The following is a 449,693-nucleotide window of genomic DNA, read 5'->3' as shown; positions in this document are numbered from 1 at the left end:
CGCTATGACAAACTCGCCGCGCACTACCAAGCAGCCGTCACCCTGGTCAGCACCCTGCTCTGGATCACATCGTGATCCACCGGACACGACCTAGGGCGGGCGGCTCCGGTCAGCGGTCGGCGGGGGCGCAGGGGTCGCAGCAGTCCGGCCCGGCGTCCCCGCCGGTCCCGACCGCGACCGGGGCCGGATCCGCGGCCTCGCCGGGGTCGTGGCGGACCAGCAGCCGCCGCGGCCCGGGGCCCTGGTCGCCGAGCCGGTCGTAGGGGTTGGCCAGGGCGCACTTGCGGATGGACAGGCAGCCGCAGCCGATGCAGTCGTCGAGGCTGTCGCGCAGCTTGCGCAGCTGCTCGATGCGCTCGTCCAGGTCGGCGCGCCACATCTCCGACAGCCGCTCCCAGTCCTCGGCGGTGGGGGTCCGTTCGCACGGCAGCGTCTCCAGCGCCTCCTTGATCGTGGCGAGCGGGATGCCGACCCGCTGGGAGACCTTGATGAACGCGACCCGGCGCAGCGTGTCGCGGGAGAAGCGCCGCTGGTTCCCGGCCGTGCGGCGGCTGGTGATGAGGCCCTTGGACTCGTAGAAGTGCAGCGCCGAGACCGCGACCCCGCTGCGTTCGGCGAGCTGCCCCACGGTCAGCTCGTTGACCCTGTACTCCAGACGCGTCATGTCCGGCATCCTACGAGGCCGGGCGGCGCGTGGAACCCCCGTCCACTCCCGCGGGCCCCTACAGCGGCGCGGCCGAGGTCCCGCCGGGCCCGGCCTGGTGCCGGTACCGCTCGGCGGCGCGCCTGCCCAGGGCGCGGGCCCGGAACGCCCCGCCGATCAGCAGCGCCCCGAACACCAGCGCGACGATCCCGACGACCCGCACCATCGCCAGCGCGCCGTCCACCGGCCAGGCGAACAGCAGCACGCCGAACAGCACCGACACGAGGCCGGTCAGCGCGTAGGTCCAGGAGCCGTCGACCTCGTGGCGCAGCCCGAACGCCGCGATGATCTCCATGACGCCGGTGACGACCGCCCAGCCGGCGATCAGGTACAGCAGCGCCAGCGCGGTCAGGCCGGGCCGCAGCAGCGCCAGCATGCCGAACGCGATGCCCGCGATCCCGACCAGCGCCAGCAGCCAGCGGGCCGCCCCGCCCCGGCCCCCGACCGCCGCCAGCAGACCGAACACCCCGTCGACCAGGGCGTAGGCACCGGTCACGACCACCATGGCCCACAGGGTGATCTCCGGGCGGAACAGCGCCAGCACCCCGAACAGCACCGCGAACAGGCCGCGCAGCGCCAGCACCCACCAGTTGCGGGTGATCATGTCAATCATCGGTACCTCCCGTGTTGTCGGCGCCCGCGACCGTGCCCGCGACCGTGGCCGTGCCCGCGACGGGGACCGAGTGGACGTCGATGGCCAGGGCGACGCCGTCGCCCGCGCCGATCCGGACGCGCGCGCCCTCGGGGGTCCCGCCGTTCAGCGGCATCCGCGACAGCGGGTCGTCGACCTCCTCCTGGCGCAGCCCGCCCCGCGGCGGTCACGGGGCCCTAGTGCAGGGCTAGCCGGGCGGCGTGGTCGGCAAGACCAAGGAACGTCCCGGATTGGGCAAAAGCACCCGGTCAACGAGGAAGGGACGGCCCCGGGGGATGTCCCCCGGGGCCGTCCCTTACCGGCTCAGGTCACTCGCCCAGGCGGTTGACCAGCGCGTTGTACTCGTCCCACAGCTCCTTGGGCAGGTGGTCGCCGAAGGTCTCGAAGTGCTCGGGAACGAGCGCGGCCTCTTCCTTCCAGACCTCGGTGTCGACCGACAGCAGGGTCTCCAGGTCCCGCTCGGAGATGTCCAGGCCGTCGGTGTCCAGCGCCGCCCTGGTCGGCAGGTGGCCGATCGGGGTCTTGACGGCGTCGGCCTGCCCGTTCAGCCGGTCCACGATCCACTTGAGCACGCGGCTGTTCTCGCCGAAGCCGGGCCAGATGAACCTGCCGTCGGCGTTCTTGCGGAACCAGTTGACGTAGTAGATGCGCGGCAGCTTCTCGGCGTCGGTGGACTTGCCGATCTTCAGCCAGTGGGCGAAGTAGTCGCCCATGTTGTAGCCGCAGAACGGCAGCATCGCGAACGGGTCGCGGCGCAGCTCGCCGACCTTGCCCTCGGCGGCGGCGGTCTTCTCGGAGGCGACGTTGGCGCCCAGGAACACGCCCTGCTGCCAGTCGAACGCCTCGGTGACCAGCGGCACGGCGCTGGCGCGGCGGCCGCCGAACAGGATCGCCGAGATCGGCACGCCCTTGGGGTCCTCCCACTCCGGCGCGATGATCGGGCACTGCGACGCCGGGGTGGTGAAGCGGGCGTTGGGGTGGGCCGCCGGGGTGCCGGACCCGGGGGTCCAGCGGTTGCCCTTCCAGTCGGTCAGGCCGGCCGGGGGCTCGTCGGTGAGGCCCTCCCACCACACGTCGCCGTCGTCGGTCAGGGCGACGTTGGTGAAGATGCTGTTGCCCCACAGGGTCTTCACGGCGTTGGCGTTGGTGGTCTCGCCGGTGCCCGGGGCGACGCCGAAGAACCCGGCCTCGGGGTTGATGGCGTACAGGCGGCCGTCCTCCCCGAAGCGCATCCAGGCGATGTCGTCGCCGATGGTCTCGACCTTCCAGCCGGGGATGGTCGGCTCCAGCATGGCGAGGTTGGTCTTGCCGCAGGCCGACGGGAACGCGGCGGCGACGTAGCGGGCCTCGCCGTTCGGCGGGGTCAGCTTGAGGACGAGCATGTGCTCGGCCATCCAGCCCTCGTCGCGGGCCATGGTCGAGGCGATGCGCAGCGCGTAGCACTTCTTGCCCAGCAGGGCGTTGCCGCCGTAGCCGGAGCCGTAGGACCAGATCTCGCGGGTCTCGGGGAAGTGCGAGATGTACTTGGTGGAGTTGCACGGCCAGGGGACGTCCTGCTGCCCCGGCTCCAGCGGCGCGCCGACGGAGTGGACGCACTTGACGAACTGGCCGCGCTCCTCGATCAGGCGCAGCGCGGGCGTGCCCATCCGGGTCATGATCCGCATCGAGACGGCGACGTAGGGCGAGTCGGTGATCTCGACGCCGAGCTGGGAGATGTTGCCGCCGAGCGGGCCCATGCAGAAGGGCACCACGTACATGGTGCGGCCCTTCATGCTCCCCTTGAACAGCTCGCCGAAGGTCTCGCGCATCTCGGCGGGCGCGATCCAGTTGTTGGTGGGGCCGGCGTCCTGTTCCTTCTCGGAACAGATGTAGGTGCGGTCCTCTACTCGCGCGACGTCGCTGGGGTCGGAGGCCGCGTAGAAGCTGTTGGGCCGCTTGTTCGGGTCGAGGCGTTTGAACGTGCCCTGCTCGACCAGGAGGTCGGTCAGACGCTCCCATTCGGCATCCGAGCCGTCGCACCATTCGATTCGCTCGGGCTGGGTCAGCTCGGCGATCCCGCGCACCCAGTCAATCAGTTCGGCGTGACTGGTGGGGGCCTGGTCGAGGCCGGGGATCTGGTTGGACACGGGCAACTCCTTCAGCAGTTCGCAGGATCTCTGCATCATGAACAAAGCCCTGCGTTTTTGCCATTTGGTCTGGACCACTCGGTCCCCCATTTGAGGGGGCTTGGTACCCGTTTGTGATTGATCTCACCTCGGATGACCCTGTTACGGGCGGGTTTCCACCGTCCGCATGAAGACGGTCAGGCTGGGTATACGCGCGTTTCGGCCGCCTTGACCGCGACCCATATCGTGCTGCCCTCGATCAATTCCAGTTCCGCGACGGCCGCCGGGGTCACGTCGGCGGCGGCGGACAGCGGCGGACCCTCCAACTGCACGCGCATGCGGTCCCCCTGGCGTTCCACGCCCCCCACGCGCGCCTGCCACAGGTTGCGGGGGCTGCCGTCGGGGCGGCTGCGGTACAGGGCAACCGATGCTGGCGCGAAGGATAGAAAAACGTCACCTTCGAGATAGTCGACCACGTTCAGGTCGATCATGGCCCCGCCCCGTTCGTCGCGGACCGTCACGACCGTCCCCCGGGCGTGGCCGCGGTAGAGGTTGAGGCCGACCAGGCGCGCCACGTAGTCGGTGCGGGGCCGCCGGGCGATCTCGGCGGGCGAGCCCCGCTGGACCAGGCGGCCGTCCTCCACGACGACCAGGCGGTCGGCGAGGACCATGGCGTCCAGGGGGTCGTGGGTGACCAGGACCGCCGCGCCGGCGAAGCCCGCCAGGTGGCGGCGCAGGGCGGCGCGGATCTCCAGCCGGGTGTGGGCGTCCAGGGCCGACAGCGGCTCGTCCAGCAGCAGCAGGCGGGGTTCGACGGCCAGCGCGCGGGCGAGGGCGACGCGCTGGGCCTGCCCGCCGGACAGGGCGCGCGGCCGGGCGGCGGCGTGCTCGGCGAGCCCGACCCGGTCCAGCCACGCGGCGGCGCGGGCGCGGGCGGCCTTCCTGCCCAGCCCCTGGCAGCGGAGCCCGAACGCGACGTTGTCCAGCGCGCTGAGGTGCGGGAACAGCAGGTAGTCCTGGAACACCATGCCGATGCCGCGCCGGTCGGGCGGCAGGTGCCGCAGGTCGGTCCCGTCCACGCGGACGTGCCCGCCGGCGGTCGGGACGAGCCCGGCCAGGGCGCGCAGGGCGGTGCTCTTGCCCGCGCCGTTGGGGCCGAGCAGCGCGACGACCTCGCCGGGCGCGGCGGTGAGCGCCAGGTCCAGGTCGAACGCGGCGCGCCGCACCACCAGCCGGGCGTCCAGCCCGGCGGCCCCGGCGCGCGTCCCGGCCGCGGCGCCGGTCGTGTCGGTCGTGTCGGTCACGCGGCCCCCGTCCACCGGTCCCGGAGCGCGGCCAGCACCAGCACCGACACCGCCAGCAGCACGAGGCTCAGCACGATCGCGGCCTGCGGGTCGGTCTCCAGCGCCAGGTAGACCGCCAGCGGCATGGTCTGGGTGCGGCCGGGGAAGTTGCCCGCGAACGTGATCGTCGCGCCGAACTCGCCCAGCGCCCGCGCCCAGCACAGCACCGCGCCCGCCGCGACGCCGGGCGCGACCAGCGGCAGCGTGACGCGCCGGAACACCGTCCAGCGGCCCGCGCCGAGGGTGGCGGCGGCCTCCTCGTAGCGCAGGTCGGCGGCGCGGATCGCGCCCTCCACGCTGATCACCAGGAACGGCATCGCCACGAACGTCTCGGCCAGCACCACCCCGGCGGTGCTGAACGGCAGCGTGATCCCGAACCAGGCGTCCAGCCACTGCCCCACCACGCCCCGGCGGCCCAGCACCAGCAGCAGCGCGACGCCGCCGACCACCGGGGGCAGCACCAGCGGGACGGTGACCAGCGCCCGGACCAGCCGCACGCCCCGGAACGGCACCCGCGCCAGCATCCACGCCAGCGGCACCCCCAGCAGCAGGCACAGCGCGGTGGCGAGGGTGGCGGTCACCAGCGACAGCCGCAGCGCCTCCAGGACGTGCGGCTGGGCGAGGCGGGTGCCGAGGGTGGACCAGGGGGCGCGCCACAGCAGCCCGGCCAGCGGCAGGACCAGGAACGCCAGGCCCAGCAGGGCGGGCAGCAGCAGGACCAGCGGTACCCGCCCGCTGGGCGCGCGCCGGGCGCGGGCGGCGCGTTCGGCGGGCGGGGCGGCGGTCACGGCGCCTCGAACCCGGCCCCGGTGAGCGCGGCGCGGCCCTGCCGCGACAGCACCAGGTCGACGAACTCCCCGGCCAGCGCCGACTGCGGAGCCTTGGCCAGGGGCGCGATCGGGTAGTCGTTGACGGCCCTGGCGGACTCGGGGAACTCCACGCCGCGCACCCGGGCGGCCGTGGCCCTGACGTCGGTGCGGTAGACGAGCCCGGCGTCGGCCTCGCCCATGCGGACCTTGGTGAGCACGGCCTTGACGTCCTGCTCCCGGGAGACCGGCCGGACGGTGACCCCGGCGGCCGACAGCGCCTTCCCGGCCGCCGCGCCGCACGGGACCTGCTCGGCGCACAGCACGACCTTCAGGCCGGGCCGCACCAGGTCGGCGAGCGAGGCGATCCTGCCGTCCCCCCGCGCGGGGACCGCGATGACCAGGCGGTTCCTGGCGAACACGCGGGGCCGCCCGGCGGTCGCGCCCCCGTCGGCGACCGGCTTCATGGTGGCGGGGCTGGCGGCGGCGAACACGTCGGCCGGGGCCCCCTGGGCGATCTGCTGCGCCAGGGTGGAGCTGCCGCCGAAGTTGAACCGCACCCGCACGCCCGGACGCGTCCCCTCGAACGTCTTCCCGAGGGCGGTGAACGTCTCGGTGAGCGACGCGGCGGCGAACACCGTCAGCGTCCGGTCGCCGCCCGGTCCGGCGGCCCCGCCGCCCCCGCCCTCGACCTGTCCGCAGCCCGCCGCGGCGAGCAGGGCGAGGGCCGTGGTGGCGATGCTGGCGCGCTTCATCCGTGTGCACTCCCGGGCTCGGGGACGTCAGGCGGGGCCGGGTCGTTCCACGACCACGGTGGTGGACTTCACGACGGCCTCGGCGACCACGCCGACCTCCAGGCCGAGCTCGTCGGCCGCCTCGCGGCTCATCAGCGACACGATCCGGAACGGCCCGGCCTGGATGTCGACCTTGGCCATCACGCGGTCGCGCACGATGTCGGTGACGATGCCCCGCATCCGGTTGCGCGCCGAGGAGAAGCCGGGCTCGCCGTCCTGGCGGGACTGGGCGCGCACGAACGCGGCCAGTTCGGCGCCGGGGATGATGCGGTGCCCGTGCTCGTCGCGGGTGGCGGGCAGTCTCCCGCCGTCCACCCAGCGGCGCACGGTGTCGGCGCTGACCCCGAGCAGGGCCGCGGCCTCGCTGATGCGGAACGTGGTCACACCGCAAAGCGTAGACCCTCGCAGATGACGGGCACATCTGGAGATAGCCCCAGAAGTTGCGAGCGGGAGACGACGACCTCCCTGGCAGATGCTCCAGTCGCGCATCCACCGGAGCGTGACCGAATCCGCTTCGGTTCGGGGTTCCCGGCGTCCGCCCCGAATGCCACCATCGGGGAGGAGCCCCGACCGGTCCGAGGAGGAACGTTGACCCGTGCACAGCCGACGACCCTGGTGATCGACCGGAGGGGGACGGCGAGCCTGCGGTCGCGGGCCGTCTCCGCGGGGGTCCGCCGCCTCCTGCAACCGCGCCTGGCCCGGTACGCCTCGGCGCCCCTCGACGAGACGGCGCTGCGCCGGGCCGCCGCCATCGACCGGATGGCCGCGCGCGGCCGCCCGCCGCGCGGCACGCACTGCCGGCGGATCCGCTTCGACGGCTTCGAGGCCGAGTGGGTGCACGGGCCGGGCGTCGGCCGCGACCGGGGCCGGGCGATCCTGTACCTGCACGGCGGCGGCTGGATCTGCTGCGGCCTCAACACGCACCGCCGGATGGTCGCGCACTTCAGCGCGGCGGCCGGGGTCCCGGCGCTGTCGGTGGACTACCGGATGGTGCCGAAGGTCCGCTTCGAGCAGGAGGTCGACGACTGCGTCACCGCCTACCGGTGGCTGCTGGAGGACCAGGGGGTCCCGCCGGGGAACATCGTGATCATGGGGGACTCGGCGGGCGGCTACCTGACGTTCGCCACCGCCCTGCGCGCCCGCGACGAGGGCCTGCCGCAGCCCGCCGCCCTGGCGGCCCTGTCCCCCATGCTCGACATGGACCTCACCGCCAAGCTCGCGCACGCCAACGTGGACCTGGACCCGTCGGCGCCCGGACCGCTGCTGGAACGCCTGGTCGAGGGCATCCTCGGGCAGCTTGACCCGGCCGACCCGAAGGTCTCCCCCGTCCGCGCCGACCTGGCGGGGCTGGCGCCGACGCTGCTGACGGCGGGCTCGACCGAGCTGCTGTACTGCGACTCGGAGGTGATGGCGCGGCGGCTGGCGGAGGCGGGCGTGCCGGTGACGCTGCAGGTGTGGGACCGGCAGCTGCACGTGTTCCAGATGTTCGGCTCGTTCCTGCCCGAGTCGCGGGCCGCGATCGCCGAGCTGGGCGCGTTCACGCGGCGGGCGTTCGCCGGGGAGCTGCGCGACGCCGACGCCCTCGACGTGGCCGACGCCGCCACCGAGGCGGGTTGACCTCAAGCCCGCTTGAGGTCCTAACGTTCCGGGCATGGACACGACGACGAACGACGTCTTCACCCCCGCCGAGCGCGCCTACCTGGAGAAGCAGGGCATCGGCCGGCTGGCGACGATGGGCCCCGGCGGGCCGCAGGTGCGGCCCGTCGGGTTCCGGCTCAACGACGACGGCACCATCGACATCGGCGGCCCGGACAACGCCAACAGCCGCAAGTACCGCAACGTCCAGGCCGACCCGCGCGTGTCGTTCCTGGTGGACGACATGACGCCGCCGGACGACCCGGACGCGGTGCGGCCCGGCTGGGGGCGCGGCGTGGAGATCCGCGGCACCGTCGAACTGGTCAAGGGCGAGATGCACATCGGCAAGGGCTTCTTCAGCGACGACCTGATCCGCGTCCACCCCGAACGGGTCATCAGCTGGCACCTCGACCCCGAGCGCCCCGAGGGGGAACGCCGGTCGGTCAGCCCGCGCGACGCCGCGCGGCGGTGACGGGGCACCGCCCGCCGCCCACCGCCGGGGACGGCGGGACCGGCACCGCCCCGTGGGCCCCGCCGGGGCCGGACACCGCCCGCCGCAGCGCCTCGGGCTCGGGCCGCCGCACGTACGCCGGGCGCAGGTCGGCCTCGTCGTAGTAGCGGTGGAACACCGGGGTCGCCGCCCCGGAGATCGGCGGAACGATCCACGACCAGTCGGCGGGGCACACCCGTCCCGCCGCCTCCTCCCGCGCCAGGTGGATCAGGAAGCGGCGCGCCTCGGTGTGGTGGTCGGTGACGGTGACGGCCGCGGCGCGGAACGAGTGCAGCACCGCCACGTTCAGCTCCACCAGCGCCCGGTCGCGCCACAGCGTCGCCTCCTCGGAGCGGTCGAGGCCGAGCAGGTCGGCGATCTCGGACAGCAGGTCGTAGCGGTCGGTGTCGGCGAGGTTGCGCGCGCCGATCTCGGTGCCCATGTACCAGCCGTTGAACGGCGCGGCCGGATAGGTGACCCCGCCGATCTCCAGGGTCATGTCCGACACCGCCGGAACGGCGTGCCAGCGCAGCCCGAGGCGTTCGAACCACGGGAAGTCGGGGTGGGCGAGCGGCACCTCCAGCACCACCTCCGGCGGCAGGTCGAAGACGCGGACCGGTTCGCCGGGCACCTCCACGACCAGCGGCAGCACGTCGAAGCGGGTGCCGGCGCCGCCGGGCCAGCCCAGCGCGAGCGCGGCGGCGGTGAGCGCGACGTTGGCGGGGTCGCCGACCACCCCGTCCGGACGCCGGTAGCCGGCGTACCGGATGAGCTGGGAGTTCCACAGCCGGGGGCCGGGCCGTCCCGGCCCGTCCGGCGCGAACACCGTGATGATCGGCCGGATCCGCCCGCCGCCGGTGGCCGCCGCCAGGTGCTCCACGCATCCGGCGGCGACCTCCTCGGGGGCGCGGGCGTGCCGCAGGTCCCGCACCCGCAGGCTGCGCCAGTACAGCCGTCCGATGCACCGGTCGCTGTTGCGCCAGGCGACCCGCGCGCCGAACGTCAGCTCGGCCTCGGTGTGCCGGTAGGTGCCGGTCTCGGCGATCTCCGCCCGGACCCGCCGCAGCCGCTCCTCCAGGTCCCCCGACCGCCGGTCCTCGGCGTGGAACATCCGCAGGAACTCCTCGGCGGCCCGCCGGACGGCGCCCTCGGCCGGGACGTCGGCGGAGGCCCCGGCCGGGATCCCGTCCGCCGCGACCGGCCGGACCGCCCGCGCCCTCGTCTTGCGCCCGAAAAGCGACATGAACCCCCCTGTGACCGAATGAAAGCACTTGATCACTCGACGTCACAGGATGCCATGAAGGTTGCGGCGCGTCAGGGATTCCTCACTATTCGCAGGAAGTGGACGCCTTCCGTCCGTCCCCCGCCGCCCCCAGCGCCCGCGCGACCATGCCCAGCGCGGCCCAGTCCACCGTCCGGCCGCGGCACAGTTCGCCGAAGGTGGTGACCTCCGCGCGCGTCACCTCGCCGTCGGCGGCGACGCCGCGCGGCCCGGCCGCGCGCAGCAGGGCCAGCTCGTCCTCGGTGACCTCGGCGGCGAACACGTGCGCGCGGTGCGCCGTCAGCCCCGCGTCGACCTGCCGGTCGCCGACGGGCCGCAGCCGCTCGGGGGCGAGGGTCAGACCGGTCTCCTCGGCGAGCTCGGCCAGCGCGTCGGCCAGGGGCTCGCCCGCGCCCGACCCGCCCGGCGGCTCGTGGACGCGGCCGTCGGGGGTGGCGGCGGGACCGCGCGCCTCCCCCACCAGCACGACGGCGGTCTCGTCGAGGGTCGGTCCCGGCCGGTACAGCACGACCGCGGCGACGTCGGGGCGCAGCACCACCAGCTCGTCGCGCTTGACGCGGTCCTCGGCGGCCACGCGCAGGGTGACGCGCAGCCCGGTGTGCACGTTCTCCCGCCACAGCACCCGCGCGGCCAGCAGCGTGTCGCCCGCCGCGCGCCGGGCGGCGTACCAGTCCTGGAACTCCGCGGTCCGCCAGACCAGCAGCGGCACCTCGCGTTCGCCGCCGGCGCGGGTCGCGCCCTCCCCGATCCGCCCCAGCGCGGCGGCCACGACGCCGGGCACGTCGGTCGCGGTCGGCACGCCGCCCTTGCGGGCGTAGTGCAGCAGGTAGGCGTTCCTCGGCGCCTCGGGCGGCGCGCCGAACACGGCGCGGCCGCTGTCGTGCCACATGCCCCACTCCACGTTGGTGGTGAACGCGGGCATCGTCGCCAGGTCGCGCGGCACGTAGAACAGCACCTCGTCGGCCAGGTGGAGGCAGCGTTCCTCCCAGTCGACCTGGCCGGTGTAGTCGTCGTAGCGATCGTGCCGGTGCTCGGGGACGAACACCACCAGGCGCCCGCCGCCCCTCCAGCGCGCGGTCAGCTCCGCGACGGCGGCGGGCCGCCAGGACGCCACCTCCGGCGAGCGGGGCGTGGGCCCGGCCAGGAAGACCGCCGCGTCCCAGGACGGTGGCGGCTCCTCTCTCGCGTGGACCACGACCGTCTCTCCCATGTTCCGCTCCTTCCGCACCGTCGCGCTTGGCCCCCGCCCGACGGGGTACAAGCCGCCCCAAAAACCAAAACAGAACAACGAATGCCCGATCTGGAGGATCGATCATGGCGGGCACCATGCGGGTACCGCGCAGCCGGGGCGCCCTCTGCGGAACGCTCCTGGTACTGCTGGGGCTGTGGGGCGGGCTGCTCCCGTTCGTCGGCCCCTACCTGGACTTCGGATTCGAGCCGGACCGGCCGTGGGTGTACAGCGCCGAACGGCTGCAACTGAGCGTCGCGCCGGGCGCCGCCACGGTGCTCGGCGGGCTGGTCGTGCTGGTGAGCGCCAACCGGGTGCTCGCGATGGCCGGGGCCTGGCTCGCCGCGCTCGGCGGCGCGTGGTTCGCGGTGGGCACGCAGGTCGCCCGGCTGTGGGACGTCGACGGCGTCGGCAGGCCGCTGGGCACCGAGGAGGGCCGGGTGCTGGGCGAGCAGCTGGCGGCGTTCTCCGCGCTCGGCGTGGTGGTCGTCTTCCTGGCCGCGCTGGCGCTGGGCCGGTTCGCGGTGGTGGGCGTCAAGGAGGCGCGGGCCGCCGACGGCCACGACGTCCACGACGGCCCCGCCGACCGGGACCGGGAGGCCGACCCCGACGCGGGCACCACCCAGCCGATCGCACCGGCCGCCGGACGGTACGGGCGCGACGCGCCGCCGTCGCCGTGGGGCCCGGTGCCCGACGACCGGCGGGTCGCCGGGGAGCGGGAGGAGCGTCCCCGCTGAGGGAACGCCGGTCAGCGGTTGCGGCTGCGCATGTTGCGCACGGACTTGGTGGTCTCGTAGCTCCGCTTGTCCTCGACGTCGATGTCGTCCCGGTCGGTGAACATCGCGATGAACGCCACCAGCAGCCCGACCCCGCCGATCCACGGCTCCCGCCACGCGAAGCTGAGCGCCACGCATCCGATCGCGATGGAGATCAACAGCAAGAGCTTCACGTACGCACCCCTCAGAACGCGTTCCCGTTGCCCGGTCAACGAGTAATGGAAGGCTTACTTCCCTCCGGTCCCGGCATCCTGACACGCGAAGGCCCGTCCGGGGAAGCCCCGGACGGGCCCTGTCACGTCACCGGCCGCCTACTTGCGGCGGCCGCGCTTCTCCCGGATCTTCATCGTGATGTCGATCGGGGTGCCCTCGAAGCCGAACTCCTCGCGCAGCCGCCGCTCGATGAAGCGCCGGTAGCCCTCCTCCAGGAACCCGGAGGTGAACAGCACGAACCGGGGCGGGCGCACGCCCGCCTGCGTCGCGAACAGGATCTTGGGCTGCTTGCCGCCGCGGATCGGGTGCGGGTGCGCGTTGACCAGGTCGGCGAAGAACTGGTTCAGCTTGGCGGTCGGCACGCGGGTGTTCCAGCCCTCCAGCGCCGTCTCGATCGCCGGGACCAGCTTCTCCATGTGGCGGCCGGTCTTGGCCGAGACGTTCACGCGCGGGGCCCAGCGGGCGTTGTGCAGCTGCCGGTCGATCTCGCGCTCCAGGTAGTGGCGGCGCTCCTCGTCCAGCAGGTCCCACTTGTTGTAGGCGATCACCAGCGCGCGGCCCGCGTCGACCACCATGGAGATGATCCGCAGGTCCTGCTCGGCCAGCGGCTCCTCGGCGTCGACCAGCACGACGGCGACCTCGGCGCGCTCCAGCGCCGACTGGGTGCGCAGGATCGCGTAGAAGTCGGCGCCCTGGTTCTCCCGGTGCCGCCGCCGGATCCCGGCGGTGTCGATGAACCGCCAGGTCTTGCCGCCGAGCTGGATCTCCTCGTCGATCGGGTCGCGGGTGGTGCCCGCCACCGCGTCGACGACGGCGCGGGTCTCGCCCGCCAGCTTGTTCAGCAGGCTGGACTTGCCGACGTTGGGACGGCCCAGCAGCGCCACCCGGCGCGGCCCGCCGAGATCGGTGAACGTCTCCGGCGGGGCCTCGGCGGGCAGCGCCTCCAGCACCGCGTCCAGCAGGTCGCCCGAGCCGCGGCCGTGCACGGCGCTGACCGGGTGCGGCTCGCCGATGCCCAGCGACCACAGCAGGGCCGCGTCGGACTCGGCGCCCACGTCGTCGACCTTGTTGGCGACCAGCACCACCGGCTTGCCGGAGCGGCGCAGGATCTCCACCACGGCCTCGTCCACGTCGGTGGCGCCCACGGTGGCGTCCACCACGAACATCACCACGTCGGCCAGGTCGACCGCCAGGCGGGCCTGCTCGGCGATGGCGGCGGCCAGGCCCTGCGCGTCGGGCAGCCAGCCGCCGGTGTCCACCACCGTGAACCGGCGGCCGTTCCAGGTCGCGTCGTAGGCGACCCGGTCCCGGGTCACCCCCGGCACGTCCTCCACGACCGCCTCACGGCGCCCGATGATCCGGTTGACCAGCGTGGACTTGCCGACGTTCGGCCGCCCCACCACGGCCACGACCGGCGCGGGCGGCAGCTCGCGCTCCGCCTCGTCGCCGAACCCGGCCACTTCGATGTCGTATTCGCTTTCGCTCACTGTGTTCTCCGCAGGCATTCGCTCGGCCTGCTCATTGAAGTTCTTTGGCGAGGCGGACGATCGCCTCGATGACCTCGTCGAGCGTCAGCTCGGTCGAGTCGATCTCGTGTGCGTCGTCCGCCCTGGTCAGCGGGGACGCCTTGCGGGTGGAGTCGAGCCGGTCCCGGCGGGCCTGCTCGGACCGCACGACCGCCACCGACGCGCCCGGGTCGGCGGCCAGGTCCCGGGCCCGGCGCGCGGCGCGGACCTCCTCGCTGGCGGTCAGGTAGACCTTCAGCCGGGCGTCCGGGACCACGACGGTGCCGATGTCGCGGCCCTCGGCCACGATCCCCCCGTCCCCGATGATCTCACGCTGCAACGCCACCATGCGTGCCCGGACCTCGGGAACGGCGGAGACGGCGCTGACGGCGTTGGTGACCTCGCGGGAGCGGATCGGCCCCGACACGTCCTCCCCGTCCACCGCGATGGTCGGGGTGACCGGGTCGGTGCCCGACTCGATGACCGGGTCGTCCACCCGGGCCGCGACGGCCGCGGCGTCCTCCACCGGGACGCCGTTGCGGAGCATCCACCACGTCATGGCGCGGTACATGGCTCCGGTGTCGAGGTAGCGCAGGCCCAGCGCGCGGGCGACGCCCTTGGAGGCGCTGGACTTGCCCGTCCCGGAGGGGCCGTCCATGGCGATGACGAGCGGCACGATCGCTCCCTTTCTAGCGGTCCTGCGTGCCCGCGGACGCGCGGCGGGCGGGGATGGCGGGGCGGCGCCCCAGGTTACCGGTCCCCTCGACCCCCGCTCACAGAACGCGTCGGGGGCCTCGGGTTCTTCCCGCGCGGCTCAGCCGGGGACCGACCAGCCGCGCGAACGCAGCTCGGCGGCCAGCTTCTCGGCCGCCTCGGGCTTGACGACGATCTCCAGGACGCCCAGCGGGCGGCCCGGGGAGTGCTCGATGGTGACGTCCTCGATGTTGACCCCGGCGATCCCGGCCGCCTGGAAGATCATCGCGAGTTCGCCGGGGCGGTCGGGGATGACCACCGGGACCGTGGCGTAGGTCTTGTCCTGCGAGCCGTGCTTGCCGGGGATGCGGGAGCGGCCCGCGTTGCCGCGCAGCAGCAGGTCCGCGACGTGCGCGGCGGCGCCCTCGCTGCCGTCGCGCAGCAGCGAGGCGGCCACGGCCAGGTCGGTGGCGACGGCCTCCAGCACGTCGGCGACCGGGTCGGCGTTGGCGTTCAGGATGCCGATCCACAGCTTGGGGTCGCTGGCGGCGATGCGGGTCACGTCCCGCACGCCCTGCCCGGCCAGGCCGAGGGCGGTGTCGTCGGCGCCGGTGAGGCGGGCGGCGACGGCGGCCGACACCACGTGCGGGGCGTGCGAGACCAGCGCCACCGACCGGTCGTGGTGACCGGCGTCCACGGTGACGGCCTGCGCGCCGCAGGCCTGGACCAGGGCGGTGACGGTCGCGACGGCCTCGGGCCGGGTCTCGGCGGTCGGGCACAGCGCCCAGGGGCGGCCCAGGAACAGGTCGGGGCGGGCGGCGGCCGGGCCGGAGCGCTCGCGTCCGGCCAGCGGGTGGCCCGCGACGAACGAGGTCAGGTCGCAGCCCAGGTCGGCGGCCTGCCGCAGCGGCAGCGCCTTGACGCTGGCGACGTCGGTGTAGACGGCGGCCAGCCGGCGCTTCTGGGCGTCCAGCAGGGTGACGGCGACGGCGGCGGGCGGCACGCACAGCACCGCCAGGTCGGCGGGCTCGCCGGGGCCGCCGGCCGGCAGGGCGTCGCCCGCGCCGAGCTCGACCGCCATCGCCAGCGCGGTCTCGTCCCGGTCGGCGAGCAGCACCTCGCCGCCCCGCCCGCGCAGGGCCAGGGCGATCGAGGTCCCGATCAGCCCGGTCCCGATCACCACGATGCGCGCGGGGACGCTCTCTTCTTCCACCCGACCTTCAGCCACCCGTCAAGGGTAGCGGCCGGCGGCACCCGTCCAGGACGCCGCCGGGCCCGCGCCGCGGGCGGCTACTGGGCGATGTCCAGCCGCAGCGCCTGCGCGCCGCGCAGGTAGACGTGCTGCATCTCCGACCGGGGCCGGTCGGTCTCGATGTGCGCCATCAGCCGGATCACGCGGGGCAGGGCGTGCGGGACGTCGATCTCCGCGGCGCACAGCAGCGGCACCTCGTGGAAGCCGAGCTTGCGCGCCGCCAGCGCCGGGAACTCGGCGGTCAGGTCCGGCGTCGCCGTGAACACCACGCTGATCACGTCGTCGGTGGTCAGGCCGTTGCGGGTCATCACCTCGGCGACCAGCTCGGTGGTCGCCTCCAGGATCAGCTCCCGGTCGTCGGCGTCCACCTGGGTCGCCCCGCGCAGCGCGCGTACCGCCACAGTCGTCCCCCTCCTCGAACGGCCGGGCCTACAGGCCCACGGCCTTGTACAGCTCGCCGATCTCTTTCACCGTCAGCGCCCGCATGTTGCCGGGCCGCAGCAGGCCGAGCTTGATCGGCCCGAACTCTACGCGGGCCAGCTGCTGCACGGGGAAGCCGACCTCCTTCAGCAGGCGGCGCACGATGTGCTTGCGGCCCTCGTGCAGGGTGATCTCCACCAGCACCCGCCGGCCGACCTGGTCGAAGATCCGGAACCGGTCGGCCTTGGCCATCCCGTCCTCCAGCTCCACGCCCCTCTTCAGGGTCCGGCCGAGGTCGCGCGGGATCGGGCCGTGGATCTCGGCCAGATAGGTCTTGGCGACGCCGTAGCTGGGGTGCATCAGGCGGTGCGCGAGCTCGCCGTCGTTGGTGAGCAGGATCAGGCCCTCGGTGTCGGTGTCCAGGCGGCCGACGTGGAACAGCCGCTCGGGCACCTCGACGTAGTCGGCCAGGGACTTGCGGCCCCGCTCGTCGGCCATGGTGGACACCACGCCGCGCGGCTTGTTGATCAGGTAGTAGCGCATCTCGGCGCGGGTCTCGACGCGGCGGCCGTCGACGTGGATCACGTCGCTCTGCGGGTCGACGCGCTCACCGAAGCGGAAGACCTTCTTGCCGTTGACCGTGACCCGGCCCTCGCCGATCAGCTCCTCGCAGTGGCGGCGGCTGCCGACACCGGCGTCCGCCATGACCTTCTGCAGGCGTACACCCTGGGTTTCGGCTCTTTCGGTCACTTGTCCTCAACTATCTCTTCAGGCAGGTCGTCGGGCAGGTAGGGGGCCAGTTCGGGCAGCTCGTCGAGGCCGCGCAGCCCCAGCCGCTCCAGGAAGTAGTTCGTGGTCCGGTACAGGATGGCCTGGCCCTCGGGGTCCTGGCCGGCCTCCTCGATGAGTCCGCGCAGCGTCAGGGTGCGCATCACCCCGTCGCTGTTGACGCCGCGGATCGACGAGACCCGCGCGCGGCTCACCGGCTGGCGGTAGGCCACCACGGCGAGGGTCTCCAGCGCGGCCTGCGTCAGCCTGGCCTGCTGGCCGTCGGTGACGTAGCGTTCCACGACCGGGGCGCAGACGTCCCGGGTGTAGAAGCGCCAGCCGCCGGCGACCTCCCTCAGGTCGAACCCCCGGCCCTGTTCAGTGTATTCCGCCGACAGCGCGCGCAGGGCGGCGGAGATCTCGTGGGTGGGGCGCTCCAGCAGCTGGGCGAGGGTGATCTCGCTCACCGGCTCGTCCACCACCAGCAGGATCGCCTCGATGGAGGCGTACAGGCCCGGCCCCTCCTCCGCGGCGGAGGTCTCGGGAGTGTCGTCGGGAAGCGGATCGGTCATTCGGCGTCCTGTCCGGGCTGTTCGTTCTGCTGGTCCTTGGGCCTCTCGCGGGAGCCCTCGTAGTCGTCGCCGACCTCGACGTCGCCCTCGTCGGCGCCGATCCAGGTGACGTGCAGCTCGCCGAGCGGCTCGTCCTGCTCGAACGTGACCGCCAGCTCCCGGTACAGCTCCAGCAGCGCCAGGAACCGGGCCACCACCTCGAACGTGCCCTCGGCGTCGTCGGCCAGCACCCGGAACGTGGTCCGCCGCAGCTCCCGCAGCTTGGCGACCACGATCGCCGCCTGCTCCCTCACGCTCGCCCGGGGCTGGTACATGTGCTCCACCGACACCGTCGGCGGGGCCTTGGGCGCCATGGCGCGGGCGGCGAGCCGGGCGAACTCCTCGGGGCCGAGGCCGAGCAGCACCTCGGGCAGCAGGTTGGCGAAGCGGGGCTCCATCGGCACCAGGCGCGGGTAACGGCGGTTCGCCTCGGCCATCCGCCGCGCCAGGTCCTTGGCGACCTCCTTGTAGGCCCGGTACTGCAGCAGCCGCGCGAACAGCAGGTCGCGGGCCTCCAGCAGCGCCAGGTCCTCCTCGTCGTCCACCTCGCCCGAGGGCAGCAGCCGCGCCGCCTTCAGGTCCAGCAGCGTCGCGGCGACCAGCAGGAAGTGGCTGGCCTGGTCCAGGTCCCAGTCCCGGCCGTGCGAGCGGATGTGGGCGATGAAGTCGTCGGTGACCTTGTGCAGCGACACCTCGGTGATGTCGAGCTTGTGCTTGGAGATCAGCTGGAGCAGCAGGTCGAACGGGCCCTCGAAGTTGTCGAGGTGGACCTGGAAGCCCTGGTGCTCGCCCGCGGCGTCCGGCGGGGAGTCGGGTGGGGCCGCGGAGCCCTCGCCTGGGGCGTCCGGGGCGGCGGGTTGCGTCACGGATACCAACCGTAGTCGACCGTCAGGCCTCTTCGAGGCGGCGCACCAGGGTGCTGGACGCGCCGCGCGCCTCGTAGTCGGCCAGCATCGCGGCGACGGCCTCCCGGACCAGCCGCCCCCGGTCCACGGCCAGGCCGTGGTCGGCGCGCAGGACCAGCCGGAGCCGTTCCAGCTCCAGCAGCTCGGCGCGGGACAGGTACACCGTGATCTTGGTGTCGTGGCGCTGCCGGCCGGAGGGGCGGCGCGGGGCCGCGGCGGGCTCGGGGGCCGGCTCGGGCTCGGGCGCGGGCGCGGGGCGGGCGGGGAGGGTGGGACGGAAGATCTCGTCCGCCCCGGGAAGACTCACCCTACGAGCCGCCACCTTTCGAGCACCTCCCGTGCCAGACCCCGATACGCGTTCGCCCCCATCGAGTTGGGGTCGAAGTAGGTGATCGGCTCCCCGGCGACGGTGGCGTCCGGGAAGCGTACCGTGCGGTTGATGACGGTGTGGAACACCTTCTCGCCGAACGCCTCGACGATGCGTCCCAGCACCTCGCGGGTGTGCAGGGTCCGCGAGTCGTACATGGTGCCCAGCACGCCGTCGATCACCAGGTCGGGGTTGATGCGCCCCTGGACCTTGTCGATGGTCTCCATCAGCAGGGCGACGCCGCGCATGGCGAAGTACTCGCACTCCAGCGGGATGAGCACGCCGTGGCTGGCGGCCAGCGCGTTGACCGTCAGCAGGCCCAGCGACGGCTGGCAGTCGATGAGGATGTAGTCGTAGTGCGGGACGGCCGACTTCAGGGCCCCGGCCAGGATGTACTCGCGGCCCACCTCGTGGACGAGCTGCACCTCGGCGCCGGACAGGTCGATGTTGGACGGCAGCAGGTCCATCCCCTCGACGCCGGTCTCGATGACCACGTCCTCCCACTCGGTGTCGCGTTCGAGCAGCAGGTTGTGGATGGTCATGTCGAGCTGGCGGGGGTCGCCCTTGCCCAGGCCGACCGAGAGCGCGCCCTGCGGGTCGAAGTCCACCAGCAGCACCCGGCGGCCGTACTCGGCCAGCGCGGCGCCCAGGTTGATGGTGGTGGTGGTCTTGCCGACGCCGCCCTTCTGGTTGCAGATCGACACGATCCGGGCCGGGCCGTGCTCGGCCAGCGGCTCGGGATCGGGGAAGACCGGGACGGGCCGCATGGTGGGTCCCAGCGCGGCCCGCGGATCGGTCTCTATGGTGGCGGACGCCAGAACGTCCTCGGCAGCGTGTGTGCTCGTCACCCAGATCCCTCCCCGGCGGCCGGAATGCCATCCAGAACCGGGACTCTATGGCCTGTCACCTCGGGTCTCAAGCTGACGCGCGCCAATGGTCGCGATTTGTCGGCGCACCCGTCTAGCTGCGGGCACGCGGATGGGAGGTCGCGTAGACCTCGCGAAGCAGTTGCACTGTGACCAGAGTGTAGACCTGGGTGGTGGTCACCGAGGCGTGTCCGAGCAACTCCTGGACGACCCGCACGTCCGCGCCGCCGTCCAGCAGGTGGGTGGCGAACGAGTGGCGCAGCGTGTGCGGCGACACCTCCTTCAGCCCGGCCCGTTCGGCGGCGGCGCGCAGCACCATCCACGCGCCCTGCCGGGACAGGCGGCCCCCGCGGGCGTTGAGGAACAGCGCGGGCCCGCCGCGCCCGCCGCGGCCGAGCTCGGGGCGGGCGCGCACCAGGTACGCCTCGACGGCGCGGCGCGCGTAGTCGCCGACGGGCACCACGCGGGCCTTGCCGCCCTTGCCCGCGACGCGCGCGAACCCCTCGTCCAGGTCGAGGTCGTCGATGTCGAGGCCGACCGCCTCGGAGATGCGGGCCCCGGAGCCGTACAGCAGTTCCAGCAGCGCGCGGTCGCGGAGGGCGCGGGCGGTCCCGGCGGCGCCCTCGTCCGAGGTGGAGGCGGCCGACAGCAGGCGCTCCACCTCGTCGATGGAGATCGCCTTGGGCAGGCGGCGCGGCGGCGTGGGGGGCCGGACGTCGCGGGCGGGGTCGTCGGCGGCCAGTCCCTCGCGCAGCGCGAAGCGGTGCAGGCCGCGCACGGCGACCACGGCGCGGGCGGCGGACCCGGCGGACAGCGGCGGATGGTCGGCGTCGCCCTCGCGCAGCGCGACCAGGAACGCCCGCACGTCGTCCTCGGTGACCTCGCCGATGGCGGCGCGCCCGCGTTCGACCAGGGTGGCCAGGTAACGGCGCAGGTCGCGACGGTAGGACGACAGGGTGTTGGCGGCCAGGCCCCGTTCGACGGCCAGATGTCCCAGGTAGGTGCGCACGGCGGACTCCAGCGCGGCGCCGGCCGCCGGGCCGGTGCCGGGGGCCGGGCCGGTGCCGGGGGCCGGGGCGGCGTGCGAGCCCGTCGCGCTCGGGGACAGTGGGCACCTCATTCCGGTGGATCGCCGGTGGGACGTGCCCATCATGCCCGTTCCGGACCACTGGAGCACGGCGACACCCACGCGCGAAGAACGCCCTCTACCGACCCGTCCCCCACCCGACGCCCCGCAACCGACGCGCACCTGCACCAACACCCTCCGCAGGGGCCCCACCCATGCGTTTCGGGGCGGATACGCCGTGGAGCCCCCCGCGTGTCCTTGCGGGGGGCTCCACGGCTTTCGAGCTCTTTACTCCTCCGGGGCGTCCGCGGGGCGCAGGGCGCGGTAGCCGTCGGCGCGGGCGGCGTGGACCGCCAGGATGCCCAGGCACGCCAGCATGTTGTGGACGTGACCGGCCAGGACCTTGGCGACGGCCTCCTCCAGCGGCACCCAGACGACCGGCATGTCGGCCTCCTCGTGGACCCGCTCGAAGTCGATCTCCTCGGCGGGGACCAGGGTGAGGTCGCGGGCCAGGAAGATCCGGGAGCGTTCGTCGGACATGCCCGAGGACGGGTACACGTCGACGAGGGTGTCCCAGCGGCCGGCGCGGTACCCCGACTCCTCCAGCAGCTCGCGGGCGGCCAGCTCGTGCAGCGGCTCGCCGTCCTTGTCGCGCAGCCCGGCGGGCACCTCCCACAGCAGGTGCCCGACGGGGTGGCGGTACTGGCGGATCAGCAGCACCCGGTCGCGGTCGTCCAGGGCGAGGATCCCGACCGAGCCCGGGTGCTCGATGACGTCGCGGCCGACGATCTCGGTGTCCGCGCCGTTCGGCATGCGGACCCGGTCGCGGCGCACGTTGAACACGTGGCCCTCGAACGGGCGCTCGCCGCCGGTGACCTCCCAGCGTTCGGGACGGTCGCGGACGTCGCCGGGGCCCGGGTCGCGGGGGTCGCTCACTCCTGGTCCGCCCTGGCGGCCGTCCCGCCGCGCGCGTCGGCGTAGTCGATCGCCGCGGAGACCAGGCCCTTGAACAGCGGGTGCGGGCGGGTCGGGCGGGAGCGGAACTCCGGGTGCGCCTGGGTGCCGACGAAGAACGGGTGCGCCTCGCGCGGCAGCTCGACGTACTCGACCAGGCGGCCGTCCGGGGACAGGCCGGAGAAGGCCAGGCCCGCCTGCTCCAGCCGCTCCCGGTAGGTGTTGTTCACCTCGAACCGGTGGCGGTGGCGCTCGGACGCCTTGGCCTCGCCGTACAGCTCGCGGACGATGGAGCCCTCGGCCAGGTCGGCCGGGTACAGGCCCAGCCGCATGGTGCCGCCCATGTCGCGCTCGCCGGAGACCACGTCGACCTGGTCGGCCATGGTGGCGATGACCGGGTGGGTGGTGGCCGGGTCGAACTCGGTGCTGCCGGCGTCGGCGATCCCGGCCAGGTGCCGGGCGCCCTCGATGACCATGCACTGCAGGCCCAGGCAGATGCCCAGCAGCGGCAGGCGGTTCTCGCGGGCGTACCGGATCGCGCCGACCTTGCCCTCGATGCCGCGCACGCCGAACCCGCCGGGGATCAGCACGCCGTCCACGCCGTCGAGTTCGCGCTTGGCGCCCTCGGGGGTCTCGCAGTCGTCGGACTTGACCCAGCGGATGTGGACCTTGGCGTCGTTGCCGAAGCCGCCGTGGCGCAGCGCCTCGGTGACCGACAGGTAGGCGTCGGGCAGGTCGATGTACTTGCCGACCAGCGCGATGGTGACCTCGCGGGAGGGCTGGTGCACGTGGCGCAGCAGCTCGTCCCAGGCGCCCCAGTCCACGTCGCGGAACGGCAGGCCGAGGCGGCGCACCACGTAGGCGTCCAGGCCCTCGGAGTGCAGCACCTTGGGGATGTCGTAGATGCTGGCGGCGTCGACGGCGGAGACCACGGCCTCGCGGTCCACGTCGCACATCAGGCTGATCTTGCCCTTGAGCCCGTCGGTGATCGGCCGGTCGGAGCGGCACACGATCGCGTCGGGCTGGATGCCGATGGAGCGCAGCGCGGCCACCGAGTGCTGGGTGGGCTTGGTCTTCAGCTCGCCGGACGGGCCGATGTAGGGCAGCAGCGACACGTGCAGGAAGAAGCAGTTGTCGCGGCCGATCTCGTGCCGGATCTGGCGGACGGCCTCCAGGAACGGCAGCGACTCGATGTCGCCGACGGTCCCGCCGACCTCGGTGATGACCAGGTCCACGTCGTCGGCGGCCATGCCGCGGATGCGGTCCTTGATCTCGTTGGTGATGTGCGGGATGACCTGGACGGTGTCGCCGAGGTACTCGCCGCGCCGCTCCTTGGCGATCACGTTGGAGTAGACCTGGCCGGTGGTGACGTTGGCCGAGCCGTGCAGCTCGACGTCCAGGAACCGCTCGTAGTGGCCGATGTCCAGGTCGGTCTCGGCGCCGTCGTCGGTGACGAAGACCTCGCCGTGCTGGAACGGGTTCATCGTGCCGGGGTCGACGTTGAGGTAGGGGTCCAGCTTCTGCATGGTGACCCGCAGGCCGCGCAGGGCGAGCAGCCGGCCCAGGCTGGAAGCGGTCAGTCCCTTGCCGAGGCTAGAGGCGACACCGCCGGTGACGAAGAGATGCTTGGTAGGACGCGTTCTACCAGTGGCTGCCGAAGGCAAGAAGACACTCCCGTGGTCGTTGCGAGGCGGACGGTACCGCACTGTCCACGGGCCACCAGGATAACAGGCGGCACGACGTGTCCCGTCCGGGACTCGCCCGGCCGGGTCCCGATCGGACCCCCAGGTCAGGGGTCGTTCGGGGAGGCTTCGCCGCCCCGGCGGCCGGTGGGCCGCCGGGGCGGGGCCGCGGCTACAGGCGCGGCGTGGCCGCCGTCGGCATGATGGTGCGCAGCTGGCGGGTGAGTTCGTCGATCAGCGAGCGGGCCTGGTCGGCGGCCTGCTTGGCGGCGTCGCGCTCCTGCGACAGCTCGGCGATGGCCGCGCGCTGCTCGGTGACGGCCTGGGCGAGCTGGTCGACCCACTGGTCGCGTTCGGCGAGCTTCTCGGCGATCGCGTCGCGTTCGGTGGCCATCTGGCGCATCCCGGCCACGGCCTGGTCGCGTTCCCGGGAGGCCTGGTCGGCGCGGCCGCGGGCGATGGTCAGCTCCGACTCGGCGCGGGCCTGCGCCTGCTCGGCGGACTCGCGGGCGCGTTCGGCGGCGGCCAGCGCCTGCTGGGCGGTCTCCAGGGCGCGCTCGTTCTGCTTGGCGGCCTCCAGGGACTGCCCGGCCATGTCGAGGGCCTGCTGGCGCTCGGACTCGGCCTCGGAGGCGCGGCGCTCGGCGTCGACGGCGCGGCTCTCGGCGGACTTGGCGCGCACGTCGGCGCCCTTGGCCAGGTGCTCGGACTCGGTCATCCGGCGCTCGGCCTCCTGGGCCCGCGCCTCGGCGCTCTTGGCGCGGCGCTCGGACTCGGCGGCCCGCACGTCGGCGCCCTTGGCCAAGTGCTCGGACTCGGTCGCCCGGCGCTCGGACTCGGCGACGCGCCGTTCGGCCTCCTGGACGCGGCGCTCGGCCTCGGCGGCGCGGCCCTCGGCGGTCTGGGCGCGCAGCCGGTTGTCGTCGGCCTCCTTGGTGGCGCCCGCGACGGCGTGCTGGAGGTTCTGCACGCTGGTCTCGGCGTCGGTGAGCTTGGCGCGCAGCCCGGCGAGTTCGGCGTGGGCGTTCTCCAGGGCGCGCGACAGCTCGGTGGCCTGCTCGGTGACGCGGTCGCGTTCGGACTCGACGGCGCGGCGGGCCCCGACGGCGTCCTCGACGGCGCGCAGGGCGTCGTCGCGGGCCTCGCTCATCGCGTCCCGCTGGGTGATGGCCTGGCGGACGGTGGCCTCGGCCTCGGCGACGCGCCGTTCGGCCTGCTCGACCTGGGCGCGGGCCTGCTCGGCCTGCGCCTGGGCCTGCTCCATGCGGACGCGGGCCTGCTCGGCCTGGGACTGGGCCTGCTCCATCTGGGAACGGGCCTGCTCGGCCTGCGCGCGCGCCTGCTCGGCCTGCACCCGGGCCTGCTCGGCCTGGCCGCGGGCCTGGTCGGCCTGGGCGCGGCCCTGCTGGGCCTGGTTCCAGGCGGCGGCGGCGTCGCGCTGGGCCTCCTCCTTCTCGTCCTGGAGGGAGGCGATCTGCTGGACCGCCTCGGCCTGGACGTCCTTGGTGCGCTTCTCGGCCTCGGCGAGCTGGCGCTCCAGCTCCACGGCGCGGCGCTCGGCCTGCTCGGCCTGGCCGCGCGCCCGCTGCACCTCGCCCCAGGCGGCCGCCGCGTCGCGCTGGGCGGCCTCCTTCTCGGCGGTGAGGGCGGAGATCTTGGCGGCGGACTCGTTCTGCGCCTCGGTCAGCCGCCGCTCCAGGTCCACGGCGCGGCGGTCGGCCTGCTCGGCCTGGCCCCGGGCGCGCTGCACCTCGCCCCACGCGGCGGCGGCGTCGCGCTGGGCGGCCTCCCTGTCGGCGGTGATCTGCGAGATCTGCGAGGCGGCGTCGTTCTGCGCCTCGGAGACCTTGCGCTCGCCCGCCGCCAGTGCGTCGCCGATCAGGTCGGCCATCTGCCGCAGCCGCTCGACGATGTCCCACGGCTGCGCCTCGGGGGCGTCGGGCTCCCCGGCGGGGTTCGCGGCCTTGATCGGTTGCTGGGCCGCCTGGACCACCTCGGGCTGGGGGCCCGTGTCACGTCCGACCGGGGTGGGCCAGGGCGAACCGGCGTCCCGCACGCTCCGCGAACCACCCGATCCGTTCAGCTCGCTCACTGTTCTCCTCGCCTGCTCGCTGCACTCCTCGCCTGGCGGCTCGTCGCATGGCTCACCAAAGGCACTCTAGTGCCGACCAGCGGAGCGTTTGCCCAGTTTGGGGTTTAGTTTCTTGATCCTCCCCCGGGAGACACCCCCGAACGGGGTGAAAAATCACAGGCTATGGGGGTTGGACCTCGGATTCGCCCACCCGGCGCTTCCGCCACGTCCCGCTCCCACGCCGTGACCAGAATCTCGGTCCTCCCCTTCCTCCCGCAACGCGCGCTCCCTGGGCACTCGGCCGCGGCGACGACGCACAGTGTTCCCGACAGCATCCCGGCAAACCGGTGTTCCGCCGGGCGGCGACGCGCGGCGAGGATCTTCGGTCACGCGGCGGAGTGGTACGGCGCTCCCCCTTCGCCGGGCCGATGAAAAAGGACATCTCATTGATCACGGCGGCGCGCCCGCGGCGGTCGGCGCCGGGCGCCTGCGGTGGGCCATGGGGACCTCCGGTGTGGCGTGGATCCGGCACCTTCACCACATCGGAGGTCTTCCTCGTTCACCAGAGGCCCAACGGTGTCAACACCGTTCGTGATCAGTACACCTCACGCGCGAAGCCTCGCAGGAGGGCCTTGACCACCGCCTCGGCCTCCGGCTGCGGCACGCCGATGAGGCCGCGGTAGACGGCCAGGCCGACGAGCATGTCCGACAGCATCCACAGGTCCGCGTCGGCGGACAGCTCCCCCCTGGCGATCGCGCGGTCGTAGATCTCCCAGCTGCGTTCCATCCGGGAGCGCATGGCGGTGCGGATGATCTCGGCGATGGCGGGGTCCCGGCCGGCCTCGCCGAAGATCTCCCGGGTCCGTTCCGCGATCTCGGGAGAGTCCCAGGCGGCGAGCGTCTCGGTGGCGATCACGACCAGGTCGCCCGCCAGCGACCCGGTGTCGGGGACCGCCGTCACCTGCGCGTCCATGGCGATGCCGAGCGCGTCCAGCAGGATGTCGCGCTTGGTGGCGTAGCGGCGGAAGACGCTCGCCCGGCCCACGCCGGCGGCCGCCGCCACCTCGTCCACGGTGAACGACGGCCCCTTGCTGAACAGCAACGACACGGCCGCCTGCCGGATGCGCGCGTCGACCTCGGGATCGGGCTTGCGCCCACGGCCACTCATTGAGATACTCCAGATATCAGATACTCTAAGTCTCAGAAGAGGTTACGGTCATGAGGGTACTCATCGTCGGCGGCGGTGTCGCGGGGCTTGCCGCGGCGCGCGGACTGACCGCGGCGGGACACGACGTCGAGGTGTACGAGGAGTCGCCGGAGCCGCGCACCGAGGGCGGGTCGGTCTCGCTCTGGCCGGCGGGCGTCGGCATCCTGCGCGAGTTCAAGGTCGACCTCGACGGCGCGGGCCGCCGCCTGGAGGCGCTGACGAACCTGTCGGTGCGCGGCCGCACGCTCGGCACGATCGACCTGACCGAGGTCGAGCGCCACTTCGACGGCCTGCCATCCCTGCACATCGCCCGGCGCGAGCTCGTCGAACGCCTCGCCGAGGGCGTGCCCGTCCGCCACGGCCAGACGGTCACCGGGGTCGATCCCGACCGCGCGGAGCTCACCTTCGCCGACGGGAGCACCGCCCGCGGCGACGTGCTCCTCGGCGCCGACGGCCGCCGGTCGGTCGTCCAGCGGGCGCTGTCGGGCGGCAACCCGAGCAGGCCCAACGGCTGGGTCACCTGGCAGGCGTTCACCACGGCGCCCGCCGACGTCGTCGACGCGGACCGGTCGCTGATGGTCTCCAACGGCCGGTCGCTCGGCAGCATCGCCCCGGCCGGGCACGGCAGGGCGCTGTGGTGGTTCGACCTGCGCGCCAAGCCCGGCGGCCGGTTCTGGGGCGACGCCCCCGACATCATGGACCGGCTCCGCGAGCGGTTCGGGCACTGGCCCGAGCCGTTCCGGACGGTGCTCGAACGCGCCGAGACCGCCCAGTTCTACCCGCACCACGTCCACCGCGTGCCCTCGGTCTGGGGCCGGGGCCCGACCACGCTGCTGGGCGACGCGGCCCACACGATGCCCCCGGCGATGGCCATGGGCTCCGGCCAGGCGCTGGAGGACGCCTGGGCGCTGACCCGCTCGCTCGACGACCTGCGCGCCTACGAACGCACCCGCGCCAAGACCGTGCGCAGGGTCGCGCGGATGGTCGGCACCGAGATGCCCAGCAGGCAGGGACCGCTGACCGCCCTCGTCCCCGACGCGCGCTCGACCCGGTCCTACATCAAGTGGCTCCGCTCGGCCAGCGACTACTTCCAGGAGGGACGCCGGTAGCCGGGAACGGCGGGCGGCGGCCACTACCGTGGGGCCATGACCATGGGACCTGAGCTTCGCACCCCGTATCCGCCGATCGAGCCGCACGAGTCGGGCATGCTCGACGTCGGGGACGGCAACGAGATCTACTGGGAGGTCTGCGGGAACCCGGGCGGCAAGCCGGCGGTGTTCCTGCACGGCGGACCGGGCGGCGGGTGCTCGCCCGACCACCGGCGGCTGTTCGACCCGGCCGCCTACCGGATCGTGCTGTTCGACCAGCGCAACTGCGGGCGTTCCCTGCCGCACGCCAGCGACCCGGACGTGGCGCTGGACGACAACACCACCTGGCACCTGGTCGCCGACATGGAGAAGCTGCGCGAGCACCTGGGCGTCGAGCGCTGGCAGGTGTTCGGCGGGTCGTGGGGCAGCGCGCTGGCGCTGGCCTACGCGCAGGCGCACCCGGACCGGGTGAGCGAGCTGGTGCTGCGCGGGATCTTCATGCTGCGGCCGTTCGAGCTGTACTGGTTCTACCAGGAGGGCGCCTCGCTGCTGTTCCCCGACCTGTGGGAGAAGTACGTCGCGCCGATCCCCGAGGACGAGCGGGAGGACCTGATCGCGGCGTTCGCCGAGCGGCTGAACTCCCCCGACCGCGAGACGCGGGTCGCGGCGGCGCGGGCGTGGGCGCAGTGGGAGGGCGGCGCGATCTCGCTGCGGCCCCGGCCGGAGCGGATCGACTCCTACGGCGACCCCGACTACGCGGTGGCGTTCGCGCGGATCGAGAACCACTACTTCACCCACGAGGGCTGGTTCGAGGACGAGCAGCTGCTGCGCGACGTCGAGCGGATCCGGCGCGTCCCGGCGGTGATCGTGCAGGGCCGCTACGACGTGTGCACGCCGCCCGCGACGGCGTGGGACCTGCACCGGGCGTGGCCGGAGGCGGAGTTCCACCTGGTGGACGACGCGGGGCACGCCTACGACGAGCCGGGCATTCTGCACCATCTGATCGAGGCCACCGACCGGTTCGCCAAGCACGGCTGACCCGTCCCCTTCCAGGGGCTTCGCGCCGGGCGGCGCGGGGCCCCTCTCCCATGCCCCCGACCTCGGCGAAGGCGCCACGACGTCCGCACGCCGCGTGAGGATGACACCAAGATCGCGTGATTCACCTCACAGAAATGAGATCAAGAAACACCGCCGTAACACGGGCGCGGCGTGAAAACCGGCCCCGGGATCGCCGCCGGGAACCATTCGCGCCGTTTCCGGAGTCTTCGCCGGTCAGCGACGGGAACGGCGGAGCGTCGGCGCGTTTCCCCGCCGATAAAACGTTCCAAAAATTTGCAAGCGACTCGTCATACCCGCTGTGACCGCACCCAAACATCCACAAGATAACAATCGTTAACGCCGCACCGTTGGCATTCGCTAAGTTGCCTGCACATGGCAGTGCAACCGCTCGAAACGGACATACCCACGGGCTGTTCCGCCGACGTGCGCCTACGGGAACCGTCCCTCGCTGACGGCCCGGAACTGTGGCGGATGGCGCGGGACTCCAGGGTCCTGGACGTCAACTCCCCCTACAGCTACACGCTCTGGTGCCGCGACTTCGCCGACACCTCGGTGGTCGCCGACGACGGCGGGCGCCCCTGCGGCTTCGTCACCGGCTACCGGCGGCCCGACGCCCCCGACACGCTGTTCATCTGGCAGGTCGCCGTGGACGCGAGCCATCGCGGACGCGGCCTGGCCCGCCGCATGCTGGACGAGCTGGCCGCCCGGACGCGCGGCCAGGGGATCCGCTGGGTGGAGGCCACCGTCACCCCCGACAACGCCCCCTCGGCCGCGATGTTCTCCTCCTTCGCCCGTGACCACGGCTGCGGGCTGACCCGGACGCGGCTGTTCGGGCGCGAGCACCTGGCGGGCGACCACGAGCCCGAGGTGCTGTTCCGGATCGGCCCGCTGCCCGTCCGCTGAAGCCACCCGTCCGCTGAAGCCACCCCGAGCCCCTCTCCTCTTTTCCGTCCATCACCCTCCGGAGGTACGGCATGAACACTTTCGAACGCCTGGAATCCGAAGTACGCGGCTACTGCCGCGGCTGGCCCACGGTCTTCACCACCGCCCGGGGAAGCCACATCACCGACGAGAACGGCCGCACCTACCTGGATTTCTTCGCCGGTGCCGGGACCCTCAACTACGGGCACAACAACCCGCTGCTGAAACAGCGGCTCATGGATTATCTGGCGGCCGACAACATCGTGCACAGCCTTGACATGTACACCGCCGCCAAACGCACTTTCCTGGAACGTTTCGAGGAGGTCGTGCTCCGGCCGCGCGGCCTGGACTACAAGGTCCAGTTCCCCGGCCCGGCGGGCAACCACTCGGTCGAGGCGGCGCTGAAGCTGGCCCGCAAGTACACCGGCCGGGAGACGGTCGTCAGCTTCACCAACGCCTTCCACGGCATGACGCTGGGCGCGCTGGCGGTCACCGGCAACTCGATGAAGCGCACCGGCGCGGGCGTGCCGCTGGGCCACGGCGTGGCGATGCCCTACGACAACTACCTGGACGGCCGCACCCCCGACTTCCTGCTGTTCGAGACGATGCTGGCCGACAGCGGCTCGGGCCTGGACAAGCCCGCCGCCGTGATCATGGAGACGGTGCAGGGCGAGGGCGGCATCAACGCCGCCAGCGCCGACTGGCTGCGCGGCCTGGCCGACCTGTGCAAGCGGCACGACATGCTGCTGATCGTCGACGACGTGCAGATGGGCTGCGGCCGGACCGGCGCGTTCTTCAGCTTCGAGCAGGCCGGGATCACGCCCGACATCGTGTGCCTGTCGAAGTCGCTGAGCGGCTACGGCCTGCCGTTCGCGGTCACGCTGTTCCGGCGCGGCCTGGACGTGTGGGAGCCCGGCGAGCACAACGGCACCTTCCGCGGCTTCAACCCGGCGTTCGTCACCGCCACCGGCGCGCTGGAGGAGTACTGGACCGACGAGGGGCTGACCGGGCGGACCCTCGCCAAGGGCGACCTGGTCGAGCGCGGCCTGAACGAGATCGCCCTGCTGAACGCCGACGTCGTGGAGACCGTCCGGGGCCGCGGCCTGGCCTGGGGCCTGGTCATGAAGGACGCCGAGCTGGCCCCGCGGGTGTGCGCGGAGGCGTTCGAACGCGGCCTGCTGATGGAGACCTCCGGCCCCGAGGGCGAGGTCGTCAAGCTGCTGCCGCCGCTGACCACCGACGAGGCCGACCTGGGCCGGGGGCTGGAGATCATCGCCGAGTCGGTGAGCGCCGTCACCCGCGACCGCGTCCCCGCCTGAGAGGAGCACCCCAATGATCGTCCGTTCGCTGAACGAGATCGTCGGCACCGACCGCGACGTCCGGGCGGAGACCTGGCGCAGCCGCCGCCTGGTGCTGGCGAAGGAGAAGGTCGGCTTCTCCCTGCACGACACGGTCCTGTACGCCGGGACCGAGACGCGGATGTGGTACGCGAACCACATCGAGGCCGTCTACTGCGTCGAGGGCGAGGGCGAGCTGGTCAACGAGGTGACCGGCGAGAAGCACCGCATCGAGCCCGGCGTGATGTACCTGCTCGACGGTCACGAGCACCACGTCCTGCGCGCCCACACCGACGTGCGCACCGTCTGCGTCTTCAACCCGCCGTGCACCGGCCGCGAGGTCCACGACGAGAACGGTGTCTACCCCCTGCTGACCGAGCCGGAGAACGACCAGGAGAACGCGTGAGCATCATCGAGTCCCATCCCTCCGTCGACGACGCCTACCCCACCCGCAAGGCAGCCGAGGCGGCGCTGCTGTACCGCGTGGACCCGGTGGTGTACGGCTCGGCGGGCGACGGCCCGATCGACGCCGGAACGCTGGAGTCCTACGACGCCAACGGCTACCTCACGATCGACCAGCTCCTCGACCCCGAGGAGGTGGAGCTGTACCGCGCCGAGCTGCGCCGCCTGTCGTCGGACCCGAAGATCCTGGCCGACGAGCGCACCGTCACCGAGCGCGGCTCGGACGAGGTCCGCTCCATCTTCGAGGTGCACCGCATCAGCGAGGTGTTCGCAAACCTGGTGCGCGACCCGCGCGTGGTGGGCCGGGCCCGGCAGATCCTCGGCTCGGACGTCTACGTCCACCAGAGCCGGGTCAACTACAAGCCCGGGTTCAAGGGCAAGGACTTCTACTGGCACTCCGACTTCGAGACCTGGCACGCCGAGGACGGCATGCCGCGGATGCGCGCGGTCAGCATCTCGATCGCCCTCACCGAGAACTTCGCGCACAACGGCGGACTGATGATCATGCCGGGGTCGCACAAGACGTTCGTGTCGTGCGTCGGTGAGACGCCCTCCGACCACTACAAGGAGTCGCTGAAGGGCCAGGAGATCGGCACCCCGGACCCGGGCAGCCTGTCGATCCTGGCCGACAAGCACGGCATCGAGCTGTTCACCGGCCCGGCGGGCTCGGCGACGATGTTCGACTGCAACTGCATGCACGGCTCCAACGGCAACATCACCCCGTTCCCGCGCTCCAACGTGTTCATCGTCTTCAACAGCGTGGAGAACACCTGCGTCGAGCCGTTCTCCGCCCCCGCGCACCGCCCCTCGTTCATCGGCGCCCGCGACTTCACCCCCGTCGCCTAGCCGTCCCCCCTCCATGTCCGGCGCCGCGTCCGCCGGGGCCCTCCCCGGCGGACGCGGCGCCGCGCCCCCCCCCCCCCCCCCCCCCGGGCGCCCGGCCGCCCCCCCCCGGTCGCGGGCGCCGGGCCGGGGGGGCCCCCCCCGGGGGCCCCCGGCGCCGCGCACCCCACCCCCACCCCCCGGGAGCTCCCCATGACCTCTTCCAGACGCGACTTCCTGCGCACCGCCGCGATGCTGGGCGCGGCCGTCCCCCTCACCGCCGCCGGATGTTCCACCACCGACCCGCAGGCCGAACGCCGGGGCGGCGGCACCCTGGCGCGGGCCCGGCAGGAGGGGAGGATCCGTGTCGGGTTCGCCAACGAGGCCCCCTACGGCTTCACCGACAAGGACGGCAAGCTGACCGGCGAGGCCCCCGAGCTGGCCCGCGTCGTCTTCAAGGAACTCGGCATCCCCACCGTCGAGGGCGTGCAGGTCGCGTTCGGCGGCCTGATCGGCGGCCTGCAGGCCAAGCGGTTCGACGTCGTCTCCGCCGGGATGTTCATCACGCCGGAGCGGTGCGGCGCGGTCGCGTTCTCCGACCCCGAGTACGTCGCCAAGAGCGCGTTCCTCGTGCCGAAGGGCAACCCCAAGAAGATCCGCAAGTTCGAGGACGCCGCGCGGGCGAACGCCCGGATCGGCGTCCTGACCGGTGCGGTGGAGGGCGACTACGCCGCCAAGCTGGGGGTGGGGAAGGACAACGTCAAGACCTTCGACAGCGCCCCCAACGCGTTCGAGGGCCTCAAGGCCGGTCGCATCGACGCCATCTCCCTCACCCGCATCTCCCTGGCCGACCTGCTGTCCAAGCACCAGGGCGAGCCGTTCGAGGTGACCGACCCCTTCACGCCGGTGATCGACGGGAAGGAGCGGTTCGGGGCGGGCGCGTTCGCGTTCCGCAAGGCCGACGCCGACCTGCTCAAGGCGTTCAACGACAAGCTCACCGAGCTGAAGACCGGCAAGCGGCTGCTGCCGGTGCTGCGCCCGTTCGGGTTCACCGAGGCCGACCTGCCCGGCCCGGACGACACCGCCGCCAAGTTCTGCCAGGGCTGATCCGCCGTGTCCGAAGTCCTCGACAGCTACCCCCAGTTGCTCCAGGGCGCGTGGATCACCGTGCAGATCACCGTCCTCGGCGCGGTGCTCGCGCTGGTGCTGGCGCTGGCGTTCGGTGTGGCGGGCGCCGCGCGGCCGGTGTGGATGCGCGCGGTCAACCGCCTCTACGTGGAGTTCTTCCGGGGCGCGGCGGCGCTGGTGCTGATGTACTGGCTGTTCTACTCGCTGCCGCTGGTCGGCCTGCGGTTCACCCCGATGGCCGCCGCCGTGCTGGCGCTCGGCCTCAACTACGGGGCCTACGGCGCCGAGGTGGTGCGCGGCTCGATCAACGCCGTGCCGAAGGCGCAGTACGAGGCGGCGGTCGCGCTGAACCTGCGGCCCGCCCAGCGGATGCGCCGGGTGATCCTGCCGCAGGCGGTGGCGCTGATGCTGCCGCCGTTCGGGAACCTGCTCATCGAGCTGATGAAGGCCACGGCCGTGGTGTCGCTGGTGACGATCGCCGACCTGACGTTCCGCGCCCAGCAGATCCAGGCCAACACCGGTGAGACGGCGGCGACCTACGCGCTCGTCCTGGTGGTGTACTTCGTGATCGCGCAGGTGCTGCAACGCCTCGTCCGGCTGCTGGAGCGCCGCACCGAACGGATGCTGGGCCGCCGGCCGCGCCGCGGCGCGCTCCGCGAGGTCCCCGCCCCGGCGGGAGGCGTGCCCCGATGACCTGGGACTGGAACTACACCGGGGAGATCCTCCCCGACCTGCTCAACGGGCTGCGCGTCACCGTCGTCGCCACCCTGCTCGGCTACGCCATCGCGCTGGTGCTGGGCCTGGCCTGGACGCTGCTGCAACGCACCCCCAGCCGCCTGGTCAACGGGACGGTCCGCTGGGTGGCGGAGTTCATCCGCAGCACCCCCCTGCTGGTGCAGCTGTTCTTCGTCTTCTACGTGCTGCCGTCGTGGGGCCTGACGCTCGGGCCCCTCACCGCCGGGATCATCGGTCTGGGCCTGCACTACTCCACCTACACCTCCGAGGTGTACCGGGCGGGCATCGACGACGTGCCGCGCGGCCAGTGGGAGGCGGCCACCGCCCTCAACCTGCCGCGCCGCCGCGTGTGGCTCGGGGTGGTGCTGCCGCAGGCCGTCCGCAAGGTGGTGCCCACGCTCGGCAACTACCTCATCGCCATGTTCAAGGACTCGCCGCTGCTGCTGGCCGTCAACGTCGTGGAACTGCTCGGGGCCGCCTACCAGACCGGCTCCAGGACGCTCCAGTTCCTGGAGCCGATCACGATCGTCGGCGTGCTGTTCATCGCGGTCAGCGTGCTGTCCTCCCTGCTCGTCCGTCGCCTGGAGAGGCGCTATGCCACCTACTGACACCACCCCCGCAGTCCCCGCCCCCGAGGACGGCGTCCCCGGCGTCCCGCTCGCCAAGGGCGCCGCCGCCGACCCGCTGCCGCACGGCGAGACGCCCGGCATCCGGTTCGAGAAGGTGGTCAAGCGGTTCGGCGGCAACGTCGTGCTGCGCGAGCTCGACTTCACCGTCGCGCCCGGCGAGCGCGTCACGCTGATCGGGCCGTCCGGGTCGGGCAAGACCACGATCCTGCGGCTGCTGATGACCCTGGAACGGGTCGACGGCGGGATCATCCGGGTCGGCGAGCGGCCGCTGTCGCACATGGAGCGCGGCGGGCGGCTCGTCCCGGCCAACGAGAGGCACCTGCACGAGATGCGCAAGCAGATCGGCATGGTGTTCCAGCAGTTCAACCTGTTCCCCAACATGAACGTGCTGCGCAACCTCACCGAGGGCCCGGTGCACGTGCTGGGGCTGTCCCGGGACGAGGCCGTCGAGCGCGCCCGCGGGCTGCTGGACATGGTGGGGCTGGCCGACAAGATCGAGGCACATCCCTCGCAGCTGTCGGGCGGCCAGCAGCAGCGCGTGGCGATCGCCCGCGCGCTGGCGATGCGGCCGAAGGTGCTGCTGCTGGACGAGGTCACCTCCGCGCTCGACCCCGAGCTGGTGGTGGGCGTGCAGGACCTGCTGCGCGACATCGCCCGGCAGAGCGATCTGACGCTGCTGTGCGTGACGCACGAGATGCACTTCGCCCGCGACATCTCCGACCGGGTGCTGATGTTCGACCAGGGCCAGATCGTGGAGGAGGGCCCGCCGGACCAGATCTTCGGCGAGCCGCGCGAGCAGCGCACCCGCGACTTCCTCCAGGCGGTGCTGGCCTCCTGACGGGAACGGGTGGGGCTCCCCCGGCGGGGCCCCACCCGGACGGTCGCGGCGGGCGCGCCCTCAGGCGACGCCCGGCCAGGCGCCGTCGGTCATCTCCTCCCAGCGGGGCATCGGGATCTCGGGGTGGAACTGGCGCAGCAGCTCGCTGGGGAAGGTGCCCACCGGGGCCTTGCGCGGGTCGGCGGCGGCCTGGGCGACGATCGTGCCGGACAGGGCGTCGGCCAGTTCCAGCCGGGGGAAGGCGACGTGCACCCGGCCGGCCAGCCCCTCGGGGAGGTTCTCGGCGCCGAGCGCGACCACGTCGATCCCGGCGCCGGTGTGCGTGAGGGCGATCTCCGGGCGCATGCGGTGGGCGATGCCCACGCTGGTGTGCAGCGCGACGGCGTCCCAGACGACCCGGACGCGGTCGGCGGGCACGCCCTGCCCTTCGAGGAACGACGCGGCCGCGTCGGCGCCGTCCACCTCGAAGCGCTGGTCGCCGTTGCCCCGCTCGGTCAGCCCCATGTCGTGCAGGAGGCAGGCGAGGAACAGCAGTTCGTCGTCGTAGTCGGAGCCCGCCTTCAGGCCCATGCCCTCGCCCGCCGCGCGGCCGAACAGGTAGCTGCGGACGCTGTGGTGGGCGAGGGCCTCGCTCACCTCCTCGTAGGCGTGGGCGTAGGCGCGGCGGGCCAGGTCGGTGTCGGGGAACGCGAATTCGGCGAAGTGATCGGTCATGGACACGATGGTCGGCCCGCCGCCGCTCCGCCACCAGTGGCCCGAAGGCCGATGTGCGCTATATTCCGGCCATGCACACCGTGGCCGTTCTCGCCCTCGACGGGGTGGTGCCGTTCGACATGGCGACGCCGTGCCAGGTGTTCGGCGCGGCGTACGAGGGGCCGGGCGCGCCGCTGTACGAGACGCGGGTGTGCGCGCCCGGCGGCGCGGTGGTGTCCTCGTCGCTGTTCGGGAAGATGAGGGTGGAGACGCCCTGGGACCTGGACGCCGTCGCCGCCGCCGACACGGTCGTGCTGCCCGGCGTGGAGGACCCGCGCGTCCGGCCGCCCGCCGAGGTGCTGGAGGCGCTGCGCGCCGCCGCGGACCGGGGCGCGCGGATCGCGTCGATCTGCGTGGGGGCGTTCGCGCTGGCCGCGACCGGGCTGCTGGACGGGCGGCGCGCCACCACGCACTGGATGTACGCGCGGCTGCTGGCCGAGCGGTACCCGAGGGTCGAGGTCGATCCGTCGGTGCTGTTCGTGGACGGCGGCGCGCTGCTGACCTCGGCCGGGGTCGCGGCGGGCGTGGACCTGTGCCTGCACCTGGTGCGCCGCGACCACGGGTCGGCCGTCGCGGGGCAGGTGGCGCGGTTCATGGTGACGCCGTTGCAGCGCGACGGGGGGCAGGCGCAGTTCATCCGGCATCCCGACCCCCGGGACGAGGGGGTGGCGTTGCAGCCGGTCCTGGCGTGGCTGGAGGAGAACCTGCACCGGCCGCTGACGCTGGAGGACATCGCGCGACGGGCGGCGCTGAGCGTGCGGACGCTGACCCGGCGCTTCCGCGAGCAGACCGGCACCAGCCCGTTGCAGTGGCTGCTGAACGCCCGCATCCACCGCGCCCAGCACCTGCTGGAGAGCACCGACCTGCCGGTCGAGCGGATCGCCGCCGAGTCGGGGTTCGGCGCGGCGGTGACGCTGCGGGCGCACTTCGCGCGGCGGGTGGGGACCTCGCCGCAGGCGTACCGGCGGGCGTTCCGCGGGCGGTGACCATTGTCACCCTGGAGTTGACCGAACGACATTCGGTAGCGTGCCGGGGTATCCGTCCCGCGAGGAGGCTTCGGCGGTGATCCATGGGTGAGGGCGCGAGCATCGTCGGGCTCGGCATGACCGAGCTCGGCCGGGTGTACGGGCGCAGCCCGCGTCGGCTGGCGGCCGACGCGGTGCGGCGCGCGGTCGCCGACGCGGGCCTGTCCCTGTCGGACCTGGACGGCCTGCTGGTCAGCCATGGCATGGGCGGCTCCCCCGGCATCGAGCTGGCCGACTCCCTCGGCCTGCGCGACCTGCGGCTGCTGACGCAGATGAACGCGTTCGGCGCGACCGCCGGGGCGATGGTGGCGTACGCGGCGATGTCGGTGCTGAGCGGCGCGGCGACGACGGTGGCGTGCGTGTTCGCCGACGCGCCGCTGAAGCCGAGGCAGTCGGCCGGGTCGGCGTACCACCGGGACGCCCCCGAGTGGTACGGGTTCGGCGGGATGACGGCGGCGCTGGGGTTCCGCAGCGTGAACGCGTTCTACGCCCTGGCCGCACGGCGGCACATGGAGCGGTACGGCACCACCAGCGAGCAGCTCGGCGCGATCGCCGTCAGCACGCGGCGGTGGGCCGCGATGAACCCGCTGGCGCAGATGCGCGACCCGATCACGGTCGAGGACCACCAGAACTCGCGCTGGGTCGCCGAGCCGCTGCACCTGCTGGACTGCTGCCTGGTGTCCAACGGCGCGATCGCGGTCGTCGTCACCGGCGCGGACCGGGCGCGGGACCTGGCGCAGCCGCCGGTGCACCTGTGGGGCTGGGGCCAGGGGCATCCGGGGCACCGCAAGGAGCGGGGCAGCGAGTTCGGGCTGCGGACCGGCGCGGCGACGTCCGGCCCGGTCGCGATGAAGATGGCCGGGGTCGCGCCCGACGACATCGACGTCTGCCAGCTCTACGACTGCTACACCTACACGGTGCTGGTGTCGCTGGAGGACTACGGCTTCTGCGGCAAGGGCGAGGGCGGCGCGTTCGCCGCGTCCGGCGCGCTCGGCCCCGGCGGGTCGCTGCCCACCAACACCGGCGGCGGCCAGCTGTCCGGCTACTACATGTGGGGCATGACGCCGCTGTCGGAGGCCGTCATCCAGGGACGCGGCCAGGGCGGCGAGCGCCAGGCGGACCGCAACGACCTGATCCTGGTCAGCGGCAACGGCGGCATCCTCGACCACCACTCCACGCTGATCCTCAGCCCGCACGCGAAGGGGGCCTGACGGTGGACATCGGCATCCTGCGCCGTGACGGCCGCACCGACCCGTTCTTCGACGGCGCCGCCGCCGACCGGCTGGTGGTCCGGCGGTGCGTCCCGTGCGACCGCTGGTTCGCGCCCGACCAGGGCGACTGTCCCGGGTGCGGCTCCACCGGGCTGGAGTGGGCGCGGGCGTCGGGGACGGCGACGCTGGTGGCGTGGACGGTCACGCACGCGAAGCCGCGCGAGGACGGGACCGTTCCGCCTCCGGCGTACCTGGCGCTGGTGGAGCTGCCGGAGGGGCCGTGGCTGCACGCGCGGCTGGACGGGGTGGACCCCGCGTCCCTGCGCGAGGGGCTGCCGCTGAGGGCGGCGTTCGAGCACCCGGCCGAGGGCGAGTCGTACGTGCTGTTCCGCCCCGCGTCCTGACCGGCGGGCCCGCGCGCGCCCCCGGTGCGTGAGACTGGGGGCCATGGAAGCGAAGGAGCTGTACCCCCCGGTCGAGCCGTACGAGTCGGGCATGCTCGACGTCGGGGACGGCGACGAGATCTACTGGGAGGTCTGCGGGAACCCGGGCGGCAAGCCGGCGGTGTTCCTGCACGGTGGACCGGGCGGCGGGTGCTCGCCTAACCACCGGCGGCTGTTCGACCCGGCCGCCTACCGGATCGTGCTGTTCGACCAGCGCAACTGCGGGCGCTCCCTGCCGCACGCCGCCGAGCCCGACATCGACCTGTCGGCGAACACCACGGCGAACCTGGTCGCGGACGTGGAGAAGCTGCGCGAGCACCTGGGCGTGGACCGGTGGATGGTGTTCGGCGGGTCGTGGGGCAGCACGCTCGCGCTCGCCTACTCGCAGGCGCATCCGGGGCGCGTGACGGAGATCGTGGTGCGCGGCGTGTACCTGGCGCTGCCCTCGGACGAGCCGTGGTGCTTCGCCGAGGGCGGGGTGTCGCGGATGTTCCCCGACGCGTGGGAGAGGTTCCGGGACCACATCCCCGAGGACGAGCGCGGCGACTACCTGGCGGCCTACGCGCGCCGCCTCGCCGACCCGGACCCGGCGGTGCGCGTTCCGGCCGCGCTGGCCTGGACGCGCTGGGAGAACACGACCGCGACGCTGCTGCCCCCGCCCGGGGAGGACGAGGAGGAGCGGGCGGCGGTCGCGGTGGCGCGCCTGGAGAACCGCTACTTCGGCAACGGGTGCTTCCTGGAGCCCGGTCAGCTCCTGCGGGACGCCCCTCGCCTGCGCGGGATCCCCGGCGTGATCGTGAACGGGCGCTACGACATGCTGACCCCGCCGGACGCCGCGTGGCTGCTGCACCGGGCCTGGCCGGACTCGGAGCTGCACATCGTCCCGGACGCCGGGCACGCCTTCGACGAGCCGGGGACGCTCCGGCGGCTGCTGGAGGCGACCGATCGGTTCCGGCCCTGGACCGAACGGCATTCGGTCCTCTAGCGTCGGGGCATGCGCACCGAGGTCTGCGAGACGTTCGGGATCGAGTTCCCGCTGTTCGCCTTCAGCCACTGCCGGGACGTGGTCGCGGCCGTCACCAACGCGGGCGGGATGGGCGTGCTGGGCGCCGTCGCCTACACGCCGGACCGCCTGGAGGAGGAGCTGCGCTGGATCGACGCGCACGTCGGAGGCCGCCCCTACGGCGTCGACGTGCTGGTCCCCGCGAGGATCGACGAGTCCGCCGAACGGGCCGGGCGCGGCGAGGGCGGGCTGGAGACGATGCTGGCGGCCGTTCCGCGGGAGCACTGGGAGTTCCTGTTCGGGCTCTTCGAGAGGTACGGGGTCCCGCTCCCCGACTTCGAGAAGGCGAGGAGGGGCCACTCGCGCGGCGGCACGCAGGTCACCCGGGAGGGCGCGGCCGAGCTGATCGAGGTGTCGCTCTCCCACCCGATCCGCCTGATCGCCAGCGCGCTGGGCACCCCGCCGCCGCTCATGGTGGACCGGGCGAAGGAGCGCGGCGTCCCGGTCGCGGCCCTGGTGGGCACGGCCGAGCACGCCCGCCGCCAGGCGGCCGCCGGGGTGGACCTGATCGTCGCGCAGGGCGGCGAGGCCGGCGGCCACACCGGCGAGATCTCCACGATGGTCCTGGTCCCCGAGGTGGTGGACGAGGTCGCCCCGCTCCCGGTCCTGGCGGCCGGGGGCATCGCGACGGGCCGCCAGATGGCCGCCGCGATGGCCCTCGGCGCGTCCGGCGTGTGGTGCGGCTCGGTCTGGCTGACCACCGAGGAGGCCGAGACCCCGCCCCCGGTCAAGGCGAAGATGCTGGCCGCGACGTCCCGGGACACGGTCCGTTCCCGGTCCCGCACGGGCAAGCCCGCCCGCCAACTCCGCTCCGCCTGGACCGACGAGTGGGAGGGCCCGGGCAGCCCCGGCGCGCTCGGCATGCCCCTCCAGATGATCATCGCCGAGGGCGCGATGCGCCAGATCAACAAGGTCGCCGAGACGGGCAACCCCGGAGCCCGCGAGCTGGCCAACTACTTCGTGGGCCAGGTCGTGGGCCAGATGAACGCCGTGCGGCCGGCCCGCCGCGTCGTCCACGACATGATCGAGGAGTTCGCCGACGCGGTCGCCCGCCTGAACGCCATCACCGGCGCCCACTGAGGGCTCCGGGACGGCCGTTTCGGAGGTGGCCCGCGGGGTAGCCGCACACCGGAGGGACCAGGGCGCGCCGGACGCCGCCGGCACGCCGGCCCGACGGGGAGGGGGCGGGTCGTGCCGGAGGTGGCGCAGGCCGCGGGCTGGGGGTTGCTGGCCGGTTCGGCGCTGGTGCTGGGGGCGCTGGTCGGCTACCTGGTGCGGATCCCGGCGCGGGTGGTGGCCGGGGTGATGGCCTTCGGCAGCGGCGTGCTGCTGTCGGCGGTGTCGTTCGAGCTGATCGCCGAGGCGAACGAGCGCGGCGGCCTGGCGCCGACCGTGATCGGGGCGTTGACCGGCGCGGTCGTCTACGCCGGGGCCAACATGCTGCTCGCCCGGCGCGGCGCGCGGCACCGCAAGCGCTCGGGCGGGCAGCAGAGCTCCGAGCGGGAGCGGCCGGGGTCGGGCACGGCGATCGCGCTGGGCGCGCTGCTGGACGGGGTGCCGGAGTCGATGGTGATCGGCGTCAGCCTGCTGGGCGGCGGCACGGTGAGCGCCGTCACGGTGGCCGCGGTGTTCATCAGCAACGTGCCCGAGGGCCTGTCCAGCGCCGCGGGGATGCGGCGCTCGGGACGCGGCCCCCGCTACGTGTTCGGGCTGTGGAGCGGCATCGCGCTGATCAGCGCCGCGGCGTCGGTGGTCGGCTACGCCGCGCTCGGCGACGCCCCCGCGAGCGTGCCGGCCGCCGTCACCGCGCTGGCCGGCGGCGCGATCCTCACCATGATCGCCGACACGATGATCCCCGAGGCGTTCGAGGACGCGCACCTGCTGACGGGCCTGATCACCATGGTCGGCTTCCTCGCCGCGTTCGCCCTGTCGCACGCCTGACCTCCACCCCCTATAACCGGATGGTCATGCCGAGGGGCGTGATTGGGATTGGTCCGGCATGCGAAAACAGGGGAGCATGTGATCCCGGCCATAGCGCGGACGCAGCGCCCCATCCGCTGTCGATCCGTTCGCGTGCCCCGTTTTCACCTCCGAAGGAGCGGCATGACCGCCGACAGTGAGATCCGTCCGGTCGAGGTCTCCGAGTTCTTCACCTACCGGCACCCCGAGCTGTACCACCCGGACTGGAAGGGCTTCTACGAGGTCGCGCTGGACCGCCGACAGGACGTCCGGCGGCGGTTCCCGCACGCCCTCGACCTCAAGTACGGCCCCGACCCGGCCCAGATCGCCGACGTCTACCATCCCGCCGGGGCCACCGGCCTTCCCGTCGTGGTCTACTTCCACGGCGGGCGGTGGCGCGAGGGCCACCCGGCCTTCTACGACCACCTGGCGGCGCCCTGGGTCGAGGCCGGGGCGGTGTTCGTGTCCTGCGGCTACCGGCTGACCCCCGCGCACACGATCGCCGACGCGGTCGACGACGCCGTCCGGGCGGTGGACTGGGCGCGCCGGACCGCGCCCGCCTACGGCGGCGACCCCGAACGGATCATCGTGGCCGGGCACTCGGCGGGCGGCCATCTGACCGCCATGGCCACCATGACCGGCTGGGCGGGCGGGAGCCCCCTGCCCGGCGTGGTCGGCGCCGTCTGCATGAGCGCCCCCGTCGACCTTCGCGGGGAACCCGGCCTGGCCCCGGCGGAGGCCGCGCGCCTCAGCCCCGCCGACCACATCACCCACGCGCCCGCCAGCGTCGTGGTCTCCTTCGGCGACCCCGAGCCGAACCACCGGGCGCAGAGCGACGGCTTCTTCGGCGACCAGGGCCGGCTGCTGGTCCGGGCGCTGGAGGAGGGCGGCCACCGCCCGGTCACCGTCGTGCTTCCCGGGACCGACCACGTGGCGACCGGGACCGCGTTCGCCGACCCGGCCTCGCCGCTGTTCGCCGCCGCCCGCGCCGTCGTGTTCGGCGCGAACGACAGGAGCTCCTCATGACCGCCGTCAACGCGGCGCCCACGTCCGCCCGCGTCCTGTGGACCACCGTCGCCCTGGCCTTCTCGGCCGTCCTGCTCGACGGGTTCGACTCCGCCGCGCTGGCGTTCTCGGTCCCCGTCCTGGCCGGGGAGTGGGGGCTGTCGCGCGCCGCGTTCACCGCTCCCCTGGTGCTGACCAACCTCGGCGTCGTCGTGGGCTACCTGGCCTGCGGGCCGCTGAGCGCCCGGCTGGGACGGCGCCGCGTGCTGATCGGCGGCGTGGTGTTCTTCGCCGTCAGCACGCTGCTGACGGCGGTGACGCTGCCCGTCCAGTCGGTGCCCCTGCTCAGCGTCACGCGCGTGCTCACGGGCCTCGGGCTGGGCGCGGTGCTCCCGGCCGCCGTGGCGCTGGCGACCGACCACGCTCCCGTGCGGCGGCGTCAGCTGGTGTCGGTCGCGGTGACCCTGGGCCTGGCGTCGGGCGCGACGCTGGGCGGGCTGTTCGGCGGCCGGATGCTCCAGGAGCTGGGCGCCGCCGGGGTGTTCTGGATCGCGGGCGGCCTCCCGCTCGCGCTGGCGGCGGTGATGGCCTGGCGCCTGCCGGCCGCCGCCGGTGCGGGCGCGGACACCGCCGACACGGCCCGCCGCGCCGAACGCGTCAGCGAGCTGTTCCCTCCGGGCATGCGCATGAACACCGCGCTGATCTGGGCGTTCTCGTTCCTGGCGTTCCTGTCGGCCTACACCCTCCAGTCCTGGGTGCCGTCCCTGATGGGCGACTTCGGCTTCGCCGACTCCGAGGCCCCGCTCGGGCTGGCGTTCTTCAGCATCGGCGGCATCGCCGGCGGCGTCCTGCTGGTCTGGCTGGCCTCGCGCGTCCCGATCGCGCTGGCCCTGTGCGCGCTGTCGCTGACGGGCGCGGCCTGCGCGTTCGCCATCGCCCGCGCCGACCTCGGCGGCACGGTCCTGCTGGTCGTGCTGGGCGGCACCGGGCTGGGGCTCGTCGGGAGCCAGATCGGCCAGCTCGCCATGGCCGTCGCCCTGTACCCCGCCGCGACGCGCACCACCGGCGTGGGCTGGGCGGCGGCGCTCGGCCGCATCGGGTCGATCGTCGGTCCCGCCGTCGCGGGCGTGCTGCTCGGGCTGTCCCTGCCCGGACGGGACATCGTGCTGCTGACCACGCTCCCGGTGCTGACCGCCGCGTTGTGCGCGCTGCTGCTGTGGCGGCGGCAGGCCGGTGGCGGCGCGGTGCCCGCCGCGCAGCGGCGGACCTGACCCGTCCGGGCGGGCACGACCCTCGCCCAGTGAACATGTACTGATACGTCGGGATAAGAGATAGATCGCACGGGTACGCCTCGGGCATGGGGCTGCGGCGAGGCGTGGTGGTCGGGTACGGCCTCCTCGTCGCGGCCATGGCGCTCGTCACCGTGGACGTGCTGGCCGACGGCCCGCTCCGGCAGCTGGACTTCGCCCTCCACCGGCTGTGCGCCCGCCATGTGCGCGGCGTGTGGTGGGAGGTGGCCAACGCGGTCACGCAGCTCGGGCAGCGCGGCGTGCTGTTGCAGGCCATCGTGCCGCTGGCGGTCGTCGCCGCGATCCGGCGGCGGTCGCCGCGTCCCCCGCTGGCGGCCGCGCTGATCATCGTGGTGCTGTCCTGCCTCCAGGTCACGCTGAAGGCGCAGATCCCCCGGACGTTCCCGTTCGGGGACACCGACGTGATCTTCGCGCAGGGCAACGCGTACCCGTCCGGGCACACCCTCAACGCGATCCTGCTCGTCTGGGTGATCCTCGAACTGCTCGCGCTCGCCCTGCCCGCGGCGGCCGCCCGGCGCCTGCCGCCGCGCCGCCGCCGCGCCCTCGCGCTGGCGTCGGGCGCGCTGGCGGCCGTGGCGCTCGTGCTGGCCGACGACCACTGGCTGACCGACGTGCTGTTCAGCCTGGCGCTCGGCCCGCTCCTGCTCAACCTGCTGGTGCGGCTGTCGCCGTTCACCGGACGGGAACGCCCCGGGGAGCGGCCGTCGCCGTCCGCCGACGCGGTCGGCTCCACGAGCGGCTGAGCGGGCCGCGGCGGGTCGTCAGCGTCGAGGCCGCACGCCGTCCGCCTCCTCCAGGGCCTGGAGCAGGATGCGCAGGGCCGGCTGGGGAGTGGCGCTCTCGCGGACGGCGGCGTGGACCACCCTGACCGGCTCCGGGCGCCGCACCCTGCGCAGGACGACGCCCGCGTGGCGGCGGCCCGCCACGGCGATGCGGGGCAGGAGGCCCACACCGAGGCCCGCCGCGACGAAACCCTGCGCGGTGGCGTAGTCCTCGCTCCCGGCCACGAAGTTCGGGCTGAAACCCGCCGTGGCGCAGGCGCCGAGGATCACGTCCAGGCACGGCCCCGGCGGCTCGCTGCCGATCCACGGCTCCCCCGCGAGGTCGGCGAGGTCGACGACGCGGCGCGCGGCGAGCGGATGGTCGGCGGGCAGCGCGGCGAGGTAGGGGTCGTCCAGCAGGTGCACCAGGCGCAGGCCCGGGGGCGTGTCGGCGCGCGACCGGACCACGATCGCCAGGTCCGCGTCGCCCCGCTCGACCTCCAGCAGCGGGTCCTCGGGGTCGATCAGCGCGAGGTCGACCCGCACCCCCGGATGCTCCCGGCGGAGCCGGGCCAGCGCGGGCGCCACCAGCGTGGGGCCGACCGAGGTGAAGTAGCGGACGGCCAGCCGTCCGGTGCGTCCGGCGCGCAGGTCGGCCAGCGCCGTCTCCGCCGCGGCCATGTCCTGGCTGATGATCGCGGTGTGCTCGGCCAGCAGCCGGCCCGCCGCCGTCGGCCGGACGCCCCGGCCGACCCGTTCCAGCAGGGCGGTCCCCGCCTCCCGCTCCAGCGCCGCCACCTGCTGGCTCACCGCCGACGGCGTGTACCCCAGATGGGTCGCGGCCGACGTCACCGAACCGCTCGTGATCACCGCGCGCAGCACCAGCATCCGCCTCAGATCAAGCATGTAGCGGAGCTTAACAAGGGTGCAGAACCTTTTGATTGTGCTTACCGGTCGTCCCGCGGCATCGTGTGCCGACGACAGGGCGACGACGTGGAGGGGGGCCGGGGCGTGACCGATGCCGCAGGCCGGACGGGGGCGATGGCCCGGGTGGGCGTTCTCGCCCTGCTGTGGGGATCCACCTTCCTCTGGATCGAGCTGGCCCTGAAGGCCCTGTCCCCCGTTCAGGTCACCCTCGCCCGCTGCCTGCTCGGGACCGGCACGCTGCTGGTCCTGTGCCTGGTGTCGCGGCGGGGCCTGCCGCGCGGCCGCGCCGTCTGGGCCCACCTGTTCGTCGCCGCCTTCTGGTGCAACGCCCTGCCCTTCGCGATGTACAGCCTCGGCCAGCAGACCGTCGACTCCGGGCTGGCCGGAGTGCTCAACGCGACCACGCCGCTGTGGTCCCTGCTGCTCGGCATCGCGATCGGCACCGAGCGCGGCGTCCGGCCGGTGCGCCTGGGCGGCCTGCTGCTCGGGTTCGGCGGCGTCGTGCTGATCCTCGCTCCGTGGCAGGGGACGACGCGGGTCGGCTGGGGCGCGTTCGCCATCGTCGTCGCGGCGGCGAGCTACGCGGTCGGCTTCGCCCACATGGGCCGCCACCTGGTCGGGCGGGGGCACCCGACCCTGTCGCTGTCCACCGCCCAGCTCATGGCCGCCACCGCGCTGACCTCCCTGAGCCTGCCGGCCGGCGGCCTGGAGCCGGTCCACTTCCACCCGGTGGGCCTGGCGGCGGTCGTGGTGCTCGGGATCTGCGCCACGGGGATCACCTTCCACCTGACCTACCGGGTGATCGCCGACGAGGGCGCGACCAACGCCGCGACGGTCGGCTACCTGCTCCCGGTGGTGTCGGTGGGGCTCGGGGCCCTCGTGCTCGACGAGCCCTTCAGCCTCCGGGTCGCCGTGGGCATGGCGGTCGTCCTGGCCGGCGTCGGCATGACGCGGCGGGCGAAGCCGGCCCCTCCCCCGGCCGCTCCCCGGGCCGCTCCCGCCGTGGCGGCCCCCGCTCGTCCCGAAGCCCACCGGACCACGGGAGCGGACCTGTGAGGGAACCGGAGCGCGAGCGGACAGGACGACCCGGGTCGCCCGCCCTGACCGTGACCACCTCCATCCCGGCGTCGCCGCGCGTGGACTGCATCGTGGTCGGCGCCGCGCCAGGTCCCGAAGGTCCGGTCCCGGCCCCCGGCGCGGACGCCGTGGACGAGGCGTTCGGCGGCGTGCTGGCCGGGACGCTCCGCCTCCTCGGCATGACCGGTGCCGCCGGTGAGACGGTCAAGGTGCCCGCCCCGGCGGGCCTGGCGGCCGATGTGGTCCTGGCGGTCGGCCTGGGCGACGCCGCCGGGGACGTGCCCGCCGTCGAGGCGCTGCGCCGGGCGGCCGGGGCGGCCGCCCGGGCCCTGGCGGGAACCGGACGCGCCGTCCTGGCGCTTCCCGCCGACACGGCGGAGACGGCGCAGGCCGTGGCCACGGGCGCCGTGCTCGGCGCGTACGCCTTCACCGCCTACCGCACCCTCGACGACGGCAGGGCGCCGGTCGCCGAGCTGGCGATCCTCACGCCCGAGAGGACCCGGGCGGACACCGCGGCCGGCGTCCACCGCGGCGCCGTGATCGGCGAGGAGACCAACCGCGCCCGCGACCGGGTCGCGGACGCCGCCACGCGCTCGGGCGAGCAGGCGTGGCCGATGCCGCTCCCGACCGACCTGCGCGCGAGCCTGGACTCCCCGGTGGCCGACATCGCCAACACCGGGGAGCGGATGGGAGGCGCGCTGGTGGCCGGGCTGTTCCTCAGGGAGTTCGTGCCCGACGGCGTCCCCTGGGCCCATCTCGACATCGCCGGACCGGCCTACCACGAGGGCGCCCCCCACGGGTACACCCCCGCCGGCGGCACCGGCGCGGCCGTGCGCACCCTGGTGCGGCTGGCGGAGGACGCGGCGGAGGGACGCGTTCGATGAGAAGGATCCTGTACCAGGTCGACTCCTTCACCCGCACGCCGTTCACGGGCAATCCGGCGGGTGTGGTGCTGGGGGCGGAGGGCCTGTCGGACGCCGGGATGCTCGCGATCGCGCGTGAGCTCAGCAACTCCGAGACGGCCTTCGTCCTTCCCGCCGACGCCGGCGACCACGACGTGCGCGTCCGGTTCTTCACCCCCACCACGGAGGTGCCGGCCTGCGGGCACGCCACCGTGGCGGCGCACTTCGCGAGGACGGTCGAGTACGGGCCGCCGCCGGGCACGCTCAGGCGCGGACGGGCGGCGGCCTGCTCCAGCGCGTGGAGGTCCGCCGGGACGGGGACCGGGTGCGGATCGGCATGCGCCAGGAAGCCGCCGGGTTCGGCCCCGAGCTGGACGGCGGGCAGGTCGACCGGCTGCTCCGGGCGCTCGGGGCGGGCACCGGCGACCTGGCCGACGACGGTCCCGTCCAGATCGTCCCGACGGGCCACTCCAAGGTGCTGCTGCCGCTGCGCGGGCGCGCCGCCGTCGACGCGCTCCGGCCGGACCCGGCGGCGCTGGCGGCGCTCAGCCGGGAGGTCGGCAGCAACGGCTTCTTCGTCTTCACCCGGGACACCGGCGACCCCGCCCTGCTCACCTGGTCCCGGATGTTCGCGCCGGCGATCGGCATCGCCGAGGACCCGGTCACCGGCAACGGCCACGGCCCGCTCGGCGCCTACCTGGTGCGCCATGGGATCGTCCCGCCGCGGGACGGGCGGCTCGTCTTCACCGGCCGCCGGGGGGCCGCGATGGGACGCCCCGGCGACGTCCGCGCGCGCGTCGACGTCCAGCCCGGCGGCGACCTCCCGGTGACCATCACCGGCGACGCGGTGACCGCGTTCCGCGCCGAGCTCCACGGCCCCCGCCCCTGACGGGACGCGCGGCGGTGGTCAGAGGGTGCCGAGGGCCTCGCGCTGTCGGGGGGTCAGGCGGGCGGGGGCGGCGGTGAGGGCGTAGGTGTCGGGGGTCGGGCGGTGGAGGGTGATCGGGTCGGTGACGGCCGGAGGCTGCCCGGCGAGGAAGTCCAGCGCGGCGCTCACGCGGCCGGGGGGCCAGCCCAGCGCCGCGGCGATCTGGGCGGCCGTCAGGGGGCGGGCGGCGAGGGCGAGGGCCGCGGTGACCGTCTGCGCGTCGTCGACGGCGGGGGCGGCCAGGTCGGCGGACGAGTAGTCGCCCAGCCGGTTGAAGAACGCCGCCATCCGCGTCAGGCGTCCCCCGGCGGGGGTCCGCGGCCCGAACAGGGCGACGCCCTGCCGGGCCGTGTCGGCCCACAGGGTGTGGGTGCGGGCGCTGACCGACGACGTCCGGGCCCACACGTCGTCGTCGACGGTGTAGCGTTCGCGGCGTCCGTCGCGTTCCCGGTGCACGATCTCCAGGCCCTCCAGGTAGGCGATCCCCTTGGAGACCGAGGCCGGGCTGACCCGCAGCCGGGCCACCAGTTCGGCGGCGGTCAGGCTGCCGGCGTCCACGCTGATCAGGCAGGCCAGGATCCGGGCCGCGGTGCGGGGCAGCCCGGTCCGCACCATCAGGGTCGCGAACCGCTCGACGAACCCGTCCACCGCCGCCGGGTCGCGGCCGCCGGGGTCGCGGGGCGGCTCCGGGAACGAGGGCGTCCTCGGGCGGCGGGCCCGCCAGGCGGTGGCCTGGTGGGCGTGGTCGGCGCGGTAGCCGCCGGGGCCGCCGTTGCGCAGCACCTCCCGGCTGACGGTGGAGGTGGGACGCCCCAGCCGCCGGGCGATCTCGGCGTAGCCGAGCCCCCCGGCCAGCCCCGAGGCGATGCTCCGCCGCTCGTCGTGGGTCAGCCTGCCTCCGGGCATCCTCGCCGCCTTCCGGTCGCCGTCACCGCGGACCAGTGTGCGTTCACCCACTGAACATTGCAACACCCTCCCGGAGAGGATTGCATTAGCCGACACGGTCGTTGCAATTTTCGGTCGAATACCCCGTAAAAATGGGAATTTCCCCGCTGGTTTTCGTTGAAGGCCTACTAAACGCAACGTAGCTTTCGTTCGAGTTCAACTTTCGAGGCGAACGGAGACGAGGCGATGACAACGACGGACCCCGTCGCGGTCGAGGTCGACGGACTGCGCATGCGGTACGGGGCCGACGACGTGCTGCGCGGTGTGACGTTCCAGGTCCGGCGCGGCGAGATCGTGGCGCTGCTGGGTCCCAACGGCGCGGGCAAGACCACCACGATCGAGGTCCTGGAGGGGTTCCGGGCGCGGTCGGCGGGCCGGGTCCGGGTGCTGGACGCCGATCCGGCCCACGGCGACGAGCGGTGGCGGTCCCGGCTGGGCGTGGTGCTCCAGTCGTGGCGCGACCACGGCAAGTGGCGGGTCCGGGAGCTGCTGGCGCACCTGGGCTCCTACTACGCCCCCTACGCCACCCCGGCGAGCCGGCGCCCCTGGGACACCGACTCGCTGGTCCGCGCGGTCGGGCTGACCGAGCACGCCGACAAGAAGATCCGCACCCTGTCGGGCGGGCAGCGGCGGCGGCTGGACGTGGCGATCGGGCTGGTCGGCGGGCCCGAGCTGCTGTTCCTGGACGAGCCGACCGCCGGGCTCGACCCGCAGGCGCGGCTGGAGTTCCACCGGCTGGTGGAACGGCTGACCGGCGACCACCGCATGACGATCCTGCTCACCACGCACGACCTGGCCGAGGCCGAGAAGCTCGCCGACCGGATCCTGGTGCTGTCCGGCGGGCGGATCGTCGCCGACGGGACGGCGGCCGAGCTGTCCGAGCGGATGGCGGGCGGGGACGAGGTGCGCTGGACGCTGCACGGCCGGCGGTTCACCACCTCGACCCGGGAGTCGACCGCGTTCGTGCGGGAGCTGTTCGGCGAGCACGGCGCGGCGGTCGCGGACCTGGAGGTCCGGCGGGCCTCCCTGGAGGACACCTACATGGCGCTGGTGCGCGAGCAGGAGGCGGCCCGATGAACGCGACGGTGCTGCGCGCGGGCTGGACGCGCGGGACGATCGAGCTGCGGCAGTCGTTCACCAACGGCGCGGACCTGGTCTCCCACCTGCTGTGGCCGGTGCTGATGCTGGTCGCGCTGTGGTTCCTGCGGGACCGGGAGTTCGGGGACAGCGGGCTGGCGCTCGGCACGCTGGCGTTGCCGAGCATCCTCGGGATGAACATCGCGATGGGCATGCTGTCCATGAGCCAGCACCTCACCGCCGACCGCGAGGACGGGACGCTGCTGCGGGCCCGCGCGGTCCCCGACGGGATGCGCGGCTACCTGGTCGGGAAGGTCGTGTCGGTCGGCGGCGGGCTGCTGGCCGACCTGGCGATCCTCATGATCCCCGGCCTGCTGATCATCGACGGGCTGCGGCCGGGCGGCGCCGGGTCCTGGCTCACCCTGGGCTGGGTGCTGGTGCTGGGACTGGTCGCGACGCTGCCGGCGGGCGCGGCGCTGGGGTCGCTGTTCAGCGGCGCCCGCGGCCAGGGGCTGGTGCAGCTGCTGGTCCTGGGCGTGATCTCCATCTCCGGCGTGTTCTACCCGATCACGTCGCTGCCGGGCTGGGTGCAGGGCGTCGCGCAGGTGTTCCCGGTCTACTGGCTCGGGCTGGGGACGCGCTCGGCGCTGCTGCCCGACACGGCCGCCGCCGTCGAGATCGACGGGTCGTGGCGGCACCTGGAGACCGTCGGGGTGCTGGGGCTGTGGGCGGTGGCCGGGCTGGTCGTCGCGCCGCTCGTGCTGCGCCGCATGGCGCGCCGCGAGTCGGGCTCCAGCGTCGCCGAACGCCGCGAACGCGCCCTGCAGCGGGTCCGATGACCGCACGGGATGCCCGGCTCGGGGCCGGGCGTCCCGCCCCCGCCGGTCAGCGCACCTTGCGGAAGAACGCGCGGACGTCCCCGATCAGGGCCTCCGGGTCCTCCATCGACAGGAAGTGGCCGCCCTCGTCGAGTTCGGTCCAGCGGGTGATGGTGTGGTCGCGTTCGGCCCAGCGGCGGACGGTGACGTCGTGGGCCGACACCAGCACCGCGGTCGGGACCGTCCCGCGCTCGGGCGTCCAGCCGCCCTGCTCCTGTCCTCCGCCGTCCCAGTCCCCGCCGGCCCATTCCTCGGTGGCGCCGCCGCTCCAGGCCGCGGCGGAGATCTCCTCGTAGTAGACCTGCGCGGCCGGGCCCGCCGTGCCGGTGAACCAGTACAGGGAGACGTCGGTGAGGACGCGGTCGCGGCCGACGGTCTCCTCGGGCAGCGCGTCCTCGGGCATGGTCAGCTCCTTGAACTTCTCCACGATCCAGGCGAGCTGCCCGGTCGGCGAATCGTGCAGGGCGTAGGCGACCGTCTGCGGGCGCTTGGAGTTGCACTGCAGGTAGCCGTCGTTGAAGTCCTGCATCCGCTCCCAGCGCCGCCGGTCGCGTTCGGGCAGGTCCGCGGTGTCGTCGTCGCCCACCGGGAACGCGATCATCGCGTTGAGGTGGACGCCGACGACCCGCCCGGGGGCCTGCCTTCCCATCTCGGGGGCCACCCAGGAGCCGGTGTCATAGCCCTGCACGCCGTAACGCTCGTAGCCGAGCCGCTCCATCAACCGCACCAGCAGGCCCGCCATCCGCGCGGCGCCCATGCCGGGGCCGTTCAGCGGGGTGGAGAAGCCGAAGCCCGGCAGCGACGGGACGACCAGGTGGAACGCCTCGGCCGGGTCGCCGCCGTACGCGCGGGGGTCGCTCAGCGGGCCGACCACGTCGAGGAAGTCGGCGAACGTGCCCGGCCAGCCGTGCAGCAGCACCAGCGGCAGGGCGTCCGGCTCGGGCGAGCGGACGTGCAGGAAGTGGAGGGCCTGCCCGTCGATCTCAGTGACGAACTGCGGGTGCTCGTTGAGGACGGCCTCCTGCGCGCGCCAGTCGTAGGAGGTGCGCCAGTACTCGGCCAGCTCCTTCAGGTAGCCCAGCGGGACACCCCGGTCCCAGCCGACGCCGGGCAGCTCGTCGGGCCAGCGGGTCCCGGCCAGGCGGGCGTGCAGATCGTCCAGGGCGGCCTGCGGGATCTCGATGCGGAAGGGACGGATCTGCTGCGCGGTGCTCGTCATGCCCCCAAGCTAGGAATCGGTTAGGACAGCACCGTTCCTAAGCGTGCGGCATTCTGGAAGCCATGTGGGACACCTCCGCGCGGCTGCTCAAACTCCTGTCGCTGTTGCAGACCCGCCGCGAGTGGACCGGCGCCGAGCTCGCCGGCCGCCTCGGCGTCACCACCCGCACCGTCCGCCGGGACGTGGACCGGCTGCGCGAGCTGGGGTACCCGGTGGAGGCGACGCGCGGCACCGCCGGATACCGCCTGGGGGCGGGGGCGTCGCTGCCGCCGCTGCTGCTGGACGACGACGAGGCCGTCGCGGTGGTCCTCGGGCTGCGCACGGCGGCGGGCGGATCGGTCGCCGGGATCGAGGAGATGTCGCTGCGGGCGCTCACCAAGCTGGAACAGGTGCTGCCGCCCCGGCTGCGGCACCGGGTGAACACCCTGCACACCGCGACCGTCCGGACCGGCGCCCCACCGGCCCCGCGGGTGGACGCCGACACCCTGATGACGATCGCCGAGGCGTGCCGGCGGCGCGAACGGCTGCGGTTCGACTACACCGCCCGGCGCGGCGGGACCTCGCCCCGCGAGGCCGAGCCGCACACCCTGGTGAACTTCAACCGCCACTGGTACCTGGTCGCCTGGGACGTCGCCCGCGCCGACTGGCGCACGTTCCGGGTGGACCGGCTGCGCCCCCGCACGCCGAACGGCCCCCGCTTCGCGCCCCGCGAGCCGCCCGGCGGGGACGTGACGCGCTACGTGGCCCGGCAGCTCTCGGAACAGGCCTGGCCCTGCCGCGCCACCGTCCGGCTGCACGAGCCCGCCGACGCCGTCGCCGACCGCGTCTGGCCCGGCATGGGCGCCCTGGAGGCCGTGGACGGGCACGGCTGCCTGCTGCACGTGGGCGCCGAGACCCCCGCCGAGCTCGTCTGGATGATCACCTCGGTGGACGCCGACTTCACCCTGGTCAGCGGGCCGCCCGAACTCGCCGACGCGCTCCGCGCCCAGGCCGGCCGCTGCCTGCGCGCCCTCAGCGGTACTGGTTCAGCGGGCGGCCCGGCCCCTTCCTGACCTGCTCCACGAACAGGGCCGCCAGCGCCTCGTGGCCCTTCGCCGTCGGGTGGAAGCTGCTCTTCTCGGCCGCCAGCGCCGACAGGTTCACCCCCAGCCCGTTCATGTACGGGTCGGCGCTGCCCGCCTCGTGACCGGCGAACGCGCTGTAGGCGTCCACGAACTCCACGCTGCCCGCCGCCCTCGCCGTCACCAGCCGGTCGTCGGCCTCCACGACCGCCTGCCGGATCAGCTCGTTCAGCTCGCGGGCGCGGGCGTTCAGCCACCGCTGGTCCTCGACCGTGATGTTGTCGCCCATCGCGCCGTTCACCTCGGAGAACGCCCGCGGGTACCCCAGCACGACCACCCGGGCGCGCGGCGCCCGCCGGGTGATCTCGTCCAGCAGGGCGGGCAGGCTCTGCCGCAGCGCCGCCAGCCGGGGCGCGATGCCCGCGCCCTGCTCCGCGCACGACCCGCTCCAGGGCAGCTTCACCACGCAGCCCGCCAGCACCCTGGAGAAGCCGACGTCGTTGCCGCCGACGCTGATGGTGACCAGGGACGTGTCGGGGCCGAGCCGGTCCAGCTGGGGCGGCTCGCCGGACTTGCCGCGGCGCACGTCGGCGGTCGTCGCGCCCGAGCAGGCCCAGAACCCGGCGCCCTTGGCGAACGGGAACGCCTTCGCGACCGCGTGGTAGTACGCCCTGGAGGTGCGGTGGCATCCCAGCGGGTTGCGGTCGGCGAGGCCGTCCTCGGCACCGACCCCGGAGGAGTAGGAGTCGCCGAGCGCGACGTAGGCCCCGCCGGTGGCGGCCTCGACGGGCGTCAGCGGGCGGACGGGGCGGGACGGGGGGTCGGCGTGCGCCCGCGCGGACGGGCGGTGGCAGCCGCTGTCGAACACCGCGCACCGGGCGGCGGGCATCACCGTCAGCGGGACGACCATCAACGCCAGCAGGCCGACCAGCACCAGCAGCGGCGCTCCCCGCTCCCCGAGCCGCCCGCGCACCCGTGCCGGCCACTTCCCCGTCATCGCGTCCCGTTCCTCCCCACGATCGACCAGACGCCCGCGGCCCTTCCGGAGTTCCACCTTTACGCTGTAGATTTTTAAGTGGAACGCCCGGAGCCACCCTAAGCGCCGCCGCGCCCGCCCCTGCGGGTGATCTGCCCTACATCTCCGTTCATGCCGGAGCTTTTCGCAGGTCATCGCGTGTTCGAGGTGCCGGGGGAACGTGGCCGGGGAACGTTACGTCCCAGCAGTGACACCGTATCCGTGGGGGGCTTCCGCACCATGCTGGCTGGTTTGACCGGGCTCGGGCTGTCGGCCGCGGCCGGTCTGAACGCCTACATCCCGCTGCTCGTCGTCGGGGTCCTGGACCGCCTCACCGACACGGTGACGCTGCCCGCCGAGTTCGGCTGGCTCACCAACGGGTGGGTGCTCGCGCTGCTGGCGGTGCTGCTGGCCGCCGAGGTCGTCCTCGACAAGATCCCGGCGGTGGACAGCGTCAACGACATGGTGCAGACGCTCGTGCGCCCCGCGTCCGGCGGGGCGGTGTTCGCCGCGACCGACGCCGCCGGGCGGCTGGAGAGCTCCTCGTTCTTCCAGCAGCACGCCTGGATCGGCTGGGTGGCGGGCGTCGTGGTGGCGCTGCTGGTCCACCTGGGCAAGGCGTCGGTCCGGCCCGCGGTGAACGCCGGGACGCTCGGCGCCGGCGCGCCCGTCGTCAGCACCGTCGAGGACGGCGTGTCGCTGGGGATGAGCGTGCTGGCGATCCTCGCGCCGGTCGTGGCGCTGATCGCGCTGCTGATGTTCGCGTACGTGGCGTTGCGCCTGGTCAGGTACGCCCATCGCAGGCGCCGCAGACGCCGCAGGAACGCGGCCGCCTAGCGCAGGGGACGCCGCATCGCCACGCGCGGGCCGAGGTCGTGCAGGCCCGCGGCGACCTCGGCGTCCCACTGGGCGCGCAGCCCCGGCGGCAGGTCGTCCCCGGTCAGCTCGACGAAGCCGTGCCTGGCGTACCAGGGGCCGTTCCACGGCACGTCGCGGAAGGTCAGCAGGCTCACGTCCGCCGCGCCCGCACGGGCCGCGCGCTCCACGACCTCGCCCAGGATGCGGGTGCCGACCCCCCGGCGCGCGTGGCCGGGGTGCACGGCGATCTGCACCAGGTAGACCCCGCCGTCCAGGGGCCTGGTCGCGGCGTAGCCGACCGGCGGATCGCCCGCCACCACGACCTCGTCGCCGGTCCGGGCGATCACCTCCTCGATCACGGTCGGGCCGGGCGGGAACACGATGTCCAGCTCCCGGAACACCGCGTCGGCGGCCGCCTCGATCGGGGGCAGCAGCGGAAGGTCGGCGGGGCGGGCGGAGCGGACCTCGGCGTCGGGGCGCATGGCGCCGATGGTAGGCCGCTCCCCCAGCCTAGGCGATCAGTTAAACGTCGCGACGGGGCCGCCGGGGCCGGTGAACGGCTCCCAGGGCTCGGGGGGCGCGCCGTCGCGGGCGAACGCCGCCCAGGTCCCCGACATCCGGTCGGCGAGTCCCTGCGGCGGGTTCGGGCCGGTGAGCGCCGTCACGCCGGGGGCGTCGAGGTTGTCGAACACGAACGGCACTTCCATGGAGTGCGCCGCGCCCAGCGCTCCCCCGAACGCGGTGGACCGCCAGGCGAAGCGGTAGTGCCACACGCGGCGGCCCCGTCCGGCGAGGGCCTCGGCCAGCCGCCGGGCGGGCCCGGCGAACATCGTCTCGGCGATGTGGGCGGCGACGGCGTCGGCGTCCGGGCTCCCCATCGTGAACAGGCGGCCCTCGTCGTCGTTGGCGCCGACGATGACCGGGAGTTCGGGGACCGTTCCGGCCCGCGCCGCCTCCAGGGGGAGCACCGGCAGGACCGTTCCGTCGACGACCGGGAGGCACGGCAGGCCGTGGCCCTCACCGCGTGCCAGCATCGCCGCGCCGACCTCCTCCTGGGCGCGCAGCAGCTCCTCCACCGGCGCGTCCCACGGGGACAGGGCGCCGAGCGTCTTCCCGAACTCGGCCGCCACCGCCTCGGCCCGCTCGCGGGCCAGCGCGAACTCCCCGCCGCCGCTCTGCATGATCGCCTTGTGGAACAGCCCGCGCGCGGCGGGCATGGCCAGCATCGTCGCGATGCTCATCGCCCCGGCCGACTGCCCGAACACCGTCACGTCGCCGGGGTCGCCGCCGAACCCGGCGATGTTGTCGCGGACCCACTCCAGCGCGGCGACCTGGTCGAGCAGCCCGACGTTGGCGGACTCCTCGTCCAGGTAGAGGAAGCCGAGCGGGCCGACGCGGTAGTTGACGGTGACGACCACGACGTCGTTGCGGACCGCCAGGCGGCGGCCGTCGTACACCGGGTCGCGGCCCGCGCCGCTGCGGAACGCGCCGCCGGGCAGCCACACCATCACCGGCCGCGCGCCCTCGGCCGAGGGGGTCCAGACGTTGAGGTTGAGGCAGCCGCGCTCGTCGGTGGGGAACGCCGGGAGCCCGAGCATCGTGCCCAGCTCCTCCTCGTAGAGCTGCGGCACGGCGGGCCCGTACTCGCGGGCGGGGCGGACGCCGGTCCACGGCTCGGGCGGCAGCGGCGGGCGGAACCGGGGCGCGCGGGCGAACGGGATCCCGAGGAACGCCCCGCCGGCGCCCTCGACCTCGCCGTACGCGGTTTCAACGATCACCTGACGGCCTCCTTCGGGGAAGGCGGGTGTCCAAGGGCAGGTTACGACGCCCTCCCCGGCGGGCCGCGGCGGGGGCCGCCGTCCGGGCGCGTTCCGCCTCTGGCGGCGCGCGGCGGAGTCTGGGACGCCGGATACACTTATACGTATAAACAAGGAGGTTCTCCATGCGGCTGAAGGTGCATGGGTTCGGTTCCGGCGACAGGCTGGCGGTGCTGGTCCACGGCGGGATGTCCTCGGCGGGCACCTGGCACCGGGTCGTTCCGCGGCTCACCGCGCTCGGCTACCGGGTGCTGGCCCCGGACCTGCGGGGCCACGGGGAGAGCCCGCACGCCGACTCCTACACCCCCGAGGAGTTCGCGGCCGACCTGGTGGAGTCCCTGCCGGCCGGCGCGGAGGTGGCGCTCGGCCACTCGCTGGGCGGCCTGGCGCTGTCGCTGGCGGTCGCCGACCTGCGCCCGGCCCGCGCGGTCTACAGCGATCCGGCCTGGAAGCTGACCGGCAACCCGATGGCCTCCGGCATCGCGGACTTCGCCCGCACGTGCAAGTCGATGACCGCCGCCGACATCCGCCGGATGAACCCGCGCTGGGCCGCCTCCGACGTCGAGGCCGAGCTGCGGGGCTTCGCCGCCTTCGACGCCGACGGCGTGCGGCTGCCGCTCCGCGACCGCGTCCCGGCGGAGCCGGTGGTGCCGTCCCTGGTCCAGGCGGCCGACCCGAGCCCGCTGGTCTCCCCCGCGCTGGCCGAGGACCTGCGGGGCCGGGGCTTCGAGGTCCGCGTGGTCCCGGACACGGGCCACTGCGTCCACCGCGACGACCTGGAGGGCTTCCTGGAGTCCCTGGAGGGCTGGATCTGATCCGCCGCCGGCCCGCGCGCCGGGCGGGGTCGAGTGACGCGGCGGAGGATCGGTTCGGGACGTTTCATGATCGTTACTGATTCAGCGCCGAACAAAGATCATTTTTCCCGGCCGCGGGACCAACCGCCCGCCCGGTGGCGCCGTCCCATATGCCGTGATGAAAACCTCCACCTCCGCCGCGGCGCTCGCCGCCGCGATCGCCGTGCCGGTCCTGCTGCTCAGCGGGTGCGGCTCCTCCGGCGACACCAAGGGGTCCGGCGCGACCTCCGCCCCCCCGCCCGCCTCGACCTCCGCCGAGGCGGCCCCCTCCGAGCCGGCCGCGAAGCCGACGTCCGGGGGTGCCCAGGCCCCGCAGGCCACGGGCAAGGCCGTCAAGCTCCCGGTGACCCAGGAGGCGCTGCTGGCCATGCCCGACCTGTACTTCGAGAAGGTCTCCTCGCAGTACCCCAACGCCAAGCGGAACATGGTCGTCGGCCCGAAGAACACCCTGTTCGGCAGGGTCACCACCGCGAACGGCGTCTTCACCTATGCGGTCGCCGACATGAGCATTCGCGGCAACGCCCTGTCGACCCAGGACGGCCCGCACGTGTGGCGCCGCGGCGCCGACACCGACTGGGAGTACGTGGGCGACACCGGCGGGAACCTCTGCGGCCAGGTGCCGCAGGCCCTGGTCAAGGTCTGGGGCAAGAGCTGCGGCTGATCCCTCCGTGACCCGCGTCCGTCAATGATCGACGCCCCCGGCCGCGAGCCGGGGGCCTACCCATGCCCGCGACCGGCCCTCGGCGGGGCACTCCGTCCGGTTTGACAGAGGGTGGTCCATGACCAAATACTCGGATCCGACTGATAGGAGGCGAACAATTGAGCGAGAGCGGTCGACGCAAGGTCTCCAACCCGCTGGGGCTGGCGGTGCTGGGCCTGCTGCTGGAGTCACCGGCGCACCCCCACGCCATGGCCGCCACGCTGCGGGAACGCGGCATGGACCGGGCGTTCAAGGTGACCACCGGCTCCCTGTACGACGTGGTGCGGGCGCTGGAGAGGGCCGGATGGATCGAGGCGCGCGAGACGGTCCGGGTCGGGGCCCGGCCCGAGCGGACCGTCTACCAGCACACCGCGCTGGGGCGGCGGGAGTTCGTGCGCTGGGTGGACGAGCTGATCCGGCGTCCGGCCGACGAGTACCCCCGGTTCCTGTCGGCGGTCAGCTATCTCGGCGCGCTGGGGCCGGAGGGCGCCGTGGCCGCGCTGCGGGAGCGGGCCGAGCGGGTGCGGGCGTCGCTGGAGGAGGTCCGCCGGGAGCACCGCGCGGTACTGGAGTCCGGCGCGGTCCCGCGCCTGTTCGTGGTGGAGGCCGAGTACGCCGTCCGCGTGCAGGAGGCCGAGCTCGGCTGGCTGGAGGAGATCGTCGCCGACATCGAGGCCGGCCGGCTGGCCTGGCCGGACGCCGTCGCCGGCTGGGTCCGCGCCGCGGAGTCCCGATGAGGGCGCGGCACGCGGGGAACACGGGAGGTCCGATGAGGGTCATGGTGGCCGGGGCGGGGCCGGCCGGCCTGATGCTGGCGGCGGAACTCGTGCTCGCCGGGGCCGAGGTCACGGTGGTGGACCGGCTGCCGCGGCGCTCGCCGTACTGCCGGGGCTTCACCCTCAACGCCCGCAGCCTGGAGCTGCTGGACCGGCGCGGCGTCGTGGACCGCTTCCTGGCCGAGGGTCCGACGGTGCCCTACGGCATGTTCGCCGACCCGAGCCGTCCCCTGGACCTGTCCGTGATGGACACCGACCACCCCTACACGCTCGGCATCGCCCAGACCCGGGTCGAGGAGCTGCTGGAGGAGTGGCTGTCCGAGCTGGGCGTGACGGTCGCCTGGGGGCACGAGGTGACCGGCTTCGACCAGGACGGCGACGGGGTCGAGGTGACCGTGCGGACCGGCGGCGGGCACGAGCGCGTCCGGGTCGACTACCTCGCCGGCTGCGACGGCAGCCGCAGCCTGGTCCGCAAGCACGCCGGGATCGGCTTCCCCGGCACGCCCGCCACCGCGTTCGGCCTCCTCGCGGACGTGGGGACGGCCGACCCCTCCGCGCTGCCGTTCGGGGCGACCGAGGGCGAGCGCGGCACGGTGTTCGTGATCCCGCGCCCCGGTTACGTGCGGATCGTGCTCGACGAGCCGGTCCCGCCCGCCGACCGCGACGAGCCGGTGCGGCTGGACTACTTCCAGCGGGTGCTGGACGACACGCTCGGCCGCCGGGTGGAGCTGGTCGATCCCCGCTGGCTCACCCGGTTCTCCGACGCCGCCAGGCAGGCGGACCGTTACGTCGCGGGCCGCGTCGTGCTGGCGGGCGACGCCGCGCACATCCACCCGCCCGCGGGCGCGGTGGGCGTCAACGTGGCGTTGGCCGACGCGGTGAACCTCGGCTGGAAGCTGGCGGCGACCGGGCTCGGGTACGCGCCGGACGGCCTGCTGGACAGCTACCACCGGGAACGGCACGAGGCGGGGGCGCGGATGCTGCGCACCACGCGCGCGCAGGCGCTCCTGGGGAGGCGGGACCCCGGCGTCGACCCCGTCCGCGAGCTGCTCGGCGAACTGGCGGGCCTGCCGCCGGTCGGCAGGTACCTCGCCGAGCTGACGACCGGGGTGAGCACCCGCTACGACCCCGGGATCCCCGGCGACCATCCCTGGCTGGGCAGGCTCGCGCCCAACCTGAAGCTGGTCGCCGGCGGCGAGCGCACCAGCGTCGCCGAGCTGCTCAGGCCCGCCCGCCCGGTGTTCCTCACCACGGGGGCCCGCGCCCTGCCCGAGAACGCCCGGGACCGGGTGGACGCCCACCACGTCCACTGCCCCGAGCGGCCCGACCTCGAAGCGGTGCTGATCCGCCCGGACGGGCACACGGTGTGGGTCTCCACCACGACCGACCCGCAACCGGCCGACACCCTCACCACCGCGCTGGCCACCTGGTTCGGCGCCTGAGCACGTTCCCGGAGGTCCGGCCGCACCGGGCAAGACATCGCGGCGTTCCCAAAGCCCGCCCCGGCGGCGTGACCGTGGACGCGGGGCCAGCCACCCGGTTCGGCGTCTAAGCACGGTCCCGGAGGTCCGGCCCGTGCCCGGACGCGGAGCGGCCGGCCGTCCCGTTGCCGGCCGCTCCGGGCAAGGCGTCGCGGCGTTCCGAAGGCCGCCCCGGCGGCGTGACCGTGGACGGCGGAGCGGGCACCGGCCGTCCTCGGCGCCGGGCGGGACCGGCGGCACGACGAGCGCGGTGCGTCCACCCGGCCATGGGCGTCCTCCGCGACGCCTCCCGCCGGGGGCGTTCAGGCCGCCGTGTGGAGGGCGACAATACGGTTGCCGGGGAGCCGGGGTGCGGGGATAGGTTCACGATCATGGATGAGAGCGAGCTGCTCGCCGTTTCCGGCGGTCCCGTCACCCGGAGCCGGATCGGCCATGACCTGGCCGGGCTCGGTCTCGGCGACGGCGACGTCGTCATGTTCCACACCCGCATGTCCGCCCTCGGTTACGTCGCGGGCGGACCGCACACCGTCATCGACGCCCTGCGCGACGTGGTGGGGGCGCGGGGCACCCTGATGGTGACCTGCGGCTGGAACGACGCGCCGCCGTACGACTTCGTGACCTGGCCGCAGGCCTGGCAGGACGCCCTGCGCGAGGAGCACCCCGCCTACGACCCCGACCTCAGCGAGGCCGACCACGACAACGGCCGCCTGCCCGAGGCGCTGCGCCGCCGCCCCGGGGCCGTCCGCAGCAGGCACCCGGACGCCGGCTTCGCGGCGCTGGGGGCGGCGGCGGCCGAGCTGATGGCCGACCATCCCTGGGACGACCCGCACGGCCCCGGCAGCCCGCTGGCGCGGCTGGTCGCCTGCGGCGGCCGGGTCCTCCTGCTGGGCGCCCCGCTGGACACCCTGACGCTGCTGCACCATGCCGAGGCGCTCGCCGAGGCGCCCGGCAAGCGGTTCGTGGAGTACGAGCAGCCCATCCTGGTGGACGGCCGACGGGTCTGGCGCCGCTTCCACGACATCGACTCGGAGAACGGGGCCTTCGACTACTCCGCCGTGGTGCCCGAGGGCCTGGACCCGTTCGAGGTGATCGCCCGGGACATGCTCGCCGCGGGGATCGGCCGGACCGGCAGGGTCGGCGCCGCCGAGAGCCACCTGTTCGAGGCCGCGCCGGTCGTCGACTTCGCCACCGCCTGGATCGAGGACAAGTTGGGCACGGCATGACGGGCGGACCTGGAGTCCGCGCCGGGTGCCGCGTTCCAGAGCGGGTTCCCCAGGGGCCTCAGCCGCCGCGCGAGCGCGTGAACCGGCCGGTGGGGCGACACCGGAGACGAGCCCCACCGGGAGGATCACGAAGCGGCGCCTCGTTCGTCCGGGCACGGTCGGGGCGCGTGCCGCCGGGCGGACGCCGCGGGCCGGGGCGCCCGGACACCGCTCAGCTGACGCCGGCCTCCTTCATGTCGCGGAGCTCGCGCTTGAGTTCCTTGATCTCGTCGCGGAGGCGGGCGGCCAGCTCGAACTGCAGGTCGGTGGCGGCCTGGTGCATCTGCTCGGTCATCTGCTCGATCAGGCCCTCCAGCTCCTCGCGGGGGCGGTCGCCGACCAGGTCGGCGGCGTGCCGGCCGGCCTTGCGGGAGCCCAGGCCGGGGACGGGGGCCTTGCCGCGGGACTGCTGGCGGCCCGCGCCGCCGATCAGGGTCTCGGTGTCGGCGTCCTCGCGGACCAGCGAGTCGAGGATGTCGGCGATCTTCTTGCGCAGGGCCTGCGGCTCGATGCCGTGCTCCTCGTTGTAGGCCCGCTGCTTGGCGCGGCGGCGGTTGGTCTCCTCGATCGCGCGTTCCATCGACGGGGTGACCTTGTCGGCGTACATGTGGACCTGGCCCGACACGTTGCGGGCGGCGCGGCCGATCGTCTGGATCAGGGAGGTCTCCGAGCGCAGGAAGCCCTCCTTGTCGGCGTCCAGGATCGACACCAGCGACACCTCGGGCAGGTCCAGGCCCTCGCGCAGCAGGTTGATGCCGACCAGGACGTCGAACTCGCCGGCGCGCAGCTCGCGGAGCAGCTCGATGCGGCGCAGGGTGTCGACCTCGCTGTGCAGGTAGCGGACCTGGATGCCGAGCTCCAGCAGGTAGTCGGTGAGGTCCTCGGCCATCTTCTTGGTGAGGGTGGTGACCAGGACGCGTTCGTCGCGTTCGGTGCGCAGCCGGATCTCGTGGACCAGGTCGTCGATCTGGCCCTTGGTGGGCTTGACGACGACCTCCGGGTCGATGAGGCCGGTGGGGCGGATGACCTGCTCGACGACGTCGCCCTGGACGCGGCCCATCTCGTAGGAGCCGGGCGTCGCCGACAGGTAGACGGTCTGGCCGATCCGCCCCAGGAACTCCTCCCACTTGAGAGGGCGGTTGTCCATCGCCGAGGGCAGGCGGAAGCCGTGGTCGACGAGCATCCGCTTGCGGGAGGCGTCGCCCTCGTACATCGCGCCGATCTGCGGGACGGTCTGGTGGGACTCGTCGATGACCAGCAGGAAGTCGTCGGGGAAGAAGTCCAGCAGGGTGTTGGGGGCGCTGCCGGCGGGGCGGCCGTCGATGTGGCGGGAGTAGTTCTCGATGCCGGAGCAGGTGCCGACCTGGCGCATCATCTCGATGTCGTAGGTGGTGCGCATGCGCAGCCGCTGGGCCTCCAGGAGCTTGCCCTGGCCCTCCATCTCGGCGAGGCGCGCCTCCAGCTCGGCCTCGATGTCGCGGATCGCGCGTTCCATGCGCTCGGGCCCGGCGACGTAGTGGGAGGCGGGGAAGACGAACACCTCGTCGTCCTCGCGCAGGACCTCGCCGGTGAGCGGGTGCAGGGTCGCCAGCTTCTCGATCTCGTCGCCGAACATCTCGATGCGGACGGCGAGCTCCTCGTACTGCGGGATGATCTCGATGGTGTCGCCCCGCACGCGGAACGTGCCCCGGGTGAACGCCAGGTCGTTGCGCGAGTACTGCATCCCGACCAGGCTGCGCAGCAGCTCGTCGCGTTCGATCTCGTCGCCGACCTTCAGCTTGACGGCGCGCTCGACGTACTCCTCGGGGGTGCCCAGACCGTAGATGCACGACACCGAGGCGACCACGATGGTGTCGCGGCGGGTCAGCAGCGAGTTGGTCGCCGAGTGCCGCAGCCGGTCGACCTCCTCGTTGATGGAGGAGTCCTTCTCGATGTAGGTGTCGGTCTGCGGGATGTACGCCTCGGGCTGGTAGTAGTCGTAGTACGAGACGAAGTACTCGACGGCGTTGTTCGGCATCATCTCGCGCAGCTCGTTGGCGAACTGGGCGGCGAGGGTCTTGTTGGGCTGCATCACCAGCACCGGGCGCTGGAGCTTCTCGACCAGCCAGGCGACGGTGGCGGTCTTGCCGGTGCCGGTGGCGCCCAGCAGCACCGCGTCCTTGTCCCCGCGCGAGATCCGCTCGGTCAGCTCCGCGATCGCCTGCGGCTGGTCGCCCGCCGGCGTCATCTCCGTGACGACCTCGAACGGCCTCACCGTGCGCTGCAGGTCCGCTATCGGCCGCATCCTCGCCTCTCCCCTGGTCGCTCGCGGGCCCGATCGGGCCCGCGACATCCCACTTTATGCGCGGGCTACGACAGTCTCCGGCATCCGGGTGTTCCCGGAGGTCAGGACGCCGGGAGCGGGACGCGGGCGTGCAGCCGGTAGCCGCCGTCGCCGGTGGGCCCCGCCTCGAACGCCCCGCCCAGCGCGGTGACCCGCTCGCGCAGCCCGACCAGGCCGTTGCCGCCGCTCGGCAGGTTGTGCCGGGCGGGCGCGGCCGGGGCCTGGTTGCGGACCTCGACCTCGACGGCCTCGGGCAGCAGGTCCAGCCGCACGCAGGTGTCGGCGTCGCCGGCGTGCTTGTGCACGTTGGTCAGCGCCTCCTGGACCAGCCGGTACACGGTGCGGCCGACGGCGGCGGGCATGGGGCGTTCCTCGCCGGTGACGTCCAGCTCCACGCGCAGGCCCGCCGCGCCGGACTGGTCGACCAGGCCCCGGATGTCGGACACCGCGGGCGAGGACTGCGGCAGCGCCTCCTCGCCCTGCCGCAGCACGCCGATGACCTGCCGCAGCTCCTCCAGGGCCTGGCGGCCCATGTCGCCGATCACCGCGGCGGTCTCGGCGGCCCGGCGGGGGTCGCGGGCGGCGACCGCCTTCAGCGCCCCGGCGTGCACGACGATCACGCTGACGCGGTTGGCGACCACGTCGTGCATCTCGCGGGCGATGCGGGTGCGCTCCTCGGCGCGGGCGCGTTCGGCGAGCAGGTGCTGCTCGCGTTCCAGGCGGGCGGCGCGTTCCTGGAGGGAGGCCAGCAGCTGCTTGCGGGCGCCCATGTAGAGGCCGAGCACCACCGGCAGCGCCGTGAACCCCAGCCCGAACGACGCGTTGGCCAGCGCCGACACGTCCCGGGGGGCGGTCGCGCCGGGTATCAGCAGGCCCAGCAGGTAGCCGGCGGCCGCGATGGTGATCACCAGGCCGCGGGGGGAGGCGTAGGCGCCCAGCGAGTACAGCACCACCAGGAACGAGAACCCGCCGCTGCCCATGGCCGTGGACACCGCCGTCGTGATCACCGCCAGCGCGACCGGGTGGCGGCGGCGGGCCACCAGCGCCAGGGCCAGCACGACGTTGCCGGCGGTGGTCACCGGTCTGGGCAGCCAGAACTCCTGGTAGGCGAACCAGCCGAGCAGGCCGTCGCCGACGGCCATCCCGAGCGCGAGCGCGATGTCGAGGGCCCGGGAGCGTCGGGTCGCCCACCAGCGCGACCAGGGATTCGGCCACCGGCCCGGCAGGTGCATGACCCGAGCGTAGCGTTCCATGGGGGCCGGTACCGTCCGGGTTACCGGAAAGCGATCAGCGGCCCGCGGCGGCGGTGAGCTCGTCCCACAGCGCGTCCACCCGCTCGCGCAGGGCCGCCAGCGACCCGGAGTTGTCGATCACGTGGTGGGCGACGGCGCGGCGCTGCTCGCGGGTGGCCTGGGCGGCGATGCGGGCGCGGGCGTCGTGCTCGCTCATGCCGCGGCGGCCGGTGAGGCGTTCCAGCTGCGTCTCGACGGGGACGTCGACGACGACGACCACGTCGTACATCTCCGCCAGGCCGTTCTCGGTGAGCAGCGGCACGTCGTAGACCACGATCGCGTCGTCCGGCGCGGCGTCCATGAGCTGCTGCATCCGCTCCCCGACCAGGGGGTGGACGATGGCGTTGAGGGCCTTGAGCCGGTCGGGATCGGAAAAGACGATCTTCCCGACGCGTTCCCGGTCCATGCCGCCGCCGGGCAGCAGGACCTGCTCGCCGAACTCGGCGACGACGGCGGCCAGGCCGGGGGTGCCGGGCTCGACCACCTCCCGGGCGATCCCGTCGGCGTCGATGACGACCGCGCCGTGCGCGGCCAGCCGGGCCGCGACCTCGCTCTTGCCCGATCCGATTCCACCGGTGAGTCCCACTTTCAGCACGGGCACCACCGTACTCACCCCGGGCCGGCGGCGGACGGCAGGGGCTTGCGCATGTGCACGAGGATCAGGTGGGCGGCGACGCGTTCGCGGTGGGTCTCGGCGTAGCCGAGCCGCCGGTACAGCCGCAGGTTGTCCTCCGACAGGTGGCCGGTGAACAGCACGCACGCGTCGGCGCGTCCGGCGGCCCGCTCCTCCAGGGCCCGCATGAGGGCCGCGCCGATGCCGCGTCCCCGCTGGTCGGGGACGACGACGAGCCGGCCGGCCAGGCAGGTGTGGTCGCTGAACCGGCCGCGGACGGCGCCGACCAGGCGGGGGCCGAGCATCGCCTTCAGCACGACCGCGTCGCCCGCCAGGACCTTCTGGTGCTGCTCCAGGGACTCCACCAGCGGCGGGATGAACGGGTCGCCGTACAGCTGCGCCTCGGTGACGTAGGCGGCGCGCTGCACCGTCATGATCTCGCCCGCGTCGGCGGGGGTCGCGGATGTGATCACGACCGGGGAGGGGCTCATGGCACGACCCTAACGGGCCGTCCCCGGGCGTGGTCCGGGGACGGCCCGCCGCGGTCAGCGGCCGATCGTGGCGGTGACGGCGATCGGGAAGTGGTCCGAGGCCCGGGAGTCGCCGATCCGGAAGTCGGAGAACCGCACGTCGTCGGTGCCGAAGATCCAGTCGATGCGCTCGCCGCCGGGGGTGGTGGGCCCGAAGTCGCCGCCGATCGCGGCGTTGTGGAGCTCGGTGCCCATCCGGCCGATCTCGGGGCTGCCGGGCCCGGCGTTGAAGTCGCCGCCGATGACGGTGCGGGGCGCGCCGCCCCAGGCCCGCAGCAGCGCGGCGACCTCGCGGACCCGTTCGGGGCCGTCGTCGGCGCCGCCCTCCAGATGGGTGGACCACACGTCGAGGGTGGTGTCGCCGACGCCGAGGCGCGCCCACACGTAGCCGCGGATCTGGGACCAGTCGCCGCGCGGCATGCGGCCGGTGCCGGACTTCCGCACCGGCAGGGTGGTGAGGATGGCGTTGCCGAACTGGCCGTCGGCGGCCGGGCCCCACAGCAGTTTCATGCCGAGCCGCCGCGACAGCCACACACCCACGTCGGTGGTGCCCGACATCAGCGATCCCCGGCTGGTCTCCTGCAGCAGCACGACCTGCGGGCGCTGCGCCTCGATGGTCCTGGCGATGGCCTCGGGGTCGAGGCGGCCGGAGGTGTCGACGCCGTCGTGGATGTTGTAGCTGACGATGCGGACCTGGCCGGGGGCGGCGGCGGCCGGGCGCGCCCGCGTCTCGGGCGCGGCGACGGTGAACAGCAGGGTGCCGAGCAGCAGCACCAGGGCGGCGGCCCCGGCGGTGAGGGCCCGCAGCGGGGCGCGGGCGGGCAGCGGTCCGCCGCGCGCGGCGGCGATCGCGGCGAGCGCGCCCAGCAGGATGCCGGCCAGGCCGGGCAGCAGGTTGTTGGGGACCGGCAGCGGCTCGATGGCGCTGAGCTGGTAGGGCACCAGCACCACCGCGATCAGGAAGCCGCCCAGGGCCGCGCCGGCGTCGAGGCGCCAGACGGGGCCGCCGGTCCCGGCGCGGCGCAGCGGGGCGCGGCAGGCGACCGCCAGCAGCCACGCCGCCAGCACCTGCCCGACGACCACCACGGGCACGATCTCGACGCCGGACACCGCGTAGGTCCCGGCGATGGTGCCCGCGCCGACGCCGAGCAGGGTGCCGCCGAGCACGCACACGCCGCCGGGCACGGCCCGCACGGCGAGCCCGGACGCCAGGAACGCCAGCGCCAGGCCCTGCCCGGTCGCGACGACGATGTGCGAGGCGGTCAGCGACAGCCAGCCCGACGACGCCACGAACGCCGGGCTGGACAGCACGAGGATCTGCAACGCCAGGAACGGCCCGACGGCCGCGCCGCCGAGGGCGTCGCGCCAGGTGAGGCCGGGGGCGGCGACGGGGCCGGAGGACAGCTCGCGGTACAGGGCGAGCGCGCCGAGCACGACGAACACCAGGCACGCCGTCCACGGCATGATCCCGGAGCGCCAGACCGGGTCCCAGGTCGCGAACGCCATGCGGACGGCGGTGTCGGCGGCCAGGCCCGCGACGGCGGCGGTGGCGAACCCGACGCCCGACAGGCCGCGCGCGGCCTCGTACAGCGCCGCGACCGCGATCATGCCGATGGCGGTGCCGAGGAACGTCAGCCACAGGTGCGGGCCGGTGGCCTGCACCACCAGCCGCACCAGGAACAGTCCGCCGACGCCGGTGAGCAGCAGGGCGCGGGGCCCGCCGAGGCGGCGGATCAGGGGCGCGGCGAATCCGGCCAGGTAGACCGCCAGCACCGCGAACGCGGCGGGGACGGCCCCGGCGGTGTCGCCGAAGTGGTTGAGCTGGGGAAGTGAGAACCGCAGGGTCTGGGCGAGCACCGCGACGGTGACGGCGATCAACACCAGTCGCGCCGGGCCCTGCGGGACGATGGAGGGACCGGACGCGGGGCCGCCGGTCTGGGTGCCTACCTGTGTGCTGGCCAATTGAACGAGTGCTCCCGGGGACGAGCTGGAGGCGTGCGGGGGTCGTGAAGGGTCGGGTTCCCGTCCGGGCGCGGGGAAAACGAGCACGGCCGGAGGTCGATCCGTGGATCGTCCTCCGGCCGTGTTCGTTCAGCCGCCGCCCCGCCGCGCGCCGCCGGTCAGCGGCGGGCGCGGTGGGTCCGGGTCCTGCTCAGCGGCTCACTGACCGCCGGAGAGCTTCTCCCGCAGCGCGGCGAGAGCCTCGTCGGTGGCCAGGGCGCCACCGGTGGTCTCGCTCTCGGCGCCGCCGGAGTAGGAGGTCGGGGCCTCGGTGGTGCCGGCGCCCGCGGCGTCGGCCTCCGCCTCGGCCTTGCGGGCCTCCTCGATCTGCTTGCGGTGGGCGTCGAAGCGGGAGCGGGCCTCGGCGTACTGCCGCTCCCACGTCTCGCGCTGCTCGTCGAAGCCCGGCAGCCACTCGCCCGTCTCGGAGTCGAAGCCCTCGGGGTACTTGTAGTTGCCCTGCTCGTCGTACTCGGCCGGCATGCCGTACAGGGTCGGGTCGAAGTCCTCTTCCTCGATGCCGGCGGCCGACTCGTTGGCCTGCTTGAGGGACAGGCTGATCCGGCGACGGTCGAGGTCGATGTCGATGATCTTCACGAAGATCTCGTCGCCGACCTGGACGACCTGCTCGGGGATCTCCACGTGGCGCTCGGCCAGCTCGGAGATGTGCACCAGGCCCTCGATGCCCTCCTCGACGCGGACGAACGCGCCGAACGGCACCAGCTTGGTGACGCGGCCCGGCACGACCTGGCCGATCTGGTGGGTGCGGGCGAACTGCTGCCACGGGTCTTCCTGGGTCGCCTTGAGCGACAGGGAGACGCGCTCGCGCTCCATGTCGACGTCCAGGACCTCGACCGTGACCTCCTGACCGACCTCGACGACCTCGGAGGGGTGGTCGATGTGCTTCCAGGACAGCTCGGACACGTGCACCAGGCCGTCGACGCCGCCGAGGTCCACGAACGCACCGAAGTTGACGATCGAGGACACGACGCCCTTGCGGACCTGGCCCTTCTGCAGGGTGTTGAGGAAGGTCTGGCGGACCTCGCTCTGGGTCTGCTCCAGCCAGGCGCGGCGGGACAGGACCACGTTGTTGCGGTTCTTGTCGAGCTCGATGATCTTGGCCTCGAGCTCGCGGCCCACGTAGGGCTGCAGGTCACGGACACGGCGCATCTCGACCAGCGACGCGGGCAGGAAGCCGCGCAGGCCGATGTCGAGGATCAGGCCGCCCTTGACGACCTCGATGACCGTACCGGTGACGATGCCGTCCTCGTCCTTGATCTTCTCGATCGTGCCCCAGGCGCGCTCGTACTGGGCGCGCTTCTTGGACAGGATCAGGCGGCCTTCCTTGTCCTCCTTCTGGAGGACGAGGGCCTCGACGTGGTCTCCGACGGCGACGACCTCGTTGGGGTCGACGTCGTGCTTGATGGAGAGCTCACGGGACGGGATGACACCTTCGGTCTTGTAGCCGATGTCGAGGAGGACCTCGTCTCGATCGACCTTGACAACGGTGCCTTCGACGATGTCGCCGTCGTTGAAGTACTTGATGGTCTCGTCGATCGCGGCGAGGAAGGCTTCCTCTGACCCGATGTCGTTGACCGCTACCTGCGGGGTGGTCGAGGTGGCCTCGGTGCTGCTCGTCATGTGTCGGCTGGCTCCGGATACGGACATAGTAGGTGTCTGGCTTTGCGCGGAGGGCTCTTTATCCGCCCTGCCGAGAACCGGATGGAACGCGGGGATCCCGAGGGAAACCCACGTTGGTGACCGAACCGATGTCGCCGACGAGACCGAGCGCGAGCTTGCTCCGTCCGAAGCGCGCGCAAGCCCACAGCGCAGCGATCAGGATATGGGACCAATCCCGGCTGGTCAATCGGAGCGGGCCGCGCCACGCCCGGCACCGCGCCCGGCACCGCGCCCGGCACGACGATCGGCACGACGATCGGCACGACGATCGGCACGACGATCGGCACGACGATCGGCACGACGATCGGCACGACGATCGGCACGCCCGGGGCTTGTCGCAAAGTGGGTCTCGGCCACGCACGCGAGCGCGCTACCTGACCGGCGGGCCCGAAGCCGGAGGCGGGGGCCCGCCGGTCGGATCGCGAAGCGATGTCGCGCTCGCCAAGGCCTGGTGGGGTGCGAGCCCCCCGGGCGGGCGCCGTGGGCCAGGGCTCTTGCGACACGGCTACCAGACGCGGGCGCGGGCCCGGAAGTCCTTGGCCAGGCGTTCCTCGGCGGACCTCGGGATGGTGATCGCGTTGGGGTCGCCGTCGGAGGTGTAGCGCTCCTGCGGGTTCTTGTCGAGGTGGTCGAGCCAGGCCACCGAGCAGAACCGCTGGCAGTCGTTCTCCTTGATCTTGCCCTCGGAGCGGACCCGGGCGATCGCGAACCGGTCGAAGCCGGAGTCGAACGGCGAGGGCGACGGCTGCCATCCGGCCAGGAACATGCCCTGGAAGTCGTACCGGCCGTCCTGCCTGCGCGCCCAGTCCCGCTTGCGCGGCACCGAGCCGAACGGGTAGGCGAAGGTGGCGGTGTTCCGCCCGGTGACGGCGCGGAGCCGGTCCTCCATCCCGCCGATCTCCTTCTGGACGGCGGCGCGGTCCAGCCGGGACAGGTCGGAGTGGTCGACGGTGTGGTTGGCGATCTCGAAGCCGCGCGAGGTCAGCCACGCCAGCCCGGCGGCGGCCTGGTCGCCGAGGCCGAACAGGTCCTTGTTGGCGTAGAAGGTGGCCACCGGCCGGAAGCCCGGGTGGGCCCGCGCGACCTCCTGGATGATCGCCACGGCGGTGTCGGGCTTGACGTTGCCCTGGGCGTCCAGGCCGAAGTGCCCGGGGGTGCTGTCGTCGAACGTCAGCACGACCGGGTGCCTGCCCGCCGGGACGTCGAAGCGCCCGCCGACGAACTCGGCGGCGGTGATCGGGACGTAGCCGCCCTTGGCGAGCCGGGTCAGCTCGTCGCGCAGCTCCTTGGTCGAGCGGTCCAGGGACAGCTGCGGCTTGGGCAGGATCCGGTGGTACATCAGCACCGGGACCCGGCCGAGCTCGTTGGCCTTGGCGGCGGCGGCCGCGGGCGGGGCGGGCGGCAGCGTCGCCGGGACCGAGGGGCTGGGCGGCGCGGACGGCGCCGGGCTGGCGGCGCCCGCCCGGGCGGGCGCCCGCGGGTCGCTGCGCGCGGCCGGCGGGGCGGCGTCGCGCACGGCCCCGGCGTGGGCGGCCTCCCGGCTCCCGGGCTCGCGTTGCCGTTCGCCCGGCAGGGTCAGCCCGAGTGCCACGGCGCAGACGATGACGGCAGCAGCGAACTTGTGCAGAAGCGGCACGGTACCCCCGTCGGTCGGCGCGTTCACGGCCCGGGGACAGCGTACGCCGCCAAGGATCAAACGGTCATACAACTCGCTTTCCCGAAATGAAGGCTTTAAGGGCTGAGGGGGCACGCAAAAGACCCCGCCCTGTCTCCTTGCCCGCAGAAGATCAAGACGGGGTCTTCCGATGGTGTTCGGGACCACCGGTGGGACACCGGGACCCCTGGGGGACGGCGTGCCCCTGAAACGCCCGTGGAGACCGCCACGGGGCCGCCGCAGAGCGTCTAGTGGGCGGCGTCCTGCCAGGTGCGTCCGGTGCCCATGGAGACCTCCAGCGGCGCCCGCAGGTGGTAGGCGCCGGCCATCTCCCGGCGGACCAGGTCCTGGAGGGTCTCCAGCTCGCCCTCGGCGACCTCGAACACCAGCTCGTCGTGGACCTGGAGCAGCATCCGCGACCGCAGGCCCTCCTCGCGCAGGGCGCGGTCGACGTTGAGGCCGGCGACCTTGATGATGTCGGCGGCCGAGCCCTGGATCGGCGCGTTGAGGGCCATGCGCTCGGCCATCTCGCGGCGCTGCCGGTTGTCGGAGTTGAGGTCGGGCAGGTAGCGGCGGCGGCCCAGGATCGTCTCGGTGTAGCCGTCCTGGCGGGCCTTGGCGACCACGTCCTGCAGGTAGTCGCGGACGCCGCCGAACTGCTGGAAGTACTCCTCCATCAGCCCCCGCGCCTCGTCGGGCGCGATCGACAGCTGCTGCGACAGCCCGTAGGCCGACAGTCCGTAGGCCAGGCCGTAGTTCATGGCCTTGATGCGGGCGCGCAGCTCGGAGTCGATCTGCTCGGGCGGCAGCCCGAACACGTGGGAGGCGGTGATGGTGTGGAAGTCGGCGCCGGAGCCGAACGCCTCCAGCAGCGCCTCGTCGCCCGACAGGTGCGCCATGATCCGCAGCTCGATCTGGCTGTAGTCGGCGGTCAGCAGCGACGCGTACCCCTCCCCCACCACGAACGCCTCGCGGATCTGGCGGCCCTCGGCGGTGCGGATCGGGATGTTCTGCAGGTTGGGGTCGGTCGACGACAGCCGCCCGGTGGCGGCGACCATCTGGTTGAAGGTGGTGTGGATGCGCCCGGCGTCGTCGGCCATCGGGATGAGCGAGTCCACGATCGACTTGAGCTTGGCGACCTCGCGCCAGCGCAGGATGTGCTCCAGGACCGGGTGGCCCTCCTTGGCCAGCAGCCCGGTCAGCGCCTCGGAGTCGGTGGTGTAGCCGGTCTTGGTGCGCTTGGTCTTGGGCAGGTTCAGCTCCTCGAACAGCACCTGCTGGACCTGCTTGGGCGAGCCGAGGTTGAACTCGCGGCCGACCGCGGCGTGGGCGAGCTGCTCCTGCTCCTTGACCTGGCCGCCCAGGGACGCCGACAGGTTCGCCAGGTGGTCGGCGTCCACGGCGATCCCGGCGCGCTCCATGTCGGCCAGCACCCGCACCAGCGGCAGTTCCACCTCGTGCAGCAGCCGGGTCGCGCCGCGGCGCTCCAGGTCGGCGTCCAGGGCGTCGGCGAGCTCGGCGACGGCGCGGGCCCGCACCGCCAGGTCGCGGGCGGCCTCCTGCTCGCCGGTGCCGTCGAGGGTGAGCTGCCCGGAGTCGTCCTGCTCCTCGCGCAGCTCGCGGTGCAGGTAGCGCAGCGCCAGGTCGCCCAGGTCGAACGTGCGCTGCCCGGGCAGCGCCAGGTAGGCGGCCAGCGCGGTGTCGCTGGTGACGCCGGCCAGGGTCAGGCCGCGCGCGGCCAGCGCCAGCATGGGGCCCTTGGCGTCGTGGACGGCCTTGGGCCGGTCGGGGTCGGCCAGCCAGGCCGCCAGCGCCTTCTCGTCGTCGGCGATCAGCTCGGCGGGGTCGAACGACACCGCCGGGCCCCGCTTGGACGCCAGCGCCATCGCGGTGATCTCACCGGTGCCGCGGCCCCAGGCGCCGGTGACGGCGACGCCGGTGCGCGCCGCGGCGGGGGCGTTGGCCTCCAGCCAGGCGCCCAGCGCGCCGGGCTCCAGCTGCTCGACCGTGACGTCGAAGCCCTCCTCGGCCTCGGGCTCGGCCGCCGACACCGACGCGTACAGGCGTTCGCGCAGCACCCGGAACTGCAGCGAGTCGAACAGGGTGTGGATCTCCTCGCGGTCCCAGGCGCCCATGGCCAGCTGCGGCGGGGTCAGCTCCAGGCCGACCTCGCAGTCCAGCTTGTTGATCTGCTGGTTGCGCAGCACGTCGCCCAGGTTCGCGCGCAGGCTGTCGCCCGCCTTGCCCTTGATCTCGTCGACGTGCGCGACCAGCTCGTCGAGGTTGCCGTACTTGACCAGCCACTTGGCGGCGGTCTTGGGGCCGACGCCGGGGACGCCGGGCAGGTTGTCGCTGCTCTCCCCCACCAGCGCCGCCAGCTCCCGGTACCGCTGGGGCGGGACCCCGTACTTCTCCTCCACCGCCGCCGGGTCCATCCGCGCCAGCTCCGACACGCCGCGCTTGGGGTACAGCACGGTGACGTGGTCGTCGACCAGCTGGAAGGCGTCCCGGTCCCCGGTCAGGATCAGCGTCTCCATCCCGGCCCGCGACGCCTGGGTCGCCAGCGTCGCGATGATGTCGTCGGCCTCGAACCCGGCCACCGACAGCCGCGGGATCCGCAACGCGTCCAGCACCTCGTGGATCAGGGAGACCTGGCTGCGGAACTCGTCGGGCGTCTTGGCGCGCCCGGCCTTGTACTCCACGTACTGCTCGTGCCGGAACGTCGGCTCGGACCGGTCGAACGCCACCGCGATGTGCGTGGGCTGCTCGTCGCGCATCACGTTGATGAGCATCGAGGTGAAGCCGTACACGGCGTTGGTGGGCTGCCCGTCGGTGGTGGAGAAGTTCTCCACCGGCAGCGCGAAGAACGCCCGGTAGGCCAGGGAGTGCCCGTCCAGCAGCAGGAGCCGGTCGTGCTTGTCAGGGGTCGGTGCTGTCGTCGCCACACCGGAACTCTAGTCTGCGCCTACGACAGTTCGAAGGAGGCTGACTTGACCGACCAGCAGCTCGCCGGGGCCACCGACCCGCTCGGCGATCTCGCCAAGGCGATGGGGATCGAGTATCTGGAGGCCTCGGCCGAGCGCGTGGTCGGCCGGATGCCGGTGAAGGGCAACACCCAGCCCTACGGCCTGCTGCACGGAGGCGCCTCCTGCGTGCTGGCCGAGTCCCTGGGGTCGGTCGGGGCGGCGCTGCACGCCGGGCCGGACCGCATCGCGGTCGGCGTCGAGATCAACGCCACCCACCACCGGGCGGCGTCCGACGGCCACGTCACGGGGGTGGCGACGCGCCTGCACGGCGGCCGTTCCCTGGCGACCTACGAGATCGTCATCACCGACGAGCAGGACCGCCGCGTCTGCACCGCCCGCCTGACCTGCATGCTGCGCGACCGGCCCCCGGCGCCCTGATCCGGGAGCTGGCCCGGGGCTGATCCGGGGCTGGTCCGGGGTAGTCCCTTGTGATCAGGTGCGCCGCGACCTTTGCGACGGACCACCGGTGATCTGTACCGTGGATCAGAACGGCCCGGGAGCGCCGAGTAGACAACGTACGTGTCCGGGGAAGGCCCGTACGGCCCCAAAGGCGCTCCCGGGCCGTCTCACGCCCGCCCCGCGCCCGCCCGCGAAGGGATCTTCCGCCGCGCGGCCGGGGGCCGTACGGTGCGGTCATGCGTGCTCTCCCGGCGTCGGCCGCCCTCCCCGCCCTTGCCGTCGCGGTCCTCGCCGCCGGCGCGCTGCCGGGATGCTCGCGCGACGCGCCCCCGCCCGCCTACGCGCTGCCGTCGGAGAAGGTCCGCGAGGGCGAACGCGTCCTGCACGGGCGCGCCGGGCGCAGCGCCGACCTGCAGGTGACGGTCCTGGGGTTCAGCGACCCGCTGACCTCGCTGTTCGGCAGCCACGCGGAGATGAGACCGAAGGGCCGCTACGTCCGCGTGCGGATCATGGCCGTCAACACCGGCCGCGACATCCAGGTCTTCGACACCTGGAAGCAGCTGCTGGTCACCGCCGACGGGCGGACCCTCGTCCCCGACGTCAACGCGACCATGGTCAAGCGGCAGCCCGAACGGCTGTCGGTGGGCGCGGCCATGCGCGCCGAGTTCGACCTGTACTACGACGTGCCGCAGGGCGTCGGGGCCCGCGCGCTGCGGGTGGTGGGGTCCCCCACCGTCGGCGCCGTGTCCCAGCCCGACCCCGCCGACATCCCCCTCACCTGAACACGCCGGTGAACGCGCCGGGTCCCGGCGCCCCGCGTGGAACGCGGGGCGCCGGGACCCGTCAGTACCGCGACGAACGGCGTCAGCCGTCGCTCTTGCTCACCGAAGGACCGTCCGGGGCGTCGCCGGAGGGACCGTCGGAGGCGGTGCCGGAGGCGGTGCCGGAGGCGTTGTCCGAGGCGCTCTCGGCCCGGGTCTCGGACACGCCGTCCGCGCCGTCTCCGCCCAGCTCGCCGCCCAGCTCGCCGCCCAGGTAGGCCGCGCGGACCTCCGGGTCGTCCAGCAGCTCCGACGCCTGCGCCGACTTCACGACCCGGCCGGTCTCCAGAACGTACGCGCGGTGCGCGATCTGCAGCGCCTGCTGCGCGTTCTGCTCGACCAGCAGCACCGTGGTGCCGCGCCGGTTGATCTCCTGGATGATCGTGAAGATCTGCTGCACCAGCATCGGCGCCAGACCCATCGACGGCTCGTCCAGCAGCAGCACCTTCGGCTTGGACATCAGCGCCCGGCCGATCGCCAGCATCTGCTGCTCGCCGCCGGACATGGTGCCCGCCGCCTGCGTCTTGCGCTCGGCCAGCCGCGGGAACAGCTCGTAGGCCTCGTTCAGCTCCTTGGAGACGTCCCCCTTGCGGGTGTAGGCGCCCATCAGGAGGTTCTCCTCCACCGTCATGCCGGGGAAGCATCCCCGGCCCTCCGGTGACTGGCCGATCCCGGCGACCACGCGCTTGTGGCCCGGCATCTTGGAGATGTCCTTGCCCTCGAACACGATCGACCCCGACGACAGCGGGCGCAGCCCCGAGATCGTCTTGAGCGTCGTGGTCTTCCCGGCGCCGTTGGCGCCGATCAGCGTCACGATCTCGCCCTGGTCGACCGTCGCGGTGATGCCCTTGAGCGCCGCGATCTTTCCGTAGTGGACGTGGATGTCCTTGATCTCAAGAAGCATCGGCCGGAGCCCCCAGATACGCCTCGATGACCCGCGGGTCGTTCTGAATCTCGGCCGGCAGACCCTCGGCGATCTTCTGGCCGAAGTCCAGCACCGCGATCCGGTCGCTGATCCCCATGATCAGGCTCATGTCGTGCTCGATGAGCAGCACGGTCACGCCCCGGTCCCGGATCGCCCGGATCAGCTCCTGCAGCGCGATCTTCTCCGCCGGGTTCATGCCCGCGGCGGGCTCGTCGAGCAGCAGCAGCCTGGGGTTCGTGGCCAGCGCCCGCGCGATCTCCAGCCGGCGCTGGTCACCGTAGGGCAGGTTCTTGGCCACCTCCCCGATGCGGTGCCCGACCCCCACCAGCTCCAGCAGCTCGCGGGCCTTCTCCCGGCCCTCGCGCTCCTCGCGCCGGTGCCACGGCAGTCCCAGCCACGCGCCCATGAACCCGGTCCGGTGGTGGGCGTCGGCCCCCACCATCACGTTCTCCAGGGCCGTCATGTTGTGGAACAGCCGCACGTTCTGGAACGTGCGCGCCACGCCCAGCTTGGTGATCTGGAAGCGCTTCTTGCCGTTGATGCGCTGCCCGTTGAAGACCACCTGGCCCTCGGTCGGCCGGTACACGCCGGTGGTCACGTTGAACACCGTCGTCTTGCCCGCGCCGTTCGGACCGATCAGAGCGAAGATCTCGCCCTTGCGGATCTCCAGGTTCAGCTTGTTGATGGCGGTCACACCGCCGAAGCGCATGACCACGTCCCGCAGTTCCAGGACGTTCGTCGGCTGAGAGTCGCTCACTTGCCCACCTCCGCGGAGTGACCCGCGGTACCCGGACCGGCCGTACCGGGACCGGCCACCTCTGCCCCCATACTGCCCATACCGCCGGTGCCCTCGGCGAGTTCGGCCTTGCGTTGCCGCGACGGCCACAACCCCTCCGGGCGGAAGATCATCATGACCATCAGCGCCAGACCGAAGATCAGCATGCGGTAGTCCGCCAGCTCGCGGAACCGCTCGGGAAGCCACGCGATGATGAACGCGCCCAGGACCACGCCCGGGATGTTGCCCGAACCGCCCAGCACCACCGCCGCCAGGATCAGCGCCGACACCAGGAACGTGAAGTTCTCCGGGTTGATCGACGTCTGCTTGGCCGCGAACACCACGCCGCCGCTGCCGCCGATCGCCGCGCCCAGCGCGAACGCCGCCAGCTTGAAGCGGAACGTCGGCACGCCCATCAGCTCGGCCGCGTCCTCGTCCTCACGGATCGACGCCCAGGCCCGGCCGACCCGGCTGCGCTCCATCCGCTTCGTGAAGATGATCGTCAGGATGATGAAGAACACCAGCAGGTAGTAGTACGGCCGCGAGTCCAGCAGCCCGTACTTCAGCGGCTGCACCCCGAAGATCTCGAACTCGCTCAGCGACGGCGGGTGCGGGATGCCCTGGATACCGCGCGGGCCGTTGACGTACTGGGTGTTGTTGACCGTCTTCTTGACGATCTCACCGAAGCCCAGCGTCACGATCGCCAGGTAGTCGCCGCGCAGCCGCAGCGTCGGGGCGCCCAGCAGGATCCCGGCCAGCGCCGAGAACACGATCGCCAGGATCAGCGTCTCCCAGAAGTGCCACCCGAACTTGGTGGCGAAGATGCCGATCGTGTAGCCGCCCACCGCGTAGAACGCCACATAGCCCAGGTCCAGCAGACCCGCCATGCCGACCACGATGTTCAGGCCCAGGCCCAGCAGGATGTAGATCCCGATCTGGTCGCTGAGCATCGTCGCCCAGTCACCGCCGCCGCCCGCCATGAACGCGCCGATGCTCTCGCTCGGCAGCAGCAGCGCGCCGACCACCAGCAGCCCGTAGACCGCCCAGCGCGCACCGCCCGGAGCCGTCGCCCACCAGTCGCGGAGCGCGTCCAGCGAGAGACCGCGTCCGCCGTTTCCCTTGGAAGTCTTCGTGAGGTTCATGCGCGCGCCTGCTGGAGGGACTCACCGAGAATGCCGGTGGGACGGAACATGAGGACCAGGATCAGGACGGAGAACGCGACCACGTCCTTCCATCCCGAGCCGAAAATGCTCGCCCCGTAGGCCTCGAACAGCCCGAGGGCGAAACCGCCGACCAGGGCCCCGCGGATGTTGCCGATACCGCCGAGGACCGCCGCCGTGAACGCCTTGATACCGAGCAGGAAGCCCGTGAAGTACCACGCCTGCTCGAACCGCACGATGTACAGCGCGGCCGCGACACCGGCCATGATGCCGCCGACCAGGAACGTCGCGGTCACCACCCGGTCGATGTTCACGCCCATCAGCACCGCGGTCTCCGGGTCCTGCGCGGTCGAACGGATACCGCGGCCCAGCTTCGTGCGGTTCACGAACTGGTCCAGCGCGATCATCATCAGGATCGCGCCCAGGAAAATGATCAGCTTGTCGTTGCTGACCTGGATCGGCCCCAGATCGATCACGTTGCTGCGCTCGACGAAGTGCGAGTTCACCGGCAGCTTGCCGGCCTCCTTGGAGGTGTCGAACAGCAGCGGCACCCCGATCGTGGCGAACAGCTGCTGAATGAAGATCGAAGCACCGATCGCCGAGATCAGCGCCGCCAGCCGCGACGCCCCCCGCTTCCGCAGCGGACGGTACGCCGTCGCCTCCAGCAACACCGCGCTGCCGCCCGACACCAGACCGGACACCAGCGCCAGCAGCACCACGACGCCGATCAGGCCGAGACCGCCGACCTCCGAGACGCCCAGGGCCTGGATCGTGAAGACCGACGCGAACGTGCCCACCATGAAGATCTCTGCATGGGCGAAGTTGATCAGTCGCAGCACGCCGTAGACCATCGTGTAGCCCAGCGCGACGAGCGCGTAGATCGCTCCCAGCGACAGGCCGTCGATAGTGTTCGGCCAAAATTGATTAACGAAGTTGTCGAGCACCTTTGGTCGCCTCTGTGAAAAGGAGCGGGAGCGCTCGTAGCGCTCCCGCTCCCGCGCCAACAGGGTCCCCGCGAAGGGGTCGGATGATTCAGTTCGGGAACGAGCCCGAAGCCCACTCAGGCCGGCTTGGCCTCGGTGCTCTTGCCGAGCAGCGGGATCGTGTTGTCCTTGACCTGGTAGACGTAGATGTCCTGGGAGGCCAGCTCGCCCTTGTCGTCGAACTTGATCCGCTTGCCGACACCCTCGAAGTCCACCGTCTTGAGGAACTCGTTGATGTCCTCCGACTTGGTCTTGCCGGCCTTGATCGCCTCGATGAGCGCCGTCGCCGCGTCGTAGCCCTCGCTGGAGTAGATCGCCACCGGCGAGCCGAACTTCGCCTTGTAGTCCTCGGCGAACTTCTTGCTCTTCGCGCTGACCTTACCCTCGGCGTCGATCACGCAACCGCACGACAGCAGCGCACCCTGCGCGTTCTTCTGACCGGCGCCCTCGACCAGGCCCGCCGCCAGCGAACCGTCGCCCGACATCATCTTGCCGGTGTAGCCCGCCTCACGGAGCTGCTTGAACAGCTTGCCCGCGACCGAGTAGTACCCACCGAAGTACACGATCTCCGGGTTGAACTGCTTGATCTTGTTGACCGTCGACGAGTAGTCGCTCGCCTTGTCGTCCACCGCGTCGGTCTGCACCTGCGCGCCCTTGGGCTTGACGACGTTCGAGATGCTGTCGGCCAGGCCCTTGCCGTAGTCCTGGTTGTCGTGGACCGTGAAGACCTTCTTCGCCTTCACCTGGTCGGCGATGAAGCCGCCCGCGCCCGTGCCCTGCACGGCGTCGTCGGCCACCGCGCGGTGCCAGTACTTCCAGCTCTTCTCCGCCAGCGTGACGTTGGTCGCCGACGGCGTGATGCTCGGGATCTTCGCCTCGTCCAGGATCGGACCGACCGACTGCGACTCACCCGAGAACGCCGGACCGATCAGCGCGGTGATCTTGTCGTTCTTCACCGCACCCTGGATCAGCGTGGTCGCCTGCTCCGGCTTGCCCTGGCTGTCGTACTTCTTCAGCGTGATCTTGGTCGTGGGGTTGGTCGCGTTGTACTGCTCGACCGCCAGCTGCGCACCCTGGTACGGCGGGATCACCAGACCGGAGTTCTCACCGGTCAGGTCACCCATGAACCCGATCGTGATGCCGCCGTCACCGCCGCCGCCCTTACCGCCGTCGCCGCCGCCGCAAGCACCAGCACCGAGCGCCAGGACCGCGCTCATGGCCACCGCGCCGGTGACCCTCAACATGTTGCGCCGCAAGGTGCCCAACCTTTCCATCCGGATCCGGGAGGGGATCGGGTACGAGACAGGCCCCGGCGAAGCCGAAACTCTGGGGGGAGATTTCGGTCACCCGGGGATCAGGTATGTCGTACACCGAGCGGCCACCCCATAACAGGACCCCCGGATAGAAGGGTTATTCGTTCGTTACTGCTCTGTGGCCATCCGACGCACGGATTGGCCAGCGCGAATCACACTCGGTGACCACCACATAGCACGCTCCGTCACCAGACGACCCACCCCGACAGGACAGACAACGGCCAAGCCGCATTCAACCGAAGGTCAAACCACGGCCAAGCAACACCCACTCCCCCGACACCACCCCGAACAGGCCCCCTCAGCCCGCCACCGGCCCATCCACCCCGGACACGCCACCCCTGGCCTCCCCGGACCCCTCACCGGCCCCGGCACCCCCACCAGACGCCCCCGCCAACACAGCCTCCGCGACCGCCCGCATCGTCAAACGACGATCCATCGACGTCTTCTGAATCCACCGGAACGACTCCGGCTCCGTCCACCCGTTCGCCGCCTGCAAGATCCCCTTGGCGCGATCCACCAGCTTCCGCGTCTCCAGCCGCTCATGCAGCCCCGCGACCTCCGCCTCCAACGCCCGCATCTCGGTGTAACGGCTCACCGCCACCTCGATCACCGGCGCCAGATCCGACTTCGTGAACGGCTTCACCAGATACGCCATCGCCCCGGCCTCGGTCGCCCGCTGCACCAACTCCCGCTGCGAGAACGCCGTCAACATCACCACCGGCGCGATCCGATCCGCCGAGATCCGCTCAGCCGCCGAGATACCATCCAGCACCGGCATCTTCACGTCCAGGATCACCAGATCCGGCTTCAGCTCGGCCGCCAGCCGCACGGCCGTCTCGCCGTCCCCCGCCTCACCGACGACCTCATAGCCGTCCTCCTGCAGCATCTCCTTGAGATCCAGCCGGATCAGGGCCTCATCTTCCGCGATCACAACTCGCCGAGCGCTCTCCGTCACGCGCGCAAGACTACCGGGAGGCGTTAGGCTGGCTCCCGGCAGGTCGGCCGGTGACATCGAAACCACTTCGAGGCAACGGCGACCACGGTGTACGATTCATCCCGATAAGCCCCGATACTCCAACCGGCAGAGAGGGCGGCCTCAAAAGTCGCAAAGTGTGGGTTCGAATCCCACTCGGGGCACAAACAGACAAAACCGCCGCCCGTTACGGGCGGCGGTTTTGTCGTACCCGCCTGTCACGCTTAGCGCATGTACGACACCTCAACGCGACAGCGCGCGCTCGCCCTGCTGGGGCAGGGTCTCACCGTCAGCGAAGTGAGCCGGCGGACCGGCGTTTCCCGCCACGCCATTCGTGAATGGCAATTAAGGACCGAGCAGGGTCGTGATCTCTACGCCGCGGGTTCACGCGAATGCCCTCGCTGTTCATCTGCCCCCCGCCCGCCGGAGCCCGCTCCGGATTACTCCTATCTGCTGGGGCTCTATCTCGGCGACGGATGCATCAGCCCCGTCAGCGCCCCCGAGAAGAAAGTGTGGGCGCTCCGGATCGCCTGTGCGAACGCCTGGCCCGGCCTGATCGACGAGTGCGTCGGCGCGGTGCGGGCCCTGCGTCCCGACAACAGGGTGCGGACCATCCAGCGTCCCGGGTGCGTCGAGGTCAACACCCATTCCAAGCACTGGCCGTGCCTGTTCCCCCAGCACGGTCCCGGGCGCAAGCACGAACGGCGGATCGAGCTGGCGGCGTGGCAGCGTGAGATCGTCCACGCCGATCCCCGGCCGTTCGTGCGCGGTCTCCTCCACTCGGACGGCTGCCGCCCGACCAACCGGGTGCGGCGCCCGTCCGGGGACGGCTGGTACGAGTACCCCCGGTACCTCTTCACCAACGTGTCCGCCGACATCCGCGGTCTCTACACCGAGGCGCTCGACCTTCTCGGGATCTCCTGGAAGCAGAACAAGCCCATCGAGATCTCCGTGGCGCGGAGGGAGGCGGTGGCGCGGTTGGACGGGTTCGTGGGGCCGAAGCACTGAGTGGGTTTCTCAGGCCGGGTAGCGGGTGGCCTCTTCCAGGGGGGTGATGCCGCCTTCGGCGATGGCCTGGGGGGCCGGGGGCACCTCGTGGCCGGCCTCCAGGTCCTCCAGGGGGGTGCGTGGGGGCAGGGAGCGCCAGCGGGACGGGGTGGCTTCGTCGTCCGGGTGCGGTTCGGGGTTCATGTGATCAGGTTGCGGGACGGGTGGCGGTCGTGTCCAGGGCGGCCCGTCTCCGTGTGGAGACGGGCCGGGGACGGGCCGGGGCGCGGACGCCTGCTGGGGCGTCGGGGTTGCTCGGTCCGTCAGGGTGAACCCGGATCGATATGCGATGGTGATTTCAGTGGTCGGCCGGGTGGGTGATGGCGTCGCCGATGCGGTGGACGCGCAGGGCGTTGGTGGAGCCGGGGGTGCCGGGCGGGGAGCCGGCGACGATGACGACGCGGTCGCCCTTCTGGCAGCGGCCGGATTCGAGGAGGCCCTGTTCGACCTGGTGGACCATCTCGTCGGTGTGGTTGGCGAAGGGGACGATGAAGGTCTCGACCCCCCAGACGTGGGCGAGGCGGCCGCGGACGGCGGGCACGGAGGTGAAGGCCAGCAGCGGGATCGGGGAGCGGTAGCGGGACAGGCGGCGGGCGGTCTCGCCGGACATGGTGAAGGCGACCAGGGCCTGGGCTCCGACGATGGCGCCGACCTCGGCGGCGGCGCGGGCGATGGCGCCGCCGACGGTCTCGGGCATGCGGTTGAGGTTGTGGGTGGCTTCGAGGGCGGCGGCCTCGGCGGCCTCGACGATGCGGCTCATCGTCTGGACGGACTGGATGGGGTACTGGCCGACGCTGGTCTCGCCGGAGAGCATGACGGCGTCGGCGCCTTCGAAGACGGCGTTGGCGACGTCGGAGGCCTCGGCGCGGGTGGGGCGCGGGGCGGAGATCATCGATTCCAGCATCTGGGTGGCGACGATGACGGGGCGGGCCTTCTCGCGGCAGAGTTCGATGGCGCGTTTCTGGACGATGGGGACCTGTTCGAGGGGGAGTTCGACGCCGAGGTCGCCGCGGGCGACCATGATGCCGTCGAAGGCGGCGACGATCTCGGGGAGGTTGTCGACGGCCTGGGGCTTTTCGATCTTGCCGATGAGGGGGACGCGGACGCCCTCCTCGTCCATGATCTGGTAGCAGATCTCGGCGTCGGCGGGGGTGCGGACGAAGGAGAGGGCGACCATGTCGACGCCGAGGCGGAGGGCCCAGCGGAGGTCGGCCTCGTCCTTGTCGGTGAGGGCGGGGACGCTGACGGGGACGCCGGGCAGGTTGAGGCCCTTGTTGTCGGAGACCATGCCGCCGACGGTGACGCGGGTGGTGACGCGGGGGCCGTCGACGGAGGTGACCTCCAGGGCGACGCGGCCGTCGTCGATGAGGACGGTGTCGCCGGCGCGGACGTCGCCGGGGAGGCCCTGGTAGGTGGTGGAGACCTGGCGGCGGGTGCCGGGGACGTCCTCGGTGGTGATGGTGAACTCGTCGCCGAGGGTGAGGCGGACGGGCCCGTCGGGGAAGCGTCCGATGCGGATCTTGGGGCCCTGCAGGTCGGCGAGGATGCCGACGCCGCGGCCGGTGGCCTCGGCGGCGGCGCGGAGCCGGTGGTAGACGGCCTCGTGGGTGGGGTGGTCGCCGTGGCTCATGTTGAGGCGGGCGACGTTGATGCCGGCGTCCACGAGGGCGCGGATCTGCTCGGGGCTGGAGCAGGCGGGGCCGATGGTGCTGACGATCTTTGCTCGACGGGTCACGGGAACAACGCTACTTAGTTACCTGCCAGTACGGATATTCGTGCAGGTGACGGTCGCCGAAGATTCACCCGGTGGTCTGGACCACCGGGTGGTTCTCAGCGGGAGAACTCCTGCACGAGGGTCTGGCAGAAGGCCTTCAGATCGTCGGGTTTGCGGCTGGTGACCAGGCGATTGGAGCCGTGGTCGCAGACCTTGACCTCCTGGTCGACCCAGGTGGCGCCGGCGTTGCGCAGGTCGGTGCGCAGGCTGGGCCAGGAGGTGAGTTCGCGGCCGCGGACGACGTCGGCCTCGATGAGGGTCCAGGGGGCGTGGCAGATGGCGGCGACGGGCTTGCCGGCGTCGAAGAAGGCCTTGACGAAGGCGACGGCGCCGTCGTCGGTGCGCAGGAAGTCGGGGTTGGCGACGCCGCCGGGCAGGACGAGGGCGTCGAACTCGGTGTGGCCGGAGACGTCGACGGTGGTGTCGACCTGGAAGGTGTCGCCCTTGTCGAGGTGGTTGAACGCCTGGGCGCGGCCGGACTGGGTGGAGACCAGTCGGGGGTGGCCGCCGGCGTCCTTGACGGCCTTCCAGGGTTCGGTGAGTTCGACCTGTTCGGCGCCTTCGGGGGCGATGAGGAAGGCGATGGTCTTGCCCTGGAGTTCGTGGGACACGGTTTCCTCCCGTCGGGGGGTCGTCGTTGACGGGGGGATCCCTGCCCGGGGAGGCGGGTGGTATGCAGGGTGTTGTGAATCCCACGGGTTATCGGGAGACCGCCGCGGACGCGACGCAGGTCACGGCGGGGGTGGCGTGTGTGTGGGAGTCGGCGTTGCCGGCGGGGGCGGAGCCGTTCACGCAGCGGGTGGTGCCGGACGGGTGCGTGGACGTGGTCTGGTGGGCGGCGCGGGGTCTGGTGCAGGTGGCGGGGCCGGACACCGGGCCGGTTCCGGCGACGATCGGGCCGGGTGACCGGCTGGTGGGGGTGCGGTTCCGGCCGGGGGCGGCGGTTCTGGCGCTGGGGGTGCCGGCCGACGCGGTGCGGGACGGGCGGGTGCCGTTGCGGGAGCTGTGGGGGGACGGCGCCGAGCGGTTGGCGGAGGCGCTGGCGGGTGCGGCCGATCCGGGGGCGGTGCTGGCGGGGGCGGTGGTGGCGCGGGCGGCGGCGGGGGGTCCGGCGGATCCGCTGGCTCCGGCGCTGGCGCGGGGGCTGGTGGGCGGGGCGTCGGTGCGGGAGGTCGCGGTCGGGCTGGGGTTGAGTGAGCGGCAGGTGCGGCGGCGGGCGGTCGCGGCGTTCGGGTACGGGCCGAAGACGGTGCAGCGGGTGCTGCGGTTCCAGCGGGCGTTGCGGCTGGCGCGGGCGGGGCGGCCGCTGGCGGAGGTGGCGCAGGTGGCCGGGTACGCCGACCAGGCGCACATGGCGAACGAGGTGCGGGGGTTGGGCGGCGTACCGATGCGGGGGCTGCTCTAGCGGGCCGACGGGGGGCGGCGGGTCTTGGGGATGGCCTGGATGACGGTCTCGTGGGAGGCGTCGATGAGGGTGAGGATCTCCTCGTCGTCGAGGTCGCCCTCCAGCAGGACGGTCACCCAGTGGCGTTTGTTGAGGTGGTAGCCCGGCAGGACGGTGGCGGGGTACTGGGCCTTGAGGGCCTCGACCTCGTCGGGGGGCAGTTTGAGGCTGACGCGGGGCGGGTCGGCGTCCTCGGCGAGCAGCGCGAAGATCTTTCCGCCGGTCTTGTAGACGGCGGGCTGGGGGCCGAAGGGGAAGTCCTCGGTCCCGTCGGGCAGGGACAGGCAGTGCTGGGCGACGGTCTCGGGTTTCATTCCTGGAGTCTGCCGTAGGCGCGGAGGGTGCGGAGCCGTTCGATGGTGAGGAGGCCGCGCCATTCGGGTCGGACGGCGGGGGTCCAGGCGGGCCAGGGGAAGGTCCAGCCGCCGTCGTCGTGCTGTTCGGCGGCCAGGGCGTCGAGGTCGGCGTCGATGGTGGCGTCGTCGAACAGGCGGCGGCCGAGGCCGTCGGGGGTGGGGGCGAGGTCGAGGGGGCGGTGGTGGTCGCCGGGGCCGTCGGGGGCGCGGAAGGCGTCGGCGTTGCGGTCCAGGGCGGCGGTGGCGCGGTCGCGGTCGGGGACGTGGTCGAGGAACGTCAGGGCGGCGAGGACGTCGTAGGGGGCGTGGCGGCGGTCGCGTTCCAGGTGGGTCCAGCAGTAGTCGGTGGCGGGGGCCAGCCAGGGGTGGGTGGAGCCGGCGCGGTGCAGCATGCCGGCGAGGGTGGCGGTGGGGTTGAGGGCGGAGGGCGGGTCGTCGCCGGTGGTCCACCAGGGGGCGTGCGGGTCGTCGGGGGCGGTGGGCAGGACGAACGGCACTCCCCCGTCGGGCCGGGTGATGGTGGTGAGGAAGTCGGCGACGCGGGTGACGGCGGGGTCGTCGTCGGCTCCGGCCTCGTGCAGGACGTCCAGGGCGTGCTGGGCGGCGGCGGGCTGGGCGGCGGGGCCGCGCAGGTCGGGTTCCAGGGCGTGGCCGTAGCCGCCGTCGGGGGTGGCGTAGGGGCGCAGGGCCGCCAGGAGGGGTCCGGGTGGGCCGCCGCGGAAGTGGAGCGCGAAGCGGTGGCGGTCGAGGACGCGGGCGTTGAGCCACACGAAGCGTTCGGCGCGGGCCAGGTCCGCGCGCGACAGGGACGTCATGCGGGTCACGTTAGGGCGTCGGGCCGGTCGCGGTCTTGGAGGAATCGGACGCCCGGTCACCCCAGCGGTGGGTGACCGGGCGCGGCGAAAAGGTAGTGGCCGTGGTGGTCCCACACAAGGTCCGGAACCGGCCGTTCCATGATCTTTGCCGTGTGTTGGCTGTTCAATGGGACGCATGAGTGATCCTTTGACCGAGCATGACCAGGCGCTGGCGGCGTTGCGGACGGTGGCGGAGGCCGCCGGCCCCTATCTGGAGGAGCTACCGAAGCGGCTGGTCCACGACCGGTCGCGCGACGGGCTGCTGGCGGAGCTGGACGGGCCGCTGCCGGAGCGGGGCGAGGGGACGCTGGCGAGCGTGGAGCGGCTGCTGCGGGTGGGGACGGAGGCGGCGACGCACTCGTCGGGGCCGCGGTTCTTCCACTTCGTGGTGGGCGGGGCGACGCCCGCGGCGATGGCCGGGGACTGGGTGACGTCGCTGCTGGACCAGGGGGCGGGGCTGTGGGCGACCTCGCCGCTGGCGGCGCGGGCCGAGACGGTGGTGCTGCGGTGGCTGAAGGACCTGTTCGGGCTGCCGGAGTCGTTCGGCGGGGTGCTGACGCCCAGCGCGACGTTCGCGAACCTGACGGGGCTGGCGTGCGCGCGGGCGTGGTGGGCGGACCGGCACGGGGTGGACGTGGTCGCCGACGGGCTGGCGGGGCTGCCGCCGATGCCGGTGTTCAGCAGCGGGCTGGTGCACGTGAGCACCCGCAAGGCGCTGCAGGTCCTGGGGTGCGGGCGCGACTCGGTGCGGGTGCTGGCCCGCGACGACGCGGGGCGGCTGGACCTGGCGGCGCTGGAGGAGGCCCTGGTGGCGCTGGAGGGGGCCCCGGCGGTGCTGGTGGGCAACCTCGGCGACGTCAACACCGGCGACAGCGACCCGCTGGCGGAGATGGCGGACCTGGCCGAGCGGTACGGGGCGTGGCTGCACGTGGACGGCGCGTTCGGGCTGTTCGCGGCGGTGTCGCCGCGCACGGCGCATATGGCGCGCGGGGTGGAGCGGGCCGACTCGGTGACCGCCGACGGTCACAAGTGGCTGAACGTGCCCTACGAGAGCGGGTTCTCGTTCGTGAAGGACCCGGCGTGGCTGGGGCGGGCGTTCGGGGCGTGGGACGCGCCGTACCTGCCCGAGCCCGACGAGGAGCGCATCAACTACAACATGCTCGGTCCCGAGTCGTCGCGGCGGGCGCGGGCCCTGCCGATCTGGGCGACGCTGCGCGCCTACGGCCGCTCCGGCTACCGGGAGATGGTCGAACGGCATCTGGACGTGTCGGCGCACCTGGGCGGGCTGGTGGAGCAGGCCCCCGACCTGGAGCTGCTGGCGCCGGTGCGGTTGTGCGTGGTGTGTTTCCGGTACCGGCCGCCGGGGGTCCCCGAGGAGGAGCTGAACGCCCTCAACGCGCGGCTGGGCAAGGCGCTGCTGTCCGACGGGCGCGTGTTCGCGGGCACGAGCGTCCACCGGGGCATGACGATGTTCCGCCCGGCGGCCCTGAACTGGCGCACCACGGCCGCCGACGTGGAGCTGCTGGTGGAGGTGCTACGGGAGCTGGGCGCACGCCTCATCGACTGAACACGCCACCGGCAGGACACGCGACCACCGGGACACACCACCGGCAGGCACGACACCGACGGGACGCGCGACCGACAGGACGCGTCACCAACGAGGCACGTCACCAACGGGACACGTGACCGGCGGGACGCGTCACCAACGGGACGCGCCACCAGCCGGACGCGTCATCGGGCGGGTGTGTCGCCGGGGGGTCGTGTCGGGTACACCGCGACGATCACTCGCGCGTCCCCTCTGACGGCCCGGTCCGCCCGGGGCCGGGCCGCCATCCCAGATTGGACGTGTCACGACATGCTGCAGCGTCTGTTCGGCGGCGGCCGTCCCGAGGACGATCCCCGGTCCCTGTACCCCGGCAGTCCCGCGTTCTCCGGGGGCCTGCCCTACGACCCGTCGAGCCTTCCCGGCCTGGCGGCCCGCTGGTGGCGGTGGGCCTGCTCGGTCCCCGGCGACCGGCACCCCTGCCGGGACGCGACCGGGCGGCACGCCGGGGTGAACCAGCCCGAGGACGTGTTCTTCCTGGCGGGGACGTTCGGCGGGGAGGCGTCGCGGGCGTGCGCGGTGCCGGGCGGGGTGCCGCTGTTCTTCCCGGTGCTGAACGTGTTCGCCGAGGACGGCGGCAAGGGCGTCCCGCACTTTCGGCGGGTGCGGGTGGCGGCGCGGCTGAACGGCGTCGACCTGCCGGTCACGCCGGTGACCAACGACGTGCCGTACCGGCTGGTCGGGGTGCCCGGCAACCCGATGACGCCGGGCGCGGACGGGCGGGGCGTGCGGATCGTCGGCTCGGGTCACTGGTGCCGGATCGACCCGCTGGCGCCGGGCGGGTACGTGCTGGAGTTCGCCGGGGACACGGCGGGGTTCTCGGTGGCGGTCACCTACGACCTGACGGCCCTGCCGCCGGGCGGGGCGTGACCGCGCGGGGTGCGTCCGCCGCCGGGCGGGCGCACCCGTGTCCGGGTGGGGTCAGTGCGCGCGGACGCCCCGCGCGCAGCTGACGATCCTCAGTCCGGCGCGGCAGGCGTGCCGGGTCGCCTCGCAGCGGTTGCCGAACACCTGGACGTCGCCGTTGTCGAAGGTGCAGGTGACCGGGTCGTGGACGGTGGGGCAGGCGTCGGCGCAGCGTTCGGCGTGCACCGGGGCCGCGCCGACATGGCTGAGCTGGACGGCGGGCGGGGCCGGGGCGGGCTGCGGGGCGGGCGCGGCGGGGCCGACGGTGCCCAGCCACGCCAGGGCGAGCAGGGTGGGCGCGAGGACGCGGACGGTCCGGCGGGTGGGACGGCGGGCGGGGTGGTGGGCGGGATGGCGGTCGGTGCGGCGCACGGCCATCACCTCCAGGGGGTCTCACTGTATGGAGTGTGATCACTCCACAGAGTAGTTTCCCCTGGCGGTGGGGGCCATGTCCGGTACCGCTAGGTCCGGCTGTCGTGCGCGCCCGGCCAGGGGCCCGGCGGGCGGTGGCCGACCGTCTCGGGTCGTGTCCGCACGTCGTGGACCCGGAACCCGCGCGCCTGGTAGTTGCGCAGCGCGGCGGGGCCGTCGGTGGAGCAGGTGTGCAGCCACACCCGCCGCGTGGGCTTGCGGTCGGGCCAGCGGTCGGCCAGGTCCCACGCGCGGGCGGCGCCGGTGCGCAGCAGGTGCCCGCCCAGCCCGCGGCCGGTGAAGGCGGGCAGCAGCCCGAAGTAGGAGATCTCGACCTGCGCCTCGGCCTGCGGGTCGAGTTCCACGTAGCCGGCGGGGGTGCCGCGCGCGTACGCCACCCAGGTCTCCACGCCGGGCCGGTCCAGCCAGTTGCGCCACTGCTCGAACGACCACGGCAGCCGGTCGGTCCAGTGCCAGTCGCCGCCGACGGCGGTGTACAGGAACCGGCTCAGCTCGGGACTGGGCACCTCGGCCCGGACGATCTCCACCGCGACGTCGGGCTCCCGCGCCGGACGCAGGTCGCCCGGGTCGGTCTGCTCCAGGTACCAGGTGGTCACGTCGATACGCCTGGTCGGCACCTTTCCCCCCTTCGCGCAACAGCGCCGTGCCCCGGAACGTTCCGGGGCACGGCGGCTGATCCTGTCACTTCGGGCGGCCGTCAGGCAATCGGCCGTGCGGTCGGGGGGATCGGGTAGGGCAGCGTCGTCTGGCCGGTGAGGTACTTGTCGACGCCGTGCGCGGCGGCGCGGCCCTCGGCGATCGCCCACACGATCAGCGACTGGCCGCGGCCCATGTCGCCGGCCGCGAAGACCCGGTCCACGCTGGTGGCGTAGTCGGCGTCGCGGACGACGTTGCCGCGCTGGTCCAGCTCGACGCCGAGCTGCTCCAGCAGCCCCTCGCGCTGCGGGCCGAGGAAGCCCATGGCCAGGGTGACCAGCTGCGCGGGGATCTCGCGTTCGCTCCCCTCGACCGGCTTGAAGCCGGTCTCGGGGCCCTCCACCTGGACGACCTTGAGCGCGCGGACGTTGCCGTCCTCGTCGCCCAGGAACTCCACGGTGTTGATCGCGTAGAGGCGGTCGCCGCCCAGGTCGGCGAGCTCCTCGTGGGCGCTCTCCATCTTGAACAGCATCGGGTAGGTCGGCCAGGGCTGGCTGCCCGGCCGGTCCTGCGGCGGCCGCGGCATGATCTCCAGCTGGGTGACCGACGCCGCGCCCTGCCGGATCGCGGTGCCGATGCAGTCGGCGCCGGTGTCGCCGCCGCCGATCACCACGACGTGCTTGCCCTCGGCGGAGATCGGCGGCTCGGCGTGGTCGCCCTCCTGCACCTTGTTGGCCAGCGGCAGGTACTCCATCGCCTGGTGGACGCCCTTGAGCTCGCGGCCGGGGATCGGCAGGTCGCGGCGGACGGTGGCGCCGCCGGCCAGCACCACCGCGTCGTGGTGTCCCAGCAGTTCCTGCGCGGTGATGTCGACGCCGACGTTGACGTTGACCTTGAAGTCGGTGCCCTCGGCGCGCATCTGGGCGATGCGGCGGTCCAGGTGCCGCTTCTCCATCTTGAACTCGGGGATGCCGTAGCGCAGCAGGCCGCCGACGCGGTCGTCGCGCTCGTACACCTTCACGTCGTGCCCGGCGCGGGTGAGCTGCTGGGCGGCGGCCAGGCCCGCCGGGCCCGAGCCGATCACCGCGACCCGCTTGCCGGTGCGCACCGCCGGGGGCTGCGGGCGGACCCAGCCCTCGTCCCACGCCCGGTCGATGATCTCGGCCTCGACGCGCTTGATGGTGACCGGGTCGGAGTTGATGCCGAGCACGCACGCCGCCTCGCACGGGGCGGGGCACAGCTTCCCGGTGAACTCGGGGAAGTTGTTGGTGGCGTGCAGGCGCTCGATCGCCTCGTGCCAGTCGGTGCGGTAGACCAGGTCGTTCCACTCGGGGATCAGGTTGCCCAGCGGGCAGCCCTGGTGGCAGAACGGGATGCCGCAGTCCATGCAGCGGCTGGCCTGCTTCTCCAGCCGGTCCTTGCCGAAGTCCTCGTAGACCTCGCGCCAGGACCGGATCCGGACGTCGACCGGGCGGCGCTTGGGGAGCTCCCGCTCAACGGTCAGAAAACCCTTCGGGTCAGCCATGTTCGGTGTCCCCCTCTCAGCCCTGCGCGGCGGCCATGATGGCCTCGTCGACGTCGCGGCCCTCGGCCCGGGCGGCGGCGGCCGCGTCGAGCACCCGCCGGTAGTCCCGCGGCATGATCTTGGTGAAGCGCGCCGTGGCGGCGTCCCAGTCGGACAGCAGCGCCGCGGCGACGGTGGAGCCGGTCTCGGCCCGGTGCCGTTCGACCAGCCCGCGGACGAGTTCGGCGTCCTCTGCGGCCAGCGGCTCCAGGTCCACCATCTCCCGGTTGACGCGCTCGGCGTTCAGGTCGAGCACGTAGGCGACGCCGCCCGACATGCCGGCGGCCAGGTTGCGGCCGGTCGGGCCGAGGATCAGCGCGCGGCCGCCGGTCATGTACTCCAGCGCGTGGTCGCCGACGCCCTCCACCACGGCCGTGGCGCCGGAGTTGCGGACGCAGAACCGCTCGCCCACCACGCCCCGGGCGAACAGCTCGCCCGAGGTGGCGCCGTACAGGATGACGTTGCCGCCGATGATCTGCGTCTCGGCCGCGAACGCCGCCTCCGCCGGGGGCCGCACCGTGATGCGGCCGCCGGACAGGCCCTTGCCGACGTAGTCGTTGGCGTCGCCGACCAGCCGCAGCGTCACCCCGCGCGGCACGAACGCGCCGAAGGAGTTGCCCGCCGAGCCGGCGAAGGTCACGTCGATGGTGTCGTCGGGCAGGCCCTGCCCGCCCCACCGCTTGGTGACCTCGTGTCCCAGCATCGTGCCGACGGTGCGGTTGACGTTGCGGATCGGCAGTTCCAGCCGTACCTTCCCGCCGCCGGCCAGGGCGCCCTCGGCGAGCTGGATCAGGGTGTTGTCCAGCGCCTTCTCCAGGCCGTGGTCCTGGCCGGTGACGCGGCGCAGCGCCGCGCCCGCGGGCAGTTCGGGCCGGTGCAGGATCGGCGACAGGTCCAGGCCCGCGGCCTTCCAGTGGTCGACCGCCCCGCGGGTGTCGAGCACCTCCACGTGCCCGATCGCCTCGTCCAGCGAGCGGAAGCCCAGGGCCGCCAGGTACTCGCGGACCTCCTGCGCGACGAACTCGAAGAAGTTGACGACGAACTCGGGCTTGCCGTTGAACCGCTTGCGCAGCTCGGGGTTCTGGGTGGCGACGCCGACCGGGCAGGTGTCCAGGTGGCACACCCGCATCATCACGCAGCCCGACACCACCAGCGGGGCGGTGGCGAAGCCGTACTCCTCGGCGCCCAGCAGCGCCGCGATGACCACGTCGCGGCCGGTCTTCATCTGCCCGTCGGTCTGCACGACGATCCGGTCGCGCAGGCCGTTGAGCAGCAGCGTCTGCTGGGTCTCGGCCAGGCCGATCTCCCACGGCGCGCCCGCGTGCTTCAGCGACGTCAGCGGCGAGGCGCCGGTGCCGCCGTCGTGCCCGGAGATCAGCACCACGTCGGCGTGGGCCTTGGACACGCCCGCCGCGACCGTCCCGACGCCGACCTCCGACACCAGCTTCACGTGGACGCGGGCGGCGGGGTTGGCGTTCTTCAGGTCGTGGATGAGCTGCGCCAGGTCCTCGATCGAGTAGATGTCGTGGTGCGGCGGCGGCGAGATCAGGCCCACGCCCGGCGTGGAGTGCCGGGTCTTGGCCACCCACGGGTACACCTTGTGGCCGGGCAGCTGGCCGCCCTCGCCGGGCTTGGCGCCCTGCGCCATCTTGATCTGGATGTCGTCGGCGTTGGTGAGGTACTGCGAGGTCACGCCGAACCGGCCCGAGGCCACCTGCTTGATCGCGCTGCGGCGCAGGTCGCCGTTGGGGTCGGGGGTGAACCGCTCGGGGTCCTCACCGCCCTCGCCGGTGTTGGACTTGCCGCCCAGGCGGTTCATCGCGATGGCGAGGGTCTCGTGCGCCTCGGCGGAGATGGAGCCGTAGGACATCGCGCCGGTGGAGAACCGCTTGACGATCTCCGAGACGGGCTCGACCTCCTCGACCGGCACCGGCGGCCGCTCGCCCTCCCGCAGCCGGAACAGCCCGCGCAGCGTCATCAGCTTCTCGGACTGCTCGTCGACCTTGGCGGTGTACTCCTTGAAGATCTCGTAGCGGCGGGTGCGGGTGGCGTGCTGGAGCTTGAACACCGTCTCGGGGTTGAACAGGTGCACCTCGCCCTCGCGCCGCCACTGGTACTCGCCGCCGACCTCCAGGGTGCGGTGCGCGGGCTCGTTCAGCGCCGGGTAGGCGCGGCGGTGCCGCTCGGCGACCTCGCGGGCCAGCACGTCGAAGCCGACGCCGCCCAGGCGCGAGGTGGTGCCGGTGAAGCAGCGGTCCACGACCGGCGCGCCCAGGCCGATCGCCTCGAAGATCTGCGCGCCGGTGTAGGAGGCGACCGTGGACACGCCCATCTTGGACATGATCTTCAGGACGCCCTTGCCGTACGCCTTGATCAGGTTGCGGACGGCCCTGGCCTGGTCCACGCCGGTCAGCACGCCGGTCTTGACCAGGTCCTCGACCGTCTCGACCGCCAGGTACGGGTTGACCGCCGAGGCGCCGTACCCGATGAGCAGCGCCATGTGGTGGCACTCGCGGGCCTCGGCGGTCTCGACGACCAGGCCCACCTGGGTGCGGGTCTTCTCCCGGATCAGGTGGTGGTGCACCGCGCCGGTCAGCAGCAGCGACGGGATCGGGGCCCGCGCCGAGTCCGAGCCGCGGTCCGACAGCACGATGACGCGCGCGCCGGCGGCGATGGCGCGGGAGACCTCCGAGCAGATCTCCTCCAGGCGGTGCTCCAGCGCCTCGCCGCCGCCGTGGACGTCGTAGAGGCCGTGGACCACGTGCGCCTGCAGGTGCGGCAGGGAGCCCTCGTCGTTGATGTGGATGATCTTGGACAGTTCGTCGTTGTCCAGGATCGGGGTCGGCAGCACCAGCCGCCGACAGGAGTCGGGGCCCGGCTCCAGCAGGTTGCCCTCGGGGCCGAGGGTCGACTGCAGGCTGGTCACCAGCTCCTCGCGGATCGCGTCCAGCGGCGGGTTGGTGACCTGCGCGAACAGCTGCTTGAAGTAGTCGAACAGCAGCCGCGGGCGCTCCGACAGCACCGCGATCGGGGTGTCGGTGCCCATCGACCCGATCGGCTCGGCGCCGGTCCTCGCCATGGGCGTGAGGATGATCCGCTGCTCTTCGAGGGTGTAGCCGAACGTCTGCTGGCGCTTGACCAGCGTCTCGTGCGTGGGGACCTCGCGCTCGCGCTGCGGCAGCTCCTCGAACCGCACCAGGCCCTCGTGCAACCACTGCCCGTAGGGGTGCTCGGCCGCCAGCTGCGCCTTGACCTCGTCGTCCTCGATGATCCGCCCGGCCTCGGTGTCGACCAGGAAGATCTTGCCGGGCTGCAGGCGGCCCTTGCGGACCACCTTGTCCTGCGGGATGTCCAGCACGCCGGACTCGCTCGCCAGCACGACGAAGCCCTCGTCGGTGACCCAGTAGCGGCCCGGGCGCAGGCCGTTGCGGTCCAGCACCGCGCCGACGACGGTGCCGTCGGTGAAGGTCACCGAGGCGGGGCCGTCCCACGCCTCCATCAGCGTGGAGTGGAACTCGTAGAAGGCCCGGCGCGCCGGGTCCATCTCGGTGTGGTTCTCCCACGCCTCGGGGATCATCATCAGCACCGCGTGCGGCAGCGACCGGCCGCCCAGGTGCAGCAGCTCCAGGCACTCGTCGAACGAGGCGGTGTCGCTGGCCTCGATGTCGATCACCGGGAAGATCCGGGAGATGTCGCCGGGGAGCAGGCCCGACTTCAGCAGCGCCTCGCGGGCCCGCATCCAGTTCCGGTTGCCCCGCACGGTGTTGATCTCACCGTTGTGGGCGATGAACCGGTAGGGGTGCGCCAGCTCCCACGCCGGGAAGGTGTTGGTGGAGAACCGCGAGTGCACCAGCGCGATCGCCGAGGTGAACCGGCGGTCCGACAGGTCCGGGAAGAACGGCTCCAGCTGCGGGGTCGTCAGCATCCCCTTGTAGACGATGGTGCGGCTGGACAGGCTCGGGAAGTACACCGCGACGTCCTGCTCGGCGCGCTCGCGCATGCAGAACACCACGCGGTCCAGCTCCAGGCCCGTCTTACCCGCGTGCGGGCCGTGCGCCGCCGGGGCGACGAACAGCTGCCGGAAGTACGGCATCGCCTTGCGGGCGGCCGGGCCGGCGAAGTTCGCGTCGGTCGGCAGCTCCCGCCAGCCGAGGACCGTCAGGCCCTCCTCCACGCACAGGGTCTCGATGTGCGCGACGGCGTTCGCGCGTTCCTCGGCGTCGGTCGGCAGGAACGCCACGCCCGCCGCGTAGCCGCCCGCCCCGGGCAGCGCGAAGTCGCAGACCTCGCGGAAGAAGGCGTCGGGGATCTGGACCAGGATGCCCACGCCGTCGCCGTCGTCGGGCTCGGCGCCCACCGCGCCGCGGTGGTCCAGGTTCCGCAGGACGGTCAGGGCGTTGCCAACGATGTCATGGCTCTTGCGTCCGTGCAGGTCCGCCACCATGCCAACGCCGCACGCGTCGTGCTCGTTGGCCGGGTCGTACAGCCCCTGGTTCTGGGGCAGGCCCGGCTTGAGGGCAGCAGCAGCCATCAACCCTCCCGTCGTCGTCGTGTCACTGCTCGTTACGTCAGTGCAGGCTCGGGACGACGTTGGCCCTGCTGCGGTGTGAAGACATTACATCACTGCCGGGATCATGCCCGACTGGACCCGATCGCGAAACTTCTTTGGTCGCGAAACCGGGTCGGCACTCCCCCCAGTGGTTTAGACCAGGATAGCGGCCGCATATTGCCACAAATCGCCCGAACCCCGGTGATCAACGTCACCGGGGGCCGCGGGTTTACCGGGCTGGAACACGCGTAAGCGCACGTCAGAAGGGGGGTGGGAGTCCCCTGCGGGGCGGGGTTCAGCCCGCGTGGGCGGCCCGGGCGAGCACGCCCCGGGCCTTGCCGCCCTCGATCAGCAGGGTCAGCAGCGTCTCGTCGCCCGCGTCGCCCCGGCCGTCCAGGCGCTGCGCCCAGGCGACCACGGCGTAGTGGCCGACGGCCAGGCCGCGCGCCATGCCGAACCCCTGGCCGAAGCGGTCCAGCGGCGCCGCGGCCGGCAGCGGCCGCACGAAACCGCCGCCGCGCACCCGCCCGAGGGTCTCCACGGTCCGGTCGGCGTCGGCCGACGAGGCCAGGTTCAGGACGGTGACCGACAGGGCGTAGCCCTTGCCGGTGTCGGCGAACAGCGCGCGCACCGACTGGTTGCAGCCGCCGCGCGCCAGCTCGCGCGCCACCGACCCTCCCCAGACGGCGGCGGAGCAGTCGGCGTCGACGCGCTTGTCGCGCAGTCTCAGCCTCGCCCCGCCCGGCGCCTCGACGGTGGTCGCCGACGCGGGGAACATCTGCTCCAGCGTCAACGGCCGCGGGTCGCGGGAACGCTCCGCGATGGCCGCGTAGGCGGCGTTGGTCGGCGAGTGCGAGTAGGACGCCGGGGACGGCCCGGACGCGGCGGCGTTCCCCGGCCGCGGGGCGGCGGGGCCCTTCGGCCTCTCCTCGCCGCCGGTGAGGGCGACGGCGGTCAGCGCGCCCGCGACGGCGACGCCCAGCACGCCCGCGGCGGCGAAGTACAGGCGCGGGCCGGGGCCGCGGCGGGCACGGGACCGTTCCCGGGGAACGTCCCGCGCGGGCGGCCGCGGAGCCGCGGGCCGCGCCACCGGCCGCGCCGGGCCGTCGTGCGCGGCCGCGGCGCGGCGCGCGCCGCCCGCCCGCCGGGTCCGGGAGGCCGGACGGCGGGCGGCCGCCTGGGGCCGGGTCGCCGCGCCGCCGCGGGAACGGCGGGCCCGGCCGGGTTCGTCGTGGTCCACGAGCGCGCAGACTACCTGTCGCCGGCCATCTGGAGACGACCCCACACGAAGTCGGCGGGCTTCTCCACCGGCAGGCTCACGTTGATCATCTCGTTGAGGTTGGCGGGCTGGGCCCCGCCGGCGCGCTGCACCCACACCACCGTCGCGTAGTGGCCGAACGCGCGCGCGTAGGCGGCGCTGAACCCCTTGGCGAACGCGGGCCCGCCCTTGGCCTCCAGCGGGCGCACGAAACCGGCGTCGGTGGCCGGGTCCAGGTCCCGCAGGATCTGCCGGGCGCCCTCGACGTCGTTGAGATTGATCACGATGAACTGGCCGACGTGCTGCCGGTCCGCGCTGACGTAGGCGCCGCGCGCGATCTGGGAGCAGCCGTGCTTGGCCAGGTCCGCCTGCAGCCGCTGGCCCCAGGTGACGGCGTTGCAGTCGGCCGACACCTGCGATCCGGCGAGCGTGAAGGAGTACTGGCCCGTCCTGACGGTCCTGGCGTCGGCGCCGAACACCTCGGCCTCGGTCAGGGGCCGCCGGTCGGCGTCGCGTCTGGCCAGCTTCGCCAGACCGTCCACGTCGTAGTCGGGGGTGTAGGCGACCGGCTGGAGCTGCGGGGACCCGGCGGCGGTCTTCTTGTCGTCGCCGCCGGTCAGGACCAGGGCGGCCACGACCGCCGCCACGACCACCACCAGGGCGGCCGCCGCGGCGAAGAGCACCTTGGGCGAGGGGAGCCGGCGCGCGGGGCCGCCAGGCCGGGGGTCGCGCCCGCCGGACGCGGGCGCCGCCTGGGGAGCGTTGGTCTCACGTGCCTCGATCACGTCCGGGAGCTTAGCGGTCCCGCCACCCTTCGCGCGCCCAAACGGGCGTTTCCTCCCTATCCGGACCTCCCGAAACCAAAGACCGTCGCCCACCGCCGAACGGCGGGCGACGGCCCCGGGCGCGAACGGCTACTTGGCGTCCTTCGCCGGCCCCGCGTCGACCTTGTCCGGGCCCTCGCCCCCAGACGCGTCCCCAGGCTCGTCCACGGCCCTGTCGGCGCCGTTCACGGACATCTCGGACGCGTCCTCCCGAGCGGACTCACCCTGCTCGGCGGCCTCGCTCCGCCCCGTCTCCGACTCGGCCTGCCCCGTCTCCGGCTCGGCCGTCGATGCCTCGTGCGCAGGCTCAGCCTGCTCCGCGACGGGGTCGACCTCACTCGTGGCGGGCTCGACCTGCTCCACGACGGGCTCGGCCTGCTCGTCGACGGGCTCGGCCTGAACCACGGTCGGCTCGGCCTGAGTGGCCTCCGGCTCGACCGTGAACGCCTCGTGCGCGGGCTCGATCTGCTCCGCGACGGGGGCGGTCTCGTCCGTGGCGGGCTCGGGCTGCTCGTCGATGGGGTCGGCCTGGTCCATGGTCGGCTCGGCCTGGGTGGCCTCCGGCTCGGTCGTGAACGCCTCGTCTACGGGCTCAACCTGCTCCGCGACGGGATCGGCCTCGCCCGCGGCGGGCTCAGCCTGCTCGCCGATGAGCTCGGCCTGATCGGAAACGGGCTCGGCCTGATCCACAGTCGGCTCGGCCGTGAACGTCTCGTCTGCGGCGGGCTCGGCCTGAACCACGGTCGGCTTGGTCGTGAACGCCTCGTGCGTGGGCTCGGGCTGGTCTTCGGTGTCGGTGGGGGCCGATTTCGGCTCGGTCGGGGGTTCGGCCGGGTCCGAGTCGGCGTTGTCGGGAGCGCTGGTGGGCGTTCCGGGGGCGGGCGTGTCCTGCTGCTCGGTGTCCGGGGTCGGGTCGGTGGCGGGCTTCTCAGCCGCGTCCACGGCGTGGGCGGCGGCGGGGGCCACGACCGTCTCCTCGCCCGTGCGGTTGCGCGCCCAGAACAGGTAGGCGACCGCCCCGACGAACACGACCAGCGCGGTCCAGTCGTTCAGGCGCATGCCCAGGAAGTGGTGGGCGTCGTCGATGCGCAGCCACTCGATCCAGAAGCGGCCGACGGTGTAGGCGGCGACGTACAGCGCGAACGCGCGGCCGTGGGTCAGCTTGAAGCGGCGGTCGGCCCACAGCACCAGCAGGGCCACGCCCACGCACCACAGCGACTCGTACAGGAACGTGGGGTGGTAGGTCGCGATGTCGAGGTACTTGGGGTCGGACGGGCGGTGCGCGCGGTCGATCTCCAGGGCCCAGGGGGCGTTCAGGGGGCGGCCGTAGAGTTCCTGGTTCCAGTAGTTGCCCCAGCGGCCGATGGCCTGCGCGAGGGCGATCCCGGGCGCGATGGCGTCGCCGAGGGCGGCCAGGGACACGCCGTGGCGGCGGCAGCCGATCCAGGCGCCGACCGCGCCGAGCAGGACCGCGCCCCAGATGCCGAGGCCGCCCTCCCAGATCTTGAGGGCCCTGATCGGGTCCTGGCCCTCGCCGAAGTAGCGCTGCCAGTCGGTGGCCACGTGGTAGAGGCGGCCGCCGATCAGGCCGAACGGGACCGCCCAGATGGCGATGTCGATGATCATGCCCGGGGTGCCGCCCTTGGCGGCCCAGCGCCGCTCGCCGAGCCATACCGCGACGACGATGCCAAGGATGATCATGATGGCGTAGGCGCGGAGCGGGATCGGTCCGAGGTGCCAGACGCCCTGGGACGGGCTCGGAATGGAGGCGAGCGGCTGCATGAGCGTTGACGTTACCGCCTCCGGCGCCCGGTTCGCGTCGTGTCGGCGATCGTTTTGCGGTCGGTGGCCCGGTAACGGCGTGAGCGCCGCTCCCCGGGCGGGGAGCGGCGCTCACGGACGGGTCCGGGCCGGGTTACTTGGCGGCCTTCCCGGCGGACTCGACGGTGGCCTTGAGGTTGTTCAGGGCCTGGCCCTCCAGCTTGCGGCCGTCCAGCATGACGGTGGGCGTGCCGGTGACCTTGCGGTCGTCCAGCGCGTACTTGGTCATGGCGTCGACCTGGGCCTTCTTCTCCTGGCCGGTCACGCACTTCTCGAAGCCGGCGTCGGTGACGCCCACGTCCTTGCCCCAGCCGACCAGGTCCTTGGGCGCGAAGCCCGCCGAGCCCTCGCGCGGCTGGAACTTGAACAGCGCTTCGTGGTAGGAGAGCCACTTGTCGGCCGGGACGCACATGGCGGCGGCGGCCGAGCGCAGCGAGTTGGACTTGATCGGGTCGGGCTGCTGGCTGAACAGGTGGAACGGCCGGTAGACGACCTTGACCTTGCCCTCGGCGGCCAGCTGCTTGATGTCCTTGCCGAGGCTCTCCTCGAACTCCTTGCAGGCCGGGCACTGGAAGTCCTCGAAGATCTCCAGCACCGGCTTGGTCACGCCCGCCTTGGCCATCGCGATCGAGCCGTCGGCCTCGCGGGTGAGCGGAGCCTGCGGACCGGTGTAGGGCGCGGCGACCTGGTCGCGTTTGCTCTTCTGGTCCAGGACCACCACGGTCACCGCCACGATCGCGCCGATCACGACCACCGCGCCGAGGACGATGGCCAGCAGGCGCTGCTGTTTCTGCCGGGCGGCCTGCTTGGCGCGTTCGGCGGCGAGGCGCTCGCGCGCGGACCGCTCCCGTGCGGCCTTGCTCATGGGAACTCCTATGTCGGGCGCGCGGCCCTGGCGCCGCGCGGACGAAGACCTGGTGTGGGTTCGAAAGGCTAGTCGGCCTGGCCGATCCGACGGAACTCGTCGGCCAGCACCAGGACGAACAGCAGGATAGTGATCGCGTGGACGCCGGTGCACCACAGGCAGATCTTGTGCAGGATCGCCAGTTCCACGGTCACCAGGTAGATCACGAACAGCATGCCGACGATCACGCTGCCCAGCCGCGCCCAGCGCGGCAGGGGGCTGGGCGAGCGCAGCGCGGGCGGGGTGATGAGCACGGCGAAGGCGACGAAGAACCCCAGTCCCAGCAGCGGCAGTGGAATGCCGAGCAGGTCGGAGTAGTCGCTGTTGGTGACCGAGTGGCAGTCGATGGTCGAGCTGGTGGTGCAGACCATCGCTCCCTTGTTGTAGTGCGCCACCGTCAGGTAGACCGAGATCCCCAGTCCGGCCAGGGTGAGGACCCAGGCCGGGAGCGTGAACCACCGGGGGCGCGCGGGCCCGGGGCGGTCCCCGGCCGCGCCGCTGTCCGGCGCCTCGGTGTGCTGCACCATCGTCGATCCTTCCGCGTCCGTCCGGTCGCCGGGGCGGAGGGGGTCGTGGGCCCCGGCCCCGGCGGACATCACCTTAGGGGACCGGGCATAAGGTCCGCGTACGAACGCACCGGGGGAACGCGGTGTGTCCCGCGCTCCCCCGGGTTTCCGGTCAGCCGTTACCGGTCACATGCCGTGGTCACACCTGGCGGCGGACGCCGGCGGCCAGCTCCGCGGCGAGTTCGCCGACGGCGGCCAGGCCCGCCTTGCGGTCGGGGGCGTCCAGGAGGCGGCGGACGAACGCCGACCCGACGATCACGCCGTCGGCGAACCCGGCGATCTCGGCGGCCTGCGCGCCGTCGGAGACGCCCAGGCCGAGCCCGACCGGCAGGTCCAGCTCCCGCTTGGCGATCATCTGGCGGGTGCGCTCCACCAGGCGGGGCGCGCCGGTGTCCAGGGCCGTGCGGGCGCCGGTGACGCCCATCAGGGACGCGGCGTAGACGAATCCCCGGCACGCGGTGGTGATCTTCTCGATGCGCTCGTCGGTGGACGACAGCGCCACCAGGAACACCTTGTCCAGGTCGTGGGCGTCGGCGGCGGCGATCCACTCGCCGCCCTCCTCCGGGGACAGGTCGGGGGTGATCAGGCCGCAGCCGCCCGCCGACCTCAGGTCCCGCGCGAACGCCTCCACCCCGTAACGGTCGACCGGGTTGTAGTAGGTCATGACGAGGGTGGGGACGCCGGTGGCGGCGACGGCCTCGACGGTGCGGAACACGTCGGCGAGGCGGATGCCGCCGACCAGCGCCCGGTGGACGGCGTCCTGGATGATCGGGCCGTCCATCATCGGGTCGCTGTAGGGCAGGCCGATCTCGATGACGTCGCAGCCGGAGTCGACCATCGCGCGGGCGGCGTCGATCGCGCCCTGGTAGTCGGGGAACCCGGCGGGCAGGTAACCGACCAGCGCGGCGCGCCCCTCGGCCCTGGCCTTGTCGTAGGCGATCTTGGCGCTCACTGGCCCTCTCCCTGCGGCATCAGACCGAAGTACTCGGCGGCGGTCTCCATGTCCTTGTCGCCGCGGCCCGACAGGCACACGACGATGACGCCGTCGGGGCCGAGCTCCCGGCCGACCTTGAGGGCGCCGGCCAGGGCGTGCGCCGACTCGATCGCCGGGATGATGCCCTCGGTGCGGCACAGCAGCGCGAACGCCTCCATCGCCTCGGCGTCGGTGATCGGCCGGTACTCGCCGCGGCCGGTCTCGTGCAGCCAGGAGTGCTCGGGGCCGACGCCGGGGTAGTCCAGCCCGGCGGAGATGGAGTGGGACTCGACGGTCTGGCCGTCCTCGTCCTGGAGCAGGTAGGTGCGCATGCCGTGGATGACGCCGACGCGCCCGCCGGTGATGGTGGCGGCGTGCCGTCCGGTCTCCACGCCGTCGCCGGCGGCCTCGAAGCCGCACAGCCGGACATCGGCGTCGTCGATGAACGCGTGGAACGCGCCGATCGAGTTGGAGCCGCCGCCGACGCAGGCCACGACGGCGTCGGGCAGGCGGCCGACCAGGTCCAGGACCTGCTGGCGGGCCTCCACGCCGATGATGCGCTGCAGCTCGCGGACCATCATCGGGAACGGGTGCGGGCCCATGGTGGAGCCGACGCAGTAGTGGGTGTCGTCGACGGTGGCGACCCAGTCGCGGAACGCCTCGTTGCAGGCGTCCTTGAGGGTGCGGCTGCCGGTCTTCACCGGGACGACCTCGGCGCCCAGCATCCGCATGCGGGCGACGTTGAGGGCCTGGCGCTCGGTGTCGACCTCGCCCATGAAGACGGTGCACTCCAGGCCGAGCAGGGCGGCGGCGGTGGCGGTGGCCACGCCGTGCTGGCCCGCGCCCGTCTCGGCGATCATGCGCCGCTTGCCCATGCGCCGGGTCAGCAGGGCCTGCCCCAGCACGTTGTTGATCTTGTGGGAGCCGGTGTGGTTGAGGTCCTCGCGCTTGAGCAGGATCCGGGCGCCCCCGGCGTGCTCGGCGAACCGCCCGGCCTCGGTCAACAGGCTGGGACGGCCGGCGTAGTTCTTCAGCAGGTCGTTCAGCTCGCCCATGAACGCAGGGTCCCGGCGGGCGGCGGCGAACTCGCGGTCCAGCTCGTCCAGGGCCGCCATCAGGGCCTCGGGAGCGAACCGGCCGCCGAACACGCCGAAGTGGCCGGAGGCGTCGGGAAGAGAGGATTCGGGCAGGGCAGAACCCCGCGCGCCGTCGATGGTCATGAGGTTTTCGCGTCCTGTCGTGCGAGAGAGGGCTTGTCCGGGATCATCCCCACAGGTGCGGGGACCACGGCCCCGATGGAAGGGGGCCGTTCAGTTAGACGTCGGACAAGCGCGCCATCGTTCGCGCAGAGGTTCCATCGGCATGGCCGGATCCTATCCTTCTCGGCCCCGTCCGGGCTCAGCCGCCCTGCCGCAGCGCCGGGTGCGCCCCGGCGGCGACCAGGTCGGCCACGGCCGCGCGCGGCTCCCGGCCGATGACCAGGCTCTCGCCGACCAGCACCGCGTCGGCCCCGGAGGAGGCGTAGGCGAGCAGGTCGTGCGGGCCGCGCACCCCCGACTCGGCGATCTTGACGATGCCCTTGGGGATCGACGGGGCGACGCGGGCGAACACCTCGCGGTCCACCTTGAGGGTCTTCAGGTCGCGGACGTTGACGCCGATGACCTTGGCGCCCGCGTCGACGGCGCGTTCGGCCTCCTCCGCGGTGTGGACCTCGACCAGCGGCAGCAGGCCGATCGACTCGGCCCGCTCCACCAGCGACACCAGGGCGTCCTGCTCCAGCGCCGCGACGATCAGCAGGGCGAGGTCGGCGCCGTGGGCGCGGGCCTCCCACAGCTGGTAGGAGGTGACGATGAAGTCCTTGCGCAGGATCGGCAGGTCCACGCTGGCGCGCACGGCCTCCAGGTCGGCCAGGCTGCCGCCGAAGCGCCGCCGCTCGGTCAGCACGCTGATGACCTTCGCGCCGCCCGCCTCGTAGTCGCGGGCCAGCGCCGCCGGGTCGGCGATGGCGGCCAGCGCGCCCTTGGAGGGGCTGGACCGCTTGACCTCCGCGATGACCGACACGCCCTGGCTCCGCAGCGCGCCCAGCGCGTCGCGGGGGGCCGGTGCCTTGGCCGCCTTCTCCTTGAGGGCGTCCAACGACACCTCTCGCTGCCTTTCGGCGAGATCGGCCCGAACTCCTTCGATGATCTCGTCGAGAACGCTCACCGCGGTAGGCCCCCTATGTTCCGCTCGATCCGTGCACCGATCGTAGCCGCACCCGCCGGGCGCGCCCCAACCCGGCCCCTCCGCCGGCCCGCCCGGCAGCCGGTCACGGCGCGAGGAAAACCGCGAACGGCAGGTTGCGCGCGATCCCGAACGCCACCGCCACCACCAGCAGGGCGATCCCGGCGTTCCGCGTCAGCAGCGCCGACCGCGCCGGCAGGCCGCGCGCCCGGTGGGCCGCCCAGACCGTCCACAGCCAGGCCGCCGCCGGCAGCAGCAGGAACGCCAGGGGGTTGCTGTCGAAGGCGGCCCCGACCCGCCCGTGCGCAAGCGCGTTGACCATCCGCAGGCCGCCGCACCCCGGGCAGTACAGGCCCGTCGCCATCAGGAACGGGCACGCCGGATAGTGGCCGGGCTCGTGCGGGTCCCGGACGGCCAGGACCGCCACGGCGGCGGCGACGCCCGCCAGCACCGCCAGCGGGAGCAGCAGGCCCCGGCCGGTTCCGGCCACCGGAGCGGGTGCGCGGGTCACGCCGTCCAGCCTATTGCAGGGGTCGGGGGATCAGGGGTCGAGGACGTAGCCGATGCCGCGCACGGTGCGGATGGGCCCGGTGGCGCCGATCTTGGCGCGCAGCTGGGCGATGTGGACGTCCACGGTGCGGCTGCCGGTGTCGGCGGCCGGGCCCCAGACGGCGGCCAGCAGCTGTTCGCGGGTGAACGCCCGGCCGGGGTTGCCCATCAGGAACGCCAGCAGGTCGAACTCGGTGGCGGTCAGCGCCACCGGCCTCCCGCCCGCCGAGGCGGTGCGGCGGACCGGGTCCAGGGTCAGCGCGCCCGCCCGCAGCGGCCCGTCCGCCGGGCCCGCGGCGCCGGAGCGCAGCGCCTCGGCGACGGCGGCGACCAGCGCGCGGGGCGCGAACGGCCGGGGCAGCCGGGGCGCGCCCCGCCCGCCCGGCGTCCTGGGGTCGCCGCTGACGGCGATGACCGGGGCGGGGCGGCACGCCGCGGCGGTCCGCCGGTACAGGTCGGCCGGGTGCGCGGCGGCCGACAGGTCCAGCACGACCGCGTGCGGGCGCAGCCGGGCGGCGGTGTCGGGGGCGCGGCCGGGCTCGGGCTCGATCCGGACCTCGTGGCCGGCGCGGACCAGGCAGCGGCGCTGCAGCTCGGCCACGGCGGGGTCGTGCTCGGCCACCAGGACCAGCGCGGTCACCCCCGGGATTCCTTCGGGTCCCCGGCCGGGCCCCTCGGGTCCCCCGCGGGGTCCCCGGTGGGGTCCTCGCCCCGGTCCAGCGACTTCCACAGGTCGGCCGGGTCGCCGCCGGGGGACGCGGCGCCCCCGCCGGGACGGACGCGGCCGGGGGCGGCGTCCCGGCGTTCGTACCGGGAGGACATGCCCGGCCAGCGGCCGCCGCGCAGCAGGGCCGCCAGCCCGGCGAGCGCGACCAGCGCTCCCCCGCACAGCGACACCGCCCACCAGGGGCCGGTCTCGACCACCGGCTGCGCGGCGATCCGCAGCAGGGCGCTGCGGTCCCCGGCCGCGGACCTGATCGTGCCCCCGTCGATCGCGGTGACCGAGGAGTAGGCGATGACCGCGCCGAACGCCGCCAGCAGCAGCCCGACCCCGGCGCGGACCTTCCCGCGCGTGGCGAACAGGGCCGCCAGCGCCGCCAGCGCGGCCCAGCCGAGGGCCCCGGCGGTGGCGCCGAGGTCCCGGCCGGTGACGTCCAGGGCGAACGGGGTGATGGCGTCGCGGGCCCGCACCGTGGCCCAGGGGCGGCCCGCCGCCAGCAGGGTCAGCCCCGCCCCGGCGGCGCACAGCAGCGCGGTGAGGCCGCGTTCCCTGGCCGGTGTCATCGCTGGTGGGCGGGCCTCTCCCCCACCACCGGGTCCAGCACGTCGGCGTCCCAGCAGGTGCGGTCGCCGGTGTGGCAGGCCGCGCCGACCTGGTCGACCTTCACCAGGATCGCGTCGCCGTCGCAGTCGAGCGCGACCGACTTCACCCACTGCTGGTGGCCGGAGCTCTCGCCCTTGACCCAGTACTCCCGGCGGCTGCGGGACCAGTAGGTGGCGCGGCCGGTGGTGAGGGTGCGGTGCAGGGCCTCGTCGTCCATCCAGGCGAGCATGAGCACCTCGCCGGTGTCGTACTGCTGGGCGATGGCGGGCACGAGGCCGTCCTCGGTGCGCTTGAGGCGGTCGGCGATCTTGGGGTCCAGATTGGACGCGCGAGCGGACATGGCTCCATTCTGCCGGGTCCCCCGCGCGTCCGTGATCCGCCCCGCCCACGGGCGGGCGGGGAAGCGGGCGCGGACACGAAAGGGCCCGCGCCCCTGGAGGGGAACGCGGGCCCTGACGTACGACTACGGGTTACAGGGGGACGACCTGGTCGGCCTGCGGACCCCGGTTGCCCTGCGTCACCTCGAACTGAACGCGCTGGTTCTCGTCCAGGGTGCGGTAGCCGGAGCTCTGGATAGCCGAGTAGTGCACGAACACATCCGGTCCCCCGCCGTCCACGGCGATGAAACCGAAGCCCTTCTCGGCGTTGAACCACTTCACGGTGCCCTGCTGGGGCATGTCTTTCTCCTTGCGGCAAAACACGGGCCCACACCTCGCGGGCCCGGCGCGGCTGCTAGCGGAACGCTCTCGCCCCCGGCAGGTCCCGGAAAAGCCAAAACGCCCGCTGCCATCAGTCCGCGGGCGTCCTGTCAAACGATCGAGAACCACGACTGCAACCGACGACTCCACCGTATCACCGGTTCCGCGCAATGCGGAGGTGTCGCGACCCTTGCGATTCGCGCCCGGATCAACTAATGAGTTAAAGCCGCGTAACGTTCCAACACACCGGCCGCCGCTAGGCACGGCGCTGGCCTGCGGAATTGTCGGACACCGCGCCGGACTCGCCGCGACGGCGGGCACAAGCGCACATGCGCAAGGGATGCGGGACACCGCGCAGACGCCTCCGGGCGGTGATGTTCTCTCCACCGAGAGGTATCACCCTTACCTCGGACAGACCCTTTCTTGGCACAAAGCGGGCAATTCTTGTTCCACTCCGCGCATACGGGTGGAGATTCCTCCTCCGCGACGCGATGACCTGCCCTCTCCGGCCTCCGGGTGCACCGCGGTTGTCCGCCGGGTGAACAAAGGAATTCCCCTCGGGCCATCCGCCCCGGCCGACCTGCCCCGACGTCTCGGCACCGGCCACCGGCGCCCCGCCCGCCGCGGCCGCCCCTCCCGGCGCGGTCCTCCGGGGAATAAGCGTCCGTCGCGGATGGTAGGGAGTATCAGGCCCGCAAACCCCCATATTCCGCCGCATGAGGGGGCACCCCCGGGCGCCGCCGTGTGTGAAGGATGTGAAGGAGTCGCCGTGCCGCCAGGATCTTCCCGTGTCAACCCGCGCGTCCTCCGCGAGGGGCTGGGGGTGCTGTGGGTCGCCGTCCGGGCCGAGCCGTGGGTGTTCGCGCTGTCGGTGGCCGCCAGCGTGCTGTACGCGGCGATGACCGTCGGCACCGCCACGGTGCTGGGCCGGGTCACCGAGCACGTGGTGCTCCCGGCGTTCCGGGAGGGCCGCACCACGGCGGGCGCGCTGGCGCTGGCCGCCGCCGCGATCGTCGCGGTGTCGGCGCTGAAGGCCCTGGGCGTGGCGGGCCGCCGCTTCTACGCCGGGCTCATGCAGTACCGGATGCAGGCCCGTTACCGCCGCGCCGTGACCCGCCAGTACCTGAGGCTGCCGCTGGCCTGGCACCACCGCCACCCCACCGGGCAGCTGCTGTCCAACGCCAACGCCGACGTCGAGGCGTCCTGGGCCCCGATCGCGCCGCTGCCGATGGCGGTCGGCGTGGTGTTCATGCTGCTGATCGCGGCGGTGTCGATCCTGCTGACCGACGTGACCGTGGCGCTGGTGGGCTTCCTGGTCTTCCCGGCCATCGCCCTGCTCAACGTCGTCTACCAGCGCCGGCTCGCCCCGGTCGCCACCCACGCCCAGCAGCTGCGCGCCGAGGTGTCGGAGGTCGCCCACGAGAGCTTCGAGGGCGGCCTGGTCGTCAAGACCCTGGGCCGCGAGACCGCCGAGACCGAGCGGTTCGCCGGGCGCGCCGCCGCGCTGCGCGACGCCAACATCGCCGTCGGCCGGGTCCGGGGCCTGTTCGACCCGGTGCTGGAGGCCCTGCCGAGCCTGGGCGTGCTGGCCGTGCTGATGATCGGGTCGCTGCGGCTGCGGTCGGGCGCGATGACGGCCGGGGACCTGGTGCAGGTCGCCTACCTGTTCACGCTGCTGGCGTTCCCGATCCGGGCGCTGGGCTGGGTGCTGGCGGAGGTGCCGCGCAGCGTCGTCGGCTGGCGGCAGGTGCGCGGCGTGCTGGACGCGGGCGGATCGCTGCCCTACGGCGCGGCCGAGCCCGCCTCCGGCTCGGCCGCGGACCTGGAGGTCCGGGGGGTGCGCTTCGCCTACGAGACCGAGGACGGCCCGGCGCGGGTGCTGCACGACGTGTCGTTCGGCGCCGCCCCCGGCCGCACGGTCGCGGTGGTCGGCCCGACCGGCTCGGGCAAGTCCACCCTCACCTCCCTGCTGGTGCGCCTGGTCGACCCGCACGACGGGTCGGTGCTGCTGGACGGCACCGACCTGCGGGACCTGCGGCACGGCGGCGTCGCCGCGACCGCCGCGCTGGTGCCGCAGCAGACGTTCCTGTTCGACGACACCGTGCGCGGCAACATCACCCTCGGCCAGGACGTCCCCGACGACCGGGTGTGGGAGGCGCTGCGGCTGGCGCAGGCCGACGGGTTCGTCGCCGCGCTGCCGGACGGGCTGGACACCCGCGTCGGCGAGCGCGGCGCGACGCTGTCGGGCGGGCAGCGGCAGCGCCTGGCGCTGGCCCGCGCCCTGGCCCGGCGGCCCCGCCTGCTGGTGCTGGACGACGCCACCTCGGCGGTGGACCCGCAGGTCGAGCAGCGCATCCTGGCGGGCCTGCGGGAGGGCGGGGACGGCGTGACCGTCGTCGTGGTCGCCTACCGCAAGGCCACCATCGCGCTGGCCGACGAGGTCGTGTACGTCGAGCACGGCCGGGTCCTGGACCGCGGCGCCCACGCCGAGCTGCTGGAGCGTTCCGAGGGCTACCGGAACCTGGTCAACGCCTACGAGCGGGCCGAGGCCGAGCAGGAGGCGGTGGAGAACGAGACGACCGAGGGCGAGGCGCTCGGGAACGAGACCGGCGAGGAGGCCCTGCGTTGACCGCTCTGAGCGAGACCGCCGCCACCGAGGGCGCGTTCAGCACCCTGCGGCGCGGGCTGCGGCTGACCCCCGAGTTCCGCGCCGGGCTGGCCGGGACGCTGCTGCTGGCGCTGCTCGCCACGGCGGGCCGCGTCGTGGTGCCGATCGCGGTGCAGCAGACCATCGACAAGGGCCTGACCGGCACCGGCGGCCCCGACATCCCGTTCGTGCGCACGGCGGTGCTGCTGTGCGCGGTGGCGGTGCTGACCACCGCCGTCAGCGCCTACCTGATGAACGTGCGGCTCTACCGCAGCACCGAGACGGGCCTGGCGGCGCTGCGGACCCGGGCGTTCCGGCACGTCCACGACCTGTCGATGCTCACCCAGAGCGGCGAGCGGCGCGGCGCGCTGGTGTCGCGGGTGACCGGCGACGTCGACCAGATCAGCCAGTTCATGCAGTGGGGCGGGCTGATGATCATCGTGTCGGTGGGGCAGCTGCTGGTCGCCAGCGTGCTGATGGCGGTCTACTCCTGGCCGCTGGCGCTGCTGGTGTGGGTGGCGTTCCTGCCGCTGGCGTTCGCGCTGCGCCGCTTCCAGCGCCTGGTGTCGGCCGCCTACACGCGCGTCCGCGAGCGCATGGGCGACCTGCTGGCCGCCGTCAGCGAGTCGGTGGTGGGCGCCTCGGTGATCCGCGCCTACGGGTCGGAGGAGCGCACCGCCGCCAAGGTGGACGTCACCGTGGAGGCCGCCAAGAAGGCGCAGACCCGCGCGCAGGGGCTGGTGGCGCTGACGTTCCCCACCAGCGAGCTGGTCGCGGCCGTGGCGACCGCCGGGGTCGTGGTGGCCGGGACGCTGCTCGGCGTCGGCGGGCACCTGACGGCCGGCGAGCTGGTGGCGTTCCTGTTCCTGGTGACGCTGTTCGTCAGCCCGATGCAGACCGCCACCGAGGTCCTCAACGAGGCCCAGAACGCCATCGCCGGATGGCGGCGCGTGCTGGGCGTCCTGGACACCGAGCCCGACGTCGCCGACCCCGGCGACAAGGGCGAGACGCTGCCGCGCGGGCCGATCGAGGTGCGGTTCGAGGACGTCGGGTTCGCCTACCCCGGCGGCCGTCCCGTGCTGCACGGGGTGACCGTGGACATCGCGCCGCGCAGCCGCGTCGCGATCGTCGGGGAGACCGGGTCGGGCAAGACGACGTTCGCCAAGCTGCTGACCCGGCTGATGGACCCCACCTCCGGGCGGGTGCTGGTGGACGGCGTCGCGCTGGACCGGGTCCGGTTCTCCTCGCTGCGCGAGCGGATCGTGATGGTCCCCCAGGACGGGTTCCTGTTCGACGCCACCCTCGCCGACAACATCCGCTACGGCAGGCCCGGCGCCACCGACGAGGACCTGCTGCTGGCCATGACCGAGCTGGGGCTGGCCGACTGGCTGGAGGGGCTGCCGCGCGGCCTGGAGACGCCGGTCGGGCAGCGCGGCGAGTCGCTGTCGGCCGGGGAGCGGCAGCTGGTCGCGCTCGCCCGCGCCTACGTCGCCGCCCCCGACCTGCTGGTGCTGGACGAGGCGACCTCGGCGGTCGACCCGGCCACCGAGGTCCGCCTCCAGCGGGCCCTGGACGGCGTCACGCGCGGCCGCACCGCGATCTCCATCGCGCACCGGATGTCCACCGCCGAGGCCGCCGACGAGGTCCTGGTGTTCGACGAGGGGCGCATCGTGCAGCGCGGCCCGCACGCCAAGCTGGTCGAGGAGCCGGGCGTCTACGCCGACCTGCACGCCTCCTGGGTGGCGCAGAGATCCATCTGATCCGGCGCCCGGCCGGCGGAGGTGACCTGTGGTTCGACGCTAAAGCACTTGCCCGAAATCTGGTCTCGTGCGCATTCTGCTGAGGTGAGTAACGAGGTCGTGTTGGAATCGGCGGGCACGCTGCACGGGCAACTGCAGCGTGGCCTGGGCAGGGCCGCGCGTCGCGCGGCGGACAGGCGGGGCGCGGGCGAGTACGTCTATGACTGCATACGCCGCGATCCGCGTTGGGACCGTCGGGTCGAGTCACGTGGCCTGTATTACGCACGACTCATGATCGACCTGGAGTTGCCGACGGGGCCGGTGGCCGAGGCGCTGTTCGATCCGTCCGGCCCGGACGCCGCCGACCCCGACGGCGCGGGCGTGGAGCTGCCGCTGACGGTGCTGGGCGACCTGGTGCGGCTGAGCCGCCACGAGGCGGCCGGGGTGCTGCGCCGGTACGCCGAGGAGGGGCCGCACTGGTTCGACGCCGTGATCGAGATGGTGGAGCTGCGCGACCCGTCGCTGGCGATCGGGCTGGACCGCCTGGTCACGGCGCGCTGTGACGACGCCGAGCTGGACGACCTGGTCGCCGGGCCGAGCAATCCGGTGATCGACGTGTGGGCCGACCGGCAGCCGCGCGTCGCCGCCGCCGTGGACCGCCGCCGCTCGGTCGTCCGGCGGCGGCGACCGTCCGGCGTCCCGGCCGACCGCCCCGTCCGGTCCGAGGACGAGCTGCTCGCGCTGGCCCGCAGCGGCGCCGACGGCGCCGTGGCCGCCATCTTCGAGCTGGGCCGCAGACGCGCCCCCGGCCTGCTGGACCTGGCCGAGGAGGTGCTGCCCCAGCGCCGCGACAGCCGATGGGGCGGGGTGGTGCGCCGCGCGCTGGGCGAGTACGGGCCCGAGGCGCTGCCCCGCGCCCGCGCCTGGGTGATGGCCCGGGGCGCCTGCGCCGACATGGGGCTGCGCCTCCTGGCCCGGCACGGCACCCGCCAGGACATCCCGCTGCTCATGCGGGAGCTGGAGGACGCGCTCGGCCGCCGCGAGTGGGGCGAGGCCGCCGGGCCGATCGAGGGGCTGGGCCGGCTGCGCGCCGGCGAGGCCGTCCCCCTGTTGAAGAACGCCTGGACCGAGTCCACCTACGCCCTTCTACGACCACGTGTGCTGACCGCGCTGACCCGGACCGCGCCGCACACCGCCGAGTCCTTCACGTTCGAGGGGCTCTGGGACTGCGAGGAGGGCGTGCGCGAGATCGCCGCCCAGACCGCCCCCCTGACCCCCGAGAGCCGCGTCCGGCTGCAACGCCTGCACCACGACACCGCCGAGGAGCCCGGGGTGCGCGCCACCGCCGCCGCCCGGCTGGTCGGCTGAGCCGGGGCCCGGACCGGGCGGCCCGCGACTGAACCGGGGGGCCCGCCGCCGCGTACCACCCGTCAGATCACGCGAAGTCGTCGAGAGGACGGGCCATGGTTTCCCTGCTCCGGATCGGTTCCCTGGCCGCGGCCGCGGCCGCGCTGGCGGCCGGTTGCTCCGGGACCTCCCAGCACGGCGGCCACGCCGCGGGCGCGGCCGCCGAACCGGCGACCATCGAGCAGCTCGCCGCCAGGACGGGCTGCTCGCTCAGCTCCAAGCGCGCCGCCGAGGAGCTCCAGCAGGGCGCCTGCCAGACCGCCCGGGGCCGCTACACCCTGGTCGGGTTCAGCAGCGACCAGGGCCAGAAGGCGTGGCTGGCGGAGGCCAAGCCGTGGGGCGGCTCGTACCTGGTCGGCAACCGCTGGGTCGCCGTCGGCACCCCGCAGACCCTGGAGGCGCTGCGCGGCACCCTCGGCGGGACGGTCATGAACGGCGCCCACCACGGCGGCTGACGGGCGGCCCGCCGGCGGGCATTCCCCTGGGACGCACGGCGGGGCCGGGAGGATCCGGCGTAGTCCCGAAATCATCTCCGGGTACTACGGGCGCCGCATGCGGTTCCACCTGCGGAAGGGCGACCGTACGGGGTCCCGGTTCCTAGACTCGGAGACATGATCTCATCGGTTCGCCGGAAACTGGCCGTGCTCCCCGTCCTGCTGCTGCCCCTGGCCGCGGCGGCCGCCTGTAGCAGCGAGAACGCCACCACCGACTGCAAGGGCAACACCTGCACCGTGACGTTCAACCGGGGCGTGGACGCCAGCGCGAGCATCCTCGGCGTCAAGGTCGAGCTGGTGGGCGTGCAGGGCGACAACGTCACCCTCAAGGTCGGCAGCCAGCAGATCACCGTCCCGGTGAGCGACGGCGGGCAGCAGGCCGACGGCGGCGTCGACGTGGACGTCACCTCCGTGACCAAGGACAAGGTCGTCGCCAGGGTGTCGCTCAACCCGTGACCGGCCGGAGCGTTCGGCCGGTGCGTCGATGAGCAGTCGTGCCAGGTGGCGGCGCTGAGCGCCGCGATGCGCTGACACGCCCGGCTCCAGAGCAAGCCACACCGCTGACGCCGGTGATCAGGGTGACCTGCGAACGCGAGAGGCAGTCCGGGCGACGCTTCCCGAGGTGGTCTGGGTCGGTATCGACGTCGGCAGAGCAGCCATCGCGCCGTGGCGGTAGACGCCGACGGCCGGCGGCTGTGGTCGGTGCCATCCGCTACCGGGTCATCACCCGGCCCGCCGATGGTCACCGAACGCGCAGCGCCGGGCGGCGCCCGGCTAGATCGTTGATGGGAAATGCCGTGGCCGGTCAGTGGTCGTAGGCGATCAGTGGGCGTTTGACGGGTGCGCCGATCAGCCGGTGGTGCCGGATGGCGGCGTTGAGCGCCACGATGCGCTGGCGCAACCAGGACTGCCGCAGTCAGGACGGGAACGCCAGGCCGGGCGCGGCCATGGGCGCCCTTCCCCATGCACGCGCCCGGTTCAGCGATTCCCCACCAACGATCTAGGCTGCCGCACATGCGACACATCGGCACCGACGAGCGGCGGGCCCGGCTGGCGACGCGCCACCGGCTCGCCGTCACCGCCCGCACCGGCGACGTTCCCGGGATCGCGGACTCCCTGGTGGTGCTGCACGCCACCGACCCCGCCACGGTGTTCCTGTCGGTCGCCGCCCGCAGCGCGACCGCGACGCCCGCCGACGTGGAACGCGCCCTGTACGACGACCGGACGCTGCTGCGGATGCTGGCGATGCGGCGCACGATGTTCGTCGCGCCGGTCGGGCTGGTCCCGGTGTTGCAGGCGGCGGTCGCCGACGGCCTGGCCGCCAAGCAGCGCCGCACCTACGGCCGGTTCCTGGAGCAGGCGGGGGTCGTCGACGACGTGGACGCCTGGTGGCGGGAGGTGGAGCGCAGCACCCACCGGATCCTGCTGGAGAAGGGCGAGGCGACCGGCGCGCAGCTCAGCGCCGCCGAGCCCCGGCTGCGCACCAAGGTCGACCCCGCGCCCGGCAAGTCCTACTCCAAGCCCGTCTCGGTCACCACCTGGGTGCTGGTGACGCTGGGCTGCGAGGGGCTGATCGTGCGGGGCCGCCCCAACGGCACCTGGATCAGCAGCCAGTACCGGTGGGCGCCGGTCGAGGCGTGGCTGCCCGGCGGCGTCCCGCGGATGCCCGCCGACCAGGCCCGCGCCGAGCTGGTGCGGCGGTGGCTGCGGGCGTTCGGCCCCGCCCCGGTCGCGGACCTGAAGTGGTGGACGGGCTGGTCCCTGACCGACGTCCGCAAGGCCCTGGCCACGGTCGACACCGTCGAGGTGACGCTCGACGGCGGGCGGGCCGGGCTGGTGCTGGCCGACGACCTGGAGCCGGTCGCCGCGCCCGAGCCCTGGGCGGCGCTGCTGCCCGCCCTGGACCCCACCCCGATGGGCTGGCAGGAACGCGGCTGGTACCTGGGCGACCACGCCCCGGCGCTGTTCGACCGCAACGGCAACATCGGCCCCACCGTGTGGTGGGACGGCCGGATCGTCGGCGGCTGGGCCCAGCGCCCGGACGGCGAGGTCGCCGTCCGGCTGCTGGAGGACGTCGGCGCCGACGCCGCCGCCGCGATCGACGCCGAGGCGCGGCGGACCGCCGCCTGGATCGGGGAGATCCGGGTCACCCCGCGGTTCCGCACCCCGCTGGAGCGCGAGCTGACCGGCTGACCCGCCCGCGGCCTCAGCCGCGTCCCGACGGCACGGCCGGGCGGGGCTCCTCGCTCCGCGCGGCCGAGGGCCGGGCGAGCGCGCCGGGCCACCACGCCCGGCGGCCGAGGTCCAGGGTGAGCGCCGGGACCAGCAGCGACCGCACCACCAGGGTGTCGAGCAGCACGCCGAACGCGACGATGAAGGCGATCTGCGCCAGGAACGCCAGCGGGATCACCGCCAGCGCCGCGAACGTCGCCGCCAGCACCACGCCCGCCGAGGTGATGACGCCGCCGGTCGTGGTGAGGCCGCGCAGCACCCCCTGGCGGACGCCGTGCCGGGCCGTCTCCTCCCGGACGCGCGACATCAGGAAGATGTTGTAGTCGACGCCGAGCGCCACCAGGAACACGAAGCCGTACAGCGGCACCGAGGCGTCGGTGCCGGAGAACCCGAAGCCGTGGCGGAAGACCAGCGCCGCGATGCCGAGGGTGGCCAGGAAGCTCACCGCCACGGTGGCGACCAGCACCACCGGCGTGACCAGGGACCGCAGCAGCGCCATCAGGATCGCCAGGATGACCGCCAGCACGACCGGGACGATCACGGTGCGGTCGCGGGCGGCGGCGGCCTGGGTGTCGATCTGCTGGGCGGTGCGGCCGCCGACGATCGCGTCCGCGCCGGGCACGGCGTGCACGGCGGCGCGCAGCCGTTCGACGGTCCGCTCGGCGGCGGCGGCGTCGGCGGCGTCGCGCAGGGTGGCGTCGAGCCGCACCCGGCCGTTCACCACGCGGGGCCGGCCGCCGTCGCCGGCGGCGGTGACGTCCGCGACGCCGGGCACCCGGGCGGCCCGGGCCACCGCGTCGGCGTGCGCGGCGTCGGCGATGATCACGGCGGGCTGGCCGGAGCCGCCGGGGAAGTGGCGGCCGAGGGCCTGCTGCGCGGCGACCGACGGGGCGTCGTTGACGAAGGTCTCGTCCAGCGGGACGCCCCGGGCGTTCAGCAGCGGGGTGAACGCCGCGCACGCCACCAGCGGGAGCAGGGTCGCCACCCAGATCCGGCGCGGGCTGCGCCCCACCAGCGCGGCGACGCGCCGCCAGATCCCGCGCCCGCCGTCGTCGGCGGGCCGGGGACGGCCGGGCCAGTACGCGGCGCGGCCGAGCAGTACCAGGGCGGCGGGCAGGAACGTGAGGGCGCTGAGCACCGCGCAGGCGATGCCGATCGCGCCGACCGGCCCCAGCGCCCGGTTGTTGGTGAGGCTGCTCAGCAGCAGCGCCAGCAGGCCGAGCGCGACCGTGGCGGCGCTGGCGACGATCGGGCCGAACGCGCGGCGCAGCGCGGCCCGCCCGGCGGCGAACCGGTCGCCCCGCGCCGCGTACTCCTCGCCGAACCGGGCGGCCAGCAGCAGCGCGTAGTCGGTGGCGGCGCCGATGACCAGGATCGACAGGATCCCCTGGACCTGCCCGTCCACGCGCACCACGCCGCGGTCGGCCAGCGCGTACACCAGCGCGCAGGCCACCGCCAGCGCCAGCACCGACCCCACGATGATCACCAGGGGCAGCAGCACCGAGCGGTACACCAGCAGCAGGATCACCAGCACCGCCGCCAGCGCGACCCCCAGCAGCAGCCCGTCGATCCCGGCGAACGCCTCCGACAGGTCGGCCCGGGTCGCGGCGGGCCCGGCGATCTGCGCCCGCGCGTCGGGGACCCCCTCGGCGGCGGCGCGGATCCGGTCGAGGAGCTGCGGCAGCCGTTCCTCCGCGTCCGGCGGGAGCGGCACCACGCCCTGGAGCGCCCGGCCGTCCCCGGAGGGCAGGGCGGGCGACACCTCGCCCGAGGCGGTCAGGTCGCGCACGGAGGCCAGCGCCCGCGTGGCGGCCTGGCGCTGCGCGTCGGTCACCGGGGAGCCCTCGGTGGTCCACACGACGATGGCGGGCAGCGTCTCGTCGGAGGCGAACGCCTTCTGGGCCTCCAGCACGCGTGTGGACTCGGCGCTCTGGGGAAGGAAGGCGGCCTGGTCGTTGGTGGCGACCTCGCCGAGGCGGCCCGCGAACGGGCCGAACGCGCCGCCCACGCCGAGCCAGGCCACGAGCAGGACGGCCGGGACGAGCCATCGGAGACGTCGGGTTCGGGCTGTCATGTGGTTCCTCGCGGTGAGAGTACGGACACCCCACGATATCTCAATAATCGAGTATCTCAACCATTGAACTAATGTAGGCTGGCGAGGTGGAAGATCCCTCCACCGACCTACGGGCGTTCGCCGTCGAGCTGCGCCGGATGAACAGCGAGTTCAACCGCATCGCGCACGAGTTCGCCCGCGCCCACCACCTGCACCCCACCGACGTCCAGGCCCTGGCGGCGATCCTGGACGCGCCCGCGCGCCCGCCGGGGCGCCCCATGACCCCCGGGCGGCTGCGCGCGCAGCTGAACCTCACCTCCGGCGCGGTCTCGGCCTGCCTGGACCGGCTCGAACGCGCCGGGCACGTCCGCCGGGTCCGCGACTCCCACGACCGCCGCGTCGTCTACCTGCACTACGAGTCGGGCGCCAAGCGGCTGGCCGCCGAGTTCTTCCGCCCGCTGTCGGAGGCGACCCGCGCCGCGCGGGACCGGTTCGACGAGGACGAACTGCGCACCGTCCTCCGTTTCGTCCGCGCCATGAACGAGGAACTCGCCGACCTGCGGTCCCTGGGGCACCCCGGGTCGGGCGCGAGGGAACCCTGATCCGCCAAGATGGGTGCCATGCCCGCTGAACGCATGCTTCCCACCCCCGAAGCCGAAGATCTGATCGCGCTGACCCGCGAGATCGTCACGAAGGAACTGGCCCCCCGCGCCGCGCCCGCCGAGGAGGCCGCCGCGTTCCCGCGCGAGGTGTTCCGCCTGCTGGGCCGCGCCGGGCTGCTCGGCCTGCCCTACCCCGAGGAGCACGGCGGCGGCGGCCAGCCCTACGAGGTCTACCTCCAGGTCCTGGAGGAGATCGCGTCGGTGTGGGCGTCGGTCGCCGTCGGCGTCAGCGTCCACACCCTGGCCTGCTACCCGCTGTCCGCGTTCGGCGACGACGAGCAGAAGAAGCAGCTGCCCGACCTGCTGGGCGGCGAGCTGCTCGGCGGGTACGCGCTGTCGGAGGCGCAGGCCGGGTCCGACGCGGGCGCGCTGACCACCCGCGCGGTCCGCGACGGCGAGGGCTACCGCGTCACCGGCTCCAAGGCGTGGATCACCCACGGCGGCGAGGCCGACTTCTACGTGCTGTTCGCCCGCACCTCCGACGAGGGCGGGCGCGGCATCTCCTGCTTCCTGATCGAGGGACAGCTGGAGGGACTGTCGTTCGGGCCGCCCGAACGCAAGATGGGCCTGACCGGCTCCACCACCGCCCAGCTACATTTCGACGACGTCGCCGTGCCCGCCGGGTGGCGGCTCGGCGCGGAGGGGCAGGGCTTCCCGATCGCGCTGTCGGCGCTGGACTCGGGCCGCCTCGGCATCGCCGCGTGCGCGGTGGGCCTGGCGCAGGGCGCCCTCGACCACGCGGTGACCTACGCGACCCAGCGCGAGCAGTTCGGCCGCCCCATCATCGCCAACCAGGGGCTGTCGTTCCTGCTCGCCGACATGGCCGCCGCCGTGGAGTCGGCGCGGGCCATGTACCTGGAGGCGGCGCGCCGCAAGGACGCCGGGCTGCCGTTCTCCCGGCAGGCGTCGATCGCCAAGCTGGTCGCCACCGACGCGGCCATGAAGGTCACCACCGACGCGGTGCAGGTCCTCGGCGGCTACGGCTACACCCGGGACTTCCCGGTCGAGCGGTACATGCGCGAGGCGAAGGTCATGCAGATCTTCGAGGGCACCAACCAGATCCAGCGCATGGTGATCGGCCGCCACCTCGCCAAGGCCGCGGGCCACTGACCCGCCCGGCCGTCCCCCGGGGGGGTTAGGCCGTGTTTCAAAGCCCTGGCCCACGGCGCTCGCCTGGCGGCTCGCACCTCACCAGGGCTCGGCGAGCGCGACATCGCTTCGCGATCTGACCTGCGGGCCCTCGCCTTCGGCGTCGGGCCCGCAGGTCAGGTAACGCGCTCGCGTGCGCGGCTGAGGCCCACTTTGAAACAGGCCCTAGGTCCCGACTCCCCGTTCGCGGACCTGCCGGCGGATGTCGGCCGCGCTGAACGGGGTCTCGGCGGCCAGTTCCTCGGGGGTGCGCCCCGCGCGGACGGCCGCCGCGGCCGCGTCGAACAGGGCGGCCCTGGCGGCCTCCTTCTGCTCCAGGGCGTCCTTGTAGCGGGCGACGGCGAGCGCGAGCTCGGCGTCCTCGCGGGTCTCTTCGGCCATGCGCGACAGGGTACCGAAGCGTGACCCGGCCCTCCGCCGCGGCCCGGGTGCGGCGGGGCCTGGAGATCAGCGTGCGTTCCCAGGCCCCGGCGGACACGCACGGCCATCCCCTGCCCCGTCGCCGTCCCCGGCCCGCCCGGGGACGGCGGGGCCAATCCGCCGCCATGACCCGGTCATCTCTCCCCCAACCCCGGTGATCGCCGGTTTTCCGCGGGGCATGACCGCTCCGACGAAGGGGCGAGTGGGGGGACATTGGCGCAGACACCGGCCGGGGACGCCGCCGGGCGAGCCCTCGGGGCGCTCGCGGGCCTGGCGGCGTGCGCGGCCCTGGGGGCGTGCGCGGCGGGGCCGCGGGCGCACGCCGACGGGCCGTTCGCCGTCACCGGCCAGATCACCGACCGGGTGGGGGCCCTCGACGGCCGGGGCCCGGCCGTGCGGCGGGCGCTGCACCGGCTGTCCTCCGCCGAGGACGTCCGGCTGTTCGTGGTGTACGTGCGGGACTTCTCCGGGCGCGAGCCCGCCGAGTGGGCCGCCGAGACCGTCCGCCTCAGCGGCATGGGCCGCCGGGAGCTGCTCATGGCGGTCGCGACCGGCACCCGCCGGTACCACGTCTCGGCCCATCCCGACTTCGCGTTGCCGGCCGGGGACATGGGCGAGATCGCGCGGGTCGCCGTCGAACCGGCGCTGCGGCAGAACGACTGGGCGGGCGCGGCCGTCGGCGCGGCCGACGGGTACGCCGCCGCGCTGGCCGGACGGACCATCCCCCGCCCCCGGGTCACGCCGGGCGAGGCGGACCCGCGCGGGGGCGGCGGCGCGGGCTGGCTGCTGCCGGCCGGGCTGATCGGCGCCGGGCTCGCCGGCGGCGTCTACCTGTACGCGTGCGGCCGGCGCCGCCCCGCGGCGGGTCCGGCGGCCGCCGGGCCCGAGCCGCTGCCGGACCTGGACGCGCGGGCCTCGCTGCTGCTGGTGCAGACCGACGACGCGGTCACCGGCAGCGAGCAGGAGGTCGGGTTCGCGCGGGCGCAGTTCGGGGCGGCGGCCGCCGCGCCGTTCGCCGAGGCGGTCGCGTTCGCGCGCGAGCAGCTGACCGTCGCGTTCCGGCTGCGGCAGCGGCTCGACGACGAGGTCCCGAGGGACGACGCCGCCCGCCGCCGCGTGCTCCAGGAGATCGTCCGGCGGTGCGCCGAGGCGGGGCGGCGGCTGGACGCCCGGTCCGACGCGTTCGACCGGCTGCGCGACCTGGAGTCCAACGCGCCCGCCGTCCTCGCCGAGGTCGCGGCCCGGCACCGGCGGGTCGCCGCCGGCGTCGCGGCGGGCCGGGACCTGGTCGCGCGGATGGGCCGCGAGCTGGCCGCCCCGGCGGTCGCCGCCGTCGCCGACAACCCCGGCCAGGCCCGGGACCGCCTCGACCTCGCCGACCGCAACCTCGCCGAGGCCCGCGCCGCCCTGGACCGGGGCGAGCCGGCGCGGGCGGCGCCGGCGATCAGGGCCGCCGAGTCCGCCGTGGACCAGGCCGGACGGCTGCTGGCGGCGGTGCGGCGGCGGTCGGCCGAGCTGGCGGCGGCCGCGGCCGGGCTGCGCGCCGTGCTGGACGACACCGAACGCGACCTGGCGGCGGCCCGTTCCCTGGTCACCGCCGAGCAGCGGTGGCAGGCCGAGCTGGCCCCGCACATCGCCCGCGCCCGCAGCGTCATGCGGCAGGTCCGCGCCGACCTCGCGGCCGGGCCCGTCGACCCGATCGCCGAGCACCAGCGCCTCCAGGAGGCGCACGACGCGCTCGACGAGGCGCTGTCGGGGGTGCGCGGCGAACGGGAGCGGCGGCGCAGCGCCGCCGTCCAGCTCGACCAGGCGATCCTGGTGGCGCGCAGCGAGATCGCCGCCGCCCGGGACCTCATCGCCACCCGGTGCGGCGCGGTCGGCAGCACCGCCCGCACCCGCCTGGCCGAGGCCGAACGGCGCCTGGGCCGCGCCGCCGGCCTCGCCGGGCCCGACCCGGTCGCCGCGCTCACCGCCGCCGAGCAGGCCGCCGCCCTCGGCCAGCAGGCCGGCCAGCTCGCCGAACGGGACGTGCGGGGCCACTCGCTCGCGGGCGTCCCCGGCGGGGACGGCGACCTGGCGGGCGCGGGCGGCTTCGGCGGCCCGGCGACCCGCGTCCGGCGCGGGCGGCCGTTCCCGGCCGCCGACCGCGTGACCACCGACCACGGGGGCTTCCGCCCATGACCAAGCGGAGCATCGTCGGCCGCGTGGCCCAGCTCGCGCGGGCCGACGTCCACGCCCTGCTGGACGAGGCCGAGGAGCCGGAACGGGCGCGGGACCGGCTCGTCCGGGACTACGCCGACACCATCGGCGAGGCCGAGCGGGCGGCCGCCCGGACGGCCGGGGACCTGCGGCTGCTGGAGGCCGACCACGCCGAGGACGTGCGGGCCGCCGCCGAGTGGGGCCGCCGGGCCCTGGCCGCCAGCCAGGAGGCCGACCGGCTGCGCGCCGCCGGGGACGCCGCCGACGCCGACCGGTTCGACGACCTCGCCCGGGTCGCGCTGGAACGGCAGTTGCAGGCCGAGACCGAGGCCCGCGCCACCGCGCCCGCCATCGCCTCCCAACGGGAGATCGTCGACCGGCTCCGAGCCGGGGTCGAGCGCATGCGGTCCCGGCTGGCGGAGCTGAGGGACCGCCGCGACGACCTGCCCGCCCGGACGCGCCTCCCCCACGCCGCCGGGAACGCCGACCCCATGGACCCCATCAGCGAGGTCGCCCGGTTCGAGCAGAAGCTGCGGCGCGAGGAGGAGCGGGTGCGCGGCCGCCGGGACCCGGCCGCCTCACCGCTGGACACCCGGTTCGAGACCCTGACGGGCCTGGAGTGCAGAGCCGAGGTCGAAGCCCGCCTGGCGGCCCTGAAGGCCCACGGCCCGGCGGCCCTGGCCGCCCGCTCCCCGCAACACGACGTCCCCTGACCCCGACAACAACGCAAACGAGCCCGACGTCAAAGTTCACGCCCCCTGGAAGCAGTGCACGCGAACGAACACCACACAAGCAGAAGCCGCACAGCACGACGGCGCGGCAAGACAACGCGGCGCGGCTGCGCGGTCCCTGGGGTGAGGTCCCTGGGTTCTGTCGTCAAAGTAGTTGTGGCTGGTTTGTCCGGTGGCGATCCTTGGGTGGGTGGTTCGTCGTCATGAGTTGGCCGATGCCAAATGGCAGTTGCTGGAGCCGTTGCCGCCCAAGGCAGCAGATGGGACGGCCCCGGGCCGATGACCGGCGGGTGCTGAACGGGATCGTGTGGAAGTTCCGCGCCGGGGCGGCCTGGCGGGACGTGCCTGAGCGGTACGGGTCCCAGGGGCTGTCCGGCGGATCATGGTGGCGTCGCGGGATCAGAGTCATCGGCGCCGTATCGACGTGATCGCCGGAAGGGGCTGCTTGATGTGTGGCCGGACTCATGGGCTGTGGTGGCCGAATCCGACCGAGAGCAATGGGACTACAGCTCCGGGCTCCGCCCGGGGGCTGAGGCAGTGCCATCGAAGCTGAGGCATCCGTAGATCTTTGTTAGCGATGCTGAGGGCATGGGCGGCGGGGACCGCTCCGATCGGGTGTCCTGATCGTCGAGTCGCTGCGGAGTGGAGGTGCCTGCGGGGGGCGGCGGAGCCGGTGCCGAGGTTCCGACGAGCGGAGGGCGCGGCCCGTCGCCCGCTCCAGGTCCAGGAAGCTTTCGGCTGTTCAGTAGCTTCCGTCTCATGCAGCAGATCACTGAGCACCTCTTCGGCCGGGACACCCGGCTCGTCTCGGCCGGCGCCGACATCCATGCCGCCCGGCTCACCGAGCGCTGGAACACCGCCGGCGGCAACCCCAACGGGCGGGCTGTCTGATGGCGGTGGATGTTCGTGCTCTGCGGCAGCACTTCGAGTTCCGCGATCCGTTGGTGGCCTCGGCGTTCTTTCTCCGGCCCGGTGCACCCGGAACAGCCCGGATGCGCCAGGACGGCAAGGGGATCCTGCGCACCGTCGCCGCGTTCGCCGACCTCGACCAGGCCAACGGCCGTATCCTGTCCCTGGCGCCCATGCCCGACCTGGTGAGCCTGCCGTTCCTGGCCGGCGCCGCCTACCCGGCCGTCATGGAACTGGGGGAGCTCCCCTCCGCCACCGTAAACCGACCATTCACCTGCGCAACCATCCCGCCCCCGGCTGGCTCGCCCGCCAGATCGACACCCGGCACGTCACCGGCGGCTTCCACGAAGAAGACTGCGACATCTGGGACTTCCAGGGCACTCTGATCGCCCAGTCCCGACAACTCGCCCTTCTCCCATAGCCGGACCTCACCGAGACCAGCGTCAGCTCGCTCCCGCTCGGGCCGCCGTCATGACGGCTCAGGTTCGATGGCAGGGAGCGGCCGGGGGCCTTGTCACCCGACCTGAGAGGTTGTCTCGGATCCCCAAGGGGTTGAAAGCTAGAAGCCGCCCCAGAGCCGCATCCCACGACCACACGCCGTCGAGGACCCCTGGATGATCACCGGCGACGGAATCTCGCATGAACCACGAACCGCACCCGCCGGGTTTAGCGGTCCGGCGGAATCCTGAGTGGGCGGGTGCCTACGATCATCCGCATGTCCGAACTGCGCCCCTTGGATTTCGGTGAGGCTCCTCGCCTCGGTTCGCTCTACGGTTTCTCCGTCGTGCAGCGCGATGGTCAGTCGATTCTGGCCGGTTCGCACGATCAGAGCCTTGAGGCTTGCAGCTGGAATCTGTCGAGTGATGTGTGGACCGTGCACGAGCTGGACGACCCGTGGCTCGACGAGGCGAACTACACCGAGCTCACGGCGTTCGGGGCAGTGGTCGTCGATGGGCGGATCGTGGGCGGCGGGGGCGGCGATCATCAGGGGTTCGCGCTGTGGGACTTGGAGAGCGGCAAGGTCCGGCTGTCGGCGCAGGAGGGCGGAGGGGTCACCACTTCCGCTGTCGTGGTCGGCGGTCGTGCGTTGTTCGTGGTGGGAAGCCCGGCTGCCCCTGGGGTACAGGTGTGGGACGCGTCGGTGGTCGAGGCTGACGAGGAGGAGTACGAACGGGCCGAGACCGCCGGTCTGGACAAGCCGCCCTCACCCTACGCCTCCATGGTGGATGTGAACGAACTGGAGGCCAGGTCACATGCGGCCAGCGCGGTTGCGGCCGGGGCGTTGGATGGTCGGCTGGTGCTGGTGGCCAACGGCGCGGACGGCGGGGTGCTCGTGTGGGACGTGGACGGGCAGCGCGCCCTGGTCGAGTTCGATGACCTTGATGAGGGGCTGACCGACTTCGCGTTGGTGACCGGCGATCGCGCGCATGTCGTGGCGGCGGGCGGTCAGCAACTGGTGGTGGGTGATCCCGCCACCGGCGAGTGGGGTGAGCCGTTGGCCGTTCCGGGAGATGAGATCTCGTGTCTGGCGGCCGGGCTGGTGAACGGGCGTCTGGTTGCCGTCACCGGGTCGGAGGACGGCACGGTCTGCGCTTGGAACCTGGACGAAAGGTGGCTGCTTGCCGAGCCGATCCGTGGCATGGGTGAAGTGCGCGCCATCAGCATCACCGAGCTGGACGGGCGCCAGGTCTTCGTCAGCACGGGTCGGGACGGTGTGATGCGGGTCTGGGAGTTCACCCTATAGCGCGCCGCCGTGCGGAGACGCGTGCGATAGCGGCGGGTTCGGAGCGGTCGGCTTCCTCTGCTTTGCGGGCTTCCAGCGCGACCGCGTCGGCGGTCAGCGCACCGGCCTGTAACGCCACCGCCAGGCTGGCGACGAGGTGTTCGTGGTTCATGTGCCGGGCCAGCGACAGGACCTCGATCAGTGCCCGGGTGCCGGCGCGGTCGCCGTGGGCTTGCAGGCCGCCGCCCACCAGCGGTCGTGCACGGGGGTGGACTTGCCCGCCTCGCGGGCCTGCTCCAACGCGGCGGCGCCGGGCGACGCCCCGGGCTTGCAGACCAGGATCTCCAAGTAATGGTCCAGGACCAGCCGGGACCGGCCCCTGGCCAGCAGCCGATCGTGGCGGGCGACTTCGGCCTGGCCGTCATAGACGATCAGCTCCGAGGCGTGCAGCATGACCCGGACCGTGCGGCCGATCAGGCGGACCGGCACCGAGTAGCGCTTGGCGCGCACGCCGATCCGGCTGAAACGATCCCCCCGCGGCGACAGCACTGGATAACGGCCTATTATCTGCTGCGGCACTGTCGCGGTCTGCGGCGATGGCCGCCAGGCGGCGTGTGAAGCGGCCCTGTTATCTGTGGCGGAGGAGCTCGTTCATGCAGTCCGGTATCGCAGAGTTGGCCGCCGTCAGCCTTGACTGCCCCGATCCGCCGGCGCTCGCCGCGTTCTATGCCGCGCTGACGGGCGGGAAGATCACCCATGACGCCCCAGAGGCGTCCGCGGTCGTGCTGCCGGACGGGACAAGGTTGATTCTTCTACGCGTCTTGGACTACCTGCCGCCGACCTGGCCAGACGGCGAGCGTCCTCAGCAGTTCCACCTGGATTTCGACGTCGATGACCTCGACGGAGCCGAGGCCGTCGTCCGCGAGCTCGGCGGCGCCAAGCCGGCCTTCCAGCCGAACCCGGAACGGTGGCGCGTCATGACCGACCCGGCCGGGCACCCGTTCTGCCTCTGCCCGCGTCGGCGGTAGGTGACCAACAGGCACGGCGAACGCTTAGCGCACGATCCCGCAGCGATGTCCCCCTGCCCCGCGTACTGGTCGGCGGCTGAGGGCGTGGGCGGTGTCCCGCCGGACCCGGTGTCAAGCCGTGATCATCCCGCCGGGTGCTGCGGGCCCGCCCCTCCAGTCCAGGGACCGGAGAAACCATCCCCCGTTCGCGCAGAGGGCGCTGTGGCCTGACTCCGCATGCTGGCCGGCGTGACAGCAGCCCACCCTGACCGGCGACCGGTGCATACCGGGCGCCGCGCACCCGACGGAATCAGTTTCCTGTCTGGTACATCGCCCTCGGCGGCCTCGTCCCCACCCACCGCGTTGGCTTGCCCGTTGCCTCTTTCGGGCTTATCTGGTCTGCCCATCCTCCTGGCCCTCGCGCTCCTTCACCGTCTCGCCGTCGACCGGTGACCCGCGAGCGGCCTCCTCCAAGACGCGCGGGCCCAGCCTCAACGCCCCGGCCCCGGCCGGGGAGTCGGGGATGACCAGCCACCCCGCCCTCGAAGGGTGCGGCTCGTTCTCAGTGAGTCATATGCCCAGCTCGGCAACGCCGCTGTGGTGGAGACGCCCATTCGACGTCATCCGCGACCGAGGCCAGGAGAAACCGCGGGAGATCAGTTCCCGGGCCGCTTGAGCTGATCGAGGCGTCCGGTCTCCAGGTGAGTGATGTCCCCGCCGGTGTCCAGCGCGGTGTCCAGCAGCACCGCGAGCGAGGTGCCGTACACCGGGACGTCGGCCGGATCGTCGACCACCCGGAGCTTTCGGCCTGGATGCTCGGGGTCTGGCTCGACGCGGCAGACAACCCAGTGAAAGACATCGTCCTCGTAGCCCACGACCATGCATACGGTCCTGCCGTCGTTGAGATCGATCACCGCTTGGAGCCAGTGGTCGGTCCCGGTCACCGTCTGGTGTCCGCCGATCGGCCGCAGCCGCCACGCACCGTCGAACAACGCCGCGTAACGAAGGCGATGGTAGACCGCTACAAGGTCGGCGGGCGCGTTCCACAGGATGGAGCGGTTCGGCGGTTCGGTCGCGCGTTCGGCCTCGTGGTCGTCTGCGATCCGGTCGATCACATCGTCGATCTCGACGTCGGCCGGGGCCAGGTGCCAGCCCGCGACCGGCCGGAGCGAACCGTCCTGGTCCTGGGCGACACCGGTCAGGCCAGCGTGCAGGGCCACGGTCCGGTTGTCGCCTTCGGTCCGGTCGGTGATGGTGATGATCGCCTGGGACAGGGTGGCCGGAACCTGGCTACTCGCCACACCCGGGCCCTGGTAGAGCCCGTTCTCATCGGGAGGCACGTCGCGTGGTTCACCGACCGGCAGGTGCAACATCGGATTGGGCTGGCCGGACACGCCGTCACGGGTCAGGTACGGGTACAGCCGCGTGATCCAGCCGGTGATCCTCGAGGCGCCGTAGGCGTCGACCGGGCTGTAGACGCGCTGCCAGAACCCGATGTCGGCGTCGCCCGTCGCGGCCCGGACGAACTGGTCGGTGATCGGAACGAGCGACCGGCACCAGGTCTCCAGGCCGAACGCGGCGAGCATGTCCACCCGCTGGCGGATCGTCCGCCAGTCCTCGACCGTGCCGGTCAGAGTGACCGAAGGGATGCCGCAGACGAACGACATGTGCAACGCGAAGTACGGCGAGTAGGCGTCGAGCAGCACGATCCGACCAGCCGTGCGCTCCACGTCCGTGCTGGTGGAGAAATCGCACTCGAACGCCGAGAGGCCGGCGTGGTCGAGTTCACCGGCGAGCAGCTTGGCGAACCGCTCTCCCAGGAACTGCCACGACCCGGCATCCTGCGGCATCGGCCCGTCGACCTCTATCGAGAGCCGCCTCCTACCGGCGTGGCTCACCAGCAGTGGACGCAGTTCCTCGGCGTGCAGCCGCACATGCTGGGCGAGCCCTTGAAGGATGGTCAGCCACACAGCGTCCGGGGAGAGCACCAGTGGGCGGTGATCGGCGAACGCCCGCCCGACAGCGCTGAGCAGCGGGTGCACCCCGTCTGGCTGGAGGACCGGCAACGCTGGATCGCCGCCCAGCACCATCGCCTCCGGGAACAGATCGCCCAGTGGCACCGTGGGCAGCACCTCCGCAGCGGGCACGACATCGTCCACCTGAAAAGTCGTCACCGGGCCACGCTAGCGCTGGATGCCCGGAAACCACCGTGCTCGAAGGCCCGGCGCTCGGGTCCGTACCATGAGCCCCAAGTAGCGCTGAGCAACCGGCGACTGCACATGACGTCCAGACCCCACCACCGCCCAGCCCGCACAAACGCCGTTCCCCACCGCCGCTGACCTGCGCCGGTTTCACGAATCCGACCGCACGCGAGGCACGGTCGCACGGTTATCCAGAAGGCGCGGTGACGGCGTGCCGGATCTATCCCCCGGTGTCCGGATCGGAACCCGGCGCGCGGCCGGGCGGCGTGCACAGCCTGTGACCTGCGCGGACCGCCCGGACTTTCGGCTTGTGACACGTCCGTTAACGGCACCCCATGGTTCCGGGGGTCGCCATCAAGCCAGCCGGGCAGCGCTGCCGTGAGGGCGCGGCGTCAGAAGCGGCGCGGGGTCAGAGGGTGTGGGGTTAGAGGTGGTGGGGGGTGGGGGTGTCAGGGGTGCGTTGGGCGTGGGAGCGGCGTACGAAGAGCACGATCCAGAAGACCGCGGCGAACGCGCCGGCCACCGCGCCGCCGATCACGCTCAGGCCCAGGTAGCCGAAGACGGTGTCGTCGGGGGTCACCGTGATCTGTCCCTCGGTGTCCTGGCAGGCCAGGCGGACGGTCCCGGTCATCGGGGCCTCGAAGGTGGCGGTGTAGCGCAGGCCGGGCCGCTCGCCGGCGCTCCAGGCGTTCTCGCGGGTGAGGACCACCGGGCCGGTCATCCCGTCGGGCGCGGCCACCACGCAGACCGTCGGCGCGGGCGCGTTCCGCTGCGCGTACAGGAAGTAGCCGTGCCCGCGCACCAGCCGCACCGTCACGCCCGAGGCGGGGTCGCCGGACGCCGGGGGGTCGTCGGCGACGCGCAGCGAGCCCAGGTTGAGGCCGACGAACACCAGGCACCACAGCGCGGCCGCCGCCAGCAGGAGGGCGGGCACCGTGTACCAGCCCGCGCTCGGCCGGACGGGTTCGGGGTGCGGCGCTGCCCACATACCACCACGATCGCAGACGGGTCCGGCGCAAGGCCAGTAAGGGGCCACTGACGACAGGGTGGGGCGAACCCGGTAACGTCGCCTCCGGATCTTTCGGGAGGCGGATGTGGCGACGTCACCGGAGCCGGGAGCGCTGCCGGAGCTGGAACCGGGCACCCTGCCGCCGGACGCGGGGGCGCTGCGCGGCCGGGTGCGGGAGTTCCTGGCCGGGCAGGACTTCACCCCGCGCTGCGACAGCTGGCTGACCGGCGCGGACCCGGCGTTCAGCAGGCGGCTCGCCGAACGCGGCTGGCTCGGCATGACGCTGCCGCCGCGCTACGGCGGGCACGGCCGCTCCCCGCTGGAGCGCTTCGTCGTGATCGAGGAGCTGCTCGCGGCGGGCGCGCCGGTCGCCGCGCACTGGATCGCCGACCGGCAGACCGGGCCGAGCATCGCCGCGCACGGCTCCGAGGCCCTCAAGCGCCGCTTCCTGCCCGCGATCACGCGCGGCGAGTGCTTCTTCGCGATCGGGATGAGCGAGCCGGACGCGGGGTCGGACCTGGCGTCGGTGCGCACCCGCGCCGAACGCGTCGCGGGCGGCTGGCGGCTGCACGGCACCAAGCTCTGGTCCAGCGGCGCGCACCTGGCGCACGCGATCCTCGTGCTGGCCCGCAGCGCCCCGGCGGACGGCGACCGGCACGCGGGGCTGAGCCAGTTCGTCGTGCCGCTGCCGGGCGAGGGCGTGAGGATCCGGCCGATCCGGGGCCTGGCCGGGGAGCACCACTTCAACGAGGTCGCGTTCGACGGCGCGTTCGTCCCCGAGGACCTGCTGCTGGGCGAGCCCGGTGACGGCTGGCGGCAGGTCACCGCCGAACTCGCCTACGAGCGCAGCGGCCCCGAACGCCTCCTCAGCACGTTCCCGCTGGTCCGGCTGCTGGCCGAACGCGCCACGACCCCGGCGGGACGCCGCGCGGCCGGCGGTCTGCTGACCCGGCTGTGGGCGCTGCGGCAGGCGTCGCTGGGCGTGGCCGGGGCGCTCGCGCGGGGCCGCGCGCCCGACCTCCCCGCCGCGCTGGTCAAGGACATGGGCACCCGGTTCGAACGCGAGGTGATCGAGGTGGTGCGCGCCCACTGCCCCGTCGAGCCCGACCCCGCCTCCCCCGACCCCCTGGCGCGGGCGCTGGCGGAGGCCGTCGTGCAGTCGCCGGGGTTCACGCTGCGCGGCGGCACCAACGAGATCCTGCGCGGCATCGTGGCGCGCGGCCTGGGAGTGCGGTGATGACCGGGCTCCTCGACGAGACCGCGCACCGGATCCTCGCCGCCGGCGATCCCTGGCCCGCGCTGGAGGAGGCCGGGCTGACGCTGGTCGGCGTCCCGGAAGAGGCGGGCGGCAGCGGCGGCGGCCTGGAGGACGCGGCCGTGCTGCTGCGCGCCGCCGGGTACCACGGCGCGGCGGTGCCGCTGGCGGAGACCGGTTGGCTGGCCGGGCGGCTGCTGGCCGCCGCGGGGCTCAGGGTGCCCGCCGGGCCGCTCACCGTCGCCCTCCCCGACGCCGGGGGACGGCTGCGGCGCGTCCCGTGGGCGCGGTCGGCGCGCCGGATCGTCGTGCTGGCCGGCGGCGCGGTCACGGTCGTCGACCGCGCCGACATGGAGATCACCGAGGGGGCGAACGTGGCGGGCGAGCCCCGCGACGAGGTGACCCTCACGTCCGTGTCCGGAGAGAGCGTCCCGGCCCCCGTCCCGCCCGAGGAGCTGTGGCGGTGGGGCGCGCTGGCGCGGGCGGTGCAGCTCACCGGGGCGATGCGGCGCGCGCTGGACCTGGCGGTGCGGCACGCGGGCGAGCGCGAGCAGTTCGGGCGGCCGATCGGCCGGTTCCAGGCGGTGCAGCACCTGCTGGCCGAGGCCGCCGGGGAGGTCGTGGTCGCCGACGTCGCGGTCCGCGCCGCCGTCCGCGCCCCCGGCGATCCGCTGGCCGTCGCGGCGGCCAAGGCCGGCGCCTCCCGCGCGGCGGGCGTCGTCGCGTCGGTCGCGCACCAGGTCCACGGCGCGATGGGCGTCACCGAGGAGCACCCGCTGCGCACGGTCACGTCGCGGCTGTGGTCCTGGCGCGAGGAGTTCGGCGACGAGCACCACTGGGCCGCCGAGGCCGGGCGGCTGCTCGGTGACCGCGACCCGTGGGCCGTCCTGACCGGGACGGGTATCGTTACCGGGGAGTAATCCCCCTACTGGAGACCGCATGGCATTCAGGGACCTCCTGTCAGCCCCGCAGATCCGGATCCCCCGCTACACCGTGCAGCGCGACCTGCCGGTCACCACGCCCGACGGCGTGACGCTGCTCGCCGACCGCTACGCGCCCCCCGGCATGCGCGAACCGCTGCCCACGATCCTGGTCCGCACCCCCTACGGGCGGCGCGGACCGGCGGCGGTCCTCAACGGGCTGCCGTTCGTGCCGTTCGGGTTCCAGCTGGTGGTGCAGAGCGCGCGCGGCACGTCCGGGTCCGGCGGCGAGTTCGACCCGCTGGGCAGCGAACGCGAGGACGGTCTCGCCACCGTCGCCTGGCTGCGCGAACAGCCCTGGTTCGACGGGTCGTTCGCCACCTACGGCGCCAGCTACCTGGGGTACTCGGCGTGGGCGCTGGCCGCCGACGCCGGGCCCGAGCTGAGGGCGATGTCGTTGCAGATCACCGCCTCGTCGTTCCGGGACGCCGCCTACGTGGGCGGGTCGTTCGCGCTGGAGTCCACGCTGTCGTGGACCGACCTCACCCACCGGCAGCAGCGGCGGCTGGGCCTGCTCGCCGCGCCGCTGGTCTCGCGCCGCCGCGCCGTGCGCGCCGCCCGCAGCGGGCGGCCGCTCAGCGAGCTGGACGTGCTGACCGGCGGCGCGCCCATGCGGTTCTACCAGGACCTGCTGAAGCACCACGCGCCCGAGGTCGGCGCGGAGTACTGGTACAAGCGGGACTTCAGCGGGCGGGTCCGCGACGTCGAGGCGCCCGTGGCGCTGCTGGGCGGCTGGTACGACATCTTCCTGCCGTGGCTGGTCAAGGACTACCTGTCGCTGCGGGCGGGCGGCCACCGCCCCCACCTGACGATCGGGCCGTGGTGGCACACCGACGCGCGGCACAGCCTGGTGTCGTTCCGCGAGTCGCTGGCGTGGTTCCGCGCGCACCTCAAGGGCGAGACGTGGGGGCTGCGCGCCAACCCGGTGCGGGTGTACGTGACGCGCGCCAAGGAGTGGCGCGAGTACACCGACTGGCCGCCGCCGGGGATGCGCCAGGAACGCTGGCACCTGCACGCGGGCGGCGGCCTGGGCACCGACGGGCCGCAGCGGCGGGACCCGAGCGCCTACCGGTTCGACCCGCGCGACCCCACCCCGGCGCTCGGCGGGCCGACGCTGCTGGGCAGCTCGAAACCCGTGGACAACCGGCCGCTGGAGAAACGCCCCGACGTGCTGGTGTTCACCTCGCCCGAGCTGGCCGAGGACCTGGACGTGGTCGGGCCGGTCGCCGCCGACCTGTTCGTGCGGTCCAGCCGCGGGCACACCGACTTCGTGGTGCGGTTGTGCGACGTCGCGCCCGACGGCGTGTCCCGCAACGTCTGCGAGGGCGGCCTGCGCCTCGACCCCGACCGGCCGGTCGCCGACAAACCGGTCGGGACCGAGGGGGTGCGGCGGGTGGCGATCGACCTGTGGCCGACCGGGCACCGGTTCGAGCGCGGCCACCGCGTCCGCGTCCACGTCACCAGCGGCGCCTACCCGAAGGTCGCCGTCAATCCCGGCACCGGCGAGCCGATCGCCACCGCCCGGGAGATGGTCGCGGCCGAGCAGGAGGTCCTCCACGACCCCGACCATCCCTCGGCGCTGCTGCTGCCGGTGGTGCGGACCTCCCCCGAGGCGGTGGTCCCGGCGCCCGCCGAGGAGGAGGGCGGGGAGTGACCGTTCACAGGCGCGCGGCGATGGCCTTGGCGTAGCGGGCGGCGGCCCCGGGGTCGTGGTCCAGGAACAGGTTCGGCTCGGTGAGCTCCAGTTCGAGCAGGACCGGGGAGCCGTCCGGGCCGGGCACCAGGTCGACGCGGGCGTACAGCAGGTCGCCGGGGGCGTGCGCCAGGACCTCGCGCGCCACGGCGAGCTGCTCGGGGGTCGCCTCGACGGGAACGGTGTCCCCGCCGATCGGCCGGTCCGGCACGCCCGCGCCGGGCGCGAGGATCGCGGCCTTGCGGGCGGCGTGGCTGAACTCGCCGTCGCAGAACAGCAGCGCCGTCTCGCCCTCGGTGTCGATCGCCGACAGGTACGGCTGCACCATCACCGTACGGTCCTCGTCGCGCAGCCGCCGCAGGTGGGCGCGGGCGCGGTCCTCGTCGCCACGCCGCCAGCGGGCGGTGTCGCGCGACCCGCACGACACCGACGGCTTGATGACGTACTCGTCCCAGTCGGACGGGAGGTCGGCGGGGTCCCACAGCGTGGGGACGACGGGCACCCCGGCCCCGGCCAGCTCGCGCAGGTAGGTCTTGTCGGTGTTCCAGCGCAGCACCGGCGCGGCGTTCCGCAGGCGCGGGACGCCGGCGGCCCACTCCAGGAACTCCTCGCGGCGCTCGGTGTAGTCCCAGGTGGAACGGACCACGACCAGGTCGAACGCGGTCCAGTCGGTGCCGGCGTCGTCCCACGGGACCGCGACGGCCTCGACGCCGAGCCCGGCCAGCTCCCCGCGCAGCAGCGCCGCCTCGGCGCCGCCGTCCGGGATGACGGAGAACGTGGCGATCGCGACCCTCATCGGACCTCGTTCCCGGCCGCGCGCAGCGCGTCCTTCACCTCGGGGATCTTCAGGTCGCCGAAGTGGAACACGCTGGCGGCCAGCACCGCGTCCGCGCCCGCCGCGACGGCCGGGGCGAAGTGCTCGACCCGGCCCGCCCCGCCGGAGGCGATCACCGGGACCGACACCCGCGCCCGCACCTTCCCGAGCATCTCCAGGTCGAAGCCGTTCCTGGTGCCGTCGGCGTCCATGGAGTTCAGCAGGATCTCCCCCACGCCCAGCTCCTCGCCGCGCCGCGCCCACTCCAGCGCGTCGAGGCCGGTGCCCTTGCGGCCGCCGTGCGTGGTGACCTCGAAGCCCGACGGGGTGCCGGGGGCGCGGCGCGCGTCCACCGACAGCACGACGCACTGGGACCCGAACCGGTGCGCGGCCTCGCGCAGGAACTCCGGGCGGGCGATGGCGGCGGTGTTCACCGACACCTTGTCGGCGCCCGCGCGCAGCAGCCGGTCCACGTCCTCGACGGTGCGGATGCCGCCGCCGACCGTCAGCGGGATGAACACCTGCTCGGCGGTGCGGCGCACCACGTCGTAGGTGGTGGAACGGTCCCCGCTGGAGGCGGTGATGTCCAGGAACGTCAGCTCGTCGGCGCCCTCGGCGTCGTAGCGGCGCGCGAGCTCCACCGGGTCACCGGCGTCGCGCAGGTTCTGGAAGTTGACGCCCTTCACCACGCGCCCGGCGTCGACGTCCAGGCACGGGATCACGCGTACGGCGACGGTCATGCGTCCCCCCGATAGGCTTCCACTTCGACCTCCACCAGCATCCGCGGGTCCAGCAGGCCCGCGACGACCAGGATGGTGGACACCGGGCGCACCCCGCCGAACAGCAGTTCGTGCGCCCGCCCGACGTCCGCCGAGTGGGCGACGTCGGTGATGTACATGCGGGTGCGCACCACGTCGTCACGGCCCAGGCCGAGACGCTCCAGCGACCACAGCGCGATCTGGAACGCGGTGCGGGCCTGCTCGAACGGGTCGCCGACGTGCACGACCTGCCCGTCCACGGTGGCGGTGCAGCCCGCGACCAGCGCCAGGTCCCCCGCCAGGACGGCCCGGGAGTACCCGAAGGTGTCCTCCCAGGGGCCGCCGGACGTGATGCGTTCGATCACTTGACGGCCGCCAGGGCCTCTTCGAGGGTGAACGCCTGCGCGTACAGGGCCTTGCCGACGATCGCGCCCTCCACGCCGTCGGGGACCAGCGTGGCCAGGGCGCGCAGGTCGTCCAGCGACGACACGCCGCCGGAGGCGATCACCGGCTTGTCGGTGCGGGAGCACACCTCGCGCAGCAGCTCGGTGTTGGGGCCGCGCAGGGTGCCGTCCTTGGTGACGTCGGTGACGACGTAGCGCGGGCAGCCGTCGCGCTCCAGGCGCTCCAGGACCTCCCACAGGTCGCCGCCCTCGCGGGTCCAGCCGCGCGCGGCCAGGGTCGTGCCGCGCACGTCCAGCCCCACGGCGATCTTGTCGCCGTACTCGGCGATGATCCTGCGGCACCAGCCGGGGTCCTCCAGGGCGGCGGTGCCGATGTTGACGCGCGCGCAGCCGGTGGCCAGGGCGGCCTCCAGGGAGGCGTCGTCGCGGATGCCGCCGGACAGCTCGACCCTCACGTCGAGGCGGCCGGTGACCTCGGCGAGCAGCTCGCGGTTGGAGCCGCGCCCGAACGCGGCGTCCAGGTCCACCAGGTGGATCCACTCCGCTCCCGCGTTCTGCCAGGCCAGGGCGGCGTCCAGCGGGTTGCCGTAGGAGGTCTCGGTCCCGGCCTCGCCCTGCACCAGGCGCACGGCCTGGCCGTCGGCGACGTCAACGGCGGGAAGGAGCGTCAGTGTCATGGCATGAACCTTATCGATGCGGGTGGCGGAGGTGCCGCGGCCGTGCGGGTCAGCGGCGGCGGTCGAAGACGAGCGTGACGAACACCGGGACGAGGAACGCCGACAGGGCCAGCAGCGCCAGCCGCGCCGTCCACGACGGCCACAGGATCCAGCCCGCGACCTGCACGGCGAGGAAGACCCCGAGCACGGCGCGGTTCTGGGCGCGGCGGCGCCGCGCGAGCACCCCGCCCTGCCGCCGGTAGCGGACGGGCTTCGGCACGAGCGCCAGGAGCCGTGCGCGCCGGCGGCGGCGTTCGGCGGCCCTGGCGTCCCGCGCGGCCTGCTCGGCCGCCGCCCTGGCGGCGGCGGCCTCGCGTTCGGCGCGGCGCCGGGCCCGCTCCCTGCTCATCCGGGAAGGCTCATTCGACGGTGTCGAGCCAGTTCCGGAGAAGCTGGGCCCCGGCGTCGCCGGACTTCTCGGGGTGGAACTGGGTGGCGCACAGCGCGCCGTTCTCCACGGCCGCGACGAACCGGTCGCCGTGCTCGGCCCAGGTGACCAGCGGCGGGGTCAGGCGGCCGGTGGGATCGGGCTCCAGTTCCCAGCGGCGCACCCCGTAGGAGTGGACGAAGTAGAACCGGGTGCCCGCGTCCATGCCCGCGAACAGCCGGGTGCCCTCGGGGGCGTCGACGGTGTTCCAGCCCATGTGCGGCAGGACCGCCGCGCCGTCGAGGCGTTCGACGGTGCCGGGCCACTCGGCGCAGCCCTCGGTGGTGACGCCGTGCTCGACGCCCTTGCCGAACAGGATCTGCATGCCGACGCAGATGCCGAGGACCGGGCGGCCCCCGGCCAGGCGGCGGCCGATGATCTGCTCGCCGCGCACGGCCCGCAGGCCCGCCATGCAGGCCGCGAACGCGCCGACGCCGGGAACGACCAGGCCGTCGGCGTCCAGCGCGGCGTCCCAGTCGGAGGTGACGGTGACGTCCACGCCGTGCCGGGCGACGGCGCGCTCGGCCGAGCGCAGGTTGCCCGACCCGTAGTCCAGGATGACGATCTTCTTGCTCATCCCCACATCACTCCCCCGGCCGCCGCCATCGCCGCCAGCACCAGCACCACCAGCGCGGCGATCCTCAGTCCCTGCTTGACGAAGCTGATCACGCCCATCAGCAGGAACACCGCCAGGCCGAACAGCAGGATGTTGGCGTAGCTCAGTTCGACTCCGCCGATCTCCACGGCTACAGGGCCCCCTTGGTGGAGGGGATGCCGTGGACCTTCGGGTCGAACGCGACCGCGTCGCGCAGCGCCCGCGCCAGGGCCTTGAACTGGGCCTCGACGATGTGGTGGGCGTTGCGGCCGTAGGGCACGCGGATGTGCAGGGCGACCTGGGCGTTCGACACGAACGACTCGAAGATGTGCCGGGTCATGGTCGTGTCGTACTCGGGGCCGATCATCGGGGCCATGCCCTCGGGCTCGGAGTGCACCAGGTAGGGGCGGCCGGACACGTCCACCACGACCTGCGCCAGCGCCTCGTCCAGGGGCACCATGGCGTCGGCGAACCGGTGGATGCCGACCTTGTCGCCGAGGGCCTGCCGGAACGCCTGGCCGAGGGCGATGGCGGTGTCCTCGATGGTGTGGTGGCTGTCGATGTGCAGGTCGCCGGTGGTCTTGACGGTCAGGTCGAACGAGCCGTGCTTGCCGAGCTGGGCCAGCATGTGGTCGAAGAACCCCACGCCGGTCGCCACGTCGACCTCACCGGTCCCGTCCAGGTCGATCTCGACGAGGACGCTCGTCTCCTTCGTGCCCCGCTCGACCCTGCCCTTGCGACTCATGCACTCTCCTCGCCTGGCGGCTCGTCGGTGCACGAGCCGCACGACTGCTGTGTTTCCTGCTTCGCTTCGCTCAGCGGGACTCCTTCAAAGCGTTACGGAAGGCGGCCATCTCGTCCGGGGTGCCGACGCTCACCCGCAGCCACTCGGGCGGTCCCACCTCCCGGATCAGCACGCCGCGGATCAGCAGGCTCTGCCACACCTGCCGGCGGTCCGGGAACGTCCCGAACAGCACGAAGTTGGCGTCGGAGTCGGCCACCGCGAACCCCTCGCCGCGCAGCCACCCCACCAGCGCGTCGCGCTCGGCGCGCAGGGCGTCCACGGTGCCCAGCAGCTCCTCGCGGAACGCCAGGGCGGTGCGGGCGACCGCCTGGGTGACGGCCGACAGGTGGTACGGCAGCCGCACCAGCAGCAGCGCCTCGATCACGGCCGGGTCGGCGGCCAGGTAGCCCAGCCGCGTCCCGGCCATCGCGAACGCCTTCGACATCGTCCGGGTGACGATCAGCCGCGGGTGCCCCTCCAGCAGGGTCAGCGCCGACGGCGTGCCCTCCCGGCGGAACTCCCCGTAGGCCTCGTCCACCACGACCATGCCGGGCGCGGCGTCCAGGACCGCCTCGATCGTCTCCAACGGTAGGGCCGTGCCGGTCGGATTGTTCGGGGACGTGAGGAACACCACGTCCGGCCGGTGCTCGGCCACCGCCGCGACGGCGCGTCCGGGCTCCAGGCCGAAGTCCTCGTCGCGGTGGGCGTCGATCCAGCGGGTCCCCGACACCTCCGTGATGATCGGGTGCATCGAGTAGGACGGCTCGAAGCCGAGCGCGGTGCGGCCGGGCCCGCCGAACGCCTGCAGGATCTGCTGGATGATCTCGTTGGAGCCGTTGGCGGCCCACACCCGGCCGGCGGTCAGGCCGGCGCCGGGGGTGTCGGCGTCGAGGAACGCCGCCAGGTCCTCGCGCAGCGCGACGGCGTCGCGGTCGGGGTAGCGGTTCAGCGACCCGGCGACGTCCATGACCGCCTCGCCGAGGGCCTTCACCAGGCGGTCGGACGGGGGGTAGGGGTTCTCGTTGGTGTTGAGGGCGTAGGGGACGTCCAGCTGGGGCGCGCCGTAGGCCTTCTTCCCGCGGAGATCGTCCCGGATGGGCAGATCTTCCAGAGAGGTCATGACCGCGGTGCCTCCTCCGCCGGCGCCGGGACCTGCCAGTCGAAGCGGGCCTTCAGGGCCGCGCCGTGGGCGGGCAGGTCCTCGGCCTCGGCGAGCACCACCACGCGGGCGGTGGCCTCGGCGAGGGCCTGCTCGTCGTACTCCACGACGTGGATGCCGCGCAGGAACGACTGGACCGACAGGCCCGAGGAGTGGCAGGCGCAGCCGCCGGTGGGCAGCACGTGGTTGGACCCGGCCAGGTAGTCGCCCAGCGAGACCGGCGCGTGCGGGCCGACGAAGATCGCTCCGGCGTTGCGGACGCGGGCGGCGACCGCGGCGGCGTCGGCGGTCTGGATCTCCAGGTGCTCGGCGGCGTAGGCGTCCACGACCTTCAGGCCCGCCTCGACGTCGTCCACCAGCACGATCCCGGACTGTCGTCCGGCGAGGGCCTCGGTGATCCGTTCGGTGTGCCGGGTGCGGGCGACCTGGACGCGCAGCTCGGCCTCCACCGCGTCGGCCAGCGCGACCGAGTCGGTGACCAGCACGGCGGCGGCCAGCGGGTCGTGCTCGGCCTGGCTGATCAGGTCGGCCGCGACGTGCACCGGGCCGGCGGTGTCGTCGGCCAGGATCGCGATCTCGGTGGGACCGGCCTCGGAGTCGATGCCGATCACGCCCTTGAGCAGGCGCTTGGCGGCGGCGACCCAGATGTTGCCGGGGCCGGTGACCAGGTCGGCGCGCGGGCACTCCTCGGTGCCGTAGGCGAACATCGCGATCGCCTGCGCGCCGCCCGCCGCGTGGACCTCCTCGACGCCCAGCAGCGCGCACGCCGCCAGGATCGTCGGGTGCGGCAGCCCGCCGTGTTCCTTCTGGGCGGGCGAGGTGACGGCCAGGGAGGCGACCCCGGCCTCCTGCGCCGGGACGACGTTCATGACCACGCTGGACGGGTACACGGCGCGGCCGCCCGGGACGTACAGGCCGACGCGGCCCACCGGGACCCAGCGTTCGGTGACCCTGCCGCCGGGGACGACCTGGGTCGTGGTGTCGGTGCGGCGCTGGTCGCGGTGGACCAGGCGGGCCCGGCGGATCGACTCCTCCAGGGCGTCGCGGACGGCGGGGTCCAGCTCGCGCAGCGCACGGTGGATCTCCTCGACGGGGACGCGGGTGCGCTCCAGCTCCACGCCGTCGAAGTCCCTGGTGTACTCCCGGACCGCCGCCGCGCCGCGATGGCGCACGCCCTCGCAGATCGGCCGCACCTTCTCCAGGGCGGCCTCGACGTCGAGTTCGGCGCGGGGCAGCACGTCGCGCAGGTCGCCCGGGAGCGAGCCGCGCAGGTCGATACGGGAAATCACCCGACCAGTCTACGGATCGTGTCCACCCTCCGCGCATCGTCTCACCTGCCGAGACACCGGCGTGGCGATCACCGGGCCGGCCGGCCGGTCACTCCGTGAGCGTGCCGTCCAGGACGGTGACGGCGCGTCCCGACAGCAGGACGCGGTCGCCGCGCAGCCGGGTGCCGACCAGGCCGCCGCGCGCGGACGCCTGGTAGCCGGTCAGCTCGTCGCGGCCCAGCCGGGCGGCCCAGAACGGGGCCAGCGCGCAGTGCGCCGACCCGGTCACCGGATCCTCGCCGTCGCCCTCCAGGATGCGGGCGGCGAAGAACCGGGAGACGAAGTCGTACCCCTGGCCGGGGGCCGCGACGGCGGTGGGGACCACGCCGCGGGCGTCGATCCGGGCGAGGGCGGCGACGTCGGGGGTCAGCCCGCGGACGGTCCGCTCGTCGGCGACCTCGACGACCAGGTCCTGCTCGGCGTTGCGGCCGGTCCAGCCGATCGGCGCGCCCAGCGCCTCGGCCAGCCCGTCGGGGGCGGGGGCCGGTTCCGGCGGGCGGGCGGGGAAGTCCATCTCCAGGCCGCCGTCGGCGGTGCGGGCCACGGTGAGCACGCCGCTGCGCAGCGTCCGGAACCGGACGGGGCGGTCGGGCGGGACGGTTCCGGTGGCGTACAGGGCGTGCGCGGTGGCCAGGGTGGCGTGGCCGCACAGGGCGACCTCCACCACGGGGGTGAACCAGCGCAGCTCGAAGTCGGCGTCCGCGTCGGCCAGGGGCCGGACGAAGGCGGTCTCGGAGTGCCGCATCTCCGCGGCGACCCGCTGCATCCAGGCGGGGTCGGCCGGGGCCTCCAGCAGGCAGGCCCCGGCGGGGTTGCCGCCGAACGGGCGGTCGGTGAAGGCGTCGACGATCAGCATCCTCATGATCGGCACCCTAGCCGCCGCCCATCCGGCGGCGGGGCCGTCAGACCCGGCCGGTGAGGCGACCGGTGAGACGGCTGAACGGCGGCGTCTCCTCGCGCGGCGCGGGCCGGTCGGCGAAGCGCGCCTCCCAGCGGCGCGGGCAGGCCACGACCCAGCCGAGGACGAACCCGACCACCAGGCTCGCCGCGGCGAGAATGACAACGTTGAGCCACATACGGCGTTCTCCACACTCATTCCGGGAGGCGAACCTCCCAGGTAGGGGACGACCGTAACGGGACGCGTGACGGCCGGGGGCGCGATCGGGGGAAGCTGACCCACTGTGACCACATCGGTATGCCCCGTTCGGGTGGTGACCGCGTTCAGACTGTGGCAAATCCGGCATTCTGCGATCATCGAACGGGACGTAGGCTGGTCCGGGAGGGCGCCCGCGGCCGGACGCGCCCCGGACCACGAGCGAGGATCTGTCGTGACCGAGCGGCTGCCGCTGTTCCCGCTGGGCACCGTGCTGTTCCCGGGCCTGGTTCTGCCGCTGCACCTGTTCGAGGACCGCTACCGCCGGCTGGTCGCCGATCTGCTGGAGCGTCCCGAGCCGCGCCGGTTCGGGGTGGTCGGCATCGAGCTGGGGCACGAGGTCGGCAACGAGGCCGCGCGCCGTCTCGCCGAGGTCGGCTGCGTGGCCGAGCTGCGCGAGGTCGCCCCGCGCCCCGGCGGGCGCTACGACATCGTCACCGTCGGCTCCCGCCGGTTCCGCCTCAAGGAGGTCGACCGGGGCCGCCCCTACCTGCGGGGCGAGGTGGAGTTCCTGCCGGAGGAGGCCGGGGCCGACCCGGAGCGGGCCGCGCACCGGGCCCGGCGGCTGTTCCACCTGTACCGGCACCGGCTGGCGGCGGCGGGCGCCGAGGTCGCCGAGCCGGTCGACCTGCCCGGCGACCCGGTGCGGCTGTCGTACCTGATCGCGGCGGCGGTGGTGCTGGACCAGCACGACAAGCAGCGGCTGCTGGCCGCCGAGGACGCCACCGTGCGGCTGCGGACCGGGAACGACCTGCTGGCGCGGGAGAACCGGCTGCTGGAGGTGCTGCCGACCGTTCCGGCCGGGCAGTTCCTCGACGGGGCGTTCCATCCCAACTAGCCCGCGCCGGGGGTTCGCCTGCGAACCAAGATCGTCGCGGGCAGACTGGGGGCATGAGCGCCAAGTCGAAGTCCGCCAGGAACGGCGGGGGGAAGGGCACGCCCGCCACCGTCGCCGCGACCAGGGCCCGCGTCGGGTTCAGCCTGCACTCCTACGAGGTGGACCCGGACGCCGAGTCCTACGGGCAAGCCGCCGCCGACGCGCTGGGGGTCCCGCACGAGCGGCTGTTCAAGACGCTGCTGGCCGAGGTGGACGGCCGGCTCACCGTGGGGGTCGTGCCGGTGTCGGCGACGCTGGACCTGAAGGCCCTGGCCGCCGCCGCCGGGGGCAAGAAGGCGCAGATGGCCGACCCGCGCGACGCCGAACGCGCCACCGGCTACGTCGTCGGCGGGATCAGCCCGCTCGGGCAGCGCAAGCGGCTGCCGACGGTGCTGGACGCGTCGCTGTCAGCGTTCCCCACCGTCTACGTCTCGGCCGGTCGGCGCGGCCTCCAGATCGAACTCGCGCCCGCCGACCTGGTCCGGCTCACCGACGGCAGGCTCGCCGACATCGCCCGCCGGTAGGCGCTTGACCACCAGCTCCAGCACCGCGTACGCGCCGACGGCCAGCAGCGGCCACACCACCGCCAGGCCGGTGGCGCGCAGCTCGGCGACACCGGTCACCGTCGCGCCCTCGGCGGCGGCGCGCACCGCCCGCTCGAACGCCGCCAGCCCGATCCGGTGACCGGTGAACGCCGCCAGCGCCGAGGCCGCCAGCCCGCCGACGGCCAGGCCCGCCAGCAGCGGGACGTCGTTGCCGCGCCCGCCGCGCAGGTAGGCCAGCGCGCCGCACAGCAGCCCGGCCACCGCGCCGATCAGCGCGAACCGCCCGTCCACCCCGATGGGGCCCTGCCCCTCGGGGTCGGCCAGCAGCGTCTGGCCGCGCACCACGACATAGGTCACCTTCGGGGACAGCGCCGCCCACGCCAGTCCCGCGAACGGGCCCAGCAGCGCCACGACGGCCGAGGTGACCGCCCAGGTCGCCCAGGCCCTCCCGGTCGGTCCCCGCACCTGTCCGCGCCCCTCCCGCCGTCACCGTCCGCGGCGCCGTCCGCCGCGCCGTCCACTAACCCATTCCGCCAGCGAAAGACTAGCCCGCCCAGGTCAGCCGATCGACCACCACCGGCTGCCCGATTCTCGCCCCCGAGCGGCCCGTTTGTTGGGATAATGTGCGCGACATGTCCGGTTTCTCGTCCGCCTTCGAACGCCTCGGCGCCGCCCTCGCCGCGGTCGTCCTCCAGCAGCAGGAGACCCTGGCCGAGTTCCTGCCGCGCGAGGACTGGAGCGCCGACCTGACCGCCCGCAGCTACGCCAGCGGCGGCGTCACGGTGCGGGTGTCGCTGCTGGGCAGCTACGCCGCCCGCGAGCGCACCTGGCTGTGGGGCTGGGCCAACCCGCAGTTCGGCGACGACCACCCCGCCGTCGCCCCCACCCTGCGGATCCGCGAGCTGGGCGAGCGGCTGGGCATCCCCGAGTTCACCACCCCCGAGATCGACCTCGGCTGGTACACCGGACCGGCCGGGCACGGCGGCGAGCTGGTCGCGATGGCCGCGGGCGGGGTGCTCGGCGGCGGCGGGTACATCGGCGCGGGCTACGACGGCGGCTCGGCCTACCTGCACGTCGACGACCCGCAGGCGCCGCCCGCCGTCTGGGACCCGGTCCCGGTGCCCCGGCTGCTGATGAACGCCGCCAGCCTCTTCCCCCGCGACCCGCGCCTCACCCTGGCCCGGCTGCTCAGCCACCACCGGGTCCCCTACCGGGAGACCGACGGCGTCACCGAGGTCCCGCTGCCCGGCGGCGGCACCGCCCGCGCCCACTTCGACGCCCTGGGCCGCTTCCTGGACTGGGAGGCCGAGCTCAGCCCCGCCGGGCTCTCCCCCACCGGTCCCTGACCCGCGGATCCCCGATCCGGACCCGCGCGGGCCCCCGTATCCGCGGGTCCACCGCCCGTACCCTCACGGATTCGCCGCCCCACCTTGATCGCTAACGTCGGCGGCATGACGACCACCCACACCTTCGGCATCCAGCTCGCCCCCGAGGCGGCCACCCTCGGCACCTTCCGCGCCCTGGCCCGCCAGGCCGACCGTTCCGGGCTGGACCTGCTCGGCGTCCAGGACCACCCCTACGCCGCCGGGCTCGCCGACACCTTCTCCGTCATGGCGACCGTGCTGGCCGAGACCGAGCGGCTGCGCGTGTTCCCCGACGTCGCCAGCCTCCCGATGCGCGGGCCCGGCGTGCTGGCCAAGCAGTCCGCCACCCTGGACCTGCTGAGCGGCGGCCGGTTCGAGCTGGCGCTGGGCGCGGGCGCGTTCTGGCCCGCGATCGCCGCCATGGGCGGCCCCTCCCGCACCAACCCCGAGGCGCTGCGCGCGCTGGCGGAGGCCACCGAGATCATCCGGGCGATGTGGCGGGCCGGGGAGACCGTGCGGGTCACCGGCGAGCACTACACCGTCAAGGGCGTCCACGCCGGGCCGGCGCCCGCCCACGAGATCGGGATCTGGTACGGCAGCGTCGGCCCGCGCGCCCACGCCCTCACCGGCCGCCTCGCCGACGGCTGGGCCGCGCCCATCCCCCACTACCTGCCCTACGAGAAGTGGCGCGAGTCGCAGGACATCATCACCGGCGCCGCCGCCGAGGCCGGCCGCGACCCGGCCGCGATCACGCGCATGGCGCAGCTGGTCGGCGACGTCACCGCCGGGCCCGGCCGGGTCCGGCTGGAGGGCGAGGAGCCGATCCGCACCGACGCGGCGGGCTGGGCGCGGGTGCTGGCGGACCTGGCCGCCGAGACCGGCTTCGACGCGTTCGTGTACTGGCCCGAGCACGCCGACGAGACCCAGGTGCGGCGCTGGGCCGAGGAGGTCGTCCCCGCCACCCGCGAGCTGCTCGGCGCCTCCTGAACGCGGACGGCCGCGCGGAACGCGTCCGCGCGGCCGGATCGACGGTCCCCTGCAGGCGGGGCCGCTACACCAGGCAGGAGGGGCCCAGCAGCTGCTTGAGATCGCCCATCAGCGCCGGGGACGGGGCCACCCGCAGGCGGTCGTCCAGCCGCACCACGGTGGTGCGGGGGCCGTTCTGCAGGTGCAGGTGGACCTCCGAGGTGCCCGGGTGCGAGACCAGCACCTCCTTCAGGCCCTTGACCACCGGCGGCGTGCAGCGGCTCAGCGGCAGCTGCACCGCCACCGGGCCGGTCGCGTCGGTGATCGTCAGGTCCGGCTGGGTGACCTCCATCGCGATGATCTTGGCGACGTCCTCGCGCCGGTCCAGCCGGCCCTTCACCACCAGCACCGCGTCCTCGGCCAGCAGCGTCGAGCACAGCTGGTAGGACGACGGGAAGCACATCACCTCGATCACACCCGACAGGTCCTCCAGGCTGAACATCGCCCAGGAGTTGCCGGTCTTGGTGACCTTGCGCTGGAGGCCCGACAGCAGGCCCGCGACGGTCACGACCTGCCCGTCGGGGCGCTCGCCCTGGCTCAGCGCCGCGATCTGGGCGTCGGCCTCGCGCTCCAGGATGTGCTCGATGCCGAGCAGCGGGTGGTCGGAGACGTACAGGCCGAGCATCTCCCGCTCGAACGACAGCAGGGTGGCCTTCTCCCACTCCTCGTTCTCGGGGATGGTGACCGCGAACGCGTCCGGCCCGCCGTCGTCCTCCAGCGCCCCGAACAGCGAGTCCTGGCCGACCGCCTCCTTGCGCTTGATGTCGATGACCGAGTCGATCGCCTGCTCGTGCACCATCACCAGCGCCTTGCGCTGGTGGCCGAGCTCGTCGAACGCGCCCGCCTTGATCAGCGACTCGATGGTGCGCTTGTTGCAGACCTGCGAGGGGACCTTGTTGAGGAAGTCGTTGAAGTCGACGTAGGCGCCCTTCTCCCTGCGCGCCTGCACGATGCCGTCGACGACGTTGGTGCCGACGTTGCGGACCGCCGACAGGCCGAAGCGGATCTCGGTGTCCCCCATCGGGGTGAAGTCGGCGTTGGAGGTGTTGACGTCCGGCGGCAGCACCTTCAGGCCCATGCGGCGGCACTCGTTCAGGTACAGGGCGCTCTTGTCCTTGTCGTCGCCGACGGAGGTCAGCAGCGCCGCCATGTACTCGGCCGGGTAGTTGGCCTTCAGGTAGGCGGTCCAGTACGACACCAGGCCGTACCCGGCGGTGTGCGCCTTGTTGAACGCGTAGTCGGAGAAGGGGACCAGGATGTCCCACAGCGTCTTGATCGCCTGGTCGGAGTAGCCGTTGGCCCGCATGCCCTCGCTGAACGGCTTGAACTCGGCGTCCAGGACCTCCTTCTTCTTCTTGCCCATCGCGCGGCGCAGCAGGTCCGCCTTGCCGAGCGAGTAGCCCGCCAGCTTCTGCGCGATGGCCATGACCTGCTCCTGGTACACGATCAGGCCGTGGGTCGTGTCGAGGATGTCCCGGAGCGGCTCCTCCAGCTCGGGGTGGATCGGGGTGATCTCCTGCTGGCCGTTCTTGCGGAGCGCGTAGTTGGTGTGGGAGTTGGCGCCCATGGGGCCCGGCCGGTACAGCGCGAGGGCCGCGGAGATGTCCTCGAAGTTGTCGGGCTTCATCAGCCGCAGCAGCGAGCGCATGCCGCCGCCGTCCAGCTGGAAGATGCCGAGGGTGTCGCCGCGCGCCAGCAGCTCGTAGGCCTTGCGGTTGTCCAGCGGCAGTTCGAGCAGGTCGATCTTCTCGTTCTTGTTCTGCTCGATGTACCGCAGCGCGTCCTGCATGATCGTCAGGTTGCGCAGGCCGAGGAAGTCCATCTTGAGCAGGCCGAGCGTCTCGCAGGTCGGGTAGTCGAACTGCGTGATGATCGCCCCGTCGGCGTCCCGGCGCATGATCGGGATGTGGTCGGTCAGCGGCTCCGCCGACATGATCACGCCGGCGGCGTGCACGCCGGTCTGCCGGATCAGGCCCTCCAGGCCCTGCGCCAGGTCGAGGACCTGCTTGACGTCGGGGTCCTCCTCGTAGAGCTTGCGCAGCTCGCCGGCCTCGTTGTAGCGCGGGTGCTTGTCGTCGAAGATGCCCGACAGCGGGATGTCCTTGCCCATCACGGCGGGCGGGAACGCCTTGGAGATCCGGTCGCCCAGCGCGTAGGGGAAGCCCAGGACGCGGCCGGCGTCCTTCACGGCCGCCTTCGCCTTGATGGTGCCGAACGTGGCGATCATCGCGACCTTGTCCGAGCCCCACCGCTCGGTGGTGTACTTGATCGCCTCGGCGCGCCCGGCTTCGTCGAAGTCCACGTCGATGTCGGGCATGGACACGCGCTCGGGGTTGAGGAACCGCTCGAAGATCAGACCGTGCGGCAGCGGGTCCAGGTCGGTGATGCCGAGGGCGTAGGCGACCAGCGACCCGGCGGCCGAGCCGCGGCCCGGGCCCACGGCGATGCCGTTGTTCTTGGACCACATGATGAAGTCCGCCACGACCAGGAAGTACGAGGGGAACCCCATCTGGCAGATGATGTCCATCTCGTACTCGGCCTGCTTGCGGTGCTCCTCGTCGTACCCGTCGGGGAAGCGCCGCTCCATGCCCCGCCACACTTCCTGGCGGAACCAGGACTCCTCGGTCTCCCCCTCGGGCACCGGGAACTTGGGCATGAGGTTGCGGTACTCGAACATCCCCGCCGGATCGACCTTCTCGGCGATCAGCAGGGTGTTCCGGCAGCCCTCGGCCCAGATGTCGGAGGTGTCGATCGACCGCATCTCGTCGGCGGTCTTGATGTAGTAGCCGCTGCCGTCGAACCGGAACCGGTCGGGGTCGGCCAGCTGCTTGCCGACCTGCACGCACAGCAGCGCGTCGTGCGCGGTGGCCTCGGACTCGTGGGTGTAGTGCGAGTCGTTGGTGACCACCGGCGGGATGTTCAGCCTCTTGCCGATCTCGACCAGGCCGTCGCGGACCCGGCGTTCGATCTCCAGGCCGTGGTCCATCAGCTCCAGGAAGTAGTTCTCCTTGCCGAAGATGTCCTGGAAGGCGGCGGCGGCCTTGAGCGCCTCGTCGAACTGCCCGAGCCGCAGCCGCGTCTGGATCTTGCCCGAGGGGCAGCCGGTGGTGGCCATCAGGCCCGCCGAGTGCTCGGCCAGCAGCTCCTCGTCCATGCGGGCGTACTTGAAGACGAAGCCCTCCATGTAGGAGCGGCTCGACAGCTTGAACAGGTTGTGCAGGCCCTGCTTGTCCCGCGCCCAGATCGTCTTGTGGTTGATGAGGCCGCCGCCGGAGACGTCGTCGCGCTTCTGGCTGGGCTCGCCCCAGGTCACCTTCTTCTTGTGGAAGCGGGACTCGGGGGCCATGTACGCCTCGATGCCGATGATCGGGGTGATCCCGGCGGCCGTCGCCTGCCGGTGGAAGTCGTAGGCGCCGTGCATGTTGCCGTGGTCGGTCATCGCGATCGCCGGCATCCTCTGCCGGCTGACCTCTTCGAACATCTGCTTCAACCGAGCGGCCCCGTCGAGCATGGAGTACTCGGTATGCACATGGAGATGAACGAACGAGTCCGCCACGACTGCCTGGCCTCCTACTGAGCTGAGCATGCTGAGCGCCCACGCGCCGTGTGGCGCGTGGCGGCTGGGTCCGGTCCCGGGGGAAGATCGCCACCCTGGCCCTACCTCCGGGATGACGCGGCTCTGAGAGCCTAACGCGCCGCACCGACAGCCCGCGCCCGGACACTCCGACGCCCGTTGCGCCCCTTCCGCACCACACGCCGCCAACGGGCGGACGCGCTCCTTTCGTGACGGCGCGCGTTCGCTCTGTAACACACGGTGCCCATCAAGGGGAACCCTGGCGCGGGCGCCACCAAAAGCAACTAACCGCCCGATGCGGCATGACCGGAAATCGGCAACCTGGCAGAGGCGAGCCTCCGGCACGCCCGCCACGGAGCCCCTCATGCCCGATTCGCCGCTTTCGTTGGTGTTCACCAAATGAAATTCGCCGCCATTGGACGACATTAGCGCGCACCCCAATACCCGTGCCTCGTCCTTAGTTGGTCAACGTCTGTAAAGCTCACTGTCAACCTGCCTAAGATTCCGCTGCCTCCACATTCACGCCCACCACGTCAGCGAGAGGAACCTCGCTCGTGACACGTCCTTCTCCCGAAGTTCAGAACCTCGCCATCTTCCCGCCGGATTCCGGCGGCCGTCCTTCGACCGGCTCCGACATGGCGTCGGTCTTCGATCCGGAGCGTTTTCGCGAGAACATTTCGAATATCGCCCCCAGACTGGAGCGATATCTCGCCGACCGCTCGACCCGGGGCCTGGACCTCGTCGATCCGGCGGTGCTGACCAAGGCCGCCCGGGGCCTGATGACGACCGAACGCGACCGGATCGCCGACTTCGACGCCGACCGGCTGAACCAGATCGTCGACCTGTACACCGGCACCGGGATCCACGTGTACTCGCCCGGCTACATGGGCCGGCAGTTCTCCGGCGTGGTGCCGCTGGCGGGCCTGGTCGACCTGGTCAGCTCGGTGGTCAACCAGCCGTCCACGTTCTACGAGGCGGGCCAGCTCCCCAACGTGGCCGAACGCCTCATGGCCGAGGAGCTGGGCCGCCTCATCGGCTGGGACCCCGGCCGGCTCGCCATGGTCACCACCTCCGGCGGCTCGCTGGCCAACCTCACCGCCCTGCTGGCCGCCCGCAACCGCGCGTTCCCGGGGATGCTGGCGGGCGGCGCCGCCGGCGTCCGGGACGGGATCCCCGCCGTCGCGGTCAGCGAGGAGGTCCACTACAGCGTGACCCGGGCCGCCGGGGTGCTGGGCGTCGGCGAACGCCAGATCGTCCGGCTGCCGGTGGACCGGTCCGGGCGGGTGCGCGCCGACCGGGTGGCCCCCGCCCTGGACGCCGCCCACCGCCGCGGCCTGCGGGTGTTCTGCCTGGTCGCCTCCGCCGGGACCACCTCGATGGGCGCGTTCGACCCGCTCGCCGAGCTGGCCGCGGTGACCCGGCCGCGCGGGATCTGGCTGCACGTGGACGGCGCGCACGGCGCGAGCCTGCTGGTGTCGCGGCGGCACCGCGACCGGCTGCGCGGGATCGAGCACGCCGACTCGCTGGCCTGGGACGCGCACAAGATGCTGTTCGTCCCGGCCCCCTGCACGCTGCTGTTCTACCGCGACGGCGCGGCGGCGCGCGGTGCGTTCGGGCGGCCGCCGGGCGGGCGGGGCGCCAGCTACGTCTTCGACGAGGAACCCGACGTCTACAGCGCCCTCGACAGCGGCGACCAGAACTTCGAGTGCACCAAACGCCCGATGATCATGCCGCTGTGGACGCTCTGGGCGGTGTACGGCCCCGCCCTGTTCGAGCGGAAGATCGACCGGCTGTGCGCGACGACCCGGCACGCCTTCCGGATGCTGCGGGCAGAACCGGACTTCGACGTCCTGCACGAGCCGGAGGCCAACATCCTGTGCTTCCGGTACCGCCCGGCCGACCTGGAGCCGTCCGCCCTGCACCGTCTCCAGCTGGCCGTCCGCCACCGGCTGCGCGGCGACGGCCGCTTCTTCGTCTCCAAGGTCGACGTCGGCGGCGTGGCCGCGCTGCGGGTGGTGCTGATGAACCACCGGATCGGCACCGCGCACCTGGCCCAGCTCATCACCGAGATCAGGACGACCGGGCAGCGCGTGCTGCGCGAGGAGGCGGCGGCCCCCGGCCCCCGCGCGGAGAGGAGTCCCCGATGACGCTGACGACGATGCCGGCGGCCGCAGGGCACCCGGCCCACCCGAACGGCGCCGCGAACGGCGCGGACCGCGCCGCGGCGAGGGCGCTGGCCGAACGGCTGATCCCCGAGGGGGAGCTGCGGCCCCGCTCGGTCGACGAGGTGGCGGCGCTGCCCCCGTTCGCCGACAAGCTGGAAAGGTGCGGGCGGATGGCGGGCGTCCCCTACTGCGCGGCCCCGCACCACCTCCAGGACGCGCTGGTGCTGCGGCGCCTCCAGCAGGTCGTCAACATCGCGCTGCTCAACCCGCTGTGGCGGGAGCGCCTGCACTACTTCGGCGTCACCGAGGCGCCCGCCGGCTACTCCGAGTGGGAGCGGATCCCGCTGTCGGACAAGACCGTGCAGCGCGACATGTTCATGGGCGCGCGGGCGGGCATGGTCGTGCCGATCGACCAGGGCGGCTTCGAGGTGGTGGCCAGCGGCGGCACCAGCGACGGCATGCCCCTGGAGATCGTCTACTCGCTGCGCGAGCTGCGCGACACCTACCGGATCGCGGGCGCGTTCATGGGCGCCTACCAGCTCGGCCGCTACCTGCGCGGCACCGACCCGAGATGGCTGTTCACCACGCTGGCCGACTACCAGATGTGGAGCAGCGGCACCATGGTCGGCGGCGTGCTGGCGCACGTGCCGGGCGTCAACTACATCGGTGCCGGCCCGGTCACCGCGCCGGTGCTGGAGCACATGTTCTCCTACCCCGGCCCCAAGGCGCTGATGGGCATCACGGCGGGCATCGCGCTGCTGGCCGAGCTGGGCGCGGACATGCCCGCGCACGCCCGCGAGAGCTTCCGGGTCGCGATGTACGGCAGCGGCCTGCTGCCCCAGCGCAAACGCGCCGAGCTGCGCGCGGTCTACCCCAACGTGTCGGTCCTGTCCTACTTCGCCGCCACCCAGGCCGAGTGCGTCGGCCTCCAGCTCGACCACACCTCCCCCGAGCTGGCCGTCGTGCCGGGCCTGCACCTGGTCGAGATCGTCGACGAGAACGGCCGGGCCGTCGCCGAGGGCGAGGAGGGCGAGCTGGTCGTCACCCGGCTGCACGCCAACGAGGCTCCGCTGCTGCGGCTCAAGCTCGGCGACCGGGTGGTCCGCCGGTCCCCGCTGGACGGGCCGGGCCTGCGGACCGGGCGGTTCGAGTTCGCGGGCCGCACCGGCGACGTGCTGCACCTGGGCGACAGCCAGTACTCGGCGGTGCTCGCCTGCGGGGCGCTGCGGGCCGAGCTGCTGGCCGCGAGCGGCGTCGACCTGGACCACGTCGCCCACGACGTCCAGTTCGTCAACCACCGCGAGGGCCGGGCCCTCTCCCTGCTGGTGGCGGTCGACGACGCCGACCACCTGGCCGGCGCGGTGGAGGCGGCCCTCGGCGCGGCCGGGGCGCGCGGCCTGTTCGCCCGGGCGCTGCCGCGCGCGCTGTCGCTGTTCAACGACCGCGAGGCCACCCCCGAGTCCGTCGAGCGGAGCGGCTACGACTTCCGGCTGGCGTTCGTGCCGCGCGACTCCGCCGAGATCGAGCGCACCGCCGTCGGCAAGGTCCCGCTCGTCCGGGACCGGACCTGAGGTGGCCCGCCCGCACGGCCCCCGCGGCCCGCCGCGCCGCCCCGCGTCCCCGCAGTCCTTGTCACCACAGACGGGAGAGACAGTGAATCCCAAGGTCAGCATCGTCGTCCTGGTCGACGCCGTCGGGGCGTTGTCGGACCGGACGCTGCACAACGGCAACCTGTCGCTGGTCGACGACAGCCCCCTCGGCAGCCGTCACCGGGGCACCCCCGACCTGGTCACCGCGGTGCTCCCCGGCCAGGTCGTCCAGTGGACGCCGATCCACGTGGACGTGCAGACGCCGGTCGAGATCCACAACATCGAGTTCCTCACCGCCGGGGCGGCCGCCGAGCGTCCCGCGCCGCCGGAGCCCGCCGTTCCCGGATACGCCGCACCGCCCGACTACACCGCGCCGTCCGACCGCCCCGCGCCCTCCGGCCACGCCGCCGAGGGCGTCCCGCTCCCCCACGCCCCGGGAACGGCCCCGAGCGCCCTCGGCTCCAACGGCATCGAGAACCACGACCTGCTGGTGTGGGAGGGCTACGTCCCCCACCACATGGTCCCCGGCGTCCCCTACCGCTACCGGCTGTCGGTCAAGCTCCACGACGGGCCGCACAGCGTGCTGCACATCGACTCGCCCGCGCTGCTGCGCGTGTGACCTCTCCCGGAAGGCGGACTCATGGCCCAACAGCATGGGATCATCGTGCTGATCGACGTCGACAACGCGCTGCGGTCGCGGTCGCTCGACGGCAACGCGTACTGGTTCGACAACATGAGGTTCCTCGGCTCGACCGGGGAGGGCACCCGGAACCTGGTGACGATCGTCCCGGGCGCCTACTTCCTCGACGGCTCCCAGGCCACCGAGCAGGTCCTCAACTGGCTGCCCGCCGCGCTGGGGGCGATCCCCCCGACGGTGCCCCGCAACTACCTCGCCGAACAGGCCCGGCAGAGCGACCGGGAGGCGCTGGCCGGGCTCGCCGACCTGGGCGGCGACGCCGGATCGGGCGACCTGGAACGCCTGCGGGAGCAGGTCGGGCGGCGCGCCCGGCGGCCGCGCGGGCGGGGCAGCCGCAGCGTCACCACCGGCAAGGTCCTGGACGTCACCGGCCAGGTGGCCGGGGCCGACGCGGCCGCCTACAACTACCCCACCCCGGTGATCACCGACATCACCGGCCCCGCCGTCTCCGAGAAGATCATGTACCCGGCGCAGTACGCCTCGCCCGACATGGTCTACGACGGCTGGTACTGGGCCGCGACCGTGGACACCAGCCGTCCCGGCGTCTACCCCTACACGATGCACGTCCAGCTCCACGAGCTGGTCGAGCGCGACGCCGAGCTGGTGTGGGAGTCGGTGGACCTGACCTGCGAGTCCGCCCTCAAGGTCACCAACGATCCCAAGCGCAACGCCTTCACCGGCGCGGGGGTGGGGCCGCTGCCCGTCCCGGCCGTCCCGCCCGGCCCCTGACCGCCCCGCGCGTCCCCGAGCACGTGACCGAGGAGCCCCCGAGCGGAGGAGCAGCATGCCCCCGAGGACCAAGCCGGAACGTCGCACCGCCCGGCCCGTGACGATCACCGCGGTGGTCGATCCCGTCGCCGCGCTGGCGTCGGGGAACCTGGACGAGAACCTCTACCTCTACGACACCAACCGGACCGAGGGGTCCACCGGATTCGGCACGCCGGGCCTGCGGACCCGGGTGCGCAAGGGCGACACCCTGTTGTGGAACGTCCTCCCGCTGGAGTGCGAGACCTACGTCGCCATCGCCGACGTGGAGATCGACCCCCGGATCGCCGAGCCGGAACGGCGGGTCTACCCCGGGACCGACATCGTGTTCTGGACCGCCACCGTCAAGCAGGACTCCGCCGAGCCGGTGGAGTACCGGCTGTCGTTCCTGCTGGGGGCCGTGACGGAACCGTACACGGCCAAGGAGGCGCAGGCGCTGGTCGTCGGCCGCGCGAACGCCGGGAAGGAGCGCAAGTGAGCCAGTCGTACCACGCCGGGGACTTCTCCGACCGCGGACAGCTCAACTCGGTGCAGCTCAACGTCGTCACGCTGGTCGACATGGAGCGGGCCACCGCCACGGAGTCGCTCGACGGCTGCCTGTACATGATGGACAACAGCATCGGCGGGGTCGGGCAGGGCACCGACCACCTGGAGACGGTCTGCAAGCAGGGCCAGGTCGTCAACTGGATCATCCGGCCGATCGACATGCACCGGCGGCCGGACGGCACCTGGCCCCCCATGCCGAAGATCAACAACCTGGTCTTCCTGGACGTCGAGAAGGGCGACGAGGACGACGTCGCCGAACGCCGGATCATGACCGAGCTCAAGGTCTACGGCGGTCCGGACCGCATGCGCGACAAGTACACGGCCGTCTACTACTACTGGGCGGGCGCCGTGATGAGCACCGCCCGGGCGGGGCTGTACCGCTACCGGTTCGTCCTGGAGCTGGAGAAGGAGCACGGCACCGACCGGCTGTACCTGAACTCGCCCCGGTACCCGGCCCTGCGGGTCCTGCCCGTCTGATCCCGTCCGCCCCGCCGGCCGGGCCGGCGGGGCGGCCCCCGGGCGCGACGCCCACGAGCGTGAGGAGGACCGATGCCGGACGTGCCGGTGGTGAAGGTCGGTACGGCCGTGTTCGGCTCGGGCGCCCCGGCGGTGGTCGCCGCGCTGCCCGCGGCGGAGTCCGCCGCGCGCGACGCGGCGGCGGCCGGCGCGTCGGCGGTGACCGGCGCCGGCGGCCGGGCGGCGGGCCTGCCGGTGGTGGCGGACGTCGCCGGGCCGGACGAGGCGGAACGGGCCGCCGCCCACGCCGCCATGCTGCGGCTGACCGCGCCGGACGACCGGCTGGTGGACGCCGCGGTCGGCACCGGCCTGCCGGTGCTGCTGGCGCGGGGGCCCGGCGACGACGGCGGCTGGCTGGCGGCCGCCGGCCGGCTGGGCAGGCGGGGCGCGGCGGGGGTGGTGCTCGACGTGCCCGCCGCCGACCTGGCCCGCGCCTGGTCGGTCCGCCGCCGCGCGGCCCTGCCGGTGGTGGTGGACCTGCGGCGGCCCCGCGTCGTCCCCGCCCTGGCCGCCGCCGTGGCGCGGGCGGCGTTCGCGGCGGGCGCCGACGGGGCCGTGGTGACGCCGGACGGGAACGCCGGGATCTCCGGGCCCGACCTGCCCGACCTGGCGGTCCTGACCGTGCTCGCGCCGTTGCTGACGTCCGGTCCGGCCACGGGGCCGGGGCTGGCGGGGCTGCGGCGCCGGCTGGACCTGCTCGACGAGCAGATCGTGCGGCTGGTGGCCCACCGCCGCGCCGTCGCCCGGCTGGTCGGCGCGGTCAAGCGGCGGGACCGGCTCCCGGCGCGCGACCTGCGCCGGGAGGTGCAGGTGCTGGACCGCGCCGCCGCCCTGGCCGGACGGCTGGACGCCGATCCGCGCACCGTTCTGGCGATCTTCAACCTGCTGATCGACGACGCGGTCGGCGCGCAGCGCGCCGTCCACACCGCCCGTCTCCCCGAGGAGCGTCCGCGATGACGACCGTCACCGTGGTCGGCGGCCCCACCGCCGTGCTGGAGTACGGCGGTCTGCGGGTGGTCACCGACCCGACCTTCGACCCGCCCGGCGACTACCCCCTCGGCCCGCTGACGCTGACCAAGACCTCCGGCCCCGCGCTGTCCCGCGCCGCCGTGGGCCGGGTCGACCTGGTGCTGCTCAGCCACGACCAGCACCCCGACAACCTGGACGAGGCGGGCCGCCGGACGGTGGCCTCGGCCCCGCTGACGCTGAGCACGGCCGACGCCGCCGCGCGCGTCGGCGCGACCGGGCTGCCGACCTGGCGGCACCACGACGTGGGCCCGGTGCGCGTCACGGCCGTGCCCGCCCGGCACGGCCCGCCGGGCTGCGAGGCCGTCACCGGCACGGTCACCGGGTTCGTGCTCAGCGGCGAGGGGCTGCCGACCGTCTACGTCAGCGGCGACAACGCCTCCCTGGACCACGTCCGCGAGATCGCCGCGCGGTTCCCCCGCGTGGACGCGGCGCTGCTGTTCGGCGGGGCCGTGCGCACCCCGCTGATCGACGCGAAACTGACCCTGGACGCGGCCGACATGGTGGAGGCGGCCCGGATCCTGGGCGTGCGCCGCGTCGTCCCGCTGCACGTGGAGGGCTGGACCCACTTCACCGAGAACGAGTCCCACGTCCGCACGGCGTTCGCCGAGGCGGGACTGTCCGGCCTGCTGGCCCGCCCGCCAGACGGCACCCCCTTCGACCTGCCGTGACCCCCACGCGCGTTCCCGGCGCGCGGGCGCCGGTCTCGTCGGCGGGGGGCGTCCGGTGGAGCGGTCAGCCGGGCGGGAGCGGGGCGGCGGCCTCGCGGCGCAGGTCGTCCAGCCGGGCGGGGTCGGCGAGCAGGCCGTGCAGGGCGAAGTCGGCGATCTCGCGGGCGGCGACGGCCGTCTCGGGCAGGGCGAGGGCGTCGAACAGGGCCAGCACCATGCGCGCCCCGGACCGCGGGTCCAGGGGGCGCAGGTCGCCCTCGGCCTGGCCGCGCGCGACGAGGTCGGTGGTGACCTGCTCCAGCCGGTCCAGGGCGCGGCGTTCGGCGGCGAAGCGGTCCTGGCCGAGTTCGGGGGTGACGAGGATCGAGACCAGCAGGTAGGGCGAGTCCTCCAGCCGGGCCAGGTAGTCGCCCAGCCAGCGGTACAGGTGGGCGGCGGCGCGGCCGGGCCGGGACTCCAGGTCGCGGGCGGCGGCGAGGGCGGGTCCCACGGCGGCGTCGACGAGCGCGGAGAGGATCGCGTCCTTGGACGGGAAGTGCTTGTACAGGGCCGGTTGCCGGACGCCGACGGCGGCGGCGATGTCGCGGGTGGAGGTGGCCGAGTAGCCCTGGAGGGCGAACAGGCGGGCGGCGGCGTGCAGGATGCGGCGCGCCGACGGCGACAGGTCCCCGGCGGGCCGGGTCGTTTCCGCGGACATGGCGATCAGCGTAGTCCGCCCGCCCGTTCCCGCCTCACTCCCGGCCGGGCGTCCCCTCCTGGACGAGCGCCTCGGCAAGGGCGCGGTAGAACAGCTGCACGCCGGGCTCCTTCGGGCTGAGGTGGCCGCGCCCGGCGAAGCGGGATCCGACGGCGCGCTGGACGGCCTCCAGCCCGATCCGGTCCTCCTCGTTGACCGCGGTGGCGGCGGCGGTCTGCTCCTCGGCGACCTCCTGCGGGTCGAGGCCGTCCAGGAGGGCGGGCGGCATGAGCACGCCGCCGCGCACCTGCGTGCGGTCGATGGACAGCGGGACGAAGCCGAGCCAGGTGATCTGGTCGCCGAACGTGATCAGCCCTCCGGTGGGAAGGTCAGCACCACGGTGGCGTTGGCGCGGTGCTCCCGCGGCAGCGGCACCGCGCCCGGCGGCAGCGTCGCGGCGAACGGCGTCCGCGCCCACAGCGCCCCGCCGTCGATGGGGTGCAGCTCCATGTCGCCGCGTCCCGGCATGAACGGGTCGAGCGTCTCGGGGTGGAACCCCATGACGTGGTAGTTCTCGTAGCCGTTCTCCAGCGCGAGCTTCCAGTTGACCCGCCACTCCTCCTCCACGGTGGCGACCTGGACCATCTCGTCCATGCGGAACGGGGCCAGCTCCTCGGCGGCCGGGGCCAGCCGGGACGCCAGGGACGGCGCGCCGGCGTCGAGGTTGACGTAGACGAGGCCCTGCCACTCCTCGACGGCGAAGCCGGGCAGACGGCAGGCGGCCGGGTCGAAGTCGGGGTTGCCCTTCATGAACGTCGCGCCCTTGAGCCGCCCGTCGAGCCGGTACTTCCACAGGTGGTAGGGGCAGGTGAAGGCGTCGGCGCGGCCGTGGCCGGGCTCGACCAGGGGCATCAGGCGGTGGCGGCAGACGGGTGACATGGCGTGCAGGGCACCGCCCTCGCCGCGGGTGACCACCACCGGCTCCCCGGCGATGGTGAGCGAGACGTAGTCGCCGGGCGAGGCCAGCTCGTCGCGGTGGACGACCAGCATCCAGGAGCGGCCGAACACGCGGGCGCGTTCCAGCTCGTACAGCTCCGGCGAGGTGAAGGCGCGCGGCGGGAGGCTGAGGCGGGGCGGGTCGCAGGACCGGTAGGCGGCCAGCTCCGCCAGCAGGCGGTCGAGTTCGGTGTCGGGGTGGCGGGCGGCGGTGGAGGCGATGGCGCTCATCCGGGGCTCCTTGCGGTCTCCGACTGGTTATCGGTTGATAACCACAAGACGAAGTTATCAATCGATAACCAGATGTCAAGGGTCCGGAACGCGTCCCGCCGCCCGATGTGACCGGCGTCTCCTAGTCGGACCATCAAACAAACATCATTATCTGTATGAGATGGTCCCCGATCGGAGGGAACGGGAATGGCTCGGACGTACAAGCGGCGCGCACCGCTCGCGGCCCTGCTCGGCTTCTGCGCGGTGGTCGGCGCGCCCTCCCCGGCGGCCGCCGACGATCTCGACGCGCTGTGCGCCGAGCCGATCGCCGAGCTGAGACGCGTCCAGGCGATGATCAGGATCCACAACGCCAAGCCGCGGGTGAGCTCGGACCGCGGCTACGTCAGCGCCTACAATGCCGAGGCGCGCTCGCTCAACGCCCAGCAGGCCCAGGCCATCTCCCGGGCGCGGCAGTGCGTCAGCGCGTTCTCCCGGGTACGGCGCAACCATCCGGCCTCGACGTTCGCCAGGCCGACGCCCGGCCAGGTCGCCCCGCTGACGACCGCGGTCAGGAACCTGACCGAGGCGGAGAGGCGGGCGGTCACCCGCTGGAACCCCAAGATCTACGACTTCCTCGACTACGGCCCGGGGAAGAAGGGGATGACGACCCGGGTGGACCGGACGCCGCCGCGGCTCCCGCCGCCCGTCCGGGCCGTCTACAAGGCGCTCGACAGCACCCGGCCCGACATCCCCCGGACCACCCGCCTGCAGGGCAAGCCGCCGCCCACGGTCGGCGCGCCCGACCCCGCGTACACGAACGGACGGCGGGTCACGGGCGTGGCCTTCGACCACATCATCCCGCTCCGGCGCCTGGTCACCATGCGGAACTTCCTCAAGCTGACGCCGCAGAACATGTGGCTGGTGGCCAACTCCCCGGCGAACTCCCAGTGGCTGTCCAAGAAGGCCAACAGCTCGAAGCTGTCGGGCAGCTCGGCCTTCGTCTCCGGCGCCGACCCCGCCTGGCTCCGGGAGCAGGCGCAGCTCAGGGAGAGGGCCGAGCGCGAGCTCCAGGAGCTCATCGACGCGCTCCTCAGGACCCAGAAGGGCTGACCGATGCGACCCTGGCCCCAGCAACCGCCGCCGCGCCACACCGTGCCCCGGCGGAACCTCGTGTTCCTCCTCTCGCTGCCCGTCCTGCTGGTCGCCGCGGCCGTCGCCGTGGTCGCCGGGCACCTCGCCACCTCCGGCCCCGACCTGGGCGGCGGCGGGGAGCAGGGCAAGGTCCGCAAGGTGGTGACGGACTTCGCCGCCGCGGTCGACCGCAACGACAACGCGGCCGTCCTGTCGATGCTCTGCCCGCAGGAGGCCGAGGGGGTCGCCGACGACCTCGACTCCCCCGGCGACCGCGGCGACCCGCGGGCCGAGCTGGTCCCGATCACCGTCGAGGACGTCCGGATCACCGGGGACGTCGCCGAGGCGCGGGTGACCCGGCCGCGCCAGCGGCCCGCGACGCTGTTCCTGCGCAGGGAGGGCGGGGTCTGGAAGCTCTGCGACCCCGAGCGCTACGGGCGCTGACCCGGGCGCCGCCGGTGCCGGCCCGGCGGGGCGTGGTAGTGGTGGGGCATGGACAGCCAGGTCACCACCATCACCACCGACGAGGGCCGGCGGGCGGCCTTCGACATCCGGCTGCGGGTGTTCGTCGCCGAGCAGGGCGTGCCCGAGGAGATCGAGCTGGACGAGCACGACGCGACCGCCGCGCACTTCCTCGCCGAGGCCGGCGGGCGGCCGGTCGGCACGGCGCGGATGCTGCGCCGGGGCGGCGTCGGGGTCCTGGGGCGGCTGGCGGTGCTGCCCGAGGGCCGGGGGTCCGGGCTGGGGGCCGCGCTGGTGCGCGCCGTGGAGGAGCACGCCCGCCGCGAGGGGCTGGCGGCGGTGGAGCTGCACGCCCAGACGAGCGCGCGGGGCTTCTACGAGCGGCTCGGGTACGCGGCGTTCGGGGAGGAGGACGAGGAGGCCGGGATCCCGCACGTCTGGATGCGGAAGGATCTGGCGTCCCGGTGAGTGAGACGGCGTTCCCGGAAATTGACATGCGGGGGTTGCAGACGTCTACGATGGCCCGCATGGAACGTCGCTATTTCGTCTTTACGCAGCCGGCTCCGGGCGAGCCGGTCGGCGCGACGACCTGAGCGACGACCCCGGAGCCGGCTGGAAGGCGGAGTCCCCGCGGACTCCGCCTTCTTCCATGTCCCCCCATTGACCATGGCGGCCCCGGGAATCCCCTCCGATGCGGTCGCCGTTCACGACAGCCCCGCGGAACAGCGCCCAGGAAGGGATCCCGCCCATGACCGACCAGGTTCTCGACCCCGCCGAGACCGTCGTGGCCCCGCCCCGCCCCGAGGAGATCGCGACGCTCGCGCAGGCGCGGGCCGCGATCGACGACATCGACGCCGCGCTGGCGGCGCTGCTGGAGCGCCGCGCCGCCGTGGCCGCCGTGGTGCAGCGGCTCAAGCCGGTCGGCGGGTTCGCCGGGCGCGACCCCGAGCGGGAGCGCCGGATCGTCGCGGCGATGGCCCCGCTGGCCCCGTCCCTGGGCCCCGAACGCCTCGCCCGGATCATGAAAGTGGTCATCGAGGCGGGGCTGGAGGCGGCGCAGGAGGCCCGTTCGGGGACCGGCCGGGAGACGGACCCTGAGGCGGACTCCGAGACCGGCGCTGAGGCGGACCCGTCCGCCGGGCGCTGACCACCCGCCAGCCGACCCACAGCGCCACCGCCAGGAACGGGATGGCGACCACCGCCCACCGCTGGGTGGGGTCGAACAGCATCAGTCCCACCACCAGAACCAGGAACCCCAGCGCCAGCCAGTTGGTGTAGGGCGAGCCGGGCATCCGGTAGCCGGGGCGTTCGACCTTTCCGCGCAGCGCCGCGCGGCGGAACCGGATCTGGGCGTACAGCAGCGTCGCCCAGGTGGTCAGCACGCCCAGCGAGGCGATCGAGGTGGCGATCTCGAACGCCTCGTGCGGCACCACCACGTTCAGCGCCACCCCGGCCAGGTACACGAGCGAGGTGAACAGGATGCCGCCGTAGGGCACGTGGCGGGAGCTCATCCGCGCGGTGACGGCCGGGGCCTCGCCGCGCTGGGCCAGCGAGCGCAGGATGCGTCCGGTGGAGTACAGGCCGGGGTTGGTGGACGACAGCGCCGCCGACAGCACCACCAGGTTCATGACGCCGCCGATCCCGGCGACGCCCAGCGCCGCGAACACCGTCACGAACGGGCTCTCTCCCGGCGTGTAGACCGTCCAGGGCAACACCGTCACCAGCAGGAACACCGCGCCGACGTAGAACAGCGCGATCCGCCGGACCACGCCGTTGATGGCCCTGGGCAGCACCGTGCGGGGGTTCTCGGCCTCGCCCGCCGAGATGCCGACCATCTCGATGGCCGCGTACGCGAAGATCACGCCCTGGAGGCTCAGCAGCACCACCCAGGAGCCCTGCGGCATGAACCCGCCGTGGTCGGTGAGGTTGGCCAGCGTCGCCCGGTGCTCGCCGACCCGGTGCCGGGTCGCCACCAGGACCACCCCGACCACCAGGAACACGGTGATCGCGGCGACCTTCAGCATGGCGAACCAGAACTCCAGCTCGCCGAACAGCCGCACCGACACCAGGTTCACCGCCAGCAGCACGCCCAGCGCGGCCAGCGCCGACAGCCACTGGGGGAGGTCCGGCGCCCAGTAGTGCACGTAGATCCCGACCGCGGTGATCTCGGCGACGCCGGTCATCGCCCAGTTCAGCCAGTACATCCAGCCGCTGGCGAACCCGGCCCAGGGCCCGATGAACTCGCGGGCGTAGGTGACGAAGCTGCCCGCCGTGGGCCGGTGCAGCACCAGCTCGCCCAGCGCGCGCATCACGAGGAACGCGACGATCCCGGCGGCCAGGTAGGCCAGCACCAGGCCGGGCCCGGTCTGGTGCATCCGCTGGGCGCTGCCGAGGAACAGCCCGACGCCGATCGCGCCGCCCATGGCGATCATCTGGACGTGCCGGGGTTTGAGGGACTGGTGGTAGCCCTCGTCGGGCTCCTCGGGGACCGGCGGCCCCACGGCGTGGGCGGGCATGCCGCGCGAGCCGCGCGCCGCCTCCCGCGCCGGCTCCGCCTCGTAGCGGGCCGCCAGGGCGGCCTGCCGCGCCGCGTCGGCCGCGGGTCCCCCGACCCGCAGCTCCGGATCGTCGCCCTGCCCCTCACGCGGCCCCCTCGCGTTCCCCGTTCCGGGCCGGTGATCACCGGGGGTCAGCGCATGATCGCGTAAAGGCCGCGGCTCAGGAGTCCGCGGAGACGATCTCCAGGGCGCGGCCCAGGTCCTCGGGGTAGGGGCTCTCGAACGCGACCCAGTCGCCGCGCGTGGGGTGCTCGAAGCCGAGCCGCACCGCGTGCAGCCACTGCCGGGTCAGCCCGAGCCGGGCGGCCAGCGTCGGGTCCGCGCCGTAGGCCATGTCGCCCACGATCGGGTGCCGGATCGCCGCCATGTGCACCCGGATCTGGTGGGTGCGGCCGGTCTCCAGGTCGACGTCCAGCAGCGTCGCCGCGCGGAACGCCTCCACGGTGTCGTAGTGCGTCACCGACGGCTTGCCGCCCGCCACGACCGCGAACCGGCCGTCGTGGGAGGGATGCCGGTCGATCGGGGCGTCCACCGTCCCCCGGAACGGGTCCGGGTGCCCCTGCACCAGCGCCTGGTAGCGCTTGTCGATGCGGCGCTCCTTGAACGCCCGCTTCAGCCGCGAGTAGGCGACCTCGCTCTTGGCGACCACCATCGCGCCGGTGGTGTTGGCGTCCAGGCGGTGCACGATGCCCTGCCGTTCGGCCGCGCCGCTGGTCGCGATGGTGTGCCCGGCCCCCAGCAGACCGCCCAGCACGGTGCGGCCGGTCCAGCCGGTGGTGGGGTGGGCGGCCACGCCGATCGGCTTGTCCACCACCACGATGTCGTCGTCCTCGTAGAGGATCCCCATGCCCGGCACCGGCTCGGCGACCGGGGCGGGCGGCGCGGGCGGCGGCGGGAGGGTGACCTCCAGCCAGGACCCCGCGTGCAGCCGGTCGGACTTGCCGGCCGGGGCGCCGTCCACCGTCACGTCTCCGGCGGCGGCGATCTCCGCGGCGCGGCTGCGGGACAGTCCGAACAGGCGCGCCAGCGCGGCGTCGACCCGTTCGCCCTCCAGCCCGTCGGGGACCGGGAGGCTGCGTACATCGCTCATCAGGGCTTCTCCGGGGCGGATCCGGGTTCTTCGGTGGACCCGGCCACGCTACCGGTCCCCGCGGCGGGCTCGGACCCGCTCTCCGCGCCCTCGGCCCGCCCGTCCTGTCCGGCCTTCTCGGTCTTCTCGGCCTCGACCGGCTCGTCCGGCTCGCCCGACCTGCCGTCCTTGTCGCCCTTGTCGCCCTTGTCGTCGGACACGTGGGTCCCGTCGATCTGCAGCCCCCGCGCCGCCAGCAGGACCGCCAGCACCCCGCCGCACACGATCGCCGAGTCGGCCAGGTTGAACACCGGCCAGTTCGGCAGCTCGATCCAGTCCACGACGTGCCCGCGCAGCGGGGCCGGGGCGCGCAGCATCCGGTCGGCCAGGTTCCCCAGCGCCCCGCCCAGCAGCAGGCCCAGGCAGATCGCCCAGGGCAGGCTGCGCAGGTTGCGGGCGGTGCGCAGGATCGCCACCACCACGCCGCAGGCGATCACCGTGAAGACCACGGTGTAGCCGGTGCCGATCGAGAACGCGGCCCCGCTGTTGCGCGTCTCGCGCAGCGTCAGCAGGCCGCCCAGCAGCCGGATCGGCTCCCGGTCCTGGAGGGTGGCCACCACGATGATCTTGGAGATGACGTCGGCGGCGAGCGCGGTCAGCGCCACGGCCACCAGCGTGCCGATCCGGCGCGGCCGGGGCGTCCCGGTCGCCCCCGCGGGCGTTTCCTCCACCGGCTCGTCGGACTTTCCTCGCGGCTGCGACGGAGTGGTTCGGTTCATTCAGCGACGTTCCTCGCGTTGTTTGCAGGCCACACACATAGTGGCACGAGGGAACGCCTGCAAGCGCGCCTTGCCGATGGGGCGCGTGCACGACTCGCACACGCCGTAGGTCCCGGCGTCCATGCGCCGCACCGCCCGCTCGCACTGGACCAGCAGGTCACGGGCGTTGTGGGCGAGGGCCATCTCGTGCTCGCGCTCGTAGGTCTTGGCGCCCGCGTCGGCCTGGTCGTCGCCCGCCCCGTCGCCGCCGCCGTCCTCGGCGATCGTGGACTCGGCGTGCGCGATCTCCGCGACCAGGGCGGCCATCTCCGCCTCCAGGGTCGCCCGCACCTCGGCCAGCTCCGCCTCGGTCCAGGAGTCCTCGTCGGCGCGGACGGGCAGCTCGACGGCGGGCTTGACGGCGGCCTTGGCGACCACCTGCCCCGCCGTGACCTCGGACCCGTTCTTCGCCGCGGCCTTGGTCCCGGCCTTCGCCGGTTTGGCCGCCGGCTTGGCCTTCGCCCCGCGCCCGGCGGGCTTGGCCGGGCTCTTGGTCCCCGCGGGCTTCTTGGCGGCGGGTTTCTTCGCGGCCGGCTTCGGCGGCGTCTTGGGCGCGGCCTTGCGCACGGCGGGTTCCACGGCGGTCTCTTCGACGGACAGTGCGGGCGGCATGGGTCCCCTCTCCCTGGCACGGCGATCACCCCGGCTGAGTTACACGCCGCATATGCCCAGTCACCCGGCGCGCGGAAACCCGGCGTTCGGGCAAAAATCTCGGCGCGGGCCGACCCCGGGACGTGCCGATAACAGGAAGAGTTCCCCGGCGGGGTACGTTAATCTCTCAACGAGCAGTCTCATCGGCAGGCGCTGATGGGGACACCTGCCGCCGAACGCGGCCTTGAGCGACCCGGGGACGGTGCGAGCCCGGGGGCTGGCCCGGCGGTCTGATCACCCCTGAGCCGCCGGAGGAACGGTCCCCCGCGGACCCAGTAGAACCGGCAGCCGTGACTGGAACGAAGCGGACCGCGCCGTCCGGGAACCCCCGGGGACGCGGTCAAGGAGGGTGGTACCGCGGGGCCCCGCACGGGCGTCTCGTCCCTCCGGTCCACGTGCAGTCCTCGTGTCGATCCGGAGGTCCTTCCACCGTGAGCCGTCAGTTCCGGCCCCTGCCCGCGCAGGTCGACCTGCCCGCCCTGGAGCGGGACATGCTGCGCCGCTGGCAGGAGAACAAGGTCTTCGAGCGGTCCCTGGAGCGCACCGCCGACGGGCCGCGCTGGATCTTCTACGAGGGTCCGCCCACCGCCAACGGCATGCCCGGCGTCCACCACGTCGAGGCCCGCGTCTTCAAGGACGTCTTCCCGCGCTACCGGACCATGAAGGGCCACCACGTCCCCCGCAAGGCGGGCTGGGACTGCCACGGTCTGCCCGTCGAGGTCGCCGTCGAGAAGGAACTCGGCCTGTCCGGCAAGAAGGACATCGAGACCTACGGCGTCGCCGCGTTCAACGACCGCTGCCGCGAGTCGGTGCTGCGGCACGTGGACGCGTTCGAGGAGATGACCGAGCGGATGGGCTACTGGGTCGACATGTCCCAGGCCTACCGCACCATGGACCCGCAGTACGTGCAGGCCGTCTGGTGGTCGCTGAAGGCCGTCTTCGACAGGGGGCTGCTGTTCCGCGACTTCCGGATCACCCCCTACTGCCCGCGCTGCGGCACCGGCCTGTCGGACCACGAGCTCGGCCAGCCCGGCGGCTACGAGACCGTGACCAGCCCGTCGGTGTACGTGCGGATGCCGGTCGCCTCCGGCCCGCTGGCCGACCTCGGCGCCTCCCTGCTCATCTGGACCACCACGCCCTGGACCCTCGTGTCCAACACCGCCGTGGCCGTCCACCCCGACGTCACCTACGTCGCCGCCCGGCCCGCCGGGTCCGACGAGGTCCTGGTCGTCGCCGAGCCGCTGCTGGCGAAGACGCTGGGCGAGGACGCCGAGGTCGTGGCGACCTACACCGGCCGCGAGCTGGAGCGCACGCCCTACCGGCGGCCGTTCGGGCTGGTCGACATCCCCGACGCGCACTACGTCGTGCTGGGCGACTACGTCACCGTCGAGGACGGCACCGGCCTGGTCCACCAGGCCCCCGCCTTCGGCGCCGACGACATGAACGTCTGCAAGGCCTACGGCATGCCGGTCGTCAACCCGATCGGCCCGGACGGGAGGTTCCTGCCCACCGTCCCGATGGTCGGCGGACGGTTCTTCAAGGATGCCGACGAGGAGCTCACCGAGGACCTCAGGGCGCGCGGCCTGCTGTTCCGGGGCGGCCACTTCGAGCACAGCTACCCGCACTGCTGGCGCTGCCACACCCCGCTGCTGTACTACGCGCTCCCGGCCTGGTACATCCGCACCACCGAGATCAAGCAGCGGCTGCTGGAGGAGAACGCCCGGACCAACTGGTTCCCCGAGACGGTCAAGGAGGGCCGCTACGGGGAGTGGCTGCGCAACAACGTCGACTGGTCGCTGTCGCGCAGCCGGTACTGGGGCACCCCGCTGCCGCTGTGGGTGTGCGAGGACGACGAGGAGCACGTCACCTGCGTCGGCTCCCTCGCCGAGCTCGGCGAGCTCGCCGGCCGGGACCTGTCGGAGCTGGACCCGCACCGGCCGTTCGTCGACGACGTGACGCTCCCCTGCCCGGCCTGCGGCGGCACCGCCAGGCGGGTGCCGGACGTCATCGACGCCTGGTACGACTCGGGCTCGATGCCGTTCGCGCAGTGGGGCGCGCCGCACCAGGACAACGACGTCTTCGAGCGGTCCTACCCCGCGCAGTACATCTGCGAGGCGCAGGACCAGACCCGCGGCTGGTTCTACTCGATGATGGCCGTCGGCACCCTGGTGTTCGACCGGTCGTCCTACGAGAACGTGCTGTGCCTCGGCCTGATCCTCGCCGAGGACGGCCGCAAGATGAGCAAGCACCTGGGCAACGTGCTCCAGCCGATCCCGCTGATGGACCAGCACGGCGCCGACGCGCTGCGGTGGTTCATGGCGGCCTCCGGCCTGCCCTGGGCGGCCCGCCGCGTCGGGTCCAACGCCCTGGAGGAGATCGTCCGCAAGGTGCTCCTCACCTACTGGAACACCGCCTCGTTCTTCGTGCTGTACGCCAACGCCGCCGCCGCGCAGGGCCGCGCCTGGACCCCCGACCAGACGGCCGAGGCCCCGGCCCCGGCGGACCGGCCGCTGCTGGACCGCTGGGCGCTGGCCGAGCTGCACCGCACCGTCGCCGAGGTCGACGACGCGCTGGACAACTTCGACACCGCCCGCGCGGGCCGCCGGCTCGCCGAGTTCGTCGACGACCTGTCCAACTGGTACGTCCGCCGCTCGCGCCGCCGGTTCTGGAACGGCGCGCGGTCGCCGGAGAGCGCCTCGGCGTTCGCGACCCTGTACGAGTGCCTGGAGACCCTCACCCGGCTGATGGCGCCGCTGGTGCCGTTCATCACCGACCACGTGTGGGACGTCATCCGGCCCGAGGGCTCCCCCGAGTCGGTCCACCTGGCCGACTGGCCGGCGGTGGACGAGGACCTGCTGGACGCCGACCTGACGGCGCGGATGGCGCTGGTGCGCCGCCTGGTGGAGCTGGGCCGCGCCGCCCGCACCGCCGGGGGCGTGCGCACCCGCCAGCCGCTCGGCCGCGCCCTGGTCGGCGCGCCGGGCTGGGCCGCGCTGCCCGAGGAGCTGCGCGGGCAGATCGCCGACGAGCTGAACGTGCAGGCGTTCGAGGACCTGTCGGCGATCGGCGGCGACCTGGTCGAGTACGAGGTCAAGCCCAACTTCCGGGAGCTGGGCAAGCGGTTCGCCAAGCAGACCCCGCTGGTCGCCAAGGCGATCACCGCGGCCGACCCGCGCGAGCTGGTGACGGCGCTGCGCCGGGACGGGGCGGCGACCGTGACCGCCGCCGAGCTGGGCGAGGTCCCGCTGGGCCCGGACGAGGTGATCGTCACCGAGCGGCCGCGCAGCGGCTGGGCGGTGGAGAGCGCCGCGGGCGAGACCGTCGCGCTCGACCTGACCGTCACGCCGGAACTGCGCCGCGCGGGCCTGGTCCGCGAGGCGATCCGGCTGGTCCAGGAGGCCCGCAAGGCCACCGGCCTGGAGGTCACCGACCGGATCGTGCTGTGGTGGCAGGCCAACGGCGACGACCTCGCCGAGGCGCTGCGCGCCCACCAGGGCGACGTCGCCGCCGAGGTCCTGGCCGACGCCGTGCACGAGGGCCGTCCCGGGGACGGCCTGACCGCGCACCGCGACGAGGAGCTCCAGGTGACCTTCTGGGTGTCCAGGAGCGCCTAGGGATCCGCTGGATCGGGCGGCCGGATGCCACATCCGGCCGCCCGATCCGCCGTTTCCCCTACAACGCGATACATCGCAAGTGCGATGATGGTGGGGTGAACCTTCCAGAACCGCCTTCGGCCGACGGTTCCCCGGCCGACCCCCGTCTGATGCGGGCCTCCGACGCCGACCGGGACCAGGTCGCCGACCGGCTGCGGGAGGCGCTGGCGGAGGGACGCATCACGCCCGAGGAGCACTCCGAGCGCATCGACGCCGTCTACCGGGCCCGCACCTACGCCGACCTGGAGCCGGTCCTGGCCGACCTGCCCGCCGGTCCCGGGGCCGTGCCCGCCCCCACGGTGTCGCTGCGCAAGGAGGAGCCCCTCCCCGCGCCGGTCTCGCAGGGCGGCGGCATCGTCGCGATCTTCTCGGGGGCCGAGCGGCGCGGGCGCTGGCTCGCCGACCCGCACACCAACGTCGCCGCCGTGTTCGGCGGCGTCGAGCTCGACTTCCGGCGGGCCGTGCTGTCCCAGCGCGAGGTCACCGTCAACGTGACGTGCGTGTTCGGCGGCGTGGACATCACCGTTCCGCCCGGCGTCCGCGTGGTCAACTCCATCGCCGCCGTGCTGGGCGGCGTGGACGTGCCGCACGACGACGAGTTCGCCGCCGACGCCCCCGTGATCCACCTGACCGGCCTGGCGCTGTTCGGCGGGGTGTCGGTCAAGCGCCGCGAGACGGGCGCCTCCCGCTCCGAGGCCCGCCGCGCCGAACGGCAGCGGAGGCTGGAGGAGCACGGCCGGCGCATCCGGGAGATCCACGACGAGCGCCGCGAGAACCTGCGCGCCCTGCGGCACGCCCGCCACCCCCGCCGCGGCTGACCCGCGCGGACGCCGAGGGCCGCGTCCCGGCGGGACGCGGCCCTCGTGGCGGACGCGGGATCAGTCGCGGGCGTGCTCGCGGTCGGGCTGGCACACCAGGCACGGGGTGCAGCCGCGCGCCTTGGCCTCTCCGCGCGACAGCGCCTCCAGGTCGTCGGCGTCGTCCCCGATGTCCTCGATCAGCGCGCAGTCGGTGCGGTGGTACCGCTTGGTGCCGCTCAGGATCCGCACCTGCGGGCCCTCGCCCTCGCCCTCGGCGGCCGGGTCGGCGGCCTTCGCGGGCGGCGGGGCGGGCTCGCCGGGGACGTCGGCGGCGCCCTCGTCGCCAGGGGTCTCCGTCTTGGGCGTCTCGGCCTTGACAGGCTCCGGCTCGGCGGGCTCCGTCTTGGGCGTCTCCACCCCGGTGTCGGCGGACTCGCGCGGCCGGGGCGGCATGACCTCGGCGGCGGACGCGGTCTCGGCCGCGGCGGGCTTCTCGTCCTCGACCGGGGCCGCGGTGACGGGCCCGGCGGGCTTCGTTCCGGTCTCGGCCGTCTCGCCGGAGTCCTTGTCGGAACCCTTGTCAGGGCCCTTGTCGGCCGGCTGGTCGGCGGGCTTGCCCGGGACGGGCCAGGCCGAGGGAAGCGGCGCGGTCGGCGCGGGAGCGCTCGACGCGGCGGGCTTGACCGGGTCGACGGGCTTGACCGGGTCGGCGGGCTTGGCGGGCCCGGAGGCCCCCAGCGGCGCAGCGCCGCTCTCGGCCGTCGTACCGGTCTTCGTACCGGTCTTCGTACCGGTCTTCGTACCGGTCTTCGTACCGGTCCCCGGCTTGGTGGCCGTCCTGGTCGCCCCGACGGGGGTCTTGGTGGTGCTCACGGCGGCGCTCTTCGCCTTCGCCGGCGCGCTGATGGCGGCGCGGGCCGCCAGCGCGGTGTCGGGCATGCAGGCGGTGCAGGGGCTGAACCCCTCCTCGCGCGCCTCGACGTAGGTGAGCTCCTCGGTCTCCCGCCCGGCCAGCTGGCGGCAGGTGTCCAGGTGGTAGCGGCGACGGCCGCGCACGACGTGGACCAGGGAGTCCTCGGGGACCTCGACCGCCGGGGCGGGAACGGCCGCCTCGTCGTCGGCCGGGGCCGCGGACGGATCCGGGGCGGCGGCGGAGGCGTCGCCGGTGGTCGCCGGGCGCGCGTCCTTCCCGCTCTTCTTCCCCTTGTCGCCCTTGTCCTTCTTGGCGGCCTTGCGGCCGCTCCCGGCGGCGGGCGCCGTGCCCGAGCCGAAGATCTCCTTGCGGCGCAGGAACACCCCGATGGCGAGGCAGAGGAAGGACACCACGCTGACCGCGATCGAACCGTAGATCACATAGAGCGCGTCGACGCCGAACACCTGCGGGTTGTCGCCGTTACCGGCCAGGACGCCCGCCACGAGCAGGGCGATCGCCACCAGTACGAGCACACCACTCAGGATGATCACAGGGTCTCTCCCCCTTCACAGGCGCGTCCCCGCAGACCGTCGTCCCGGTCTGGAGACCACCGCAGACGTTCCGACACGCCAACGCCGCCGGGATGGCTCGGACGCCATCCGCGGCGCGGCGATCGGAGTAGACACTATCGCCTGTGAGGCTGGCCTCAGCGCCTCTCGTGCGGCGGGTTGTCCCCGGCGTGGAACGCACCGGTCGCCGAGTGCTGCACCTGCTGGGTGTGCTGGGGCTGGTCGGCCGGAGACGGGAAGGGGTTGGCGCCCGTCTGCGTCCCGTTGCGGTCACCGTGCGCGAGAGCCGACTGCGGTCCGGTCTGCTGGGGTCCGGCGGGGTTCTGCTGGCCGACCCCGGGGAACGCGCCCGCCTCGGCGCTGGTGCCCTCCACGTCGCGCAGCAGGCCCTCCAGGTAGACCTTCAGGCGGCTGCGGTACTCGCGTTCGAAGGCGCGCAGGTTGTCGACCTCGCGCTCCAGCTCCTCGCGCTGCTGCACCAGCGAGCCCATGACCTGGCGGTGCCGCTCCTGGGCGTCACGGTCGAGGGCCTCGGCGCGCGAGCGGGCCTCGCTGACGATCTGGTCGGCCTGACGGCGCGCCTTGCCGAGGATCTCCTCGGCCTCGCGGCGGGCCCGGCCCAGCGTCTCGTCGGCCTCCCGGCGGGCGTCGGCGATCGCCTGGTCGGCGGTCTGCTGCGCCAGCGCCAGCACGCGGGCCGCGGTGTCCATGTTGTCCTCGCCGGAGGGCGGCGGGGAGGACATGCCGAGGCCGCCCAGCGGAGCGGGCTCGGGCTCGGGCTGCGGGACCGGCTCGGGGCGCGGCGGCTCGGGGATCTTGGTGACGTCGGGCTTGGGCTCGACGATCGGGGCCGCCATGGCGGGGACCTTGCCGCGCAGGCACTCGGCCAGCTTCGCCCGCAGCTCCTCGTTCTCCTGGATGAGGCGGTCCAGCTCGGCCTCGACCTCGTCGAGGAAGGCGTCCACCTCCTCCTCGTCGTACCCCGGCCTGAGCCTGGTGGTACTGAACTGCTTGTTCCGCACATCGGCGGGTGTGAGCGGCATGTTCGTCTCCTTGGCGCGCTTGGAGTCTTTCCCGATGGACGGTATCTGATCACACCTACCGGAGGATGTTGATCAGTAGCCCGACCGCGAGGAAGAGGACCATGAAGCTGAGGTCCAATGCCACGTTACCCAGCCGCACCGGGGGGATGAAACGCCTCAGCAGTTTCAGTGGCGGATCGGTGATGGTGTAGACCACTTCGGCGATCACCAGGACGACGCCGCGGGGACGCCAGTCGCGCGCGAACTGCTGGAGGATCTCCAGGATCATCCTCCCGATCAGGAGCAGGAGGAAGAGGTACAGCAGGGGGATGAGCACCTGTACAACGATTGTCACGGAACTCTCACTTGTGGCTCTCTGTCAGCTCTGGTTGAAGAACCCTCGTTCTGCCATCCGGGCCTTGTCCTCCGCCGTCACCTCCACATTGGCGGGCGAAAGCAGGAACACCTTGTTGGTAACACGCTCGATGCTCCCGTGCAGGCCGAACACCAGACCCGCCGCGAAGTCGACCAGCCGCTTGGCGTCCGAGTCGACCATCTCGGTGAGGTTCATGATCACCGGGGTGCCCTCACGGAAGTGCTCCCCGATGGTCCTCGCCTCGTTGTAGGTCCTTGGATGCAGCGTAGTGATGCGCGCAAGGTCGGTGGTACCCGACTCGTACAGAGCCACCGGACGGCGTTCCGCGACGGCGGGCGAGTGATGATCACGTTCCCGCTCCCCGGCGTCGTCCCCTCGGGTAAGCTGACCGCCGGACTCGTCCTCGCGGCGCCTCCCCCGCTCGGGGTCGGCGTCGTCGTAGACCTCGTCGTACTCGTCGTAGTCGTCGTACTTGCCGTACTTGTCGTCGTAACGGTCGTCCTCCACAAGGCCGAGGTAGACCGCCATCTTGCGCATCGCGCTGGCCATACGCCCCTCCGTCGTCCTGTGGCCGCGGCACCCGGCGCCAGGCGCCGCCGTCGGACTGATCCGTCTGCGTGGCCTGCCCTTTCGGCGGTGACCACTGGGGGGACATTACCTGACGATTGCCCGTCGGCCGCCGAGCAACGCCGTACCGACACGCACGTGTGTCGCACCACATTCGATCGCCTGCTCCAGATCCCCGCTCATCCCCGCCGAAACGGTCGTGGCGGCGGGGTGCGCGGCGCGCAGGTCCGCGGCGATCCCGGCCAGCCGGGTGAACGCCGGGCCCGGGTCGGCGCCCAGCGGCGCGACCGCCATGACGCCGCCGAGTTCCAGACCGTCGGCGGCGGCGATCTCCTCGGCGAGACGCGGCACGTCCCGCGGCTCCGCGCCGCCCCGGCCCTCCCTCTCGTCCAGCGACACCTGGATGAGGCAGCGCAGCGTGCGCTCCTGCCTGGCGGCGGCGCCGGCCAGCGCCGTCACCAGCCTGGAGCGATCCACCGACTGCACGACGTCGGCGTAGCGGGCCACCGAACGGGCCTTGTTGGTCTGCAACTGGCCGACGAAGTGCCAGGTGAGCGGCAGGTCCCGGGTGGCCTCGGCCTTCGGCGCGGCCTCCTGGTCGCGGTTCTCGGCCACCTCGGTGAGCCCGAGCCCGGCCAGCAGGCGCACGTCGGAGGCGGGGAAGGTCTTGGTCACCGCCACCAGGGTCACCTCGCCGGGGTCGCGTCCGGCGGCGGCGCAGGCCGCCGCGATGCGGGCGCGCACGTCGGCGAGGTTGGCGGCCAGCTCCGCGCGCCGTTCCGCGGCGGCCCCGCCGGAGGGGACGGAGGCCGGGTCGGCGGAGGCGGCGGGGGTGTCGGTCATCGGGGGTCTTCCGTGTCGGTCATCGGGGAGGCTCCTCCAGCCACACGTACCCGGCGAAGCGCCCGGTGCGCCGGTCGCGGCGGTAGGAGAAGAGGTCGGGGGTCTCGATGGTGCAGCGCGGGTCGACGGCCACGTCGGTGACGCCCGCGCGGGCCAGCTGCCCGGCGATCCCGGCGCGGATGTCCAGGCCGGGCGTCCCCCGGCGGGTGGTCGCGTACGCCTCCGGCACCGCGGCGGCGACCTCGGCGCGCATCGCCTCGGGCACCTCGTAGCAGCCGCCGCAGGCGGCCGGGCCGATCGCCGCGCGGACCCGGGCGGGGTCGGCGCCGAGCCCGCGCATCCGTTCCAGCAGCGCCGGGACGATCCCGGCGGCGGTGCCGGGCCGTCCCGAGTGGGCGGCGCCGACGACCCGCGCCTCGGGATCGGACAGCAGGACCGGGGCGCAGTCGGCGACCAGCACCGCCAGCGCCAGGCCCGGGACGGTCGTGACGACCGCGTCGACCGGGTCGGGGTCGGCGTCCGGCGGCGTGGCGCCGGTGACGGCCGCCACCTCCGCGCCGTGCACCTGCCGCATCCACACCACGCGGGCGGCGTCGAGGCCGAGCGCGGCGGCGGCGCGTTCCCGGTTGGCGCGCACGGCGGCCGGATCGTCCCCCACCGCGCCCCCCAGGTTGAGGGCGTCGTAGGGGGCGGCGCTGACGCCGCCGGTCCGGCCGGTGAACGCGGCCCCGACCCCGGGGCCCAACGCGATCTTGTCGATCACTTCAGGAAGTCGGGGACGTCGAGGTCGTCGTCCTCGAACACCACCCGGTCGCGCCCGCGCTCGGCGGGCGCCGGGGCGGCGTCGCCGTCGCCGGCCGGCACGCGGGTGTGCCGGGGCTCGTTCACCGCCGGGCGCGGCGCGGGCGGACGCGGCGTCTCGCCCTCCTCGCCGCCGGACCGCTCGGCCTCGGGCCGCGACGGCTCGGGGCGCTGCGCCTGCTGCGCCGGGGCGGCCGGGCGCTCGGGCTGGGGCCGCTCGGGCTCGGACCGCTGCTGGGCCGCCGGCGGCGCCGACGGCGGGGCCGGCGGCGTCGCGGGCGCCTGCTGCGCGGGCGCGGCGGCGGCCTGCGCCACCGTCGGCTGCTGCTGGGCCTGGGCCGGCTGCGCGGGCAGCGGGGTCGGCGCGGTCGTCTCGCTGCGGCCGATCCGGCTGGGGATCGGGTTCACCGGCGCGGCCTGCGGGGCAGGCGCCGGGGTGGTCGGACGAGCCGGCGGCGGGACCCGCTTGATCTCGGGCTCCGCGGCCGGCTTGTTAGGGCGGATCTCATCGAACCCCGCGGCGATCACGGTGACCCGGACCTCGTCGCCCAGCGCGTCGTCGATGACCGCGCCGAAGATGATGTTGGCGTCCGGCGCGGCGGCGTTGGACACCAGCTGCGCGGCCTCGTTGATCTCGAACAGACCGAGGTCGGAGCCGCCGGAGATGGACAGCAGCACGCCGTGGGCGCCGTCGATGCTGGCCTCCAGCAGCGGGCTGGAGATCGCCATCTCGGCGGCGGCGACGCTGCGGTCGTCGCCGCGCGCCGACCCGATGCCCATCAGCGCCGAGCCCGCCCCGGACATGACCGACTTCACGTCGGCGAAGTCCAGGTTGATCAGGCCCGGGGTGGTGATCAGGTCGGTGATGCCCTGGACACCGGACAGCAGCACCTGGTCGGCGGCCTTGAACGCGTCCAGCACGCTGACCTGCCGGTCGGAGATCGACAGCAGCCGGTCGTTGGGGATCACGATGAGGGTGTCGACCTCGTCGCGCAGGGTCTCGATGCCCGCCTCGGCCTGCATGGCGCGCCGCTTGCCCTCGAAGCTGAAGGGGCGGGTGACCACGCCGATGGTGAGGGCGCCCAGCGACCGGGCGATGTTCGCCACGACCGGCGCGCCGCCGGTGCCGGTGCCGCCGCCCTCGCCCGCGGTGACGAAGACCATGTCGGCCCCCTTGAGGACCTCCTCGATCTCCTCGCGGTGGTCCTCGGCGGCCTTGCGGCCCACGTCGGGGTTGGCCCCCGCGCCCAGGCCGCGGGTGAGTTCGCGCCCCACGTCCAGTTTGACGTCGGCGTCACTCATCAGCAGCGCCTGGGCGTCCGTGTTGATCGCGATGAACTCGACGCCCTTGAGTCCCTCCTCGATCATCCGGTTGACGGCGTTGACGCCGCCGCCGCCGATTCCGACGACCTTGATGACCGCGAGGTAATTCTGCGGTGCTGCCACGACGAGGGGCCTTTCCGCTCGCTCTATCGACCGGCCGGTCCGGCTGTCGCCGGGCCGCCGCGGTGTTCCTGACCTGATGTGTTCCGGATCGGGTCCGGGGCGGCCGGTGGGCCGTTCCCAAACCCTCACCCTCAACTTGAGGCTTACAGTTATGTCAACCTGAGGACTGATACGGACAGTAGGGCGGGCTTACGGCCAGGGTCAACTAACCCCCCGCCAACTGAACCGGCGTGTCGCGGTGAGCACCGGTTTCCACCGGTTGGCGAAGGACGTCGCGCGGCGCGGCTCCCGCCCGCCCGACGCCGGTCGCGACGCCCGCCACGACGGTGATCCGCGCCCCCAGGAGCGCGAACCCACCGCCCAAGGGTGCCCCATCGCGCCGCCGGAAGCGCCGCGACACACGCACCGGCCCCCACTCACCGAACGCATCCGTTCCGACGCTCCCCGTATCCGGTCCCCGATGTCGGACACGGCATCCGAAACCCGCTTCTCCCCGGACGGGCCGCCAGGGGGTGACGCGTCTCACTGGGTGGTGACGACCTCGGGCGAGCTGACGTCGATCGTGCGGGCCGTGCGCCCGGCGGGGGTCCGCCGCAGCCCGTCCAGCAGCCTGACCTTCTCCTCGGTGCGGTCGGCGCCGCCCCACACGACGGTCGGGCCGCCGGCCAGGCGCAGCGTCACCGTGGCGGGCGAGTCCGCCGTCACCTCGGCCACCTGCCGTTTCAGCCGGTCGGGCAGGCCGTGCAGGACGCCCAGCGCGGCGAGGGTGACCCGGTCGGAGGGGCCCGGCGCGGCCACCACCAGCGCCGGCAGCCGGGGCGGCCGGGCCGCGCTGTCGGCGACCGCCACCCCATGCCGGTCGAACTGGTGGTAGCGGCCGGACCGGGCGACCACCGCGACCGGCACCCGCTCCCGCACCGCGATCCGCACGGTGGCGGGCCAGCGCCGCTTCACCCGCACCGACTCCACCTCCCGCAGCCGCGCCACGCGGTCGCGGACCTCGCCGGTGTCCAGCCGGGCCATCGGCAGCCCGAGCCGGATCCCGGCGGCCGCCACCACGCGGTCGCGCGGGGCCAGGGACGTCCCGGTGACCTCGACGCTGCGCACCACCAGCAGCTTCGAGCCGAGCACCACCCAGACGGCGGCGCCGAGCAGGGCCGCCACCGCCAGCGTGACCAACGCCACCTTCCACCGGCCGGGTCCCCGCCCGCGCGGGGCGGGTTCCTCCGGTCGCCGCGCGTCCCGGTCCGGTGAGGGTCTGGTGGTGCTCATGTCTCCCAAGGATGGACGGAAAGGGGCCGCGGGGCGCGGAGGCCCGCGCCCGTGTCAGCCGGTTATCAGGCGAGCCGGTCCAGGACCAGCGGGCCGAGCCGGGTCACGTCGCCCGCGCCCAGCGTGATGACCACGTCGCCGGGACGGGCCAGGCCCGCCGCGGTGGCGGCGACCTCGTCCCAGACCGGCGCGTAGACGCGTTCGGTGCCCTCGGGCACCGCATCGACGATCAGCTCGCCGGTGACGCCGGGCTCGGGGTCCTCGCGGGCGCCGTAGACGTCCATCACCACCGCGACGTCGGCGAGGCCGAGGGCCTGCCCGAACTCGGCGGCGAAGAAGCGGGTGCGGCTGTACAGGTGCGGCTGGAACACCGCCACGATCCGGCCGTCCTCGCCCTTCTCCCGCAGGTAGTCGCGGGTGGCCTCCAGATCGGCGGTGACCTCGGTGGGGTGGTGGGCGTAGGAGTCGAACACCTCGACCCCGCCCGCCTCGCCCTTGCGCTCCAGCCGGCGCATCGCCCCGCCGAACCCCGCCAGCCCCTCCCGCACCGCGTCCTCGTCGAGGCCGAGGGCCCGGGCGACGGCGACGACGGCGGTGGCGTTGAGGGAGTTGTGGCGGCCGGGCACGCCCAGCCGGACCGTCCCGACGCCCTCGATCGTGGACTCCGAGCCCAGGCCGCGCGGGGTGAACCCGGTGACCCGCAGGTCCGCGCCCTCGGCCGCGCCGTAGGTGAGCACCCGCAGGCCGCGCGCGCGGGCGCGGTCGGCCAGCTCCAGCGCGACCGGGTCGTCGGCCCCGGCGACCAGCGTGCCGCCGGGCTCGATCCGGTCCACGAACCGGGCGAAGTTCTCCTTCACCAGCTCGAAGCCGCCGTAGTTGTCCAGGTGGTCGGCCTCGACGTTGGTGACGACCGCGATGTGCGGGGTGTACATCAGGAACGAGCCGTCGCTCTCGTCGGCCTCGGCCACGAACACGTCCCCGGTGCCCTCGTCGGCGCCCAGCCCGGTCGTGACGAGCTGCCCGCCGATGCAGTACGACGGGTCGGCCCCGGCGTGCTGGAGCGCCACCGTCAGCATCGAGGTGGTGGTGGTCTTGCCGTGCGTCCCGGCGACCGCGACCGCCCGCCGCCCGGCCATCAGCGAGGCCAGGGCGGCGGAGCGGTGCAGCACCCGCAGCCCGCGCTCGCGGGCCGCGACCAGCTCGGGGTTGGTGTCGCGGATGGCGGTGGACACCACCACGGTGTCGGCGTCGCCCAGATGGGCGGCGTCGTGCCCGACGAAGACCTTCGCGCCCAGCGCGGCGAGCTGGCCCAGCAGCTCCGAGTCGCGGGCGTCGCTGCCGGACACCGCGACGCCGCGCTTGAGCATCACACGGGCGATGCCGGACATGCCGGCACCGCCGATCGCGATGAAGTGGACCCGGCCCAGCTTCTCCGCCGGCACGACCTCACCAGGGCTGATCAGACTCATCGGGTGGTTCTCGTTCCCCTCGTCCCCGCGCGTTCCGTCCCCGGCCACCGGGGCTACTGCCGGTGGCCCTCCGAACGGACCACTTCGTACACCATCTGCGCGAGCGCCACGTCGGCGTCGCGGCGACCCATCCGCCCCGCGGCCTCCGACATCTGCGCCACGCGCCCCGGGTCGGCCAGCACCGGAAGCAGGTTCCGGGCGATCCACTCGGCGCTCATCTCGGCGTTGTCGACCAGCATCCCGCCGCCCGCGGCCACGATCGGCTCGGCGTTCAGGCGCTGCTCGCCGTTGCCGATCGGCAGCGGCACGTACACCGCGGGCAGGCCCACGGCGGTCAGCTCGGCGCAGGTCATCGCGCCGGCCCGGCACATCGCCATGTCCGCGGCCGCGTAGGCCAGGTCCATCCGGTCACAGTACGGGATCGTCACGTACTGCGGGCCGCCCGGCGGCGCGGGCTCGGGCGTCTCGGTGTTCTTGGGGCCCACGATGTGCAGCACCTGGATCCCGGCCTGCCGGAACCACGGCGCGGCCTGCACGGCGGCCTGGTTGAGGGACCGGGCGCCCTGCGACCCGCCGAAGATCAGCAGGGTGGGCAGGTCGGGCAGCAGCCCGAAGTAGGAGCGGGCCTTGTCGCCCATCGCCAGCCGGTCCAGCGTGGCGATCTCGCGGCGCAGCGGGATGCCGACGAACCGGGCGTTCGGCAGCGGCGAGTCGTGGTGCGACACCGCCACGTGGTCGGTGAACCGCGCGCCGAGCTTGTTGGCCAGCCCCGGCTTGGGGTTGGCCTCGTGCACGATGATGGGCACCTTGCGCTTGCGGGCGGCCAGGTAGCCGGGCGTGGCGACGTAGCCGCCGAAGCCCACCAGGACGTCGGCGCCGAACTGGTCCAGGACGTTGGCGGCGGTGTTGATCGCCCCGCGCAGCCGGCCCGGCACCGTCAGCAGCTGGGGGGTGAGCGTGCGGGGCAGCGGCACCGGCGGGATCAGCGCCAGCTCGTAGCCGCGCTGCGGGACCAGCCGGGTCTCCAGGCCGCGCTCGGTTCCCAGGCACACGATCCCCGTGTTCGGGTCGTGCCGGCGCAGCGCGTCGGCCAGGGCCAGGGCGGGCTCGATGTGTCCGGCGGTGCCGCCGCCGGCCAGGACAACCCTCATGCTCTGTGACAACTCCTCAGCATGGTCGGTGGTGGGGGGATCGGCTCGGTCCGTGTGGGCCGGTCGGTCCGGCGAGAGGTCAGCGCCGGGCCAGGCCCAGCCAGCTTAGAGCCCGCGACACCGGTCCGGGGCCGCGGGCGGCCAGCGCCTGGCGCGCGCCGGGCTCGCGTTTGGCGAACGCCAGCAGCATGCCGAGCGCCACCAGGGTCGGGATCAGCGCCGACCCGCCGTAGGACACCAGCGGCAGCGGGATCCCTGTGATGGGGAACACGCCGATCACCGCCCCGATGTTGACGATCGCCTGGACCACCAGCCACGCGGTGGCGCCCGCCGCCGCCAGCCGGGTGAAGGGGTCCCTCACCCGGCGGGCGATCCGCAGGCCCGCGTACGCCAGCAGCCCGAACAGCCCGAGTACCACGAGCGTACCGACCAGCCCGAACTCCTCCCCGATGATGGCGAAGATGAAGTCCGTCTCGGCGTGCGGCAGGAAGTCCCATTTGGCGCGTCCCTCCCCCAGCCCGGTGCCGACCAGGCCGCCGGAGGCGATCGCGTACAACCCCTGCGTGCCCTGGTAGTTGTGCGTGAGCTGGTTCTGGGTGGGGTCCAGGAACCCGGTCAGGCGCTGCATCCGGTAGGGCTCGACGACGATGAGGATCGCCACCAGCAGCGCCACCAGCCCGGCGATGCCGACGAACAGGCGGCCGGGCGCGCCCACCACCCACAGCAGCGCCAGGAAGATCGTCAGCAGGACCAGGGTGGTGCCCAGGTCGTTGCCCAGCATCACCAGCAGCACCAGCACGCCCGCGACGGGCATCAGCGGCATCAGCAGCGGGCGCCACTCGGTGAGCATCCCGGACTTCTCCCGGCGGGCCAGGATGTCGGCGCCCCACAGCATCAGCGCGAGCTTGGCGGGCTCGGACGGCTGGATGAGGATCGGCCCGAACGCGATCCAGCGGGTCGCGCCGTTGGCGGTGTGGCCGATGAACAGCACCAGCACCAGCGCCGCCACCGACAGCAACAGGATCGGGTAGGCCAGGGTGCGGAACGTCCGCACCGGCAGCCGGGAGGCCCCCCACATCATCGGCAGCCCGAGCGCCATCCACATGGCCTGCTTCTGGAGCAGCGTGTACGCCGACCCGGTCTCCTGCAACTGCTTGACCAGCGACGCCGACAGCACCATGGTCAGGCCGAGCGCCAGCAGCATCACGGTGCAGCCCAGCACCAGGTAGTAGGAGGTCAGCGGGCGGTCCAGCAGCCCGACGGCCGCGGCGACCTGCTCGCGCGGCCGGGACCGGCGGCCGGGCTCCTGCTCGGCGGGGATCGCGCTCACGACGCTCACCCCCCGCCGGGCGTCACCGCGGCCAGCCGCCGCACCGCCGCGGCGAACGCGTCGCCGCGGGCCCCGTAGCTGGTGAACATGTCCCAGGACGCCCCGGCGGGCGCGAGCAGGACGGTGTCGCCGGGCTGGGCGAGCCCGGCTGCCTCGGTCACGACTCGGTCCATCGCCCCAGTGTCGGTGTCGGCGACGTCCACGACCGGGACATCCGGGGCGTGTCGCGCGAGTGCCTCGGCGATCCGCGCCCGGTCCCGGCCCAGCAGCACCACCCCGCGCAGCCGGTCGGCCGCCGACCGCACCAGGTCCTCGACGTCGGCGCCCTTGAGCAGGCCGCCCGCGATCCACACCGCCGACCGGCACGCCGCCAGCGAGGACGCGGCGGCGTGCGGGTTGGTGGCCTTGGAGTCGTCGACGTAGTCCACGCCGCCGACGGTGGCGACGTGGCTGATGCGGTGCGGGTCGGGCACGAACGCCCGCAGCCCCTCGCGCACCGCCTCCGGCGGCACGCCGAAGGCGCGGGCCAGGGCCGCGGCGGCCAGGGCGTTGGCGACGTTGTGCGGCGCGAACGGCCGCACGTCCGACAGTTGCGCGAGCTCGGCGGCGCTGGTGCGCGGGTCGTCCACGAACGCCCGGTCCACCAGCAGGTCCTCCACGACGCCAAGCTGGCCGGACGCGGGGACGTCCAGGGTGAACCCGGTGCACCCGGCGGGGCCGAGGGCGGCGGCGGGCGGGTCGTCGGCGTTGACGACCGCGACCGTGCCCGGCGCGAAGATCTTGGCCTTGGCGGCGGCGTAGGCGTCGAACGAGCCGTGCCAGTCCAGGTGGTCGGGGGCCACGTTCAGCACGGCCGCCGCGTGCGGCCGCACGCTGGAGGACCAGTGGAGCTGGTAGCTGGACAGCTCGACGGCGAACACGTCGTAGGTCTTGTCGAGGACCGCCTCGACGATGGGGGTCCCGACGTTCCCGACGGCCAGCGGGGTGTGCCCGGCGGCCTTCAGGATCCCGGTGAGCATCCGCACGGCGGTGGTCTTGCCGTTGGTGCCGGTCAGCGCCAGCCACGGCGCGGGCTCGCCGGTGGGGCCGGGGCCCCGCAGCCGCCAGGCCAGCTCGACCTCGCCGAAGAACTCGATCCCGGCGGCGGCAGCGGCGGCGGGCAGCGGCGCGTCGGGCCGCCAGCCCGGCGACGCCACCACCAGGTCCGCGCCCTCGGGCAGGGTCTCGCCGTCGCCGAGCCGCACGGCGATCCCGAGGGCCTCCAGCCCGGCGGCGTGCGCGCGCTCGCCGTCGCCGTCGCGGGACTCCACGAGGGTGACGCGGGCGCCCCGCTCGGCCAGCACCCGCGCGGCGGCGCGGCCCGACAGGCCGATCCCCGCCACGCAGACGTGCCTTCCGGCCCAGTCGCCGGTCTCGGTCGGCCCGGTCACTTCTTCGGCATCCATTCCAGGTAGAACAGGCCCAGGCCGATCGCGGTGAACAGCGCCGACATCAGCCAGAACCGCACGACGATGGTGGTCTCGGCCCAGCCCGACAGCTCGAAGTGGTGCTGGAGGGGGGCCATCTTGAACACCCGCTTGCCGGTCAGCTTGAACCCGCCGACCTGGATGATCACCGACAGGGTGATCATGACGATCAGGCCGCACAGGATGGCCAGCAGGAACTGGGTCCGGGTGAGGATGGCCAGGCCGACCAGCACGCCGCCCAGGGCCAGCGAGCCGGTGTCGCCCATGAAGACCTTGGCGGGCGGGGCGTTCCACCACAGGAAGCCGAACACGCCGCCCAGCACCGCCGCCGCGACGACCGCGAGGTCGAGGGGGTCGCGGACGCTGTAGCAGTTGGGGGCCAGCGCGAAGTCGTAGCAGGAGTTGCGCAGCTGCCAGTTGCCGATGATCACGTAGGCGGCCAGCACCATGCCCGCCGGGCCGGCGGCCAGGCCGTCCAGTCCGTCGGTGAGGTTCACGCCGTTGGACATCGCCGCGATCAGCAGCAGCGCCCAGATCACGAACAGGTACGGGCCGATGGAGGGCCCGAAGTCGCGCAGGAACGACAGGTGCGGCGAGGCCGGGGTGATGTCGTAGCCGTTGGGGAAGTTCAGCGACGCCACCGCGAAGATCACGCCGACCAGGACGATCCCGATCATCTTGGCGCCCGAGCGCAGGCCCAGCGAGCGCTGCTTGAACACCTTGATGTAGTCGTCGACGAAGCCGACCAGGCCGAGGCCCGACATCAGGAACAGCACCAGCAGGCCCGACACCGTGGGGGCGGTGCCGGTGAACAGGTGCGCCGCCGCGTAGCCCAGCAGCGACCCGACGATGAACACGGTGCCGCCCATGGTGGGGGTGCCGCGCTTGTTGAGGTGGGCCTCCGGGCCCTCCTCGCGGATCATCTGGCCGTAGCCGAGCCGGTTGACGATCCGGATCCAGATCGGGGTGCCGACCATGCCGATGATCAGGGCGATCCCGGCCGCGATGATGATGTTGGTCATGCCAGCAGCCCCTCGGCGATCCGTTCCAGGCCGGCGACTCGGGAGCCCTTCACCAGTACGACGTCCCGCGGCCGCAGCCGCTCCCTCAGCGCGGTCAGCGCCGCGCCGACGTCATCCACTCGCACGCTCTCTCCCGTCCATGACGCCACCTGTTCGGCTCCTTCGGCCATCGCGGCGGCGGCGTCGCCGACCGTGATCAGGGTCGCGACGCCGCTGCGCGCGACATGCTGCCCGATCTTGGCATGTTCCGCCACAGAATCCGCACCCAGCTCGGCCATCTCGCCCAGCACGGCGAACGCGCGGCGGCCGCGCGCCATGTGCGTCAGGGTGTCGACCGCCGCCCGCACGGAGTCGGGGTTGGCGTTGTAGGCGTCGTTGACGACCGTGACGCCGTCGGGCCGGTCGGTGACCTCCATGCGCCACCGGCTGGCCGGTACGGCCCGCGACAGCGCCGCGGCGACGGCCGTGACGGGCAGTCCGGCGGCGCGGGCCGCTGCCGCGGCCGCCAGGGCGTTGGCGACGGCGTGCCCGCCGACCAGGCGCAGCTCGACCGGCGCGCTCCCCTCCGGGGTGACCAGCGTGAAGCGGGCGCGGCCGAACTCGTCCATCCCCTCGTCGGCGGCCCGCACGGCCGCCTCGGAGGAGCGGCCGAACGTGACGACCCGCCCGGCGGTGCGGGCCGCCATGGCCCGCACCAGGGGGTCGTCGGCGTTGAGGACCGCGGTGCCGCCCGGCGGGACGGCCTCGACCAGCTCGCCCTTGGCCTTGGCGATGGCCTCCCGGCCGCCGAACTCGCCGACGTGGGCGGTGCCGACGTTCAGCACCACGCCGATCCCCGGCCGCGCGATGCCGGTGAGGTAGGCGATGTGCCCGATGCCGCGGGCGCCCATCTCCAGCACCAGGAAACGGGTGGCGGCGTCGGCGCGCAGCACCGTCAGCGGCAGGCCGATCTCGTTGTTGAACGACCCGGCCGGCGCGACGGTCGGCCCGGCGTCCCGCAGCACCTGCGCGATCAGGTCCTTGGTGGAGGTCTTGCCGGCCGAGCCGGTCACGCCGATCACGGTCGCCTCCGGCAGCCGCTCCAGCACGCCCCGGGCCAGCGCCCCCAGGGCCCTGCGCACGTCCGGCACGACCACGCACGGCCCGTCGACGGGCCGTTCGGCCAGCACCGCGGCGGCCCCGGCGGCCAGCGCGGCGGCGGCGTAGTCGTGGCCGTCGACGCGCTCGCCGCGGAAGGCGGCGAACAGCGCGCCGGGCTCGACGGCGCGCGAGTCGATGACGACCGGACCGGTGACCTCGGCCTCGTGCCGGCCGCCGTGCACGGTCCCTGCGGTGATCTCCGCGATCGCCGACAGCGGAAGTGGGATCACGCCTGCGTCCCGTCCCCTCTCGTGGGGGCCAGCGCGGTCCGGCGCAGCGCTTCGCGGACGACCTCGCGGTCGTCGAACGCGAAGACCTCACCGGCCACGTACTGCCCCTGCTCGTGACCCTTGCCCGCGACGACGATCACGTCGCCGCGCCGGGCCCGGCCGACGGCCAGCTCGATCGCGGCGGCACGGTCGGGTTCGACCACGACGTGCGCCCGCTGCGCCCGCGGCACCTTGAGCCCGCCCTCGACCATAGCGGTGAGGATGGCCAGGGGGTCTTCGGACCGGGGGTTGTCGTTGGTGAAATACGCCATGTCGGCCAGCCGCGCGGCGATCTCGCCCATCAGCGGGCGCTTGGCGCGGTCGCGGTCGCCGCCGCAGCCCAGCACGATGGCCAGGCGGCCCTCGGTGACCGGGCGCAGGGTGTTCAGCACGGCCTCGACCGCGCCGGGCTTGTGGGCGTAGTCGACCAGCACGACGAAGTCCTGGCCCTCGTCCACGCGCTCCAGGCGGCCCGGGACGCCCGTCATGGTGCCCACGCCCTGCACAGCGGTCTGCAGCGGGATCCCGGCCTCCACCAGCGCCACGATCGCGCCGAGGGCGTTGGCGACGTTGAACGGGCCGGGCAGCTGCACCGACGCGTCGGCCTCGACGCCGCCGGGGCCCACCACGCGGAACACGCTGCCGTCGGACCCGAGCCGCACGTCCTGGGCGCGCCAGTCGGCCCCGGGATCGCCCTCGGCGGAGAACGTGGTGACCGGGACCGTCGCGATCCGCGTCAGCTCGCGGCCCCACCGGTCGTCGATGTTGATGACGCCGGTGCTGGTGTACTCGGGGGTGAACAGCTTCGCCTTGGCGGCGAAGTAGTCCTCCATGGTCGGGTGGTAGTCCAGGTGGTCCTGGGACAGGTTCGTGAAGATGGAGACCTCGTAGCGGGCGCCACCGACCCGGCCCTGCGCCAGGGCGTGGCTGGACACCTCCATGGCCGCCGCGCCGACGCCCTGCTCGCGCATCATCGCGAACAGCGCGTGCAGGTCGGTGGACTCGGGCGTGGTCAGGGCGCTGGGCACCCGGCGGTCCTTGATCCGCATCTCGACGGTGCCGACCACCCCGGTCTCCACGCCCGCGCCGCGCAGCCCGGCCTCCAGCAGGTACACGCTGGTGGTCTTGCCGCTGGTGCCGGTCACGCCGATCAGCGTCACGTCGGTGGCGGGCTCGCCGTACACCCAGGCGGCGGCGCGGCCGAGGACGGCGCGGACGTCCGGCACGACCAGCACCGGCAGGCCCGCGGCGGCGGCGCGCTCCCGGCCCTCCTCGTCGGTCAGGACCGCCGCCGCGCCCGCCGCGGCGGCCTGCCCGGCGAACTGGGCGCCGTGGGCGCGGGCGCCGGGCAGCGCCGCGTAGACGTCGCCGGGCAGCACCGCCCGCGAGTCGTGGGTGATGCCCGTCACCTCCGTCGGACCGGGGTCGCCTTGGGCGCCGAGCAGGGTGGCGAGGTCGGACAGCGGCCTGGCCGAGGTGGAAGTCGGGCGCATGGCGTTTCTTTCGGTGCGGACGGATGGGGTCTGGCGGGACATCGGTGCTGAACTCACGGCGAGAGAGGGTACTGGTTACGGTCAGTCTCGGGCGTAGATCTTGACTTTCGGCGGCTTGCTCCCGGTCGGCGGGATCTTGCGGTTCGCCAGCGCGTACGTCATCACGTCCTTGAACACGGGAGCGGCGACGTCACCGCCGTAGTACCCGCCCTTGCGCGGGTCCTGCAACACCACCTGGACGACCAGCTGCGGGTCGTCGGCGGGCGCGAACCCGGTGAACGACGAGGTGTACCGGCCCTCGTGGTACAGGCCGGTGCGCGGGTTGACGATCTGGGCGGTGCCGGTCTTGCCCGCGACGCGGTAGCCCTCGATGCGCGCCCCGGGCGCGGTGCCCTCCCGGCCGGTGGCGCCCTCCAGCATGTCGCGCAGCTCCTTGGCGGTCTCGCCGCTGATGACGCGCTTGCTCTGCGGGGCCGGGGCGGGCGTGAACGTGCCGTTCTCGTCGGTGGTCCCGGCGAGCAGGGTCGGCGCGACGCGGACGCCGCCGTTGGCGATGGTGGCGTAGACGCTGGCCATCTGCAGGGCGTTGACCGACAGGGTCTGCCCGAACGCGATCGGGTAGCGGTCGGTGCCCCACCACTTGTCCGGCGGCTTGAGCTGCCCGGCGGTCTCGCCCGGCAGCCCGATGCCGGTCTTGCTGCCGAAGCCGAACTCGCGCAGGTAGTGGTAGAGCGTCTCCTTGGAGATCCGCTCGCTGGCCATGATCGTGCCGACGTTGCTGGACTTGGCCAGCACCCCGGCGAACGTCAGGTCCTCGGGCGCGTGGTCGTGCGAGTCGCGGAACTCCCGGTCGTACTTGCGGATGCGGTCCCGGACGTGGAAGACGGTGTCGCGGGTGACGCCGCCCTTCTCCATGACGGCGGCGGCCGTGACGACCTTGCCGGTGCTGCCCGGCTCGTACGCCTCCTGCACGACCGGGCTGCCCCAGGTGGCGCGCGGGTACTTGCCGTAGTTGTTGGGGTCGAAGCCGGGCGCGGACGCCATCGCCAGCAGCTGGCCGTTGCGCGGGTCCATCACGACCACGCTGCCGCTGCGCGCGCCGGTCTCGCGCACCTTCCTCTCGATCGCCTCCTGCGCGCGGAACTGCAGGTCGCGCAGGAGCGTCAGGCGCAGGTCGCGGCCGGGCACCGGCGGCTTCTTCTGGCTCTCGCCCATCGGGATGTGCTGCCCCTCGGGGCTGATCTCCACCCGCTGCCAGCCGTCGCGGCCCGCCAGCATGGAGTTCATCGAGTACTCCAGGCCGGCGGCGCCCTGTCCGGAACCGTTCACGAACCCTATGACGCCCGCCGCGAGTGACGCGTTGGGATACTCGCGGCGATATTCGGGCAGCGTTCCGATGCCGAGGAACTTCAGCGAGGTCACCACGCGCGCCTGGTCCGGCGGGACGCCGTGCGCCAGGTACTGGAACCGGGTGTTGGGCCGGCTGATCACCTTGATGATCTCCGCCGGGTCCTTGCCGAGGATCGGCGCGAGGGCGCCGGCGATCTGCTGCCGCTTCTCCGGCTTGATGATGTAGGGGTCGGCGAAGATGCCGCGCGCCTCCACCGTCATGGCCAGGGAGTTGCCCTGGACGTCGGTGATGTCGCCGCGCCCGGCGGGCAGCGTGATGTCCTGGAGCCGCTGCCGCAGCGCCAGCTCGGTGTACTTGCCCGACTCGATCGTCTGGAGCTGGACCAGGCGGCCCGCGAACAGCGACAGCACGAACGCCACCGCCAGCAGCCCGACGTTGAGCCGCTTGAGCGGGTCGCGGCGCACGAACGGCATCTTCGGCCGGGGACGCCGCCTCGGCCCGCGGGGCGGCTCGGGGCGGGTGCGGCGCCCGTCGGGGCGGGTCGGGGCCGTGCGGGGGTCGCGGGCCCCGGTCCTGCCCCCGGTCGCGGGCGCGCCCTTGGCCCCGTTCCCGTTACGGGCCGGTCGCCGGGCGGTCGAGCCGCCCGGCGACCGGGGAGGGTTGCCCGTATGACGCCCGGACGCGCGCGCCGCGCCCGGGCTGCTCTTGTCGTCCCGGCCCACCGTCCCGCGGGGCCCCCGCCTCTGGGGGCCGCGGCCGGGCGGACCGGCCGGACGCTTGGTCACGTCGCCCCCCGGCCGGTCCCGGAACCGATGCGAGTCCTCACGGGCGGGCGGCCTCCGTTCCCCGTCCGGGGGCCGAGGGCACGCCGTCGCCGGGCACCACCGCGCCGGGGATGCCCACCACGCCCGCCGCGCCCGCCGCCGCGGCGGCCGCGTGCGGGACCTGCCGCATCGAGCGGCTGTCGGTCGGGCGGCCGTTGTAGTCGACGAACAGCAGCGACCCGGGCCGCTTCATGCCGAGCGCCTCGGCCTTGCGGGCGAGGTTCTCGGGCGACTCCTCGCGGGCGATGTCGCTCTGGTACGCCTGGCGCTGCTGCTCCAGCAGCTTGGTGCTGCGCTGGAGCTGGGTCATGCTGATGGCGTCCTCGGCCAGCACCGTGTTGAGCAGCAGCAGGCTCACCAGCGCGCCGCCGAGCAGCCCGCACACCAGCAGCACGAACGGCGCGCGCGGCGGCGCGGCCGGGCGCGCGGCGGGCCGGGCGGGCCCGGCCTTCCCGGCCGCCTTCCTCCCGGGCGCGGTGCGGCTCTGCGGGCGCGGCTTCGGCGCGGTCCGCGCGGCGCCGCCGACGGGACGGCCGGAGGTCCGCGACGGCGCCGGGCGCGCGGCGTCCCGCCCGGCCCTGACGTCCTTCTTGGGGTCCTTCTTGACGTCCTTCTTGGTGTCCTTGGCCTTGGCGTCCCTGGCGGCGTCCTTGTTCTTCGCGGCGCCCTGGGCGGCCCCGGAGCGCGGCTCCTTGGCGCGCGGCTCCGTGGCGCGCGACCTGGGCGCCGGCTGCCTGCGCTGCTTGGCCTGCCGGTTCTGCGTTCCCGGCTTGCGGGTCGTCGTCATGTCGCCTCCCGGACCCGCTCGGCGGCGCGCAGCCGCACCGACCCGGCCCGTGGGTTGGTCTCGGTCTCCTCGCCGGCCGGCAGTTCCGCGCCGCGGGTCAGCAGCCGGAAGCGCGGCTGGTGCTCGGGCAGGGGGACCGGCAGGTCCGGAGGGGTGGTGTCGGCCGCCTGTTTCCCCAAGATCTGCTTTGTAATCCGATCTTCGAGGGAGTGGTAGCTGAGCACCACGATGCGGCCGCCCACGGGCAGCGCGTCGAGGGCGGCGGGCAGGGCCCGCCGCCAGGTGTCCAGTTCGCCGTTGACCTCGATGCGCAGCGCCTGGAAGGTGCGCTTGGCCGGGTTGCCGCCGGTGCGGCGGGTGGCCGCCGGGATCGAGGAGCGGACCAGGTCGGCCAGCCGGGCGGTGGACTCCAGCGGGGCGCGCTCGCGTTCCCGGACGATGGCGGCGGCGATCCGCTGGGCGAACCGCTCCTCGCCGTACTCGCGCAGGATGCGCGCCAGCTCGGCGGGCGGGTAGCCGTTGACGACCTCGGCCGCCGTGAGGCTCTGGGTGCGGTCCATCCGCATGTCCAGCGGCGCGTCGTAGGAGTAGGCGAAGCCGCGGTCGGCCTCGTCGAGCTGCGGCGAGGAGACGCCCAGGTCGAACAGCACGGCGTCGATCCGGGGGACCCCGAGCCGGGCCAGGACCTCGGGAAGCTCGTCGTAGACGGCGTGCACCAGGGTGGCCCGGTCGCCGAACGGCGCCAGCCGCCGGCCCGAGCGCTCCAGCGCCGTGGGGTCCCGGTCCAGGCCGATCAGGCGCAGCCGGGGGTGGGCCCCGAGCATCGCCTCGGCGTGGCCGCCCATGCCCAGGGTGCCGTCGAGGTAGACCGGGTCCCGGTCGGTGACCTGCACCGCGGGACGGAGAAGTTCGAGGACGCGGTCGAGCATGACCGGTACGTGACCGGCCTCGGCCGCGTGGTCGCCCACGGTCATGGTTCACCCCCTTGTGCTGCCACCTCGCTCGCGGACTGTGTGGCATCGCCGGCCGGACCCTGCTGTCGGCACCCCCGTGGCCTCGCCCGGCCAGGTCCCCATCCGCTGCCCTGAGGAAGTTTCACCGCGGAAGTCGCGGGGGGTCGCCCTCTGGCGCCGGGGAAGCTGCGCCAGATGGCCGGAGAGCGGCTGGAGACCTGGCCGAACGCGGGCCAGTGCCGGTCAACGGACCGACGAGTCGTATCTCAGAGGATCCCGGGCAACACCTCCTCCGAGATGTCGGAGAAGTTCTGCTCCTCCTGCTCCAGGTAGGTCTCCCACGCCTTGGTGTCCCAGATCTCCAGCCGCGTGTTGGCGCCGATCACGGTGCAGTCGCGGGAGAGTCCGGCGTAGGCGCGCAGCGGCGGCGGGATGGTGATGCGGCCCTGCTTGTCGGGGACCTCGTCGGAGGCGGAGGCGAAGAAGACACGGCTGTAGGCGCGGACGGCCCGTTCGGTGACCGGCGCGGCACGCAGAGCCTCGGTGATGCGCTGGAACTCCGCCATGGGGAAGACGTACAGGCAGCGTTCCTGGCCCTTCGTGATCACCAATCCCCCCGACAGCTCCTCGCGGTACTTCGCCGGCAGGAACAGTCGTCCCTTGTCGTCGAGGCGCGGTGTGTGGGTGCCGAGGAACACCGGCCCCACCTCCCGCGCCGCATGGGGCGCTACTGCTCCCCACGGCGCCCCACTCTACTCCACTCTTCCCCACCGTCAACTAGGAAAACTCGCCCCGCGCGCCGATTTCCTCCGCGAAACCGCAGGTCAGAGGGGGTGGGGCGAAGTGGGGCGCGGCGCGGCCCCCTCCGCGTGCCGCGCCGCCATGGACGGGTCGCGGACGGGTCGCGGAACGACCGCGGAACGGTTCCGGAAGTCTCCCGGAGGTGAGGGCGCCGGTCCCGTGGGGAGAAGTGGGGAACACGGTACGGCTGTGCGAACGTTCCGGGTGCAGCACAATAAGCACCCGTTCCACACGAACATCGCTGCGGAGGGCCCCACCACGTACTGTCGGTGGGGTGGGTGTCGTCGACCTGGTGGCCCGGGACGCGGCGGGTCCGGGCGCGGGAACGGCCGGGCGGACCGCGCGGCCGTGCAGGCTGAGGAGGGTTGCCGGTGTCAGTGGACACACACGGGGGGCGTGCCCCGGGGCTCGATGGGCTGGCGGAGGTCGCCAACCGGATCCGCGGCGCGATCGAGTCGGTCGTGGAGGGCAAGCCGCAGGCGGTGCGCCTGGCGCTGACGGTGCTGCTGTCGGAGGGCCATCTGCTGATCGAGGACGTGCCGGGCGTCGGCAAGACCATGCTGGCCAAGGCGTTGGCGCGGTCCATCGACTGCTCGGTGCGGCGCGTGCAGTTCACCCCCGACCTGCTGCCCAGCGACATCACCGGGGTCAGCGCCTACAACCAGGAGCGCCGCGAGTTCGAGTTCAAGCCCGGACCGGTGTTCGCGAACCTGGTGGTCGGCGACGAGATCAACCGGGCCTCCCCCAAGACCCAGTCGGCGCTGCTGGAGTGCATGGAGGAGCGCCAGGTCACCGTGGACGGCGCGACCTACGCGCTGGAACGGCCGTTCATGGTGGTCGCCACGCAGAACCCGGTGGAGATGGAGGGCACCTACCCGCTGCCGGAGGCGCAGCGGGACCGGTTCACCGCCCGGATCTCCATGGGCTATCCCGACCCGGCGGCCGAGCTGGAGATGCTGGACGTGCACGGGCAGTCCTCGCCGCTGGACCGGCTGGAGCCGGTGGCCAAGGCCGCCGACGTGCGCGCCCTGGTGGAGGTGGTGCGGCGCCAGCACGTCGCGCCGTCGGTCCGCCAGTACGCCATCGACCTGGTCACCGCCACCCGCAACCATCCCGAGCTGCGGCTGGGCGCCTCCCCGCGCGCCACCCTGCACCTGGTGCGGGCGGCGCGGGCCTACGCCGCGCTGGACGACCGCGACTACGTACGCCCCGACGACCTCCAGGAGCTGGCCGTCCCGGTGCTGGCGCACCGGCTGCTGCCGACCGCCGAGGCGCAGGTGGAACGCCGTCGCCCCGAGCACGTGGTGGCCGAGCTGGTCCACCGGGTGCCGGTGCCGGCGCCGCGTTCCTGACCCCTCCCCTCCCGCTCCCCCCACCCTCCCGGGATGTGATCTTGAGACGAGCGCTGGCCGGTCTGACCACCCGCGGCCGGTCCTTCGTGGCCGCCGGGACCACGGCCGTGGTGTGCGCCTTCGTGCTCGGCGAACGCGACCTGCTGCGCGCCGGGGTGCTGGTGCTGGCGCTGCCGCTGCTGTGCGTGCTGGCGGTGTCGCGGACCCGGTACCGGCTGGCGTGCGCGCGGCGGCTGACGCCCTCGCGGCTGCCGGTCGGCCACGAGGCCCGCGCCGACCTGCTGATGGAGAACGTGTCGCGGCTGCCCAGCGGCCTGCTGATGGTCGAGGACCAGGTGCCCTACACCCTGGGCGGCCGGGCCCGGTTCGTGCTGGACCGGATCGAGCCGCGCGGCTCGCGCGAGCTGAGCTACCGGATCCGGTCCGACGTGCGCGGCCGGTACCGGGTGGGGCCGCTGGTGGTGCGGCTGACCGACCCGTTCGGGATGGTGGAGCTGGTGCGGTCGTTCAGCCAGGCCGACACGCTGACCGTCACCCCGGCGATCGTGGCGCTGCCGCCGGGGCGGCTGGCGGGCGCCTGGACCGGCGGCGGCGACAGCCCCGCCCGCACGGTCGCCTCGGCGGGCGAGGACGACATCGCCCCGCGCGAGTACCGGCACGGCGACGACCTGCGGCGCGTCCACTGGCGGTCCACCGCGCGGCGCGGCGAGCTGATGGTGCGCCGCGAGGAGCAGCACTGGCAGAACAGCGGGACCCTGTTCATGGACACGCGGCGCCGCGCGCACTGGGGCGAGGGGCCGGGGTCGTCGTTCGAGCAGGCCGTGTCGGTCACCGCCTCGGTGGGGGTGCACCTGGCGCGGGCCGGGATGGGGCTGCGGCTGGTCACCGACGCCGGTGAGGCGGTGCCGCCCGCGGTGGACGGCGCGTTCGAGGGGTTGCTGCTGGACGCCCTGGCCGTGGCGCGGGTCTCCGACGAGGGGTCGCTGACGCCGGGCCTGGCGGCGCTGCGCGGCGCGTCCGCGCTCCGCCGCGAGGGCGAGGGCCTGGTCGTGGCGGTGTTCGGGGCGCTGGACGTCGAGGAGGCGCGGCAGGTGGCGGCGGCGCGCCGGGGCACCTCCACGTTCGTGGCGGTGCTGGTCGCCCCGGACCTGGCGACGCACGACGAGAACGCGCACGGGGGCGGGGCGGCGCGGGTGCTGCGGTCGGCGGGCTGGCGGGTGGTCTCGGTCCGCTCGGCCGCCGAGCTGGCCGGGGCGTGGGCGCTGGCCGACCACGCCACCGAGGACTTCGCCAGGGACCACACCGGGAACGGGGGCGGCGCGTGAGGATCCGGATGACGGTCATGGCGGCGCTGGCGGTGCTGGCCGGGTCGGTCGGGCTGTACCCGCTGTTCACCGGCAAGGGCTGGTTCTGGGTCGCGCTGGGCTCGGTGCTGGCCGTCGCGGTGGGCGGGACGCTGGGCCGCCGGCTGCGGCTGCCCGCCGCGTTCACGGCGGTCGCCGGCGCCGCCGCGCTGCTGGTGTACCTGACGGTGCTGTTCGCCTCCTCGCAGGCGCTGCTGGGCTTCCTGCCGACGCCGGGTTCGCTGGGCCGCCTCGACGAGCTGTTCGGGCAGGGCTGGAAGGCCGTCAACGACTACGCCGCCCCGGTGCCGCTGGTGCCGGGCATCCGGCTGCTGGTCGGGGCCGGGGTCGGGCTGGTCGCGATCGTGGTGGACCTGCTGGCGGTGCGGCTGCGCCGGGCGGCCCCGGCGGGGCTGCCGCTGCTGGCCATGTACAGCGTTCCGGCGGCGGTGCGGCAGGACGGCATCGGGTGGGCCGCGTTCGCGGTCGGGGCGCTGGGGTTCCTGGCGCTGCTGATGGCCGACGCGCGCGAGCAGGTCGGCGGCTGGGGCCGGGTGGTGTTCACCCCGCGCTGGTCGCAGGAGGTCCCGGTGGCCGGGGCCGTCGGGCCCGCGCCCGCGCCGCAGCGGCCCGACGCCCGCTCGCTGATGTCCAGCGGGCGGCGGATCGCGTTCGCGGCGGTGGCGGTCGCGGTGCTGCTGCCGACCGTGATCCCGGGCGTCCAGCCGCGCGGCCTGTTCGGGCTGGGCGGCGGGGGCGGCGGCGGGACGCAGACCGTCACCACGCCCGACCCGCTGGTCAGCCTGCAACGGGAGCTGACCGAACGCGGCGACGCGGTGGTGCTGACCTACCGCACCGACGCCGGGCCCCGCCCCGACTACCTGCGGATGTACGCGCTGGACCAGTTCAACGGCAACCGGTGGTCGTTCTCCTCGCTGTCGACCGGCGACCGGGACCGGCTGCAGCCGGGCGTGGAGCTGACCCCGGCGCCGGGCCTGGGGCCGGTGCGGGTCCGCCGCGTGACCACGGAGGTCCGGGTGTCCCGCCGGGTCCGCGAGATGGACTTCCTGCCGGTGCCCTACGCCCCCGCCCGCGTGTCGGTCAAGGGCGACTGGCGGGTGGACGACGCCTCGCGGATGATCTACTCCCCGCGCGACTCGGCGAGCGGCCGGTCCTACACGGTGGTCAGCGCGCAGACGATGCCGACCGTGCGGGACCTGGCGGCGGGCACCGCGTTCCCGTCGGAGATCGCGCGGCGCTACACCGCCCATCCGCGCACGGTGCCGCCGGAGGTCATGCGGCTGACCCGGGAGATCACCAAGGGCGCGCGCACCGCGCACGAGCAGGCGGTGATGTTGCAGCGCTGGTTCACGCGGACCGGCGGGTTCCGGTACGACCTGTCGGCGCCGGCGCCCCGGCGCGGCGACGACCTGGTGAACTTCCTGCTGCACGACAAGCGCGGCTACTGCGAGCAGTTCGCGGCGTCGATGGCGCTGATGGCCCGCATCCTGGGCATTCCCGCGCGGGTCGCGATGGGCTACACGCCGGGCACGCAGAGCGGCCCGAACGAGTGGACGGTGCGGTCCCGCGACGCGCACGCCTGGCCCGAGCTGTACTTCGAGGGCGCCGGGTGGGTGCGGTTCGAGCCGACCCCCTCGGGGCCGGGCGGCGCGGGGCAGGGCACCGCGACCTCCCCGTCCTACTCGGAGACGACGGCGATCGCCGAGCAGCCGGGCGAGGACGGGCAGACCGAGCCGACCCCGTCGGCGTCGTCGAGCACGGCGCCGGGGGCGTCCGAGAGCGCCGCGCCGCAGGGGCGTCCCGACCCGCTGGGCGACCAGGGCGACCGGGGTTCGCCCCAGGAGGACGACGGCACGCCGCCGGCGGGCTGGATCGCCGGGACGGTGCTGGTGCTGGCGCTGCTGGCGGCGCCGATGGTCGCGCGGGCGCTGGCGCGGCGGCGGCGCTGGTCGGCGCTGCGGCCGGCGGCCGGCGACGGGCCGGGGGCCCGGGACGACGGCGGGGCCGGGTTCGCGGATCCGGCGGAGGCGGCGGCGCACGCCGCGTGGCGGGAGCTGCGGGCCGACGCGGTCGACCACGGTCTGGAGTGGCGGCCCGGTGACACGCCGCGGCAGGCGGCGCGGCGGCTGTCGGAGCTGCTGGAGCTGGACGCCGAGACGGCGCGGTCGCTGGGCCGGATCGCGCGGGCCGAGGAGATGGCGCGGTACTCGCGGTCGCGGGTCCCGGCCCCGGCGGAGGTGCTGCGGGCCGACGTGCGGGCGGTGCGGGAGGCGTTCGCGGCGTCGGTGGGGCGCACGGCGCGGTGGCGCGCGCGGCTGCTCCCCCCGTCGGCGATGGCGGCGACGTCGCAGGCCGCGCAGTCGCTCGGCCGGGCGGTCGGCGGCCGCGTCCGCCGGGACGGGGGGCGGTGGGGCCGGGTGCGGGACCGGCTCGGAGGGTGGCGGTCCCGGAACCGGGACCGCTGACGGCGGCGGGGGCCGCCCGGTCACCCGCCCTGGCCTGTGTTCACCGGCCCGTGTTCACTGGTCCGCGTTCACCGGTGCCGGGTTCACCGGCCTCCGGTGGCCGCCGGACCTGACGATCACAGACCCTCGGTGGTCACTGGCCTTCGGTGCGGCGGCGCCAGCGTTCCTCCATCCGCTCCATGAAGCCGGAGCGGGCGGGCTTGCCGCCGTCCGCCGGGGGGGACGCCTCGGTCCCGACCCCGGTCATGCGCTTCCAGCTGGACAGGGCCCAGACACAGCAGGCGACCATCAGCAGGAACCCGGCGACGCTCACGGCGACGGTCACGGTTCCCTTGTTCATGACCAGGCCGGTCATCAACGCGCAGACGCCTACCACGAAGCCGAGTGCGGCCTTGACGATCCGTCGTTTGTAGTGCACCTGCGGATTGGTGGAGCGGACCGCGTGTGCGAACTTCGGATCCTCGGCGTACAAGGCCTGCTCGATCTGCTCGAGCATGCGCTGCTCGTGCTCAGAGAGCGGCACGGCGCCTCCCAACGACAGCCCCGCGACGGGGTTTCCGGTGCAGGACGGGGACCTCAACGGTGATATGCCCAGAATACGAGCCCGGACAAGCCTGCGAAAGCAAACGGCCAACCGAGGACCAGCCGCCGGTCATCTCTTCGTCCCCAGTCAACGCCTTCCGCCTCCACCGTCACGTCCGTCACCGGCGTCCCCCGGCGTCCCTCCGCCGGGTCCGCCCCGGTCGGCGGGTCGCACCAGCGACGCCGGCCGCACCGCGCCCGCGCCGAACCGGTGCGCCACCTGGTCGATCGCCCGTTCGGCCTCGCGCCACCCGGTCTCGGGCTCGTCGAACGCCAGCTGGCGCGGGGCCTGGTCGGCGGGGCCCAGGTTCTCCACGCGGACCCCGACCAGGCGGAGTCGTACCCGCTCCAGGCCGGACCCCTCATACAGCTCGCATGCTGTGACATAGATCACACGGGCGAGGTCGGTGGCGGCGTCCAGGGTGCGCGACCGGGTGACGGTCTTGAAGTCACCGGTGCGGAGTTTGACGCTCACGGTGCGTCCGGCCAGCCCGCCGCCGCGCAGCCGCGCCCCGACCTTCTCCGCCAGCCGCAGCAGCTCGCGGCGGATGGTCTCGGGGTCGGCGATGTCGGTGTCGAAGGTCTCCTCGGCCCCGATGCTCTTGTCGGGGGTGTGCGGGGTGACCGCGCGGGGGTCGCGGCCCCAGGCCAGCTCGTACAGGTGGGCGCCCATGGCGTTGCCGAGCTCGCGCCGCAGGACCGTCAGCGGCGTCTGGGCGAGCTGCCCGACGGTGCGCAGCCCCAGGCGGGCGAGGGTCTGCTCGGTGCGCTCCCCCACACCCCACAGCGACGCGACCGGCAGCGGGTGGAGGAACTCGGTGACGCCGTCGGCGGGGACGACCAGCATCCCGTCGGGCTTGCAGCGGGTGGAGGCGAGCTTGGCGACGAACTTGTTGGCGGCGACGCCGACCGAGCAGGTGATCCCCTGCTGCTCCCACACCTGGCGGCGGATGCGCTGGGCGATCGCGGCGGGGCTGCCCAGCAGCCTGCGGGCCCCGGCGACGTCGAGGAACGCCTCGTCCAGCGACAGCGGCTCCACCAGCGGGGTGACCGAGTGGAAGATCTCGAAGACGGCGGCCGACACCCGCCGGTACTTGTCGTGGTCGCCGGGGAGCACGACCGCCTGCGGGCACAGCCGCCGGGCCCGCGACATCGGCATGGCGGAGTGGACGCCGAACCGCCGGACCTCGTAGGAGGCCGCCGCCACGACGCCGCGCGGGCCGGTCCCGCCGACGATGACGGGACGGCCGCGCAGCTCGGGGCGGTCCAGCAGCTCCACGCTGACGAAGAAGGCGTCCATGTCCACGTGGAGGATGGGGCAGCCGGTGTCGTCGGCGGGCGGGCCGGGCGGCGGCCCGGGCCGGTGCAGCTGCTGCTTGCGGCTCACTTCCGGTCGGCCACCAGGTGGAGCTGGGTGGCCAGCTCGCGCAGCACCGGGTGCACGGCGGCGGCCCGCTCCAGCGCCAGCAGCGCCTCGGCCGAGTCGGTCTCGCCGTCCAGCAGCGAGCCCGGCACCAGGTCGGCGAAGATCCGCACCCCGTGCAGCTCGGCGACGCGCAGGTCCGCGTCCTCGGCGAGGGCGGTCAGGCTCTCGCGGGTGAAGCGGCGCGGCGTCCGGTCGTGGTCGCCCCACCGGCCGTCCGGGTCGTCCAGGACGCGGCGGGCGTCCTGGAAGTGCCCGGCGACGGCGCGGTGCAGGGCCGCGCCGACCTGCCCGGCGACCAGCACGCTGACCGAGCCGCCCGGCCGGACCGCCTGCGTGATGGCGGCCATGGCGGCGGCCGGGTCGTCGACGTACTCCAGCACGCTGTGGCTCAGGACCAGGTCGGCCGACCCGGTGCCGAGCAGGTCCGGCAGGTCGACCACGTCGCCCTGCAGGGCGCGCACGGTGACGCCGGACTCGGCGGCGCGGCGCTCCAGCGCGGCCAGCGCGTCCGGGCTCTCGTCCACCACGGTGACGCGGTGGCCGAGCTCGGCGAGCGGCACGGCGAACCCGCCGGTGCCGCCGCCCACGTCCACCACGTCGCTGGGCCCCTCGGGGGCGATGCGGTCCAGTACGGTGCGCAGCGCGTCCCACAGGACCACGCCCCGGACCCGGGCGCCGCCCCGGAGCCGCCTTGCCTGCTGGGCGGCCACGGCCACCCCCCTCACGTCTTCGACCATCGCTCCCCGACGCTCCCCGAGCCTAGTCCCGCGCTACAGCGACAGCGAGGGCTTGAGTTTCTGCAGCCGCGACAGCAGCCCGTTGACGAATCTGGGCGACTCGTCGGTGGACAGCTCCGTGGCCAGTTTGACCGCCTCGGTGACGGCGACCGCGTCCGGGACGTCGTCCACCCACAGCAGCTCGAACGCGCCCATCCGCAGGATGGTGCGGTCCACCACCGGCATGCGCTCCAGGGTCCAGCCGGTCGCGTAGGTGGAGATCAGCTCGTCGATGCGGTCGAGGTGCTCCTGCACGCCCTCGACGATGCGCACGGCGTGCCCGTACTCGGCGAGCTCGCTCTGGTTCGGCCGGCCGCGCTGCGCGAGGACCTCGGTGGGCCTCTCCTCGCGCAGCTCGGCGGCGAACAGGATGTCCAGGGCGAGCTTGCGCGCCTTGGTGCGTGCCGCCATCAGCCGCGGCCGAGGTACCCGCCGGAGCGGGTGTCGACCTTGACCTTCTCGCCGGTGCTGATGAACAGCGGCACCTGGATCTGCGCGCCGGTCTCCAGGGTGGCGGGCTTGGTGCCGCCGGTGGAGCGGTCGCCCTGCAGGCCGGGCTCGGTCTCGGTGATCTCCAGCACGACGGCGGCCGGGAGCTCGACGTACAGCGGGTTGCCCTCGTTGAACGCGATGACGGCGTTCTGCTCGGGCAGCAGGTAGTCGGCCGCGCCGCCCACGACGGACGCCGGGATGTGCGGCTGGTCGTAGGTCTCGGTGTCCATGAAGACGAAGTCCTCGCCCTCGCGGTAGAGGTACTGCATCTCGCGCTTGTCGACGGAGGCGATCTCGACCTTGGTGCCCGCGTTGAAGGTCTTGTCGATGATCTTGCCCGAGAGCACGTTCTTGATCTTCGTGCGGACGAAGGCCGGGCCCTTGCCGGGCTTGACGTGCTGGAACTCCAGGACCGTCCAGAGCTGGCCCTCGATCCTCAGCGTCATGCCGTTCTTCAGGTCGTTCGTCGTCGCCACAGGTGTCTCCCGGTAGCGGACCCGCCCCGTCACAGGACGAGCAGGTCCTTGGTCGTCTTGGTGAGGAGCTCCGGACCGTTCGCGCGGACCACGAGGGTGTCCTCGATGCGGACGCCGCCCCGGCCGGCGAGGTAGACGCCCGGCTCGGCGGTGATCGGAACTCGATCCATCAGCTTACCGGTCCTGCCGTACCCCATGAGCGGAGCCTCGTGGATCTCCAGGCCGACGCCGTGTCCGAGGCCGTGGGTGAAGTCCGCGCCGTGCCCCGCCGCCGCGATCAGGTCGCGCGCGGCGGCGTCCACGCGGGACACGTCGGTGTCGGGGACGGCGGCGTCGACGGCGGCCTGCTGGGCGGCGCGGACCAGGTCGTAGACGTCGCGCTGCCAGCCGGCGGGCTCGCCGATCGCGACGGTGCGGGTCATGTCGGCGTGGTAGCCGGCGTAGCGGGCCCCGAAGTCCATCGTGACCAGGTCGCCGGGCTGGAGCGCGCGGTCGCCGGGGCGGTGGTGCGGGACGGCGCCGTTGGGGCCGGAGGCCACGATCGACTCGAACGCGATCCCCTCGGCGCCGAAGTCGACCATCTGGCGTTCCAGGGCGACGGCGACCTGGCGTTCGGTCAGGCCGGGCCGCAGCCGGGGCAGCACCGCGTCGAACGCCCGGTCGGTGATCGCGCACGCCTCGGCCAGCAGCACGATCTCGTCCTCGCCCTTGACGAAGCGCAGCTCCTCGACCAGCGGCGGCAGGGGCGCCAGCGCCACGTCGCCGTCCAGGGCGGCCAGGTCGGCGTGCCGGGCGACGGTCAGGTCGTGGGCCTCGAAGCCGAGCCGCCGCGCGCCGGCGCCGGCGGCGCGGGAGGTGAGGGTCTCGGCGGTCCGGCGCTCGACGACCAGCTCCAGCTCGGGGCAGACCAGCGCGGCGGTGCCCGCGTAGCGGCCGTCGGTCGCCAGGACGGCGGGCCCGCCGGCGGGGACCAGCAGCGCGGCGTTGGAGCTGTCCAGTCCGGTCAGGTAGCGGACGTTGACCGGGCGGGTCACCAGCATCGCGTCGACGTCGGCGGCGGCGAGCCGCGCGGCCAGGCGGTCGCGGCGGCGTTCGTGGAGTTCCCCCATGCTCCGGACTCTAGTTCACCTCCGGTTCGCCGCCGCGTCCCGGGGTGATCACAGAACATGGAGGAGTCTCGCCCCACCGGCGGTCCCGGCCTGGTCGTGGCCGGCGCCGGGCGCTCGGTCTTCGGGTGGGGCCGCCTGGACCCCCGTGCGGGGTGAACGGCGGAAGGACGTATCCGCTCACGCGAAGCGGTCCGGGGCGCCCCGGACCGCTTTCGCCCGTTCCCGGATCAGACGTCCTCGGCCATCAGCTTGATCTTTTCGATCAGCGCCAGCCGCGCCTTGTGGTCACCCGCGATCGGGCTCACGTTGAGGGTGGTGACGCCGGACGCCTTCATGGCGGCCAGGCGCTCGCGGACGTGGCCCTCGGAGCCGATGAGGGACATCTTCTCCAGCAGCTCGTAGGGGACCTTGGCGGCGGCCTCGTCCTTCTTACCCGCCAGGTAGAGGTCCTGGATCTCCTCGGCCTCCTTCTCCCAGCCGTAGCGGCGGCAGAGGTCGTTGTAGAAGTTCTTTCCCTTGGCGCCCATGCCGCCGATGTAGAGGGCGGCCATCGGGCGGCCGAACTCCAGGAAGCCCTGCACGTCGTCGCCGATGGCGAGCGGGGCCTGGCCGACGATGTCGAGCTCGCCGAGGGAGGGGTCGCGCTTGGCCCTGCCCGCCGCCAGGGAGGCGCCCCAGACGTCGGCGGCCTTCTCCGGCAGGTAGAAGATCGGCTCCCAGGCGTTGGCGATCTCGGCGGTCATCTCGACGTTCTTGGGGCCGATCGCCGCGACGAGGATCGGGATGTCCTCGCGCACCGGGTGGTTGATGATCTTCAGCGGCTTGCCGAGGCCGGTGCCCTGCCCCTCGGGCAGCGGCATGGCGTAGTGCTTGCCCTCGTGTTGGAGGCGCTCGCGCTTCCAGACCTTGCGGCAGATCTCGACGACCTCGCGGGTGCGGCCGAGCGGCGCGTGGTAGGGAACGCCGTGGAAGCCCTCGATCACCTGCGGGCCGGACGCGCCGATGCCCAGGGTGAAGCGGCCCTCGGAGACGAAGTCCAGGCCCGCCGCGGTCATGGCCAGCAGGGTCGGCGTCCGCGAGTAGATCGGCAGGATGCCGGAGGCGATCTCCACCCGCTCGGTCTTGGCCGCGATGTAGCCGAGCTGGCTCACCGCGTCGAAGCTGTAGGCCTCGGCGACGTAGACGATGTCCAGTCCGGCCTTCTCGTAGTCGGCCAGCTCGGCGACGGTCTCCTTGAAGCCGCCCGAGTAGTTGAGCGCCATGCCGATGCGCATCCGGCGTCCCTTCCGTAAACCGAATCAGATTCCAGTGAGCGTAACGCGTGCGGGGCCGGGTCAGAAGACCGGGCCGCGCAGCGCCTCGATCGTGGCGCGGTACATGTCGGAACGGATCTTCCCGACGACCTTGCCGTCCTTGGGGGCCAGCTCCGCCGCCGTCCGCACGGCGGTCGGCAGCACGTCGGCCTCGGCGGCGGTGAGCCGCACGATCCCGGCGGCCTGCGCCTGCTCGGCGGTGTAGCGGCGGCCGGTGACCATCGCCTCGTGCGCCACGGCCGGGGTCAGCCGGGACTGGATCAGCGCGCTCATGCCGGGCGTGAAGCTCATGCCGAGATCGACCTCGGGCAGGCAGAAGAAGCCGCGGTCGGTGCGCATGACGGCGACGTCGTGGGCGAGCGTGAGCATGGCCCCGCCCGCGAACGCGTGGCCGTTCACCGCCGCGACGGTCGGCAGCGGCAGCTCCAGCAGGCGCGCGTAGAGGGCGTTGACGTCCTTGAGGTACCGCTCGAACCGGTCGCGGTTCTCGCCGAGCCACTCCAGGTCCAGGCCGTTGGAGTAGAACTTGCCGGTGCCGACGGTCACCAGGGCGCGGGGGCCCTCGGTGGCGGCGACCTCGTCCAGGACCTTATGCACCGCGGCCAGGAAGTCGGGGTGGAAGCGGTTCTCGCCGCTGTCGTACCGCAGGACGAAGACGTCGCCGTCGCGCTGGAGGTCGATCACTCAGGTCTCCTTACCTCACGTGCCTGGAGCAGCACATTACTCGCCGGTAACCGGCGGGAACACCATGCACGTGCTCGTGCCGTGCGCGATCAGCTTGCCGTTCTCGTCGGTGACGCGCCCCTCGGTGGTGGCGACCTTGCGCCCCAGATGGATGACCGTTCCCTCGCAGCGCAGCTTCGCACCCTCGATGGAGGCGGCGCGCACGAAGTTCACCTTGAGTTCGAGGGTGGTGTACCCGGCGCCCTCGGGCAGGGAGGTGTGCACCGCGCACCCCATGGCCGAGTCCAGCAGCGTGGAGACGATGCCGCCGTGCACGGTGCCCAGGGGGTTGCTGAACCGGGGGTCGGTGGCCAGCGCGAACACGACGCGGCCCGGCTCCAGCGTCTCGGCGGTCATGCCCAGCAGCGCCCCGACGCCGATGCCCTGCTCGACACCCATGTTGATCAGGTCCTTGAGCTGCCGGAGCCCGGCGGTCGTCGGCGTCTCGGCCACGGCCCTCCCCCTCGCTGTGTATGACGACTGTCATATGGCAGCGTCGCTATGACACGCGTCATAGTCAAGGCGCGCTGCTTATGATGAATGTCATAATCAGTGGTCATGGGGACCGACAGCCGGGAACGCATGGTGCGCAGCGCCGCCTACCTCTTCCGCGAGCGCGGGTACTCGGGCACCGGGTTCCGGGACGTGATCGCGCACAGCGGCGCGCCGCGCGGTTCGATCTACCACCACTTCCCCGGCGGGAAGGTGCAGCTGGCCGAGGAGGCGGTGCGCTACGCCGGGGAGTTCCTGAACGCCGGGATCGCGGCGGCCAACGAGGGCGGCGACGCGGCGGCGTCGGTGGACGCGTTCGTCGGCTGGTGGCGGCGGGTGCTGGTGAAGAGCGAGTTCCGGGCGGGCTGCCCGGTGACGGCGGTGACGGTCGAGTCCCACGACGACGCCCCGCAGCTGGCGCGGGCCGCGGCGGCGGCGTTCGACCGCTGGGAGGACACCCTGGCCACCGGGCTGGGCAACGCGGGCGTGCCCGACGAGCGCGCGGCGCGGCTGGCACGGCTGATCGTCGCGGCGGTGGAGGGCGCGACGATCCTGTGCCGCGCCCACCGTGACGTGAAACCCCTGGACGACGTGGTGGCCGAGCTCAAGGAGATGACCCGGCTGGCGGTCGAGTCCGGGTCCTGACGGCCGGGCCATGACCGCCGAGCCGTGAAGGCCGGGTGGAGCGTCGAGCCGTGAAGGCCGGGCGGAGCGCCGGTCAGGTGGTCGTGTCCTCCTTGGCGTCCTGCTCGGCGAGCAGCTCGGCGACGGCCTGGAGGGCCAGCACGTACGAGGTCAGGCCGAACCCGGCGATCGTCCCGGTGGCGACCCCGGCGACGACCGAGGTGTGCCGGAACTCCTCGCGGGCGGCCGGGTTGGAGATGTGGACCTCGACCAGCGGGGCGGTGCGCTGGGCGAGGGCGTCGCGCAGCGCGTAGGAGTAGTGCGTGAACGCGGCCGGGTTGATCACGACGGGGGTGCGCTCGTCGGCGGCCTCGTGCACCCAGCGGATCATCTCGGCCTCGTCGTCGGTCTGCCGGACCTCGACGTGCAGGTTCAGGTGGCGGCCGGTGTCGCGGCACAGCGCCACCAGGTCGTCGAAGGTGTCGGCGCCGTAGACGTCGGGTTCGCGGGTGCCGAGACGGCGCAGGTTGGGGCCGTTGAGCACGAGGACCCGGTTCATCGCCGCGCTCCGTTCATCGTGAGACCTCCCGGTAGGCGGCGGTGAGCAGGTCCTCGTCGGGGCCCTCCAGGCGGCCGGGCTCGGCGAGGGCGTCCAGCACCACGAAACGCAGCGTCGAGCCGCGCGACTTCTTGTCGATGGTCATGGTGGCGCGCAGCTCCGGCCAGGCCTCGCCGCTGTAGGAGGTCGGCAGGCCCACCGAGGTGAGGATGGAGCGGTGCCGGTCCACGACGTCCTGCGGGAGGCGTCCGGCCAGGCGCGCCAGCTCGGCGGCGTAGACCATGCCGATCGCCACGGCGTGGCCGTGCCGGAACCGGTAGTCCTCGGCCTTCTCGATGGCGTGGGCCAGGGTGTGGCCGTAGTTGAGGATCTCCCGCAGCCCGGCCTCCTTCAGGTCGGAGGAGACGACGTCGGCCTTGACCTGGACGGCGCGTTCGATCAGCTCGCGGGTGTGGGGCCCGTCGGGGCGGGCCGCGCCCTCGGGGTCGTCCTCGACCAGCTCCAGGATCTTGGGGTCGGCGATGAATCCGGCCTTGACCACCTCGGCGAGGCCGCTGATGTAGTCCTGCCGCGGCACGGTGATGAGCGTGGTCAGCTCGCACAGCACCCCGGCCGGGGGGTGGAACGCGCCGACGAGGTTCTTGCCCTCGGGGATGTTGATGCCGGTCTTGCCGCCGACGGCCGCGTCCACCATGCCCAGCAGCGTGGTGGGGACGAGCACGGACCGCACGCCGCGCAGCCAGGACGCGGCGGCGAACCCGGCCAGGTCGGTGGTCGCGCCGCCGCCGACGCCGACGACCGCGTCCGAACGCGTCATGCCGAGCCGCGCGAACCGCGACCACAGCCCGGCCAGCACCCCGGTCTCCTTGGCGGCCTCGCCGTCGGGCACCGGGATCGGGTGGACGTCGTACCCGGCCTGCTCCAGCGCCCCGCACACGGGCCGGGCGATCTCGGGCAGGCCCTCGGCGTGCACGACGGCGACGGTGCGGACCCGCTGGCCCAGCATGCCGGCCAGCTCGCCGAGCACGCCGGTGCCGATGACGACGTCGTAGGGGTCGGCCCCGCCCACGTGGACGCGGGACTGGGTCATGACAGCTCCTTGACGATCTCTTCGACGACCTCGTCGGGGGTGCGCTGGTCGGTGGCGACCGTGATCACCGCCAGCCGCTCGTAGATCGGCAGCCGTTCCTCCAGCAGCTTGCGCAGCTGGGAGCGGGGGTTGAGGACCAGCAGGGGGCGGGCGGAGTTCAGCCCGACCCGCTTGACCGCCTCGGCCAGGCCGACCTGGAGGTACACGACGGTGTGACCGGCCAGCAGCTCCTGCGTCTCGGCGGCGAGGATCGCGCCGCCGCCGAGGGCCAGCACGCCGTCGTGCTCGGCGAGGGCCGCGGCGACGGCGTCGCGTTCCAGGGCGCGGAAGTGCTCCTCGCCGTCGTCGATGAAGATCTCGCTGATCGGCTTGCCGGCGGCGGCCTCGACGTCGGCGTCGGTGTCGCGCAGCACGGCGTCCAGCCGTTCGGCGAGCGCCGTGCCGACGGTGGACTTGCCCGAGCCTGGCGGGCCGATGAGCACTGCCTTGGGAGCCATGGACGCCCCTACTTGATCGTCAGGGAGGACAGGTAGCCGTTCACGTTGCGGGCGGTCTCCTCGGCCGAGTCGCCGCCGAACTTCTCCAGCGCCGCGTCGGCCAGCACCAGCGCGACCATCGCCTCGGCGACCACGCCCGCGGCCGGGACGGCGGTGACGTCGCTGCGCTGGTTGATCGCCTTGGCGGGCTCGCCCGTCCGGACGTCGATGGTGTCCAGGCGGCGCGGCACCGTCGAGATCGGCTTCATGGCGGCGCGGGCCCGCAGCACCTCGCCGGTGGTCATGCCGCCCTCGATGCCGCCCGCGCGGTTGGTGCGGCGGCGGACGCCCCCGGGCGTGTTGTCGATCTCGTCGTGGGCGCGGGAGCCGGGACGGCGGGCGGTGGTGAACCCGTCGCCGATCTCCACGCCCTTGATCGCCTGGATGCCCATGAGGATCCCGGCCAGGCGGGAGTCGAGGCGGCGGTCCCAGTGGACGTGGCTGCCGAGGCCCGGCGGGAGGCCGTAGGCGAGGACCTCCACGACGCCGCCGATGGTGTCCCCGGCCTTCTTGAGCTCGTCGACGTGGGCGACCATCCGCTCGGAGGTGCCGGCGTCGAAGCAGCGCACGGGGCTGCCGTCCACGGCGGCCAGGTCGCCCGGGCCGGGCAGGACGTCCGCGGGGGCCTCGACCTCGCCCAGCGCGATCACGTGGCTGAGGACGTCGACGTCGAGGACCTGCTTGAGGAACGCCTTGGCGACCGTGCCGAGCGCCACGCGGGCGGCCGTCTCGCGGGCGCTGGCCCGCTCCAGCACCGGCCGGGCGTCGTCGAAGCCGTACTTCTGCATGCCGACGAGGTCGGCGTGGCCGGGCCGGGGCTGCGACAGGGGCGCGTTGCGCGCCTGGGCGGCCAGCAGCTCGGGGTCCACGGGGTCGGCGGCCATGACCGTCTCCCACTTGGGCCACTCGGTGTTGCCCACCTGGATCGCGACGGGCCCGCCCAGCGTGACGCCGTGGCGGACGCCGCCGAGGATCGTCACCTGGTCCTGTTCGAACTTCATGCGGGCGCCCCGCCCATGGCCGAGCCGCCGTCGGCGCAGTTCCTCGGCGATGTCGGCCGAGGTCACGCGCACTCCGGCGGGCAGGCCCTCCACGATGGCGGTGAGGGCCGGGCCATGGGACTCCCCCGCGGTCAACCAGCGCAGCATGCGCCCATCCTTCCATCTCCCGGCATGTGGACGCGCACTTGTCCACAGCCTGAGATGCGGCGATGGCCGGGACCGGGCGCCTCCCCCGGCCCTCCCCGCGTCAGGCGCGGGCCAGCACGGTGACGACCGCGTCCCAGTCCCGCGGCGGCAGCTCCTGGCCCGTGCCCGGCAGCCGGACCAGCTCGGCCCCGGGGATCTCCCGCGCCAGCGCCTCGCCGTTCCCGACCGGGAAGAACGGGTCGTCCTCCCCGTGGACGACCACCGTCGGCACGCCGATCCCGCCCAGCCGCTCGCGCCACCGGGGGCCGCAGTCCAGCGCCGCGAACACGGTCCCGAGCTGGTTCGACCGGTGCGCCTTCGCGGCGTCCACGCCCGCCGGCACCACCGTGCGGTCGAAGATCCGGCCCGCCAGGTCGCGCGCCGCCGCCTCGTCGAACCCCGCCGTGCCCGCCAGGCGCCGCGCCCGCTCCACCATGGCCGCCAGCACCGAAGCGCGGTCGGACCAGTCGGGCTTCGGAGCCGACATGAGGGACTTCATCAGCTCCGCGTCGTGCTCGGGCAGGTCGGGGTCCACCGGCCCCGGAGCGTTCGGCCGCGTCGCGACCAGGGTGAGCGCGGTCATCCGGCCCGGGTGGTCGAGCGCCAGGAGCTGCGCGATCCAGCCGCCGACGCCGAAACCCGCCACGTGCGCGGACGGCAGGCCGAGCGCGTCCAGCAGACCGGCCGCGTCGGCGACCAGGTCGCGAAGGGTGTAGCCGGGCGCGTCCGGGTCGACCGTGGTGGAGCGGCCCGTGTCCCGCAGGTCGTACCGGATCACATGGCGCGGCGTCCCGGCCAGCCGCTCGCACAGCGCGTCCGGCCAGGAGAGCATCGAGTTGCCGATCAGCAGCACCGGTGGCGCGTCCGGCTCCCCGAAGGTCTCGGTGCACAGCTCCACCCCGTTCACCGCCACCAAACGCTCGTCACCCATGCTCGCCACCCCTCGTTCGGTCCCCTCACGGCCTGCTCCATGAAGGCGTTGATCTCTTGACCCCGGGGGCGGGGGAAACTCATCGGACCGTCATGCGGCACGGCCCGCGAACGCGCGGGCGGCGGCCTGGAACGCGTCCGGGCCGGCTCCGGCGAGGTGCTCCATGAGGGCCTCGGCCGTCGAGGCGCTGACCAGCATGGACCCGGCGGCCCGCCACACGCCCCGGTCGCAGGTCCAGATGTCCCAGGCGGGGAACAGATCGCGCAGGATCACCAGGAGGACGTCACGGGGCGCCATGCCGCGCTCCGTTCAGGACCGCGTACACGGCCTTGCCGCCGGAGGCGAGGCGGTGGAAGCCCCAGGCGGCGGTCAGCTCGGCGACGATGGCCAGCCCCCGCCCGGTGAACGAGTCCGGCGTCAACGGCCGGGGCCGCGGCTCGCTATCGCCGCTATCGCGCACCTCGACCACGGGCCCGGCGTCCGACAGGTAGAGCCGCACGGAGATCATCTCCCCCGGCGCGCTGCCGTGCCTGTAGGCGTTGGTGACCAGCTCCGACACCACGAGCAGGGCGACCCCCACCGCCGCCCGTTCGACCCCCTCGGCCTCAAGCCACCCCCGCGCGAAATCCCGCGCGATTTTGATCGACTCCGCAACAGAAGCGATCACAAGAATGGACGGATCGGACATCGCAGCCGGTGGTGGACCATCAGATGTGGTGATCATTTCTCCAGTCGCTTTCGAAAAAGCCTGCGCCTGTCACCACCGTCGCCGAAAATGAGATGCCGGAGAAGAAAAACCGCAACCGGCGGACCAAAGTGAAAGCATGGCCGACGCACCGTTGGTCATCACTGGTCGTCATGGGTCATGATGGGCCGTGAGGCCCCTGGACGGGAGGCGTCGCATGCCACAGCCGCCGAAGCAGCTCACCCCCTCGAACGGTGCTCTCGACCTGTTCGGATCGGAAGTTCGCAGGTACCGCCAGCTGGCCGGCCACAGCATCGCCCAACTGTCCGACCGGATCCCCTACAGCTCCTCGTTCATCGGAGCCGTCGAGCGGGCCGAGTCCCGCTGCGAACGCGCCTTCCCCGAACACTGCGACCGCGTGCTGGAGACCAAGGACGCGCTCACCCACCTCTACGACGGGCTCTTCGCCGGTAAGGCGAGCGCCTTCCCGGAGTGGTTCCGCGAGTGGACGGAGATAGAGGCTCTCGCACTCACCCTCAAGGCGTACCAGCCGAACATTGTCGACGGGTTGCTGCAAACCCCTCAGTACGCAGAGATCCTCCTCTTTGGTGACCAGGCCAAGGTGGAGGCCCGGATGGGGAGGCAGGCCATCCTCACACGCAGCGACCCTCGGCCACCGCGCATCATCACGGTCATGCCCGAGACCGTGCTCTGGTACGACGTGGGCGGCCCCGACGTGATGCGTGCCCAACTTGAAAAGCTGGCAAGCACGAGTTCACCGTGGATGAGCATGCAGATCATTCCCAACGGCCAGCGGCACCCGGGAAACCTGGGAGCGTTCGTCCTGGCAACGCTGCCCGATGGTTCGGAAGTCGCTTACGTGGAAACCGCGTTGCGTGGGATGATCGTCGAAGACCGCGCAGACATCGCTGAGCTCAAGGACCAGTTCGACATGATCTGCACTCAAGCCCTCCCCGTCGGCATGTCCGTGGACCTAATCAGCCAAACAGTCGATAGATGGAAGCCATGAAGAATGACATGAAGTGGCGCAAGTCGAGTCGCAGTGGAAGCAACGGTGGGCACTGCGTCGAGGTTGCCAACGAACTGGACACCATTGCCATCCGTGACAGCAAAAACCCTAACGGCAGCCTGCTGCTCATCAGCCATGAAGAGGCCCGCGCATTGTCCAAGCACCTCAAGAACGCTTAGCCTCGCGTGGAAGCAACGGAGAACGAGTTGATGTGGCGCAAGTCAAGTCGCAGCGGAAGCAACGGTGGAGATTGCGTTGAAGCGGCTTCCACGCCCGATGCTGTCGCCATCCGTGACAGCAAGAGCCCTGGTGATGGCCCGCTGCTCATCAACCGTGAGGAAGCCCGCGCGTTGTCCGAACGCATCAAAGTCCTCTGACCCGTACGCGGGAACGCCCCTCGTTCCGCGCAGGTGAGACGGGGGGCGTTCGCGGGTCAGTGGGCGTGCTCGGCGAACGCCCTGCGGCCCAAGCCGGTCATCGGCGTACGCGGTAGCGCAGGTGGAGTACGCGGTTGCCCTGGATCACCACGTCGGGGTCCTCCAGTAGGTGCTGGGTGTCGACCGATCCGAAGTAGCGTTTGCCCGACCCGAAGACCACGGGTGCGACGTCCATGGCGACCTCGTCCACGAACCCCGCGGCCAGGATCTGGCCGCCGACGTCACCGGCGGCGACCTCGACCGTGCGGTCGCCCGCGAGTTCCTGCGCCTTGGCCATGGCGGCCTCGATGCCATCGACGAAGTGGAACGGCGCCTCGGGGTGCCAGCCCTCGGGCCTCGGCCGGTGCGACACGACGACCATGTGGTCGATCCCGCTCGGAGGCGTACCGCCCCAGCCCTCGGTCATGTCGAAGACGTGGCGGCCGACGACCGTCACCCCGATCTGGTCCCAGTACGCCCGGGTGTGGTCGTGGGACGCCTGCGACACCTTCGTCCGGCCGCTCTCGTCCAACGGGACGTCGCCGCTGGACATCCACTCGAACAGCGGCCCGACCTGGTCCTTCTCATCGGCGATGAAGCCGTCGACCGACACCGTGCCGTACATCACGACCTTGCCCATGGGGCCTCCTCCGCTCGGGAAATGCCCATACTGGCGCGTCCGGGGCCATCGGTTCTTGTAAGAAATCAATCGGCGGGCAGCGGCCCGACGTCGAGCGTGTGGCCTGGATGCTCGCGCAGGAACCGCCGCCGGACCTCCATGTACCGGGTCGGCGTGAGCCCGGTGAACCTGCGGAACTCGTGACCGAAGTGGGCCTGGTCGAAGTAACCGGCGCGGCTGGCGAGGTCGGCCCAGTCGACCGGTCCGGCGGGGTCGATCGCGAGCACGGTGGCGGTGAACCGGTAGGTGCGGGCGAGCCGTTTCGGCGTGACGCCGATGATCTCCTTGAACCGTTGTGCCAGGTGAGTGCTGCTGACACCGGCCACCGCGCTCAGGTCGCCGATCGCCACCGCTCCCGTGGTCGCCGCGATGACACCGCTGGTGTGGCGGACCAGCCCCAGGCCGGTGGTGTCGCAGAGCCGTCGCCTCAGCTCGTCCTCCAGCAGCGCCAGCATCTCGTGCGGCCCGGCCGCCGTGGCCAGCCGGTCTCGCAGCTCGGCGGTGGCGGGGCGGCCCCAGATCTGCTCCACCGTCACCGGCCGGTCGCACAGCTCGGCCGCGGGCATCGGCAGGAACGGCGCCATCCCCCACGGCTTGAAGTGCACGCCGACCGACCGGGTCCTCGGCGGGTAACCGAACGCCAGGGCGTGGGCGGGCGTGGTGATCACGCAGCCGTCGGCGTACTCGCCCGTCTCGATGCCGGTGCGGATGCGGAACGGCGCCCCGAGGTTGAGGATGAACACCGCCGACGGCATCGGCGGCAGCGTCAGCCAGGGGTACGGCGACGCGCCCTCCAGGTAGTAGAGGTCGTCGATCAGCCCGTCCAGCGGCGGTCGCGGCACTCTGGACACGTATTCCACGCGTCACAGCATCGCCGACGCGCGGACGGGCCGCCACAACGCGTGCACCGCGAAGCCGGGCCGTTCCGGAGCGGAACTCCCCAGGGCGACGAACGAACTTTTCGCCGGCTGCTTGCCCAGCGCGGCACCGCCACCCGCTACGGCAAGACCGCCGAGTCCCACATCGACGGGATCCCTCCGGCCGTGGCCACGGAGGTTCACGAGTCGGAAGACCGCTGCCTTCCTACGTTCTGTGGTGCTGAGTGCCCTGCTGGCCAGAGCAGTCCCGGTCCGCGATCGCCCACCGCCACCGACCGGGGAGAGCCGACCGCACGGATCGCGGCCGAGTCGACCGAAGTCCGCCAGGTGCTGCCCACCGCGTTGCAGGGCCTGCGTCGCGTCAGCTCCACCTTGCACCCCGACGGCGGGGCCCGGCTGAGGTGCGGCGTCCGGCCGCCGGGTGGGCGCCCACCGTCACAGATGCCCTGACCTGCGGATCGGGCGGCGCGTGGTCGGGGTGTGCAGGTCGCCGGGCCGAGCCGCGGGTCGTGTTCCCGGGATGGCTATGGGGTGTGGAACCGCACCTCGGGGTTGTTGCGCGACGGGCCGTCCAGCAGGGGTTGCGGGACGCGTCGCAGGTGCAGGTCGAAGAAGGCCCCGACGTAGTTACGGATGATCTTGTCCGAGCGCGTGCCCGGCAGGCCCTGCCGCGGATCCGACCGCGGGAGGCCGAGCTGATCGCTGAGCACGGGGACGTCGCAGAAGGTGAAGTGGTCCGAGCCGGCGACGGTCAGCCATCGCCTCCAGCCGTCCAGCCGCCGCCACGTCCGGTCCCACGTCTCGTCCTCGCCGCCCGGACGGTGGGTCTGGTCGTCGGTGCCCAGCATCAGGAACGGCCGTCCGCCGAGGCCGCCGTCGGGCACGGGGTCGGCGAAGGACCCGTCCATGTTGACGCCCGCCCGCATCCGGGGGTCGCGCGCCATGGTCGACGCCGCGGTCGCGCCGCCCAGCGAGTGCCCGGCCATGCCGATCCGCCGCCTGTCGATCAGGTGTGCGTGGCGCCAGGCCGGACGGCGTCCGGTCAGCCGGTCCAGGACGAACGACACGTCCCGGCTCCGGCCCACGGTGGCCCTTTCGAAGTCCTCCTTGGTCCTGGCCTTCTCGCAGGCCAGGCAGGTCAGCATCCGGCCGCCGGGGAACCGCGCGCCCACGGACTCGTAGGCGTGGTCCACCGCGGCGACGACGTAGCCGCGGCTGGCGAGCTCCTCTCCCAGTCCGGTGAGGGTGTAGCGGGACACGCTGAAGCCGGGGGAGAGCACCACCAGCGGGCGGCGTCCCGGTAGCGGCCGCGCGTCCACCCGGGCGTTGGTGCGCGTGGCGCTCACCGTCTCGGCCGAGACGACGCCGTCCAGGTCGCGGTCCTTCAGGAACAGCCGGACCTCCTCGGTGGCGGCATACCGCGCTCGGGCGCCGGGACCGGGCAGCGCCGGGTAGTACATGCTGAGCATCAGTTCGCGGGCGTTCGCCCCGGGCGCCCACGGGTCCTTGCGCGTGGGATCGACCAGGTGCAGGGTCGAGCGGCCGACCGCGTACGGTCCGGTGGGACGAGGGAGCCTCAGCCGCGCGTTCTCGGCGCTGCTGGACGCGGGCGTGGGGGTCGGCGACGCCGAGGCGGCGCCGGCGACGGTGAGAGGTACCGACACGGCGAGCGCGAGTACGGCGACGCTCGTCTTGCGAAGGATTCTGGTCACGCGCTCACGCTAGGTCGCGCCCATGGCCAGGCGCGTCAGCCTTGCGGCTGTCGCCGACCGACCGCGAGTCGGACGGTTCCTGTAGTACTCCAGACCGATGACGACGACGTCTTCTGCTGTCAGAGGCGCCGCGCCGCCTGGTGGCTCCGTCCGTCAGCGCGCCGGACCACCACGGCGTCGCCCGCGCAGGGCGCGATCCCCACGCACCCGAAGTGGGCATAAGGCACTTTCGTCCCCTGGGATGTGCGTATTCTCCTCGTGAACTCTGGCGCGGCGACAGGAAGGACGCGGGGAGTGAACGGAAGCGGGGACGGCGCGCGGTGGAATCCCTACGGGGGAGGGCAGCCGCCGGGGCCGGGGTGGCCGCCACCGCCACCGCCACCGCCCCCGCCCATGCCCCCGCCCATGCCGCCGATGGGTTCGCGGCCGCCGGTTCCGCCGCGCCCGCTGACCTTCGGGCGTCTCTTCAATCCGATCGCCGTGGCGCGTGCGGTGTTCACGCCGTCCCGGCCGGACCGCGTGCATGACCCGGTGGTGAGGAGGGTGCAGGTCTGGCGGTCGATCGTCGGCCTGGTCGCCGTCACGTGGATGATGGTGTCCTACGGGCTGGCCTCGGACGCCGACGCCGTGGTGGACGACCGCTTCGGCCAGATCCGCACCACCCTCATCACGTTGGCGGTGACGTTCCCGATCGCCGTCGCCGCCTTCATCGCGGCGGCCCGCCCGCCCAACCGGGGCCTGTTCCTGCGTCGCGCGGGCAAGCCCGCCGGGGCGCTGCTCGCGCTGGTCGTCACGATCGCCGCGCCGAGACTGGCCACAGGGCTGGGCTACGTGACCGAGGAGACCGACTGGACGGCCTCGCCGGGGCGGGTGGTGCTGCTGTTCGCGCTGGGCGCCTTCGGGTTGTGGCTCATTCCCTTCGTCCTCTACGGCATCCCGCTGTCGCTCGTGCACGTCTTCCGGACGGCGGACATCCACGAGACGGTCCCGCCACTGCTCGCGACGCTGCTCGTCTGGGGGGTCGCCCTCTTCGACGTGTTCCGGGGCGCCTACGACAGCGTGCCGCTCGGGGTACGGATGGTCTTCCTCCTGGGGGCCCCGCTGTCCGTCACCGTCCTGGCGGTGTGGGAGTTGCGGCGGCTGCGCAAGCGGCACGGCATCACCCTGCGCGGAGCACTGCTCCGCTGAGCCGCGGGCCGGTCATCAAGGCGAATGCGATGAATTCCCGAGTTTTCTGCTCACCGTGGAATCACCCCGGCCCGCGAATAGGGGATCATTCACCTGGGGTGAAGTAACCATGAAAGCTTCCTGACGCCGTCGACTGCTTGAGCGAATCGCGATCGGCCATCCGATAGGGCGATCAGCGGTTACACGCGGAAGAAGGGACCAGCAAATGGTGCGTGTGAAGCCACGCAATCTCCGGGTCCGGCTGGGGCGACCCTGGCCGTGACCGCCGTCGCGGTCGCGCCCGGCCTGGCCACGGTCAACGCGGCGCACGCGGAGACGAAGGCGGACCGTTACCGCGCCGTTCTCGTCGGCAAGGCGGCCGAGGGCGAGCCCTCGCCGGTGCTCGCCCGCGCCTGCGACGGCGCTCGCCGCCACCCTCCTGATGACCTGGTACGCGAACACCGACTACCGCGTGCCCGCGACGAGCGTCTACGGCAGCGCCGGTCCGTGCGACAGCGCGGGCTACCGGCTCCGCCCCGACAGCTACTGGAGCCGCAACCTGAGCTCGGCCCGCGGGTCGGGCTCCTGCAACACCGCGCGGTTCGCCGACATCGCGGGCACCTATTCGGGGACGTTCGCGCTGCCGGTGCCCTACCTCGGTTCGGCTCTCAACGACACCGTCGGGACCTTCTGGGTCTACTACCGCTGAGCGGTACCCGCCTCACGTTCCGTTCCACGGGGTCCAGGGCCGAACCGCCCTGGACCCCGCCGGGCCGGGAGTGCCCGGCGACGACGAGGGCCGCGACCCGCTCGACGTCCGCCGGGGTCGCCGCTCACCCAGACGCCCTCCTCCCGCTCTTCGGAGTAGAACCAGCCGCCGGGTCGGGGCCGCCATCCGGCGGCGATCTCCAGTACGACCCCGTCGTCGGCGCTGACCAGCCGGATGCTCGCCTCGTCGACGGTGCGCTCCAGCGTCAGGTCGTGGTCGTGGGTCATGTGGACACCACGTCCGCCGAGGTGGCGATGGGCGTCCTCCAGCCGCAGGGGGGTGACGGCGATGGGCTCGGGGGCGATCGCCTTGGGGAGGACCAGCGGCCCGCGGCCGCCGAGCCTGATGCTGATCGAGGCCAGCGCCAGGTCGCGTCCCGCCCCGCGCCGGCCCCGGCGTCCCTGGCGAAGCATCTCATCGTGAGTTCGAGCGCGGAGTAGCCGTACCGCTGGAGACAGTCGTCGCCTTGCCCGTTCCTGATTCTTCCGGGTTTTCCGATCCGTTCGGTCACCTCGTCCGGGGACATGCCCAAGGCCACCGTCCCCAGCGTCCCGCTCCGGCAGAATTCGACCAGCAAATCGTTCATGTCACCGACTCTCCCAGGAGCGACGGGCACGAACGGTCGAACGCGCTTCGGGCCCGCCCCCTTCGTCAGTGCCGGGACGGCCGGGGCCGGACCGCCCACAGGCCGGTCCCGTAGGCCGCCAGCCCGAGCAGGATGAACCCGGCCGCGACCGGGTAGCCCAGCCCGGACGGCATGTACGTGGCCAGGAACCAGGTGTGGCGCCGCATGTCCTTGGCCACGAAGACGGTCGCGACGATGCCCTGCGGGATCAGCGGGATGGCCCCGCCGCCGAAGCACCACACGGCGATCGACTTCCGCGTGTTGGACAGTTGGTCGAACCGGGACCGCGTCGCCGTCGGCGGCTTGCGCCCGGTCCGCATCGCGTGCAGCAGCTCCGGGCCGTGCGAGCTCAGCCGCCGCTCGGCCAGCAGGCCGAAGCCCCAGTAGCACAGCGCCCCGGTCGCGACGCCGACGGCCACGCCGGGCCAGCCGGCCCAGAGGGCCACCAGCCCGGCGGGCGCGCCCGCGAGGATGACCAGCGCGAGCATCGCGTAGGCCAGCCCGGTCAGGCCGCCGTCGTCCTCGCTCGTGCGCAGGGGGTTGCCCGCGCGGCGGTGCGGGTCGGTGCCGGGCACCAGCCCGTACACCGACACCAGCGGCACCAGCCCGGCCGCGCCGCCCAGCAGGGCGGGCAGCAGTGCCAGGACCAGCGGCCACGGGCCGCCGCCGATCGCGGTGCCCGCCACGGTCAGCGCGATCGCCACCGGGGCCTGCGCCGCCAGCCACGCCAGTTGCCTGCCGCGCACGTCGCCGGCGCCCGGGACCATGATGGTCAGCCACAGCGCGGTGCCGTCGGCCGCGTACAGGTTGGCGGTCAGGCCCGCGGCCATCACGACGAAGATGGGACCGGCGTAGGGCAGCATGCCGTCCCAGTCGAGAAGCAGCGGGCTGGCCGCGAAGCAGACGCCGTACGACAGCGCGAAGCTGAGCTGGTGGTTGCGCACCAGGTCGCGCGACCACGTCCGCAGCTCCCTGGCGACGATCGCGCCGCCGGCGGTGGACGCCGTGATCGGGCGGCGCGGCCCGCGCGCGGAGGTCCGCGTCGCGCCCACGCGCCTGCCGAGCAGCGCCGACCATGCGCCCAGCAGCAGGAACGCCAGCACGGCCAGCGCCGCCAGCGCCCACCAGTCGCCCCGGACGGCGAGCAGCCCCCAGCCGGAGGGCAGGTACCACACGGCGGCGGGCACGCCGGTCTGGTCGAAGGCCACGAAGAAGATCCAGATCTGCCCGAGCGCCGCCAGGATCGCGCCGTTCAGCACCCCGGACGCGACGGCGCCCGACCGGGTCCGCAACGTGACCCCGACCAGCGCCACGAAGACCTTCGACAGCAGGACGAACACGGCCAGTTGCAGCACCATCGCGGGAAGCGCCACCAGGGCGTTCGCGACGCCGAGCCGCACCCCGGAGACCAGCAGCCCGAGCAGGGCCGCCAGGCTCACCAGCGGCGCGACGCCGACGAAGGCCGCCACCAGCAGCCCGGTCGCCAGGCGGCGGGGCGGCAGGCCGAGCGTCGCGAAGTGCTCGGGCCGGAGCGTCTCGTCGCCGCCGCCCAGCAGCACCGGGCCGAGCATCCAGCCCAGCGCCCAGACCGCGTACCCGGCGGCCAGCAGGTCCGGGTCGACGAAGGCCAGGTAGATCGTTCCAGCCGACAGCAGCGCGCCCAGCGAGGCGCCCGTGGTGGCGGTCTCCGACCGCCGGCCCCGGAACGCGTGCCGGAGCACCGCGACCTTCATCCGGGCCATGGTCAGCGCGACAGCCACGACAGCTCCCTGACGCCGCCGTCCCGGCCGCCGACCAGCTCGACGAAGGTGTCCTCCAGCGAACGTTCGCCGCGGACCTCGTCCAGCGTGCCGGCCGCGGCCACCCTTCCCTCGTCGATCACGGCCACGTGGTCGCACAACTGCTCGACCAGGGCCATCACATGGCTGGACAGCACGATCGAACCGCCGCCGGCGACGAAGCCGCGCAGGATCGTCTTGATCGTGGCGGCCGACACGGGGTCCACCGCCTCGAACGGCTCGTCCAGCACCAGCAGGCGCGGCGCGTGCAGCAGCGCGGTGGCCAGCCCGATCTTCTTGCGCATGCCGGTCGAGTACTCGATGACCAGTGTGCGGTCGGCCCGGTCCAGTTCCAGGAGGGACAGCAGCTCGGCGGCGCGCCGCGCCACGACGTCCCGGTCCAGCCCGCGCAGCAGGCCCAGGTAGGTGAGCACCTCGCGCCCGGTCAGCCGCTCGGGCAGGGCCAGCCCGTCGGGCAGCACCCCGACCAGGGCCTTGGCGCGCCCGGGAGCCGACCAGACGTCCTCGCCGAAGATCGTGGCGCTGCCGCCGTCGGGCCGCAGCAGGCCGACGGCCATGGACAGGGTGGTCGTCTTCCCGGCGCCGTTCTGGCCGACCAGACCGAGGAAGGAGCCCTGGGGGACGTCGAGGTCGAGGGCGTCGACGGCGAGGGTGTCGCCGAATCTCTTGGTCAGGCCGCGAAGGCGCAGGGCCGGGGTCACGGCGTTCTCCAGGTGGCGAGAGGGCTCCGCTCCCCGCGGACGGGGTCGGGGGAGGCGCTGCGGGCGTTGACCGTCATGCTTGAGGATCCCGCGGCACGACCGCGCCGGGCATCGGCCATCACGCTGGAACCGGCATCCACCGATCGGCCGATGGCGGCGGGTCCCCCGGGGGCGGTACGGGCCTACTGCTCCCGCCACGTGAACTCGGCCAGGAGCCGCGGGAGGTCGGGGGTCAGGAGCAGCGCGGCCAGCCCCGTCTCGCGCCGCACCATGACGCCGGCCGGAACCCACGCCTCCTGCCCGCACAGCAGGATCTCGACGGGGTCCGAGTCGGGTGACTCCTCCAGCCAGTACCACGTGCCGTCGTGCAGCAGCGAGACGGTGCTGAACCCGTCGTGCAACGAAACGATCATCGCGCCGTCCTCGTCGCAGCCGTACGAGAACACCGGCTCGCGGTCGGGAACGTACAGGCCGGGCAGCTCGTCGGCCGTGATGCTCCGGGACGCCGCGTACGGCCGGTACGTCTCCATCTCGTACGACATGAGCCGATCCTAGGACCGCCCCTCCCGCCTCCCGGAGGACGGGGCGGCCGTAGCGATCTTCCATCTCTTTGATCGCAGCGCGTTACATAGCACTCACTCAGGGTTATGTCAGGGGTGTCTGTGACATGACAAGAAAGTTCACGAGAAAGGGAAGATCATGAACTTCACCGCACGCACCCTGTCGGGCACGTCGCGGGTCGCCGCCCTGGCGATCGCCGGTGCCGCCGCCGCGGCCGCACTGGGCTGCGCGGGGACCGCCAGCGCCGATCCCGGCCCGATCCCCGCCTGGAAGTGTGAGAAGGGCGGGGGCACGGTGATCCCGATCGGTGACGACTTCGTCTGCTACGGCGGCTACTTCAACGGCGAGCCGGTCTACAAGGACCACAAGCACTACAAGGACCACAAGGACCACAAGGACCACAAGGACAAGCACTAGACGCCGGCTGCGCCGCGAGCCGGTCATCCGGCTCGCGGCGTCGTCCCGTCGCACGCGCGAACGGCCCGGTGGGTGGAGGTTCCCGCCGGGCCGTGTCGCCGCTGGACGCCGCGTCGTGGGACGGCGGCGGGAAGGCCCCGGGCAGGCCGGGCGAGGCCGGCTCCCCGTCCGCTCCGGGGCCTCGCGCTCGTGGCGCCGGTCGAACGCCTCCCGGGCGGTCAGACCTCCAGCGGTACGGCGTGGATCTCGTCCGCGGGATGGCCGGCGCGCTGGTGGATCCGCATGACCGCCTCCGCGGACGGCGCGTCCGACAGGCAGTAGATGACGCCCTCGTCGGGGTCGGCCCAGGCGTGCTCGAAGACGACGCCCTCCTCCGACTGGATCGCGAGGTCCGCCTGGTGCGCCTGGTTGAGCTGCTCGGCGCTGATTCCGTTCATGCCCCGGTGGACATCCATGAACTTGGTCATTGCCTTCCCCCCGTCGGCCCCGGCGAGATCACCGGTGACCTGGTAGAACCTGTGCTTCACCCCATGCTGCGCCTCCGATGTCCGGGTGCGCCAGCCCCGGGCGGGAGCGATCCGGGCGCTTCGCGCTCTCCGGCCGCCGCGGCGCGCGCCCTCAGCCGAGCCGCTCGACCAGCAGTTCCGCGGCCAGGGACGCGCCGTCGGTGCGGGCCTCCTCCGCCACCGCGGCCGCCCGCTCGGCGGTCCCGGGGGCCAGCGCCGCCTTCAGCGCGGACGCCAGCGACTCGGCGGTCGGGGCCGGGCCGTCATGGACCGTGCCGATGCCCAGCCCGGCGACGCGGCCCGCCCAGTAGGGCTGGTCCGCGCCCTGCGCGACGACCACCTGCGGCGCGCCGGCGCGGGCGGCCGTCGTGGTGGTGCCCGCGCCGCCGTGGTGGACGACCGCGGCCACCCGGGGGAACAGCGCCTGGTGGTTGACCTCGCCGACGACGAGGCAGTCGTCCCGCCCGTCGACCGCCGACAGGTCGGCCCAGCCGCGCATGACCACCGCGCGGCGGCCGTGCGCGCGGACCGCCTCGACGACCGCGCGGGACAGGTCCGTCGCCGCCTTCATCGGCATGCTGCCGAACCCCACGTACACCGGCGGCTCCCCCGCGTCCAGGAACGCCCGCAGGTCGTCCGGCAGCGGGCGGTCGTCCGGCAGGAACCACGCGCCGGTCTGCACGACGTCCAGGTCCGCCGGCCCCCGCCACGGGTCCAGGACCGGGTCGCTGGCCAGCCAGTTGCGCGCGCCGAACAGGAAGGAGGCGACGTCGTCCACCGGCGGCAGGCCGAGCGCGGCCCGGTTGGTGTTGATCGCCTCGCCGAACAGCGCGTTCATGTGACGGTCGTGCAGTTTCCACAGCGCCGGGACGTCGGTCACCTCCGGCGGGTACGACTGCCCCGGGTAGGCCAGCGGCGCGCGGTACGGCGACGGCAGCGTGAGCTGCTGGAACGTCACGTGGATCCAGGGGACGCCCAGCTTCTCGGCCACCGACCGGGCCCCGCCCACCACCGCCGGCACGCCGGTCGCCACCAGCGCGTCGCACCCCTCGGCCGCCTCGCGGAGCACCGCGCGCTGGCCGTCGGCCAGCTCGACCGAACGCCGGGCGACCATCTCCCCCGCGGATGATGTGGCCGACCGGGTCGGCGGCGGCGCCCCGGTGGTCAGCGCGCGCGCCGACGGCCCGAACGGCACCAGCGGCACCCCGACCGCCTCCAGCCGCCGCGCGAAGTCCTCGTCCGGCGGCGCGCACACCCGCACGTGCGCGCCGCGTTCCCGCAACCGCACGGCGAACGCCACCATCGGCTCGACGTCTCCGCGCGACCCGTACGTCGACAGCACCACACGCATTTCGCGACCCCCGTTTTCGTTACCCGCCGCCATGGCGGGCAATTGTGCAACACGAACAGGTGGTTGCCACAAGTCCCCCTCTCTGCTATACATTGAAAATGGCGGGAGGTTTTCTTTTCCCGATTTCCCGAATACGCGCGGCCTCACTGCCGGTGTTTCCAGAAAACCGCCAGGAAGGGCCTCTTCCCCTCGGCCGCGTCCGGAACGACGCACACTCCCGCGAACCGCTCTCCGACGTCCGCGCCGGCGAGCCCGCCCGCCCGCGCCAGATCGACGACATGCCCCGCGAACACGGCCACCCTCCGCCGCGCCCGTTCGGGCACCGCGGGCGCCTGGTGGCCCGGTAGCGTCCCCAGGTGGAGCAGGGAGTCGTAGAGGTGACGCAGCTCGGCCGAAGGCTCGGTGCCCAGTTCCTCGACCAGGTGGCGTCTGAGCCGTTCGTAGTGGGCCAGCGCCTCGGCCTGCCGTCCGCAGCGGCCGAGCGCGACCAGCAGGCGTCCCCACAGCGACTCGCGCAGCGGATGGCGCGCGGTGAGCTCCATCAGCTCCGCGACCGGCTCGCCGTGGCGTCCCTCGGCCAGGTCCAGGTCGGTCCTCCGCTCGACCGCGCCGAGATACGACTCCAGCAGGCACGCCGACTCGGACGCGCACAGCCAGTCCGAGTCGACGTCCTCGAACGGCGGGCCGCGCCACAGCGCCAGCGCCTCCTCCAGCGCCGCCCGTTCCGCGGCCGCGCCCCGGGCCCGGCCCGCTTCGGCGAGCAGGCGGCGGAACCGCAGCACGTCGATCCGGTCGGGATCGGCGTCCAGCCGGTAGCCGTCGGGCATCGTGCGGACCGCGTCCGGGCCGAGCACGCGGCGCAGCCGGGCGACGTAGGTGTGGACGCCCCGCCGCGCGTTGGCCGGGAAGTCCTCCCCCCACAGCGCCAGCGCCAGGCGCTTCACCGAGACGGTGTCGCCCGCCGACAGCGCCAGCGCGGCCAGCAGCGTTCGCAGGCGACCGGCGGTGAGCCCGACCGGGGTCCGGCCCCGGCGCACCTCCAGCGGCCCCAGCAGGGAGACGGCGAGCTCTCTTCTGTCGTCCATGGGGTCACCCTCCCCGGCCGGCACGGCCCCTGGCGTCCGTCAGGCGGCGGTGAAAGGGGTACGCCGCCGGACGCAGGAGCGCCCCCGCGGTACGGCACGGCCGGATGACCTCCGCGTCCCGGCGGTGAAGGCGATCCGACACCGATCCGAAGCCGCCGGCGGGTTGACTGGAACCCGTCCGGAGATGGCGAAGTCCTCCTGGAAGGGGAGCGTTGTGAAAGCAGCCGTACTCACCGTCGCCATGGCGGCCTCGGCGGCCGTCCTCGGGACGGGGCCGGCCGCCTCGGCGGCGCAGGCGTGTCCCGCGAACTCGATCTGCGGGTGGAGCGGAACCCACTTCACCGGGATGATGAGGTCCTTCCCCGCCGGCGCGGGCTGCGTGAACTCGCCCCTGGCGCTCCGCTCGGTCGCCAACACCTTCCCCGGAGGGGTCGGCGTCCAGGCCACCGCCCACGTCTACGCGGGCTCGGGCTGCGGCGGGCGGCTCCTCGCCGTCGTGCGGCCGGGAGACCGGGTGCCGGTCCTGTCCGCTCCGGGAACGAGCGTCCTCCTCACCGTGTGACGAAACCTGTGCCGCCCCTGCCGGGCGTCTACGGAGTCGCATGTCCTCCCCCTGGTCCGGAACCGCGTGCACCGTGATCTCACTGTGTTGCCGTCCCGGCCCGGGGCCAAGGAACCGGCGGCGACCGGTCCGGAATCTTGGGGATCGTGTCCTCGCGGCGTAGGGTCGCGCCATGACGGAACGGCGTGTGGTCGTCGTCGGATACGAGGCGGCCGAGCTGCTCGACATCGCCTGCATCACCACGAGCCTGGAGATCGCCAACCTGCATGGCGCCTCGCCCGCCTACGACGTGCGGCTGGCCAGCCCGGGAGGCCGTCCCGTCCGGTGTTGCAGCGGGCTGACGCTGCTGGCCCAGGAGGCGCTCGAACGGGTCACCGGGCCGCTCGACACGCTCGTCGTCGTGGGCGGCACCGGGCACGCGGCGGCGGCCGGCAACCGCCTGATCCTCGCCCATGTCCGGCGGCTGTCCCGGGAGAGCCGCCGGACCGCCTCGGTGTGCACCGGGGCGAGCGTCCTGGCCGCCGCGGGGCTGCTGGACGGCCGGCGCGCCACCACCCACTGGCGGTGGGCGCCGAGCCTGGCCGCGCGTTACCCCAAGGTCGTGTTCGACCCCGACCCGATCTTCATCCGGGACGGCGGGCTGTGCACGGCGGCCGGCGTCACCAGCGCCCTGGACCTCACCCTGGCCTTCGTCGAGGAGGATGAGGGGGCCGCGCTGGCGCGCGGCGTCGCCCGCAACCTGGTGACCTACCTGCAACGCCCCGGCAACCAGGCGCAGGTCAGCATGTTCACCGACAGCCCGCCCCCGGACAACGACCTGGTCCGGCGGACGGTCGACCACGTCACCGGCCATCTGGACGCCGACCTGTCCACGGCCGCGCTCGCGGCCCGCGCGGGCGTCAGCGAGCGGCACCTGACCCGGCTGTTCCTGCGGCACCTCGGCCGGCCGCCCGCGCGGTTCGTGCGCCGGGCCCGCACCGAGGCCGCCGCCCACCTCCTGGTCTCCACCACCCTGCCCCTGGCGGCCGTGGCGTCCCGCTGCGGCTTCGGCACGGTCGAGACGCTGCGGCAGGCGTTCGCCGCCCGCTACGGCGTCCCGCCTTCGCGGTACCGGGCGACCCACTCCTCCGTCAACGCGTGATCCGCGGTCCGGTGCCTTCCGGCCCGGACCCGGTCAGCGCGGGGCCCCGGCCGCGACGACGGCGGTGCGGACGAAGGCGGCGACGGCCGGGGAGCGGGACTTCTGCGGCCAGGCCAGGGCGAGGGTGAGCGGGGGCAGGTCGGCGACGGTCCGGTAGGCGACGCCGGGACGGGGGTGGCGCCGTGCGAGCGAGGCGGGCGGAAACCAGACGAGGCCGCCCAGTTCGACCAGGTTGAAGAGCTGCGCCAGGTCCAGGCGCCGGAGCGCGACCCCCGCCACGCCCGGACGGCCCGTCGCGGGCCGCCATGCGGGGGCGTCGCCGGCGGGCGGGCGCCCGTCCCGGTCGGCGGGCGCGCCGTCGGGCAGCACCCGGCCGGCGAGGTCGGCCAGGCGCAGCGACGGGCGGGCGGCCAGCGGGTCGGTCGCCGCCAGCGCCACCAGGCGGGGTTCGGTCAGCAGCGGCTCGACGTCCAGGCCGCGTTCGTCGAACGGGACGGGCAGCAGCGCGACGTCCGCGCGGCCGTCGCGCAGCGCCGGGAGCTGCTCGTCGCGTCCGCCCAGCACCAGCGTCACCGGCAGGGCGGCCGCCTCGCCCCGGTAGGCGTCGAGGATCCGCGGCAGCAGCCCGCCGTCGTAGTCGGCCTTCAGCGCCAGGCACAGCCCGGGTTCGGGCCGCCCGGCGCGCCGGGCGCGGCGGGCGGCCGCCGCCACCGCGTCCAGCGCGGTCCGGGCGTCGCGGAGCAGGACCTCCCCGGCGGGGGTGAGGGCGACCCGGCGCGTGGTGCGCTCCAGCAGCCGCACGTCGAGCCGGCGTTCCAGGTCCCGGATCGCCCGCGACAGCGGCGGCTGCGCCATGCCCAGCCGTTCGGCGGCGCGCCCGAAGTGCAGCTCCTCGGCGACGGCCACGAAGTACCGGAGCTGGCGGACCTCCAGGTCATCCATACCCGCACGGTATCAACGGCTCCCGGATCGGTCCTTCAGGTCCGGCGCGGCGCGGCGTTGACTGAGGGGCGTCTCCGGCGGACGCCGCCGTCCCCCCTTTCCCCAGGAGCCTCAATGATCGTCATCACCGCGCCCACCGGTCAGATCGGCCGGCGGGTCGTCGACCGCCTGCTGGCCGCCGGCGCGCCCGTCCGCGTGGTCGCGCGGGACCCCGCGCGGCTGCCCGCCGAGGTGCGCGAACGCGTCGAGGTCGTCGCGGGCTCGCACCGTGACCGCGAGGTGGTCGCCAAGGCGTTCGCCGGCGCCGAGGCCGTCTTCTGGCTGGTGCCGCCGGACCCCCGCGCCGCCGACGTCACCGCGGCCTACGTCGGCTTCAGCCGGGCGGCGTGCGCGGCCTTCACCGAGCAGGGCGTCCGGCGGGTGGTCGGCGTGTCGTCCCTCGGCCGCGGCACCCCGGTGGCCGCGAAGGCCGGGCACGTCACCGCGGCGCTGGCCATGGACGACCTGATCGCGGCCACGGGCGTGCACTACCGGGCGCTGGCACTGCCCTCGTTCATGGACAACATGCTGCGCCAGGCCGGGTCGATCAGGGACCGCGGGGTGTTCGTCTCGTGCGGCGCCGGGGACCTCCGGGCGCCGCTCTGCGCCACCCGCGACACGGCGGCGGTCGCCGCGGACCTGCTGCTGGACCGCGCCTGGACCGGCGTCCAGGAGGTCCCGCTGCTCGGCCCCGAGGACCTGTCCCCGGAGGACATGGCACAGATCATGTCCGAGGTGCTGCGGCGGCCGGTCCGCCACCGGCGGCTGCCGGTCGAGGAGTTCCGGGCGGGGCTGCTCCGTTCGGGGATGTCGGAGGCCGTGAGCCGGGCCATGGTGGAGATGTACCTGGCCAAGGACGCGGGCCTGGACCACGGCGTGACGCGCACTCCGCGGAACAGCACGCCGACCGGTTTCCGCCGGTGGTGCGAGGAGGAGCTGAGGCCCGTCGTCTCAGGCTGACTCGCGGACGACCAGGTCGGTGCCGCAGATGACCGGCGCGGCGGTCCGGTCGAGCAGCGCCTCGACCATGCGCCGGCCCATCGCCTCGGTGGGCTGGCGCACGGTCGTGAGCGCCGGACGCGTCCCCCGCGCGTCGGGCACGTCCTCGAAACCGACGACCGCGACGTCCTCGGGGACGCGACGCCCTCGCTGCTCCAGGACCCGCAGCGCGCCGAGGGCCATGTTGGCGGACGCCGCGAACACCGCGTCCAGCGACGGTTCCCGGTCCAGCAGCCGGCGCATGGCGGCGGCGCCGCCCGCCTCGCTGAAATCCCCGTGGGTCACCAGTTCCCGCCGGCCGGACAGCGCCTCCCGGTAACCGGCGAGCCGGTCGGCGCCCACCGCCGTGTCCCGTGGACCGGCGATCGTGGCGATGCGGCGGCGGCCCTGGCCGACCAGGTACCCGGTGGCGCGCCGGCTCCCGCCCCGGTTGTCGGCGTCCACGTAGACCGGCCGTACGGCGTCGCGGCCGTGCGGCCGGCCCGCCAGCACGAGGGGGACGCCGTGGCGTTCCAGCAGGCCGGGAAGCGGGTCCTCGCGGATCAGCGAGGCCAGCACCACGCCGTCCACGCGCTGCGCGCGCAGGTCGTCGGCCAGGTCGGCGCGCCCCGCGGACGAGTGCGTGAACGTCAGCGTCAGCGCCGCCCCGGCCGCGTCGGCCGCCGCGCCGACCCCGCTCAGCAGCTCCCCGAAGTAGGGCTGCTCGAACGGCCGTCCCGGCTCCTCCGACATGACCAGCGCGACCGTGCCCGTGCGCCGGGCGGCCAGCGCGCGCGCCGCGTGGTTCGGCACGTAGCCGAGCTCGTCGATCGCCCGGAGCACCGCCTCCCGGGCCGGGCCGCTCACCTTGGCCGAACCGTTGACCACCCGCGACGCGGTCCCGCGGCTCACCTTCGCCCGCGCGGCGACCTGCTCAAGAGTGGGACGACGACCGGCCATCCCCTACTTCTACCGCCGACGGCCGCACCGGCGCCAGGGCGGGGAGGATGGCCTGGTCGACGATCTCGGTCAGGTAGGCGTCGTCGGGGAGCGCGCCCGTGTCCATCATGCGTTTGGTGACGAGGGCCTCGCCGATGTCCGTCACCACCGGAGTGATCCGTTCGGCGGGGAAGTGGCCGCGCGCGGCGTAGTGGTGCATGACCGTGCTGGTGAACGATCCGCCGCGCCGGGAGAAGACCCGCTCGAACAGCGCCTCCGACATCTCGGGGGTGCGGGCGGGGTCGGTGAGGACGGCCGCGACCGCGCGGCCGGCGGGGCTGATCATCCACGACACCATCAGGCGCAGGGCGCCGACGAGGTCGCCGCGCAGGTCGTCGGCGCCGGGGGCCGGCTCCTCGACGGGGTGGGCGTGGTAGAGCGCGTCCAGCAGCACCTCGACGGGGTCGGACCAGCGGCGGTACAGCGTGGTGCGGGCCGCGCCCGCCCGCCTGCCGATGCCGTCCATGGTCAGCCGCCCGACCCCCACCTCGGCGGTCTCCTCCAGCACGGCGGCGTGGACGTCGCGGACGAGCTCCTCGGCGCTGCGCCGGGTCCGTGGGCTCATGATCACCCCTTGCTCAGCTACACGGCTGTACCTTAACATCCGGCGTTAGCTACATTCATGTAGCTACAGCTGTGTTGCTCTGACTCGAAGGAGAGCCCGTCCATGCCCCTCGCCCCCCTCCGGACGGCGCACGCCGTCCCGCCGTCCCGCAGGTCGCTCGCCCCCGACCTCGCGCGCGGCCTGATGCTGCTGCTCATCGCCGTCGCCCACGCGCACATGTACCTGTCCGGCCACGAGGTGGGGTTCCGCGGCTACTCCCTGGACGGCGGGCCGCTCGACCGGTTCGTGGCCGGGGTCCAGATCCTGCTGGTGGACGGCCGCGCGCTGCCCATGTTCGCCGCGCTCTTCGGGTGCGGGCTGGTCCAGCTCGCCCACCGGCAGTCCGCCCTGGGCCGGTCGTGGCACGAGGTGCGGCGCGTGCTGCGCGCCCGGAGCTGGTGGCTGCTGGCGTTCGGGTTCTGCCACGCGCTGCTGCTGTTCTTCGGCGACATCCTGGGCGCCTACGGCCTGATCGGGCTGGTCCTGGTCGGGTTCCTGCGGCGGAGCGACCGCGCGGTGCTGGGCGCCGCCGCCGTCGGCCTCGTCCTGCACGTGGCGGTCCTCGTGGGGCTCGGCCTGCTCACCGTGTCGGCGGACAAGGGCGACACCCCCGCCGCGATGGCCGACCCCCTGGAGGCCGCCGTCATGCGGATGGTCGGCTGGAGCGCGATGACGCCCACGCTTTTCGCCGCCAGCGCCGCCCCGGCCTTCCTGTTCGGCATCTGGGCGGCCCGCCGCCGGCTCCTCGAAGAGCCCGGCGCGCACCGCCCGCTGCTCGCCCGCGTCGCGGCCACCGGCGCGGTGACCGCGGTCGCCGGCGGGCTCCCGCTCATGCTGGTCGACACCCGGCTCTGGGCCCCCTCGGACGCGGTCGCGGTGGCCGTCTACGCCCTGCACAGCCTGACCGGCATCGCCGGGGGCCTGGCGTACGCCGCCCTCATCGGGCTCGTCGCCGACCGGGTGCGCGGTGGACGGGTGGTCTCCGCGCTGGCCGCGTGCGGGCAGTGGTCCCTGACGTGCTACCTCCTCCAGTCGGTGGTGTTCGTCGCGGTGTTCGCCCCCTACGCCGGAGGGCTCGGCACCCGGGTCGGCGACGCGGCCGCCTCGGGCGTCGCGGTGGCCACCTGGCTGGCCACCGTCCTGCTCGCCGCGCGGCTGGCCCCCGGCGGGAGGCGCGGCCCGGCCGAGACGCTGCTGCGCCGCCTCACCTACCGGCCGCGGCGGGCGCGGTCAGGGCCGGTCCCAGGTGACGGGCAGCCGCTCCACCCCGTAGACCAGTGAGCTTTCACGCATGGTGATCTCGGCGGCGGGGACCGCGAGGCGAAGCGTGGGGAAGCGGTCGAACAGCGCGCGGTAGGCGACGCGCATCTCGATCCTGGCGAGCTGCTGCCCCAGGCACTGGTGGACGCCGTGCCCGAACGCCAGGTGCCGCCCGGCGTCGGCGCGGTCCAGCCGCAGGGTGTGCGGGTCGGCGAACCGGCCGGGGTCGCGGTTGACGGCGGGCAGGCCGATGACCACGGTCTCCCCCGCGCGGACCAGGTGGCCGTCCAGTTCGACGTCCTCCAGCGCCGCCCGCACGGGAGCGCCCAGATGGACGATGGTCAGGTAGCGCAGCAGCTCCTCGACCGCCGTGTCGGTGAGCTGGGCGGCGGCGGGCCGCCCGGGGTCGCCCAGCAGGGCGTGGACGCCCAGGGCGAGCATGTTGGCGGTGGTCTCGTGCCCGGCGACCAGCAGGACCAGCCCGATGTTCGCCAGCTCCTCGTCGATCAGGTCGCCGGAGCCGATCAGGCCGCTCAGCAGGTCGTCGGCGGGGGCGGCGCGCTTGCGCCGCACCAGCCCGCCCAGGTAGCCGAGCAGGTCGCCGAGCGCGGCCATCGCCTCGGCCTCGGTGCGCCGCATGTCGAGGCCCGCGGCGCTGCGCTCCTGGAAGAACGCGTGGTCGCCGTAGGGGACGCCGAGCAGCTCGCAGATCACCAGGGAGGGGATGGGCAGGGCGAACGCCGTCACCAGATCGACCGGCGGGCCCGCCGCGGCCATGGCGTCGAGCCGGTCACCGGTGATCTCGGCGACGCGCGGTTCGAGGGCGGTCATGCGGCGGAGGGTGAACCAGCCCGTGAGCATGCGCCGGTACCGGGTGTGCTCGGGCCGGTCCATGGAGGCGAACCAGCCGGGGGCGGGCGACCCGTCGTGGCCGGCGGGGCGGACGTTGGGGCGGGGCAGCGGCGAGTGCCGCAGCTCCGGGCGGACGCTGAAGCGGGGGTCGGACAGCACGGCGCGGGCGGCGGCGTGGCCGGTCACCAGCCATCCGACGTGCCCGTCGGGGAAGGCGAGGCGGGTCAGCGGGCCGGAGCCGGCGATCCGGGTGAGTTCGGGGGGCGGGTCGAACGGGCGCGCGGGGTCGCGGCGCAGGGGCAGGGGCACCGGCGACCGGAGGTTCCGATCGGTCATCGAGATCACTCCCGTGGCGGGCGGGCCGGCCGCTCCGGCCCTCCATAAAATGAGAGCACCCTCTTAATTGAGAGTCAACTGTCATAATTTGGCGGGATAGGGTGCGGGGCATGGGCGAGGGCGGGCTGCGCGCGCGGAAGAAGGCCAGGACCAGGGAGGCGATCCTGCGGGAGGCGTTCCGGCTGTTCCAGGAACGCGGCTACCACGCCACCACCGTCGAGCAGATCGCCGAGGCCGCCGAGATCTCGCCGGCGACCTTCTTCCGCTACTTCCCGACCAAGGAGGACCTGGTCACGCTCGACCGCTTCCCGCCCCTGGTCGAGGCGCTGGCGGTCCAGCCGCCGGGCGCGCCGGTCACCGTGCTGCGCGGGGCGTTCCGCACGGCGTTCGCCGCCCTGTCCGAGGAGGAGATCATGGCTGGGTACGCCCGGGAGGCGTTCGCGGCCACCGTGCCCGAGCTGCTGGCGGCCAACCTGCGCAAGAGCCCCGGCCTGCTCCGGGAGATCGTCGGCGCCCTGGCCGACCGCACCGGGTGCGACGCGGACGATCCCGGCCTGCGCAACGCCGTGGGCGCGGCCCTCGGGGTGGTGGCCATGGTCTGGTTCCAGTGCGCGCGGGACCCCGCGATGGACGGCCCCGCCGAGATCGACAGGGCGCTCGCCCATCTGGAGGCCGGGCTGCCCTTCCCCGCCCCCTGAGCCCCGGACGGCCCCTCAGCCCTCGGCCGGCGGGTGCTCCTCGCCCCACCGGAGCATGGCGTACAGGACCTCGCTGAGGCTCTCGCCCTGCTCGGTGAGCCGGTAGACGACGCGGGGCGGCACCTCGGCGTGCACGGTGCGGGTGAGGATCCGCTGGTGCTCCAGCGCCCGGAGGCGGTCGGTGAGGGTCTTGGCGCTGGGGGACCCCAGGGCGGTGCGCAGCTCGCCGAAGCGCTTGGGGCCCGACAGCAGCTCCCGGACGATCAGCGTCGTCCACTTCCCGTCGAGGACCTTCAGCGTGCGCTCCACGCCGCACCCCGCGGACGCGGCCGACTGAAGAAGTCTCCGCTGCTCAGCCCCATTGGTTTCCATTCTGAAATTATATTACGTCCTGGGTATTGCTTCCCTTCGGGAACTAGCGTGGCCGCCATGAACACCTCAACCGTGATCGTCCATGGCGCGACCGGCGTCCAGGGCGCCGCCGTCGTCCGCGGGCTCCTGTCGGCGGGGCACCGCGTGCGGGGCGTCGTCCGCCGCGACCCCGGCACCCGCCTGCACCCGGAGGCCGAGCCGGTCCTGGCCGACCTGCTCGACCCCGGCTCGCTGGCCGCCGCCTACTCCGGCGCCGACGCCGTGGTCGTCCAGCTGCCGCTGGTCTTCGACGCCGACCTCGCCGTCCGGCAGGCCGGGGCGGTGCTGGCCGGGCTCCGGAAGGCGGGCGTGGGACGGGCCGTCTTCAACCCCGCCGCCCCGGTGCCCGGCGCGCCCGTCGGCGTGCCGTTCGTGGACGCCCGCGTGCTGGTCGCCACCGAGCTGCCCCGCACCGTCGGGACCGCCACGGTGGTCACGCCCGCCCGCACCTACATGGAGAACCTCGCCGCCCCCTGGTCGGCCCCGCTGGTACGCGGCGGAGAGGTCGCCTACCCGCTGCCCGCGGACCTGCCCGTCCCGTGGCTCGCCCTGGACGACCTCGGGACCGCCGTCGCGGACCTGGTCGGCGCGGCGGCCCCTCCCCCGCTGCGGATCGTGGCCGGACCGCGGGCGCTGACCGGGGACGAGGTCGCCGCCGAACTCTCCGCCGCCCTGGGGCGCCCGGTGCGCTGGAACGCCATCACCCCCGCCGCCTACCGGGAGATGCTGGCCCCGCACCTGGGGGCCGAGGCCGCCGCGGGCGTCGCCGCGGCCTACACGCCCCCGCCCCCGGGAACGCCCCCGCCGCCGGACCCCGACCCGGCGACGGTCACCACCGGCGCCACCGCCCTGCGCGACTGGGCGCGGCGCCAGGACTGGGCCGCCCACGACGCGCCCGCGTGACCGGCCCGCGCCGCCCCGGCCTCACGCGAGCCCGTACCGGGCCACGAGGCGTTACGCCAGGCTCGTGACCGGCCTCGGTGACAGGCACGTCAAGGACTCCTGCTCCGGGGACGTGGAGGGCGTCGCGTTCGCGCGCGGCGCCCTCCACGTGCACGACCGGCCCTACGGCGGTCATGCCAGGACGGGGAAGTTGCTCCGCAGGACGCCGTGGGGGTCGCGGGCGCGCTTGAGGTCGCGCAGGCGGTCCAGCGCGGGGGCGGTGAACGCGCTGGCGGCGCGCTCCCCCGGGGCCAGGAACGTCAGCGGCTTGCGCCCGCTGGTGTGGCGGGTGAGCGCGGTGGCGAGCCCGGCCTGGCGGGCCCGGACCGCCGCCTCGGTCTCCCGCGACGGGGCCAGGCCGAACATGTAGAGGGCGTAGGGCTCGGTGAGGGGGCCCGCCGCGCCGCCGTTCCCGGACCGCCGGGCCAGCGCGCCGCCCAGGTGCCGGAGCTGGACGCTCAGCAGCGGGTCGACGGGGTGTTCCAGCAGGACGGCGGCGGCCTCGTCGTCCAGGCGGGTGAGCAGCTCCGCCCGGGACCGGCCCGCGCCCGGGTCGGTCGGCTCGGCGGTGATCGAGCCGAGGTCGGCCACCGGCAGGACCGCGCGCGAGTCCGACAGCAGGCCGCCGACCTTCTCGAACGGGCGCAGGATCGGCCCGGCGTCGGCCGCCTCGCCGAGGAACGTGACGTCCACCGCCACCATCGCGGGCGCGCCGGGGAACCGGAGCAGCTCGTACCAGACGGTCAGCTCGTCGGGCGCGCCCTCGGTGACCTCGCGGTAGGCGTCCAGGACGGCGGGCGCGCGGTCGGCGCTCCACGCCATCCGCCCGCCGTACAGGACCGGGGCGGGGTGCAGGTCGAACTCGACGGCGGTGACCAGGGCGAAGTCGCCCCCGCCGCCGCGCAGCGCCCAGAACAGGTCCGGGTCGGAGTCGGCGGTGACGCGGGCGGGCTCGCCGTCGGCGGTGACGACGTCGAACGCGCGGACGCCGTCGGAGGCCCAGCCGTGCCTGCGGCCGAACCAGCTCAGCCCGCCGCCCAGGGTGTAGCCGGTGACCGTGACCACCGGGGAGCTCCCGGCCAGGCCGGTCAGCCCGTGCGGGCCCGCCTCGGCCAGCACGCGGCCCCACCTGACGCCCGCTCCGGCGCGGGCGACGCGGCGCTCGGGGTCGACGCGCAGGTCGTCCAGGCGGCCGGTGCGCAGCAGGATCGTCCCCTCGGTGTCGCCGGTGGCGCCGTGGCCGCTGGGCTGGGCCGCGACGGCCAGGCCGTGCAGGCGGGCGAAGCGGGCCACCACGGCGACGTCGTGGGCGTCGGCGGCCTCCACCACCGCGAGGGCGGGCTGCTCGACGGCCAGGTTCCAGGGCCTGCGGGCCTGGTCGAAGCCCGCGTCCCCGGCGGTGTGGACCGTGCCCCTGACGGTGGCGCGCAGTGCGGTGGTGATGTTCATGACCTCGTCCTTCCGGGTTGGTGAGATCACTTTCGCGCGCGGCGGCTGGGGTCGGTCTGGGGTCGGGCTGGGGTCGGACCGTAGGCTGCCGGGGCAGGGGTTTCGCGGTGGAGTGGGGAAGCGTTGGCGGGGCTGGAGTTCCGGTTGTTCGGGCCGCTGGAGGTGGCCGACGCCACCGGGCGGACCCTCGACCTGGGGGTGCGCAAGCAGCGGGCGCTGGCGGCGATGCTGGCGACCGAGCCGGGCCGGGTGGTGTCGTTGGACCGCCTGGTGGAGGAGCTGTGGGAGGGCGACCCTCCGGCGGGCGCGACCCGCACGTTGCAGGCCTACATCGCGCACCTGCGGCGGGTGCTGGAGCCGGACCGCCCGCCGCGCACGCCGCCGGCGACGCTGCTCACCCGCGACCCCGGCTACCTGCTGGCGGTCGCGCCGGGGCAGGTGGACCTGGAGCGCTTCGCCGCCGGGGCCGCCGAGGGGCGCGCCGCGCTGGCGCGGGGCGCGCACCGGGAGGCGCTGGCGGCGCTCGACCGCGCCCTGGGACTGTGGCGGGGCGAGCCGCTGGGCGAGTTCGCCGACCGGGGGTTCGCCCGGCCGATCGTGGCGAGGCTGCACGAGGTGCGGGCCGCCGCGCTGGAGGACGCGTTCGAGGCGCGGCTGGCCCTCGGCGAGGCCGCCGCCGCGGTGCCGGGGCTGGAGGCGCTGCTCGCCGAGCACCCCTACCGGGAGCGGTCCTGGCGGCTGCTGGTCCTGGCGCTGTACCGGTCGGGACGCCAGGCCGACGCGGTGGCGGCGCTGCGCCGCGTCCGCGAACGCCTGTCGGACGAGATGGGCCTCGACCCGGGACCCGAGCTGCGGGAGCTGGAACGCGCGGTCTTCGAGCAGTCGGCCGCGCTGCTCGCCCCCACCGGTCCCGCCCCGGCGGACCGGGCGCCCGAACGGCCCGCCACGCACGGTCCCGCCACGCACGGTCCCGCCACGCACGGGGCGGAGCGGCTGGTCGCCCGCGACGCCGAGTGGGAGGCGCTGGAGCGGCGGCTCGCCGCGGCCCGGCAGGGGCGGGGCGGCGTCCTGCTGGTGTCCGGGGAGGCCGGGGTCGGCAAGACGCGGCTGGCGCAGGCCGCCGCCGAGCACGCCGCCGCGCGCGGTTTCCGGGTGGCGTGGGGGCGGTGCTCGGACGGGCCGTCCCCGGGGTTCTGGCCGTGGATCCAGATCATGCGGCGGGTCGGCGGCGACGCCGGGCCGCTCACCGGCGACCTCGCGCCCGACGGCGGGCTGTTCGAGCTGTACGAACGGGTCCTGGCCGCGCTGACCGGCGACGGCACCCCCCTGCTGCTGGTGCTGGACGACCTGCACTGGGCGGACGTGTCGTCGCTGCGGCTACTGGCGTTCGTCGCCGACGCGGTCGCGGCGGCGCCGGTGCTGGCGGTGGCGACGCTGCGGCCCGAGCCCGGCGACCACCCCGAGGCGCTGCGGGACGCGCTCGGCGCGCTGACACGGCAGCCCGCCACCGAGCGGATCGCGCTGGAGCCCTTCACCGCCGGGCAGATCGCCGACTACCTGCGGACGCGGGGCGTGCCCGACCGGCCCGAGCGGGTCGCCGAGCTGCTGGACCGCACCGGCGGCAACCCGTTCTACCTGGGCGAGGTGCTGCGGGAGGGCGGCGGCGTCCCGGCGGGGGCGCGCGACGTCATCGAGCAGCGGGTCGGGCGGCTGGCCGAGCGGACCCGGACGCTGCTGCGCGTCGCCGCCGTGGCGGGCCGCGACATCGACGCCGACGTGGTGGCCGGGGCCGCCGGGCGCGACGCGGCGGAGGTCCTGGAGGCCCTGGACCCGGCGGTGGCGACCGGGCTGGCCGTGGAGGCGCCGGAGGGGCCCGACTACCGGTTCGCGCACGCGCTCGTGCAGGAGACGCTGTACGCCGGGCTCGGCCGCCTGGAACGCGCCCGGCTGCACCTGCGCGTCGGCGAGGCGCTGGAGGCGCGCGGCGCGGACGCCGCCGTGCTGGCCCACCACTTCGCGCGGGCCGCCCGGGTCGGCGGCGCGGACCGGGCCGCCGGGCACGCCGCCGCGGCCGCGCGCCAGGCCACCGCGCGGCTCGCCTACGACGAGGCCGTGCAACTCTGGGAGCAGGCCCTGCGGCACCTTCCGCGCGGCGACGACGCCGCCCGCGCGCGGGCGCTGGCCGAGCTGGGGCAGGCCCGCCGGACGGTCGGGGACGCGGCGGGCGCGCACCGGGACCTGACCGAGGCGATGGACCTGGCCGAACGCGCGGGCGACCACCGCACCCTGGTCACCGCCGTGGCCGTGTACGGCGAGCCCGCGCTGTGGCACTGGTGGCCCTACGGCACCGTCAACGACCGGATCGTCGCCGCCGTCGAACGCCTGCTGGCCGGGCCCCTGGACGACACCGACCGGGCGGTGCTGCTCGGCGTCCTCGGCGTCGCGCTGGTCTACGGGCCGCGCCGGGAGGAGGGCGAGCGCGCCGCCGCCAAGGCCGTGGAGATCGCGCGGCGGACCGGCGACCCCGCGCTGCGCGCCCGCACGCTCGCCGATCATCTGCTGGCGTCGTTCGTTCCCGGGCGCAACGCGGTGCGGCTGGCGGCGGCCGAGGAGATGCTCGCCGTCCCCGGCCTGCCGCGTCCGGCCGAGCTGGTGGCGCGCGTGTCGCTGATGGCGTGCCTGCTGCGCGCCGGCGACCTGGCCCGCTGGGACCGCGAGCTGGCGCGCTGCGAACGCCTGCTGGACGGCGGGCGGCGCCCGGAGCTGGAGACGACCGTCCGCATCGCCCAGACCGCCCGCGCCACCCTCGACGGCCGCTGGGAGGAGGCCGAGGACCTCCTGGAACGGCACGCCGAGATGCTGTTCGGGTCGAGCGTGTGGGGGCGGGAGTTCCGGCGGCTGGTGACCACGTTCACGATCCGGCGCGGGCAGGGCCGGGGCGCCGAGCTCCTGGACGACCTGGTCGGGGCCGCCGAGGAGGCCGCGCACCGCCCGCTGCGGCCGGTGGCGGTGCTGGCGACGGTCGAGGCGGGCCGCGCGGACCTGGCGCGCGACCTGGTCGGGCGCTGGGGCCACCACGTCCCCCGGGACTGGACGGCCGACTTCCTCACCCCCGTGTGGGGGCTGGTCGCCGCCCGCCTCGGCACGCCCGACCCGGCCGCGCTGTACGAGGAGCTGCTCCCCCACGCCGACCTGTTCGTCGTCTCGGGCATGGGCAGCGCGTGCTGGGGCTCCACGCACCTGGTGCTGGCGGAGCTGGCCGCCCGGCTCGGCCGCCCGGACCGGGCCCGCGGGCACGCGCGGGCCGCGCTCGACGTCCACCGCGCGCTGGGCCTGGACCACTGGGCCGAGCGTAGCGAACGTCTGCTGAAGGAGCCGCCGTGACCGAGAACCTGCTCGTCCAGGCCGACGGGTGCCGCAGGCTGGGCGCGCCCATGTACGCCGAGCTGCTGCGCCGCGCCGCCGACGACACCGGCGGACCCGCCGCCGCGATCATGGAGGGGCTGGGCGGCAGCGCCCTGTCGCTGCGGCTGCTGGGCACCGTCCACCGCCTGGTGCTGGAGGGCCGCGCGCCGGAGCTGGCCCCCTACTACCCGACCGTGGGCGGCGTCCCCGACGGCGCGGCGGCCTGGCCCGCGTTCCGCCGGGTGGTGGCCGAGCACGCCGCCGAGATCCGCGCCGGGATGGCGACGCCGCCGCAGACCAACGAGGTGGGCCGCTCCGCCGCGCTGGTCGGCGGCCTGCTCACCGTCGTGGCCGCCACCGGGCTCCCGGTGCGGCTGCTGGAGATCGGCGCGAGCGCGGGCCTGAACCTGCGCGCCGACCGCTTCCGCTACCTGTTCGAGGGCGGCGCGTACGGTCCCGAGGACTCCCCGGTGGTGCTGCCGGACTGCTGGGAGGGCGGGCCGCCGCCGGTGGACGCGCCCCTGGAGGTCGTGGAGCGCCGGGGCTGCGACCTCGCCCCCCTCGACCCGGCCGACCCCGCCGACCAGGTCCGCCTGCTGTCGTACGTGTGGCCCGAGCAGGCCGAACGCGTCGCCCGCCTGCGCGCGGCCTTCGCGGTCGCCGCCGAGGTCCCGGCGACCGTGGTCCGCGACGGCGCGGCCGGGTTCCTGGACGGCCTGGCGCCGCGCCCGGGGACGGTGACCGTCGTCTGGCACTCGATCATGCGGCACTACGTGCCCGCCGACGAGTGGGCCCGCGTCGAGGCGAGCCTCGCGGCGGCGGGCGCGGCGGCGACCCCGCGGTCCCCCGTCGCGCACCTGGCGCTGGAGCCCCGCGACGAGGAGCGCATCGAGAGCCGGCCGCTGCTGAAGCTGCGCCTGTGGCCCGGCGGCGGCACCGCGGTCCTCGCCAAGGCGCCGCCGCACGGGCTGCCCACCGTGTGGGGCCCCGCCCGCTAGCCGACCTCGCGCCAGTCCAGCACGCCGCCGACCAGCGCCCGGATCGACGCCAGCAGGCCCAGCCGGTTGGCGCGCAGGGCCGGGTCCTCGTCCATCACCATCACCGCGTCGAAGTACAGGTCGACGGGGTGGGCCAGGGCGGACGCCGCCTCGGTGAACTCCGGCAGCGCCGGGCGCCCCGGCAGCGCCGCCCGGACCCGCTGGTAGGCCTCGTGCAGCCGGTGCTCGGCCCGGTCGGTGAACAGGGCCGGGTCGTAGCCGGGCTCGGCGTCCGGCGGCAGGATGCGCAGGACGCGCTGCAGGGCGGCCGACAGGCGCTGGAACCGCGCGTCGTCCCGCAGCTTCGCCAGGTCGGCCGCCGCCCGCTCGGCGTGGGCGGGCGACCCGGCGTGCGGCAGCACCGCGCGCACCACCGCCACCGCGTGGCCCTCGTCCAGGAGGGTCTGCTCGAAGCGGCGCGCGACGAACCGCGCGGCCTCCGCCAGGGTCTGCGGGGCGACCTCGACGGGCTGGTGCCGCGCGGCGACCGCCAGGCCGTCCTCGACGGTGATCGGCGCGAGGCGCGGGTGGGCGCGCAGCACCGCCGTCAGGCCCAGCGCGGCCCGCCGCAGCCCGAACGGGTCCGAGCCGCCGCTCGGGGCCGACCCGACCGCGAACAGGCCGGCCAGCAGGTCGAGGCGGTCGGCCACCGACAGCACCGCGCCCACGATCCCGGACGGCGGCGCGTCGCCGGAGGAGCGCGGCAGCTCCATCTCGTACAGCGCGTCGGCGACGGCGGGCGGCTCCCCGGCGCGGCGGGCGTACTCGCGGGCCATCGTCCCGGCCAGCCCCGGCAGCTCGATCACCATCGCCGACGCCAGGTCGAACCGGGCCAGCTCCCCGGCGCGGCTGAGGGTCTCGCGCTCGGCGTCGGTCAGGTCGAGGCGCGCGGCCAGCTCCTCGGCGATCCCGTCGATCCGGCCCGCCCGGTCGGCCATCGAGCCGAGCCGGTCGGCGAACGTCAGCCGCTCCAGCCCCCGCTTGATCTGCTCGGGGCTCCGCCGCAGGTCCTGGGCGAAGAAGAACGACGCGTCCTCGTAGCGGGCGCGCAGCACCGCCTCGTTGCCCGCGCGGACGGTGTCGTGGTCGCAGGCGCCGTTGGCGACCGTCACGAACGCGGGCAGCAGCGCCCCGGACGGGGAGCGCACCGGCAGGTAGCGCTGGTGCTTCTTCATGACCGTGGTCAGGATCTCCGGTGGCAGCTCCAGGTACCCCTCCTCGAACGCGCCGAGGACGGCGACGGGCTCCTCGACCAGGTTGACGATCTCCTCCACGAGGGCGGACTCGGCGGCGAAGTCGACGGCGCCGCCCGCCCGCCGCGCCGGCCCGGTCGCCGAGGCGATCACGCGGCGGCGGCGTTCGGCCGGGTCCGGTTCCACGCCCGCCGCGCGCAGCGTGGCCACCAGCTCGGCGGCCGAGGCCACCGCGCGGGCGTCCCGGCGGTGGCCGTAGGTGGTGCGGCCCGCCGTCATCCCGGCGACGGTGAAGGGGATCTCGTGCTCGTCCAGCAGCGCCAGCAGCCACCGGATCGGGCGCGCGAACGACAGGCCCGGCGCGTTCCAGCGCATGTTCTTCTCGGCGCGCAGCCCCGCCACGATCCGCGGCAGCGCCTCGGCGAGGACCCGCGCGGCGGGACGGCCGGTGACGTGCCGGACGTACCCGGCGTACTCGCCGCCGCCGACGGTCACGGCGCGCACCTCGGCCGGGTCGACGCCCTGGCCGCGCGCGAACCCCAGCAGCGCCTTGGTCGGCCTGCCGTCGGCGTCGTAGGCGGCCGCCAGGCGGGGGCCCTTGACGACCTGCTCGGTGTCGGGTTCGCGGGGCTCGACGCCCGCCGCCACGACGATGATCCGGCGCGGGGTCGCGTAGGTGTCGATCACGGCCTCGTCGGGCAGCAGCCCGGCCGCCTCCAGCGCGTCGCGCAGGCGTTCGGTCACGTGCCCGGCGGTGCGGCCGACCTCGTGCGGCGGCAGCTCCTCCACGCCGATCTCCAGCGCGAACGTCCCCGGCGCGTCGATCTCCGGCAGGGCGGCGGGCGCGGCGCCCGCCGCGGGCCGGGTGGCGGCGTCGCCCAACGGGTGGCCGAGCTCGGCGCGGCGCTCGGCCCACAGCCCGGCGACCTCGTGGGCGAGGCCCCGCATCCGGGCGAACGCGCGGGCCCGTTCGGTGGTGCCGATCGCGCCGCGCGCGTCCAGCACGTTGAACGCGTGCGAGCACTTCAGCACGTAGGAGTGCGCGGGCACCGGCAGCCGCGCGTCCAGCATCCGCCGCGCCTCGGCCGCGTAGGTCTCGAACAGCGACCGGTTGGCGTCGATGTCGGCGTCGTCGAGGTAGTAGCGGCTCATCTCGTACTCGGCCTGCCCGAACGCCTCCCCGTAGGTGACGCCGGGCGCGTAGGCGACGTCCTTGAAGTGGCGCACCCCCTGGAGTGCCATCAGGATGCGCTCCATCCCGTAGGTGATCTCCACCGAGACGGGGTCGAGGGTGAGGCCGCCGGACTGCTGGAAGTAGGTGAACTGGGTGATCTCCATGCCGTCCAGCCAGACCTCCCAGCCCAGCCCCCACGCGCCGAGCGCCGGGGAGGCCCAGTCGTCCTCCACGAACCGCACGTCGTGGGCGGCCAGGTTGATCCCGAGGGCCTCCAGGCTGCTCAGGTACAGCTCCTGGGCGTCGCCGGGCTCGGGCTTGAGGATCACCTGGTACTGGGTGTGGGTCTGCAGCCGGTTGGGGTTGTCGCCGTAGCGGGAGTCGTCGGGGCGGACGCTGGGCTCGACGTAGGCGACGCGCCACGGCTCGGGGCCGAGGACGCGCAGGGCGGTCGCCGGGTTCAGGGTCCCCGCCCCGACCTCGGTGTTCATCGGCTGGGCCACCAGGCAGCCGCGGGCCGTCCAGTGGTCGGTGAGCCGGGTCAGGGCGTCCTGCATGGTCAACACGGGCGGGCTTCTTTCCTGCGAGTGGACTGGGTCTCAGGGTAGGCGCGGTCAGCGCCCGAGACCTCGCAGGAGCGCCCTCCCGGTCGGCGGGCAGGCCTCATCCGGCCGCCCGGCGGCGATGGTGGGCTTCTCGGCGGGATCCATGCGCCCACCCTGCCGACGCCCGGGAGGGAGGGGCAAGCGGTTTACCGGCGGATGATGCTCAGCTCCACGCCGCCGACGATCCGGCCGCGCAGCATCTCGGCGAGGCGGTCGGAGACGCGCTGCAGGATGGCGCGTTCGTCGTGGCCGGACAGGATCGCGAACCGGACCGCCAGCTCGGCGTGCTGGCCCCGGTCGGCGCGGACGCCGGTCACGCCCGGCTCGGAGCCGAACGCGGCCTCGATCGCGGCGAGCACCTCGGGGTCCTCGTGCGGCGCGGGGATCGGGCGCCCCTCGGCCAGCAGGTGCAGCCGGATGCCGTCCACCGCGAACGGCACCGGCCCGGCCACGTCCACCACCAGCGCGTGGGCCTTCTCGTCGAGGGTGGCCAGGCACGCGTCGCGGAAGCGCACCGCGACCGGGCGGGCGTCGGGGCGCCACGCCCGCATCGTCTCGGTCGAGGTGAAGCCGAGCACGCCCCGGCGGCCGTCCTCCCCGATCAGGGTGGGCAGCGCCATGTCGCTGTTCTTCTCCCGGCGCAGCTCGCCGGGCGCGACCTGCTCCTCCTCGGTCAGCACGGCCACGACGGGCACCAGCAGGCGGCTGTCGGCCAGGACGCGCAGCACGGTGTGCTCTCCGACGCGCCCGGCCGCGTATCCGGCCAGCGCGTCACGCACCCGCGGGGCGGCGGCGCCGTCGTCGTCGGGGAACTGCGGCTGGGGAATGGTCTTTCCGGACACGGCCAGAAGGCTATAACCTCCGGCGACCGCCCAGGGTGGTTAATGCGATACTCTCCGCTCTCCCCCGGGGCCGGCCCCGGGTCAGCCCAGATCCGCGATGGCCGCGACGGTCCCGCCGCCGGAAGGGCCCTGGTGGACGGCCGCGACCGACACGAACACCGCCGGGTCGCCGGTCACCGACGCCGCGACGCCGCCGACGCACGCCTTGATCTGGCGGTGCCAGTGCACGTCGGAGTCGTCGAGCATGATGTTGCGGCGGCCCCGGACCTCGCCGCGCGGGTCGGCCTCGCACTTGATGAACACGTTCACCAGCCGGTCGCCGAGATCGCTCGGGTGGGGCCGCTCCGGCAGGTCCAGCCCGGTCGAGCGGATCGCCGCCCAGACGCCGTCGGCGTCCAGTGCGTCGTTCATCACACCGTGCCCGGCGCGGTAGCGCCCGCCGATGCCGCGCACGTTGCCGACCACCACGATCTGGGCGCGGTCCAGCTCCACGCCCGAGGAGCAGGACGCGACCGACGAGTACAGCGACAGGTCCCGGTGGATCTGGTCGGCGCGCGGCGTCGCGATCTCGCCGAGGGCGACGGCGATGCCGAGCGCGGTGGTGGAGTTGGAGACGTCCATCGACTTCAGGGTGTCCTCGGTGACGACGTCGCGGCCCCGGCGGCGGGCGTCGTTGATGGTGTCCAGGGTCAGCAGCGGCGTCTTGGTCTGGACGTAGTGGACGTCGGCGGGGTCGTCGATCCCGGCGGCCTTCATCGCCTCGCGGACCCCGGCGGCGACGGTCTCGACCATGGCGGGGCGGCCGATGTCCTCGGGGCGGATCACCTCGCTCATGGCGATGCCGACCGACAGGCGCGGCTCGTCCGAGCGCGGGGCCGAGGCCGGGTCGAGCGTGGCGAACACGGTGGCGTGCGGGCTGAGGACGCCGTCGGTGCCGCCCGACCACACCAGCGGGACCCGCGCGACCTCCGCCGGGCTCCGGGTGCCCCTCTCCACCAGCACCTCGCGGAACGCGCGGTCGGCGAGCAGCCGGGTGTAGTCGTTGACGCCGCCGTTGCCCTCGGTCTTGCCGATCACGGCCAGGACCCGGTCGGCCTCCAGCACGCCGTCGTCGATCAGGCGCGCCAGCCCGGAGGCGTCGGTCACGCTCGCGATGGGGATCTTGCGGACTTCGATCGGGTCGGGCACGTCGCTCACTCCTCGATGATCGTTCCGGCCTTGCCCCGGACCGCGTCGGCGATCCGGTCCAGCGAGGTGATCGCCGCGCGCCGCCCGCCGCCGGCGACGAAGCGCCGCAGCGCCTCCACCTTGGGACCCATGCTGCCGCCCGCGAAGTGCCCGGCGGCGGCCAACAGGCCGAGTTCGGCGGAGGTGGTGCGGTGCAGGGGGCGCGCGCCGGGGGTGCCGAAGCCGACCTCGACGTTCGGCACGTCGGTGGCGATCACGAGGGTGGCCGCGCCCAGGCGGCGCGCCAGCAGCTGCGCGGCCAGGTCCTTGTCGACCACGGCCTCCACGCCGCGCAGCCCGCCGTCCCCGTCGCGGACCACCGGCACTCCCCCGCCGCCCGCGCAGACCACGACGTGCCCGGTGGCCAGCAGCGCCTCGGCGGCGCCGGCGTCCAGGACCTCCAGCGGCTCGGGCGAGGCCACCACGCGCCGCCAGCCGCGCTCCCCGAACGCCCTCCACGACTGCCCGATCGCCATGAACCGGCGCGCCTCCGCCGCCGGGAAGTACCGGCCGACGGGCTTGGCGGGGTCGGTGAACGCGCGGTCGGCGGCGTCCACCAGCGTCCGCGTCACCACCGTGGCGACCGGGCGGCGCGCGCCGCGCGCGGCCAGCGACCGTTCCAGCGCGTTCATGATCAGCACGCCGAGGGTGGCCTGGGTCTGCGCCCCGCACCAGTCCAGCGGGACCGGCGGCACCACGTCCGCCGCGAGCTGGTTCTTGATCAGCAGGTTGCCGACCTGGGGCCCGTTGCCGTGGGTCAGCACCAGGCCCGCCCCCGCCGCGGCCAGGTCGGCGACCTGCTCGACGGCCCGGGCGACCGCCGCCGCCTGCTCCCGCGGCGCGGCGCTGCCGTCCGGGCCGGTCATCGCGTTGCCGCCCAGGGCGATGACGACGCGTTCGCCGGTGCCGCTGTCCACTCACCGACGGTAACCGGGCGGCGGCCGGTGCTCACGGGCGAAACTCGCCAGTCGGGCACCGGCCGTTCGGCAACTCTGCCCGGCCGGTTAGCGGCGGGCCGTCAGGGCGTCCACCCAGCCCATCGACTCGTAGGCCATCGACAGGGCGGGCTTGCCCGCGACCGGGGAGGTTCCGGACTCGTAGGCCAGCAGGTTCGCGGTCCTCGGGTCGATGATCAGCCGCAGCCGCAGGCCGGCGACCGGGCCGCGCATCGTCACGGCCACCCCGGTGCGGCCGAGCTGGTCGGTGGCCCGGCCCTCGCCGCGCACCTCCGGCAGGTCGGCCAGCACCCGGTACAGCGCGGCCTTGGTGCCGGGCGTGATGGGTCCGCTCAACAGGTCCTGCGCGGCCCCCCACACGTAGGAGGGGTAGGGGTCGACGCTCTTCTCGGGGCCCTTGCCGTCGTTGGCGTCGCGGACGTCGGCGTCGTAGCGGCGGCGCAGCTCGCGCGCGAGGGCGGCGGGCTCGATGGGCAGCTTCAGGAGCCGGTCGGTCGGCACGTTCTCGTTGCCGATGGTGTGGGTGATCGGCTCGTCGTAGTCGTTGACCGAGCGCTCGCGCTCGGTCCTGTCCATGAGCCGCGGGGCTCCGGCCTTGCGCCAGGCGGCCTCGTCCCCGGCGGTCGGGAAGCTCGTCTTCGCGTTGACGGCGGTGATGCTGCGGGTGCGGTCGCGGCCGGTGCGCGACAGCCACGACTCCTGCGTGTTCGCCGTGATGTAGGTGTAGGGGAGCTTGATGATCCGCGACCGCTGGCCGGGCTTGAGCCCCTTGCGGTCCATGCGCTCGTTCTGCACGTGCTGCGTGCGGAGGCGCGTGTACCAGTAGCGGCCCGGCTTAACCGGCGTGCGCTCGGCGGTGTGGGCGCTGGCCAGCAGCACCGTCCGGGCGTCCTGCGCGGTGGCCGGGGCGGGCGTCCCGGGGCCGGGCGCCGGGGCCGGGCCGTCCCCGTCGGTCACCACGAGGACGCCCGTGGCGGCCGCGGCGGCGGTGACGGCCGCCAGCGCCAGCACCGGGCGGCGCGAACGGCGGGCGGGCACGGCGCGCAGGGCGTGGGCGAGGTCGGTGTCGCGGCGGCGCGCGTGGGCGTCCTCGGCCAGCTCGTCCAGGGCGGCGGGACGCAGGTCGCGGAAGATCTTGTCGGTGGTGTCGTTCACGATGGCTCCAGGGTTCACGAGGTCGCGCGCTCGGCGACGCGGGAGACGGCGGATCGGGGGGCCGGGTTCTGCTCCAGCGCGCGGGTCAGGCGCCGGCGGGCGCGGTGCAGCCGCACGAAGAACGCGGCCGACGTGCAGCCCAGCACCCTCGCCGCCTGGCGCGGCTCCAGACCGTGCCAGTTGACCAGGGCGAGGACCTCCAGGTCGCGTTCGGGCAGCCCGGCGATCGCGGCCAGCGCCACGTCGCGTTCCACCACGTGCTCGGCCACGTCCCAGGCGGCCAGGTCCTGCGGCGTGGTCAGCGTCCTGATCCGCTCGGCCAGCACCCGGCCCCTGCGGCCGTGGTCGTACTGCTTGCGCACCAGGTTGCGGGCGGTGCCCAGCAGCCACGGCAGGGCGGGGTCGCGGACGTCGCCCAGCCGCCGCCAGGCGATCAGGAAGGTCTCGCTGACGATGTCCTCGGCCGTGTGCGGCTCGGCGTGCGTGAGCGCGTACGCCAGCACCCGCCGGTAGTACGTGTCGTACATGCGGGTGAAACGGGATTCGGGATCATCCACGAAGTCCCCTTGGGGTCGGAGGGAGTTGTCGTGAAGTAGTCCCGGGAACCCGCGCCCGTTTACACCCCGGTCTCAGGAAAGCCGCGAAAGGCGTTCCACGGCCTCGTCGATGACGCTCTCCCGCTTGCAGAACGCGAACCGCACGAAGTGCGCGCCGTTCTCGGGCCGCTGGTAGAACACCTGCGTGGGGATCGCCACCACCCCCGCCCGCTCCGGCAGCGCCCTCGCCAGCTCCATCCCGTCGGTGAACCCCAGCGGCCGGATGTCGGCCTGCACGAAGTAGGTGCCCTGCGGCCGGAACGTCTTGAACCCGGCCGCCTCCAGCCCGGTGACCAGCCGGTCGCGCTTGGCCTCCAGCGACCGGCGCAGCTCCTCCACCCACGGCGTCTCGTGGCGCAGCGCGTAGGCGGTGGCGCGCTGCCACGGCCCGCCGGTCGCGTAGGTGAGGAACTGCTTGACCGTCTGCACGGCCCGCACGTACGCCGCGGGCCCGGTGACCCAGCCGGTCTTCCAGCCGGTCACCGAGAACGTCTTGCCGACCGAGGACACGGTGAGGGTGCGCTCGCGCATGCCCTCCAGCGTCGCCAGCGGAACGTGCCGCGCGCCGTCGTAGGTGAGGTACTCGTACACCTCGTCGGTGACCGCGACCAGATCGTGCTCGCGGCACACGTCCGCGATGACCTGGAGCTCCTCGCGGGTGAAGACGGTGCCCGCCGGGTTGTGCGGGGAGTTCACCAGCAGCAGGCGGGTGCGCGGGGTGACGGCGGCGCGCAGCTCGTCCGGGTCGAAGGTGAACCGGTCCCCGTCGGGGCGCAGCAGCACCGGCCGCAGCGTCGCCCCGGCCAGCGCGACCGTCGCGGCGTAGGAGTCGTAGGTCGGCTCGAACGCGATCACCTCGTCGCCCGGCCCGGCCAGCGCCAGCACGGACGCGGCGATGCCCTCGGTCGCGCCGACGGTGACGTAGACCTCGGTGGCCGGGTCGTAGGCGAGCCCGTACCGGTCGAGCCTCTGCGCGGCGACGGCCTCCCGCAGCTCGGGCAGCCCGGGGCCGGGCGGGTACTGGTTGCCGCCGCCCCGGATCGCCTCGACGGCGGCCTCCAGCATCGCGGCCGGGCCGTCCTCGTCCGGAAAGCCCTGGCCCAGGTTGATCGCGCCGGTCCGCACCGCCAGCGCCGACATCTCGGCGAAGATCGTCGTACCGAAACCGCGCATCCGCGCCACCAGGGGTTCGCTCACCCCTGCACCTTAACCACCCGGGATTCCCTCCCCGCAACCACGGGGCGGGGGTGTCGGGTCTAGGGCCTGTTTCACAGTGGGCCTCAGCCGCGCACGCGAGCGCGTCACCTGACCTGCGGGCCCGACGCCGAAGGCGAGGGCCCGCGGGTCAGATCGCGAAGCGATGTCGCGCTCGCCAAGCCCTGGTGAGGTGCGAGCCGCCAGGCGAGCGCCGTGGGCCAGGGCTTTGAAACACGGTCTAGCGGTCGGCGCGTTCGCGGTGGTGGTCGTCGGGAAGGTCGGCGGCGAGGCGTTCGAGTTCCTCGCGGTGCGGCAGCCAGGCGGCCGGGTCGCCCTGGCCGTCGACGTCGACGACGCGGACGTGCGGGGCCAGGCGTTCCACGGCGGTCCGCAGCGCCTTCTCGTTGAGGAACCAGTCGCGGCGGCGCACGTAGGCGGCGACGCCCACGCCCCCGGCGGTGCCCGCGACGCTCTTCAGGGCCTTGTCCACGCGCTCGCGGAGCAGCGGGTCGAGGTCGCCGCGGGTACGGGCGCGTTCCAGGCGGCGGCGCAGCGACCGGAAGTCGCCGGGGACGCCGTTCCCGAGCCGGACGCCGACGAACCGCGGCGGCGGCGCCGAGGTCCCGGTCCCCGCGGAGCCGAACAGCACGATCGCCGCGACGTCCTCCCACGGCGCGGACTGCGGCGCGGCGCTCCTCGGCCGTCCCGCCAGGAAGACGCCCTCGGCGTCCAGGCGCAGCGCCACTCCCCCGGCGCGCCGGATCCGTTCCAGCCTCAGCCCGAACGCCGCGCCCCACGCCACCAGGAACACCGCGAGCACGCCCAGGGCCGGGCCGGGCGCCGCCCGGACGGCCATGAACCCCGTCACGCCGACCCCTGGCAGGAGGAACAGCAGGGGGACGACCGGAACGAAGCGGAAGGTCATATCCATCCCATCTCCCGGGCGGCGCGGACGGCGGCGAGGCGGTTGGACTCGCCGAGCTTCGCCATCGCGGTGGACAGGTAGTTGCGGACGGTGCCCTCCGACAGGTGCAGCAGCGTCGCGATGCGGGCGGTCTCGGTGCCCGCGCCGAGGAGGCGGAGGATCTCGCGTTCGCGTTCGGTGAGGGGGTTGTCGCCGGCGGCCATGGCGGTGGCGGCGAGCTCGGCGTCCAGGTAGCGGCCGCCCGCGTGGACCTTGCGGATCGCCGCCGCCAGCTCGTCGGTGGAGGCGTCCTTGGCGACGAACCCGCGGACCCCGGCGGCCATGGCGCGGCGCAGGTAGCCGGGGCGGCCGAGGCTGGTGAGGATGACGACCGAGCAGCGGGCGCCCGCCTCGCGCAGCCGCTCGGCGACGGTGAGGCCGTCCGCGCCGGGCATGTCGATGTCCAGCACCGCCACGTCGGGGTCGTGGGCGGCGACGGCGGCGGCGACCTCGTCGCCCCGGCCGGCCTCGGCGACGACCGTCAGGTCGCCCTCCAGCCCGAGCAGGGCCGCGACGGCGCCGCGGATCAGGTGCTCGTCGTCGGCCAGCAGGATCCGGATCACGCGGTGCTCCGCGCGGGCTCGGCGGCGGTCGCGGCACCGGACAGCGGGACCACCGCGCGCAGCAGGAACCCGTCGCGGCCGTGCCGTCCGGCGCTGAGGGCGCCGCCGACGACGGCGAGGCGTTCGGTGAGCCCGGCCAGTCCCGAGCCGGGCTCGGCTCCGGCGGCGCGGACACCGTCGTTGTTCATCTCCAGGACCACGGACTCACCGTAGACGGTGAGCGAGATCGAGCAGCGCCGGGCCTCGCTGTGCTTGATGACGTTGGTCGTGCCCTCCCGGATCGCCCACGCCAGCACCGAGCGGGCCTCCGGCGGCAGGTCGGCGGGCACCGCCCCGACCTCGCAGCGGACCCCGGCGGCCTCCAGCACGGCCCGCACGCCCGCCAGCTCGGCGTCCAGCTCGACGGCGCGGTAGCCGCGCACGGCGGCGCGGACCTCGCGCAGGGCCTCGCGGGCGGCGCGCCGCACGTCGGCCATCTCGGCGCGGGCGCGGGCCGGGTCGTTCTCGGCCATCCGGATGGCCAGCTCGCTCTTGACCGCGATGAGCGACAGGCTGTGGCCGAGCAGGTCGTGCAGGTCGCGGGAGAAGCGCAGGCGTTCCTCGGTGACGGCCATCCGGGCGAGGGCCTCGCGGGCGTGGTGGGCCTCCAGGTGCAGGTCCCACATGCCGCGCTGGTAGCGGTTGACGAACGCGGCGAGCGCGCCGCCGCCGAAGACGGCGGCGAACCCGCCGAGGATCCCCAGCCAGTTGGCCGGCCGTCCGGGCTCGTCGACGCGGACCGCCAGGCCCACGACGGCGACGGTCACGGCGGCGGTGCCCGCGCAGTACGCCAGGAGCCGCCGGGTGCTCATCGGGGACAGCGCCACGGCCGACACCCAGAAGATCCCGGTCACCGCCCACAGGGGGTGGTAGGCGGCCAGCAGGACCAGCACGAAGGTGACCAGGCCGGTCCAGACGGTGTCGCGGGTGCCCGCGCCGCCCTCCAGGCCGGTGCGGACCAGCCGCATGTAGCCCCACAGCAGCAGGCCCGTGCCCGCCAGGGCGGGCGGGGCCAGCGCCACCGGCATCGTCCCGTCGCCGAGGCCGTGGACCAGGGCCGCCAGGGCGGGGACCAGGAACCCGACCCCGGCGATGACGAAGGTCCGGTAGGTCGTCCGCTGGTACCTGGCCAGCCGCCGGTCGTCCAGCGCCTCCAGCTCGGCCGTCGTCGCGGTGTCCATCTCCACCTGATCCCTCGGTTCCGGTGCCAGCAGGGTAGCGATCTCAGCCCCGGCGGGGCTCCCAGCGGAACCAGCGCCGCGCCGCGTACACGCCGAGGGCGGTCCACACCGCCAGCACCGCGAACGAGGGCGCGGTCACCGCCCAGGCCCCGGCGAAGCCGACCGTCTCGTGGGTCGTGGCGGCGTGGAAGTCGCGGCCGAGGTAGCCGGTGCGGACGATCTCCACGACCGGGCTGAGCGGCAGCCAGTGCGCGGCCTGCTGGGCCCAGCCGGGCAGCGCGGCCAGCGGGAACATCACGCCCGCCCCGGCCATGCAGCCGAACATCACCGGCAGGACGGTGAGCTGGGCCATGTCGGAGTTGGGGGTGATCCCGGCGAACACGAACCCCAGCAGCGCGAAGACCACCGCCCCGCCGACCATGCCCGCCAGCATCAGCGGGAGGTTGGCGGGCGGGCCGCCGCCGAGCACCGTCATCAGCAGCACCAGCAGCGCCGCCGCCTGCGCCAGGTACAGGACGAGGGAGGTGAGGACGCTGCCGCACAGGATCTCGGCGTCCGACAGCGAGGTGCCGCGCAGCCGCTTGAGGGTGAGGTCCTCGCGGCGGGCGGTGAAGACGTTCACCAGGTTCATGAACACCGCGAAGATCAGGAAGAACGCCAGATGGCCGGTGCCCTGCATCAGCGCGGCGTCCAGCCCGTCCATGCGCTTCCCGCGCGCCGGCAGCAGCAGCGCGCCGAACAACAGCGGCAGGCCCGCGACGGTGAACAGGGCGGTGCGGTTGCGCCACAGCAGCGTCAGGTCGAGCCGCGCGATGCGGGCCAGCGCCGAGGGGCGCACGTCGGGCAGGCGCGGGACGGGCCCGCGGGCGGCGGTCGGGTTCATCGGGTGGCTCCTTCGGCGGTGCGCAGGAAGACGTCCTCCAGGGAGGCGCTGCGCGCCTGCAGGCCGTCCAGCCGGACGGCGTTCTCGTCGGCCCAGCGCAGCAGCTCGTACAGGACGCGTTGCAGGTCGTCGCCGGCGGTGGTGTAGGTGGCGACGGGGGCGCCGCCCTCGACCGTGACCTCGGCGGGGCGTCCGCGCGGCGCCGGCAGGTCGGCGACCTGGAGGCGGTCGGGGACGCGGAAGCTGACGCGGTCGCCGTGCCCGGCCAGGACCTCGGCGAGGGTGCCGCTCAGCTCGATCCGGCCGCGGTGCATCATCGCCAGCCGGTCGGCGAGCTGCTCGGCCTCCTCCAGGTAGTGGGTGGTGAGCAGCACGGTGGTGCCGTCGGCGACCAGGTCCCGCACGGTCCGCCAGGTCGCGTGCCGGGCCTCGGGGTCCATCCCGGTGGTCGGCTCGTCCAGGAACATGACCTCGGGGCGGCCGAGCAGCGCCAGCGCCAGGTCCAGGCGGCGTTTCTGGCCGCCCGACAGCTGCCGGGTCCGCACCCCGGCCTTGTCGCGCAGGTCCACCAGGTCCAGCACCTCGTCGCGGGAGCGCGCCCGGGGCGTGAAGCCGCGCCAGTGGTCGACGGTCTCGGCGACGGTCAGCTCGCCGAAGAAACCGCACTCCTGGAGCATGATCCCGACGCGTTCGCGGACGGCGCGGCGTTCGCGGTGCGGGTCGCGGTCCAGCACCCGCACGGCTCCGGAGTGGGCGGGGCGGAAGCCCTCCAGTGTCTCGAGCGTGGTGGTCTTGCCCGCGCCGTTGGTGCCGAGGAGCGCGAACAGCTCGCCCCGGCGGACCTCGAACGAGATCCCCGCGACGGCCTCGAAGTCCCCGTACCGCTGGCGCAGGTCCACCACCCGGATGGCCGGTTCGTTGCTCATGCCCCCAGCGTCCCGGGGGGCCGTCCGGGCGGGTAGAAGTCGCTGTCACCGGTTCGGGCGGCGGCTGTCAGGCGTTCGGGATGACATCTGTCATCCGCCCCGGCATCGGGCAGACTGGGGCCATGCGCGTAGCCCTGTGCCAGATCGAGGTCGGCGACGACCCCAAGGAGAACCTGGACCGGATCGTCGGCGCGATCGCCGAGGCCGGCGACGCGGACCTGGCGGTCTTCCCCGAGGCGTCGCAGGTGAGGTTCGGCAACGTCCTGGCGGAGGCGGCCGAGCCGCTGGACGGGCCGTTCGTGACGGCCGTCCGGGCGGCGGCGCGCGAGCACGGGACCGCGGTGCTGGTCGGGGTGTTCGAGCCCGCCCCGGACGGCCGCGTGTACAACACGGTGGTGGGGATCGAGGCGACCGGGGAGATCGCCGGGTCCTACCGGAAGCTGCACCTGTTCGACGCGTTCGGCGACCACGAGTCCCAGCACGTGGCCGCGGGTGACAGGCCGGTGGTGCTCGACCTGGCGGGCACGCGGATCGGCGTCATCACCTGCTACGACGTGCGCTTCCCGGAGCTGGCGCGGGAGCTGGTGGACCGCGGCGCGGAGATCCTGGCGATCCCGGCCGCGTGGGCGCAGGGGGTGTTCAAGGAGGAGCACTGGACGACCCTGGTCCGGGCCCGTGCCATCGAGAACACCACCTGGGTGGTCGCGGTGGACAAGGCCCCCGACCGCACCCGCCCCCCGAAGGGGGCGCCGGGCGGCGTGGGCCGCAGCCGGCTGATCGACCCGATGGGAGTGGTCCTGACCGATCTGGGCCCCCACGCGCGGATCCAGGTGATGGAGCTGGACCCGGCGCTGACCGAGAAGGTCCGGGAGTTCCTCCCCAGCCTGTCCCACCGCCGCCGGGACGTCCTGTAGGAACGCGCCGGAGCCGCCCGCAGGTGATTTCGGTGGCGTCGCGGGTAAGCGCTGGCCATGGCCGTACGACAAGCTTTCATCGCCGCCTCCCCCAAGGACGTGTGGGCCGCGCTCGCCGACGGCGGGCGGTACGCCGACTGGGTGGTCGGCACCCGCGCGATCCTGCACGAGGATCCCGACTGGCCCGCGGTCGGGTCGCGGATCGAGTTCGAGGCCGGGTTCGGGCCGCTGACCCTGCGCGACCAGACGGTGGTGCGGATCTGCGAACCGCCGGAGCGGCTGGAGATGGAGATCAAGGCCGGGGTGCTCGGGGCGGCGCGGGTGGCGTTCCAGCTCATCGAGTGGGGCGAGGGCACCGTGGTGATCGTGGACGAGCATCCGCTGCGCGGCCTGGCCGGGGGCCTGCACGGCCCGCCCGGCGAGCTGGTGCTGCACCTGCGCAACCGGCTGATGCTGCGCAACCTGCGACAGGTGGTGCACGACGAGCGCGAGAAGCGCACTCCCACCGACCAGACCAAGCCCGCCGAACAAACCTGAGCCCACCAAACGCACCGGTCCCCGCCGAACGCACCGGGCTCCGCCGGACCAGGCCCCGCCGGATTTGGGCTTGCCGGGGCCTGCCGGGGCGGATCAAGGCGGGACGGGCCGGACCAGAGTGGTCCGGACCAGAGGGGGCGGGCCAGGCTGGACCCAGGCCGAACCCAGAGCGAGCCGGGGTGAACCAGACGGGGCGGGCCGGGCGAACCAAGTGGGGCGGACCAGGAACGGGCCGTGTCGGTCAGCGGCGGTGTAGGGCGCGTTGGGCCGCTGTCAGGGTCGTGTTCAGTACGCGACGGGCCGGGGCGCTGGTGCGGAGGGCGGCGCGGGCGGCGTTGGCGCCGCAGGCCCCGTGCACGCCGCCGCCCGGGTGCGCGGAGGCCGAGGCCAGGTACAGGCCGGCGACGGGGGTCTCGGGGCGGCCGGTGCCGGGGGTGGGGCGGAACACGAGCTGCTGGTGGATCGCGGCGGTGCCGCCGTTGAGCGCCCCGCCCACCAGGTTGGCGTTCCGGTCCTGGAGGTCGGGCGGGGCGAGGACGCGGCGCTCGACGACCAGGTCGCGGAACCCGGGCGCGTACCGCTCGATCTGGGCCTCGACGCGGTCGGCCATCGCCTGGCGCTCCCGCTCGTCCCAGACGCCGGTGATGCCCGCGTCGCCCGCGTCGGAGGCGATCCGCTGGGGGACGTGGGTGTAGGCCCAGGCCGACTCGGTCCCGGCCGGGGAACGGCTGGGGTCGGCGGTGGTCATCTGCCCCACCAGCGTGAACGGCTCGGCCGGGACCCGCCCGGTGACCACCTGGGCGGTGAAGTCGGTCAGCGCGTCCATCCCCGCGGCCAGGTGCACGGTCCCGGCCCGCCGCGCGCCCTCCGCCGTCCACGGGATCGGGCCCGACAGGGCCCAGTCGGTCTTGAAGGTGGAGAAGTCCCACTGGAAGCGCCGCATGTCGTCGCGCAGCCGCGCCGGCAGGTGCTCCCAGCCGACCAGGCCGCCGTACAGGGCGGGGGCGGCCACGTCGGCCAGCACCGCGCGGGTGGCGCGGATCCGCTCGCCGTCGGCGGTGCGCACCCCGAGCGCCCGCCCGTCCCGCACGATCACCTCGGTGACCGGGGTGGCGCAGCGGACCGTGCCGCCCTGCGCCTCCAACCGCCTGACCAGGGCGCCGGTCAGCTCGCCGGCGCCGCCCTCGGGGACCGGCCAGCCGTACTGCTGGCCCAGCATCGCCAGCAGCCAGCCGAACGCCGTCCCGCCCGCCGCCTCGGGGAACAGGTCCGCGTGCAGCGCCGATCCGGCCAGCAGCAGCGGCCCGCCCGGACCGGTGAACTCCTCCTCGCCGAGGCGGCGCACCGGCAGCAGCATCATCCGCGCCAGCCGCAGCCCCCCGGCCGCGCGCACCTTGCGCGCCAGCGCCGCCCCCGCCCGGACCGGCGGGAAGGGGCTGAACAGCGCCGCGACGACGTCGTCGCCGAGCTCCCCCCACAGCCGGTACAGCCGCAGCCACGCCTCGCCGTCGCCCTTGCCCAGCTCCTCCAGGGACGCGGCGGTCCGGTCGGGGTCGCGCTCCAGCACCGCGCAGCCGCCGTCGGGCAGCGGGTGCGCCATCACGGCCGGGGCGTGCCGCCAGCGCAGCCCGTGGCGTTCCAGCCCCAGGGCCCCGATCGCGGGAGAGGCCACGCCCAGCGGGTAGAAGGCGCTGAACATGTCGCTGATGTAGTCGGGGTGCACGTCCCGGTCGCTGCGCACCGCCCCGCCCGGGACGGGCTGGGCCTCCAGGACGGTCACCCGCCATCCGGCGTCGGCCAGTACGTTCGCCGCGACCAGGCCGTTGGGCCCGGCACCGATCACCACCGCGTCAGCCATGCCATCCCGTCTACCCGAGGTTCACCGAACCTATCGTCCTCGCGGCCCGGTTCTCGCCGGGGTCCGGTGCGCGGGTCAGTTCGCGACGTAGACCACCCGGCCGACCGCCGACGGGTCGTCGGCCAGGTCCACGAACGCCTTGCCCAGGTCGGCGCGGGTGATGGCGCGGCCTCCCCGGACGTCGAGGCCGTCGGCGCGGCGGTAGGACCCCTTGGCGGGCTTGTCGAGCAGGCGGGGCGGGCGGACGATCGTCCAGTCCAGGCCGGAGTCCCGGACGGCCCGTTCGGCGTCGCGCAGGTCCGCGTAGGGGTGGGCCAGGACCCGCTGGACCAGCGGCTTGAGCACCAGGCGGGTGACGGGGTCGTCGCCGCGGCTCGTCTCCAGGGCGCTGGCGCTGATCAGCAGGAGGCGCCGGGCCCCGGCGGCCCGCATGGCGGTGACGATGCTCCGCGCGCTGTCGGCGCTGACGGTGGTGGGCGCGCGGCCCTCCCGGGTGCCGATCGCGGTGATGACGGCGTCGGCGCCCTTGACGGCGTGCTCGACGGCGCGGGGGTCCATGGCGTCGGCCTGCGCGACCTCGACGCGCTCGCGCAGGTCGGCGGGGAGCTTGGCGGGGTCGCGGACGACGGCGGTGACGGCGTGCCCGGCCGTCAGCGCGGCCCGCACGACCTGGAGGCCGGTGCCCCCGGTCGCCCCGAACACGGTGATCTTCATGGGGTTCCCTTTCTCCTGGGGTGAGTAAATATTCACTAACCCCTATGATGAGTAAGTCTTCACTCACCGTCAAGGGGGGTCATGAGCGCGCGGGAACGGATCCTGGACGCGGCGGCCGACATCATGCGGACGCAGGGTGTGGCGCGGGCGACCACCAAGGAGATCGCCCGCGCCGCCGGGTACAGCGAGGCACTGATCTACAAGCACTTCCGGGACAAGGAGGAGCTGCTCAGCCGCGTCCTGCTGGAGCGGATGCCCTCGTTCACCGAGAGCCTCAGGCCCGGCGAGGGCACCGTGGCGGGCAACCTGACGGCGTTCGCCCACAACGCCCTGCGCTTCTACCGGCGCGCGTTCCCGATGATGGCCTCCTTCGCGGCCCAGCCGGCGCTGATCGCGGCGTCCCGCGCGAACCTCGAACGGCGCGACGCGGGCCCCCGCTGCCCGATCGACCGCCTCGGCGCCTACCTCGCCGCCGAACGCGACCTCGGCCGCCTCGGCCCCGGCGCCGACCCCGAGGCGCTGGCGGCGCTCCTGGTGGGCGCCTGCTTCCAGCAGGGCTTCCTGCGCTACTTCGCGGTGGGCCCGGAGGGCGACGACCTCCCCGAATCCGTCGCCGCCGCCCTGGTCCAGGCCCTCTCGCCCGCCCTGGGATAGAGCCCGTTCCACAGCGGACCCCAGCCATGAACGCGGGCCCGCGGGTCAGATCGCGAAGCGATGCCACGCCCGTCGGCCCCTGGTGAGCCGCCAGGCGAACATGAAACACAGACCAGAGCGCGTTCAACAGCCCCGGGCCGGGTCAGGCGTGGAGTTCCAGGACCAGGCGGGTGGGGGCCCGGTCCACCCGTGTCACCTTCAGCCCGGCCTCGGCGGCGAGCGCGGTCAGGTCCTCCACGCCGCGGTCGGGGTCGGCGGTGGTGGCCTCCAGCCACAGCGCCATGGCCGTGCCGGGCCAGTGGGGGCCCTCGACCGGGCGGACCTCGGACACGAGGATCGCGCCGTCGCGTCCGGCGGCGTCGGCGCAGTTGCGCAGCAGCCGGACGGCTCCGTCGTCGTCCCAGTCGGCGAGCACGGCCGACAGCAGGTAGACGTCGGCGCCCGCGGGCAGCGGCTCGAAGAAGCTGCGCCCCACGGCGGCGGCCCGGTCGGCCAGCCCGGACTCCGCGAAGCGCCGCCGCGCCACCCGCGCGAACACGGGCAGGTCCAGCAGGGTCGCGCGCAGGTGCGGGTGCCGGACGAGCAGCGCCTCGGCCAGCGCGCCGGTGTTGCCGCCCACGTCCACGAACGTGCGCGCCGCGCTCCAGCACGGGTGCTCCACCAGCACCTCGGCGTCGGGCGCCGGCGCCGTCAGGGCCTCGGAGCGCAGCTCGTCGTCCGCGTCGCCGCGCCCGTCGACGTACGACCACAGGTCGGTGCCGAACATGCGGCGGTAGACCGGCTCGCCCGTGCGCAGCGTGTGCAGCAGGTGGATGACGGAGAGCCCGGTCTGGCCGGTGACGCCGTCGAGGTCCAGCGGGGCGAACGGCCACGGCGCGCCGTCCTCCCGCCGCAGCGCCGATCCCAGTTCGGTGAGGCGGTAGCGGCCGCCGTCGAAGGCGAGGATGTCGAGGCTCACCAGGTGGCGCAGGAGTTTGCCGAGCGGCCGTGGCCGGGTGCCGGTGCGCCGGGCGAGTTCGGCGGGCGTCGCGCCGTCGTCGCCGACGCGGTCCGCGATGCGGAGGGTGACCGCCGCCCGGACCGCCATGGGCGTGACCAGGTCGGCCAGCGCGGTGATCTGCTGGTGGAGCGTGCCGTCGGTCATCGGGTCGCCCTCTCGGGTCGCGTGGTCGCCGGGCGGGGAGGCGCGATGGCGCCCGCCGGTGGCGGCGGGCGCCATCGGGGTCACCTCTCCGACCGGCGGCCCTGGAGGGCGCGGACGTTGTCGCCGAACGTCCAGCCCTTCGAGCCGTCCCAGTTGATGGACCAGGTCATCAGGCCCTTCAACGCGCCGTTGTAGTGGTTCCACGCCTGGGCGACCAGGCTCGGGGACATGTACCCGCCGCCCGCGCCGGGCTGGGCGGGCAGGCCCGGGGCCTGCTTGTCGTAGGGGACGCGGATCGTCGTGCCCTGGATCACCAGGCCCCTGTCCAGGCAGTCGGTCTGCGCGGTGAAGCCCTGGACGGTGCCCGCCTGGTAGGAGTCGCCCGAGCAGCCGTACATGCTGCCGTTGTAGTACTGCATGTTCAGCCACCACAGGCGGCCGTTGTCGGCGTACTTCTTGACGATCGGCAGGTAGGCGCCCCAGATCGAGCCGTAGGTCACGCTGCCGCCGGTCACGTACGCCGTCTCCGGGGCCATCGTCAGGCCGAACTGCGGGGGCATCCGCTCCAGCACGCCGTCGATGATGCGGATCAGGTTGGCCTGCGAGGCGGACGGCCGGGTGATGTCGCCGCTGCCGGTCAGGCCGGTCTCGATGTCGATGTCGATGCCGTCGAAGTTGTAGCGCTTCAGGATCGGCACCACGGTCTCCACGAAGCGGTCGGCGACCGCGGCGGAGGACAGGTCGATCCCGGCGGTCGCGCCGCCGATCGACATCAGGATCGTCGCCCCGGCGGCCTTGGCCGCGCACATCTCGGCGGGGGTGGCGACCTTCACCGTCGCGTCCATGCCGTCCTCCCACAGCACGGTGCCGTCGGAGCGGATGACGGGGAACGCCGCGTTGATCACGTTGTAGCCGTGCTGCCGGATGCGCGGGTCGGTGATCGGGGTCCAGCCGAACGGCGGGTGCACGCCGTTGCTGGCGCCGTCCCAGTTCTCCCAGTAGCCCACCAGGACCTTGCCCGCCGGTCTGCCCTTCACCGGGCAGGTGGCGTCGCCCGGCGGCGTGGTCGGCGTGGGCGTGGTGGTCGGGGTGGTCGTCGGAGTGGGCGTGGGTGTGGTGGGCGTCGGCGTCGGGGTCCCGTCGCACGCGCCCAGGTCGCTCCAGAGCGTCGGGGTGTCGGCGGGGTTCCAGTTGGCGCCGGGGTGCGCGGTGTGCGCCGAGCGGGCCTCGTAGGCGCGGGACCGGTAGGTCACCTTGTCGCCGGTCCTGTAGGCGGATCCCTCGGTCCACGCCGGGTACGAGCACGGCACCGCCGCCGAACGGGCGGGCGGGGACAGCACGGTCAGCGCGGTCAGGGACAGCAGCGCGGCGACGGCGGCCGCGACGAACGCGGCGGCCAGGGGCCTGCATCTGGTGAGCATCGTGGGCTCCTCGACGGAAAACGGCGGAGGAGCCGACGCAATGCCAGACGGTTCCGCATGCGGGGTCGCGCGCGGAGCCGTCCGGACGCAGGCGTTACGACGGCGGGGGAACGCAGCCCCAGGGTAGCGGCGCCCACCCCGCCGGGAAAGACCCGATCTACGCCGGGCGCCGGACCCGCCGGGTCACCGCCAGGTGCGGCAGCCACGCCCGGCTCCCCTTCCGCACCACGAAGTACCCGACCACCGAGGCGTGCAGCATGGTGAACGCCGCCAGCGCCCCGATGTCCACGATCGACACCAGCACGTCCCGGCCGTCGGCTCCCCGGCCGACGTCATGGGCCCCTCGCGGTTACCGGTCTCGTTCGCGGACGAAGTCGATGTCCTCGGGGGCGCGGCCCGGCCAGGTCAGCCGGGTGGGGGCGGCGGGGGTCTCGGCGACCAGGCGGCCGTGGGCGACGACGTGGCTGGGCCGGGTCTGGCGGCGCACCGCGTCGAAGGGGGAGGCGGCGGGCAGCACCACGAACGACGCCGGGCGCCCCTCCCCGACGCCGTAGCGGTCGCCGAGCGACAGCACGCGCGCGGCGCGGTCGGTCACCATCGCGAACGCCTCGTCGATCTCGGCGGCCCCGGTGAGCTGCGCGGCGGCGACGCCGACCAGCGCGACCTGGAGCGGGCTGGCGGTGCCGAGCGGGAACCAGGGGTCCATCACGTCGTCGTGGCCGAACGCCACGTTCACGCCCGCGCCCAGCATCTCCTTGACCTGGGTGAGGCCGCGCCGCCTGGGGTAGCCGTCGAAGCGGCCCTGGAGGCACAGGTTGGCCAGCGGGTTGCAGACCAGGTTGACGCCCGAGCGGGCCAGGACGCGCTGGAGCTTGTAGGAGTAGGCGCCGTTGTAGGAGCCCATGGCGGTGGTGTGGGAGGCGGTGGCCCGCGACCGCAGCCCGCCGCGCCGCGCCAGCGTCGCCAGGACCTCCACGAACCGGGACTGCTCGTCGTCGATCTCGTCGCAGTGCGCGTCCAGCATCAGCCCGTGCCGCTGGGCGATGTCGAAGGCGACCTTCAGCGACCGCACCCCGTCCTCGCGGGTGTCCTCGAAGTGCGGGATCGCGCCGATGGCGTCCACGCCGCGCCGCGCCGCCTCCTCCAGCAGCTCCGGCCCGTTGTCGAAGGAGACGATCCCCTCCTGCGGGAACGCCACCAGTTGCAGGTCGATCACGTCGCGGACGCTCTCCCGCACCTCGACCATCGCGTCCAGGGCGACCAGCTCGGGGTCGGTGACGTCCACGTGGCTGCGCACGTGCAGCACGCCGTTGGCGGCGTACCAGCGCAGCACCTCCGACGCCCGGGCGACCACGTCGTCGTGGGTGAGGGTCCGCTTGCGCTCGCTCCAGACCGCGATGCCCTCCCACAGCGACCCGGAGGCGTTCCAGCGCGGCTCCCCGGCCGTCAGCGTGGTGTCCAGGTGGACGTGGGGCTCCACGAACGGCGGGCTGACCAGCGCGCCGCCGGCGTCGAGGAAGGTGTCGCCGCTCCCCCGCCCGGCGGGCAGGATCCGCCCGAAGCGCCCGCCGTCGATCTCGACGTCGAACGCGCCGTCGCGGCCGAGCAGGCGGGCGTTGCGCAGCAGTCTCACGCGAGGGTCCCCTTCCGGCGGGAGGACAGCAGCAGGTACAGGCCCCCGGCGACGACGGTCCCGGCGAGCCACGACAGGTCGACGCCGCCGAGCGCCCGCGCGGCGGGGCCCCGCAGGGCGGCGGGCACCCCGTGCTGGAAGCACCAGGTGGCGGCCGCGCTCAGCGCGAACGCGGCCAGCCCGTCCCAGCGGAAGTCGCCGAGGCGCGAGCGTCCCGGCGGGTCGTAGAGGGCGTCGATGTCGACGTTCCGGCGCTTGACGACGTAGAAGTGGACGGCCATGACGGCGGCCCACGGCACCACCGAGGTGACCAGCCCGGCCAGCCAGGCGTCCAGGGTGTGCGCGAAGTCCTCCTGGAAGATCAGCAGGATGGTGAGGACGGTCGCGAACGCGCCCGCGCCGTAGGAGATCGCGCGCCGCGACACGTGCCAGTCGGCGGTCTGGGCGCCCAGCACCCAGTTGATCGGGGCGATGTTGGCGCCCGACCAGATCCAGAACCGGTGCGCGGCGGTGGACCCACGGGCGGCCGGAGGCACCGGCTCCAGCGAGTGCGCGGGGTCGCCGGCGGGCGGAGCGGCGGAAGGCGCGGCTCCCATATCAGTACGTCACGATAACGGCCGCCCCTTTCCGCCTTTTCGGTAAGGATCAGTACCCGCGGAAACGAACGGTCATGCGGGCAGGCGGAGGCGTTCCATGACGGGGCCGCTGACGGCGGCCAGCTCGCGGGCGCCCGGATGGTGGCGGGCCGGGACGAAGCCGGGCACGGCGGCGGTGCGCTCGCCGGTGAACGGGTCCCACACCTCCAGCCCGTCGGGCCCGGCCGAGTACAGCCGCCGCGCGTCGCCGAACAGCGCGCCGCGCGGCCCGGGGAACACGTTCACCGGGCTGTCGTCGCCGTTGCCGGGGTGGACGAGCACCACGCCGTCGAGCAGCGCGATGTCGTCGGGGCCGATCCCGGCGATCGCGAACGCGTCCCCGGCCCAGGCCATCGGCCCGTCCCAGTGGTAGTCGCGGTAGGCCAGCCGCGTCAGGCCCTCCTCGGCGACCCGCGGCTCCCCCGACAGCCAGGCCCGCAGGTCCCAGGCGTAGGGGATGCCGACCGGCGCCCACACCCAGCCGTCGTCGACGATCCACCGGCCGTCCGCGGAGACGTGCAGCGCGCCGTGGAAGTAGTCGAGGGAGCTCTCCTTGTCGAGGGTCCGGTCGGTGAGCAGCTCGCCGGTGGCGGGGTCGGTGGCGTCCACGCGGTTCCAGTCGGTGCGGTGGACGACGACGGTGCGGCCCTCGTGCTCGGTGAACGCCAGCGAGAACGGCACGGTGTCACACCGGTAGTCGCCGCCGTCCAGCTTCATGACGGTCTTCCCCGTCGCCAGGTCCACGACCGCGCCGTGGCGCCCGTAGTCGCGGACGACGGCCGCGAAGTCGCCGCGCGGGGCCACGTGCAGCCGCCGCCGCAGCTCCCCGCCGTTCCACGCCCTGCCCGTCTCCGACGGCAGCCGCACCCGGCCCAGGACGGCGAAGTCGCCGGTGTCGGCGTCGAACCGCATGATCCGCCCGTCGTCGGTGAGCACCATCCACACCGGGCGGTCCTCCCCGGCGACCGCCGCGAAGTCCACCGGCTCGCGCAGCCTCCGGGGCAGCTCGGTGCGGAACGGCACGGCGTCGAAGGGCTCGGGCCGCCGCGGGATCTCCGGCTCGCCCCGCCAGCCGACCAGGGCGCGGTTGTCGGGGTCGTCGATCCGCTCGACGCAGCCCTCGCACGCCTCCAGCAGCTCCGGCTCGACGCCGTCGGCCCGCGCCTTGTCGCAGTCCTCGCAGCACAGGTGGTACTCCATGCCGCGGCCGGTCAGCAGGTGGACGTAGTCGTGGCTGAGCCCGTCCTCCCCCATCAGGTGGCGGCACATCAGCTTCGGGCCGAGCCGGGCGACGTGCCCGCAGGGGTGGACCTTCACCGTTCTCCCTACTTCAGGCGGGTTTTGACGACCTTACCCATCGCGTTGCGCGGCAGGGAGCCCACCAGGTACACCACGCGTGGCCGCTTGTGGGCGGACAGCCGCCCGGCCACGAAGTCGATGAGCTGCCGTTCCCCCACGCCCTCGGCGACGACGTAGGCGGTGACCTGTTCGCCCAGGTCGTCGTGCGGGGTGCCGACGACGGCGGCCTCGCGGACGGCCGGGTGCGCCAGCAGGGCGTCCTCCACCTCGCCCGCGCCGATCCGGTACCCGCCGGACTTGATCAGGTCGGTGGAGGCGCGGCCGACGATGCGGTGCCAGCCGTCCGGGCCGACCACGGCGATGTCGCCGGTGCGGAACCAGCCGTCGGGGGTGAACGCCTCGGCCGTCGCGTCCGGCCGGTTCAGGTACCCGCCGAACACCATCGGCGCGCGGACGTGCAGCTCGCCCGGGGTCTCCCCGTCGTGCGGGACGGCGCTGCCGTCCTCGGCGGCCAGCCGCGTCGCCACGCCCGCCAGCGGCAGCCCCACCTGGCCGGGGCGGCGCTCGCCGCCGGCCCGCGCGCTCACGGTGATCAGCGTCTCGGTCATGCCGTACCGCTCCACGGGCCGGTGCCCGGTGAGGTCGGCGAGGCGGTCGAACACCGGGACCGGCAGCGGCGCGCTGCCCGACACCAGCAGCCGCGCCCCGCGCAGCGCCCGCGCCGCCTCCTCGTCGGCGCACACCCGCGACCACACGGTGGGGACGCCGAAGTACAGCGACCCGGCCGCCTCGGCGTACAGCTCGGGCCGGGGACGGCCGGTGTGGACCAGCGGCGAGCCCACGCGCAGCGCGCCCAGCACGCCGAGGACCAGGCCGTGGACGTGGAACAGCGGCAGCCCGTGGACCAGCGTGTCGTCGGGCGTCCACTCCCACGCCTCGGCGAGCGCGTCCAGCCCCGCCGCGACGGCCGAGCGCGTGACCGGCACGCCCTTGGGCGCGCCCGTGGTCCCGCTGGTGTACAGGACCAGCGCCGGCGCGTCGCCGGGGACGTCGGCGCGGGCGCCGTCGCCGCGGGTCAGGTCGTCCACCGGCACGACCGGCGGGTCGCCGTCCCCGGCCGCGTACGCGCCGCGCGCCGCCAGCAGCAGCCGCGCGCCGGAGTCGCCGAGGATGTGGGCGCGTTCGGCGGGGCCGGAGTCGGGCGGCAGCGGCACGACCGGGACGCCCGCCAGGATCCCGCCGACCACCGCGACCACGGTCTCCAGCGAGGCGGTGGCGTGCACGGCGACGGCCTCCGCGCCCGCGATCTCGGCGGCGACGGCGGCGGCCCTGGTCAGCAGGTCCTCGCGCGCCAGCGCGCGCCCGGCGATCCGCACCGCCTGCGCGTGCTCTCCGGCCGGTCCTCCGAGCAGGTCCATCACGCGTTCCCCTCCTGTTCGTCCAGCCAGGCGAGCACCGCGTCGGTGTGCTGGCCGAGCCGCGGCGGCGCGGTGTGCGCGCGCGGCGGTTCGCCGTCGAAGCGCAGCGGCGGGCCGGGCAGCTCGATCGGGCCGAGGCCCGGATGGTCCACCTCGACGACCAGCCCCTGCGCGCGGGTCTGCGCCCATTCGTACACCTCGTCGATCGACCGGATCATCCCGGCCGGGACGCCCGCCGCGTCCAGGCGCGCCAGCCACTCGGCGCGGGTGCCCTCCTTCAGGGCCGTCTCGATCTCGGCGGTGAGCGCGGCGCGGCGGCGCGCCCGGTCCGGGACGGTGGCGTAGCGGGGGTCGTCCGGGTCCAGGCCGACCAGCGGCGCGAACCGCCGCCACAGCCCCTGGTTGGCGACGCCGATCTGGATCTGCCCGTCGGCGCAGCGGAACGTCCCGTACGGCGCGATCGACGGGTGGTCGTTGCCGACCGACCCGGGCCGCTCCCGCGCGACCGTCCAGCGGGTGCCCTGGAACATGTGCGCGCCGACCACCGACGCCAGCAGCGAGGTCCGCACGACCCGGCCCCGGCCGGTGCGGGCGCGTTCGTAGAGCGCGGCCAGCACCCCGGCGACGCCGTTCTGCGCGGCCAGGATGTCGGCGATCGACAGGCCGACCTTGCTGGGGGCGCCGGGCGGCCCGGTCACGCTCATGACGCCCGCCTCGGCCTGCACGATCGCGTCGTAGCCGGGGCGGTCGCCGGCGGGGCCGTCGTGCCCGAACCCGGTGATCGACAGGATGACGAGGCGGGGGTTGAGCTCGTGCAGCCGCCCGACGCCGAGGCCGAGCCGGTCCATCACCCCGGCGCGGAAGTTCTCCACCAGCACGTCGGCGCGGCGCACCAGGCGCTCCAGCACCGCGCGGCCCGCCTCGGTCTTCAGGTCCAGCTCCACCGACTCCTTGTTGCGGTTGACCGACAGGTAGTAGGTGCTGACCCTCTCCCCGTCCGCCGCGTCCACGAACGGCGGCCCCCAGCCGCGCGTCTCGTCGCCGGTCCCCGGCCGCTCCACCTTGATCACGCGGGCGCCGAGGTCGGCCAGGGTCTGGGTGGCGTGCGGCCCGGCCACCACCCGGCTGAGATCGACCACCAGGACATCGTCGAGGGGACCGGGCAAGAACCGTCCTCCTTGCGGGAGGCGCCCGGCAAAGGCCGGGCGCGCGGGGCGCTTTCTGCTGGAAGTATGCCCTTCGTGCCCGAACAGACGATCTCCTACCCGGCCCTCGCCGCCCGGCTGGCCGCGCTGCCGCCCTCCTGCGGGCCGGTCCGGCTGGTGGCGGTGGACGGCCCGAGCGGCGCGGGGAAGTCGACGTTCGCGCCGCTGCTGGCGGCGGCGCTCGCCGAGCATGCCGGCGGCGCCGTGCCGCTGGTGCGCTCCGACGACTTCCGCGTCCCCTGGGACGCCGACCCGCTGACCTGGTGGGAGCCGCTGCGCGCGGCGGTGCTGGAGCCGCTGTCGCGGGGCGTTCCCGGACGGCTGCGCCGCTACGACTGGCGCACCGGCTCCACCGGCCCCGAGGAGGAGGTCCCGGCGGCCCCCGCGCTGGTCGTGGAGGGAGTCGGCGCGGCCTGGCGGGGATCGCCCGCCGCCTGCCGGATCTGGGTGGACGCGCCGCGCGAGCTGCGCCGCGCCCGCGCCCTGGCCCGCGACGGCGCGGACTGGGCCGACGCCTGGGAGGGCTGGTCGGAGCGGGAGGCGCGGCACTTCGCCGCCGACCGCACCCGCGACCGCGCCGACCTGCTGGTGGACGGCGCGCGCGTCGCGGCGCCCGGGATCCGGGCGACCGGCGTTCAGGGACCGTTCATGGATCGCTCCAAAAACTGACGGGAAACTCTCAGCCGCGCGGCAGGGGGCGATCAGTCCCGGCGCCGACCCTGAGGGCACGTGCGCGCACCGGGCGCGCACGACACGCGCCGGGGGCGGTATGGAGCACGAACGGAGCACCGACGACACCGGAGAGATCCCGCTGCCGCCACGGCCGGGGAGCGGCGGGACGCGTCCCCCGCGCGGCCCGCGCCGGTGGCGGCCCGACCTGCTGGCCGCGCTGGTGGCGGCCCTGCTGATCGCGACCCCGGCCGCCGTCCTGGTGGCCGGGCGGAGCGGCGGCGACGCCGCCCCCGGCCGGGCCGCCGAGCGCGCCGGCGACCGCGCCGACGAACGCGCCGGGACCCGCGGCCCCGTGGTGGGCGGCGGCGGGGCGACCGCGGCCTGGCCGTCCTGGGGCCTGACCCACACCCAGCACACCCTGCCCCTGAACTCGGCGGCGTCCCGGCAGCGCGCCGCCACGGCCCGCCAGCCCGTCGCGCAGGTCCAGTCGCTCATGGGCTGGGGCGCGACCAACCCCGAGCCGTCGCCGGGCCGCCACGACTTCACCACCCTGGACCGCCGCGTCGAGCTCATCCGCGCCACCAAGGGGACCCCGGTCCTCACCCTGTGCTGCGCCCCCGACTGGATGAAGGGCGGCACGGCCGGGCGGACCGACTGGACGCGGCTGGAGAAGGCCCCCGACCCGGCCCACTACGACGACTTCGCGAACCTCGCCGCCACGGTGGCCCGGCGCTACCCCGACGTCCGCCACTACCTGGTCTGGAACGAGTTCAAGGGCTTCTGGGACCCGGCCCGCAACACCTGGGACGCCGCCGCCTACACCGCGCTCTACAACAAGGTGTACACGGCGCTGAAGAAGGTGAACCCGCAGATCCGCGTCGGCGGCCCCTACATCCCGATGGACAGCACCCCGCCCGGGCAGGGGCCGCCCAGCGAGGTGAGCGGCCCGTGGGGCGCCGTCGACCCGCGCGTGCTGGACGCGACCCGGTACTGGCTGAAGAACAGGGCGGGCGCGGACTTCCTGGTGGTGGACGGCGCGTCGCTGCCCGGGAAGACCGGGCGGCCGGGCCAGGTCCCGGCGCGGGTGAACGAGGTCGACGCGCTGGCGAAGTTCTCGGCGGTCACCAGATGGCTGCGGGAGCAGAGCGGCGACCGGCTGCCGGTGTGGTGGGCCGAGTGGTACGTGCAGCCGCGGGGCGTCACCTGGTCCGACGAACGCCTGGGGGCGGTGCAGACCGCCGCGATGATGGAGTTCGCGCGGGGCGGGGCGTCGGCGGCGTTCTACTGGAGCCCGCAGGTCGCGACCTCCGCCGAGTGCCTGGGCTGCCTGTGGTCGGGCACCTCCGCGGGGAACCGCGGCACCCCGACGCTGACGATGCTCCAGAACTTCACCCGCTGGTTCCCGCCGGGCACGCCGCTGCTCGCCATGGCCTCCTCCAACCCCGCCATCCGGGTGCTGGCCCAGCCGAGGCAGATGGTCGCGGTGAACACCACCGGCAGAGCGGCCCACACGCTGCTCAACGGCAAGGCCCTGGAACTCGGCCCCTACGAGAGCCGCTGGATCCCGCTGTGACCGGGGCCGGACGCTTTCCGGCAATGTCACTCCCCGTTCCGGCGGGCTGGCGTAGCGTTGCCTCGTCCCCCCGTCGGCGGCCGCGCCGACGATCACGCCACGCAAGGAGTCGTCCCCCTGCGCAGCACCGAAGCGGGCAGCGAACGCCTCCCGCTTCCCGATGACGACGTGGAGCCGGAGGAGGTCTCCGGCGCGCCCCCGGCGGATCCGCCCGGACCGGACCGGGCGCTGCTCGACGCGCTGGACGTGCTCGACGAGGCCGTCGTCCTGGTCGACCCGGGCGGCACGGTGCGGCGGGCCAACGCCCGCGCCCGCGACCTGCTCGGCGACCCGCGCCCGGGGCGGCCGCTGACCTCCGGCGCGATCCCGCCGCTGCTGGAGGCCGCGCAGGCGGGCCGCGCGACGTTCGACGCCGACCACGGCGGCCGCCGCGTCACCGGCCGCCGCCACGCGCTGCCGGGCGGGTACGCGGCCTGGGTGGCGCGCGACGTGACCGTCGAGCGGGCCCGCGAGGACGCGCTGCTGGAGGAGCGTGCGCGCAAGGCGTTCCTGGCCCGCACGGGACGGGTGCTGTCGGGCACCCTCAACCTGCGGCGGGCCTGGGCGCTGGCGGCCCGCCTGACGGCCGACGAGCTGGCCGACCAGGCCGCGGTGACGCTGTGGGGTGACAACGGCCGGCCCGAGACCGCCGTCTCGCGCCACGGCGAGACGTCCTTCCGGCTGGTCCCGCCCGGCCGGGGCGTCACCCGCGTCCACGACACCGGCCGCCTGGAGCGGCACGACGCGGTGAACGCCGAGCGCGTCCGGGAGCTGTGCCCGCCGGAGATGACGGCCGGCGGGCCCGCGCACGTGCTGCTGGTGCCGCTCACCGCGCGCGGCGTCTGCCGGGGCGTGCTCACCCTGCTGCGGTCCCGCCCGTTCGGCGACGGCGACCTGGACCTGGTCCGCGAGCACGCCGACCGGGTGGCGCTGGCGCTGGAGGCGGCGCGGCTGTACGAGCACCGCGCCGACGCCGCCGGGGACCTGCGCCAGGCGCTGCGGCCCCGCCCGCTCCCGCAGATCCCGGGGGTGCGGCTCGGCGCCGTCTACCGGCCCGCCCCCGAGGAGTCGATGATCGGCGGGGACTTCTACGACGTGCTGTACGCGCCGGGCCACGGCTGGCTGCTGGCGCTCGGCGACGTGTGCGGCAAGGGCGTCAGCGCCGCGGTCTACACCGCGCAGGTGCGGCAGGCGCTGCACACCGCCGCCGACGTGGCGGGCCCGCTCACCGAGGCCCTGGACCTGATCAACCGCACGCTGCTGATCACCGACGACAGCCGGTTCGTGACGCTGGTGCTGGCGCGGCTGTCGGCGCTGGGCGACGGCACCGTCCGGGTCGACCTGGCGAGCGGTGGGCACCCGCCGCCGGTGGTGGTGCGGCGGGACGGGACCGTGCGGGCGTTCACCCTGGAGGGCGCGATCGTCGGGGCGCTGCCGGACGTGGAGTTCGAGGAGACCTCGGTCATGCTCGACCCGGGCGACGCGCTCTACCTCTACACCGACGGGATCGTGGAGGCGCGCGGACCGGACCGGGAGATGTTCGGCGCCGAGCGGCTCCACCGGGCGCTGGCCCGGTACCGGGGCGCGCCGCCGACCGCGGCGGCGGAGTGGGTGGCGCAGCGCGCCCTGGCCCACCTGGGGCCGGGCGAGCACGACGACATGGCGATCCTGGGCGTCCAGGCGTGGCCGCCCGGGCACCGGATGCACGAGGAGGGATCATGACGGCTGGCGTCGCCGCAGAGGTCACCGAGGAGTTCTTCACCGCGCTCGGGAGGGCGGACGTCGAGGCCGGGGTGCGGATCGCCACCGGCCTGCGCGCGGCGGGCGTGCCCGTGGCGGAGATCCTGGGCGGGCTGGTCGTGCCCGCCCAGCGGCGGGTCGGCGAGCACTGGGCCGCCGGACGCTGGGACGTGGCCCGCGAGCACGCCGCCACGCACGTGTGCGAGCAGGTCGTCGCGGCGCTGACCCGGCCGGGGCCGCAGGGGCCGCCGGAGCCGCGCGGCCGGATCGTGCTGGCGTGCGCCGACGGCGAGTGGCACGCGCTGCCCGCCCGGCTGGCCGCCGAACGGCTGCGCGCGGCGGGCTGGGAGGCGGTGTTCCTGGGGGCCTGCACCCCGGCCCGGCACCTGGCGCGGTTCCTGGAGTCGGTGGGACCGGACGCGGTCGGGCTGTCGTGCACGTTCCCGGCGGCGCTGCCACGGGCGCGGGCGACGATCGAGTCGGCGCGGCAGCAGGGGGTGCCGGTGCTGGCGGGCGGGCCCGGGTTCGGGCCGGACGGCCGCTGGGCCCTGCGGCTGGGCGCGACCGCGTGGGCCGGCGACGGCGACCGGGCGGCGACCCGGCTGGCCGCCGGCTGGCCCGCGTTCGCCGACCCCGCGCCCGCCGCGCCGGGCCTCGACGACGAGCACGCGGCGTTCGCCCGGCGCGAGGCGGTGCTCGGCGCGGAGGTGGCCGAGGCGCTGCTGGAGGGGACCCGCACGACCGGGCCGGCCGACCTCTACCAGGCGGAGGAGGTCCACGACTGCGGGCCGTACGTCACCGGCTTCCTGTCGGCGGCGCTGCTGGTCGACGACGCCGACCTGATGACCTCGCAGACCCGCTGGCTGGCGGACCTGCTGGAGGCCCGGGGCGTGGGCCCGGCCACTCTCGCGTCCGCCTACGACACGCTGGACGGGCGCCTGGGATCGTTCCCCCGGGCCCGCCGCCTGCTGGCCACCGGCCGCGAACTGCTCCCGGCCTGACCCCGGGGGCGTGGCGGGGCGCCGCGGAGGAGGCTCAGTCCAGGTCGGAGGAGGTGCGGCCGCCCGACAGCCGGGGGTAGCCGGGGCCGCGGTCGAAGAACGGCGCCGGGCCGCGTTCGGCGCGCAGGCGGTCGCGGAGCGCGGCGGTGGCGGTCCCGTCCGCGGTCCCGTCGTCCGCCAGGACCACGCCGTAGTCGTCGCGGGCCCCGGCGGCGGTGACCTTGCCGTCGCGGACGTCGGCGGCGACCAGGACGGGGTCGCGGTCGAACGGGTCGCCCCACCCGCCGCCCCCGGTGGTGCGGATCCGGATGACCTGGCCCGCGCGGACGGGGAAGCCGTCCACCAGCCCGTCCATCTCCACGCCGTCGATGTCCACGCGGAACGGGCGGCCCGCGCGCCCGCCGTTGACGCCCCAGCACGACAGGATCGAACGGTCGGCGATCGACATGTAGTGGGCGTCGCGCAGCATCCGGATGTGCTTGTCGTAGCCGAGGCCGCCCCGGTGCGCGCCGGGGCCTCCGGAGTCGGCGGCCAGGCCGAGGCGTTCGACCCGCAGCGGCCAGCGGGCCTCGGCGGACTCGACGGGGATGTTGCGCGAGTCGGGCACGACGTGCACGGTGTCCTCCCCGTCGGCGTACGGGCGCCCGCCCGAGCCTCCGCCCAGCACCTCCCGCATCAGGTAGGGCCCCCGGTCGTCCTCGCCGTACACACCGGTGTAGCGGATGGTCTCCTGGTCGGCGGGCATCCGGCCGCCGGTCGCCTTGGCCAGCACGCCGGCCAGCACGCCCAGCAGCCGCAGGATGACGAACGTGCGGGCGTTGGTGGGCGCGGGGAAGACCGGGGTGAGCAGGGTGCCCTTGCCGGGGAAGCGCATCTCGACCAGCGGGACGACGCCCTCGTTCACGTCGAGTTCGGCGGCGCGTTCGGGGGTGTCGGCGAGGTTGCGCAGGATCGGCGCGAGCCACTTCTTGAGGAACACCCCGTCGGCGTAGTCGCCGGCGTGGTTGATCGGGCCCTTGGCCTGCGGGGACGTGCCGGTGAAGTCGATGACCAGGGGGACGGCGGCGCTCTTGTCCACCGTCAGGGTGATGCGCTGGGCGTGCAGGCGCGGCGGGTCCACGCCGTCGTGCTCGGCGTAGTCCTCCCACGCGTACGTCCCGTCGGGGATCTTGGCCAGGAGCTCGCGGCGGAACGTCCCGGTCGTCCGCTCGATGATCGCGTCGAAGCACTCCTCGACGGCGGCGCGCCCGTACCGGTCGAACACCTCGGCCAGGCGGCGCGCGCCCATCACGCACGCCGAGCACTCGGCGTCCAGGTCCCCGGCCAGGGAGTCGGGCATGCGGGAGTTGCGGGTCATGATGCGCAGCGCGGCCTCGTTGGGCACGCCCCGGTCCCACAGCCTGATCGGCGGGACCATCAGGCCCTCCTCGAACGCGCTGCGGGCGTGGCTCGGCATCGAGCCGGGCACCGCGCCGCCGATGTCGTCGTGGTGCCCGAACGCCTGCACGAACGCCACCACCTCGCCGCCGTGGAACACCGGCACCGTCACGCACAGGTCGGGCAGGTGGCCGATGCCGCCCTCCGACAGGTAGACGTCGTTGTGGAAGAACACGTCGCCGGGCCGCATGGTGTCCAGCGGGAAGTCCCGCACGACCGGCTGCACCAGCGCCGAGTAGGAGCGCCCGGTGAGCTTGCGCATCCGCCGGTCGTGGATCCCGGCGCGGAAGTCGTGCGCGTCGCGGATCATCGGGGACCGGGCGGTGCGCGCGATGGCGGTCTCGACCTCGCGCTCCACGGACGCCAGCGTCCCCTGGACGATCTCGATGAGGATCGGGTCAGTCACGTGTCACCACCAGGTTGCCGTGGGGGTCGGTCCGGGCGCGGAAGCCGGGGTGCAGCGGCAGGGTCGAGCCGTACTCCTCGATCACGGCCGGTCCCTCGACCACGTCGCCGGGTTCCAGGGCGTCGCGGCGGTAGACCGGGGTGGGGGTCCAGCCGTCGAAGTGGACGTCGCGGACGCCGGTGCGGGCGCGTCCGGCGTCGCCGTCGCCGGCCGGGCGGGTGTCCAGGGCGGGGCGGACGATCGGGCCGACGCCCGAGACCCGCAGGTTCACCCACTCGACGGGGTGGCGGGTCGCGTCGTCGCGGTAGCAGTAGCCGTACAGCGCCTCGTGGGCGTCGTGGAAGCGGCGGACGACCTCGGCGCGGAACGCGTCGCCGACCGGGCCGGGCGGGGCGGCGACCCGCACCTCGAACGCCTGCCCGTGGTAGCGCAGGTCGGCCGAGCGTTCGAAGCGGCGGCGCCCGGCCGCGAACCCCTCGCGGTCCAGCGCGGCGGCGGCCTGGGCCTCCAGCTCGGCGTAGCCCGCGCCCAGCCCGGTGAGGTCGAGTCCGGCGTCGCGGGCGACGCGGGTGCGCACGTAGTCGTTGCGGACGTCGACCGTGAGCAGCCCGAACGCCGACAGGTTGCCCGGGTCGCGCGGGATCACGGCGGAGGGCAGGCCGAGCACGTCCAGCAGGCGGCACGCCAGCAGCGGCCCCGACCCGCCGAACGCCACCAGGGGGAGGTCCCGCACGTCCAGGCCCCGCCCGACGGTGATCCGGCGGATGGCGTTGGCCTGGTTCCAGGCGGAGATCTCCAGGATCCCGGCGGCGGCGCGCTCGGCCTCCAGCCCCAGGCGGCGGGCGAGGCGCTCCACGCCCAGGTGCGCGAGCAGCACGTCCAGCTCGATCCGGCCGCCCAGCAGGTGCGGCGGTATGCGGCCGAGCACGGCGTGGGCGTCGGTGACCGTCACCTCCTCGCCGCCGCGCCCGTAGCACAGCGGGCCGGGGTCGGCCCCGGCGCTGCGCGGCCCGACCTTCAGCGTGCCCTCGGGCGTCAGCTCCGCCACCGACCCGCCGCCCGCCCCGACCGTCACGATGTCGATCATCGGGATGCGGACCGGGTGCCGGCCGACCGCGCCCTCGGTGGTGAGGGCGGGCGCGCCGTCCAGCACCACGGCCACGTCGGTGGAGGTGCCGCCGCCGTCCAGGGTGACCACCGACCGGTGGCCGCCGGCGGCGGCCACGAACGCCGCGCCCAGCGCCCCGGCGGCCGGGCCGGACAGGACCGTGGCGATCGGCCGGCGGGCCGCCTCGTCGGCGGACACGACGCCGCCGTTGCTCTTCATCACCAGCGGCCGGGCGGGGGCGCGCCCGGTGATCCGGCCCAGGTAGCGGCTCACGGCGGGTTTGACGGCGGCGTCGACGAGGGTGGTGACCGACCGTTCGTACTCGCGGTACTCGCGCAGCACCTCGCACGACAGCGACACCACCGCGTCCGGGTGCTCGCGCCGCAGCACCTCCCGCATCGCCAGCTCGTGGCGGGGGTCGGCGTAGGAGTGCAGGAAGCACACCCCGATCGCGCCGATCCCCCGCTCCCGGAACCAGCGGGCCGCCGCGACCGCCCCGGCCTCGTCGAACGGTCGCACCTCCGCGCCGGTGGCGTCCAGCCGCCCGCCGACCGTCCGCACCCGGTGCGCGGGCACGATCCGGGGCGGTTTGACCCAGAAGTAGGAGTTGCCGTACCCGTCGGGGACGCTCTGCCGGGCGATCTCCAGCACGGCCTCGAAGCCCTCGGTGGTGACGAACCCCAGGTCGTCGATCCGGTCCTCCAGCAGCCGGTTGGTCGCGACGGTCGTGCCGTGCGCCAGCGCCGCCACCGCGTCCGCCGCCGCCTCGCCCGGCCCCAGGGCCAGGTCCAGCGCCAGCGCGACGGCGGTGCCGAACCCCTCGGCGGGGTCGGCCGGGGTGGACGGCGTCTTGGCCGTGACGATCCGGCCGGTGTCCTCGTCCAACGCCACCACGTCGGTGAACGTCCCGCCGGTGTCGATGCCGATCCGCAGCCGCGCCATGCCCCAGACATACCGGCACCGGCCCCGCCGGGAAACCGTCGGTTCCTGCCAGGCGGAGCGCCGGTTCTTCGGCAGGACGCACCCGCCGCTACGCTGGACCGTCCGAACGACCGTACGTCTACGAGCATGGAGCCCAGGCAATGGCGCTTGACCGCCCTGAGATCGACTTCCCCGAGGGCCAGCCGCCCCAGATCCTCGACATCACCGACATCGAAGTCGGGGACGGCCCGGAGGCCACCAGGGGCTCCACCGTCTCCATGCAGTACGTGGGCGTGTCCTGGTCCACCGGCGAGGAGTTCGACGCCTCCTGGAACCGCGGCGCCCCGTTCACCTTCACCATCGGCGAGGGCCGCGTCATCAAGGGCTGGGACATGGGCATCCCCGGCATGAAGGTCGGCGGCCGCCGCAAGCTGGTGATCCCCCCGCACCTGGCCTACGGCGACCACAGCCCCAGCCCGCGGATCAAGCCGGGCGAAACGCTGATCTTCGTGGTGGACCTGGTCGAGGTGCGCTGACCCGCGAACAGCCCAAACGGCGGCCAACCGGGAGTTAAATCCTCCTCCGGTTGGCCGCCGTTCCCGTTTCCGCAGCGTAGGGCGTCGGTATCGACACATCATGATCGAGGCGCGGGGGCTGACGAAGCGGTTCGGGAGCAAGCTCGCGGTCAACCAGGTGAGCTTCACCGTGCTCCCCGGCCAGGTCACCGGCTTCCTCGGCCCCAACGGCGCGGGCAAGTCCACCACCATGCGCATGATCCTCGGTCTGGACCGGCCCACCGCCGGGCACGTCACCGTCAACGGCCGCCACTACAGCCGCCTCGCCGCGCCGCTGCGCGAGGTCGGGGCGCTGCTGGACGCCAAGTCCGTGCACGGGGGCCGCAGCGCCCACCACCACCTGCTGTGCCTCGCCCAGAGCAACGGCATCCCGCGCAAGCGCGTGGACGAGGTGCTGGACATGGTCGGGCTGCAGGCCGTGGCCCGCAAACCCACCCGGGGGTTCTCGCTGGGCATGGGCCAGCGGCTCGGCATCGCGGCGGCGCTGCTGGGCGACCCGGCCGTGCTGATGTTCGACGAACCGGTCAACGGCCTGGACCCCGAGGGCATCCACTGGATCCGCGGCCTGATGCGCAAGCTCGCCGCCGAGGGCCGCACCGTCTTCGTCTCCAGCCACCTGATGAGCGAGATGGCGATCACCGCCGACCACCTGGTCGTCATCGGCCAGGGCCGCATCCTCGCCGACACCGACATGCAGGACTTCATCGACCGCAACGCCACCAGCCACGTGCTGGTCCGCTCCCCGCAGATGTCGGAGCTGGGGCCGCTGATGGCCGCGCGGGGCTGGCGGGTGGAGATGGTCGCCGACCACTCGCTGAAGGTGTTCGGCGCGCGCGCCGCCGAGATCGGCGACCTGGCCGCCGACCACGGCATGCGGCTGCACGAGCTCGCCACCGTCCAGCCGTCGCTGGAGGAGGCGTTCATGCAGCTCACCGGGGATGTCGTCGAGTACCACGCGGGGCTTCCCGAACCGCCGCCACCGCCGACGCCGCTCGGGGACGCGCCCGCGCCGCCCGGGAACGGAGACCTCCCATGAGCGACAAGACTCCGCACGACCCGACGCCCGACGACGCGGCCCCGAACGGCGCGGCGCTGGAGGACACCAGGCCGAGCCGCGGGGGGCTGGAGGACACCGAGCCGCGCAAACCCGAGCCGCGCGAACCCGCGCCGCGCGAGCTCACGCCGCGGGCCTCGTTCGCGAACGTCCTGCTGTCGGAGTGGACCAAGATCCGCACGGTGAAGTCGACGTTCTGGACGCTGCTGTCGGGCGCGGCCGTGGTGGTCGGGTTCTCGGCGCTGTTCGCGCTGGCGTTCACCTCCTCCTACGACGACCTGCCGCCCGCGGAGCGCGCGACGGTCGTGCCGACCAGCCCGATGCAGATCGCCTTCTACTTCGGCATGGTGATCTTCGGGGTGCTGGGCGTGCTGGTGATCACCGGGGAGTACGCCACCGGCATGATCCGCACCGCGCTGACGGCGATGCCGCGCCGCCCCGAGTACCTGCTGGCCAAGGCGGTGGTGCTGGCGCTGGTGGTGCTGGTGGCCGGGTTGGTGGTGTCGTTCCTGTCGTTCTTCGTCAGCCAGGCCGTGCTGTCGGCCAAGAACCTGGACGGGTCGCTGGGCGACGAGGGCGTGCTGCGCGCGGTCATCGGCGGCGGCCTGTACCTGACGTTGATCGCGCTGCTGGCGCTGGGCGTCGGGGTGATCCTGCGGCACACCTCCGGGTCGGTGGTGACCGTGTTCCTGGTGCTGTTCGTGCTGGGCATCGTGGGCGGGTTCCTGCCCGGCGAGTGGGGCGCGACGATCGCCAAGTACCTGCCGTCGAACGCGGGCGGCGCGATCCTGCTGCCGCGAGCGGAGGAGGGGTCGCTGGAGCCCTGGACGGGCCTCGGGCTGTTCGCCCTGTACGCGCTCGTGGTGCTGGTGGTGGCCCTGGTGCTGTTCCAGAGCCGGGACGCGTGAGATCCGGTGCGCCCGCTGTCGACGTGCTGGCGGCTGGCGTTCGGGGCGCTGGCGCTGTGGACCATGGGCTTCTGCTTCGTGGCGCGCCACCCCAGCGTGGACGCGGTCGACTTCTTCAGCTACTTCACCGTGCTCAGCAACGTCATCGGCGGCGTCGCGCTGCTGGCCGGGGCGGTGCCCGGCTGGCGGGACACCGCCTGGGCGGACGGGCTGCGCGGGGGCGCCGCCCTCTACCTGGTGATCACCGGGGCGGTGTACGCGCTGGTGCTGGACGGGCCGGTCACCACCTGGGCGGGCTGGGTCCAGCACCGGATCATGCCGGTGGTGGCGCCGCTGGACTGGCTGGCGCTGGCGCCCCGGCGGCTGCCCGCCCGGCGGACGCTGGCGTGCTGGCTGGCGTTCCCGCTGCTGTACCTGGTGTACGTGCTGGCGCACGGCGCGGCGACCCGCTGGTACCCCTATCCGTTCCTGGACGTCCGCCGCCACGGCTACGAGATCGTCACCGGGTACACCGTCGGCATCGGGGCGGCGTTCGTGACGGTCGCGGCGCTGCTGCTGGGCGGCGCGGGCCTGCGCCGCCGTGCCCCGCCCCGGGGGACGCCCTAACGGGCCGCGCGCCGTCCGATCAGGTAGCCGACGACGACCCCGGCGAGCGCGACGGCCCCGCCCGCCGCGAACGCGCCGAGCGTTCCGGGCGCGACCGGCTCGGGGCGTCCGGCGTAGACCGTTCCGGCGGGGGCGGCGGGGGCGGCCTCGGCGGCGGTCGCGGGGACGGCGGCGGGCTCGGGCGAGGTCAGGGCCCTCTCGACGGCGGCGAAGAACTCCCCCGCCGTCCGCCTGGCGGCCCCGGCCAGCATCCGCTGCCCCACCCCGCCGACCATGCCGCCGACCACGGCGTCGGCGTCGTAGCCGATCCGGGTCGCCCCCGGCTCCTCGGTCAGCGTCACCCGCACCGTCGCCTCGACCGTGCCGGGCGCCCCCTGGCCCCGGGCGCGCAGCGTGAACGCGTTCGGCGGGTCGGGATCGGTCAGCTCCACCCGCCCGGTGTAGGTGCCCTTGATCGAGGCGACCCCCGCGGTGATCGTCATCGCGTAGGAGTCGGGCCCGACCGTCTCCAGGGACCGGCAGCCCGGGATCGTCCGGGCCAGCACGGCCGGATCCCGCAACGCGTCCCAGACCCGCGCGCGCGGCGCGGTCACGCTGGCAGTGCCGGTCACCCTCATGTCCCGACGGTAGCCCGGCCGGGGGACGTCCCGAAGGGCAAGTGCTGCCGACCGCGCGCCGAAGACTCGTCAGATCCCCACGGACGTACCGCCCATGACCGAAAATCTCATGAAAAGATCCTGCGTAGTGGATGAACTCCGCCGCGGTGCGCCGCGTCAACCGATGCGGAACCACGGTGACGGCTCGACGAGACGGGGGAACGGCGCCGATGCGAGGGAAGATGCCCGTGCTGGCCACGGTGGCGGCCGGGGTGATCGGCGTGGTGGCGGGCGGCTGGCCCGCGGTGCGGGGCGGCGTGCCGGGCGGCGGCGGCCCGGCCTCCTCGATGAGGACCGAGCTGAGCGCGGTGCTCGCCGACCAGGAGTGGGAGCGGCCCAGACCCGGGACCTGGACGCCGCCCAAGCCCGACCCGAGCGGCCTGCCGCCGATCATCACCAACATCCCGACCCAGGAGAAGGTCGTCTTCCTGACGATCGACGACGGCTACGAGTACGACCCGGAGTTCGTCAACATCGTCCGCCGCGAGAAGGTCCCGATCATGACGTTCCTGACCACGGTCTACGTCAAGAACCAGGGACAGTACTTCTGGGCGCTGCGCAACGCGGGCTCGCGCATGGAGAACCACACCGTCAGCCACAAGAACATGCGCACCCTGCCGGCCGAGGGCCAGCGCCGACAGATCTGCGACGCCTCCGACACCATCGCCCGGCAGTACGGCCGCCGCCCGGAGATCTTCCGGCCGCCGTTCGGCGCCCAGAACGACATCACCCGCCAGGTCGCCAAGGAGTGCGGCATCAAGTCGATCCTGCTGTGGTCGGCGGAGTACTACAACGGCACCAGGTCCCCCAACGGGACCCCGGACGCGTTCGTGCGCAGCGACGGCGGCCAGGGCTTCAAGCCGGGCGACATCGTCCTGATGCACTTCCGCAAGGGCCTGGCCGGCCAGCTCCAGACGATCCTGGGCTGGATCCGCCAGCAGGGCTTCAAGCCCGCCGCCGTGGAGAACTACCTGCCCAGGTCGCTCGGCGGCAACGCCCCTGGCTGATACCGCGCAAGCCGGGACGATTCCCGGTTACCCGGTGACACGGACTCCCGCGGGTCTAGGGTTCACACGCTGGCGGGGTTGAGGTCCCCCGCTCCCCGAGCAACCCCGCCAGCATCACCTCTGCCCCCGGGCGGGCTACCGCGCCGCCATCACCCGTTCAGCGCACGGTCCCGTCCCACTGCCAGCCCGCCCGCCTGGGCAGTCCGGGCAGCGGAACGCGGCCCGTGCACCACAGCAGGGCGTCCGGCGGCGCGTGCCCCTGCGGGGCCTCGGGGAAGAGCCGGGCGAGGACGGCGGCGGCCGCGCCGTCCGGCGGGGTCCACGGCACGCCGAGGGCCTGGACGATGTCGTGGGTGTGCAGGACCAGCTCCGTGATCCCCATGGCGGCGAACCCGGTGCGGTCGGAGTGGCCCCACGGGTGCCAGGCGCGCGCGTCGGCGGACGCGTTCCGGACGGTCGACTCCAGGAGGGAGGCGGCGATCCCGACGCCCTCCAGGCAGGCCGGGACGGGGGCCTGCGCGTCGAGCGAGGCGAACAGCGTGACGTAGCGGTCGGTGGGCCGGGCGATGAGCAGGCCGGCGTAGCCGACCAGCCCGAGGGCGAGGTGGTCGAGCGTCTGGCGGCACGTCCAGTCCAGGCCGCGGGCCGGGCGCGTCCAGTCCGCACCGGCCGCGCCGAGCATGACGTCGAGGCACTCGTCGGCGGTGGCCGCCAGCAGGTCCGCCCAGGGCGTTCCGGCGGCCGGGGGCGCCGGAACGCCGCGCAGGGTCGGCGCCGTCACCCCTCCTCCTTCCGCGCCCGCAGGACCTCGATCACGCTCGCGTAGCTGTCGGAGCCGTGGCCCGCGTCCCTGGTTCTCTCCATGGCGGCCTTCAGCAGCTCGGGCAGGGCGTTGTCGATCCCGCGGGACTCGGCGGCGTGGATGAGGTGGCCGATGGCCGCGATCTGCACGTCGACGGTGGCGTCGTCGCCCGGGTAACGCCCGGCGTCCACCTGCGGCGCGTACGTGGTCAGGAACCCGCCCACGGCCGTCAGCCAGCGCAGCGCGACGGGCGTGAAGTCCGTGGCCGGCGTGCCGTCCGCGCCGACCAGCGCGGTGCCGTGCAGCCAGCCCGTCATCGTGGCCCACATCAGGCCGAGCAGGGCGGCGTCGTAGAGCGAGGCCAGGCCCGGGTTCTCCCCCAGGTGCAGGGGGTCTCCCAGGGCCGCCAGCGTCGGGCGGTGCGACTCGAAGACGGCCCGCGGGCCGCTGTACAGGAACATCATCTCGGTGCTGCCGACACCGGGCGGAGTGGTCATGATCGCGCCGTCGAGGTAGTCGGCGCCGCGCTCCCGGGCCCACCCGACCGCCTCGTGCGCCTGCTCCGGCGCGCCGGAGGTGAGGTTGACCAGGGTCCTGCCCGCCAGCGCGTCCGCCTCCCCGTCGAGGACGGCGTACAGCGCCGCGTAGTCAAGCACGCAGGCGATGACGAGCGGGCTCGCCGCGACCGCCTCCCCGGGCGTCGCGGCCAGGCGCGCGCCCCGCTCGACCAGGGGCTCGGCCTTGCCCGGCGAACGGTTCCACACGGTGGTCGGGTGGCCGCGGTCGAGCAGCGCGGCGGCCAGCGCCGACCCCATCGACCCCAGCCCGATGACCGTCACGGCCGGCTTGTCAGAACTCATCTCACGACTCCCTGTCGCTTCGCATGGAGAACACGTGCGGATCACGCTCGCAGGGGGCCGGACGCCGCGACAGTGACAGGAATGACGGCCACCACCAAATTCCTGCCATAGGCTGCGGGCATGAGCGCCGGTTCTGTCGCCGTGGTCGTGACCGAGGACATCGACGTCCCCTCCTGGGACCTCTACGAGCTGAGCATCCCGTGCACCGTCTTCGGGAAGCCGCAGCCCGACCTGGCCGACCCCTGGTACGACCTGCGGCTGTGCGGGACTGGGGCCCGGGACGGGCAGGGCGCGGCGCCCGGCGCGGGCCTCGCGCTGCGGACCCCCTACGGTCTGGACGACCTGGCCGGCGCGGACACCGTCATCGTCCCCTCGGTGCCCGACGCCTGCGTCGAGGACGGCGCGCCGCTCCCGCCGGCGCTGATCGCGGCGCTGCGGCGCGCGTACGGCGCGGGCGCCCGCATGGTCTCCCTGTGCACCGGCGCGTTCGCGCTCGCCGAGGCCGGGATCCTGGACGGGCGCCGCGCCACCGCCCACTGGATGCACACCGCCCAGCTCGCCGAGCGCTACCCGAAGGTGCGGGTCGACGCCTCGGTGCTGTACGTGGACGACGGCGACGTGCTGACCAGCGCCGGGCTGACCGCCGGCCTCGACCTGTGCCTGCACCTGGTCCGCCGCGACCTGGGCGCGCACGCCGCCAACCAGCTCGCCCGCCGGATGGTCGTGCCCGCCCACCGGTCCGGCGGCCAGGCGCAGTTCATCCACATGTCCGTGCCGGACACCGACGACGAGGGGATCGGCCCCGTCCTCGACTGGGCCCGGAGCCGTCTGGACCGCCCGCTGACGGTCCGGGACCTGGCGCGCCGCGCCGCGATGAGCCCGCGGACCTTCCACCGCAGGCTCCAGGCGGCCACCGGGACCACCCCGCTCCAGTGGCTGCTGAACCAGCGCCTGGGGCGGGCCCAGCACCTGCTGGAGTCGACGGACCTCCCGATCGAGAGGATCGGGGAGCTGACCGGCCTCGGCACGGCCAACAACCTCCGCCACCACTTCCTCAGGCACGTCGGGGTCTCACCGGGCGAGTACCGGCGGGCCTTCCCCCGGACGGCGCCCGAGCCGTCCCCCCTCTCCCCGGCGGGCCGTCCCAGGCCCTCCGCCGCGCGAACGGGCTGACGGGCGGGCCGGTCAGCCGGAGAACCTCCGCGCGAGGTCCCGGTACCGTTCCGCGACCCGGGCCGCCTGGTCGGCGCTGATGGCTGAACCGGGTGCCCGGCCCAGGGACTCGACCTGGTCGGCCAGGCGCAGATGCTCCCGGTGCGCGTGTTCCCGGCACGCCAGGCAGGTGACGCTCTCGGGGCGGGGAGAGGTCATCGCGTAGGGCACCCGGCGTCCGCAGCCCGTCGTGACGACGGCCGGGGCGTCGCCCACGAGGCCGAACGTCGACGCGAGCACGTCGCGGACGGCGGCACCGGCCTCCGCCACCTTCCGGTCGACATGGATGTGGGGGTCGGTCTCCGCCATCTGAGTCCGCTCCTCCGCCTGAGACGTCGAAAACCAGGCTAACGGGGCGGAGACCACCGTTCGGAGACGGCTCCGGCGGGACGGCGCGCGGTGTCATCCCGCCGTTCCCCTCATGACGGCGTACACGGCCTTGCCCCCGGAGCGCAGGTGCCAGAAGCCCCAGGCGGCCGTGAGCTCGGCGATGATCGCCAGCCCCCGCCCGGAGAACGAGTCCACCGTCAACGGCACCACGCGGGGCTCGGCGTCGCCCCCGTCCCGGACCTCCACCACCGGCCCGCCCGCCGACAGGTAGAGCCGGACGGAGATGGCCTCCCCCGGCGCGCTGCCGTGCTTGTGGGCGTTGGTGACCAGCTCGGTCACCACGAGCAGGGCGATCCCGACGACGCAGGGTTCGAAACCCTTGGCATCGAACCATCCCCGCGCGAAATCCCGCGCGCTTTTGATCGCCTCCGGCACCGAAGTGATCATCAGAATGGACGGTTCGGACATGGCAGGCGGTGGCGGGGCGGACAGGCTGGAGATCATGGCGGCTGCCTCTGTGTTGTGACTCCCGGTTGCTTTCTCGTAACTCACCTTCATCCACGCATGAGACGACGTAGCGTGACAGCAAACCCCTGGGAAGTCGTCAGTTCCCGCCAGTCAAGTTCATCGCGCCGGTTTATCCCGGTTCATCTGGAGGTGTCAGATCATGGGAAAGGTCCAGCCCACGTCCGGAACACTTCGCTTCGGCGCGATCGTCAACGAGCACCGCGAAGCCGCAAAGCTGACCCGTGCGCAGTTGGCGGGCAAGTTCCCGGTCAGCCCGACCTATATCGGCCGGATCATCAAGGGAACGAGTCGATGCACCCGCGAGACCGCACAGAAGCTAGACGACTTCCTCAACGCAGGTGGCGAGATAATCAAAGCATGGAAGAACTACATCGAAGGCACCGATTATCCGTTCGCCCTGGAGGACTACGCCGAGGCGGAGAAAACCGCCGTGATGCTGCGGTCCATCCAAGTCATGTACATCGATGGGCTCTTGCAGGCGGAGCCCTACGTCCGAGCCCTGCTTCCCAACGAGAAGGCCGCACGATCCAGGCTCATGCGGCAGTCAGTGCTGTCGCGACCGACGCCACCGACGCTGTGCGCGATCCTTGACGAGAGCACCTTGCGTCGCCAGGTCGCTCCGTCCGACGTCATGCGCGAGCAGTTGCATCACCTCCTGGAACTGTCCACGCGGAGAAACGTCGTCCTCCAGATCGCCCGCTACTCCGATTATCAGGACCTCAACGTGAACGCTTCATTTCTTCTCGCAACCCAAGAGGACATGAGAGTCACCGGTTTTCTGGAGACGGCGGTCGGCGGAGATACCATCCGTTCGCACAAGCTGGTCTCGCAACTCGCAAACACCTTCGCTATACTCCAGGGGCGAGCGCTCAATGCAGAGGATTCTCGTTCGTTCATCAGAAGGGTTGCTGAAGAACAATGAAAATGAGCTGCACGGCCTGGCGGAAGTCCACCCACAGCGGTGGCCAGGGAAGCGCCTGCGTTGAGGTTGCGTCAGTGGTCGGCATGACGGGGATTCGCGACAGCAAGGACCCGAACGGTCCGTTGCTGCTCGTCGGCCGTGAAAGTGCCCGCATGCTGTCCGAGCGGATCAAGAACTCCTAGCGGGCGAGCCGGGCGGCCCGCTCAGGCGAAGGGCGGCGGACCGCTTCCGACCAGCGTGACGACGTCGGACCAGGCCGCCGAGCCACCGAGCGTGACCTGCGCCTCGCGGCCGTCGGGAAGCCTCAGCGTCCGGTCGGGGGAACCGGCGTCGTCGAAGTCGTCGATGGTCGCGGTCCCGGACCATTCCCGCTGCTTGGCGCGCAGGTCGACATAGACCTCGATCTCGGCCCCGTCGCTGCTGATCAGGGTGGCGGGCCCCCGGTAGCGGCTCACGGCCGGGCCGCCGCGGTGGCACTGGCGTGGAGTGTGTTCATGAAAACGCACTGTAGTGCCCGGGTCGGACATTCTCGGGGAACGGCGGCCACGGCCGGGACTCGTATCCTCTGTAAACCGCCGCGCGGCAGTGGCCGGTCTGACTCGGAGAGGCGCCTGTGGAGCTGGTCAGGTTCGACGATGGGGAGAACAGCGTCATCGTGGAGATCGTCGATTCCGATCCTCGCGGGAGCCTCGAAGCCCGGATCACGGCGACCAGCGAGTTCGCCCATGGCCGTCTGGACGAGGTCTTCCTCCTCAACGAGGACCTGGACGAATGGGCGACGGTCCTGGACGCCCTGTCCGCCGGGCGTCCAGCCGCATGGATGGAGGAGGGCCGGGGCCCTCAACTGAGGATCGTTCCCGTCGAGTTCAACGGCCCGGCCGGGCCGCGCGCGGCGGCCGAGATCACCGTCAAGGACGCTGTCGGGTCGCTGACCTCGGTGACCCTGCCGGTGAGCCTTCCCCACGACTGGATCGAGGACCACCGCGGCAGGCTCGAACGCGCCCGGACGCTCCTGAGGCGGCCCAGCCGCTGAAGGCAGGCCCACCCGGTACCCGTCGACGGGTTCCTTCGGTGTGAGGGTTGGAGCGCGGCTCGAACGGTGGCCCGGGGGCGGTTCCAGGTCACAGGAGGCCGGTGTTGACCTCGGGGTCGTCCCAGTTCAGCGTGAAGGAATCGCAGCCCGGCGGCCTTCGGTCCCAGGCGGCGGTGAGCGTGACGGTGGTGGCCGCACCGGGAATCGTCGGTTCGTGCACGGCGGCCCGCTCGCCGGGGACGGTGGACAGCGTGCCCGAGGCGACCGTCCGGGTGTCGGCGTGGATGCTCCAGCGGACCGTCGCGCCGGGGCAGGTTCCGTGGAAGTCGGCATGGAGCATGCCGTCGAGGGGACCGTCCCAGCGCAGCCAGGAGCCGAAGAGGCCGTCAAGGCGGAAGACCGTCGTCATCTCGCCGGTGACCACCCAGGACCACCGGTAGGTGGCGCAACCGTTCTCCACGGGCCCGCAGGGCTCGGAGCCCAGCTCGGAGGTCCGGGGCTCGGGCCCTTTCTGGTAGGTCAGCCACCGGTCGGGACCCTTGAGCGCGATACCGCCGCCGAGGAACAGCGCCACGATCGCCACGAGCAGCGAGCCCCCGAAGAGGCGATCCCGCACGGTTGAGGTCACTTCACCGTTATAAGGGACTTCGTGTGGTCCGGGTAGCCGGTGGGGCCGCCGTAGTACGCGGGAAAACCGGGCAGGTTATGGCTGGGGCGATCCTGCGCCCTCGCGCCGTCCGACGTGGCCGCCGGGGTCGTGGCGGCCGGACGCGGATTCGTGGAAACCAGCGCGTTCCGGATGTCGAGAACGTGGTGGCGGCTCCGTCCCAGGCACATCAGCGGCCACGACGGGCCGCGCGGCGAAGGGAACCAGCATGACGATCCAGCGGATGGACAACGTCGGCATCATCGTCGACGACCTCGACGCCGTGATCGCGTTCTTCACGGAACTCGGCATGGAGCTGGAGGGCAGGGCCCTGGTCGAGGGGGCTTGGGCGGCGCGGCTCGTCGGGCTCGACGACCAGCGGGTCGACGTGGCGATGATGCGGACCCCCGACGGCCACGGGCGGATCGAGCTGGCGAAGTACCACATGCCAGAGGCGCTCGACGGCGTGCCGGAGGACGCGCCGGTGAACACGCTGGGCATTCGCCGCATCATGTTCGCGGTCGACGACATCGACGCCGTCATCGCCCGCATGCGCGCCCACGGCGCCGAACTCGTCGGCGAGGTGGTGCGGTACGAGGACGCCTACCGGCTCTGCTACCTCCGCGGCCCCGAGGGCATCGTCGTCGCGCTGGCCGAGCGGCTCGGCTGACCCGCGCCCGACCGGCGACGACAAGGGAGGAACGACCATGGGACCGAACGAGATCACCGAGGTGCTGAACCGGCCGGCCAGCCGGGAGCTGCTGGCACGCGACGTGGCCCGCCTGGCCTACGTCGCCAAGGACGGCACGCCCCGCGCCATCCCGATCGCCTTCGCCTGGAACGGCTCGGAGATCGTCATGTGCACCTCGAAGAACGCTCCGAAGCTCCGGGCGCTGGGCGGGAACCCGATGGTCGCCCTGACGATCGACACCGAGGTGCACCCGCCCACGATCCTGCTCATCCGGGGCCGGGCCGGGCTGGACTTCGTCGACGGCATCCCGGACGAGTACCTCAAGGCGACCGGCACCTACCAGATGACGCCCGAGCAGCGGGTCGGGTGGGAGGCCGAGGTGCGTTCGCTCTACCACGACGGCATGGCCCGGATCGTCGTGGCCCCGACGTGGGCCAAGCTGATCGACTTCGAGACGACCCTGCCGAGCGCGGTCGAGGAGCTGGTCCGGCGGCGGGACGAACGCCGGCGGGCCTGAGCGGGACGCCGGGCGAGGTGCGCCGGAACGGACACGGCCACAATGGGCCGTAGGACACCAAGGAGAACACGATGGCCAAGTATCTGCTGCTCAAGCACTACCGGGGCGCGCCGGCGCCGGTCAACGACGTGCCGATGGACCAATGGGCTCCCGAGGAGATCTCGGCCCACGTGCAGTACATGCGGGACTTCGCCGCCCGGCTGGAGAGCACCGGCGAGTTCGTCGACACCCAGGCGCTCTCCCCGGAGGGCACGTTCGTCCGCTACGACGGCGAGGGGCGGCCGCCGGTCACCGACGGCCCGTTCGCGGAGACCAAGGACCTGATCGCCGGCTGGATGGTGGTCGACGTCGAGAGTTACGAGCGGGCGATCGAGCTGGCCGGTGAGCTGTCCGCCGCTCCCGGTGCGGGAGGGAAGCCGGTCCACGAGTGGCTGGAGGTGCGCCCGTTCTACACGCAGCCACCCACGGTGACCGAGTGAACGAGCCGCTGCTGCGGGAGCTGGTGCCCGCGGTGATCGGTGTCCTCGTCCGCCGCGGAGCCGACTTCGCGGCGGCCGAGGACGCCGTGCAGGACGCCCTGGTCGAGGCCGTGCGCGGGTGGCCGGACGACCCGCCGCGCGACCCCAAGGGCTGGCTGGTCACCGTGGCCTGGCGCAAGTTCCTCGACGCCGCCCGCGCCGACGCCTCCCGGCGGCAGCGCGAGACGCGCGTCGAGACCGAGCCCGCGCCCGGCCCCGGCGCGGCGGTGGACGACACGCTCCGGCTGTACTTCCTGTGCGCGCACCCGTCCCTGACCCCGGCCTCGGCCGTCGCGCTCACGCTGCGCGCGGTCGGCGGCCTGACCACGCGTCAGATCGCGCGGGCCTACCTGGTGCCGGAGGCGACCATGGCCCAGCGGATCAGCAGGGCCAAGCGGACCGTGTCGGGCGTCCGGCTCGACCGGCCCGGGGACGTCGCCACGGTGCTGCGCGTGCTCTACCTCGTCTTCAACGAGGGCTACTCCGGCGACGTCGACCTCGCCGCCGAGGCGATCCGGCTCACCCGCCGGATGGCGGCCGAGACCGGCGACGAGGAGGCCGCGGGCCTGCTCGCGCTCATGCTGCTGCACCACGCCCGGCGTCCGGCGCGGACCGGCCCCGACGGCAGGCTCGTGCCCCTCGCCGAGCAGGACCGCGGCCTCTGGGACACCCGCCTGATCGCCCAGGGCGTCGAGGTGCTCCAGGCGGCGCTCGCCCGCGACCGCCTGGGCGAGTTCCAGGCCCAGGCCGCCGTCGCCGCGCTGCACGCCGACGCCCGCACGGTCGAGGAGACCGACTGGGTGCAGATCGTCGAGTGGTACGACGAGCTGGTGCGCCTCACCGGCAGCCCGGTGGCGCGCCTCAACCGGGCCGTCGCGGTCGGCGAGGCCGACGGCCCGCGGGCCGGTCTGGCCGCCCTGGCGGAACTCGACCCCGCCCTGCCCCGCCACACCGCCGCCGCGGCGTACCTGCACGAGCGTGACGGTGACCTGGCGACCGCGGCGCGGCTCTACACCGAAGCCGCCCGATCGGCGCCCAGCCTCCCCGAACGCGAACACCTCACGCGGCAGGCCGCCCGGCTCAACGCGCGGCTGCGCGGCTGAGCGGCGGGCCGGGGCGGGGACCGTCCGCCGGTGGCCCTCCGCTTCCGCGCGGGTCGAGAACTCCGCGCGGACGAACCGGGTGGCCCGCGGGAACCCGCCGCCCGACCGGCCCGTCCCAAGATCGAACCACCCGCCGTGACGGATCGGAGCCCCCTGTGAACACCGCCGGCTACCCGGCCCTGGCGCGCGAGATCGCCTCCATGGCGCACGGCTACCCCTACGCCGACCCGCCCGAGCTGCTCGGGCGGATCGGCGGCGAGGTGAGCGCCGACCCGACGGGCCCGCACGGCCGCGCCATGCTGGCGGCGCTGTGGGCGAGCCGCTGGTACACGCACTGGAAGATCGCGGACCGCGCGCTGGTCACGGCGCTGGCCGAGGCGGCGGAGCGCGCCGAGGCGGCGCTCGCCGCCGCGGGCTGCCCGGGCGGCCACGAGCATCCCGACCTGGCCGACTGCGACGAGCCGGAGGAGATGGCCGCCCTGATCGAGATGATCGGCCCGCCGGGGACCGTCGAGGCCGCCGCCTGCCCGGGTCACCTCGCTCCCCTGGCCGCCGACACGGCCGCCACCCTGCGCTCGACCCTGCGGGAGCGGTTCGGTGTCCCCGGGACCGGGCACCTCGACGCGCGCTACCTCACCGCCGACGGCCGCACCGCGTTCGACGACCTGATCACCGACCTGGAACGGCAGCGGGGCAGCCAGGTCGACCGCCAGGCGCAGGACGCGGCGATCTGGTCGGCGCGGCGGCTGCTCGCCGGCGCCCCCGACGGCGAACGGCCCCGCCTGGCGATCGCGGTCTGCCTGCTCGCCAAGCGCTGCTACTGGAGCTCCACCGCGCCCGGCATCGTCGCGCTCTACCGGGAGGCGCTGGCGACCCTCGACCTCACCCCGCGCGAAGAGCCCTGCCCGCACCGCGAGGGCCACCCGGACGTCAAGCTCACCGCCCCGCCCCGTCCGGCGGCACCGGACGAGCGCGGCGAACTCTGCCCCCGCCGGGTCGCCGAGCAGGTGCACGCCATCCTCGACTACACCGACGGGTACCTGGGCTCCTAGAGCCCGCGGGCGGGGCGGCCGCTCCTTGGAACGATCCATATGCGGGGTTCGCCGGACGGTGCCACCATCGCGGGGCGACGACCTCCGGAAGGGGAACGGCTTGAGTGAGCCCGCGGTCCGGCCGAACGAGACGACGATGCCGTTGATGCCGTGCGCGTCGATGGAGGAGACCCTGGCGTTCTACGAGGCGCTGGGATTCGAGGTGACCTACAAGCAGAAGAAGCCGTACGTGTACATGGCGCTGCGGTGGAGCGGGTTCGAGCTGCGCTTCGGCCCGGCGCCCAAGGACCTGGACCCGGCCCGGGAGGAGTCCGGGGTCTGCCTGGTCATGGTCGACGCGGTAGCGCCGTACCACGCGGCGTTCGTCGCGGCGATGCGCCGGGCGTACGGGAAGGTGCTGCATTCCGGCCTGCCACGGATCACCCGCCACCGGCCCGGCGCGTCCCGGTTCACGCTGGTCGATCCGTCCGGGAACTCGGTCGTCTTCGTCCAGCGCGACGAGCCCGACGAGCTGGAGTACGGCGGGTCGAAGAAGCTGACCGGCCTGGCCAGGGCACTCGACAACGCCCGGATCCTGCGCGAGTTCAAGGACGACGACCTCCAGGCGTTCCGGGCGCTCAAGTCCGCGGTGCGCAGGCACGGCGCCACCGCCCCGGCGGCCGAGCGGGCCCTCGCCCTGTGCCACCTCATCGACCTGGCCACGGTCCTGGGCGAGCCCGCCGACCCCTGGCTCGCCGATCTGCGCGGCCTGGAGCTCACCGCCGACGACAGGCGGCGCGTCGAGTCGGAACTCGGGCATCTCGCCGGGCTTCGGGAGTGGCTCCCCTGAGGGTGGGGCCGGGTCGCGCCCTGGTGGCGGGCGTCGGCCTGTTCGTCCTGACCATGGCCGTGCCGACGGCGCTGTGGACGTCGCGTCCGGTGCCCGTCTCGGCGCAGGCCCTCGCGATGAACACCTCCGTCACCTACCTGGGCGCCGCTCCCCTGGTCGCCGCCACGGCGGGGCTCGTGGCCCTCATCCTGCTCCTGCTCACCGCGTGCGGCGGTGCCCCGAACGGCGCGGACCTGCGGGGCCGCGAGGACCGGCGCCCGGATCGCTGACCGGGTGCTCCCGGCGCGTGCACGGCGGGGGCTCAGAGGCCGAGCAGGTCCACCAGGTCGTCGGCGTGCTCCTCTTCCTCCTCCAGGATCGACTCCATCAGGCGGCGGGTGGTGGGGTCGCCGTCGCCCAGCCACCTGATGATCTCCTGGTAGGTGGAGATGACGATGCGCTCGGCCTCCAGGTTGTCGCGCAGCATCGCGTCCAGGTCGTTGGCGGGCGGGGTGGTGTAGTCGGTGTGGGAGCGCTCGGCCAGCCTGGCGGGGTCGAAGTCGGGGTCGCCGCCGAGCTGGCCGATCCGCTCGGCGGCGCGCAGCGCGTGGTCCATCTCCTCCCTGGCGTGCTCGGTGAACTCGGCCGACACCTGCGCGCGGTCGATGCCGGAGGCGGAGATCGCGTGGCGGGTGTAGCGCAGCCAGCAGACGACCTCGGTCGCGACCACGTCGTTGAGCACCCCGATGACGCGGTCCGACTCGCGCCCGTAGGTGCCGGTGACCGGCCCGTCGTCCATCTTCTGGCGGACCTGCTCGCGGATCCGGGTGACGTCCAGGACGAAGTCGTCGGTCGTGGAGAAGGTTCCCTGCTGGGTCATGGCGAAGGCTCCCTGCCGTTTCGAGGGCGGTGCGCGGACGCCTCGTTGATTCCCTGAGGCGGTCCAAGGGACGGGCCGGACGCGGTAAAGCGCAGCGCATGATCGAGTTTGGCCCCCGTTCCCCGGTGGCCCGTGTCGGCGGCGCGCACGGCGGCGGCCCAGTCACCCGACAGATGCCGCCCCAGCAGGGGGATCGCCAGTATCGAGGGGTCAGTGAAGATCACTTGGGAGGGGTCGAGATGAGCGAGCGGTACCCGGACATCACCCGCGACGACGCCGGTGTCGTCCTCGTCAACGAGTGGAACGTGGGCACCCGCGACCGGCAGCGGGCCGGGGCCGACGCCGTCGCGCGGCTGTGGCGGGCGGAGCCGTTGCCGGAGCATGCCCTGTCGCTGAACCTCTACGTCAGCGACGACGGGACCTCCGTTCTCGCCTACAAGCAGTGGACGGACCTCGACGCCTACCGGGAGTTCGCCCGCACGGCCCGTTCGGCGCAGGCCGGCGAGGTCGCGCCCGGCATCACCCGGCACGAGCCGACCGCGTACCGGCTGTACCGCCACGGTCTCGGCGAGCAGGGGGCGGTTCCGGGGTCCATCGTGGTGGTGCAGTTCGAGACGCGGAACGAGACGGCGGCGCGCACGCTGGTGGACACCCTCTTCGACGTCTACGGGGACGAGGAGCCCGGGAAGGGCGCGATCGGGTCGCACTTCCACATCGCCGTGGACGGGTCGCGGATGCTCAACTACGCCGAGTTCGTCGACGCCGCGTCCCACGAGGCCCTCATCACGACCGAGACGAGCGGGAGCAGGCGGCTCACCAGCGTGCTCGCCGAGGTGGAGGGCATCACCCCGCTGGGCTTCCGGCGGTACACCCTGCACACCGCCGTCGCCCGCTGAAGGCCCCGGTGGCCGGACGGGAGGGCCCGGCGGTGTTGCAAAAGCCCTGGCCTACGGCGCTCGCCCTGGGGGCTCGCTTCTTACCAGGGCTTGGCGAGCGCGGCATCGCTTCGCGATCTGACCGGCGGGCCCTCGCCTCCGGCTTCGGGCCCGCCGGTCAGGTAACGCGCTCGCGTGCGCGGCTGAGGCCCGCTTGGAAACAGGCCCCTAGGCGACCGCGCCGTAGGCGCGGGCGAGGGCGAGGCTGTCCTCGTGGGGGATGTACCGGGTGATGCGGCCGTCCTCCACGGTGAGGTGGAAGGCGAACGGCGTCGCGAACAGCTCGCCGGTCGCCAGCACCCGCTGGCGCATGTATCCGAGGACGACGGCGTCCGGGCCCTCCACCAGGATCCGGTGGACGGTCAGTTCCTCGGCGCGCAGGTGGGTCGGCAGCGAGCGGAAGAACTCGGCGGCCTCGGCCCCGGTGGTGCGGCGTCCCGTCCACGGCACCTCGTCGGCGCCGTAGATGTCCCAGTCCACCTCGTCGGCGAACAGCTCGCCGATCCGGTCGAACTCGCCCGCTCCGGCGCGGCGGAAGAACTCCTCGACGACGTCCCTGGTCTTGCTCATCACAGCTCCTTTCGGTGGCGCCACCATATTGTATTGATCAGTCCAAAACAATTCGACGCGAGCGGCCCGTTGACCTTGCCGCGAGGTCAACGTGTCCACTGGGAGGGGTCGACGCGACGTCCCAGCCGCCACGAGAAAGGCGTCCGCCATGTCCACGCCCGCCCCGTCCCTGCCGTTCGACCGGCCGGATCCCCTGCGGCCGCCCGCCGTCTACGCCGAGCTGCGCGGCCGCGCGCCCGTCGCCGAGGTGACCGCTCCGGACGGGCGGCGGGCGTGGCTGGTCACCTCCTACGACGCCGCCGTGGCGGCGCTGACCGACCCCCGCCTCACGATGACTCCCCCGGGCGGCGGCACCGCCGGTGACACCACCCTGTTCCAGGACGGCGAGCCGCACACGCGGCTGCGCGGGCTGGTCGCGAAGGCGTTCACCCCCCGGAGCGTCGCGGCGCTGCGTCCGCGCGTCCGGGAGATGGCCGACGACCACGTCGCGGCGCTGGCCGCCGCCGGGCCGCCCGCCGACCTGGTCGCCGCACTCGCCGCCCCGCTGTCGCTCCAGGTCATCAGCGTCCTGCTCGGCGTGGCTATCGACGAACGCGAGCGCTTCCACGCGCTGGTGGAGGCGTTCGGCGCGGTGGAGCACTCCACCGGTGACGACCGGGAGGGCGTGGCCGAGGCGCTGCGGGCGTGGAACGAGTTCACCGGGTACGCCGCCGGGCTGGTCGCCGCCAAGCGCCGCGCCCCCGGCGACGACCTGCTCAGCGCCCTGATCCGGGTGCGCGACACCGGCGACGAGCGGCTCACCGACGACGAGCTGGTCGGCATGGTCGCCACGCTCGTCGCGGCGGGCTACCAGACGGCCCGCAACGCCATCGCGGTGGGCACGGTCCAGCTCGTCACCGAGGGGCTGCTCGCCGGGCTCGCCGACGCCCCGGGCCGGATGGAGGGCGTCGTGGAGGAGGTGCTGCGCCGGCTGGCCGGAGTGATCGCCGAGCCGTTCCCGCGCTGGGCGCGGACCGGCCTGGAGCTGGCGGGCGCGCCGATCGCGGCCGGTGACCTGGTCCTGGTCCGGCTGGAGGCGGCCAACCACGACCCCGCGTGCTTCACCGACCCCGGCCGGTTCCTGCCCGGCCGGTTCCCGTCCGGCCGGCCGTCCCCCCGCCCGCACCTGACGTTCGGCCGGGGGCCGCACCACTGCCTCGGGGCGTCGCTGGCCCGCGTCGAGCTGGCCGCGGCCTTCGACGCCCTCGCCCGGCGGCTGCCCGGCCTGCGGCTCCGGGTACCGCCCGAGGACCTCGACTGGGTGCGCGGCGAGACCGACGCGGGACCCACGTCCGTCCCCGTCACCTGGTGATCAGGCCTCCTCGGCGGCGCGCCGCTCGGTGGCCTCGATGTAGTCGGCGAGGGCCCGGCGGGAACGGAGGAGGGTCTCGATGTGCTCGTCCAGCACGCGCAGGCGTTCGCGCATGCCGTCCAGGAGTTCGGGGCACGGCTCCAGCTCGGGGACCGTGCCGGTGACGCAGGGGAGCATGAACGCGATGTCGTCGGTGGACAGCCCGGCGCCGAGCAGGCTCCTGATCTGGCCCACGGCCAGGACGGCGTCGTCGCCGTACTCGCGGTAGCCGCCGGAGCCCCGGCGCGGTTTGAGCAGGCCCTGCGCCTCGTAGTAGCGGAGCTGATGCGTGCGGACCCCGGTGCGCCGGCTCAGTTCCCCGATCAGCATGCCCGTCTCCCCTTGACCTTCATACCGGTGTGAACGTTGATGATCCTCCCATGTCCGCCCACCCACTCACAGGGAGCGAAGCATGGGTAACCACGAGAACCGCACGCCGGTGACGGTCATCGGCCTGGGGCTGATGGGCCGGGCGCTGGCCGGGGCGTTCCTGCGCGCCGGGCACCTCACGACCGTGTGGAACCGCACGGCGGCGAAGGCCGAACCCCTCGTCGCGCAGGGAGCGAGGCTGGCCGGTTCGCCCCGCGAGGCCGTCGCGGCCGGCCCGCTCGTGGTCGTCTGCGTGACCGACTACGACGCGGTGCGCGAGCTGCTCGAACCGCTGGAGGACGTCCTCGGCGACCGGGTCCTGGTGAACCTGACCTCGGGCACGTCCCGGCAGGCGCGGGAGACCGCCGCCTGGGCGGCGCGGCGGGGCGTCACCTACCTCGACGGCGCGATCATGGCCGCGCCCCAGGGGATCGGCACCGCGGACGCGCTCGTCTACTACAGCGGACCGCGATCGGCCTTCGACCTGCACGAACCGACCCTGCGGAGCCTCGGCGACGAGGCGACGCACCTCGGCGACGACCACGGCCTGCCCGCGCTGTACGGGGTGGCGGCGACGAGCGTGATGTGGGGCCTGCTGGACGGCTTCCTGCAAGGCGCCGCCCTGCTCGGCACGGCGGGCGTGGACGCCTCGACGTTCGCCGCGTTCACCCGCGAGAACATCGGGACCATCGTCGACTGGATGTCGGGCTACGCGCGGCAGATCGACGACGGCGCGTACACCGCCCTCGACGCCACGATCGAGATCCAGCTCGACGCGATGGCCCACCTCGTCCACGAGAGCGAGAGCGTCGGCGTCAGCGCCGACCTTCCGAGGTTCTTCAAGTCCCTGGGCGACCGCGCGGTGGCCGAGGGCCACGGCGGCGACGGCTACGCGGCGATGATCGAACTGTTCCGCAAGCCGTCGGCCGGTGTCCGGCACCAGCGGCGGGGAGGGGCGTCAACCCACAACGGTTAACGACTGCGTTCCCGTTGGCCTGATCCGCTACGACGGTGCACCGCCGCGACGCCAACGCTATTTCAAGAACCGGGTCCAGGATATCCACGAAATATACGGAACGAAGTTCTACAGTTTCACCGAGTCCGGCCGCGGGGATCAAATCCTCGGACCGAAGACATGAAATTCGGCCGAGCCAGTCCCACCCGAAAGGGGGCACACGATGGGCTGGATCACTTCCGCTCTCAAAGTGGCCCAGATAGCCGGACAGATACTCTCCCAGCTTCCCGCGCCGGAAAGGAACGAATTCGACGCGGACGACGAACCCTACCGCCCCGGAGGCGTCGAGGGGTACTGGGATCCCAAGTCGGGAACGCCGTACCTGCGAAGCGTCGCCGACCATCCGATCGGCCTCAACTTCGTGGACTTCATCGGAAGCGAGGGAAACCAGGGATACTCGTCGACCCTCATCCACCTCGACAAGAAGGGGCAGGGCTTCAACCCACGAAAGGAACTCCAGTTCTACCGCAACGGCGAGATGACGGTCTTCGACGCCTCGCCGCAGCCCGCCGGAGCAGGGGACGACGACAACTGGCGGCTGATCTCCTTCGGCGTCGTCCTCATCCTGGGCGCCGCGGCCACGGCGATCGCCGGCGGCATCAGCATCGGGGTGCGCCGCACCGCCGACCGGTCGGAGCTGTTCATCGAACGTCGCGGGACGAGCCTGCGCCAGGTCAAGCTGAACGTACGGGCCGGCACGCTCAAACTCACCTTCGCCGAGGACTCCGCGGCCCTGCTCAGCGACGCAACGCTGGCGTTCGCCCTGCCGAAGGACGCCGACGTCTCCCTCGGCGTCTCCGTGGACGGCCAGCTCCAGGTGGACGAGGCGACCTACCAGGCGCTGATCGAGCCGACCCTCGACCGGGTCATCGCACTCGACTGAGCATCCGTCCCACCGCACCGAAAGGCGGTACCACAGATGGAGACCACCACACCAGGAACGGAGTCGGTGGGGACACCGAACTTCGACGAGGAGATCCTCGAATCGACGATCAACGAGAAATACAACACCCAGTGCTGGATCAGCAGCGAAAGCGTCGGCGAGAACCTCAGCTACGAATTCCTCACCATGCCGGGAAGTTCCCCGAAAGCGATGGGGCACCAGCTCCTGGTATACGACAACCCGGAACCCTCGATTCCTCGGAGCAAGCGCCCGCGCGCCCAGACCGCGGTGTCCACCAACGACACCCGCGGTTCCGGCTACTTCGAGGACTCCAAAATCGGAATGGCGAGCTACGTCCTCGGCTACGCGACCGGCCCGGGACCCAAGCAGGTGGTCGCGCTGTCCTTCATTCCGGAGAGCGGCGGCAGAATCACCACGATCAATCCCGACCTCGGCAATCTCAAGGTCGGCATCAGCCACGTGAGCGTCGACTACACCCTGGCGCCGGGCGCGCTGCCGAACAGCGACGGAGACTACATCGGGATCAAGGAGGGCCAGAACTTCGTCGACCTGTACTGGGGGAACTTCCTCTGGTGGAACCGGGTCACCTCCAACGACTCCAGCGGCACCGCCTACATCAACAACACCAGCATCCTCCGCGGTAAGAGTTACCTGCTCGGTTACTACAAATCCGACTACTGCCGCGGCGACCTCGCCGTGGCCTGCCGGTTCTCGGTGAAGTAACCGGACCTCCGACGTCTGGCCGCGCCGTCGGCCAGACGTCCCGCCGCGTCCGGGACGGCCGGCGAAACGAAACGCGCCGGACGCCGCCGGACGGGCGGGACGGGGACGTGCGTCGCCTCCTGCGCCACCGGACCGTGGCCGCCCTTCGTCGACGGCCGGCCTCGGCCCGGTGGCGCTGGGCGGCGGGGCGGCCTCCGCCCTGGCGCCGGACGGTGATCGTGATCTGCGCCTCCCGGGCGACGGGCGGGATCCCAAGACCCGTCCCGGCCCCGTGCACCGGTTCCGCGGCGTTCAGACGGCGGTCTCGGGGTGGGGCGCGGGGGCGGCCGCCGGTGGCACGGGGGTGGGGGCCGGGCGGCGGCGGGGCATGCCGAGGGCGGCGAGCATGCCGGTGAACGCCAGGGCGGCGACCGCGCCCATCGCCGCCGCGAAGCCCTCGCTGAACTCCTCGGCCGACGCGTAGCCCCCGGTGCCCGCGAAGACGGCGACCGCGATCGCGACGCCGAACACCCCGCCGAGGATCCGCAGCATCATGAACGCGCCGGACGCCTGGCCGATCTCCTGGGGTCGCACCGCCCCGACCACCGCCTTCTGCGCCGCGGGCATCGCCATGGTCAGCCCGGCCCCGCCGACGACCAGCGCGGGCAGCAGTTCGAGGTAGCCGGTGCCCGCGTCGGCGACCAGGGCGATCCAGCCCGTGCCGGCGGTCTGGAGCAGCAGCCCGACGACCACGAACGTCCGCTCGCCGTACCGGTCGGCCAGCGCCCCGGCGATCGGCGCGCACACCATCAGCGTCGCGGTCCACGGCATCAGCCGCAGCCCGGCGCCGAGCGGTCCCTCGCCGAGGCCGGTCTGGAAGTACTGCGCGAGGAAGAACAGTGTGCCGTACAGCGAGGCGAACACGCAGAAGTTCGCCGGGTTGGCCGTCGCGAACGCCCTCACCCGGAAGAACCGCATCGGCAGCATCGGCGCCTTCGCGCGCCCTTCCCAGAGCACGAACGCGACCACCAGCGCGGCGCCGAGCACCAGCGCGCCCAGGACCTCCACGCTGCCCCAGCCCGCCGCGTTCCCGCGGACCAGGCCCCAGACGACGCCGAACGCGCCCAGGGTCACCAGCACCACCCCGGCCAGGTCGAACCGGTTGTTGGGGCCGACGCTCTCCTCGACGCGCCGCACCGACAGCACGATCGCGGCCAGGCCGACCGGCAGGTTCAGCCAGAAGATCCACTGCCAGGCCAGCCCCTCGGCGACGACGCCGCCGACGAACGGCCCGCTGAACGTCGCCAGGCCGGTGATGCCCAGGTACAGCCCCATCGCCCGGCCCCGCTGCCGCGGCGGGAACGCCGCGCTGATCAGGGTGAGCGACAGCGGCAGCACCATCGCGGCGCCGGCGCCCTGCAACGCCCGGGACGCGATCAGGGTCCCGATGTCCGGGGACAGGGCGCAGGCCGCCGACGCCAGGGTGAACACCGCCAGCCCGGCGACGAACACCCGGCGGCGGCCGAACCGGTCCCCCAGCGCCGCTCCGGTCAGCAGCAGCACCGCGAACGTCAGGTTGTAGGCGTTGACGGTCCATTCGAGCGATTCGATCGACGCCGTCAGATCCCTCCGGATCGTGCTCAGCGCCGTCGTCACGACCAGGCTGTCCAGCGCCATCATGAACGACGCCAGTGAGGCGAGTCCCAGCACCCATGCCTGCCTGGACGTCATCCGTCCTCCGTCGGCGCTCATCGTCCCTCCTCGAATCCCGCGCGCAGCGTCCGGGGAAGCCCGAACGCCGCCAGCAGCGAGTTGTCCAGGAACCGCGTCACCGCGGCGATCCGGTCTCCGGCCAGGGTCAGCACGATCACTCCGTGCGCGTGCAGGATCGGCGTCCGCGGGTCGCGCTGGTAGGCGCCGAACGCCGGCTGCCCGTTCGCCCGGGTCGGGACCAGCACGTGCCGGCGGCCGGGGCGGAGCGCGACCGTGGCCAGGAAGTGCCGGACGGTGTCGGTTCCCCGGTACTCCAGCGGCAGCGGCGGCATGGACAGCCGCGCGTCGTCGGTCAGCAGGGCGACGACCGCGTCGACGTCCCCGGCCTCGAACGCGCGGAGGAAGTCCGCCACGATCCGGCGCTCCCGCGGCGAGTCCGGCAGCGGGGCGCCCTCCCGGCCGGAGCCCGGCAGCTCCCGCGCCAGCGCGCCGCGCGCCCGTTTCAGCGCGCTGGTCACCGCGTTCTCGGTCGTGTCGAGGACGCGCGCCACCTCGGCGGCCCGGAACCCCAGCACGTCCCGCAGCACCAGCACCGCGCGCTGCCTCGGCGGCAGCTCCTGGAGCGCCGCCAGGAACGCCAGCGACACCGACTCCCTGGTCTCGTACCGCGCCTCCGGGCCGGGCGCCAGGTCGGCGATCTCGTCGAGCAGCGCGTCGGGGTACGGCTCCAGCCAGCTCGGCTCCGCCCGGCGGTGCGACGGCTCGGGCAACGGGACCTCCGGTCGGTAGTCCGCGTGTTCGGGCGGGCGGCGGGCCCCGGCCCGCAGCGCGTTGAGGCAGCGGTTGGTCGCGATCCGGTAGAGCCACGTCCGCAGCGACGCGCGTTCCTCGTAGCCGTCGATGCCGCGCCATGCCGCCAGCAGCGTCTCCTGGAGCAGGTCCTCGGCGTCCTGCACCGAGCCGAGGATGCGGTAGCAGTGCACCTGGAGTTCGCGGCGGTACGGCTCGACGAGCCCGCGGAACGCCTCGCCGTCCCCGCTCCGCGCCAGCGCCAGCAGATCGCCGGACGGCGGGATCCCTCGCATATCGGCTCCTTCTCTCCCGTGGTCCCTCTCGCATGGGTGGACACCGGCGGTACCGGAAAGTGGTCGGTCCGCACAGGTCCTCCCTTGCCGGGCGATACGGGACCGCTCCCGCGACCAGGGTCGGGGATGGCCGTTCCGTCCGGAGCGGCGACCGCGTCCTCCACACCTGGCGGCCCGGGGCGGCAACGAGACCGCCGCCTTCGCGCCGGAGGACTGCCACGACGGCCTCACCAACCCGCGCCCCTCGCTCTGCGAGGACTGACGGAGGGGTCTCAGGGTGCCTCCTCCCCGTCGAGGATCCGTCCGAGGACCCGGAGCAGGTCGTTCAGCGGGCCGGTGCTCTCGTGGGCGCGCCGGGCGACGAAGCGGTCGGGGCGGACCCAGGTGGAGCGGGGCGCCTCGGCGCCGTGGCCGCGCGGCCCGGGGGCGGTCGGGTGGAGGCCCGCGCCGAAGGCGGGCAGGGTGGTGTGGAGCGCGGCCAGGTGGCGCCCGGCGCGCAGGACCGTGCCGTCGGGGCGGACGAGGGCGGCGTCGGCGCGGCCCCGCCGCAGCCAGCGGTGCAGGGCGTCGCCCGGCCGGACGTGGACGAGCGCCGCTCCGCGCCGCTCGATCTCGGCCCGCTGCCAGGGGGACGGCGCGGTGGCCGTGACGACCGCGAAGCGGCCCGCGGCCACGTCGTCGAGGCGGCGGCCGTCGCCCAGCGGCGCGTTCGGGCACAGCCCGCCCGCCAGGCCGCGGCGCAGCGGCGGCCGCGCCACCAGGGCGGACCGGCGCAGCGCGGGGGTCTCGCCGTGCCGGACCTGGTCCCCGAGGCCGGGCACCAGGTGCAGGCGCGGCGCCACCACGCGGCGCAGCAGGTCGCCGAGCCCGCCGCCCTCGGTCATCGCGACGCCGACCAGCTTGGCCGTCCGGATCATGGCGCGGGCGTGGGGCTCGCGTTCGGCCTCGTAGCTGTCGAGCGAGGTCTCGGGCAGGGTCCCGGCGAGCACCCCGGCGAGCTTCCAGGCGAGGTTGGCCGCGTCGCGCATCCCCGCGCCCATGCCCTGGCCGATGAACGGCGGGGTGAGGTGGGCGGCGTCGCCGAGCAGGAACACCCGGCGGTCGCGCCACCGGTCGGCGATCCGCGCCCGGAAGGTGTACTCGGCCACCCGCACGACCTCCAGCCGCGAGGCGGGCACGTCCCCGGTCCACGGGGCGATCAGCGGGTGCAGCCGGTCCATCGTGCGGTAGTCGTCGGCGGTCTCGCCGGGCGCCAGCCGGAACTCCCAGCGGTGGCGGGTCTCTCCGACGCGCATGTAGGTGGCGGCGCGGACCGGGTGGCAGACCTGGTGGACGCCCTCCCACGCGCCGAGGTCGGCGGTGGTGGCCACGTCCACGACGAGCCAGCGTTGCGCGAAGTCCAGGTCCCGCATGGTGGCGCCGATCGCGGACCTGGTCAGGCTGTTGGCGCCGTCGCACCCCAGGACGTGGCGCGCGTGGACCGGGAGGCGCTCCCCGGTGGCCCGGTCGGTGACGTCGAGCCGCACGCCGCCGGCGTCCTGGGTCAGGGCGGTGACCTCCGCGCCGCCCCGGAGGGTGACGGTGGGGTGGCGCTCGAGGTTGGCCCGCAGGAGCGCCTCCAGCTCGGGCTGGTCGAACAGGCTGGACTCGGGGTGGCCGTGCCTGCCGTTCACCGTCGCGCGCCGGAACTCGGCCAGCACGCGCCCGGTCCGGTCGAGCAGGCGCAGCCCCGGGCACGGGCGGGAGATCGCGGCGAACTCCGCGCCGACCCCGAGGCGGGCGAGGACGCGGTGGACCTCCTCGTCGAGGGCGACGGCCCGGGGCCGCGGGTAGATCGACTCCCAGCGGTCGAGGACCAGGCACTCGACGCCGTACCGGCCGAGCAGGGTCGCGGCGGTCAGGCCGGTGGGGCCCGCGCCGACGACGACCACGGGCACCGTCGTCACGGCGTCACCTCCAGGCGCCATCCGAGCGCGTAGCGGCCGAGGACCGCCTCGACGGCCGTCTGGTCGGCCGGCGCGGAGACCTTCACGACCGCCGTGACGGATCCGTCGTGGACGGCGGTCTCGACGTCGTGGACGCCGGGCGTCCCGTCGAGCGCCCCGAGCAGCTCGTCGCGGGCGGCGTCCGCGCGCAGCGCGGGCTTGTACGGCTTGCCGACGTCGGTGAGGGGCAGCGCGTCGACGACGGTGACGGCCTTCGGGACGGCGGCGGGCTCGGTGATCCGCTCGCTCGCCCAGGCGCGCAGCTCCGGCCCGGTCACCCCGGCGCCGGGCGCGAGGGTCACGTAGGCGACGGGGACCTCACCGGCGCGGGCGTCGGGCCGTCCGTCCGCGCCGGCCCCGGTGACCTGCGGGTGGGCGAGCAGGGCGTCCTCGATGACGGCCGGGTCGATGTTGTGGCCGCCGCGGATGATGAGGTCCTTGGCCCGCCCGGCGAGGTGGACGAACCCGTCGGCGTCGACGCTGCCGAGGTCCCCGGTGTCCAGCCAGCCGTCGACCAGCGCGCCGAGGCCGTCCAGGACGGGGCCGTGCCCGTCGTGCCCGGTGACGTAGCCGGGGAAGACCGCCGGGCCGCTGATCGCCAGCACGCCGGTCTCCCCGGCGGGCAGGTCCCGCCACGCGCCGTCCGCGCCGATCCGCACCGCCTTGATGCGCTGGTAGGGCAGGCGCTGCCCGACCGTCCCGGGCCGCGGCGCGCCGGGGAACCCGCGCGCGCTGGCGCAGGTCGCCTCGGTCAGCCCGTACCCCTCGACCAGGGGCACGCCGGTGTGGGCCTGGAAGCCGTCCCGGACCGCGCCGGGCAGCGGCGAGGCGCCCACCGCGGCGAGCCGCAGGCTGCCGATGTCGGCGTCGACCGGGCACTGCGCGAGAACGGCGTACACGGTGGGCACCGCGCTCATCGCGGCGATCCGGTAGTGCTCGACGATCTTCCAGTACGCGCCGTACAGCGCCGGGTCGCGGTAGCCGAGCGGACCGGCCCACACCGCGCCCTGCCCCCGGAACAGCGGGGCCAGCACGGTGACCACGAGCGCGTTGACGTGGAACAGCGGCAGAGCCGCGAACACCGCCGCGTCGTCGTCGAACCAGGAGTCGGCGGCCAGCATCCAGGCGTCGGCGACCTGGTTGGCGTGCGTGTGCGCGGCCAGCTTGGGGGCGCCGGTGGTGCCGCCGGTGTGGAACAGCGCGGCCAGGTCCGACGGGGCGGGCGGGTCGCCGCCGAACGCGGCCGCGTCCTCGGCGGCGGCCAGTTCCTCCAGGTACCCGACGCGCACGCCGTCGATGCCGGGCAGGGGCGCGGGGGCGCCGCGCGCCCCGGTGGGGCGGAGCGCCAGGACGGCCTCCAGCGGGCCGTCGGCGGCGAGCGCCCGAGCGGCGTCCCAGGTGTCCGGGGCGAGTTCGGGCCCGGCGGTCACCAGCACGCGCGCGCCCGAGCGGCGGGCGAGCCCGGCGAGGTGGTCGCGCGACAGGTTCCCGTTCAGCGGGGCCGCGATCCCGGCGAGCTGCGCGGCGAGCGTGGCGGTGATCAGCTCGGCGCAGTTGGGCGCCGTCAGGGCGACCGTGTCGCCCCGCCGCACGCCGAGGGCGCGCAGCGCGTTCGCGTACCGGTGGACGTCGGCCAGCAGCTCGGCGAAGGTCCGGCGCAGCGGCTCCCGCCAGCGGGCGGCCTCCGGCAGGACGGTGAGGGCGGTGCGGCCGGGCCACCGGGTCGCGGCCCGCGCGAGCAGCGCGTAGGTGGACCCGGGCAGGCCGCGCGCCTCCAGCGGCACGGCCTCGATGTCCGCCAGGTCGTCCGGTCCGGTGTAGGCGGGCCACAGCAGGTCGTCGGTCATCGGGCGTCCCTCACGGTCGTGCGCTGCGTGCCCAGGTCGATCGCGCCGTCGTCGGTGGCGACCGAGGCCTCGACGACGTCGCCGTCCCGCAGGTAGCGGGGATTACGTGCTTCGGTCTTGAAGAACAGCCGCCAGCGGGTCGCGTCGGGCAGCAGCGAGGAGAGCTTCTGGACGGGCTTGGGCGGCGCGCTCAGGGCGGTGCCGACGGGGGTGCCGGTCAGCAGCAGGTCACCGGGGTCGAGCCGCTGGAAGCGGGCCAGCGCGCGCAGCGCCTCGACCGGCCGGTGGATCATGTCGGCCGCGGTCCGGTCCTGGCGGGGCTCGCCGTTGACGCGCAGCCTCAGCCGCAGGTCGGCGAACCGCCTCAGCTCGTCGGCGTCCAGCAGCACCAGCGCCGGGCCGACCGGGGTGAAGGTCGGGTAGGACTTCGACTCGTAGAACTGCGTCTTGGGGAGTTGCAGGTCGCGCGCGGAGACGTCGTTGGCGACCACCAGCCCGGCGACCGCGTCGGCCAGGTCGTCGACCGCGGCGCCGACCGGCACGGGACGGCCGATGACGAGGCCGATCTCCACCTCGTAGTCCAGCAGCCGGACGTGCGCGGGCCTGACGATGTCCTCGCGGGGGCCGCTGATCGAGCCGGACGACTTGCGGAAGAACGTCAGCGGCACCGCCTTCGGGTCCAGGCCCGCGTCGGCGGCGTGCGAGGCGAAGTTCGTCATCTGCGCGACCACCCGGCAGGGCGCGGTGACCGGCGAGACGAGCGACAGCTCCTCGACGGGAACGGTGGCGGCGCCCGCGGCGGCGGCGTCGATCGCCTCCCGGTCGGCGAGCAGCCGCGCGGTGGAATCGGCGGCGGTGTCGATCGGGGCGGCGCCCGAGGGGGTGACCGCGTACCAGGCGTCGGCGGTGCGGAGGACGGAGATGCTCATGAGGTGGCCACTTTCAGCAGGCCGCGAAGGCGGTGGAGGTCGAACTCGTTGTCCTCGCGCAGCGCGCCGAGCATCGCGCGCAGCTCGCGCAGCGCGTCCCGGCCGGGGCTGACGCCGAGGAAGTCCCGGGTGGCGGGCGGCCCCCACTGGGCCAGGCCGGAGGCGGTCATCGGCGCCCAGCCGGGTTCGAGGGTGTGGTCGAACAGGTCCCCGTCGCTGAAGTGCTCGACCAGGAACCCGTCCGGGTCGCGCCAGTAGTCGAAGATCTGGCTGCCCTGGATGTGCCGGCCGATGCCCCAGGAGCGCCGGTAGCCCCGTTCGCGCAGGTACTCGCCGCCGGCGGCCAGCGCGTCCAGGTCGGCGACCTGGTAGGCCGAGTGCACGTACCGGTCGGCCGGGCCGAGCGCCAGGGCCAGCGTGTGGTGGTCGGCCGGCGTGCGGCCGCGGTCGCAGCGGACGAAGCTCATGACCGGGCCGCGGTCGCGCTGCCCGGGGAAGTACAGGAAGTCGCTGACGATCAGGCCCAGGTGCTCCAGGTACCAGTTCAGCGTCTCCAGGTAGCGGGTGGTCTGGAGCACGACGTGGCCGAGCCGCCGCACCCGGGCCGGTTCGCGCGGCGGGCGCTGGGCGGCGTTGGTCCGGGCGGCGCCGTGCCCGGCGTTGATCGTGAGCGGCCGCTGTTCCGGCAGCCCGGGGTGGACGAGGGTGTCGGAGACGACGCGCACCCGCGCCCCGTTCGGGTCCGCCAGGTCGACCGTGACGCCGCCCAGGCTCTCGGGCAGCGGGGCGATCGCCCGCCCGGTCGCCTCCGCGAGCCGCAGCACGTCCTGCTGGTCGGCGGCCAGGAAGGCGGGGCCGACGAACCGCGACCGGGGCCCCCGGCGGACGAGCACGCACGGCGCCCCCGGGTCCGTGCCGCGCAGGTGCAGCTCGTCGGCGGTGCGCAGCAGGGTCGTGAAGCCGAAGGCGAGGGCGAACCGTTCGGCCCGGTCCAGGTCGGGCTTGCGGAACTCCAGCCACGCCAGGTCGCGCACCTTCACCACCGGGTCCCTCGCCCGGCCGGGATGCTCGCCGCGCAGGGCGCCCCGTTCGCTGTGCAGATCGGTATGCGGGTCACGCCGGTCGGTCACCGCCCACCCCCTTCTCATTTCTGATGAAATCGTCAGTCATGAGCACTTCATCAGTCAAGCGTTTCTGACGATTTCGTCATCACTGAGCGCTGTGGCAGGGTGGGACCGGTCCGACCGCGGGGAGGGGAGCAGGCATGGCCGAGCCGGAGCGGGACGCCCCGGGCCGCCTGGCCCGCCGCAAGGCGCGCACCCGCGCCGCGCTCGTCCGCGCGGCCCAGGCCCTCATCGCGGAGGGCCGGACGAACGTGGCGATCCTGGAGATCACCCGGGCGGCGGACGTGGGGATGGGGTCGTTCTACAACCACTTCGCCGACAAGGAGGAGCTCTTCCAGGCCGCCGTCGCCGACGCCCTGGACCGGCACGGCGCCCTGCTGGACGAGCTCACCGCCGACCTGGACGACCCCGCCCACGCCTTCGCGCAGAGCTTCCGCCTGACCGGACGCCTGCACCGCCGCCGGCCCGAGCTGAGCAAGATCCTGCTCAGCCACGGCCTCGCCCTGGTCGCCTCCGACAGCGGCCTGGCCCCGCGCGCCCGCCGCGACATCGAGGCCGCGGCCCGCGCCGGCCGGTTCCACGCGCCCGACCCCGACCTGGCCATGGTCACCGTGGCGGGCTCGGCGCTGTGCCTCGGCCGGTTCCTGCACGCCCACCCCGAACGCGACGACGCCGAGGCCACCGACCGGGTCACCGAGGACCTGCTCCGCATGCTCGGCCTCTCCCCCGACGAGGCCCGGGACCTCTGCCGCCGCCCCCTCCCCGACCTCCCCCACCACGACACCGCCGCGTGAGACGCCGGACGTCCTGACGGGAGCGCGGGGCCCGCCCGGCCGTTGCCGTCGGTCAGGTGGGGTCGTCGGTGGTGGCGAGGATTTCGTCGAGGCGGGTGAGGACTTCGGTCAGGTCCTCGATGCGGGTCGCGAGGCGGTCGCGTTCGGTCTGGAGCATGCGGCGCTGCTCGGGGGTGGCGCGGCCGCTGTCCAGGCAGGGCAGCAGTGCCGCGATGGCGCGGCTGCCGAGTCCGGCCGCGTAGAAGCGCTGGAAGAGGCGCACCAGTTCGACCGCGTCCTCGGTGTACACGCGCTGGCCCGATGGGGTGCGTTCGGGGGTGAGCAGGTTCTGCTCCTCGTAGTAGCGCAGCGCGCGCACGCTGACTCCGGCGCGTTGCGCGAGTTGCCCGATCCGCACCGTATACCCCCTGATACCGGCACTCGGCCTTCACCTCAAAGGGGATTCCAGCGTAACTCGCGGGGAAGCCCTCAACGAGGTCGCCCGGCCGTCGGCGCGGCGACGCCGGGCGCGCGTCACGGAGCGGGGGGTTCGGCCAGCAGGCTCAGGAGGTTCACCAGCTGGTCGCGTTCGGCGGGGCGGAGGCGGCCGAAGAGGCGCTCGCCGACGTCGGCGGCGACCCTCCGCGCCGCGGCGAGGGTCCGCTCGCCGTCGGCGGTCATCACGACCGCGTACGCGCGCCGGTCGTGCGGTGCGCGTTCGCGCCTGACCAGGCCGCCGTGTTCCAACTCGTCGACGAGCCGGACCATGGCGGACTTGTCCATCCCGACGCGGTCGATGAGGGCGCGCTGGCTGGAGGACCCGCAGGTGTCCAGGGCCAGCAGCACGCCGAAGCCCCGGACGTCGATCCCCAGCGGTCGCAGGCCCTCGTTGAGGACGGCGCGGCTGCGGTTGTGCGCGGAGGCCAGCAGCATGCCGAGCCCCACATGCCGCAGGCCGGGGTCGTCGCTTCGGGTCAGGAGCCGTTCGAGCGGGTCATCGGGCACCCGCCCATCTTAGGGGCACTCGATATAGTCTCAGTTGAGATTTTCTTATATGGTGCCGAATGGGCGGCGATCGATGGTCGAGAGGAGATCGGCATGTCCGACATCACCCGCCGGCGCGCCCTGCACGCCTCGGGGCTGGCCGCCCTGGGGCTGTCCTGGACGGCGCCCGCCGCGCACGGGGGCGCCCACCGCGGACGCAGGCCCGCCGTCGGCAGGATCGACACGCACCACCACGCCGTGCCGCCGAAGATGCGCGCCTGGGCCGTGGAGCAGGGCCTCATCCCCGCGGACGACGTGCCCCGGTGGGCCCGGTGGACCCTGCCGAGCACGCTGGCGACCATGGACGCCAACGGCATCGCCGCCGGTGTCGCGTCCGCGCCCGTCCCCGCCGAGGTGTTCCGGGACCGTGGCGTCGCCGCGTCCGGCGTGCGGGTGTGCAACGAGTCGCTGGCCGAGCTGGCGCGGGACCGGCCCACCCGTTTCGGCTTCTTCGCCAACGTCGCCATGCTCCACCCGGACCTGGCGCTGGAGCAGATCGCGTACGCCCTCGACGAGCTGGGCGCGGACGGGGTGCTGCTGAACACCTCCGCGGCCGGCCGTTACCTCGGCGACCGGATGTTCGAGCCGCTGTTCGCCGAGCTCGACCGGCGCCGCGCCGTGGTGTTCACCCACCCGTTCGCGCCCAGGGGCATCGTCGAGGTCCCGGCCGTCGGCGACTGGCTCGCCGACTTCCTGCTGGACACCACCCGTACGGCGCTCAGCCTGATCGCGGCCGGGACCCTGGAGCGGTACCGCCACGTGTCGGTCATCCTGTCCCACGGCGGAGGGTTCCTGCCGTACATGGCGGGCCGGGCCGAGCGGTGGGGCAGGGAGGACGGGGGCCCCTCCCCCGCCAGGGTCCGTTCCGCGCTGCGGCGCTTCCACTACGACACCGCCCTGCCGATGTCGCCGTACGCGACCCCCTCGCTGCTCGGCGCGGCCGGCGCCGAGCGCGTGCTGTACGGCACCGACTGGCCGGCCAACTCGGCCCGCGAGGTCGCCCTCAACACCACCGCGCTCGACCGGGATCCCGCCCTGGACGACCGCGCGTACCGGGCCGTCAACCGGGGCAACGCCCTGCGCCTCCTCCCGCGCCTCTCCGAACGGCTGGCCCGCACGGCCTGACGCCGTCCCGCGCCCCGCCGCCGGACCGGGCCCCGGCTCAGCGCGTCTCCGCGCCGCCGGTGGTGGCGAGGCGGCGGGCGCGGGCGGCCAGGTCGCGCAGCATCATGATCCGGATGAGCCCGCTGAACGGGCGGATCAGCAGCCAGTAGCGCCCCATCGCCCGGCGGGCGGCCGCGTCGGTGCAGGTCACCCTGGTCTCGGTGACGATGCGGGTGCCGTCGCCGGACGGCAGGAAGCGCAGGCAGAACACCGCCTTGCCGTAGCCGGGCTCGGCGAAGTCCAGGAACCGTTCGGGCCCGTCGACCTCGGCCCGGTTGGCCGACGCGCCGAACCTCCACCACTGCCCGACCAGGCCCTCCACGACCTCGCGGGGAGCCTCCTCGGCGAGCGCGACGAACGCGCCGGGCCCGGTCGGCAGGTCGCTCTGCGCGCGGCCGTTCCGGGCGCGGGCGATCAGGCTGCGCGCCGCGATCAGTGCACGCGCGGGGCGCCCGAGGGTGACGCCCCCCGCGCGGTGGGCGGCCCAGACGACCTCGGGCGGCACCCGGACGGTGATCTGGTGGGTCTCGGAGAAGTCCGGGTCGGGCAGGAACCGGTCGGCCAGCGTCGTCACCGTGCCTCCTTTATGGAACCGAAAGTTTCGGATCTCTCGGTATCGTATAGTGGCACGGTGACCAACCCAGGGCAACGGGTCAGCCGCCCCGGGAGGGCCGGGTGGACGAGGCGATCCTCACCGCCACCCGCGCGCTGCTGGCCGAGACGGGCTACGCGGGGCTCACGGTGGACGGCGTCGCCGCGCGGGCCGGGATCGGCAAGGCCGCGATCTACCGCCGCCACGCCTCCAAGCAGGAGATGATCCTCGCCGCGATCGCGCGGGAGGGGGCGCCGCCGGTCCCCGACACCGGCTCGCTGCCGGGCGACCTGGCGGCGCTGGCCGGGAGCGCCGTCGCCCGCCTGGGCGCCCCGGCGGTCGCCGAGACGCTGATCGGCCTGCTCGCCGACATCGACGGCGACCCCGCGCTGCTCGAACGGTTCGCCGCCCTGGTCACCGGGCCCGAAGGCGCGGGCGAGACCGCGCTGCTCGAACGGGCGGTGCGGCGCGGGGAGCTGCCCCGGCCGCCCGACCCGGACCTGTTCCACGCCGTGTTCGCCGGCACGGCGCTGTCATGGGTGGTCATGGCCCGCCTCGCCCCCGGCGGGCTGCCCGGACGCCTCGCGCGGTTCACGCACCGGGCGCTGCTCGCGGGCGCCTGGACCCGCCGGGGGAGCGCGCGGGCCCCGTCACCGGCTAGTGGTGTCCCCCTCGGCCCCCTCGTCGGCCTCGACGCCGGCCAGCGGGTCGCCGTGCCGGGTGCCGCCCTCGGTCTCGTAGCCCTCGGTGGCGCTCTCGGTGCCCGGCACCGTCCGGTCGTGCGGCAGGTCCTCGCTGCCGGACTGGGCGCCGGGGCTGGTGTCGGTGCGGTCGTCGCGCTCGGGCCACTGGTCGCTCATCGCTGCCTCCTTGATCACTGCAGGGAGACGAGCCCTACCCCGGTGGTTCCGGGCGACACCTGCCCGCGGCGCGTCGCCGCAGGTGGAACAGGTCGTCCGGGGACAGCGGCATCGCGCTCACCTCGATGCCCTCGGCGTCCTCGACGGCCGCCGCGATCACCGCCGAGACCGGGATGACGCCCGCCTCGCCCGCGCCCTTGACCCCGAGCGGGTTCAGCGGGGAGGGCGTCTCCTGGTGGTCGGTCTCGATGGGCGGGATCTCCGTCGCGTACGGCATCAGGAAGTCCATGAACGACGCGTTCACCAGCTGGCCCGACGCGTCGTAGGCCATCCGCTCGTACAGCGCCCCGGCGATGCCCTGCGCCACTCCCCCGTGGATCTGGCCCTCCACGATCCGCGGGTTGATCAGGCGCCCGCAGTCGTGGACGACCGCGTACCGCAGCACGCGGACCTCGGCGGTGTCGGGGTCGGTCTCGACGATCGCGGCGTGCATCCCGGCGGCGAACGTCGAGCGCACCGGCGAGTAGTAGTCGCGCCCCTCCAGCCCCGGCTCCTCGCCCGGCGGGACGGGCGGCTCGTCGGGGCTGCCGCCCACCGCGAACTGCGTGGCCACCGCCGACTCGGCGTCGAAGGAGTAGCGCAGCGGGTTGGACAGCACCGCGACCGTGCGCAGCGGGAGCCCGGCCGAGCGGTCGCCCCGGACGTGCACCACCCCGTCGGTGATCTCCAGGTCGGCCGGGTCCGCCTCCAGCGCCTCGCCCGCGACGCGCAGCGCCTTGGCGCGGACGCGGCGGCAGGCCAGCGCGATGGCGTTGCCGCTCATGACCGCCGCGCGGGAGGCGAACGTCCCCACCGCGTAGCCGAAGCGCCGGGTGTCGCCGGTGACCACGTGCACGTCCTGGAGCGGGACGCCCAGCTCGGCGGCGGCGATCTGCGCGAACGCCGTCTGGTGCCCCTGCCCCTGGGAGGTCAGGCCGGTGGAGACGTGGACGCGGCCGGTCGGGTCGATCTCGACATGGCCGCCCTCGTAGGGGCCGACGCCCGTCCCCTCGACGTAGCAGGCCAGGCCGATGCCGAGGCGGCGGGACGGGTCGGCCGCCCGCAGCGCGGCGAAGCCGTCCCAGCCGATGAGGTCCTTGATCTTGGCGAGCAGCCCGGGGTAGTCGCCCGAGTCGTAGATCAGCGGGCGGCCGTCCTGGAACGTCAGCCCCTGGTCGTAGGGGAACTCGTCGGGCCGGATGAGGTTGGCGGCGCGGACCTCGGTGCGGTCGCGGCCCAGGTGGCGGGCGATGCGGTCCATCGTCCGCTCCATGCAGAACACCCCCTGCGGGCGCCCCGCGCCCCGGTAGGGCGTGACGATGAGGGTGTTGGTGTAGAGGCTGGTCACCTCCGCCCGGTACGCGCCGATCCTGTAGGGGCCGAGCAGCTGGGTCGAGGTGACGATCGGGATGATGATCCCGTACGGGGTGTAGGCGCCGTGGTCGTGCAGGATCCGCACGTCCAGGCCGAGCACCCGGCCCGCCTCGTCGAAGCCGACCCGGACGTGCTGGATCTGGGCGCGCTCGTGCGCGGAGGCGACGAAGTGCTCGCGGCGGTCCTCGGTCCACTTGATCTCGCGGTCCAGCAGCCGGGCCGCCCAGGGGACCAGGATCTCCTCCGGCCACGGGTGGACGATCTTCACGCCGAAGCCGCCGCCGACGTCGGGGGCGATCACCTCGACCTTCCCGGGCGGCAGCTCCAGCTTGGTCGCGACGGCGGCGCGGACGCTGGTGGAGGTCTGGGTGGAGGAGTAGACGCGCAGGGAGCCGTCGTCGGCGTCCCACCGCGCGTACACCCCGCGCCCCTCCAGGGGCGTCGACGCGCTGCGCTCGATGTCGAGCCGGAACTCCAGGACGTGCGGGGCGGCGGCGATCGCGGCGTCCACGTCGCCGGTCTCCTGCCGCAGCACCGCGCCGACGTTGCCCGGCACGTCGTCGTGGACCAGGTGCTCGGCGGCGGCCGCGTTCTCCAGGCCGACGACGGCGGGCAGCGTCCCGTACTCGACGCGGACGCGTCCGGCGGCGTCCTCGGCCAGGTAGCGGTCGCGCGCCACGACCATCGCGACCGGCTCCCCCACGTGCCGGACGACGTCGCGGGCCAGGGGGTACCCGGTGCGGCCGTGGGTGAGCGCCGGGTGCGGGATCAGCAGCGGCAGCGGCTCGCCGACGCGTCCCGGCAGGTCCTCCCAGGTGTAGACGGCGACCAGGCCGTCCACGTCCAGAGCGCCGGCGACGTCGATGTCGAGGATGCGGGCGTGGGCGTGCGGGGAGCGGACGAACGCGGCGGCCAGCGCGTTCCGCCCGAGGTCGTCCAGGAAGCGGCCCCGCCCGGTGAGCAGGCGGGGGTCCTCGCGGCGGGCGACGGGGTCTCCGAACATCACGCCTCCCCGGCGGCGCGGCGGACCGCCCTGACGATGTTCTGGTAGCCGGTGCAGCGGCACAGGTTGCCCGAGATCCCCTCCAGGATCTCCGCGTCGGTGGGGTGCGGGGTGTCGCGCAGCAGCGCCGTGACCGTGCACAGGAACCCCGGCGTGCAGAAGCCGCACTGCAACGCGTGCTCCTCGTGGAACGCCCGCTGCACCGTCGACGGCTCCCCGCCCGGCCCGGCCAGCCCCTCCACGGTGGTGATCTCGTGCCCGGCGACCGTGACGGCGAACGTCAGGCACGACCGCACCGGGTCGCCGTCCAGCAGGACCGTGCAGCACCCGCACACCCCGTGCTCGCAGCCGACGTGCGTGCCGGTGAGGCCGAGGTCGTGGCGCAGGAAGTCCGACAGCAGCCGCCGGGCGGGCGCGCGGGCCTCGCGGAGGACGCCGTTGACGGTCAGCTCGATGGGGAACGTCGGCTCGCTCACCGGTCCTCCCGCGCTTCGGTGGTCGCCTCGGTGACGGCGCGTTCGGCCAGCACCCCGGCCAGGTGGCGGCGGTAGTCGGCGCTGGCGTGCAGGTCGGCCTCGGGGTCGAGGCGGTCGCGGACGGCGGCGGCGACCCGCCCGGTGGTGGCGGGCCCGGTCAGGTCCAGCACCAGCGGGACGCCCGCCACGCCCAGGAACGCCGCGCGCACCGAGGCGACCTCACCGCGCCCGTCCACGGCGGCCAGCGCGGCGACCCCGGCCAGGGCGTAGTCGCCGTGCCGCCGCGCGAACTCGGCGAACGCGACGCCGGTGCCGGGCGGCCGGGCCGGGAAGAACGCCGCCACCGCCAGCTCGCCGGGCTCCAGCGCCGGTTCCAGCGGCCCGCGGAAGAAGTCGCGGGCGCGGACGGTGCGGCGGCCCGCCGCCGAGGCGAGCTCCACGGTGCCGCCGAGCAGCGCCAGCACGGCGGGCAGCTCGGCGGCGGGGTCGGCGTGGACGAGGCTGCCGACGACCGTGCCCCGGTTGCGGATCACGGGGTGGGCCACGTGCCGCAGCGCGCGCCGCAGCAGCGGCTGGACGCGCGCGGCCGGGGCCGACCGCTCCACCCGCGAGTGCCGCGCCAGCGCCCCCACCCGCACGCCCTCGGCGGTGGCCTCCAGGCCGTCCAGCTCGGTGACGCCGTTGATGTCGACCAGCGCGGCGGGGGCGGCGAGCCGCATGTTCAGCATCGGGATGAGGCTCTGTCCCCCGGCCAGGACCTTCGTCCCGCCCCCGTCCGGGTCGTCCGCGCCGCGCGCCAGCGCGTCGAGGGCCTCCCCCACGGTCCGGGGGGCGTGGTATCCGAACGGGGGAGGTTTCATGGCCGGCTAGCCGTCCCCCTTCTCGGGGGGTTCGGTGGGCGGCCGGACCGGGCCGCCGATCTCGCGTTCGCCGGGCGCGATGATGCCCGCGCCGGTGCCCTCGGGGCCGCGCCGGGCCCCGGCGACGGCGTTCAGGGCGTGGTAGCCGAGCAGGACCGCCAGGGTGCCCAGGGCGATGCCCTGGAGCGGGAAGCCGTCGGTGATCCGCAGCGTGACGTCGCCGATCGCCAGGATGATCGCGGCGGCCACCGGGACCAGGTTGACCGGGTCGGCGAAGTCGACCCGGTTCTCGATCCAGATCTTGGCGCCGAGCAGGCCGATCATGCCGTAGAGCACCACGGTGATGCCGCCGAGCACGCCGCCGGGGGTGGCGGCGACCAGCGCGCCGAACTTGGGGCACAGCCCGAACGCGATCGCCACCAGCGCCGCGACGTAGTAGGCGGCGGTGGAGTAGACGCGGGTGGCGGCCATGACGCCGATGTTCTCGGCGTAGGTGGTGGTCGGGGAGCCGCCGACGCCGGTGGCCAGCATCGTGGCGACGCCGTCGGCGGCGACCGCGCGGCCCATCACCGGGTCCAGGTCGCGGTCGGTCATGGCGGCGACGGCCTTGACGTGCCCGGTGTTCTCGGCGATCAGCGCGATGACCGGGGGGAGGGCGAGCAGGATGGCGCTGGTCTTGAAGTCGGGGGCGTGGAACTCCGGCAGCCCGAACCAGGACGCCTCCCGCACCGCCGCCAGGTTCACCCGGTCGTGCGGGAACGCCGTCGCCACGCAGTACGGGCCCTCCTTCGCGCACGCCCGCCCGGCGGCGTCCAGGAGGTTCTGACCGGGCAGCACCGAGGTGACCTTCCCGGCGAGGTCCAGCACCCACGACAGCGCGAACCCGAACACCAGGGCCAGCAGGATCGACACGCGCGCCCAGAAGCCGCGCAGCAGCACCGTGCACAGCACCGCGAACACCAGCGTGGCGAGGGCGACCCACTGGTCCTGCGGCCAGTAGACCCGCGCCACGACCGGCGCGAGGTTGAAGCCGATCAGCATGACGACCGCGCCGGTCACCACCGGCGGGAACACCCGGTGCAGGACCTCGGCGCCCAGGAAGTGGATGGCCAGCCCGGCCACCGCCAGCACGGCCCCGGCGACCAGGATCGCCCCGGTGACGGTGCCGCTGTCGCCGCCGGCGGCGCGGATCGCGGCGACCGCGCCGACGAACGAGGCGCTGGTGCCCAGGTAGCTGGGGACCTGCCCGCCGACGATCAGCAGGAACAGGATCGTCGCCAGCCCCGACATCATGATCGACAGGTTCGGGTCCAGGCCCATCACGACCGGGAACACGAAGGTGGCCCCGAACATCGCGACGACGTGCTGCGCCCCGATCCCGGCCGTGCGGGGCCAGGACAGCCGTTCGTCCGGTGCGACGACCTCGCCGGGCGGCGGGGTCCTCCCGTCGCCGTGCAGTTTCCAACCGATGGCCATCGGCGCTCCTCCGGACGTTCAGCTCATGCGGGCAAGGTAGATCTACCCTGGTGGGCGGGCATCGGCGACATGTGCCAAAGCCTTCCCCGGGCTTTGGGAGGAGACGGTGCCGCAACCGGACGCCCGACGCCAAACCAGGATCCCTCGCCCGCCGCGCGTCCGGCGGCCGGACCGGCCGGATCGATCAGCTCGGTCAGATCCCCTTCATCCGCAGCACGTGGAGCGCCAGGGTCAGGTTGAGGCGCAGGTGGGCGTCCTCGGTGAACGGGCCCAGCATCCGTTCCAGCTTGCCGATCCGGTACCGGAGCGTGTTGTAGTGGAAGTGCAGGCGGCGGGCGGTCTCGGCGACGTTGAGGTTGGTCTCCAGCAGCACCTGGAGGGTGCGGCGCAGGTCGACCAGCTCGGCCTCGTCGTCGGCGGCCAGCTCGCCCAGGGTCTCGCGGACGAACGCGTGCAGCTCCCCGGGGTCCGACACCAGGCTCAGCAGCCGGTACACGCCGAGCTGGTCGAAGTGGGCGCGGGCCCCCTCGCCGTGGAGCTGGCGGCCCACCCGCACGGCCTTCAGCGCCTGCTCGTAGGCGTCGGGCAGCGCGGCGGGCGCGGCGACGGTGCGGCTGACGCCGGTGGAGAAGGTGCGGCGCACCGCCACGTGCTCGGCGAACATCGCGGTCGCCTCCTTCACCATCGCTTGGACCGGTCCACTGGCCAGGGCGTCCGCCCCGGGACCCAGGTCGCCGTCGGCGCCGACGACCGCGACGACCTCGTGGGCGAAGCTGGCCACGGCCGCGCCCGGGTCGTGCCGGCGCGCGGCCGTCGTCCAGGCCGCCGCCAGCCGCTCCTGCGCCGCCCGCTCCTCCACGCCCCGGCCGGGCCGCCCGTCCAGCTCGGCGACCACGACCATCACCGGCCGGTCCAGGTCCCAGCCGAACCCGGCGCAGTGCGCGACGACGCGGTCGTCGTCCCCGGCCCGCCCGGCGAGGATGTCGCGCAGGTAGTCGGCGCGGTACTTGCTCTCGACGGCCGCGACGGCCTGCTGCTTGGTCACCACCAGCGCCGCGACGGTCGCGGCGCGCTCCAGGATGCCGAGGTCGGCCTCGCGCAGCGCGCCGCCGGGGCTGTGCGCCACGATCCGGCCGTGGTCGAAGCCGCCCGCCACGACCGGGACGACCAGGTGCGCGCCGCGCCCGCAGCCGTTGACCGCGCCGCCGGCGGCGCCGCCCGCGCCGGGGAACGCGTGCTGGGCGCGCGCGGCCTCGGCCCGCATCGCCTGGACCTGCTCGGGGGTGCCCGCCCCGGCCAGGACCCGCTGGTCGCCGTCCAGCACCGCGACGGGGACCTCCAGCAGCGCGGCGACCTCGTCGACGACCTCCTGGAGCCCGCCGCCGCCCAGCACGATCTGCACCAGCGCCCGGTGGACCTCCTCGGTGCGGGCGAGCACGGCGGCCTGCCGGTTGAGGATGTCGGTGAGGACCTGGTTGAGGATGTCGTCGAAGCCGACGTCGTCGGGCAGCAGGATCAGCGGGAAGCCGCGCCGGTCCGCCTGCTCGATCATCTCGGGGGGGAGCTGCTCCAGGTAGCGGCCGGGCTTGATGGCCAGCGCGGCCAGGCCGCGCTCGTCGAGGTCGGCGACCAGCTCGGCCAGGGGCTGCGGGGTGCCGCGCAGCGGGTAGCCGGTGGTGAGCAGCAGTTCGTGGGGCTTGACCCAGGCCAGGATGTCGGGGACCTCCATGACGTTGAGCCGCTGCACCACGCGGTTCAGTCCGGAGCGTCCCGCGATCAGGCGGGCTCCGGCCAGGGTGGAGACGCCCAGGACCTCGCCGACCGGCAGGCCGTGGGTCAGCGTTCCGGTGCTCGCGAGCCGCAGGGCCGGTGGGCCCGGGTCCGCGGCGGGTGTGTCACTCATGCCAGGGGTCACCTCGCCTTTTGTGGCATACATCGCCTGATCTGGCGTGATCGCTACCGCTTTCTGATCAACCCTGACAACAAAGACGAACGATGACAACAGGTCTTGGCAGCTTTCTCCATACGTGACCCGGGCGGGGCGGGTCTACGTTCCCGGTGAGAGCCCCGGGAGGACCCGTTGACCGTCCTGGCCCACGATCCCGTCCGTCTCCGCCGCCCCCGGCCCGCCCGCGGCGCGGCGGGGTCGGCCCGGCACGGGGCGGCGAGCCTGACGCTGCGCCCGGCGCTGGAGGGGCCGCGCCGCGCGGCCAGGGTGCTGGCGGTGTTCCCCGCGGCGGTCTACCTGGAGCTGCGCGACCGCCCCGAACCGCGCGTGCTGGCGGTCGTCGGCGCGGACGCGGTGCGCCCACCCAACGCGCTGGTGCTGGCCGCGACGGCGCGGGAGCGGCCGTTCCGGGACGTGCGCGAGGGCGCGGACGCGTGGGTCGGCGACGGCGCGGTGGACGGCGGCGGGCTGCGCGTGCGGGTGCGCCGCTGGTGGGACCCGGCGCCCGCGCTCGGGACGGTGCCGCCGCCGGTGCTGGAGCGCGGCGTCCGCGCGCTGGCGGAGGCGGCCGGCGACGCGCCCGGCGGCCTGGACGGCCACCCGGACCCGCCGCTGCTGGCCGGGTGCTGCGCGGCGGGCGACCTGGCGGGCGCGGTCGAGGCCGCCGAACGCGTGGTCGGCCTGGGCCCCGGCCTGACCCCGAGCGGCGACGACGTGCTGGCGGGGCTGCTGGTGACGCTGCGGCTGCTGGGGCACGCGGTGCCGGGCGGGCGGCGCGCGGTGTGGCTGGCGGACTGGCTGGGAGCGGCGGTGACGGCCGACGCGGACGCCCGCACCACGGCGGTGTCGGCGACGCTGCTGCACTGCGCGGCGGCGGGCGAGACGGCCTCGGAGGTCGCGGCGGTCCTGCGCGCGGCCGCCGGGCGGGAGGAGGCGTCCCCGGCCGTGCGGCGGCTGCTGGCGGTGGGCCACACCTCGGGCGCGGACCTGGCCGAGGGCGTCCTGGCCGGCTGCCGCGCCGTCCTCGCGCTGGCGGAGCCGTGACCACCCCGCCGGGCAGGGTTTCGCACGGTAGGCACCAGAAGTTCTCCGGCACGGTGCGGGCTCCGCACGTCACGGACCGGGGCCCACGGGGTATGGGGGGAACGTTCTTCCTGGTCACCCGGGTGGGGGCGTGGTCGTGAACGAGGTGGTGCTGCTGCGGGCGGGGGTCTACCGGGACTCGGTGACCCTGATGCGGGTCAGCCGCGCGCTCGGGGAGCTGCAAGGGGTCGGCGACGCGATGGCCGCGATGGCGACGCCGTCCAACCGGGAGCTGCTGGCCGAGCTGGGATTCGCCGTCCCGGCCGGGGCCACGCCCGCCGACCTGGTGGTGGCGCTGCGGGCCCGGGACGGGGACGCGCTCGACGGGGCCCGCGCGGCCGTGGACGGGCTGCTGGCCGAACGCCCGCCCGACCCGGCGTCCGAGGTCGAGCCGCCGCCGCTCACCACCGCCTCGGCGGCGGCGCGGGGGGACGCGACCGTCGCGCTGGTGTCGGTGCCCGGACCGCACGTGGTGCCCGAGGCCATGGACGCGCTGGCCGCCGGGCTCAACGTGATGATCTTCAGTGACAACGTCCCGGTCGAGCAGGAGGTCGCGCTGAAGGACGCGGCGGCGCGGCGCGGGCTGATCGTGATGGGGCCCGACTGCGGCACCGCCGTGGTCGGCGGGGTCGGGCTGGGGTTCGCCAACGTCGTGCGGCCCGGCCCGGTCGGCGTGGTCGCCGCCTCCGGCACCGGCGCGCAGCAGGTGATGTGCCTGCTGGAGGAGGCCGGGGTCGGGGTGCGGCACGTGCTGGGGGTCGGCGGGCGCGACCTGTCGCCGCGGGTCAGCGGGCGGTCGGCGCTGGCGGCGCTGGCCGCGCTGGACGCCGATCCGGGCACCGAACTGATCGTGCTGGTGTCCAAGCCGCCCGCGCCGCGGGTGGCCGCGCTGGTGCGGGAGGCGGCGCGGCGGCTCGACACGCCGGTGGTGCCCGCCTTCCCCGGCGGCGACGACGATCTCACCGGGGCCGTGGAGCGGGTGCTGCGCGCGCTCGGCCGGGCCGTCCCGGAGTGGCCGAGATGGGACGCGCCGCGCGGGCGCGCGGCGGGCGGGTCTCCGCACGGGTCTCCGCACGGGGCCCTGCGCGGCCTGTTCGCGGGCGGGACGTTGCGGGACGAGGCCGAGGCGATCGCCGCGACGGCGCTCGGGGACCTGGCGGCCGGGGGCCACCGGCTGGTCGACTTCGGCGACGACGTCTACACGCGCGGGCGCGCCCACCCGATGATCGACCCGGCGCTGCGGCTGGCCGCGCTCGCCCGGGAGGCCGCCGACCCCGGGTGCGGGGTGCTGCTGCTGGACGTCGTCCTCGGCCACGGGGCCGACCCGGACCCGGCCGCCGCGCTCGCGCCCGCCCTGGCCGGGGCGCTGGACGCCCGCGGTGACCTGGCGGCGGTGGTGTCGCTGTGCGGGACCCCCGGCGACCCGCAGGACCGCGACCGGCAGGCGGCGGCGCTCCGGGACGCGGGCGCGGCCGTGTTCGCCTCCAACGCCGAGGCCGCGCGGCACGCCGCCGCGCTGGTGAAGGGGGCCCGCGATGCCTGACGCTCCCCCGCTGGGCGGGCTGCTGTCGCGCGAGCCGGTGATCGTGGCGACCGGCGTGGACGTGCTCGCCGAGGCGGTGGAGCGGCAGGCCGCCGCCGTGCGGCGGGTGGCGTGGCGGCCGCCCCCGCCCGGCGCCGAGCACGACCTGGCCGCCGTCCTCGGCGACCCCGGCCACGCCGAGGCCGACCGGCGCGCCGTCACCCGGATGCTGTCGGCCCGCCCGCACCTGGTGGACGTGCGGCCCGCCCGCGAGGTGCTGGGGCTGGAGCCCGGCGCGTTCCTGCACGCCGGGCCGCCCATCGCCTGGGACCGCGCCTCCGGCCCGCTGCGCGGCGCCCTGGTCGGCGCGATGCTGCTGGAGGGGCTGGCCGACACGCCGGAGCAGGCCGAGAACGCGCTGGCCAAGGGCGCGGCCGACCTGGAGCCCTGCCACGGGCGCGGCGCGGTCGGGCCGATGGCGGGCGTGGTCGGCCCCTCGATGTGGATGCTGGTCGTGCGGGACCCCGTGCACGGCGGCACCGCCTGCTGCTCCCTGAACGAGGGCCTGGGCAAGGTCCTGCGGTACGGCGCCTACGGGCCCGAGGTGATCGAGCGGCTGCGCTGGATGGGCGCGGTCCTCGGCCCGCTGCTGCGCGACGCCGTCCGCCGCCACGGCCCGCTCGACCTGGTGGCGCTGATGGCGCAGGCCCTCCAGATGGGCGACGAGCTGCACAACCGCAACCGCGCCGCCTCCGCCCTGCTGCTGCGCGAGCTGGCCCCCGACCTGGTCGCCGCCGACGCGCCCCGCGAGCACGTCGCCGAGGCGCTGCGCTTCGTCGGCGGCAACGAGCACTTCTTCCTCAACGCGGGCATGGCCGCCGCCAAGTGCGCCGCCGACGCCGCCCGCGGCGTCCCCGGCTCGGGCCTGGTCGTCGCGATGGCCCGCAACGGCACCGACTTCGGCGTCCAGGTGTCGGGCACCGGCGACCGCTGGTTCACCGGCCCCGCCGGGGTGCCCGACGGCCTGTACCTCGGCTCCTACGGCCCCGCCGACGCCAACCCCGACATCGGCGACTCGGCGATCACCGAGACGGCCGGGATGGGCGGGTTCGCGCTGGCCGCCGCCCCCGCGATCGTGCGGTTCGTCGGCGGCCGGGTCCCCGAGGCGATCGCCGCGACCCGCCGCATGTACGAGATCACCATGGCCGAGCACCCGGCGCTGCGGATCCCGCTGCTGGACTTCCGCGGCACCCCCGCCGGGATCGACGTGACCCGCGTGGTGCGCACCGGCGTCCTGCCGGTCATCGACACCGGCATCGCCGGGCGCAGGGCGGGCGTCGGCCAGGTCGGCGCGGGCCTGGTCGCGCCCCCGCCGAACGTGTTCGCCGACGCGCTGCGGGCCCTGGCACGAAGATGACCTGCGGGTGAGGGTGCCAACTCGCGCGATCATGGTGGATCATGGCCGCGTGAACCTCAGCGTTTCCTCGATCGACGACCTGTCCGCCCGCATCGCCGAGATCCGCCAGGCGCACGACGCGGTGTTCCCCGGCGCCGCCCCGGGCCGCCAGCCCGTGCACACCGTGTACGTGCCGGCCGACCGGTTCTCGCCCTCCCTCCCCGGCGACTTCGGGGCCGAGGCGCTGCGCCTGCTCAACACCCACACCCCCGGCGCGGGCTCGTTCGGCACCGCGTTCGACCTGGAGCCCGAGATCGCCGGGCTGGTCCGCGACCGCGTCGCCGCCAAGCTGCAGGGCGAGCCGGTGGAGGACGTGCGGATCGACTTCGAGGACGGCTACGGCGTGCGCGACGACGCCGAGGAGGACGGCCACGTCGCCCAGGTCGTGGAGGCCGTCGCCGCCCTCTACGAGGCCAAGACGCTGCCGCACTACTGGGGGCTGCGGGTCAAGTCGTTCGCCGACGGCGGCCACGAGCGCGCCATGCGCACCCTCGACGGCTTCCTGACCGCGCTGCGCGACCGCCTGGGGCGGCTGCCCGGCGGCTTCACCATCACCTTCCCCAAGGTCATCGCCGCCGACCACGTCGGGCTGTTCGTGGAGTACCTGGACCGCCTGGAGGCCGCGCTCGGCCTGCCGTCCGGCATCCTGCGCTTCGAGGTCCAGATCGAGACCACCGAGGCGATCATCGACGCCGACGGAAGGCTCGGCCTGCGCGACATCGTCGCCCGCGCCGGGGGCCGCATGACCGCCGCGCACTTCGGCGTGTTCGACTACACCGCCGCGCTCGGCCTGCCGCCGGACCAGCAGCGCCTGGACCACCCCGCCTGCGACTTCGCCCGCCACGTCATGCAGGTCTCCCTGGCCGGGACCGGCGTGCGCCTGTCGGACGGCTCCACCAACGTCATCCCCCGCAACGATGGCCCCGACGAGGTCAACGCCGCCTGGGCCGTGCACGCCGCGCACGTCCGGCACTCCCTGCGCCACGGCTTCTACCAGGGCTGGGACATGCACCCGGCCCACCTGCCGAGCCGCTACGCCGCCGTCTACGGGTTCCACCTGTCGGGCGTGGACGACGTCATCGGCCGCGTCCGCGCCTGGCACGACCAGGCGGGCTCCGCCGAGGGCGTGATGGACGAGCCCGCCACCGTCAAGGCCCTGGTCGCCCGCCTCCGCCGCGCCGTCGACTGCGGCGCGCTGGACGAGAGCGTCCTGCCGGAGTCGGCCCTGCGCTGACGGCCCGGGGTCAGGCCGGTTCGCAGATGACGACCGGGATCTCCCGGTCGGTCCAGCTCTGGTAGTCCTCGTAGTCGGGGTACATCTCGACCAGGCGGGGCCAGAGCTCCTCGCGTTCCCGCTTGCCGGCGGTGCGGGCGCGCATCGGGCGGCGGTAGCGCTGGATCTGGACCAGCACGTTGGGGTTGTCGCGCAGGTTGAGGTACCAGGCCGGGTGCCTGGGCATGCCTCCCTGGGAGGCGACCACGACGACGCGTTCACCGTCGGACAGGTACAGCAGCGGCACCGTGCGGGGCCTCCTCGACTTGCGTCCGATGGTGGTCAGCAGGCAGACCGGCGGCGCGTTGCGCAGGTAGCGGCGGCCGGCCCGGAACCTGCGGCCGATCGCGCCGCCGGTGGCCTGGTACACCGCCACGTGCGCGGCGGTCATCGCCTTGGTGATCCGCTGGGTGCGCGGGTCGTCGAGGTAGTCGGGGCGTGGCTTGGGCACGGCGGCCTCCACGAGATCGTTCCGGCGGACCATCAGTGTGCCACGCGCCCCGCCGCCGGAACTGGACGTCACCCGGCCAGGCGCGCCGTCCGCCGCCTGGCGTGCTCGCGGTTCAGGGTGTAGTGCAGGACGCCGTCGCGGAGCCGGTAGACCGCCGACCAGCGGGTGTGGGACTGCTGGACGTCGCGCAGCAGCGCCAGCGCGGCGTCGGTGCCGAGGCCGCCGCCGGTGGCGCGCAGGCGGTCGGCCATGATCCGGTAGCGGCGGTGGCGCGCACGGCCCGCCGCGCCGGTCCCGGTGAGCAGGGCGTTCTCCATGGCGTGCCAGCCGTCCGCGCCGCGCACCACGCTCAGCCTCCGGTCCACGAACTCCAGCACGGCGGCGTCGCCGTCGCGGTCGGCCACCAGGTAGTGCAGGGGCGGGCCGCCGGTGAAGTCGACGTTGTGGGCGCGGAAGACCGCGACGGCCTCGTCCACGGTGCGGGCCCGGTCCAGGACCAGGCGGTGGACGCGGACGCTGCCGGTCGTCGGGCGTCCCGGCAGCTTCGGCGGGAGCGCCGGGGACGGCAGCGAGGCCATGCCGATCGCCAGGCCGTGCTCGTTCATGCCGTCGAACGGCAGCCGCACCGCGTTCAGCAGCCGGCGGGCGACCCGCCGGTCCCGGGGGGCGCGCAGCGCCGCGTCGCGGCCGACCCCGAGGTAGGACAGGTCCACCATCGACAGCGTCGCGGGGCCCGCGGGCGGCCGGGTGGTCAGCAGCAGCGCGGGGTTGGGGTCCCAGTCGAAGTTGCGGCCGAGCACGGGGCCGTCGGGCCCGTGCCGGGCGGCGAACAGCGAGCAGGCGAACGGCGCGCGCGGCGGCGCCAGCGCCAGCGGCCTCCAGACGTCGTAGGGGCCGTACAGGGTCATCGACAGCAGCGGCAGGGCGGGATCCACCACGCGGAGGGTGGCGAGGCTGCGCTCCTCGTCGGAGGAGGCGGGGGACGCGGCGGGGTGGCCGGTGGCGCAGGCCGCCGTCGCCGCCGCAGGAACACCGAGCAGGAACGCCCGCCGCGACGGGCCGGAAGGGGTCACCCCTCCCGGTTAACACCTTCGCGGTCGGGAGGCAACGCCCGGAACGCCGCCAGATCCTCCGGCGTGTCGATGTCGTCGGGCCGGGCCACGTCGTCGCAGGGCACCTCGGTGACCAGTTCCGGACGGGCCCGCAGGAACGCGCGCGCCCCCACGTCGCCCACGGCGGCCTCGGCGACCGCCGCGAAGTGCTCGGCGGCGACCAGCACCGGGTTGCGGGGCCGGCCGCCGTAGGTGGCGACGGCGACGCGGGCCCCGGCCTCGTAGGCGTCCACGAGCCGCCGGACGGCGGCGGGCGTGACGCGCGGCTGGTCCACCAGGGCGATCACGACGGCGGGGCAGCCGGGCGGCAGCGCGGCCAGCCCGGCGCGCAGCGAGGAGCCCATGCCGGTGCGCCAGTCGTCGTTGGGCACCACGACCGCGCCGATCACCTCGACGGTCGTCGCGCCCGACACCACCAGCACCGGCGCGCAGCCGCCATCGCGCAGCAGGCGGACGCCCCGGTCGACGAGACGCTCGCCGCGCAGCTCCAGCAGCGCCTTGGGCCGCCCGAGCCGACTGCCTTCCCCCGCCGCCAGCAACAGCCCGGCGGGCACCTGTGCCCCGTGCAGACTCATCCGTCGAGGGTAGCCCGGTCAGGGGTGATCGCCGTGGATGCGGCCGGTGGTGTCGGTGAGGGGGCGGCCCGAGCCGCCCCAGCGGAGCTGGACGAGTTCGGCGGCGATCGACACGGCGGTCTCCTCGGGGGTCCGCGCGCCGAGGTCCAGGCCGATCGGGGAGCGCAGCCGGGACAGCTCGGCGTCGGTCAGGCCCGCCTCGCGCAGGCGGCGCTTCCGGTCGTCGTGGGTGCGGCGCGACCCCATCGCGCCGACGTACCCGGCGGGCGTGCGCAGCGCGATCTCCAGGACCGGGACGTCGAACTTCGGGTCGTGGGTGAGCACGCAGATCGCGGTGCGCCCGTCGATCTCGGTGTCGGCCAGGTACTTGTGCGGCCACTTCACCACGACCTCGTCGGCGTCGGGGAAGCGCTTGGGCGTCGCGAACACCGGGCGCGCGTCGCACACGGTGACGTGGTAGCCGAGGAACTTGCCGACGCGGGCCACGGCGGCGGCGAAGTCGATCGCGCCGAACACCAGCAGGCGGGGCGGCGGCGCGAACGAGTGGACGAACACCGTCAGCTCGTCGCGGCGGCGTTCCCCCTCGGGTCCGTAGTGGCGCGGCCCGGTGAGGCCCTGGGCGAGCATGCCGCGCGCGTCGTCGTCCACGGCGGCGTCGAGGCGGGCGGCGTGCGGCTCGCCGGGGGCCAGGGAGCCGGCGGCGCGGTCGGGCCAGACGACGCGGCGCGCGCCGATCCGGCCGGGCCCGGCGACGACGGTGGCGACGGCGACCGGCCGCCGTTCCCGGATCGCGGCGGCGACCTCGGGGAACTCGGGGAACGTCGCGGGGGCGACCGGCTCGACCAGCACGTCCAGGATGCCGCCGCAGGTCAGGCCGACCGCGAACGCGTCGTCGTCGCTGACCCCGTAGCGCCGCACGACCGGCACGCCGGTCGCCATGACCTGCTGGGCCAGCTCGTAGACCGCGCCCTCCACGCAGCCGCCCGACACGCTCCCGGCGGCCTCGCCGTCGGGCGACACCGCCATCGCCGCGCCGGGCGGGCGGGGCGCGCTGCGGAAGGTGCCCACGACGGTGGCCAGGCCGAACGTGCGCCCCTCCCGGTACCAGGCGGTGATGTCGTCGAGCACGTCACGCATGCGCGCCTCCGATGATGCGGGCCAGCTCCTCCAGGGCGGCCAGGCTGTGCCCGGAGGTGAAGTCGTCGATGTGGGGCAGGGCGGCGGCCATGCCCGCGGCGAGGGGTTCATACCCGGGCCGGGCCTTGTGCGGGTTGGCCCACACGGTGCGGTGGGCCAGGCGGCGCAGGCGGGCCATCTGCTCGCCGAGCAGGGAGGGGTCGCCGCGTTCCCAGCCGTCGGAGGCGATGACGACGATCGCGCCGCGGGCCAGGCCGCGCTGCCCGAACCGGTCCAGGAACTCCTTGAGCTCCTCGCCCAGGCGGGTGCCGCCGCTCCAGTCGGGGATCGCCGCCGACGCCGCCGCCAGGGCGGTGTCGGGGTCGCGGTGCCGCAGCTCGCGGGTGAGGCGGGTCAGGCGGGTGCCGACGCTGAACGTCTCCACCGCGCGCCCGCCCGACCGCGCGGCGGCGTGCGCGAACCGCAGCAGCGCGTCGGCGTAGGGCGCCATCGAGCCGCTGACGTCGATCAGCAGCACGACGCGGCGGGGACGGGTGCGGTGGGCGCGGTGCCGCAGCCGGGCGGTCTCGCCGCCGCGCCGCAGGGTCTCGCGGACGGTGCGGGCCGGGTCGAGGCGTCCCCGGTGGGCGGGGGCGAAGCGGCGGGAGCGGCGGCGCTCGACGGCGGCGTCCAGCAGCGCGATGAGGCGGTCGACCTCGGCGCGTTCGGCGGGGGTGAGGCGGGCGACGTCGCGGGTGCGCAGCACCTCGGTGGGGCTGGCGGTGGCCGCCCGCAGGTTCTCGGCGGGCTCGGCGTCGCCGTCGGCGCGGGGGCGCGGCACGGCCGCGTACCGGGTCACGGCGGGCGGCGGTCGGTGGCCGGGGCGCGGGGCCCGGCCGGAGAAGTAGGCGGCGAAGCAGCGGTCGTAGCGGGCGATGTCGTCGGGGTCGGCGCACAGCGTCAGCCGTCCCGCCCAGTACACGTCGGCGGGGTCGAGCACGTCGAGGTGGTCCAGGGCGGCGAGCATCGCCTGGACGCGTTCGGGGTCGGCGGTCCCGCCCGCCGCCCGCAGCGTCCGCGCGAACCCCACCACCGTCCCGACGACGTCGCGGGCGCTCATCCGCCGTTGAGGAGGGCGTCCAGGCCGCGGGCGGTGACCCGGTCCTGGTCCTCGCGGTACTTCAGGACCGTGCCGAGCGTGACGGCGGCGGTGTCGGGGTCGAGTTCGCGGACGCCGAGGGTGACCAGGGCCTCGGTCCAGTCGAGGGTCTCGGCGACGCCGGGCGGCTTCAGCAGGTCGGCGGTGCGCAGCCGCTGCGCGGCGCGGGCGACCTGCCCGGCGAGGCGGTCGGTGGCGGCGGGCAGGCGGCGGCGGATGATGGCGACCTCGCGGTCGAACGTCGGGTGCTCCAGCCAGTGGTACAGGCAGCGGCGCTTGAGGGCGTCGTGGACCTCGCGGGTGCGGTTGGAGGTGACCACGACGACCGGGGGGCGTTCGGCGCGGACGGTGCCGATCTCGGGCACCGAGATCGTGAAGTCGCTCAGCACCTCCAGCAGGAACGCCTCGAACTCGTCGTCGGCGCGGTCGATCTCGTCCACCAGCAGCACGCTGGGGGCGGTCTCCAGGGCGCGCAGCAGCGGCCGGGCCAGCAGGAACCGCCGGTCGTACAGCTCGCCCTCCAGCCGCGCGACGTCGTCGATCCCGGCGGCCTCGGCGGCGCGCAGGTGCAGCAACTGGCGCGGGAAGTCCCAGTCGTAGAGGGCCTGGGAGGCGTCCAGGCCCTCGTAGCACTGGAGCCGGATCAGCGGCGCGCCCAGCACGGCCGCGAGGGTCTTGGCCAGCTCGGTCTTGCCGACGCCCGCCTCCCCCTCCAGGAACAGCGGCCGTCCCATGCGCAGCGCGAGGAAGCACGCGGTGGCCAGGCCGTCGCCGCAGAGGTAGGCGTGCCGGTCGAGGAGGGCCGCCAGTTCCGCCGGGGATGCCGGGAGCGTCGGAGTGTGCGCCACGCCACACAGGCTACCGCCCACAAATCATGTTAATTCGGTAGGGAAAGTTGACTTCCTGATCGATGACCAGCAGCATCGGGGGCATGGACGCTGATCTCACCGACGAGTCCGTCTACGAACGCATCCGCGCCGGTCGGCTCACCCGGCGCGGGCTGCTGCGGCTGTCGGCGGGGGCGGCGGGCGCGGTGCTCGCCGCCCCCGACCGCGCGCTCGCCGCCCCCGCGACCGGGATCGTCAAGCCGCTGCCGCCCGAATTGTTCGTCCCGCACGGCACCAACGCCGAGATGCGCTGGGAGGCGATGCGCGGACGGGGATACCTCACCCCCGCCGACCGGTTCTTCGTCCGCAACCACGTCGCCACCCCGCGCGTCGACGCGCGCACCTGGCGGCTGAAGCTGTGGGGCGACGGCCTGCACCGCTCCCCCACCGAGGAGCGTCCCGTCGAGTTCACCTACGAGGACCTGCTCGGGATGCCCGCCGAAACGCTGACGGCGTTCATCGAGTGCACCGGCAACGCCCGCGGCCTCTACGCCTCCCAGCAGGGGCAGCAGGCGTCGGGCACGCCGTGGGGCCTCGGCGCGGTCGGCGTCGCGCGCTGGAGGGGCGTGCGGCTGGCGACCGTCCTGGAACGTGCCGGACTGCTCCGCGAGGCCGTTGACCTCCTGCCGCGCGGACTCGACGCCGACTACGTGGACAAGGGCGAGAACCTCGGCCGCGTCCGGCGTCCCCTGCCGGTGGCCAAGGCGCTCAAGGACGTGCTGCTGGCCTACGAGATGAACGGCGCTCCGCTGCCGCCCGACCACGGCCACCCGGTCCGCCTGGTGGTGCCGTCGTGGGTGGGGATCGCGTCCATCAAGTGGCTCGGCGACATACGGGTGTCCACGAGGCCGCTGTACTCGCCCTGGAACACCCGCTTCTACCGGCTGTTCGGCCCGGACCACCCGCCGGAGGGCGGTGCGCCGCTGACGCGGACGAACGTCAAGAGCGCGTTCGAGCTGCCGTTCGACGCGGTCCTGGCGGCGGGGCGCACCCACCTGCTGACCGGGCGTTCCTGGTCCGGCAACGGCCGCGTCCGCTCGGTGGCGGTCAGCGCGGACGGCGGCGCGACCTGGCACCGCGCCCGCCTCCACGGCCCCCGCCCGGCGCGCGGCTGGGTGCGCTGGGAGCTGCCGTGGCGGCCGCACGCCCCCGGCCGCTACGAGCTGCTGGCCCGCGCCACCGACGAGACCGGCGCGACCCAGCCCGCCACCGCCCCCTACAACACGTTCGGCTACCTGTTCGGCGCGGTCGTCCGCCACCCGGTCACCGTCCGATGACCCCCGCGAGAGGCCCCCATGGCGCTATGGAAGCCCGACCCCACGTTCACGCGACCTCCGACGGTTCCACCTTCGACGAGCGCTTCTTCCCCCACAACGACGACTGGTGCGACTCCTACTGCTACCCGTGACGTCCGGGTCCCTGGCCGCGCTGGTGGCCCTGGGCGCGTTCCACGGCCTGACGATCCTCCGCCGGGCCTGGCTGAACATGGACCGCCTGTGGGCCGCGGCCCCGATCGGCGCCGGAACCACCACCCTCCTCACCGCCTAACGCACCCGCCGCCCGGCGGAGGTCAGGTCAATGTCGACGTCGAACGGCGCGGCCACCTTCAGCCGGTCGCGGTGGATCCCCGCGACGCCGTAGCCGCCGGTGGCGGGGTCGCGTTCGTAGACGTACACGACCGTCTGGCCGTTGACCTTCTCCACCCGCCAGTAGTGAGGAATGCCGGCGGCGGCGTACTTGCGCGGCTTGGTGTCGCGGTCCCGGTCCTCGGAGTCCGGCGAGACGACCTCGACGGCGAGCACGAGGTCGTCGGCGAAGTAGTGGGTGGACGGGTCCTCGCGGTCGTACGCCTCGGCGGTCACGACCAGGACGTCCGGCTCCGGCATCTGCCGCCTGGCCAGCCTGACCGCCATCTCCCGGTCCGCCCGGAGCCCGTCCGGCGCCTGCCGGTCCAGTTCGGCGAGCAGCAGATTGATCGTTCTGCTGTGCCATTTCTCCGGTGGGGCCGCGAAGACGAGGTTTCCGTCGATCAGCTCCGCGTGCCGGGGCAGGTCGCGCATTCTCAGGAATGCGTCGGTGGTGAGGCCGCTCGGTGGGGGTGGAGGGCGCTCTGGCACCGGTGACTCCCTGCCGTCACTTTCCGCTTGGGAACTGCTTCGAAGTGTAGCGATTTTCGGTTGGAGGGCTCCGTTCTTTTCGATCACATTCGGGGGATTCGGGTTGCTTGGCGATCAAGAAGCTGACAACCTCCGCTCGTTCCCCTTCCCTAGTGATCGAGGTGGTTTGTGAGGTCTTCCGCGCGTTGTGCGGTGGCCGTGGCGCTCGCCGCGCCCATGGTCGCCGTGCCGGTGGCGACCGCCCACGCCGAGCCCGCCGTCTCCGCCAAGGCGGGGCCGTCGGGGGTCTACGCCAAGTCGGCGCTGCTGCTCGACGTCGGCGCCAAGAAGGTCCGGTGGAGCCGGTCGGCCCACACCAAGCGGCGCATCGGCAGCATCACCAAGGTGATGACGGCCTATGTGGTCATCAAGTCCGGCAACCTGGACCGCAAGATCACCGTTCAGCGCAAGCACGTCGCCTACCTGCACGGCAACGGCGCGGGCGGCAGCTCGGCCGGGCTCGTGGTCGGCGACCGGCTCACGGCGCGGCAGTTGCTGCGCGCCCTGATGCTGCCGTCGGGGTGCGAGGCGGCCTACGTGCTGGCCGACGCCTACGGGCCCGGCTGGAAGGGCTTCGTCGCCAAGATGAACAAGACGGCCCGCGGCCTGAAGATGACCAACACGAAGTACGCCAACTTCGACGGCATCGACTGGAAGGGGGCCACGATGTACTCGACGGCCTACGACCAGACCAGGCTCGCCGCCGCCGCGATGAAGCTCAAGGAGTTCCGCTCCGTCGTCGGCACCAAGTCCTACCGGGTGCCGCCGACCAGCACCACGCACATCTACAACTGGACGAACACCAACGCCCTGCTCGGCAGGTACAAGGGCATGACCGGCGTCAAGACCGGCTTCACCAACATGGCGGGCGCCTCGTTCATGTTCGGTGCCAAGCGGGGAAGCCGTGAGCTGGTCGGGATCGTCCTGAACAGCGGCAGCGGCAGCTACAAGAGCCGCCGCTTCACCGACGCCTCCAAGATCCTCAACTGGGGCTTCGGGGTCCGCTCCGCCGACCTGCCGGTCCTGTCGCGGAGCCTGGACGACGGCCGCTTCGACTAACCGAGAGGCCGGAGCAGGTCGAGGACGGACGGTTCCAGGTCGCGGGCCCAGGGCGGGTCCGCACCGGGAACGCCGACGGTCGCGGCGGCGATGTGCGCGGCGAACGTCAGGGCCGTCCCGACCTGCTCCGGCCGCACCGCCTCCAGGCGCCCGCCGAGGAGGGCGCCGCGGTCCAGCCAGTGCAGCAGGGCCGCCATGAACGCGTCGCCCGCCCCCACCGTGTCGGCCACCCGGGCAGGGACGCCGGGGACCTCGACGCGCTCGCCGGACAGGGACGCCACCGCGCCGTCCGCGCCGCGCGTCACCACGATCAGGCGCACCCCCGAGGCGTGCCAGGTGTCGCAGACCTCCGCGAGGGACAGGCCGAGGGCGTCCAGGTCGTCCTCGCTGAGGCGGATCACGTCCGCCAGCCGCGCCCAGCGCGGCAGGCGTTCGCGGTAGACGGCCGGGGCGACGAGGCCGGGGCGCACGTTCGGGTCGATGGAGACCGTCGCGTGGGGGCGCACCCGTTCCAGGAGCTCCTCGATGAGCGGCCCGCCGGGGTCGGTCGCCAGCGCCAGGGAGCCGGTGTGCACGGCCACGCCGGACGGGACGCGCGCGGCCAGCTCCTCGCGGGTCCACTGCCAGTCCGCCGTGCCGCGCGCGTAGAAGTCGTACTCGGCCTGCCCGTCCTCGCCCACCGTCGCGACGGCGAGGGTCGCCTCCTGCGGCGCGGCCACGCAGCCCGACACGTCCACACCGGAGTCCGCCAGATGGCGGCGCAGCAGCCGTCCGAACGGCCCGGTGCTCAGCCGCCCCAGGAAGCGCGTCGGGGTGCCGAGGCGGGCCAGCGCGACGGCGGTGTTGGCGGGGCCGCCGCCGGGCCGGACCTCCAGGCGCAGCGGCGGGTCGAGGCCGCGGCCGGGCAGGAACGCGTCGGCGACGGTCTCGCCGATCACCGTGAGGGGACGTGGGTCCATCCGCCGCACTGTACTCAGCCGCCCGCGGGTTCGCGGCCCACGGTCATGGCCCTGATCAGGCCGTCGCCGGTGAACCCGACCGTCACCTGGTCGCCCGCGCCGGACCGGCCGTCGATCACCTCGGCCGACTCCCTGATCCGGAACCCGTGGTGGGACAGGAAGCCGCGCACGACCCGGCGCGCCTCGCCGGGGAAGATCCCGGCGGCGGTCGTCAGCAGGCGCGGCGCGCGGAGCCGGTCGAACGCGGCGGCGGGCAGCGCGGGGTCGTCGAGGTGGACGTAGGCCGTGCCCCGGCCGTCGTTGATGCCGTGGCTCACCACGCCGTTGCCGCCGAGCAGCATCCCGGAGGTGATCGCGATGCTGGTGGCGGCCTGGTGCGGGTCGGGGAAGCCGGACAGGTCCTGGTGCCCGGCGGCCAGCTCGGCGATACCGTGCTCGTCGCCGTGCTCGCGGACGGCGCGCAGCGGGACGATGGCGGGGTGGTCGGCGGGGAACGCCTCGTTCGCCCACGCCCACAGCCAGGTGTTGCTGAGATGCGAGAAGCTGCCCAGCAGCGTCACGCCGCCATAGGTGTGGCCGTCGCAGGTGAGGGTCCGCGCGTCCAGGTCGACCGCCAGGCCGCCGGTGAGCAGGTCGTCGACCTGCTCCTGCCGGTCGAACGCGGCGGCCGACACCCAGCTCGCCAGGCTCTCGAACTCCGGGCTGTGCGCGCCCGGCCCGGCCAGGAAGTCCCGCCAGTACGCGGCCCGGCGCTCGTCGCCGTTGGCGCGGTACAGCTCGTCGAGCCGGCGCGCGGCGGCCTCGTCACCGGCCTGGTACACCGCGCGGCGGAACCAGGTCACGGCGGTGTCCAGGTCCCCGCCGTTCGCGTGGTGGTCGCCCAGGGCGCCCGCGGCCCGGGGATGCCCGAGTTCGGCCGCGCGCCGCCAGGACTCCAGCATCCCGCCGGTGTCGCCCCGGTCCGCGCACACGAAACCCAGGTTGAACGCCGCGCCCGCGTTGCCGCGCTCGGCCGCGCGGCCGTACCAGGTCGCGGCCTGTTCCAGGTCGCCGCGCCCGTCGTCGTCGTACAGCCGCCCCAGGTTGAACGCCGCCGCGTGCGAGCCCAGCTCCCAGGCGCGCCGGTACAGCTCCATCGCGGCGGGGACGTCGCGCTTCTCGACCAGGACCGCCAGGTTCAGCACGCCGCCGGGGTCGCCGCCGTCGGCGGCCTCGCGGTACCGGCGTTCGGCCTCCTCCGGCTCGCCCCGGCGCTCGGCCGCCAGGCCGAGTTCGAGGGCGCTCCCGGCGTGGCCCATCGCGGCGGCGCGCCGGAACAGCTCCTCCGCCCGCGCGTCGTCGCCCCGGCGGATCGCCGCCACACCCGTCTCGTACAGCTCGTTCGCTTCCGGCGCCATGGCGACTAGGACGGGTCGGAGGCCTCGCCGCGTTCCCGGAGCAGGGACTTCAGTTCGGCGAGCTGCCGGGCGGACAGGTCCTTCTCGGTGCCGTTGATGCCCATGGCGCCGACGGAGGTGCCGTCGGCCAGGTCCAGGGTGGGCCACGGCTCGCCGACGGCCATGTCGGCGTCCAGGACCTCGGCCCACTCCAGGCGGCGGGTGCGGAACGCGTTGACCACGGTCAGCCCGGTCTCGTCGGCCACCACGCGGCAGCGCGCCAGCATGTGCAGGATCCAGGCGATGAACGCCCCGGACAGCACGATCAGGACGCGGTCGAACAGCTTGAACTGGGGCGCCACCACGACGGCGAGCACGATCATGCCCAGCATGATCACGCCCGCCGTCGCGTAGGCCACGACGCGTGTGGTGCGCGGACGCCACACCGTCGGCAGGGCCGGGATCTCAGTCAACGATCTTGGAAATCGGGATCTCGAGGATGTCGTGGGCGCCCGCGGCCTTCAGCGCCGGGATGAGGGTGTTGACGCCGCGCTTGGCGACCACGCTCTCCACCGCGCTGCTGTCGCCGCCGGCCAGCGAGGTGACCGTGGGCGAGGACATCGACGGCATGATGTCCAGCACGGCCTGGAGGTTCGCGGCGGCGACGTTCAGCTTCAGCAGCACGTTGCCCCGGGCCCGGATCGCCCCCTGGAGCAGCAGCGCGACGTCCTCCATCGCGGCGCGCTTCTCGGGGTCCTCGTAGGCCTCCCGGTTCGCCACCAGCTCGGTGTAGCTGGTCAGCAGCGTGTCCAGGATGCGCAGGCCGTTCTTGCGCAGCGACGAGCCGGTCTCGGTCAGGTCCACGATCACGTCGACGATGTCGGGGACCTTCGCCTCGGTCGCGCCGTAGGACGGGACGACCTTGGCCTTGACGCCGTGCCGCTCCAGGAACCGCTTGGTCATGGCGGGGAACTCGGTGGAGATCCGCACGCCCTCGGGCAGGTCGGAGACCTTCTGCCAGGGGGCGTCGTTGGGCACCGCCATGATCACGCGGACCGGGTTGTCGGTCGCCTTGGAGTACTTCAGCTCACCGAGGCTGACGACGTCGGCGTCGGTCTCGGTGATCCAGTCCCGGCCGGTGATGCCGAGGTCGAACAGGCCCTGTTCCAGGTAGGTGGGGATCTCCTGGGGGCGCAGCACCCGGACCCGGTCGATGCGCGGGTCGTCGATCTGGGCGCGGTAGTCGCGGTCCGAGGAGCGGCGGACCGTCAGGTCGGCCGCGTCGAACAGCGCCATGGTCGCCTTCTCCAGGGACCCCTTGGGCAGGACGAGAGACAGCACGGTGAAACCCTTCCGTGGGTGGGATTGTCGGGAACGTCCGGGACGATCAGGAGCTCAGATGCTCCGCGCCGTGCCCGGCGTGACCGTGATGCCGCAGCCCTCGCAGGGTCAGTGCCGTGTCGAGTGCGGCCACAGTCGCCTCCCATCCCTTGTCCTCGTGACTGTCCGGCAGTCCGGCGCGGTCGAGCGCCTGTTCCATGGTGTCACATGTGAGCACGCCGTTGCCCACCGGAGTGGACTCGTCGAGCGCGACGCGGGTCACACCGGAGGTCACCGAGTCGCACACGTAGTCGAAATGGGCGGTCTCGCCGCGGATGACCGCGCCGAGCACCACCACCGCGTCCAGGTCCCGGGCGAGCTGCTGCGCGACCACCGGGAGCTCCAGCGCCCCGGCGACGCGGACCACGACCGGCTCGGCGACCCCGCACGCCTTGGCGGCGTCGGCCGCGCGCTCCAGCAGGCGGTCGGTGATCGGCGCGTGCCAGCGGGTGCAGACGATGCCCAGCGTGAGCCCGGACGCGTCGACGGCGCCGTCCTCGGGACGCCCCGCTCCGCTCATCGCGTGCCTCCCGCGCACTTCCGGGGCGCCTCAAGGCGCCGTCTTCCCTCGTCGCTCTGGTCGCTCCGCTCCCGGCGCTCCTCAGTCCAGACGACGCCGCGCCCCTCCAGCGCGCTCATCTCAAATCTCCCCGATCGCGTGGCCGAGACGGTCGCGCTTGACCGTCAGGTAACGGCGGTTGTGCTCGGTGACCACCACGGGCATCGCCTCGCGGCCCAGCACCGCGAGGCCGAACCCGTCCAGCCCGGCGAGCTTGGCCGGGTTGTTGGTCAGCACCCGGATCGAGCGTACCCCCAGGTCACGCAGCATGTGGGCAGCGTTGGAGTATTCGCGCGCGTCGGCGGGCAGCCCGAGCTCCAGGTTGGCGTCGACGGTGTCGGAGCCGTTGTCCTGGAGGGCGTAGGCCTTCAGCTTGGCCAGCAGGCCGATGCCGCGGCCCTCGTGCCCGCGCAGGTACAGCACGACGCCCCGGCCCTCGGCGCTGATGCGCTCCATGGCGGCGTCGAGCTGGGGACCGCAGTCGCAGCGCTCGGAGTGCAGCACGTCGCCGGTCAGGCACTCGGAGTGGGCGCGGATTAGCACGTCCTCGCCGTCGCCGAGGTCGCCGTAGACGAGCGCGACGTGCTCACCGCCGTCGATGGCGCTGGCGAACCCGACGGCCCGCCACATGCCGAACCGGTTCGGCACGCGGGTCTCGACCTCGCGGGTGACCATCGTCTCGGTGCGCTTGCGGTACTCCACCAGCTGCTCGATGGAGATCAGCTTCAGGCCGTGCTCCTTGGCGAACACCTGCAGCTCGGGCAGGCGGGCCATGGTGCCGTCGTCGTTGACGATCTCGGCGAGCACGCCCGCCGGGCGCAGCCCCGCCATGCGGGCCAGGTCCACGGCGGCCTCGGTGTGGCCGCGGCGGCGCAGCACGCCGCCCTCGCGGTAGCGCAGCGGGAAGATGTGGCCGGGCCGGACCAGCTCGTACGGCTCGGTCGCGGTGTCGCACAGGGTGCGGATGGTCCTGGCGCGGTCGGCCGCCGAGATCCCGGTGGTGACGCCGTCGCGGGCGTCCACGCTGATCGTGTAGGCGGTGCGCATCCGCTCGGTGTTCTGCGAGGTCATCAGCGGCAGGTGCAGCCGGTCCAGGTCCTCGCCGGTCATCGGCACGCAGATCACGCCGCTGGTGTGGCGGATGGTGAACGTCAGCAGCTCCGGCGTCGCCTTGGCCGCCGCGAAGATGATGTCGCCCTCGTTCTCGCGGTCCTCGTCGTCGACCACCACGACGGCCCGGCCCGCCGCGATGTCGGCGACGGCGTCCTCGATGGAGTCGAAGATCCCTGCGTTGGAGTCGTTGCCGCTCATGCGGTCACCGCCTTGCTCTCGTTCTGGGGGGTGGGAACCTCGCGCCGCCGGGACTCGCGCAGCCAGTTGCGGAACCCGGCCATGACCATGACGAAGAAGATGCCGTAGACGGCGGCGGACACGTACAGCCCCGACTTCAGGGCCAGCGGCACGCCGACCAGGTCGACCAGCACCCAGATGATCCAGAAGTCGACCAGGGCGCGGCTCTGCGCGAACGTCGCGACCGCGCTGCCGACGAAGATGTAGGCGTTGGCCCACGGCGACCAGGCGATCTTCAGCCAGTCCAGGTGGATGAACAGCTGCGCCACCAGGACGGTGCCGACGACCAGGGCCGCCAGCAGGACCGCGCGCTCCCGGGCGGTGGCCTGCCGGACGACCAGGCCGTGGTCCGCGCGGCGGCCGCGCGTCCAGGAGTACCAGCCGAACAGGGCCAGGCCGATGAACAGGACCTGCTTGAGGGCGTTGCCGGGGGCCGCCGCGTGCAGCGAGGCGGCCAGCAGCAGCAGCGCGCCGGTGAGCTGGACGGGCCACGTCCAGATGGTCTTGCGCATCGCCAGCCAGACGACGGCCAGCGACAGGACGTTGCCGACCAGGTCGGTCCACAGGATGTGCTCACCGAAGACGGTGAAGCTCGCGTTCAGCCAGCTCACGAGCGGGCTCCGATCATGCGCTCGACGTACTTGGCCACCACGTCGACCTCCAGGTTCACGGGGTCGCCCGGCCGCTTGTGGCCGAGCGTGGTGAGGGCGAGGGTGGTGGGGATGAGCGCGACGGTGAAGAAGTCGTCACCCGCCTCCACGACGGTCAGGCTGATGCCGTCCACGGTGATGGAGCCCTTGTCGACCACGTAGCGGGCCAGGTGGGCGGGCAGGGAGACCGTCACGACGTCCCAGCGTTCGCCGGGCTCGCGGGAGACGATCTCGCCGACCCCGTCGACGTGGCCCTGCACCAGGTGGCCGCCGAGGCGGTCGGCCAGGCGCACGGGTCGTTCCAGGTTGACCCTGGACCCCGCGGCGAGCGCGCCGAGGCTGCTCCTGTCGAGGGTCTCCTTCATGACGTCGGCGGTGAACCGACCGTCGATGGCCTCCACCACCGTGAGGCAGACCCCGTTGACGGCGATCGACGCGCCGTGGACGGCGTCCTGGGTGACGAGGGGTCCGCGGACCGTCAGCCGCGCCGAGTCGGCCAGCGACTCGACGGCCTCGATCTCGCCGAGTTCCTCGACGATGCCGGTGAACATCTCCCGGGCCTCCATTGCTCTGGGGCGAAGGCTCCGGGGGTTGCTTGCGTACGACGGAACGTACGGCTGGAGACACCCGTGCCTGGGCACGGATGTCCTGCGCGCTGCCTCCCATCCGGACTTTCACCGTCGGTCCCGGAATTTCACCGGGTCAACCGGCCGATGGCTTCGGCCGGGTCGCGGACTGTCACCGCCGGTTCGGACTTTCACCGACCCCGGAGCACGCTTTCACTGCTAGGCAACCTAGTGTGCCATGCCGCGCATTCCCGGGACCCTGTGAAACTCGCCACGGCCACAGTTGGCCAACCAAGCGCTCGCTTGTTTAACGGACGGCGACGCGCAGCCCGCCGGGGACGGCCGTGACGGCGGTCAGGTCGGGCACGACCACGTCCGCCTCGGCCAGTTCGGCGGCGGGATGGCTGGTGGCGACGGCCAGGACGGCCGCCCCGGCGGCGCGGCCCGCGCGCACCCCGGCCGGGGCGTCCTCGACGACCACGCACCGCGCCGGGTCCACGCCGAGCCTGCGGGCGGCCAGCAGGTAGCCCGCCGGGTCGGGCTTGCCGCGCTCCACCTCCTCGGCGGTCACGACCACCCGCGGCAGCGGAACGCCCGCCGCGCCCGTGCGCTGGAGCAGCGCGCCCCGGTCCATGGAGGTCACCACCGCCCACGGCAGCCCGTCGAGCGAGGCCAGCAGGCCCACGGCGTTCGGCAGCGCGGCGACGCCGTCGCTGCGGGACGCCTCCAGCTCGTCCAGCCGCGCGGTGGCGGCCCGGACCCGGTCGGGCGGCAGGAACTCGGCGATCCGGTCGCTGGTGCGGCGTCCGTGCGCCCCCTCCAGGAAGCGCACCGGGTCGATGCCGTACTCGGCGGCCCACTCGTGCGCGGCGGCCTCCACCAGCGGGGTGGAGTCCACCAGGGTGCCGTCCACGTCGAACAGCACCGCCGCGCAGGGCAGGTCGAGAACGTCGGTCATGGGGTCGGCTTCCCGTTCGCCTTCCGGGGGCGCCGCCGGGGCGCCCCCGCGGTTCGTCTCAGGACCAGTCGGCGTTCGCGGTGGCGGCCTCGGCCTGGGCGCGCAGCTTGCGGACGGCCTCGGCGGGGTCGTCGGCGCCGTAGACGGCGCTGCCCGCCACGAACACGTCCGCGCCCGCCTCGGCGCAGCGCTCGATGGTCTCGGCGCTGACGCCGCCGTCCACCTGGAGCCACACCGGCTTGTCGGCGTCGCGGATCAGCTTCCGGGCGCGGCGGACCTTCGGCAGCACCATGTCCAGGAAGCTCTGACCGCCGAAACCCGGCTCCACGGTCATCAGCAGCAGCATGTCCACCTCGCCGAGCAGGTCGGCGTAGGTCTCCACGGCGGTGCCGGGGTTGATGCCGAGCGACGCGCGGGCCCCGGCGGCGCGGATGGCCCGCAGGGTGCGCACGGGAGCCCTGGCGGCCTCGGCGTGGATGGTGACGCTGCCCGCGCCCGCCTCGGCGTAGGCCGGGGCCCACCGGTCCGGATCCTCGATCATCAGATGGCAGTCCAGGGGCAGGCGGCTGCTCTTCAGCAGCGCCTCCACCACCGGCAGGCCGAGGGTGAGGTTGGGCACGAAGTGGTTGTCCATCACGTCGACGTGCACCCAGTCGGCGGCGTCGGCGATGCGCTCGACGTCGGCGCCCAGGTTGGCGAAGTCGGCGGACAGGATGCTGGGAGAGATCTGCGGAGCCATGATGCCCCCGAGTCTATGAGGGGCCGCCGCTCACCCGGTCACCGCCCGCCGGTCGGCGGGCGGTGACCGGGGCGCACGCCCCCCGGGTGGCCAGGCCGAGCCGCACGAACGCCTCCGGCGCCCCGGCCGCCGCCCACAGCCCCAGCACGGCCTGCACGCAGAACGCCTGCACCGGATGCTCCCCCGGGAACAACCCCACCGCGTAGATCCCCCCCGCGCCCGCCGCGCCGACCGGGACCCGCGCCAGCCTGCGCCACAGGTCGCCGCCGGGGTCGCACCAGCCGCGCCGGGCGGCCACCGACAGCCCGGCCAGGATGCCCGCCAGCCCGCCGGCCGCCCCGGCGGCCTCCGCCAGCGTGACCGGCTCGGCCGAGCCGCCCGCCGCGGCGATCCGCCGCACCCACTCGGCGGGCCACCGCCAGCCGTCCAGCGCGAACCGCAGCGCCGCCCACGCGGCCACCAGGCACAGCAGCCCGATCGCCAGGGACAGCGCGAGCTGGGTCCACAGCGGCTGCCGCGCCCAGCGGGGCGCCACGCGCGGCTCCAGGTACAGCCCGCCGGCCAGCACCAGGCCGCCGACCGCCCACCCGGTGAGGACCTGCGCGAACGAGTGCACCCCCAGATGGATCCGGGAGTACCCGATCAGCACGATGATCACGACGGTGCCCGCCCACACGGCGCGGCGGCGGGACCGGCTGCCCAGGAACCCCCAGGCCACCACGGCGTTCTGGGCGTGCCCGGACGGCATCCCGAACGAGTCGCGCCCCTCGTGCCCGGTGACGCCCGGGTCGGTCCAGAACGGCCGGGGGTCGTGGAACCACAGCTTGGCGACGGTGTTGACGGTCGCGTTCACCGTCAGCAGCACCGCCGCCCGCGCGCCCGTGCGGGGGTCCACGCACCAGTAGACGACCACCAGGAGCGGCAGGTAGAACGCCGCGCTCCCGATGAACGACATGACGTGCATGAACTCGGTGAGCACAGATCTCCCCCGGTGTGTGCGGGCTCCCGGCGCCCTCTCGGCCCCGGTCGGTGGACATCAGGTGAACGTCCGACCAACACGTAAAGGATCCCTGGGGGGCGGGAGTCTAAACGTGGCGGCCTAACGGCGGCGCAGCAACGCCAGGAACATCGCGTCGGTACCGTGGCGGTGGGGCCACAGCTGCGCCCAGGGGCCGTCGCCGACGCCGGTCAGCTCCGGGGCGACCGCCCGCAGCACGGCCGGGGAGTCGAGGCGTTCGACGTCGTCGCGGTCCGCCAGGACGTCGTCGAGGACGACGCGGGTCTCGGCGAGGTGCGGCGAGCAGGTCACGTAGGCGACCACGCCGCCGGGGCGCACGGCCTCCAGCGCGCGGGCCAGCAGCCGGCGCTGGAGGGCGGCCAGCTCGGGGACCGAGCCGGGGCCGCGCCGCCAGCGGGCCTCGGGGCGGCGGCGCAGCGCGCCCAGGCCGGTGCAGGGCGCGTCCAGCATGATCCGGTCGAACGCGGCGGGCCGCCAGGCCGGGGCGGTGCCGTCGGCGACGATCACTCCGGCGCGCGCGTCCACCGCGTGGCCGACCAGGGCGGCGCGGTGCGGCTGGAGGTCGGCGGCGAGCAGCCGGGCCCCGCGCCGGGTCGCGATGGCCGACAGCAGCCCCGCCTTGCCACCGGGACCGGCGGCGATGTCGAGCCAGCGTTCGTCGCGGCCCTCCAGCGGCGCCTCGGCCAGCGCGAGGGCGACGAGCTGGCTGCCCTCGTCCTGGACGGCGGCGCGGCCCTCGCGGACGGCGGCGATGCCCGACGGGTCGCCCTCGGGCAGCACCGCGGCGGTCGGCGCGTGGGACGCCGGTTCCGCGCCGGCCTGGTACAGCTCCTCCAGGGTGGCGCGGCCGGGGCGGGCCACGAGGGTGACGCGGGGACGGGCGTTGTCGGCGGCGAGCAGGTCGCCGATCTCGGCCCGGTCGGCGCCCAGCGCGTCGCGCATCGCGTCCACGATCCACCCTGGGTGGCTGTGCGCCAGCGACAGCCGGGTGGTCTCGTCCGCGTCGGCCGGGGCGATGATCTCCAGCCAGCCGTCCAGGTCGCGGGTGGTGACCTTGCGCAGCACGGCGTTGGCGAACTTGGCCTGGCCGGGGCCCGACACCGAGCGCGCCAGGTCCACGGCCGTCCCGACGGCGGCGTGCGGCGGGATGCGGGTCGCGAGGATCTGGTGGGCGCCGAGGCGCAGGACGTCCAGCAGCTCGTCGTCGACGCGGCGCAGCTCGCGGTCGCTGCACAGCGCCAGGATCGCGTCGTAGGTGCCGAGGCCGCGCAGGGTGCCGTAGGTCAGCTCGGTGGCCAGGGCGGCGTCGCGGCCGGTCAGCTCGCGGTCGGCGAGCTTCCTGGGCAGCAGCAGGTTGGCGTAGGCGTCGCGGTCCTGCACGGCGCGGACCACGTCGAACGCGGTGCGCCGGACCAGGTCCTGCGGGCGGCCGGTGCGGCGCGGGCCGCCGGGGCGGCGGTTGTCGCCGCCCTTGCCCCGGCGGTCTCCCCGGTGGTTGCGGGTGGGCGGCATCAGTGCAGCGCGTCCTTAGCGTTCAGGTCGAGGCCGCGGGCCCAGTCGGCGGCGTCCATCATCCGCTTGCCCTGGGGCTGGACCCGGCCCAGCGCGACCGGATGGGTGGCGGTGCCGGCCAGCAGCGCCTTCTTGGTGACGTGCAGCTCTCCGGGGGCGAGCGCGACCTCGGCGTCCGGCGCGGGCCGGACGGGACCGAGCTTGAGGCGGGCGTCGCGGAACGTCGTCCACGCGCCGGGCGCGGGCGTGCAGGCCCGCACCAGGCGGTCCACGCGCTGGGCGGGCGCGGTCCAGTCGACCCGCGCGTCCTCGGGGGTGATCTTGGGGGCGTGGGAGACGCCCTCGGTGGGCTGCGGCCGGGCCTCCAGCACGCCGTCCTCGATGCCGTCCATGGTGTCCACCAGCAGCCGCGCGCCCGCGACGGCCAGCCGGGACAGCAGTTCCCCGGCGGTGTCGGCGGGCTGGATCGGCTCGGTCAGCACGCCGAAGACGGGCCCGGTGTCCAGGCCCTCCTCGATCTGGAAGGTGGCCGCGCCGGTCATGTCGTCGCCGTGCAGGACGGCGTGCTGCACCGGGGCCGCGCCGCGCCAGGCGGGCAGCAGCGAGAAGTGCAGGTTGACCCAGCCATGCCGGGGGATCTCCAGCGCGGCGGGCTTCAGCAGCGCGCCGTAGGCGACGACCGGGCAGCAGTCCGGCGCGATCGCGCGCAGGCGGTCCAGGAACTCCGGATCGCTCGCCCTGGCGGGCCGGAGGATCTCCACCCCGGCCTCGGCGGCGCGCTGCGCGACGGGGCTGGCGACCAGCCTGCGGCCGCGTCCGGCCGGGGCGTCGGGGCGGGTGACGACGGCGGCGACCTCGTGCCGCGACGCCAGCAGCGCCTCCAGCGCGGGGACGGCGGTCTCGGGAGTACCGGCGAAGACGAGTCTCAAGGTCAGATGGCCTTCCCGAACGTGCGGTGCGGCGACTCCTTGACCACCGGGGCGGTCTCGCCGAACCACTCGGCCTCGCGGATCGCCTTCATCGCGGCCTTGCGCTGCTCGGGGTCCATCCGGTCGACGAACAGGACCCCGTCCAGGTGGTCGGTCTCGTGCTGGACGCACCGGGCCAGCAGGTGGGTGCCCTCCAGGGTGATCGGCTCACCGTGCATGTTGAAGCCCTTGGCGACGGCCCGCACCGCGCGCGGCGTCGGGAACGCCAGCCCCGGGATCGACAGGCAGCCCTCGTCGTCGGTCTCGGTCTCCTCCGACAGGTCGAGGCTCGGGTTGACCAGGTGGCCGAGGCGGTCGTCGACGTAGTAGGTGAACACCCGCAGGCCCACGCCGAGCTGCGGCGCGGCCAGCCCCGCCCCGGGCGCGTCGATCATGGTGTCGGTGAGGTCCTTGACGAGCTGGCGCAGCTCCTTGTCGAAGTCCTTCACCGGTTCGGCGGGCGTGCGCAGCACGGGGTCGCCGAACAGGCGGATGGGCTTGACGGCCAACGAGGGCTCCGTTCCTGCGGTGTTCCTGGCGGGTGGTCGGTGTCCGGGGTCCCAGTCTACGGAGCGGTCAGCCGCGCCCGCGCACCGAGCGCGCCTTGTGGGCGGCGGTCCGCGCGGCCTTGGCGACCGTCCGGTCGGGGTGGTGGGCGCCCAGGGCCTCCAGGACGCGGGCGGTGTCGGGGTGCTCGCTGCGCCACAGCTCCTCGGCGAACGCGGCCATGTCGGCCTCGGCGGGGGCCCGCAGCAGCGCGGCGGCGACGGCCTCGCGCGGTTCGGCGGTCTCCAGCATCCCGGCGACGGTGTCGACGAACATCCACAGGTAGTCGTCGCGGGACGGCTCGTCGGCGGCCAGGCCCCGTTCCGCCAGCCACAGCAGCGCGTAGGGGCGGACCGGCTGCCCGCCGGCGGCGGCGCGGACCCGCGGCTCGGCCTCGGGTCCGAGCCGGCCCAGCACGGCGGCGGCCAGGTTGCGGCGGCCGGGCCCGCCCTCGGCGATGACCGCCAGCAGCCCGTCGGCGGCGTCGGCGGCCGGGCGGGCGGCCAGCCAGCGCCCGATCTCCTCGTCGGCGGTGTCCTCGCGGTGCCAGACCAGGCCCGCGACCAGGTCGGCGGCCGGGGCGTCGGCCAGCTCGCCGACCACCGGGGCGAGGAACCCGTCGGCGCGCAGCAGCTCCCGGACGCCCCACACGCCCAGCGGCGTCAGCACCAGGCCGTCGGGGACGCCCTCGACCACGCCCCAGGCGGTCAGGTCGGCCAGCTCCAGTTCCAGTTCGGCGGCGACGGTCCCGGCGATCGCGGCGGGCTCGGCCAGCTCGTAGGAGTCGGCGATGTGCGCGGTCAGCGCCTCGGCCAGCTCCTCGGGGGCGGCGGGGCCGTCCTGCTCGTACAGGCGGATGAGGACGCCGGTCAGCTCGTTCTGCACGAGCTGGGTCGGGTCGAGGCCGTCCTCGCCCTCGTGCTCGGGCACCACGGCGGCGTCGAACAGCCTCAGCCAGGTCTCCAGCGCGGCCGCGTCGTCGCCGTCCAGCGCGGCCAGGCCCGGACCGGCCTGCGCCCGCCCGCCGGAGGTGGTGATCACCTCGGCCTCCAGCGCGGCCCACCACAGCCGTTCCAGCTCGGGCAGGCCGCCCAGGTCCGCCACGTCCGCGGCGCGGCGCGGCGTCGCCAGGCCCAGCTCCCCGAGGGCGGCCAGCGCGTCGGCGACGGACGGCTCGTCGTGCTCGTCGACGGCCCGGCCCTCGGCCCACCGCGCCACGGCGCGGACCTGCGCGGTCAGGCCGGAGGCGCGGGCGGCGGCGGCGAGCTCGGGCTCGGGCGCCAGCCGGACCGGCGGCACGGCCAGCTCCCCGGCCCGCCGCAGGTAGTCCTCGGTGCGGGCGACGCGCTCCTCCTCCGGCAGCTCCTCGAACGCCGCCAGCCACTCCTCGACGGCGGCCTCGTCGTCCAGGTCGACCCCGTCGGCCGCCATCAGCCCGGTGATCATCTCGGCGGCGGCCTGCCGTTCCGGCGAGTCGGCGGCGACGACGGCCTCGGCGAACGCGGGCGCGATCCCGTCCAGCTCGGTGAGCAGGGCCGCGGCGCGGCCGGCGGGGACCAGGTCGCGGTCGCGCAGGTACGCCGCCAGCCCGCGCACGGTGTCCAGGATGGCGGGCACCTCCTCGGCGGAGGCGACCACCACGGTGGGGAAGACCTCCAGCAGCAGCGTCCGCAGCGTCGCGGGGTCCAGTTCGCCGGGGCCGGTCAGCCCCGCCTGCTCCTGCGCCAGCTCCAGCAGGAGCCGCGCCCCCTGCGCGTCGACGGCGCCGCCGCGCTCCTCGCTCCAGCGCCGCAGGTCCTCGCTGGTCGTCTCCACCCACTTCTCGGCCACCCGCGAGAGCCTAGTGCCCCGCGCGGCGCCGCACGCTCAGATGAGCTCCAGCGGGTCGATCCGCACCCGGACCGTCTCGGGGGCCTTGCGGGCGCTGCGCACCCCCTGGGCCTCCTGGAGCGCCCTGGCCAGGGCCGGGCCCGCAGGGCGGGGGACGCGGACCAGGGCGCGTTCGCGCTCCTCGGCGGGATCGGCCGGGCCGGGGCCCGGCGGGGGGCCGGCCGGGACGGGGCCGAGGACCTCCGCGCCGCCGGGCAGGCGGGTGTCGGCCAGCAGCTCGCGGATCGCGGCGGGGGTGCCGGTGAGGGAGGCCATGCGGACGGCGGGCGGGAACCCGGCCTCCTGGCGTTCGGCGAGCTCGCGTTCGGCGAAGGTGACCGGGTCCCAGCGGATCAGCGCCTGGACGGCGGGCAGCGCGGCGTCGGCGGAGACCACGACGGGGCCGCCGGGGCGGACCAGGGCGGCGGCGTTCATCCAGCGGCGCAGCGTCTCCTCGGCGGCGCGCAGGTCGGCGCGGCCGAGCAGGGCCCAGCCGTCCAGCAGCAGCGCGGCCGCGTACCCGGCGCCGGCGGGCGGCTCGGCGCCCGGCGTGGCCACCACCAGGGCGCGGTCGTCGGTGACGCGCTCCAGGACCGCCTCCCGGCCGGAGGTCCGCACCGGGACGCCGGGGAACGCGCGCCCCAGCTCCTCGGCGGTGCGCCGCGACCCGACGACCATCGCCCGGAACTGGAAGTGGCCGCACTCGGGGCAGTGCCAGTCGCCCGCCAGGTGCCCGCACCAGCGGCAGTAGGGCGTCCCCTTCTGGGACGGCAGCGCCAGGGGGCCCTGGCAGACCCGGCAGTGCGCCGGGGTGCGGCAGCGCACGCACGCCAGCGCGGGCAGGTAGCCGCGGCGCGGGACCTGCACCAGCACCGGGCCGTCGGCCAGGGCGCGGCGCGCGGTCTCGAACGCCAGCCTCGACAGCCGGGCGGCGCGGGCGGCCTCGTCGCGGGCCAGGTCCTGGTCGTCCCCGGCGGCCCGCACGCGCGGCATCACCGCCCGGACGGTGGTCCGGTCGGCGGCCAGCGCGTGCGCCCACCCGGTCTCGATCAGCTGGGTGGTGTCGGTGGTCCGGGTGAACCCGCCGATCAGCGCGCCCGCCCCGCTGCGGTGGGCGCGCAGCGCCAGGACCTCGCGCGGGTGCGGGTAGGGCGCGTGCGGCTCGGCGTGCACGTCGTCGCCGTCGTCCCAGAGCACGACCAGCCCGAGGTCGTGGACGGGCGCGAACATCGCGGCGCGCGTCCCCACGACCGCCCGGACGCCCCCCCGGCTGATCGCCAGCCAGTTCCGGTAGCGCTCGGTGGGCGGCAGCGACGCCATCAGCCGCACGTGCCTCCCCTCGCCCAGCTCGGCGGTCAGCGCGGCGTCCACCCGGGCCACGTCGTGCGCGTCGGCCATCACGACCAGCGCGCCGCGCCCGCTCTCCAGCGCCGCCGCCACGGCGCGCGCGATGGCGGCGGTCCAGTCGGGGCCGGGCAGCGCGGTCCACACGGCGCGGGGGGCGCCGCCGCCCGCCAGGGCGTTCAGGAACGAGGGCCCGGCCGGGTAGCGGGCCCACGGCCCCGGTCCCCCGGGCTCCGGCGCGTCCCCGGGGGCGGGGCGCGGCGGCTCGGCCTCCACCCGGGCGTGCCGGGGCGGGATCGCCAGCCGCAGCACGTCGGCCAGGGCGCCCGCGTACCGGTCGGCCACCTCCCGCGCCAGCGCCGCGATCTCCGGTGACAGCACCGGCTCGGCGGAGGTGACCCGCTCCAGGAACGCCAGCCGCCCGTCGTGGCCGCTCTCGGCGGCCCGTTCCAGGAGCAGCCCGTCCACGAGCTGGCCCGCGAACCGCACCCGCACCCGGCATCCCGGCACGGCGGTCTCGGCCAGCTCGGCCGGCACCAGGTAGTCGAACGGGCGGTCCAGGTGCGGCAGCGAGATGTCCACGGCCACCCGCGCGACGGGGAACTCGGCGGCGGGCTCCCGCACGCCCTTGCGCCTCCGCTTGCCGGGCCCGGCCTTCCCGGCGGCCTTCCCCGCCGCCTTGCCGCCCGCCTTTCCCGGCGCCTTGCCGGTCTCCTTGCCGGTCGCCTTCGCGGCCGTCGTCTCCGCCGCCCCCGCCGGGACGTCCGCCAGCCCCGGAATCAGCTCCGCTCCCCCGCCGTCCTTGGTCACGCCCCCGTCCTACCAGATCAGACCGACACCCCCGCCCACCTCCGCTCTCGTCACCCGGTTTGAACTCCCGGGTGTCGATCTTGGATCATGACCGGATATCCCCCGCGCCCCTCCTGTCTCCTATAACCCCTAGGCCACATCAGTGACGACCGCGCCTCCCTCGCCCGCGACGACCCTCCCGGTCCGGCCACGACCGGCCCTCCCCGCCCCCGCCGCCGCGCCGGGGCGCCGCCGGGGGTGGCGGCGGTGGACCGATCCGCGCGACCCCGTGACGGCGGCGACGCTGCTGTCGGCCGCGCTGCACCTGGCGTGGGCGTTCCTGCTGTTCACCGAGGGCGGGGACCTGGCGGCGCAGGCGGCCTGGACGCGCTTCGCCCGGGAGCACCCCGGCGCGGCCTACAACATGGCCTGGTACGGGGGCATGCACCCGGTCTCCTACAGCGTGCTGTCGCCGTACCTGATGGCGTGGCTCGGCATCCGCACGGTCGCGGTGGCCGCCGGGACGCTGAGCACGACGCTGACGGCGGCGCTGCTGGTGCGGTTCCGCGTCCCGGCGCCGCTGGCGGCGTCGCTGTGGGCGGCGGTGGCGCTGTGGTGCAACGCCGCGTCCGGGCGGGTGACGTTCGGGCTCGGGCTGGTGTTCGCGCTGGTGGCGGTGGCGGCGGCGTTCACCCGGCGGGGCACCCCCGCGCTGCGGGGCGCCACGATGGCCGCCGGCGGGGTGCTGGCGACCATGGCCAGCCCGGTGGCGGGGCTGTTCCTGCTGGTGGTGGCCGCCGCGCTGTTCCTCACCGGCCGCCGCCGGGCGGGGGTCGCGCTGGCGGCGGGCATGCCGCTGGTGGTGGGCGTGACGACGCTGCTGTTCCCGTTCAGCGGGGTGCAGCCGATCGGGTTCGCCTCCGTCGTGCTCCCGACGGTCACCAGCGTGGTCGCGGTGCTGCTGTGCGCGCCGCGCGGGTGGACGGTGCTGCGCGTCGGCGCGGGCGTCTACCTGCTGGGGGTCGCGCTGACGTTCGCCTTCCCCTCGCCGGTGGGCAGCAACGTCGAGCGCCTGTCGCTGCTGTTCGGCGGCGTGGTGCTGCTGGTGTCGGCGGCGCGGCTGGTCCGGCGCGGCGGGTTCGCCGCGCACCGGGGGCGGCTGGCGGCGCTCGGGGCGGCGTTCCTGGTGACGGCGGGCTGGATGGTCGTCAAGCCGGTGCAGGACATCGTCCACACCCGGCCCGCCGCCCGGTCGGCCGCGCACGCGGGCGGGCTGGTCGCCGAGCTGGACCGGCGCGGGGCGCGGCGCGCCCGCATCGAGGTCGTCCCGCTGCGGTCCCACTGGGAGTCGGCCGGGCTCGCCCGCCACTACGTCCTGGCGCGCGGCTGGAACCGGCAGGTCGACGCCGAGCGCAACGCCCTGTTCTACGACGAGGGCGCCCTCACCCCCGCCTCCTACCGGAACTGGCTGCGCACCTGGGGCGTGCGGTACGTGGTGCTGCCCGAGCAGGAGATCGACTGGTCCTCGCGCGGCGAGGCCGACCTGGTCCGCGCCGGCCAGCCCTACCTGCGGCAGGTCTGGCGCGACGGCTACTGGCGGCTGTACGAGGTCGCCGACCCCGCCCCGCTGGCCACCGCCCCCGCCAGCGTCGCCCGGATCGACGCCGGCGAGCTGGTCGTGGACACGCCCGCGCGCGGCGCCGTCCTGCTGCGGATCTCGTGGTCCCCGTGGCTGGGGGTGCGCGGCGGCCCGGCGGGCGCGTGCCTGTCGCGGGACGGGGACCTCGTCCGCCTGCACGCGCCCGGACCGGGCCGGTACCGCGTCAACGCGACCTACCGGCTGCCGCGCGGCACCGCCTGCTCCTAGCCGGCCCGCTCCCCGGCGGCCAGCTTCTCGTAGCCGACCAGCCGCACGCAGGTCGCCAGGCCCTCGATCGCCTGCTCCAGCTCGGCCAGGTCGGGGAAGCTCGGCGCGATGCGGATGGTGCTGTCGCGCGGGTCGTCGCCGTAGGGGTGGGTCGCTCCCGCGGGCGTCAGCGCGATCCCGGCGTCGGCCGCGCGCCGCACCACCTCGCGGGCGCAGCCGTCCAGCACGTCGAGCGCGACGAAGTAGCCGCCCTTCGGGGCCGACCAGGTCGCCAGGCCGGTGCCGCCGAGCCGTTCGGTGAGGATGCGGTGCACCGCGTCGAACTTGGGCCGCAGCAGCTCGCGGTGCCTGGCCATGTGCGCGCGGACGCCGTCGGCGTCCCGCAGGAACAGCGCGTGCCGCAGCTGGTTGACCTTGTCGGGGCCGATCGAGCGCTTGCCGCTGTAGCCGGTCAGCCAGGCCACGTTCGCCGGGGACGACCCGAAGAACGCCACGCCCGCGCCCGCCAGGGTGATCTTGGAGGTGGAGCCGAACACGAACGTCCGGTCGGGGTTCCCGGCCGCCGCGCAGGCCGCCAGCACGTCGGCGATCCCGACCTCCTCCTCGGTGAGGTGGTGCACCGCGTAGGCGTTGTCCCAGAAGATCCGGAAGTCCGGCGCGGCCGCCGGCATCGCCGCCAGCCGCCGCACCGTCTCGTCGCCGTAGCTGACGCCGCTCGGGTTGCTGTACTTGGGCACGCACCAGATGCCCTTGACCGCCGGGTCGGCGGCGGCCAGGCGCTCGACCTCGTCCATGTCGGGGCCCTCGGCCGTCATCGGCACCGGGATCATCTCGATGCCGAACCGCTCGCACAGCGCGAAGTGCCGGTCGTAGCCGGGCACCGGGCACAGGAACGCGATCCGCTCCTCGTCCGCCCAGCGGCGCGCGGCCCCCGGCAGCGTGCCCAGCAGCGCGTGCACCAGGCAGTCGTGCATCAGCTCCAGGCTGGAGTTCCCGGCGGCGACGAGCTGCTCGACCGGCACCTGGAGGTGACCGGCGAACGCCTCCCGCAGCTCGGGCAGGCCGAGCGGCGCGCCCTGGTAGTTGCGGCAGTCGGTGCCGTCGGAGGCGGTGTGCCGGTCGCCGGGCAGCCGCAGCAGGTCGGCCGCCAGGTCCAGCTGCCGCGCCGACGGCTTGCCCCGCGTCAGGTTCAGCGACAGGCCCCGGTCGACCAGGGCGGCGTAGTCGCGCCGGGCCTCGTCCAGGCGCGTCGACAGCGATTCGGGCGTTACGGCGGTCACGGAGGCGTCCTTCGGCTCGCGGAAAGGTGGCAACGCCGCTGAACGCTACAAGCGCCCAGCGGCCCCGCACAAACGCTATCTCGCCTGGTGAGAACGCAAAGGACCCCAGAGATGCCGTCTCTGGGGTCCTTTCACCCGTATGCGCCTACTCAGCCACGCACGCGAGCGCGTCCGGAGGCTGAGGCAGGGGGCTGACGCCGAAGGCGGGGCCCCCTGCCGAAGATCGCGAAGCGATGCAGCGCTCGCCCGCTTTTCGGTCGGTTCCCGAGCCCCCGGGCGAGGGGTTCGGGCCGAAAGGCCTAAAGACCCGCGGACTTGGCCAGGGCCTCGGCGCGGTCGGTGCGCTCCCAGGAGAAGTCCGGCTCGGGGCGGCCGAAGTGGCCGTAGGCGGCGGTCTGGGAGTAGATCGGGCGCAGCAGGTCCAGGTCGCGGACGATGGCGGCCGGGCGCAGGTCGAAGACCTCCAGCACGGCCTGCTGGATCTTCTCGACCGGCAGCTTCTCGGTGCCGAAGGTCTCGACGAACACGCCGACCGGGTGGGCCTTGCCGATCGCGTAGGCGACCTGCACCTCGGCGCGGTCGGCCAGCCGCGCGGCGACGATGTTCTTGGCGACCCAGCGCATGGCGTAGGCGGCCGAGCGGTCCACCTTGGACGGGTCCTTGCCGGAGAAGGCGCCGCCGCCGTGGCGGGCCATGCCGCCGTAGGTGTCAACGATGATCTTGCGGCCGGTCAGTCCGGCGTCGCCCATCGGGCCGCCGATCTCGAACCGTCCGGTCGGGTTGACCAGCAGCCGGTAGCCCTCGGTGTCGAGGTCGAACTCGGCCAGCACCGGGTCGACCACGTGCTCCTTGACGTCCGGGGCCAGCAGCTCCTTGAGGTCGATGTCGGGAGCGTGCTGGGAGGACACCACGACGGTGTCCAGGCGCACCGCGCGGTCGCCGTCGTACTCGATGGTGACCTGGGTCTTGCCGTCGGGGCGCAGGTAGGGGACGACGCCGCCCTTGCGGACCGCCGACAGCCGGTGCGACAGCTTGTGCGCGATGGTGATCGGCAGCGGCATCAGGTCGGGCGTCTCGTTGGTGGCGTAGCCGAACATCAGGCCCTGGTCGCCGGCGCCCTGGCGGTCCAGGTCGTCCTGCTGGCCCTCCTCGCGCGCCTCGTAGGCGTCGTCGACGCCCTGCGCGATGTCGGGCGACTGGGCGCCGATGGACACCGACACGCCGCAGGAGTTGCCGTCGAAGCCCTTCTTGGAGGAGTCGTAGCCGATCTCCAGGATCTTCTCCCGGATCACCCCGGGGATGTCGACGTAGGTCTCGGTCGTCACCTCGCCGGCCACGTGCACCTGGCCAGTGGTGATCATGGTCTCGACGGCGACGCGGCTCTTGGGGTCGTCCTTGAGCATCGCGTCCAGGATCGCGTCAGAGATCTGGTCCGCGATCTTGTCCGGGTGCCCCTCGGTGACGGACTCGGAGGTGAACAGGCGGCGAGACACGTACGTGAACTCCTTGCAGCGGCTGCTGACTGACGTCGCAGAACGGACTATTCCTCAGTTCCGGGCGGGGAGCGGCCCCCCGTTCCGGGATGTGCCCACGGTATTCCAGAAAGTCTATCGGGAATGTCTCCGCAGGCAGGTATCGCTGTCGTCGGCGGGGAGGCCCAAAGATCGGCCCCTCAGCCGGAGATCGGTTTCAGCCGTGCGACCACCAGGTCCCAGACGACGTCGGCGAGGTCCTCCTTCGGACCGCGCGGGACCTCCACCGGGTCCCCCTCGGCCGCCAGCACCACGGCGGCGTTGTCGGGACGGCCGAACGTCAGGTCCTCGCCCACCTGGTTGACCACCAGCAGGTCCGCGCCCTTGCGGGCCAGCTTCTCCCGGCCGTTGGCCAGCACGTCGTGGGTCTCGGCGGCGAAGCCCACGACCACCTGGCCGGGGTGCGGGCGCGCGCCCAGCTCGGCGAGGATGTCGGGGTTCTTGACCAGGTGGATCGGCTCGGGGCCCGCCCCCGCCACCTTCTTGATCTTCGCGTCCCGGTATTCGGCGGGCCGGAAGTCGGCGACGGCGGCGGCCATCACGACCGCGTCGGCGTTCCCGGCGGCCTCCAGCACGGCGGAGCGCATCTGCTCGGCGGACTCCACGCGCACGACGGTGGCGCCCGCGGGGTCGGGCAGGCCCACGTTCGCCGAGACCAACGTCACACGCGCGCCCCGCGCCACGGCGGTGCGGGCCAGGGCGTACCCCTGGATTCCGGAGGAGCGGTTGCCGAGGAAACGGACCGGGTCCAACGCCTCGCGGGTGCCCCCGGCGGAGACCACCACGTGCCGTCCGGCCAGGTCGCGTCCGAGGGGGCCGCGGGCCAGCACCCGGCGGGCGACCTCGAACAGCTCGGCCGGGTCGGGCAGCCGCCCGGGCCCGGTGTCCTTGCCGGTGAGGCGGCCGGAGGCGGGGTCGACCACGATCGCGCCGCGGGCGCGCAGCGTCGCCACGTTCGCCTGCGTGGCCGGGTGCTCCCACATCTCGGTGTGCATCGCGGGCGCGAACACCACCGGGCACCGGGCGGTGAGCAGGGTGTTGGTCAGCAGGTCGTCGGCCAGGCCGTGCGCCGCCTTGGCGAGCATGTCGGCGGTGGCGGGGGCGACGAACACCAGGTCGGCGTTCTGTCCCAGCCGGACGTGGGGAACGTCGGACACCCCGTCCCACACCTGGGTGGTGACGGGGTTCCCGGACAGGGCGGCCCAGGTGGGCTCGCCCACGAAGCGCAGCGCGTCGGCCGTGGGGACGACGCGGACGTCATGACCGGACTCGGTGAGCCGCCGCAGCAGCTCGCACACCTTGTACGCGGCGATCCCGGCGCTCACACCGAGGACGACGCGCGGTTTGGGGGCTGACATGCGACGAGACTCTAGAGCAACCGGCGTGCTCAGCCCTCGATGGGCTCGGCGCGCAGCAGGCCCTCGCGGGTCTCGCGCAGCGCGATCGACAGGGGCTTCTCCTGCACCTGCGTCTCGACGAGCGGGCCGACGTACTCCAGCAGGCCCTCGCCGAGCTGGGCGTAGTAGGCGTTGATCTGCCGGGCGCGCTTGGCCGCGATGCTCACGAGGCCGTACTTGGTGTCGACGACCTCCAGGAGCTCGTCGATCGACGGGTTGGTGATGCCTTCGCTGCTGGCTGCCACTCGGTGGCCTTCCCCTAGTGCTTAAGAACGAACAGCCATCAAGGTTAGCAGTTCGCCGACGACGTCCCGGACCGACGTGTTGACCAGGGTGACGTCGAACTCCTTCTCGGCCGCCAGCTCGACGCGGGCGGCGGCGAGCCGGCGCTCGATCACCTCGGGCGGCTCGGTGCCGCGCCCGGTGAGCCGGCGGACCAGCTCCTCCCAGGACGGCGGGGCCAGGAACACCAGCCGCGCCTCGGGCATGGCCCCGCGGACCTGCCGGGCGCCCTGGAGGTCGATCTCCAGCAGCACGGGCTCGCCACGGGCGAGCCGCTCCTCGACCGGGCCGCGCGGGGTCCCGTAACGGTTGCCCGCGAACTCGGCCCATTCGAGGAGCCGCCCCTCGGCGACGAGCCGGTCGAAACCGGCGTCGTCGACGAAGAAGTACTGCACACCGTGGATCTCACCCGGCCGGGGGGACCGGGTGGTCACCGAGACCGACAGCCACACCTCGGGGTGCGCACGCCGGATCTCGGCGACGACCGTGCTCTTGCCGACGCCGGACGGTCCGGACAGGACCGTCAGACGGCGGACGAGAGGGTCACGGGGTTGGGAGCCGTCCGACGCAGTCATGGGTGCGCCGGAGCTGGACGGGATGGTGCCGGAGCCGGAAGTGGGTACGACCGGGCCGGCCGCGACGGCAGCACCGTCGCGCCCGTCCGCGGTTCGGGGGTCAGTGCTTTCCACCGCCGCCGAACTCACGCTCCAGGGAGGCGCGCTGGTTGGCGCCGAGACCGCGCACGCGGCGGGACTCGGCGATACCCAGACGCTCCATGATCTGCTTGGCACGGACCTTGCCCACGCCGGGCAGGGACTCCAGGAGGGCCGAGACCTTCATCTTGCCGATGACGTCGTCGGTCTGCCCCTCCTTGAGAACCTCGGCCAGGGTGGTGCCACCGTGCTTGAGCCGGTTCTTAACCTCGGCACGCTCCTTGCGGGCCTTGGCAGCCTTCTCCAGGGCTGCGGCGCGCTGTTCGGGGGTTAGGGGCGGAAGAGCCACGCCGGGTCACCTCAGGTTTCCACTCGACGGAGTCGGACGGGTTCGGAAACTAGCGAGTTCACAGCCCATAAGGCAACGTGAAGTGCCGTTTAGCCCGCCACAAAATCACGAAAATCACTCCTTGAAGTGTCCTGAATACAGAGTGTACCCAACTCGGGCCCTCGTTCCGGCGACCCCCGTCCCATGCTGGACCTTTACAAGATCGGCAAAAAGCGTCGTCGGAGGGTGGTTTTCCGTTGCCCTTCGACACCGTGTCGAACAACGGACCATCCCGTAAACGCGATCTTCGTCACTCCGGTTCCCGGCGTGTCGCACACCGCCCCCTGCGGCGCCCATCAACCGGCCAAGGACCGAAGCCCTTCGGCCGATCACCGGAGCGCGCCCGGAAACCTCAGCCCGCGCGCGAGCGCGTCCGGAGGCTGAGGCCGGGATCAAAGCCGAAGGCGAGATCCCGGCGGAAGATCGCGAAGCGATGCAGCGCTCGCCCGCGCAGCGGTCAGCCCCGGAGCCCCCAGGGCGGAGGGGCTGGGCCGTGAAGCAGATGAACACAGCCGTGAAGCCATCAAGCGCTACGCCGCAGCGACGCGGCGATGGCGGCGGCGGCCGCGCCCGGGTCGGGGGCGCCGGTGATCGGGCGGCCGATCACCAGCAGGTCGGCCCCGGAGGCCAGGGCCTGCTCGGGCGTGGCGATGCGCGTCTGGTCGTGTGAGGCGGCCCCTGCGGGCCGAACACCCGGAGTGATGAGGGTGATACCGGGTCCGACCTCCGCGCGCACCGCAGCGGCCTCCTGGGGCGAGCAGACGAGGGCCTGCGCGCCCGCGCCGACCGCCAGGGACGCCAGGCGCCGCACCGCGTCGGGGGCGGGGCCGTCCAGGCCGATGGCCGTCAGGTCGGTGTCGCCGAGCGAGGTCAGCACCGTCACCGCGGCGATACAGGTGTCGGGGGCGGCCTCCACCGCCTCGCGGATCATCGCCGGGCCGCCGGCCGCGTGCACGGTCAGGTAGGCGGGCTTGAGGCGGGCCACCGCGCGGGCCGCGCCGCGCACGGTCGCGGGGATGTCGTGCAGCTTCAGGTCCAGGAACACCTGCACGCGGCTGGCGCCGCGCACGCTGTCGACCGCGTCGGGGCCGTAGCGCATGTACAGCTCCAGGCCGACCTTGACGGTGCTGACGTGGGGGGTGACCAGGCTGGCCCACCGGGCGGCGGTCTCCAGGTCGGGCGCGTCCAGGGCGACGGCGATGGGGGCGGTGGCGGTCACGGCAGTCTCTCCTTAGCTTCGCCCGGGTCTGCGGCGGCCGCGTCGAGGGGGGCCTGGACGGCCTGCGGCTCCGGTCGCACCTGGGGCGGGACGTATCCGGCGGGTCGGTGGGCGAGCCCGACGGCGTCGGCCAGCCGCATCCGGCGGGCCGACAGCGCCTCCTCCAGCTCGCGCAGGATGCGGGGGACGGCGGTCGGGTCGTGGAACAGGGTCGTCCCGACGGCGACGGCGGACGCGCCCGCCAGGACGAACTCCAGCGCGTCCAGGCCGGTGGCGACCCCGCCGACCCCGATGATCGGCATGTCGGGCAGCGCGGCGTGCACCTGGTAGACGCAGCGCACGGCGATCGGCCGGATGGCCGGGCCGGACAGCCCGCCCGAGACGCCGGTGAGGGCGGGCCGGAGGGTGGTCGGGTCGATGGCCATGCCCTCCACGGTGTTGATCAGGGTGAGCCCGTCGGCTCCGGCGTCGGCGCAGGCCAGCGCGACGGTGGTGATGTCGGTGACGTCGGGGGCGAGCTTGGCCAGCACGGGCACGCCGGGCCGGGCGGCGGCGCGGACCGCGCCGACCACCGAGGCCGCCGCGCCCGGGTGCCAGGCGAACATGCGGCCGCGGTCCTCGACGTTGGGGCAGGCGGTGTTGACCTCGATGGCGGCGACGCCCGGCACCGCGCGCAGCCGCCGGGCCAGCTCGGCGAACTCCTCGGCGGTGTTGCCGGCGATCGACACGATGAGCGGGACGTCCTGCTCGGCCAGCCACGGCAGGTCGCGTTCCAGGAAGCCCTCGATGCCGGGGCCGGGCAGGCCCATGGCCGTCAGCAGGCCGGCGGGGGCCTCGGCGGCGCGGGGGGTGGGGCGCCCGGCGCGCGGCTGGGACATCACCGAGGTGGTGACGAACGCGCCGAGGCGCGACAGCTCGAAGAACTGGGCCAGCTCCCGGCCGGTGCCGCCGCAGCCGGAGGCGTTCAGCAACGGGCCGGACAGCTCCAGGTTCCCGATCCGCGTCTTCAGCCGGTCGCTCACTGCGTCTCCTCGCCTGGCGGCTCGTCGCCCCGTTCGCGGGGCTGCTGTGTTGGCTGGTTCGCTTCGCTCACGAGGAGCCCCCTTCCATGGCGCTGAGGACGCGCGGCGCGCCGAGCGCGTCGAACGGGATGGTGCCCAGATCGCCCCACCGGACGCGGTCGCCGCGCAGGACGGGCCCGTCGGCGCAGGCCCGCACCATGCGGGTGACCCCGTCCTCGCCGTGGACGGGCAGCACGCAGGTCATGCAGGTGCCGATGCCGCACGCGCCGGTCCGCTGGAGGAACTCCTCGACCGACACCTGCGAGGGCAGGCCGTGCTCGGTGGCGATGCGGGTGACCGACCGCAGCAGGCTCGTGGGGCCGCAGGCGTACACCACGTCCGCGCCGGTCTCGGCGACGACGCGGGGCATGACCTCGGGGACCGCGCCGCGCTCCCCCATCGACCCGTCGCCGGTGACGACGGTGGCCGAGTCGCCGATGCGGTTGGCCATGCGGGAGCCGAACACCTGCCGGGCGGCGGGGCCGCCGAGCAGGAAGTGGACCGGGCAGCCGCGCCGCCGCAACGTGTCGGCCAGCGCGAACAGGGCCGCGCCGCCGGGGCCGCCGCCGACCAGCAGGCAGCCGACCGGGTCGCGGGGCAGCCGGAACGGGCGGCCGAGCGGCCCGACGACGTCGACCTGGTCGCGGGAGCGCAGCCCGGCCAGCCAGGCGGTGCCGGGCTCGGTGTCGGCGAACACCAGCTCGACGGTGCCGCCGTAGTCGGACTTCACCTCGTACACCCCGAAGCAGCGGCGGACCAGCCGACCCGAGTGCGCGCCGCCCACGGCGAGCGCCACGAACTGACCGGGCCGGAACCGTTCGGCGATGGCCGGGGCCACCAGTGTGATCGCGTGGTAGTCCTGCACCTGGCGGACCGTCAGGACCGTCGCCGACGTCTGCACCGGTGTGTCCGACACCCGTCTCCCTCTCGTCGTCGTCTGGCCGCGCGCGGGGCCCGGCGCGCGGTGACACGGCGGCACCGCGCGCCGGGCCCCGGACCGGCCCGTGTCAGCCGGGCGTCACCCCTGCCCGGTCACGCCGTGCGCGCCCTTGAGGCGCTCGGCGTGCTCCTGGAGGGAGCGCACGCCGACCGCCCCGGCCGAGACCGCCTCGATGCCCTGCACGGCGGCCGCCAGACCCTGCACGGTGGTGACGCACGGCACGCCGCGCAGCACCGCGGCGGTGCGGATCTCGTAGCCGTCCAGCCGGGGCCCGGACTGCCCGGGGCTTCCGAACGGAGTATTGACGATGAGGTCCACCTCGCCGTCCAGGACGCGCCGCACGATGGTGGGTTCCCCGTTCGGGCCGGGACCCTCGCTGTGCTTGCGCACGATCTTGGCACGCACGCCGTTGCGGCGCAGGACCTCGGCGGTCCCCTCCGTGGCAAGAATCTCAAAGCCCAGGTCAGCAAGGCGCTTCACCGGGAAGATCATGTGGCGCTTGTCCCGGTTCGCCACCGACACGAACACCCGGCCCTTGGTGGGCAGGGAGCCGTAGGCGGCCTGCTGCGACTTGGCGTAGGCGGTGCCGAACACCTCGTCGATGCCCATGACCTCGCCGGTGGAGCGCATCTCCGGGCCGAGGACGGTGTCGACGAACCGGCCCTCGCGGTCGCGGAACCGCTCGAACGGCAGCACCGCCTCCTTCACCGCGATCGGCGCGTCCAGCGGCAGCGAGCCGCCGTCGCCGGACTCGGGCAGCAGCCCCTCGCGGCGCAGCTCCGCGATCGTGGTGCCCATCATGACGCGGGCGGCGGCCTTGGCCAGCGGCACGGCGGTCGCCTTGGACACGAACGGCACGGTGCGCGAGGCGCGCGGGTTGGCCTCCAGGACGTACAGGACCCCGGCGGACAGGGCGTACTGGACGTTCATCAGGCCGCGCACGCCGATGCCGCGGGCGAGGGCCTCGGTGGACTCGCGGATGCGGCGGACGTCGTCGTGGCCCAGGGTGATCGGCGGCAGGGCGCAGGCCGAGTCGCCGGAGTGGATCCCGGCCTCCTCGATGTGCTCCATGACGCCGCCCAGGTACAGCTCCTCGCCGTCGTAGAGGGCGTCGACGTCGATCTCGATGGCCTCGTCCAGGAAGCGGTCCACCAGCACCGGGTGCTCGGGGGAGGCCGCGGTGGCCTTGGCCATGTACGACTCCAGCGTGGCGTCGTCGTACACGATCTCCATGCCGCGGCCGCCCAGCACGTAGGAGGGCCGCACCAGGACCGGGTAGCCGATCTCGGCGGCGATCTCGCGGGCCTCCTCGAAGGAGGTGGCGGTGCCGTGCTTGGGGGCCAGCAGCCCGGCGCGGTGCAGCACGCGGCCGAACGCGCCGCGCTCCTCGGCCAGGTGGATGCTCTCGGGCGAGGTGCCGACGATCGGCACGCCCGCGTCCTTGAGCTTCTGCGACAGGCCGAGCGGGGTCTGCCCGCCGAGCTGGACGATCACGCCCGCGACCTCGCCGGAGCGCTGCTCGGCGTGCACCACCTCCAGGACGTCCTCCAGGGTGAGCGGCTCGAAGTAGAGCCGGTCGGAGGTGTCGTAGTCGGTGGAGACGGTCTCGGGGTTGCAGTTGACCATGACGGTCTCGTAGCCCGCCTCGGCCAGCGTGAACGAGGCGTGCACGCAGGAGTAGTCGAACTCCACGCCCTGCCCGATCCGGTTGGGGCCGGAGCCCAGGATGATGACCTTGGGCTTCCTCCCGGGCGGCACCTCGGTCTCCTCGTCGTAGGAGGAGTAGAGGTACGGGGTCCGCGCCTCGAACTCGGCGGCGCAGGTGTCGACCGTGAGGTACACCGGGCGGATGCCGAGGGCGTGCCGCAGCTCGCGGACGACCTCCTCCGACAGGCCGCGCAGCTCGCCGATCTGGGCGTCGGAGAAGCCGTGCCGCTTGGCGGCCAGCAGCTTGTCCCGGGTCAGCGCGTCCTCGGCGGTGCGGATCCCCTCGGCGATCTCGTTGATCCCGGCGATCTGGTCCAGGAACCACGGGTCGATCCGCGTGGCGGTGTAGGCCTGCTCGATGGTCGCCCCGGCGCGCAGCGCCTGCTGGACGTCGCGCAGCCGGCCGTCGTGCGGCTGGGCGGCGCGCCGCAGCAGCTCCTCCACGTCGCCGGGCTCGCCCGCCCAGGTGAACGCGGTGCCCTTGGCCTCCAGCGACCGCAGCGCCTTCTGCAGCGCCTCGGGGAAGTTGCGGCCGATCGCCATGGCCTCGCCGACCGACTTCATGTGGGTGGTCAGCGAGCCGTCGGCGGCCGGGAACTTCTCGAACGCGAACCGCGGCACCTTCACCACCACGTAGTCGAGCGTCGGCTCGAACGAGGCGGGGGTCTCGCGGGTGATGTCGTTGGGGATCTCGTCGAGGGTGTACCCGACGGCCAGCTTGGCGGCGATCTTGGCGATCGGGAAGCCGGTGGCCTTGGAGGCCAGCGCCGAGGAGCGCGACACCCGCGGGTTCATCTCGATGACGATCATCCGGCCGGTGCCGGGGTGCACGGCGAACTGGATGTTGCAGCCGCCGGTGTCGACGCCGACCTCGCGGATCACGGCGATCGCCACGTCCCGCATGTTCTGGTACTCGCGGTCGGTGAGCGTCATCGCGGGCGCGACGGTGATCGAGTCGCCGGTGTGCACGCCCATCGGGTCGAGGTTCTCGATGGAGCACACGATGACCACGTTGTCGGCGCGGTCCCGCATGACCTCCAGCTCGTACTCCTTCCAGCCGAGGATGGACTCCTCCAGGAGCACCTCGGTGGTCGGGGAGGCGTCCAGGCCCGCCCCGGCGATGCGGCGCAGGTCGTCCTCGTCGTGGGCGAAGCCGGAGCCCGCGCCGCCCATGGTGAACGAGGGGCGCACCACGACGGGGTAGCCCAGCTCGTCCGCGGCGGCCATGACCTCGTCCATGGTGTGGCAGATCACCGAGCGCGCGGACTCGGCGTTCAGGCCCTGCTCGCGGGCGACCTTGGCGACGATCTCCTTGAACTTCTCGCGGTTCTCGCCCGCCTGGATGGCGTCGACGTCGGCGCCGATCAGCTCGACGCCGTAGCGGTCCAGCACGCCGCTCTCGAACAGGGAGATGGCGGTGTTGAGGGCCGTCTGGCCGCCCAGGGTGGGCAGCAGCGCGTCCGGCCGCTCCTTGGCGATGATCTTCTCGACGACCTCGGGGGTGATCGGCTCGACGTAGGTGGCGTCGGCCATCTCCGGGTCGGTCATGATCGTGGCGGGGTTGCTGTTGACCAGCGTGACCCGCAGGCCCTCGCTCCTCAGCACCCGGCACGCCTGGGTGCCCGAGTAGTCGAACTCGGCGGCCTGACCGATCACGATCGGCCCGGAGCCGATGACCAGGACGCTTCTGATGTCCTCGCGGCGCGGCATTACTGGGACGCCTCCATGGTCTCGCAGAACTGGTCGAAGAGCCCGGTGGCGTCGTGGGGGCCCGCCGCCGCTTCGGGGTGGTACTGGACGCTGAACGCCGGGCGGTCGAGCAGGCGCAGGCCCTCGACGCAGCCGTCGTTCAGGTTGACGTGGCTGACCTCGGCGCGGCCGTAGGGGGTGTCGAACGGCCCGTCGGTCGGCGCGTCCACGGCGAACCCGTGGTTGTGCGCGGAGACCTCCACCTTGCCGGTGCGCCTGTCCTGGACGGGCTGGTTGATGCCCCGGTGGCCGAAGCGCAGCTTGTAGGTGCCGAGGCCGAGCGCCCGGCCGAAGATCTGGTTGCCGAAGCAGATGCCGAAGAACGGCCGGCCCGCGTCGAGCACGCCGCGCAGCGCCGCCACCTGGGCGTCGGCCGTGGCGGGGTCGCCGGGGCCGTTGGAGAAGAACACGCCGTCGGGGTCCACCGCGAGGATGTCCCCGGTGGTGGCGGTGGCGGGCAGCACGTGCACCTCGCAGCCGCGCTCGGCCAGGCGGTGCGGCGTCATGCCCTTGATGCCCAGGTCCACGGCCGCGACGGTGTACCTCTTCTCGCCGATCGCCGGGACGACGTAGGCCTCCCTGGTGGAGACCTCCTCGGCCAGCGCCGAGCCCTCCATGCGGGGGCTGTCCTGCACGCGGGCGACCAGCTCGTCCACCGGCGCGGCGGCGGCGCCGCCGGAGAAGACCCCGGCGCGCATGGCGCCGCGGTCGCGCAGGTGGCGGGTCAGGGCGCGGGTGCCGGGGATCGCGATGCCGACCACGCCCTGCTCGCGCAGCGCGGCGCCGAGCGAGCCGGTGGCGCGCCAGTTGGAGGCGACGCGGGCGGGCTCGCGCACGACGTACCCGGCGACCTGGATGCGGGCGGACTCGGGGTCCTCGGCGTTGACGCCGGTGTTGCCGATGTGCGGGGCGGTCATCGCCACGATCTGACGGGCGTAGGAGGGGTCGGTGAGGGTCTCCTGGTAGCCGGTCATGCCGGTGTTGAAGACGATCTCGCCGAAGGTCTCCCCCTCGGCTCCGTAGGCGACCCCGTGGAACGTCCTGCCGTCTTCGAGGACCAGGACTGCGGGGGGCTGGGTCACTGGAGCTTCCCTTCCAGAACGGTCGGCCGGCCGCGCAGGAACGTGGCGACGACCCGGCCCGGCAGCTCCATCCCCGCGTACGGGGTGTTGCGGCTCTTGGAGGTCATCGCCGACGGGTCCACGGCGCGGCGCGGCGACGGGTCGTACAGCGTGATGTTGGCGGGGGAACCGGCCTCCAGCGGACGACCCTGTCCGTTCAGGCGGCCGATGCGGGCGGGCGCGAACGACATGCGCTCGGCGACCCCGGTCCAGTCCAGCAGGCCGGTGTCGACCATGGCGTGCTGGACGACCGACAGCGCGGTCTCCAGACCGATCATGCCCATGGCGGCCACGTTCCACTCGGTCTCCTTGGCCTCGACCGGGTGGGGGGCGTGGTCGGTGGCGACGACGTCGATGGTGCCGTCGGCCAGGGCGTGCCGCAGCGCGGTGACGTCGTCGGCGGTGCGCAGCGGCGGGTTGACCTTGTAGATCGGGTCGTAGGACTGCGCGCAGGAGTCGGTGAGCAGCAGGTGGTGCGGGGTGACCTCGGCGGTCACCGGCGCGCCCTTGCTCTTGGCCCAGCGGATGATCTCCACGGACCCGGCGGTGGACACGTGGCAGACGTGCAGGCGGGCGCCCACGTGCTGGGCCAGCAGCACGTCCCGGGCGATGATCGCCTCCTCGGCGACGGCGGGCCAGCCGGTCATGCCGAGCCGGGCGCTCATCTCGCCCTCGTTCATCTGCGCGCCCTCGGTCAGGCGCGGCTCCTGGGCGTGCTGGGCGACGACGCCGTCGAACGCCTTCACGTACTCCAGCGCCCGGCGCATGATCACCGCGTCGGAGACGCAGTGGCCGTCGTCGGAGAACACCCGGACCCGGGCGGCCGAGTCGGCCATCGCGCCCAGCTCGGCGAGCTGCTGCCCCCGGATGCCGACGGTGACGGCGCCGACCGGCTGCACGTCGCAGTAGCCGGCCTCGCGGCCCAGCCGCCAGACCTGCTCGACGACGCCGGCGGTGTCGGCGACCGGGTCGGTGTTGGCCATGGCGTGCACGGCGGTGTAGCCGCCCATCGCGGCGGCCCGGGTGCCGGTGCCGACGGTCTCGGCGTCCTCGCGGCCCGGCTCGCGCAGGTGGGTGTGCAGGTCCACCAGGCCGGGCAGGGCGATCAGGCCCGTGGCGTCGACGACCTGGGCCCCGGCGGCCGACAGGTCCCGGCCGACCTCGGCGATCTCACCGTCGCGGACGAGGACGTCGGCGGGGTCGCCGCCGAGGAGACGGGCGTTCCTGATGACGTAGACGGTGCTCATTTACTCCGAGACCTCCTTGCCGATGGCGGGCTCGGAGCCGCCGAGGAGCAGGTACAGGACGGCCATGCGGGCGCTGACGCCGTTGGCGACCTGTTCGACGATGGTGGACCGGACCGAGTCGGCGACCTCGGCGGCGATCTCGACGCCGCGGTTCATCGGGCCGGGGTGCATGACGATGGCGTGCTCGGGCAGCGTCGCCATGCGGGCGGCGTCCAGGCCGTAGCGGCGGCTGTACTCGCGCACCGTCGGGAAGTACGAGGCGTTCATGCGCTCGTGCTGCACGCGCAGCATCATCACCACGTCGCTCTTGGACAGCACGGCGTCCAGGTCGTAGGAGACCTCGGCGGGCCAGCTGTCCACCGCGACCGGCAGCAGGGTCGGCGGGGCGACCAGGGTCACCTCGGCGCCCAGGGTGTTGAGCAGCAGCACGTTGGAGCGTGCCACGCGGGAGTGCAGCACGTCGCCGACGATGGTGACCCTGCGGCCGTCCAGGTCGCCCAGGCGGCGGCGCATGGTGAACGCGTCCAGCAGCGCCTGCGTGGGGTGCTCGTGGGTGCCGTCGCCGGCGTTGACGACGCTGCCCCGGACCCAGTTGGCCAGGCGGTGCGGCGCGCCGGAGGCGCCGTGCCGGATGACGACGCCGTCGGCGCCCATCGCCTCCAGGGTGAGGGCGGTGTCCTTCAGGCTCTCGCCCTTGGAGACGCTGGAGCCCTTGGCGGAGAAGTTGATGACGTCCGCCGACAGCCGCTTGGCGGCGGCCTCGAACGAGATGCGGGTGCGGGTGGAGTCCTCGAAGAAGAGGTTGACCACGGTGCGGCCGCGCAGGGTCGGCAGCTTCTTGATCGAGCGGTCCGAGAGCTGGGCCATCTCCTCGGCGGTGTCGAGGATCAGCAGCGCGTCGTCCCTGGTGAGGTCGGCCGCCGAGATGAGGTGACGCTTCATTCCTTCTCCTCCGTGTCGTCCAGGAGGGACGACCCCCCTGAACCCCCCGGCAACTGCCGCAGAGCGTTCGTCGCTTCGCTCCTCGCGCTTGCGGGACCGAGCAGGACCGCGTCGCGATCGTCGTTCTCGGCCAGCAGGACCTTCACCGTCTCGCGCATGGAGGTGGGCAGGTTCTTGCCCACGTAGTCGGCGCGGATCGGGAGTTCGCGGTGCCCGCGGTCCACCAGGACGGCGAGCTGGACGGCGCGGGGGCGGCCGAGGTCGTTGAGCGCGTCGAGCGCGGCGCGCACGGTGCGTCCGGAGAACAGCACGTCGTCCACCAGCACGACGACCCGGTCGTCCACGCCGTCGGCGGGCAGCTCGGTGCGGCCGAGCGCGCGGGCGGGGCGCATCCGCAGGTCGTCGCGGTACATGGTCACGTCGAGCGAGCCCCACAGGAACGGGCGGCCCTCGACCTCCTCCAGCTTGGCGGCCAGCCGCTCGGCGAGCGTGACGCCGCGGGTCTGGATGCCGAGCAGGACGACGTCGTCGCCGCCCTTGGTGCGTTCGAGGATCTCGTGCGCGATGCGGGTCAGCGCGCGCCGGATGTCCGGACCCTCCAGAACGGCCTTCTGCCGGGGGTCACCGTCCGCCACACGCGCCCCCGCCGGTTCCACCGGCCGGTGGGCAGCATTCACCACCGAAACCTCCTTTCCCGCCTCACGGGACGGGCCTTAAAGGACGTCTTGTCCCCCACACCGTAGCAGCCCGTGCCCGGCGTTCTGAACCCGACCGGTGGGCATCTTCCCTGGTGAGAGCGGTCACACCCGGCGGCCACCAGGCCTGGTGGAGCACACTCGAACGCCCGTGCGGCCGGGCTCGGGGGTGATCCGGACGGCCCGGATAGAGACCTGTAGATTCGACCGCTTTTTTCCGAACAGCTTGACCTGAGGCCGTCACCGTTTTACCGTCACTGTCCGTAACCATCCCTGGAGACGGACCCATGGGGCCGCAACGCCGCGCGGGCCGTCTCCTCCCCGGGCCGCCGGTCCGGGGAATCGACGACGACGAAAGTGAGCCTGGGGGGCCGCGAAATGCCGTCTGAATATGCTAAGGCTCTCGGCGCGCGCCTGCGCGCCATCCGCACCCAGCAGGGCCTGTCCCTGCACGGCGTGGAGGAGAAGTCCCGGGGCCGCTGGAAGGCCGTCGTCGTGGGTTCGTACGAGCGGGGCGACCGCGCCGTCACCGTTCAGAAGCTGGCCGAGCTCGCCGATTTCTACGGCGTGCCGGTTTCCGAGTTGCTGCCCGGCGGTGCCGCGCCGAGCCCGCTCGGGCCCACGCCCAAGCTCGTCATCGATCTTGAGCGACTGCAGCAGCTTCCGAAGGACAAGGCCGGTCCTCTCGCCCGTTACGCCGCGACGATCCAGAGCCAGCGGGGCGACTACAACGGGAAGGTGCTGTCCATCCGCCAGGAGGACCTGAGGTCCCTGGCCGTCATCTACGACAAGTCCCCGACGGAGCTGACCGAGGAGCTCATCGGCTGGGGCGTGCTGGACCCCGAGGCGCGGCGCGCCGTCGAGTCCTTCTGATCCCTCTCCCACCGCGGACGGGGCGTCCCCCCGGCGTCTCGACCCCCGACACCGCCGAGCCCCCGCAGGGCCTCCCTGCGGGGGCTCGGCGCGTCACGGACCGGCCGCGCCGCCCGCCCTGGAGGCCGTGACGGGCCCGCCGTCCGCCGCCTCCCGGCGGTCCCCCGGGCCGTCCCCGCCGCCGTCCCCGCCGCTCCTGGGGCGCCGGGGCGCCAGCAGCGCCAGCGCCAGCACCCCGGCCATCGCGCCGCCCGCCGCCGCGAAGCCGGTGACGAAGCCGCGTTCGGCGGGGTGGCCGTGGACGGCGGACGCGGCGACGATCACCGCGCTGACCTGGGTGCCCAGCGACGCGCCGACGGTGCGCAGCAGGGTGTTGACGCCGGTGGCGACGCCGGTCCGCTCGTGCGCGACGGCCGCGACGACCAGGTTGGCGACCGCCGCGTAGGCGAGGCCGAGCCCGGCGCCGCGCGCGACGCCGCCCGCGTAGAGCTGCCACATCGCGTCGTGCCACAACGCCACGAACCCGTACCCGCCGCCGGTCAGGACCGCCCCGGCCAGCAGCACGGCGCGCGAGCCGACGCGGCGGTGCAGCGTCCCGGCGGCCATGCCCGCGACGGTCATGGCCGCGCCGGCGGGCAGTTGCAGCATCGCCGCCTGGGTCGCGGTGCCGCCGAACCCGAAGCCGGTCGAGGCGGGGAGCTGGACCAGCAGCGGGAACAGCACGCCGCCCGCCATCAGGGCGTAGCCCGCCAGCACCGAGGCGGCGTTGGCGGTCCACACCCCGCGCCGCCGCATCAGCCGCAGGTCCACCAGCGGCTCGGCCACGCGGGACTCCACGCGCAGCCACACCGCCAGCAGCACGGCCGCCAGAACCGACAGGCCGATCACTCCGGGTGACGTCCAACCCCAGTCCATGCCCTGGGTCAGCGCCGTCAGCGCGGCCACCAGGACCCCCGCGAACAGCGCCGCGCCCCACCAGTCGACCCGGGCGGCCGGGCGCGGCGCGGACTCGGGAACGATCCACCACGCCGCGACCAGGCCGGGCACCAGGCCGAGCACCGGCATCCACAGCAGCCAGCGCCAGCCCGCCAGGTCGATGACCGGTCCGGCGACGCACCACGACAGCGCGCCGCCCAGGCCGAGCATCGACGACATCAGGCCGACCGCCGGGGCGGTGCGCTCGGGCGGGAACACCTCGCGCACGATCGTGTAGGCGAGCGGGAACACGCCGCCGCCGACCCCGGCCAGCGCCCGCCCGGCCAGCATGACCGGCAGGTTCGGGGCGGCCGCGGCGGTCACCATGCCGGCGGTGGCGACGGCCAGCACGACCAGCAGCACGCGGCGCGGCCCGTACAGGTCGCCGAGCCTGCCGACGACGGGGGTGGCGACGGCCGCCGACAGGGTCATCGCCGTCAGCGCCCAGGCGGCCCCGGCGGCGCTGGTGCGCATGTCCTGCTGGAGCAACGGGAGCGCGGGGGTCACCACGGCCATGGCCAGTGAGTAGGCCATCACGCCGAGGAAGGCCAGCAGGGGGACCAGGCCGCGCGCGCTGTTCCGTTGTCTCACGGATGCACGTTCTCATAAGGGACGAACGCCACTTCTCACCCGCCCCCTTCACAGTCAGCGCTGACTGTGGGATGGTCGGCTTCACCGTCAGGACTGACGGTGAAGCCGGAGGGGGACCGATGACCCGGGTGCAGCAGCGGGACGCGACCCGCCGCCTGCTGGTGGACGCGGCGGTGGAGACGCTCATCGGGAAGGGCTACGCCGCCACCACGACGCTGGAGGTGCAGCGCCGCGCCGGGGTCAGCCGGGGCGCGCTGCTGCACCACTTCCCGACCCGCCAGGCGCTGTTCGGGGCGGCGGTCGCGGGCCTGGTGGAGCGCAACGAGCGCGCCGTCCGCGAGGCCCTGGCGACCGTCGCGCCGGACGCCGACCCGGTGGCCCGCGCCCTGCACGTGCTGCGCGCCGCGCTGCTGACCCCCTCGTTCGGCGCGGAGCTGGAGCTGTGGACCGCCGCCCGCACCGACCCCGGCCTGCGCGCCGAACTGCGCCGCGCCGAGGGGGCCGCCCGCCGCGACCTGTACCGGGTGATCGACGAGGTGGTGGGGCCGCGGGTCACCGCCTCCCCCGCCTACCCGGTGATCGCCGACCTGACCGTGCAGCTCCTGCGCGGCATCGCCATCTCCGACGTGCTCTACCGCGACGGCGCCGACCGAGGGGCGCTGCTCGACCAGTGGGCGGGCGTGGTCCGCCTGATGCTGAAGGAGAACCCGTGACGTTCGAGACCCTCCGCTACGAGACGCGGGACCGCAAGGCGTACATCACGCTCGACCGGCCCGACCGCCTCAACGCCATCGACTTCCGCATGCCGGGCGAGCTGCGCGCCGCCGTCCGCCGCGCCAACGACGACCCCGGGGTCCATGTGATCGTGCTGGCGGGCGCGGGCCGGGCGTTCTGCTCCGGCTACGACCTGAAGATCTCCGCCGAGGACGGGCAGGGCACCCAGCGGGACCGCGCCTGGGACCCGATCGCGGACTACCGGGTGATGAAGGAGTTCACCGACGACTACTTCACACTGTGGGGGTCGCTGAAGCCGACGATCGCCAAGGTCCACGGGTACGCCATCGCGGGCGGCAGCGACATCGCGCTGTCCTGCGACATCGTGGTCATGGCCGACGACGCGCGGATCGGCTACCCGCCCGCGCGGGTGTGGGGCTGCCCCACCACCGCGATGTGGGTGTACCGGCTGGGCGCCGAGCGCGCCAAGCGCATGCTGTTCACCGGCGACACCATCGACGGGAGGCAGGCCGCCGAGTGGGGCCTGGTGCTGGAGTCCGCGCCCGCCGACGAGCTGGACGCGCGGGTGGAGGAGCTGGCCGACCGGATGGCGGGCGTTCCGACCAACCAGCTCGCCATGCAGAAACTCATGATCAACCAGGCGTACGAGAACATGGGCCTGCACGGCACGCAGATCCTGGCGACGCTGTTCGACGGCATCACCCGGCACTCCCCCGAGGGCCGCTGGTTCCAGGAGTTCGCCGCCGCGCACGGCTTCCACGAGGCCGTCCGGTGGCGCGACTCGGGACGGTGGATCCCCGAGGGCGGCGGCCCGGTCCCCGTGCGGGAAGACCTGGAGGGGTAGACGATGCTCACCGAGTCGTACTGGCCCGCCGACACCTCGCGGCCCGTGCTGGAGGCGACGCCCGGCGACGTGCTGCGGCGGGCCGCCGCGAACGCCCCCGACCGGATCGCGCTGGCCGAGGTCGCCCCCGAGGCGCTCACCGGCGACGGCCGCACCGACCGCACCTGGACCTACCGGGAGCTGCTCGACCAGGGGCACCGCGCCGCCACCTGGCTGTCGGCGCGCTTCGCGCCCGGCGAGCACGTCGCGGTGTGGGCCCCCAACGTCCCCGAGTGGGTGATCCTCCAGTACGGCGCGGCCATGGCCGGCCTGGTGCTGGTCACCGCCAACCCCGCGCTGCGCGAACCCGAGCTGGAGTACCTGCTCGCGCAGTCGCGCTCGGCGGGCGTCGCGTACGTGGACGCGTTCCGGGGCACCGACATGGCCGGGACCGTGGAGCGGATCGCCGCCCGGACCCCGGCGCTGCGCGAGCGGATCCCGCTCCGGGACTGGGCCGCCGAGATCGCCGCCGCCCGGCCGGGCCCGCTGCCGGACGTCGCGCCCGGCGACGCGGCGCAGGTCCAGTACACCTCCGGCACGACCGGCCGCCCCAAGGGGGCGCTGCTGCACCACCGGGGACTGGTCACCAACGCGTTCCTGGTCGCCGACCGCTCCGGGTTCCCCGCGGGCGGGACGTGGGTGACGGCGCTGCCGCTGTTCCACACGGCGGGGTGCGGGCTGTCGGTGCTGGGCACGGCGGTCAACGAGGGCACGCTCGTGCTGGCGCAGTCCTTCCATCCCGAGCTGCTGCTGCGGGCGCTCCAGGACCGGCGGGGGCACCTGTTCGGGGGCGTGCCGGCGATGCTGACGGCGATGCTGGCGCATCCGGGCTTCGACGCGTTCGACCTCTCGGCGCTGCGGCTGGTGATGTCGGGCGGCGACACCGTGCCGCCCGCGCTGGTGAGCGAGGCCGAACGCCGCTTCGGCGCGCGGTTCTCCACGGTGTACGGGCAGACCGAGCTGAGCCCGGTCGTCACGCAGACGTCGCCGGACGACGCCCCGGAGGACAGGGCCGGCACCGCCGGGCGCCCGCTGCCGCAGGTCGAGGTGAAGGTCGTCGACCCGGCGACCGGGGAGACGGCGCCGCCCGGGACGCCGGGCGAGGTCTGCGCGCGCGGCCACCAGGTGATGCTGGGCTACCTGGACCTGCCCGAGGCGACCGCCGCCACGGTCGACCCCGACGGCTGGCTGCGCACCGGCGACCTCGGCGCGCTCGACGGGCGCGGCTACCTGACCATCACCGGCCGCCGCAAGGACATGATCATCCGGGGTGGGGAGAACATCTACCCCCGCGAGATCGAGGAGGTGCTGTCCCGGCATCCGGGCGTGGCGGCGGTGGCGGTGCTGGGCGTGCCCGACCCTGACTGGGGCGAGCAGGTCGCGGCCGTCGTGGTCCCCGCCGATCCGGACCGGCCGCCGACCGCCGCCGAGCTGCGCGGCCACGTGCGCGCCCGGCTCGCCCCGCACAAGACGCCGCGGACCTGGCGGCTCGCCGGGGAGCTGCCCGCCAACGCCATGGGCAAGACCCAGAAGTTCCTGCTCCGCGACCGGCTCGCCGACCTGCCCGAGCCGCCGTGACGCCTCAGGCGAAGCGGGGCGGGCGGCGCGGCCAGGGCCGGGCGGCCTCCAGCTGCGCGGCCAGCCCCAGCAACAGCGCCTCCCGTCCCGGCGCGGCCACCAGCTGGACCGACAGCGGCAGCCCCGACCGGCCCACGCCCATCGGGACCGAGGCGGCCGGGAACCCGGCCAGGTTCCAGGCCGCCGTCATCGGCGCGTAGAGCATCGCGGAGCCGACGCTGCGCACCCAGGCCCCGGCCACGCCCCACGAGCGGGCGGCGGGCGCGTAGCGGGCCAGGGTCGGCATCACCAGGACGTCGCGGCGCTCGAACAGCGGGGCCACGGCCGCGCGGAAGCGTTCCCGTTCGCCGGGGCGGGGCGGGCGGACCCTGGCGACCAGCCGCCCGGCCCTGGCGTGCCGCCGGGTGCGCTTCTCCAGGCGCGGGTCGGCCGCGTACTGCTCGGCGTCCGCCGCGGGCAGCGCGAACCACCGGGAGACGACGGCGGTCGCCGCCCACAGCGGATAGTCGGGATCGTCGCGGACGACGTGGTGCCCCATCCCCACGAACGCCGCCCCGGCCTCCCGGACCGCCCGGCGGAACTCGGGATGGATCATCACCCCGGCGACGGGCGGCCGCACCGACAATGCGATCCGGGTCCGCCCCGGCTCGGCGACCCCGGCGAGCGACGGGTCGTCCGCCATCGCCGCCAGCGCCAGCGCCGCGTCGGCGACGGTCGTGGCGAGGGGCCCGTTCTCGGCCATGTGGTCCCAGGCGTCGGCGCCGATCTCGGCGGGCACCACGCCGAGGCCCGGCTTGATCCCGAACAGCCCGCAGTTGGCGGCGGGGATGCGGATGGACCCCGCGCCGTCGTTGCCGTGCGCGACGGGCGCCATGCCCGCCGCCACGGCCGCCGCCGCGCCCCCGGAGGACCCGCCCGCCGTCCGGGACGGGTCCCACGGGTTGCGGCTGGTCCCGAACGCGCTGTCGGTGAACGGGTAGATGCCGAGCTCCGGCAGGTTCGTCTGCCCCACCACCACGGCCCCGGCGGCCCGCAGCCGCGCCACCACGGGGTGGTCCTTCTCCTGGGGCGCGTCGGGCGTGGCCGCCGACCCCGACCGCATCGGCTCCCCGGCGACCGGAACGTTGTCCTTGACCGGAACCGGGACCCCGGCGAGCGGCAGCTCCGCCCGGTCGGCCCGCGCGTCCACCTCGGCCGCCTCGGCGAGCGCCCGGTCCCGCCGAACCCGCGCGAACGCGCCCAGCTCGTCGTCGAGGGCGTCGATGCGGTCCAGATGCTCCCGCACGACCTCGACCGCCGTGACCTTCCCCGCCCGCACCGCCGCCGCGATCTCCGTCGCCCGCCGACCCACCCATTCACCCATAAGCCGGAAGTTTGCCATTTCATGGACATTCGTGGCGGCCCGCACCTCCAATACCCCGACGCCCGCCGAGACGCCCCAGGCGGCATCCGCGCCAGGACGGCACACCGACCAGAGCCGAAAGGCCGCTCAACACGACATCGCGCCAACGGACCGCGCCGGTATCGGGCTCGGCCCCAGGGGGGCGGGGCATACGCCCACAAAACCTCAACGTCCCGAAGGCCGGGACAGGGGGCCGACCCCAGGAAGTACGACATCGCACTGACGGACCGCCTCGGGGATGACGGCGCCGTCGGCGTCCCCGGAGGCCGGGGCAAGGGGCCGACGCCGAAGGCGAGATGCCGTGGAAGCACGACATCGCGCCGACGGACCGCCTCGGGGGAGTTACGGTGCCGTCGGCGCGACGCCGGTTTCGGGCCCGGCCCCAGGGGGAGGGTGGACCGATGCCCGAAGGTCGGTGGACGTGCCCCAGCCCGCGCGCGAGCGCGTCCGGAGGCTGAGGCCGGGATCAAAGCCGAAGGCGAGATCCCGGCGGAAGATCGCGAAGCGATGCAGCGCTCGCCCGCTTTTCGGTCGGTTCCCGAGCCCCCGGGCGAGGGGTTCGGGCCGAAAGGCCAATTAATCCAGCGTTGGTTGTCCCGGGATGCCGAGGGTGTCCTCCACGAGGGACACGAAGACGCCGGCGTCGTGGAGGAGTTCGTCGGCCTCGCGTGGGGTGACCGCGCGGGGCAGGCCGGCCTCGGCGGCGGCGCGTTTGTCGGCTCCGGCGGCGAAGAACGCCGCCCACTCGCGCAGGGCCGGTTCGGCCTCGGGGAGCAGGACCCACACGCTGCGGGGACCTCGGCGGCGGCCGGGGTCCACCGGCTCCCTCGCGGCCAGCACGGCGGCGGCCGCGCGCAGCGCGGCCAGGTGGGCGCAGACGTAGCGGACGGCGGGCGAGGTCGCCTCGGCGGCCTCGGCCAGGCTCATCCGCGCCGAGTGCAGCTGCCCCGTGACCGTGTGGGCGGGGCGCGGCGCGGGATGCGGGCGGGATCGGGGGGCGGGGGTCCCGCCGGGACGAGCGGAGTGCGCGCCCGCGTCGGCGAACGCGAAGTGGGCTCCGCGCGCGGTGGGGGTACCGGACATAGGGCCTCCTTCCGGGGCTCGGGCCGGCCGGGCGGAGAGCTTCCCCTCTCTCCGCCCGGCCGTCCGTCCCACCGCGGCCGTCGCGCGCACGGCCACGGTGGGGACGCTGCCCTGATACGGTCCGCGAGTCCCGTATCACGTCGAACATAGGTTCGACGCATTCACAGTAAACCCCGCTGGCGCCGATTCGTCAACGCGTTCGAACACGTGTCACCACCCTGGGCGACCGCGCGGATGATCTCCCAGGTCAGGCGTTCAACGGGGCTTTCGAACATGGACGGGGACACCGGTCCTGACGAGCTTCGGGAAGTACTCGGCGACGTGCATCGGCATTCGAACGCAGCCGTGCGAGGCCGGGGACGAGGGCACGTCCAGCGCGCCGTGGAACGCGATGCCGCCGTTGAAGTAGATGGGGTTGTAGAGGCGCCCGAGCGGCGAGACCTCCCACCCCGAGGCGCGCCGCCCGGTCCGGAAGTCGCCGGTGCCGGTGGTCGCGTAACGGCAGCGCGCGACGGTGGCGCCGCGGTCCCTGGCGCAGTAGTACTCCCCCGACCCCGACGAGATGTGCGTGATCAGGGCGGGCCGTCCGTCCCGGTAGACCACGAGGTACTGGCGGCGCAGGTCCACGTCCACCCGGTCGTCCTCACGTTCGCGGGAGACCGGCGGCGGCTGTTTCGGGGCGTCCAGCGCCGCCCACACGCGTTTGCCGACGACGCCGTTGGGCTTGAGCCGGTGGACCTTCTGGAACGCCCACACCGCCATCCGCGTGGACGGCCCGTAGCGCCCGTCGGCCTTGCCGGGGTCGTAGCGCAGCTCCCTGAGCCGCCGCTGCAACGCCCGCACGTCCTCCCCCTTCGCCCCGGGCTTGAGCGTGCGCCGCACGGGAGCCGGGGTGGGGGCCGGGGCCGGCCTCGTGGTCGTGGGGGTGTCGGGCGTGGGCCGCGCCTGCGTCTCCTCCGGGCCGCATCCCGCCGCGAGCAGGGCCCCGCCAGCGAGGATCATCGCGAACCGCCTCCGCACGGGATCACCTCCCTCACTAGGGTTCTGCCCATGCATCCCAACGTCGAACGCGTCATCGCCGACCTGCGCGCCCGGGGCGCCACCGGCGAGGTCCGCGAACTCCCCGACGCCGCCCGCACCGCGAAGGCCGCCGCCGACCAGCTCGGCTGCGAGGTCGGCGCCATCGCCAACAGCCTGGTCTTCGAGGCCGACGGGGCGCCGCTGCTGGTGCTGACCAGCGGCGCGCACCGGGTGGACACCGTCCGGGTCGCCGCGCTGGTCGGGGCGGCGAGGGTGGGGCGCGCGACGCCGGAGTTCGTGCGCGAGGCGACCGGTCAGGCGATCGGGGGCGTCGCCCCGGTCGGCCACCCCGCGCCGGTCCGTACCCTCGTGGACGTCTGGCTGGACAAGTACGAGCAGGTCTGGGCGGCGGCCGGGCTCCCGCACACCGTCTTCCCGACCTCCTTCGAGGAACTGCTGCGCATCACCGGGGGCGACCCCGCCGAAGTGGGAGTGGACGAATGACCGAGCTGTGGCACAACCCGCGCTGCTCCAAGAGCCGGGCGGCCAAGGCGGCGCTGGACGAGGCGGGCGTGGCCTACACCGAGCGGCGCTACCTGGACGAGCCGCCGACGGCCGAGGAGCTCGACGCCGTGCTGACCTCGATCGGCGCGGAGCCGTGGGAGGTCGCGCGGCTGAACGAGGCCGTCGCCAGGGAGCTGGACCTGAAGAACCTGGAACGCGACCGCGCCAGGTGGATCGAGGTCATGGTGGCCAACCCGGTGCTCATCCAGCGGCCGATCGTGGTCACCGGCGGGGGCGCCGTCGTGGCGCGCGACGACGAATCGGTACGCCGGGCACTCGACAGCGCGTGATGCGAGTGTGATTCTGGGGATTTACCCGGGACCTCTCGTCGGCGACCCTCGGAGGGGCTGGAATGCCATCGCAGATGCGCGGCGCGGCCGCGCGTGACTCCGACTTCCGGGGGATCGACCCGCCCGCGCTGAACGCCCTGCTCAAACAGGTCCGTGACGCCCACACGGCGATCACCGGGTGGCTGTCGGCGCACCGGCCGCCGCCCGGGGTGTCGTCGGCCGGGTACCGGCAGGCCGAGCAGGTCGCGCAGTGGGCCGCCGACCAGATGAGCATGCTGACGCGGCGCTACAACTACGCGATCACCCATCCCGACCGGGGCGGCGAGGTGGCGCCGCCCCCCGTCCCCGCGCCGCCGCGCGGCGGGGGGAGCCCCGGCTCCGGCCCCGCCGGGACGCCGCGGGCGCCGCGTCCGCCCCGGCCGAACACCACCCCGCGGGGCGCGGGCGACCTGGGCGGCTTCCCCGACCGGGAGTCCGCGCTCAGGGCGGCCCGCTCCGACGCGCTGGCGGCGACCGCCGCGATCCAGGACCGCAAGCCGATCCCGGACGCGGTGTGGAAGAACCTCAAGGCCAACGCCGACGACCCCGACTACACCGAGAAGCTGTACGAGCGGCTCGGCCCGGCGGGCGCGGCGGCCCTGCTGAAGGCCGCCGGGAACGACGGGGCCCGCCTCCGGACCGTCGAGGAGTCGCTGGGCACGGCCAGCCACCACCTGACGATGGACGTCCGGTGGCTGCGCGCGTTCCTGGCCGAGGCGGACCGCACCGGCGTGCGCGCGGTCGCCGTGCAGGTCCTGACCGGCGCGGACATGAGCGAGCGGACCCGGGAGGCGATCGGGCGGCTGGAGCTGCGCGGCGATCCGGCTCCCCCGCCCCGGGACCGGCCCGCCGAGCCCGCGCACCCGCCGCTGAAACCGGACGCCCCGGCGTTCGAACAGACCTCCGGCTAAGAGGGACACCATGGCCGCACCACCGCCCCCCGGCGCGCTGCCGCCGCCGCTCGACTCGGCCGCGGCGGCGAAGCTGTCGCCCAACGAGCAGCCCAACCCCGCCTACCGGCAGCTCTACCAGGCCTACGCCGACGCCTACGGCAGCATCGACCGGCTGCGCCGCGCCCTGGACCCGGCCCACCGGACGCTGAACGGCACCGACGCCTGGCTCGGTCCCGAGGCGCGCCAGTGGGGCGGGCAGCTCGACACGCAGCGCGGCCAGTTGCAGAAGGCCGCCGACCGGATCCTCTGGGACATCTACGAGCGCCTTTCGGCGACGCAGCGGACCATCGCCCGGGTCTAAGCTCGCTCGCGTGAGAGAGCCCTGGGTGCGTGAGATCGACCGGCGGGCGTTCCTGCGCCGGCTGCGGCCGATCCTGGAGGTGTACGCGGCGGCGATGCGGCCGCCGCCGGAACAGCTGCCGGGACGGCACACGATCATGGAACGGCACGCGTCGTACCCGCGCTTCCGGGCGCTGGTGGCGGAGCGGCGGCCGGCGTTCCCGGGGCTGCCGGGGACGGTGCGGGGCTTCGCCTACGGGTTCCACGGCGAACGCGGCCAGTGGTGGCACGACGTGGTGCACCAGGCGCTGGAGCGCCGGGGCGGGCCCGGGCACGCCGCGCGGTGGCTGTCGGACGCGTTCGAGGTCGCCGAGCTGCACGTCCACCCGGAGGCGCAGGGGCAGGGCCTGGGGCGCGGGCTGCTGACGGGGCTGTGCGAGGGCCGTCCGGAGACGACGGTGGTGCTGTCGACGCTGGACGGGCCGGAGGACTCCCCGGCCCGCCGCCTGTACCGGTCGGTGGGCCTGGTCGACCTGCTCACCGACTTCGAGTTCCCCGGGGGCGGGCCGCGCTACGCCGTCATGGGCGGGCGGCTGCCGTTGGCCCCGTACCCGGACCCGGCCAGCAGCTCGTAGACCTCGCGGGTCGCCGTCGACTTGTTGAAGGTGATGAAGTGGATGCCGGGCGCGCCCTCGTCGAGCAGCTCCCGGCACAGCTCGGCGGCGTGCTCGATGCCGAGGCGGCGCACCGCCTCGGGGTCGCCGGCCACCCGCTCGAAGCGCTCGCGCACCTCCGGCGGGAACGGCGCGCCCGACAGCTGCTCGGACCGCTCGATCGTGCTGAGCTGGGTGACCGGCATGATCCCCGGGATGATCGGAACGTCGCAGCCCTGCGCGACGACCCGGTCGCGCAGCCGCAGGTAGTCCTCGGCGCGGAAGAACATCTGCGTGATCGCGTAGTCGGCGCCCGCCCGGCACTTGGCCACGAAGTGGCGGGTGTCGCTCTCGATGTCGCCCGAGCGCGGGTGCTTGTAGGGGAACGCCGCCACGCCCACGCAGAAGTCGCCGTAGGAGCGGATCATGCGGACCAGCTCGGCGGCGTACTCCACCCCCTCGGGGTGCTTGACCCACTCGCCCATCGGGTCGCCCGGCGGGTCGCCGCGCAGCGCCAGGATGTTGCGCACGCCGACGGAGGCGAACCGGCCGATCAGGTGGCGCAGCTCGGCCTGGGAGTGGTCGACGGCGGTGAAGTGCGCGACGGGGGTGAGGGTGGTGTCGGTCGCGATCCGCTCGACGATGTCGACCGTCTTGTCGCGGGTGCCGCCGCCCGCGCCGTAGGTCACCGACACGAACGCCGGGTGCAGCGGCTCCAGCTCGCGGATGGTACGCCAGAGGGTCCGCGCGCCCTTCTCGGTCTTCGGCGGGAAGAACTCGAACGAGAACGTGGGGCGGCCGTCCGCGAGCAGCTCGCGGACGGTGGGCGCTCTGTCGGGGCGTACGCGTCGCATCCGCCCAGCGTACAGAACCGGGCCGAACCCCGGGTAAGCGTGACTTCGCGCACATCCGACACCCGCATGACCTTTTCTTTCGGGTATCGATGCCTTTGCGGGGTGCTGCGGCGACGCGTCCGCTCTGCGGGTGGATACGATCTCGGCATGCCTACCAGCCGTATCCGCAAAGAGGTCGACGAGGCGCTGTTCTCGTTCGTCGACCAGCGCCGCCCCCTGCTGCTGGGCATCAGCGAGGACCTGGCGGCGCTGATGGCGGCGCTGCGGGCCCTGTTGCAGGGCGGCAAGCGGCTGCGGCCCGCGTTCGCCTACTGGGGCTGGCGGGCGGCCGACGGCGAACCGTACGGCGACGGCATCGTGCGCGCCGCCGCCTCCCTGGAGTTCCTCCAGGCCAGCGCGCTGATCCACGACGACGTGATGGACTCCAGCGACACCCGCCGGGGGCAGCCGGCGGCGCACCGCCGGTTCGAGACGATGGCGACCCGGATGGGCTGGCCGGGCGCGGCCGCGCCGTTCGGCGAGGGCGCGGCGATCCTGCTGGGCGACCTGTGCCTGGCGTGGTCGGCGGAGATGTTCGAGGCCAGCGGGCTGGAGGAGGAGCGCCGCGCCGCCGGGCGGCAGGTCTACGACCTGATGCGCACCGAGGTCATGTGCGGCCAGTACCTGGACCTGCTGGAGGGGGTGCGGGCGCAGGGCACGGTCGGCCGGGCCCTGAAGGTCGTGGAGTACAAGAGCGCCAAGTACACCATCGAACGCCCCCTGCACCTGGGCGCGGCGCTGGCGGGCGCGGACGCGGCCACGATGGGCGCGCTGACCAACTACGGGCTGCCGCTGGGCATCGCGTTCCAGTTGCGCGACGACGTGCTGGGCGTGTTCGGCGACCCGGACGAGACCGGCAAGCCCGCCGGGGACGACCTGCGCGAGGGCAAGCGGACCGCGCTGGTGGCGCTGACCCTGGAGCGGGCCGGCGAGACCGCCGCCGCCGAGCTGGAGCGCCGGCTGGGCGACCCCGCCCTGGACGAGGCCGGGGTGGACGCGCTGCGCACGATCATCACCGAGTCCGGCGGGCTGGCGGCCTGCGAGGAGATGATCGAGAAGTACGCGGGTCAGGCGCACCGGGCGCTGAACATCGCGCCGATCACCGCCGAGGCGCGCGACGCGCTGGCGGACCTGGCCGTGAAGGCCACCGCCCGCCAGTCCTGAGACGGCCCCGGCGCGGCCACGGGCGCGGGTTTACCGCCGCGCCGAAAGTGACTCGTTCCGGCCAAATGCGTCCCGTGGGGTAGCACCGTCCCACCGTCCGGTGGCACAAATGTCGCCATGGCCGCCGAACCGCGCATCCCCCCGCTCCCCGAGAACCAGTGGGACGACGTCCTGAAGGCCGTGGCCGCGACCACCGGCCCGCTGCACGTCTTCACCACCCTGGGCCGCCACCCCGAGCTGTTCGCCGCCTGGATCGGCCTCGGCTCGCGGCTCCTGATGAAGGGCACGCTGGGCGACCGCGTCCGGGAGCTGGCGATCCTGCGCACCGCCCACCACCGGTCCTGCGGCTACGAGTGGACGCACCACCACCGGCTGGGCCTGGCGGCGGGGCTGACCGAGACCGAGATCGCCGCGCTGCGCCATGACCGGGACGCCCACCCCTGGGACCCCGGGGACCGCGCCGTCCTGCGCGCCGCCGACGAGCTGCACGCCACCGGCACGCTGGGCGACGCCGCCTGGGCCGACCTCGCCGGGCGGTTCGACGAGCGCGGGCTGATCGAGCTGGTCATGCTGATCGGCCACTACCACATGCTCGCGTTCGCGCTGAACGCCCTGCGCGTCCAGCCGGAGGAACCGGACCGTCCGGAGGAAGGCGGGTCCCGCTGATGGGCGCCGCGAAACGCTGGATCGCGGCCACCGGTTCCCTGGCGTCGGCGCTGGCGCTGCTGTCGGCCCCCGCGCCCGCGCAGGCGGCGGAACGTTGCGGGGACCCCGCGCGCCGCCCCTGGTGCGACACGAAGCTCACGCCCGACCGGCGCGCGGCCCTGCTGCTGGCGAAGCTGACCGGGGACGAGAAGATCGGGCTGCTGGCGTCCGACGACCCCTTCGGCGGCCCGCTCGGCGGGATCTCCGAGAACGCCCACGCCGACACCTCCCACGGCGTCCCCCGCCTCGGCGTCCCGCCCCTCTACATGGCCGACGGACCCGCCGGGGTCCGCCAGGGGAGGGCGACCGCGCTGCCCGCGCCGATCGCGATGGCCGCCGCGTTCGACGAGGACGCCGCCGCCCGCTACGGCGCGACCGTCGGGTGGGAGGCCCGGCACCGGGGCAACGACGTGCTGTTCGGCCCGACCGTGGACGTGCTGCGCGCCCCGCTCAACGGCCGCGCGTTCGAGGGCCTGGGCGAGGACCCCCACCTGTCGTCGCGGACCGCCGCGGCCTGGGTGAGGGGCCTCCAGCGGCAGGGCGTGATGGCGTCGGTCAAGCACCTGGCCGTCTACACCCAGGAGACCGACCGGCTGGAGCTGCGGATGAGGGTGGACCCGCGCACCCTGCGCGAGATCTACCTGCCGCCGTTCGAGGCGGCCGTCCGGCAGGGCGGCGCGGCGACCGTGATGTGCGGGTTCGGGCAGGTCAACGGCCGCTGGGCGTGCGAGGACGGCGGCGTCCTCACCGGGATCCTGCGCGGCGAGTGGGGCTTCCAAGGGTTCGTCGTCTCCGACCACACCGCCCTGCACGACGCGACCCGCGGGATCAACGGCGGCCTGGACATGGAGCTGCCGGTCGGCCTGAGGTACAACGCCTGGACGCTCGGGCGGGCCGTCCAGCAGCGGAAGGTCACCTGGGCGACCATCGACGGGCGGGTCCGCGCCATCCTGCGCACGATGTTCGCGTTCGGGGTGTTCGACCGCGCCGCCCATCCCAACGACCTCACCCGCGCCGACCGCGCCGCCAGCGAGGAGACCGCGCGGCGCGTCGCCGAGAGCGGCATGACGCTGCTGAAGAACGCCGGCGGGATCCTGCCGCTGAAGGCCCCGAAGTCGATCGCGCTGGTCGGCCGGGGCGCGGTGGAGAACCCCAGCGGCTTCGGCTCGGCCAAGGTCGAGCCGTTCACCCAGGTCACCCCGCGCGACAGCATCGCGCGGCGGGCCGGGAACGGCACGACCGTCACCCACCACGACGGCCACCACCGGGCGGCGGCGGTGGAGGCGGCGCGCCGGGCCGACGTGGCGGTCGTGTTCGTCTCCGACACCCAGGGCGAGTTCTTCGACAAGTCCTGCCTCACCCTCACCTGCGCCCGCGACCCCCTCAAGGGCGACCAGGACGGCCTGGTCGCGGACGTCGCCGCGGCGAACCCCGACACGATCGTGGTGCTGGAGACCGGCGGTCCGGTGCTCACCCCCTGGGCCGGCCGGGTCAGGGGCGTCGTGCAGGCGTGGTACCCCGGCCAGCGGGGCGGCGAGGCGCTGGCGCGCGTGCTGTACGGGGACGTCGATCCCGGCGGGCGGCTGCCGATGACGTTCCCGGCCGCCGGGAGGGACGCGCCCCTCGCCGGGAACCCGGCCCAGTACCCGGGCGTGGACAAGACCGTGACGTTCTCCGAGGGCGTCATGGTCGGGTACCGGCACTACGACGCCAGGAGGCTCACGCCGCGGTTCCCGTTCGGGCACGGCCTCTCGTACACGACGTTCCGCTACGGCGGGCTGTCGGTGCGGCCGGACCGGGTCCAGGTCACCGTCACCAACACCGGAAAGCGGCCGGGTTACGCGGTCCCGCAGATGTACCTGGGGCTGCCGTCGCCGCGCGCCGGGATCCCGCAGCCGCCCCGCCAGCTCAAGGGGTACGACAAGGTCCTGCTGGCCCCCGGCGCGAGCGCCCGCGTCACGTTCCCGATCACCTCGCGGTCGCTGGCGTACTGGGACGAGGCCGCCAGGGGCTGGCGGGTCGCGCGGGGCTGCTACGCCGTCGGCGTCGGTTCCTCCTCCCGCGACCTTCCGCTCACCGGCCGGTTCGGGCAGAGGGGCGCGGCCTGCTGACCGCGCGTTCGCCGTCGGGCTGCGGGGCGTCGCGGGGACGCGGTACAAATAACGCGGTACAAATGAGGCATTCCCCGTCCGTCCCCCGCCCCGCCGGAGTCCCCCGTGCCGCATGACCCCTCCCCCGCCACCCGGCGGCGGCCGGGCCGTCCCCTCGGCCCCGACGACCCGGACGAGATCGGCGGGTACCCGCTGGTGTCCCGGCTCGGCGAGGGCGGCCAGGGCGTCGTCTACCTGGCGCGCGACCCGGCCCGCAAGGACCGGCCGGTCACGGTGAAGCTGCTGCGCGGCGGCCGGGCCGCCACCGCGCGCGCCCGCGGCCGGTTCGTCAAGGAGGCCGCCGCCGCGCGGCAGGTCACCGGGCGGCACACCGCGCGGGTGCTGGACGCCGACGTCACCGGCGACCGGCCCTACATCGTCAGCGAGTACGTCGAGGGCCCCACGCTCCAGGACGTCGTGGCGGACCGGGGCCCGCTCCGGGGGGACCGGCTGCGCCGGACGGCGCTGGGCAGCGCCGCGGCGCTGGCGGCGATCCACCGGGCCGGGGTCGTGCACCGCGACTTCAAGCCCGGCAACGTCGTGCTCGGCCCCGGCGGCCCCAAGGTGATCGACTTCGGGATCGCCCGGACCGCCGACGCGACCACGCTCACCACCGGGCCCGTCGGCACCCCCGCCTACATGGCCCCCGAGCAGATCGAGGACGAGCCGGTCGGGCCGCCGGCCGACGTGTTCGCCTGGGGCGCGACGATCGTGTACGCGGCGACGGGGCGGCCGCCGTTCGGCACCGGCCCCAACGCCGCCGTCATGCGGCGCATCACCACCCGCCGCCCCGAACTCGGCGACCTGGAGGGGCCGCTGCGCGAGCTGGCCGCCCGCTGCCTGGACAAGAACCCGGCGGCCCGGCCCACCGCGCGCCAGCTCGTGCGGGCGCTGCGCGAGGACCGCGCCCCCGCGCCCAAGCCGCCTCCCCGGGAGATCCCCCGCTACCGGTGGCGGATGATGGTCGCCCTGGCGGTGGTGTCGGTGCTGGGGTTCGCGCTGGGCATCCTGATCTGACGGACCGGGCCCGGGGCTCCGGGGCTCACCAGTGCGGCGGGCGCTCCTCCAGGAAACGCGCGTCGTCGCCGTCGTCGGAACCGCGCCACTCGCCCCAGCCGGTGTCGGTGTCGTCGGATGTCTGGTCGGGCAGCACCGGCAGGTCGTCGTCCAGCTCCACCGGGCGCTCGTCGTCGGGTCGCACGTTCATGTGATCCATTGTCGGGGATGGCGGAACGCGCCCGACCGGGACCCCCCTCGGCACCGGGACCCTCTCAGCACCGGGACCCGGACACCGGCGGCGCGCGTCACAGCTCCGGCAGGCGGCGCGCCAGCTCGGCGGCGGCCGCGCCCGGGTCGGCGGCCTCGGTGATCGCCCGCACCACCACGATCCGGCGCGCCCCGGCGGCCAGCACCTGGTCCAGGTTGGCCGCGTCAATCCCGCCGATCGCGAACCACGGGCGGCCCTCCCGCTGCCCGGCCACGTACTCCAGCAGCTTGGGGCCGGGGGCCTCGCGGCCCGGCTTGGTCGGCGTCGGCCACACCGGGCCGGCGCAGAAGTAGTCCACGCCCGGCTCGGCGGCGGCGGCCGAGGCCTGCTCGTCGGAGTGGGTGGACCGGCCGATCAGGATGTCCTCGCCGGCGATCTGGCGGGCCAGCGGCACCGGCAGGTCGTCCTGGCCGAGGTGCAGCACGTCGGCGTGCGCGGCGCAGGCGACGTCGGCGCGGTCGTTGACCGCCAGCAGCGCCCCGTGCCGCTCGCACGCCTCCCGGAACACCTTCAGGTACTCCAGCTCCCGCCGCGCCTCCAGCCCCTTCTGGCGGAGCTGGACGATGTCGACGCCGCCCGCCAGCACGGCGTCCAGGAACTCCGGCAGGTCCCCCTGCCGCTCCCGGGCGTCCGTGCACAGGTAGAGGCGGGCGCGGCTGAGCCGGGCCCGCAGGGAGACGGCGCGGTCGGAGAGCAGGTGCCTGGACACTGGGGGTGGTGTTCCTTTCCGGGGCGTGGGGCCACGGGCCACGGGGCGAACCCCGTGGCCCGTGGCCCCGTCAGTTCAGCGGTCGAACGGGTGGAGGCTCAGAAGGCCAGGGCCTGGGCGCGGCGGCGCACCTCGGTGCCCCGGTTCTCGCTGAGCGCCTGCACGGGCGTGCCGGGCAGCGTGTCGTCGGCGGTGAACAGCCAGCGCAGCGTCTCGACCTCGCCGTAGCCCGCGTCCGACAGCAGCGTCAGCGTTCCCGGCAGGCCCTTGATGACCTGGCCGTCGTGGATGAACGCCGCGGGCACGACGAGCACCCCGTCGCGCCGGACCGCCAGCAGCTTGCGCTCGCTGATGAGCTGCTTCAGGCGGTTGATCTTGATGCCGAGGCGCTCGGTCGCCTCCGGGAGGGTCAGCCACTCCCCGACCAGGGTGTCGGTGCGGGGGTCGAGCGCGTTCTCAACGGTCGTGTGCGTCTGGGTCACGCCCCCTTGCTACCACGTCCCGCCGAAAGTCAAACCCTCAGCTCCGCGCCGCCTGGCGCACCGGGACGTCCGGATCGGCCAGCGCGCCGGGGTCCACCGGCGTCCCGGCGGCGATCAGGCGCCTGGCCTGGACGAGGTCGCGGGGCCGGTCCACGGTCAGGATCGCGTCGAGGCGGTCGCCGGTCAGCCACGCCACGGCCCATCCGCGGTCCGCCGGGTCGCCCCGGCGCACCATCCGCTCGGAGGCGGCGTGGAAGCCCGCGTACTGGACCATGCGGCCGAACTGCTCGGACCAGAAGTAGGGGGCGGCGTCGTAGGCGGCGTCCTGGCCGAGGAGGGTCGCGGCGGCGACCTCGGGGGCGTTGAGGGCGGTGTCCCAGTGCTCGACCAGCAGGCGGCGGCGGTAGCGCTCCGACCACCAGGCGGCCACGTCGCCGACGGCCACGACGTCGGGGCGGGCGGCGCCGCCGGCGTGGGCGCGCAGGGAGGCGTCGACGACCACGCCGCGCTCGACGTCCAGGCCGGAGCCCTCCAGCCAGGCGACCTCGGGGCGCACGCCGACGCCGACCACGATCTCGTCGGCGTCGATCCGGCCGCCGTCGGCCAGGAGCAGGTGCCCGTCCCCGACCGAGGCGACCTTGACGCCGGTGCGCAGCCCGACGCCCGCCTCGGCGTACCAGGGGGCGGTCAGCGCGCCGACCTCGGGGCCGAGCGCGTGCGCCAGGGGCGTGTCGGCGGCCTCCACGACCGTGACGGCGCAGCCCTTGCGCGCGGCGGTGGTGGCGACCTCCGCGCCGATCCAGCCCGCGCCGACGATCACGACGCGGGCGCCCTCCACCAGGCGCTCGCGCAGCGCCAGGGAGTCGTCGATGGTGCGGACCACGTGCTGGCGGCCGTCGCCGGGCAGGGTGACCGGGGCGGCGCCGGTCGCGATGACCAGGCCGTCGAACGGCAGCTCGCCGGCCGTGGTGGCGAGGACGCCGCCCCCGCCCGCGGCGGCGAGGGTGAGGCCGGTGGCGCGGTCGCCGAGCAGCAGCTCCACGTCCAGCGCGGCCCAGTCGGTGTCCACGGTGGTGTCGTCGCTGTCGCCGGCGAGCACCGCCTTCGACAGCGGAGGCCGGTCGTACGGCCGGTGCCGCTCGGCCGACACGAGCGTCAGCGCGCCCTCGAAACCCTTGCCCCGCAGGGCCTCCACGGCGCGCACCCCGGCCAGCCCGCCGCCTGCGACGATCACCCTGTCCATGGGGCCGAACCCTACTCGGCCGCCGTGCGGCGCAGGCGGGCGGCACCGGAGCACGGCCGGGGGTCGTAGGGTGGAAACCGACAAAGCGCGGGAGTCCGGGCATCGCCGGGCTGAGAGGGCGGCTGAGCGTGCCGCCGACCGCCAGGACCTGATCCGGATCATGCCGGCGAAGGGAGCGCGCATGGACGTTGTGATCATCGGCGCCGGGGTGGTCGGGCTGGCCACCGCGTGGCGGGCCGCCGCCCGGGGCGCGGCCGTCACCCTGGTCGACCCGGCCCCCGCCAGCGGGGCCTCGAACGTCGCGGCGGGGATGCTCACCCCCGTCAGCGAGCTCACCTACGGCGAGGAGCCGCTGCTGCGGCTGGGGCTGGCCTCGCGGGAGCGCTACCCGTCGTTCGTGGCCGAGCTGGAGGAGCTGACCGGGCACGACACCGGGTACCGCGCCGACGGCCTGCTCCAGGTCGCCTTCGACGCCGACGACCTGGCGTCCCTGGAGGACCTGCGGCGCTTCCAGGAGTCGCTGGGCATCCCCAGCGAGGCGCTGAACGGCCGCGAGTGCCGCAGGCAGGAGCCGATGCTCGCGCCGGGCGTCCGGGGCGGGCTGCTGGTCCCCCAGGACGGCTCGATCGACCCCCGGAAGCTGGCGCCCGCGCTGCTGGCGGCGGCCGAGAGGTCGGGCGTCACGCTGGTGCGGCGGCGCGCGGCCGGGATCGTCGTGGAACGCGACACCGCCGCGGGCGTCCGCCTCGACGACGGGACGGTGCTGCGCGCCGACCGGACGCTGCTGGCGGCCGGGCCGTGGTCGGGCGACCTGGAGGGGCTGCCGCCGGGCCTGGTGCCGCCGGTGCGGCCGGTCAAGGGGCAGGTGATCCGGCTGCGCGCGCCGGTGCCGTTCCTGCGGCGCTCCACCCGGGGCCTGGTCCGGGGCTTCCCGATCTACCTGGTGCCGCGCGGCGACGGCGAGCTGGTGGTGGGCGCGACCCAGGAGGAGCTGGGGTTCGACACCCGCGTCACCGCCGGGGGCCTGTGGGAGCTGCTGCGCGACGCCCGCGAGCTGGTGCCCGGCGTCACCGAGCTGGAGTTCGTCGAGGTGTCGGCCGGGCTGCGGCCCGGCTCCCCGGACAACGCCCCGGTGATGGGGCCGACCGCGCTGCCGGGCCTGGTGCTGGGCACCGGGCACTTCCGCAACGGCGTGCTGCTCACCCCGGTCAGCGCCGACGTCCTGGCGGCGGCGCTGCTGGACGGCGCGGTGCCCGAGGTGGGCCGCCCCTTCACCCCCGACCGTTTCGAACAGAGGGTCTGAAAACGTGCAGGTCATCGTGAACGGGCAGCCGCGCGAGCTGCCCGAGGGAACCACCGTGGCCGACGCGGTCGCCACGGTCACCGCGGCCGGGTCCGGGGTCGCCGCGGCGGTGAACGACGAGGTCGTGCGGCGCGCCGACTGGGCGGCCACGACGTTGCGGGACGCGGATCGGCTGGAAGTGCTGACCGCGGTGCAGGGAGGCTGAGGCATGGGCGACGACAGGAACGGGACCGACGCGCTGGTCATCGCGGGGCGGGAGTTCGGCTCCCGGCTGATCATGGGGACCGGTGGCGCGCCGAGCATGCACGTGCTGAAGGAGGCGCTGGTCGCCTCCGGCACGGAGCTGACGACCGTGGCGATGCGCCGGGTGGACCCGGCGGCGCGCGGCTCGGTGCTGGACGTGCTGCGCGAGTGCGACATCGCCGTGCTGCCCAACACCGCCGGGTGCTTCACCGCGGGCGAGGCGGTGCTGACCGCCAAGCTGGCCCGCGAGGCGCTCGGCACCGACTGGGTGAAGCTGGAGGTGATCGCCGACGAGCACACGCTGCTGCCCGACCCGATCGAGCTGGTCGACGCCGCCGAGCAGCTGGTGGCCGACGGCTTCACCGTGCTGCCCTACACCAATGACGACCCGGTGCTGGCGCGCCGTCTGGAGCAGGTCGGCTGCGCCGCCGTCATGCCGCTGGGCTCCCCCATCGGCTCGGGCCTCGGCATCCGCAACCCGCACAACATCGAGCTGATCGTGGAGCGCGCGAACGTCCCGGTGGTCCTGGACGCGGGCCTCGGCACCGCCAGCGACGCCGCCCTGGCCATGGAGCTGGGCTGCGACGCGGTGCTGCTGGCCACCGCCGTGACGCGCGCTCGGCATCCGGCGCGGATGGCCGCCGCGATGCGGCACGCCGTGGAGGGCGGGCGGCTGGCGCGGCTGGCCGGGCGCATCCCCCGGCGGCGGTACGCGCAGGCGTCGTCGCCGTTCGAGGGCATCGCCACCTGATTGAAGGACCGCTTAACGGTCGGGTCCAGATTTAGTCGCTGGACCTGAAGGTTCCGGTCGCACGAAACTAGGCGCAACCGGTGCGCACCGTTCGGTGTCCACCGAAATAAACCAGACCTAGGGTGCGATGCATGGGACAGAGAGCAGATCGGCGCGCGGTGGCCGCGGCGTCGGTGACGGTGGTGCTGTGGGCGTCGGCGTTCGTCGCGATCCGCAGTGCCGGGACTGAGTTCGGCGCCGGCGCGCTGGCGCTGGGCCGGATGCTCACCGGGGCGCTGGCCCTCGGCGTGATCTGCCTGGTGCGGCGCGAGGGCCTGCCGCCCCGCGCCGCCTGGCCCGGCATCGTCGCCTCCGGCGTGCTGTGGTTCGGCCTCTACATGATCGCCCTCAACTGGGGCGAGCAGCTGGTGGACGCGGGCACGGCGGCGCTGGTGGTCAACATCGGCCCGATCCTCATCGCGCTGCTGGGCGGCTGGCTGCTGAAGGAGGGCTTCCCGCCGCGGCTGATGGCCGGGATGGCGGTGTCGTTCGCCGGGGCGGCGGTCGTGGGGCTGTCGATGTCGGGCGAGGGACGCGCCTCGCTGCTGGGGGTCGTGCTGTGCCTGGTCGCCGCCGTCACCTACGCGGCGGGCGTGGTGAGCCAGAAGCCCGCGCTGCGGCACGCCTCGGCGTTGCAGGCCACCACCTGGGGCTGCGTGATCGGCGCGGTGGCGTGCCTGCCGTTCGCCGGGCAGCTGGTCGACCAGCTCGGCGACGCCTCGCCCGCCGCGATCGGCAACATGGTCTACCTCGGTGTCTTCCCGACCGCACTGGCGTTCACGACCTGGGCGTACGCGCTGGCCCGCACCTCGGCGGGCAACATGGGCGCCACCACCTACGCCGCGCCGGCGCTGGTGGTGCTGATGTCGTGGGCGCTGCTGGCCGAGGTCCCCGGATGGCTGACCCTGGCCGGCGGCATGCTGTGCCTGGCGGGCGTCGCGGTGTCCCGCAGCCGCCCCCGCCGCCCGGCCCCGGTCGACGCCCCGGTCGACGACCCGGCCCCCGAGGCCGTCGCCGAAGGAGCCACCGAGACGCCCGTGCGCTGACGGTGTGACCGGTTGCGGACGGGGCCGCCACCCAACCGCACCCTCCGGGTGACTGTTCCCGGGGGGCGCGGCCGGGGTGCACTGGTCCCCGAACGCCTCCAGGGGGACGCCATGCAGCACACGCCGCCGTTCGGGGTCGCGTCGCCGTTCCTGGCCGCCGGGGCCCTCGCCGCGGTCCTGACCGGCTGCGGCGGGGACGGCGGCGGGTCCTCCGGGGGCGGCTCCTGCCGGGGCGACCGCTGCGTGGGCCAGAGCCCCGTCACGACCCGCTGCGCCGACAGCGGCCGCCGGCTGGAGACCCGGGACATCGACCGCAACACCGGCGACCCCGAGACCAGCCACCGGGTCGCCACCGCCGAGCTGTGGCGGTCCCGGCGCTGCGGGTCCGCCTGGATCCGCATCGTGAACCGGGACGGCGCGGCCTCCGCCGAGGACGTCGCGGCCGCCGCGATGCTGGTGTGGCTGCGCTGGCGGGAGGTCCCGGCCACCCGGGGACAGGACCTGTCGGGGTTCACCGCCGGGTGGGAGGTCCACTCCCGCGTCCGCGTGGGCGGCCGGGAGGGCGGCGGCGGCGAGCGCTGGTCCACGATGATCGGCACCGCGCGGCGCGGCGACCGCTTCCAGATGTGCGTCCACGACCTGTTCCACCGCGACGACGGCGAGGCCCCGGTCGCCGGGTCCTGGGACTGCACGCCCCGCGGCCAGGGCTGATCGCGGACCTCCGGGCGACCACCCGCCGTGACCGGTCACTCCGGGCAGTCGCCCATGCTCATCCTCCGGACTGATGAGATGCACCCGGAAACGCCCTTAAACTCGCTTCGATGGACACGACGGTTGCTGATCCCCTCGTCGGGCAGGTGCTCGACGGGCGCTACCGCATTGAGTCCCGGATCGCCCGCGGCGGGATGGCCACGGTCTACGTGGCGCGCGACATCAGGCTGGACCGCACGGTCGCCATCAAGGTGATGCACGCCCATCTCGCGGCCGACGACGACTTCGTGCGGCGCTTCATCGACGAGGCCAAGGCGGCCGCGGCGCTCTCCCACCCCAACGTGGTGGCGGTCTACGACCAGCGCACCGACGGCGAGCACGTGTTCCTGGTGATGGAGTACGTGCCGGGACGCACCCTGCGGGACCTGCTGAGCGAGCGCGAACGGCTCGGCCCGCGCGCGGCGCTGGAGATCATGCAGCCGGTGCTGGCCGCCCTCGGCGCGGCGCACCGCGCGGGCCTGGTGCACCGGGACGTCAAGCCGGAGAACGTGCTGATCGCCGAGGACGGCCAGGCCAAGGTCGCCGACTTCGGGCTGGCCCGGGCCGAGACCGCCAGCAAGATGACCCGCACCGGCGTGATCATCGGAACGGTCGGGTACCTGGCGCCCGAGCAGGTCCTGGCGGGCCGGGCCGACGTCCGCTCCGACGTCTACGCCGCCGGGATCCTGCTCTACGAGCTGCTGACCGGCGAGCTGCCGCACCGCGGCGACACCCCGCTCGCCGTCGCCTACAAGCACGTCAACGAGGTCGTCCCGCCGCCGTCGGCCGCCGTTCCCGGCCTGCCGCCGCAGGTGGACGCCCTCGTCTCCCGCGCCACCTCGCACGACCCGGCGCAGCGCCCGCAGGACGCCAACGCGTTCCTGGCGGCCGTCGCCGAGGTGGCCAACGGCCTGCCGCCCGGCATCGACGAGCGCCTCGCGGACCAGCTCGACGGGCACAACGCCACCTCCGTCCTGCCGACGCCCGCGCCCGCGCCCGTCAGCGACGGCCGCACCGCCGTCTACGACGGCGCCGCGATCCCGCCGGGCGCGACCCGGACCATGGCCCCGGGCGGGATCCCGCCCGCGGGACCGCACACCGCGCCGCCCCGGCCGCGCGGCGCCGGCGACCGCGTCATCGGCGCGCTCACCGGGCGCTACGTGCTGATCGCCATCGGCACCATCGCGGCCGTGGTGCTGGGCTGGGCGGTCTGGTACCAGGTGTCGGGCCAGTACGAGCACGTCCCGAACACCATCGTCGGCATGACCGTCTCCGACGCGCGCAGCACGTTGCAGGGCAAGGGTCTGACCGTCCAGGTGGGCCGGCAGAAGGTCTACAGCGACCGGGTCAGCAAGGGCCGGGTCGCCAGGACCGACCCGGCGCCCGGCACCCGCCTGACGCAGGGCCAGGCCGTCACCCTCTACGAGTCCAAGGGCCGCGAGCCCAAACGGGTCCCCGACGTCGTCGGCAAGTCGCAGTCGGAGGCGACGCGGACGTTGCGGGACGAGGGCTTCACCGTCGGGCAGGTGCGCCGCGCCTCGTCCCAGTCGGTCCCCAAGGACCACGTCGTGTCCACCTCGCCGCGCGCCGGGGACATGCAGTCCCCCGACGAGCCGGTCGGGCTGGTGGTCAGCAACGGGATGACGATGCCGTCGCTGGTCGGCCAGAACGGCGAGGACGCCGCCGACCAGCTGCGCGGCATGGGCCTGGACGTCAAGGTCGAGAAGAGCAAGGACGGCTCCCGGCCGCCGAACACGGTGCTGAGCCAGAACCCGCCCGCGGGCACCGCCGTGTCCCGCGACGACCGCGTCACCCTGGTCGTCAACAAGAAGGACTGCCTGTTCGGCGACTTCCTGTGCGACGAGGGGCCGCGCCGCGGCGGCGGGGACGACGAGCAGCTCCCGATCCCCACGGTGATCGGCCGCACCTTCGGCGAGGCCCGCCAGGCGCTGGAGAGCTCCGGTTTCAGGATGAGGGTCGGCAGCCGCCGCCTCGGCGACCGGGTCATCGGCCAGAACCCCCTGGGCAACGCGCCCCGGGGCTCGGTGGTCACCGTCTGGGGCTGATCCTCCCGCGCCGCCTCCCCCGCCTCCGCCGCCGGGCCCCGGCCGGGTCGCGGCCCGACCTGGCCGGGGCCCGGCGTCTCCGCGGCTAGGCTGGGCGGCCTATGACGACTCTCAAGAGCCCCATCGGGGCCCATGTTCCGGTGGCCGGGGGCCTGGCGACGGGGGGCCTGAAGTACGCCGCCGAGATCGGCGCCGAGACGGTCCAGGTGTTCACCTCCAACCCGCGCGGGTGGGCCCTGCCCGAAGGAAAGCCCGAGGAGGACGCCAGGCTGCTGGAGCGGTCCGGCGAGATCCCGGTGTTCGTGCACGCCCCGTACCTGGTCAACTTCGGCACCCCCAGCGCCGAGACGCTGGAGAAGTCCCTGGCCACGGTGCGGCACTCGCTGCGCCGGGGCCGCGCGATCGGCGCGCGCGGCGTGGTCGTGCACACCGGCTCGGCGGTCAGCCAGAGCTACGACGCGGCGATGAAGCAGGTGCGCGAGCACGTGCTGCCGCTGCTGGAGGAGATCCCCGAGGACGGCCCGGACCTGCTGCTGGAGCCGATGGCCGGGCAGGGCGCGATGCTGTGCGCGAAGGTGCTCGACCTCGGCGAGTACTTCGACCGCCTGGAGCGCCACCCCAAGCTGGGCGTGTGCCTGGACACCTGCCACGCGTTCGCCGCCGGGCACGACCTGGCCGCGCCGGACGGCGTCGAGCGGACCATCGCGGACCTGGTCGCGACCGTCGGCCCCGGCCGCCTCAAGCTGGTCCACGCCAACGACTCCAAGGACGTGTGCGGCTCCTGCAAGGACCGGCACGAGAACATCGGCAAGGGCCACATCGGCGAGGAGCCGTTCGCGGCGCTGCTGCGGCACCCGGAGGTGGCGGGGGTGCCGTTCGTCATCGAGACGCCGGGCCGCGACGCCGGGCCGCACCGGACCGACGTGGACGTCCTCAAGCGCCTCCGGGACGCCTGAGCCCGGCGCCCGGGCCCGCAAAAAGGACTCAGGTGCCGCTGAACAACCCCCCGACTGTCCAGCGGCACCTGAGCCGTACACCGTCGGATCCCACCCCCCCGGTACGGGATCCGCCGGCTCTGATCCGGCGCGCGACTCGCGCCCGCCGGATCTCCGGTGTTGTCTTGTGCGGGGCTCCGCGCCGTCACCGGCGCCCGCTCCCCGGAGCGGTGCGGCGTCCTGCCGCCACGGAGAACACTAGAGGTGTTCTGATACCGAACGGGGGACGGGAAACGCCACCCTCGATAAACGGTCAGTAGTCAGCGTTATACGTAGAGTAACCGGGCGACGAGCGGTCGGTCCGCCGCGACGAACGGCCGGGCGCGTGCCCGGGAACGGTCCAGCCGGGGCGCGGCGGGTGTCGCCGGAGTGTCGCGGGTCCCTCGCGGGGGTCGTTCCGCGCGGTCAGCGGATGACGATCTCTTCGGGCAGGTGCATCCGCGCCATCGCGCGGTCGGCGCGGCGCGGCACGCTCCGCCGGGTGGCCAGCGACACCCCGACCATGACGGCGAACGAGATCGGCGCGACCACCAGCGCGGGCTGCTCCAGCAGCGCCGCGGGCCAGCCCGTCCACGGGCCGCCGAACAGCGCCGCCACGCCCGCCGCGACCGCCAGCCCACCACCGACCACCAGGCCCGCCCCGGCCCCGGCGGCGGTCAGCCCGCGCCACCACAGGCCCAGCACCAGCAGCGGGCACAGCGAGCACGCCGAGACCGTCAGCGCCAGCGTGACCAGCACCGCCGACCCCAGCGTCCCGATCTCCGACACCAGCGCCAGCGGCACCACCAGCGCGAACACCACGCCCAGCCGGAACACCGTGACGCTGCCGCGCCCCACGCACTGCGCCACCGTTCCGGCGATGGCCACCACGATCCCGCAGGAGGTGGAGATGAACGCCGCGAACGCCCCGGCCGCCACCAGCCCGGTCAGCAGCGCCCCCGCCGGGTCGGGCAGCAGCTGCTGCGGCAGCATCAGGATCGTCGCGTCGGTGTCGCCGGTCATCAGCAGCTCGGGCATGTAGACGCGGCCCAGCGCGCCGTACAGGGCCGGGAAGACGTAGAACAGCGACAGCAGCACCGGCACCATCGCGGCCGTGCGGCGGGCGGCCCGGCCGCAGGTGTTGGTGTAGAAGCGCATCAGGATGTGCGGCAGCCCCACGGTGCCCAGCACCACACCCAGCAGCGCCGAGTAGACGGCGTACAGGCCGTGGTCCAGGGACGCGCCGTCGGGCATCGACCAGCGCGTGCCGTCACGCGCGGGCACGTGGTCGACGTGCGGCACCCGCGCGCCCGCCGGGAACGTCAGCGTCGCGCCCTCCCCGACGGTGTGCCCGCCCGGCGCCAGCGTCAGGTCCGCGCCGTCGTGCGCGGCGCCGTCCACGGTCCCGGTGACGCGCACCCGCGTGGGGTGGGCCACCCGGACGGTCACGCCCGTCTCCACCCGCACGTCGGTGACGCGTTCGAAGCGCGGCGGCCCGCCGGTCGTGGGGTCGGCCGCGCCGTCCAGCTGCCACACCGACAGCACCGCCACGGCGGGCACCGCGACCGCCACCAGCTTGATCCAGAACTGCACGGCCTGCACCGCGGTGATGCTGCGCATGCCGCCCGACAGCACCAGCAGCAGCACCACGGCGACGACCACGGCCCAGCCCGCCCACACCGGCGCGCGGGTCAGCACCCGCAGCGTCACGCCCACGCCCTGGAACTGCGGCAGCAGGTAGAACCAGCCGATGAAGATCACGCACCAGGACACCAGCCGCCGCACGACCCGCGAGCCCAGCCGCCACTCGGCGAAGTCGGAGATCGTGTAGGCGCCCGAGCGGCGCAGCGGCGCGGTCACCAGCGCCAGCAGCAGCACGTACCCGGCGACCGCGCCGAGCGGCAGCCACAGCATGTCCGCGCCGTGCGCCAGCACTAGCCCGGCGGTGCCGAGGAACGCCGCCGCCGAGATGTACTCGCTGCTGATCGCCGAGGCGTTCCACAGCGGGGTCACGCCGCGCGAGGCGACCAGGAAGTCGGAGGTGGTGCGCTCGGTGCGGCGGCGGCCGTAGGAGCCCAGCACGGCCGTCAGGCCCAGCACCGCGACCAGCGCGGCCAGCGCGGCCGTCACCGCCATGACGATCACGACCGCTCCACCAGGCGCAGGAAGTCGCGTTCGGTGCGCTCGGCCCGGCGGGCGTGCCGGACCGCCAGCCCGATCCACAGCGGTTGCAGGCCGAGCGCCAGCAGCAGCCACGGCAGCGGCACGCCGTGCACGCGGGCCTGCGCCAGCGCCGGGACCTGGAACAGCAACGGCAGCGCCACCAGCACCCCCGCGACGGCCGCGCAGGTCGCCAGCGCCGAGCGGAGCTGGGCGCGGATCAGGGACCGGACGTAGACCGCGCCCAGCTCGGTCTGCTCGTCCAGGTCGCGGGCGACGCTCCAGTGCGCCGCCGGGCGGTCGCCGCGCCCCGGATCGGTCCGGGCCTGGTCCGCGCGCGCCCGGTCGGCGCGGGCCCGGTCCGCGCGGGCACGGGCGGCACGGGCGCGGCCGGTGCGGACGCCGGTCACCACGACCCGGCGCGGCCTCTCTCGGTGGGGTTCGTCGCCGGGCTCGGCGAGCGTCTCGGCGGGCGGGCCCATGGCCGGCTCAGGCATCGGGCCCCTCCCCCCGGATCGCCTCGTTGTGCCGGAACCGGCGGACCAGCAGGTCGCGCACCTCCCGGGTGTGGCGGCGGCTCACCGGCAGCAGCTCCTCCCCCACCTGGACGGCGGCGCGGCCCCCGTCGAAGCGCAGCTCGCTGATGTGCGCCGAGGCGACCAGCGTGCTGCGGTGGATGCGGATGAACCCGGCCGCCTCCCACCGCCGCGCCAGCGACGCCAGCGACATGCGCACCAGGTAGCTGCCCTCGTCGGTGTGCAGCCGCACGTAGTCGCCCTGCGCCTCGACGTGGGTGACCGAGCTGCGCGGCACCAGGCGGGTGCGCCCGCCGAGCTCGACCGGGACCATCTCGTCCTCGGCGGGCGGGCCCCCCTCCGACGGCAGCGCCCGGTGCACGGCCTCGTCGACGCGGCGGACCGCCTCGGCGAGCCGTTCGGGCCGCACCGGCTTGAGCAGGTAGTCCAGGGCGCCCAGCTCGTAGGCGGCCACCGCGCAGTCGTCGTGCGCGGTGACGAACACCACCTCGGGCGGCGCGGCGAACCCGGTCAGCAGCCGGGAGAAGTCCAGCCCGTCCAGCCCCGGCATGCGGATGTCGAGGAAGACGGCGTCGAGGCGGTCCCCCGCGACCAGCATGCGGCTGAGGTTGCGCAGCGCGGCGGCGGCGTCGCCCGCGCCGGTGGCCTGCTCGATGCGGGGATCCTCCCGCAGCAGGTAGCACAGCTCTTCGAGGGCGGGCAGCTCGTCGTCGACGGCCAGGACGCGCAGCATACAGAGGACCTTGCCGCGATTACGGTCCGCACGCAATAGGTTTCGTCAGGTAAGGGCCCCCGCTAGTCCGGGAAGACCCCCGGCCGGTACTTCGGCACCCGGAGGCTGACCTTGGTCCCGGCGCCCGGCGCGGTCTCCACCGTCAGGCCGTACTCGTCGCCGTAGACCTGGCGCATCCGCTCGTCGACGTTGGCCAGGCCGATGCCCGCGCCACCGCGGTCGCGCCCGGGGCCCGGCGACAGCGCGCCCGCCGACAGGATCCCGCGCAGACGCTCGGGGTCCATGCCGACGCCGTCGTCCTCCACGCTGATCGTCGCCTCCGGACCGGCGTCCCGCGCCACGATCTTGATGTGGAACTCGGTGCGCGCGCCCTCCATGCCGTGCCGGATGGAGTTCTCCACCAGCGGCTGGAGCGACAGGAACGGCACCGCCACCGGCAGCACCTCGGGGGCGACCTCCACGCTGAAGTGCAGCCGGTCGCCGAACCGGGCCCGTTCCAGCAGCAGGTAGCGGTCGATGGAGCGCAGCTCGTCGGCCAGGGTGGTGAAGTCGCGGGGGTTGCGGAACGAGTAGCGGGCGAAGTCGGCGAAGTCCAGCAGCAGCTCGCGGGCGCGTTCGGGGTCGGTGCGCACGAACGAGGCGATGGTGGTCAGCGAGTTGTAGACGAAGTGCGGGGAGATCTGGGCGCGCAGCGCCCGCATCTCGGCCTCGGCGAGCCGGGCGCGGGAGGAGTCCAGCTCGGCCAGCTCCAGCTGCCCGGCGACCCAGCGGGCGACCTCCCCGACCGCGCGCACCCGGGCGGCCGAGGCGCTCGGCCCGTAGACGGCCAGCACGCCCGTCACGCGGCCCTCGACCGTCAGCGGGGCCAGCATCCCCACCCGGATCCGGCACGCCGGGTCGTCGCACGTCAGCGCGTCGGGAGTGAGCACGCGGGGGCGTCCGCCGTTCAGCACCGGGCGGGCCTGGCAGGCCGCGCCGGCCGAGTGGCGGTCGCCGCCCTCGCCGTCCCAGACCAGCAGCTCGCCGTCCGCCTCCTCGGCGTCCGCGTCCGCGCCGGCGTCGTCGTCGGCGGGCCGGACGGCGACCAGCGCGACCGCCTCGGCGCCCAGCAGGGCGCGCAGGTGCCGGGCGGCCCTGCGGGCCGACTCGCGGGTCAGGCCCGCGCGCAGCGACGGGGAGGCGCGGGAGATGGTGTGCAGGGCCCGGAACGTCGCCTCGTCGGCGGGCGTGCCGAACCCGTGGCGCCGCGCCCGCAGCAGGGACGGCAGGGTGCGGCCCGCGGTCCCGGCGAACACCGCCACGAAGACGGCCCCGACCAGCATGAGGACGGACGGTGCGGACATGGGAACTCACGGTAACGTGAGAATTCCATCACCGCAGTCCTTTCGGGGTTCTCCGCGCCCCCGGGGCACCGCCGCGACGGCGGTTCAGAGCGGCGGCGACTCCCCGTCCTCCTCCTGGTAGGAGTAGCGCTGCTCGCGCCAGGGGTCGGCGACGTTGTGGTAGCCGCGCTCCTCCCAGAACCCGCGCCGGTCCTTGACCATGTACTCGATGGCGCGGACCCACTTGACGCTCTTCCACGCGTACAGGTGGGGCACCACCATCCGGACGGGGAAGCCGTGGTCGGGGGTGAGGCGCCCGCCGTCGCGGTGGGTGGCCAGCATCGCCCCGTCGGCCAGGAAGTCGCCCATGCGGACGTTGGCGCTGTAGCCGTACTCGGCCCACACCATGACGTGCGTGACGTCGGGATGGGGCGGGGCGAGCTCGACGATCGCCGAGCCGGGCACCCCCTCCCAGGCGATGTCGGGGATCGTGAACTTGGTGACGCAGTGGAAGTCGGCGACCGTGGTGACGCGCGGCAGGGCGTCGAACTCGTCCCAGGTCCACCGGTGCTGCCCGCCGTCGGCGGTGGCGCCGAAGACACGCAGATCCCAGTCCTTGGGACGGAACTTGGGGACCGGGCCGTAGTGCAGGACCGGCCAGCCGCGGGGGATGTACTGCCCTGGCGGCAGTGGCTTCTCGGGTGGGGACATGACGCGGGACATCCTCCCACCCGGCGTGAGGTGTGCCACGCCCGGGGGTGCGGTCCCCACGGCGACCGTTCATCGGCTAGCCTGTGACCCATGCGCAACCTCGTCTATCTGTTTTGGTTCGACCAGCCCGGGAGGCTGGTCTGCCAGACGTTGCGCTGACAGACCTCAGTCAAAGAGCCCCGGGCCTCCGTAGCCCGGGGCTCTTTGTCGTTTCAGGGGTTCCACCCACCACCGGAGAGGCAGCAGTACATGGTCGTCGTCATGGCCCCGGGGGCCACCGAAGCGGATATCGAGCGCGTCGTCTCACTGGTCGAGACGGCCGGGGGCGACGCGTTCGTCAGCCGGGGCGTGGAACGCACCATCATCGGCCTGGTCGGGGACGTGCAGCAGTTCGGCTCGCTGAACCTGCGCTCGCTGAACGGCGTCAGCGACGTCATCCGCATCTCGGCCCCCTACAAGCTGGTCAGCCGGGAGAACCACCCCGAGCGTTCGATCGTGCGGGTCGGCGGCGTGCCGGTCGGCCCCGGCACCATGACGCTGATCGCCGGTCCGTGCGCGGTCGAGACGCCCGAGCAGACCCTCGCGGCGGCCGAGATGGCGCGGGCGGCGGGCGCGACGCTGCTGCGCGGCGGCGCGTTCAAGCCGCGCACCTCGCCCTACGCCTTCCAGGGCCTGGGTGAGACCGGCCTGAAGATCCTCGCCGACGTGCGCGAGGAGACCGGGATGCCGATCGTGACCGAGGTGGTGGACGCCGCCGACGTCGAGCTGGTCGCCTCCTACGCCGACATGCTCCAGATCGGCACCCGCAACGCGCAGAACTTCGCGCTGCTGCAGGCCGCCGGCGAGGCGGGCAAGCCGGTGCTGCTCAAGCGCGGCATGAGCGGCACGATCGAGGAGTGGCTGATGGCCGCCGAGTACATCGCCCAGCGCGGCAACCTGGACATCGTGCTGTGCGAACGCGGCATCCGCACCTTCGAGAAGGCCACCCGCAACACCCTGGACATCTCCGCCGTCCCGGTCGCCCAGCGGATGTCGCACCTGCCGGTGATCGTGGACCCGTCGCACTCGGGCGGCCACCGCGACCTGGTGCTGCCCCTGACCCGCGCCGCCATCGCCGTCGGCGCCGACGGCGTCATCATCGACGTCCACCCCCACCCCGAGACCGCGCTGTGCGACGGCCCGCAGGCCCTGGTCGACGGTGACCTGCGCGAGCTGGCCAAGGTCGTGCGGACGCTGCCGCCGCTGGTCGACCGGGTGCTGACCGCGGCCCCCGAGGCCGTTCCGGCCTGACCCCGCGCCCGCGCCGGGCGCCGCCTCTCCCCCTCCCCGCCGTGGTCGGGTCATCCCACGACGACCGGCCCGGTCACGGCGGGTGGTAGGGTCCCGTCCATGGCGTACTGGACCCCTGCCTGCGGACCGCCCCGCTCCTGACCGGGGCGCGGCGATCCCTCCTGATCCTCGTGTGACGACCCCGCGCTGACGCGCGCCGGGGTCCGTTCTCCTGCGCCCCGGATCCGAATCATCCCTGTCGATTCGAGTCCAGGAGCGTTTCCTCCAGTGTCCGTACGCGCTGATTCCGCACGCACCGATTCCGCACGCCCCTCCGCCCTGCGCACCGGTGGCGCCGACATCCTGCTGGCCGCGTGCCTGTGGGGCACCACCGGCACCGTCCGCACCTTCGCCCCCGAGGCCTCCAGCCTGTCGATCTCCGCCGTCCGCATCGTGCTGGGCGGCCTGGTCCTGGCGGTCCTCGTCGGGTGCACCGGGCGCGGCGGGGCCCTGCGCGCCCTGCTGGGCACGCGCCGCGGCCTCGTCCTGATCGCGCTGGGGGCGGTGGCGATCTCCGTCTACCAGACGGCGTTCTTCACCGCCGCCGCCCGCACCGGGGTGGCGATCGGCACCGTCGTCACCATCGGCAGCGCCCCGGCGTTCAGCGGGCTGCTCGGCGTCCTCACCCGCCAGTCCCGGCTGACCGGGCGCTGGGTGCTGGCCACCGCCGGAGCCGTGAGCGGCTGCGCGCTGCTGGTCGGCGGCGGCGAGGACGCGGGGGCCGACCCGCTCGGCATCGCCCTGGCGCTGCTGTCGGGCCTGTCCTACGCGGTCTACGCCACGGTGGCCGCCACCCTGATCACCCGGGGTCACCAGGACCGCGTCGTCGCCGGCGCCCTGTTCGGCACGGCGGGGCTGCTGTTCCTGCCGGTCCTGCTGGTGAACGTCCCGGCCTGGGCGTTCACCGGGACCGGCGCGGTGATCGCCCTGTACCTGGGCGTGATCACCACCGGCGGCGGCTACCTGCTGTTCGCGCGCGGGCTGCGCACCACCCCCGCCACGACGGCCACCACGCTGACCCTGGCCGAACCGGCGGTGGCGGCCCTGCTCGGCGTGGCCGTGCTCGGCGAGCGCCTGGGCGTCCTCTCCCTGACGGGCCTGACCCTGCTGGCGGCGAGCCTGGTGATCCTCGTCTGGCCGAACCGCCGCTGAATTTCAACCAGGGAAAAAATTGGTGTCAGCTTGGTCCCCCTCCTCACGGGGGATCCGCGGCTGGAGCGCGTCGCTGGCCGCGATGCGCTCCGCCGCGTCCTGGCCGCCTACGGTGAGGCGGCTGGGACGCGTGACTCACGCCCCGCGTTCCACGCGGCCTCGCCCAGCCGGGCGATGTTGCGGGAAGCGTTCAGGTCCGCGTGCGCAACGACGCCGCAGCTCCGACATACGAACCGGGCCTGGCTCACCCGGTTGGTCCTCTCACGGTGCCCGCAATCAGCGCAGGTCCGGCTGGTGTAGGCGGGGTTCACCCTGACCAGCGCGACACCCGCACGGCGGGCCTTGTACTCCAGGAACTCCGCGAGCTGGTGAAAACTCCAGGAGTGCAGGATGGCCCGTTGGGACCGGTGCGACCGTTCCCGGTCGCGGATGCCCGAAAGATCTTCCAGGGCGATTCCGCGTCCGGTGCGTTCGGCCTCGGCCACGACCTGCTTAGAGATGCGGTGATTGATGTTCCGTGCGTGCCGTGCTTCCCTGCGGCGGCGTTTCCTCAGCAGCCGCCTGGCGGACCTGGTTCGCTTGGCCTGCAGCTTGGCTCGCAACGCGGCCTGGCGTCTGCGGTGCCGGTTCAGTCCGCGCCCGACATGTCGTGCGCCGTCGCTCGTGGTGGCGATGTTCGCGATGCCGAGGTCCACGCCGATGAACCCGTTCGGCTCGGCCACCGGCGGGGCGGGAACCTCGCAGGTGGCCATGAGGAACCACATCCCGTCCCGGAAGACCAGATCCGTCTCGCCCTTGCGGTGGGCGAAGAGCATCTCAAGATCACCGCCGGAGCAGGAGAAGCGGATTCCCCTCTTCCGGCCATGTACCGTCCAGATCGACACCGTCCAGGCGTGGAGCTGCCAGGACAGGCAACGGTCGTCGAACGGATGCGCCGCGTCGGGGCGAAAGGCGATCGGCTTGGACTCGGCCCTGCGACGCCGTTCGCCGCGCAGGAAACCGGATCGTATCTGGCCCGCCAGAACGGCATAGGCGCCGCAGACCTTCTTGATGACGTGTTGCGCCGCCTGTGCGCCGAGCCCACGCTCCTTCAGACCCGCGTAGGTCAGTTTCCGCAGTGCGTACTCGCGCTTGACGCCGTGCGCGAACGCCGTTCGAGAAACCTCGTTCGCCGCCTTGTTAACAGCGTGCAAGGTCGCGCCGAGAGCGGCCGCGTCCTCGGCCGAGGGCTCGAGCTTCACCCGCACCACGACGTACACGCCCAGAAGCGTAACGTGATCATTCGCTTACACGATGAAACCTTCACTCTCGCGTGCATTGATCGCGCTCACCGAGGGAGCGCGGCGGCGGTCGCGGATCGGCCTGGTAGCCGTCTGTTCATAAGGCGAGAAGAAAAGTGGTCTAAACCACTCGCCAGATGGTGGTGGGGCGGGGATGATGCTCGGCATGACTACGGGTGACGGCGACACCGGTCGGCTGTTTCCGGAGGATCTCGGAGACGTCGATCCGGTCGCCGCGGTGATGCTGGCCGACGCCTGCCGGGCCATCGCCGCCTACCCCGAACTCGTCGTGGTGGGGGCGCTGTTCACCGCCACCGAGCGGGTGGTGGACGGCTGGCAGGTCGTGTGTCCGTACGACCCGCTGCCCCAGGGGGCGCGGGAGATGCTGGCCGACCATCTCGGTGACCGGGCGGCGCTCGCCGGTGGCGGCGCCGCCCGGGAGCTGGGCGCGGCGGCGCGGTCGCTGCGGGCCGGGCCGCGCGACGAGGTGCGCGCCGACGGGCGGCGGTTCCGGATCGTGCGGATCGAGCAGCTGGTGCGGACCGGGCTCGACGGGCCCGAGCCGCCCCGGCCCACCGATCCCGATCCGCGCGCCGACGGGCGGCGGCCCGTCCCGGCACGCCCCTACGAGCTGCTGCGGGACGGGGCCGGGGTGCCCGAGTCGGCCGCCGGGGAGCTGCTGTGCCAGGTGCTGGACGCGGCCGCCCGGACCGGCGCCGAGCCCGCCGAGGGGTTCTGGGTGCCGGTGCCGCTGGCGCCGGCGTTCACCGTCGCCGAACGCGTCGAGGGTCGCTGGCAGCCGGTCGGGCGGCTGTACGACGCGCCGCGGCAGGCCCGGGACTCGCTGGCCACCTACTTCCGGCACGTGGTCCCGGCGGTGGAGCGGCCGGACGAGGCCGCGCTGGCCGAGTACGCGCGGGCCGCGGCGGCGATGCGGGACGGGACCCGCCGCAACGGGATCGCCGTGGCGGGCCGCCGGTTCCGGATCGTGCGGATCGAGCGGATCACGCTGCTGGGGCCGGACGGCCCCGAGCCGCCCCGCCCCACCGACGCGGACGTGGCCGGGTAGGGCTCAGGAGACGGTCGCGTCGCCGTAGACGGGACGGTGCTCCTGGACCGACTCGACCAGCTGGTCGGCGAGGTCGGCGACGTCGAGGCGCTTCTCGATCTGCCGCAGGTCGGCGATCTTGGCGCGGGTCTCGGCGCGGCGCGGGGCCAGCAGGGTGCAGCAGTCCTCGTCGGGCAGCTCGGAGATCGACAGGGTGCGGATGCGGCGCGCCTGGTCCATGATCTCGATCTTGTCCATGCCGACCAGCGGGCGCAGGATCGGCATCTCGACCGCGTCGTCGAGGGCGGTGAGGTTGGTGAGGGTCTGGCTGGAGACCTGGCCGAGGGCGTCCCCGGTGATCAGCGCGGCGCCGCCCAGCCTGCGGGCGAGGACCTCGCCGGTCCTGAGCATCAGCCGGCGCTGGGCGATCACGGCGAGCTTGTCGGCGCCGGAGGACTTGATCTGCTGCTGGGCCTTGCCGAACGGCACCACGAACAGCCGCGACCCGCCCTGGAACTTGTCCAGCTCGCGGACCAGCGCGTACGCCTTGTAGATCGACTCGGGGCCGGTGAACGGCATCCCGGAGAAGTGCAGGAAGTCCACCCGCAGGCCGCGGCGCATCATGCGGTAGGCGGCGACGGGCGAGTCGATGCCGCCCGACATCAGCACCAGGCCCCGGCCGCTCATGCCGACGGGCAGGCCGCCCTGGCCGGGCAGGCCGCCGGAGAACACGAAGACCTCGTCCCGGTCCACCTCGATGGACACGGTGTGGTCGGGGTTCTTCAGCCGGACGGGCAGCCCGTACGCCTCGTTGATCTTGGCGCCGACATGCCGGTCCAGCTCGGTGGAGGTCATCGGGAACCGCTTGTCGCGGCGCTTGGAGCGCACGGCGAACGTGCCCGAGATCCCGGCGGTCAGCTCCAGCGCGGCGCGCTCGACGCTCTCGACGTCCTTGCCGACCCGCCAGGCGCGGTGCGCCCACACGATGCCCATGACGTCGGTGATCCGCTCGGCGAGGCGGTCCACCAGCTCGGCGGTGGCGTCCTTGGTGCGCACGATGAACACGCCGTGGCGGCGGATGACGTCGACGCGGGCGATGGGGCGCACGGCCATGCGGACGTTGTCGGCCAGGCGGCGTTCGAACTGCTCGCGGTTCTTGCCCTTGAGGACGACCTCGCCCAGCTTCAGCAGCACGCACGGCTCGCCGTCGACGGCCGGCACCTGCTCCCGGGCTTCGACGGCCGCGGTGTCGAGCGTGGACATGCGAGATCCTCCTGTGTGACCGGGTGGAAGAAAAAGTGAACCTACAGTGTGGCCCACAGTTCGGAACACCGCGACCCACTAACGTGTTCCCCCGGCATGACGGCGCCCCGGGGCCGAAGGGCCGCCGGGGCGTCGTCGCCGTGTCTCAGGTCACCCGAAGAAGACCTCGGCCTCGGAGTAGCGCTCCAGCGGAACGGTCTTCAGCTCCTTGGTCGCCTCGTCGAGGCCCACGCGGACGATGTCGGTGCCGCGCAGGGCGACCATCTTGCCGTAGTCGCCGTCCTTGACCGCGTCGATGGCCTGGAGCCCGAAGCGGGTGGCCAGCACGCGGTCGAACGCGCTGGGGGTGCCGCCGCGCTGGATGTGGCCGAGGACGGTGGCGCGGGCCTCCTTGCCGGTGCGCTTCTCGATCTCGTCGGCCAGGCGCTGGCCGATGCCGCCGAGCCGGACGTGGCCGAACGCGTCGCGCTCGCCGGTCTGCAGCTCCATCTGCCCGTCGATCGGGTGCGCGCCCTCCGACACCACGATGATCGGGGCGTAGCGGGTCTTGAAGCGGCTCTCGACGTACTCGACGACCTTGTCGATGTCGAACGGCCGCTCCGGGATGAGGATGACGTTGGCTCCGGCGGCCATGCCCGCGTGCAGCGCGATCCAGCCCGCGTGGCGGCCCATGACCTCGCAGATCAGGGCGCGGTGGTGGCTCTCGGCGGTGGTGTGCAGCCGGTCGATGGCCTCCATCGCGATGTTGACGGCGGTGTCGAAGCCGAACGTGTAGTCGGTGGCGTTGAGGTCGTTGTCGATCGTCTTGGGGACGCCGACGACGTTGACGCCGTTGGTGTACAGCTCGCGGGCCACCCCGAGGGTGTCCTCGCCGCCGATGGCGATCAGGGCGTCCACGCCGAGCCCGGCCAGGTTGTCCTTGATCCGCTCGATGCCGCCCTCGACCTTGATCGGGTTGGTCCGGGACGAGCCGAGGATGGTGCCGCCGCGCGGCAGGATGCCGCGCACCGCCTCCACGTCGAGGGCGAGGGTGTCGCCCTCCAGCGGACCCCGCCAACCCGCGCGGAAGCCCACGAACTCGTACCCGAAGACCTGCACGCCCTTGCGCACCACGGCGCGGATCACGGCGTTCAGTCCGGGGCAGTCTCCTCCGCCGGTCAGCACTCCGACGCGCATACCCTCTCCTTCTCCCCACGGGGCCTTCCTCGGCTCGCGCGGCCCCCATTGGTCTAGACCATAGTGGTTCGGAGCGGGCCGGGGGCGGGTTCGGCGATCACCGGCGCGCGGCTTTGCCGAAGACCCGCAGCCTCCCCCGGACCTGCACGGCGAAACCTCCGGGGACGCGCCGGAACGCCGCTTTGCGCAGGCGCGGCTCGCCGGTCCCGTCATAGTCCCAACGGGTCTCGCGGAGGGCCAGTTCCAGCGCGACGGCCGGGGACAGCTCGTCCCGGTGCGCGCGGGCGAAGTCCCAGGAGTCGCGGAACGACCCGCGGGTGGGACGCTCCGCCGCCCACGCCGTGAACGCCGCCCTCCACCGGTCCCCGTAGCAGGCTGCCAGGGCGGGCCATGCCCGCGCCACCTCCCCCGCCCGTTTCCGCAGGATCGCGTCGGCGGCGGCGCGGACGGCGGCGGCGTCGAAGCCGGGCGGCAGCGGCCCGCCCGCCGTCATCGCGCGGACCAGGGCCTCCTGCCGGGCGGCCAGTTCCGCCGTCCCGCCCGGGTCGCCGGCGCCCGTGTCACCGGCGCTCATGTGACCGGCGCTCATGTCACCGGCTCCAGGCCGGACGCGGCGGCGATGGCGTCGAGCTCGGCGCGCAGTTCGGCGGCGGGCGGGTAGCGGCCGTCGCGTTCCAGCAGGAAGCCCGGCGGGCGCGTCCGGTCGGGGAGCCGCGCCGACAGCTCGGCGACCAGGTCGATGACCTCGGGCGGGACGGGCGCGGTGTGGGTGTCGTGGTAGCGGCCCCCGCCCTCCTCGCCGCCCGCGACGTGGCAGTAGGCGACGTGGTCGAGCGGGAGCCGGTCCAGCAGCCCCACCGGGTCCCGGCCCCGGTTGCGGGCGTTGGCGTAGACGTTGGCGACATCCAGCAGCAGCAGCACGCCGGTGCGCTCGACCAGCTCGGTGAGGAAGTCGCCCTCCTCGTACTCGTCGTCGGGCCAGTCGAACAGCGCCGCGATCGGCTCGACGGCCAGCGGCACCGGCAGCTCCGCCCGGGTGCGGCGGATGTTGGCGGTGAGGGCGTCCAGCGCGGCGCGGCTGCGCGGCACCGGCAGCAGGTGCCCGGCCTCGACGCCGCCCGCCCGCACGAACGCGACGTGCTCGCTGACCAGCGGCGAGCCGAGGAGCCCGGCGCAGGCGGCCAGGTGCGCGACGCGTTCGGGGGCGACCGGCTCGGCCCCGCCCAGCGACAGCCTCACCCCGTGCGGCACGACCGACGCGCCCCGGTCGCGCAGCTCCAGCAGGTGGTCGGGGGGATGGGCGAGGTGCACCGACTCGGCGATCACCTCGGTGAAGCGCAGTCCGGGCAGGTCGGCGACGAACCCGGCGATCTCGGGCCGCCACCCGATCCCCACGCCCAGCCGGGGCAGGCCCGCGGTGCCGTTCAACTGCTGCTCCCTCCGCCGCCGCAACCCGATCCTCCACCACCGCCGCCGCAGCTCGATCCGCTGCCGCCCCCGCCGGAGGAGCAGACCGGGGCGCTCGACGAGCAGCTCGCCCCCGAGTAGCCGATGCCTCCGGAGGAGGAGTCGGGCCCGGCCATCTCCAGCAGCCTCCCCAGTCCGGCGCACTGCGTGAAGTCGGGATCGACGGCCATCAGCGCGGCGGTGCCGAACAGCGCGGTCCCCATCGCGGCGGCCCCGATCCCGTAGGTCGGGTACGAGGGGGCGAGCCGCGGGTCGAGATGGGAGTGGCGGTTCCGGACATGCTTGAGCACCTGGTCGGCGGCACGCGTCCGTTGCCGTTCCCCACCGCCCAGGACGCCGAACAGCAGGAACAGCGCGACCAGGAGCCCGAGCGGCAGGAGCGCACGGAGTCCTCCCCGTTCGCCGATCGGGGAGGAGACGGTGACGAAGAAGGCCGCCGCGAGGATCCCGTAGAAGACGTAGGACATCGACCGCAGCGTCCGCGTGGCCGACGGCGGTGCGACCATGCCCTGCCGGACCAGGCCCTCCCGTGTGCTCTCCAGGGCCTGCTGGACGCCCGGGTCGGCGGTGACGCGGGCCACCGTCGCGGGGGCGCGCCGCACCGCGTGGTGGACCGCCAGGTCGAGGGGCGTGGTCGCGGCGCGCGGGTCGGCGACGGCGGTCAGGCCGCCACCGGGTCCGGCGACGACCGCCCCGTCCAGCCGCAGCGTCAGCAGCGCCGCCGCCACGGCGTGCCGTCCGCCGCCGGTGAGGTAGGCGATCTCGTAGGGGTGCGGGTCGCGCGCCGGCGGGTGCCCGGCCAGCAGCCGGTGCGCCAGCCACCGGCGCGCGATCGTGAGGGCCAGGGCGAGCGCGACCAGCAGCCCGAGGAGGGGGGTCATCCGCCGCAGCCACCGCCACCACCGCCACCACCGCCGCAGCCGCCACCGCCCCCGCCGCCGTCCCCGCCGCCGCATCCGGAGGTGGAGGAGCCCGACGAACTCGACGACGAGCTCGACGCCGTGGTGACCGCGAACTGCCTCTGCATCTCGGCCTCGGCGGAGAAGTGCGGGTCGAAGCTGGTCAGTGCGGGCACCCCGTACAGCGCGACGGCGAACGTCGCGGCGGACGCGCCGTAGGTGGTCCAGGCCGGGGAGTGGACCGGGTCGAGGTGCCGCATCGCCGTGCGGGCCCGGTGCAGCTCCCGCTTCCCCTCCGGGGTGACGGCCGACCAGTGGAACGTCAGCACCAGCGCCACCACGGCCACCGCGATCGTCGCGAGGACGAGGAACGCGACCGGCCTGCCGCCCGCCATGCCCGCCACGATCCGCACGACCCCGAGCGCCGCCAGCGCCACCAGCGGGAGCGCCGCCAGGCGGCGGGCGCGGCGCGCGGCCGGGCCGAGGACCAGGCCCCGGTCCACCAGGCTCCGCCGGATCGGCTCCAGCTCCGCGCGGACCGACGGCCACCAGCTCAGGTCGCCCGGCGACTCGGCGCCGTCGCGCAGCCGCCCGTGCACGGCGCGGTCGAGCGGCGTGGCGTTCGCGGGCGGATCGCCGACGGCCCGCACCTTCCCCCCGCCGGCCGCCTCGACGGCGCCCTCGGCGCGCAGCGCCGTCAGCGCCGCCAGCACGGCCCGGCCGGGCCCGCCGTCGAGGTAGGCCAGCTCGTAGGGGTGCAGGTCGCCCGCGAAGCGGCGGCCGGGGGCCAGCGCGCGGCGCAGCAGCAGCACCAGCCCGACCAGGACCAGCGCCGCCGGGACGTACATGCCCCAGATGAACAGCGGACCCGGGATCCCCCAGGTGTCACCCGCGGCGGACAGCGCCATGGCGCCCTCCCTCTGTACTCGCCGGTCCCCCCGGCTCATCTCTATAGATGCCGGGAAACCCGGGTTCGTTCCGCGTCAGATGACCCAGAACGGAGAGATCCACCGCCGGTTCATCGTTCGTCGTCGCGGTCCAGGCCCTTCTCGATGGCGTAGCGGACCAGTTCGACGCGGTTGTGGAGCTGGAGCTTGCCGAGGGTGTTCTGGACGTGGTTCTGCACGGTGCGGTGCGACAGGACCAGGCGCTGGGCGATCTGCTTGTAGGTCAGGCCCTTGGCGACCAGGCGCAGCACCTCGGTCTCGCGTTCGGTGAGGCGCGGCGCGTCGTCGTCGCGCCGGGGGGCGGCGGCCAGGCGGCGGTACTCGCCGAGGACCAGCCCGGCCAGGCCGGGGGTGAAGACGGCGTCGCCCTGCCCGGCGCGGGCGACCGCGTCCAGGAACTCCTCGCGGGCGGCGGACTTCAGCAGGTAGCCGGTCGCGCCCGCCTTCACCGCCTCCAGGACGTCCTGCTGCTCGCCGCTGGCCGACAGCACCAGCACCCGCACCGGCGGGTCGGCGGCGACCAGCTGCCGGGTGACCTCCACGCCGCCGATGTCGGGGAGTTGCAGGTCGACGATCGCGACCTGCGGCCGGGCCGCGGCGGCCACCCGCACGGCGGTGCGGCCGTCCCCGGCGGTGGCGACCACCTCGTGCCCGGCCTCGGCCAGGTCGCGGGCCACGGCGTCGCGCCACATCGGATGGTCGTCCACGACCATCACCCTCAACGGAACGGCAGGAGGTTCACTCACAACGGCCACCCTAAGGCCGGTCCCGGACACCGGGATCACCACGTGATCGAACAGAAGCCGGGGCGTGATCCTCCGATAGGGGCATGAACGGGGAGGAGGATCCCCCGGACCGCCCCCGCGGGGACCTCATGGCGCGAGGCGGCCGCGCGGCCGTGCTCGCCGCCGGTCCCGGGCGGCGCGGCGGCTAGCGGGGCGCCGGCACCGTCATCTCGATCTCGGTCCCCTCGCCCGGGGCCGAGTGGATGACGACGGTGCCGTTCAGGTCGCGGATGCGGCCCCGGATGGACTGGACGACGCCGAGGCGGCCGGCGGCGGCGGCCTCCTCCAGCCGGCCCGGCGGCATGCCGGGGCCGTCGTCGCGGACGCTGACGATGACCTCGCCCGCGCCGTCGTCCTCCAGCAGCACCCACGCGCGGGCCTGCTCGCCGCAGTGCTCGCGGACGTTGTCCAGCGCGGCCCCGACCGCCGCCGCGACCTCGCGGGCGGCCGGTTCGGCGAGCGGCACGGGCGTGGCCGGGGTGGAGACGGTGACGGTGGTGGAGCCGTAGGCGGTCAGCAGCGGACGCAGGTCGGTCGTGGTCCCCGGGCGCGGCGGGTCCCCGGCCGCCGGGCGCGGCGGCGGCAGGGGCGCGCCGCGGACGCTGATCAGGTTGCGCAGGGCCGCCTCCTGCTCGCCCGCCATCCGGCCGAGCTCGGCGGCCTCGCCGCCCAGCTCGGCGCCGCGCCGCTGCACCATCGCCAGGACCTGGAGCACCGAGTCGTGGATGCCGCGCGCCAGCCGTTCGCGCTCGCGGGTGGCGGCCTCCAGCTCCACCGCCCGCGCCAGCCGCGCCTCGGCGTCCCGGGCCAGCTTCACCACGTGCCCGACCACCATCCCGGCCAGGAACAGCAGCACCACCCCGTTGACGGTGCTGGGGCCGCCCCGCACGCCGGTGTCGGCGAACACGTGGACGAGGAAGTTGCCCACCGCCAGGATCGCGGCGGCGGCGATGCCCGCGCGCTTGGCGCCGACCACCGCCCACGCCAGCACGCTGGCCGCCACCCACGACACCGGCAGCGTCGGGCGGCCCTGCTGGAGGTGCGCGGTGGACTCCACCCAGGCGGTCGCCAGCAGGCAGCCCATCGCCACCGTCATGTCGGCGGCCAGCAGCGGCCAGCCCCGGCGGCGCGGGTCGGAGAACGCGAACGTCGCGTACGCCGTCCACACCGTCATCACGGCCAGCACCGCCCAGCCGCCCGCCGGGTGCTCGTACCCGTCGGGGCCGCCGGAGTTCATCGCGATCAGGACGGCGGCGTACCCCAGCGCGGCGAACCGGTACACCGCGACGGCGCGCCACAGCGCGACCTCCAGCCCCATCGCGGCGCTACCTCCGGAAGATCACTCGTCGTCGCCGACCGGCCGCGGGGTCCTGCCCGCCATCTCCGCCTTCACCTCGGCGGCGTACCGGTCGACGTACTCCTGGCCGGACAGCTCCCGGATGGCGCGCATGATCTCGTCGGTGACCTCGCGCAGCACCTCCCGGTCGTCCTCCTTGCCGTAGAAGCGGGAGAAGTCCAGGGGCTCGCCGAACCGCACGCCGGGCCGGATGCCGAGCCGCGGGTAGGGCTGGCCGGGCGGCATCAGCTCGAACGTGTTGATCATCGCCATCGGGATGACCGGCACCCGCGACTTCAGGGCCAGCCGCGCCACCCCGGTCTTGCCGCGGTACAGGCGGTTGTCGGGGGCGCGGGTGCCCTCGGGGTAGATGCCCAGCAGCTTGCCCTCGCCGAGGATGCGCAGGCCCGTCTGGAGCGCGGCCTCGGCGGCGGTGCCGCCGGTGCGGTCCACGGGCACCACGCCGACGCCGGTGAAGAACGCCTTGCTGACCAGCCCCTTGAGCCCCCGGCCGGTGAAGTAGTCCTGCTTGCCGATGAAGAAGATCGGGCGCAGCAGCGGCAGCGGGCCGAAGAAGTGGTCGGCGAACGACAGGTGGTTGCCGACCAGCAGCGCGGGGCCGCGCTTGGGGACGTTCCTCATACCCGAGTTCTGCGGCCGCCACACCAGGTACATGATGGGCGAGAGGATGATCCTCAGCAGGATCCAGAACCAGAGCATCCGGGCACCTTCCTCTGGCCGCGGTCACGCGGCGCTTCCTTCCGTGTCCCCCGGGCAACGGGGAGATGATGGAACATCTTCCCATTCCGTCCGGGCACTGCCCACACCCCCGCCCGGCGGGACGGGAATGAACGTAGGCTCGGAACGGTAATTCTCAATGGGTGTGCCCCGGGGGCTTGTTCCCGGCGGCGCAGCGAATACCGTGGGACACACGTTTCGGGGTGTCCGAGGGCCGTCGCAGGCGGTTCCGGGCGCATGTCTGTATGGGGGAGCGGAGGCCGTGATGCCGGTGCCGTCGGTCACGCCGGAGTCGACCAGGGAGCCGACCCCGTGAATCGCCGTGGCAATGGACTGTCGGCCGACGCCTACGCCCCGCTGGCCGACCTGGCGCCGGACCTGGCCGACGCGATGCTGACGGCCCTGCGGGAGGCCGGGATCGCCGCCTACGCCCTGTCCGAGCAGGACGTGGACCGGCTGTACGTGGACGTCGCGATGAAGCCGACGGCCGAGGGCGTGCTGCGCGCGCACCTGCCCCGGCAGGGCGAGCCCGACCCGCTGGAGCAGACCGGGGACGCCGACGACGGCGCCGACGGCGCGGCCACCGGCGGGCAGCCCACCGGGCCGCAGCCGACCGGGACCCTGACCACCGGGCCGCAGAGCCCGGTCGGCGGCGACGCCGCCGGCGCGGGCGACGGCGGGCGGGCCGGCGAGCGCGACGAGGACGCCATCTGGGCGGAGATCGTCGCGGGCTACGACGCCGTCCACGAGGGCGACCGGGTGCCCTGGCCGGACGAGGAGAACATCGACGAGCCCGCCGGGCGGGACGAGCCGCGCGAGGGCGAGGACCGCACCGGCCGGTTCCCGGACGCCCGGGTGATCCGCGCGGCCCACGACGACGAGGACGACTACCCGCCCGCGCCCGACGAAGAGGGCCACTACGTGCCCCCGCCCCCGCCGCCGCTGCCCAGCGCCGACCCCCTCACCAAGGGCGCCTGGATCGCGCTGGTCGGCGGGCCGCTGTACCTGCTGCTGACGGTGCTGCTGAGCTGGCACGTTCCGGGCTGGGCGGCGTTCCTGGCGGTGGCGGCGTTCATCGGCGGCTTCGTCACGCTGGTGCTGCGGATGGGCGACGAGCCGCGCGACGGCGACGACGGCGCGATCATCTGACCCCTCGGCCGCCCGGGATCCCGGTGGCCGGGGCCCCGGACGGCTAGGGCCTGTTTCAAAGTGGGCCTCAGCCGCGCACGCGAGCGCGTTACCTGACCTGCGGGCCCGACGCCGAAGGCGAGGGCCCGCAGGTCAGATCGCGAAGCGATGTCGCGCTCGCCAAGCCCTGGTGAGGTGCGAGCCGCCAGGCGAGCGCCGTGGGCCAGGGCTTTGAAACACGGCCTAGGGCAGGTGGAGTTCGGCCAGTACCGGCCGGTGGTCGGTGGCCCTGGGGTACAGCTCGACCGGCGCGGGCGGGCCGGGCACGCCGCAGCCGGCGACCTCGATCCGCGGATCGACGAAGATCCCGTCGATGCGGCGGCGCGGCGCGGCCGACGAGAACGTCAGCTCCTCCCCCGCCGGGGCGACGGCGTACCCGTCCTGGAAGCGGCCCGCCAGCAGCGCCCAGGAGTCGCCGCCGGGCTCCTGGTTGACGTCCCCGGCGACCAGCATCGGCGCGCGGTGCCGCCGCCCGGCGCGCTCCAGCAGCGCCAGCACCTGGCGGGTGTGGGCGCGGCGCGGCGCGTCCACCAGGTCCAGATGGGTGCTGGCCGCCACCAGCCGCGCCCCCTCGACCTCCAGCGCCGCGATCGCCAGGCCCCGCCGGTGCAGTCCCGGCACCCGGTGGAGCAGGTGGAACTCGCGGGCGACGGGCGTGACGCGCGGCCCGGCCAGCACCGCCAGCCCGCAGGCGCGCCGCCCGGCGGCGACGGTCATCCCGCACGCGGCGGCCAGCCGGCGGCGCTTGCCCCACCAGCCCCAGAACCGCGGGACCTCCTGGAGGCACAGCACGTCAGGCCGCAGCGCCCGCACCACGCGGACCAGCGCGTCCGGGTCGTCACGCAGCGAACGGATGTTGTAGCTGACGACCCGGAGCACGGGCATGGCGTCTCGCTCCTCAGAGGCGGGCCAGGTCGGCGGCGCCGACGATGCCGGCGGCCGAGCCGAGCTCGGCGATGCGGACCTCCGGCTCCGGCCGGTGGCCGCGTCCGGTCAGCGCGTTGTGGAACGCCGTGCGCACCGGGTCCAGCAGCAGGTCCCCGGCGTCGGACAGGCCGCCGCCGATGATGAACAGGCCGGGGTCGAGGATCGCGGTGAGGTCGGCCAGGCCCTGCCCGGCCCACTTGGCGACGGTGCGGAAGCACTCCAGCGCGGCCGGGTCGCCCTCGCGGGCCGCCTGGGTGATCTCCGGGCCGCTGATGCCCTCGGGGCTGCCCTCGCCCAGCTCCAGCAGCCGGCCGGCCATCGCCGGGGACACCCGGGCCAGCTCGCGGGCCTCGTGCAGCAGGGCGTTGCCGCTGGCGTACTGCTCCCAGCAGCCGCGGTTGCCGCAGCCGCAGCGGCGGCCGTCGGGCACCACCCGGAAGTGGCCGACCTCGGCGCCGATGCCGAACCGTCCCCGGTACAGCTCGCCGTCGATGATGATGCCGCCGCCGATCCCGGTGCCCAGGGTGACCAGCACGATGAAGTCGTGGCCCCGGCCGGCGCCGAACCGCGCCTCGCCCCAGGCGGTGGCGTTGGCGTCGTTCTCCACCACCACCGGCAGCCCGACCCGGTCCTCGACCTTCTGCTTGATGGGCTCGTCGCGCCAGGCCAGGTTGGGCGCGAACAGCACGGTGGAGCGCGTCTCGTCGACGAACCCGGCGGTGCCCAGGCCGACCGCGACGACGTCCTCGAACTTGCCCTTGAGCAGGTCGACGACCTCGGCGATGACCTCGGCGGTCTCCGCCGGGTCGGTGGAGGGCGTGGGCCGCCGCACCTTCTCCAGGATCGTCCCCCGGTCGTCGACGACGCCCGCGGCGACCTTGGTGCCGCCCACATCCACGCCGATGGTCAGGGCCATGTACGCTTCCTCCTCCTCACGCGCCCGCTGACGCGGCCGCGCGCCGCACCGCGGCGTCTCCCCTGTGGGATACCCGTCGGCACGGTGCTACCCGATGTCGATGGGGTCACCGCCGGCGGCGGGCCCCGGCCGGCCGTCCTCCGGCCGTGCCTGTGACGTCGCCCCCGGCCGCCGGCCCGGCTCGCGGGTGCGCTCGTAGGCCGCCACCACGTCCAGCGCCGCCGCCGCCAGGGCCGCCCCGGCCTGCCGGACGTGGCGTCCGACGTCGGGCCCGGACTCGCGCGCCATCGCGATGGCGCGGCAGATCGGGCAGTTGCGGCACTCGGGCGCGCCGGTGGCGATGTGCGGGTCCTCGGTCACGGCCCGGCTCCACACGTCGTCCGCGCCGGTCCCGGCGCCGCCGGTCCCGGATCCGCCGGTCAGGCGCCTGCGCAGGACGTCGAAGAGCTTGGCCGCCTCGTCGAGGACGTCGCCCGGCTGCTCTGTCATGAGAACATTGTCCATCCGTCGTCGGGGTGGAACGGTACCGCCCCACCCGGGCCATCGATGATTACTCAGCCCTCGACGTGCCGTTTCAGTCCCTTGAGGGCCGAATCGATGATCCGCTTCTCGGCCTTGCGCTTGACCATCCCGATCATCGAGACCTTCAGGTCCACCGCCAGCTCGTAGGTCACCTCGGTGCCGTCCCCGGCCTCGGCCAGCAGGTAGGAGCCGTGCAGGTTGGAGATCATCGTGCCGGCGCCGACGGTCTCCCAGCGCACCGCGGTGTCGCCGTCCCAGGTGTAGGTCAGGTCGACGGTGTCGTTGATCGGGCCCATCGAGATGGTCATGCGCGCGCGGGACGCCCGGCCGTCGTCCCCGGTCCCGCCCACCTCGAACCGTACGCCGCTGGTCCACTCCGGGTACGCCTCAAGATCAGCGATCACCTCCATGATCTCGGCCTTTCCGGCCTTGATGGTGATGGAGGAACTCGTCCGGTCGGCCATGCTCGCCCTCGTCTCTTCCTCTGCCGGTCAACGCGCCCGCTTCGGGGCGGCCGGAGGCTCCGGGGACCCTCCGGGGATCTCAGTATCTTTCACACCGTCAGGACGTAGGGGGTGCCGCGCCCCCGGAAGTGCCCGACGTTGACGCACTCGGTGCGGCCGACGCGCATGCGGGCCGCCAGGGGCTGGTGCACGTGCCCGAACAGCGCGTAGCGCGGCTGGACCCGGCGGATCAGGTCGAGCACCGCCTCGCTGCCGCGCTCGAACCGCCGCGCCACCGTGTCGTACAGCAGGTCGGGGACGGCGGGCGGGATGTGGGTGCACAGCACGTCCACCTCGCCCAGCGCCTCGACCTTGGCGGCGTACACGTCGTCGTCCAGCTCGTAGGGGGTGCGGTACTCGGTGCGCAGCCCGCCGCCGACGAACCCGAACCGCAGGCCGCCGATCTCGACGGTCTCGCCGTCCAGCACGTGGTGGCCCTCGCGCAGGTAGTCCCGCCACATGCTCGGGATGTCGACGTTGCCGTAGGTGAGGTAGGCGGGGGTCGGCATCGCGTCGAACAGCTCGGCGTACTGGCGGCGCACGGCGCGTTCGATGTGCGGCCAGGCCTCGCCGTCCAGGGACGCCCACATCCGCCGGGAGAACTCGCGGGCCTCCTCGAACCGCTTGGCGGTGCGCAGCGCGATGAAGCGGTCGGCGTTCTCCTGCCCGAACAGGTCGGCGAAGATGCCCTGCCCGTGGTCGGAGTAGTCGATGAACAGGATCAGGTCGCCCAGGCAGATGAGCGCGTCCGCTCCGTCCCCCGCGCGTTTCAGTGCGTCCGCGCGGCCGTGGACGTCACTCACCACATGGATCCGCATGGACCGACTCTAATGGCGCGTCACGCGCCCCCGCGCGGCGCGTCGCGCCCGGACCATCCGGGGTCAGTCCCGCGCGGCCGCCGCCACCAGCGTCCGCCACTCGCGGACCAGCGCCGCGTCCACCGGCCGCTCCCAGGAGCCGTCGGGCCGCACGGCCGTCCCCACGTGGAACTTGCCGATGCCGGCCGCCGCCAGCACCGCCACGTGCTTGCGGCGCAGTCCCCCGCCCGCCATGATCAGCCCGGCCGCGGCGGGATCCTCGGCGGCGCGCCGGACCAGGGTCTCCACCCCGGCGTCCACGCCGCGCGGCGACCCGGCCGTCAGCACCGTGTCCATGCCGCCGTCCGCGCCGCCCGGGCCCTCGGCCAGGTCGCGCACCACGGGCCAGGCGGCGGCGGGGTCGGCGGCGTGGTCCAGGGCCCGGTGGAACGTCCACGGCAGCGGCGCCACCACCGTCGCGATCTTGCCGGTGGCGGCGGTGTCGACGTTGCCGAACGAGTCCAGGAAGCCCAGCACGAACCCGTCCGCGCCCGCCTCCCGCAGGTCCTCGGCGGCGCGCCGCAGCCGGTCCAGCTCGGGGCCGGTGGTGCGGAAGCCCGCGTTGGCGCGCAGCATCACCCGCATCGGCAGCGATGTGACCTGTCTCATCCTGGCCACGGCCTCCGGGTCGGGGGTGAGCCCGTCGGCCACCATGTCGGCGACCACCTCGACGCGGTCGGCCCCGCCCTCCTGCGCCGCCCGCGCGTCGGCCACGGTCAGCGCGATCACCTCGAGCAGCGGCATGGCTCGGTCCCCCTGGGTCACCTGGGCTTTTCCAGATCAAGGTTAGGCGGTCCCGGCGCCGCGCCCCGCCGCGCCCGGCGGACCTTTGCCGGTCGTTGACCCCTCCCGCGGCGCGGTCCGGCGGCCACGGTCCGTGACGGTGGCGGGCACGTAGGCTGTCACCTGGGCTGACCAGCAGAGCCGTTGCTACCCATGGGTATCTTCCCGGGCCGGATGCCTGTACCGTCGTCCCCGCCGTATGCAGTGACAACCGAGGAGTGGCAGTGCGCGAGTTCAGCGTCCCCGCCATGGTGGAGGTATCGGATTCCACCAATCTGACCGACGCGCCCTTCACCCGAGCCGACCGGGAACCCGGCCGGATCGTGCTCCGCCGCAAGGACGGCGACGCGTGGCGCGCGGTGACCGCCGGCGAGTTCGCCGCCGAGGTGTCCCGGGTGGCCAAGGGCCTGGTCGCCGCCGGGATCGAGCCGGGCGACCGCGTCGCGCTGATGTCGCGGACCCGCTACGAGTGGACCGTTCTCGACTACGCCGTCTGGACGGCGGGCGCGGTCACCGTCCCGGTCTACGAGACCTCCTCCGCCGAGCAGGTGGAGTGGATCATCGGGGACTCCGGGGCCCGGGCCGTGTTCGCCGAGACCGGCGCGCACCTGGACACCGTCGCCGAGGTCCGGGACCGGCTCCCGGGACTCGCGCACGTCTGGGGCATCGACGCCGGGGACGTCGACACCGTCGCCGCCGGCGGCGCGGAGGTGTCCGACGAGACCCTCGCCGAGCGCCGCCGGTCCCGCACCGCCGCCGACGTCGCCACCCTCGTCTACACCTCCGGCACCACCGGCCGCCCCAAGGGATGCGAGATCACCCACGGGAACCTGGTGCTGACCAGCCGCAACGCCGTCCAGGGCGCGATCGCCGAGATCGCCGTGGACGGCAGCTCCACGCTGCTGTTCCTGCCGCTGGCGCACGTGTTCGCCCGCCTCATCCAGGTCGCGTGCGTCGAGGGCGCGATCGTGCTGGGCCACAGCGACATCCCGAACCTGCTGCCGGACCTGGCGAGCTACCGGCCGACGTTCCTGCTGGCCGTGCCGCGCGTGTTCGAGAAGGTCTACAACGGCGCCGAGCAGAAGGCCATCGCGGGCGGCAAGGGCAAGATCTTCGCCACCGCCGCCGAGACCGCCATCGCCTACAGCAAGGCCCTGGACACCGGCGGCCCCGGCCTCGGGCTGAAGGTCAGGCACGCGGTGTTCAACAAGCTGGTCTACGGCAAGCTGCGCGAGGCCGTCGGCGGGCGCGTCCAGTACGCGGTGTCGGGCGGCGCGGCCCTCGGCGAGCGCCTCGGCCACTTCTTCCGCGGCGTCGGCATCGTCATCCTGGAGGGCTACGGCCTCACCGAGACCACCGCCCCCGTCACCGTCAACCGGCCCTCCGCCATGAAGGTCGGCACGGTCGGCCAGCCGATCCCCGGCACGACCATCCGGATCGCCGAGGACGGCGAGGTGCTGGCCAAGGGCGTGCCGGTCTTCGCGGGCTACTGGAACAACGAGTCCGCCACCAAGGAGGCCCTGGAGGAGGGCTGGTTCCGCACCGGCGACCTGGGCTCGCTGGACGCCGACGGCTTCCTGAAGATCACCGGCCGGAAGAAGGAGATCCTGGTCACCGCGGGCGGCAAGAACGTCGCGCCCGCCCCGCTGGAGGACCGGCTGCGCGCCTGTCCGCTGATCAGCCAGGCGCTGGTGCTCGGCGACGGCCGCAAGTTCATCTCCGCGCTGATCACGCTGGACGAGGAGGCCCTCGGCCCGTGGAAGGAGCAGCACGGCAAGCCCGCCGCCATGACGGTCGAGGAGCTGCGCAACGACCCCGAGGTCATCGCCGAGATCGAGGCGGCCGTGGCCGACGCCAACAAGTCGGTCTCGCACGCCGAGGCGATCAAGAAGTACCAGATCCTCGGCGTGGACTTCAGCGAGGAGGCCGGGCACGTGACCCCGAGCCTGAAGGTCCGCCGGCACGCGGTCCTCAAGGACTTCGCCGACGAGATCGACGCCCTCTACTCCTGAGGACCCGGTAGCGCCGACGTCACCGGATCCTTACTCCCACCTGGGGATATTCTCGGCGGGGAGGGATCTTCCTCCCCGCCCAGACCCCCGGCAGGAGTGATCGCGTGCGCGAGACCGGCGTCCCCATCGAGTTCCCCGTCCCGGAGCCGGCGAACCTGACGGACACGCCGTTCGAGCGGGCCGCGGCCGAGCCGGGGCGGATCGTGCTGCGCCGGCGCCGGGGCGACGCCTGGAGCGCGGTGACGGCGGCCGAGTTCGCCGCCGAGGTGTCCGCCGTCGCCAAGGGCCTCATCGCCGCCGGGATCCGGCCCGGCGACCGCGTCGCGCTGATGTCGCGGACCCGCTACGAGTGGACCGTCCTCGACTACGCCGTCTGGACGGCGGGCGCGATCACCGTCCCGGTCTACGAGACCTCCTCCCCCGCGCAGATCGCGTGGATCGCCGGGGACTCGGGGGCGGTCGCCGCGTTCGCCGAGACCCCCGCCCACCTGGACGCCCTCGCCGGGCTCCGGAACGAGCTGCCGGGGCTCAGGCACGTGTGGGGCATCGACACCGGCGACCTCGACGCGCTCGTCGGCGACGGCGAGGACGTCCCCGACGAGACCGTCGCGCTGCGGCGGCAGGGCGTGGTCGCCGACGACCCGGCGACGATCGTCTACACCTCCGGCACCACCGGCCGCCCCAAGGGCTGCGAGCTCACCCACCGCAACTTCCTCGGCACCGCCCGCAACGTGGTGCGCGGCGGCGTCCCGCAGATCGCCGAGGGGAACGCCTCCACCCTGCTGTTCCTGCCGCTGGCGCACGTGTTCGCGCGCCTCATCCAGGTCGGCTGCGTCGAGTACGGGATGGTGCTGGCGCACAGCGACGTGCCGAGCCTCCAGCGGGACCTGGCGACGTTCCGGCCGACGTTCCTGCTGGCCGTGCCGCGCGTGTTCGAGAAGGTCCACAACGGCGCCGCGCAGCGGGCCGCCGCCGAGGGCAAGGGAAGGATCTTCGACCTCGCCGCCGAGACGGCCGTGGCCTACAGCCGCTCCCTGGACGCCGGCGGCCCCGGCCTCGGCCTGCGGCTCCGGCACCGGGTCTTCGACCGGCTCGTCTACGGCAGGCTGCGCGCGGCCGTCGGCGGCCGGCTCCGCTACGCGATGTCCGGCGGCGCGGCCCTCGGCGAGCGCCTCGGCCACTTCTTCCGCGGCGTCGGCATCCAGATCATCGAGGGCTACGGCCTCACCGAGACCACCGCCCCGGTCCTGGGCAACCGCTTCACCCCGGGCGGCAACCGCATGGGCACGGTCGGCAGGCCGTTCCCCGGCACCGACGTGCGCGTCTCCGACGACGGGGAGGTCCTGGTGCGCGGGATCAGCGTCTTCAAGGGCTACTGGAACGACAAGGAGGCCACCGGGCGGGCCGTGCGGGACGGCTGGTTCCACACCGGCGACCTCGGCGTCCTGGACCCCGACGGCTTCCTGAAGATCACCGGCCGGAAGAAGGAGATCCTGGTGACGGCCGCGGGCAAGAACGTCGCCCCCGGCCCCCTGGAGGACGTGATCCGCGCCCATCCCCTGGTCAGCCAGGTGCTGGTGGTCGGCGACGGCCGCCGGTTCGTCGCCGCGCTGGTCACGCTGGACCAGGAGGCGGTCGCCGCCTGGCGCGCCCTCCACCCCGGCGGCGACGTCCGCACGGAGATCGACGCGGCCGTCGCGGAGGCGAACGCGACGGTGTCCAGGGCCGAGGGCATCCGCAGGTACACGATCCTCGACACCGACTGGACCGAGGAGAGCGGGCACCTGACCCCGAGCCTGAAGGTCCGCCGCCACACGGTGATGAGGGACTTCGCCGCCGAGATCGAGGCCCTCTACGACGCCCGGTGACCGACCAGGCCGTGCTCGTAGGCCAGGATCACCAGTTGCACCCGGTCGCGCACCCCGAGCTTGGTGATGGCCCTGGTCACATGCGTCTTGACGGTCAGCGGACTGATCATCAGGGCGGCGGCGATCTCGTCGTTGGACAGCCCGGTGGCGATGAGCCGCACCACCTCGGCCTCGCGGGCGGTGAGGGCGCCGAGGTCGGCCGAGGGCCGGGGCCGGCCGGCGAACCGCTCCACCACGCGGCGGGTGACGCCGGGCGACAGCAGCGAGTCGCCCGCCGCCACGACGGCGACCGCCCGGCGCAGCTCGTCCGGCTCCACCTCCTTGGTCAGGAACCCGCTGGCCCCGGCGCGCAGCGCCTCGAAGACGTGCTCGTCGGTGTCGAACGTCGTCAGGATGACCACCCGGACGGCGGGCAGCGCGGCCAGGATCCGCCGGGTCGCCTCGATCCCGTCCATGCCCGGCATCCGGATGTCCATCAGCACCACGTCGGGCTCCAGCCGCACCGCCTCCCGCACGGCCCGCTCGCCGGTCGCGGCCTCGCCGACCACGGCGATCCCCTCGGCGCGGGCGAGCAGGGCGCGGAACCCGGCCCGGACCAGGGACTGGTCGTCGACCAGCAGCACGTTGATCGTCATGCCGGCGATCCCGCCCTCTCGGCGGCCGCGCCGGCGGCCGTCCCGGCGACGGGCAGGGCGGCGCGGACCGTGAAGCCGTCGCCGGAGGTCAGGTCCAGGGTGCCGTCGAGCGCGGCCACGCGCTCCCGCATCCCGGTCAGGCCGTGCCCCGCCGCGAACGCCGCCGGGCCCGCCCCGTCGTCGGTCACCTCCACCCGCAGCTCCCCCGGCCGCGCGGCCAGCCGCACGTCGAGCCGGGCCGCAGCGGCGTGCCGCAGCGTGTTGGTGACGGCCTCGCGCACGATCCGGTAGGCGGCCACGCCCTGCGCGGCGGGCACCCCGTCCAGGTCGCCCTCCCGGTGGAGCGTCGCGGTCAGCCCGGCGGCCCGTGCACGGTCCAGCAGTTCCGGCACCTCCGCGAGGCCCGCCGGGCCGTCGCGCAGGTCCCCGACGAACGCCTTGAGGTCCCGCATCGCCCGGCCCCGGACCTCCATCGCGGTGCGCAGCGCCGCCCTCGCCTCCTCCGGGGAGTCCGCCAGGGTGTCGGCGGCCACGTGGAGGTGGACGCCGACGACGGCCAGGGTGTGCGCCACCACGTCGTGGACCTCGCGGGAGATCTCCAGGCGCTGTTCGGCCAGCCGGGCGCGCTCCTGGTCGACCAGGCGGGCCTCGTGCTCGTCCCGCCAGCGGCCGTACTGCCGCCGGGCGACGGCCCCGGTCAGCACCAGCGCCAGCCACAGCGCCTCCACGCCGATCCGGGCGGCCGTCTCCGAGACGCCGGAGGTCCCGGCCAGTTCCCGGGGCAGGCCGCACAGCAGGACCGCCGCGCCGATCCCGGCGCTCCAGCCGACGCGCCCCCGTGCCGCGGCGCTCACCAGGGCGGGGGTGAGCGGCCACAGCCAGCCACCCTCGAACAGGCCCGCCCACCGGTAGCCGACCATCACGGCGGCCGACACCGTCAGCACCGCGACCGGGTGGCGTCTGCGGAACAGCATCGCCCCGCCCAGCAGCGCCGCCGGCGCGAGCGTGCCCTCGTAGGTGAGCGTCGCGCCGACCACGGCCGGGCCCATGACCACGGCGACCGCCGTCAGCACGGCCAGCGCCGCGTCGACCAGCCGTTCCCACGCCACCCGCGTCATCGGCGCGCCTTCCGGCGCGGGCCGGTGGCGACCGCCGGCATCCAGACCAGATCCACGCCGACCACCCGTTCCCGCGTTCCGCACGTCACCGGCACGCCCTCCGGTGCGGGCCGGTGGCAACCACCAGCAGCCAGACCAAGTCCACGCCGACCACCAACCGCGTCGGCCAGTCGTTCCCGCGCCCCGCGCGTCACCGGCGCGGTCCCCGGTGCGGGCCGGTGGCGGCCACCAGCAGCCAGGCCAGGTCCGCGCCGATCGCCAGCCGTTCGGCCAGCCCCAGCGGCGCGCTGTGCGTGATCATCATCCGGTCCACGAGGGCGGCGGCGAACAGCGCCAGCCCGATCCCGGCCGCCCAGGCGCACGCCCGCAGCGCGCCGGCGCGGGAGCGCCACGCCGGATCCCGCCGCCACCGGCGGGTGAGCAGCATGATCGCGGCCAGCAGCGTCAGCAGCCCGGCCCACGCCGCGAGGCCGTGCACGCCGTCCGAGCGCGACCGGTCCGCCCAGTCGCCCGGCGGGTCGGCCGGGAAGACCGCGGCGACCGCCGCGCACACCGCGAACCCGGCCAGCAGCCACCGTCCGGCGCCGCCCGGCACGAGCGCGGCCAGCGCCGCCCCTCCGGCGGAGAACGCGACCAGGCCGAGCGTCACCAGCCAGCCCGCCGAGGCGTTGACGAACGCGCTGATCGCCTCGGCGAGCGGGCTGTACTCCTGGTTCACCAGGTCCGACAGGGTGAACGCCAGCGCGCAGAGCGCGAGCCCGGCGGCGGACCCCCGGAGCACCCGCGTACGAGGGAAGGTCGTTTCCATGCGGACGACGTTAGGTTCCGGCCGCAGAGCGGCGCGTCGCCCGGAAAGCGTCACCTCATCCTGCGCCGCCGGAGCACCCCCGTACATCGGACGGTGTAGTCAGGCGAGCGCCGCGACGGCGTCGCCGACCGGGGTGTCGCCGTTGAGGAGCTCCAGGGTCGTGCGGTTCACCCGCGGGTTCGACAGCAGCTCGGCCAGGACGGCGGCCGTGTCGTCGCGGGTGATGTCGCCCCGGCCCAGTTCCCCGGCGGCCAGCCGGACCCGGCCGGTGCCCGGATCGTCGGTCAGGCGGCCGGGACGCAGGATCACCCAGTCCAGGTCGCGGGCCCGCAGGTCGTCCTCGGCCTCGCCCTTCGCCCGCACGTAGGCGGCCCACACCTCGTCGGTGCCGGGGCGCGGCGGGCGGCCGGCGCCCATCGCCGAGATCTGGAGGAAGCGGCGGACCCCGGCGCGCTCGGCGGCGTCGGCCAGCAGCACCGACGCCCCGCGGTCCACGGTGTCCTTGCGGGCCACGCCGCTGCCCGGCCCCGCCCCGGCCGCGAACACGACCGCGTCCGCGCCGGAGACGTGGCCGGTCACCTCCTCCGGCGTCGCCCTCTCCAGGTCGCACACGACCGGCCCGGCCCCCACGTCCCGGATGTCGGCGGCGTGGTCCGGATTCCGGACCAGGCTCCGCACGACGTCCCCCCGGGCGCTCAGCAGCCGGGCCAGCCGCAGCGCGATCTGGCCGTGCCCTCCCGCGATCACGATGTCCATGCTCGTGATCCTACGGAGGAGGCGACGGCGGTCAGCAGTTGCGTCCGCCGTTGATGCAGGCCACGGCGCGGCGCATCAGCGAGTCGGGCATCACGTTCTCGAAGTCGGCGTGGTCGGTCACCGGGTCGTGGCCCTGCTCGGGGAAGCTGTCCACGGCGAACGCCAGCGGCCGGTTCGGCAGGTTGTACGACAGCGTCATCCGCAGCTGCGGGACCGCCCGCGTCCCGGACGGGCAACGGCCGTCGCCGTTCGGGAACACGATGTGCGTGCGGTGGTTGGCGCTGTCGGTGTTGCGGCCGTCCCAGCAGCTCGGGAACTCCAGGACGCGCGTGACCCGGCTGCCCCTCGGGCACAGCGGGTACTTGTCGGTGAACGCCCGGTTCTCGAACCCGCTACAGGTCCACAGCGCGCGGGCGTTGGCGGTGCCGTTGGTGCCCGCCTTGGCGTCGCCGGTGATGATCCGCATGAACCGCGGCATCGCGGTGACCTTGCTCTTGGGGTTGCCGACGAACTGCATCCGCGCCTGCGCTGGCAGCACGATCCGGCCCACGTTGCCGTCGGCCGTGCTCTGCTGCGCCTGGTCGGAGTCGTCCCGCTGGGCGCGGTTGCGCATCACCGGCCAGAAGTAGGTGGACCTGTCGTTGAGCGCGCAGGTGGTCCCGGCGACGGCCAGGCTCTCGTCGGTGGAGAACCCGTCGGTGGACAGGTTGCCCACGTAGTCGTGGATGTGGTGGGCGCCGTTGCGGACGCCGGGCGCGACGATGAAGTTGTCGGGGTTGTGGTGCTGGTTCTCGTTGCGCCCGCAGCGCGAGGTGAACGAGCCGCGCGAGCCGCTGCGGCTCACCGCCGGCCGGTTGCGGCGCGGGGCCTGGCGGATGCTGACGAAGTCGCCGCGGTCCGGCCCCGGCTTCACCTGGTTCTGGTTGCCCTGGTTCTGCTGGCCCTGGTTCTGGTCGCCCTGGTTGTCTCCCTGGTTGTCTCCCTGGCCGTTCTGGTCGCCTTCTTGGCCGTCGCCGTTCTGGCCGTTCTGATCGCCCTGCTGGCCGCCGTTCTGGTCGCCCTGCTGGCCGCCGTTCTGGTCGCCCTGCTGGCCGCCGTTCTGATCGCCCTGCTGGCCGCCGTTCTGGTCGTTCTGGTTCTGGCCGTCCTGCTGCCCGCCGTCGCCGTTGCGGCCGTCGTTGCGCTGATCGTCGGGATCCTGGCCGTTCTGGTCGCCCGGTTCGGCGACGCGGACCGGGGCGGAACGGCTCTCGGCCGCCGCCGTCACGGGCGATCCGACCGCCGTGGCGGCCAGCAGGAGTGCCGGGACGACGACGGCGATACCCTTTTTGCTTGCCATGGAATTCTCCTGTTTCGCGGGGTTCTGCGGTCACGAGGCAAGGGACGCCTTGGTGGCCAGTCCGGTGCTCTCCAGCAGAGCCATGTGCGTGTTCACATAACGCAGCGAGCGTTCGGCGAAAGCACGGATCTCGGTGTTCTCGGTACTGGCCCGGGTCTTGGCGATGACGCCGAAGACCTTTCCGTGCGCGGCGCGCAGCCGCAGCACGAACGTCTGGTCGTAGTCGGGCCCGGCCTTGCTCGACAGCTCGGCCAGCCAGCGCTTCTGGTCGGCGTTGGGCTCGATGGGCAGCATCACCCCGAGCTTGGCGGCGGTGGCGCGCACGTCGGCGTCCAGCCGCATGTGCTGCTCCATGATGATGTCCGCCACCTCCTTGACCTTGGCGCTGGAGGCGCGCTCCTGGGCCTGCTGGCCGGCGGGCATCTCCCACAGCCCGGCCCGGCGGACGGCCTCCAGCAGCGACCGGTCGGTGGCCGACAGCGGACCCCAGCGGGTCTGGACGGTCCCCGTCGGGTTGCCCGCGACGCTGGCGGACGCGTTGCCCGCCGAGGTCCCGGACCGGCCGAGGACCACCAGGGCCGCCAGCGCCACGGCGACGGCGGCGGCCGCCGCCAGCATCCACCGGGCGTTCGCCATCCGGCGCATGCGGCGCATCCGGCGGCCGTAGGACTTCCTCACAGGGAATCCGCCTCCTTTCCGCGTTCTCCGAAACGACCCGGCGCGGGGTCGTAGGGAAATACGCGCCGACGCCGTTCCCGGTTCAGCCGGAACAGCATTTATCGGAGGTTTTTCAGGACCCTGGAAAAAGGCATGCCGACAATCCGGCCGGAAAACACCGGCCGGATTGTCGGCGCGTTCTCAGGAACGCCGGGCCGGGCTTCGCGACATGCCGTTGGTGACGCGCAGCGCCAGCGCCGGGCACATCGACACGGCGCGCTGCACGTCGCGTTCCATCCAGGCGGGGATGTCGGTGCCGAGCACGACGGGGAAGCCGTACCGGTCGAGCTGGATCAGCTCGGGCACCAGGTAGGCGCACAGGCCGTGGCCGTCGCAGCGGCTCCAGTCGATGGCGACCCTCCCCTCGGAGCCGTCGGGCACCGGCAGCGGCAGCACGCCGAACGTCGACTGCCCGCACGTGCCGCCGTACCGGTGCTCGGCGATGTCGGCGGCGAACGTGTCCATCGCCGACAGCACGAACCGGGCGGTGCCGTCGGGGTGGCCGCACGCGCCGCGCCCCATGCCGACGGCGGCGGCGCGGCGGACGTCCTCCACCGACGCCGCGCCCTCGGTGAGCGCGTTGAGGGCGCGGACCACGTCCGGCAGGCCCATCCGGCACGGCCCGCACTGCCCGGCCGACTGGGCGGCCAGGTAGGAGGCGATGCGGGTGACCTCGCCGAGCGGGCAGGTGCCCTCGGGCAGCGGCAGGATGATGCCCGCGCCGACGGTGCCGCCGACCGCGCGCATGCCCTTGCCGGACAGGCGGGCGCGGCGCACCGCGGGCGGGTCCAGCCACATGCCGTGGTAGCCGCCGACCAGCACGCCCTGCCCGGCCGGGACGCCGCAGTACTCCAGCACCGCCGTCAGCGGGGTGTCGTAGGGGGCCTCGACGACCTGGGTGCCGCCGACGGTCAGCAGCGTGGTGCCGGGCTCGTCCTCGGTGCCGACCGAGGCGTACAGGTCGGGGCCGAGCGAGGTGAGCACGGCCAGCTGCGCGAACGTCTCGGTGTTGGACAGCAGGGTGGGGCAGCCGTCGACGCCGGACTCGGCGGTGCGGACCTTCACCCCGAACGGGATGGGGACGTCCCCGTTGATCGCCCGGACGACCGAGCCGCTCTCGCCGGAGATGAACCGTTCGGTGAGGCGGACGACGCGGGCGGGCATCCGGCGTTCGGTGATGGCGGCCCGCACCGAGCGGGCGGCCTCGTCGTTCTCGACGGCGACCACGATCCGCTGGGTGCCGAGGGCGGTCGCGGCGATCTGCGCGCCGTCCAGCACCAGGTGGGGGGCGCGGGTGAGCAGCACCTTGTCCTTGCAGCTGCCCGGCTCGCCCTCGGCCCCGTTGACGACCACGACGGCGTCCTCGCCGGGCAGGCGGTCGTCGGCGCCCTCGCCGGGCAGCAGGTCGGTCTGGTCGGCCGACGGGTGCACGACGCGGGCGGCGACGGCCATGAGCTTGCGGGCGAACGGGAACCCCGCGCCGCCCCGGCCGCGCATGCCGACCTGCTCGGCCGCCTTGACGATCTCGTCGAGCAGCGGGGTGCGCAGCTTGCCGTGCACGGCCTGGTGGCGTTCCAGGTCGAGGCGGTCGAACCGGTCGAACCCCAGCGTCAGCCGGGGACCGCCGAGGTCCGAGACGGTGATCGTGGAGGTCGAGGTCATCGCGCCACCCGGGTGCCGCGCGGGTCGCCGACCGTGGCGCGGGGCTCGGGGACCGGCGTCTCGGCGCGGGACGCGGCGGGCCGGCGCTCGGGGGCGGGCGTCAGGCCCTCCCCGGCGTGGCCGATCCGGCGCGGCCGGGTCGAGACGGCCAGCCGGGTGAGCACGGCCAGCGCGACCGCGCCCATGCACAGCACGTAGCCGAGGACCACCCAGTTGGCGGGGGCGCGGCCCGCGGTGAGGCCGTGCGCGATGCCGACCGGCCAGGCCAGGTAGGCGACCGAGTGCAGGGACCGCCACACCCACGGCCGGGCGCGGCGGGCGAACCGGGCGCGCAGCACGCCGGTCGCGGCGACCACCAGCATGAGCTGGAACGCCAGCGTGCCGAGCCCGACCGGGTCGACGCCGGGCACCACGACGTTCACCGGCGCGGCGACCCCGCCGAGCACCTTCACCAGCAGGTGCGCCACGACGAAGGTGACCGCCAGGACCGAGGCGGCGCGGTGCACGCCCTGGAACAGCACCCGGTGGTGGATCCGCAGGAGGACGCGTTCGGAGGCCAGCACGCCGGTGACCACGGCGGTGGTCATCGTCAGCAGCGTGAACACGCCCGCGTAGAAGGACAGGAACCGCTGCAGGCCCCCGGCCAGGGCCGCGCCGGGCGGCGTGACGGCGCCGACGGTCACGATCAGCGCGCCGAACGCGGTGGCCGCCAGCGCCCAGGTCGGGAGGAGCGGATCCTCACTGCTGCGGGTCTTCACGTTGTCTCCTCTTGTCGTTGGCGGGCTTCTTCGCGGGGCGCTCGCCCTTGGGGCCGCCGGACCGGGCGGGACCGGCGGCGAGGCCGAGGTTGGCCAGCAGCCCGCCGGTCAGCACCTGGATGTCGCCGCGTTCGGCGAACCCCAGCAGCGGGGCGGCGCGTTCGCGGAACGTCCAGCCGCCGAGCCGCGCCCCCTCGAACGGGACGTCGTCGGCCCCGCGCCGCAGCCCGAACTGCACGTCGGGCCGGGGGGCGGGCGCGCCGCCGCAGGGCCGCTGGGTGCCGGTGCGGCCGAGGGGCTCGCCGCGCCGCACCAGGCTGCCGGGGCGGACGCGGACGACGTCGCGCATCCGGTAGTAGGTGGTGGCCAGTCCGCTGGGGTGGACCAGCAGGACCAGTCCGCCGCCGCCCGCCGAGCAGAAGCGGTAGAGGCGGCCGTCGCCGGCGGCGGTGACGGTGCCGTCGCCGCCCCAGAACGTCAGGGACCCCAGCGGGCGCGGGGAGTTGCGGGTGGGGACCGCGCCCATCGACCAGGTCGCGCCGACCCGCCAGGGCAGTATCAGGCCGTCGCCCGCGCGGGCGCCGTTGACGGCGGCGGCGGCCTGCTCGGCGGTGACCGTGGCGTGGCGGTTCAGCGCGCGGGCCTCGTCGGCCGACATCAGCGCGGGCGGCATCCGGGTCAGCAGCGCGCCGAACCCGGAGGTGCCCGACAGCGCCGCCTGCCAGCCGCTGCGCGGGGTCCAGCGGGCGGCGAAGAACGCGACCTCGGGGAGGGCGGCGGAGTCGTCCGGCACGGGGATGGTGGTGGTGCCGAACGCCCAGGTCCGGTCGCGGCTGATCCGGTCGGTGCCGACGATCGGCTGCGCCGTGCCGGCCGCGCCGTACTTCTGGCGGGCCGCCGCGCCGCGCTCCTGGAGGGTGATCCGGCGGACCCGGTCGGTGAGCGCCTGGACGTCGGGGACGGGCGCCGGGGCGCCGCCCCGGTCCCGGTCGGGCCGCGCGGGGGCGGTGCGCGGCGGGTCCTGGGCGGGGCGGGTCGCGCGGGGGCGGGACCGTTCGGCGCGGCCCTGCGCGCCGACGGTGTCGGTGCCGCCGATCGGGCCGCCCTCCAGCAGCGTCCGCTCCACGACCGCCAGCAGCCCCAGGCCCACCATGATCGACAGCACGAGCGCCCCGGTGCCGAGCCGGTCGGCCGGGCCGTGCGGGCGCCGCGCCGGGGGCCTGCGCCGGGCCGGGGCGCGCGGCGGCTCCGGTCTCCTGGGGGGCGGCTCGGGCCGCTGGGGCCGCTCCGCCCGGGGCGCCGCGCGCCGCGCGTCGGGGGCGGAGGCGCCCCACTCCCGCGCGTCGAACGGCACGTCCCAGGGCAGCACGGTCAGCGGCTCGTCCCGCACCGTCTCGCGCGGGGACCGCTGCCTGGGCTGCTGCCGGACCGGGCGTCCCGGCTCCGGCCGGGGCTCCTGCCAGGGGGGTGCGTCCCGCCGCGGCTCGTCCCGCACGCCCTGGCGTGCGGCGGGCCGTGGGGTCTGACGGGGACGGGCCTTCTCCGCGTCACGCCGCCGGCCGCGCCGGCGGGAACGGGCGGACGGGTCCGCCCAGAAGGCGGCATGCGCGTCGTTCTGCGCCTCGTCGTAGGGCACATGCCTGCTCTCGCGTCGCGCCATTCCCTCTCCTGCTGGAGATGGCGGAGAGCGTCGCGGACGACGGCGAGGGCCGAAGGGTTCCTGAGAAAGGGTGGACGACGGTCGCGGAGCCCGCTCGCTCCTACCGCGTCACCCCCGGAGCATACGCCCCAAGAGCCCCAATGCCAGGGGTTGCCGGAAAAAATCCGTCAGGAGCGGCCCGCGGGCCCGTCCGACAGGGCGGTACGCGCGAAGGCCAGCAGATGTTCACGCATCGCCCCGGCCTCCTCCGGGTCGTCGAGGTCGACGCCGATGAGCGAGCCGATCTGCGGCAGCGCCAGCGGCATCATGGCCAGGGCCTTCAGCGCCAGCATCGTGCGCGCGACGCGGGGCGACCGCTCCTCGCCGAGGGCCTCGGCGAGCGCGTCCACGCGGCTCCCGCACAGCTCGACCCGCCACTGCCGGTCGGGCAGGTCGTCGGTGCGCTCGTGCAGCGACTCCCACATCAGCAGGCGCAGCAGGTCGGGGTGCTCGCGGTAGTAGTCGAACAGCCGTCCCACGTACTCCACCGGCCCGTCGTCGCCGGGACCGGCGGTCACCCGGGCGAAGTCGTCCAGGGCGCGCTTGACGACCGCGTCGAAGAGCTTCTCCTTGCTGCCGAAGTAGCCGTAGATCCGCTCCTTGTTGACCCCGGCGCGGCGGGCGATGCGGTCCACGCGGGCCCCGGCGATGCCGTGCTGGGCGAACTCGTCGTGGGCGGCGGCCAGCAGCGCCTCCTTGGTGGCGGCGGCGCGGGCGGAGTCGGCGGGCCCGGCGGGTCTCGCGTCGGCGTGCTTCGGCATGGGCCGCATCATAGCCGATCGATAACCAACCGGTTGGTTGACATCCAACTGGTTGGTTGGCTAATGTCCCGCGGCATGACGCAGGTACTGCACCCCCCGCTCCCCCTGGCCCGCCCCGCGGCGGGCCCCGCGCCGTTCGGCCGCACCGCCGCGGTCTTCTCGTTCACGGCGCTGCTGGCGACCGGCCAGCTCTACGGGCTGATCCCGCTGGTGGACGCGATGGCGGGGCGGTGGCACACCACCCCCGCCGCCGTGACCTGGCTGATGACGGTCTACGGCTTCGGCTACGCGGCCGGGTTCCTGCTGTTCGGGCCGTTGTCGGACCGGTACGGCCGCCGCCGCGTGATCGTCACCGGGGTCGCGGGCGCGGCCGTGCTGACGGCGGCGCTGGCCGCCGCGCCCGGGTTCGGCGTCGCGCTGGCGCTGCGCGTGGCGCAGGGCATGGCGATGGGCGCGTTCCCGCCGGTGGCGATGGCCTATGTCGGCGAGCGGATCGAGCCGCGCCGCCGCCTGGTCACGGTGACGGCGATGACCACCGGTTTCCTGGCCGCCGCCGCGATCGCGCAGGTCGCGGCGCAGGCGGTGGCCGGGTACGGCTGGCGGTGGTTCTTCGTGGCGGGGGCCGCGCTGTTCGCGCTGGCGGCGGTGGCGCTGCACCGGGTGATGCTGCCGGACGCGCCGGACGCCGGGCGCTCCCCGCTGGACGCCTACCGGGCGATGCCGTCGCTGCTGGTCTCCCGCGACCTGCGGCTGATCTACGCGGCGGTGCCGACCGTGCTGACCGGGTTCGTGGCGGTGTTCACCGGGCTCCAGCTCACCGGCGTCACCGGCCTGCTGGGGCTGCGCGCCAGCGGCCTGCCGGTGATCCTGGCGGTGCCGTTCCTGATGCCGCTGCTGGCCCGGGTGAACGCCCCGCTGCGCGCCGGGCTGGCCCTGGCCCTGGCGGGCGCGGCGGCGCTGCTCACCGGCCTGCTGACGCCCGGCACGGCCGGGCTGGCGGTGCTGCTGATGCTGCTGACCGCCGGGGTCGCCGTCGCCGCGCCCAGCCTGATCGACACGATCGGCGCCCGCGCCGGGGCGGCGCGCGGTCCGGCCAGCTCGCTGTTCACCGCCCTGCTGTTCGTGGGCGCGAGCCTCGGCCCCCAGCTCGCCGGGGCGCTCACCGGCGGCGGCCTGGCCCCGCTGTCCTACGCGCTGGCGGCCCTGTTCGGGGCGGGCGCGCTGCTGCTGGCGCTCACCGCCCGGAGCGCGTCACAGACCGCGTAGGAAGCGCGCCGCGACCGGCGCCGCCACCCTGGGGCCCGAGCCGCCCCCGGCGACGAACACCGCGAACGCCACGTCGCCGCGGAAGCCGATGAACCAGGCGTGGGGGTCCCCGCCGCCGCCGATCTCCGCCGTTCCCGTCTTGCCCGCCGTTCCCGCCGGGAGCCCGGCCCGCGCGGCGGTGCCCTCGGTGACGACCGCGCGCATCATGTCCCGCAGCGCCGCCGCGCCCGGCACCGGGCGCGGCGGCGCCGTCCGCCCGCCGGCCCTGCGCAGGCTCCGCGCCTCCAGCAGGCGCGGCGAACGCCGGGAGCCGTCCGCCACGGCCGCCGCGACCGTGGCCATCAGCAGCGGCGTCGCCTGGACGCGGCCCTGGCCGATCGCCGACTCGGCCAGCTCGGCGCCCTCACCGGTCTTGGGGAAGTCGCTGTAGGCCGAGGCCGCGCCGGGCCACAGCCGCTCGCCGAACCCGAACGCCCCGGCCGCCGACGCCAGCCCCGCCGCCCGGCTCCGGCCGACGGTCAGGGTCGCGAACGTGGTGTTGCAGGACTCGGCGAACGCCCGGCGCAGCGTGGTGCGGCCCAGCGACGCCCCCTCGTGGTTGGTGATGGTGCGCTGCGCGGCGACGGCGCGGGCCGGGCAGTCCACCGCGCCGCCCCCGCCCATCCCCCGGCCCAGCAGCGCGGCGGCGCTCACCACCTTGAACGTGGAGCCCGGCGGGTACAGGTTGACGAACGCGCCCTGCCCGCCGAGGGTGTCGGCGATCCCGAGGACCTCCCCGGTGGACGGGCGCAGCGCCACGACCGCGCCGTCGCCGGGCGCGCCCCGCAGCGCCTTCTCGGCGGCGGCCTGCACGTCCGGGTCGATGGTGGTGCGGACCTTCTCGCCGCGCGGCGCGCCCAGCAGCTTCAGCCGCCGGAACTCCCCGCCGGCCCGGTCGCGCACCTCGACCGCCCAGGCGGTGGCGGGCTCGGACTCCTCGTCGTCCCCATCCTCGCCGTCCGCCGCGTCGTAACGGTCGGTGAGGTCGGTCAGGTAGGGCCCGAGCGGCCCGTCGCCGGACAGCGCCCCGCCGTCGCGGGCGGTGAACGTGACGGGCTGCACACGGATCTGCCGCAGCCGCCACTCGGCCGGGCCCCTCAACCCGGGATACAGCGCGTCGGGCGTCCAGGCCACGCGCCAGCGGCCCGACCGGCGGTCCAGCCGCAGCGTCGACCGGAAGCGCCACGATCCGTGCCCGGCGACGTCCCGGTCGGCGGTGAACTCGACGCGCGCGGTGTCGCCCTGCCGCGTGACCGGCCCCGGTTCCAGCGCCACCGAGTAGACGGTCAGGCCGCGCACCATCGCCCGGTGCTGGTCGGCGAAGTCGGCGGGCGGCCGGGCGACGAGCCCGGCCATCTCGTCCAGCGCCCCGCGCCGCCAGGCGGCGAAGTAGTCGCGCGCGACCCGCTCGGGGCCCGGCTCACGGTCGGCCCGCAACACGTGGGCCGCCCCCAGCCCGCCCGTGAGGACCACGGCCAGCGCCCCCGCCAGCCCCGCAACGCCCCGCGCCCGCATCCACGCCCTCCCGCCCGGGATCCGCGGGGATCATCCCACCGGGCACTGGGAAAGCCCAGCCATCGCCCCATTCCGGTTTGGGGCTGGTGTACCTGGGTGGGGGACTTATTCCGTTCTGATCTGTCCCTTAAGTCGGGTTTAACCGGCGTGCCGTCGGATCCGGAGCGTTCTAACTTCGGAGGCGCATCACCGAAAGGCCGGGGTCGCGCCCGGCGTCCCCCGCCCGCGTCCGGTCCACTGCCCGCCGTCCCCGCCAGGCGCCCGCCTCCGGTTCTCCCCCAGAGGAGGGTTCGGGGACGGCTCCACCCCCGGGCCGCCGCGGAACAGCTTTCCGGGGACGCCGGCGCGGCCCCCTCGGGACGCCGGTTCCGGGGCGGGGCCCCGACAGCGGCGCGGACGGGGCCCCGTTCCGGAACCGGCGCGCCGGGCCCTCAGCCGGTCCACGGCAGCCGCAGCGCCTCCAGCTCGGGGTCGGCCAGCAGGTCCTCCACCAGCGGCGTGGGACCGGACACCTTGGTCCCCCACAGGTCCCAGTCGCAGTAGACCACCCACGAGCGGTCCTCCGCCCACAGGTTCGACGGGCAGCTGTTCACCGCCGGATGGTCGTACAGCGCCCCGGCGTCGCCCAGCCGCCCGGCCAGCACGGTCTCCTCGTCCCATTCGGCGGTCACCAGCGGGCAGTAGTAGGCCAGGCAGCGGGTGTCGGGCCCGGCCGGGCTGTGCCGCTCCAGCACCCCCATCAGCCGGTGCCAGCCCTCCCGGTCCAGGCACCCCTCGGCGGGCGGCGCCACGGCCGCCGACCAGCTCCCCGTCGGGTGCGCCCGCCGCAGGCAGCGGTGGCCGGGCAGCTCCCCCTCCGGCACCACCGGCTCCCCGAACCCGCGCGCCAGCTCCGCCCACCGCAGCCGCCGCCAGCCCGCCCCCGGATGCCCGCTGCGGCCCAGCTCGGTGCCGGTGACGACCAGGCCCTCCAGCAGGTCCCCCAGGTCCCGGCCCGGCTCGGCGCCCGGTTCGGCGTCCGGCTCGGCCCCCGGGTCGGGCTCGGCGAGCCCGGCCGCGCGGATCGACCGGTGCAGGTCGTCGTGGGTGGTGGTGACCAGGCCCTGCCTCCACACGTACATGGCGTGCAGCAGCCACACCGCGTCGGGGCCGCGGGGCGGCTCGAAGCCCGAGTAGCAGTGGTCGGGGTCCAGCTCGTTCAGCCAGGCCACGGCCGTACCGGGGACCGGCGTCCAGGTGCCTTCGACGTCCGCCATGCCTCGATCCTGCCATCACCGGCCCCGGCGCGGGCGGTCGGCGTCCCGACGAGATCCCGGACCGTTCCGGGACGGTCCGTTACGGCCCCGCCCCCGATCCTCTCTATGATCGTCGTTCACCCTGACGAAACCCCGAGAGCGGAGAAGGGACCCGAGTGCGTCACGTCCGGTCCGTCCTGGTGGCGGGCGCCGTCGCCGCCGCCGTCGCCGCGTGCGGGTTCGTCCCCTTCGCTCCGGACGCCGCGCCGCGCCCCCGCCCCAAACCGCTGCCGCCGCCCGCGACCGAGGCCGTCTACCTCGTCCACGGCGTCCAGTGGGACGGCACCTCCGACTGCGCCAAGACCTGGCGCGTCACGCTCGGCGAGCTGCGCCGCCACGGCTTCCGGGGAGAGATCGTCACCTGGGGCTACTACCGGGACGACACCAACTGCGCCCGCGTCGTCCCCGGCACCCGCGACACCCCGCTCAAGGAGCTGTCCCGCCAGCTCGCCTGGGACATCTACCGCAACCACACCAGCCGGGGACGGCCGGTCGCGGTCCTCGGGCACTCCATGGGCGGGCTCGTCGCGGCCGCCGCCGTCGCCGGGGTGCAGAAGTACGGCGGCAGGTCCTCCGCGTGGCCGCCCTCCCTGCGCGTCCGCAACGCCGTCTCGCTCGCCGCCCCCTACCAGGGGATGAAGTGCCGCTTCGCCTACAAGCAGTGCGGCGACCTGCGCAGGGGCAGCCCCTTCCTGCGCTGGCTGGCCACGGTCCCGCACCCGCAGGGGGAGGGCGGCACCGACTGGACGCTGTTCTCCGCCGAGGACGACGGGCCCGTCAAGGTGCCGTCGGCGCTCGCCGCCCGCGCCCGCCACAAGATCACCTACCTGCGGGGCCAGGGCGTCGGCCACACCCGCGTCCGCAACCTCGGCGGCCCGGCGCCCTACCGGCTGCGCTACTCCCACACCTGGGGCGGCGACGTCCGGGAGACCGCCGACGGCATGTCGCCCATGCGCCAGGCCGCCCACGCGCTCTACTCGACCGACCACTGACGGCCGGTCACCGGCGCGGCTACCGGCCCAGCAGGGCACCGAGGCGCTCGGCCTGGATCCCCCAGCGCCACTCGCGCTCCACCCACTCCCGGCCCCTCGCGCCCATCTTGCGGGCGCGGCCGGGATCGGTGAGCAGGTCGACCAGGGCCGCCGCGACGTCCGGCACCGAACGCCCCCGCACCACCACCCCGGTCTCCCCGTCCAGCACCGCGTCCGGCGCGCCGCCCGAGTCGCCGGCCACCACCGGCAGCCCCGTCGCCGACGCCTCCAGGTACACGATCCCGAGGCCCTCGACGTCCAGGCCGCCGCGCCGGGTCCGGCACGGCATCGCGAACACGTCGCCCGCGTCGTAGTGCGCGGGCAGCTCCTCCCACGGCACGCTGCCGGTGAACACCACCGACCCGGCGACCCCGCGGTCGGCGGCCAGCCGCTCCAGCTCCGCCCGGTAGGGGCCGCCGCCGACCAGCAGCAGCGCCGCGTCCGGAACGGCCCGCAGCACGCGCGGCCAGGCGTGGACCAGCGCGTCCTGCCCCTTGCGGGGCACCAGCCGCGACACGCACACCACCACCGGACGCCCGGTCAGCCCGTGCCGCGCGCGGATCTCGTCGCCGCCCGCCCCGGCGCGGAAGACCGTCTCGTCCACGCCCGGCGCCAGCCGCGCCATCCGGGCGGCCGCCCGGGGCGACAGCGCCCGCGCCATCCGCGACCGGGTGTACTCCCCCAGGTACGTCAGCGTGTCCACGCCGTCGCCGATGCGCCGCAGCAGGCCCCGCGCCACCGGCAGCGACGCCCACCCCGCCTCGTGCCCGTGGGTGACCCCGACCAGCCGCCCGGCGCCCCGCCGCCGCAGCGCCGGGGCCAGCAGCCCCAGCGGGGCCGCCGCGCCGAACAGCACCGAGTCGCAGCCCTCCGCCGCCAGGATCTCCCCGGCGCGCCGCAGCACCGACGGCTCGGGGACCATCAGCGACGTCGGGTGCCGCACCACCGGGAACGGCTGCGCGGCGTCGAACGCCGCCGCCCCCTTCCAGGCGGGCGCGTAGACCACCACCGAGCCCTCGGGGCGGCGCGCCGCCAGGTTGTGCACGAACGCCTGGATACCGCCCGGCCGCGGGGGGAAGTCGTTGGTCACCACGAGCGTCTTGGTCATTTCCCCCAGGATACGGGCGCCCCGGCGGCGGACACGCGACGGGGCCCGTCACCGGTGTTCCGGTGACGGGCCCCGCGCGTGGCGAACAGCGGATCAGTGGCTGATCTGCTTGGTCTCCCTGCCCTCGACCTCGTGGCCGTCGTGGCCGTCGCCGTCATGGCCGTGGTCGTGCTTCTCGACGGGGATGTCGTCGAACGTCCAGGCCCGCTGGAGGCGGGACCGCACGTAGCCCATCGGGCCCTTGCTGTTCGGCGCGGGGATGCCGTTGGCGTCCGCGACCGGGGCCTGCTCCTTGGCCCGCTCCTTGGACAGCAGCACCGACATCTGCTCCTGGCTCGCCGGCTCGTGCCGCTCGGAGAACTTGCCGTCGGGCGACATCACGATGATGCCGCTCTCCACCCCGTGGGACGCGATCGCCGCGTCCTTGCGCTGGAGGCCCAGGCAGATCCGCTTGGTGATGATGTAGGCCAGCACCGGGGCGATGAACACCGTGGCCCGGAAGAACCAGGTCGTGGCGAACAGCGACAGGTGGAACCGCTCGGCCAGCACGTCGTTGGCGCCGGCCAGCCACAGCACGCCGTAGAAGGTGACGGCGGCCATGCCCACACCGGTGCGGACCGGGGCGTTGCGCGGACGGTCGTTGACGTTGTGGTGCCGCTTGTCGCCGGTCACCCACTGCTCCAGGAACGGCCAGATGGCCGCGCCGCCGAAGACGATGCCGAGCGGCAGCAGCGCCGGGATCAGCACGTTCAGGCTGAGCGTGTGGCCCGCGGCCGTGATCTCCCAGTTGGGCATGATGCGGAGGGAGCCCTCCAGGATGCCCATGTAGAAGTCGGGCTGCGACGCCGAGGAGATCGCCCCCGGGTCGTACGGGCCGAACAGCCAGATCGGGTTGATCTGGGCGAACGCGCCGAGCAGCGCCACCACGCCGAAGGTGAACAGGAAGTAGGCGCCCGTCTTGGCCATGAAGACCGGGTAGAACGGGTAGCCGTAGACCTGCTTCTCGGTCTGCTTCTGCGTCGGCATCGCGGTGTGCTTCTGGTGCCACATGATCATCATGTGCGCGGTCACCAGACCCAGGATGATGCCCGGGATCAGCAGCACGTGCAGCGTGAACAGGCGCGGGATCAGGTCCCCGTAGTTGCCCTCGGGGAACTCACCGCCGAACAGGAACATCGAGATGTAGGTGCCCACCAGCGGGATCGACTGCGCCACACCCTGGGTGATGCGCAGACCGGTGCCCGACAGCAGGTCGTCCGGCAGCGAGTAGCCGAACAGGCCCTCCACCATGCCCAGCGTGAACATGCCGAGGCCGATGAGCCAGTTCAGCTCGCGCGGCTTGCGGTAGGCGCCGGTGAAGAACACCCGCAGCATGTGCGCCATGATCGACGCCATGAACAGGATCGCCGCCCAGTGGTGGATCTGCCGCATGAGCAGGCCGCCGCGGACGTCGAAGCTGATGTGCAGCGCCGAGGCGTAGGCCTCGGACATCTTCACGCCCTGCAGCTTCGTGTACGAGCCGTCGTAGTGGGTCTCCATCATGCTCGGGTGGAACCAGAGCGTCAGGAAGGTGCCCGACAGCAGCAGGATGATGAAGCTGTACAGGGCGATCTCGCCCAGCATGAAGGACCAGTGGTCCGGGAAGACCTTCTTCAGGTTGCGGTTGAAGAAGGTGGTCGAGCCCAGCCGGTCGTCCAGGAAGTTCAGCGGCCCTTCGACCGCCTTGGGTGCCGTTGCCTCGCTCATCCGCGCTCCCAGAAGCTCGGGCCGATCGGCTCGGGGAAGTCCCCGGTGGCGATCAGGTAGCCGTCCTCGACGCCCAGCGGAAGCTGCGGCAGCGGACGCGCGGCCGGACCGAACACGACCTTGGCGGCGTCGGTGGCGTCGAAGGTGGACTGGTGGCACGGGCACAGGATGTGGTGGGTGGTCTGCTCGTACAGGGCCGCCGGGCAGCCGACGTGCGTGCAGATCTTCGAGTACGCCACGATCCCGTTGACGTGCCAGTTCTCCCGACCCTTGGCCGGCTTGAACTGGTCGGCCGGAACGTTGATCAGGATGGTCACCGCCTTGGCGACCTCGTTCATCGGGTGGTGGGCGTTCTCCTCGATGCCCTCCGGCAGCACGGTGATCATGCCGCCGGGGCTGGCGAAGTCGCTCACCTTCAGCGGCTTGTTGGTGCCGTCGACGACGAGGCGCACGCCCCTGCGGCCCTTGGCCTTGGCCGCCTTGACCGCCTCGCCCCAGTAGGTGTGGCGCAGCTTCTTCTCCGGCAGCGGGCCGAGGTCGCGCAGCAGCACCAGCGGGGCCAGGCCCAGCGGCGCGGCGGCCAGCAGCAGCGTGCGGCGCAGCAGCGGCCGCTTGGTGATGCCGCTGTCCTCGGCGCCCTCCAGGAACGCCTCGGTGAACGCCCGGCGCGTCCCGGTGTCGGCCTCCAGCGCGTGCCGCTCCTGGACGATCGGCTTGCTGGTCATCAGGCGGCGCACCCAGATGGTCACGCCGATGGCCATGGCGAGGAACGCCAGGGCCATCATCCCGCCGAGCCAGAGGTTGGACTCCTTGGCCCGGTGGATGCCGTGCATCCCGCCGTCGCGGCCGCTCCAGCCGATGAAGTACACGATGAACGCCACGCTGGCGGCGAAGGCGAGCAGGAAGAACGAGGCGACGATGCGCTCGGCCCTCTTGGCCTCCCTCTCGTCCAGTTCCTCGCCGGCGCCCGCCGGAGCGGGGTACTCCTCCTGGGCCAGCAGAGTGTTGTCCTCCGCCGGCGACGGCGTGCCGACCTTGCGGACCGGGCCGTCCTCGCGTGGCTCGTTCACCGGGCCCGCGGTCTCGTTGTTGTCGCTCATGACTTCTTCAGCTTCTTCGGCTTCTTCGCGGTGATCCACATGGCCGCGAGCACCAGCAGGCCGATCCCGACCAGCCATCCGGCCAGGCCCTCCGACACCGGGCCGATGCGGCCCAGGCCGTTGCCGCCCGGGTTGGGCTCCTCACGCGTCTGGACCAGGTAGGCGATGATGGCCTGCTTGTCCTTGGGGGTGAGGGTGGTGTCGTTGAACACCGGCATCGCCTGCGGGCCGGTCAGCATGGCCTCGTAGATCTGGGTGGGCGTGACGTCGTTCCTGTCCAGCGGAGGGGCGTACTTGCCGCCGGTCAGCGCACCGCCCGAGCCCACGAAGCTGTGGCACTGGGCGCAGTTGGTGCGGAACAGCTTGCCACCGACCGCGACGTCGCCGCCCTTGGGGTCGACGGCGGACGCGGGCGGGACCTCGGGTCCGCCGCCCAGCTTCTGGATGTACTCGCGCAGGTCGGCCAGGTTCTTCTCGGCCCGGGCCTTCTGCTTCTCGGCGGCCTCGCGCTTCTCGGGCTCGGCGTAGTCCGTCCGGATGGTGGTGTCGAAGTCGGGGACCGGCTTCTTGCGCGGCATCTGCGCGCCAGGGTTCATCGCGGGCATGCGGCCCGTGCTGACCTGGAAGTCGACGGATGCGGCGCCCACACCCAGCAGGCTTGGCGCGATGGGCTTGCCCTTGGCGTCCTTGGTGCCCTCGGCGTTGAGGCCGTGGCAGCTGCCGCAGTTCTTGTTGTACAGCTGTCGGCCGTTCTCAAGATCCGCGGCCGCCTGGGTCGCGTTCGCCGCCTCGGCGCGGTCAGACTGCGGCGTGAAGCCGGCGTAGATGACGCCGATCGCCGCCAGGGCCGCCAGCACGACGGCGTAGCCCGCCCACGGGCGCCGTCGCCATGCGGTGAACCTTTTCACGGAATTCCCCGTTCGGGTCTTGTCGTCGGTGGTCAAGCGGTCAGTGGAGGTCGAGCAGGTAGATCGCCGCGAACAGGCCGATCCAGACCACGTCGACGAAGTGCCAGTAGTAGGACACGACGATCGCGCTGGTGGCCTGCTCGTGGGTCCACCGCTTGGCCGCGTAGGTACGTCCCAGCACGAACAGGAACGCGATCAGGCCGCCGGTGACGTGCAGGCCGTGGAAGCCGGTGGTCAGGTAGAACACCGAGCCGTAGGCCGACGAGGACAGCGTCAGGCCGTCGTGGGTGACGAGGTTGTAGTACTCGTAGACCTGCCCGCCGACGAAGTAGGCGCCCATGAGGAACGAGAGGACGTACCACTCGCGCAGGCCCCACTTGCGGAAGTTCAGCAGGCCGCCGTCCCGGCCGACCTTGCCGGCCTCGGCCTTGAACACGCCCATCTGGCACGTCACCGAGGACAGCACCAGGATCAGGGTGTTGAAGCCCGCCAACGGCAGGTCGAGCTCGGCGCCGGGCCACGAGTGCTCGCCGTGCTGGCCCATCGTCACAGAGCGGATCGTGAAGAACATCGCGAACAGGGCCGCGAAGAACATCAGCTCGGACGACAGCCAAACGATCGTCCCCACGCTGACCAGGTTGGGACGATTCGCCCGAGCGTGAGGTGTTGTCTCTATCGCGGATGCTGTTGCCACGGGCAGCATTATTACGTCACCCGTTCCATCACTGACGCATGACCCCCCTCCTGGAGTTCCCGAGCGTGTCATCGCAGGTGCGCGCGCGGGCCCCGGCGGACCCCCGAAAACCGCCCGGTACCAGCGTCTCCGGGGTTCCCGAGGGCGCTCGCGCCGGTTTTCGTCCCCGCCCCCTTGATCGCCGGGCGCGTTGGGGGAACGATGCGGCTTCGACGGCGCGGCGACCCGCCGCGCCGCCGCCCCGCCGCGACTCTCGTGCGGCGGGGGTCCGAACCGGTAGCCTTGCCTGCCATGAGCCACGCCCCGGAGAGTCCGATGAAGGTTCTGGTCTACAGCGACGACGCGAACACCCGTGCCCAGATCCGGCTCGCCGTCGGGCGCCGCCCGGCCGCCGACCTCCCGCAGGTGGAGTTCGTGGAGATCGCCACCCAGCCCGCCGTCGTGACCCGGCTGGACGAGGGCGACATCGACCTGGTGATCGTGGACGGCGAGGCCCAGCCCGCGGGCGGGCTGGGCGTGTGCCGCCAGGCCAAGGACGAGGTCTACGACTGCCCGCCGGTGCTGGCGATCATCGCCCGCCGGGACGACGGCTGGCTGGCCACCTGGTCGCGCGCCGACAAGGTGATCAGCCTCCCGCTGGACCCGATGGCCCTGGCCAAGGCCGTGGCCGAACTGCTGCGCTGGCGCGCCGACAACCGCCTTCCGGCTCTGTAGTCACCTGTTCGCCGGGGGGTGCGCGCCCCCGCGCATCCCCCAGACCCACCACTTTCTGGGGGAAGCAATGGATGCGCGTACGACCTGGCCGGCGTTGTTGAACGCCCTGCTCGACGGCGATTCGCTGTCGGGCGAGGAGGCCTCCTGGGCCATGCACAAGATCATGACCGGGGAGGCCACCGACGTGCAGATCGCCGGCCTGGCGGTCGCGCTGCGCGCCAAGGGCGAGACGGTGGCCGAGGTGGCGGGCATGGCCGAGGGGATGCTCGCCAACGCCACCCCGATCCACGTCCCCGGCCGGATCGCCGACCTGGTGGGCACCGGCGGCGACCGCGCCCACACGGTGAACATCTCCACGATGGCGGCGGTGGTGGCGGCCGCGGCGGGCGTGAAGGTCGTCAAGCACGGCAACCGCGCCGCCTCGTCCTCCTGCGGCGCGGCGGACCTGCTGGAGGAGCTGGGCATCCCGCTGGACCTGACCCCGGAGGCGACGGCGCGCGTCGCCGAGGAGGTCGGCATCACGTTCTGCTTCGCGCCGCGCTACCACCCGGCCCTGAAGTACGCGGGCAAGGCCCGCGGCGAGCTCGGCACGCCGACGGTGTTCAACTTCCTGGGCCCGCTGACCAACCCGGCCCGGCCGACGGCGCAGGCGGTCGGGGTGTTCCACCCGCGCATGGCCGGGATCATCGCGGGCGTGTTCGCCGAACGCGGCAACTCGTCGCTGGTGTTCCGCGGCGACGACGGCCTGGACGAGCTGACCACGACGGGCACCTCGGCCGTGTGGGTGGTCCGCGACGGCGCGGCGACGGAGACCACGTTCAACCCGGCGGACCTGGGCATCCCCCCCGCGCGTCCGGAGGACCTGCGCGGCGCGGACGCGAGGTTCAACGCGAACGTGGCGCGCGAGACGTTCGACGGCGAGAAGGGCCCGGTCCGCGACATGGTCCTGCTGAACGCGGCGGCCCTGATCGCCGCCTACGAGGGGGCGCCCCCCACGGAGAAGCTGACCGAGACCCTGGCGGCCGCCTACGAACGAGCGGGCCGGGCGGTGGACTCGGGGGCGGCGGCGGCCCTCATGACCCGCTGGGCGGAGACCGCCCAGCGCTACCAGAGCTGATCGTCCGGGTGCGGGACGGGAACGTCCCGCACCCGTCCCCGATCAGCGCCGGTGGTAGGCCTTGTTGGCGATGCGCCAGCCGCCGTCGACGTGGACCAGCAGAAAAATGTCGGTGAAGGTGTCCGCGCCGTGCCAGAGCGTCATGGACGCGGTCGCGACGGTGCCGTGGACGTCGATGGCGTCGATGCGGCGCGAGCGGGCCGGTTCGTCCGGCGCCGGTCGTCCGTGGAACAGGGCGCAGTATTCCTCCAGGGCCCACGAGACGAACGCGCCGTCCCGGATCCCCTCGATGTGGGCGCTGGGCAGGAACGCGTCGCGGAAGTGGGCGGGGTCGCCGGTGGCGTGCCCGCGGATGTAGGCGCGGAGCGGTTCGAGGACCGCCTCGTCCACGGCGGGGACCGTGGCGGCAAGAGCGATGTCGGCATCAGGGGCGCCGGCCAGGTCGGCCGCGCCGCGCAGGGGCGTGTTCGACGCGGCGGCCAGCAGAGCCATGTCCTTGGCCAGCGCCCCGATCGTGAACTGGGCCGCGGCGGTGGCCGGCTCCCCGGACAGGAAGGCCCGCTTGCGGGCCACGAGCCCGCCGAGCTGGCCGAGTTCGAGGACGTCCAGCACCTGGGCGCGGGGCAGTTCCAGGGCGTCGGCCTGCCGCAGCGAGTCGCGCAACGCGAGGACGGCACCCGCGAGGCTGTGGTTGGCGACCAGCTTGAGGGCGGCGGCGGTGGCGGCGTCCTCGACGCGCCGCACGGTGCCCAGCGCCTCCAGGACCGGCCGGGCCCGGTCGAACGCGCCCTGGTCGGCGGCGGCGAGGATCCGCAGGTCCCCGCCGGCGACAGCGGGCACGGAGCCGAGCACGGGCGCGTGGACGTAGGACGGGCCGAGCCACCGGGCCAGGCCCGCCGCCTCGGCGGGAGCGATGGTGCTGATGTTCAGCACGACCGCGCCCGCTCGCAACGCCCCGTGAACGTGGTCGAGGACCTCCCGGCAGGCCCGGCCGTCGAACAGCGCCAGGAGAACGAGGTCGGCCTTGGCCACCGCGTCCCTCGGGTCGCCGGTCGCCTGGAGGGCCCCTGCCGAGCGCCCGGAGCGCGTCCAACCGACGACGTCCCAGTCGTGATCGGCAAGTCGTGTCGCGATCGCGGCCCCCATACGGCCCAACCCCAGGACGGCGATCGTGTGCGGTGCGGTCATGCGTCCCAGCGTGCGACAGCACGAGACCTGCGACAAGCGCAGATCTCGCAGAGTAGCCATGCGAGAAACGCATGCCTGACAGGCGTGAGCCGCCCTCACTCCCCCAGCCAAAAGCCGCCCCAAAGACCGGAGAGGAAGAACGCGAAGGCAGCCCCCGCCAGAGTCCCTGTCAGGGTGTGGGACGAAGGTCCACCGGAATGTGGGGCGAAGCCCCACGAGGGGTTGCAGGGGACGGCGTCCCTGCCGGGGTGTGGGGCGAAGCCCTGCCGGGGCGTTGGACGGAACCCTGCCGGGGTTGCCGGGGCAGCGTCCGCGTCGGGGTTGTAGGGGCGGAGCCCCTGCCGGGGTGTGGGGCGGAGCCCTGCCGGGGGTGTGGGGGCAGGGCCCCTGCCGGGGGTGTGGGGGCG

The 449,693-nt window shown here is 74.0% G+C and carries 439 protein-coding genes, 1 tRNA gene, 5 pseudogenes and 2 riboswitches; of the genes and pseudogenes, 166 read left to right on the top strand and 279 right to left on the bottom strand.

Annotation, left to right across the window (positions count from 1 at the left end):
* Positions 1-109: 109 nt before the first annotated feature.
* The 8 genes from soxR to HNR61_RS27335 form a co-directional block, all read right to left on the bottom strand.
* Positions 110-664, bottom strand: coding sequence for a redox-sensitive transcriptional activator SoxR (soxR, locus tag HNR61_RS27370; RefSeq protein ID WP_182846037.1), 555 nt, complete (start codon positions 662-664; stop codon positions 110-112).
* Positions 665-722: 58 nt separating this feature from the next.
* On the bottom strand, positions 723-1,316 hold the full coding sequence (locus HNR61_RS27365) for an HdeD family acid-resistance protein (protein ID WP_182846036.1): 594 nt from the start codon (positions 1,314-1,316) through the stop codon (positions 723-725).
* Complete coding sequence (locus HNR61_RS27360; RefSeq protein ID WP_182846035.1) at positions 1,309-1,470, bottom strand: hypothetical protein; 162 nt, start codon at positions 1,468-1,470, stop codon at positions 1,309-1,311. The genes HNR61_RS27365 and HNR61_RS27360 overlap by 8 nt, the downstream gene beginning before the upstream one ends.
* 193 nt (positions 1,471-1,663) lie before the next feature.
* Positions 1,664-3,481: a phosphoenolpyruvate carboxykinase (GTP) gene (locus tag HNR61_RS27355; protein ID WP_182846034.1), complete on the bottom strand. Its 1,818-nt coding sequence runs from the start codon at positions 3,479-3,481 to the stop codon at positions 1,664-1,666.
* Between the two features lie 176 nt (positions 3,482-3,657).
* Positions 3,658-4,764, bottom strand: coding sequence for an ABC transporter ATP-binding protein (locus tag HNR61_RS27350; RefSeq protein WP_312898122.1), 1,107 nt, complete (start codon positions 4,762-4,764; stop codon positions 3,658-3,660).
* Entirely contained in the window at positions 4,761-5,591 is an 831-nt protein-coding gene (locus tag HNR61_RS27345; protein ID WP_182846032.1) for an ABC transporter permease, read from the bottom strand. The genes HNR61_RS27350 and HNR61_RS27345 overlap by 4 nt, the downstream gene beginning before the upstream one ends.
* The gene (gene modA, locus HNR61_RS27340) at positions 5,588-6,364 is read right to left on the bottom strand and encodes a molybdate ABC transporter substrate-binding protein (RefSeq protein ID WP_182846031.1); all 777 of its coding nucleotides are present in this window, start codon (positions 6,362-6,364) and stop codon (positions 5,588-5,590) included. Before modA ends, HNR61_RS27345 begins: the two co-directional genes overlap by 4 nt.
* A 27-nt stretch (positions 6,365-6,391) precedes the next feature.
* Positions 6,392-6,787 carry a TOBE domain-containing protein gene (locus HNR61_RS27335; protein ID WP_067813308.1) on the bottom strand — a complete coding sequence of 132 codons (396 nt, stop codon included), beginning with the start codon at positions 6,785-6,787 and terminating at the stop codon, positions 6,392-6,394.
* 204 nt (positions 6,788-6,991) lie between these two features.
* On the opposite strand from HNR61_RS27335, the gene HNR61_RS27330 reads away from it, so the two are divergent.
* Both HNR61_RS27330 and HNR61_RS27325 read left to right on the top strand, forming a co-directional pair.
* Complete coding sequence (locus tag HNR61_RS27330; protein ID WP_182846030.1) at positions 6,992-8,020, top strand: alpha/beta hydrolase; 1,029 nt, start codon at positions 6,992-6,994, stop codon at positions 8,018-8,020.
* A 34-nt stretch (positions 8,021-8,054) separates the two neighbouring features.
* On the top strand, positions 8,055-8,510 hold the full coding sequence (locus tag HNR61_RS27325) for a PPOX class F420-dependent oxidoreductase (protein WP_067813310.1): 456 nt from the start codon (positions 8,055-8,057) through the stop codon (positions 8,508-8,510).
* Here HNR61_RS27325 and HNR61_RS27320 read toward each other — a convergent pair.
* Both HNR61_RS27320 and HNR61_RS27315 read right to left on the bottom strand, forming a co-directional pair.
* Positions 8,482-9,771: a nitric oxide synthase oxygenase gene (locus HNR61_RS27320; protein WP_182846029.1), complete on the bottom strand. Its 1,290-nt coding sequence runs from the start codon at positions 9,769-9,771 to the stop codon at positions 8,482-8,484. The genes HNR61_RS27325 and HNR61_RS27320 overlap by 29 nt on opposite strands.
* Before the next feature lie 85 nt (positions 9,772-9,856).
* The gene (locus HNR61_RS27315) at positions 9,857-11,020 is read right to left on the bottom strand and encodes a nucleoside 2-deoxyribosyltransferase domain-containing protein (RefSeq protein ID WP_182846028.1); all 1,164 of its coding nucleotides are present in this window, start codon (positions 11,018-11,020) and stop codon (positions 9,857-9,859) included.
* A 104-nt stretch (positions 11,021-11,124) separates the two neighbouring features.
* Between HNR61_RS27315 and HNR61_RS27310 the strand changes: the two genes are divergently transcribed.
* Positions 11,125-11,775: a hypothetical protein gene (locus HNR61_RS27310; RefSeq protein WP_182846027.1), complete on the top strand. Its 651-nt coding sequence runs from the start codon at positions 11,125-11,127 to the stop codon at positions 11,773-11,775.
* A gap of 11 nt (positions 11,776-11,786) precedes the next feature.
* Here the strand turns inward: HNR61_RS27310 and HNR61_RS27305 are convergent, their stop codons facing one another.
* From HNR61_RS27305 to HNR61_RS27235, 15 genes are all read right to left on the bottom strand, one after another.
* Positions 11,787-11,987, bottom strand: a complete 201-nt coding sequence (locus HNR61_RS27305; protein ID WP_182846026.1) for a hypothetical protein — start codon at positions 11,985-11,987, stop codon at positions 11,787-11,789.
* Between the two features lie 138 nt (positions 11,988-12,125).
* Positions 12,126-13,532, bottom strand: a complete 1,407-nt coding sequence (gene der, locus HNR61_RS27300) for a ribosome biogenesis GTPase Der (protein WP_182846025.1) — start codon at positions 13,530-13,532, stop codon at positions 12,126-12,128.
* Between the two features lie 13 nt (positions 13,533-13,545).
* Complete coding sequence (cmk, locus tag HNR61_RS27295; protein ID WP_312898121.1) at positions 13,546-14,208, bottom strand: (d)CMP kinase; 663 nt, start codon at positions 14,206-14,208, stop codon at positions 13,546-13,548.
* 138 nt (positions 14,209-14,346) lie between these two features.
* Positions 14,347-15,453 (bottom strand): prephenate dehydrogenase, encoded by a 1,107-nt coding sequence (locus HNR61_RS27290; RefSeq protein ID WP_312898120.1) that lies wholly within the window; start codon positions 15,451-15,453, stop codon positions 14,347-14,349.
* Between the two features lie 62 nt (positions 15,454-15,515).
* The gene (gene aroH, locus HNR61_RS27285; RefSeq protein ID WP_067813320.1) at positions 15,516-15,878 is read right to left on the bottom strand and encodes a chorismate mutase; all 363 of its coding nucleotides are present in this window, start codon (positions 15,876-15,878) and stop codon (positions 15,516-15,518) included.
* 28 nt (positions 15,879-15,906) lie between these two features.
* A complete protein-coding gene (locus HNR61_RS27280) occupies positions 15,907-16,647 on the bottom strand; it encodes a pseudouridine synthase (RefSeq protein ID WP_312898119.1) in 741 nt (246 codons plus the stop codon).
* A complete protein-coding gene (gene scpB, locus HNR61_RS27275) occupies positions 16,644-17,237 on the bottom strand; it encodes an SMC-Scp complex subunit ScpB (RefSeq protein WP_182846023.1) in 594 nt (197 codons plus the stop codon). The genes HNR61_RS27280 and scpB overlap by 4 nt, the downstream gene beginning before the upstream one ends.
* Positions 17,234-18,142, bottom strand: coding sequence for a segregation and condensation protein A (locus HNR61_RS27270; protein WP_182846022.1), 909 nt, complete (start codon positions 18,140-18,142; stop codon positions 17,234-17,236). The genes scpB and HNR61_RS27270 overlap by 4 nt, the downstream gene beginning before the upstream one ends.
* 22 nt (positions 18,143-18,164) lie before the next feature.
* Positions 18,165-18,488 (bottom strand): hypothetical protein, encoded by a 324-nt coding sequence (locus tag HNR61_RS27265; protein WP_312898118.1) that lies wholly within the window; start codon positions 18,486-18,488, stop codon positions 18,165-18,167.
* Complete coding sequence (locus HNR61_RS27260) at positions 18,485-19,366, bottom strand: ParA family protein (RefSeq protein ID WP_246443858.1); 882 nt, start codon at positions 19,364-19,366, stop codon at positions 18,485-18,487. Before HNR61_RS27260 ends, HNR61_RS27265 begins: the two co-directional genes overlap by 4 nt.
* Positions 19,367-19,508: 142 nt before the next feature.
* Entirely contained in the window at positions 19,509-20,534 is a 1,026-nt protein-coding gene (xerD, locus tag HNR61_RS27255) for a site-specific tyrosine recombinase XerD (protein WP_182846020.1), read from the bottom strand.
* A 234-nt stretch (positions 20,535-20,768) separates the two neighbouring features.
* Entirely contained in the window at positions 20,769-21,416 is a 648-nt protein-coding gene (locus HNR61_RS27250; protein ID WP_312898117.1) for an NUDIX domain-containing protein, read from the bottom strand.
* Positions 21,413-23,098: a CTP synthase gene (pyrG, locus tag HNR61_RS27245; RefSeq protein ID WP_182846019.1), complete on the bottom strand. Its 1,686-nt coding sequence runs from the start codon at positions 23,096-23,098 to the stop codon at positions 21,413-21,415. Before pyrG ends, HNR61_RS27250 begins: the two co-directional genes overlap by 4 nt.
* A 190-nt stretch (positions 23,099-23,288) precedes the next feature.
* Entirely contained in the window at positions 23,289-25,208 is a 1,920-nt protein-coding gene (locus HNR61_RS27240; protein WP_182846018.1) for a coiled-coil domain-containing protein, read from the bottom strand.
* Positions 25,209-25,782: 574 nt separating this feature from the next.
* Positions 25,783-26,355, bottom strand: a complete 573-nt coding sequence (locus HNR61_RS27235) for a TetR-like C-terminal domain-containing protein (RefSeq protein WP_182846017.1) — start codon at positions 26,353-26,355, stop codon at positions 25,783-25,785.
* Between the two features lie 50 nt (positions 26,356-26,405).
* Between HNR61_RS27235 and HNR61_RS27230 the strand changes: the two genes are divergently transcribed.
* The 10 genes from HNR61_RS27230 to ehuA all read left to right on the top strand — a co-directional run bounded on the left by HNR61_RS27230 (position 26,406) and on the right by ehuA (position 35,413).
* The gene (locus tag HNR61_RS27230) at positions 26,406-27,503 is read left to right on the top strand and encodes an FAD-dependent oxidoreductase (protein WP_182846016.1); all 1,098 of its coding nucleotides are present in this window, start codon (positions 26,406-26,408) and stop codon (positions 27,501-27,503) included.
* A gap of 36 nt (positions 27,504-27,539) precedes the next feature.
* A complete protein-coding gene (gene pip, locus HNR61_RS27225) occupies positions 27,540-28,520 on the top strand; it encodes a prolyl aminopeptidase (RefSeq protein WP_246443798.1) in 981 nt (326 codons plus the stop codon).
* 393 nt (positions 28,521-28,913) lie between these two features.
* Positions 28,914-29,444 (top strand): diaminobutyrate acetyltransferase, encoded by a 531-nt coding sequence (gene ectA / locus HNR61_RS27220; protein WP_182846015.1) that lies wholly within the window; start codon positions 28,914-28,916, stop codon positions 29,442-29,444.
* Between the two features lie 71 nt (positions 29,445-29,515).
* Positions 29,516-30,781, top strand: coding sequence for a diaminobutyrate--2-oxoglutarate transaminase (gene ectB, locus HNR61_RS27215; protein WP_182846014.1), 1,266 nt, complete (start codon positions 29,516-29,518; stop codon positions 30,779-30,781).
* Positions 30,782-30,794: 13 nt separating this feature from the next.
* Positions 30,795-31,205, top strand: a complete 411-nt coding sequence (locus HNR61_RS27210) for an ectoine synthase (protein WP_182846013.1) — start codon at positions 30,795-30,797, stop codon at positions 31,203-31,205.
* Positions 31,202-32,107, top strand: coding sequence for an ectoine hydroxylase (thpD, locus tag HNR61_RS27205; protein WP_182846012.1), 906 nt, complete (start codon positions 31,202-31,204; stop codon positions 32,105-32,107). The genes HNR61_RS27210 and thpD overlap by 4 nt, the downstream gene beginning before the upstream one ends.
* A gap of 189 nt (positions 32,108-32,296) precedes the next feature.
* Positions 32,297-33,190, top strand: coding sequence for an ectoine/hydroxyectoine ABC transporter substrate-binding protein EhuB (gene ehuB, locus HNR61_RS27200; RefSeq protein ID WP_182846011.1), 894 nt, complete (start codon positions 32,297-32,299; stop codon positions 33,188-33,190).
* 6 nt (positions 33,191-33,196) lie between these two features.
* On the top strand, positions 33,197-33,904 hold the full coding sequence (gene ehuC, locus HNR61_RS27195) for an ectoine/hydroxyectoine ABC transporter permease subunit EhuC (RefSeq protein ID WP_182846010.1): 708 nt from the start codon (positions 33,197-33,199) through the stop codon (positions 33,902-33,904).
* Positions 33,901-34,554, top strand: a complete 654-nt coding sequence (ehuD, locus tag HNR61_RS27190) for an ectoine/hydroxyectoine ABC transporter permease subunit EhuD (RefSeq protein ID WP_182846009.1) — start codon at positions 33,901-33,903, stop codon at positions 34,552-34,554. The genes ehuC and ehuD overlap by 4 nt, the downstream gene beginning before the upstream one ends.
* A complete protein-coding gene (gene ehuA, locus HNR61_RS27185; protein WP_182846008.1) occupies positions 34,541-35,413 on the top strand; it encodes an ectoine/hydroxyectoine ABC transporter ATP-binding protein EhuA in 873 nt (290 codons plus the stop codon). Before ehuD ends, ehuA begins: the two co-directional genes overlap by 14 nt.
* Before the next feature lie 60 nt (positions 35,414-35,473).
* Here ehuA and HNR61_RS27180 read toward each other — a convergent pair whose 3' ends face one another.
* Positions 35,474-36,127 carry an HD domain-containing protein gene (locus tag HNR61_RS27180; RefSeq protein ID WP_182846007.1) on the bottom strand — a complete coding sequence of 218 codons (654 nt, stop codon included), beginning with the start codon at positions 36,125-36,127 and terminating at the stop codon, positions 35,474-35,476.
* A gap of 71 nt (positions 36,128-36,198) precedes the next feature.
* On the opposite strand from HNR61_RS27180, the gene HNR61_RS27175 reads away from it, so the two are divergent.
* The 9 genes from HNR61_RS27175 (at position 36,199) to HNR61_RS27135 (ending at position 44,925) form a co-directional block, all read left to right on the top strand.
* On the top strand, positions 36,199-37,152 hold the full coding sequence (locus tag HNR61_RS27175) for a GlxA family transcriptional regulator (RefSeq protein ID WP_182846006.1): 954 nt from the start codon (positions 36,199-36,201) through the stop codon (positions 37,150-37,152).
* An 83-nt stretch (positions 37,153-37,235) separates the two neighbouring features.
* Positions 37,236-38,402 carry a thiolase family protein gene (locus HNR61_RS27170; protein WP_182846005.1) on the top strand — a complete coding sequence of 389 codons (1,167 nt, stop codon included), beginning with the start codon at positions 37,236-37,238 and terminating at the stop codon, positions 38,400-38,402.
* Positions 38,403-38,404: 2 nt separating this feature from the next.
* Positions 38,405-38,806 carry a Zn-ribbon domain-containing OB-fold protein gene (locus HNR61_RS27165; protein ID WP_182846004.1) on the top strand — a complete coding sequence of 134 codons (402 nt, stop codon included), beginning with the start codon at positions 38,405-38,407 and terminating at the stop codon, positions 38,804-38,806.
* A gap of 43 nt (positions 38,807-38,849) precedes the next feature.
* A complete protein-coding gene (gene pip, locus HNR61_RS27160; RefSeq protein ID WP_182846003.1) occupies positions 38,850-39,830 on the top strand; it encodes a prolyl aminopeptidase in 981 nt (326 codons plus the stop codon).
* 9 nt (positions 39,831-39,839) lie between these two features.
* Positions 39,840-40,988: an NAD(P)H-dependent flavin oxidoreductase gene (locus HNR61_RS27155; protein WP_182846002.1), complete on the top strand. Its 1,149-nt coding sequence runs from the start codon at positions 39,840-39,842 to the stop codon at positions 40,986-40,988.
* Between the two features lie 111 nt (positions 40,989-41,099).
* Complete coding sequence (locus HNR61_RS27150) at positions 41,100-41,849, top strand: ZIP family metal transporter (RefSeq protein WP_182846001.1); 750 nt, start codon at positions 41,100-41,102, stop codon at positions 41,847-41,849.
* Between the two features lie 162 nt (positions 41,850-42,011).
* Positions 42,012-42,893 carry an alpha/beta hydrolase gene (locus HNR61_RS27145; RefSeq protein WP_182846000.1) on the top strand — a complete coding sequence of 294 codons (882 nt, stop codon included), beginning with the start codon at positions 42,012-42,014 and terminating at the stop codon, positions 42,891-42,893.
* Positions 42,890-44,143: an MFS transporter gene (locus tag HNR61_RS27140; RefSeq protein WP_182845999.1), complete on the top strand. Its 1,254-nt coding sequence runs from the start codon at positions 42,890-42,892 to the stop codon at positions 44,141-44,143. The genes HNR61_RS27145 and HNR61_RS27140 overlap by 4 nt, the downstream gene beginning before the upstream one ends.
* An 86-nt stretch (positions 44,144-44,229) precedes the next feature.
* Positions 44,230-44,925 (top strand): phosphatase PAP2 family protein, encoded by a 696-nt coding sequence (locus tag HNR61_RS27135; protein ID WP_182845998.1) that lies wholly within the window; start codon positions 44,230-44,232, stop codon positions 44,923-44,925.
* A gap of 18 nt (positions 44,926-44,943) precedes the next feature.
* Here HNR61_RS27135 and HNR61_RS27130 read toward each other — a convergent pair whose 3' ends face one another.
* A complete protein-coding gene (locus tag HNR61_RS27130) occupies positions 44,944-45,849 on the bottom strand; it encodes a LysR family transcriptional regulator (protein WP_182845997.1) in 906 nt (301 codons plus the stop codon).
* 105 nt (positions 45,850-45,954) lie between these two features.
* Between HNR61_RS27130 and HNR61_RS27125 the strand changes: the two genes are divergently transcribed.
* The 5 genes and pseudogenes from HNR61_RS27125 (at position 45,955) to HNR61_RS48265 (ending at position 48,738) form a co-directional block, all read left to right on the top strand.
* Positions 45,955-46,926, top strand: coding sequence for a DMT family transporter (locus HNR61_RS27125; RefSeq protein ID WP_312898116.1), 972 nt, complete (start codon positions 45,955-45,957; stop codon positions 46,924-46,926).
* Positions 46,923-47,378 (top strand): annotated as a pseudogene (locus tag HNR61_RS50710) (M17 family peptidase N-terminal domain-containing protein); the annotation flags it as partial. The gene HNR61_RS27125 and the pseudogene HNR61_RS50710, both read left to right, overlap by 4 nt.
* A gap of 81 nt (positions 47,379-47,459) precedes the next feature.
* A pseudogene (locus HNR61_RS50705) lies at positions 47,460-47,831 on the top strand (leucyl aminopeptidase); the annotation flags it as partial.
* A pseudogene (locus tag HNR61_RS49410) lies at positions 47,828-48,073 on the top strand (PhzF family phenazine biosynthesis isomerase); the annotation flags it as partial. The pseudogenes HNR61_RS50705 and HNR61_RS49410, both read left to right, overlap by 4 nt.
* Positions 48,074-48,147: 74 nt before the next feature.
* Complete coding sequence (locus HNR61_RS48265) at positions 48,148-48,738, top strand: PhzF family phenazine biosynthesis isomerase (protein ID WP_220509815.1); 591 nt, start codon at positions 48,148-48,150, stop codon at positions 48,736-48,738.
* An 18-nt stretch (positions 48,739-48,756) separates the two neighbouring features.
* On the opposite strand, the gene HNR61_RS27110 is transcribed toward HNR61_RS48265, so the two are convergent.
* On the bottom strand, positions 48,757-49,683 hold the full coding sequence (locus tag HNR61_RS27110) for a GbsR/MarR family transcriptional regulator (protein ID WP_182845995.1): 927 nt from the start codon (positions 49,681-49,683) through the stop codon (positions 48,757-48,759).
* A gap of 225 nt (positions 49,684-49,908) precedes the next feature.
* Here HNR61_RS27110 and HNR61_RS27105 point away from each other — a divergent pair, with 225 nt between their 5' ends.
* Positions 49,909-50,799, top strand: a complete 891-nt coding sequence (locus tag HNR61_RS27105) for an ABC transporter ATP-binding protein (RefSeq protein ID WP_182845994.1) — start codon at positions 49,909-49,911, stop codon at positions 50,797-50,799.
* Positions 50,796-51,638, top strand: coding sequence for an ABC transporter permease (locus tag HNR61_RS27100; RefSeq protein WP_182845993.1), 843 nt, complete (start codon positions 50,796-50,798; stop codon positions 51,636-51,638). The genes HNR61_RS27105 and HNR61_RS27100 overlap by 4 nt, the downstream gene beginning before the upstream one ends.
* A gap of 46 nt (positions 51,639-51,684) precedes the next feature.
* Here HNR61_RS27100 and HNR61_RS27095 read toward each other — a convergent pair whose 3' ends face one another.
* Entirely contained in the window at positions 51,685-52,896 is a 1,212-nt protein-coding gene (locus HNR61_RS27095) for an epoxide hydrolase family protein (protein ID WP_182845992.1), read from the bottom strand.
* 62 nt (positions 52,897-52,958) lie between these two features.
* Here HNR61_RS27095 and HNR61_RS27090 point away from each other — a divergent pair, with 62 nt between their 5' ends.
* Positions 52,959-53,948, top strand: coding sequence for a helix-turn-helix transcriptional regulator (locus tag HNR61_RS27090; RefSeq protein ID WP_182845991.1), 990 nt, complete (start codon positions 52,959-52,961; stop codon positions 53,946-53,948).
* Here HNR61_RS27090 and HNR61_RS27085 read toward each other — a convergent pair.
* Positions 53,908-54,954 (bottom strand): SGNH/GDSL hydrolase family protein, encoded by a 1,047-nt coding sequence (locus tag HNR61_RS27085; RefSeq protein ID WP_182845990.1) that lies wholly within the window; start codon positions 54,952-54,954, stop codon positions 53,908-53,910. The genes HNR61_RS27090 and HNR61_RS27085 overlap by 41 nt on opposite strands.
* Positions 54,955-55,224: 270 nt before the next feature.
* Between HNR61_RS27085 and HNR61_RS27080 the strand changes: the two genes are divergently transcribed.
* Positions 55,225-55,809: a DUF4126 domain-containing protein gene (locus HNR61_RS27080; protein WP_246443797.1), complete on the top strand. Its 585-nt coding sequence runs from the start codon at positions 55,225-55,227 to the stop codon at positions 55,807-55,809.
* Here HNR61_RS27080 and HNR61_RS27075 read toward each other — a convergent pair.
* On the bottom strand, positions 55,806-56,312 hold the full coding sequence (locus tag HNR61_RS27075; RefSeq protein WP_182845988.1) for a GNAT family N-acetyltransferase: 507 nt from the start codon (positions 56,310-56,312) through the stop codon (positions 55,806-55,808). The genes HNR61_RS27080 and HNR61_RS27075 overlap by 4 nt on opposite strands.
* A gap of 36 nt (positions 56,313-56,348) precedes the next feature.
* Complete coding sequence (locus tag HNR61_RS27070) at positions 56,349-57,608, bottom strand: carboxylesterase/lipase family protein (protein WP_182845987.1); 1,260 nt, start codon at positions 57,606-57,608, stop codon at positions 56,349-56,351.
* Positions 57,609-57,772: 164 nt separating this feature from the next.
* Here HNR61_RS27070 and HNR61_RS27065 point away from each other — a divergent pair, with 164 nt between their 5' ends.
* The 5 genes from HNR61_RS27065 (at position 57,773) to aac(3) (ending at position 62,681) form a co-directional block, all read left to right on the top strand.
* Positions 57,773-58,462 (top strand): alpha/beta fold hydrolase, encoded by a 690-nt coding sequence (locus HNR61_RS27065; RefSeq protein ID WP_182845986.1) that lies wholly within the window; start codon positions 57,773-57,775, stop codon positions 58,460-58,462.
* Between the two features lie 157 nt (positions 58,463-58,619).
* Positions 58,620-59,162, top strand: coding sequence for a hypothetical protein (locus HNR61_RS27060; protein ID WP_182845985.1), 543 nt, complete (start codon positions 58,620-58,622; stop codon positions 59,160-59,162).
* 158 nt (positions 59,163-59,320) lie between these two features.
* Positions 59,321-59,938 carry a PadR family transcriptional regulator gene (locus HNR61_RS27055; RefSeq protein WP_246443795.1) on the top strand — a complete coding sequence of 206 codons (618 nt, stop codon included), beginning with the start codon at positions 59,321-59,323 and terminating at the stop codon, positions 59,936-59,938.
* A gap of 32 nt (positions 59,939-59,970) precedes the next feature.
* Entirely contained in the window at positions 59,971-61,419 is a 1,449-nt protein-coding gene (locus HNR61_RS49405; protein ID WP_220509814.1) for an FAD-dependent monooxygenase, read from the top strand.
* 410 nt (positions 61,420-61,829) lie between these two features.
* Positions 61,830-62,681 carry an aminoglycoside 3-N-acetyltransferase gene (aac(3), locus tag HNR61_RS27045; protein WP_182845983.1) on the top strand — a complete coding sequence of 284 codons (852 nt, stop codon included), beginning with the start codon at positions 61,830-61,832 and terminating at the stop codon, positions 62,679-62,681.
* 211 nt (positions 62,682-62,892) lie between these two features.
* Here aac(3) and uvrB read toward each other — a convergent pair whose 3' ends face one another.
* From uvrB to polA, 8 genes are all read right to left on the bottom strand, one after another.
* Entirely contained in the window at positions 62,893-65,004 is a 2,112-nt protein-coding gene (uvrB, locus tag HNR61_RS27040; protein ID WP_182845982.1) for an excinuclease ABC subunit UvrB, read from the bottom strand.
* Between the two features lie 101 nt (positions 65,005-65,105).
* Positions 65,106-66,296 (bottom strand): sensor histidine kinase, encoded by a 1,191-nt coding sequence (locus HNR61_RS27035; RefSeq protein WP_246443794.1) that lies wholly within the window; start codon positions 66,294-66,296, stop codon positions 65,106-65,108.
* A gap of 34 nt (positions 66,297-66,330) precedes the next feature.
* Positions 66,331-66,930, bottom strand: coding sequence for a dephospho-CoA kinase (coaE, locus tag HNR61_RS27030; protein ID WP_182845981.1), 600 nt, complete (start codon positions 66,928-66,930; stop codon positions 66,331-66,333).
* 14 nt (positions 66,931-66,944) lie between these two features.
* A complete protein-coding gene (locus HNR61_RS27025; RefSeq protein ID WP_182845980.1) occupies positions 66,945-67,439 on the bottom strand; it encodes a GNAT family N-acetyltransferase in 495 nt (164 codons plus the stop codon).
* A 54-nt stretch (positions 67,440-67,493) separates the two neighbouring features.
* Positions 67,494-69,440, bottom strand: coding sequence for an endonuclease/exonuclease/phosphatase family protein (locus HNR61_RS27020; RefSeq protein WP_182845979.1), 1,947 nt, complete (start codon positions 69,438-69,440; stop codon positions 67,494-67,496).
* Positions 69,441-69,638: 198 nt separating this feature from the next.
* On the bottom strand, positions 69,639-71,120 hold the full coding sequence (gene rpsA / locus HNR61_RS27015; RefSeq protein WP_182845978.1) for a 30S ribosomal protein S1: 1,482 nt from the start codon (positions 71,118-71,120) through the stop codon (positions 69,639-69,641).
* Positions 71,121-71,664: 544 nt separating this feature from the next.
* Positions 71,665-72,750 carry a polysaccharide deacetylase family protein gene (locus tag HNR61_RS27010; RefSeq protein ID WP_312898115.1) on the bottom strand — a complete coding sequence of 362 codons (1,086 nt, stop codon included), beginning with the start codon at positions 72,748-72,750 and terminating at the stop codon, positions 71,665-71,667.
* Between the two features lie 311 nt (positions 72,751-73,061).
* Positions 73,062-75,758: a DNA polymerase I gene (gene polA, locus HNR61_RS27005; RefSeq protein ID WP_182845976.1), complete on the bottom strand. Its 2,697-nt coding sequence runs from the start codon at positions 75,756-75,758 to the stop codon at positions 73,062-73,064.
* A 102-nt stretch (positions 75,759-75,860) separates the two neighbouring features.
* On the opposite strand from polA, the gene HNR61_RS27000 reads away from it, so the two are divergent.
* The gene (locus HNR61_RS27000; RefSeq protein ID WP_246443855.1) at positions 75,861-76,217 is read left to right on the top strand and encodes a PaaI family thioesterase; all 357 of its coding nucleotides are present in this window, start codon (positions 75,861-75,863) and stop codon (positions 76,215-76,217) included.
* A gap of 257 nt (positions 76,218-76,474) precedes the next feature.
* Positions 76,475-77,020 (top strand): DUF4352 domain-containing protein, encoded by a 546-nt coding sequence (locus tag HNR61_RS26995; protein WP_182845974.1) that lies wholly within the window; start codon positions 76,475-76,477, stop codon positions 77,018-77,020.
* 82 nt (positions 77,021-77,102) lie between these two features.
* Here the strand turns inward: HNR61_RS26995 and HNR61_RS26990 are convergent, their stop codons facing one another.
* The 6 genes from HNR61_RS26990 to HNR61_RS26965 form a co-directional block, all read right to left on the bottom strand.
* Positions 77,103-77,963, bottom strand: coding sequence for an ABC transporter ATP-binding protein (locus HNR61_RS26990; RefSeq protein WP_182845973.1), 861 nt, complete (start codon positions 77,961-77,963; stop codon positions 77,103-77,105).
* Entirely contained in the window at positions 77,953-78,693 is a 741-nt protein-coding gene (locus HNR61_RS26985) for an ABC transporter ATP-binding protein (RefSeq protein WP_182846071.1), read from the bottom strand. The genes HNR61_RS26990 and HNR61_RS26985 overlap by 11 nt, the downstream gene beginning before the upstream one ends.
* A 44-nt stretch (positions 78,694-78,737) precedes the next feature.
* The gene (locus HNR61_RS26980) at positions 78,738-79,901 is read right to left on the bottom strand and encodes a branched-chain amino acid ABC transporter permease (RefSeq protein WP_182845972.1); all 1,164 of its coding nucleotides are present in this window, start codon (positions 79,899-79,901) and stop codon (positions 78,738-78,740) included.
* Positions 79,898-80,863, bottom strand: coding sequence for a branched-chain amino acid ABC transporter permease (locus HNR61_RS26975; protein ID WP_067829764.1), 966 nt, complete (start codon positions 80,861-80,863; stop codon positions 79,898-79,900). The genes HNR61_RS26980 and HNR61_RS26975 overlap by 4 nt, the downstream gene beginning before the upstream one ends.
* Before the next feature lie 116 nt (positions 80,864-80,979).
* Positions 80,980-82,146 (bottom strand): branched-chain amino acid ABC transporter substrate-binding protein, encoded by a 1,167-nt coding sequence (locus HNR61_RS26970; protein WP_246443793.1) that lies wholly within the window; start codon positions 82,144-82,146, stop codon positions 80,980-80,982.
* Between the two features lie 367 nt (positions 82,147-82,513).
* Positions 82,514-83,146, bottom strand: a complete 633-nt coding sequence (locus HNR61_RS26965; RefSeq protein WP_182846070.1) for an ANTAR domain-containing response regulator — start codon at positions 83,144-83,146, stop codon at positions 82,514-82,516.
* A gap of 132 nt (positions 83,147-83,278) precedes the next feature.
* On the opposite strand from HNR61_RS26965, the gene HNR61_RS26960 reads away from it, so the two are divergent.
* Together HNR61_RS26960 and HNR61_RS26955 are read left to right on the top strand one after the other, a co-directional pair.
* Positions 83,279-83,352, top strand: a tRNA-Leu gene (locus tag HNR61_RS26960).
* Between the two features lie 67 nt (positions 83,353-83,419).
* Positions 83,420-84,196: a helix-turn-helix domain-containing protein gene (locus HNR61_RS26955; RefSeq protein WP_182845970.1), complete on the top strand. Its 777-nt coding sequence runs from the start codon at positions 83,420-83,422 to the stop codon at positions 84,194-84,196.
* A 9-nt stretch (positions 84,197-84,205) separates the two neighbouring features.
* Here HNR61_RS26955 and HNR61_RS26950 read toward each other — a convergent pair whose 3' ends face one another.
* From HNR61_RS26950 to HNR61_RS26940, 3 genes are all read right to left on the bottom strand, one after another.
* Positions 84,206-84,379 carry a hypothetical protein gene (locus HNR61_RS26950; RefSeq protein ID WP_157420472.1) on the bottom strand — a complete coding sequence of 58 codons (174 nt, stop codon included), beginning with the start codon at positions 84,377-84,379 and terminating at the stop codon, positions 84,206-84,208.
* A gap of 154 nt (positions 84,380-84,533) precedes the next feature.
* Positions 84,534-85,970: a pyruvate kinase gene (pyk, locus tag HNR61_RS26945; RefSeq protein WP_182845969.1), complete on the bottom strand. Its 1,437-nt coding sequence runs from the start codon at positions 85,968-85,970 to the stop codon at positions 84,534-84,536.
* 95 nt (positions 85,971-86,065) lie between these two features.
* On the bottom strand, positions 86,066-86,620 hold the full coding sequence (locus HNR61_RS26940) for a type 1 glutamine amidotransferase domain-containing protein (protein WP_182845968.1): 555 nt from the start codon (positions 86,618-86,620) through the stop codon (positions 86,066-86,068).
* A 74-nt stretch (positions 86,621-86,694) separates the two neighbouring features.
* Between HNR61_RS26940 and HNR61_RS26935 the strand changes: the two genes are divergently transcribed.
* The gene (locus HNR61_RS26935) at positions 86,695-87,414 is read left to right on the top strand and encodes a DUF6597 domain-containing transcriptional factor (protein WP_182845967.1); all 720 of its coding nucleotides are present in this window, start codon (positions 86,695-86,697) and stop codon (positions 87,412-87,414) included.
* Here HNR61_RS26935 and HNR61_RS26930 read toward each other — a convergent pair.
* Entirely contained in the window at positions 87,411-87,767 is a 357-nt protein-coding gene (locus tag HNR61_RS26930; RefSeq protein WP_182845966.1) for an MmcQ/YjbR family DNA-binding protein, read from the bottom strand. The genes HNR61_RS26935 and HNR61_RS26930 overlap by 4 nt on opposite strands.
* The gene (locus HNR61_RS26925) at positions 87,764-88,624 is read right to left on the bottom strand and encodes a hypothetical protein (protein WP_182845965.1); all 861 of its coding nucleotides are present in this window, start codon (positions 88,622-88,624) and stop codon (positions 87,764-87,766) included. Before HNR61_RS26925 ends, HNR61_RS26930 begins: the two co-directional genes overlap by 4 nt.
* Positions 88,625-88,799: 175 nt before the next feature.
* Here HNR61_RS26925 and HNR61_RS26920 point away from each other — a divergent pair, with 175 nt between their 5' ends.
* Together HNR61_RS26920 and HNR61_RS26915 are read left to right on the top strand one after the other, a co-directional pair.
* Positions 88,800-90,230 carry a pyridoxal phosphate-dependent decarboxylase family protein gene (locus HNR61_RS26920; protein WP_182845964.1) on the top strand — a complete coding sequence of 477 codons (1,431 nt, stop codon included), beginning with the start codon at positions 88,800-88,802 and terminating at the stop codon, positions 90,228-90,230.
* Positions 90,231-90,518: 288 nt separating this feature from the next.
* Complete coding sequence (locus HNR61_RS26915) at positions 90,519-91,136, top strand: hypothetical protein (protein WP_218009983.1); 618 nt, start codon at positions 90,519-90,521, stop codon at positions 91,134-91,136.
* Between the two features lie 51 nt (positions 91,137-91,187).
* Here HNR61_RS26915 and HNR61_RS26910 read toward each other — a convergent pair whose 3' ends face one another.
* From HNR61_RS26910 to HNR61_RS26830, 17 genes are all read right to left on the bottom strand, one after another.
* Positions 91,188-91,544, bottom strand: a complete 357-nt coding sequence (locus HNR61_RS26910) for a hypothetical protein (RefSeq protein ID WP_182845963.1) — start codon at positions 91,542-91,544, stop codon at positions 91,188-91,190.
* Between the two features lie 89 nt (positions 91,545-91,633).
* Positions 91,634-92,221: a GNAT family N-acetyltransferase gene (locus HNR61_RS26905; RefSeq protein WP_182845962.1), complete on the bottom strand. Its 588-nt coding sequence runs from the start codon at positions 92,219-92,221 to the stop codon at positions 91,634-91,636.
* A gap of 80 nt (positions 92,222-92,301) precedes the next feature.
* Positions 92,302-93,765 (bottom strand): glutamate synthase subunit beta, encoded by a 1,464-nt coding sequence (locus HNR61_RS26900; protein WP_182845961.1) that lies wholly within the window; start codon positions 93,763-93,765, stop codon positions 92,302-92,304.
* 16 nt (positions 93,766-93,781) lie between these two features.
* Positions 93,782-98,335 (bottom strand): glutamate synthase large subunit, encoded by a 4,554-nt coding sequence (gene gltB / locus HNR61_RS26895; RefSeq protein WP_182845960.1) that lies wholly within the window; start codon positions 98,333-98,335, stop codon positions 93,782-93,784.
* A 313-nt stretch (positions 98,336-98,648) separates the two neighbouring features.
* Positions 98,649-99,593, bottom strand: a complete 945-nt coding sequence (locus tag HNR61_RS26890; RefSeq protein WP_182845959.1) for a hypothetical protein — start codon at positions 99,591-99,593, stop codon at positions 98,649-98,651.
* Between the two features lie 11 nt (positions 99,594-99,604).
* Entirely contained in the window at positions 99,605-100,396 is a 792-nt protein-coding gene (locus tag HNR61_RS26885) for a hypothetical protein (protein ID WP_182845958.1), read from the bottom strand.
* Between the two features lie 129 nt (positions 100,397-100,525).
* Positions 100,526-102,217, bottom strand: coding sequence for a prolipoprotein diacylglyceryl transferase (gene lgt, locus HNR61_RS50520; RefSeq protein WP_220509809.1), 1,692 nt, complete (start codon positions 102,215-102,217; stop codon positions 100,526-100,528).
* A 133-nt stretch (positions 102,218-102,350) separates the two neighbouring features.
* Positions 102,351-103,121 (bottom strand): DsbA family protein, encoded by a 771-nt coding sequence (locus HNR61_RS26875; RefSeq protein WP_182845957.1) that lies wholly within the window; start codon positions 103,119-103,121, stop codon positions 102,351-102,353.
* Between the two features lie 68 nt (positions 103,122-103,189).
* The gene (locus HNR61_RS26870) at positions 103,190-103,687 is read right to left on the bottom strand and encodes a vitamin K epoxide reductase family protein (RefSeq protein WP_182845956.1); all 498 of its coding nucleotides are present in this window, start codon (positions 103,685-103,687) and stop codon (positions 103,190-103,192) included.
* Positions 103,688-103,865: 178 nt separating this feature from the next.
* Positions 103,866-104,678 carry a tryptophan synthase subunit alpha gene (trpA, locus tag HNR61_RS26865; protein ID WP_182845955.1) on the bottom strand — a complete coding sequence of 271 codons (813 nt, stop codon included), beginning with the start codon at positions 104,676-104,678 and terminating at the stop codon, positions 103,866-103,868.
* Positions 104,675-105,919, bottom strand: coding sequence for a tryptophan synthase subunit beta (trpB, locus tag HNR61_RS26860; protein ID WP_182845954.1), 1,245 nt, complete (start codon positions 105,917-105,919; stop codon positions 104,675-104,677). The genes trpA and trpB overlap by 4 nt, the downstream gene beginning before the upstream one ends.
* A gap of 178 nt (positions 105,920-106,097) precedes the next feature.
* Positions 106,098-106,904 carry an indole-3-glycerol phosphate synthase TrpC gene (trpC, locus tag HNR61_RS26855; protein WP_182845953.1) on the bottom strand — a complete coding sequence of 269 codons (807 nt, stop codon included), beginning with the start codon at positions 106,902-106,904 and terminating at the stop codon, positions 106,098-106,100.
* 103 nt (positions 106,905-107,007) lie between these two features.
* Entirely contained in the window at positions 107,008-107,433 is a 426-nt protein-coding gene (locus tag HNR61_RS46945; RefSeq protein ID WP_312898114.1) for a DUF2752 domain-containing protein, read from the bottom strand.
* A 30-nt stretch (positions 107,434-107,463) separates the two neighbouring features.
* Positions 107,464-108,111: a response regulator transcription factor gene (locus tag HNR61_RS26845; RefSeq protein ID WP_312898113.1), complete on the bottom strand. Its 648-nt coding sequence runs from the start codon at positions 108,109-108,111 to the stop codon at positions 107,464-107,466.
* Positions 108,108-108,755 (bottom strand): Trp biosynthesis-associated membrane protein, encoded by a 648-nt coding sequence (locus tag HNR61_RS26840; RefSeq protein WP_182845952.1) that lies wholly within the window; start codon positions 108,753-108,755, stop codon positions 108,108-108,110. Before HNR61_RS26840 ends, HNR61_RS26845 begins: the two co-directional genes overlap by 4 nt.
* Positions 108,752-109,135: a phosphoribosyl-AMP cyclohydrolase gene (hisI, locus tag HNR61_RS26835; RefSeq protein WP_182845951.1), complete on the bottom strand. Its 384-nt coding sequence runs from the start codon at positions 109,133-109,135 to the stop codon at positions 108,752-108,754. Before hisI ends, HNR61_RS26840 begins: the two co-directional genes overlap by 4 nt.
* A gap of 130 nt (positions 109,136-109,265) precedes the next feature.
* Positions 109,266-109,472: a cold-shock protein gene (locus HNR61_RS26830; protein WP_018657218.1), complete on the bottom strand. Its 207-nt coding sequence runs from the start codon at positions 109,470-109,472 to the stop codon at positions 109,266-109,268.
* Between the two features lie 694 nt (positions 109,473-110,166).
* Between HNR61_RS26830 and HNR61_RS26825 the strand changes: the two genes are divergently transcribed.
* The 6 genes from HNR61_RS26825 to HNR61_RS26800 all read left to right on the top strand — a co-directional run bounded on the left by HNR61_RS26825 (position 110,167) and on the right by HNR61_RS26800 (position 117,973).
* The gene (locus tag HNR61_RS26825) at positions 110,167-112,122 is read left to right on the top strand and encodes an ABC transporter ATP-binding protein (RefSeq protein WP_182845950.1); all 1,956 of its coding nucleotides are present in this window, start codon (positions 110,167-110,169) and stop codon (positions 112,120-112,122) included.
* Entirely contained in the window at positions 112,119-113,900 is a 1,782-nt protein-coding gene (locus HNR61_RS26820) for an ABC transporter ATP-binding protein (protein WP_182845949.1), read from the top strand. Before HNR61_RS26825 ends, HNR61_RS26820 begins: the two co-directional genes overlap by 4 nt.
* Positions 113,901-114,170: 270 nt before the next feature.
* Complete coding sequence (locus HNR61_RS26815; RefSeq protein WP_246443791.1) at positions 114,171-115,247, top strand: hypothetical protein; 1,077 nt, start codon at positions 114,171-114,173, stop codon at positions 115,245-115,247.
* 95 nt (positions 115,248-115,342) lie between these two features.
* Positions 115,343-115,741: a hypothetical protein gene (locus HNR61_RS26810; protein ID WP_182845948.1), complete on the top strand. Its 399-nt coding sequence runs from the start codon at positions 115,343-115,345 to the stop codon at positions 115,739-115,741.
* 156 nt (positions 115,742-115,897) lie between these two features.
* A complete protein-coding gene (locus HNR61_RS26805) occupies positions 115,898-116,236 on the top strand; it encodes a hypothetical protein (RefSeq protein WP_182845947.1) in 339 nt (112 codons plus the stop codon).
* Positions 116,237-116,794: 558 nt separating this feature from the next.
* A complete protein-coding gene (locus tag HNR61_RS26800; RefSeq protein WP_182845946.1) occupies positions 116,795-117,973 on the top strand; it encodes a winged helix DNA-binding domain-containing protein in 1,179 nt (392 codons plus the stop codon).
* Positions 117,974-117,986: 13 nt separating this feature from the next.
* Here HNR61_RS26800 and HNR61_RS26795 read toward each other — a convergent pair whose 3' ends face one another.
* Complete coding sequence (locus HNR61_RS26795) at positions 117,987-120,086, bottom strand: MMPL family transporter (RefSeq protein ID WP_182845945.1); 2,100 nt, start codon at positions 120,084-120,086, stop codon at positions 117,987-117,989.
* A gap of 86 nt (positions 120,087-120,172) precedes the next feature.
* Here HNR61_RS26795 and HNR61_RS26790 point away from each other — a divergent pair, with 86 nt between their 5' ends.
* Positions 120,173-120,667 (top strand): MarR family winged helix-turn-helix transcriptional regulator, encoded by a 495-nt coding sequence (locus HNR61_RS26790; protein ID WP_312898111.1) that lies wholly within the window; start codon positions 120,173-120,175, stop codon positions 120,665-120,667.
* Between the two features lie 18 nt (positions 120,668-120,685).
* A complete protein-coding gene (locus tag HNR61_RS26785) occupies positions 120,686-121,837 on the top strand; it encodes an acyl-CoA dehydrogenase family protein (protein ID WP_182845944.1) in 1,152 nt (383 codons plus the stop codon).
* A gap of 204 nt (positions 121,838-122,041) precedes the next feature.
* Here HNR61_RS26785 and HNR61_RS26780 read toward each other — a convergent pair whose 3' ends face one another.
* Positions 122,042-122,257, bottom strand: coding sequence for a hypothetical protein (locus HNR61_RS26780; RefSeq protein WP_182845943.1), 216 nt, complete (start codon positions 122,255-122,257; stop codon positions 122,042-122,044).
* Between the two features lie 252 nt (positions 122,258-122,509).
* On the opposite strand from HNR61_RS26780, the gene HNR61_RS26775 reads away from it, so the two are divergent.
* The 6 genes and pseudogenes from HNR61_RS26775 to HNR61_RS26755 all read left to right on the top strand — a co-directional run bounded on the left by HNR61_RS26775 (position 122,510) and on the right by HNR61_RS26755 (position 127,879).
* Positions 122,510-124,477, top strand: a complete 1,968-nt coding sequence (locus tag HNR61_RS26775) for a TPM domain-containing protein (RefSeq protein WP_182845942.1) — start codon at positions 122,510-122,512, stop codon at positions 124,475-124,477.
* Positions 124,474-125,208, top strand: coding sequence for a PspA/IM30 family protein (locus HNR61_RS26770; protein WP_182845941.1), 735 nt, complete (start codon positions 124,474-124,476; stop codon positions 125,206-125,208). Before HNR61_RS26775 ends, HNR61_RS26770 begins: the two co-directional genes overlap by 4 nt.
* Positions 125,209-125,416: 208 nt before the next feature.
* A pseudogene (locus HNR61_RS48255) lies at positions 125,417-125,585 on the top strand (transposase); the annotation flags it as partial.
* Between the two features lie 400 nt (positions 125,586-125,985).
* Entirely contained in the window at positions 125,986-126,117 is a 132-nt protein-coding gene (locus HNR61_RS49400) for a hypothetical protein (RefSeq protein ID WP_281400582.1), read from the top strand.
* A complete protein-coding gene (locus tag HNR61_RS26760; RefSeq protein WP_246443844.1) occupies positions 126,110-126,556 on the top strand; it encodes a thioesterase family protein in 447 nt (148 codons plus the stop codon). The genes HNR61_RS49400 and HNR61_RS26760 overlap by 8 nt, the downstream gene beginning before the upstream one ends.
* Before the next feature lie 294 nt (positions 126,557-126,850).
* A complete protein-coding gene (locus tag HNR61_RS26755; RefSeq protein ID WP_182845939.1) occupies positions 126,851-127,879 on the top strand; it encodes a WD40 repeat domain-containing protein in 1,029 nt (342 codons plus the stop codon).
* Here the strand turns inward: HNR61_RS26755 and HNR61_RS46940 are convergent.
* Both HNR61_RS46940 and HNR61_RS26750 read right to left on the bottom strand, forming a co-directional pair.
* A complete protein-coding gene (locus HNR61_RS46940; RefSeq protein WP_220509808.1) occupies positions 127,869-128,030 on the bottom strand; it encodes a hypothetical protein in 162 nt (53 codons plus the stop codon). The two genes, HNR61_RS26755 and HNR61_RS46940, sit on opposite strands and share 11 nt — an antisense overlap.
* Before the next feature lie 26 nt (positions 128,031-128,056).
* Entirely contained in the window at positions 128,057-128,368 is a 312-nt protein-coding gene (locus HNR61_RS26750; protein ID WP_220509807.1) for a Mu transposase domain-containing protein, read from the bottom strand.
* Between the two features lie 143 nt (positions 128,369-128,511).
* Here HNR61_RS26750 and HNR61_RS26745 point away from each other — a divergent pair, with 143 nt between their 5' ends.
* Positions 128,512-128,886 (top strand): VOC family protein, encoded by a 375-nt coding sequence (locus HNR61_RS26745; protein WP_182845938.1) that lies wholly within the window; start codon positions 128,512-128,514, stop codon positions 128,884-128,886.
* A gap of 635 nt (positions 128,887-129,521) precedes the next feature.
* On the opposite strand, the gene HNR61_RS26740 is transcribed toward HNR61_RS26745, so the two are convergent.
* Together HNR61_RS26740 and HNR61_RS26735 are read right to left on the bottom strand one after the other, a co-directional pair.
* Entirely contained in the window at positions 129,522-131,039 is a 1,518-nt protein-coding gene (locus tag HNR61_RS26740; protein WP_182845937.1) for a DUF4419 domain-containing protein, read from the bottom strand.
* Positions 131,040-131,490: 451 nt separating this feature from the next.
* Positions 131,491-132,054, bottom strand: a complete 564-nt coding sequence (locus HNR61_RS26735) for a hypothetical protein (protein WP_182845936.1) — start codon at positions 132,052-132,054, stop codon at positions 131,491-131,493.
* A 106-nt stretch (positions 132,055-132,160) separates the two neighbouring features.
* On the opposite strand from HNR61_RS26735, the gene HNR61_RS26730 reads away from it, so the two are divergent.
* The 3 genes from HNR61_RS26730 to HNR61_RS26720 are packed head-to-tail and all read left to right on the top strand — an operon-like array spanning position 132,161 to position 135,964.
* The gene (locus HNR61_RS26730; protein WP_220509806.1) at positions 132,161-133,312 is read left to right on the top strand and encodes an acyl-CoA dehydrogenase family protein; all 1,152 of its coding nucleotides are present in this window, start codon (positions 132,161-132,163) and stop codon (positions 133,310-133,312) included.
* The gene (locus tag HNR61_RS26725) at positions 133,312-134,250 is read left to right on the top strand and encodes an acyl-CoA dehydrogenase family protein (protein ID WP_182845935.1); all 939 of its coding nucleotides are present in this window, start codon (positions 133,312-133,314) and stop codon (positions 134,248-134,250) included. Before HNR61_RS26730 ends, HNR61_RS26725 begins: the two co-directional genes overlap by 1 nt.
* A gap of 19 nt (positions 134,251-134,269) precedes the next feature.
* Positions 134,270-135,964, top strand: coding sequence for a CocE/NonD family hydrolase (locus HNR61_RS26720; protein WP_182845934.1), 1,695 nt, complete (start codon positions 134,270-134,272; stop codon positions 135,962-135,964).
* A 4-nt stretch (positions 135,965-135,968) separates the two neighbouring features.
* Here the strand turns inward: HNR61_RS26720 and HNR61_RS26715 are convergent, their stop codons facing one another.
* The 12 genes from HNR61_RS26715 to HNR61_RS26660 all read right to left on the bottom strand — a co-directional run bounded on the left by HNR61_RS26715 (position 135,969) and on the right by HNR61_RS26660 (position 144,064).
* Entirely contained in the window at positions 135,969-136,799 is an 831-nt protein-coding gene (locus tag HNR61_RS26715; protein WP_182845933.1) for an ATP-grasp domain-containing protein, read from the bottom strand.
* A complete protein-coding gene (hisF, locus tag HNR61_RS26710) occupies positions 136,796-137,557 on the bottom strand; it encodes an imidazole glycerol phosphate synthase subunit HisF (protein ID WP_182845932.1) in 762 nt (253 codons plus the stop codon). Before hisF ends, HNR61_RS26715 begins: the two co-directional genes overlap by 4 nt.
* Positions 137,554-137,940, bottom strand: a complete 387-nt coding sequence (locus tag HNR61_RS26705; protein WP_182845931.1) for a RidA family protein — start codon at positions 137,938-137,940, stop codon at positions 137,554-137,556. Before HNR61_RS26705 ends, hisF begins: the two co-directional genes overlap by 4 nt.
* Positions 137,937-138,656: a bifunctional 1-(5-phosphoribosyl)-5-((5-phosphoribosylamino)methylideneamino)imidazole-4-carboxamide isomerase/phosphoribosylanthranilate isomerase PriA gene (priA, locus tag HNR61_RS26700; protein ID WP_182845930.1), complete on the bottom strand. Its 720-nt coding sequence runs from the start codon at positions 138,654-138,656 to the stop codon at positions 137,937-137,939. Before priA ends, HNR61_RS26705 begins: the two co-directional genes overlap by 4 nt.
* A 49-nt stretch (positions 138,657-138,705) precedes the next feature.
* Complete coding sequence (locus HNR61_RS26695; RefSeq protein WP_182845929.1) at positions 138,706-139,044, bottom strand: hypothetical protein; 339 nt, start codon at positions 139,042-139,044, stop codon at positions 138,706-138,708.
* A 10-nt stretch (positions 139,045-139,054) separates the two neighbouring features.
* Positions 139,055-139,699 (bottom strand): imidazole glycerol phosphate synthase subunit HisH, encoded by a 645-nt coding sequence (gene hisH, locus HNR61_RS26690; RefSeq protein WP_182845928.1) that lies wholly within the window; start codon positions 139,697-139,699, stop codon positions 139,055-139,057.
* Positions 139,696-139,866: a CG2302 family histidine operon protein gene (locus HNR61_RS26685; RefSeq protein WP_169814086.1), complete on the bottom strand. Its 171-nt coding sequence runs from the start codon at positions 139,864-139,866 to the stop codon at positions 139,696-139,698. Before HNR61_RS26685 ends, hisH begins: the two co-directional genes overlap by 4 nt.
* Before the next feature lie 2 nt (positions 139,867-139,868).
* A complete protein-coding gene (hisB, locus tag HNR61_RS26680) occupies positions 139,869-140,462 on the bottom strand; it encodes an imidazoleglycerol-phosphate dehydratase HisB (RefSeq protein ID WP_182845927.1) in 594 nt (197 codons plus the stop codon).
* Positions 140,463-140,532: 70 nt separating this feature from the next.
* Positions 140,533-141,621 (bottom strand): histidinol-phosphate transaminase, encoded by a 1,089-nt coding sequence (locus HNR61_RS26675; protein ID WP_182845926.1) that lies wholly within the window; start codon positions 141,619-141,621, stop codon positions 140,533-140,535.
* The gene (gene hisD / locus HNR61_RS26670) at positions 141,618-142,949 is read right to left on the bottom strand and encodes a histidinol dehydrogenase (protein ID WP_182845925.1); all 1,332 of its coding nucleotides are present in this window, start codon (positions 142,947-142,949) and stop codon (positions 141,618-141,620) included. The genes HNR61_RS26675 and hisD overlap by 4 nt, the downstream gene beginning before the upstream one ends.
* Positions 142,950-143,037: 88 nt before the next feature.
* Complete coding sequence (locus HNR61_RS26665; RefSeq protein ID WP_182845924.1) at positions 143,038-143,850, bottom strand: PhzF family protein; 813 nt, start codon at positions 143,848-143,850, stop codon at positions 143,038-143,040.
* 40 nt (positions 143,851-143,890) lie between these two features.
* Positions 143,891-144,064, bottom strand: coding sequence for a hypothetical protein (locus HNR61_RS26660; protein ID WP_182845923.1), 174 nt, complete (start codon positions 144,062-144,064; stop codon positions 143,891-143,893).
* 252 nt (positions 144,065-144,316) lie between these two features.
* On the opposite strand from HNR61_RS26660, the gene HNR61_RS26655 reads away from it, so the two are divergent.
* Positions 144,317-144,979 carry an LON peptidase substrate-binding domain-containing protein gene (locus HNR61_RS26655; protein ID WP_182845922.1) on the top strand — a complete coding sequence of 221 codons (663 nt, stop codon included), beginning with the start codon at positions 144,317-144,319 and terminating at the stop codon, positions 144,977-144,979.
* A gap of 53 nt (positions 144,980-145,032) precedes the next feature.
* Complete coding sequence (ybaK, locus tag HNR61_RS26650) at positions 145,033-145,542, top strand: Cys-tRNA(Pro) deacylase (protein WP_182845921.1); 510 nt, start codon at positions 145,033-145,035, stop codon at positions 145,540-145,542.
* Here the strand turns inward: ybaK and HNR61_RS26645 are convergent.
* Complete coding sequence (locus HNR61_RS26645; RefSeq protein WP_312898110.1) at positions 145,426-146,028, bottom strand: hypothetical protein; 603 nt, start codon at positions 146,026-146,028, stop codon at positions 145,426-145,428. The two genes, ybaK and HNR61_RS26645, sit on opposite strands and share 117 nt — an antisense overlap.
* Positions 146,029-146,195: 167 nt before the next feature.
* On the opposite strand from HNR61_RS26645, the gene HNR61_RS26640 reads away from it, so the two are divergent.
* Positions 146,196-146,909, top strand: a complete 714-nt coding sequence (locus tag HNR61_RS26640) for a DUF6882 domain-containing protein (protein WP_182845920.1) — start codon at positions 146,196-146,198, stop codon at positions 146,907-146,909.
* A gap of 105 nt (positions 146,910-147,014) precedes the next feature.
* Positions 147,015-147,914: an LLM class flavin-dependent oxidoreductase gene (locus HNR61_RS26635; RefSeq protein WP_182845919.1), complete on the top strand. Its 900-nt coding sequence runs from the start codon at positions 147,015-147,017 to the stop codon at positions 147,912-147,914.
* Positions 147,915-147,978: 64 nt separating this feature from the next.
* Here HNR61_RS26635 and dnaE read toward each other — a convergent pair whose 3' ends face one another.
* Complete coding sequence (dnaE, locus tag HNR61_RS26630) at positions 147,979-151,509, bottom strand: DNA polymerase III subunit alpha (protein WP_182845918.1); 3,531 nt, start codon at positions 151,507-151,509, stop codon at positions 147,979-147,981.
* A gap of 653 nt (positions 151,510-152,162) precedes the next feature.
* On the opposite strand from dnaE, the gene HNR61_RS26625 reads away from it, so the two are divergent.
* The 8 genes from HNR61_RS26625 (at position 152,163) to HNR61_RS26590 (ending at position 159,502) form a co-directional block, all read left to right on the top strand.
* Positions 152,163-153,674 (top strand): pyridoxal phosphate-dependent decarboxylase family protein, encoded by a 1,512-nt coding sequence (locus tag HNR61_RS26625; protein WP_182845917.1) that lies wholly within the window; start codon positions 152,163-152,165, stop codon positions 153,672-153,674.
* The gene (locus HNR61_RS26620; protein WP_182845916.1) at positions 153,671-155,263 is read left to right on the top strand and encodes a phenylacetate--CoA ligase family protein; all 1,593 of its coding nucleotides are present in this window, start codon (positions 153,671-153,673) and stop codon (positions 155,261-155,263) included. The genes HNR61_RS26625 and HNR61_RS26620 overlap by 4 nt, the downstream gene beginning before the upstream one ends.
* Before the next feature lie 82 nt (positions 155,264-155,345).
* Complete coding sequence (locus tag HNR61_RS26615; RefSeq protein ID WP_182845915.1) at positions 155,346-155,900, top strand: DUF8788 domain-containing protein; 555 nt, start codon at positions 155,346-155,348, stop codon at positions 155,898-155,900.
* Between the two features lie 21 nt (positions 155,901-155,921).
* Entirely contained in the window at positions 155,922-156,707 is a 786-nt protein-coding gene (locus tag HNR61_RS26610) for a DUF8788 domain-containing protein (protein WP_182845914.1), read from the top strand.
* Between the two features lie 55 nt (positions 156,708-156,762).
* A complete protein-coding gene (locus HNR61_RS26605) occupies positions 156,763-157,221 on the top strand; it encodes a DUF8788 domain-containing protein (protein WP_067829245.1) in 459 nt (152 codons plus the stop codon).
* Positions 157,218-157,766, top strand: a complete 549-nt coding sequence (locus HNR61_RS26600; protein ID WP_182845913.1) for a DUF8788 domain-containing protein — start codon at positions 157,218-157,220, stop codon at positions 157,764-157,766. Before HNR61_RS26605 ends, HNR61_RS26600 begins: the two co-directional genes overlap by 4 nt.
* 72 nt (positions 157,767-157,838) lie before the next feature.
* A complete protein-coding gene (locus HNR61_RS26595) occupies positions 157,839-158,762 on the top strand; it encodes a chorismate mutase (RefSeq protein WP_182845912.1) in 924 nt (307 codons plus the stop codon).
* Positions 158,759-159,502 carry an MBL fold metallo-hydrolase gene (locus HNR61_RS26590; protein WP_182845911.1) on the top strand — a complete coding sequence of 248 codons (744 nt, stop codon included), beginning with the start codon at positions 158,759-158,761 and terminating at the stop codon, positions 159,500-159,502. Before HNR61_RS26595 ends, HNR61_RS26590 begins: the two co-directional genes overlap by 4 nt.
* A gap of 64 nt (positions 159,503-159,566) precedes the next feature.
* Here the strand turns inward: HNR61_RS26590 and HNR61_RS26585 are convergent, their stop codons facing one another.
* Genes HNR61_RS26585 through HNR61_RS50510 form a run of 3 tightly spaced genes read right to left on the bottom strand, consistent with a single transcriptional unit; the run spans position 159,567 to position 161,405 of the window.
* Positions 159,567-160,199, bottom strand: a complete 633-nt coding sequence (locus HNR61_RS26585) for a TetR/AcrR family transcriptional regulator (RefSeq protein ID WP_182845910.1) — start codon at positions 160,197-160,199, stop codon at positions 159,567-159,569.
* A 34-nt stretch (positions 160,200-160,233) separates the two neighbouring features.
* Positions 160,234-160,656 (bottom strand): SRPBCC family protein, encoded by a 423-nt coding sequence (locus HNR61_RS50515; protein ID WP_220509804.1) that lies wholly within the window; start codon positions 160,654-160,656, stop codon positions 160,234-160,236.
* Positions 160,548-161,405: an aromatic ring-hydroxylating oxygenase subunit alpha gene (locus HNR61_RS50510; protein ID WP_220509803.1), complete on the bottom strand. Its 858-nt coding sequence runs from the start codon at positions 161,403-161,405 to the stop codon at positions 160,548-160,550. The genes HNR61_RS50515 and HNR61_RS50510 overlap by 109 nt, the downstream gene beginning before the upstream one ends.
* Before the next feature lie 186 nt (positions 161,406-161,591).
* Between HNR61_RS50510 and HNR61_RS26575 the strand changes: the two genes are divergently transcribed.
* From HNR61_RS26575 to HNR61_RS26560, 4 genes are all read left to right on the top strand, one after another.
* On the top strand, positions 161,592-162,494 hold the full coding sequence (locus HNR61_RS26575; RefSeq protein ID WP_182845909.1) for a hypothetical protein: 903 nt from the start codon (positions 161,592-161,594) through the stop codon (positions 162,492-162,494).
* A gap of 3 nt (positions 162,495-162,497) precedes the next feature.
* Positions 162,498-162,959 (top strand): Rv0361 family membrane protein, encoded by a 462-nt coding sequence (locus HNR61_RS26570; protein ID WP_182845908.1) that lies wholly within the window; start codon positions 162,498-162,500, stop codon positions 162,957-162,959.
* 48 nt (positions 162,960-163,007) lie between these two features.
* The gene (locus HNR61_RS26565) at positions 163,008-163,445 is read left to right on the top strand and encodes a GNAT family N-acetyltransferase (protein WP_182845907.1); all 438 of its coding nucleotides are present in this window, start codon (positions 163,008-163,010) and stop codon (positions 163,443-163,445) included.
* A gap of 280 nt (positions 163,446-163,725) precedes the next feature.
* Positions 163,726-164,124 carry a chorismate mutase gene (locus HNR61_RS26560; protein WP_182845906.1) on the top strand — a complete coding sequence of 133 codons (399 nt, stop codon included), beginning with the start codon at positions 163,726-163,728 and terminating at the stop codon, positions 164,122-164,124.
* Here HNR61_RS26560 and HNR61_RS26555 read toward each other — a convergent pair.
* The 4 genes from HNR61_RS26555 to HNR61_RS48240 all read right to left on the bottom strand — a co-directional run bounded on the left by HNR61_RS26555 (position 164,009) and on the right by HNR61_RS48240 (position 167,800).
* The gene (locus tag HNR61_RS26555) at positions 164,009-165,493 is read right to left on the bottom strand and encodes an amino acid permease (protein WP_182845905.1); all 1,485 of its coding nucleotides are present in this window, start codon (positions 165,491-165,493) and stop codon (positions 164,009-164,011) included. The two genes, HNR61_RS26560 and HNR61_RS26555, sit on opposite strands and share 116 nt — an antisense overlap.
* A gap of 202 nt (positions 165,494-165,695) precedes the next feature.
* The gene (locus HNR61_RS26550) at positions 165,696-166,625 is read right to left on the bottom strand and encodes an RluA family pseudouridine synthase (protein WP_182845904.1); all 930 of its coding nucleotides are present in this window, start codon (positions 166,623-166,625) and stop codon (positions 165,696-165,698) included.
* Positions 166,625-167,383, bottom strand: a complete 759-nt coding sequence (locus tag HNR61_RS48245; protein ID WP_182845903.1) for a signal peptidase II — start codon at positions 167,381-167,383, stop codon at positions 166,625-166,627. Before HNR61_RS48245 ends, HNR61_RS26550 begins: the two co-directional genes overlap by 1 nt.
* Entirely contained in the window at positions 167,384-167,800 is a 417-nt protein-coding gene (locus tag HNR61_RS48240; RefSeq protein ID WP_376770276.1) for a TraR/DksA family transcriptional regulator, read from the bottom strand.
* A gap of 704 nt (positions 167,801-168,504) precedes the next feature.
* Here HNR61_RS48240 and ileS point away from each other — a divergent pair.
* Together ileS and HNR61_RS26530 are read left to right on the top strand one after the other, a co-directional pair.
* Positions 168,505-171,687: an isoleucine--tRNA ligase gene (gene ileS, locus HNR61_RS26535; protein ID WP_182845901.1), complete on the top strand. Its 3,183-nt coding sequence runs from the start codon at positions 168,505-168,507 to the stop codon at positions 171,685-171,687.
* A gap of 95 nt (positions 171,688-171,782) precedes the next feature.
* Positions 171,783-172,544, top strand: coding sequence for a DUF1707 SHOCT-like domain-containing protein (locus HNR61_RS26530; RefSeq protein WP_312898109.1), 762 nt, complete (start codon positions 171,783-171,785; stop codon positions 172,542-172,544).
* Between the two features lie 60 nt (positions 172,545-172,604).
* Here HNR61_RS26530 and HNR61_RS26525 read toward each other — a convergent pair whose 3' ends face one another.
* The 19 genes from HNR61_RS26525 to mraZ all read right to left on the bottom strand — a co-directional run bounded on the left by HNR61_RS26525 (position 172,605) and on the right by mraZ (position 194,288).
* A complete protein-coding gene (locus HNR61_RS26525) occupies positions 172,605-173,972 on the bottom strand; it encodes a hypothetical protein (RefSeq protein ID WP_182845900.1) in 1,368 nt (455 codons plus the stop codon).
* A 173-nt stretch (positions 173,973-174,145) separates the two neighbouring features.
* Complete coding sequence (locus HNR61_RS26520; RefSeq protein ID WP_182845899.1) at positions 174,146-175,051, bottom strand: DivIVA domain-containing protein; 906 nt, start codon at positions 175,049-175,051, stop codon at positions 174,146-174,148.
* 55 nt (positions 175,052-175,106) lie between these two features.
* A complete protein-coding gene (locus tag HNR61_RS26515; RefSeq protein ID WP_067831843.1) occupies positions 175,107-175,385 on the bottom strand; it encodes a YggT family protein in 279 nt (92 codons plus the stop codon).
* Between the two features lie 24 nt (positions 175,386-175,409).
* Positions 175,410-175,955 (bottom strand): cell division protein SepF, encoded by a 546-nt coding sequence (locus HNR61_RS26510; RefSeq protein WP_182845898.1) that lies wholly within the window; start codon positions 175,953-175,955, stop codon positions 175,410-175,412.
* 105 nt (positions 175,956-176,060) lie between these two features.
* Positions 176,061-176,816: a YggS family pyridoxal phosphate-dependent enzyme gene (locus HNR61_RS26505; protein ID WP_182845897.1), complete on the bottom strand. Its 756-nt coding sequence runs from the start codon at positions 176,814-176,816 to the stop codon at positions 176,061-176,063.
* 19 nt (positions 176,817-176,835) lie between these two features.
* Entirely contained in the window at positions 176,836-177,579 is a 744-nt protein-coding gene (gene pgeF, locus HNR61_RS26500; protein ID WP_182845896.1) for a peptidoglycan editing factor PgeF, read from the bottom strand.
* Positions 177,576-179,063, bottom strand: a complete 1,488-nt coding sequence (ftsZ, locus tag HNR61_RS26495; protein ID WP_182845895.1) for a cell division protein FtsZ — start codon at positions 179,061-179,063, stop codon at positions 177,576-177,578. Before ftsZ ends, pgeF begins: the two co-directional genes overlap by 4 nt.
* A gap of 522 nt (positions 179,064-179,585) precedes the next feature.
* Complete coding sequence (locus HNR61_RS26490; protein ID WP_182845894.1) at positions 179,586-180,335, bottom strand: cell division protein FtsQ/DivIB; 750 nt, start codon at positions 180,333-180,335, stop codon at positions 179,586-179,588.
* A 65-nt stretch (positions 180,336-180,400) separates the two neighbouring features.
* On the bottom strand, positions 180,401-181,804 hold the full coding sequence (gene murC, locus HNR61_RS26485; protein ID WP_182845893.1) for a UDP-N-acetylmuramate--L-alanine ligase: 1,404 nt from the start codon (positions 181,802-181,804) through the stop codon (positions 180,401-180,403).
* Between the two features lie 53 nt (positions 181,805-181,857).
* A complete protein-coding gene (gene murG / locus HNR61_RS26480) occupies positions 181,858-182,955 on the bottom strand; it encodes an undecaprenyldiphospho-muramoylpentapeptide beta-N-acetylglucosaminyltransferase (RefSeq protein ID WP_182845892.1) in 1,098 nt (365 codons plus the stop codon).
* A gap of 79 nt (positions 182,956-183,034) precedes the next feature.
* The gene (ftsW, locus tag HNR61_RS26475) at positions 183,035-184,285 is read right to left on the bottom strand and encodes a putative lipid II flippase FtsW (protein WP_182845891.1); all 1,251 of its coding nucleotides are present in this window, start codon (positions 184,283-184,285) and stop codon (positions 183,035-183,037) included.
* Positions 184,286-184,290: 5 nt separating this feature from the next.
* Entirely contained in the window at positions 184,291-185,730 is a 1,440-nt protein-coding gene (gene murD / locus HNR61_RS26470; protein WP_182845890.1) for a UDP-N-acetylmuramoyl-L-alanine--D-glutamate ligase, read from the bottom strand.
* A complete protein-coding gene (gene mraY / locus HNR61_RS26465; protein ID WP_067832431.1) occupies positions 185,712-186,773 on the bottom strand; it encodes a phospho-N-acetylmuramoyl-pentapeptide-transferase in 1,062 nt (353 codons plus the stop codon). Before mraY ends, murD begins: the two co-directional genes overlap by 19 nt.
* A complete protein-coding gene (locus HNR61_RS26460) occupies positions 186,770-188,143 on the bottom strand; it encodes a UDP-N-acetylmuramoyl-tripeptide--D-alanyl-D-alanine ligase (RefSeq protein WP_182845889.1) in 1,374 nt (457 codons plus the stop codon). Before HNR61_RS26460 ends, mraY begins: the two co-directional genes overlap by 4 nt.
* Positions 188,140-189,675 carry a UDP-N-acetylmuramoyl-L-alanyl-D-glutamate--2,6-diaminopimelate ligase gene (locus HNR61_RS26455; protein WP_182845888.1) on the bottom strand — a complete coding sequence of 512 codons (1,536 nt, stop codon included), beginning with the start codon at positions 189,673-189,675 and terminating at the stop codon, positions 188,140-188,142. The genes HNR61_RS26460 and HNR61_RS26455 overlap by 4 nt, the downstream gene beginning before the upstream one ends.
* Before the next feature lie 81 nt (positions 189,676-189,756).
* A complete protein-coding gene (locus HNR61_RS26450; RefSeq protein ID WP_220509802.1) occupies positions 189,757-191,499 on the bottom strand; it encodes a peptidoglycan D,D-transpeptidase FtsI family protein in 1,743 nt (580 codons plus the stop codon).
* Positions 191,500-191,848: 349 nt separating this feature from the next.
* On the bottom strand, positions 191,849-192,637 hold the full coding sequence (ftsL, locus tag HNR61_RS26445; RefSeq protein WP_182845886.1) for a cell division protein FtsL: 789 nt from the start codon (positions 192,635-192,637) through the stop codon (positions 191,849-191,851).
* On the bottom strand, positions 192,634-193,611 hold the full coding sequence (rsmH, locus tag HNR61_RS26440; RefSeq protein WP_182845885.1) for a 16S rRNA (cytosine(1402)-N(4))-methyltransferase RsmH: 978 nt from the start codon (positions 193,609-193,611) through the stop codon (positions 192,634-192,636). Before rsmH ends, ftsL begins: the two co-directional genes overlap by 4 nt.
* A gap of 245 nt (positions 193,612-193,856) precedes the next feature.
* Entirely contained in the window at positions 193,857-194,288 is a 432-nt protein-coding gene (gene mraZ / locus HNR61_RS26435; RefSeq protein WP_067826478.1) for a division/cell wall cluster transcriptional repressor MraZ, read from the bottom strand.
* A gap of 474 nt (positions 194,289-194,762) precedes the next feature.
* Here mraZ and HNR61_RS26430 point away from each other — a divergent pair, with 474 nt between their 5' ends.
* From HNR61_RS26430 to HNR61_RS26420, 3 genes are read left to right on the top strand one after another with little or no spacing between them, the layout of a single operon-like run.
* Positions 194,763-195,743, top strand: coding sequence for an AAA family ATPase (locus tag HNR61_RS26430; protein WP_376770274.1), 981 nt, complete (start codon positions 194,763-194,765; stop codon positions 195,741-195,743).
* 35 nt (positions 195,744-195,778) lie between these two features.
* Positions 195,779-197,068: a DUF58 domain-containing protein gene (locus tag HNR61_RS26425; RefSeq protein WP_312898108.1), complete on the top strand. Its 1,290-nt coding sequence runs from the start codon at positions 195,779-195,781 to the stop codon at positions 197,066-197,068.
* An 8-nt stretch (positions 197,069-197,076) separates the two neighbouring features.
* Positions 197,077-199,572, top strand: a complete 2,496-nt coding sequence (locus tag HNR61_RS26420) for a transglutaminase TgpA family protein (RefSeq protein ID WP_182845884.1) — start codon at positions 197,077-197,079, stop codon at positions 199,570-199,572.
* 133 nt (positions 199,573-199,705) lie between these two features.
* On the opposite strand, the gene HNR61_RS26415 is transcribed toward HNR61_RS26420, so the two are convergent.
* The 9 genes from HNR61_RS26415 to HNR61_RS26375 form a co-directional block, all read right to left on the bottom strand.
* The gene (locus tag HNR61_RS26415) at positions 199,706-200,095 is read right to left on the bottom strand and encodes an SCO2097 family morphological protein (RefSeq protein WP_182845883.1); all 390 of its coding nucleotides are present in this window, start codon (positions 200,093-200,095) and stop codon (positions 199,706-199,708) included.
* 147 nt (positions 200,096-200,242) lie between these two features.
* Positions 200,243-201,541 carry a DNA polymerase IV gene (locus HNR61_RS26410; protein ID WP_182845882.1) on the bottom strand — a complete coding sequence of 433 codons (1,299 nt, stop codon included), beginning with the start codon at positions 201,539-201,541 and terminating at the stop codon, positions 200,243-200,245.
* A complete protein-coding gene (locus HNR61_RS26405) occupies positions 201,538-202,305 on the bottom strand; it encodes a methyltransferase domain-containing protein (RefSeq protein ID WP_312898107.1) in 768 nt (255 codons plus the stop codon). The genes HNR61_RS26410 and HNR61_RS26405 overlap by 4 nt, the downstream gene beginning before the upstream one ends.
* 45 nt (positions 202,306-202,350) lie before the next feature.
* Positions 202,351-202,767: a transcription antitermination factor NusB gene (gene nusB, locus HNR61_RS26400; protein WP_182845880.1), complete on the bottom strand. Its 417-nt coding sequence runs from the start codon at positions 202,765-202,767 to the stop codon at positions 202,351-202,353.
* Positions 202,767-203,324 carry an elongation factor P gene (gene efp / locus HNR61_RS26395; protein ID WP_182845879.1) on the bottom strand — a complete coding sequence of 186 codons (558 nt, stop codon included), beginning with the start codon at positions 203,322-203,324 and terminating at the stop codon, positions 202,767-202,769. Before efp ends, nusB begins: the two co-directional genes overlap by 1 nt.
* A 29-nt stretch (positions 203,325-203,353) precedes the next feature.
* The gene (locus tag HNR61_RS26390) at positions 203,354-204,433 is read right to left on the bottom strand and encodes a M24 family metallopeptidase (RefSeq protein WP_182845878.1); all 1,080 of its coding nucleotides are present in this window, start codon (positions 204,431-204,433) and stop codon (positions 203,354-203,356) included.
* A gap of 227 nt (positions 204,434-204,660) precedes the next feature.
* Positions 204,661-205,707, bottom strand: a complete 1,047-nt coding sequence (locus HNR61_RS26385) for an LLM class F420-dependent oxidoreductase (protein WP_182845877.1) — start codon at positions 205,705-205,707, stop codon at positions 204,661-204,663.
* Positions 205,708-205,767: 60 nt separating this feature from the next.
* Positions 205,768-206,430, bottom strand: coding sequence for an enoyl-CoA hydratase-related protein (locus HNR61_RS26380; RefSeq protein WP_182845876.1), 663 nt, complete (start codon positions 206,428-206,430; stop codon positions 205,768-205,770).
* Positions 206,431-206,466: 36 nt separating this feature from the next.
* The gene (locus HNR61_RS26375) at positions 206,467-206,922 is read right to left on the bottom strand and encodes a PaaI family thioesterase (RefSeq protein ID WP_312898106.1); all 456 of its coding nucleotides are present in this window, start codon (positions 206,920-206,922) and stop codon (positions 206,467-206,469) included.
* A 105-nt stretch (positions 206,923-207,027) separates the two neighbouring features.
* On the opposite strand from HNR61_RS26375, the gene HNR61_RS26370 reads away from it, so the two are divergent.
* The gene (locus tag HNR61_RS26370; protein WP_182845875.1) at positions 207,028-207,606 is read left to right on the top strand and encodes a TetR/AcrR family transcriptional regulator; all 579 of its coding nucleotides are present in this window, start codon (positions 207,028-207,030) and stop codon (positions 207,604-207,606) included.
* A gap of 73 nt (positions 207,607-207,679) precedes the next feature.
* Here the strand turns inward: HNR61_RS26370 and aroQ are convergent, their stop codons facing one another.
* The 7 genes from aroQ to HNR61_RS26335 form a co-directional block, all read right to left on the bottom strand.
* Positions 207,680-208,144: a type II 3-dehydroquinate dehydratase gene (gene aroQ / locus HNR61_RS26365; RefSeq protein ID WP_182845874.1), complete on the bottom strand. Its 465-nt coding sequence runs from the start codon at positions 208,142-208,144 to the stop codon at positions 207,680-207,682.
* Between the two features lie 13 nt (positions 208,145-208,157).
* Positions 208,158-209,234 (bottom strand): 3-dehydroquinate synthase, encoded by a 1,077-nt coding sequence (aroB, locus tag HNR61_RS26360; protein WP_182845873.1) that lies wholly within the window; start codon positions 209,232-209,234, stop codon positions 208,158-208,160.
* A complete protein-coding gene (locus tag HNR61_RS26355; RefSeq protein ID WP_182845872.1) occupies positions 209,231-209,731 on the bottom strand; it encodes a shikimate kinase in 501 nt (166 codons plus the stop codon). Before HNR61_RS26355 ends, aroB begins: the two co-directional genes overlap by 4 nt.
* A gap of 8 nt (positions 209,732-209,739) precedes the next feature.
* Positions 209,740-210,918 (bottom strand): chorismate synthase, encoded by a 1,179-nt coding sequence (aroC, locus tag HNR61_RS26350; RefSeq protein ID WP_182845871.1) that lies wholly within the window; start codon positions 210,916-210,918, stop codon positions 209,740-209,742.
* Between the two features lie 100 nt (positions 210,919-211,018).
* Complete coding sequence (locus HNR61_RS26345; RefSeq protein ID WP_182845870.1) at positions 211,019-211,888, bottom strand: alpha/beta fold hydrolase; 870 nt, start codon at positions 211,886-211,888, stop codon at positions 211,019-211,021.
* A gap of 90 nt (positions 211,889-211,978) precedes the next feature.
* On the bottom strand, positions 211,979-212,185 hold the full coding sequence (locus HNR61_RS26340) for a hypothetical protein (protein ID WP_182845869.1): 207 nt from the start codon (positions 212,183-212,185) through the stop codon (positions 211,979-211,981).
* Entirely contained in the window at positions 212,172-212,576 is a 405-nt protein-coding gene (locus tag HNR61_RS26335; RefSeq protein ID WP_182845868.1) for an ATP-binding protein, read from the bottom strand. Before HNR61_RS26335 ends, HNR61_RS26340 begins: the two co-directional genes overlap by 14 nt.
* Before the next feature lie 214 nt (positions 212,577-212,790).
* Between HNR61_RS26335 and HNR61_RS26330 the strand changes: the two genes are divergently transcribed.
* The 3 genes from HNR61_RS26330 to HNR61_RS26320 are packed head-to-tail and all read left to right on the top strand — an operon-like array spanning position 212,791 to position 213,980.
* On the top strand, positions 212,791-213,603 hold the full coding sequence (locus HNR61_RS26330) for a helix-turn-helix domain-containing protein (protein ID WP_182845867.1): 813 nt from the start codon (positions 212,791-212,793) through the stop codon (positions 213,601-213,603).
* Complete coding sequence (locus tag HNR61_RS26325) at positions 213,591-213,782, top strand: DUF397 domain-containing protein (protein WP_182845866.1); 192 nt, start codon at positions 213,591-213,593, stop codon at positions 213,780-213,782. Before HNR61_RS26330 ends, HNR61_RS26325 begins: the two co-directional genes overlap by 13 nt.
* A gap of 6 nt (positions 213,783-213,788) precedes the next feature.
* Positions 213,789-213,980: a DUF397 domain-containing protein gene (locus tag HNR61_RS26320; protein ID WP_312898105.1), complete on the top strand. Its 192-nt coding sequence runs from the start codon at positions 213,789-213,791 to the stop codon at positions 213,978-213,980.
* Positions 213,981-214,077: 97 nt separating this feature from the next.
* On the opposite strand, the gene HNR61_RS26315 is transcribed toward HNR61_RS26320, so the two are convergent.
* The 3 genes from HNR61_RS26315 to HNR61_RS26305 form a co-directional block, all read right to left on the bottom strand.
* Complete coding sequence (locus tag HNR61_RS26315; RefSeq protein WP_182845865.1) at positions 214,078-214,659, bottom strand: dihydrofolate reductase family protein; 582 nt, start codon at positions 214,657-214,659, stop codon at positions 214,078-214,080.
* 65 nt (positions 214,660-214,724) lie between these two features.
* Positions 214,725-215,558 (bottom strand): helix-turn-helix domain-containing protein, encoded by an 834-nt coding sequence (locus tag HNR61_RS50095; RefSeq protein ID WP_220509801.1) that lies wholly within the window; start codon positions 215,556-215,558, stop codon positions 214,725-214,727.
* Between the two features lie 542 nt (positions 215,559-216,100).
* The gene (locus HNR61_RS26305) at positions 216,101-217,288 is read right to left on the bottom strand and encodes an alpha/beta hydrolase family protein (protein WP_182845864.1); all 1,188 of its coding nucleotides are present in this window, start codon (positions 217,286-217,288) and stop codon (positions 216,101-216,103) included.
* A gap of 534 nt (positions 217,289-217,822) precedes the next feature.
* Here HNR61_RS26305 and HNR61_RS26300 point away from each other — a divergent pair.
* Positions 217,823-218,476: a hypothetical protein gene (locus HNR61_RS26300; RefSeq protein WP_220509800.1), complete on the top strand. Its 654-nt coding sequence runs from the start codon at positions 217,823-217,825 to the stop codon at positions 218,474-218,476.
* 421 nt (positions 218,477-218,897) lie between these two features.
* On the top strand, positions 218,898-219,164 hold the full coding sequence (locus tag HNR61_RS26295) for a hypothetical protein (protein ID WP_182845862.1): 267 nt from the start codon (positions 218,898-218,900) through the stop codon (positions 219,162-219,164).
* Here HNR61_RS26295 and HNR61_RS26290 read toward each other — a convergent pair.
* The 4 genes from HNR61_RS26290 to HNR61_RS48225 form a co-directional block, all read right to left on the bottom strand.
* Positions 219,155-219,637, bottom strand: a complete 483-nt coding sequence (locus HNR61_RS26290) for a hypothetical protein (protein WP_182845861.1) — start codon at positions 219,635-219,637, stop codon at positions 219,155-219,157. The genes HNR61_RS26295 and HNR61_RS26290 overlap by 10 nt on opposite strands.
* Before the next feature lie 238 nt (positions 219,638-219,875).
* Positions 219,876-221,609, bottom strand: a complete 1,734-nt coding sequence (locus HNR61_RS26285) for a hypothetical protein (protein WP_182845860.1) — start codon at positions 221,607-221,609, stop codon at positions 219,876-219,878.
* Entirely contained in the window at positions 221,594-222,349 is a 756-nt protein-coding gene (locus HNR61_RS48230) for an ABC transporter ATP-binding protein (protein ID WP_312898104.1), read from the bottom strand. The genes HNR61_RS26285 and HNR61_RS48230 overlap by 16 nt, the downstream gene beginning before the upstream one ends.
* A 182-nt stretch (positions 222,350-222,531) precedes the next feature.
* Positions 222,532-222,891, bottom strand: a complete 360-nt coding sequence (locus HNR61_RS48225; protein WP_246443786.1) for a hypothetical protein — start codon at positions 222,889-222,891, stop codon at positions 222,532-222,534.
* A 157-nt stretch (positions 222,892-223,048) separates the two neighbouring features.
* Here HNR61_RS48225 and HNR61_RS26275 point away from each other — a divergent pair, with 157 nt between their 5' ends.
* On the top strand, positions 223,049-223,327 hold the full coding sequence (locus HNR61_RS26275) for a hypothetical protein (RefSeq protein ID WP_182845858.1): 279 nt from the start codon (positions 223,049-223,051) through the stop codon (positions 223,325-223,327).
* 218 nt (positions 223,328-223,545) lie between these two features.
* Here HNR61_RS26275 and HNR61_RS26270 read toward each other — a convergent pair whose 3' ends face one another.
* The 3 genes from HNR61_RS26270 to HNR61_RS26260 all read right to left on the bottom strand — a co-directional run bounded on the left by HNR61_RS26270 (position 223,546) and on the right by HNR61_RS26260 (position 226,269).
* On the bottom strand, positions 223,546-223,782 hold the full coding sequence (locus HNR61_RS26270) for an SCO4226 family nickel-binding protein (RefSeq protein WP_281400591.1): 237 nt from the start codon (positions 223,780-223,782) through the stop codon (positions 223,546-223,548).
* Between the two features lie 163 nt (positions 223,783-223,945).
* Entirely contained in the window at positions 223,946-225,184 is a 1,239-nt protein-coding gene (locus tag HNR61_RS26265) for a glycosyltransferase (RefSeq protein WP_182845856.1), read from the bottom strand.
* Between the two features lie 143 nt (positions 225,185-225,327).
* The gene (locus tag HNR61_RS26260) at positions 225,328-226,269 is read right to left on the bottom strand and encodes an AfsR/SARP family transcriptional regulator (RefSeq protein WP_182845855.1); all 942 of its coding nucleotides are present in this window, start codon (positions 226,267-226,269) and stop codon (positions 225,328-225,330) included.
* Positions 226,270-226,483: 214 nt separating this feature from the next.
* Between HNR61_RS26260 and HNR61_RS26255 the strand changes: the two genes are divergently transcribed.
* Positions 226,484-226,831 carry a peptidase inhibitor family I36 protein gene (locus tag HNR61_RS26255; RefSeq protein WP_182845854.1) on the top strand — a complete coding sequence of 116 codons (348 nt, stop codon included), beginning with the start codon at positions 226,484-226,486 and terminating at the stop codon, positions 226,829-226,831.
* Positions 226,832-227,003: 172 nt separating this feature from the next.
* On the top strand, positions 227,004-227,972 hold the full coding sequence (locus HNR61_RS26250; RefSeq protein ID WP_182845853.1) for a GlxA family transcriptional regulator: 969 nt from the start codon (positions 227,004-227,006) through the stop codon (positions 227,970-227,972).
* Between the two features lie 33 nt (positions 227,973-228,005).
* Here HNR61_RS26250 and HNR61_RS49395 read toward each other — a convergent pair whose 3' ends face one another.
* A complete protein-coding gene (locus tag HNR61_RS49395; RefSeq protein ID WP_182845852.1) occupies positions 228,006-228,914 on the bottom strand; it encodes a LysR family transcriptional regulator in 909 nt (302 codons plus the stop codon).
* Positions 228,915-229,028: 114 nt separating this feature from the next.
* On the opposite strand from HNR61_RS49395, the gene HNR61_RS26240 reads away from it, so the two are divergent.
* Positions 229,029-229,913, top strand: a complete 885-nt coding sequence (locus tag HNR61_RS26240; RefSeq protein WP_182845851.1) for an NAD(P)H-binding protein — start codon at positions 229,029-229,031, stop codon at positions 229,911-229,913.
* Here HNR61_RS26240 and HNR61_RS26235 read toward each other — a convergent pair.
* Positions 229,905-230,891, bottom strand: a complete 987-nt coding sequence (locus HNR61_RS26235; protein ID WP_182845850.1) for a LacI family DNA-binding transcriptional regulator — start codon at positions 230,889-230,891, stop codon at positions 229,905-229,907. The two genes, HNR61_RS26240 and HNR61_RS26235, sit on opposite strands and share 9 nt — an antisense overlap.
* Positions 230,866-231,495 carry a TetR/AcrR family transcriptional regulator gene (locus HNR61_RS26230; RefSeq protein WP_182845849.1) on the bottom strand — a complete coding sequence of 210 codons (630 nt, stop codon included), beginning with the start codon at positions 231,493-231,495 and terminating at the stop codon, positions 230,866-230,868. Before HNR61_RS26230 ends, HNR61_RS26235 begins: the two co-directional genes overlap by 26 nt.
* Before the next feature lie 102 nt (positions 231,496-231,597).
* Here HNR61_RS26230 and HNR61_RS26225 point away from each other — a divergent pair, with 102 nt between their 5' ends.
* Positions 231,598-232,815 carry a DUF418 domain-containing protein gene (locus tag HNR61_RS26225; RefSeq protein WP_182845848.1) on the top strand — a complete coding sequence of 406 codons (1,218 nt, stop codon included), beginning with the start codon at positions 231,598-231,600 and terminating at the stop codon, positions 232,813-232,815.
* On the opposite strand, the gene HNR61_RS26220 is transcribed toward HNR61_RS26225, so the two are convergent.
* Positions 232,765-233,982, bottom strand: coding sequence for a cytochrome P450 (locus HNR61_RS26220; RefSeq protein ID WP_182845847.1), 1,218 nt, complete (start codon positions 233,980-233,982; stop codon positions 232,765-232,767). The genes HNR61_RS26225 and HNR61_RS26220 overlap by 51 nt on opposite strands.
* A 110-nt stretch (positions 233,983-234,092) precedes the next feature.
* Between HNR61_RS26220 and HNR61_RS26215 the strand changes: the two genes are divergently transcribed.
* On the top strand, positions 234,093-234,680 hold the full coding sequence (locus HNR61_RS26215; RefSeq protein ID WP_182845846.1) for a TetR family transcriptional regulator: 588 nt from the start codon (positions 234,093-234,095) through the stop codon (positions 234,678-234,680).
* A 15-nt stretch (positions 234,681-234,695) separates the two neighbouring features.
* Here the strand turns inward: HNR61_RS26215 and HNR61_RS26210 are convergent, their stop codons facing one another.
* The gene (locus HNR61_RS26210; RefSeq protein WP_312898103.1) at positions 234,696-234,989 is read right to left on the bottom strand and encodes a winged helix-turn-helix transcriptional regulator; all 294 of its coding nucleotides are present in this window, start codon (positions 234,987-234,989) and stop codon (positions 234,696-234,698) included.
* 120 nt (positions 234,990-235,109) lie between these two features.
* Here HNR61_RS26210 and HNR61_RS26205 point away from each other — a divergent pair, with 120 nt between their 5' ends.
* Complete coding sequence (locus HNR61_RS26205; RefSeq protein ID WP_182845844.1) at positions 235,110-235,994, top strand: NmrA family NAD(P)-binding protein; 885 nt, start codon at positions 235,110-235,112, stop codon at positions 235,992-235,994.
* Positions 235,995-236,165: 171 nt separating this feature from the next.
* Here HNR61_RS26205 and HNR61_RS26200 read toward each other — a convergent pair whose 3' ends face one another.
* Entirely contained in the window at positions 236,166-237,482 is a 1,317-nt protein-coding gene (locus tag HNR61_RS26200) for an FAD-binding oxidoreductase (protein ID WP_182845843.1), read from the bottom strand.
* Between the two features lie 123 nt (positions 237,483-237,605).
* On the opposite strand from HNR61_RS26200, the gene HNR61_RS26195 reads away from it, so the two are divergent.
* Positions 237,606-240,866: an ATP-binding protein gene (locus tag HNR61_RS26195; protein ID WP_182845842.1), complete on the top strand. Its 3,261-nt coding sequence runs from the start codon at positions 237,606-237,608 to the stop codon at positions 240,864-240,866.
* Positions 240,863-241,885, top strand: coding sequence for a DUF2332 domain-containing protein (locus HNR61_RS26190; RefSeq protein ID WP_312898102.1), 1,023 nt, complete (start codon positions 240,863-240,865; stop codon positions 241,883-241,885). Before HNR61_RS26195 ends, HNR61_RS26190 begins: the two co-directional genes overlap by 4 nt.
* Here the strand turns inward: HNR61_RS26190 and HNR61_RS26185 are convergent.
* The 12 genes from HNR61_RS26185 to HNR61_RS26130 all read right to left on the bottom strand — a co-directional run bounded on the left by HNR61_RS26185 (position 241,882) and on the right by HNR61_RS26130 (position 255,425).
* The gene (locus tag HNR61_RS26185; RefSeq protein ID WP_182846056.1) at positions 241,882-244,848 is read right to left on the bottom strand and encodes a glycine--tRNA ligase; all 2,967 of its coding nucleotides are present in this window, start codon (positions 244,846-244,848) and stop codon (positions 241,882-241,884) included. The two genes, HNR61_RS26190 and HNR61_RS26185, sit on opposite strands and share 4 nt — an antisense overlap.
* Before the next feature lie 194 nt (positions 244,849-245,042).
* Positions 245,043-245,738 (bottom strand): SseB family protein, encoded by a 696-nt coding sequence (locus HNR61_RS26180; protein WP_182845841.1) that lies wholly within the window; start codon positions 245,736-245,738, stop codon positions 245,043-245,045.
* Positions 245,739-245,819: 81 nt separating this feature from the next.
* Positions 245,820-246,935 carry a barbiturase gene (gene bar, locus HNR61_RS26175; protein WP_312898101.1) on the bottom strand — a complete coding sequence of 372 codons (1,116 nt, stop codon included), beginning with the start codon at positions 246,933-246,935 and terminating at the stop codon, positions 245,820-245,822.
* Positions 246,932-247,882 carry a carbamate kinase gene (locus HNR61_RS26170; protein WP_312898100.1) on the bottom strand — a complete coding sequence of 317 codons (951 nt, stop codon included), beginning with the start codon at positions 247,880-247,882 and terminating at the stop codon, positions 246,932-246,934. Before HNR61_RS26170 ends, bar begins: the two co-directional genes overlap by 4 nt.
* Before the next feature lie 87 nt (positions 247,883-247,969).
* Positions 247,970-249,076 (bottom strand): CU044_5270 family protein, encoded by a 1,107-nt coding sequence (locus tag HNR61_RS26165; protein WP_182845840.1) that lies wholly within the window; start codon positions 249,074-249,076, stop codon positions 247,970-247,972.
* Positions 249,077-249,090: 14 nt separating this feature from the next.
* A complete protein-coding gene (locus tag HNR61_RS26160) occupies positions 249,091-249,633 on the bottom strand; it encodes an RNA polymerase sigma factor (RefSeq protein ID WP_182845839.1) in 543 nt (180 codons plus the stop codon).
* 72 nt (positions 249,634-249,705) lie between these two features.
* Positions 249,706-250,869, bottom strand: coding sequence for a pyridoxal phosphate-dependent aminotransferase (locus tag HNR61_RS26155; RefSeq protein WP_182845838.1), 1,164 nt, complete (start codon positions 250,867-250,869; stop codon positions 249,706-249,708).
* A 238-nt stretch (positions 250,870-251,107) separates the two neighbouring features.
* The gene (locus HNR61_RS26150; RefSeq protein WP_182845837.1) at positions 251,108-251,800 is read right to left on the bottom strand and encodes a hypothetical protein; all 693 of its coding nucleotides are present in this window, start codon (positions 251,798-251,800) and stop codon (positions 251,108-251,110) included.
* The gene (locus tag HNR61_RS26145) at positions 251,791-252,396 is read right to left on the bottom strand and encodes a response regulator transcription factor (protein ID WP_182845836.1); all 606 of its coding nucleotides are present in this window, start codon (positions 252,394-252,396) and stop codon (positions 251,791-251,793) included. Before HNR61_RS26145 ends, HNR61_RS26150 begins: the two co-directional genes overlap by 10 nt.
* On the bottom strand, positions 252,393-253,616 hold the full coding sequence (locus HNR61_RS26140) for a sensor histidine kinase (RefSeq protein ID WP_182845835.1): 1,224 nt from the start codon (positions 253,614-253,616) through the stop codon (positions 252,393-252,395). The genes HNR61_RS26145 and HNR61_RS26140 overlap by 4 nt, the downstream gene beginning before the upstream one ends.
* A gap of 43 nt (positions 253,617-253,659) precedes the next feature.
* Positions 253,660-254,499 carry an ABC transporter permease gene (locus HNR61_RS26135; RefSeq protein WP_182845834.1) on the bottom strand — a complete coding sequence of 280 codons (840 nt, stop codon included), beginning with the start codon at positions 254,497-254,499 and terminating at the stop codon, positions 253,660-253,662.
* A complete protein-coding gene (locus HNR61_RS26130; protein ID WP_182845833.1) occupies positions 254,496-255,425 on the bottom strand; it encodes an ABC transporter ATP-binding protein in 930 nt (309 codons plus the stop codon). Before HNR61_RS26130 ends, HNR61_RS26135 begins: the two co-directional genes overlap by 4 nt.
* 122 nt (positions 255,426-255,547) lie before the next feature.
* Between HNR61_RS26130 and HNR61_RS26125 the strand changes: the two genes are divergently transcribed.
* Together HNR61_RS26125 and HNR61_RS26120 are read left to right on the top strand one after the other, a co-directional pair.
* On the top strand, positions 255,548-256,339 hold the full coding sequence (locus HNR61_RS26125) for a carbon-nitrogen hydrolase family protein (RefSeq protein ID WP_182845832.1): 792 nt from the start codon (positions 255,548-255,550) through the stop codon (positions 256,337-256,339).
* A 57-nt stretch (positions 256,340-256,396) separates the two neighbouring features.
* Positions 256,397-256,876, top strand: a complete 480-nt coding sequence (locus HNR61_RS26120; RefSeq protein ID WP_182845831.1) for an SRPBCC family protein — start codon at positions 256,397-256,399, stop codon at positions 256,874-256,876.
* A 241-nt stretch (positions 256,877-257,117) separates the two neighbouring features.
* On the opposite strand, the gene HNR61_RS26115 is transcribed toward HNR61_RS26120, so the two are convergent.
* Entirely contained in the window at positions 257,118-258,734 is a 1,617-nt protein-coding gene (locus HNR61_RS26115) for a phytoene desaturase family protein (RefSeq protein ID WP_182845830.1), read from the bottom strand.
* Positions 258,735-258,809: 75 nt separating this feature from the next.
* Entirely contained in the window at positions 258,810-259,448 is a 639-nt protein-coding gene (locus tag HNR61_RS26110) for an NAD(P)-dependent oxidoreductase (protein WP_182845829.1), read from the bottom strand.
* An 81-nt stretch (positions 259,449-259,529) separates the two neighbouring features.
* On the opposite strand from HNR61_RS26110, the gene HNR61_RS26105 reads away from it, so the two are divergent.
* Entirely contained in the window at positions 259,530-260,102 is a 573-nt protein-coding gene (locus tag HNR61_RS26105; RefSeq protein ID WP_182845828.1) for a TetR family transcriptional regulator, read from the top strand.
* Between the two features lie 142 nt (positions 260,103-260,244).
* Here the strand turns inward: HNR61_RS26105 and HNR61_RS26100 are convergent, their stop codons facing one another.
* From HNR61_RS26100 to HNR61_RS26065, 8 genes are all read right to left on the bottom strand, one after another.
* Positions 260,245-261,321, bottom strand: a complete 1,077-nt coding sequence (locus HNR61_RS26100) for a methyltransferase (protein ID WP_182845827.1) — start codon at positions 261,319-261,321, stop codon at positions 260,245-260,247.
* Positions 261,322-261,326: 5 nt separating this feature from the next.
* Positions 261,327-262,667: a glycosyl hydrolase family 18 protein gene (locus HNR61_RS26095; protein ID WP_182845826.1), complete on the bottom strand. Its 1,341-nt coding sequence runs from the start codon at positions 262,665-262,667 to the stop codon at positions 261,327-261,329.
* A gap of 157 nt (positions 262,668-262,824) precedes the next feature.
* Entirely contained in the window at positions 262,825-262,971 is a 147-nt protein-coding gene (locus HNR61_RS26090; protein ID WP_182845825.1) for a hypothetical protein, read from the bottom strand.
* A gap of 45 nt (positions 262,972-263,016) precedes the next feature.
* Positions 263,017-264,300: a cytosine deaminase gene (gene codA / locus HNR61_RS26085; protein WP_182845824.1), complete on the bottom strand. Its 1,284-nt coding sequence runs from the start codon at positions 264,298-264,300 to the stop codon at positions 263,017-263,019.
* On the bottom strand, positions 264,297-264,896 hold the full coding sequence (locus HNR61_RS26080; protein WP_182845823.1) for a purine-cytosine permease family protein: 600 nt from the start codon (positions 264,894-264,896) through the stop codon (positions 264,297-264,299). The genes codA and HNR61_RS26080 overlap by 4 nt, the downstream gene beginning before the upstream one ends.
* Positions 264,897-264,968: 72 nt before the next feature.
* On the bottom strand, positions 264,969-266,252 hold the full coding sequence (locus HNR61_RS26075; protein WP_182845822.1) for a YncE family protein: 1,284 nt from the start codon (positions 266,250-266,252) through the stop codon (positions 264,969-264,971).
* A gap of 8 nt (positions 266,253-266,260) precedes the next feature.
* Positions 266,261-267,652: an acyl-CoA synthetase gene (locus tag HNR61_RS26070; protein ID WP_182845821.1), complete on the bottom strand. Its 1,392-nt coding sequence runs from the start codon at positions 267,650-267,652 to the stop codon at positions 266,261-266,263.
* Positions 267,652-268,818 carry a CaiB/BaiF CoA transferase family protein gene (locus HNR61_RS26065; RefSeq protein WP_182845820.1) on the bottom strand — a complete coding sequence of 389 codons (1,167 nt, stop codon included), beginning with the start codon at positions 268,816-268,818 and terminating at the stop codon, positions 267,652-267,654. The genes HNR61_RS26070 and HNR61_RS26065 overlap by 1 nt, the downstream gene beginning before the upstream one ends.
* 66 nt (positions 268,819-268,884) lie before the next feature.
* Here HNR61_RS26065 and HNR61_RS26060 point away from each other — a divergent pair, with 66 nt between their 5' ends.
* The 4 genes from HNR61_RS26060 (at position 268,885) to HNR61_RS26045 (ending at position 273,882) form a co-directional block, all read left to right on the top strand.
* On the top strand, positions 268,885-269,526 hold the full coding sequence (locus tag HNR61_RS26060) for a uridine kinase family protein (protein ID WP_182845819.1): 642 nt from the start codon (positions 268,885-268,887) through the stop codon (positions 269,524-269,526).
* Positions 269,527-269,626: 100 nt separating this feature from the next.
* On the top strand, positions 269,627-271,102 hold the full coding sequence (locus tag HNR61_RS26055; RefSeq protein ID WP_182845818.1) for a GH39 family glycosyl hydrolase: 1,476 nt from the start codon (positions 269,627-269,629) through the stop codon (positions 271,100-271,102).
* 57 nt (positions 271,103-271,159) lie between these two features.
* A complete protein-coding gene (locus HNR61_RS26050; protein WP_182845817.1) occupies positions 271,160-272,863 on the top strand; it encodes a SpoIIE family protein phosphatase in 1,704 nt (567 codons plus the stop codon).
* Positions 272,860-273,882, top strand: a complete 1,023-nt coding sequence (locus HNR61_RS26045; RefSeq protein WP_182845816.1) for a cobalamin B12-binding domain-containing protein — start codon at positions 272,860-272,862, stop codon at positions 273,880-273,882. Before HNR61_RS26050 ends, HNR61_RS26045 begins: the two co-directional genes overlap by 4 nt.
* A gap of 34 nt (positions 273,883-273,916) precedes the next feature.
* Here the strand turns inward: HNR61_RS26045 and HNR61_RS26040 are convergent, their stop codons facing one another.
* Both HNR61_RS26040 and HNR61_RS26035 read right to left on the bottom strand, forming a co-directional pair.
* Positions 273,917-275,725, bottom strand: a complete 1,809-nt coding sequence (locus tag HNR61_RS26040) for a hydantoinase B/oxoprolinase family protein (protein WP_182845815.1) — start codon at positions 275,723-275,725, stop codon at positions 273,917-273,919.
* A complete protein-coding gene (locus HNR61_RS26035) occupies positions 275,718-277,775 on the bottom strand; it encodes a hydantoinase/oxoprolinase family protein (RefSeq protein ID WP_182845814.1) in 2,058 nt (685 codons plus the stop codon). The genes HNR61_RS26040 and HNR61_RS26035 overlap by 8 nt, the downstream gene beginning before the upstream one ends.
* Before the next feature lie 140 nt (positions 277,776-277,915).
* Here HNR61_RS26035 and HNR61_RS26030 point away from each other — a divergent pair, with 140 nt between their 5' ends.
* The 4 genes from HNR61_RS26030 (at position 277,916) to HNR61_RS26015 (ending at position 280,897) form a co-directional block, all read left to right on the top strand.
* A complete protein-coding gene (locus HNR61_RS26030; protein WP_182845813.1) occupies positions 277,916-278,290 on the top strand; it encodes an FKBP-type peptidyl-prolyl cis-trans isomerase in 375 nt (124 codons plus the stop codon).
* Between the two features lie 100 nt (positions 278,291-278,390).
* Positions 278,391-279,365 (top strand): ABC transporter ATP-binding protein, encoded by a 975-nt coding sequence (locus HNR61_RS26025; RefSeq protein WP_182845812.1) that lies wholly within the window; start codon positions 278,391-278,393, stop codon positions 279,363-279,365.
* Positions 279,362-280,291 (top strand): DUF2705 family protein, encoded by a 930-nt coding sequence (locus HNR61_RS26020; RefSeq protein ID WP_182845811.1) that lies wholly within the window; start codon positions 279,362-279,364, stop codon positions 280,289-280,291. Before HNR61_RS26025 ends, HNR61_RS26020 begins: the two co-directional genes overlap by 4 nt.
* Before the next feature lie 6 nt (positions 280,292-280,297).
* The gene (locus tag HNR61_RS26015; protein WP_182845810.1) at positions 280,298-280,897 is read left to right on the top strand and encodes a Pr6Pr family membrane protein; all 600 of its coding nucleotides are present in this window, start codon (positions 280,298-280,300) and stop codon (positions 280,895-280,897) included.
* On the opposite strand, the gene HNR61_RS26010 is transcribed toward HNR61_RS26015, so the two are convergent.
* Positions 280,894-281,514: an SRPBCC family protein gene (locus HNR61_RS26010; RefSeq protein WP_182845809.1), complete on the bottom strand. Its 621-nt coding sequence runs from the start codon at positions 281,512-281,514 to the stop codon at positions 280,894-280,896. The two genes, HNR61_RS26015 and HNR61_RS26010, sit on opposite strands and share 4 nt — an antisense overlap.
* A 209-nt stretch (positions 281,515-281,723) precedes the next feature.
* On the opposite strand from HNR61_RS26010, the gene HNR61_RS26005 reads away from it, so the two are divergent.
* On the top strand, positions 281,724-282,560 hold the full coding sequence (locus HNR61_RS26005; RefSeq protein ID WP_182845808.1) for a polysaccharide deacetylase family protein: 837 nt from the start codon (positions 281,724-281,726) through the stop codon (positions 282,558-282,560).
* A 157-nt stretch (positions 282,561-282,717) separates the two neighbouring features.
* On the opposite strand, the gene HNR61_RS26000 is transcribed toward HNR61_RS26005, so the two are convergent.
* Together HNR61_RS26000 and HNR61_RS25995 are read right to left on the bottom strand one after the other, a co-directional pair.
* Positions 282,718-283,341 carry a maleylpyruvate isomerase N-terminal domain-containing protein gene (locus tag HNR61_RS26000; RefSeq protein WP_182845807.1) on the bottom strand — a complete coding sequence of 208 codons (624 nt, stop codon included), beginning with the start codon at positions 283,339-283,341 and terminating at the stop codon, positions 282,718-282,720.
* Positions 283,338-284,222 (bottom strand): NAD(P)-dependent oxidoreductase, encoded by an 885-nt coding sequence (locus HNR61_RS25995; protein ID WP_182845806.1) that lies wholly within the window; start codon positions 284,220-284,222, stop codon positions 283,338-283,340. Before HNR61_RS25995 ends, HNR61_RS26000 begins: the two co-directional genes overlap by 4 nt.
* Before the next feature lie 120 nt (positions 284,223-284,342).
* Between HNR61_RS25995 and HNR61_RS25990 the strand changes: the two genes are divergently transcribed.
* On the top strand, positions 284,343-285,395 hold the full coding sequence (locus HNR61_RS25990) for a GlxA family transcriptional regulator (RefSeq protein WP_182845805.1): 1,053 nt from the start codon (positions 284,343-284,345) through the stop codon (positions 285,393-285,395).
* 12 nt (positions 285,396-285,407) lie between these two features.
* Here HNR61_RS25990 and HNR61_RS25985 read toward each other — a convergent pair whose 3' ends face one another.
* Positions 285,408-285,743 (bottom strand): hypothetical protein, encoded by a 336-nt coding sequence (locus HNR61_RS25985; RefSeq protein ID WP_182845804.1) that lies wholly within the window; start codon positions 285,741-285,743, stop codon positions 285,408-285,410.
* 93 nt (positions 285,744-285,836) lie between these two features.
* On the bottom strand, positions 285,837-286,211 hold the full coding sequence (locus tag HNR61_RS25980) for an ATP-binding protein (protein ID WP_182845803.1): 375 nt from the start codon (positions 286,209-286,211) through the stop codon (positions 285,837-285,839).
* 220 nt (positions 286,212-286,431) lie between these two features.
* Between HNR61_RS25980 and HNR61_RS25975 the strand changes: the two genes are divergently transcribed.
* Both HNR61_RS25975 and HNR61_RS50505 read left to right on the top strand, forming a co-directional pair.
* Positions 286,432-287,214: a helix-turn-helix domain-containing protein gene (locus HNR61_RS25975; RefSeq protein ID WP_182845802.1), complete on the top strand. Its 783-nt coding sequence runs from the start codon at positions 286,432-286,434 to the stop codon at positions 287,212-287,214.
* Positions 287,215-287,288: 74 nt separating this feature from the next.
* Positions 287,289-287,396, top strand: coding sequence for a DUF397 domain-containing protein (locus HNR61_RS50505; protein WP_376770273.1), 108 nt, complete (start codon positions 287,289-287,291; stop codon positions 287,394-287,396).
* A 21-nt stretch (positions 287,397-287,417) separates the two neighbouring features.
* Here the strand turns inward: HNR61_RS50505 and HNR61_RS25965 are convergent, their stop codons facing one another.
* Positions 287,418-287,669, bottom strand: coding sequence for a DUF4873 domain-containing protein (locus HNR61_RS25965; protein ID WP_182845800.1), 252 nt, complete (start codon positions 287,667-287,669; stop codon positions 287,418-287,420).
* A 158-nt stretch (positions 287,670-287,827) separates the two neighbouring features.
* Between HNR61_RS25965 and HNR61_RS25960 the strand changes: the two genes are divergently transcribed.
* The gene (locus HNR61_RS25960; RefSeq protein ID WP_182845799.1) at positions 287,828-288,247 is read left to right on the top strand and encodes a DUF5959 family protein; all 420 of its coding nucleotides are present in this window, start codon (positions 287,828-287,830) and stop codon (positions 288,245-288,247) included.
* An 88-nt stretch (positions 288,248-288,335) separates the two neighbouring features.
* On the opposite strand, the gene HNR61_RS25955 is transcribed toward HNR61_RS25960, so the two are convergent.
* Positions 288,336-288,863 carry a hypothetical protein gene (locus tag HNR61_RS25955; protein WP_182845798.1) on the bottom strand — a complete coding sequence of 176 codons (528 nt, stop codon included), beginning with the start codon at positions 288,861-288,863 and terminating at the stop codon, positions 288,336-288,338.
* A 274-nt stretch (positions 288,864-289,137) separates the two neighbouring features.
* Here HNR61_RS25955 and HNR61_RS25950 point away from each other — a divergent pair, with 274 nt between their 5' ends.
* The 7 genes from HNR61_RS25950 (at position 289,138) to HNR61_RS25920 (ending at position 293,872) form a co-directional block, all read left to right on the top strand.
* Positions 289,138-289,563 (top strand): VOC family protein, encoded by a 426-nt coding sequence (locus HNR61_RS25950; protein ID WP_220509845.1) that lies wholly within the window; start codon positions 289,138-289,140, stop codon positions 289,561-289,563.
* A gap of 37 nt (positions 289,564-289,600) precedes the next feature.
* Positions 289,601-290,101 (top strand): pyridoxamine 5'-phosphate oxidase family protein, encoded by a 501-nt coding sequence (locus tag HNR61_RS25945; RefSeq protein ID WP_182845796.1) that lies wholly within the window; start codon positions 289,601-289,603, stop codon positions 290,099-290,101.
* Positions 290,102-290,172: 71 nt separating this feature from the next.
* The gene (locus HNR61_RS25940) at positions 290,173-290,580 is read left to right on the top strand and encodes a YciI family protein (RefSeq protein WP_182845795.1); all 408 of its coding nucleotides are present in this window, start codon (positions 290,173-290,175) and stop codon (positions 290,578-290,580) included.
* Positions 290,577-291,722 carry an RNA polymerase sigma factor gene (locus HNR61_RS25935; protein ID WP_182845794.1) on the top strand — a complete coding sequence of 382 codons (1,146 nt, stop codon included), beginning with the start codon at positions 290,577-290,579 and terminating at the stop codon, positions 291,720-291,722. The genes HNR61_RS25940 and HNR61_RS25935 overlap by 4 nt, the downstream gene beginning before the upstream one ends.
* Positions 291,723-291,877: 155 nt before the next feature.
* A complete protein-coding gene (locus HNR61_RS25930) occupies positions 291,878-292,774 on the top strand; it encodes a hypothetical protein (RefSeq protein WP_182845793.1) in 897 nt (298 codons plus the stop codon).
* Positions 292,775-292,874: 100 nt separating this feature from the next.
* On the top strand, positions 292,875-293,603 hold the full coding sequence (locus HNR61_RS25925) for a DUF8817 family protein (protein ID WP_182845792.1): 729 nt from the start codon (positions 292,875-292,877) through the stop codon (positions 293,601-293,603).
* On the top strand, positions 293,591-293,872 hold the full coding sequence (locus HNR61_RS25920; protein ID WP_182846080.1) for a hypothetical protein: 282 nt from the start codon (positions 293,591-293,593) through the stop codon (positions 293,870-293,872). Before HNR61_RS25925 ends, HNR61_RS25920 begins: the two co-directional genes overlap by 13 nt.
* Before the next feature lie 32 nt (positions 293,873-293,904).
* On the opposite strand, the gene HNR61_RS25915 is transcribed toward HNR61_RS25920, so the two are convergent.
* A complete protein-coding gene (locus HNR61_RS25915; protein WP_182845791.1) occupies positions 293,905-294,462 on the bottom strand; it encodes a ferritin-like domain-containing protein in 558 nt (185 codons plus the stop codon).
* Between the two features lie 239 nt (positions 294,463-294,701).
* Here HNR61_RS25915 and HNR61_RS25910 point away from each other — a divergent pair, with 239 nt between their 5' ends.
* A complete protein-coding gene (locus HNR61_RS25910) occupies positions 294,702-295,358 on the top strand; it encodes an antibiotic biosynthesis monooxygenase (RefSeq protein ID WP_182845790.1) in 657 nt (218 codons plus the stop codon).
* A gap of 207 nt (positions 295,359-295,565) precedes the next feature.
* Here the strand turns inward: HNR61_RS25910 and HNR61_RS25905 are convergent, their stop codons facing one another.
* Positions 295,566-295,967, bottom strand: a complete 402-nt coding sequence (locus HNR61_RS25905; RefSeq protein ID WP_084000571.1) for a nuclear transport factor 2 family protein — start codon at positions 295,965-295,967, stop codon at positions 295,566-295,568.
* A gap of 148 nt (positions 295,968-296,115) precedes the next feature.
* On the opposite strand from HNR61_RS25905, the gene HNR61_RS25900 reads away from it, so the two are divergent.
* Positions 296,116-297,318, top strand: coding sequence for a cytochrome P450 (locus HNR61_RS25900; RefSeq protein ID WP_182845789.1), 1,203 nt, complete (start codon positions 296,116-296,118; stop codon positions 297,316-297,318).
* On the opposite strand, the gene HNR61_RS25895 is transcribed toward HNR61_RS25900, so the two are convergent.
* On the bottom strand, positions 297,319-297,687 hold the full coding sequence (locus tag HNR61_RS25895) for a MerR family transcriptional regulator (protein ID WP_067827908.1): 369 nt from the start codon (positions 297,685-297,687) through the stop codon (positions 297,319-297,321).
* Between the two features lie 82 nt (positions 297,688-297,769).
* Between HNR61_RS25895 and HNR61_RS25890 the strand changes: the two genes are divergently transcribed.
* The 3 genes from HNR61_RS25890 to HNR61_RS25880 all read left to right on the top strand — a co-directional run bounded on the left by HNR61_RS25890 (position 297,770) and on the right by HNR61_RS25880 (position 300,368).
* Complete coding sequence (locus HNR61_RS25890) at positions 297,770-298,702, top strand: NAD(P)-dependent oxidoreductase (RefSeq protein WP_182845788.1); 933 nt, start codon at positions 297,770-297,772, stop codon at positions 298,700-298,702.
* A gap of 202 nt (positions 298,703-298,904) precedes the next feature.
* Positions 298,905-299,624 carry a hypothetical protein gene (locus HNR61_RS25885; RefSeq protein WP_182845787.1) on the top strand — a complete coding sequence of 240 codons (720 nt, stop codon included), beginning with the start codon at positions 298,905-298,907 and terminating at the stop codon, positions 299,622-299,624.
* A gap of 36 nt (positions 299,625-299,660) precedes the next feature.
* Positions 299,661-300,368: a hypothetical protein gene (locus tag HNR61_RS25880; RefSeq protein ID WP_182845786.1), complete on the top strand. Its 708-nt coding sequence runs from the start codon at positions 299,661-299,663 to the stop codon at positions 300,366-300,368.
* A 291-nt stretch (positions 300,369-300,659) separates the two neighbouring features.
* Here HNR61_RS25880 and HNR61_RS25875 read toward each other — a convergent pair whose 3' ends face one another.
* The 6 genes from HNR61_RS25875 to HNR61_RS25850 all read right to left on the bottom strand — a co-directional run bounded on the left by HNR61_RS25875 (position 300,660) and on the right by HNR61_RS25850 (position 309,036).
* Positions 300,660-302,099 carry a DHA2 family efflux MFS transporter permease subunit gene (locus HNR61_RS25875; protein ID WP_220509799.1) on the bottom strand — a complete coding sequence of 480 codons (1,440 nt, stop codon included), beginning with the start codon at positions 302,097-302,099 and terminating at the stop codon, positions 300,660-300,662.
* The gene (locus tag HNR61_RS25870) at positions 302,096-303,145 is read right to left on the bottom strand and encodes a sigma-70 family RNA polymerase sigma factor (protein WP_182845785.1); all 1,050 of its coding nucleotides are present in this window, start codon (positions 303,143-303,145) and stop codon (positions 302,096-302,098) included. The genes HNR61_RS25875 and HNR61_RS25870 overlap by 4 nt, the downstream gene beginning before the upstream one ends.
* A gap of 272 nt (positions 303,146-303,417) precedes the next feature.
* Positions 303,418-305,091, bottom strand: a complete 1,674-nt coding sequence (mhpA, locus tag HNR61_RS25865) for a bifunctional 3-(3-hydroxy-phenyl)propionate/3-hydroxycinnamic acid hydroxylase MhpA (protein ID WP_312898099.1) — start codon at positions 305,089-305,091, stop codon at positions 303,418-303,420.
* A complete protein-coding gene (locus HNR61_RS25860) occupies positions 305,088-306,977 on the bottom strand; it encodes an acyl-CoA synthetase (protein WP_182845783.1) in 1,890 nt (629 codons plus the stop codon). Before HNR61_RS25860 ends, mhpA begins: the two co-directional genes overlap by 4 nt.
* On the bottom strand, positions 306,974-307,906 hold the full coding sequence (locus HNR61_RS25855; protein ID WP_182845782.1) for a fumarylacetoacetate hydrolase family protein: 933 nt from the start codon (positions 307,904-307,906) through the stop codon (positions 306,974-306,976). The genes HNR61_RS25860 and HNR61_RS25855 overlap by 4 nt, the downstream gene beginning before the upstream one ends.
* Positions 307,903-309,036: a VOC family protein gene (locus tag HNR61_RS25850; protein WP_182845781.1), complete on the bottom strand. Its 1,134-nt coding sequence runs from the start codon at positions 309,034-309,036 to the stop codon at positions 307,903-307,905. The genes HNR61_RS25855 and HNR61_RS25850 overlap by 4 nt, the downstream gene beginning before the upstream one ends.
* Before the next feature lie 134 nt (positions 309,037-309,170).
* Here HNR61_RS25850 and HNR61_RS25845 point away from each other — a divergent pair, with 134 nt between their 5' ends.
* Complete coding sequence (locus tag HNR61_RS25845; protein ID WP_182845780.1) at positions 309,171-309,824, top strand: TetR/AcrR family transcriptional regulator; 654 nt, start codon at positions 309,171-309,173, stop codon at positions 309,822-309,824.
* Between the two features lie 52 nt (positions 309,825-309,876).
* Here the strand turns inward: HNR61_RS25845 and HNR61_RS25840 are convergent, their stop codons facing one another.
* A complete protein-coding gene (locus tag HNR61_RS25840; RefSeq protein WP_182845779.1) occupies positions 309,877-310,221 on the bottom strand; it encodes a MerR family transcriptional regulator in 345 nt (114 codons plus the stop codon).
* A gap of 116 nt (positions 310,222-310,337) precedes the next feature.
* Complete coding sequence (locus HNR61_RS25835) at positions 310,338-310,808, bottom strand: MarR family winged helix-turn-helix transcriptional regulator (protein WP_182845778.1); 471 nt, start codon at positions 310,806-310,808, stop codon at positions 310,338-310,340.
* Between the two features lie 93 nt (positions 310,809-310,901).
* Here HNR61_RS25835 and HNR61_RS25830 point away from each other — a divergent pair, with 93 nt between their 5' ends.
* Positions 310,902-311,972 (top strand): amidohydrolase family protein, encoded by a 1,071-nt coding sequence (locus HNR61_RS25830; RefSeq protein WP_182845777.1) that lies wholly within the window; start codon positions 310,902-310,904, stop codon positions 311,970-311,972.
* 37 nt (positions 311,973-312,009) lie between these two features.
* Here HNR61_RS25830 and HNR61_RS25825 read toward each other — a convergent pair whose 3' ends face one another.
* On the bottom strand, positions 312,010-312,585 hold the full coding sequence (locus HNR61_RS25825; RefSeq protein ID WP_182845776.1) for a hypothetical protein: 576 nt from the start codon (positions 312,583-312,585) through the stop codon (positions 312,010-312,012).
* A gap of 101 nt (positions 312,586-312,686) precedes the next feature.
* Between HNR61_RS25825 and HNR61_RS48210 the strand changes: the two are divergent.
* Positions 312,687-313,145 (top strand): annotated as a pseudogene (locus HNR61_RS48210) (TetR/AcrR family transcriptional regulator); the annotation flags it as partial.
* 352 nt (positions 313,146-313,497) lie between these two features.
* Here the strand turns inward: HNR61_RS48210 and cutA are convergent.
* The 5 genes from cutA to HNR61_RS25795 all read right to left on the bottom strand — a co-directional run bounded on the left by cutA (position 313,498) and on the right by HNR61_RS25795 (position 320,594).
* The gene (gene cutA / locus HNR61_RS25815) at positions 313,498-315,879 is read right to left on the bottom strand and encodes an aerobic carbon-monoxide dehydrogenase large subunit (RefSeq protein WP_182845775.1); all 2,382 of its coding nucleotides are present in this window, start codon (positions 315,877-315,879) and stop codon (positions 313,498-313,500) included.
* The gene (locus HNR61_RS25810; RefSeq protein WP_067832337.1) at positions 315,879-316,355 is read right to left on the bottom strand and encodes a (2Fe-2S)-binding protein; all 477 of its coding nucleotides are present in this window, start codon (positions 316,353-316,355) and stop codon (positions 315,879-315,881) included. The genes cutA and HNR61_RS25810 overlap by 1 nt, the downstream gene beginning before the upstream one ends.
* A complete protein-coding gene (locus HNR61_RS25805) occupies positions 316,352-317,215 on the bottom strand; it encodes an FAD binding domain-containing protein (RefSeq protein WP_182845774.1) in 864 nt (287 codons plus the stop codon). Before HNR61_RS25805 ends, HNR61_RS25810 begins: the two co-directional genes overlap by 4 nt.
* A gap of 6 nt (positions 317,216-317,221) precedes the next feature.
* The gene (locus tag HNR61_RS25800; RefSeq protein ID WP_182845773.1) at positions 317,222-318,691 is read right to left on the bottom strand and encodes a uracil-xanthine permease family protein; all 1,470 of its coding nucleotides are present in this window, start codon (positions 318,689-318,691) and stop codon (positions 317,222-317,224) included.
* Positions 318,692-318,884: 193 nt separating this feature from the next.
* Positions 318,885-320,594: a PucR family transcriptional regulator gene (locus HNR61_RS25795; protein ID WP_182845772.1), complete on the bottom strand. Its 1,710-nt coding sequence runs from the start codon at positions 320,592-320,594 to the stop codon at positions 318,885-318,887.
* Between the two features lie 177 nt (positions 320,595-320,771).
* On the opposite strand from HNR61_RS25795, the gene HNR61_RS25790 reads away from it, so the two are divergent.
* The 4 genes from HNR61_RS25790 to HNR61_RS25775 all read left to right on the top strand — a co-directional run bounded on the left by HNR61_RS25790 (position 320,772) and on the right by HNR61_RS25775 (position 325,934).
* Positions 320,772-321,683: an oxamate carbamoyltransferase subunit AllH family protein gene (locus tag HNR61_RS25790; protein ID WP_182845771.1), complete on the top strand. Its 912-nt coding sequence runs from the start codon at positions 320,772-320,774 to the stop codon at positions 321,681-321,683.
* Between the two features lie 130 nt (positions 321,684-321,813).
* Positions 321,814-323,265: an AllF/FdrA family protein gene (locus HNR61_RS25785; RefSeq protein ID WP_312898098.1), complete on the top strand. Its 1,452-nt coding sequence runs from the start codon at positions 321,814-321,816 to the stop codon at positions 323,263-323,265.
* Positions 323,258-324,661, top strand: a complete 1,404-nt coding sequence (locus HNR61_RS25780; RefSeq protein WP_182845770.1) for a YlbE family protein — start codon at positions 323,258-323,260, stop codon at positions 324,659-324,661. Before HNR61_RS25785 ends, HNR61_RS25780 begins: the two co-directional genes overlap by 8 nt.
* Positions 324,662-324,710: 49 nt before the next feature.
* On the top strand, positions 324,711-325,934 hold the full coding sequence (locus HNR61_RS25775) for a DUF6986 family protein (protein WP_182845769.1): 1,224 nt from the start codon (positions 324,711-324,713) through the stop codon (positions 325,932-325,934).
* 10 nt (positions 325,935-325,944) lie between these two features.
* On the opposite strand, the gene HNR61_RS25770 is transcribed toward HNR61_RS25775, so the two are convergent.
* The 6 genes from HNR61_RS25770 to HNR61_RS25745 all read right to left on the bottom strand — a co-directional run bounded on the left by HNR61_RS25770 (position 325,945) and on the right by HNR61_RS25745 (position 331,234).
* On the bottom strand, positions 325,945-326,424 hold the full coding sequence (locus HNR61_RS25770; RefSeq protein WP_312898097.1) for a nitroreductase family deazaflavin-dependent oxidoreductase: 480 nt from the start codon (positions 326,422-326,424) through the stop codon (positions 325,945-325,947).
* 68 nt (positions 326,425-326,492) lie between these two features.
* A complete protein-coding gene (locus tag HNR61_RS50090; protein ID WP_182845768.1) occupies positions 326,493-327,497 on the bottom strand; it encodes a carcinine hydrolase/isopenicillin-N N-acyltransferase family protein in 1,005 nt (334 codons plus the stop codon).
* Positions 327,494-328,111 carry a nucleotidyltransferase family protein gene (locus HNR61_RS25760; protein ID WP_182845767.1) on the bottom strand — a complete coding sequence of 206 codons (618 nt, stop codon included), beginning with the start codon at positions 328,109-328,111 and terminating at the stop codon, positions 327,494-327,496. Before HNR61_RS25760 ends, HNR61_RS50090 begins: the two co-directional genes overlap by 4 nt.
* A gap of 18 nt (positions 328,112-328,129) precedes the next feature.
* Positions 328,130-329,248 carry an XdhC family protein gene (locus HNR61_RS25755; protein WP_182845766.1) on the bottom strand — a complete coding sequence of 373 codons (1,119 nt, stop codon included), beginning with the start codon at positions 329,246-329,248 and terminating at the stop codon, positions 328,130-328,132.
* A complete protein-coding gene (locus tag HNR61_RS25750; protein WP_182845765.1) occupies positions 329,241-330,347 on the bottom strand; it encodes a vWA domain-containing protein in 1,107 nt (368 codons plus the stop codon). The genes HNR61_RS25755 and HNR61_RS25750 overlap by 8 nt, the downstream gene beginning before the upstream one ends.
* Positions 330,344-331,234, bottom strand: coding sequence for an AAA family ATPase (locus tag HNR61_RS25745; RefSeq protein ID WP_312898096.1), 891 nt, complete (start codon positions 331,232-331,234; stop codon positions 330,344-330,346). The genes HNR61_RS25750 and HNR61_RS25745 overlap by 4 nt, the downstream gene beginning before the upstream one ends.
* Before the next feature lie 83 nt (positions 331,235-331,317).
* Between HNR61_RS25745 and HNR61_RS25740 the strand changes: the two genes are divergently transcribed.
* Positions 331,318-332,550, top strand: coding sequence for a sulfite oxidase (locus HNR61_RS25740; RefSeq protein WP_182845764.1), 1,233 nt, complete (start codon positions 331,318-331,320; stop codon positions 332,548-332,550).
* Positions 332,551-332,677: 127 nt separating this feature from the next.
* Positions 332,678-332,821: a hypothetical protein gene (locus HNR61_RS25735; protein WP_182845763.1), complete on the top strand. Its 144-nt coding sequence runs from the start codon at positions 332,678-332,680 to the stop codon at positions 332,819-332,821.
* Here HNR61_RS25735 and HNR61_RS25730 read toward each other — a convergent pair.
* A complete protein-coding gene (locus tag HNR61_RS25730; RefSeq protein ID WP_182845762.1) occupies positions 332,818-333,333 on the bottom strand; it encodes a Uma2 family endonuclease in 516 nt (171 codons plus the stop codon). The genes HNR61_RS25735 and HNR61_RS25730 overlap by 4 nt on opposite strands.
* A gap of 249 nt (positions 333,334-333,582) precedes the next feature.
* On the opposite strand from HNR61_RS25730, the gene HNR61_RS25725 reads away from it, so the two are divergent.
* The gene (locus HNR61_RS25725; protein ID WP_312898095.1) at positions 333,583-334,488 is read left to right on the top strand and encodes a D-alanyl-D-alanine carboxypeptidase family protein; all 906 of its coding nucleotides are present in this window, start codon (positions 333,583-333,585) and stop codon (positions 334,486-334,488) included.
* Here the strand turns inward: HNR61_RS25725 and HNR61_RS25720 are convergent.
* The 16 genes from HNR61_RS25720 to HNR61_RS25645 all read right to left on the bottom strand — a co-directional run bounded on the left by HNR61_RS25720 (position 334,485) and on the right by HNR61_RS25645 (position 351,092).
* Positions 334,485-335,447 carry a carbohydrate kinase family protein gene (locus HNR61_RS25720; protein WP_182845761.1) on the bottom strand — a complete coding sequence of 321 codons (963 nt, stop codon included), beginning with the start codon at positions 335,445-335,447 and terminating at the stop codon, positions 334,485-334,487. The genes HNR61_RS25725 and HNR61_RS25720 overlap by 4 nt on opposite strands.
* 14 nt (positions 335,448-335,461) lie before the next feature.
* On the bottom strand, positions 335,462-336,844 hold the full coding sequence (locus tag HNR61_RS25715) for a tetratricopeptide repeat protein (protein ID WP_182845760.1): 1,383 nt from the start codon (positions 336,842-336,844) through the stop codon (positions 335,462-335,464).
* Between the two features lie 5 nt (positions 336,845-336,849).
* Positions 336,850-337,296: a PH domain-containing protein gene (locus tag HNR61_RS25710; protein ID WP_246443782.1), complete on the bottom strand. Its 447-nt coding sequence runs from the start codon at positions 337,294-337,296 to the stop codon at positions 336,850-336,852.
* On the bottom strand, positions 337,289-338,164 hold the full coding sequence (gene hisG / locus HNR61_RS25705) for an ATP phosphoribosyltransferase (protein ID WP_182845759.1): 876 nt from the start codon (positions 338,162-338,164) through the stop codon (positions 337,289-337,291). The genes HNR61_RS25710 and hisG overlap by 8 nt, the downstream gene beginning before the upstream one ends.
* A gap of 46 nt (positions 338,165-338,210) precedes the next feature.
* Entirely contained in the window at positions 338,211-338,723 is a 513-nt protein-coding gene (gene ribH / locus HNR61_RS25700) for a 6,7-dimethyl-8-ribityllumazine synthase (protein ID WP_182845758.1), read from the bottom strand.
* A gap of 120 nt (positions 338,724-338,843) precedes the next feature.
* Positions 338,844-340,073: a bifunctional 3,4-dihydroxy-2-butanone-4-phosphate synthase/GTP cyclohydrolase II gene (locus HNR61_RS25695; RefSeq protein WP_220509796.1), complete on the bottom strand. Its 1,230-nt coding sequence runs from the start codon at positions 340,071-340,073 to the stop codon at positions 338,844-338,846.
* Entirely contained in the window at positions 340,070-340,723 is a 654-nt protein-coding gene (gene pnuC / locus HNR61_RS25690; RefSeq protein ID WP_182845757.1) for a nicotinamide riboside transporter PnuC, read from the bottom strand. The genes HNR61_RS25695 and pnuC overlap by 4 nt, the downstream gene beginning before the upstream one ends.
* Positions 340,720-341,313: a riboflavin synthase gene (locus HNR61_RS25685; RefSeq protein ID WP_182845756.1), complete on the bottom strand. Its 594-nt coding sequence runs from the start codon at positions 341,311-341,313 to the stop codon at positions 340,720-340,722. The genes pnuC and HNR61_RS25685 overlap by 4 nt, the downstream gene beginning before the upstream one ends.
* A gap of 97 nt (positions 341,314-341,410) precedes the next feature.
* Positions 341,411-341,541, bottom strand: a riboswitch (FMN riboswitch).
* Positions 341,542-341,635: 94 nt separating this feature from the next.
* Positions 341,636-342,286, bottom strand: a complete 651-nt coding sequence (locus tag HNR61_RS25680) for an HAD-IA family hydrolase (protein ID WP_182845755.1) — start codon at positions 342,284-342,286, stop codon at positions 341,636-341,638.
* 58 nt (positions 342,287-342,344) lie between these two features.
* Complete coding sequence (gene rpe, locus HNR61_RS25675) at positions 342,345-343,025, bottom strand: ribulose-phosphate 3-epimerase (protein WP_182845754.1); 681 nt, start codon at positions 343,023-343,025, stop codon at positions 342,345-342,347.
* Between the two features lie 13 nt (positions 343,026-343,038).
* A complete protein-coding gene (locus HNR61_RS25670) occupies positions 343,039-344,004 on the bottom strand; it encodes a phosphatase PAP2 family protein (protein WP_182845753.1) in 966 nt (321 codons plus the stop codon).
* Positions 344,005-344,124: 120 nt separating this feature from the next.
* Positions 344,125-345,555, bottom strand: coding sequence for an RsmB/NOP family class I SAM-dependent RNA methyltransferase (locus HNR61_RS25665; RefSeq protein ID WP_182845752.1), 1,431 nt, complete (start codon positions 345,553-345,555; stop codon positions 344,125-344,127).
* Positions 345,555-346,484 carry a methionyl-tRNA formyltransferase gene (gene fmt / locus HNR61_RS25660; protein ID WP_182845751.1) on the bottom strand — a complete coding sequence of 310 codons (930 nt, stop codon included), beginning with the start codon at positions 346,482-346,484 and terminating at the stop codon, positions 345,555-345,557. The genes HNR61_RS25665 and fmt overlap by 1 nt, the downstream gene beginning before the upstream one ends.
* 2 nt (positions 346,485-346,486) lie before the next feature.
* Positions 346,487-347,032, bottom strand: a complete 546-nt coding sequence (def, locus tag HNR61_RS25655; protein ID WP_067811338.1) for a peptide deformylase — start codon at positions 347,030-347,032, stop codon at positions 346,487-346,489.
* Between the two features lie 67 nt (positions 347,033-347,099).
* Positions 347,100-348,899, bottom strand: a complete 1,800-nt coding sequence (locus tag HNR61_RS25650) for a hypothetical protein (RefSeq protein WP_182845750.1) — start codon at positions 348,897-348,899, stop codon at positions 347,100-347,102.
* Between the two features lie 36 nt (positions 348,900-348,935).
* Positions 348,936-351,092 (bottom strand): primosomal protein N', encoded by a 2,157-nt coding sequence (locus HNR61_RS25645; protein ID WP_182845749.1) that lies wholly within the window; start codon positions 351,090-351,092, stop codon positions 348,936-348,938.
* A 142-nt stretch (positions 351,093-351,234) separates the two neighbouring features.
* Between HNR61_RS25645 and HNR61_RS25640 the strand changes: the two genes are divergently transcribed.
* Entirely contained in the window at positions 351,235-352,938 is a 1,704-nt protein-coding gene (locus tag HNR61_RS25640; RefSeq protein WP_312898094.1) for a DUF8823 domain-containing protein, read from the top strand.
* Here HNR61_RS25640 and HNR61_RS25635 read toward each other — a convergent pair.
* The 14 genes from HNR61_RS25635 to pyrR form a co-directional block, all read right to left on the bottom strand.
* On the bottom strand, positions 352,935-354,218 hold the full coding sequence (locus HNR61_RS25635) for an aspartate aminotransferase type Ic (RefSeq protein WP_182845748.1): 1,284 nt from the start codon (positions 354,216-354,218) through the stop codon (positions 352,935-352,937). The genes HNR61_RS25640 and HNR61_RS25635 overlap by 4 nt on opposite strands.
* Positions 354,219-354,517: 299 nt before the next feature.
* Positions 354,518-355,711 carry a methionine adenosyltransferase gene (metK, locus tag HNR61_RS25630; RefSeq protein ID WP_182845747.1) on the bottom strand — a complete coding sequence of 398 codons (1,194 nt, stop codon included), beginning with the start codon at positions 355,709-355,711 and terminating at the stop codon, positions 354,518-354,520.
* 179 nt (positions 355,712-355,890) lie between these two features.
* Positions 355,891-357,108 (bottom strand): bifunctional phosphopantothenoylcysteine decarboxylase/phosphopantothenate--cysteine ligase CoaBC, encoded by a 1,218-nt coding sequence (gene coaBC / locus HNR61_RS25625; RefSeq protein ID WP_182845746.1) that lies wholly within the window; start codon positions 357,106-357,108, stop codon positions 355,891-355,893.
* A 29-nt stretch (positions 357,109-357,137) separates the two neighbouring features.
* The gene (gene rpoZ / locus HNR61_RS25620) at positions 357,138-357,392 is read right to left on the bottom strand and encodes a DNA-directed RNA polymerase subunit omega (RefSeq protein WP_067811357.1); all 255 of its coding nucleotides are present in this window, start codon (positions 357,390-357,392) and stop codon (positions 357,138-357,140) included.
* A gap of 21 nt (positions 357,393-357,413) precedes the next feature.
* Positions 357,414-358,004: a guanylate kinase gene (gene gmk / locus HNR61_RS25615; protein WP_067811359.1), complete on the bottom strand. Its 591-nt coding sequence runs from the start codon at positions 358,002-358,004 to the stop codon at positions 357,414-357,416.
* Between the two features lie 100 nt (positions 358,005-358,104).
* Positions 358,105-358,431, bottom strand: a complete 327-nt coding sequence (gene mihF / locus HNR61_RS25610) for an integration host factor, actinobacterial type (protein ID WP_067811362.1) — start codon at positions 358,429-358,431, stop codon at positions 358,105-358,107.
* A gap of 562 nt (positions 358,432-358,993) precedes the next feature.
* Positions 358,994-359,689: an orotidine-5'-phosphate decarboxylase gene (pyrF, locus tag HNR61_RS25605; RefSeq protein ID WP_182845745.1), complete on the bottom strand. Its 696-nt coding sequence runs from the start codon at positions 359,687-359,689 to the stop codon at positions 358,994-358,996.
* Positions 359,686-360,711 carry a dihydroorotate dehydrogenase gene (locus tag HNR61_RS25600; protein WP_182845744.1) on the bottom strand — a complete coding sequence of 342 codons (1,026 nt, stop codon included), beginning with the start codon at positions 360,709-360,711 and terminating at the stop codon, positions 359,686-359,688. The genes pyrF and HNR61_RS25600 overlap by 4 nt, the downstream gene beginning before the upstream one ends.
* 67 nt (positions 360,712-360,778) lie before the next feature.
* Complete coding sequence (locus tag HNR61_RS25595; protein ID WP_182845743.1) at positions 360,779-361,666, bottom strand: iron-sulfur cluster-binding protein; 888 nt, start codon at positions 361,664-361,666, stop codon at positions 360,779-360,781.
* 102 nt (positions 361,667-361,768) lie between these two features.
* A complete protein-coding gene (gene carB / locus HNR61_RS25590) occupies positions 361,769-365,107 on the bottom strand; it encodes a carbamoyl-phosphate synthase large subunit (RefSeq protein ID WP_182845742.1) in 3,339 nt (1,112 codons plus the stop codon).
* Entirely contained in the window at positions 365,107-366,228 is a 1,122-nt protein-coding gene (gene carA, locus HNR61_RS25585; protein WP_182845741.1) for a glutamine-hydrolyzing carbamoyl-phosphate synthase small subunit, read from the bottom strand. Before carA ends, carB begins: the two co-directional genes overlap by 1 nt.
* Positions 366,225-367,514, bottom strand: coding sequence for a dihydroorotase (locus tag HNR61_RS25580; protein ID WP_182845740.1), 1,290 nt, complete (start codon positions 367,512-367,514; stop codon positions 366,225-366,227). The genes carA and HNR61_RS25580 overlap by 4 nt, the downstream gene beginning before the upstream one ends.
* Positions 367,515-368,456, bottom strand: coding sequence for an aspartate carbamoyltransferase catalytic subunit (locus HNR61_RS25575; protein WP_182845739.1), 942 nt, complete (start codon positions 368,454-368,456; stop codon positions 367,515-367,517).
* Positions 368,453-369,133 carry a bifunctional pyr operon transcriptional regulator/uracil phosphoribosyltransferase PyrR gene (pyrR, locus tag HNR61_RS25570; protein ID WP_376770275.1) on the bottom strand — a complete coding sequence of 227 codons (681 nt, stop codon included), beginning with the start codon at positions 369,131-369,133 and terminating at the stop codon, positions 368,453-368,455. The genes HNR61_RS25575 and pyrR overlap by 4 nt, the downstream gene beginning before the upstream one ends.
* Before the next feature lie 396 nt (positions 369,134-369,529).
* Between pyrR and bldD the strand changes: the two genes are divergently transcribed.
* Positions 369,530-370,024 carry a transcriptional regulator BldD gene (gene bldD / locus HNR61_RS25565; protein WP_021597992.1) on the top strand — a complete coding sequence of 165 codons (495 nt, stop codon included), beginning with the start codon at positions 369,530-369,532 and terminating at the stop codon, positions 370,022-370,024.
* 93 nt (positions 370,025-370,117) lie between these two features.
* On the opposite strand, the gene HNR61_RS25560 is transcribed toward bldD, so the two are convergent.
* A complete protein-coding gene (locus HNR61_RS25560) occupies positions 370,118-371,590 on the bottom strand; it encodes an MFS transporter (protein ID WP_312898093.1) in 1,473 nt (490 codons plus the stop codon).
* A 119-nt stretch (positions 371,591-371,709) separates the two neighbouring features.
* Here HNR61_RS25560 and HNR61_RS25555 point away from each other — a divergent pair, with 119 nt between their 5' ends.
* Genes HNR61_RS25555 through HNR61_RS25545 form a run of 3 tightly spaced genes read left to right on the top strand, consistent with a single transcriptional unit; the run spans position 371,710 to position 374,786 of the window.
* The gene (locus tag HNR61_RS25555) at positions 371,710-372,303 is read left to right on the top strand and encodes a TetR/AcrR family transcriptional regulator (RefSeq protein WP_182845738.1); all 594 of its coding nucleotides are present in this window, start codon (positions 371,710-371,712) and stop codon (positions 372,301-372,303) included.
* The gene (locus HNR61_RS25550; protein WP_182845737.1) at positions 372,300-373,169 is read left to right on the top strand and encodes a crotonase/enoyl-CoA hydratase family protein; all 870 of its coding nucleotides are present in this window, start codon (positions 372,300-372,302) and stop codon (positions 373,167-373,169) included. The genes HNR61_RS25555 and HNR61_RS25550 overlap by 4 nt, the downstream gene beginning before the upstream one ends.
* Before the next feature lie 3 nt (positions 373,170-373,172).
* Positions 373,173-374,786 carry an AMP-binding protein gene (locus tag HNR61_RS25545; protein ID WP_182845736.1) on the top strand — a complete coding sequence of 538 codons (1,614 nt, stop codon included), beginning with the start codon at positions 373,173-373,175 and terminating at the stop codon, positions 374,784-374,786.
* A gap of 4 nt (positions 374,787-374,790) precedes the next feature.
* Here the strand turns inward: HNR61_RS25545 and HNR61_RS25540 are convergent, their stop codons facing one another.
* The 3 genes from HNR61_RS25540 to HNR61_RS25530 form a co-directional block, all read right to left on the bottom strand.
* Complete coding sequence (locus HNR61_RS25540) at positions 374,791-376,149, bottom strand: amidase (protein WP_182845735.1); 1,359 nt, start codon at positions 376,147-376,149, stop codon at positions 374,791-374,793.
* A gap of 615 nt (positions 376,150-376,764) precedes the next feature.
* A complete protein-coding gene (locus tag HNR61_RS25535) occupies positions 376,765-377,271 on the bottom strand; it encodes an SAV_6107 family HEPN domain-containing protein (RefSeq protein WP_067811393.1) in 507 nt (168 codons plus the stop codon).
* Between the two features lie 255 nt (positions 377,272-377,526).
* Positions 377,527-378,291 (bottom strand): L,D-transpeptidase family protein, encoded by a 765-nt coding sequence (locus tag HNR61_RS25530; protein ID WP_312898092.1) that lies wholly within the window; start codon positions 378,289-378,291, stop codon positions 377,527-377,529.
* Positions 378,292-378,321: 30 nt separating this feature from the next.
* Between HNR61_RS25530 and HNR61_RS25525 the strand changes: the two genes are divergently transcribed.
* The 5 genes from HNR61_RS25525 to HNR61_RS25505 all read left to right on the top strand — a co-directional run bounded on the left by HNR61_RS25525 (position 378,322) and on the right by HNR61_RS25505 (position 381,051).
* Positions 378,322-378,795: a YbaK/EbsC family protein gene (locus HNR61_RS25525; protein ID WP_182845734.1), complete on the top strand. Its 474-nt coding sequence runs from the start codon at positions 378,322-378,324 to the stop codon at positions 378,793-378,795.
* Positions 378,792-379,145, top strand: coding sequence for an arsenate reductase family protein (locus HNR61_RS25520; RefSeq protein ID WP_182845733.1), 354 nt, complete (start codon positions 378,792-378,794; stop codon positions 379,143-379,145). Before HNR61_RS25525 ends, HNR61_RS25520 begins: the two co-directional genes overlap by 4 nt.
* A gap of 62 nt (positions 379,146-379,207) precedes the next feature.
* Positions 379,208-380,095 carry a hypothetical protein gene (locus tag HNR61_RS25515; RefSeq protein ID WP_182845732.1) on the top strand — a complete coding sequence of 296 codons (888 nt, stop codon included), beginning with the start codon at positions 379,208-379,210 and terminating at the stop codon, positions 380,093-380,095.
* Between the two features lie 10 nt (positions 380,096-380,105).
* Positions 380,106-380,438: a hypothetical protein gene (locus HNR61_RS25510; RefSeq protein ID WP_182845731.1), complete on the top strand. Its 333-nt coding sequence runs from the start codon at positions 380,106-380,108 to the stop codon at positions 380,436-380,438.
* 10 nt (positions 380,439-380,448) lie between these two features.
* Entirely contained in the window at positions 380,449-381,051 is a 603-nt protein-coding gene (locus HNR61_RS25505; RefSeq protein ID WP_312898091.1) for a GNAT family N-acetyltransferase, read from the top strand.
* On the opposite strand, the gene metF is transcribed toward HNR61_RS25505, so the two are convergent.
* On the bottom strand, positions 380,988-381,923 hold the full coding sequence (gene metF / locus HNR61_RS25500) for a methylenetetrahydrofolate reductase [NAD(P)H] (protein ID WP_182845730.1): 936 nt from the start codon (positions 381,921-381,923) through the stop codon (positions 380,988-380,990). The two genes, HNR61_RS25505 and metF, sit on opposite strands and share 64 nt — an antisense overlap.
* 147 nt (positions 381,924-382,070) lie before the next feature.
* On the opposite strand from metF, the gene HNR61_RS25495 reads away from it, so the two are divergent.
* The 4 genes from HNR61_RS25495 to HNR61_RS25480 all read left to right on the top strand — a co-directional run bounded on the left by HNR61_RS25495 (position 382,071) and on the right by HNR61_RS25480 (position 386,998).
* Positions 382,071-383,126 carry a polyprenyl synthetase family protein gene (locus HNR61_RS25495; protein ID WP_182845729.1) on the top strand — a complete coding sequence of 352 codons (1,056 nt, stop codon included), beginning with the start codon at positions 382,071-382,073 and terminating at the stop codon, positions 383,124-383,126.
* A 117-nt stretch (positions 383,127-383,243) separates the two neighbouring features.
* Complete coding sequence (locus HNR61_RS25490; protein WP_182845728.1) at positions 383,244-383,792, top strand: carboxymuconolactone decarboxylase family protein; 549 nt, start codon at positions 383,244-383,246, stop codon at positions 383,790-383,792.
* Positions 383,792-385,942, top strand: a complete 2,151-nt coding sequence (locus tag HNR61_RS25485) for a beta-glucosidase family protein (RefSeq protein ID WP_182845727.1) — start codon at positions 383,792-383,794, stop codon at positions 385,940-385,942. Before HNR61_RS25490 ends, HNR61_RS25485 begins: the two co-directional genes overlap by 1 nt.
* A gap of 105 nt (positions 385,943-386,047) precedes the next feature.
* Positions 386,048-386,998: a serine/threonine-protein kinase gene (locus HNR61_RS25480; protein ID WP_182845726.1), complete on the top strand. Its 951-nt coding sequence runs from the start codon at positions 386,048-386,050 to the stop codon at positions 386,996-386,998.
* 25 nt (positions 386,999-387,023) lie between these two features.
* Here the strand turns inward: HNR61_RS25480 and HNR61_RS25475 are convergent, their stop codons facing one another.
* The 4 genes from HNR61_RS25475 to HNR61_RS25460 all read right to left on the bottom strand — a co-directional run bounded on the left by HNR61_RS25475 (position 387,024) and on the right by HNR61_RS25460 (position 389,682).
* On the bottom strand, positions 387,024-387,188 hold the full coding sequence (locus HNR61_RS25475) for a hypothetical protein (protein ID WP_182845725.1): 165 nt from the start codon (positions 387,186-387,188) through the stop codon (positions 387,024-387,026).
* A gap of 97 nt (positions 387,189-387,285) precedes the next feature.
* On the bottom strand, positions 387,286-387,957 hold the full coding sequence (gene thiE / locus HNR61_RS25470; RefSeq protein WP_182845724.1) for a thiamine phosphate synthase: 672 nt from the start codon (positions 387,955-387,957) through the stop codon (positions 387,286-387,288).
* 98 nt (positions 387,958-388,055) lie between these two features.
* A complete protein-coding gene (locus tag HNR61_RS25465; RefSeq protein WP_182845723.1) occupies positions 388,056-388,439 on the bottom strand; it encodes an Rv2175c family DNA-binding protein in 384 nt (127 codons plus the stop codon).
* Positions 388,440-388,476: 37 nt separating this feature from the next.
* The gene (locus HNR61_RS25460) at positions 388,477-389,682 is read right to left on the bottom strand and encodes an NAD(P)/FAD-dependent oxidoreductase (protein ID WP_182845722.1); all 1,206 of its coding nucleotides are present in this window, start codon (positions 389,680-389,682) and stop codon (positions 388,477-388,479) included.
* Between the two features lie 77 nt (positions 389,683-389,759).
* Positions 389,760-389,874, top strand: a riboswitch (TPP riboswitch).
* Here HNR61_RS25460 and thiO point away from each other — a divergent pair.
* The 7 genes from thiO (at position 389,864) to HNR61_RS25425 (ending at position 396,836) form a co-directional block, all read left to right on the top strand.
* The gene (gene thiO, locus HNR61_RS25455; RefSeq protein ID WP_182845721.1) at positions 389,864-390,985 is read left to right on the top strand and encodes a glycine oxidase ThiO; all 1,122 of its coding nucleotides are present in this window, start codon (positions 389,864-389,866) and stop codon (positions 390,983-390,985) included. Its footprint overlaps the riboswitch before it by 11 nt.
* A gap of 4 nt (positions 390,986-390,989) precedes the next feature.
* Entirely contained in the window at positions 390,990-391,190 is a 201-nt protein-coding gene (gene thiS, locus HNR61_RS25450) for a sulfur carrier protein ThiS (RefSeq protein WP_067811434.1), read from the top strand.
* 3 nt (positions 391,191-391,193) lie between these two features.
* Positions 391,194-391,979 (top strand): thiazole synthase, encoded by a 786-nt coding sequence (locus HNR61_RS25445; RefSeq protein WP_182845720.1) that lies wholly within the window; start codon positions 391,194-391,196, stop codon positions 391,977-391,979.
* A 131-nt stretch (positions 391,980-392,110) separates the two neighbouring features.
* Complete coding sequence (locus HNR61_RS49390; RefSeq protein WP_182845719.1) at positions 392,111-393,064, top strand: DMT family transporter; 954 nt, start codon at positions 392,111-392,113, stop codon at positions 393,062-393,064.
* 111 nt (positions 393,065-393,175) lie between these two features.
* Positions 393,176-393,775, top strand: a complete 600-nt coding sequence (locus HNR61_RS25435; RefSeq protein ID WP_182845718.1) for a DUF2690 domain-containing protein — start codon at positions 393,176-393,178, stop codon at positions 393,773-393,775.
* 110 nt (positions 393,776-393,885) lie between these two features.
* Entirely contained in the window at positions 393,886-395,880 is a 1,995-nt protein-coding gene (gene pknB, locus HNR61_RS25430; RefSeq protein ID WP_182845717.1) for a Stk1 family PASTA domain-containing Ser/Thr kinase, read from the top strand.
* A 101-nt stretch (positions 395,881-395,981) separates the two neighbouring features.
* Entirely contained in the window at positions 395,982-396,836 is an 855-nt protein-coding gene (locus tag HNR61_RS25425) for a deoxyribonuclease IV (protein ID WP_182845716.1), read from the top strand.
* Between the two features lie 444 nt (positions 396,837-397,280).
* On the opposite strand, the gene HNR61_RS25420 is transcribed toward HNR61_RS25425, so the two are convergent.
* The 5 genes from HNR61_RS25420 to HNR61_RS25400 form a co-directional block, all read right to left on the bottom strand.
* Positions 397,281-398,990: a sodium/solute symporter gene (locus tag HNR61_RS25420; RefSeq protein WP_182846040.1), complete on the bottom strand. Its 1,710-nt coding sequence runs from the start codon at positions 398,988-398,990 to the stop codon at positions 397,281-397,283.
* Between the two features lie 5 nt (positions 398,991-398,995).
* Positions 398,996-399,511: a hypothetical protein gene (locus HNR61_RS25415; RefSeq protein ID WP_246443781.1), complete on the bottom strand. Its 516-nt coding sequence runs from the start codon at positions 399,509-399,511 to the stop codon at positions 398,996-398,998.
* Entirely contained in the window at positions 399,504-400,283 is a 780-nt protein-coding gene (locus tag HNR61_RS25410) for a LytR/AlgR family response regulator transcription factor (RefSeq protein ID WP_182845715.1), read from the bottom strand. Before HNR61_RS25410 ends, HNR61_RS25415 begins: the two co-directional genes overlap by 8 nt.
* A 62-nt stretch (positions 400,284-400,345) precedes the next feature.
* Positions 400,346-401,626, bottom strand: coding sequence for a sensor histidine kinase (locus HNR61_RS25405; RefSeq protein ID WP_182845714.1), 1,281 nt, complete (start codon positions 401,624-401,626; stop codon positions 400,346-400,348).
* An 84-nt stretch (positions 401,627-401,710) separates the two neighbouring features.
* Positions 401,711-402,316: a sulfite oxidase-like oxidoreductase gene (locus HNR61_RS25400; protein WP_246443780.1), complete on the bottom strand. Its 606-nt coding sequence runs from the start codon at positions 402,314-402,316 to the stop codon at positions 401,711-401,713.
* Between the two features lie 249 nt (positions 402,317-402,565).
* Here HNR61_RS25400 and aroF point away from each other — a divergent pair, with 249 nt between their 5' ends.
* Complete coding sequence (gene aroF / locus HNR61_RS25395) at positions 402,566-403,606, top strand: 3-deoxy-7-phosphoheptulonate synthase (RefSeq protein WP_067811458.1); 1,041 nt, start codon at positions 402,566-402,568, stop codon at positions 403,604-403,606.
* 267 nt (positions 403,607-403,873) lie between these two features.
* The gene (locus HNR61_RS25390; RefSeq protein WP_182845712.1) at positions 403,874-404,797 is read left to right on the top strand and encodes an EamA family transporter; all 924 of its coding nucleotides are present in this window, start codon (positions 403,874-403,876) and stop codon (positions 404,795-404,797) included.
* Between the two features lie 107 nt (positions 404,798-404,904).
* Here the strand turns inward: HNR61_RS25390 and HNR61_RS25385 are convergent, their stop codons facing one another.
* Positions 404,905-406,056: an RNA-guided endonuclease InsQ/TnpB family protein gene (locus HNR61_RS25385; RefSeq protein WP_182845711.1), complete on the bottom strand. Its 1,152-nt coding sequence runs from the start codon at positions 406,054-406,056 to the stop codon at positions 404,905-404,907.
* Between the two features lie 187 nt (positions 406,057-406,243).
* Between HNR61_RS25385 and HNR61_RS25380 the strand changes: the two genes are divergently transcribed.
* Positions 406,244-407,146 (top strand): DUF5954 family protein, encoded by a 903-nt coding sequence (locus tag HNR61_RS25380; protein WP_182845710.1) that lies wholly within the window; start codon positions 406,244-406,246, stop codon positions 407,144-407,146.
* A gap of 3 nt (positions 407,147-407,149) precedes the next feature.
* Here the strand turns inward: HNR61_RS25380 and thiI are convergent, their stop codons facing one another.
* The 9 genes from thiI to HNR61_RS25335 form a co-directional block, all read right to left on the bottom strand.
* Positions 407,150-408,388, bottom strand: a complete 1,239-nt coding sequence (gene thiI, locus HNR61_RS25375; RefSeq protein WP_182845709.1) for a tRNA uracil 4-sulfurtransferase ThiI — start codon at positions 408,386-408,388, stop codon at positions 407,150-407,152.
* 150 nt (positions 408,389-408,538) lie between these two features.
* On the bottom strand, positions 408,539-409,564 hold the full coding sequence (locus tag HNR61_RS25370; protein WP_067811467.1) for a 6-phosphofructokinase: 1,026 nt from the start codon (positions 409,562-409,564) through the stop codon (positions 408,539-408,541).
* 97 nt (positions 409,565-409,661) lie between these two features.
* Entirely contained in the window at positions 409,662-410,153 is a 492-nt protein-coding gene (locus tag HNR61_RS25365; protein WP_220509795.1) for an SCO6045 C-terminal-like domain-containing protein, read from the bottom strand.
* On the bottom strand, positions 410,150-410,992 hold the full coding sequence (locus HNR61_RS25360) for an MbnB/TglH/ChrH family RiPP precursor modification enzyme (RefSeq protein WP_182845708.1): 843 nt from the start codon (positions 410,990-410,992) through the stop codon (positions 410,150-410,152). The genes HNR61_RS25365 and HNR61_RS25360 overlap by 4 nt, the downstream gene beginning before the upstream one ends.
* Positions 410,989-411,912, bottom strand: a complete 924-nt coding sequence (locus HNR61_RS25355; protein WP_182845707.1) for a TIGR04222 domain-containing membrane protein — start codon at positions 411,910-411,912, stop codon at positions 410,989-410,991. The genes HNR61_RS25360 and HNR61_RS25355 overlap by 4 nt, the downstream gene beginning before the upstream one ends.
* Complete coding sequence (locus HNR61_RS25350; protein ID WP_182845706.1) at positions 411,909-412,838, bottom strand: TIGR04222 domain-containing membrane protein; 930 nt, start codon at positions 412,836-412,838, stop codon at positions 411,909-411,911. The genes HNR61_RS25355 and HNR61_RS25350 overlap by 4 nt, the downstream gene beginning before the upstream one ends.
* Positions 412,839-412,948: 110 nt before the next feature.
* The gene (locus HNR61_RS25345; RefSeq protein ID WP_182846038.1) at positions 412,949-413,590 is read right to left on the bottom strand and encodes a response regulator; all 642 of its coding nucleotides are present in this window, start codon (positions 413,588-413,590) and stop codon (positions 412,949-412,951) included.
* A 217-nt stretch (positions 413,591-413,807) separates the two neighbouring features.
* Positions 413,808-414,980 carry a MacS family sensor histidine kinase gene (gene macS / locus HNR61_RS25340; protein ID WP_182845705.1) on the bottom strand — a complete coding sequence of 391 codons (1,173 nt, stop codon included), beginning with the start codon at positions 414,978-414,980 and terminating at the stop codon, positions 413,808-413,810.
* Positions 414,981-415,001: 21 nt separating this feature from the next.
* Entirely contained in the window at positions 415,002-415,718 is a 717-nt protein-coding gene (locus HNR61_RS25335; protein WP_182845704.1) for a lysophospholipid acyltransferase family protein, read from the bottom strand.
* Positions 415,719-416,048: 330 nt separating this feature from the next.
* On the opposite strand from HNR61_RS25335, the gene HNR61_RS25330 reads away from it, so the two are divergent.
* Positions 416,049-416,885 carry a hypothetical protein gene (locus HNR61_RS25330; RefSeq protein WP_182845703.1) on the top strand — a complete coding sequence of 279 codons (837 nt, stop codon included), beginning with the start codon at positions 416,049-416,051 and terminating at the stop codon, positions 416,883-416,885.
* 222 nt (positions 416,886-417,107) lie between these two features.
* Here the strand turns inward: HNR61_RS25330 and HNR61_RS25325 are convergent, their stop codons facing one another.
* From HNR61_RS25325 to HNR61_RS25300, 6 genes are all read right to left on the bottom strand, one after another.
* The gene (locus HNR61_RS25325; RefSeq protein WP_182845702.1) at positions 417,108-417,809 is read right to left on the bottom strand and encodes an endonuclease/exonuclease/phosphatase family protein; all 702 of its coding nucleotides are present in this window, start codon (positions 417,807-417,809) and stop codon (positions 417,108-417,110) included.
* 13 nt (positions 417,810-417,822) lie between these two features.
* On the bottom strand, positions 417,823-418,767 hold the full coding sequence (locus tag HNR61_RS25320) for an ROK family glucokinase (RefSeq protein ID WP_182845701.1): 945 nt from the start codon (positions 418,765-418,767) through the stop codon (positions 417,823-417,825).
* Between the two features lie 87 nt (positions 418,768-418,854).
* Positions 418,855-419,256: a hypothetical protein gene (locus HNR61_RS25315; RefSeq protein WP_067811498.1), complete on the bottom strand. Its 402-nt coding sequence runs from the start codon at positions 419,254-419,256 to the stop codon at positions 418,855-418,857.
* A gap of 65 nt (positions 419,257-419,321) precedes the next feature.
* On the bottom strand, positions 419,322-419,753 hold the full coding sequence (locus HNR61_RS25310) for an SRPBCC family protein (RefSeq protein WP_182845700.1): 432 nt from the start codon (positions 419,751-419,753) through the stop codon (positions 419,322-419,324).
* 89 nt (positions 419,754-419,842) lie between these two features.
* Entirely contained in the window at positions 419,843-420,610 is a 768-nt protein-coding gene (locus HNR61_RS25305) for a metallophosphoesterase family protein (protein WP_067811503.1), read from the bottom strand.
* A gap of 63 nt (positions 420,611-420,673) precedes the next feature.
* On the bottom strand, positions 420,674-421,393 hold the full coding sequence (locus HNR61_RS25300; RefSeq protein WP_182845699.1) for a copper homeostasis protein CutC: 720 nt from the start codon (positions 421,391-421,393) through the stop codon (positions 420,674-420,676).
* Between the two features lie 263 nt (positions 421,394-421,656).
* Between HNR61_RS25300 and HNR61_RS25295 the strand changes: the two genes are divergently transcribed.
* Both HNR61_RS25295 and HNR61_RS25290 read left to right on the top strand, forming a co-directional pair.
* Positions 421,657-423,444 (top strand): AMP-dependent synthetase/ligase, encoded by a 1,788-nt coding sequence (locus tag HNR61_RS25295; RefSeq protein WP_182845698.1) that lies wholly within the window; start codon positions 421,657-421,659, stop codon positions 423,442-423,444.
* A gap of 104 nt (positions 423,445-423,548) precedes the next feature.
* The gene (locus HNR61_RS25290; protein WP_182845697.1) at positions 423,549-425,312 is read left to right on the top strand and encodes an AMP-dependent synthetase/ligase; all 1,764 of its coding nucleotides are present in this window, start codon (positions 423,549-423,551) and stop codon (positions 425,310-425,312) included.
* On the opposite strand, the gene HNR61_RS25285 is transcribed toward HNR61_RS25290, so the two are convergent.
* The 10 genes from HNR61_RS25285 to HNR61_RS25240 all read right to left on the bottom strand — a co-directional run bounded on the left by HNR61_RS25285 (position 425,297) and on the right by HNR61_RS25240 (position 435,565).
* Positions 425,297-425,947 (bottom strand): response regulator, encoded by a 651-nt coding sequence (locus HNR61_RS25285; RefSeq protein WP_182845696.1) that lies wholly within the window; start codon positions 425,945-425,947, stop codon positions 425,297-425,299. The two genes, HNR61_RS25290 and HNR61_RS25285, sit on opposite strands and share 16 nt — an antisense overlap.
* Positions 425,944-427,065 carry a sensor histidine kinase gene (locus HNR61_RS25280; RefSeq protein WP_182845695.1) on the bottom strand — a complete coding sequence of 374 codons (1,122 nt, stop codon included), beginning with the start codon at positions 427,063-427,065 and terminating at the stop codon, positions 425,944-425,946. The genes HNR61_RS25285 and HNR61_RS25280 overlap by 4 nt, the downstream gene beginning before the upstream one ends.
* Before the next feature lie 190 nt (positions 427,066-427,255).
* Positions 427,256-427,873 (bottom strand): DUF998 domain-containing protein, encoded by a 618-nt coding sequence (locus HNR61_RS25275; protein WP_182845694.1) that lies wholly within the window; start codon positions 427,871-427,873, stop codon positions 427,256-427,258.
* Positions 427,874-427,972: 99 nt separating this feature from the next.
* Positions 427,973-428,629, bottom strand: coding sequence for an SDR family oxidoreductase (locus HNR61_RS25270; RefSeq protein WP_182845693.1), 657 nt, complete (start codon positions 428,627-428,629; stop codon positions 427,973-427,975).
* Between the two features lie 31 nt (positions 428,630-428,660).
* Complete coding sequence (locus tag HNR61_RS25265) at positions 428,661-429,968, bottom strand: DUF1996 domain-containing protein (protein WP_182845692.1); 1,308 nt, start codon at positions 429,966-429,968, stop codon at positions 428,661-428,663.
* A gap of 30 nt (positions 429,969-429,998) precedes the next feature.
* Positions 429,999-430,646 carry a DUF4142 domain-containing protein gene (locus HNR61_RS25260; RefSeq protein WP_312898090.1) on the bottom strand — a complete coding sequence of 216 codons (648 nt, stop codon included), beginning with the start codon at positions 430,644-430,646 and terminating at the stop codon, positions 429,999-430,001.
* 180 nt (positions 430,647-430,826) lie between these two features.
* Positions 430,827-432,347: an NADH-quinone oxidoreductase subunit NuoF family protein gene (locus HNR61_RS25255; RefSeq protein ID WP_182845691.1), complete on the bottom strand. Its 1,521-nt coding sequence runs from the start codon at positions 432,345-432,347 to the stop codon at positions 430,827-430,829.
* Positions 432,344-433,105 carry a ferric reductase-like transmembrane domain-containing protein gene (locus tag HNR61_RS25250; protein ID WP_182845690.1) on the bottom strand — a complete coding sequence of 254 codons (762 nt, stop codon included), beginning with the start codon at positions 433,103-433,105 and terminating at the stop codon, positions 432,344-432,346. Before HNR61_RS25250 ends, HNR61_RS25255 begins: the two co-directional genes overlap by 4 nt.
* Complete coding sequence (locus HNR61_RS25245; RefSeq protein ID WP_182845689.1) at positions 433,086-434,765, bottom strand: M23 family metallopeptidase; 1,680 nt, start codon at positions 434,763-434,765, stop codon at positions 433,086-433,088. Before HNR61_RS25245 ends, HNR61_RS25250 begins: the two co-directional genes overlap by 20 nt.
* Positions 434,766-434,932: 167 nt before the next feature.
* Entirely contained in the window at positions 434,933-435,565 is a 633-nt protein-coding gene (locus HNR61_RS25240; RefSeq protein ID WP_182845688.1) for a TetR/AcrR family transcriptional regulator, read from the bottom strand.
* A gap of 75 nt (positions 435,566-435,640) precedes the next feature.
* On the opposite strand from HNR61_RS25240, the gene HNR61_RS25235 reads away from it, so the two are divergent.
* The gene (locus HNR61_RS25235) at positions 435,641-436,831 is read left to right on the top strand and encodes an MFS transporter (RefSeq protein WP_182845687.1); all 1,191 of its coding nucleotides are present in this window, start codon (positions 435,641-435,643) and stop codon (positions 436,829-436,831) included.
* Here the strand turns inward: HNR61_RS25235 and HNR61_RS25230 are convergent.
* Positions 436,817-438,385 carry a penicillin-binding transpeptidase domain-containing protein gene (locus HNR61_RS25230; protein ID WP_182845686.1) on the bottom strand — a complete coding sequence of 523 codons (1,569 nt, stop codon included), beginning with the start codon at positions 438,383-438,385 and terminating at the stop codon, positions 436,817-436,819. The genes HNR61_RS25235 and HNR61_RS25230 overlap by 15 nt on opposite strands.
* Before the next feature lie 431 nt (positions 438,386-438,816).
* Positions 438,817-439,641: a hypothetical protein gene (locus tag HNR61_RS25225; protein ID WP_182845685.1), complete on the bottom strand. Its 825-nt coding sequence runs from the start codon at positions 439,639-439,641 to the stop codon at positions 438,817-438,819.
* Between the two features lie 155 nt (positions 439,642-439,796).
* Here HNR61_RS25225 and HNR61_RS50085 point away from each other — a divergent pair, with 155 nt between their 5' ends.
* Complete coding sequence (locus HNR61_RS50085) at positions 439,797-440,672, top strand: alpha/beta hydrolase (RefSeq protein ID WP_182845684.1); 876 nt, start codon at positions 439,797-439,799, stop codon at positions 440,670-440,672.
* A gap of 19 nt (positions 440,673-440,691) precedes the next feature.
* Here the strand turns inward: HNR61_RS50085 and HNR61_RS25215 are convergent, their stop codons facing one another.
* The 5 genes from HNR61_RS25215 to ctaE all read right to left on the bottom strand — a co-directional run bounded on the left by HNR61_RS25215 (position 440,692) and on the right by ctaE (position 446,276).
* Positions 440,692-441,819: a glycosyltransferase family 4 protein gene (locus HNR61_RS25215; RefSeq protein ID WP_182845683.1), complete on the bottom strand. Its 1,128-nt coding sequence runs from the start codon at positions 441,817-441,819 to the stop codon at positions 440,692-440,694.
* A 93-nt stretch (positions 441,820-441,912) separates the two neighbouring features.
* A complete protein-coding gene (qcrB, locus tag HNR61_RS25210; RefSeq protein ID WP_182845682.1) occupies positions 441,913-443,565 on the bottom strand; it encodes a cytochrome bc1 complex cytochrome b subunit in 1,653 nt (550 codons plus the stop codon).
* Positions 443,562-444,665, bottom strand: coding sequence for a cytochrome bc1 complex Rieske iron-sulfur subunit (gene qcrA / locus HNR61_RS25205; RefSeq protein WP_182845681.1), 1,104 nt, complete (start codon positions 444,663-444,665; stop codon positions 443,562-443,564). The genes qcrB and qcrA overlap by 4 nt, the downstream gene beginning before the upstream one ends.
* Positions 444,662-445,573 carry a cytochrome bc1 complex diheme cytochrome c subunit gene (gene qcrC, locus HNR61_RS25200; RefSeq protein ID WP_182845680.1) on the bottom strand — a complete coding sequence of 304 codons (912 nt, stop codon included), beginning with the start codon at positions 445,571-445,573 and terminating at the stop codon, positions 444,662-444,664. Before qcrC ends, qcrA begins: the two co-directional genes overlap by 4 nt.
* A gap of 40 nt (positions 445,574-445,613) precedes the next feature.
* Positions 445,614-446,276, bottom strand: a complete 663-nt coding sequence (gene ctaE, locus HNR61_RS25195; RefSeq protein WP_182845679.1) for an aa3-type cytochrome oxidase subunit III — start codon at positions 446,274-446,276, stop codon at positions 445,614-445,616.
* A 306-nt stretch (positions 446,277-446,582) separates the two neighbouring features.
* On the opposite strand from ctaE, the gene HNR61_RS25190 reads away from it, so the two are divergent.
* A complete protein-coding gene (locus HNR61_RS25190; protein WP_246443779.1) occupies positions 446,583-446,981 on the top strand; it encodes a response regulator in 399 nt (132 codons plus the stop codon).
* 67 nt (positions 446,982-447,048) lie between these two features.
* The gene (gene trpD, locus HNR61_RS25185; protein WP_182845677.1) at positions 447,049-448,098 is read left to right on the top strand and encodes an anthranilate phosphoribosyltransferase; all 1,050 of its coding nucleotides are present in this window, start codon (positions 447,049-447,051) and stop codon (positions 448,096-448,098) included.
* A gap of 42 nt (positions 448,099-448,140) precedes the next feature.
* On the opposite strand, the gene HNR61_RS25180 is transcribed toward trpD, so the two are convergent.
* Entirely contained in the window at positions 448,141-449,346 is a 1,206-nt protein-coding gene (locus tag HNR61_RS25180) for a nuclear transport factor 2 family protein (protein WP_344457484.1), read from the bottom strand.
* Between the last annotated feature and the right edge of the window lie 347 nt (positions 449,347-449,693).

Source organism: Actinomadura kijaniata, from assembly GCF_014138665.1.
In the GTDB taxonomy this organism is placed as follows: Bacteria; Actinomycetota; Actinomycetes; order Streptosporangiales; family Streptosporangiaceae; genus Spirillospora; species Spirillospora kijaniata.
This window is presented reverse-complemented; position numbering and strand designations above follow the sequence as displayed.

Bases quoted from the DNA above. Each gene is read 5' to 3' on its own strand.
- HNR61_RS25420 (WP_182846040.1), bottom strand. From the start codon at position 398,990: ATGGCGGTGACGGCCGCGCTGGCCGCGCTGGTCGCGGTGCTGGGCCTG.
- HNR61_RS27060 (WP_182845985.1), top strand. From the start codon at position 58,620: ATGAAAACCTCCACCTCCGCCGCGGCGCTCGCCGCCGCGATCGCCGTG.
- HNR61_RS26745 (WP_182845938.1), top strand. From the start codon at position 128,512: ATGCAGTCCGGTATCGCAGAGTTGGCCGCCGTCAGCCTTGACTGCCCC.
- HNR61_RS25940 (WP_182845795.1), top strand. From the start codon at position 290,173: ATGGCCAAGTATCTGCTGCTCAAGCACTACCGGGGCGCGCCGGCGCCG.
- HNR61_RS25525 (WP_182845734.1), top strand. From the start codon at position 378,322: ATGCATCCCAACGTCGAACGCGTCATCGCCGACCTGCGCGCCCGGGGC.
- murG (WP_182845892.1), bottom strand. From the start codon at position 182,955: ATGAGGGTTGTCCTGGCCGGCGGCGGCACCGCCGGACACATCGAGCCC.
- HNR61_RS25995 (WP_182845806.1), bottom strand. From the start codon at position 284,222: ATGAGTTCTGACAAGCCGGCCGTGACGGTCATCGGGCTGGGGTCGATG.
- HNR61_RS27155 (WP_182846002.1), top strand. From the start codon at position 39,840: ATGCGCACCGAGGTCTGCGAGACGTTCGGGATCGAGTTCCCGCTGTTC.
- HNR61_RS25265 (WP_182845692.1), bottom strand. From the start codon at position 429,968: ATGGCAAGCAAAAAGGGTATCGCCGTCGTCGTCCCGGCACTCCTGCTG.
- ectA (WP_182846015.1), top strand. From the start codon at position 28,914: ATGGCAGTGCAACCGCTCGAAACGGACATACCCACGGGCTGTTCCGCC.
- HNR61_RS26785 (WP_182845944.1), top strand. From the start codon at position 120,686: ATGCCCGCTGAACGCATGCTTCCCACCCCCGAAGCCGAAGATCTGATC.
- metF (WP_182845730.1), bottom strand. From the start codon at position 381,923: ATGCGACGCGTACGCCCCGACAGAGCGCCCACCGTCCGCGAGCTGCTC.
- HNR61_RS26925 (WP_182845965.1), bottom strand. From the start codon at position 88,624: ATGACGTCCCTGTCGCGCGCGGACCTGGCCCGCGCCGAACGCTTCGTG.
- HNR61_RS26340 (WP_182845869.1), bottom strand. From the start codon at position 212,185: ATGGCGCCCCGTGACGTCCTCCTGGTGATCCTGCGCGATCTGTTCCCC.
- HNR61_RS26695 (WP_182845929.1), bottom strand. From the start codon at position 139,044: ATGAGCAGGGAGCGGGCCCGGCGCCGCGCCGAACGCGAGGCCGCCGCC.
- HNR61_RS25300 (WP_182845699.1), bottom strand. From the start codon at position 421,393: ATGCCGCTGCTCGAGGTGATCGCGCTGACCGTGGCCGACGCGCGGGCG.
- HNR61_RS27135 (WP_182845998.1), top strand. From the start codon at position 44,230: ATGGGGCTGCGGCGAGGCGTGGTGGTCGGGTACGGCCTCCTCGTCGCG.
- murD (WP_182845890.1), bottom strand. From the start codon at position 185,730: ATGGATGCCGAAGAAGTGACCGGGCCGACCGAGACCGGCGACTGGGCC.
- HNR61_RS27105 (WP_182845994.1), top strand. From the start codon at position 49,909: ATGACAACGACGGACCCCGTCGCGGTCGAGGTCGACGGACTGCGCATG.
- HNR61_RS25780 (WP_182845770.1), top strand. From the start codon at position 323,258: ATGCCTGACGCTCCCCCGCTGGGCGGGCTGCTGTCGCGCGAGCCGGTG.
- HNR61_RS26185 (WP_182846056.1), bottom strand. From the start codon at position 244,848: ATGCAGGACGCCCTGACCCGGCTCACCGACCACTGGACGGCCCGCGGC.
- HNR61_RS26825 (WP_182845950.1), top strand. From the start codon at position 110,167: ATGGTAGGGAGTATCAGGCCCGCAAACCCCCATATTCCGCCGCATGAG.
- HNR61_RS25445 (WP_182845720.1), top strand. From the start codon at position 391,194: ATGGGCGACGACAGGAACGGGACCGACGCGCTGGTCATCGCGGGGCGG.
- HNR61_RS26550 (WP_182845904.1), bottom strand. From the start codon at position 166,625: ATGAGCGATGTACGCAGCCTCCCGGTCCCCGACGGGCTGGAGGGCGAA.
- mraY (WP_067832431.1), bottom strand. From the start codon at position 186,773: ATGACCAACATCATCATCGCGGCCGGGATCGCCCTGATCATCGGCATG.
- HNR61_RS25900 (WP_182845789.1), top strand. From the start codon at position 296,116: ATGTCCACGCCCGCCCCGTCCCTGCCGTTCGACCGGCCGGATCCCCTG.
- HNR61_RS25845 (WP_182845780.1), top strand. From the start codon at position 309,171: ATGGCCGAGCCGGAGCGGGACGCCCCGGGCCGCCTGGCCCGCCGCAAG.
- trpB (WP_182845954.1), bottom strand. From the start codon at position 105,919: ATGACCATCGACGGCGCGCGGGGTTCTGCCCTGCCCGAATCCTCTCTT.
- HNR61_RS25755 (WP_182845766.1), bottom strand. From the start codon at position 329,248: ATGCGTGACGTGCTCGACGACATCACCGCCTGGTACCGGGAGGGGCGC.
- HNR61_RS25325 (WP_182845702.1), bottom strand. From the start codon at position 417,809: ATGCCCGTGCTCCGGGTCGTCAGCTACAACATCCGTTCGCTGCGTGAC.
- HNR61_RS25245 (WP_182845689.1), bottom strand. From the start codon at position 434,765: ATGGCGCGACGCGAGAGCAGGCATGTGCCCTACGACGAGGCGCAGAAC.
- HNR61_RS26205 (WP_182845844.1), top strand. From the start codon at position 235,110: ATGAACACCTCAACCGTGATCGTCCATGGCGCGACCGGCGTCCAGGGC.
- HNR61_RS25555 (WP_182845738.1), top strand. From the start codon at position 371,710: ATGACCCGGGTGCAGCAGCGGGACGCGACCCGCCGCCTGCTGGTGGAC.
- HNR61_RS26915 (WP_218009983.1), top strand. From the start codon at position 90,519: ATGCTGCAGCGTCTGTTCGGCGGCGGCCGTCCCGAGGACGATCCCCGG.
- ehuD (WP_182846009.1), top strand. From the start codon at position 33,901: ATGACCTGGGACTGGAACTACACCGGGGAGATCCTCCCCGACCTGCTC.
- HNR61_RS26080 (WP_182845823.1), bottom strand. From the start codon at position 264,896: ATGGGAGCCGCGCCTTCCGCCGCTCCGCCCGCCGGCGACCCCGCGCAC.
- rsmH (WP_182845885.1), bottom strand. From the start codon at position 193,611: ATGACCGTGGGCGACCACGCGGCCGAGGCCGGTCACGTACCGGTCATG.
- HNR61_RS26970 (WP_246443793.1), bottom strand. From the start codon at position 82,146: ATGTTGAGGGTCACCGGCGCGGTGGCCATGAGCGCGGTCCTGGCGCTC.
- HNR61_RS50510 (WP_220509803.1), bottom strand. From the start codon at position 161,405: ATGAGCGCCATCGCCTCCACCGCCGCCCGCCACCCCGACACCGAACTC.
- HNR61_RS25805 (WP_182845774.1), bottom strand. From the start codon at position 317,215: ATGAAACCTCCCCCGTTCGGATACCACGCCCCCCGGACCGTGGGGGAG.
- HNR61_RS26125 (WP_182845832.1), top strand. From the start codon at position 255,548: ATGCGCGTAGCCCTGTGCCAGATCGAGGTCGGCGACGACCCCAAGGAG.
- HNR61_RS26595 (WP_182845912.1), top strand. From the start codon at position 157,839: ATGCCGGACGTGCCGGTGGTGAAGGTCGGTACGGCCGTGTTCGGCTCG.
- HNR61_RS26840 (WP_182845952.1), bottom strand. From the start codon at position 108,755: ATGACACCGGCCAGGGAACGCGGCCTCACCGCGCTGCTGTGCGCCGCC.
- hisB (WP_182845927.1), bottom strand. From the start codon at position 140,462: ATGAGTCGCAAGGGCAGGGTCGAGCGGGGCACGAAGGAGACGAGCGTC.
- macS (WP_182845705.1), bottom strand. From the start codon at position 414,980: ATGGGGCTGGAGGTCGCGCTGTGGCGCGCCGTCGCGGTGTACCGGTTC.
- HNR61_RS26270 (WP_281400591.1), bottom strand. From the start codon at position 223,782: ATGGATGTCCACCGGGGCATGAACGGAATCAGCGCCGAGCAGCTCAAC.
- HNR61_RS26805 (WP_182845947.1), top strand. From the start codon at position 115,898: ATGATCTCATCGGTTCGCCGGAAACTGGCCGTGCTCCCCGTCCTGCTG.
- HNR61_RS25740 (WP_182845764.1), top strand. From the start codon at position 331,318: ATGGACGCTGATCTCACCGACGAGTCCGTCTACGAACGCATCCGCGCC.
- HNR61_RS27145 (WP_182846000.1), top strand. From the start codon at position 42,012: ATGACCGCCGACAGTGAGATCCGTCCGGTCGAGGTCTCCGAGTTCTTC.
- HNR61_RS26660 (WP_182845923.1), bottom strand. From the start codon at position 144,064: ATGTGGCTCAACGTTGTCATTCTCGCCGCGGCGAGCCTGGTGGTCGGG.
- HNR61_RS25830 (WP_182845777.1), top strand. From the start codon at position 310,902: ATGTCCGACATCACCCGCCGGCGCGCCCTGCACGCCTCGGGGCTGGCC.
- HNR61_RS25580 (WP_182845740.1), bottom strand. From the start codon at position 367,514: ATGAGCACCGTCTACGTCATCAGGAACGCCCGTCTCCTCGGCGGCGAC.
- HNR61_RS26520 (WP_182845899.1), bottom strand. From the start codon at position 175,051: ATGCCGCTCACACCCGCCGATGTGCGGAACAAGCAGTTCAGTACCACC.
- HNR61_RS25990 (WP_182845805.1), top strand. From the start codon at position 284,343: ATGAGCGCCGGTTCTGTCGCCGTGGTCGTGACCGAGGACATCGACGTC.
- HNR61_RS25800 (WP_182845773.1), bottom strand. From the start codon at position 318,691: ATGGCCATCGGTTGGAAACTGCACGGCGACGGGAGGACCCCGCCGCCC.
- HNR61_RS48225 (WP_246443786.1), bottom strand. From the start codon at position 222,891: ATGTCGTACGAGATGGAGACGTACCGGCCGTACGCGGCGTCCCGGAGC.
- HNR61_RS25240 (WP_182845688.1), bottom strand. From the start codon at position 435,565: ATGCCGAAGCACGCCGACGCGAGACCCGCCGGGCCCGCCGACTCCGCC.
- pknB (WP_182845717.1), top strand. From the start codon at position 393,886: ATGGACACGACGGTTGCTGATCCCCTCGTCGGGCAGGTGCTCGACGGG.
- HNR61_RS25910 (WP_182845790.1), top strand. From the start codon at position 294,702: ATGAGCGAGCGGTACCCGGACATCACCCGCGACGACGCCGGTGTCGTC.
- HNR61_RS27065 (WP_182845986.1), top strand. From the start codon at position 57,773: ATGCGGCTGAAGGTGCATGGGTTCGGTTCCGGCGACAGGCTGGCGGTG.
- nusB (WP_182845880.1), bottom strand. From the start codon at position 202,767: ATGGCGGCACGCACCAAGGCGCGCAAGCTCGCCCTGGACATCCTGTTC.
- rpsA (WP_182845978.1), bottom strand. From the start codon at position 71,120: ATGACGAGCAGCACCGAGGCCACCTCGACCACCCCGCAGGTAGCGGTC.
- HNR61_RS25535 (WP_067811393.1), bottom strand. From the start codon at position 377,271: ATGTCCGGTACCCCCACCGCGCGCGGAGCCCACTTCGCGTTCGCCGAC.
- HNR61_RS26295 (WP_182845862.1), top strand. From the start codon at position 218,898: ATGACCTGGTACGCGAACACCGACTACCGCGTGCCCGCGACGAGCGTC.
- HNR61_RS25980 (WP_182845803.1), bottom strand. From the start codon at position 286,211: ATGATCACTTCGGTGCCGGAGGCGATCAAAAGCGCGCGGGATTTCGCG.
- HNR61_RS25795 (WP_182845772.1), bottom strand. From the start codon at position 320,594: ATGAGTGACACACCCGCCGCGGACCCGGGCCCACCGGCCCTGCGGCTC.
- HNR61_RS26585 (WP_182845910.1), bottom strand. From the start codon at position 160,199: ATGTCCGCGGAAACGACCCGGCCCGCCGGGGACCTGTCGCCGTCGGCG.
- hisF (WP_182845932.1), bottom strand. From the start codon at position 137,557: ATGACCGTCGCCGTACGCGTGATCCCGTGCCTGGACGTCGACGCCGGG.
- HNR61_RS27315 (WP_182846028.1), bottom strand. From the start codon at position 11,020: ATGGGAGAGACGGTCGTGGTCCACGCGAGAGAGGAGCCGCCACCGTCC.
- HNR61_RS26610 (WP_182845914.1), top strand. From the start codon at position 155,922: ATGGCCCAACAGCATGGGATCATCGTGCTGATCGACGTCGACAACGCG.
- HNR61_RS26620 (WP_182845916.1), top strand. From the start codon at position 153,671: ATGACGCTGACGACGATGCCGGCGGCCGCAGGGCACCCGGCCCACCCG.
- ftsL (WP_182845886.1), bottom strand. From the start codon at position 192,637: ATGACGACGACCCGCAAGCCGGGAACGCAGAACCGGCAGGCCAAGCAG.
- HNR61_RS26335 (WP_182845868.1), bottom strand. From the start codon at position 212,576: ATGTCCGATCCGTCCATTCTTGTGATCGCTTCTGTTGCGGAGTCGATC.
- rpe (WP_182845754.1), bottom strand. From the start codon at position 343,025: ATGGCTCCGCAGATCTCTCCCAGCATCCTGTCCGCCGACTTCGCCAAC.
- HNR61_RS25475 (WP_182845725.1), bottom strand. From the start codon at position 387,188: ATGAACGTGCGACCCGACGACGAGCGCCCGGTGGAGCTGGACGACGAC.
- HNR61_RS25460 (WP_182845722.1), bottom strand. From the start codon at position 389,682: ATGGACAGGGTGATCGTCGCAGGCGGCGGGCTGGCCGGGGTGCGCGCC.
- HNR61_RS27130 (WP_182845997.1), bottom strand. From the start codon at position 45,849: ATGCTTGATCTGAGGCGGATGCTGGTGCTGCGCGCGGTGATCACGAGC.
- HNR61_RS25985 (WP_182845804.1), bottom strand. From the start codon at position 285,743: ATGGCGGAGACCGACCCCCACATCCATGTCGACCGGAAGGTGGCGGAG.
- thiI (WP_182845709.1), bottom strand. From the start codon at position 408,388: ATGTCCACGCTCGACACCGCGGCCGTCGAAGCCCGGGAGCAGGTGCCG.
- HNR61_RS26920 (WP_182845964.1), top strand. From the start codon at position 88,800: ATGAGTGATCCTTTGACCGAGCATGACCAGGCGCTGGCGGCGTTGCGG.
- HNR61_RS26045 (WP_182845816.1), top strand. From the start codon at position 272,860: ATGACGGCTGGCGTCGCCGCAGAGGTCACCGAGGAGTTCTTCACCGCG.
- HNR61_RS25720 (WP_182845761.1), bottom strand. From the start codon at position 335,447: ATGGACCCACGTCCCCTCACGGTGATCGGCGAGACCGTCGCCGACGCG.
- HNR61_RS25425 (WP_182845716.1), top strand. From the start codon at position 395,982: ATGACGACTCTCAAGAGCCCCATCGGGGCCCATGTTCCGGTGGCCGGG.
- HNR61_RS27085 (WP_182845990.1), bottom strand. From the start codon at position 54,954: ATGACGGGGAAGTGGCCGGCACGGGTGCGCGGGCGGCTCGGGGAGCGG.
- HNR61_RS26900 (WP_182845961.1), bottom strand. From the start codon at position 93,765: ATGGCTGACCCGAAGGGTTTTCTGACCGTTGAGCGGGAGCTCCCCAAG.
- HNR61_RS25875 (WP_220509799.1), bottom strand. From the start codon at position 302,099: ATGAGCGCCGACGGAGGACGGATGACGTCCAGGCAGGCATGGGTGCTG.
- hisI (WP_182845951.1), bottom strand. From the start codon at position 109,135: ATGTCCGCTCGCGCGTCCAATCTGGACCCCAAGATCGCCGACCGCCTC.
- HNR61_RS26260 (WP_182845855.1), bottom strand. From the start codon at position 226,269: ATGGACGACAGAAGAGAGCTCGCCGTCTCCCTGCTGGGGCCGCTGGAG.
- thiO (WP_182845721.1), top strand. From the start codon at position 389,864: ATGGACGTTGTGATCATCGGCGCCGGGGTGGTCGGGCTGGCCACCGCG.
- HNR61_RS25665 (WP_182845752.1), bottom strand. From the start codon at position 345,555: ATGCCGCCCACCCGCAACCACCGGGGAGACCGCCGGGGCAAGGGCGGC.
- HNR61_RS25730 (WP_182845762.1), bottom strand. From the start codon at position 333,333: ATGCGCGACCTGCCCCGGCACGCGGAGCTGATCGACGGAAACCTCGTC.
- qcrB (WP_182845682.1), bottom strand. From the start codon at position 443,565: ATGAGCGAGGCAACGGCACCCAAGGCGGTCGAAGGGCCGCTGAACTTC.
- aroC (WP_182845871.1), bottom strand. From the start codon at position 210,918: ATGCTGCGCTGGTTGACCGCGGGGGAGTCCCATGGCCCGGCCCTCACC.
- HNR61_RS26675 (WP_182845926.1), bottom strand. From the start codon at position 141,621: ATGACCTCTCTGGAAGATCTGCCCATCCGGGACGATCTCCGCGGGAAG.
- HNR61_RS25335 (WP_182845704.1), bottom strand. From the start codon at position 415,718: ATGCTCTGGTTCTGGATCCTGCTGAGGATCATCCTCTCGCCCATCATG.
- HNR61_RS26665 (WP_182845924.1), bottom strand. From the start codon at position 143,850: ATGAGGATGCTGATCGTCGACGCCTTCACCGACCGCCCGTTCGGCGGC.
- HNR61_RS26060 (WP_182845819.1), top strand. From the start codon at position 268,885: ATGCCCTTCGTGCCCGAACAGACGATCTCCTACCCGGCCCTCGCCGCC.
- HNR61_RS27235 (WP_182846017.1), bottom strand. From the start codon at position 26,355: ATGAGTGGCCGTGGGCGCAAGCCCGATCCCGAGGTCGACGCGCGCATC.
- HNR61_RS25685 (WP_182845756.1), bottom strand. From the start codon at position 341,313: ATGTTCACCGGCATCGTCGAGGAACTCGGCGAGATCGAGGCCGTCGAG.
- HNR61_RS26370 (WP_182845875.1), top strand. From the start codon at position 207,028: ATGGGGACCGACAGCCGGGAACGCATGGTGCGCAGCGCCGCCTACCTC.
- HNR61_RS26100 (WP_182845827.1), bottom strand. From the start codon at position 261,321: ATGGCGCCCGCCGCCACCGGCGGGCGCCATCGCGCCTCCCCGCCCGGC.
- HNR61_RS25495 (WP_182845729.1), top strand. From the start codon at position 382,071: ATGCCTACCAGCCGTATCCGCAAAGAGGTCGACGAGGCGCTGTTCTCG.
- scpB (WP_182846023.1), bottom strand. From the start codon at position 17,237: ATGACCGATCCGCTTCCCGACGACACTCCCGAGACCTCCGCCGCGGAG.
- HNR61_RS26385 (WP_182845877.1), bottom strand. From the start codon at position 205,707: ATGCGCATCGGCATGGCGCTCAACTACTCGGGCGGCTTCAAGGAGACC.
- HNR61_RS26330 (WP_182845867.1), top strand. From the start codon at position 212,791: ATGCCACAGCCGCCGAAGCAGCTCACCCCCTCGAACGGTGCTCTCGAC.
- HNR61_RS25365 (WP_220509795.1), bottom strand. From the start codon at position 410,153: ATGAGCGCCGGTCACATGAGCGCCGGTGACACGGGCGCCGGCGACCCG.
- ehuB (WP_182846011.1), top strand. From the start codon at position 32,297: ATGACCTCTTCCAGACGCGACTTCCTGCGCACCGCCGCGATGCTGGGC.
- HNR61_RS27035 (WP_246443794.1), bottom strand. From the start codon at position 66,296: ATGGAACGCTACGCTCGGGTCATGCACCTGCCGGGCCGGTGGCCGAAT.
- HNR61_RS25680 (WP_182845755.1), bottom strand. From the start codon at position 342,286: ATGACCGACGTTCTCGACCTGCCCTGCGCGGCGGTGCTGTTCGACGTG.
- HNR61_RS26770 (WP_182845941.1), top strand. From the start codon at position 124,474: ATGACCAAGCGGAGCATCGTCGGCCGCGTGGCCCAGCTCGCGCGGGCC.
- HNR61_RS25320 (WP_182845701.1), bottom strand. From the start codon at position 418,767: ATGGCCCTGACCATCGGCGTGGATGTGGGCGGCACCAAGGTCGCCGCG.
- HNR61_RS25180 (WP_344457484.1), bottom strand. From the start codon at position 449,346: ATGGCTACTCTGCGAGATCTGCGCTTGTCGCAGGTCTCGTGCTGTCGC.
- HNR61_RS26605 (WP_067829245.1), top strand. From the start codon at position 156,763: ATGCCCCCGAGGACCAAGCCGGAACGTCGCACCGCCCGGCCCGTGACG.
- trpD (WP_182845677.1), top strand. From the start codon at position 447,049: ATGGATGCGCGTACGACCTGGCCGGCGTTGTTGAACGCCCTGCTCGAC.
- HNR61_RS25510 (WP_182845731.1), top strand. From the start codon at position 380,106: ATGGCCGCACCACCGCCCCCCGGCGCGCTGCCGCCGCCGCTCGACTCG.
- HNR61_RS49400 (WP_281400582.1), top strand. From the start codon at position 125,986: ATGCAGCAGATCACTGAGCACCTCTTCGGCCGGGACACCCGGCTCGTC.
- HNR61_RS26985 (WP_182846071.1), bottom strand. From the start codon at position 78,693: ATGCGCTTCGGCGGTGTGACCGCCATCAACAAGCTGAACCTGGAGATC.
- HNR61_RS26565 (WP_182845907.1), top strand. From the start codon at position 163,008: ATGGACAGCCAGGTCACCACCATCACCACCGACGAGGGCCGGCGGGCG.
- HNR61_RS49405 (WP_220509814.1), top strand. From the start codon at position 59,971: ATGAGGGTCATGGTGGCCGGGGCGGGGCCGGCCGGCCTGATGCTGGCG.
- hisH (WP_182845928.1), bottom strand. From the start codon at position 139,699: ATGAGCAAGAAGATCGTCATCCTGGACTACGGGTCGGGCAACCTGCGC.
- HNR61_RS26930 (WP_182845966.1), bottom strand. From the start codon at position 87,767: ATGAAACCCGAGACCGTCGCCCAGCACTGCCTGTCCCTGCCCGACGGG.
- HNR61_RS26795 (WP_182845945.1), bottom strand. From the start codon at position 120,086: ATGACAGCCCGAACCCGACGTCTCCGATGGCTCGTCCCGGCCGTCCTG.
- HNR61_RS26220 (WP_182845847.1), bottom strand. From the start codon at position 233,982: ATGACCGATCGGAACCTCCGGTCGCCGGTGCCCCTGCCCCTGCGCCGC.
- HNR61_RS27140 (WP_182845999.1), top strand. From the start codon at position 42,890: ATGACCGCCGTCAACGCGGCGCCCACGTCCGCCCGCGTCCTGTGGACC.
- HNR61_RS26955 (WP_182845970.1), top strand. From the start codon at position 83,420: ATGTACGACACCTCAACGCGACAGCGCGCGCTCGCCCTGCTGGGGCAG.
- HNR61_RS25310 (WP_182845700.1), bottom strand. From the start codon at position 419,753: ATGGCCGACCGGACGAGTTCCTCCATCACCATCAAGGCCGGAAAGGCC.
- pip (WP_246443798.1), top strand. From the start codon at position 27,540: ATGACCATGGGACCTGAGCTTCGCACCCCGTATCCGCCGATCGAGCCG.
- HNR61_RS27110 (WP_182845995.1), bottom strand. From the start codon at position 49,683: ATGCCCGGAGGCAGGCTGACCCACGACGAGCGGCGGAGCATCGCCTCG.
- HNR61_RS26130 (WP_182845833.1), bottom strand. From the start codon at position 255,425: ATGAGCAACGAACCGGCCATCCGGGTGGTGGACCTGCGCCAGCGGTAC.
- HNR61_RS25490 (WP_182845728.1), top strand. From the start codon at position 383,244: ATGGCCGCCGAACCGCGCATCCCCCCGCTCCCCGAGAACCAGTGGGAC.
- HNR61_RS26555 (WP_182845905.1), bottom strand. From the start codon at position 165,493: ATGCCCGCCCACGCCGTGGGGCCGCCGGTCCCCGAGGAGCCCGACGAG.
- HNR61_RS26510 (WP_182845898.1), bottom strand. From the start codon at position 175,955: ATGGCCAGCGCGATGCGCAAGATGGCGGTCTACCTCGGCCTTGTGGAG.
- HNR61_RS27000 (WP_246443855.1), top strand. From the start codon at position 75,861: ATGGGGATCGAGTATCTGGAGGCCTCGGCCGAGCGCGTGGTCGGCCGG.
- HNR61_RS26990 (WP_182845973.1), bottom strand. From the start codon at position 77,963: ATGCTTCTTGAGATCAAGGACATCCACGTCCACTACGGAAAGATCGCG.
- HNR61_RS27360 (WP_182846035.1), bottom strand. From the start codon at position 1,470: ATGCCGCTGAACGGCGGGACCCCCGAGGGCGCGCGCGTCCGGATCGGC.
- HNR61_RS26135 (WP_182845834.1), bottom strand. From the start codon at position 254,499: ATGAACCCGACCGCCGCCCGCGGGCCCGTCCCGCGCCTGCCCGACGTG.
- HNR61_RS25190 (WP_246443779.1), top strand. From the start codon at position 446,583: ATGAAGGTTCTGGTCTACAGCGACGACGCGAACACCCGTGCCCAGATC.
- HNR61_RS46940 (WP_220509808.1), bottom strand. From the start codon at position 128,030: ATGAACCACGAACACCTCGTCGCCAGCCTGGCGGTGGCGTTACAGGCC.
- HNR61_RS26225 (WP_182845848.1), top strand. From the start codon at position 231,598: ATGCCCCTCGCCCCCCTCCGGACGGCGCACGCCGTCCCGCCGTCCCGC.
- aroQ (WP_182845874.1), bottom strand. From the start codon at position 208,144: ATGAACCGGGTCCTCGTGCTCAACGGCCCCAACCTGCGCCGTCTCGGC.
- HNR61_RS25860 (WP_182845783.1), bottom strand. From the start codon at position 306,977: ATGACCGACGACCTGCTGTGGCCCGCCTACACCGGACCGGACGACCTG.
- uvrB (WP_182845982.1), bottom strand. From the start codon at position 65,004: ATGCGGCCGATAGCGGACCTGCAGCGCACGGTGAGGCCGTTCGAGGTC.
- HNR61_RS26810 (WP_182845948.1), top strand. From the start codon at position 115,343: ATGGTTTCCCTGCTCCGGATCGGTTCCCTGGCCGCGGCCGCGGCCGCG.
- HNR61_RS26355 (WP_182845872.1), bottom strand. From the start codon at position 209,731: ATGGCTCCCAAGGCAGTGCTCATCGGCCCGCCAGGCTCGGGCAAGTCC.
- HNR61_RS25520 (WP_182845733.1), top strand. From the start codon at position 378,792: ATGACCGAGCTGTGGCACAACCCGCGCTGCTCCAAGAGCCGGGCGGCC.
- HNR61_RS26560 (WP_182845906.1), top strand. From the start codon at position 163,726: ATGACCGACCAGGTTCTCGACCCCGCCGAGACCGTCGTGGCCCCGCCC.
- cutA (WP_182845775.1), bottom strand. From the start codon at position 315,879: ATGTTCGGAGACCCCGTCGCCCGCCGCGAGGACCCCCGCCTGCTCACC.
- HNR61_RS26420 (WP_182845884.1), top strand. From the start codon at position 197,077: ATGACGGTCATGGCGGCGCTGGCGGTGCTGGCCGGGTCGGTCGGGCTG.
- HNR61_RS27100 (WP_182845993.1), top strand. From the start codon at position 50,796: ATGAACGCGACGGTGCTGCGCGCGGGCTGGACGCGCGGGACGATCGAG.
- HNR61_RS25270 (WP_182845693.1), bottom strand. From the start codon at position 428,629: ATGGACATCGTGATCGCGGGAGGGCACGGCCAGATCGCGCTGCGGCTG.
- ehuA (WP_182846008.1), top strand. From the start codon at position 34,541: ATGCCACCTACTGACACCACCCCCGCAGTCCCCGCCCCCGAGGACGGC.
- HNR61_RS27180 (WP_182846007.1), bottom strand. From the start codon at position 36,127: ATGACCGATCACTTCGCCGAATTCGCGTTCCCCGACACCGACCTGGCC.
- HNR61_RS26755 (WP_182845939.1), top strand. From the start codon at position 126,851: ATGTCCGAACTGCGCCCCTTGGATTTCGGTGAGGCTCCTCGCCTCGGT.
- HNR61_RS27320 (WP_182846029.1), bottom strand. From the start codon at position 9,771: ATGTCGCTTTTCGGGCGCAAGACGAGGGCGCGGGCGGTCCGGCCGGTC.
- pip (WP_182846003.1), top strand. From the start codon at position 38,850: ATGGAAGCGAAGGAGCTGTACCCCCCGGTCGAGCCGTACGAGTCGGGC.
- HNR61_RS26490 (WP_182845894.1), bottom strand. From the start codon at position 180,335: ATGAGCACCACCAGACCCTCACCGGACCGGGACGCGCGGCGACCGGAG.
- HNR61_RS25870 (WP_182845785.1), bottom strand. From the start codon at position 303,145: ATGCGAGGGATCCCGCCGTCCGGCGATCTGCTGGCGCTGGCGCGGAGC.
- HNR61_RS26390 (WP_182845878.1), bottom strand. From the start codon at position 204,433: ATGGGGGAACTCCACGAACGCCGCCGCGACCGCCTGGCCGCGCGGCTC.
- HNR61_RS25280 (WP_182845695.1), bottom strand. From the start codon at position 427,065: ATGACGCGGGTGGCGTGGGAACGGCTGGTCGACGCGGCGCTGGCCGTG.
- HNR61_RS26250 (WP_182845853.1), top strand. From the start codon at position 227,004: ATGACGGAACGGCGTGTGGTCGTCGTCGGATACGAGGCGGCCGAGCTG.
- HNR61_RS26345 (WP_182845870.1), bottom strand. From the start codon at position 211,888: ATGGGTGACGAGCGTTTGGTGGCGGTGAACGGGGTGGAGCTGTGCACC.
- HNR61_RS25540 (WP_182845735.1), bottom strand. From the start codon at position 376,149: ATGGGTGAATGGGTGGGTCGGCGGGCGACGGAGATCGCGGCGGCGGTG.
- HNR61_RS26815 (WP_246443791.1), top strand. From the start codon at position 114,171: ATGATCGACCTGGAGTTGCCGACGGGGCCGGTGGCCGAGGCGCTGTTC.
- HNR61_RS25750 (WP_182845765.1), bottom strand. From the start codon at position 330,347: ATGAGCGCCCGCGACGTCGTCGGGACGGTGGTGGGGTTCGCGCGGACG.
- aroB (WP_182845873.1), bottom strand. From the start codon at position 209,234: ATGACCCAGTCCCGCGTCCACGTGGGCGGGGCCGACCCCTACGACGTC.
- HNR61_RS25345 (WP_182846038.1), bottom strand. From the start codon at position 413,590: ATGGTCGTGGACGACCATCCGATGTGGCGCGACGCCGTGGCCCGCGAC.
- HNR61_RS26590 (WP_182845911.1), top strand. From the start codon at position 158,759: ATGACGACCGTCACCGTGGTCGGCGGCCCCACCGCCGTGCTGGAGTAC.
- HNR61_RS25400 (WP_246443780.1), bottom strand. From the start codon at position 402,316: ATGTCCCCACCCGAGAAGCCACTGCCGCCAGGGCAGTACATCCCCCGC.
- HNR61_RS25275 (WP_182845694.1), bottom strand. From the start codon at position 427,873: ATGGAAACGACCTTCCCTCGTACGCGGGTGCTCCGGGGGTCCGCCGCC.
- coaBC (WP_182845746.1), bottom strand. From the start codon at position 357,108: ATGTCAGCCCCCAAACCGCGCGTCGTCCTCGGTGTGAGCGCCGGGATC.
- HNR61_RS26950 (WP_157420472.1), bottom strand. From the start codon at position 84,379: ATGAACCCCGAACCGCACCCGGACGACGAAGCCACCCCGTCCCGCTGG.
- HNR61_RS26625 (WP_182845917.1), top strand. From the start codon at position 152,163: ATGGCGTCGGTCTTCGATCCGGAGCGTTTTCGCGAGAACATTTCGAAT.
- HNR61_RS26070 (WP_182845821.1), bottom strand. From the start codon at position 267,652: ATGGACCTGCTCGGAGGACCGGCCGGAGAGCACGCGCAGGCGGTGCGG.
- qcrA (WP_182845681.1), bottom strand. From the start codon at position 444,665: ATGAGCGACAACAACGAGACCGCGGGCCCGGTGAACGAGCCACGCGAG.
- HNR61_RS26105 (WP_182845828.1), top strand. From the start codon at position 259,530: ATGAGCGCGCGGGAACGGATCCTGGACGCGGCGGCCGACATCATGCGG.
- HNR61_RS27310 (WP_182846027.1), top strand. From the start codon at position 11,125: ATGGCGGGCACCATGCGGGTACCGCGCAGCCGGGGCGCCCTCTGCGGA.
- HNR61_RS27365 (WP_182846036.1), bottom strand. From the start codon at position 1,316: ATGATTGACATGATCACCCGCAACTGGTGGGTGCTGGCGCTGCGCGGC.
- HNR61_RS25880 (WP_182845786.1), top strand. From the start codon at position 299,661: ATGGAGACCACCACACCAGGAACGGAGTCGGTGGGGACACCGAACTTC.
- HNR61_RS25950 (WP_220509845.1), top strand. From the start codon at position 289,138: ATGGACAACGTCGGCATCATCGTCGACGACCTCGACGCCGTGATCGCG.
- HNR61_RS26035 (WP_182845814.1), bottom strand. From the start codon at position 277,775: ATGGCGCGGCTGCGGATCGGCATCGACACCGGCGGGACGTTCACCGAC.
- HNR61_RS27025 (WP_182845980.1), bottom strand. From the start codon at position 67,439: ATGAGCCCCTCCCCGGTCGTGATCACATCCGCGACCCCCGCCGACGCG.
- HNR61_RS26230 (WP_182845849.1), bottom strand. From the start codon at position 231,495: ATGAGCCCACGGACCCGGCGCAGCGCCGAGGAGCTCGTCCGCGACGTC.
- HNR61_RS49395 (WP_182845852.1), bottom strand. From the start codon at position 228,914: ATGGATGACCTGGAGGTCCGCCAGCTCCGGTACTTCGTGGCCGTCGCC.
- HNR61_RS26875 (WP_182845957.1), bottom strand. From the start codon at position 103,121: ATGAGCAAGGCCGCACGGGAGCGGTCCGCGCGCGAGCGCCTCGCCGCC.
- HNR61_RS26325 (WP_182845866.1), top strand. From the start codon at position 213,591: ATGGAAGCCATGAAGAATGACATGAAGTGGCGCAAGTCGAGTCGCAGT.
- HNR61_RS26315 (WP_182845865.1), bottom strand. From the start codon at position 214,659: ATGGGCAAGGTCGTGATGTACGGCACGGTGTCGGTCGACGGCTTCATC.
- HNR61_RS25575 (WP_182845739.1), bottom strand. From the start codon at position 368,456: ATGAAGCGTCACCTCATCTCGGCGGCCGACCTCACCAGGGACGACGCG.
- HNR61_RS26140 (WP_182845835.1), bottom strand. From the start codon at position 253,616: ATGGACACCGCGACGACGGCCGAGCTGGAGGCGCTGGACGACCGGCGG.
- HNR61_RS25215 (WP_182845683.1), bottom strand. From the start codon at position 441,819: ATGACCAAGACGCTCGTGGTGACCAACGACTTCCCCCCGCGGCCGGGC.
- HNR61_RS26110 (WP_182845829.1), bottom strand. From the start codon at position 259,448: ATGAAGATCACCGTGTTCGGGGCGACCGGGGGCACCGGCCTCCAGGTC.
- HNR61_RS27075 (WP_182845988.1), bottom strand. From the start codon at position 56,312: ATGCGCCCCGACGCCGAGGTCCGCTCCGCCCGCCCCGCCGACCTTCCG.
- HNR61_RS25380 (WP_182845710.1), top strand. From the start codon at position 406,244: ATGACTACGGGTGACGGCGACACCGGTCGGCTGTTTCCGGAGGATCTC.
- priA (WP_182845930.1), bottom strand. From the start codon at position 138,656: ATGACACTGACGCTCCTTCCCGCCGTTGACGTCGCCGACGGCCAGGCC.
- HNR61_RS25235 (WP_182845687.1), top strand. From the start codon at position 435,641: ATGACGCAGGTACTGCACCCCCCGCTCCCCCTGGCCCGCCCCGCGGCG.
- ribH (WP_182845758.1), bottom strand. From the start codon at position 338,723: ATGAGCGGAGCGGGGCGTCCCGAGGACGGCGCCGTCGACGCGTCCGGG.
- soxR (WP_182846037.1), bottom strand. From the start codon at position 664: ATGACGCGTCTGGAGTACAGGGTCAACGAGCTGACCGTGGGGCAGCTC.
- HNR61_RS26055 (WP_182845818.1), top strand. From the start codon at position 269,627: ATGGAGCACGAACGGAGCACCGACGACACCGGAGAGATCCCGCTGCCG.
- HNR61_RS25885 (WP_182845787.1), top strand. From the start codon at position 298,905: ATGGGCTGGATCACTTCCGCTCTCAAAGTGGCCCAGATAGCCGGACAG.
- HNR61_RS26025 (WP_182845812.1), top strand. From the start codon at position 278,391: ATGATCGAGGCGCGGGGGCTGACGAAGCGGTTCGGGAGCAAGCTCGCG.
- HNR61_RS27170 (WP_182846005.1), top strand. From the start codon at position 37,236: ATGGGTGAGGGCGCGAGCATCGTCGGGCTCGGCATGACCGAGCTCGGC.
- HNR61_RS25225 (WP_182845685.1), bottom strand. From the start codon at position 439,641: ATGGCGGACGTCGAAGGCACCTGGACGCCGGTCCCCGGTACGGCCGTG.
- HNR61_RS26505 (WP_182845897.1), bottom strand. From the start codon at position 176,816: ATGACCGACACCCCCGCCGCCTCCGCCGACCCGGCCTCCGTCCCCTCC.
- HNR61_RS25350 (WP_182845706.1), bottom strand. From the start codon at position 412,838: ATGGCGCTGTCCGCCGCGGGTGACACCTGGGGGATCCCGGGTCCGCTG.
- ybaK (WP_182845921.1), top strand. From the start codon at position 145,033: ATGAGCGCCAAGTCGAAGTCCGCCAGGAACGGCGGGGGGAAGGGCACG.
- murC (WP_182845893.1), bottom strand. From the start codon at position 181,804: ATGAGTCTGATCAGCCCTGGTGAGGTCGTGCCGGCGGAGAAGCTGGGC.
- bldD (WP_021597992.1), top strand. From the start codon at position 369,530: ATGCCGTCTGAATATGCTAAGGCTCTCGGCGCGCGCCTGCGCGCCATC.
- HNR61_RS26150 (WP_182845837.1), bottom strand. From the start codon at position 251,800: ATGGATATGACCTTCCGCTTCGTTCCGGTCGTCCCCCTGCTGTTCCTC.
- HNR61_RS26265 (WP_182845856.1), bottom strand. From the start codon at position 225,184: ATGCGTGTGGTGCTGTCGACGTACGGGTCGCGCGGAGACGTCGAGCCG.
- ctaE (WP_182845679.1), bottom strand. From the start codon at position 446,276: ATGCTGCCCGTGGCAACAGCATCCGCGATAGAGACAACACCTCACGCT.
- HNR61_RS25945 (WP_182845796.1), top strand. From the start codon at position 289,601: ATGGGACCGAACGAGATCACCGAGGTGCTGAACCGGCCGGCCAGCCGG.
- HNR61_RS26235 (WP_182845850.1), bottom strand. From the start codon at position 230,891: ATGGCCGGTCGTCGTCCCACTCTTGAGCAGGTCGCCGCGCGGGCGAAG.
- HNR61_RS25315 (WP_067811498.1), bottom strand. From the start codon at position 419,256: ATGACAGAGCAGCCGGGCGACGTCCTCGACGAGGCGGCCAAGCTCTTC.
- HNR61_RS25695 (WP_220509796.1), bottom strand. From the start codon at position 340,073: ATGAGCGGCAACGACTCCAACGCAGGGATCTTCGACTCCATCGAGGAC.
- HNR61_RS27175 (WP_182846006.1), top strand. From the start codon at position 36,199: ATGCACACCGTGGCCGTTCTCGCCCTCGACGGGGTGGTGCCGTTCGAC.
- HNR61_RS27210 (WP_182846013.1), top strand. From the start codon at position 30,795: ATGATCGTCCGTTCGCTGAACGAGATCGTCGGCACCGACCGCGACGTC.
- HNR61_RS25515 (WP_182845732.1), top strand. From the start codon at position 379,208: ATGCCATCGCAGATGCGCGGCGCGGCCGCGCGTGACTCCGACTTCCGG.
- HNR61_RS26575 (WP_182845909.1), top strand. From the start codon at position 161,592: ATGGCTCGGACGTACAAGCGGCGCGCACCGCTCGCGGCCCTGCTCGGC.
- HNR61_RS25435 (WP_182845718.1), top strand. From the start codon at position 393,176: ATGCAGCACACGCCGCCGTTCGGGGTCGCGTCGCCGTTCCTGGCCGCC.
- carB (WP_182845742.1), bottom strand. From the start codon at position 365,107: ATGCCGCGCCGCGAGGACATCAGAAGCGTCCTGGTCATCGGCTCCGGG.
- HNR61_RS25415 (WP_246443781.1), bottom strand. From the start codon at position 399,511: ATGCCTGAGCCGGCCATGGGCCCGCCCGCCGAGACGCTCGCCGAGCCC.
- modA (WP_182846031.1), bottom strand. From the start codon at position 6,364: ATGAAGCGCGCCAGCATCGCCACCACGGCCCTCGCCCTGCTCGCCGCG.
- HNR61_RS26275 (WP_182845858.1), top strand. From the start codon at position 223,049: ATGAACTTCACCGCACGCACCCTGTCGGGCACGTCGCGGGTCGCCGCC.
- HNR61_RS27230 (WP_182846016.1), top strand. From the start codon at position 26,406: ATGAGGGTACTCATCGTCGGCGGCGGTGTCGCGGGGCTTGCCGCGGCG.
- HNR61_RS26005 (WP_182845808.1), top strand. From the start codon at position 281,724: ATGCGAGGGAAGATGCCCGTGCTGGCCACGGTGGCGGCCGGGGTGATC.
- HNR61_RS25545 (WP_182845736.1), top strand. From the start codon at position 373,173: ATGCTCACCGAGTCGTACTGGCCCGCCGACACCTCGCGGCCCGTGCTG.
- HNR61_RS26030 (WP_182845813.1), top strand. From the start codon at position 277,916: ATGGCGCTTGACCGCCCTGAGATCGACTTCCCCGAGGGCCAGCCGCCC.
- HNR61_RS26995 (WP_182845974.1), top strand. From the start codon at position 76,475: ATGCGTGCTCTCCCGGCGTCGGCCGCCCTCCCCGCCCTTGCCGTCGCG.
- HNR61_RS25305 (WP_067811503.1), bottom strand. From the start codon at position 420,610: ATGCGGATCCATGTGGTGAGTGACGTCCACGGCCGCGCGGACGCACTG.
- HNR61_RS25715 (WP_182845760.1), bottom strand. From the start codon at position 336,844: ATGGCGCCGGAAGCGAACGAGCTGTACGAGACGGGTGTGGCGGCGATC.
- HNR61_RS26215 (WP_182845846.1), top strand. From the start codon at position 234,093: ATGGGCGAGGGCGGGCTGCGCGCGCGGAAGAAGGCCAGGACCAGGGAG.
- HNR61_RS26115 (WP_182845830.1), bottom strand. From the start codon at position 258,734: ATGGCTGACGCGGTGGTGATCGGTGCCGGGCCCAACGGCCTGGTCGCG.
- HNR61_RS26635 (WP_182845919.1), top strand. From the start codon at position 147,015: ATGACGACCACCCACACCTTCGGCATCCAGCTCGCCCCCGAGGCGGCC.
- HNR61_RS25890 (WP_182845788.1), top strand. From the start codon at position 297,770: ATGGGTAACCACGAGAACCGCACGCCGGTGACGGTCATCGGCCTGGGG.
- HNR61_RS26720 (WP_182845934.1), top strand. From the start codon at position 134,270: ATGGCATTCAGGGACCTCCTGTCAGCCCCGCAGATCCGGATCCCCCGC.
- HNR61_RS25855 (WP_182845782.1), bottom strand. From the start codon at position 307,906: ATGAGCATCTCCGTCCTCCGCACCGCCGACGCCTGGTACGCGGTCACC.
- HNR61_RS27325 (WP_067813310.1), top strand. From the start codon at position 8,055: ATGGACACGACGACGAACGACGTCTTCACCCCCGCCGAGCGCGCCTAC.
- HNR61_RS25285 (WP_182845696.1), bottom strand. From the start codon at position 425,947: ATGACGATCAACGTGCTGCTGGTCGACGACCAGTCCCTGGTCCGGGCC.
- HNR61_RS25370 (WP_067811467.1), bottom strand. From the start codon at position 409,564: ATGCGCGTCGGAGTGCTGACCGGCGGAGGAGACTGCCCCGGACTGAAC.
- HNR61_RS25405 (WP_182845714.1), bottom strand. From the start codon at position 401,626: ATGTCCGCACCGTCCGTCCTCATGCTGGTCGGGGCCGTCTTCGTGGCG.
- HNR61_RS25255 (WP_182845691.1), bottom strand. From the start codon at position 432,347: ATGACCTCGACCTCCACGATCACCGTCTCGGACCTCGGCGGTCCCCGG.
- HNR61_RS49390 (WP_182845719.1), top strand. From the start codon at position 392,111: ATGGGACAGAGAGCAGATCGGCGCGCGGTGGCCGCGGCGTCGGTGACG.
- HNR61_RS25485 (WP_182845727.1), top strand. From the start codon at position 383,792: ATGGGCGCCGCGAAACGCTGGATCGCGGCCACCGGTTCCCTGGCGTCG.
- HNR61_RS26800 (WP_182845946.1), top strand. From the start codon at position 116,795: ATGCGACACATCGGCACCGACGAGCGGCGGGCCCGGCTGGCGACGCGC.
- HNR61_RS25915 (WP_182845791.1), bottom strand. From the start codon at position 294,462: ATGACCCAGCAGGGAACCTTCTCCACGACCGACGACTTCGTCCTGGAC.
- HNR61_RS26570 (WP_182845908.1), top strand. From the start codon at position 162,498: ATGCGACCCTGGCCCCAGCAACCGCCGCCGCGCCACACCGTGCCCCGG.
- HNR61_RS26780 (WP_182845943.1), bottom strand. From the start codon at position 122,257: ATGGCCGAAGAGACCCGCGAGGACGCCGAGCTCGCGCTCGCCGTCGCC.
- HNR61_RS25760 (WP_182845767.1), bottom strand. From the start codon at position 328,111: ATGAGTCTGCACGGGGCACAGGTGCCCGCCGGGCTGTTGCTGGCGGCG.
- HNR61_RS25905 (WP_084000571.1), bottom strand. From the start codon at position 295,967: ATGAGCAAGACCAGGGACGTCGTCGAGGAGTTCTTCCGCCGCGCCGGA.
- gltB (WP_182845960.1), bottom strand. From the start codon at position 98,335: ATGGCTGCTGCTGCCCTCAAGCCGGGCCTGCCCCAGAACCAGGGGCTG.
- HNR61_RS27090 (WP_182845991.1), top strand. From the start codon at position 52,959: ATGTGGGACACCTCCGCGCGGCTGCTCAAACTCCTGTCGCTGTTGCAG.
- HNR61_RS26240 (WP_182845851.1), top strand. From the start codon at position 229,029: ATGATCGTCATCACCGCGCCCACCGGTCAGATCGGCCGGCGGGTCGTC.
- HNR61_RS25230 (WP_182845686.1), bottom strand. From the start codon at position 438,385: ATGCGGGCGCGGGGCGTTGCGGGGCTGGCGGGGGCGCTGGCCGTGGTC.
- HNR61_RS26715 (WP_182845933.1), bottom strand. From the start codon at position 136,799: ATGAGGGTCGCGATCGCCACGTTCTCCGTCATCCCGGACGGCGGCGCC.
- der (WP_182846025.1), bottom strand. From the start codon at position 13,532: ATGCCTGCGGAGAACACAGTGAGCGAAAGCGAATACGACATCGAAGTG.
- HNR61_RS26450 (WP_220509802.1), bottom strand. From the start codon at position 191,499: ATGCCGTTCGTGCGCCGCGACCCGCTCAAGCGGCTCAACGTCGGGCTG.
- lgt (WP_220509809.1), bottom strand. From the start codon at position 102,217: ATGCAGCCGCTCGCCTCCATTCCGAGCCCGTCCCAGGGCGTCTGGCAC.
- aroF (WP_067811458.1), top strand. From the start codon at position 402,566: ATGGTCGTCGTCATGGCCCCGGGGGCCACCGAAGCGGATATCGAGCGC.
- HNR61_RS26200 (WP_182845843.1), bottom strand. From the start codon at position 237,482: ATGAACATCACCACCGCACTGCGCGCCACCGTCAGGGGCACGGTCCAC.
- HNR61_RS26095 (WP_182845826.1), bottom strand. From the start codon at position 262,667: ATGCTCACCAGATGCAGGCCCCTGGCCGCCGCGTTCGTCGCGGCCGCC.
- HNR61_RS26980 (WP_182845972.1), bottom strand. From the start codon at position 79,901: ATGAACCTCACGAAGACTTCCAAGGGAAACGGCGGACGCGGTCTCTCG.
- HNR61_RS26870 (WP_182845956.1), bottom strand. From the start codon at position 103,687: ATGGTGCAGCACACCGAGGCGCCGGACAGCGGCGCGGCCGGGGACCGC.
- HNR61_RS26640 (WP_182845920.1), top strand. From the start codon at position 146,196: ATGTCCGGTTTCTCGTCCGCCTTCGAACGCCTCGGCGCCGCCCTCGCC.
- HNR61_RS26290 (WP_182845861.1), bottom strand. From the start codon at position 219,637: ATGCTTCGCCAGGGACGCCGGGGCCGGCGCGGGGCGGGACGCGACCTG.
- HNR61_RS25355 (WP_182845707.1), bottom strand. From the start codon at position 411,912: ATGACCCCCCTCCTCGGGCTGCTGGTCGCGCTCGCCCTGGCCCTCACG.
- HNR61_RS26020 (WP_182845811.1), top strand. From the start codon at position 279,362: ATGAGCGACAAGACTCCGCACGACCCGACGCCCGACGACGCGGCCCCG.
- HNR61_RS26830 (WP_018657218.1), bottom strand. From the start codon at position 109,472: ATGCCCCAGCAGGGCACCGTGAAGTGGTTCAACGCCGAGAAGGGCTTC.
- HNR61_RS26010 (WP_182845809.1), bottom strand. From the start codon at position 281,514: ATGAGGGTGACCGGCACTGCCAGCGTGACCGCGCCGCGCGCGCGGGTC.
- HNR61_RS25975 (WP_182845802.1), top strand. From the start codon at position 286,432: ATGGGAAAGGTCCAGCCCACGTCCGGAACACTTCGCTTCGGCGCGATC.
- HNR61_RS25895 (WP_067827908.1), bottom strand. From the start codon at position 297,687: ATGCTGATCGGGGAACTGAGCCGGCGCACCGGGGTCCGCACGCATCAG.
- gmk (WP_067811359.1), bottom strand. From the start codon at position 358,004: ATGACTGCGTCGGACGGCTCCCAACCCCGTGACCCTCTCGTCCGCCGT.
- HNR61_RS26455 (WP_182845888.1), bottom strand. From the start codon at position 189,675: ATGCGCCCGACTTCCACCTCGGCCAGGCCGCTGTCCGACCTCGCCACC.
- HNR61_RS27095 (WP_182845992.1), bottom strand. From the start codon at position 52,896: ATGACGAGCACCGCGCAGCAGATCCGTCCCTTCCGCATCGAGATCCCG.
- HNR61_RS48245 (WP_182845903.1), bottom strand. From the start codon at position 167,383: ATGAACCGAACCACTCCGTCGCAGCCGCGAGGAAAGTCCGACGAGCCG.
- HNR61_RS26725 (WP_182845935.1), top strand. From the start codon at position 133,312: ATGACCGGGCTCCTCGACGAGACCGCGCACCGGATCCTCGCCGCCGGC.
- HNR61_RS26735 (WP_182845936.1), bottom strand. From the start codon at position 132,054: ATGTGGGCAGCGCCGCACCCCGAACCCGTCCGGCCGAGCGCGGGCTGG.
- HNR61_RS25410 (WP_182845715.1), bottom strand. From the start codon at position 400,283: ATGCTGCGCGTCCTGGCCGTCGACGACGAGCTGCCCGCCCTCGAAGAG.
- ectB (WP_182846014.1), top strand. From the start codon at position 29,516: ATGAACACTTTCGAACGCCTGGAATCCGAAGTACGCGGCTACTGCCGC.
- xerD (WP_182846020.1), bottom strand. From the start codon at position 20,534: ATGAGGTGCCCACTGTCCCCGAGCGCGACGGGCTCGCACGCCGCCCCG.
- HNR61_RS26120 (WP_182845831.1), top strand. From the start codon at position 256,397: ATGGCCGTACGACAAGCTTTCATCGCCGCCTCCCCCAAGGACGTGTGG.